The sequence below is a fragment of the Paracoccus sp. BR5-17 genome (assembly GCF_055693925.1).
Map to the genome: position 1 here is coordinate 1,169,527 of NZ_JBVFUV010000003.1, position 445,895 is coordinate 1,615,421.

407 protein-coding genes, 5 tRNA genes, 40 pseudogenes and 1 riboswitch (2 of these 453 only partly in view) are annotated in these 445,895 nt (G+C 68.7%); of the genes and pseudogenes, 249 read left to right on the forward strand and 203 right to left on the reverse strand.

Translation table 11 applies throughout. From position 1 onward, the window contains the following. On the forward strand, window positions 1-964 hold the 3' portion of the coding sequence (locus ACZ1HC_RS07210; RefSeq protein ID WP_472699374.1) for a glutathione S-transferase family protein. The gene continues 11 nt to the left of window position 1, outside the view; only the last 964 of its 975 coding nucleotides appear in the window; its start codon lies beyond the left edge, outside the window; its stop codon occupies window positions 962-964. 177 nt (window positions 965-1,141) lie between these two features. Here ACZ1HC_RS07210 and ACZ1HC_RS07215 read toward each other — a convergent pair whose 3' ends face one another. After that, the gene (locus tag ACZ1HC_RS07215) at window positions 1,142-1,828 is read right to left on the reverse strand and encodes a response regulator transcription factor (protein ID WP_472699375.1); all 687 of its coding nucleotides are present in this window, start codon (window positions 1,826-1,828) and stop codon (window positions 1,142-1,144) included. A 136-nt stretch (window positions 1,829-1,964) separates the two neighbouring features. On the opposite strand from ACZ1HC_RS07215, the gene ribA reads away from it, so the two are divergent. After that, window positions 1,965-3,023, forward strand: coding sequence for a GTP cyclohydrolase II (ribA, locus tag ACZ1HC_RS07220; protein WP_472699376.1), 1,059 nt, complete (start codon window positions 1,965-1,967; stop codon window positions 3,021-3,023). Next, window positions 3,020-3,514 (forward strand): L,D-transpeptidase family protein, encoded by a 495-nt coding sequence (locus ACZ1HC_RS07225; protein ID WP_472699377.1) that lies wholly within the window; start codon window positions 3,020-3,022, stop codon window positions 3,512-3,514. Before ribA ends, ACZ1HC_RS07225 begins: the two co-directional genes overlap by 4 nt. On the opposite strand, the gene ACZ1HC_RS07230 is transcribed toward ACZ1HC_RS07225, so the two are convergent. Together ACZ1HC_RS07230 and ACZ1HC_RS07235 are read right to left on the reverse strand one after the other, a co-directional pair. Then, complete coding sequence (locus ACZ1HC_RS07230; RefSeq protein ID WP_472699378.1) at window positions 3,511-4,650, reverse strand: alkane 1-monooxygenase; 1,140 nt, start codon at window positions 4,648-4,650, stop codon at window positions 3,511-3,513. The genes ACZ1HC_RS07225 and ACZ1HC_RS07230 overlap by 4 nt on opposite strands. Before the next feature lie 10 nt (window positions 4,651-4,660). Beyond that, window positions 4,661-5,685: pseudogene (locus ACZ1HC_RS07235) on the reverse strand (A/G-specific adenine glycosylase). Window positions 5,686-5,784: 99 nt separating this feature from the next. On the opposite strand from ACZ1HC_RS07235, the gene ACZ1HC_RS07240 reads away from it, so the two are divergent. The 3 genes from ACZ1HC_RS07240 to mscL all read left to right on the forward strand — a co-directional run bounded on the left by ACZ1HC_RS07240 (window position 5,785) and on the right by mscL (window position 7,537). Then, window positions 5,785-6,339, forward strand: coding sequence for a DUF721 domain-containing protein (locus ACZ1HC_RS07240; RefSeq protein WP_472699379.1), 555 nt, complete (start codon window positions 5,785-5,787; stop codon window positions 6,337-6,339). Beyond that, window positions 6,333-6,956 carry a DsbA family protein gene (locus ACZ1HC_RS07245; protein WP_472699380.1) on the forward strand — a complete coding sequence of 208 codons (624 nt, stop codon included), beginning with the start codon at window positions 6,333-6,335 and terminating at the stop codon, window positions 6,954-6,956. Before ACZ1HC_RS07240 ends, ACZ1HC_RS07245 begins: the two co-directional genes overlap by 7 nt. A gap of 119 nt (window positions 6,957-7,075) precedes the next feature. Further along, window positions 7,076-7,537 carry a large conductance mechanosensitive channel protein MscL gene (gene mscL, locus ACZ1HC_RS07250; RefSeq protein WP_472699381.1) on the forward strand — a complete coding sequence of 154 codons (462 nt, stop codon included), beginning with the start codon at window positions 7,076-7,078 and terminating at the stop codon, window positions 7,535-7,537. Window positions 7,538-7,593: 56 nt separating this feature from the next. Here mscL and ald read toward each other — a convergent pair whose 3' ends face one another. Then, window positions 7,594-8,712 (reverse strand): alanine dehydrogenase, encoded by a 1,119-nt coding sequence (gene ald, locus ACZ1HC_RS07255; protein WP_472699382.1) that lies wholly within the window; start codon window positions 8,710-8,712, stop codon window positions 7,594-7,596. A gap of 131 nt (window positions 8,713-8,843) precedes the next feature. On the opposite strand from ald, the gene ACZ1HC_RS07260 reads away from it, so the two are divergent. Both ACZ1HC_RS07260 and ACZ1HC_RS07265 read left to right on the forward strand, forming a co-directional pair. Then, window positions 8,844-9,305, forward strand: a complete 462-nt coding sequence (locus ACZ1HC_RS07260; RefSeq protein ID WP_207099951.1) for an Lrp/AsnC family transcriptional regulator — start codon at window positions 8,844-8,846, stop codon at window positions 9,303-9,305. Window positions 9,306-9,327: 22 nt separating this feature from the next. Further along, the gene (locus tag ACZ1HC_RS07265; protein ID WP_472699383.1) at window positions 9,328-10,164 is read left to right on the forward strand and encodes an alpha/beta hydrolase; all 837 of its coding nucleotides are present in this window, start codon (window positions 9,328-9,330) and stop codon (window positions 10,162-10,164) included. 59 nt (window positions 10,165-10,223) lie between these two features. On the opposite strand, the gene rpsU is transcribed toward ACZ1HC_RS07265, so the two are convergent. Continuing rightward, window positions 10,224-10,430 (reverse strand): 30S ribosomal protein S21, encoded by a 207-nt coding sequence (rpsU, locus tag ACZ1HC_RS07270; protein WP_472699384.1) that lies wholly within the window; start codon window positions 10,428-10,430, stop codon window positions 10,224-10,226. Between the two features lie 97 nt (window positions 10,431-10,527). Here rpsU and ACZ1HC_RS07275 point away from each other — a divergent pair, with 97 nt between their 5' ends. Together ACZ1HC_RS07275 and ACZ1HC_RS07280 are read left to right on the forward strand one after the other, a co-directional pair. Beyond that, the gene (locus tag ACZ1HC_RS07275) at window positions 10,528-11,184 is read left to right on the forward strand and encodes a COQ9 family protein (RefSeq protein ID WP_472699385.1); all 657 of its coding nucleotides are present in this window, start codon (window positions 10,528-10,530) and stop codon (window positions 11,182-11,184) included. Window positions 11,185-11,193: 9 nt separating this feature from the next. Beyond that, window positions 11,194-12,189, forward strand: coding sequence for an NAD(P)H-quinone oxidoreductase (locus tag ACZ1HC_RS07280; RefSeq protein WP_472699386.1), 996 nt, complete (start codon window positions 11,194-11,196; stop codon window positions 12,187-12,189). Window positions 12,190-12,430: 241 nt separating this feature from the next. Here ACZ1HC_RS07280 and ACZ1HC_RS07285 read toward each other — a convergent pair whose 3' ends face one another. Continuing rightward, on the reverse strand, window positions 12,431-13,066 hold the full coding sequence (locus ACZ1HC_RS07285; protein ID WP_472699387.1) for a ribonuclease T2 family protein: 636 nt from the start codon (window positions 13,064-13,066) through the stop codon (window positions 12,431-12,433). Between the two features lie 182 nt (window positions 13,067-13,248). On the opposite strand from ACZ1HC_RS07285, the gene ACZ1HC_RS07290 reads away from it, so the two are divergent. Further along, window positions 13,249-13,995: a DUF1013 domain-containing protein gene (locus ACZ1HC_RS07290; RefSeq protein WP_472699388.1), complete on the forward strand. Its 747-nt coding sequence runs from the start codon at window positions 13,249-13,251 to the stop codon at window positions 13,993-13,995. Between the two features lie 75 nt (window positions 13,996-14,070). Here ACZ1HC_RS07290 and ACZ1HC_RS07295 read toward each other — a convergent pair whose 3' ends face one another. The 4 genes and pseudogenes from ACZ1HC_RS07295 to ACZ1HC_RS07310 all read right to left on the reverse strand — a co-directional run bounded on the left by ACZ1HC_RS07295 (window position 14,071) and on the right by ACZ1HC_RS07310 (window position 17,557). Then, window positions 14,071-14,328: a GlsB/YeaQ/YmgE family stress response membrane protein gene (locus tag ACZ1HC_RS07295; RefSeq protein ID WP_472699389.1), complete on the reverse strand. Its 258-nt coding sequence runs from the start codon at window positions 14,326-14,328 to the stop codon at window positions 14,071-14,073. A 114-nt stretch (window positions 14,329-14,442) separates the two neighbouring features. Then, complete coding sequence (locus tag ACZ1HC_RS07300) at window positions 14,443-15,915, reverse strand: NAD-dependent succinate-semialdehyde dehydrogenase (protein WP_472699390.1); 1,473 nt, start codon at window positions 15,913-15,915, stop codon at window positions 14,443-14,445. Between the two features lie 213 nt (window positions 15,916-16,128). Continuing rightward, window positions 16,129-17,117, reverse strand: a pseudogene (locus ACZ1HC_RS07305) (P1 family peptidase). Then, a complete protein-coding gene (locus ACZ1HC_RS07310) occupies window positions 17,114-17,557 on the reverse strand; it encodes an ion channel (RefSeq protein ID WP_472699391.1) in 444 nt (147 codons plus the stop codon). The pseudogene ACZ1HC_RS07305 and the gene ACZ1HC_RS07310 overlap by 4 nt, the downstream one beginning before the upstream one ends. Window positions 17,558-17,619: 62 nt before the next feature. Here ACZ1HC_RS07310 and smpB point away from each other — a divergent pair, with 62 nt between their 5' ends. The 3 genes and pseudogenes from smpB (at window position 17,620) to ACZ1HC_RS07325 (ending at window position 20,188) form a co-directional block, all read left to right on the forward strand. Next, window positions 17,620-18,090, forward strand: a complete 471-nt coding sequence (gene smpB / locus ACZ1HC_RS07315; RefSeq protein WP_472699392.1) for an SsrA-binding protein SmpB — start codon at window positions 17,620-17,622, stop codon at window positions 18,088-18,090. Between the two features lie 60 nt (window positions 18,091-18,150). Next, window positions 18,151-19,005 carry a 3-mercaptopyruvate sulfurtransferase gene (gene sseA / locus ACZ1HC_RS07320; protein ID WP_472699393.1) on the forward strand — a complete coding sequence of 285 codons (855 nt, stop codon included), beginning with the start codon at window positions 18,151-18,153 and terminating at the stop codon, window positions 19,003-19,005. After that, window positions 19,006-20,188, forward strand: a pseudogene (locus ACZ1HC_RS07325) (amino acid aminotransferase). A gap of 8 nt (window positions 20,189-20,196) precedes the next feature. Here ACZ1HC_RS07325 and ACZ1HC_RS07330 read toward each other — a convergent pair. Further along, on the reverse strand, window positions 20,197-22,362 hold the full coding sequence (locus ACZ1HC_RS07330) for a ComEC/Rec2 family competence protein (protein ID WP_472699394.1): 2,166 nt from the start codon (window positions 22,360-22,362) through the stop codon (window positions 20,197-20,199). 97 nt (window positions 22,363-22,459) lie between these two features. Between ACZ1HC_RS07330 and gltX (ACZ1HC_RS07335) the strand changes: the two genes are divergently transcribed. The 3 genes and pseudogenes from gltX (ACZ1HC_RS07335) (at window position 22,460) to ACZ1HC_RS07345 (ending at window position 25,976) form a co-directional block, all read left to right on the forward strand. Beyond that, window positions 22,460-23,854, forward strand: a complete 1,395-nt coding sequence (gene gltX, locus ACZ1HC_RS07335) for a glutamate--tRNA ligase (protein ID WP_472699395.1) — start codon at window positions 22,460-22,462, stop codon at window positions 23,852-23,854. An 89-nt stretch (window positions 23,855-23,943) separates the two neighbouring features. Then, complete coding sequence (gene gltA, locus ACZ1HC_RS07340) at window positions 23,944-25,236, forward strand: citrate synthase (protein WP_472699396.1); 1,293 nt, start codon at window positions 23,944-23,946, stop codon at window positions 25,234-25,236. Window positions 25,237-25,327: 91 nt separating this feature from the next. Further along, window positions 25,328-25,976, forward strand: a pseudogene (locus ACZ1HC_RS07345) (SDR family NAD(P)-dependent oxidoreductase). A gap of 53 nt (window positions 25,977-26,029) precedes the next feature. On the opposite strand, the gene ACZ1HC_RS07350 reads toward ACZ1HC_RS07345, so the two are convergent. The 5 genes and pseudogenes from ACZ1HC_RS07350 to ACZ1HC_RS07370 all read right to left on the reverse strand — a co-directional run bounded on the left by ACZ1HC_RS07350 (window position 26,030) and on the right by ACZ1HC_RS07370 (window position 31,669). Then, window positions 26,030-27,841 carry an aminopeptidase P family protein gene (locus ACZ1HC_RS07350; RefSeq protein WP_472699397.1) on the reverse strand — a complete coding sequence of 604 codons (1,812 nt, stop codon included), beginning with the start codon at window positions 27,839-27,841 and terminating at the stop codon, window positions 26,030-26,032. Continuing rightward, the gene (locus tag ACZ1HC_RS07355; protein ID WP_472699398.1) at window positions 27,838-28,530 is read right to left on the reverse strand and encodes a metal-dependent hydrolase; all 693 of its coding nucleotides are present in this window, start codon (window positions 28,528-28,530) and stop codon (window positions 27,838-27,840) included. The genes ACZ1HC_RS07350 and ACZ1HC_RS07355 overlap by 4 nt, the downstream gene beginning before the upstream one ends. Window positions 28,531-28,592: 62 nt before the next feature. Further along, window positions 28,593-30,329 (reverse strand): single-stranded-DNA-specific exonuclease RecJ, encoded by a 1,737-nt coding sequence (gene recJ, locus ACZ1HC_RS07360; protein WP_472699399.1) that lies wholly within the window; start codon window positions 30,327-30,329, stop codon window positions 28,593-28,595. A gap of 46 nt (window positions 30,330-30,375) precedes the next feature. Then, window positions 30,376-31,341, reverse strand: coding sequence for a class II fructose-bisphosphatase (gene glpX / locus ACZ1HC_RS07365; protein ID WP_472699400.1), 966 nt, complete (start codon window positions 31,339-31,341; stop codon window positions 30,376-30,378). A 77-nt stretch (window positions 31,342-31,418) separates the two neighbouring features. After that, window positions 31,419-31,669: pseudogene (locus ACZ1HC_RS07370) on the reverse strand (BolA family protein). A gap of 67 nt (window positions 31,670-31,736) precedes the next feature. On the opposite strand from ACZ1HC_RS07370, the gene ACZ1HC_RS07375 reads away from it, so the two are divergent. Further along, window positions 31,737-32,363: a DnaJ domain-containing protein gene (locus ACZ1HC_RS07375; RefSeq protein WP_472699401.1), complete on the forward strand. Its 627-nt coding sequence runs from the start codon at window positions 31,737-31,739 to the stop codon at window positions 32,361-32,363. Window positions 32,364-32,416: 53 nt separating this feature from the next. Here the strand turns inward: ACZ1HC_RS07375 and lnt are convergent, their stop codons facing one another. Continuing rightward, window positions 32,417-33,880, reverse strand: coding sequence for an apolipoprotein N-acyltransferase (gene lnt, locus ACZ1HC_RS07380; RefSeq protein ID WP_472699402.1), 1,464 nt, complete (start codon window positions 33,878-33,880; stop codon window positions 32,417-32,419). A gap of 477 nt (window positions 33,881-34,357) precedes the next feature. After that, window positions 34,358-35,887, reverse strand: a pseudogene (locus ACZ1HC_RS07385) (DEAD/DEAH box helicase); the annotation flags it as partial. A gap of 272 nt (window positions 35,888-36,159) precedes the next feature. Here ACZ1HC_RS07385 and argS point away from each other — a divergent pair. The 7 genes and pseudogenes from argS to ACZ1HC_RS07420 all read left to right on the forward strand — a co-directional run bounded on the left by argS (window position 36,160) and on the right by ACZ1HC_RS07420 (window position 43,027). After that, window positions 36,160-37,902: an arginine--tRNA ligase gene (gene argS / locus ACZ1HC_RS07390; protein WP_472699403.1), complete on the forward strand. Its 1,743-nt coding sequence runs from the start codon at window positions 36,160-36,162 to the stop codon at window positions 37,900-37,902. A gap of 72 nt (window positions 37,903-37,974) precedes the next feature. Further along, complete coding sequence (locus ACZ1HC_RS07395; RefSeq protein ID WP_472699404.1) at window positions 37,975-39,105, forward strand: SPOR domain-containing protein; 1,131 nt, start codon at window positions 37,975-37,977, stop codon at window positions 39,103-39,105. Continuing rightward, window positions 39,105-40,094 (forward strand): beta-N-acetylhexosaminidase, encoded by a 990-nt coding sequence (nagZ, locus tag ACZ1HC_RS07400; RefSeq protein ID WP_472699405.1) that lies wholly within the window; start codon window positions 39,105-39,107, stop codon window positions 40,092-40,094. Before ACZ1HC_RS07395 ends, nagZ begins: the two co-directional genes overlap by 1 nt. A gap of 113 nt (window positions 40,095-40,207) precedes the next feature. Continuing rightward, window positions 40,208-41,029, forward strand: coding sequence for a segregation and condensation protein A (locus ACZ1HC_RS07405; RefSeq protein WP_472699406.1), 822 nt, complete (start codon window positions 40,208-40,210; stop codon window positions 41,027-41,029). Then, window positions 41,026-41,684 (forward strand): annotated as a pseudogene (scpB, locus tag ACZ1HC_RS07410) (SMC-Scp complex subunit ScpB). Before ACZ1HC_RS07405 ends, scpB begins: the two are co-directional and overlap by 4 nt. A 4-nt stretch (window positions 41,685-41,688) precedes the next feature. Further along, the gene (locus ACZ1HC_RS07415; RefSeq protein ID WP_472699407.1) at window positions 41,689-41,892 is read left to right on the forward strand and encodes a hypothetical protein; all 204 of its coding nucleotides are present in this window, start codon (window positions 41,689-41,691) and stop codon (window positions 41,890-41,892) included. Between the two features lie 38 nt (window positions 41,893-41,930). Continuing rightward, window positions 41,931-43,027, forward strand: a pseudogene (locus tag ACZ1HC_RS07420) (THUMP domain-containing class I SAM-dependent RNA methyltransferase). 42 nt (window positions 43,028-43,069) lie between these two features. On the opposite strand, the gene ACZ1HC_RS07425 reads toward ACZ1HC_RS07420, so the two are convergent. The 4 genes from ACZ1HC_RS07425 to ihfA all read right to left on the reverse strand — a co-directional run bounded on the left by ACZ1HC_RS07425 (window position 43,070) and on the right by ihfA (window position 45,234). Next, a complete protein-coding gene (locus tag ACZ1HC_RS07425) occupies window positions 43,070-44,137 on the reverse strand; it encodes a 2'-deoxycytidine 5'-triphosphate deaminase (RefSeq protein WP_472699408.1) in 1,068 nt (355 codons plus the stop codon). Window positions 44,138-44,194: 57 nt separating this feature from the next. Further along, a tRNA-Pro gene (locus ACZ1HC_RS07430) sits at window positions 44,195-44,272 on the reverse strand. A 79-nt stretch (window positions 44,273-44,351) separates the two neighbouring features. Further along, window positions 44,352-44,915, reverse strand: coding sequence for a MerR family transcriptional regulator (locus tag ACZ1HC_RS07435; RefSeq protein WP_472699409.1), 564 nt, complete (start codon window positions 44,913-44,915; stop codon window positions 44,352-44,354). A 16-nt stretch (window positions 44,916-44,931) separates the two neighbouring features. Continuing rightward, window positions 44,932-45,234: an integration host factor subunit alpha gene (gene ihfA / locus ACZ1HC_RS07440; protein ID WP_472699410.1), complete on the reverse strand. Its 303-nt coding sequence runs from the start codon at window positions 45,232-45,234 to the stop codon at window positions 44,932-44,934. A 170-nt stretch (window positions 45,235-45,404) separates the two neighbouring features. Between ihfA and ACZ1HC_RS07445 the strand changes: the two genes are divergently transcribed. Then, the gene (locus tag ACZ1HC_RS07445) at window positions 45,405-45,683 is read left to right on the forward strand and encodes a DksA/TraR family C4-type zinc finger protein (protein ID WP_472699411.1); all 279 of its coding nucleotides are present in this window, start codon (window positions 45,405-45,407) and stop codon (window positions 45,681-45,683) included. A gap of 4 nt (window positions 45,684-45,687) precedes the next feature. On the opposite strand, the gene ACZ1HC_RS07450 is transcribed toward ACZ1HC_RS07445, so the two are convergent. The 5 genes from ACZ1HC_RS07450 to ACZ1HC_RS07470 all read right to left on the reverse strand — a co-directional run bounded on the left by ACZ1HC_RS07450 (window position 45,688) and on the right by ACZ1HC_RS07470 (window position 48,750). Further along, complete coding sequence (locus ACZ1HC_RS07450; protein ID WP_472699412.1) at window positions 45,688-46,662, reverse strand: beta-ketoacyl-ACP synthase III; 975 nt, start codon at window positions 46,660-46,662, stop codon at window positions 45,688-45,690. Continuing rightward, entirely contained in the window at window positions 46,659-47,765 is a 1,107-nt protein-coding gene (plsX, locus tag ACZ1HC_RS07455; RefSeq protein WP_472699413.1) for a phosphate acyltransferase PlsX, read from the reverse strand. The genes ACZ1HC_RS07450 and plsX overlap by 4 nt, the downstream gene beginning before the upstream one ends. 22 nt (window positions 47,766-47,787) lie before the next feature. After that, window positions 47,788-47,994 (reverse strand): 50S ribosomal protein L32, encoded by a 207-nt coding sequence (gene rpmF / locus ACZ1HC_RS07460; RefSeq protein WP_154764125.1) that lies wholly within the window; start codon window positions 47,992-47,994, stop codon window positions 47,788-47,790. A gap of 226 nt (window positions 47,995-48,220) precedes the next feature. After that, window positions 48,221-48,427 carry a DUF177 domain-containing protein gene (locus tag ACZ1HC_RS07465; RefSeq protein ID WP_472699414.1) on the reverse strand — a complete coding sequence of 69 codons (207 nt, stop codon included), beginning with the start codon at window positions 48,425-48,427 and terminating at the stop codon, window positions 48,221-48,223. After that, the gene (locus ACZ1HC_RS07470; protein ID WP_472699415.1) at window positions 48,373-48,750 is read right to left on the reverse strand and encodes a YceD family protein; all 378 of its coding nucleotides are present in this window, start codon (window positions 48,748-48,750) and stop codon (window positions 48,373-48,375) included. Before ACZ1HC_RS07470 ends, ACZ1HC_RS07465 begins: the two co-directional genes overlap by 55 nt. 147 nt (window positions 48,751-48,897) lie before the next feature. Between ACZ1HC_RS07470 and ACZ1HC_RS07475 the strand changes: the two genes are divergently transcribed. Further along, complete coding sequence (locus tag ACZ1HC_RS07475; RefSeq protein WP_472699416.1) at window positions 48,898-49,347, forward strand: outer membrane protein assembly factor BamE; 450 nt, start codon at window positions 48,898-48,900, stop codon at window positions 49,345-49,347. A 51-nt stretch (window positions 49,348-49,398) separates the two neighbouring features. On the opposite strand, the gene ACZ1HC_RS07480 is transcribed toward ACZ1HC_RS07475, so the two are convergent. Next, window positions 49,399-50,397: a serine hydrolase domain-containing protein gene (locus tag ACZ1HC_RS07480; RefSeq protein ID WP_472699417.1), complete on the reverse strand. Its 999-nt coding sequence runs from the start codon at window positions 50,395-50,397 to the stop codon at window positions 49,399-49,401. Between the two features lie 125 nt (window positions 50,398-50,522). Between ACZ1HC_RS07480 and ACZ1HC_RS07485 the strand changes: the two genes are divergently transcribed. The 15 genes from ACZ1HC_RS07485 (at window position 50,523) to ACZ1HC_RS07555 (ending at window position 68,439) form a co-directional block, all read left to right on the forward strand. After that, entirely contained in the window at window positions 50,523-51,248 is a 726-nt protein-coding gene (locus tag ACZ1HC_RS07485; RefSeq protein ID WP_472699418.1) for an SseB family protein, read from the forward strand. 49 nt (window positions 51,249-51,297) lie between these two features. Continuing rightward, window positions 51,298-51,990 carry a CDP-alcohol phosphatidyltransferase family protein gene (locus ACZ1HC_RS07490; protein ID WP_472699419.1) on the forward strand — a complete coding sequence of 231 codons (693 nt, stop codon included), beginning with the start codon at window positions 51,298-51,300 and terminating at the stop codon, window positions 51,988-51,990. Window positions 51,991-52,001: 11 nt separating this feature from the next. Next, on the forward strand, window positions 52,002-53,468 hold the full coding sequence (locus ACZ1HC_RS07495; protein ID WP_472699420.1) for an ABC transporter substrate-binding protein: 1,467 nt from the start codon (window positions 52,002-52,004) through the stop codon (window positions 53,466-53,468). Window position 53,469: 1 nt separating this feature from the next. After that, entirely contained in the window at window positions 53,470-54,732 is a 1,263-nt protein-coding gene (locus tag ACZ1HC_RS07500) for a DUF2254 domain-containing protein (RefSeq protein WP_472699421.1), read from the forward strand. A 217-nt stretch (window positions 54,733-54,949) separates the two neighbouring features. After that, window positions 54,950-56,506 (forward strand): 2-isopropylmalate synthase, encoded by a 1,557-nt coding sequence (locus ACZ1HC_RS07505; protein ID WP_472699422.1) that lies wholly within the window; start codon window positions 54,950-54,952, stop codon window positions 56,504-56,506. A 264-nt stretch (window positions 56,507-56,770) separates the two neighbouring features. Then, a complete protein-coding gene (locus ACZ1HC_RS07510) occupies window positions 56,771-57,343 on the forward strand; it encodes a VPLPA-CTERM sorting domain-containing protein (RefSeq protein ID WP_472699423.1) in 573 nt (190 codons plus the stop codon). A gap of 246 nt (window positions 57,344-57,589) precedes the next feature. After that, window positions 57,590-58,624 carry a rod shape-determining protein gene (locus ACZ1HC_RS07515; RefSeq protein ID WP_472699424.1) on the forward strand — a complete coding sequence of 345 codons (1,035 nt, stop codon included), beginning with the start codon at window positions 57,590-57,592 and terminating at the stop codon, window positions 58,622-58,624. A 28-nt stretch (window positions 58,625-58,652) separates the two neighbouring features. Beyond that, window positions 58,653-59,588, forward strand: a complete 936-nt coding sequence (gene mreC, locus ACZ1HC_RS07520) for a rod shape-determining protein MreC (RefSeq protein ID WP_472699425.1) — start codon at window positions 58,653-58,655, stop codon at window positions 59,586-59,588. Further along, the gene (locus tag ACZ1HC_RS07525) at window positions 59,585-60,109 is read left to right on the forward strand and encodes a rod shape-determining protein MreD (RefSeq protein ID WP_472699426.1); all 525 of its coding nucleotides are present in this window, start codon (window positions 59,585-59,587) and stop codon (window positions 60,107-60,109) included. The genes mreC and ACZ1HC_RS07525 overlap by 4 nt, the downstream gene beginning before the upstream one ends. Then, window positions 60,109-62,049, forward strand: coding sequence for a penicillin-binding protein 2 (gene mrdA, locus ACZ1HC_RS07530; protein WP_472699427.1), 1,941 nt, complete (start codon window positions 60,109-60,111; stop codon window positions 62,047-62,049). The genes ACZ1HC_RS07525 and mrdA overlap by 1 nt, the downstream gene beginning before the upstream one ends. A 3-nt stretch (window positions 62,050-62,052) precedes the next feature. After that, complete coding sequence (gene rodA, locus ACZ1HC_RS07535; protein ID WP_472699428.1) at window positions 62,053-63,192, forward strand: rod shape-determining protein RodA; 1,140 nt, start codon at window positions 62,053-62,055, stop codon at window positions 63,190-63,192. Next, complete coding sequence (locus ACZ1HC_RS07540) at window positions 63,189-64,115, forward strand: 2-hydroxyacid dehydrogenase (protein WP_472699429.1); 927 nt, start codon at window positions 63,189-63,191, stop codon at window positions 64,113-64,115. The genes rodA and ACZ1HC_RS07540 overlap by 4 nt, the downstream gene beginning before the upstream one ends. A gap of 106 nt (window positions 64,116-64,221) precedes the next feature. Next, complete coding sequence (locus ACZ1HC_RS07545; RefSeq protein WP_472699430.1) at window positions 64,222-64,749, forward strand: biliverdin-producing heme oxygenase; 528 nt, start codon at window positions 64,222-64,224, stop codon at window positions 64,747-64,749. After that, a complete protein-coding gene (locus ACZ1HC_RS07550) occupies window positions 64,746-67,325 on the forward strand; it encodes an HWE histidine kinase domain-containing protein (protein WP_472699431.1) in 2,580 nt (859 codons plus the stop codon). The genes ACZ1HC_RS07545 and ACZ1HC_RS07550 overlap by 4 nt, the downstream gene beginning before the upstream one ends. A gap of 64 nt (window positions 67,326-67,389) precedes the next feature. Then, entirely contained in the window at window positions 67,390-68,439 is a 1,050-nt protein-coding gene (locus ACZ1HC_RS07555) for an AbrB family transcriptional regulator (RefSeq protein WP_472699432.1), read from the forward strand. A gap of 7 nt (window positions 68,440-68,446) precedes the next feature. Here the strand turns inward: ACZ1HC_RS07555 and ACZ1HC_RS07560 are convergent, their stop codons facing one another. Next, entirely contained in the window at window positions 68,447-69,106 is a 660-nt protein-coding gene (locus ACZ1HC_RS07560; RefSeq protein WP_472699433.1) for a GntR family transcriptional regulator, read from the reverse strand. Between the two features lie 159 nt (window positions 69,107-69,265). Here ACZ1HC_RS07560 and ACZ1HC_RS07565 point away from each other — a divergent pair, with 159 nt between their 5' ends. The 3 genes from ACZ1HC_RS07565 (at window position 69,266) to ACZ1HC_RS07575 (ending at window position 73,568) form a co-directional block, all read left to right on the forward strand. Beyond that, window positions 69,266-70,648, forward strand: coding sequence for an SLC13 family permease (locus ACZ1HC_RS07565; protein WP_472699434.1), 1,383 nt, complete (start codon window positions 69,266-69,268; stop codon window positions 70,646-70,648). Window positions 70,649-70,737: 89 nt separating this feature from the next. Continuing rightward, on the forward strand, window positions 70,738-72,057 hold the full coding sequence (locus ACZ1HC_RS07570; protein WP_472700806.1) for a malonyl-CoA decarboxylase: 1,320 nt from the start codon (window positions 70,738-70,740) through the stop codon (window positions 72,055-72,057). Further along, the gene (locus ACZ1HC_RS07575; RefSeq protein WP_472699435.1) at window positions 72,054-73,568 is read left to right on the forward strand and encodes a malonate--CoA ligase; all 1,515 of its coding nucleotides are present in this window, start codon (window positions 72,054-72,056) and stop codon (window positions 73,566-73,568) included. Before ACZ1HC_RS07570 ends, ACZ1HC_RS07575 begins: the two co-directional genes overlap by 4 nt. Before the next feature lie 21 nt (window positions 73,569-73,589). On the opposite strand, the gene ACZ1HC_RS07580 is transcribed toward ACZ1HC_RS07575, so the two are convergent. Continuing rightward, on the reverse strand, window positions 73,590-75,188 hold the full coding sequence (locus ACZ1HC_RS07580) for an OpgD/OpgG family glucan biosynthesis protein (protein ID WP_472699436.1): 1,599 nt from the start codon (window positions 75,186-75,188) through the stop codon (window positions 73,590-73,592). Between the two features lie 248 nt (window positions 75,189-75,436). On the opposite strand from ACZ1HC_RS07580, the pseudogene ACZ1HC_RS07585 reads away from it, so the two are divergent. Then, window positions 75,437-76,473, forward strand: a pseudogene (locus tag ACZ1HC_RS07585) (endonuclease/exonuclease/phosphatase family protein). A gap of 208 nt (window positions 76,474-76,681) precedes the next feature. Here the strand turns inward: ACZ1HC_RS07585 and ACZ1HC_RS07590 are convergent. From ACZ1HC_RS07590 to ACZ1HC_RS07645, 12 genes are all read right to left on the reverse strand, one after another. Beyond that, complete coding sequence (locus ACZ1HC_RS07590; RefSeq protein ID WP_472699437.1) at window positions 76,682-77,053, reverse strand: hypothetical protein; 372 nt, start codon at window positions 77,051-77,053, stop codon at window positions 76,682-76,684. After that, entirely contained in the window at window positions 77,050-78,120 is a 1,071-nt protein-coding gene (gene flhB, locus ACZ1HC_RS07595) for a flagellar type III secretion system protein FlhB (RefSeq protein ID WP_472699438.1), read from the reverse strand. Before flhB ends, ACZ1HC_RS07590 begins: the two co-directional genes overlap by 4 nt. Beyond that, entirely contained in the window at window positions 78,117-78,872 is a 756-nt protein-coding gene (locus ACZ1HC_RS07600; protein ID WP_472699439.1) for a flagellar biosynthetic protein FliR, read from the reverse strand. The genes flhB and ACZ1HC_RS07600 overlap by 4 nt, the downstream gene beginning before the upstream one ends. Next, window positions 78,872-79,867, reverse strand: a complete 996-nt coding sequence (locus tag ACZ1HC_RS07605) for an FHIPEP family type III secretion protein (RefSeq protein ID WP_472699440.1) — start codon at window positions 79,865-79,867, stop codon at window positions 78,872-78,874. Before ACZ1HC_RS07605 ends, ACZ1HC_RS07600 begins: the two co-directional genes overlap by 1 nt. Next, the gene (locus ACZ1HC_RS07610; RefSeq protein WP_472699441.1) at window positions 79,861-80,100 is read right to left on the reverse strand and encodes a hypothetical protein; all 240 of its coding nucleotides are present in this window, start codon (window positions 80,098-80,100) and stop codon (window positions 79,861-79,863) included. The genes ACZ1HC_RS07605 and ACZ1HC_RS07610 overlap by 7 nt, the downstream gene beginning before the upstream one ends. A gap of 23 nt (window positions 80,101-80,123) precedes the next feature. Next, the gene (locus tag ACZ1HC_RS07615; protein WP_472699442.1) at window positions 80,124-80,963 is read right to left on the reverse strand and encodes an FHIPEP family type III secretion protein; all 840 of its coding nucleotides are present in this window, start codon (window positions 80,961-80,963) and stop codon (window positions 80,124-80,126) included. Beyond that, window positions 80,960-81,088, reverse strand: a complete 129-nt coding sequence (locus tag ACZ1HC_RS07620) for a hypothetical protein (RefSeq protein ID WP_472699443.1) — start codon at window positions 81,086-81,088, stop codon at window positions 80,960-80,962. Before ACZ1HC_RS07620 ends, ACZ1HC_RS07615 begins: the two co-directional genes overlap by 4 nt. A gap of 154 nt (window positions 81,089-81,242) precedes the next feature. After that, entirely contained in the window at window positions 81,243-82,109 is an 867-nt protein-coding gene (gene motA, locus ACZ1HC_RS07625) for a flagellar motor stator protein MotA (RefSeq protein WP_472699444.1), read from the reverse strand. Between the two features lie 9 nt (window positions 82,110-82,118). Continuing rightward, window positions 82,119-82,511 (reverse strand): MotE family protein, encoded by a 393-nt coding sequence (locus ACZ1HC_RS07630; RefSeq protein ID WP_472699445.1) that lies wholly within the window; start codon window positions 82,509-82,511, stop codon window positions 82,119-82,121. Further along, a complete protein-coding gene (locus ACZ1HC_RS07635; RefSeq protein WP_472699446.1) occupies window positions 82,475-82,660 on the reverse strand; it encodes a hypothetical protein in 186 nt (61 codons plus the stop codon). Before ACZ1HC_RS07635 ends, ACZ1HC_RS07630 begins: the two co-directional genes overlap by 37 nt. Further along, window positions 82,653-83,024 (reverse strand): hypothetical protein, encoded by a 372-nt coding sequence (locus ACZ1HC_RS07640; RefSeq protein WP_472699447.1) that lies wholly within the window; start codon window positions 83,022-83,024, stop codon window positions 82,653-82,655. The genes ACZ1HC_RS07635 and ACZ1HC_RS07640 overlap by 8 nt, the downstream gene beginning before the upstream one ends. Further along, window positions 83,021-83,494, reverse strand: a complete 474-nt coding sequence (locus ACZ1HC_RS07645; RefSeq protein WP_472699448.1) for a flagellar basal body-associated FliL family protein — start codon at window positions 83,492-83,494, stop codon at window positions 83,021-83,023. The genes ACZ1HC_RS07640 and ACZ1HC_RS07645 overlap by 4 nt, the downstream gene beginning before the upstream one ends. Before the next feature lie 118 nt (window positions 83,495-83,612). On the opposite strand from ACZ1HC_RS07645, the gene fliF reads away from it, so the two are divergent. From fliF to ACZ1HC_RS07700, 11 genes are all read left to right on the forward strand, one after another. Next, complete coding sequence (gene fliF / locus ACZ1HC_RS07650; protein WP_472699449.1) at window positions 83,613-85,112, forward strand: flagellar basal-body MS-ring/collar protein FliF; 1,500 nt, start codon at window positions 83,613-83,615, stop codon at window positions 85,110-85,112. A 67-nt stretch (window positions 85,113-85,179) separates the two neighbouring features. Next, complete coding sequence (locus tag ACZ1HC_RS07655; protein ID WP_472699451.1) at window positions 85,180-85,758, forward strand: hypothetical protein; 579 nt, start codon at window positions 85,180-85,182, stop codon at window positions 85,756-85,758. Continuing rightward, window positions 85,746-86,003, forward strand: a complete 258-nt coding sequence (locus tag ACZ1HC_RS07660; RefSeq protein ID WP_472699453.1) for a FliM/FliN family flagellar motor switch protein — start codon at window positions 85,746-85,748, stop codon at window positions 86,001-86,003. Before ACZ1HC_RS07655 ends, ACZ1HC_RS07660 begins: the two co-directional genes overlap by 13 nt. Next, complete coding sequence (gene fliP / locus ACZ1HC_RS07665) at window positions 86,000-86,719, forward strand: flagellar type III secretion system pore protein FliP (RefSeq protein WP_472699454.1); 720 nt, start codon at window positions 86,000-86,002, stop codon at window positions 86,717-86,719. The genes ACZ1HC_RS07660 and fliP overlap by 4 nt, the downstream gene beginning before the upstream one ends. A gap of 110 nt (window positions 86,720-86,829) precedes the next feature. Next, window positions 86,830-87,546: an energy-coupling factor ABC transporter ATP-binding protein gene (locus tag ACZ1HC_RS07670; protein ID WP_472699455.1), complete on the forward strand. Its 717-nt coding sequence runs from the start codon at window positions 86,830-86,832 to the stop codon at window positions 87,544-87,546. Next, the gene (locus tag ACZ1HC_RS07675) at window positions 87,521-88,138 is read left to right on the forward strand and encodes a CbiQ family ECF transporter T component (RefSeq protein ID WP_472699456.1); all 618 of its coding nucleotides are present in this window, start codon (window positions 87,521-87,523) and stop codon (window positions 88,136-88,138) included. The genes ACZ1HC_RS07670 and ACZ1HC_RS07675 overlap by 26 nt, the downstream gene beginning before the upstream one ends. Window position 88,139: 1 nt before the next feature. Further along, window positions 88,140-88,685 (forward strand): biotin transporter BioY, encoded by a 546-nt coding sequence (locus ACZ1HC_RS07680; protein WP_472699457.1) that lies wholly within the window; start codon window positions 88,140-88,142, stop codon window positions 88,683-88,685. A gap of 124 nt (window positions 88,686-88,809) precedes the next feature. Then, window positions 88,810-89,934 (forward strand): extracellular solute-binding protein, encoded by a 1,125-nt coding sequence (locus tag ACZ1HC_RS07685; protein ID WP_472699458.1) that lies wholly within the window; start codon window positions 88,810-88,812, stop codon window positions 89,932-89,934. Window positions 89,935-89,985: 51 nt separating this feature from the next. Beyond that, window positions 89,986-91,050 carry an ABC transporter ATP-binding protein gene (locus tag ACZ1HC_RS07690; protein ID WP_472699459.1) on the forward strand — a complete coding sequence of 355 codons (1,065 nt, stop codon included), beginning with the start codon at window positions 89,986-89,988 and terminating at the stop codon, window positions 91,048-91,050. Further along, the gene (locus ACZ1HC_RS07695) at window positions 91,043-91,924 is read left to right on the forward strand and encodes an ABC transporter permease (protein ID WP_472699460.1); all 882 of its coding nucleotides are present in this window, start codon (window positions 91,043-91,045) and stop codon (window positions 91,922-91,924) included. Before ACZ1HC_RS07690 ends, ACZ1HC_RS07695 begins: the two co-directional genes overlap by 8 nt. Then, complete coding sequence (locus tag ACZ1HC_RS07700; protein ID WP_472699461.1) at window positions 91,921-92,724, forward strand: ABC transporter permease; 804 nt, start codon at window positions 91,921-91,923, stop codon at window positions 92,722-92,724. Before ACZ1HC_RS07695 ends, ACZ1HC_RS07700 begins: the two co-directional genes overlap by 4 nt. On the opposite strand, the gene ACZ1HC_RS07705 is transcribed toward ACZ1HC_RS07700, so the two are convergent. Further along, window positions 92,702-93,646: a LysR family transcriptional regulator gene (locus ACZ1HC_RS07705; RefSeq protein WP_472699462.1), complete on the reverse strand. Its 945-nt coding sequence runs from the start codon at window positions 93,644-93,646 to the stop codon at window positions 92,702-92,704. The genes ACZ1HC_RS07700 and ACZ1HC_RS07705 overlap by 23 nt on opposite strands. A gap of 120 nt (window positions 93,647-93,766) precedes the next feature. Here ACZ1HC_RS07705 and chvE point away from each other — a divergent pair, with 120 nt between their 5' ends. The 9 genes and pseudogenes from chvE to ACZ1HC_RS07750 all read left to right on the forward strand — a co-directional run bounded on the left by chvE (window position 93,767) and on the right by ACZ1HC_RS07750 (window position 104,674). Beyond that, entirely contained in the window at window positions 93,767-94,822 is a 1,056-nt protein-coding gene (gene chvE, locus ACZ1HC_RS07710; RefSeq protein WP_472699463.1) for a multiple monosaccharide ABC transporter substrate-binding protein, read from the forward strand. Window positions 94,823-94,871: 49 nt separating this feature from the next. Beyond that, window positions 94,872-96,380 (forward strand): annotated as a pseudogene (gene mmsA / locus ACZ1HC_RS07715) (multiple monosaccharide ABC transporter ATP-binding protein); the annotation flags it as partial. Between the two features lie 19 nt (window positions 96,381-96,399). Beyond that, on the forward strand, window positions 96,400-97,605 hold the full coding sequence (gene mmsB / locus ACZ1HC_RS07720; protein ID WP_472699464.1) for a multiple monosaccharide ABC transporter permease: 1,206 nt from the start codon (window positions 96,400-96,402) through the stop codon (window positions 97,603-97,605). A gap of 3 nt (window positions 97,606-97,608) precedes the next feature. Further along, entirely contained in the window at window positions 97,609-98,595 is a 987-nt protein-coding gene (gene araD1, locus ACZ1HC_RS07725; RefSeq protein WP_472699465.1) for an AraD1 family protein, read from the forward strand. 8 nt (window positions 98,596-98,603) lie between these two features. After that, a complete protein-coding gene (araD, locus tag ACZ1HC_RS07730; RefSeq protein ID WP_472700807.1) occupies window positions 98,604-100,346 on the forward strand; it encodes an L-arabinonate dehydratase in 1,743 nt (580 codons plus the stop codon). Continuing rightward, entirely contained in the window at window positions 100,346-101,263 is a 918-nt protein-coding gene (locus ACZ1HC_RS07735; RefSeq protein ID WP_472699466.1) for a Gfo/Idh/MocA family protein, read from the forward strand. The genes araD and ACZ1HC_RS07735 overlap by 1 nt, the downstream gene beginning before the upstream one ends. Before the next feature lie 4 nt (window positions 101,264-101,267). Continuing rightward, entirely contained in the window at window positions 101,268-102,782 is a 1,515-nt protein-coding gene (locus ACZ1HC_RS07740) for an aldehyde dehydrogenase (NADP(+)) (protein ID WP_472699467.1), read from the forward strand. 81 nt (window positions 102,783-102,863) lie between these two features. After that, window positions 102,864-103,706 (forward strand): SMP-30/gluconolactonase/LRE family protein, encoded by an 843-nt coding sequence (locus tag ACZ1HC_RS07745; protein ID WP_472699468.1) that lies wholly within the window; start codon window positions 102,864-102,866, stop codon window positions 103,704-103,706. Further along, window positions 103,703-104,674, forward strand: a complete 972-nt coding sequence (locus ACZ1HC_RS07750; RefSeq protein WP_472699469.1) for an aldose epimerase family protein — start codon at window positions 103,703-103,705, stop codon at window positions 104,672-104,674. The genes ACZ1HC_RS07745 and ACZ1HC_RS07750 overlap by 4 nt, the downstream gene beginning before the upstream one ends. Window positions 104,675-104,711: 37 nt before the next feature. Here ACZ1HC_RS07750 and ACZ1HC_RS07755 read toward each other — a convergent pair whose 3' ends face one another. Further along, window positions 104,712-105,215, reverse strand: a complete 504-nt coding sequence (locus ACZ1HC_RS07755; protein ID WP_472699470.1) for a hypothetical protein — start codon at window positions 105,213-105,215, stop codon at window positions 104,712-104,714. Here ACZ1HC_RS07755 and ACZ1HC_RS07760 point away from each other — a divergent pair. The 9 genes from ACZ1HC_RS07760 to ACZ1HC_RS07800 all read left to right on the forward strand — a co-directional run bounded on the left by ACZ1HC_RS07760 (window position 105,214) and on the right by ACZ1HC_RS07800 (window position 110,816). After that, a complete protein-coding gene (locus ACZ1HC_RS07760; protein ID WP_472699471.1) occupies window positions 105,214-105,684 on the forward strand; it encodes a hypothetical protein in 471 nt (156 codons plus the stop codon). The two genes, ACZ1HC_RS07755 and ACZ1HC_RS07760, sit on opposite strands and share 2 nt — an antisense overlap. Before the next feature lie 133 nt (window positions 105,685-105,817). Then, window positions 105,818-106,432 (forward strand): ribonuclease D, encoded by a 615-nt coding sequence (locus ACZ1HC_RS07765; protein ID WP_472699472.1) that lies wholly within the window; start codon window positions 105,818-105,820, stop codon window positions 106,430-106,432. Window positions 106,433-106,549: 117 nt separating this feature from the next. Further along, window positions 106,550-107,449, forward strand: coding sequence for a KpsF/GutQ family sugar-phosphate isomerase (locus ACZ1HC_RS07770; RefSeq protein ID WP_472700808.1), 900 nt, complete (start codon window positions 106,550-106,552; stop codon window positions 107,447-107,449). A gap of 3 nt (window positions 107,450-107,452) precedes the next feature. Then, window positions 107,453-108,022 carry a hypothetical protein gene (locus ACZ1HC_RS07775; RefSeq protein ID WP_472699473.1) on the forward strand — a complete coding sequence of 190 codons (570 nt, stop codon included), beginning with the start codon at window positions 107,453-107,455 and terminating at the stop codon, window positions 108,020-108,022. A 20-nt stretch (window positions 108,023-108,042) separates the two neighbouring features. Then, entirely contained in the window at window positions 108,043-108,519 is a 477-nt protein-coding gene (gene lptA, locus ACZ1HC_RS07780) for a lipopolysaccharide transport periplasmic protein LptA (RefSeq protein WP_472699474.1), read from the forward strand. Next, on the forward strand, window positions 108,519-109,268 hold the full coding sequence (gene lptB, locus ACZ1HC_RS07785) for an LPS export ABC transporter ATP-binding protein (protein WP_472699475.1): 750 nt from the start codon (window positions 108,519-108,521) through the stop codon (window positions 109,266-109,268). The genes lptA and lptB overlap by 1 nt, the downstream gene beginning before the upstream one ends. Window positions 109,269-109,444: 176 nt before the next feature. Then, entirely contained in the window at window positions 109,445-110,020 is a 576-nt protein-coding gene (gene hpf / locus ACZ1HC_RS07790; RefSeq protein WP_472699476.1) for a ribosome hibernation-promoting factor, HPF/YfiA family, read from the forward strand. 84 nt (window positions 110,021-110,104) lie between these two features. Continuing rightward, complete coding sequence (locus ACZ1HC_RS07795; RefSeq protein ID WP_472699477.1) at window positions 110,105-110,566, forward strand: PTS sugar transporter subunit IIA; 462 nt, start codon at window positions 110,105-110,107, stop codon at window positions 110,564-110,566. 61 nt (window positions 110,567-110,627) lie between these two features. Continuing rightward, on the forward strand, window positions 110,628-110,816 hold the full coding sequence (locus ACZ1HC_RS07800; RefSeq protein WP_472699478.1) for a hypothetical protein: 189 nt from the start codon (window positions 110,628-110,630) through the stop codon (window positions 110,814-110,816). Window positions 110,817-110,950: 134 nt separating this feature from the next. Here ACZ1HC_RS07800 and ACZ1HC_RS07805 read toward each other — a convergent pair whose 3' ends face one another. After that, entirely contained in the window at window positions 110,951-111,820 is an 870-nt protein-coding gene (locus ACZ1HC_RS07805) for a branched-chain amino acid aminotransferase (protein ID WP_472699479.1), read from the reverse strand. A gap of 154 nt (window positions 111,821-111,974) precedes the next feature. On the opposite strand from ACZ1HC_RS07805, the gene ACZ1HC_RS07810 reads away from it, so the two are divergent. From ACZ1HC_RS07810 to ACZ1HC_RS07820, 3 genes are read left to right on the forward strand one after another with little or no spacing between them, the layout of a single operon-like run. Beyond that, window positions 111,975-112,487, forward strand: coding sequence for a MarR family winged helix-turn-helix transcriptional regulator (locus ACZ1HC_RS07810; protein ID WP_472699480.1), 513 nt, complete (start codon window positions 111,975-111,977; stop codon window positions 112,485-112,487). Window positions 112,488-112,497: 10 nt separating this feature from the next. After that, the gene (locus ACZ1HC_RS07815) at window positions 112,498-113,202 is read left to right on the forward strand and encodes a response regulator (protein WP_472699481.1); all 705 of its coding nucleotides are present in this window, start codon (window positions 112,498-112,500) and stop codon (window positions 113,200-113,202) included. Between the two features lie 2 nt (window positions 113,203-113,204). Further along, window positions 113,205-114,026: a uracil-DNA glycosylase gene (locus tag ACZ1HC_RS07820; protein ID WP_472699482.1), complete on the forward strand. Its 822-nt coding sequence runs from the start codon at window positions 113,205-113,207 to the stop codon at window positions 114,024-114,026. Here the strand turns inward: ACZ1HC_RS07820 and ACZ1HC_RS07825 are convergent. After that, window positions 114,023-114,799 (reverse strand): protein-disulfide reductase DsbD domain-containing protein, encoded by a 777-nt coding sequence (locus ACZ1HC_RS07825; RefSeq protein WP_472699483.1) that lies wholly within the window; start codon window positions 114,797-114,799, stop codon window positions 114,023-114,025. The genes ACZ1HC_RS07820 and ACZ1HC_RS07825 overlap by 4 nt on opposite strands. Before the next feature lie 102 nt (window positions 114,800-114,901). On the opposite strand from ACZ1HC_RS07825, the gene ACZ1HC_RS07830 reads away from it, so the two are divergent. Beyond that, a complete protein-coding gene (locus tag ACZ1HC_RS07830; protein ID WP_472699484.1) occupies window positions 114,902-115,522 on the forward strand; it encodes a YqgE/AlgH family protein in 621 nt (206 codons plus the stop codon). Window positions 115,523-115,533: 11 nt separating this feature from the next. Here ACZ1HC_RS07830 and msrA read toward each other — a convergent pair whose 3' ends face one another. The 3 genes from msrA to ACZ1HC_RS07845 all read right to left on the reverse strand — a co-directional run bounded on the left by msrA (window position 115,534) and on the right by ACZ1HC_RS07845 (window position 117,528). Next, window positions 115,534-116,043, reverse strand: coding sequence for a peptide-methionine (S)-S-oxide reductase MsrA (gene msrA, locus ACZ1HC_RS07835; protein WP_472699485.1), 510 nt, complete (start codon window positions 116,041-116,043; stop codon window positions 115,534-115,536). Next, window positions 116,040-116,486 (reverse strand): peptide-methionine (R)-S-oxide reductase MsrB, encoded by a 447-nt coding sequence (msrB, locus tag ACZ1HC_RS07840; protein ID WP_472699486.1) that lies wholly within the window; start codon window positions 116,484-116,486, stop codon window positions 116,040-116,042. Before msrB ends, msrA begins: the two co-directional genes overlap by 4 nt. A gap of 76 nt (window positions 116,487-116,562) precedes the next feature. Further along, entirely contained in the window at window positions 116,563-117,528 is a 966-nt protein-coding gene (locus ACZ1HC_RS07845; protein WP_472699487.1) for an NAD(P)H-dependent flavin oxidoreductase, read from the reverse strand. A 142-nt stretch (window positions 117,529-117,670) separates the two neighbouring features. Between ACZ1HC_RS07845 and otsB the strand changes: the two genes are divergently transcribed. Both otsB and ACZ1HC_RS07855 read left to right on the forward strand, forming a co-directional pair. Further along, the gene (gene otsB / locus ACZ1HC_RS07850) at window positions 117,671-118,417 is read left to right on the forward strand and encodes a trehalose-phosphatase (protein ID WP_472699488.1); all 747 of its coding nucleotides are present in this window, start codon (window positions 117,671-117,673) and stop codon (window positions 118,415-118,417) included. A gap of 9 nt (window positions 118,418-118,426) precedes the next feature. Continuing rightward, window positions 118,427-119,770, forward strand: a complete 1,344-nt coding sequence (locus ACZ1HC_RS07855) for an alpha,alpha-trehalose-phosphate synthase (UDP-forming) (protein ID WP_472699489.1) — start codon at window positions 118,427-118,429, stop codon at window positions 119,768-119,770. Between the two features lie 25 nt (window positions 119,771-119,795). On the opposite strand, the gene ACZ1HC_RS07860 is transcribed toward ACZ1HC_RS07855, so the two are convergent. The 4 genes from ACZ1HC_RS07860 to folK all read right to left on the reverse strand — a co-directional run bounded on the left by ACZ1HC_RS07860 (window position 119,796) and on the right by folK (window position 123,629). Then, the gene (locus ACZ1HC_RS07860) at window positions 119,796-120,428 is read right to left on the reverse strand and encodes a DUF2062 domain-containing protein (protein ID WP_472699490.1); all 633 of its coding nucleotides are present in this window, start codon (window positions 120,426-120,428) and stop codon (window positions 119,796-119,798) included. A gap of 32 nt (window positions 120,429-120,460) precedes the next feature. Further along, window positions 120,461-122,575 (reverse strand): RelA/SpoT family protein, encoded by a 2,115-nt coding sequence (locus tag ACZ1HC_RS07865; protein WP_472699491.1) that lies wholly within the window; start codon window positions 122,573-122,575, stop codon window positions 120,461-120,463. 29 nt (window positions 122,576-122,604) lie between these two features. After that, window positions 122,605-122,958, reverse strand: coding sequence for a DNA-directed RNA polymerase subunit omega (rpoZ, locus tag ACZ1HC_RS07870; protein ID WP_472699492.1), 354 nt, complete (start codon window positions 122,956-122,958; stop codon window positions 122,605-122,607). 71 nt (window positions 122,959-123,029) lie between these two features. Further along, on the reverse strand, window positions 123,030-123,629 hold the full coding sequence (folK, locus tag ACZ1HC_RS07875; protein WP_472699493.1) for a 2-amino-4-hydroxy-6-hydroxymethyldihydropteridine diphosphokinase: 600 nt from the start codon (window positions 123,627-123,629) through the stop codon (window positions 123,030-123,032). Between the two features lie 96 nt (window positions 123,630-123,725). Here folK and ACZ1HC_RS07880 point away from each other — a divergent pair, with 96 nt between their 5' ends. Next, window positions 123,726-124,280, forward strand: a complete 555-nt coding sequence (locus tag ACZ1HC_RS07880; protein ID WP_472699494.1) for a LabA-like NYN domain-containing protein — start codon at window positions 123,726-123,728, stop codon at window positions 124,278-124,280. Between the two features lie 40 nt (window positions 124,281-124,320). On the opposite strand, the gene ACZ1HC_RS07885 is transcribed toward ACZ1HC_RS07880, so the two are convergent. Both ACZ1HC_RS07885 and secG read right to left on the reverse strand, forming a co-directional pair. Continuing rightward, window positions 124,321-125,964 (reverse strand): CTP synthase, encoded by a 1,644-nt coding sequence (locus ACZ1HC_RS07885; protein WP_472699495.1) that lies wholly within the window; start codon window positions 125,962-125,964, stop codon window positions 124,321-124,323. Window positions 125,965-126,133: 169 nt separating this feature from the next. Beyond that, entirely contained in the window at window positions 126,134-126,733 is a 600-nt protein-coding gene (gene secG, locus ACZ1HC_RS07890; protein ID WP_472699496.1) for a preprotein translocase subunit SecG, read from the reverse strand. A 212-nt stretch (window positions 126,734-126,945) separates the two neighbouring features. Here secG and ispH point away from each other — a divergent pair, with 212 nt between their 5' ends. From ispH to ACZ1HC_RS07910, 4 genes are read left to right on the forward strand one after another with little or no spacing between them, the layout of a single operon-like run. Beyond that, window positions 126,946-127,878 carry a 4-hydroxy-3-methylbut-2-enyl diphosphate reductase gene (ispH, locus tag ACZ1HC_RS07895; RefSeq protein ID WP_472699497.1) on the forward strand — a complete coding sequence of 311 codons (933 nt, stop codon included), beginning with the start codon at window positions 126,946-126,948 and terminating at the stop codon, window positions 127,876-127,878. A 49-nt stretch (window positions 127,879-127,927) separates the two neighbouring features. Further along, window positions 127,928-128,533 (forward strand): glutathione S-transferase family protein, encoded by a 606-nt coding sequence (locus ACZ1HC_RS07900; RefSeq protein WP_472699498.1) that lies wholly within the window; start codon window positions 127,928-127,930, stop codon window positions 128,531-128,533. After that, the gene (rnhA, locus tag ACZ1HC_RS07905; RefSeq protein ID WP_472699499.1) at window positions 128,526-128,993 is read left to right on the forward strand and encodes a ribonuclease HI; all 468 of its coding nucleotides are present in this window, start codon (window positions 128,526-128,528) and stop codon (window positions 128,991-128,993) included. Before ACZ1HC_RS07900 ends, rnhA begins: the two co-directional genes overlap by 8 nt. Beyond that, the gene (locus ACZ1HC_RS07910) at window positions 128,990-129,622 is read left to right on the forward strand and encodes a trimeric intracellular cation channel family protein (RefSeq protein ID WP_472699500.1); all 633 of its coding nucleotides are present in this window, start codon (window positions 128,990-128,992) and stop codon (window positions 129,620-129,622) included. The genes rnhA and ACZ1HC_RS07910 overlap by 4 nt, the downstream gene beginning before the upstream one ends. On the opposite strand, the gene ACZ1HC_RS07915 is transcribed toward ACZ1HC_RS07910, so the two are convergent. Next, a complete protein-coding gene (locus ACZ1HC_RS07915; protein ID WP_472699501.1) occupies window positions 129,619-130,020 on the reverse strand; it encodes a group III truncated hemoglobin in 402 nt (133 codons plus the stop codon). The two genes, ACZ1HC_RS07910 and ACZ1HC_RS07915, sit on opposite strands and share 4 nt — an antisense overlap. 112 nt (window positions 130,021-130,132) lie before the next feature. Between ACZ1HC_RS07915 and queF the strand changes: the two genes are divergently transcribed. Next, a complete protein-coding gene (queF, locus tag ACZ1HC_RS07920; protein ID WP_472699502.1) occupies window positions 130,133-130,594 on the forward strand; it encodes a preQ(1) synthase in 462 nt (153 codons plus the stop codon). Here the strand turns inward: queF and ACZ1HC_RS07925 are convergent. After that, window positions 130,591-131,415, reverse strand: a complete 825-nt coding sequence (locus tag ACZ1HC_RS07925) for a DUF6635 family protein (protein WP_472699503.1) — start codon at window positions 131,413-131,415, stop codon at window positions 130,591-130,593. The genes queF and ACZ1HC_RS07925 overlap by 4 nt on opposite strands. Window positions 131,416-131,546: 131 nt before the next feature. Between ACZ1HC_RS07925 and ileS the strand changes: the two genes are divergently transcribed. From ileS to ACZ1HC_RS07940, 3 genes are read left to right on the forward strand one after another with little or no spacing between them, the layout of a single operon-like run. Beyond that, the gene (ileS, locus tag ACZ1HC_RS07930; protein ID WP_472699504.1) at window positions 131,547-134,480 is read left to right on the forward strand and encodes an isoleucine--tRNA ligase; all 2,934 of its coding nucleotides are present in this window, start codon (window positions 131,547-131,549) and stop codon (window positions 134,478-134,480) included. Then, complete coding sequence (mgrA, locus tag ACZ1HC_RS07935) at window positions 134,480-135,517, forward strand: L-glyceraldehyde 3-phosphate reductase (protein WP_472700809.1); 1,038 nt, start codon at window positions 134,480-134,482, stop codon at window positions 135,515-135,517. The genes ileS and mgrA overlap by 1 nt, the downstream gene beginning before the upstream one ends. A gap of 60 nt (window positions 135,518-135,577) precedes the next feature. Next, a complete protein-coding gene (locus ACZ1HC_RS07940) occupies window positions 135,578-135,991 on the forward strand; it encodes an OsmC family protein (RefSeq protein ID WP_472699505.1) in 414 nt (137 codons plus the stop codon). Here ACZ1HC_RS07940 and ACZ1HC_RS07945 read toward each other — a convergent pair. Then, window positions 135,988-136,971: a hypothetical protein gene (locus ACZ1HC_RS07945; RefSeq protein WP_472699506.1), complete on the reverse strand. Its 984-nt coding sequence runs from the start codon at window positions 136,969-136,971 to the stop codon at window positions 135,988-135,990. The genes ACZ1HC_RS07940 and ACZ1HC_RS07945 overlap by 4 nt on opposite strands. A 107-nt stretch (window positions 136,972-137,078) precedes the next feature. Beyond that, window positions 137,079-137,594, reverse strand: a complete 516-nt coding sequence (locus ACZ1HC_RS07950; protein ID WP_472699507.1) for an Lrp/AsnC family transcriptional regulator — start codon at window positions 137,592-137,594, stop codon at window positions 137,079-137,081. Between the two features lie 101 nt (window positions 137,595-137,695). Between ACZ1HC_RS07950 and ACZ1HC_RS07955 the strand changes: the two genes are divergently transcribed. Genes ACZ1HC_RS07955 through ACZ1HC_RS07975 form a run of 5 tightly spaced genes read left to right on the forward strand, consistent with a single transcriptional unit; the run spans window position 137,696 to window position 141,681 of the window. After that, the gene (locus tag ACZ1HC_RS07955) at window positions 137,696-138,037 is read left to right on the forward strand and encodes a DUF2849 domain-containing protein (protein WP_472699508.1); all 342 of its coding nucleotides are present in this window, start codon (window positions 137,696-137,698) and stop codon (window positions 138,035-138,037) included. Beyond that, a complete protein-coding gene (locus tag ACZ1HC_RS07960; RefSeq protein WP_472699509.1) occupies window positions 138,030-139,688 on the forward strand; it encodes a nitrite/sulfite reductase in 1,659 nt (552 codons plus the stop codon). The genes ACZ1HC_RS07955 and ACZ1HC_RS07960 overlap by 8 nt, the downstream gene beginning before the upstream one ends. Beyond that, complete coding sequence (locus tag ACZ1HC_RS07965; RefSeq protein WP_472699510.1) at window positions 139,681-140,412, forward strand: phosphoadenylyl-sulfate reductase; 732 nt, start codon at window positions 139,681-139,683, stop codon at window positions 140,410-140,412. Before ACZ1HC_RS07960 ends, ACZ1HC_RS07965 begins: the two co-directional genes overlap by 8 nt. Then, a complete protein-coding gene (locus ACZ1HC_RS07970; protein ID WP_472699511.1) occupies window positions 140,409-140,795 on the forward strand; it encodes a DUF934 domain-containing protein in 387 nt (128 codons plus the stop codon). Before ACZ1HC_RS07965 ends, ACZ1HC_RS07970 begins: the two co-directional genes overlap by 4 nt. A 46-nt stretch (window positions 140,796-140,841) precedes the next feature. Then, entirely contained in the window at window positions 140,842-141,681 is an 840-nt protein-coding gene (locus tag ACZ1HC_RS07975) for a ferredoxin--NADP reductase (RefSeq protein ID WP_472699512.1), read from the forward strand. 778 nt (window positions 141,682-142,459) lie between these two features. Here ACZ1HC_RS07975 and ACZ1HC_RS07980 read toward each other — a convergent pair. The 3 genes and pseudogenes from ACZ1HC_RS07980 to ACZ1HC_RS07990 all read right to left on the reverse strand — a co-directional run bounded on the left by ACZ1HC_RS07980 (window position 142,460) and on the right by ACZ1HC_RS07990 (window position 145,684). Then, window positions 142,460-143,725 (reverse strand): HlyD family type I secretion periplasmic adaptor subunit, encoded by a 1,266-nt coding sequence (locus ACZ1HC_RS07980; RefSeq protein WP_472700810.1) that lies wholly within the window; start codon window positions 143,723-143,725, stop codon window positions 142,460-142,462. Window positions 143,726-143,934: 209 nt separating this feature from the next. Then, window positions 143,935-144,683 (reverse strand): annotated as a pseudogene (locus tag ACZ1HC_RS07985) (ATP-binding cassette domain-containing protein). Continuing rightward, window positions 144,581-145,684, reverse strand: coding sequence for an ABC transporter transmembrane domain-containing protein (locus ACZ1HC_RS07990; protein ID WP_472699513.1), 1,104 nt, complete (start codon window positions 145,682-145,684; stop codon window positions 144,581-144,583). Before ACZ1HC_RS07990 ends, ACZ1HC_RS07985 begins: the two are co-directional and overlap by 103 nt. Window positions 145,685-145,874: 190 nt before the next feature. Between ACZ1HC_RS07990 and ACZ1HC_RS07995 the strand changes: the two genes are divergently transcribed. Together ACZ1HC_RS07995 and ACZ1HC_RS08000 are read left to right on the forward strand one after the other, a co-directional pair. Continuing rightward, on the forward strand, window positions 145,875-146,579 hold the full coding sequence (locus ACZ1HC_RS07995) for an MlaA family lipoprotein (protein ID WP_472699514.1): 705 nt from the start codon (window positions 145,875-145,877) through the stop codon (window positions 146,577-146,579). Then, window positions 146,569-147,168, forward strand: coding sequence for an MlaC/ttg2D family ABC transporter substrate-binding protein (locus ACZ1HC_RS08000; RefSeq protein WP_472699515.1), 600 nt, complete (start codon window positions 146,569-146,571; stop codon window positions 147,166-147,168). The genes ACZ1HC_RS07995 and ACZ1HC_RS08000 overlap by 11 nt, the downstream gene beginning before the upstream one ends. A 73-nt stretch (window positions 147,169-147,241) precedes the next feature. Here ACZ1HC_RS08000 and ACZ1HC_RS08005 read toward each other — a convergent pair whose 3' ends face one another. From ACZ1HC_RS08005 to ACZ1HC_RS08015, 3 genes are all read right to left on the reverse strand, one after another. Next, on the reverse strand, window positions 147,242-149,494 hold the full coding sequence (locus ACZ1HC_RS08005; protein ID WP_472699516.1) for a transglycosylase domain-containing protein: 2,253 nt from the start codon (window positions 149,492-149,494) through the stop codon (window positions 147,242-147,244). 158 nt (window positions 149,495-149,652) lie between these two features. Then, on the reverse strand, window positions 149,653-151,056 hold the full coding sequence (locus ACZ1HC_RS08010; protein WP_472699517.1) for an ammonium transporter: 1,404 nt from the start codon (window positions 151,054-151,056) through the stop codon (window positions 149,653-149,655). Between the two features lie 239 nt (window positions 151,057-151,295). Then, window positions 151,296-152,297, reverse strand: a complete 1,002-nt coding sequence (locus ACZ1HC_RS08015; RefSeq protein ID WP_472699518.1) for a polyprenyl synthetase family protein — start codon at window positions 152,295-152,297, stop codon at window positions 151,296-151,298. A 75-nt stretch (window positions 152,298-152,372) separates the two neighbouring features. Here ACZ1HC_RS08015 and ACZ1HC_RS08020 point away from each other — a divergent pair, with 75 nt between their 5' ends. The 3 genes from ACZ1HC_RS08020 to ACZ1HC_RS08030 are packed head-to-tail and all read left to right on the forward strand — an operon-like array spanning window position 152,373 to window position 153,558. Continuing rightward, window positions 152,373-152,582: a putative signal transducing protein gene (locus tag ACZ1HC_RS08020; protein ID WP_472699519.1), complete on the forward strand. Its 210-nt coding sequence runs from the start codon at window positions 152,373-152,375 to the stop codon at window positions 152,580-152,582. Beyond that, entirely contained in the window at window positions 152,575-153,333 is a 759-nt protein-coding gene (locus ACZ1HC_RS08025) for a tRNA1(Val) (adenine(37)-N6)-methyltransferase (protein WP_472699520.1), read from the forward strand. Before ACZ1HC_RS08020 ends, ACZ1HC_RS08025 begins: the two co-directional genes overlap by 8 nt. A 60-nt stretch (window positions 153,334-153,393) precedes the next feature. Next, window positions 153,394-153,558 (forward strand): YdcH family protein, encoded by a 165-nt coding sequence (locus tag ACZ1HC_RS08030; protein WP_472699521.1) that lies wholly within the window; start codon window positions 153,394-153,396, stop codon window positions 153,556-153,558. Between the two features lie 74 nt (window positions 153,559-153,632). Here the strand turns inward: ACZ1HC_RS08030 and phbB are convergent, their stop codons facing one another. From phbB to ACZ1HC_RS08050, 4 genes are all read right to left on the reverse strand, one after another. Then, entirely contained in the window at window positions 153,633-154,358 is a 726-nt protein-coding gene (gene phbB / locus ACZ1HC_RS08035; RefSeq protein WP_472699522.1) for an acetoacetyl-CoA reductase, read from the reverse strand. 87 nt (window positions 154,359-154,445) lie between these two features. Then, window positions 154,446-155,618 carry an acetyl-CoA C-acetyltransferase gene (locus ACZ1HC_RS08040; RefSeq protein ID WP_472699523.1) on the reverse strand — a complete coding sequence of 391 codons (1,173 nt, stop codon included), beginning with the start codon at window positions 155,616-155,618 and terminating at the stop codon, window positions 154,446-154,448. A gap of 99 nt (window positions 155,619-155,717) precedes the next feature. Beyond that, window positions 155,718-156,536, reverse strand: coding sequence for an EAL domain-containing protein (locus ACZ1HC_RS08045; RefSeq protein WP_472699524.1), 819 nt, complete (start codon window positions 156,534-156,536; stop codon window positions 155,718-155,720). Between the two features lie 112 nt (window positions 156,537-156,648). Continuing rightward, window positions 156,649-157,197: a TlpA disulfide reductase family protein gene (locus tag ACZ1HC_RS08050; RefSeq protein WP_472699525.1), complete on the reverse strand. Its 549-nt coding sequence runs from the start codon at window positions 157,195-157,197 to the stop codon at window positions 156,649-156,651. 23 nt (window positions 157,198-157,220) lie between these two features. On the opposite strand from ACZ1HC_RS08050, the gene argH reads away from it, so the two are divergent. The 3 genes and pseudogenes from argH (at window position 157,221) to ACZ1HC_RS08065 (ending at window position 162,577) form a co-directional block, all read left to right on the forward strand. Further along, window positions 157,221-158,624 (forward strand): argininosuccinate lyase, encoded by a 1,404-nt coding sequence (gene argH, locus ACZ1HC_RS08055; protein WP_472699526.1) that lies wholly within the window; start codon window positions 157,221-157,223, stop codon window positions 158,622-158,624. A gap of 147 nt (window positions 158,625-158,771) precedes the next feature. Continuing rightward, window positions 158,772-160,036: pseudogene (gene lysA / locus ACZ1HC_RS08060) on the forward strand (diaminopimelate decarboxylase). Between the two features lie 116 nt (window positions 160,037-160,152). Further along, a pseudogene (locus ACZ1HC_RS08065) lies at window positions 160,153-162,577 on the forward strand (DUF4175 domain-containing protein). On the opposite strand, the gene ACZ1HC_RS08070 reads toward ACZ1HC_RS08065, so the two are convergent. Next, window positions 162,578-163,357: a zinc-ribbon domain-containing protein gene (locus tag ACZ1HC_RS08070; RefSeq protein ID WP_472699527.1), complete on the reverse strand. Its 780-nt coding sequence runs from the start codon at window positions 163,355-163,357 to the stop codon at window positions 162,578-162,580. It lies immediately after the preceding pseudogene. 105 nt (window positions 163,358-163,462) lie between these two features. On the opposite strand from ACZ1HC_RS08070, the gene ACZ1HC_RS08075 reads away from it, so the two are divergent. The 3 genes from ACZ1HC_RS08075 to ACZ1HC_RS08085 are packed head-to-tail and all read left to right on the forward strand — an operon-like array spanning window position 163,463 to window position 165,836. Continuing rightward, the gene (locus tag ACZ1HC_RS08075) at window positions 163,463-164,137 is read left to right on the forward strand and encodes a cell division ATP-binding protein FtsE (RefSeq protein ID WP_472699528.1); all 675 of its coding nucleotides are present in this window, start codon (window positions 163,463-163,465) and stop codon (window positions 164,135-164,137) included. Between the two features lie 50 nt (window positions 164,138-164,187). After that, window positions 164,188-165,060, forward strand: coding sequence for a cell division protein FtsX (locus ACZ1HC_RS08080; protein WP_472700811.1), 873 nt, complete (start codon window positions 164,188-164,190; stop codon window positions 165,058-165,060). Then, complete coding sequence (locus ACZ1HC_RS08085) at window positions 165,057-165,836, forward strand: lysophospholipid acyltransferase family protein (RefSeq protein WP_472699529.1); 780 nt, start codon at window positions 165,057-165,059, stop codon at window positions 165,834-165,836. The genes ACZ1HC_RS08080 and ACZ1HC_RS08085 overlap by 4 nt, the downstream gene beginning before the upstream one ends. 54 nt (window positions 165,837-165,890) lie before the next feature. Here ACZ1HC_RS08085 and ACZ1HC_RS08090 read toward each other — a convergent pair whose 3' ends face one another. Continuing rightward, window positions 165,891-166,082 carry a hypothetical protein gene (locus ACZ1HC_RS08090; protein WP_472699530.1) on the reverse strand — a complete coding sequence of 64 codons (192 nt, stop codon included), beginning with the start codon at window positions 166,080-166,082 and terminating at the stop codon, window positions 165,891-165,893. Between the two features lie 13 nt (window positions 166,083-166,095). Further along, window positions 166,096-166,329, reverse strand: a complete 234-nt coding sequence (locus tag ACZ1HC_RS08095) for a YdcH family protein (protein ID WP_472699531.1) — start codon at window positions 166,327-166,329, stop codon at window positions 166,096-166,098. A gap of 169 nt (window positions 166,330-166,498) precedes the next feature. On the opposite strand from ACZ1HC_RS08095, the gene ACZ1HC_RS08100 reads away from it, so the two are divergent. After that, window positions 166,499-167,431 (forward strand): hydrogen peroxide-inducible genes activator, encoded by a 933-nt coding sequence (locus ACZ1HC_RS08100; protein WP_472699532.1) that lies wholly within the window; start codon window positions 166,499-166,501, stop codon window positions 167,429-167,431. A gap of 27 nt (window positions 167,432-167,458) precedes the next feature. Here the strand turns inward: ACZ1HC_RS08100 and ACZ1HC_RS08105 are convergent, their stop codons facing one another. The 3 genes and pseudogenes from ACZ1HC_RS08105 to ACZ1HC_RS08115 form a co-directional block, all read right to left on the reverse strand. Continuing rightward, window positions 167,459-168,421, reverse strand: coding sequence for an acetyl-CoA carboxylase carboxyltransferase subunit alpha (locus ACZ1HC_RS08105; RefSeq protein WP_472699533.1), 963 nt, complete (start codon window positions 168,419-168,421; stop codon window positions 167,459-167,461). A 134-nt stretch (window positions 168,422-168,555) separates the two neighbouring features. Then, entirely contained in the window at window positions 168,556-169,113 is a 558-nt protein-coding gene (locus ACZ1HC_RS08110) for a L,D-transpeptidase family protein (protein WP_472699534.1), read from the reverse strand. Continuing rightward, a pseudogene (locus ACZ1HC_RS08115) lies at window positions 169,110-170,290 on the reverse strand (MalY/PatB family protein). Before ACZ1HC_RS08115 ends, ACZ1HC_RS08110 begins: the two are co-directional and overlap by 4 nt. 76 nt (window positions 170,291-170,366) lie before the next feature. On the opposite strand from ACZ1HC_RS08115, the gene def (ACZ1HC_RS08120) reads away from it, so the two are divergent. The 4 genes and pseudogenes from def (ACZ1HC_RS08120) (at window position 170,367) to ACZ1HC_RS08135 (ending at window position 172,356) form a co-directional block, all read left to right on the forward strand. Then, on the forward strand, window positions 170,367-170,891 hold the full coding sequence (def, locus tag ACZ1HC_RS08120) for a peptide deformylase (protein ID WP_472699535.1): 525 nt from the start codon (window positions 170,367-170,369) through the stop codon (window positions 170,889-170,891). A 12-nt stretch (window positions 170,892-170,903) separates the two neighbouring features. After that, window positions 170,904-171,404 carry a peptide deformylase gene (gene def / locus ACZ1HC_RS08125; protein WP_472699536.1) on the forward strand — a complete coding sequence of 167 codons (501 nt, stop codon included), beginning with the start codon at window positions 170,904-170,906 and terminating at the stop codon, window positions 171,402-171,404. A 74-nt stretch (window positions 171,405-171,478) separates the two neighbouring features. After that, window positions 171,479-171,939, forward strand: a pseudogene (locus ACZ1HC_RS08130) (methionyl-tRNA formyltransferase); the annotation flags it as partial. Between the two features lie 30 nt (window positions 171,940-171,969). Beyond that, a complete protein-coding gene (locus ACZ1HC_RS08135) occupies window positions 171,970-172,356 on the forward strand; it encodes a methionyl-tRNA formyltransferase (protein WP_472700812.1) in 387 nt (128 codons plus the stop codon). A gap of 66 nt (window positions 172,357-172,422) precedes the next feature. Here ACZ1HC_RS08135 and secA read toward each other — a convergent pair whose 3' ends face one another. Next, window positions 172,423-175,140: a preprotein translocase subunit SecA gene (gene secA, locus ACZ1HC_RS08140; RefSeq protein WP_472699537.1), complete on the reverse strand. Its 2,718-nt coding sequence runs from the start codon at window positions 175,138-175,140 to the stop codon at window positions 172,423-172,425. A 193-nt stretch (window positions 175,141-175,333) separates the two neighbouring features. Here secA and ACZ1HC_RS08145 point away from each other — a divergent pair, with 193 nt between their 5' ends. From ACZ1HC_RS08145 to mutT, 3 genes are read left to right on the forward strand one after another with little or no spacing between them, the layout of a single operon-like run. After that, window positions 175,334-176,179 (forward strand): peptidylprolyl isomerase, encoded by an 846-nt coding sequence (locus tag ACZ1HC_RS08145; protein WP_472699538.1) that lies wholly within the window; start codon window positions 175,334-175,336, stop codon window positions 176,177-176,179. Between the two features lie 52 nt (window positions 176,180-176,231). Further along, on the forward strand, window positions 176,232-177,431 hold the full coding sequence (gene argJ, locus ACZ1HC_RS08150; protein ID WP_472700813.1) for a bifunctional glutamate N-acetyltransferase/amino-acid acetyltransferase ArgJ: 1,200 nt from the start codon (window positions 176,232-176,234) through the stop codon (window positions 177,429-177,431). Further along, window positions 177,428-177,826, forward strand: a complete 399-nt coding sequence (gene mutT / locus ACZ1HC_RS08155; RefSeq protein ID WP_472699539.1) for an 8-oxo-dGTP diphosphatase MutT — start codon at window positions 177,428-177,430, stop codon at window positions 177,824-177,826. Before argJ ends, mutT begins: the two co-directional genes overlap by 4 nt. Window positions 177,827-178,177: 351 nt before the next feature. Here mutT and infB read toward each other — a convergent pair whose 3' ends face one another. The 6 genes from infB to pip all read right to left on the reverse strand — a co-directional run bounded on the left by infB (window position 178,178) and on the right by pip (window position 185,909). Continuing rightward, window positions 178,178-180,754: a translation initiation factor IF-2 gene (gene infB / locus ACZ1HC_RS08160; RefSeq protein WP_472699540.1), complete on the reverse strand. Its 2,577-nt coding sequence runs from the start codon at window positions 180,752-180,754 to the stop codon at window positions 178,178-178,180. A gap of 8 nt (window positions 180,755-180,762) precedes the next feature. Then, window positions 180,763-181,383, reverse strand: a complete 621-nt coding sequence (locus ACZ1HC_RS08165; protein ID WP_472699541.1) for an RNA-binding protein — start codon at window positions 181,381-181,383, stop codon at window positions 180,763-180,765. 18 nt (window positions 181,384-181,401) lie between these two features. Next, window positions 181,402-183,021: a transcription termination factor NusA gene (gene nusA / locus ACZ1HC_RS08170; protein ID WP_472699542.1), complete on the reverse strand. Its 1,620-nt coding sequence runs from the start codon at window positions 183,019-183,021 to the stop codon at window positions 181,402-181,404. A 3-nt stretch (window positions 183,022-183,024) separates the two neighbouring features. Then, the gene (rimP, locus tag ACZ1HC_RS08175; RefSeq protein WP_472699543.1) at window positions 183,025-183,669 is read right to left on the reverse strand and encodes a ribosome maturation factor RimP; all 645 of its coding nucleotides are present in this window, start codon (window positions 183,667-183,669) and stop codon (window positions 183,025-183,027) included. A 128-nt stretch (window positions 183,670-183,797) separates the two neighbouring features. Beyond that, a complete protein-coding gene (locus tag ACZ1HC_RS08180) occupies window positions 183,798-184,886 on the reverse strand; it encodes a glycosyltransferase family 61 protein (RefSeq protein WP_472699544.1) in 1,089 nt (362 codons plus the stop codon). A gap of 48 nt (window positions 184,887-184,934) precedes the next feature. Beyond that, window positions 184,935-185,909 carry a prolyl aminopeptidase gene (gene pip / locus ACZ1HC_RS08185; RefSeq protein ID WP_472699545.1) on the reverse strand — a complete coding sequence of 325 codons (975 nt, stop codon included), beginning with the start codon at window positions 185,907-185,909 and terminating at the stop codon, window positions 184,935-184,937. 48 nt (window positions 185,910-185,957) lie between these two features. Here pip and ubiG point away from each other — a divergent pair, with 48 nt between their 5' ends. Then, the gene (gene ubiG, locus ACZ1HC_RS08190; protein ID WP_472699546.1) at window positions 185,958-186,704 is read left to right on the forward strand and encodes a bifunctional 2-polyprenyl-6-hydroxyphenol methylase/3-demethylubiquinol 3-O-methyltransferase UbiG; all 747 of its coding nucleotides are present in this window, start codon (window positions 185,958-185,960) and stop codon (window positions 186,702-186,704) included. Here the strand turns inward: ubiG and ACZ1HC_RS08195 are convergent. From ACZ1HC_RS08195 to ACZ1HC_RS08205, 3 genes are all read right to left on the reverse strand, one after another. Further along, on the reverse strand, window positions 186,701-187,171 hold the full coding sequence (locus ACZ1HC_RS08195; protein ID WP_472699547.1) for a MarR family winged helix-turn-helix transcriptional regulator: 471 nt from the start codon (window positions 187,169-187,171) through the stop codon (window positions 186,701-186,703). The genes ubiG and ACZ1HC_RS08195 overlap by 4 nt on opposite strands. A 100-nt stretch (window positions 187,172-187,271) precedes the next feature. Next, window positions 187,272-187,544, reverse strand: coding sequence for a glutaredoxin 3 (gene grxC, locus ACZ1HC_RS08200; protein WP_472699548.1), 273 nt, complete (start codon window positions 187,542-187,544; stop codon window positions 187,272-187,274). 29 nt (window positions 187,545-187,573) lie between these two features. Next, the gene (locus ACZ1HC_RS08205) at window positions 187,574-188,311 is read right to left on the reverse strand and encodes a double zinc ribbon domain-containing protein (RefSeq protein ID WP_472699549.1); all 738 of its coding nucleotides are present in this window, start codon (window positions 188,309-188,311) and stop codon (window positions 187,574-187,576) included. 31 nt (window positions 188,312-188,342) lie between these two features. On the opposite strand from ACZ1HC_RS08205, the gene ACZ1HC_RS08210 reads away from it, so the two are divergent. Together ACZ1HC_RS08210 and hemH are read left to right on the forward strand one after the other, a co-directional pair. Further along, on the forward strand, window positions 188,343-189,182 hold the full coding sequence (locus tag ACZ1HC_RS08210) for a methyltransferase domain-containing protein (protein WP_472699550.1): 840 nt from the start codon (window positions 188,343-188,345) through the stop codon (window positions 189,180-189,182). After that, window positions 189,179-190,207: a ferrochelatase gene (gene hemH, locus ACZ1HC_RS08215; RefSeq protein WP_472699551.1), complete on the forward strand. Its 1,029-nt coding sequence runs from the start codon at window positions 189,179-189,181 to the stop codon at window positions 190,205-190,207. The genes ACZ1HC_RS08210 and hemH overlap by 4 nt, the downstream gene beginning before the upstream one ends. Window positions 190,208-190,244: 37 nt before the next feature. Here hemH and ACZ1HC_RS08220 read toward each other — a convergent pair whose 3' ends face one another. Further along, a complete protein-coding gene (locus ACZ1HC_RS08220) occupies window positions 190,245-190,898 on the reverse strand; it encodes a L,D-transpeptidase (protein WP_472699552.1) in 654 nt (217 codons plus the stop codon). 219 nt (window positions 190,899-191,117) lie between these two features. Between ACZ1HC_RS08220 and dalA the strand changes: the two genes are divergently transcribed. Next, a complete protein-coding gene (gene dalA, locus ACZ1HC_RS08225; protein ID WP_472699553.1) occupies window positions 191,118-191,630 on the forward strand; it encodes a divisome-associated lipoprotein DalA in 513 nt (170 codons plus the stop codon). A gap of 71 nt (window positions 191,631-191,701) precedes the next feature. Here dalA and ACZ1HC_RS08230 read toward each other — a convergent pair whose 3' ends face one another. The 6 genes from ACZ1HC_RS08230 to hslO form a co-directional block, all read right to left on the reverse strand. Then, window positions 191,702-192,160, reverse strand: a complete 459-nt coding sequence (locus ACZ1HC_RS08230) for a L,D-transpeptidase family protein (protein ID WP_472699554.1) — start codon at window positions 192,158-192,160, stop codon at window positions 191,702-191,704. A 118-nt stretch (window positions 192,161-192,278) separates the two neighbouring features. Next, the gene (locus ACZ1HC_RS08235; protein WP_472699555.1) at window positions 192,279-193,514 is read right to left on the reverse strand and encodes a class I SAM-dependent RNA methyltransferase; all 1,236 of its coding nucleotides are present in this window, start codon (window positions 193,512-193,514) and stop codon (window positions 192,279-192,281) included. After that, window positions 193,511-195,355, reverse strand: coding sequence for an ABC transporter ATP-binding protein (locus tag ACZ1HC_RS08240; protein ID WP_472699556.1), 1,845 nt, complete (start codon window positions 195,353-195,355; stop codon window positions 193,511-193,513). The genes ACZ1HC_RS08235 and ACZ1HC_RS08240 overlap by 4 nt, the downstream gene beginning before the upstream one ends. Beyond that, window positions 195,352-196,491: a CCA tRNA nucleotidyltransferase gene (locus tag ACZ1HC_RS08245; protein WP_472699557.1), complete on the reverse strand. Its 1,140-nt coding sequence runs from the start codon at window positions 196,489-196,491 to the stop codon at window positions 195,352-195,354. The genes ACZ1HC_RS08240 and ACZ1HC_RS08245 overlap by 4 nt, the downstream gene beginning before the upstream one ends. Next, a complete protein-coding gene (locus ACZ1HC_RS08250) occupies window positions 196,488-197,078 on the reverse strand; it encodes a CoA pyrophosphatase (RefSeq protein WP_472700814.1) in 591 nt (196 codons plus the stop codon). Before ACZ1HC_RS08250 ends, ACZ1HC_RS08245 begins: the two co-directional genes overlap by 4 nt. Further along, window positions 197,078-198,094: an Hsp33 family molecular chaperone HslO gene (gene hslO / locus ACZ1HC_RS08255; RefSeq protein ID WP_472699558.1), complete on the reverse strand. Its 1,017-nt coding sequence runs from the start codon at window positions 198,092-198,094 to the stop codon at window positions 197,078-197,080. The genes ACZ1HC_RS08250 and hslO overlap by 1 nt, the downstream gene beginning before the upstream one ends. A gap of 142 nt (window positions 198,095-198,236) precedes the next feature. Here hslO and ACZ1HC_RS08260 point away from each other — a divergent pair, with 142 nt between their 5' ends. Then, window positions 198,237-198,680, forward strand: a complete 444-nt coding sequence (locus tag ACZ1HC_RS08260) for an NUDIX domain-containing protein (RefSeq protein ID WP_472699559.1) — start codon at window positions 198,237-198,239, stop codon at window positions 198,678-198,680. On the opposite strand, the gene ACZ1HC_RS08265 is transcribed toward ACZ1HC_RS08260, so the two are convergent. Together ACZ1HC_RS08265 and ilvA are read right to left on the reverse strand one after the other, a co-directional pair. Beyond that, window positions 198,677-199,981, reverse strand: coding sequence for a PP2C family protein-serine/threonine phosphatase (locus ACZ1HC_RS08265; protein WP_472699560.1), 1,305 nt, complete (start codon window positions 199,979-199,981; stop codon window positions 198,677-198,679). The two genes, ACZ1HC_RS08260 and ACZ1HC_RS08265, sit on opposite strands and share 4 nt — an antisense overlap. A gap of 60 nt (window positions 199,982-200,041) precedes the next feature. After that, window positions 200,042-201,298: a threonine ammonia-lyase IlvA gene (ilvA, locus tag ACZ1HC_RS08270; RefSeq protein ID WP_472699561.1), complete on the reverse strand. Its 1,257-nt coding sequence runs from the start codon at window positions 201,296-201,298 to the stop codon at window positions 200,042-200,044. A 114-nt stretch (window positions 201,299-201,412) separates the two neighbouring features. Between ilvA and ACZ1HC_RS08275 the strand changes: the two genes are divergently transcribed. The 21 genes from ACZ1HC_RS08275 to ACZ1HC_RS08375 all read left to right on the forward strand — a co-directional run bounded on the left by ACZ1HC_RS08275 (window position 201,413) and on the right by ACZ1HC_RS08375 (window position 224,864). Continuing rightward, on the forward strand, window positions 201,413-202,639 hold the full coding sequence (locus ACZ1HC_RS08275) for an argininosuccinate synthase (RefSeq protein ID WP_472699562.1): 1,227 nt from the start codon (window positions 201,413-201,415) through the stop codon (window positions 202,637-202,639). An 81-nt stretch (window positions 202,640-202,720) separates the two neighbouring features. Continuing rightward, on the forward strand, window positions 202,721-203,257 hold the full coding sequence (mog, locus tag ACZ1HC_RS08280) for a molybdopterin adenylyltransferase (protein WP_472699563.1): 537 nt from the start codon (window positions 202,721-202,723) through the stop codon (window positions 203,255-203,257). 89 nt (window positions 203,258-203,346) lie between these two features. Continuing rightward, entirely contained in the window at window positions 203,347-203,544 is a 198-nt protein-coding gene (gene secE / locus ACZ1HC_RS08285) for a preprotein translocase subunit SecE (RefSeq protein WP_472699564.1), read from the forward strand. A gap of 173 nt (window positions 203,545-203,717) precedes the next feature. After that, complete coding sequence (nusG, locus tag ACZ1HC_RS08290; protein ID WP_472699565.1) at window positions 203,718-204,254, forward strand: transcription termination/antitermination protein NusG; 537 nt, start codon at window positions 203,718-203,720, stop codon at window positions 204,252-204,254. Between the two features lie 75 nt (window positions 204,255-204,329). After that, window positions 204,330-204,782, forward strand: a complete 453-nt coding sequence (gene rplK / locus ACZ1HC_RS08295) for a 50S ribosomal protein L11 (protein ID WP_472699566.1) — start codon at window positions 204,330-204,332, stop codon at window positions 204,780-204,782. 3 nt (window positions 204,783-204,785) lie between these two features. After that, entirely contained in the window at window positions 204,786-205,484 is a 699-nt protein-coding gene (gene rplA / locus ACZ1HC_RS08300) for a 50S ribosomal protein L1 (protein WP_472699567.1), read from the forward strand. 216 nt (window positions 205,485-205,700) lie between these two features. Next, window positions 205,701-206,216 carry a 50S ribosomal protein L10 gene (rplJ, locus tag ACZ1HC_RS08305; protein ID WP_472699568.1) on the forward strand — a complete coding sequence of 172 codons (516 nt, stop codon included), beginning with the start codon at window positions 205,701-205,703 and terminating at the stop codon, window positions 206,214-206,216. A 64-nt stretch (window positions 206,217-206,280) separates the two neighbouring features. Continuing rightward, complete coding sequence (rplL, locus tag ACZ1HC_RS08310) at window positions 206,281-206,655, forward strand: 50S ribosomal protein L7/L12 (RefSeq protein ID WP_154766099.1); 375 nt, start codon at window positions 206,281-206,283, stop codon at window positions 206,653-206,655. 230 nt (window positions 206,656-206,885) lie between these two features. Next, a complete protein-coding gene (rpoB, locus tag ACZ1HC_RS08315) occupies window positions 206,886-211,031 on the forward strand; it encodes a DNA-directed RNA polymerase subunit beta (protein ID WP_472699569.1) in 4,146 nt (1,381 codons plus the stop codon). 52 nt (window positions 211,032-211,083) lie between these two features. Next, window positions 211,084-215,295, forward strand: coding sequence for a DNA-directed RNA polymerase subunit beta' (rpoC, locus tag ACZ1HC_RS08320; protein ID WP_472699570.1), 4,212 nt, complete (start codon window positions 211,084-211,086; stop codon window positions 215,293-215,295). 232 nt (window positions 215,296-215,527) lie between these two features. Beyond that, entirely contained in the window at window positions 215,528-215,809 is a 282-nt protein-coding gene (locus ACZ1HC_RS08325; RefSeq protein ID WP_472699571.1) for a hypothetical protein, read from the forward strand. Further along, entirely contained in the window at window positions 215,809-216,465 is a 657-nt protein-coding gene (locus tag ACZ1HC_RS08330; RefSeq protein WP_472699572.1) for a DMT family transporter, read from the forward strand. The genes ACZ1HC_RS08325 and ACZ1HC_RS08330 overlap by 1 nt, the downstream gene beginning before the upstream one ends. Continuing rightward, a complete protein-coding gene (locus ACZ1HC_RS08335; protein WP_472699573.1) occupies window positions 216,465-217,286 on the forward strand; it encodes a glycosyltransferase in 822 nt (273 codons plus the stop codon). The genes ACZ1HC_RS08330 and ACZ1HC_RS08335 overlap by 1 nt, the downstream gene beginning before the upstream one ends. Window positions 217,287-217,542: 256 nt before the next feature. Further along, window positions 217,543-217,914, forward strand: coding sequence for a 30S ribosomal protein S12 (gene rpsL / locus ACZ1HC_RS08340; RefSeq protein ID WP_022705687.1), 372 nt, complete (start codon window positions 217,543-217,545; stop codon window positions 217,912-217,914). Window positions 217,915-217,926: 12 nt separating this feature from the next. Beyond that, window positions 217,927-218,397, forward strand: coding sequence for a 30S ribosomal protein S7 (rpsG, locus tag ACZ1HC_RS08345; protein WP_472699574.1), 471 nt, complete (start codon window positions 217,927-217,929; stop codon window positions 218,395-218,397). 18 nt (window positions 218,398-218,415) lie between these two features. Continuing rightward, entirely contained in the window at window positions 218,416-220,539 is a 2,124-nt protein-coding gene (fusA, locus tag ACZ1HC_RS08350; protein ID WP_472699575.1) for an elongation factor G, read from the forward strand. 64 nt (window positions 220,540-220,603) lie between these two features. Continuing rightward, window positions 220,604-221,779: an elongation factor Tu gene (gene tuf / locus ACZ1HC_RS08355; RefSeq protein ID WP_472698577.1), complete on the forward strand. Its 1,176-nt coding sequence runs from the start codon at window positions 220,604-220,606 to the stop codon at window positions 221,777-221,779. Window positions 221,780-221,931: 152 nt separating this feature from the next. After that, window positions 221,932-222,222 carry a ribbon-helix-helix domain-containing protein gene (locus tag ACZ1HC_RS08360; RefSeq protein WP_472699576.1) on the forward strand — a complete coding sequence of 97 codons (291 nt, stop codon included), beginning with the start codon at window positions 221,932-221,934 and terminating at the stop codon, window positions 222,220-222,222. An 84-nt stretch (window positions 222,223-222,306) separates the two neighbouring features. After that, window positions 222,307-222,702 (forward strand): VOC family protein, encoded by a 396-nt coding sequence (locus ACZ1HC_RS08365; protein ID WP_472699577.1) that lies wholly within the window; start codon window positions 222,307-222,309, stop codon window positions 222,700-222,702. Window positions 222,703-222,753: 51 nt separating this feature from the next. Beyond that, window positions 222,754-223,275, forward strand: a complete 522-nt coding sequence (locus tag ACZ1HC_RS08370; RefSeq protein WP_472699578.1) for a Twin-arginine translocation pathway signal — start codon at window positions 222,754-222,756, stop codon at window positions 223,273-223,275. 14 nt (window positions 223,276-223,289) lie between these two features. Beyond that, entirely contained in the window at window positions 223,290-224,864 is a 1,575-nt protein-coding gene (locus ACZ1HC_RS08375) for a GMC family oxidoreductase (RefSeq protein ID WP_472699579.1), read from the forward strand. A gap of 197 nt (window positions 224,865-225,061) precedes the next feature. Here the strand turns inward: ACZ1HC_RS08375 and ACZ1HC_RS08380 are convergent, their stop codons facing one another. Next, window positions 225,062-225,565, reverse strand: a complete 504-nt coding sequence (locus ACZ1HC_RS08380; RefSeq protein WP_472699580.1) for a DUF892 family protein — start codon at window positions 225,563-225,565, stop codon at window positions 225,062-225,064. A 144-nt stretch (window positions 225,566-225,709) separates the two neighbouring features. Here ACZ1HC_RS08380 and ACZ1HC_RS08385 point away from each other — a divergent pair, with 144 nt between their 5' ends. Together ACZ1HC_RS08385 and ACZ1HC_RS08390 are read left to right on the forward strand one after the other, a co-directional pair. Further along, complete coding sequence (locus ACZ1HC_RS08385; RefSeq protein ID WP_472699581.1) at window positions 225,710-227,581, forward strand: ABC transporter ATP-binding protein; 1,872 nt, start codon at window positions 225,710-225,712, stop codon at window positions 227,579-227,581. Window positions 227,582-227,617: 36 nt separating this feature from the next. Beyond that, a tRNA-Trp gene (locus ACZ1HC_RS08390) sits at window positions 227,618-227,693 on the forward strand. Between the two features lie 91 nt (window positions 227,694-227,784). Here the strand turns inward: ACZ1HC_RS08390 and ACZ1HC_RS08395 are convergent. Both ACZ1HC_RS08395 and ACZ1HC_RS08400 read right to left on the reverse strand, forming a co-directional pair. Further along, the gene (locus tag ACZ1HC_RS08395) at window positions 227,785-228,501 is read right to left on the reverse strand and encodes an LrgB family protein (RefSeq protein ID WP_472699582.1); all 717 of its coding nucleotides are present in this window, start codon (window positions 228,499-228,501) and stop codon (window positions 227,785-227,787) included. Further along, window positions 228,494-228,874 (reverse strand): CidA/LrgA family protein, encoded by a 381-nt coding sequence (locus ACZ1HC_RS08400; protein ID WP_472699583.1) that lies wholly within the window; start codon window positions 228,872-228,874, stop codon window positions 228,494-228,496. The genes ACZ1HC_RS08395 and ACZ1HC_RS08400 overlap by 8 nt, the downstream gene beginning before the upstream one ends. A 140-nt stretch (window positions 228,875-229,014) precedes the next feature. On the opposite strand from ACZ1HC_RS08400, the gene ACZ1HC_RS08405 reads away from it, so the two are divergent. The 4 genes from ACZ1HC_RS08405 to ACZ1HC_RS08420 all read left to right on the forward strand — a co-directional run bounded on the left by ACZ1HC_RS08405 (window position 229,015) and on the right by ACZ1HC_RS08420 (window position 234,978). Next, window positions 229,015-232,467: a chromosome segregation SMC family protein gene (locus ACZ1HC_RS08405; RefSeq protein ID WP_472699584.1), complete on the forward strand. Its 3,453-nt coding sequence runs from the start codon at window positions 229,015-229,017 to the stop codon at window positions 232,465-232,467. Between the two features lie 48 nt (window positions 232,468-232,515). Next, window positions 232,516-232,971 (forward strand): RidA family protein, encoded by a 456-nt coding sequence (locus ACZ1HC_RS08410; RefSeq protein WP_472699585.1) that lies wholly within the window; start codon window positions 232,516-232,518, stop codon window positions 232,969-232,971. Beyond that, window positions 232,971-233,723, forward strand: coding sequence for a glycerophosphodiester phosphodiesterase family protein (locus ACZ1HC_RS08415; protein WP_472699586.1), 753 nt, complete (start codon window positions 232,971-232,973; stop codon window positions 233,721-233,723). Before ACZ1HC_RS08410 ends, ACZ1HC_RS08415 begins: the two co-directional genes overlap by 1 nt. A 127-nt stretch (window positions 233,724-233,850) precedes the next feature. Then, window positions 233,851-234,978 carry a GNAT family N-acetyltransferase gene (locus ACZ1HC_RS08420; protein WP_472699587.1) on the forward strand — a complete coding sequence of 376 codons (1,128 nt, stop codon included), beginning with the start codon at window positions 233,851-233,853 and terminating at the stop codon, window positions 234,976-234,978. A gap of 32 nt (window positions 234,979-235,010) precedes the next feature. On the opposite strand, the gene ACZ1HC_RS08425 is transcribed toward ACZ1HC_RS08420, so the two are convergent. Continuing rightward, a complete protein-coding gene (locus tag ACZ1HC_RS08425; RefSeq protein WP_472699588.1) occupies window positions 235,011-235,496 on the reverse strand; it encodes a redoxin family protein in 486 nt (161 codons plus the stop codon). 88 nt (window positions 235,497-235,584) lie between these two features. On the opposite strand from ACZ1HC_RS08425, the gene ACZ1HC_RS08430 reads away from it, so the two are divergent. The 3 genes from ACZ1HC_RS08430 to copM all read left to right on the forward strand — a co-directional run bounded on the left by ACZ1HC_RS08430 (window position 235,585) and on the right by copM (window position 237,890). Then, window positions 235,585-236,787, forward strand: coding sequence for an NAD(P)/FAD-dependent oxidoreductase (locus ACZ1HC_RS08430; RefSeq protein WP_472700815.1), 1,203 nt, complete (start codon window positions 235,585-235,587; stop codon window positions 236,785-236,787). Between the two features lie 68 nt (window positions 236,788-236,855). After that, on the forward strand, window positions 236,856-237,422 hold the full coding sequence (rsmD, locus tag ACZ1HC_RS08435) for a 16S rRNA (guanine(966)-N(2))-methyltransferase RsmD (RefSeq protein ID WP_472699589.1): 567 nt from the start codon (window positions 236,856-236,858) through the stop codon (window positions 237,420-237,422). Between the two features lie 93 nt (window positions 237,423-237,515). Further along, a complete protein-coding gene (copM, locus tag ACZ1HC_RS08440; protein WP_472699590.1) occupies window positions 237,516-237,890 on the forward strand; it encodes a CopM family metallochaperone in 375 nt (124 codons plus the stop codon). A 24-nt stretch (window positions 237,891-237,914) separates the two neighbouring features. On the opposite strand, the gene ACZ1HC_RS08445 is transcribed toward copM, so the two are convergent. Further along, on the reverse strand, window positions 237,915-239,087 hold the full coding sequence (locus ACZ1HC_RS08445; protein WP_472699591.1) for a pyridoxal-phosphate-dependent aminotransferase family protein: 1,173 nt from the start codon (window positions 239,085-239,087) through the stop codon (window positions 237,915-237,917). Between the two features lie 267 nt (window positions 239,088-239,354). Between ACZ1HC_RS08445 and ACZ1HC_RS08450 the strand changes: the two are divergent. Both ACZ1HC_RS08450 and ygfZ read left to right on the forward strand, forming a co-directional pair. Then, window positions 239,355-241,021: pseudogene (locus tag ACZ1HC_RS08450) on the forward strand (ABC transporter ATP-binding protein). Continuing rightward, the gene (gene ygfZ, locus ACZ1HC_RS08455; RefSeq protein WP_472699592.1) at window positions 241,018-241,743 is read left to right on the forward strand and encodes a CAF17-like 4Fe-4S cluster assembly/insertion protein YgfZ; all 726 of its coding nucleotides are present in this window, start codon (window positions 241,018-241,020) and stop codon (window positions 241,741-241,743) included. Before ACZ1HC_RS08450 ends, ygfZ begins: the two are co-directional and overlap by 4 nt. A gap of 1 nt (window position 241,744) precedes the next feature. On the opposite strand, the gene ACZ1HC_RS08460 is transcribed toward ygfZ, so the two are convergent. Continuing rightward, window positions 241,745-242,302, reverse strand: a complete 558-nt coding sequence (locus ACZ1HC_RS08460) for a hypothetical protein (RefSeq protein WP_472699593.1) — start codon at window positions 242,300-242,302, stop codon at window positions 241,745-241,747. Between the two features lie 66 nt (window positions 242,303-242,368). Beyond that, window positions 242,369-242,932, reverse strand: coding sequence for an elongation factor P (efp, locus tag ACZ1HC_RS08465; RefSeq protein ID WP_472699594.1), 564 nt, complete (start codon window positions 242,930-242,932; stop codon window positions 242,369-242,371). Between the two features lie 361 nt (window positions 242,933-243,293). Here efp and ACZ1HC_RS08470 point away from each other — a divergent pair, with 361 nt between their 5' ends. Further along, window positions 243,294-243,620, forward strand: a complete 327-nt coding sequence (locus tag ACZ1HC_RS08470; protein ID WP_042251710.1) for a DUF6280 family protein — start codon at window positions 243,294-243,296, stop codon at window positions 243,618-243,620. Between the two features lie 57 nt (window positions 243,621-243,677). Here ACZ1HC_RS08470 and ACZ1HC_RS08475 read toward each other — a convergent pair whose 3' ends face one another. Together ACZ1HC_RS08475 and ACZ1HC_RS08480 are read right to left on the reverse strand one after the other, a co-directional pair. Next, window positions 243,678-244,646, reverse strand: a complete 969-nt coding sequence (locus ACZ1HC_RS08475; RefSeq protein WP_472699595.1) for a 1-phosphofructokinase family hexose kinase — start codon at window positions 244,644-244,646, stop codon at window positions 243,678-243,680. Continuing rightward, entirely contained in the window at window positions 244,643-245,050 is a 408-nt protein-coding gene (locus tag ACZ1HC_RS08480) for a metallopeptidase family protein (protein ID WP_472699596.1), read from the reverse strand. The genes ACZ1HC_RS08475 and ACZ1HC_RS08480 overlap by 4 nt, the downstream gene beginning before the upstream one ends. Window positions 245,051-245,128: 78 nt before the next feature. On the opposite strand from ACZ1HC_RS08480, the gene gltX (ACZ1HC_RS08485) reads away from it, so the two are divergent. After that, entirely contained in the window at window positions 245,129-246,454 is a 1,326-nt protein-coding gene (gene gltX / locus ACZ1HC_RS08485) for a glutamate--tRNA ligase (RefSeq protein WP_472699597.1), read from the forward strand. Between the two features lie 112 nt (window positions 246,455-246,566). Beyond that, window positions 246,567-246,643 (forward strand) — tRNA-Met (locus ACZ1HC_RS08490). A 117-nt stretch (window positions 246,644-246,760) separates the two neighbouring features. Here the strand turns inward: ACZ1HC_RS08490 and ACZ1HC_RS08495 are convergent. Beyond that, window positions 246,761-247,117 (reverse strand): response regulator, encoded by a 357-nt coding sequence (locus ACZ1HC_RS08495; RefSeq protein WP_472699598.1) that lies wholly within the window; start codon window positions 247,115-247,117, stop codon window positions 246,761-246,763. 8 nt (window positions 247,118-247,125) lie between these two features. Next, window positions 247,126-248,619 carry a sensor histidine kinase gene (locus ACZ1HC_RS08500; protein ID WP_472699599.1) on the reverse strand — a complete coding sequence of 498 codons (1,494 nt, stop codon included), beginning with the start codon at window positions 248,617-248,619 and terminating at the stop codon, window positions 247,126-247,128. A gap of 254 nt (window positions 248,620-248,873) precedes the next feature. Here ACZ1HC_RS08500 and gatC point away from each other — a divergent pair, with 254 nt between their 5' ends. The 9 genes and pseudogenes from gatC (at window position 248,874) to ACZ1HC_RS08545 (ending at window position 254,835) form a co-directional block, all read left to right on the forward strand. Then, window positions 248,874-249,161: an Asp-tRNA(Asn)/Glu-tRNA(Gln) amidotransferase subunit GatC gene (gatC, locus tag ACZ1HC_RS08505; RefSeq protein WP_472699600.1), complete on the forward strand. Its 288-nt coding sequence runs from the start codon at window positions 248,874-248,876 to the stop codon at window positions 249,159-249,161. Beyond that, window positions 249,158-250,639, forward strand: a pseudogene (gatA, locus tag ACZ1HC_RS08510) (Asp-tRNA(Asn)/Glu-tRNA(Gln) amidotransferase subunit GatA). Before gatC ends, gatA begins: the two are co-directional and overlap by 4 nt. Before the next feature lie 31 nt (window positions 250,640-250,670). Next, window positions 250,671-251,090 carry a hypothetical protein gene (locus ACZ1HC_RS08515; RefSeq protein ID WP_472699601.1) on the forward strand — a complete coding sequence of 140 codons (420 nt, stop codon included), beginning with the start codon at window positions 250,671-250,673 and terminating at the stop codon, window positions 251,088-251,090. Next, entirely contained in the window at window positions 251,087-251,749 is a 663-nt protein-coding gene (locus tag ACZ1HC_RS08520; protein ID WP_472699602.1) for an N-acetylmuramoyl-L-alanine amidase, read from the forward strand. Before ACZ1HC_RS08515 ends, ACZ1HC_RS08520 begins: the two co-directional genes overlap by 4 nt. A 136-nt stretch (window positions 251,750-251,885) precedes the next feature. Continuing rightward, window positions 251,886-251,960: transfer RNA gene (locus ACZ1HC_RS08525), tRNA-Glu, on the forward strand. Between the two features lie 119 nt (window positions 251,961-252,079). Beyond that, a pseudogene (locus ACZ1HC_RS08530) lies at window positions 252,080-252,624 on the forward strand (helix-turn-helix domain-containing protein); the annotation flags it as partial. Between the two features lie 26 nt (window positions 252,625-252,650). Then, window positions 252,651-253,021, forward strand: a pseudogene (locus ACZ1HC_RS08535) (transposase); the annotation flags it as partial. 114 nt (window positions 253,022-253,135) lie between these two features. Continuing rightward, window positions 253,136-253,489, forward strand: a pseudogene (locus tag ACZ1HC_RS08540) (transposase); the annotation flags it as partial. A 147-nt stretch (window positions 253,490-253,636) separates the two neighbouring features. After that, window positions 253,637-254,835 (forward strand): annotated as a pseudogene (locus tag ACZ1HC_RS08545) (IS256 family transposase). A 194-nt stretch (window positions 254,836-255,029) separates the two neighbouring features. Here the strand turns inward: ACZ1HC_RS08545 and tnpB are convergent. Next, the gene (tnpB, locus tag ACZ1HC_RS08550) at window positions 255,030-255,380 is read right to left on the reverse strand and encodes an IS66 family insertion sequence element accessory protein TnpB (RefSeq protein ID WP_472699603.1); all 351 of its coding nucleotides are present in this window, start codon (window positions 255,378-255,380) and stop codon (window positions 255,030-255,032) included. Beyond that, window positions 255,377-255,772 (reverse strand): IS66-like element accessory protein TnpA, encoded by a 396-nt coding sequence (tnpA, locus tag ACZ1HC_RS08555; protein WP_472699017.1) that lies wholly within the window; start codon window positions 255,770-255,772, stop codon window positions 255,377-255,379. Before tnpA ends, tnpB begins: the two co-directional genes overlap by 4 nt. Window positions 255,773-255,832: 60 nt before the next feature. On the opposite strand from tnpA, the pseudogene istB reads away from it, so the two are divergent. Beyond that, window positions 255,833-256,565 (forward strand): annotated as a pseudogene (gene istB, locus ACZ1HC_RS08560) (IS21-like element helper ATPase IstB); the annotation flags it as partial. A gap of 219 nt (window positions 256,566-256,784) precedes the next feature. Here the strand turns inward: istB and ACZ1HC_RS08565 are convergent. From ACZ1HC_RS08565 to ACZ1HC_RS08590, 6 genes and pseudogenes are all read right to left on the reverse strand, one after another. Continuing rightward, entirely contained in the window at window positions 256,785-257,591 is an 807-nt protein-coding gene (locus tag ACZ1HC_RS08565) for an enoyl-CoA hydratase-related protein (RefSeq protein ID WP_472699604.1), read from the reverse strand. Further along, on the reverse strand, window positions 257,588-259,150 hold the full coding sequence (locus ACZ1HC_RS08570; RefSeq protein ID WP_472699605.1) for a class I adenylate-forming enzyme family protein: 1,563 nt from the start codon (window positions 259,148-259,150) through the stop codon (window positions 257,588-257,590). The genes ACZ1HC_RS08565 and ACZ1HC_RS08570 overlap by 4 nt, the downstream gene beginning before the upstream one ends. 58 nt (window positions 259,151-259,208) lie before the next feature. Beyond that, window positions 259,209-260,363 (reverse strand): TRAP transporter substrate-binding protein DctP, encoded by a 1,155-nt coding sequence (gene dctP / locus ACZ1HC_RS08575; RefSeq protein WP_472699606.1) that lies wholly within the window; start codon window positions 260,361-260,363, stop codon window positions 259,209-259,211. A 220-nt stretch (window positions 260,364-260,583) separates the two neighbouring features. Continuing rightward, window positions 260,584-261,915, reverse strand: coding sequence for a TRAP transporter large permease (locus ACZ1HC_RS08580; RefSeq protein ID WP_472699607.1), 1,332 nt, complete (start codon window positions 261,913-261,915; stop codon window positions 260,584-260,586). Beyond that, the gene (locus ACZ1HC_RS08585) at window positions 261,912-262,415 is read right to left on the reverse strand and encodes a TRAP transporter small permease subunit (protein WP_472699608.1); all 504 of its coding nucleotides are present in this window, start codon (window positions 262,413-262,415) and stop codon (window positions 261,912-261,914) included. Before ACZ1HC_RS08585 ends, ACZ1HC_RS08580 begins: the two co-directional genes overlap by 4 nt. Window positions 262,416-262,680: 265 nt before the next feature. Continuing rightward, window positions 262,681-262,976 (reverse strand): annotated as a pseudogene (locus tag ACZ1HC_RS08590) (integrase core domain-containing protein); the annotation flags it as partial. 72 nt (window positions 262,977-263,048) lie between these two features. On the opposite strand from ACZ1HC_RS08590, the pseudogene ACZ1HC_RS08595 reads away from it, so the two are divergent. After that, a pseudogene (locus tag ACZ1HC_RS08595) lies at window positions 263,049-264,344 on the forward strand (IS256 family transposase). A 57-nt stretch (window positions 264,345-264,401) separates the two neighbouring features. Then, window positions 264,402-265,141: pseudogene (locus tag ACZ1HC_RS08600) on the forward strand (integrase core domain-containing protein); the annotation flags it as partial. Here ACZ1HC_RS08600 and ACZ1HC_RS08605 read toward each other — a convergent pair. The 6 genes from ACZ1HC_RS08605 to guaA form a co-directional block, all read right to left on the reverse strand. Continuing rightward, window positions 265,138-265,518 carry a hypothetical protein gene (locus ACZ1HC_RS08605; RefSeq protein ID WP_472699609.1) on the reverse strand — a complete coding sequence of 127 codons (381 nt, stop codon included), beginning with the start codon at window positions 265,516-265,518 and terminating at the stop codon, window positions 265,138-265,140. The pseudogene ACZ1HC_RS08600 and the gene ACZ1HC_RS08605 overlap by 4 nt on opposite strands. A gap of 193 nt (window positions 265,519-265,711) precedes the next feature. After that, window positions 265,712-265,849, reverse strand: a complete 138-nt coding sequence (locus tag ACZ1HC_RS08610) for an entericidin A/B family lipoprotein (protein WP_472699610.1) — start codon at window positions 265,847-265,849, stop codon at window positions 265,712-265,714. Between the two features lie 144 nt (window positions 265,850-265,993). Beyond that, window positions 265,994-267,184, reverse strand: a complete 1,191-nt coding sequence (locus tag ACZ1HC_RS08615) for a dipeptidase (RefSeq protein WP_472699611.1) — start codon at window positions 267,182-267,184, stop codon at window positions 265,994-265,996. A gap of 57 nt (window positions 267,185-267,241) precedes the next feature. Then, window positions 267,242-269,059 carry a M3 family oligoendopeptidase gene (locus ACZ1HC_RS08620; protein ID WP_472699612.1) on the reverse strand — a complete coding sequence of 606 codons (1,818 nt, stop codon included), beginning with the start codon at window positions 269,057-269,059 and terminating at the stop codon, window positions 267,242-267,244. 65 nt (window positions 269,060-269,124) lie between these two features. Further along, on the reverse strand, window positions 269,125-269,931 hold the full coding sequence (locus ACZ1HC_RS08625) for a GNAT family N-acetyltransferase (protein ID WP_472699613.1): 807 nt from the start codon (window positions 269,929-269,931) through the stop codon (window positions 269,125-269,127). 27 nt (window positions 269,932-269,958) lie between these two features. Next, window positions 269,959-271,518: a glutamine-hydrolyzing GMP synthase gene (gene guaA / locus ACZ1HC_RS08630; protein WP_472699614.1), complete on the reverse strand. Its 1,560-nt coding sequence runs from the start codon at window positions 271,516-271,518 to the stop codon at window positions 269,959-269,961. Window positions 271,519-271,618: 100 nt separating this feature from the next. Between guaA and ACZ1HC_RS08635 the strand changes: the two genes are divergently transcribed. Then, on the forward strand, window positions 271,619-272,140 hold the full coding sequence (locus tag ACZ1HC_RS08635) for a CAP domain-containing protein (RefSeq protein WP_472699615.1): 522 nt from the start codon (window positions 271,619-271,621) through the stop codon (window positions 272,138-272,140). 17 nt (window positions 272,141-272,157) lie between these two features. Here ACZ1HC_RS08635 and ACZ1HC_RS08640 read toward each other — a convergent pair whose 3' ends face one another. The 6 genes from ACZ1HC_RS08640 to proS form a co-directional block, all read right to left on the reverse strand. Then, entirely contained in the window at window positions 272,158-273,489 is a 1,332-nt protein-coding gene (locus tag ACZ1HC_RS08640; protein WP_472699616.1) for a branched-chain amino acid ABC transporter permease, read from the reverse strand. A 13-nt stretch (window positions 273,490-273,502) separates the two neighbouring features. Beyond that, window positions 273,503-274,510: a branched-chain amino acid ABC transporter permease gene (locus tag ACZ1HC_RS08645; protein ID WP_472699617.1), complete on the reverse strand. Its 1,008-nt coding sequence runs from the start codon at window positions 274,508-274,510 to the stop codon at window positions 273,503-273,505. A gap of 3 nt (window positions 274,511-274,513) precedes the next feature. Further along, complete coding sequence (locus tag ACZ1HC_RS08650) at window positions 274,514-275,347, reverse strand: ABC transporter ATP-binding protein (RefSeq protein ID WP_472699618.1); 834 nt, start codon at window positions 275,345-275,347, stop codon at window positions 274,514-274,516. Beyond that, the gene (locus tag ACZ1HC_RS08655; protein ID WP_472699619.1) at window positions 275,344-276,126 is read right to left on the reverse strand and encodes an ABC transporter ATP-binding protein; all 783 of its coding nucleotides are present in this window, start codon (window positions 276,124-276,126) and stop codon (window positions 275,344-275,346) included. The genes ACZ1HC_RS08650 and ACZ1HC_RS08655 overlap by 4 nt, the downstream gene beginning before the upstream one ends. 113 nt (window positions 276,127-276,239) lie before the next feature. Then, the gene (locus ACZ1HC_RS08660) at window positions 276,240-277,424 is read right to left on the reverse strand and encodes an ABC transporter substrate-binding protein (protein WP_472699620.1); all 1,185 of its coding nucleotides are present in this window, start codon (window positions 277,422-277,424) and stop codon (window positions 276,240-276,242) included. A gap of 219 nt (window positions 277,425-277,643) precedes the next feature. Continuing rightward, window positions 277,644-279,017 (reverse strand): proline--tRNA ligase, encoded by a 1,374-nt coding sequence (gene proS / locus ACZ1HC_RS08665; RefSeq protein ID WP_472699621.1) that lies wholly within the window; start codon window positions 279,015-279,017, stop codon window positions 277,644-277,646. Between the two features lie 497 nt (window positions 279,018-279,514). Here proS and ACZ1HC_RS08670 point away from each other — a divergent pair, with 497 nt between their 5' ends. The 6 genes from ACZ1HC_RS08670 to ACZ1HC_RS08695 all read left to right on the forward strand — a co-directional run bounded on the left by ACZ1HC_RS08670 (window position 279,515) and on the right by ACZ1HC_RS08695 (window position 285,867). Further along, window positions 279,515-280,099 (forward strand): glycosyltransferase, encoded by a 585-nt coding sequence (locus ACZ1HC_RS08670; protein WP_472699622.1) that lies wholly within the window; start codon window positions 279,515-279,517, stop codon window positions 280,097-280,099. 76 nt (window positions 280,100-280,175) lie between these two features. Then, the gene (locus ACZ1HC_RS08675; RefSeq protein WP_472699623.1) at window positions 280,176-281,255 is read left to right on the forward strand and encodes an AI-2E family transporter; all 1,080 of its coding nucleotides are present in this window, start codon (window positions 280,176-280,178) and stop codon (window positions 281,253-281,255) included. Beyond that, complete coding sequence (locus ACZ1HC_RS08680) at window positions 281,249-281,389, forward strand: hypothetical protein (protein ID WP_472699624.1); 141 nt, start codon at window positions 281,249-281,251, stop codon at window positions 281,387-281,389. Before ACZ1HC_RS08675 ends, ACZ1HC_RS08680 begins: the two co-directional genes overlap by 7 nt. A 2-nt stretch (window positions 281,390-281,391) precedes the next feature. Then, a complete protein-coding gene (locus tag ACZ1HC_RS08685; RefSeq protein WP_472699625.1) occupies window positions 281,392-282,090 on the forward strand; it encodes a P-loop NTPase family protein in 699 nt (232 codons plus the stop codon). 24 nt (window positions 282,091-282,114) lie between these two features. Next, window positions 282,115-284,280, forward strand: a complete 2,166-nt coding sequence (locus tag ACZ1HC_RS08690; RefSeq protein WP_472699626.1) for an RNA degradosome polyphosphate kinase — start codon at window positions 282,115-282,117, stop codon at window positions 284,278-284,280. A gap of 60 nt (window positions 284,281-284,340) precedes the next feature. Then, window positions 284,341-285,867 carry a Ppx/GppA family phosphatase gene (locus ACZ1HC_RS08695; protein ID WP_472699627.1) on the forward strand — a complete coding sequence of 509 codons (1,527 nt, stop codon included), beginning with the start codon at window positions 284,341-284,343 and terminating at the stop codon, window positions 285,865-285,867. A gap of 46 nt (window positions 285,868-285,913) precedes the next feature. On the opposite strand, the gene ACZ1HC_RS08700 is transcribed toward ACZ1HC_RS08695, so the two are convergent. Then, window positions 285,914-286,363 (reverse strand): DUF892 family protein, encoded by a 450-nt coding sequence (locus ACZ1HC_RS08700; RefSeq protein ID WP_472699628.1) that lies wholly within the window; start codon window positions 286,361-286,363, stop codon window positions 285,914-285,916. Window positions 286,364-286,484: 121 nt separating this feature from the next. On the opposite strand from ACZ1HC_RS08700, the gene ACZ1HC_RS08705 reads away from it, so the two are divergent. Then, the gene (locus tag ACZ1HC_RS08705) at window positions 286,485-286,862 is read left to right on the forward strand and encodes a DUF1622 domain-containing protein (RefSeq protein WP_472699629.1); all 378 of its coding nucleotides are present in this window, start codon (window positions 286,485-286,487) and stop codon (window positions 286,860-286,862) included. Between the two features lie 73 nt (window positions 286,863-286,935). Here ACZ1HC_RS08705 and ACZ1HC_RS08710 read toward each other — a convergent pair whose 3' ends face one another. The 3 genes from ACZ1HC_RS08710 to ACZ1HC_RS08720 all read right to left on the reverse strand — a co-directional run bounded on the left by ACZ1HC_RS08710 (window position 286,936) and on the right by ACZ1HC_RS08720 (window position 289,309). Continuing rightward, complete coding sequence (locus ACZ1HC_RS08710; RefSeq protein WP_472699630.1) at window positions 286,936-287,223, reverse strand: hypothetical protein; 288 nt, start codon at window positions 287,221-287,223, stop codon at window positions 286,936-286,938. 125 nt (window positions 287,224-287,348) lie between these two features. Continuing rightward, window positions 287,349-288,986, reverse strand: coding sequence for a chaperonin GroEL (groL, locus tag ACZ1HC_RS08715; protein WP_472698218.1), 1,638 nt, complete (start codon window positions 288,984-288,986; stop codon window positions 287,349-287,351). A gap of 35 nt (window positions 288,987-289,021) precedes the next feature. Further along, a complete protein-coding gene (locus tag ACZ1HC_RS08720; RefSeq protein WP_472699631.1) occupies window positions 289,022-289,309 on the reverse strand; it encodes a co-chaperone GroES in 288 nt (95 codons plus the stop codon). Between the two features lie 260 nt (window positions 289,310-289,569). Here ACZ1HC_RS08720 and ACZ1HC_RS08725 point away from each other — a divergent pair, with 260 nt between their 5' ends. Next, complete coding sequence (locus ACZ1HC_RS08725) at window positions 289,570-290,514, forward strand: TraB/GumN family protein (RefSeq protein ID WP_472699632.1); 945 nt, start codon at window positions 289,570-289,572, stop codon at window positions 290,512-290,514. On the opposite strand, the gene ACZ1HC_RS08730 is transcribed toward ACZ1HC_RS08725, so the two are convergent. After that, window positions 290,515-292,896, reverse strand: a complete 2,382-nt coding sequence (locus ACZ1HC_RS08730) for a hypothetical protein (protein ID WP_472699633.1) — start codon at window positions 292,894-292,896, stop codon at window positions 290,515-290,517. A gap of 914 nt (window positions 292,897-293,810) precedes the next feature. Between ACZ1HC_RS08730 and ACZ1HC_RS08735 the strand changes: the two genes are divergently transcribed. Continuing rightward, a complete protein-coding gene (locus tag ACZ1HC_RS08735; RefSeq protein ID WP_472699634.1) occupies window positions 293,811-294,836 on the forward strand; it encodes an SIMPL domain-containing protein in 1,026 nt (341 codons plus the stop codon). 28 nt (window positions 294,837-294,864) lie between these two features. On the opposite strand, the gene ACZ1HC_RS08740 is transcribed toward ACZ1HC_RS08735, so the two are convergent. Beyond that, the gene (locus ACZ1HC_RS08740; RefSeq protein WP_472699635.1) at window positions 294,865-296,145 is read right to left on the reverse strand and encodes an O-acetylhomoserine aminocarboxypropyltransferase/cysteine synthase family protein; all 1,281 of its coding nucleotides are present in this window, start codon (window positions 296,143-296,145) and stop codon (window positions 294,865-294,867) included. Window positions 296,146-296,306: 161 nt separating this feature from the next. Between ACZ1HC_RS08740 and ACZ1HC_RS08745 the strand changes: the two genes are divergently transcribed. Beyond that, window positions 296,307-296,975, forward strand: coding sequence for a hypothetical protein (locus ACZ1HC_RS08745; protein ID WP_472699636.1), 669 nt, complete (start codon window positions 296,307-296,309; stop codon window positions 296,973-296,975). A gap of 4 nt (window positions 296,976-296,979) precedes the next feature. On the opposite strand, the gene ACZ1HC_RS08750 is transcribed toward ACZ1HC_RS08745, so the two are convergent. Beyond that, complete coding sequence (locus ACZ1HC_RS08750) at window positions 296,980-297,819, reverse strand: AAA family ATPase (RefSeq protein WP_472699637.1); 840 nt, start codon at window positions 297,817-297,819, stop codon at window positions 296,980-296,982. Window positions 297,820-297,979: 160 nt separating this feature from the next. On the opposite strand from ACZ1HC_RS08750, the gene dksA reads away from it, so the two are divergent. Together dksA and ACZ1HC_RS08760 are read left to right on the forward strand one after the other, a co-directional pair. Continuing rightward, entirely contained in the window at window positions 297,980-298,402 is a 423-nt protein-coding gene (gene dksA / locus ACZ1HC_RS08755; protein ID WP_472699638.1) for an RNA polymerase-binding protein DksA, read from the forward strand. 2 nt (window positions 298,403-298,404) lie between these two features. Then, window positions 298,405-299,529 (forward strand): FAD-dependent oxidoreductase, encoded by a 1,125-nt coding sequence (locus ACZ1HC_RS08760; protein WP_472699639.1) that lies wholly within the window; start codon window positions 298,405-298,407, stop codon window positions 299,527-299,529. Window positions 299,530-299,590: 61 nt separating this feature from the next. Here ACZ1HC_RS08760 and glmM read toward each other — a convergent pair whose 3' ends face one another. The 7 genes and pseudogenes from glmM to ACZ1HC_RS08795 all read right to left on the reverse strand — a co-directional run bounded on the left by glmM (window position 299,591) and on the right by ACZ1HC_RS08795 (window position 307,417). Further along, window positions 299,591-300,937 carry a phosphoglucosamine mutase gene (gene glmM / locus ACZ1HC_RS08765; RefSeq protein ID WP_472699640.1) on the reverse strand — a complete coding sequence of 449 codons (1,347 nt, stop codon included), beginning with the start codon at window positions 300,935-300,937 and terminating at the stop codon, window positions 299,591-299,593. Beyond that, window positions 300,934-301,911, reverse strand: a complete 978-nt coding sequence (gene folP, locus ACZ1HC_RS08770; RefSeq protein ID WP_472699641.1) for a dihydropteroate synthase — start codon at window positions 301,909-301,911, stop codon at window positions 300,934-300,936. Before folP ends, glmM begins: the two co-directional genes overlap by 4 nt. Continuing rightward, window positions 301,908-302,693 carry a dihydroneopterin aldolase gene (locus ACZ1HC_RS08775; RefSeq protein WP_472699642.1) on the reverse strand — a complete coding sequence of 262 codons (786 nt, stop codon included), beginning with the start codon at window positions 302,691-302,693 and terminating at the stop codon, window positions 301,908-301,910. The genes folP and ACZ1HC_RS08775 overlap by 4 nt, the downstream gene beginning before the upstream one ends. Before the next feature lie 43 nt (window positions 302,694-302,736). Further along, window positions 302,737-303,399 (reverse strand): cell wall hydrolase, encoded by a 663-nt coding sequence (locus tag ACZ1HC_RS08780; RefSeq protein ID WP_472699643.1) that lies wholly within the window; start codon window positions 303,397-303,399, stop codon window positions 302,737-302,739. Window positions 303,400-303,696: 297 nt separating this feature from the next. Next, window positions 303,697-306,241 (reverse strand): annotated as a pseudogene (locus ACZ1HC_RS08785) (putative PEP-binding protein). Window positions 306,242-306,315: 74 nt separating this feature from the next. After that, on the reverse strand, window positions 306,316-306,918 hold the full coding sequence (locus tag ACZ1HC_RS08790) for a peptidylprolyl isomerase (RefSeq protein ID WP_472699644.1): 603 nt from the start codon (window positions 306,916-306,918) through the stop codon (window positions 306,316-306,318). Next, window positions 306,911-307,417, reverse strand: coding sequence for a peptidylprolyl isomerase (locus ACZ1HC_RS08795; RefSeq protein ID WP_472699645.1), 507 nt, complete (start codon window positions 307,415-307,417; stop codon window positions 306,911-306,913). The genes ACZ1HC_RS08790 and ACZ1HC_RS08795 overlap by 8 nt, the downstream gene beginning before the upstream one ends. Window positions 307,418-307,578: 161 nt before the next feature. Here ACZ1HC_RS08795 and ACZ1HC_RS08800 point away from each other — a divergent pair, with 161 nt between their 5' ends. Beyond that, complete coding sequence (locus ACZ1HC_RS08800; RefSeq protein ID WP_472699646.1) at window positions 307,579-308,781, forward strand: phosphoglycerate kinase; 1,203 nt, start codon at window positions 307,579-307,581, stop codon at window positions 308,779-308,781. Between the two features lie 30 nt (window positions 308,782-308,811). On the opposite strand, the gene ACZ1HC_RS08805 is transcribed toward ACZ1HC_RS08800, so the two are convergent. The 12 genes and pseudogenes from ACZ1HC_RS08805 to mdh form a co-directional block, all read right to left on the reverse strand. Beyond that, on the reverse strand, window positions 308,812-309,276 hold the full coding sequence (locus tag ACZ1HC_RS08805) for a transglycosylase SLT domain-containing protein (RefSeq protein WP_472699647.1): 465 nt from the start codon (window positions 309,274-309,276) through the stop codon (window positions 308,812-308,814). Between the two features lie 69 nt (window positions 309,277-309,345). Beyond that, window positions 309,346-310,740: a dihydrolipoyl dehydrogenase gene (gene lpdA, locus ACZ1HC_RS08810; protein ID WP_472699648.1), complete on the reverse strand. Its 1,395-nt coding sequence runs from the start codon at window positions 310,738-310,740 to the stop codon at window positions 309,346-309,348. A gap of 45 nt (window positions 310,741-310,785) precedes the next feature. Continuing rightward, window positions 310,786-311,175 (reverse strand): MAPEG family protein, encoded by a 390-nt coding sequence (locus tag ACZ1HC_RS08815; protein ID WP_472700816.1) that lies wholly within the window; start codon window positions 311,173-311,175, stop codon window positions 310,786-310,788. A gap of 2 nt (window positions 311,176-311,177) precedes the next feature. Then, window positions 311,178-311,432 (reverse strand): hypothetical protein, encoded by a 255-nt coding sequence (locus ACZ1HC_RS08820; RefSeq protein ID WP_472699649.1) that lies wholly within the window; start codon window positions 311,430-311,432, stop codon window positions 311,178-311,180. A gap of 54 nt (window positions 311,433-311,486) precedes the next feature. Further along, window positions 311,487-313,106 (reverse strand): 2-oxoglutarate dehydrogenase complex dihydrolipoyllysine-residue succinyltransferase, encoded by a 1,620-nt coding sequence (gene odhB / locus ACZ1HC_RS08825; RefSeq protein ID WP_472699650.1) that lies wholly within the window; start codon window positions 313,104-313,106, stop codon window positions 311,487-311,489. A 4-nt stretch (window positions 313,107-313,110) separates the two neighbouring features. Beyond that, window positions 313,111-316,077, reverse strand: a complete 2,967-nt coding sequence (locus ACZ1HC_RS08830; RefSeq protein ID WP_472699651.1) for a 2-oxoglutarate dehydrogenase E1 component — start codon at window positions 316,075-316,077, stop codon at window positions 313,111-313,113. Between the two features lie 52 nt (window positions 316,078-316,129). Next, entirely contained in the window at window positions 316,130-316,588 is a 459-nt protein-coding gene (locus tag ACZ1HC_RS08835) for a hypothetical protein (protein WP_472699652.1), read from the reverse strand. Window positions 316,589-316,595: 7 nt separating this feature from the next. Beyond that, entirely contained in the window at window positions 316,596-316,994 is a 399-nt protein-coding gene (locus ACZ1HC_RS08840; protein WP_472699653.1) for a hypothetical protein, read from the reverse strand. A gap of 61 nt (window positions 316,995-317,055) precedes the next feature. After that, window positions 317,056-317,403, reverse strand: a complete 348-nt coding sequence (locus ACZ1HC_RS08845; RefSeq protein ID WP_472699654.1) for a hypothetical protein — start codon at window positions 317,401-317,403, stop codon at window positions 317,056-317,058. A 73-nt stretch (window positions 317,404-317,476) separates the two neighbouring features. Further along, a pseudogene (gene sucD, locus ACZ1HC_RS08850) lies at window positions 317,477-318,360 on the reverse strand (succinate--CoA ligase subunit alpha). 81 nt (window positions 318,361-318,441) lie between these two features. Further along, window positions 318,442-319,635, reverse strand: a complete 1,194-nt coding sequence (sucC, locus tag ACZ1HC_RS08855; protein ID WP_472699655.1) for an ADP-forming succinate--CoA ligase subunit beta — start codon at window positions 319,633-319,635, stop codon at window positions 318,442-318,444. 373 nt (window positions 319,636-320,008) lie between these two features. Then, entirely contained in the window at window positions 320,009-320,971 is a 963-nt protein-coding gene (gene mdh, locus ACZ1HC_RS08860) for a malate dehydrogenase (protein WP_472699656.1), read from the reverse strand. Window positions 320,972-321,127: 156 nt separating this feature from the next. Here mdh and ACZ1HC_RS08865 point away from each other — a divergent pair, with 156 nt between their 5' ends. From ACZ1HC_RS08865 to ACZ1HC_RS08920, 12 genes and pseudogenes are all read left to right on the forward strand, one after another. Further along, window positions 321,128-321,874 (forward strand): sulfite exporter TauE/SafE family protein, encoded by a 747-nt coding sequence (locus ACZ1HC_RS08865; RefSeq protein ID WP_472699657.1) that lies wholly within the window; start codon window positions 321,128-321,130, stop codon window positions 321,872-321,874. Between the two features lie 81 nt (window positions 321,875-321,955). Beyond that, window positions 321,956-322,798 (forward strand): HpcH/HpaI aldolase/citrate lyase family protein, encoded by an 843-nt coding sequence (locus ACZ1HC_RS08870; RefSeq protein WP_472699658.1) that lies wholly within the window; start codon window positions 321,956-321,958, stop codon window positions 322,796-322,798. Between the two features lie 42 nt (window positions 322,799-322,840). Continuing rightward, window positions 322,841-323,389 (forward strand): NnrU family protein, encoded by a 549-nt coding sequence (locus ACZ1HC_RS08875; RefSeq protein WP_472699659.1) that lies wholly within the window; start codon window positions 322,841-322,843, stop codon window positions 323,387-323,389. 1 nt (window position 323,390) lies between these two features. Continuing rightward, window positions 323,391-323,597, forward strand: a complete 207-nt coding sequence (locus ACZ1HC_RS08880) for a DUF1737 domain-containing protein (protein ID WP_472699660.1) — start codon at window positions 323,391-323,393, stop codon at window positions 323,595-323,597. Further along, window positions 323,594-324,628, forward strand: a complete 1,035-nt coding sequence (locus tag ACZ1HC_RS08885) for a MaoC family dehydratase (RefSeq protein ID WP_472699661.1) — start codon at window positions 323,594-323,596, stop codon at window positions 324,626-324,628. The genes ACZ1HC_RS08880 and ACZ1HC_RS08885 overlap by 4 nt, the downstream gene beginning before the upstream one ends. 227 nt (window positions 324,629-324,855) lie before the next feature. After that, a pseudogene (sdhC, locus tag ACZ1HC_RS08890) lies at window positions 324,856-325,247 on the forward strand (succinate dehydrogenase, cytochrome b556 subunit). A gap of 11 nt (window positions 325,248-325,258) precedes the next feature. Next, on the forward strand, window positions 325,259-325,645 hold the full coding sequence (locus ACZ1HC_RS08895) for a succinate dehydrogenase, hydrophobic membrane anchor protein (protein WP_472699662.1): 387 nt from the start codon (window positions 325,259-325,261) through the stop codon (window positions 325,643-325,645). 7 nt (window positions 325,646-325,652) lie between these two features. Continuing rightward, the gene (sdhA, locus tag ACZ1HC_RS08900; RefSeq protein WP_472699663.1) at window positions 325,653-327,455 is read left to right on the forward strand and encodes a succinate dehydrogenase flavoprotein subunit; all 1,803 of its coding nucleotides are present in this window, start codon (window positions 325,653-325,655) and stop codon (window positions 327,453-327,455) included. Next, the gene (locus tag ACZ1HC_RS08905; protein WP_472699664.1) at window positions 327,455-327,817 is read left to right on the forward strand and encodes a hypothetical protein; all 363 of its coding nucleotides are present in this window, start codon (window positions 327,455-327,457) and stop codon (window positions 327,815-327,817) included. Before sdhA ends, ACZ1HC_RS08905 begins: the two co-directional genes overlap by 1 nt. Before the next feature lie 4 nt (window positions 327,818-327,821). Continuing rightward, on the forward strand, window positions 327,822-328,139 hold the full coding sequence (locus tag ACZ1HC_RS08910) for a hypothetical protein (RefSeq protein WP_472699665.1): 318 nt from the start codon (window positions 327,822-327,824) through the stop codon (window positions 328,137-328,139). Between the two features lie 2 nt (window positions 328,140-328,141). After that, entirely contained in the window at window positions 328,142-328,984 is an 843-nt protein-coding gene (locus tag ACZ1HC_RS08915; protein ID WP_472699666.1) for a hypothetical protein, read from the forward strand. A 12-nt stretch (window positions 328,985-328,996) separates the two neighbouring features. After that, a complete protein-coding gene (locus ACZ1HC_RS08920) occupies window positions 328,997-329,776 on the forward strand; it encodes a succinate dehydrogenase iron-sulfur subunit (protein WP_472699667.1) in 780 nt (259 codons plus the stop codon). 146 nt (window positions 329,777-329,922) lie between these two features. Here the strand turns inward: ACZ1HC_RS08920 and glyS are convergent. The 3 genes and pseudogenes from glyS to ACZ1HC_RS08935 all read right to left on the reverse strand — a co-directional run bounded on the left by glyS (window position 329,923) and on the right by ACZ1HC_RS08935 (window position 333,520). Continuing rightward, window positions 329,923-332,131, reverse strand: a pseudogene (gene glyS, locus ACZ1HC_RS08925) (glycine--tRNA ligase subunit beta). Continuing rightward, complete coding sequence (locus ACZ1HC_RS08930; RefSeq protein ID WP_472699668.1) at window positions 332,131-332,595, reverse strand: DUF6446 family protein; 465 nt, start codon at window positions 332,593-332,595, stop codon at window positions 332,131-332,133. The pseudogene glyS and the gene ACZ1HC_RS08930 overlap by 1 nt, the downstream one beginning before the upstream one ends. Further along, a pseudogene (locus ACZ1HC_RS08935) lies at window positions 332,592-333,520 on the reverse strand (glycine--tRNA ligase subunit alpha). The gene ACZ1HC_RS08930 and the pseudogene ACZ1HC_RS08935 overlap by 4 nt, the downstream one beginning before the upstream one ends. A 92-nt stretch (window positions 333,521-333,612) precedes the next feature. Between ACZ1HC_RS08935 and ACZ1HC_RS08940 the strand changes: the two are divergent. Further along, window positions 333,613-334,926 (forward strand): peptidoglycan-binding protein, encoded by a 1,314-nt coding sequence (locus ACZ1HC_RS08940; protein WP_472699669.1) that lies wholly within the window; start codon window positions 333,613-333,615, stop codon window positions 334,924-334,926. On the opposite strand, the pseudogene ACZ1HC_RS08945 reads toward ACZ1HC_RS08940, so the two are convergent. The 4 genes and pseudogenes from ACZ1HC_RS08945 to ACZ1HC_RS08960 all read right to left on the reverse strand — a co-directional run bounded on the left by ACZ1HC_RS08945 (window position 334,923) and on the right by ACZ1HC_RS08960 (window position 341,208). After that, window positions 334,923-336,375, reverse strand: a pseudogene (locus ACZ1HC_RS08945) (TrkH family potassium uptake protein). The gene ACZ1HC_RS08940 and the pseudogene ACZ1HC_RS08945 overlap by 4 nt on opposite strands. Window positions 336,376-336,431: 56 nt before the next feature. Beyond that, window positions 336,432-336,881 (reverse strand): cytochrome c maturation protein CcmE, encoded by a 450-nt coding sequence (gene ccmE / locus ACZ1HC_RS08950; protein WP_472699670.1) that lies wholly within the window; start codon window positions 336,879-336,881, stop codon window positions 336,432-336,434. A 19-nt stretch (window positions 336,882-336,900) separates the two neighbouring features. Next, window positions 336,901-337,711, reverse strand: a pseudogene (locus ACZ1HC_RS08955) (glutamate racemase). An 89-nt stretch (window positions 337,712-337,800) separates the two neighbouring features. Next, window positions 337,801-341,208, reverse strand: coding sequence for an indolepyruvate ferredoxin oxidoreductase family protein (locus ACZ1HC_RS08960; protein WP_472699671.1), 3,408 nt, complete (start codon window positions 341,206-341,208; stop codon window positions 337,801-337,803). Window positions 341,209-341,358: 150 nt separating this feature from the next. Here ACZ1HC_RS08960 and ACZ1HC_RS08965 point away from each other — a divergent pair, with 150 nt between their 5' ends. The 10 genes from ACZ1HC_RS08965 (at window position 341,359) to ACZ1HC_RS09010 (ending at window position 351,421) form a co-directional block, all read left to right on the forward strand. Next, window positions 341,359-342,282: a LysR family transcriptional regulator gene (locus ACZ1HC_RS08965; RefSeq protein WP_472699672.1), complete on the forward strand. Its 924-nt coding sequence runs from the start codon at window positions 341,359-341,361 to the stop codon at window positions 342,280-342,282. A 308-nt stretch (window positions 342,283-342,590) separates the two neighbouring features. Further along, the gene (gene purL / locus ACZ1HC_RS08970) at window positions 342,591-344,771 is read left to right on the forward strand and encodes a phosphoribosylformylglycinamidine synthase subunit PurL (RefSeq protein WP_472699673.1); all 2,181 of its coding nucleotides are present in this window, start codon (window positions 342,591-342,593) and stop codon (window positions 344,769-344,771) included. Next, window positions 344,768-345,919: a bifunctional 2-C-methyl-D-erythritol 4-phosphate cytidylyltransferase/2-C-methyl-D-erythritol 2,4-cyclodiphosphate synthase gene (locus ACZ1HC_RS08975; protein ID WP_472699674.1), complete on the forward strand. Its 1,152-nt coding sequence runs from the start codon at window positions 344,768-344,770 to the stop codon at window positions 345,917-345,919. The genes purL and ACZ1HC_RS08975 overlap by 4 nt, the downstream gene beginning before the upstream one ends. After that, window positions 345,916-346,407, forward strand: a complete 492-nt coding sequence (locus tag ACZ1HC_RS08980) for a phosphatidylglycerophosphatase A family protein (protein ID WP_472699675.1) — start codon at window positions 345,916-345,918, stop codon at window positions 346,405-346,407. Before ACZ1HC_RS08975 ends, ACZ1HC_RS08980 begins: the two co-directional genes overlap by 4 nt. After that, window positions 346,404-346,889: a CinA family protein gene (locus ACZ1HC_RS08985; protein WP_472699676.1), complete on the forward strand. Its 486-nt coding sequence runs from the start codon at window positions 346,404-346,406 to the stop codon at window positions 346,887-346,889. Before ACZ1HC_RS08980 ends, ACZ1HC_RS08985 begins: the two co-directional genes overlap by 4 nt. Before the next feature lie 58 nt (window positions 346,890-346,947). Further along, complete coding sequence (locus tag ACZ1HC_RS08990; RefSeq protein ID WP_472699677.1) at window positions 346,948-347,559, forward strand: holin-associated N-acetylmuramidase; 612 nt, start codon at window positions 346,948-346,950, stop codon at window positions 347,557-347,559. Further along, window positions 347,556-348,071 (forward strand): holin family protein, encoded by a 516-nt coding sequence (locus tag ACZ1HC_RS08995; protein WP_472699678.1) that lies wholly within the window; start codon window positions 347,556-347,558, stop codon window positions 348,069-348,071. The genes ACZ1HC_RS08990 and ACZ1HC_RS08995 overlap by 4 nt, the downstream gene beginning before the upstream one ends. A gap of 100 nt (window positions 348,072-348,171) precedes the next feature. Next, window positions 348,172-350,136 (forward strand): heme lyase CcmF/NrfE family subunit, encoded by a 1,965-nt coding sequence (locus ACZ1HC_RS09000; RefSeq protein WP_472699679.1) that lies wholly within the window; start codon window positions 348,172-348,174, stop codon window positions 350,134-350,136. Next, entirely contained in the window at window positions 350,133-350,588 is a 456-nt protein-coding gene (locus ACZ1HC_RS09005; RefSeq protein WP_472699680.1) for a cytochrome c-type biogenesis protein, read from the forward strand. The genes ACZ1HC_RS09000 and ACZ1HC_RS09005 overlap by 4 nt, the downstream gene beginning before the upstream one ends. 62 nt (window positions 350,589-350,650) lie before the next feature. Next, window positions 350,651-351,421, forward strand: a complete 771-nt coding sequence (locus tag ACZ1HC_RS09010; RefSeq protein ID WP_472699681.1) for an enoyl-CoA hydratase-related protein — start codon at window positions 350,651-350,653, stop codon at window positions 351,419-351,421. On the opposite strand, the gene ACZ1HC_RS09015 is transcribed toward ACZ1HC_RS09010, so the two are convergent. The 3 genes from ACZ1HC_RS09015 to ACZ1HC_RS09025 all read right to left on the reverse strand — a co-directional run bounded on the left by ACZ1HC_RS09015 (window position 351,422) and on the right by ACZ1HC_RS09025 (window position 353,978). After that, the gene (locus ACZ1HC_RS09015; protein ID WP_472699682.1) at window positions 351,422-352,108 is read right to left on the reverse strand and encodes an NUDIX hydrolase; all 687 of its coding nucleotides are present in this window, start codon (window positions 352,106-352,108) and stop codon (window positions 351,422-351,424) included. After that, on the reverse strand, window positions 352,105-352,509 hold the full coding sequence (locus tag ACZ1HC_RS09020) for a DUF983 domain-containing protein (RefSeq protein ID WP_472699683.1): 405 nt from the start codon (window positions 352,507-352,509) through the stop codon (window positions 352,105-352,107). The genes ACZ1HC_RS09015 and ACZ1HC_RS09020 overlap by 4 nt, the downstream gene beginning before the upstream one ends. Window positions 352,510-352,592: 83 nt before the next feature. Next, complete coding sequence (locus tag ACZ1HC_RS09025) at window positions 352,593-353,978, reverse strand: diguanylate cyclase (RefSeq protein WP_472699684.1); 1,386 nt, start codon at window positions 353,976-353,978, stop codon at window positions 352,593-352,595. Between the two features lie 100 nt (window positions 353,979-354,078). Here ACZ1HC_RS09025 and ACZ1HC_RS09030 point away from each other — a divergent pair, with 100 nt between their 5' ends. From ACZ1HC_RS09030 to ACZ1HC_RS09040, 3 genes are read left to right on the forward strand one after another with little or no spacing between them, the layout of a single operon-like run. Next, window positions 354,079-354,366 (forward strand): DUF3572 family protein, encoded by a 288-nt coding sequence (locus ACZ1HC_RS09030; protein WP_472699685.1) that lies wholly within the window; start codon window positions 354,079-354,081, stop codon window positions 354,364-354,366. Between the two features lie 51 nt (window positions 354,367-354,417). Then, window positions 354,418-354,936: a heme NO-binding domain-containing protein gene (locus ACZ1HC_RS09035; RefSeq protein WP_472699686.1), complete on the forward strand. Its 519-nt coding sequence runs from the start codon at window positions 354,418-354,420 to the stop codon at window positions 354,934-354,936. After that, window positions 354,933-355,919, forward strand: coding sequence for a GGDEF domain-containing protein (locus ACZ1HC_RS09040; protein ID WP_472699687.1), 987 nt, complete (start codon window positions 354,933-354,935; stop codon window positions 355,917-355,919). Before ACZ1HC_RS09035 ends, ACZ1HC_RS09040 begins: the two co-directional genes overlap by 4 nt. Here the strand turns inward: ACZ1HC_RS09040 and tpiA are convergent. From tpiA to ACZ1HC_RS09080, 8 genes are all read right to left on the reverse strand, one after another. Continuing rightward, entirely contained in the window at window positions 355,916-356,659 is a 744-nt protein-coding gene (tpiA, locus tag ACZ1HC_RS09045; RefSeq protein ID WP_472699688.1) for a triose-phosphate isomerase, read from the reverse strand. The two genes, ACZ1HC_RS09040 and tpiA, sit on opposite strands and share 4 nt — an antisense overlap. A 91-nt stretch (window positions 356,660-356,750) precedes the next feature. Next, window positions 356,751-357,119: a HesB/IscA family protein gene (locus ACZ1HC_RS09050; protein WP_472699689.1), complete on the reverse strand. Its 369-nt coding sequence runs from the start codon at window positions 357,117-357,119 to the stop codon at window positions 356,751-356,753. Between the two features lie 117 nt (window positions 357,120-357,236). Next, window positions 357,237-357,590 (reverse strand): SUF system Fe-S cluster assembly protein, encoded by a 354-nt coding sequence (locus ACZ1HC_RS09055; protein WP_472699690.1) that lies wholly within the window; start codon window positions 357,588-357,590, stop codon window positions 357,237-357,239. A gap of 79 nt (window positions 357,591-357,669) precedes the next feature. Further along, the gene (locus ACZ1HC_RS09060; RefSeq protein ID WP_472699691.1) at window positions 357,670-358,566 is read right to left on the reverse strand and encodes an IS1 family transposase; all 897 of its coding nucleotides are present in this window, start codon (window positions 358,564-358,566) and stop codon (window positions 357,670-357,672) included. 38 nt (window positions 358,567-358,604) lie between these two features. Further along, complete coding sequence (locus tag ACZ1HC_RS09065) at window positions 358,605-359,684, reverse strand: XRE family transcriptional regulator (RefSeq protein ID WP_472699692.1); 1,080 nt, start codon at window positions 359,682-359,684, stop codon at window positions 358,605-358,607. Further along, on the reverse strand, window positions 359,677-360,291 hold the full coding sequence (locus ACZ1HC_RS09070) for a hypothetical protein (RefSeq protein ID WP_472699693.1): 615 nt from the start codon (window positions 360,289-360,291) through the stop codon (window positions 359,677-359,679). Before ACZ1HC_RS09070 ends, ACZ1HC_RS09065 begins: the two co-directional genes overlap by 8 nt. A 69-nt stretch (window positions 360,292-360,360) precedes the next feature. Further along, window positions 360,361-360,603, reverse strand: coding sequence for a histone H1 (locus tag ACZ1HC_RS09075; protein WP_472699694.1), 243 nt, complete (start codon window positions 360,601-360,603; stop codon window positions 360,361-360,363). Next, complete coding sequence (locus tag ACZ1HC_RS09080) at window positions 360,596-360,856, reverse strand: hypothetical protein (protein WP_472699695.1); 261 nt, start codon at window positions 360,854-360,856, stop codon at window positions 360,596-360,598. Before ACZ1HC_RS09080 ends, ACZ1HC_RS09075 begins: the two co-directional genes overlap by 8 nt. A 167-nt stretch (window positions 360,857-361,023) precedes the next feature. Between ACZ1HC_RS09080 and tgt the strand changes: the two genes are divergently transcribed. Then, window positions 361,024-362,154: a tRNA guanosine(34) transglycosylase Tgt gene (gene tgt, locus ACZ1HC_RS09085; RefSeq protein ID WP_472699696.1), complete on the forward strand. Its 1,131-nt coding sequence runs from the start codon at window positions 361,024-361,026 to the stop codon at window positions 362,152-362,154. A 124-nt stretch (window positions 362,155-362,278) separates the two neighbouring features. Next, on the forward strand, window positions 362,279-363,460 hold the full coding sequence (gene rnd, locus ACZ1HC_RS09090) for a ribonuclease D (RefSeq protein ID WP_472699697.1): 1,182 nt from the start codon (window positions 362,279-362,281) through the stop codon (window positions 363,458-363,460). On the opposite strand, the gene ACZ1HC_RS09095 is transcribed toward rnd, so the two are convergent. Continuing rightward, on the reverse strand, window positions 363,438-364,184 hold the full coding sequence (locus tag ACZ1HC_RS09095) for a PAS domain-containing protein (RefSeq protein WP_472699698.1): 747 nt from the start codon (window positions 364,182-364,184) through the stop codon (window positions 363,438-363,440). The two genes, rnd and ACZ1HC_RS09095, sit on opposite strands and share 23 nt — an antisense overlap. A gap of 312 nt (window positions 364,185-364,496) precedes the next feature. Here ACZ1HC_RS09095 and gmk point away from each other — a divergent pair, with 312 nt between their 5' ends. The 9 genes and pseudogenes from gmk to ACZ1HC_RS09140 all read left to right on the forward strand — a co-directional run bounded on the left by gmk (window position 364,497) and on the right by ACZ1HC_RS09140 (window position 373,993). Next, entirely contained in the window at window positions 364,497-365,126 is a 630-nt protein-coding gene (gene gmk / locus ACZ1HC_RS09100; protein WP_472699699.1) for a guanylate kinase, read from the forward strand. Next, window positions 365,123-365,644: a gamma carbonic anhydrase family protein gene (locus tag ACZ1HC_RS09105; protein ID WP_472699700.1), complete on the forward strand. Its 522-nt coding sequence runs from the start codon at window positions 365,123-365,125 to the stop codon at window positions 365,642-365,644. The genes gmk and ACZ1HC_RS09105 overlap by 4 nt, the downstream gene beginning before the upstream one ends. Then, entirely contained in the window at window positions 365,641-366,753 is a 1,113-nt protein-coding gene (locus ACZ1HC_RS09110; RefSeq protein ID WP_472699701.1) for a sensor histidine kinase, read from the forward strand. The genes ACZ1HC_RS09105 and ACZ1HC_RS09110 overlap by 4 nt, the downstream gene beginning before the upstream one ends. 64 nt (window positions 366,754-366,817) lie before the next feature. After that, window positions 366,818-367,591 carry a ribose-5-phosphate isomerase RpiA gene (gene rpiA / locus ACZ1HC_RS09115; protein WP_472699702.1) on the forward strand — a complete coding sequence of 258 codons (774 nt, stop codon included), beginning with the start codon at window positions 366,818-366,820 and terminating at the stop codon, window positions 367,589-367,591. Continuing rightward, complete coding sequence (gene gorA, locus ACZ1HC_RS09120; protein WP_472699703.1) at window positions 367,575-368,972, forward strand: glutathione-disulfide reductase; 1,398 nt, start codon at window positions 367,575-367,577, stop codon at window positions 368,970-368,972. The genes rpiA and gorA overlap by 17 nt, the downstream gene beginning before the upstream one ends. Before the next feature lie 103 nt (window positions 368,973-369,075). Next, window positions 369,076-370,383 carry an FtsH protease activity modulator HflK gene (hflK, locus tag ACZ1HC_RS09125; RefSeq protein WP_472699704.1) on the forward strand — a complete coding sequence of 436 codons (1,308 nt, stop codon included), beginning with the start codon at window positions 369,076-369,078 and terminating at the stop codon, window positions 370,381-370,383. Continuing rightward, window positions 370,383-371,408 (forward strand): annotated as a pseudogene (gene hflC, locus ACZ1HC_RS09130) (protease modulator HflC); the annotation flags it as partial. The gene hflK and the pseudogene hflC, both read left to right, overlap by 1 nt. 478 nt (window positions 371,409-371,886) lie before the next feature. Further along, complete coding sequence (locus tag ACZ1HC_RS09135; protein WP_472699705.1) at window positions 371,887-373,458, forward strand: Do family serine endopeptidase; 1,572 nt, start codon at window positions 371,887-371,889, stop codon at window positions 373,456-373,458. Window positions 373,459-373,670: 212 nt separating this feature from the next. Beyond that, a pseudogene (locus ACZ1HC_RS09140) lies at window positions 373,671-373,993 on the forward strand (2Fe-2S iron-sulfur cluster-binding protein). A gap of 2 nt (window positions 373,994-373,995) precedes the next feature. Here the strand turns inward: ACZ1HC_RS09140 and hisA are convergent. Beyond that, on the reverse strand, window positions 373,996-374,712 hold the full coding sequence (gene hisA, locus ACZ1HC_RS09145) for a 1-(5-phosphoribosyl)-5-[(5-phosphoribosylamino)methylideneamino]imidazole-4-carboxamide isomerase (protein ID WP_472699706.1): 717 nt from the start codon (window positions 374,710-374,712) through the stop codon (window positions 373,996-373,998). Window positions 374,713-374,856: 144 nt separating this feature from the next. On the opposite strand from hisA, the gene ACZ1HC_RS09150 reads away from it, so the two are divergent. Both ACZ1HC_RS09150 and ACZ1HC_RS09155 read left to right on the forward strand, forming a co-directional pair. Further along, window positions 374,857-375,246: a DUF2147 domain-containing protein gene (locus ACZ1HC_RS09150; protein ID WP_472699707.1), complete on the forward strand. Its 390-nt coding sequence runs from the start codon at window positions 374,857-374,859 to the stop codon at window positions 375,244-375,246. A gap of 181 nt (window positions 375,247-375,427) precedes the next feature. After that, entirely contained in the window at window positions 375,428-376,111 is a 684-nt protein-coding gene (locus ACZ1HC_RS09155) for a hypothetical protein (protein WP_472699708.1), read from the forward strand. Here ACZ1HC_RS09155 and ACZ1HC_RS09160 read toward each other — a convergent pair whose 3' ends face one another. From ACZ1HC_RS09160 to choX, 4 genes are all read right to left on the reverse strand, one after another. Further along, window positions 376,112-377,284, reverse strand: a complete 1,173-nt coding sequence (locus tag ACZ1HC_RS09160) for an NAD-dependent epimerase/dehydratase family protein (RefSeq protein ID WP_472699709.1) — start codon at window positions 377,282-377,284, stop codon at window positions 376,112-376,114. It lies immediately after the preceding gene. 112 nt (window positions 377,285-377,396) lie between these two features. After that, window positions 377,397-378,413, reverse strand: a complete 1,017-nt coding sequence (choV, locus tag ACZ1HC_RS09165) for a choline ABC transporter ATP-binding protein (RefSeq protein ID WP_472699710.1) — start codon at window positions 378,411-378,413, stop codon at window positions 377,397-377,399. After that, window positions 378,410-379,258: a choline ABC transporter permease subunit gene (gene choW / locus ACZ1HC_RS09170; RefSeq protein ID WP_472699711.1), complete on the reverse strand. Its 849-nt coding sequence runs from the start codon at window positions 379,256-379,258 to the stop codon at window positions 378,410-378,412. The genes choV and choW overlap by 4 nt, the downstream gene beginning before the upstream one ends. Before the next feature lie 55 nt (window positions 379,259-379,313). After that, on the reverse strand, window positions 379,314-380,255 hold the full coding sequence (choX, locus tag ACZ1HC_RS09175) for a choline ABC transporter substrate-binding protein (RefSeq protein WP_472699712.1): 942 nt from the start codon (window positions 380,253-380,255) through the stop codon (window positions 379,314-379,316). Window positions 380,256-380,340: 85 nt separating this feature from the next. Here choX and betI point away from each other — a divergent pair, with 85 nt between their 5' ends. From betI to betA, 3 genes and pseudogenes are all read left to right on the forward strand, one after another. Beyond that, entirely contained in the window at window positions 380,341-380,907 is a 567-nt protein-coding gene (betI, locus tag ACZ1HC_RS09180) for a choline-binding transcriptional repressor BetI (RefSeq protein WP_472699713.1), read from the forward strand. Further along, window positions 380,904-382,348, forward strand: a pseudogene (betB, locus tag ACZ1HC_RS09185) (betaine-aldehyde dehydrogenase). Before betI ends, betB begins: the two are co-directional and overlap by 4 nt. A 10-nt stretch (window positions 382,349-382,358) precedes the next feature. After that, the gene (gene betA, locus ACZ1HC_RS09190; RefSeq protein ID WP_472699714.1) at window positions 382,359-383,978 is read left to right on the forward strand and encodes a choline dehydrogenase; all 1,620 of its coding nucleotides are present in this window, start codon (window positions 382,359-382,361) and stop codon (window positions 383,976-383,978) included. A gap of 72 nt (window positions 383,979-384,050) precedes the next feature. Here betA and ACZ1HC_RS09195 read toward each other — a convergent pair whose 3' ends face one another. After that, entirely contained in the window at window positions 384,051-384,791 is a 741-nt protein-coding gene (locus ACZ1HC_RS09195; protein ID WP_472699715.1) for a DsbA family protein, read from the reverse strand. Between the two features lie 155 nt (window positions 384,792-384,946). Between ACZ1HC_RS09195 and ACZ1HC_RS09200 the strand changes: the two genes are divergently transcribed. The 9 genes and pseudogenes from ACZ1HC_RS09200 (at window position 384,947) to ACZ1HC_RS09240 (ending at window position 397,169) form a co-directional block, all read left to right on the forward strand. Beyond that, window positions 384,947-386,083: a pyridoxal phosphate-dependent aminotransferase gene (locus tag ACZ1HC_RS09200; RefSeq protein WP_472699716.1), complete on the forward strand. Its 1,137-nt coding sequence runs from the start codon at window positions 384,947-384,949 to the stop codon at window positions 386,081-386,083. Further along, entirely contained in the window at window positions 386,080-387,279 is a 1,200-nt protein-coding gene (locus ACZ1HC_RS09205; RefSeq protein ID WP_472699717.1) for an N-acetylmuramoyl-L-alanine amidase, read from the forward strand. Before ACZ1HC_RS09200 ends, ACZ1HC_RS09205 begins: the two co-directional genes overlap by 4 nt. Window positions 387,280-387,360: 81 nt before the next feature. Then, window positions 387,361-389,906 (forward strand): annotated as a pseudogene (locus ACZ1HC_RS09210) (penicillin-binding protein 1A). Window positions 389,907-389,995: 89 nt separating this feature from the next. Continuing rightward, window positions 389,996-391,123, forward strand: coding sequence for a peptide chain release factor 2 (gene prfB / locus ACZ1HC_RS09215; RefSeq protein ID WP_472699718.1), 1,128 nt, complete (start codon window positions 389,996-389,998; stop codon window positions 391,121-391,123). Window positions 391,124-391,208: 85 nt separating this feature from the next. Then, complete coding sequence (locus tag ACZ1HC_RS09220; RefSeq protein WP_472699719.1) at window positions 391,209-392,279, forward strand: patatin-like phospholipase family protein; 1,071 nt, start codon at window positions 391,209-391,211, stop codon at window positions 392,277-392,279. A gap of 53 nt (window positions 392,280-392,332) precedes the next feature. After that, a tRNA-Val gene (locus ACZ1HC_RS09225) sits at window positions 392,333-392,408 on the forward strand. Between the two features lie 337 nt (window positions 392,409-392,745). Continuing rightward, window positions 392,746-394,701, forward strand: coding sequence for an acetate--CoA ligase (acs, locus tag ACZ1HC_RS09230; RefSeq protein ID WP_472699720.1), 1,956 nt, complete (start codon window positions 392,746-392,748; stop codon window positions 394,699-394,701). Window positions 394,702-394,883: 182 nt separating this feature from the next. After that, entirely contained in the window at window positions 394,884-396,680 is a 1,797-nt protein-coding gene (locus ACZ1HC_RS09235; protein WP_472699721.1) for an MFS transporter, read from the forward strand. A 120-nt stretch (window positions 396,681-396,800) separates the two neighbouring features. Next, the gene (locus ACZ1HC_RS09240; protein ID WP_472699722.1) at window positions 396,801-397,169 is read left to right on the forward strand and encodes a response regulator transcription factor; all 369 of its coding nucleotides are present in this window, start codon (window positions 396,801-396,803) and stop codon (window positions 397,167-397,169) included. A 73-nt stretch (window positions 397,170-397,242) separates the two neighbouring features. On the opposite strand, the gene ACZ1HC_RS09245 is transcribed toward ACZ1HC_RS09240, so the two are convergent. The 5 genes and pseudogenes from ACZ1HC_RS09245 to ACZ1HC_RS09265 form a co-directional block, all read right to left on the reverse strand. Beyond that, window positions 397,243-400,830 (reverse strand): vitamin B12-dependent ribonucleotide reductase, encoded by a 3,588-nt coding sequence (locus tag ACZ1HC_RS09245; protein WP_472699723.1) that lies wholly within the window; start codon window positions 400,828-400,830, stop codon window positions 397,243-397,245. 453 nt (window positions 400,831-401,283) lie between these two features. Then, window positions 401,284-401,709, reverse strand: a complete 426-nt coding sequence (locus ACZ1HC_RS09250; protein ID WP_472699724.1) for a 5-formyltetrahydrofolate cyclo-ligase — start codon at window positions 401,707-401,709, stop codon at window positions 401,284-401,286. Between the two features lie 115 nt (window positions 401,710-401,824). Further along, window positions 401,825-403,216: a magnesium transporter gene (gene mgtE / locus ACZ1HC_RS09255; protein WP_472700817.1), complete on the reverse strand. Its 1,392-nt coding sequence runs from the start codon at window positions 403,214-403,216 to the stop codon at window positions 401,825-401,827. Between the two features lie 33 nt (window positions 403,217-403,249). Further along, window positions 403,250-404,005, reverse strand: a pseudogene (locus ACZ1HC_RS09260) (inositol monophosphatase family protein); the annotation flags it as partial. Between the two features lie 151 nt (window positions 404,006-404,156). After that, window positions 404,157-404,516, reverse strand: a complete 360-nt coding sequence (locus tag ACZ1HC_RS09265) for a helix-turn-helix domain-containing protein (RefSeq protein WP_472699725.1) — start codon at window positions 404,514-404,516, stop codon at window positions 404,157-404,159. Window positions 404,517-404,666: 150 nt separating this feature from the next. On the opposite strand from ACZ1HC_RS09265, the gene ACZ1HC_RS09270 reads away from it, so the two are divergent. Both ACZ1HC_RS09270 and ACZ1HC_RS09275 read left to right on the forward strand, forming a co-directional pair. Further along, window positions 404,667-405,659, forward strand: coding sequence for an NADPH:quinone oxidoreductase family protein (locus tag ACZ1HC_RS09270; protein WP_472699726.1), 993 nt, complete (start codon window positions 404,667-404,669; stop codon window positions 405,657-405,659). Between the two features lie 115 nt (window positions 405,660-405,774). Continuing rightward, window positions 405,775-406,521, forward strand: a complete 747-nt coding sequence (locus ACZ1HC_RS09275; RefSeq protein WP_472699727.1) for a Bax inhibitor-1/YccA family protein — start codon at window positions 405,775-405,777, stop codon at window positions 406,519-406,521. A 105-nt stretch (window positions 406,522-406,626) separates the two neighbouring features. Here ACZ1HC_RS09275 and ACZ1HC_RS09280 read toward each other — a convergent pair. From ACZ1HC_RS09280 to ACZ1HC_RS09315, 8 genes and pseudogenes are all read right to left on the reverse strand, one after another. Next, window positions 406,627-407,395, reverse strand: a protein-coding gene (locus tag ACZ1HC_RS09280; protein WP_472698529.1) for an IS5 family transposase whose coding sequence is annotated in 2 segments (ribosomal slippage) — window positions 406,627-407,059 and window positions 407,058-407,395 — 771 coding nt in all. Because the reading frame shifts where the segments join, the coding sequence is not laid out codon by codon here. Between the two features lie 73 nt (window positions 407,396-407,468). Beyond that, window positions 407,469-408,071 (reverse strand): 2-dehydro-3-deoxy-6-phosphogalactonate aldolase, encoded by a 603-nt coding sequence (locus tag ACZ1HC_RS09285; RefSeq protein ID WP_472699728.1) that lies wholly within the window; start codon window positions 408,069-408,071, stop codon window positions 407,469-407,471. A 3-nt stretch (window positions 408,072-408,074) separates the two neighbouring features. Further along, window positions 408,075-408,578, reverse strand: a complete 504-nt coding sequence (locus ACZ1HC_RS09290) for a 2-dehydro-3-deoxygalactonokinase (protein WP_472699729.1) — start codon at window positions 408,576-408,578, stop codon at window positions 408,075-408,077. A gap of 52 nt (window positions 408,579-408,630) precedes the next feature. Continuing rightward, window positions 408,631-408,900, reverse strand: a pseudogene (locus ACZ1HC_RS09295) (2-dehydro-3-deoxygalactonokinase); the annotation flags it as partial. 53 nt (window positions 408,901-408,953) lie between these two features. Then, entirely contained in the window at window positions 408,954-410,888 is a 1,935-nt protein-coding gene (locus tag ACZ1HC_RS09300; protein ID WP_472699730.1) for an alpha-galactosidase, read from the reverse strand. 105 nt (window positions 410,889-410,993) lie between these two features. Beyond that, window positions 410,994-411,839 carry a carbohydrate ABC transporter permease gene (locus ACZ1HC_RS09305; RefSeq protein ID WP_472699731.1) on the reverse strand — a complete coding sequence of 282 codons (846 nt, stop codon included), beginning with the start codon at window positions 411,837-411,839 and terminating at the stop codon, window positions 410,994-410,996. A gap of 4 nt (window positions 411,840-411,843) precedes the next feature. Further along, complete coding sequence (locus ACZ1HC_RS09310; RefSeq protein WP_472699732.1) at window positions 411,844-412,761, reverse strand: carbohydrate ABC transporter permease; 918 nt, start codon at window positions 412,759-412,761, stop codon at window positions 411,844-411,846. Between the two features lie 70 nt (window positions 412,762-412,831). Then, window positions 412,832-414,067, reverse strand: a complete 1,236-nt coding sequence (locus ACZ1HC_RS09315) for an ABC transporter substrate-binding protein (RefSeq protein ID WP_472699733.1) — start codon at window positions 414,065-414,067, stop codon at window positions 412,832-412,834. A gap of 108 nt (window positions 414,068-414,175) precedes the next feature. Between ACZ1HC_RS09315 and ACZ1HC_RS09320 the strand changes: the two genes are divergently transcribed. The 4 genes from ACZ1HC_RS09320 to ACZ1HC_RS09335 all read left to right on the forward strand — a co-directional run bounded on the left by ACZ1HC_RS09320 (window position 414,176) and on the right by ACZ1HC_RS09335 (window position 419,480). After that, window positions 414,176-414,964: an IclR family transcriptional regulator gene (locus tag ACZ1HC_RS09320; protein WP_472700818.1), complete on the forward strand. Its 789-nt coding sequence runs from the start codon at window positions 414,176-414,178 to the stop codon at window positions 414,962-414,964. A 7-nt stretch (window positions 414,965-414,971) separates the two neighbouring features. Beyond that, complete coding sequence (locus ACZ1HC_RS09325; RefSeq protein WP_472699734.1) at window positions 414,972-416,027, forward strand: ABC transporter ATP-binding protein; 1,056 nt, start codon at window positions 414,972-414,974, stop codon at window positions 416,025-416,027. A 106-nt stretch (window positions 416,028-416,133) separates the two neighbouring features. Continuing rightward, window positions 416,134-417,282 (forward strand): galactonate dehydratase, encoded by a 1,149-nt coding sequence (gene dgoD, locus ACZ1HC_RS09330; RefSeq protein ID WP_472699735.1) that lies wholly within the window; start codon window positions 416,134-416,136, stop codon window positions 417,280-417,282. A 2-nt stretch (window positions 417,283-417,284) separates the two neighbouring features. Beyond that, window positions 417,285-419,480, forward strand: coding sequence for a glycoside hydrolase family 2 protein (locus ACZ1HC_RS09335; protein WP_472699736.1), 2,196 nt, complete (start codon window positions 417,285-417,287; stop codon window positions 419,478-419,480). 50 nt (window positions 419,481-419,530) lie between these two features. Here ACZ1HC_RS09335 and ACZ1HC_RS09340 read toward each other — a convergent pair whose 3' ends face one another. Both ACZ1HC_RS09340 and ACZ1HC_RS09345 read right to left on the reverse strand, forming a co-directional pair. Continuing rightward, window positions 419,531-420,802 (reverse strand): hemolysin family protein, encoded by a 1,272-nt coding sequence (locus tag ACZ1HC_RS09340; RefSeq protein ID WP_472699737.1) that lies wholly within the window; start codon window positions 420,800-420,802, stop codon window positions 419,531-419,533. A gap of 135 nt (window positions 420,803-420,937) precedes the next feature. Next, on the reverse strand, window positions 420,938-421,939 hold the full coding sequence (locus tag ACZ1HC_RS09345; protein ID WP_472699738.1) for a TerC family protein: 1,002 nt from the start codon (window positions 421,937-421,939) through the stop codon (window positions 420,938-420,940). Between the two features lie 234 nt (window positions 421,940-422,173). Here ACZ1HC_RS09345 and ACZ1HC_RS09350 point away from each other — a divergent pair, with 234 nt between their 5' ends. Together ACZ1HC_RS09350 and ACZ1HC_RS09355 are read left to right on the forward strand one after the other, a co-directional pair. Further along, window positions 422,174-423,442: an AGE family epimerase/isomerase gene (locus tag ACZ1HC_RS09350; RefSeq protein WP_472699739.1), complete on the forward strand. Its 1,269-nt coding sequence runs from the start codon at window positions 422,174-422,176 to the stop codon at window positions 423,440-423,442. A gap of 36 nt (window positions 423,443-423,478) precedes the next feature. Beyond that, window positions 423,479-424,897: an alkaline phosphatase D family protein gene (locus tag ACZ1HC_RS09355; RefSeq protein WP_472699740.1), complete on the forward strand. Its 1,419-nt coding sequence runs from the start codon at window positions 423,479-423,481 to the stop codon at window positions 424,895-424,897. On the opposite strand, the gene ACZ1HC_RS09360 is transcribed toward ACZ1HC_RS09355, so the two are convergent. Genes ACZ1HC_RS09360 through tatA form a run of 4 tightly spaced genes read right to left on the reverse strand, consistent with a single transcriptional unit; the run spans window position 424,894 to window position 427,409 of the window. Next, window positions 424,894-425,748 (reverse strand): ATP-binding protein, encoded by an 855-nt coding sequence (locus ACZ1HC_RS09360; protein WP_472699741.1) that lies wholly within the window; start codon window positions 425,746-425,748, stop codon window positions 424,894-424,896. The genes ACZ1HC_RS09355 and ACZ1HC_RS09360 overlap by 4 nt on opposite strands. Next, the gene (tatC, locus tag ACZ1HC_RS09365; RefSeq protein WP_472699742.1) at window positions 425,748-426,596 is read right to left on the reverse strand and encodes a twin-arginine translocase subunit TatC; all 849 of its coding nucleotides are present in this window, start codon (window positions 426,594-426,596) and stop codon (window positions 425,748-425,750) included. Before tatC ends, ACZ1HC_RS09360 begins: the two co-directional genes overlap by 1 nt. Next, window positions 426,597-427,082: a Sec-independent protein translocase protein TatB gene (gene tatB, locus ACZ1HC_RS09370; protein WP_472699743.1), complete on the reverse strand. Its 486-nt coding sequence runs from the start codon at window positions 427,080-427,082 to the stop codon at window positions 426,597-426,599. A 27-nt stretch (window positions 427,083-427,109) separates the two neighbouring features. After that, on the reverse strand, window positions 427,110-427,409 hold the full coding sequence (gene tatA / locus ACZ1HC_RS09375) for a twin-arginine translocase TatA/TatE family subunit (RefSeq protein WP_472699744.1): 300 nt from the start codon (window positions 427,407-427,409) through the stop codon (window positions 427,110-427,112). Window positions 427,410-427,628: 219 nt separating this feature from the next. On the opposite strand from tatA, the pseudogene ACZ1HC_RS09380 reads away from it, so the two are divergent. The 3 genes and pseudogenes from ACZ1HC_RS09380 to ACZ1HC_RS09390 all read left to right on the forward strand — a co-directional run bounded on the left by ACZ1HC_RS09380 (window position 427,629) and on the right by ACZ1HC_RS09390 (window position 429,881). Continuing rightward, window positions 427,629-428,560 (forward strand): annotated as a pseudogene (locus tag ACZ1HC_RS09380) (IS5 family transposase). Between the two features lie 131 nt (window positions 428,561-428,691). Continuing rightward, entirely contained in the window at window positions 428,692-429,312 is a 621-nt protein-coding gene (locus ACZ1HC_RS09385) for a MarC family protein (RefSeq protein ID WP_472699745.1), read from the forward strand. Next, a complete protein-coding gene (locus ACZ1HC_RS09390; protein ID WP_472699746.1) occupies window positions 429,312-429,881 on the forward strand; it encodes a retropepsin-like aspartic protease family protein in 570 nt (189 codons plus the stop codon). Before ACZ1HC_RS09385 ends, ACZ1HC_RS09390 begins: the two co-directional genes overlap by 1 nt. A gap of 27 nt (window positions 429,882-429,908) precedes the next feature. Here ACZ1HC_RS09390 and ACZ1HC_RS09395 read toward each other — a convergent pair. The 4 genes and pseudogenes from ACZ1HC_RS09395 to ACZ1HC_RS09410 all read right to left on the reverse strand — a co-directional run. Beyond that, a pseudogene (locus tag ACZ1HC_RS09395) lies at window positions 429,909-431,552 on the reverse strand (thiamine pyrophosphate-dependent enzyme); the annotation flags it as partial. 34 nt (window positions 431,553-431,586) lie between these two features. Beyond that, the gene (locus ACZ1HC_RS09400; RefSeq protein WP_472699747.1) at window positions 431,587-432,942 is read right to left on the reverse strand and encodes a sensor histidine kinase; all 1,356 of its coding nucleotides are present in this window, start codon (window positions 432,940-432,942) and stop codon (window positions 431,587-431,589) included. Continuing rightward, window positions 432,942-433,604 (reverse strand): response regulator, encoded by a 663-nt coding sequence (locus ACZ1HC_RS09405; protein WP_472699748.1) that lies wholly within the window; start codon window positions 433,602-433,604, stop codon window positions 432,942-432,944. The genes ACZ1HC_RS09400 and ACZ1HC_RS09405 overlap by 1 nt, the downstream gene beginning before the upstream one ends. Further along, window positions 433,604-433,921 carry a PepSY domain-containing protein gene (locus ACZ1HC_RS09410; RefSeq protein ID WP_472699749.1) on the reverse strand — a complete coding sequence of 106 codons (318 nt, stop codon included), beginning with the start codon at window positions 433,919-433,921 and terminating at the stop codon, window positions 433,604-433,606. Before ACZ1HC_RS09410 ends, ACZ1HC_RS09405 begins: the two co-directional genes overlap by 1 nt. A gap of 140 nt (window positions 433,922-434,061) precedes the next feature. Between ACZ1HC_RS09410 and ACZ1HC_RS09415 the strand changes: the two genes are divergently transcribed. The 3 genes from ACZ1HC_RS09415 to ACZ1HC_RS09425 all read left to right on the forward strand — a co-directional run bounded on the left by ACZ1HC_RS09415 (window position 434,062) and on the right by ACZ1HC_RS09425 (window position 438,635). Further along, a complete protein-coding gene (locus tag ACZ1HC_RS09415) occupies window positions 434,062-434,724 on the forward strand; it encodes a calcium-binding protein (protein WP_472699750.1) in 663 nt (220 codons plus the stop codon). A 195-nt stretch (window positions 434,725-434,919) separates the two neighbouring features. Then, window positions 434,920-437,901 (forward strand): PAS domain-containing protein, encoded by a 2,982-nt coding sequence (locus ACZ1HC_RS09420; RefSeq protein WP_472699751.1) that lies wholly within the window; start codon window positions 434,920-434,922, stop codon window positions 437,899-437,901. Window positions 437,902-437,938: 37 nt separating this feature from the next. Continuing rightward, window positions 437,939-438,071: riboswitch (FMN riboswitch) on the forward strand. A gap of 78 nt (window positions 438,072-438,149) precedes the next feature. Further along, the gene (locus ACZ1HC_RS09425; RefSeq protein WP_472699752.1) at window positions 438,150-438,635 is read left to right on the forward strand and encodes a 6,7-dimethyl-8-ribityllumazine synthase; all 486 of its coding nucleotides are present in this window, start codon (window positions 438,150-438,152) and stop codon (window positions 438,633-438,635) included. Window positions 438,636-438,674: 39 nt separating this feature from the next. Here the strand turns inward: ACZ1HC_RS09425 and glmS are convergent, their stop codons facing one another. Continuing rightward, complete coding sequence (glmS, locus tag ACZ1HC_RS09430; RefSeq protein ID WP_472699753.1) at window positions 438,675-440,492, reverse strand: glutamine--fructose-6-phosphate transaminase (isomerizing); 1,818 nt, start codon at window positions 440,490-440,492, stop codon at window positions 438,675-438,677. Further along, complete coding sequence (gene glmU / locus ACZ1HC_RS09435; RefSeq protein ID WP_472699754.1) at window positions 440,492-441,835, reverse strand: bifunctional UDP-N-acetylglucosamine diphosphorylase/glucosamine-1-phosphate N-acetyltransferase GlmU; 1,344 nt, start codon at window positions 441,833-441,835, stop codon at window positions 440,492-440,494. The genes glmS and glmU overlap by 1 nt, the downstream gene beginning before the upstream one ends. Window positions 441,836-441,949: 114 nt before the next feature. Between glmU and ACZ1HC_RS09440 the strand changes: the two genes are divergently transcribed. Beyond that, entirely contained in the window at window positions 441,950-442,624 is a 675-nt protein-coding gene (locus tag ACZ1HC_RS09440) for an HAD-IA family hydrolase (RefSeq protein ID WP_472699755.1), read from the forward strand. A 158-nt stretch (window positions 442,625-442,782) separates the two neighbouring features. Next, complete coding sequence (locus ACZ1HC_RS09445) at window positions 442,783-443,370, forward strand: hypothetical protein (RefSeq protein WP_472699756.1); 588 nt, start codon at window positions 442,783-442,785, stop codon at window positions 443,368-443,370. A gap of 33 nt (window positions 443,371-443,403) precedes the next feature. Here ACZ1HC_RS09445 and bfr read toward each other — a convergent pair whose 3' ends face one another. Then, a complete protein-coding gene (gene bfr, locus ACZ1HC_RS09450) occupies window positions 443,404-443,889 on the reverse strand; it encodes a bacterioferritin (protein WP_472699757.1) in 486 nt (161 codons plus the stop codon). Continuing rightward, a complete protein-coding gene (locus ACZ1HC_RS09455; protein ID WP_472699758.1) occupies window positions 443,837-444,130 on the reverse strand; it encodes a (2Fe-2S)-binding protein in 294 nt (97 codons plus the stop codon). The genes bfr and ACZ1HC_RS09455 overlap by 53 nt, the downstream gene beginning before the upstream one ends. 131 nt (window positions 444,131-444,261) lie before the next feature. On the opposite strand from ACZ1HC_RS09455, the gene queA reads away from it, so the two are divergent. Together queA and ACZ1HC_RS09465 are read left to right on the forward strand one after the other, a co-directional pair. Further along, complete coding sequence (gene queA / locus ACZ1HC_RS09460) at window positions 444,262-445,317, forward strand: tRNA preQ1(34) S-adenosylmethionine ribosyltransferase-isomerase QueA (RefSeq protein WP_472699759.1); 1,056 nt, start codon at window positions 444,262-444,264, stop codon at window positions 445,315-445,317. A gap of 78 nt (window positions 445,318-445,395) precedes the next feature. After that, window positions 445,396-445,895 carry the 5' portion of an MFS transporter gene (locus tag ACZ1HC_RS09465; protein WP_472699760.1) on the forward strand. 763 nt of this gene lie beyond the right edge of the window, so 500 of the gene's 1,263 nt are visible here — the first part of the coding sequence; its start codon is at window positions 445,396-445,398; its stop codon lies off the right edge, out of view.

Here is a 445,895-nt window from a genome sequence, read left to right on the forward strand (position 1 = left end):
GGTCGAAGGCGTCTGGAAGGACGAATGGTACGACACCGGGTCAACCGGCGGAGAGTTCGTCCGCGACACGTCGAGGCACCGCAACTGGGTGACGGCGGACGGCAGTCCCGGCCCGACGGGCGAGGGCGGCTTCAGGGCGGAAAGCGGGCGATACCACCTGTACGTGTCCTATGCCTGCCCGTGGGCGCACCGGACGCTGATCTTCCGGGCGCTGAAGGGGCTCGAGGATCACATCGACATCTCGGCGGTCCATCCCGACATGCTGTGGAACGGCTGGGAGTTTCGCACCGATTTCGACGGCGCCACCGGCGACCGGCTGTTTGGTGAGTCCTACCTCTACCGGCTGTATCTGCGCGCCGATCCCGGGGCCTCGGGCCGGGTGACGGTGCCGGTGCTGTGGGACCGCGAGACCGGCCGGATCGTGTCGAACGAAAGCGCCGACATCATCCGCATGTTCAATTCGGCCTTCGACGCGGTGACGGGCAACGCCGACGACTACTGGCCGCAGGACCTGCGCGACAGGATCGGCCATCTGAACGACCGCATCTACGAGACGGTCAACAACGGCGTCTACAAGGCGGGCTTCGCCACCAGCCAGGACGCCTATGACAAGGCCGTGCATCCGCTGTTCGACAGCCTGGACTGGATCGAGGGCATCCTGGCCGGCAGCCGCTATCTGGCCGGCGACCGCCTGACCGAGGCCGACTGGCGCCTGTTCACCACCATCGCCCGCTTCGACGCCGTGTATCACACGCATTTCAAGTGCAACCGCCGCCGGATCGTCGATTACCCGAACCTGTGGGGCTGGGCGCGCGAGCTGTATCAGACGCCCGGGGTGGCCCAGACGGTGCGGCTCGACCATTTCATCCGCCATTACTATTTCAGCCACGACAAGGTGAACCCGCACCGGATCATCCCTATCGGCCCAGACGAGGACTGGACCGCGCCGCATAGCCGCGGATGAAGGAAGCCCCGGCGCGGGAAAACGCCGGGGCATCAGAGGAGGGAGGGAGGGAGATGTGGCCGCATCCGCCGGCCACTGGGCTTCGGGCAGACAACGCCGGCCTGCCGCCCGGGTTCCGCCCGGAACGCACGGAAATCGCCACGATCCTGCCGTTCAGGCGGCGACAGGATCGGCCCGTCAGGCCACCAGCCGATAGCCCCCCGATTCCGTCACCAGCAGGCGGGCATTGCCGGGATCGGGCTCGATCTTCTGGCGCAGGCGATAGATGTGGGTTTCCAGCGTGTGCGTGGTCACGCCGGCGTTGTATCCCCAGACCTCGTGCAGCAGCACGTCGCGGGCCACCACCCCGTCCTGCGCGCGATACAGGAACTTGAGGATGTTGGTCTCCTTCTCGGTCAGGCGGATCTTGCGGTCCTTCTGGTCGATCAGCATCTTCATCGCCGGCTTGAAGGTATAGGGCCCAAGCTGGAAGATCGCGTCCTCGGACTGTTCGTGGGTGCGCAGTTGCGCCCGCAGCCGGGCCAGCAGGACCGGGAACTTGAAGGGCTTGGTGATATAGTCGTTGGCGCCCGCGTCCAGCCCCAGGATCGTGTCGGCGTCGGTGTCGTGGCCGGTCAGCATGACGATGGGGCATTTGACGTTCAGCTTGCGCAGCTTCTTGCACAATTCGCGCCCGTCGGTGTCGGGCAGGCCCACGTCCAGGATCACCAGATCGAAGATCGCGCCCTTGGCGGCATCGACCGCCGCCGCGCCGGTGCCGGCCTCGGTCACGTCGAAGTCGTCGGTGGCGATCAGCTGTTCGGCCAGAGCCTCGCGCAGGTCTTCCTCGTCATCGACCAGCAGGATCTTTTTCAGTCCGGGCATGTTGCCTCCTCAGTCTTGTTGGGCGAGTAGGTGGCCTCGGCCCGGCCCTGCGTCCAGCTTCATGTCGGAAATCTCACATGGAGTTGTGGCCAAAGGCGCTTATGTTTCAATTTGTTTCAGTCCCGCAGGATCCCCGATGAGCCTGATCCCCACCCTGTCCGAAACCGTGTCCCGGGCCCGCAGCGACCTGCGCATGGGCCTGCCGGTGATGATCGGCGGCCATCTGGTCGCGGCGGTGGAGACCCTGGCGCCGGCGCGGCTGGAGGCCATTCGCGCGCTGGGCCGGCCGGTGCTGGCGCTGACCGAACGGCGGGCCGAGACGCTGAAGGCGCGGGCCTATGACGAGGGGCTGGCCAGGGTGGTGGTTCCGCCCGATGCCGACCATGCCTGGCTGCGGGCCCTGGCCGATCCCTCGGGCGATCTGATGACGCCGATGAAGGGGCCGCTGTTCACCGAACGCGGCGGCGACGCCACGCCGCATCTGGCCGGGCTGGCGCTTGCCAAGTCGGCGCAACTTCTGCCCGCCGTCCTGGTGGTCGCCGCCGACCCGCTGCCGGCGCTGACGCAGGTGGCGCCGGGGCCGCTGCTGGCGCAGCTTGCCCACGAGGCCGCCTTGGCCCCGGTGGCCGCCGCCAACCTGCCGCTGATCGCGGCGGAACGGGCGCGCCTGCACATCTTCCGGCCCGACGACGGCGGGGCCGAGCATTACGCCATCGAGATCGGCGATCCGCCCCGCGACACGCCGGTGCTGGCGCGGCTGCATTCGGCCTGCTTCACCGGCGACGTGCTGGGCAGCCTGAAATGCGACTGCGGCCCGCAGTTGCACGCCGCGCTGACGGCGATGGGGCAGGCGGGGCAGGGGGTGCTGCTGTATCTGAACCAGGAAGGGCGCGGCATCGGGCTGGCCAACAAGATGCGCGCCTATGCGCTGCAGAACCAGGGCTTCGACACCGTGCAGGCCAACCACCGCCTGGGCTTCGAGGATGACGAGCGCGATTTCCGCATCGGCGCGGCGCTGTTGCGGCGGATGGGATTTGCGCGGGCGCGGCTGATGACCAACAACCCGCGCAAGGTTTCGATGCTGGAAAGCCACGGCATCACCGTGACCGAGCGGGTGCCGCTGGTCGTCGGGCGCAACCGCTTCAACCAGGCCTATCTGGATACCAAGGCCGAAAAGTCGGGGCATCTGCTGTGACGCCGGGCGATCTGGTGCTGACGCCCCGCGGGGTGCGGTTCCGCGGCCGGGTGTTTCCCTGCAGCATCGGCAAGCGCGGCGTGACGCGCGACAAGCGCGAAGGCGACGGGGCCACGCCGGCCGGTGTCCTGCGGATCACCGGGCTGTGGTATCGGCCCGACCGGCTGGCGCGGCCCGCGCCCTGGGCAAGGCCCATCGGTCCGGGCGATCTGTGGTGCGACGCGCCGGATCATCCGGCCTACAACCGCCACGCCCGCGCGCCGCTGGCGGCCAGCCACGAACGGCTGCGGCGGGCCGATCCGCTTTACGACCTGATCCTGACGACCGACTGGAACTGGCCCGATGCGGTGCCGGGGCGGGGCTCGGCCATCTTCCTGCACCAGTGGCGCAGGCCGGGCTTCGGGACCGAGGGCTGCATCGCCGTCGCGCGGCCCGATCTGGTCTGGATCGCGGCCCGTGCGGCGCCGGGAACGCGGGTGATCGTGACCTAGGGCGCGTTCGGGGGCATCGGCAGGGCGCCCCGGTCATAGGGGCCCCAGTCCGTCACCTCGGGATAGAACTGCCTGCGCCAGGCGCGCACGCGCGGGTTCATCCGCCGCCGCCACCAGGGCGGAACCATCGCCAGGAAGGTCATCGCCGGATAGCCGAAGGGCAGTTGCGGAGCCTCGTCCCGGCCATAGGTCTGCAGCAGCGGAAAGCGCCGGTCGGGCCTGTAGTGGTGGTCCGAATGGCGCTGCAGGTTGATCAGCAGCCAGTTCGAGGCGGTGTGGCTGGCGTTCCAGCTGTGGCGCGGCAGGATATGCTCGTAGCGGCCATCCCCCAGATGCTTGCGGGTCAGGCCATAGTGTTCGACGTAATTCGTCAGCTCCAGTTGCCAGATGGCGACAAGGGCCTGGAAGACGAACAGCAGCAGGCCCTGGACGCCGCCCAGGACCAGGGCCAGCCCGACCATCCCCCCTTGCAGCGCCGCGTATCGCCAGAACGGGTTGCGCCGGTCCCAGGGACCGCGTCCCGCCCGCGCCAGCAGCCGCGCCTCGGCCCGCCAGGCGCTGCGCGGGCCTTGGCGCAGCACGCGCCCGAAGAAGCGGTAGAACCCTTCGTTGTAGCGCGCCGACACCGCGTCGCGGGGGGTGGACACCCAGGCGTGATGGACCAGCAGATGTTCCGTCCTGAAATGCGAATACAGCACCGAGGCCAGCAGCAGGTCGCCCATCCAGCGTTCAAGAGCCGTCTTCTGGTGCAGAAGCTCGTGGGCATAGACCATGCCGATGGTGCCCGACAGCACGCCCACGCCGAAGAACAGGCCCAGCTTCTCGGGCGCCGACAGGTGCCCCGCCCGGGCGGCATACCAGATGCAGCCGAAGATCGCCGCCACCTGCAGCGGAAACCAGACGATCGTCACCGCCCGGTGCCAGAACAGCCGGGCGGTTTCGGTCGCGGGGTCGGGGTTGGCCTCGTTCCGGCCCAGAACCCCGTCCAGGGCCGTGGTCAGATACCAGGCGTATCCGGGCAGCAGCATCCACCAGAGGCCGCCCCTGGCGGCGGCCCAGGCCACCAGCGGCAGCATGACGACGGACATCCAGAAGGGGGCGGCCGGGGGCAATCTGCCGGAAGTTGAATCGCTCATGCCGGCGATCTTATGCGGCGATCTCGGGGCGCGCCATATCCCAGACCTTGCGCATCAGCCCCGGCAGCGCCGCGCGATCGACATGCCGCAGGGGCACCAGGTGGCCGCGCGCGGGGGCATCGGCAAGATCGCCCACCATCACCTGCAGCGACAGGTTGAAATGGGTGAAGACGTGGCGGACATGGCCGATCTCTCGCCACTGCGCGGGGCCCGGAGGCGGCAGGTCGCGCCCGTCCCAGCGGGCCGAGGGGAAGGCCAGCACGCCCCCCAGAAGGCCCTTGGCGGGGCGTTCCTCGAACAGGACCGAATCACCCAGGCGGGCGACCCAGGCGACGCCGCTGCGGTCGGGCTTGGCGGGCTTGGGCGCCTTGCGGGGCAGGCTGGCGGCCATGCCCTGCGCGCGGGCCTCGCAGTCGTGGATCAGCGGGCAGATGCCGCAGGCAGGGCTGCGCGGGGTGCAGATCGTGGCGCCCAGATCCATCATCGCCTGCGCATAGTCGCCCGGCCGCCCGGTCGGCGTCAGCGTCGCGGCCAGGGACACCAGTTCGGGCTTGGCTGCGGGCAGCGGCGTCTGCACCGCGAACAGCCGCGCCACCACGCGTTCGACATTGCCATCGACCACGGTTTCCGGCGCGCCATAGGCGATCGCCGCGATCGCCGCCGAGGTATAGGCGCCGATGCCCGGCAGGTCGCGCAGCCCGTCGCGCGTCGCCGGAAATCCCCCCGCCGCGGCAACCGCGCGCGCGCAGGCCAGCAGGTTGCGGGCGCGCGCGTAATAGCCAAGCCCCGCCCATTCGGCCATCACCTGCGCGTCGGGCGCGGCCGCCAGATCCTGCACGGTCGGCCACAGCGCGGTGAAGCGTTCGAAATAGGCCTTCACCGCCGCCACCGTGGTCTGCTGCAGCATCACCTCGGACAGCCAGACGCGATAGGGATCGGGCGTCCCCCCGCCGGGGGGATCCGCCAGGGCAGGACGCGCGCGTGGCGGTCGTACCAGTCCAGAAGCCGCGGGGCGATCACCTTGGTGTCACGCAATTATCAGTCCCTTGTCCCGTCGCCGCGCTTTCATCCCGGCGCCGGCCTGATTAAGGATATGGGCGTGACACCGCATCAGGCAAAGATGGTCCCCCGGCAATGAAGACGCAGCCGCCCGACCGCACCCGTAATCCCACGGCCCGCCGCAGGCGCGGCTTCCAGCAGGCCGCGATCCTGCTGGCGGACCGGGTGCAGAAGGCGGCCGAGGGGCGGGGCTTCGCCGTGGCCCGCTTGCTGACCCACTGGCCCGAGATCGCCGGACCGCAGCTTGCCGCCATGACGCGGCCGGTGCGCATCAGCCATCAGCGGGGCGGCTTCGGGGCGACGCTGACGCTGCTGACCAGCGGCCCCGCCGCGCCCCTGGTGGAGATGCAGCTGCCGCAGCTGCGCGAACGGGTGAACGCCTGCTATGGCTATAACGCCGTGCAGCGCATCGTGCTGACCCAGACCGCCGCCACCGGCTTTGCCGAAGGCCGCGCCGTCTTCGCCCCCGCGCCCGCCCAGGCCGCCGCGCCCGATCCGCAGGTCCGCCAGCAGGCCGACCAGATCGCCCGCCAGTTCGACGATCCGGCCCTGGCCGATGCCATGGCCCGGCTGGCTCTCAACATCGCAACCAAACGTTCCCGGAACCACCGAAAGGATTTTCCATGCTGATCCGTTCTGCCGCCGCCGCCCTGGCGCTGGCCCTTGCCGCCCCCGCAGCCCTGGCCCAGGACGCCGCGCCCGCTGCAGCGGAAACCCTGCCCGACATCGCCCTTGGCGCCCAGGACGCCCCCCTGACCATCGTGGAATACGCCAGCTTCACCTGCGGGCACTGCGCCAATTTCCACGAGGAGAACTGGCCCCGGCTGAAGCAGGAATACGTCGATACCGGCAAGGTCAGGTTCATCCAGCGTGACGTCTATTTCGACCAGCCGGGCCTGTGGGCCGGGGTGCTGGCGCGCTGCGGCGGCGACGACAAGTATTACGCCGTCTCGGACATGCTGTTCGAGGAGCAGGAACAGTGGCTGGCCGGCGGCACCGGCGAGGAGATCGCCGCGAACCTGCGCAAGATCGGCCTGAAGGCCGGGATGACCGACGAACAGATGACCGCCTGCTGGGAAGACACCGCCAAGGCCGAACAGCTGATCGCCACCTTCCAGCAGAACGCCAGCGCCGACCAGATCGAGGCCACGCCCACCTTCATCATCGGCGGCGAGAAGGTCATGAACCAGCCCTGGGACGACATGAAGCAGATCATCGACGCCAAGCTGGACGAGGCTGCCCAATAACGACCATGGCCCGCCTGCCCGGCGGGCCATGAGGCCGGCTCATCCGGGAATTGCCTTTTGACCGGGCCGGTCGCATCCTTCTGCTGCGCCGGTGGGCGCCAGCCACAGGGATGACCGCCATGATAAGAGAGTTCCGGGAGTTCATCGCCCGCGGCAACGTGATCGACCTTGCCGTGGGCATCATCATTGGCGCTGCTTTCACGGCGATCGTGAATTCGCTGGTCCAGGATCTGATCAACCCGATCCTGGGCCTGCTGACGGGCGGCATCGACTTTACCAACAAGTACATCGTCCTGTCCGGCACCGTCCCCGAAGGGGCCAGCCTCCAGGCCGCCCGCGATTCCGGGGCGGCGATCTTCGCCTATGGATCCTTCCTGATGGCGGTCCTGAACTTCCTCATCATCGCCTGGGCGGTGTTCCTGCTGGTCAAGGTGGTGAACCGCCTGCAACGCGCCGCCCTGCGCCAGAAACCGGCCGAACCCGCCCCCGCAGGCCCCTCGCAGGAAGAACTGCTGGCCCAGATCCGCGACCTGCTGGCCGACCGCGCGACGATGGCGGATTACCCGCTGCCCCGGCGCTGACCGCGCGCGGGGTGCCCCCCAGGGGGCGACGCCTTCCCCCCTCGCGCCGCCCGGCCTTATCCCGCCAGAAGCTGATCGGGCGTGATCGCCTCGAGCCCTAGGGCCTCGCCCACCGGGGGCGAGGTCAGGCGGCCGTCATGCGTGGACAGGCCGGCCCGCAGATGCGGATCCTCCAGCACCGCCCGCCGCCAGCCCTTGTCGGCCAGCGCCAGCAGGAAGGGCAGGGTGGCGTTCCCCAGCGCCTGGGTCGAGGTCCGCGCCACCGCGCCCGGCATGTTGGCCACGCAGTAATGGACGATGCCATCGACCTCGTAGATGGGATCCTGGTGGGTCGTCGCGCGCGAGGTCTCGAAGCAGCCGCCCTGGTCGATGGCCACGTCCACCAGAACCGCGCCGGGCTGCATGGTCGAAAGCTGGTCCCGCCGCACCAGCTTGGGCGCGGCCGCCCCCGGGATCAGCACCGCGCCGATCACCATGTCCGCGCTGCGGATCAGATCCGCGGTGGCCGCCGCGCTGGAATGCTGCGTCGTCAGCCGTCCCATGAAGATATCGTCCAGCCAGGACAGCCGCGCGATGGAACGGTCGGTGACCGTGACATTGGCGCCCATCCCGACGGCCACGCGCGCCGCCGCCGTCCCCACCACGCCGCCGCCGATGATGACGACATTGGCGGGCCTGACGCCCGGCACGCCGCCCATCAGCACGCCGCGCCCGCCATTGGCCTTCTGCAGCGCCCAGGATCCGACCTGCGGGGCCAGCCGCCCGGCCACTTCGGACATGGGGGCCAGCAGGGGCAGGCCGCCGCGGGCGTCCGTCACGGTTTCGTAGGCGATCGCGGTGACGCCCGAGGCCAGAAGGTCGCGGGTCTGGTCGGGATCGGGGGCCAGGTGCAGGTAGGTGAACAGGACCTGCCCGCCGCGCAGCATCCCGCGTTCGGGGGCCTGGGGTTCCTTGACCTTCACGATCATCTCGGCGCCGTCGAAGACGGACCGCGCATCGGGCGCGATGCGGGCGCCTGCGGCGGCATAGTCGTCGTCCGCAAATCCCGCGCCCAGCCCCGCGCCCGTCTCGATCAGCACCTCGTGGCCATGCGCCACGGCCTCGGTCACGGCGGCGGGGGTCATGCCCACGCGGAACTCCTGCGGCTTGATTTCCTTCGGGCACCCGATCTTCATGCGTTCCTCCCTTGCGTTTGGGGAAGTCTTGCACCGATCGGCCGCAAGATGCTGCGAAGTTGCCGGGAAGGCCGCGGCCCGCGCGACAGAAATTGCTGGCAAGCGCCGCGCCGGGCGAAGAATATCCGGCCATGTCCGATCTTGATGCAACAGACCGCCGAATCCTGGCCCTTCTTCAGAAAGAGGGGCGAATCAGCAATGCCGAACTGGCGCTGCGCGTCCACCTGTCGCCCTCGGCCTGCCACCGCCGCGTCCAGCGGCTCGAGGAGACCGGCGTGATCCACGGCTATGTCGCCCTGCTGGACGCGCGCAAGCTGCGCCGCCAGACCACGGTCTTCGTGGAAATCACCCTGTCCGGCCAGGCGGACGAGGTGCTGGAGGCCTTCGAGAAGGGCGTGCGCGCGATCCCCGACGTGTTGGAATGCCACCTGATGGCGGGAACGGCGGATTACCTGCTGAAGATCGTGGTCGAGGATACCGACGACTTCGCCCGCATCCACCGCCAGCACCTGGCGCGGCTGCCCGGCGTCGCGCAGATGCATTCGTCCTTCGCGCTGCGCACCGTGTTCCGCACCACGGCGATCCCGGTCTGACATGGGCCTGGACCGCCGCCACATGCTGTCACTGCTGGGCGCGTCCCTGGCGGCGCCCGCCCTGGCCCAGCCCCGGCGCGAGCCGCCGCCCCGGATCGACGATCCGCGCGCCAGCCAGTTTGCCTTCGGCCCGGCCGGAGACCGCTGGCGCATCCTGGTCGGGCTGCCCGATGCCCCGCCCCCGCCGCAGGGCTATTCGGTGATCCTGTCGCTGGACGGGGACACGACCTTTCCCCATCTGTGGCACCACCGGGAAGCCCGCGCGCGCGGCCTGCCGGTGATGCTGGTCGGCATCGGCTATCAGGACGGCAACCGCCGCTGGCGCGACCTGACCTCGCGGGCGATGGCGCCGGTGACGCCGATCCTGTTCTACCGCGCCCCGCCCCGCGACCGTCCGACCGGCGGGCGCGAGGCGTTCCTGTCCATGATCGCCGACCGGTTGCTGCCCGAACTGGCGCGCCGGCATCCTCTGGACCTGCGCGACATGACGATCTACGGCCATTCGCTGGGCGGCCTGTTCGTGCTGCACGCGCTGTTCACCCGCCCGCATCTGTTCGCCCGCTACGTCGCCGCCGATCCTTCGGTGTGGTGGAACGCCGGCGAATCGCAGCGCGAGGCCGCGGCCTTCGCGGGCGGGGTCGCGGCGGCGGGCGGAGCGGTCGATCCGCCGATCCAGGTGATGATCGCGCAGGCCGGCCGGCCACGGCAGGACCACCCCCACGATCCCACGTCGCTGGTGCGGATCCTGCGAACGGTGCCGGGGGTCGAGGTTCTCTACCGCCCCGCCCCGCGCGAGGATCACGGATCCCTCATGGCGCCCTCGACGGGGGACGCGCTTGATCTGCACCTGTGGCGCTGAATGCAAACCCCCGCGGCTTGCGCTGCGGGGGCTTTTACTGAAACGCGGATCGCGTCGCCTTACAGTGCGCCTTCGCGCTGCGCCTTTTTACGGGCCAGCTTGCGGGCGCGGCGGACGGCCTCGGCCTGTTCCCGGGCCCTCTTGACCGACGGCTTCTCGAAATGCTGCCGAAGCTTCATTTCGCGGAACACGCCCTCGCGCTGAAGTTTCTTCTTCAGCGCACGGAGCGCCTGTTCGACGTTGTTATCGCGAACATTGACCTGCATGTGGTTGTCACCACCTTCCTAGGTTAGAGTTGCAAGATTGCAGGATGCGCCCCCCTATCAAAGCCGGGCGCGCTTGTCCAGACAGAGGAGGCCGCCCATGACCCGAACCGATCGCGATGCCCTGCTTGATGCCGCCCTGGCCCATGTCCCCTTCGACGGGATGAACGACCGCGCCCTGATCGCGGGGGCCCGCGACCTGGGCATGGCGCCGGATTTGGCGCGGGTGCATTTCCCCCAGGGCGGCGCGGGACTGGCCGCCGCCTATCACCGCCGCGCCGATGCGATGCTGAAGGACAGCCTGGCGCAGACGCCCCCGGGGGGCCGCTTCCGCGAGCGCGTGGCCGAGGCGATCTGGCGCCGGCTGATGCTGGTCGATCCCGAACTGGTGCGCGCCGGGGCGGCCACGCTGGCGCTGCCGCAGAACGCCGCCCTGGCCGCCCGCCTGGTCTGGGAGACGGCGGACGTGATCTGGACCGGCCTGGGGGACGGATCGCGCGACGTGAACTGGTATTCCAAGCGCGCCACCCTGTCGGCCGTCATCAGCGCCACCGTCCTGTTCTGGCTGGGCGACACCTCGCCCGATCACCAGGATACCCGCGCCTTCATCGACCGCCGCATCGACGGCGTGATGCGGTTCGAGCAGGTGAAATCGTCCTTGCGCAAGCTGCCCGGTGCGGAAAAGCTGTCGCGGATGGCCTTCGGCTGGATCCGCGCGCCCGAACCGCGGGACCTGCCGGGCCGAACCCGCCCCTGAGGAGAGACGATGTTTCCTGACGCCATGAAGGCCATCGAGATCGCCGGTCCCGGCGGTCCCGACATGCTGAAGCCCGCCAGCCGCCCGGTGCGGGTGCCGCGCCACGACCAGATCCTGATCCGCGTGGCCTATGCCGGCGTGAACCGCCCCGACGTGCTGCAACGCCAGGGCAGCTATGCCCCGCCGCCCGACGCCTCGGACCTGCCGGGCCTCGAGGCCTCGGGCGAGATCGTCGGCATGGGCGCCGGGGTGACCCGCTGGCGGAAGGGCGAACAGGTCTGCGCCCTGCTGCCGGGCGGCGGCTATGCGGAATACGCCGTCTGCCATGCCGATCACGCGCTGCGCATCCCCTATGGGCTGTCCCTGCGCGAGGGCGCCTGCCTGCCCGAAACCGCCTTCACCGTCTGGTCGAATGTCGTGACCCGCGGCGGCCTGACCGGCGGGGAACGCTTTCTGGTCCATGGCGGCACCTCGGGCATCGGCATGATGGCGATCCAGGTCGCCCGCGCCCTTGGCGCCCGGGTCTTCGCCACCGCCGGCAGCCCCGAGAAATGCGCCGCGATCGCCGCCCTTGGGGCGACGCCCATCAACTACCGCAGCGAGGATTTTACCAGGGTCATGGCGGCCGAGGACGGGGCCGACCTGATCCTCGACATGGTGGGGGGCAGCTACATCCCCCGCAACATCAAGGCGCTTGCCCCGGACGGGCGGCTGGTGATGATCGCCTTCCTGGAAGGTCCCAAGGTCGAACTGAACTTCGCGCAGATCATGACCAAGCGGCTGACCGTCACCGGATCCACCCTGCGCCCGCAGTCGGACACCGCCAAGGCCGAGATCGCCGACACGCTGCGCAAGAAGCTGTGGCCGCTGATCTCGGCAGGCTCGGTCCAGGTCGCCATCGACAGCGAGTTCGACCTGGACAGGGCCGCGGACGCGCATCGCCGGATGGAGAGCAGCCAGCATATCGGCAAGATCGTCCTGAAGGTGGCGGGCGAAGGCGCCTGAGGAACATGCGGGTGCCTCCGGCGGGGATATTTGCAGCACAGAAGATGGCAGCAGGCACACAGACCTTGCGGGCACCCGTCCCCAAGGTCTGTGGCATCTCCTGTGGCGGTCATCGGCGTCCCCGCCTGTACCGCCGGATCACCCTGCCAGAAGGCCGTTAAGGCAAGGTTAACGCCACATCTTCTGTGTTGAAATATCCCGGGGGAGGCCCGCAGGGCCGGGGGCAGCGCCCCCTCTGGTCTCAGCGAACCCGTTCCATCAGCACGCTACCGCGCGAACAGTCCCGCCGTGCATCCGGGGCGCAGGCGCGCGGCTGCAGGTCGCGGCTCAGGCAGATCCGCACCTCGGCCAGGGCGGCGCCCTTGCAGGTGACGGTGATACCGTCCCGATCCAGTCCGGGATTGGCGTCGATGAAGGCGTCCTCGATCACGTCGGGCGGCAGGGTGATGTCGCGGGACAGGTCCTCCAGCGGGGTGGGGATGCGGATCGCCTCCGCAGCCTGGCGCAGGGTGGCGAAATATCCGCCCGCAGACAGGCCGCTGCAGCGGCCATGCTTGCGCCACTGGTACAAGGCCAGCCCCGGCGCCATCAGGTCGCCCATCGCCTGGGTCTGCCGCCGCGATGGATCGCGTTCCCGGGTATCGCAATGCTCGGGCCAGCCGCGGTCGTGCTGCGGCCAAAGCCCGTGCACGGTGAAGTCATGGCCGCTGCCAGGCGCGCATTCCGGCGCCTGCCGGTCATCGCCGGTCATCCGGCACCAGCCCGGCTGCCAGCTGAGCGCGAGGATGTAATAGTCGAAGTCGCCCGCGACATCCTGCGCGGCCCCGGCAGGGGGGCACAGGGCCAGGACAAGGGCGGCAAGGCGCGCATGTTTCATCGCCCCATCATGCCGCCGCGGACCGGCGGCGTCCACGGGCCTGCGCGAATCCTCTTTTCCCCAGGCCCCAAGATCGCTATATCAGCCGTCAATTCCCCCCGAAGACGAGGAATGGCACCCGCCAAAGCCGTTTTTCCGGCCTGAGACCCGCTGTTCGGGGCAGACATGCGAAGGAGATCGACATGAGCAAGCCGCTGATGGCCAAGGCGACCGCCGTCTGGCTGGTGGACAATACCACGCTGAGCTTCAAGCAGATCGGCGATTTCTGCGGTCTGCACGAACTCGAGGTCCAGGGCATCGCCGACGGCGACGTGGCCGCGGGCGTCAAGGGCTATGACCCGGTGGCTTCGCACCAGCTTGACCCCGAGGAGATCCGCAAGGGCGAGGCCAGCCCCAGCTACAGGCTGCGCCTGAAGCACAATCCCGCCGCCGAAGGCGAGGAGAAGCGTCGCGGGCCCCGCTACACCCCCTTGTCCAAGCGCCAGGATCGTCCGAACGCTATCCTGTGGCTGGTAAAGTTCCACCCCGAGCTTCCCGACGCGGCCATCGCCAAGCTGGTCGGCACCACCAAGCCGACCATCGCCTCGATCCGCGAACGCACCCACTGGAACATCCAGAACATGCAGCCGATCGACCCGGTTGCCCTGGGCCTGTGCCGCCAGACCGAACTGGATGCCGCGGTCCAGAAGGCCGCCAAGAAGGCCGCCGCCAATGGCGAGGTGATGACCGACGACGAGCGCCGCAAGCTGGTCAGCACCGAAACCTCGCTGGCGATGGGCGACGAGCCGCGCCTGCCCTCGTCCATGGCGGGCCTGGAAAACTTTTCCCTGACCCGGCCCGAGCCGAAAAAGGCCGAGCCCGACCTGGATGCCGACAGCTTCTTCAACCTGCCCGACCGGGACGACGACGAGGAAGACGAGGGCCGCTGATCCTCCGGCCCCGTCCCATGAAAAAGGCCGGTGCGGATCGCCGCACCGGCCTTTTTGTCGTGTCCTGCGCCCGGCTCAGGCGCGGCCGCGCACCATGCGCACGATCCAGATCAGGATGCAGGCGCCGATGACGGCGACGATCAGCTGGCCGATGACGCTGCCTTCCCCGCTGGAACCCAGCAGCAAGTCGAACAGGAAGTTACCGATCAGCGCGCCGATGATGCCGACGATGATGTTCATCAACAGCCCGGTGTCGGTCTTCATGATCTTCTCGGCGATCCACCCGGCGATCGCGCCGAGGATGATCGACATAATCCAGCCAAAGCCTTCCATGCACTTCCCCTTTTCCCAAATCGCCCTGCCGGAACCAGGCGGGCAAGGTCTTCGCCTGTCAATGCGCGACAGCCCGTTTCTGTTCCCGCGCCGGGCCCTGATCGCCGTGATCCGTCACACCGACAGGCAGATGTATTTCATCTCCAGATAGTCCTCGATGCCGTGGCGGCTGCCCTCGCGGCCCAGGCCGGACTGCTTGACCCCGCCGAAGGGCGCCACCTCGGTCGAGATGATTCCGGTGTTCACGCCGACGATGCCGTATTCCAGGGCCTCCTGCACGCGGGTGATGCGGCCGATGTCGCGGGCATAGAAGTAGGACGCCAGCCCGAAGATCGTGTCGTTGGCCTTGGCGATCGCTTCCTCCTCGGTGTCGAAGCGGAACAGGGGGGCCAGGGGGCCGAAGGTTTCCTCGGTCGCGACCTTCATCCGCTCGGTGACGCCGGTGACGACCGTGGGCTTGAAGAACAGCCCCTCGATGCGCTCGCCGCCGGTGACGACCTGGCCGCCGCCGTCCAGCACGTCGCGGATATGCTCCTCGACCTTCTCGACGGCGTCCTTGTTGATGAGGGGGCCGGTGGTCACGCCCTCGTCCAGGCCGTCGCCGACGCGCAGCTTGTCCACCGCCGCCGCCAGCTTCTGGGCGAAGGCGTCATAGACCCCGGACTGGACATAGATGCGGTTGGCGCAGACGCAGGTCTGGCCGTTGTTGCGGAACTTCGAGGCCATCGCCCCTTCGACCGCCGCGTCCAGGTCGGCGTCGTCGAAGACGATGAAGGGCGCGTTGCCGCCCAGTTCCATGCTGCACTTCATCACCTGGTCGGCGGCCTGGCGCAGCAGGATGCGCCCCACCTCGGTGCTGCCCGTGAAGGTCAGCTTCCTGACCAGCGGGTTCTCGCAGAACTCCTTGCCGATGTCGCTGCTGCGCGACGAGGTGACGATCGACAGGATGCCCTTGGGCAGGCCCGCGCGTTCGCCCAGAACCGCCATCGCCAGCGCCGACAGCGGCGTTTCGGCCGCCGGGCGGGCCACGAAGCCGCAGCCCACGGCCAGGGCAGGCGCGACCTTGCGGGCGATCATGGCGTTGGGAAAGTTCCAGGGCGTGATCGATCCCACGACCCCGATCGGCTGGCGGATCACCGTCAGGCGCTTGTCGGGCAGATGGCCGGGGATCGTCTCGCCATAGACGCGCTTGGCTTCCTCGCCGAACCACTCGATGAAGCTGGCGCCATAGGCGATCTCGCCCTTGGCCTCGGGGAAGGGCTTGCCCATCTCGGCGGTGAGGATCCGGGCCAGGTCGTCCTGGTTCTGCATCATCAGGTCGAACCAGCGGCGCATCACCTGGGCGCGGTCCTTGGCGGTGCGGGCGGCCCAGTCCTTCATGGCCTGGGCCGCGGCGTCGATGGCGCGGGCAGCGTCCTGGCGGTCCATGTCGGCGACCCGGGCGATCACGTCGCCGCGGGCGGGGTTCATCACGTCGAAGGTGGCGCCGTCGCGCGCCTCGACCCATTCGCCGGCGACGAAGGCGCGCGTTTCCAGCAGCGAGGGATCGCGCAGAAGGGTCTTGAGATCGGTGGAATGCTTGGTCATGGCTGGCTCCGTGCTGTTCGGGCCCAAGATCAGCATGGGGGGCGGGGGATGTCAAAGCATGGCCGCGCGGGACCCGGCCTCGGAAAAAAGTCGTGCATAAGGCGAAATCGTGAAACCTGAGGCACGCGGCTGCGTTGGAAGGGCATCGCTAAGCCTTCCCTCTTGGCGACCCTCTCTCTGATGGGGCGGTGCGCCGGTCGCGCACCGCCTTTTTCATGGGGCGAGGCTGCTCCAGCAGGGCTGCAGGTCACCTGGGGCCGGCTTGGCCGAGTGGACGCCGCGCGCAATCGCCCGCGCCAGGCAGGATGCCGCGGCATGGCCCAGCAGGAAGGGGTCGGCCAGCGGATCGCCCAGCCGCCGCGCCCCGGTCGATATGGCGAAGACCAGATCGCCGTCGAAGGGCGTGTGGCTGGGCACCAGCGCCCGGGCCATGCCGTCATGGGCGGCGGTCGCCAGCCGATGCAGCCCGGCCTTGTCCAGCGCCGCGTCGGTCGCGACGATGGCGATGGTCGTGGCCTCGCCCATGCGCTTGGCCGGGGCAGGCTCCTGCGCGGCGGGAAAGATGGCCGGCAGGCCAAGGCCGCCGAATTCATCGTCCAGTTCCCAGGGCGCGGCCCAGAACTGCCGCGTGTTTCCGATGGTCGCCTGTCCCAGCGCATTGACCACCACAAGCGCACCCACCGTCGCCCCGTTCGACAGCCGCGCCGAGGCCGAGCCCAGCCCGCCCTTCAGGTTCCCTGTGCTGGCCCCGGTTCCCGCGCCCGCCGTGCCGATGTCGAAGCCCGCCGCCGCCCCGGCAAGGGCTTCGCGGCCAAGCGCCGGATAGGGATTGCCTGACCATCGCTTGTCACCGCCGTTCAGCAGATCGAAGGCGATCGCCCCCGGCACGATCGGCACGCGGGCAGCGCCCACCGCAAAGCCGCGGCCCGCGGCGTGCAGCCCCGCCATCACCCCGTCGCAGGCCGCCAGCCCGAAGGCCGACCCGCCCGACAGGACCAGCGCATCGACCTGGGACACCAGCTTGTCCGGCGCCAGCAGGTCGGTTTCGCGCGTTCCCGGCGCACCCCCATCACATGAACGGCCGCCGTGAAGGGCCGGTCCGCGGTCAGCACGGTGACGCCCGATTTCAGGCGCGGATCGGCGGCGTTGCCGACCCGCAGCCCGGCGATGTCGGTGATCAGATTCAGCGGCCCCGGTCTCATGCGCGGTCATTCGTGAAGGCGATCTGGCGGACGCGGATGTGGCGCAACGACTCGACCATCAGGGCCGTCATCAGGCCGAAGTTCATCAGGCCGTTTGCGGCCGCCAGTCCCCCTAGGATGCGCCATCGCTGCGGCATCAGCACATCGCCGTATCCAAGCGTGGTGAAGGTCACCAGCGTGAAATACATCGCCTCCTCGAAATCCGCGAAGACCCGCAGCAGGTGAAAGGCGACCGCCCACAACCAGACGGACATGGTGACCATGGCCAGCACCGCCAGGCTGGAGATCATCACCACCAGGATCAGCTTGGGCCGGTGCGGCGCCCGGACAAGCCACCCTGCCCAGCGCGCATAGGTCCACTCCAGCAGGCCGAAGCACAGGCTGGCGATCACCAGACTGCCCAGCATCAGCCCCGACCCGAACAGGATCTGTCCCAGCATCGCATCCTCCTTGCGGGCGCGCGTCTTTACAGAGCGCAGGCCCGGCCCTATCTGACTACACCATGGCAGCCGATCCCGACAGCAACTACAAGATCATCGCCGAAAACCGCAGGGCGCGCTTCGATTACTTCATCGAAAGCGACCTCGAGGTTGGCATCGTTCTGACCGGATCCGAGGTCAAGTCGCTGCGCACCGGCCAATCGAACATCGCCGAAAGCTATGCCTCGGTCGAGGATGGCGAATTGTGGCTCATCAACGGCTATATCGCTGCCTACAAGCAGGCCGGGGTCTTCGGCCACGAGGAACGGCGCAGGCGCAAGCTGCTGGTCAACCGCAAGGAACTGGCGCGGCTGTGGCAGGCCGTGGGCCGCGAGGGCATGACCCTGGTGCCGCTGGTGATGTATTTCAACCACCGCGGCATGGTGAAGCTGAAGATCGGCGTGGCCAAGGGCAAGAAGCTGGCCGACAAGCGCGAGACCAGCGCCAAGCGCGACTGGAACCGCCAGAAGCAGCGCCTGCTGAAGCAGGGGTAGGCCATTGCAAGGGGCAACCGCCCCCTGTAGATCAGGCCCGCACCAAGGCGGAGGGGGCCCATGACGGACGATCCGAAAACGCTGGTCTCGACGGACTGGCTGGCCAGGCATCTGAACGATCCCGACCTGCGCATCCTGGATGCAAGCTGGCACATGCCCGCCACGGGCCGCGACGCGCGGGCCGAATACGATGCCGGCCACATCCCCGGCGCCCGCTTCTTCGACATCGACGCGATCAGCGACACCCGCAGCGCCCTGCCGCACATGGCCCCGCCGGTCGAGATGTTCATTTCCCGGATGCGCGCGATGGGCGTGGGCGACGGGCATCAGGTGGTGATCTACGACAATTCCGACGTGCGCAGCGCCGCGCGGGTCTGGTGGACCTTCCGCCTGATGGGCAAGACCGATGTCGCGGTCCTGGACGGCGGCTTCGCCAAGTGGCAGGCCGAGGGCCGCCCGGTCGAGGACATGGCCCCGATCCTGCGCGACCGCCACATCACCGTGCAGCGCCAGGCGGGGCTGGTGCGCGACGTGACGCAGGTCGCGCTGGCCAGCAAGCTGGGCGACCACCAGATCGTCGATGCCCGCGCCCCCGGCCGCTTCCGCGGCGACACCCCCGAGCCGCGCCCCGGCCTGCGGTCCGGCCACATCCCGGGCGCGCGCAACGTCCCCTTCGGGCGGTTGCTGAACGCGGACGGCACGATGAAGGCCCCCGACGCCCTGCGCGCCGAGTTCGAGGCCGCGGGCGTCGATCTGAAAAGGCCGGTCATAACCAGCTGCGGCAGCGGCATCACCGCGGCGGTGCTGTCCCTGGCGCTGGAACGGATCGGGCACCGCAACCACTCGCTCTACGACGGAAGCTGGACCGAATGGGGCAGCTTCCCGGATCTGCCCATCGCAACCGGAGACGCCTGAATGCTGTCCAACCTTCGCCCCCAAGCCCCCGACTCGATCCTCAAGCTGATCGAGGAGTTCAAGGCCGATACCCGGCAGGGCAAGATCGACCTGGGGGTCGGCGTCTACAAGGACCCGCAGGGGGTGACGCCGGTCATGCGGGCGGTCAAGGCGGCCGAACGGCGAGATCTGGGAAACGCAGACGACCAAGGCCTATACCGGTCTGGCGGGCGAACCCGAATACCGCGACGCCATGGCGCGCATGGTGCTGAAGGACGTGCCGTCGGATCGGCTTGCCTCGCTGGCGACGGTGGGCGGCACCGGCGCGATCCGGCAGGCGCTGGAACTGGCGCGGCTTGCCAATCCGGGGGTGACGGTCCACGTGTCGGACCCGACCTGGCCCAACCACCTGTCGATCATGCGCTTCATGGGCCTGCCCTTCGTCGAGTATCGCTATTTCGACGCGGCGACGCGCGGCGTGGACTTCGAGGCGATGAAGGCGGACATCGCCCGGGCCGGCAGGGGCGACATCGTGCTGCTGCACGGCTGCTGCCACAACCCGACCGGCGCGAACCTGACCTCGGACCAGTGGGACGAGGTTGCGGCGATCCTGGGGAAATCCGGCGCGATCCCGCTGATCGACCTGGCCTATCAGGGCTTCGGCGACGGGCTCGAGGAAGACGCGGCCGCCACCCGCATGATCGCGCAGCGCCTGCCCGAGGTGCTGATCGCGGCCTCCTGCAGCAAGAACTTCGGCATCTACCGCGAACGCACCGGCATCCTGTTCGCCCTGACCGAAAACGCCGCCGCGCGCGATCTGGCGCAGGGCGCGATGGCCTTCCTGAACCGGCAGACCTATTCCTTCCCGCCCGATCACGGGGCGCGGATCGTCAGCACCATCCTGTCGGATGACGCCCTGCGCGCCGACTGGGCCGCGGAACTGGAGGAGGTGCGCAACACCATGCTGGGCCTGCGCGCGCAGCTGGCGTCCGAGCTGCGGGCGCTGTCGGGCAGCGACCGCTTCGACTTCATCGGCCGGCATCGCGGCATGTTCTCTCGGCTGGGGGCGACGCCGGAACAGGTCGCGGCGCTGAAATCGGACGCGGCGATCTACATGGTGGGCGATTCGCGGCTGAACATCGCCGGGCTGAACCGCCATACCGTGCCGGTTCTGGCGCGCGCGATCGTCGAGGCCGGGATCTGACGCAAGGCCTAGCCGGGGCTGCGCAGCATCTGGTTGACCCCCCGCAGGACCGGGCCGTTGCCGTCGAACTCGACCGTGACGGCGCCGGTTCTTCTCAGCCGCACCAGATCCAGCATCAGGCAGGGCCAGTCCGCGTCCTCGATCTTGGCTGCGACGACCACGATCCGGCGCGGCTTGCAGGCAGCGGGCGCGCGCGCTTCCGCGCCCTTGCCGGTGAAGTGCCAGACCTGCCAACCCTGCGGCAGGGCGGCCATGCGGTCGCGCTCGTCGCCCTGCCATGCGGGACGGGCGGCCGATTGCTGCTGGCTGACGACCTCGCCGTCTTCCTGCAGCCAGGTCTCGACGATGAAGGCCCCGCCCGTCGGCCGGGAGACGGCCCTGCCTGCGGGGGTCATCAGCCCCACGGCCTCGCCCTCGGGGGCGATCAGCAGCAGGGGCCGGCTGGCGGTCAGCCAGATCGCGGCCGAGGCCGCCAGCATCACCAGACCGGCCAGGAACCCGCCGCCCATCAGGCCGGGCCTGCGCGCAGTCAGGCCCTGGCGCCAGCACAGCACCGCCAGGGTCGCGCCGAAGCACATCAGCGGGATCACCGGCGCCGGCGGCAGGGGCAGCGCCACGACCGCGCCTCCCAGACCGGCCACCCAGTCGGCCACCCGCAGCATCCAGCCGGTGCCCAGGCCCATGACCCACAGCGCCGGTCCCTCCAGCCCGACCGGCGCCAGCAGCGCGCCGATGACGCCCGCGGGCATCACCAGGGCGCCCATCACGGGCACCACCAGCAGGTTGGCCAGCAATCCGTACTGCGCCATGCGGTTGAAATGCGCCGCCGCCAGGGGCGAGGTGGCGATGGAGGCCACCAGCGAGGACACGATCAGCATCGCCACCGGCCGCAGCCAGAAGGGCAGGTGCGGCGAAAGGCGCGACCACGGGCCATAGGACAGGATCAGCGCGACGGTGGCCGCGAAGCTCATCTGGAAGCCGGGATGGGTCACGGCTTCGGGGGAATAGATCAGGATGACGGTCGCCGCCAGGGCGATGGTGCGCAGCGAGATGGCGCGCCGGTCGGCCATCACCGCCAGCAGCATCACCGCGACCATGACGAAGGCGCGTTCCGTCGCGACCCCGCCGCCCGACAGCCACAGATAGGCCGCCGAGGCCAGCAGCGCGCCAAGCGCCGCGATCTTGTGGACGGCCTGGGGCAGGGGCGCGCCCAGGCCCTGCGCCAGCACCAGGGCCATGCGCAGGGCGGTGTAGACGAAGCCCGCCAGCATCGACATGTGCAGGCCCGAGATCGAGATGATGTGGTAGAGGTTCGAGGCCCGCATGACCTCGTTCGTGGCCTCCTCGATCCCCGAGCGGTCGCCCGTCATCAGGGCCGAGGCCACCGCGCCTTCCTGCCCGCCGATGCCGTCCTGGATCGCCCGGCTGATGGCCATGCGCGCCCGGTGCATGGCCCAAAGCCCGCCCTCGGCCGGTTCGACGGTCAGGATCGGCGTGCGGGTATAGCCCACCGCGCCCAGCCCCTCGAACCAGGCAAGCCAGCGGAAATCGAAGCTGCCCGGTGATGCCGGAGCAGGGGGCGGTCCCAGATGGCCGGTCAGCATCACCCGCTGGCCCAAGGGGGGCAGCGGATCGGTCTGGTCCATCAGCGACAGCCGCACCTTCCCGGGCGTGCGGCCGGGGGCAGTGTCGCGCAGCACCACCCGGTCCAGCGTCAGCCGGATCCGGTCGCGGGCGGAACGGTCGATCTCGACCAGCCGCCCCTCGACCGGGCCGTAGTAGCGCCATTCCATGACGGGCGCCGCGACCAGGGCCGACCGCAGGCCGATCAGCCCGAAGCCCGCAGCGACCAGCAGGGCCGCAGCCGACCCGATCCGCAGGGCGTCCGCCGCCTGCCAGCCGATGCGCCCCCGCTCGGCCCAGGGGACCGCCAGCCGCCCAGCGGCCAGGGCCGCCGCCGCCGCCAGGCCAAGGGCGAACCACAGCCCGGGGCCGGGCGCCGCGGGCAGCGCGAACCACAGCGTGATCCCGACCGCCAGGCACACCGGCACCCAGGCAAACAGCCCGGCGCGCAGCGTGGCCGCCATCCGGGCGGGCCGCAGCGTCGCGTGACGCGGGGCCGCGCGCGCGGCGGAAAAGCCCGGAAGTGCCGTGATGTCGCCCTGGGCGGCCATTCTTGTCCTTTTGCGCCGGCTTCTCTATTCCTTCGCCGAACACTGGCATCGACTGCTTACCAAAGCGTTAATGCCCGCCCCGATCCAGGAAGCCGCCATGCCCGATACGCCGGTCGTCACCCGCTTTGCCCCGTCGCCCACGGGGTATCTGCATATCGGCGGGGCGCGCACGGCGCTGTTCAACTGGCTTTACGCGCGCGGCCGCGGCGGCCGGTTCCTGCTGCGCATCGAAGATACCGACCGCGCCCGGTCCACCCCCGAGGCGACCGCCGCGATCCTCAAGGGCCTGACCTGGCTGGGACTGGACTGGGACGGCGAGCCGATCAGCCAGTTCGCGCGCCGCGACCGCCACGCCGAAGTCGCCCGCCGGATGCTGGCCGAGGGGACTGCCTACAGGTGCTTCTCGACCCCCGAGGAGATCGCCGCATGGCGCGAGGCCAACCCCCGCCAGCCGTTCCAGAGCCCCTGGCGCGACGCCACGGACCTGCCGGACGCGCCCCATGCCATCCGCCTGCGCGCGCCCCGCACCGGCGAGACGGTGATCGACGACGCGGTGCAGGGCACCGTCCGCGTGGGCAACGACCAGCTTGACGACATGATCCTGCTGCGGTCGGACGGCACGCCCACCTACATGCTGGCGGTGGTGGTGGACGATCACGACATGGGCGTGACCCATGTGATCCGCGGCGACGACCACCTGACCAATGCCTTCCGGCAGGTGCAGATCTTCGACGCGATGGGCTGGCCGCGCCCGGTCTTCGCCCATATCCCCCTGATCCACGGCGAGGACGGCAAGAAGCTGTCCAAACGGCACGGTGCGGTGGGCCTGCACGAATTCGCGGCGCTTGGCTATCCTCCGGCGGCGATGCGCAACTATCTGGCCCGCCTGGGCTGGAGCCACGGCGACGACGAGCTGTTCGACGACGCCCAGGCCCGCGACTGGTTCGACCTGTCCGGGATCAACCGCGCCCCCGCCCGGCTGGATTTCAGGAAGCTGGAACACGTCAGCGGCCACCATATCGGCACCATGCCCGACGCCGATCTGATGGCCGCCCTGGACCAGTTCCTGACCGAAACCGGCGCGGCCCCCCTGACGCCGCGCCAGAGGGAACGGCTTCTGCCTGCCCTTCCGGCGCTGAAGGAAAAGGCCAAAACCCTGCCGCAACTGCTGGAACAGGCCCGCTTCGCGCTGATCGAGCGGCCGGTGGATCTGGACGAAAAAGCCGCAAAGTCTCTGGATACGGTATCCCGTGGTATGCTGGCAAGATTGACTGCCGCGGTGCAGCATGCTAGCTGGACCCGAGACGAACTGGAGCAGGCGGCCAAGCGGGTTGCCGAGGAAAACGGCGTCGGGTTGGGCAAACTGGCGGCGCCGTTGCGCGCCGCCCTGGCTGGCCGGACGGCGACCCCCAGTGTGTTCGACATGATGACGGCGCTAGGCCGCGAGGAATCGTTGGCCCGGCTGCAAGACCAGACGGATTCGGCAGGCTAGGGCCTGCCCTCACTTGCCAGGGCCGCCCCGCGCGCAGTCGCCCCGCGAACGCAAGGGTCGGCCCGGCCCAGCCGGAAAGGACGCTTTGGATGGCCGACGCGAAGAACGCCACTCTCAGGATCAACGACGCCGAATACGAGCTGCCGATCCTTCATCCCACGCGGGGACCGGATGTTCTGGACATCCGCAAGCTGTACGGGCAGGCGGACGTGTTCACCTACGACCCCGGCTTCACCTCGACCGCAAGCTGCGATTCCACCATCACCTTCATCGACGGTGACAAGGGCGAGCTGTGGTATCGCGGCTATCCGATCGAGCAGCTGGCCGCCAGGTCGCATTACCTGGAGGTCTGCTACCTGTTGCTCTACGGCGAACTGCCCACCGCCGGGCAGATGGAGGATTTCGAGCGTCGCGTGACCCGTCACACGATGGTCCACGAGCAGATGCACAACTTCTTCCGCGGCTTCCGCCGCGACGCGCATCCGATGGCGACGATGGTGGGCGTGATCGGCGCGATGTCGGCCTTCTATCACGATTCCACCGACATCAACGATCCCTGGCAGCGCGAGGTCGCGGCGATCCGTCTGATCGCCAAGGTGCCGACGATCGCCGCCATGGCCTACAAGTATTCGATCGGGCAGCCCTTCGTCTATCCGCAGAACGAACTGGATTACGCCACCAACTTCCTGCACATGTGCTTTTCGGTTCCGGCCGAGAAATACCACGTCGATCCCGCCCTGGCCCGCGCCATGGACCGCATCTTCACGCTGCACGCGGATCACGAACAGAACGCCTCGACCTCGACCGTGCGCCTGGCGGGATCGTCGGGGGCCAATCCCTTCGCCTGCATCGCGGCGGGCATCGCCTGCCTGTGGGGTCCGGCGCATGGCGGCGCCAACCAGGCCTGCCTGGAGATGCTGCGCGAGATCGGCACGGTGGACCGCATCCCGGAATACATCGCCCGCGCCAAGGACAAGGACGATCCCTTCCGCCTGATGGGCTTCGGCCACCGGGTCTACAAGAACTTCGACCCGCGCGCCAAGGTGATGAAGGAATCCGCAGACGAGGTTCTGGATCTGCTGGGGGTGCATGACAACCCGACGCTGCAGGTCGCCAAGGAGCTCGAGAAGATCGCGCTCGAGGACGAGTATTTCGTCTCCAAGAAGCTGTATCCGAACGTCGATTTCTATTCGGGCATCATCCTCGAGGCGATGGGTTTCCCGACCTCGATGTTCACGCCGATCTTCGCGCTGTCGCGGACGGTGGGCTGGATCGCGCAGTGGAAGGAAATGATCGCCGATCCGCAGAACAAGATCGGCCGGCCGCGCCAGCTCTATGTCGGTTCGGACAAGCGCGACTACGTGGATCTCGCCTCTCGCTGATCCCCCGGAGGATCGCAACGGGGCCCCTTCGGGGGCCCCTTTTGCATGGTGGGTCTTGCAGAGCGGCGGGGCCGGTGGCAACAGGTCGGCCATGACAGAGACACGGAAAATCGCATTGGTGACGGGTGCCTCGCGCGGGCTTGGCGCGGCCTTGGCCGAGGATCTGGCCAGGCGGGGCTATCACGTCCTGGCGGTGGCGCGCAGCGTCGGCGGCCTCGAGGAACTGGACGACCGCATCCGCCGCGCCGGTGGCAGCGCCACGCTGGCGCCCATGGACGTGGCCGAGGCCGCCGCCATGCAGCAACTGGCCGAGGCCGTGCTGGGCCGCTGGGGCGGGCTGGATCTGTGGGCGCATTGTGCCATCCATGCCGCGCCCCTGGCGCCCGCGCCGCATGTGGACGGCAAGGACTGGGCGAAATCGGTGCTGGTCAACATGGACGTGACGCGCGGCCTGATCGCCCTGCTGGAGCCGCTACTGCGCGCGCGGCAGGGCACCGCGATGTTCTTCGACGATCCGCGCGGGGGAGAAGTTCTTCGGCGCCTATGGCGCGACCAAGGCGGGCCAGATCGCGCTTGCCCGCAGCTGGCAGGCCGAGACCGCGTCCATCGGCCCGCGCGTGGTCATCGCCCGGCCCGCGCCCATGCCCACCGCGGTTCGGGCACGGTTCTTCCCCGGCGAGGATCGCGGCGCGCTGACGTCCTGCCGGGACGAGGCCGCGCGCATCCTGGACGCGTTGTAGGGCGTCCCGCGGCGGCCGGGGGCGCTTCGCCCCCGGGCCCCCCGAGGATATTTTCACACAGAAGATGGGCCGAGCGGCCGGGTCGCCTGATCCAGCCAGGCGCGGGTCGTTGCGTCCAGGTGCGGCGACAGCGCCTCGCGCACCCGGGCGTGATAGGCGTCCAGCCAGGCGATCTCGTCCCGTGACAGCGCGGCGCGGTCCAGCAGGCGGGTGTCGATCGGGCACAGGGTCAGCGTCTCGAACCCCAGCAGGCTGCGGCCGGTTTTCGCTTCGGCGCGGGTGACGGCGATCAGGTTCTCGATGCGGATGCCGAAGGCGCCTTCGCGGTAGTAGCCCGGTTCGTTGGACAGGATCATGCCTTCTTCCAGGGGAAGGGTGCTGATCCGGCTGATGCGCACCGGGCCTTCGTGGACGCAGAGCGCCGCGCCGACGCCGTGGCCGGTGCCGTGGTCATAGTCGAGGCCTTGGGCCCACAGGTGCTGGCGCGCCAGCGCGTCCAGATGCGCCCCGGCCACGCCCTGGGGAAAGCGCGCCCGGCTGAGGGCGATCATGCCGCGAAGGACGGCGGTATAGGGGGCCACGGCATCGGGCGGCGGATCGCCCAGCGGCACCGTGCGGGTGATGTCGGTGGTGCCATCGTGGTATTGCCCGCCCGAATCGATCAGCAGCACCGCGTTCCGCGCCAGGCGGCGGTTGGTGGCGCGGGTGACGCGGTAATGGGGAAGGGCCGCGTTCGGACCGGCGCCGCAGATCGTGTCGAAGCTGATGTCGATGATGCCGGCGTCGCGGCGCAGGGATTCCAGCGTCTCGACCACGTCGATCTCGGTCAGGGCCGCGGGATCCTGCCCGTCCAGCCAGGCCAGCAGCCGCACCATCGCCAGCCCGTCGCGCAGATGGGCCGCCCGCATCCCGTCCAGTTCGGCGGCGTTCTTGCGGGCCTTGGGCAGGATCGCCGGATCGGGCGCCCGGGCGATCTGGGTGTTCGCGCTTTCCAGCAGGCGGAACGCGGCTTCGGGGGCCGTGGCGGGGTCGATGCGCACCGGGCCTTCCAGATCCAGCAGGGCGGCGGCCAGTCCCTCGGGGTGGAGGATCGCGACCTGGTTGCCCAGATGCCTGCGCAGGGCGTCGTCGAACTTGGCGGGGTCGGCGAACAGCGCCACCTGGCCGTCGTCGGACAGGACCGCGAAGGACTGCACGATCGGGTTCTTGGGCACGTCGCTGCCGCGGATGTTCAGCAGCCACGAGATCGAATCGGGCAGCGTCAGCAGCGCCGCCGCCTGGCCGTCCTGGCGCAGTTGCGCCGCCAGCCGGTCACGCTTCTGGGCCGAGGTTTCGCCGGCCAGGGCATCGTCATGGGCGCGCGCCCGGCCCACCGGCGGCGCGGGACGGTCCGTCCAGACCCGGTCCAGCGGGTTGCGATCCACCGCGATCAGGCCGATGCCGCTGTCGGCAAGCGCCTTTTCCAGCGTCTCGATTTCCTGGCGGGTGTGCAGCCAGGGGTCGAAGCCCAGGCGGCCGCCCGCGGGAAGCGCCTCGCGCAGCCAGTCCGAGGGCCTGGTGTCCGGCCAGGGGACCGGCGTGAAATGCCCGAGATCCACCTGCGCCTTGACCTGCACGCGATAGCGGCCGTCGATGAAGAGGCCGGCCCGGGCGGGCGTGACGATGGCAAAGCCTGCGCTGCCGGTGAACCCGGTCAGCCAGGCCAGCCGCGCATCGGCATCGGCCACGTATTCGCCCTGGTGGGCATCGGCGCGGGGGACAATGAAGCCGTCCAGCCCCTCGGCCGCCAGTTGCGCGCGCAGTTGCGCCAGCCGCGCGGGGTGATCGGCCCCCGCGGCCGGATCCTCGAAGGACTGGAGGCTCACAGGTCGATCGTCCCCATCACCTCGGGTTCGATCACCCGCACGCCCGGAAGCCCCTCGGTCAGCGCCCCAGCCGACTGTTCCAGCAGCGGGAAGGTCTTGTAGTGGCAGGGGATCACCGTCTTGAAATCGAAATACTTGCGCGCCGCCCAGGCCGCGCGCTTCATGTCCATGGTGAAGTGGCCGCCCGCGCAGAGGATGCCGATGTCGGGCTGGTGATATTCGCCCATCCAGGCCATGTCGGCCATGATGTCGGTGTCGCCCGACAGATAGATCACGTGCCCTTCGCCCGCGATCATGTAGCCCGATTCGTGGCCGGCATAGACCGGCCCGTCCGGCCCCTGAATGGAACTGGAATGAGAGGCGTTGACCATCGTGACCTTGGCGCCGCCCAGATCGACCGTGCCGCCCTTGTTGAAGCCCATGCCTTCGATGTCGTGGTGGGTGGTCCAGTTCCCGATCAGGTCGTAGATGCCGACGACGGGGATCCTCAGTTCCTTGGCGATGGCCAGGGCGTCGCCCGAGTGATCGCCATGACCATGGGTCAGAAGGACATGGGTCGCGCCCTGAATGGCCTTGTCGCGCTGATCTTCGGGAAAGACCGGATTGCCCGAGATCCAGGGGTCGATCAGGATCACCGCGTTCTCGATCTCGAGGCGAAAGCCGGAATGTCCAAGCCAGGTCAGTTTCATCTCGTTCTCCTGCCAGTGTGGCGGTCAGGTTAGCTTCGCCCCGGGGCGCTGACCAGACGCGATCACACCGGCGCGGCATCCTCGAGCCGCAGGCGCAGGCGTTCGCGCCCGCCCCAGGTGGACAGATCCAGCCTGCCCGCCAGATGGAAGCGCCGTCCCCGCGCGCCGATCAGCGCCGGTCCCAGCGGACCCTTCATCGCGCCCCAGGCCACGGCCTCCAGCACCGGTCCGCCGGCGCTGCGGAAGGACAGGCGCAGATGGCCGTCGCCCATTGTCGCGGCGCTGTCGATCAACTGGTCGGCAAAGGCGAAGCGCGGCGCGGGGGCCGCCTGGCCATAGGGGCCCGCGTCCTCGAGCTGGCGATAGATCCGCGGCGTGGCGGCCGCGCATTCCATCAGGCCCGAAATCCGCAGGTCGCGCGCCCCGGTCCGCTGGGCGAGATCCGGGGCGATCAGGTCCGCAAGCCGCGCCATGGCGGCCGGGATCATCTCCTCGGCCACCGTCAGCCCGGCGGCCATGCTGTGCCCGCCGCCTTTCATCAGCAGACCCTCATCCGCAAGGCGGTGGATCGCGCGGCCCAGATCGACGCCGGGGACCGACCGGGCGCTGCCCTTGCCGATGCCGCCCTCGATCCCGATCACGACCGAGGGCAGGTCGGTCGCCTCTTTCACCCGCGCGGCGACGATGCCGACGACGCCGGGATGCCAGCCGGTCCCCGCAGCCCATGACAGGCGCGCGCAGGCCCGCGCCTCGACCTGGGCCAGGGCCTGATCGCGGACGGCGGCCTCGATGGCGCGGCGGTCGCGGTTCAGCAGGTCCAGTTCGGCGGCAAGGCGGCCGGCTTCGCGGGGGTCGCGGCAGGACAGGCACAGCGCGCCCAGATCGGCGCGCCCGACCCTGCCGCCGGCATTGATGCGCGGGCCCAGCAGGAAGCCCAGGTGGAAGGCGCCGGGCGGCCCGTCGAGGCGGGCCACGTCGGACAGGGCGACAAGGCCGGGACGGCGGCGGCGGCCCATGATCGCCAGGCCCTGGCGCACGAAGGCCCGGTTCACGCCCACCAGCGGCGCCACGTCGGCCACCGTCGCCAGGGCCACCAGATCCAGCATCGCCATCAGGTCGGGCTCGGGGCGGCCCTGGGCGCGCAGCACCCGGCCCGCCTGGACCAGCGTCAGAAACACCACCCCCGCCGCGCAGAGATGGCCCAGCGTCCCGTCCTCGTCCGCGCGGTTGGGGTTGACCACCGCAAGCGCGGGCGGCAGGGTGTCGCCGCCCAGGTGATGGTCCAGAACGATGACGTCGGTGCCTGCGGCGGCGGCCAGGGCCTCGTGGCTCAGCGTGCCGCAATCCACGCAGACGATCAGATCGTGTTCCGCCGCAAGCGCCGCCATGGCGGGCGCGTTGGGGCCATAGCCCTCGTCGATGCGGTCGGGGACATAGAGCGTCGCGTCCCGCCCCTGACCGTGCAGCCAGTCCAGCAGCAGTGCCGCCGATGCGCCGCCATCGACATCGTAATCGGCAAAGATGGCGATGCGTTCGCCGCCGGTTGCGGCGGCGACCAGCCGTTCGGCGGCCCTTCCCATGTCGGCCAGCGACAGCGGATCGGGCAGCAGGTCGCGCAGCCGGGGCGTCAGGAAGCCCTCCGCCCCGTCGGGCTCGACCCCCTGTTCGGCCAGGACGCGCGCCACGGGCAGGGGCAGGCCCGTGCGCTGCGCCAGCCCCTGGGCCAAGCGATCCGCCGCCCCGTCCGGGCCGACCCATCGCCGATTCGTCAGCGACTGCTCGATTCCCAGAAACGTCACGGCGCCCCCTTCTTCCTTGTGCAGATGCCCCGGTCGGCCTTCGCCGCTACCTGATCGGGTTGCGATAGATCATGCGGCGCACCGAGCCGGTCTTGGACCGCATCAGGATCGTCTCGGTCTGCAGGTAGTTCGGCTCTCGCTTCACGCCCGCCACGATCGAGCCGTTGGTGACCCCGGTCGCGGCGAAGATCACGTCGCCTGTCACCAGTTCGTCGCGCGAATAGATGCGGTCCAGGTCGGTGATCCCGGCCTTGCGCGCGCGGCCGCGTTCGTCGTCGTTGCGAAACAGCAGCTTGCCCCACATCTGGCCGCCCATGCACTTGAGCGCCGAGGCCGCCAGGACCCCCTCGGGCGCGCCGCCCGATCCCATGTACATGTCGATGCCGGTCAGTTCCGCCTCGGCGCAGTGGATCACGCCCGCCACGTCGCCGTCGGTGATCAGCCGGATCGCCGCGCCGGTCGAGCGGACCTCTGCCACCAGATCCTCGTGGCGCGGCCGTTCCAGGATGCACACGGTGATGTCGGCGGCCTCGACTCCGCGGGCGCGGGCCAGGGCGCGCACCCGTTCCGAGGGCGACATGGCCAGGCTGACGACGTCGGTCGGATAGCCCGGCCCGATGGCCAGCTTTTCCATGTACACGTCGGGCGCGTGCAGCAGCGTGCCGCGCGGGGCCATGGCGATCACGGTCAGCGCGTTGGGCATGTCCTTGGCGGTCAGCGTGGTGCCCTCCAGCGGGTCCAGCGCGATGTCCACCTCGGGGCCGTCTCCGGTGCCGACCTCCTCGCCGATATACAGCATCGGCGCCTCGTCGCGCTCGCCCTCGCCGATCACCACGACGCCCTTGATGTCCAGCATGTTCAGCTGGTCGCGCATGGCGTTCACGGCGGCCTGGTCGGCGGCCTTCTCGTCGCCGCGCCCGATCAGCCGGGCCGAGGCATGGGCAGCAGCCTCGCTGACGCGGGCCAGGCCCAGCGAAAGCATCCGGTCGTTGAAATCCCTGGGCGCGGTCATGTCCATTCCTCGTTGACGCAGGCAGGCCGGTCTTACGCGGCGGCCTGCGCGGGGGCAAGACTGTCGGCGCTAACGCCTCATGCCTCGGCCAGATCCAGTGCCAGGGCGTGGATGCGGGGCACGATGTCGCCTAGGGTCTGGTGGACCAGGCGGTGCCGCTGCACGCGGCCAAGGCCGGCGAAGGCGGGGCTGGCCATGCGGATGCGGAAATGCGTCTGCCCCCCTCGCGGTATCCCGCATGGCCGCGATGGCTTTCGCTTTCGTCGATGACCTCGAGCCGGCTGGGATTCAGCGCGGCCAGCCTGTCGCGCATTTCATCGGCAATCATTCGTCGGACCTTTCATGTCGCGTCAGAACCTCTAAACTGCCGCCTCCGAGTCGCAAAGGTGCCCAGGATGAGCAGTAACGACCCCTTCGGCTTCGACATTTCGGCCGCCAAGGACAAGAAGCGCAAGAACAAGGGCCGTCGCGGGATGTCGGGCGCCTTCGAAACCTCGACCCGCGTCTGCGACAAGCAGGGCTGCGATCAGCCGGGGCAGTATCGCGCACCCAAGAACCCCCGGCATCTGGACGACTATTTCTGGTTCTGCAAGGACCATGTCCGCGAATACAACGCCAACTGGAACTATTTCCAGGGGCAGTCCGAGGAGGAGTTCCAGCAGTTCATCGACAACGCCACCGTCTGGGAACGCCCGACCAAGCCCTTCGGCCGGGCCGCGCACGAGGACAAGTGGGCCCGCCACGGCGTCAGCGACCCGCTGGAGATCCTGGGCGCCAACGGCACCGCCCCCGAGGCCCGCGCCAAGGCCAGCCGCAAGCTGCCCCCGACCGAGCGCAAGGCGCTGGACATCCTCGAGGCCAAGGACAGCTGGACCCGCGCCGAGATCCGCAAGCAGTACAAGTCGCTGGTCAAGGACCTGCATCCCGACATGAACGGCGGCGACCGGTCGGACGAGGATCGGCTGGCCGAGGTGGTCTGGGCCTGGGATCAGGTCAAGGACAGCCGGTTCATCAAGGACTGAGGGCGCTGCGCGGGCTGCCGCGGCGCGTGGGTATTTGTGCAAAGAAGAAGCGCTCAGGCGGTCCTGCGGCGGATCACGGCCGCGCCGAGCGCAAGGATCGCCAGAAGGACGGCGGGGCCGTCTCCCCAGCGCATCCAGGGCGTCGGGGGCAGCGCGGCCGGCAACGCCGCGTCGATCTTGCCCGCGACGCCCAGGCCCAGCGACTGGCGGATCCGGCCCTGCGGATCGATCACGGCGCTGACGCCGGTATTGGCCGCGCGGATCAGCGGCAGGCCGGATTCGATCGCGCGCAGCCGCGCCTGGGCCAGGTGCTGGTAGGGCCCTGAAAACTGCCCGAACCAGGCATCGTTCGTGGCCTGCAGCAGCCAGCCGGGCCGATCCCCAAGCCCGCGCAGGTGCCGGGAAAAGACCGCCTCATAGCAGATCAGCGGCTGGAAGTCAGCGACGCCGGGCGCGGACATGATCCTGGGGCCGGGACCTGCGGAATAGCCGTTGCCCTGCTGGGCCGCAAAGGCGGTGATGCCGACCCGCGCCAGCGCGTCGCCCCAGGGAATGTATTCGCCGAAGGGCACCAGGTGGAACTTGTCATAGACGGCACCGAGGGTTCCGTCGGTGTTCAGCGTCACGAGGCTGTTGTAGAAGCGGCCGCCGTCGCGCCGCTGGATGCCCATGACCAGGGGGGCGCCCGCGGCCTGCGCCATGGCCGGCAGGGCCGGGGCCGCATCCTCGAGCAGGAAGTTCACAGCCGTTTCCGGCCAGATCACCAGATCGCGCCGCCCCGGCGCGGCCGACAGATCCAGCAGACGGCGATAGAAGACCGCCGCCCATTCGGGATCCCATTTCAGGTCCTGCCGGGCGTCGGGCTGGACGATGCGCAGGACCGTGGCGGTATCGGGGGGCAGGGGCTGCGCAAGCCGCGCCGCGCCGGCCGCCCAAAGCCCGCCCAGCAGGGCCAGCGAAGCCAGGATGCCGGGCAGCGGGCGCGTCAGCGCCGGCAGGACGGCAAGCGTCATGGTCAGCAGGCCAAGGCCGATGGCGCCGGCCCAGGCCGCAAGCTGCGACAGCGGCGTGTCGATCCAGACATGGCCCACCAGCGCCCAGGGCAGGCCGGTGAAGATCCAGCCCCGCAGCCAGTCCGACAGCACCAGGGCTGCCGCGACGGCCAGGGCGCGGCGCGCGCCGGCGGGCGTCCACCGCGCGGCGAGGCCGGCGGGGATCGCCCAGAACAGCGCCCCGCCAAGCGACATCAGCACCAGGGCGAAGGGGGCCATCCAGCCATAGATGTCGGGCTCGACCAGGAAGGGCTCGACGATCCAGGACATCGACAGGGCGAACCAGCCGAAGCCCGCCGCCAGCACCGGCAGGAAGACCGGCCCGCCAGCGGCCACCAGCCGCAGCAGAAGGCCCAGCGCCACGGGGGTGGCGATCCACAGCCCGAAGGGCGCAAGGCCAAGAGCCGCGATCACGCCAAGCGCCAGCGGGATCCCGATCTGCCGCAGAAGCGCAGGGCCGGACATGGGGGCCGATCAGGCCTCGGCGTCGGCGTTGTCGGCGGGGGCGGTCGGTTCTGCGCCCTCGTCGGCCTTCTTGCGGCGGCTTCGCCTGGGCTTTGGCGCCGCCTCGGCTTCGGCCGCCTCTGCCGGCGCGGCTTCGGCCGCGGGCTCGGCCTTCTTGCGGCGGCTGCGCTTGGGCTTGGGCGCATCCTCGGCCGCAGGGGCTGGGGCGTCGATGGCCGGGCCTTCGGCGGCCGGGGCTTCGGTGACGGAATCATCCGGGCCAGCCGTTCCGGGGGCAGTCAGCTCCGGGGCCAGGGCGTCCTGCGGGGCGCCGGCCTCCACGGGCGCAGCGGCGGCATCGGCTTCGGCCGCTGCTGCCTCGGGCAAGGCCGGCGCTTCACCCTTCTTGCGGCGGTTGCGGCCACGGCGGGGCTTCTCGGCCTGGGCCTCGGCAGGATCGCGCTCGCGCTCGGGCTCGGCGGCCTTGCGGGACCGGTCGTCGCTTTCCTGCGATGTCGAGGCCAGCGCCCGGCGAAGTTCGACCAGCATGAACTCGGGCACATGATCGCCCATGCCCATCACGGCCGGACCCCGATCGCCGTCGCGGCGATTGCGGCGGTCGCGCGGCGGGTCGCGGCGATCCTCACGCCGGTCGTCCCTGCGGTCTTCCTTGCGCTCCTCGCGGCCAGGGCGCTCGGCCCGGTCTTCGCGCGCGGGTTCGCGGCGGGCTTCCTCGCGCGGGGCCTCGCGATCTTCGCGGGCGCCGCGGCGGTCGTCGTCGCGGCCTCTGGGCTTGTCGCGCCCGCGGCCCTTGTCGCGGCCGCCGCTGCGGCGCTCCTCGCGCCCGGGGCCGCTGCGGTCGCCTTCGACCAGCGTGAAGCCTTCCGGCAACGGCGCGCGGGGCAGGGTCTGCTTCACAAGGTTCTCGATGGCGGCCAAGTATTTCTCATCCGAAGGGGTGGCGATGCTGAAGGCGCTGCCCAGCCGCCCGGCGCGGCCGGTGCGGCCGATGCGGTGGACGTAATCCTCGGCATGGCTGGGCAGGTCGTAGTTGAAGACATGGCTGACCGCCGGAATGTCCAGCCCGCGCGCCGCCACGTCCGAAGCGATCAGGAACTTGAGCTTGCCCTCGCGGAAGCTTTCCAGCGTCCGGGTGCGGTGGCTCTGGTCCAGGTCGCCGTGGATCGGGGCCGCGTCGTAGCCGTGCTTGGCCAGCGACTTGGCCAGGATGTCCACGTCGGTCTTGCGGTTGCAGAAGATGATGGCGTTCTTCAGCCCTTCGCCCTCGGCGTCGATCAGGGCGCGCAGCAGGTCGCGCTTCTGCTTGGCGGCCATGTCGCGGCGGGTGGGGGCCAGTTCCACCAGCTTCTGGGTGATCGTCTCGCTGGTGGTGGCCTGGCGGGCGACCTCGATGCGTTCGGGGGCGTGCAGGAAGGTGTTGGTGATGCGCTCGATCTCGGGCGCCATGGTGGCGCTGAAGAACAGCGTCTGGCGGGTGAACGGCGTCAGCTGGAAGATCCGCTCGATATCCGGGATGAAGCCCATGTCCAGCATCCGGTCGGCCTCGTCCACGACCATGATCTGCACGCCGGTCAGCAGCAGCTTGCCGCGTTCGAAATGGTCCAGCAGACGCCCGGGCGTGGCGATCAGCACGTCCACGCCGCGGTCGATCAGCTTGTCCTGTTCGCCGAAGCTGACGCCGCCGATCAGCAGCGCCTTGGTCAGGCGGGTGTGCCTGGCATAGGTATCGAAGTTCTCGGCCACCTGCGCGGCCAGTTCGCGCGTCGGGCACAGCACCAGCGACCGCGGCATCCGCGCCCGCGCCCGGCCGCGGCCCAGCATGGTGATCATCGGCAGCACGAAGCTGGCGGTCTTGCCGGTGCCGGTCTGCGCGATGCCCAGCACGTCGCGTCCTTCCAGCGCGGGCGGGATGGCGCCCGCCTGGATCGGCGTCGGGGTTTCATAGCCGGCCTCGGCAACGGCTTTCAGCACATTGGGGTCCAGCTTCAGGTCAGAGAACTTCGTCATTCGGGGCTTTCCAAGGCTTGCGCGCCGGTTGCGCGTGGCGTTCCATTCGCCGCGCCGCCCGGATGGCTGCTGCGGCCTGCAATGGGACGCAAGATTTGCACGCCCCTTCAGTCGGTCCGCCGGATGCGGACCCTGCAGCGATGTAGAGCAACCGGGCCGCCACGTCAATGTTTTGGCCCGAAAACCTTGCGGAAAATGCCGGTTTTCCGGCTTTGTGTTGACCAGGCCCCGCCCCAGGCGGTAACCGGCGGGCGACAGTCAGGAAGGCGATGATGAACCTATTCACCGAACTGCGCGGGGTCGTTCTGGCCGCGCTGGGGCAAATGACGCAGGCGGGCGAACTGCCGGCGGGCCTGGATTTTTCGGCTGTCGCGGTGGAACCGCCGCGCGATCCGGCCCACGGCGACATGGCCACCAACGCCGCGATGGTGCTGGCCAAGCCCGCCGCCCTGAAGCCGCGCGAGATCGCCGAGAGGCTGGCCGCCCGCCTGACCGACCCGCGCATCGCCGCGGCCGAGGTGGCGGGACCGGGCTTTCTGAACCTGCGCCTGTCGCCGGCCGTCTGGCAGGGCGTCGTCGCCGCGGCCATCCGCGAGGGAGAGGGCTTCGGACGATCGGACATCGGCGGCGGGCAAAAGGTCAACGTCGAATTCGTCAGCGCGAACCCCACCGGGCCGATGCATGTGGGCCATGTGCGGGGCGCCGTCTTCGGCGACGCGCTGGCCAACCTGCTGGCCTTCGCCGGCCACGCGGTGACGCGTGAATACTATGTCAACGATGGCGGCGCGCAGGTCGATGTTCTGGCCCGCTCGGCCTATGAACGCTATCGCGAGGCCAACGGCCTCGAGCCCGAGATCCGCGAGGGGCTCTATCCCGGCGACTACCTGATCCCGGTGGGCGAGGCGCTGAAGGCGAAATACGGTACCAGCCTGCTGGAGCGCCCCGAGTCCGACTGGCTGGCCGAACTGCGCGACTTCGCGACCGACGCGATGATGGAGATGATCCGCGCCGACCTGGCCGCGCTGGGCGTGCGCATGGACGTCTATTCCAGCGAGAAGGCGCTCTACGGGACCGGCCAGATCGAGGCGGCGATCGAGCGGCTGCGGTCTCTGGGCCTGATCTATCGCGGTGTGCTGGAGCCGCCCAAGGGCAAGCTGCCCGAGGATTGGGAGGAACGCGAGCAGCTTCTGTTCCGGTCGACCGCGCATGGCGACGACGTGGACCGCCCGATCCAGAAGTCGGACGGCGGCTGGACCTATTTCGCGCCCGACATCGCCTATCACTTCGACAAGATCGACCGGGGCTTCGACGCGCTGATCGACGTCTTCGGCGCCGACCACGGCGGCTACGTCAAGCGGATGCAGGCTGCGGTCGCCGCGCTGTCGGGCGGCCGCGTGCCGCTGGACATCAAGCTGATCCAGCTGGTGAGGCTGTTCAGGAACGGCGAGCCCTTCAAGATGTCCAAGCGCGCGGGCACCTTTGTCACCCTGCGCGACGTGGTCGAGGAAGCGGGCGCCGACGTGACGCGCTTCATCATGCTGACGCGCAAGAACGACGCGCCGCTGGACTTCGACTTCGCGAAGGTGCTGGAACAGTCCAAGGACAACCCGGTGTGGTATGTCCAGTATGCCAGCGCGCGGGTCCATTCGGTGCTGCGCCGGGCGACCGAATCAGGCATCGAGGTGAGTGATTCGGCCTTGGCCGGCGCCGATCTGTCGATTTTGCGGCATCCGGCGGAACTGGATCTGGCGCGGAAAGTTGCCGAATGGCCTCGCCTTGTCGAACATGCGGCCCGCGCCCACGAGCCGCACCGGGTCGCGTTTTTCCTGTATGACATCGCCTCCGACCTGCATTCGCTGTGGAATCGCGGCAACGACGACGCGGCGTTGCGTTTCGTGCAGGATGGCGATCCGGCCACGTCGCAAGCAAAAATCGCGCTGGTGCGTGCAGTTGGCGTTGTTATTTCATGTGGCCTCGCTATCCTTGGTGTCACACCGGCTAAGGAAATGCGCTGAATCACAAGGCGTCCCTGCCGGGCGGAACGGGCAGCAAAGTTCAGGCCGGATCAACCGGCAGGCAGGCAGGCTATGGCAGTGATGGATTTTCGCGAAGGCGGCTACGTGTTCTCGCGTCACAAGGTGAAGCGCGAGTTTTCCTATGACCAGGGCGGCTGGGACGACCAGCCCCGGCGCGGCGCCGGGCAGACGGCCGCCGGCCCGGACGGCAATGACGGCCTGACGGCCCGATTCGCCCGGCTGACGCATTACCTTGGCGCGGTCGCCTCGGTGGCGCTGATGGTCGGGCTGATGGTCTGGGGCTGGCAGCTTGTGTCCCGCGACGTCTCGGGGGTGCCGGTGATCCGCGCCATCACCGGCGACGCCCGCACCACCCCCGCGGATCCGGGCGGGGAACTGACCAACTACACCGGCTATGCGGTCAATACCGTGGCCGAGGGGGTCGATCACCAGCCGACGCAGCAGGTGGCCATCGCCCCCGCCCCGACCGGCCTTTCCGACGAGGACGTGGCCATGGGCCAGCTGGGCGCGGCGCCGCGCCAGCCTTCCGTCGTGTCCGAAAGCCCGCTCAGCTTCGACGGCGAGCCGGTTCTGCCCCTGTCCGACAGCGAGGCCCGTGCCCTGGCGGAAGCCCAGGCCGAGGCGCAGCGGCTGGCCCTGGCCGACAGCGCCGTGCAGGATGCCACGATCATCGACACCCCCGCCAAGGAGGGCCCGGTGAACGAGGCGCTGACCGACGAGACCGGCGCACCCGCCCCGTCCGCCGCGATCACCCAAGCCCTGGCCCAGGCCCAGGCCGAAGCCAATCCGGGCGTGCTGACCGCCTCCAGCCGGCCCGCGCCGCGGCCCCGCAGCACCCGCCTGGCCTCGGCCGGCACCACCGCCACCGATGCCCGCCCCGTCGCCCCCGAGGCGCGTCCGGCCGAGCAGGCCGCTCCGGCGCCCGCTCCGGTTTCCTCGGCCAGCGGCCCGCAGGTCCAGCTTGGCGCCTTCGACAGCAGCGACATCGCTGCAAGCGAGTGGAACCGGCTGATGAACAAGCATGTCGTCTTCGGCGGCAAGCAGCAGGTGATCCAGCAGCACGAATCGAACGGCCGCACCTTCTGGCGGCTGCGCGTCGCGGGCTTCGATTCGCTGTCCGAGGCGCGCCAGTTCTGCGCCGCGCTGAAATCGGCGGGCACCGACTGCCTTGCCCTGAACTGATGGCGGCCAACGCCACGATCCTGGGCGGCATCGCCGGGACGGACCTGACCGCGGCCGAGCGGGATTTCTTCCGCGCGGCCGATCCCTGGGGCTTCATCCTGTTCGGCCGCAACGTCGAAAGCCCCGACCAGTTGCGCCGCCTGACGGGCGACCTGCGCGACGCCGTGGGCCGCGAGGCCGTCGTCACCGTCGATCAGGAAGGCGGCCGCGTGCAGCGGCTGCGGGGGCCGCACTGGGCCGACTGGCCGGCGCCCCTGGACCAGGCCGCGGCGGGGCCGCGCGCGATGTGGCTGCGCTATCACCTGATCGGCCGGGAACTGCGGGCGGTCGGCATCGACAGCAACTGCGCGCCGACCCTGGACGTGGCCCAGGCCGGCACCCATCCCTTCCTGCGAAACCGCTGCCTTGGGACCGATCCCGAAACCGTCGCCCTGCTGGGCCGGGCCGCCGCAGACGGCCTGCTGGCGGCCGGGATCCTGCCGGTGATGAAGCACATGCCGGGCCACGGCCGCGCGGTGGCCGACAGCCACCACCACCTGCCCGAGGTCTCGGCCTCGGCGGACGACCTTGACGCGCTGGACTTCGCCCCGTTCCGGTCGCTGCGCGACCTGCCGATGGGCATGACGGCGCATATCCGCTTCACCGCCCTGGATGACAGGCCCGCCACCGCATCCCCGACGATGATCGGCCTGATCCGCGACCGCATCGGCTTCGACGGGCTCTTGATGACCGACGACATCACCATGAACGCGCTGTCGGGATCGCAGGCCGAAAGGGCGGCGGCCTCGATCGCCGCGGGCTGCGACCTGGTCCTGCATTGCAACGGCACCATCGCTGAGATGGAACCCGTGGTGGCCGCCGCCGGGCCGATGTCGGCCGCGGCGCAGCGCCGCGCGGACGCGGCCCTGGCCCGGCGCCGGGCGCCGCAGGATCTGGATCCCGCTGCCCTGATGGCCGAATGGCGCGACCTGACGGCCGCCACCGCCTGACCTGTCTTGCGTCTGCAAATATCCTTGGGAAGTCCCGAAGGGACGGGCGCGGGCCTGCTTGACTTGGGCACGGTCCTGCCCGACCCTTGCGGCGGCTGACCGAAAGGACCCGCGTGGCCCCCGCCGCTGGTGACATTCCCCATCTTCGCGCCGTGTCCGATGCCGACGACGTCGCGCAGCGGCGCGCGGACGAGGCGCTGATCGTCGATCTCGAGGGCTACGAGGGCCCGCTGGATCTGCTGCTGACGCTGGCGCGGACGCAGAAGGTGGACCTGATGACGATCTCGGTGCTGGATCTGGCCGAGCAGTATCTGGCCTTCGTCGAACGGGCGCGCGCCCTGCGCATCGAACTTGCCGCCGATTATCTGGTCATGGCCGCCTGGCTGGCCTTCCTGAAGTCGCGCCTGCTGCTGCCGCCCGACCCTGAAGCCCAGGGCCCCTCGGCCGAGGACATGGCCGCGCATCTGGCCTTCCAGCTGGAACGGCTGGGGGCGATGCGGCAGGCGGCGGCGCAGCTGATGGCGCGCGACCGGCTGGGCATCAGCCGCTTCCCCCGCGGAACCCCGCAGGACGTGTCGCGCAGCCGGCGCACCCAGTGGCAGGCCGGGCTGATCGACCTGATGCGCGCCTATGCCCGGCTGAAGACGCGCGAGGATTTTCGCCCCTATGCCTTCGACCGGCGCGACGTGTTCACGATGGAACAGGCGCTTGAACGGCTGCGCGGCATGATCGGCCATGCGGGCGACTGGACGGAACTCTCGGCCTTCCTGCCCCAGGGATGGCAGACGCGGGGCGCGCGGCGCCGATCGGCCACGGCCGCCACCTTCGCGGCCTCGCTGGAGCTTGCGCGGCAGGGCCGGATCGAGATACGCCAGGCCGACGCCTTCGCCCCGATCCGGCTTCGCCGCCCATCCCGGACCCCCGACACCCCATGAGCCAGCCCGCCCCCCAGCCCGATCGGTCGCTGCCCGACATGGCAGAGCAGGAGCGCATGGTCGAGGCGATCCTGTTCGCCTCGGCCCGGCCGCTGACGCTGCGCGATCTGGCCGAGCGGCTGCCCCACGGCTGCGACCCGGTCGAGGCCCTGGCGGGGCTGCGCCGCGCCTATGCCGGGCGGGGCGTCGTGCTGGAAAGGATCGGCGACGGATACGCCTTCCGCACCGCCCCGGATCTGTCCTTCCTGATGCAGTCCGAGACGGTGGAACAGCGCCGCCTGTCGCGCGCCGCCATCGAGACGCTGGCGATCATCGCCTATCACCAGCCCGTCACCCGCGCCGAAATCGAGGAGATCCGCGGCGTCGCCGTGTCGCGCGGCACGCTGGACCAGCTGATCGAGATGGAATGGGTCCGCATCGGCCGCAGGCGGATGACCCCGGCCGCCCCGCGACCTTTGTGGTGACCGAGACGTTCCTGGATCATTTCGGCCTGGAATCCGCCCGCGATCTGCCGGGGCTGGCGGAATTGCGGGCGGCGGGGCTGCTGGAATCGCGCCCGTCCGCCGAAGGCATGATCCTGCCCCTTGCGCCGCGGGACGCGGATGATGATATCGGCGCCACCCCGCCCCCGGCGGCTTTCCCGAGGACGACCTGATCCCATGAGCCTGAACAAGATCATCGCCATGCTGACCCGCATAGTCACCCGCCGCGCCGTGAACCGGGGCATCAACAAGGGCATCGACCGCATCGCGAAGTCCGGCGGCAAGTCCGGCGCGGCCTCGGCCAGGCAGGCCAAAGACATGCGCGCGGCGGTCAAGCGCGCCCGGCAGGCGGCCCGCCTGACCCGCCGCATCGGCCGCTGACCCTCGCCTTCCCGGCGGGGCCGGGCTAGGGCTGCGCGATGGACGAGAGATTCGAGATTTTCCTGGTGGCCACGCCGGGCCTGGAAGCGCCTCTTGCCGCCGAGGCGGCGGCCCTGGGCTGGACGCCGGTCGTTCAGCCCGGCGGCGTCACCATCAGCGGCGGCTGGCGCGACGTCTGGCGGGCGAACCTGTGGCTGCGCGGCGCCACGCGCGTCTTGGCACGCCTGGGCAGCTTTCGCGCGCTGCATCTGGCGCAGCTGGACAAGCGGGCCCGCAGGTTTCCCTGGGCCGCGGTGCTGCGGCGCGATGTGCCGCTGCGGGTTGAAACAACGTGCAAGGCCAGCCGCATCTATCACGCCGGTGCCGCCACCCAGCGGATCGAGCGCGCCATCGCCGAGGAACTGGGCGCGCCGATCGCCCCGGATGCGGCGCTGGTGGTCAAGGCGCGGATCGAGGACGATCTTGTGACCATCAGCCTGGATACCACCGGCGAGTCGCTGCACAAGCGCGGCCACAAGGAAGCCGTCGCCAAGGCCCCCCTGCGCGAGACCATGGCCGCGATGTTCCTGCGCGAGATGGGCTTCGACGGCAGCCAGCCGGTGCTGGATCCGATGTGCGGGTCGGGCACCTTCGTGATCGAGGCGGCCGAGATCGCCGCCGGGCTTGCCCCCGGCCGCAGCCGCAGCTTCGCCTTCCAGCAGCTTGCCGGCTTCGATCCCGCCCTCTGGGACGCGATGCGGGCGGCTGCCGCGCCTCGCCCCGCCGCCGCGCAATTCTTCGGCAGCGACCGTGACGCCGGTGCCATCCGCATGAGCCGCGCCAATGCCGAGCGGGCGGGGGTGGCGGGGCTGACCCGCTTCGACTGCCGCGCGATCGGCGATCTGCAACGCCCCGACGGGCCGCCCGGCATCGTGATCGTGAACCCGCCCTATGGCGCGCGGATCGGCGCCAAGGGGCCGCTGTTCGGGCTGCACGCGGCGATGGGGCAGGTGTTCAGGGACCGCCTGCGGGCTGGCGCGTGGGGATCGTGACCAGCGATGCCGCGCTGGCCCGCGCCACCGGCCTGCCGGTGGACCCGGGGCCGGTCGTGGCGCATGGCGGGTTGAAGGTCCGGCTGTGGCAGGGGACCGCCTGAGCCGGGACGCGGCGCATCCGGGAACGGGGCGGAACGGCGGGCCTAGCGGAACTGCTTGGCCAGCTTGAGGCCCTGGCCCTGATAGTTCGACCTGATGCCCGCCCCATAGAGCCGGTCGGGCCGGGACGCCATGCGTTCATAGACCAGCCGCCCGACCACCTGGCCATGTTCCAGCACGAAGGGGGCCTCGTGGCAGCGCACCTCCAGCACGCCGCGCGCGCCTGCGCCGGTGTCGCCGATGCCGAAGCCGGGGTCGAAGAAGCCCGCGTAGTGGACCCTGAACTCGCCCGCCATCGCCAGATAGGGCGCCATCTCGGCCGCGCAATCGGCGGGGATCGCCACCGATTCGCGGCTGACGAGGATATAGAAGGCGCCGGGATCGAGGATCAGCCGGCCCTCGGTCGTGCGAAGGTCGTCCCAGAAGTCGCGGCTGTCATAGGCCGCGATCCGGTCGAGGTCGATCACGCCGCTGTGGGGCCGGGCGCGGTAGCCCACCAGATCGCCGTCGGCGGGCTTCAGATCGACGGAAAAGCCCAGGCCGTTGTCGATCAGCGCCCGGCCACCCACCAGGGATTCCCGTGCGTCCAGCTCGCGCAGTTCGGCATCGGACAGCACCGCCTGGCCGCGGCGCAGGCGAAGCTGGTTCAGGCGCATCCCCGGCCGCACCAGGACCGAAAAGCTGCGCGGGCAGATCTCGGCATAAAGCGGACCGTCATAGCCTTCGGGCAGGCGGTCGAATTCGGTCCCGCCATCCGTCACCAGCCGCGTCAGCAGATCCAGCCGCCCGGTCGAGGACTTGGCGTTGGCAACCGCGGTCAGGCCGGCCGGCAGGCGCAGCCGCTCCATCAGCGGGACAAGATAGACGCAGCCGCGTTCCAGCACCGCGCCCCGCGTCAGGTCCATCTGGTGCATCTGCAGGTCGTCCAGCCGGTCCATCACCCGCTGGCCCGGCCCCGCCAGGAAGCTGGCGCGCAGCCGATAGGCGACGGTGCCCAGCCGCAGGTCCAGCGAGGCGGGCTGGATCTGGTCTGCCGCAAGGTCCGGGTCCCCGATGATCGCGCCGGACCGGATCAGGCTGCGGATGCCGCTGTCGGGAAGAACGCCGTTCATGCCGGTCCCTTTCATGCGAAAACGCCCATCCCCGTCAGAGGATGGGCGTTTTCGGAATGGTCGGGCCGGCGAGATTCGAACTCGCGGCCTTCCGCCCCCCAGACGGACGCGCTAACCAGACTGCGCCACGGCCCGACGCGCACCGTATAGAGCGATCGGGCGGCGCTGCACAAGGGCCGCGAGGCGGAAATCTTTGCCTTGTCCCGCGCCCGCCTCAGCAAATCCGCGCCAGGGCCTCGTGAAGCCGGGCAAGGCTGGTGCGATGCCGGTCGGTGGCGGCGTCCAGGGGGTGCAGGTCGCGCAGCCGGGCGTTCAGCGACACCACCTCGCCCAACCATCCTTCGGGCGGCTTGCCCGCGGCAGGGCGCCGGCGGCGGTGGCGGGACCGCGGGCCATGAGAGGGCAGCATCGCCTCTGCCTCGTCGTCCGGGACCTCTGGGAAGGCGTCGGCGGCATCAAACCCCGGCGGCAGCGGCATCGGTTCCGCGTCCAGCAGCGATTCAAGCCGCGCCAGCCCCCGTTCGCGCACCGTCGCCCCCCTGTCGCGGGCCAGAAGCTTCTTCGCGCCGCGGATCGTCAGCCCCTCGTCGCGCAGGATCGTGCAGAGACCCGCGGCCAGACGCACGTCCTCGGGGCGGTAATAGCGCCGGCCGTCGGGCCGCTTCATCGGCCGCAGCAGGGGGAACTGGGTTTCCCAATAGCGCAGCACATGCGGGGCGACGCCCAGCAGCCGTGCGACCTCGCCGATCGAGCGGAATGCCTCTGCGCCCTTGGTCATCAGCCCCGAAGATCCCTCATTTCTTGTTTCCCGCCGCCACCCGGTCCTTCATCAGGTGCGAGGGGCGGAACGACAGGACGCGGCGGGGGGTGATGGGCACTTCCTCGCCCGTCTTGGGATTGCGGCCAATGCGTTCGTTCTTGTCGCGCAGGCTGAAGGTGCCGAACGAGGAAATCTTCACCTGTTCGCCCCGCACCAGCGCATCCGAAATATGTTCCAGAACCGATTCGACAAGCTGTGCCGATTCGTGGCGCGACAAGCCGACATCCCGGAAAACGGCTTCCGCAAGATCCATCCGGGTCAGCGTCTTCTCACCCATGAGTTTCCCCTTTGATTTCACAAGGATGGTTGGATTCATGCTGGCTGTCAACGACAAGCGGGCGTTTTTCGTTCCGATCCCGGGCCGATCCCGGGCCCAAGGACGGGGTCCGGTTGCAGGCGGGCGCGGCGCTTCTATCTATGAAGGGACAGCCACAAGCGGGGGCGGCAATGGCGGGTGGATGGGCGCGCGACGACGCGGTGAACGACCAGATCGAGATCAGCACGGCCGAAGCGGTGGCGCGCGCCCGGCGTGCCGCGGCCCGCGCGGCCGGGGCCGCAGAAAGCGCCAGCCGCTGCATCGACTGCGACGAGCCGATCCCCGAGGCACGGCGCCGGGCGGTTCCGGGCGTGCAACTGTGCGTGGAATGCCAGTCGGGGCAGGACCGGCGCTGGCGCCCGGCAGCGGGCATCAATCGGCGCGGCAGCAAGGATTCTCAGCTGAAATAACGGCTTACCAGCGCAGGACCACGGAACCCCAGCTCAGCCCGCCGCCGATCGCCTCGGTCACGATCACCTGGCCCTGCCGAAAGCGGCCCTGCCTGTCGGCCACCGAAAGCGCCAGCGGGATCGACGCGGCCGAGGTGTTGCCGTGGTCGGCCACCGTCAGGATCACCTTCTCCATCGGCAGGCCCATCTTCTGCGCCGTCGCGGTGATGATCCGCGCATTGGCCTGGTGCGGCACGAGCCAGTCCACCTGATCCGGCGTCAGCCCGGCCTTGTCCAGCGAGACATGGGCCGTCTTGGCCAGCTTCTCGACGGCGTGGCGGAAGACCAGGTTGCCCTGCATCCGCAGCTGGCCCGCCGTGCCGGTGGTGGACACGCCGCCATCGACATAAAGCAGGTCGCGATACTGGCCGTCGCTGTTCAGGTCGCTGGCCAGGATCCCGCGGTCGTCGCGGGTGCCCGCCCCCTCCTGCGCCTCGAGCACCACGGCGCCGGCGCCGTCGCCGAACAGCACGCAGGTGCCGCGGTCGGTCCAGTCCATGATGCGGGAAAAGGTTTCCGACCCGATCACCAGGATGCGCCTTGCCATGCCGCTGCGGATCATCGCGTCGGCATTGGCCAGCGCGAAGACGAAGCCCGCGCAGACCGCCTGCACGTCATAGGCGAAGCCATGCGTCATCCCCAGGCCGTGCTGGATCATCGTCGCCGAGGCCGGGAAGGTATGGTCGGGGGTCGAGGTCGCCAGCACGATCCCGTCGATGTCGTCGGGCCGCAGGCCGGCGCGGTCCAGGGCATCGCGGGCCGCGCGCAGGCCCATGTCGCTGGTGGCCTGGCCCTCGGCGGCGAAGTGACGGCGCTCGATCCCGGTGCGGCTGCGGATCCAGTCGTCGGTGGTGTCGAGCCGTTCCTCGAACCAGCTGTTCTCGACCACGCGCTCGGGCAGGTAGTGGCCGGTGCCACGGACGACGGAACGCAGGGTCATGACGATGCAGCCTCGGTGTCGGGGGCAGCGCTGGCGGCGGCCTGCGCGACGCGCGCGGCCAGCCGGTCCTGGAAGCCCGATCTGGACAGCGTGAAGGCCAGCTTGATCGCCGCCGACACGCCCGTCGCATCGGCCGAGCCGTGCGACTTCACGACGGTGCCGTTCAGGCCCAGGAAGATCCCGCCGTTCACGCGGCGCGGGTCGATGCGCTTTTGCAGGCGCTTGAGGGACGTCATCGCCAGCAGGGCGGCAAACTTGGACATGATGGATTTCGCGAAGGCGTCCTTCAGCAGCGTGCCGACCAGCTTGGCGGTGCCTTCGCCGGTCTTCAAGGCGATGTTGCCCGTGAAGCCGTCGGTGACGATCACATCCACGCGCGTCGAGGGCAGGTCGCCCCCTTCCACGAAGCCCACATAGCGGAACCTGCCGGCTTCGGCCGCGGCCAGGATCAGGTCCTGGGCCTGCTTCAGTTCGGCCCGGCCCTTGTGTTCCTCGGTCCCGACGTTCAGCAGCCCGACGCGCGGTTCGGCCAGCCCCAAGCCGTTGCGCGCATAGGACGCGCCCATCAGGGCGTATTGCAGCAGGTCGGGGGCATCGGCGCGGATGTCGGCGCCCACGTCCAGCATGATGTTGAACCCCTGCGGGTTCAGCGAGGGCCAGAGGCAGGCGATGGCCGGGCGGTTCACGCCGGGCAGCTTGCGCAGGCGCAGCATCGACAGCGCCATCAGCGCACCGGTGTTGCCGCAACTGACGGCCGCGCCGGCCTCGCCGGTCCGCACCGCCTCGATCGCCGACCACATCGAGGTTCCGTCGCCCTTGCGCACGATCTGGCTGGGCTTGTCGTCCATGGTGACGACGCCGCCGGCGTGGCGGATGTCGCAGCGCCCGGCAAGCGCCTTGCGACGCGCGACAAGGCGGCGAAGCTGGGCTTCGTCGCCGTGCAGGATGAAGCGGATGTCCGGGTTCTTCGCCGCGCTTTCGGCCATGCCGGCCACGACCGCCGCCGGGCCGCGATCGCCGCCCATGGCGTCCACCGATATGACCACGCTGCCCCCGTGGCCGGGGGCGTGCGCGGCAGTCTGGGTCACGTCACGGTCGGTCATCGGGCGCGGATGCCAAGCCCGATCAGGCTGCGTCGTCGTCCAGGTCGGTCGTGTTCGCCTGCGCGACAACCTCGCGGTCGGCATAGTGGCCGCAGGACGGGCAGACGTGGTGGGGGCGCTTCAGTTCGCCGCAGTTCGAGCATTCGTTGGGATTGCCGGCGACCAGGGCATCGTGGGCGCGGCGCATGTTCCGGCGGGACCGGGTTACGCGATTCTGAGGGACGGCCATGTCACAACCTCGGGTTTGTGGGGGGTGCAACGCGCAGGCGTCCTTAGCGCACCCTTGGGATTGAATTCGTAAATGAACCGCGCAGATACGCCATGACGGCCCCGCCCGCAACCCCCCGCGGCAGGGTGGGCGGGCCTTATTGCGCCGAAAGCCCCTGGCGGCGCCTCGTCCCGCAGGGCCGGCGCATCGCCGCCACGGTGGCCCCTGCGCCACGCGCGGCGGGGATTCACGGCTTGCCGGGGTCGCGGCTGCCCAGCAGCTTGTCCAGCCCCTCGAAGGGGCGGCGGGTGTCGGGGGCGTCGTCGGCGGGCGGGGCGGAAAGTTCCGCGCCCTCGGCCCGGGGATATTCCGGCAGCGCCAGGGCCAGTTCCTCGATCATCACGGCGGCCAGGTCGATGAACTGGCCCAAGGGTTCCAGCCGGTCGTCGGGCATTTCGACCTCGTCCCCCTCGGGGGGGCGATGTGGGGGGAATAGTGGCGCTCGATCGGTTCGTCGAGGCTGGTCCTGACCGGCTTCAGGGTGACGACGCAAGGCTGGGTCACGCGGGCGCGCAGCCGGCCCGTCAGGGTCCAGGCGTCGCCGCGCCCGGCCCGGATGTCGCCGCTGAAGCTCAGCCTCGACAGGTCCGGGATGCCAAGCTCGGCCGCGATGGCGGCGCAGCGCCCGGCGTCGGGCGTCAGGGAAAAGGCGTTGGGCGCGCGCGGGTTCAGATGCGCCACGCGCAGGCGGTCGGGCTGATGGGGAGGGGCGGTCATGGCGGGCCTTTGTCTGCTGTCGGTCGGGGCTTCCGCGTCGGCAGGCGGCGCCTAAGCCCCGGCGGGATTGTCATTCTTGAGCGCGGTCCCCGAGTTTGCTAAGCCGGGCGGGCCGCGTCAACAGCGCCTTCGCAAAGGAAAGACGGAATGACAGCCATCCGGCCTCTGGTGATCCTGGCCTTCATGGCCGTCCTTGGCCTGGCCGCCTGCGCGCCGGTGTATCGCAACCACGGCTTCATCCCCCCGCCCGAGGATCTGTCGCAGGTCGTCGTGGGCCAGACCACGGTGGACGAACTGCAGGGTCTGATCGGCCGGCCGTCGGCCCAGGGGCTGCTGACCGGATCGGCCTGGTATTACGTCGGTTCCCGCTGGCGCTATTTCGGCGCGCTCGAGCCGCGCGAGATCAGCCGCGAGGTCGTGGCGGTGTCGTTCGCGCCCAGCGGCGTCGTCACCAACGTGGAACGCTTCGGGCTGGAACGCGGCCGCGTCGTCACCCTGTCGCGGCGCGTGACCGACGGCAGCGTGACCGAGATCTCGCTGATCGGGCAGCTTCTGGGCAACCTGGGCAACTTCCAGGCCGGCGATTTCATCGACTGACGGGCAAGAATCCGGGGCGGGATGCGGCGCCGTCGCGCCCGCATCCCGCGCCTACAGCGTCTGGATGATCCGGTCGGCCAGCAGGTGCAGTTCGTTGCGATACCCGGTCCGGGCCGACGGCTGGTCGGGATCCGACGTCATGGCGATCGCCGCTGCGGGTTGGCGGCGCGTGGCGGGAAAGACATAGATCATCTGTCCCCCATAGCCCCAGCCATAGCGCACGGGGCGTCCGCTGGCCTCGCCGATGAACCAGCCGTAGCCATAGCCCTGGCCGCTGAAGATCGACGCGGTGCGCGACTGCCAGCTGTCCTCGATCCAGGCGGCGGGCACCACCTGCCTGCCGCCGGCGCGGCCGTTTTCGGCATACATCGCCCCGAATGCCAGCAGGGACCGCGTGCTCATCGCCATCTGGTTGCCGCCCAGATAGATGCCCTGCGGGTCGCGTTCCCAGCCGGTGATGCGGAAGCCGGGCACCGGCTCCAGCCAGTCGCGGGCCAGATCCAGCGTGGACCGCCCCGCCACCCGGGTCAGGATCGCCGACACCAGATGCGTCGAGGCGGTGGAATACTGCATCCGCCCGCCCGGTTCCTGCGTGAAGGGGGCGGCCAGGGCCGCGCGGACCCAGTTGCGGCTGCTGACCCAGGCGCCGTAGTTGGCGCCCGACTGGCGTTCCAGCCCTGCCTGCATCGACAGCAGGTTGCCCAGCGTCACGGCGGCAAGGCGCGGATCGGGGTCGGCCGGCAACTGGTCCTGCAGGATCGGGGCGATCGGCTGGTCGGTGCCTTCCAGAAGGCCCTTGTCGATCGCGATGCCGGCCAGGGCCGAGATCACCGACTTCGAGGCCGACTTGATGTTGGTGGGATCGTCCGGGGTGAAGCGGCCATAGCCGCGGGCGGCGATCTCGGATCCGCCGGACCAGATGGCCACGGCCCGCAGGTTTTCCAGCCGTGCGGCGTCATCGAGGATCGGGTTCAGGCCGGCCTGCGCCAGGGCGGGGGCGGCAAGCAGGGGCGACAGGCTGGCGGTCAGCAGAAGGGTGCGTCGGTTCATCGTCCCTATATGTGGCGGGCCGGAGCGCGGGCGGAATCACGCTTGCGTCAGCTTGGGCTTGTCCGCCCGGCGCGGCGCCATTAGAGGGCAGGGCCGTTCCCGTTCCCGCCGCGAAAGGCCCTGCCATGACCGCGCTTGACGATCTTGCCCCGGTTCCCTTCCACGACGCCGATGCCCCGCAGCGGGCGCGGATGCTGTCGCGGCTGGCCGACACCGAACTGGCCGTGGCCCTGGTGGCCGAACCTTCGGGCGATCAGGTGGAACTGCGCATCTTCCCGCTGGAGGGCGGCCCGGTGGCCCTGGCCTGCGACGGCGAGGATCGGCTGGCGGGCTTCTTCGGCGGGCCGGTGGCCTATGCGGCGATGCCGGGGCGCGTGCTGGCGGGCCTTCTGCGGTCCGAGGGCGCGGGCCTTCTGGTCAATCCCGGCCAGCCGTCCGAAATGCTGCTGGACGCCGCGATGCTGGACTGGCTGGCCGGGGCGCTGTCGGCCGCCCCCGAACCGGCCGATGCCCGGCTGCGCCTGGGCGCGCCTGCGCCCGCCGTCGTCGAGGCGCTGGCCCAGCCCCTGGCGGAACGGCTGGGCGACATGCGCGGCCTGATCGCGGGGGCCGCGCTGGCCCGTGCGGGGGCCGGCCATGTGGTCCTGATCGCGGGCGCGGATCCTGCCCACCAGCCCGCCATCGCCAAGGCCCTGGCCGAGACCCTGGCCTTCCTGCCCGAACAGCCCGGCGGCGTCGATGTCAGCTTCACCGACGCGGCGCTGCCCGCCTCGGTCCTGCGCTTCGATCTGTCCCCGCCCGAGGAGCCGCGCCAGCCGCCGCGTCCGAAAGGCCCGCCGATCCTGCGCTGAGCGGTGCTGCACGGTTGCGTGATCGGCGGCAAACTGACAGAACCGGGGCATGAAGACGCAACACAAAGCCTTGTCCGTCCACCTGCTGACCGCCACGGGCGCGGTCCTCTCGATGCTGGCGATGCTGGCCGCGGTCGAGGGCGAATGGTCGCTGATGTTCCTGTGGCTGGTCGTGGCCCTGGTGGTTGACGGCATCGACGGCCCGCTGGCGCGGCGGTACGACGTCAAGATCCATTCGCCGAACTATGACGGCGTGCTGATGGATCTGATCATCGACTATCTGACCTATGTGTTCATCCCGGCCTATGCGCTGTTCAAGTCGGGGCTGCTGTCGGGCTGGACCGGCTGGTTCGCGATCATCGTGATCGTCTATGGCAGCGTGATCTATTTCGCGGACACGCGGATGAAGACCATGGACAACTCGTTCTCGGGCTTTCCGGGCTGCTGGAACATGGTGGTGCTGGTGCTGTTCGCCACCGATCCGCACTGGTCGGTGATCCTGCTGATCGTGGTGGTCCTGACGGTCGCGATGTTCCTGCCCATCAAGTTCATCCACCCCGTCCGCACCGAACGCTGGCGGGCGGTTTCCCTGCCGGTGGCGGTCCTGTGGTGCGTGTTCGCCGCCCGCGCCGCCTGGGTCGAGTTCCACCCCGACAGCTGGGCCAACTGGGGGCTGGTCGTCACCTCGCTGTGGCTGCTGCTGGCCGGTCCCGCGCAGCAACTGATGCCGAAACGCCCGTGAAGGGGACCCCCTTGACCCATGTCCTGAAATCCCTGGCCGCGCTGATCCTGCTGGCCCTGCCCGCAAGCGCCCAGGACGCCATCACCCTGGGCATGGTGCTTGAACCCCCCAACCTCGATCCCACCGGCGGGGCGGCGGCGGCGACCGACGAGGTGGTCTATGCCAATGTCTTCGAGGGGCTGACCCGCTTCGGTCCCGACGGCAGCATCGGGCCGGCCCTGGCCGAACGCTGGGACGTGGAGCAGGAGGGCCGCGTCTATGTCTTCCACCTGCGGCGCGGCGTAAGCTTCCACGACGGCGCCGCCTTCGACGCCAGCGACGTGGTCTTCACCCTGGACCGTGCCCGCGCGCCCGATTCGACCAACGCGCAGAAGGTGCTGTTCACGGGCATCACCGCGGTCGAAGCGGTGGATCCGGCGACGGTCCGCGTGACGCTGTCTGCGCCGGACGGCAATTTCCCCTTCAAGATGGCCTGGGGCGACGCGGTGATGCTGGATCCGGCCAGCGTCGACCGGCTGGCGACCCAGCCCGTGGGCACCGGCCCGTTCCGCTTCCAGGAATGGGTGCAGGGCGACCGGATCGTGCTGGCCGCCTTCGACGGCTACTGGGGCCGGAAGCCCTTCCTGCGCAGCGCCACCTTCCGCTTCATCCCCGATCCCTCCGCGGCCTTCGCGGCGATGATGGCGGGGGATGTGGACGCCTTCCCGAACTTCCCCGCCCCCGAGACGCTGCCGCAACTGCAGGCCGATCCCCGGTTCAAGGTGATCGTCGGCACGACCGAGGGCGAGACGATCCTGGCCATGAACAACGCCCGCGCGCCCTTGGACGACATCCGGGTGCGACAGGCCATCGCGCACGCGATCAACCGCCAGGACATCATCGACGGGGCGATGTTCGGATACGGCACCCCCATCGGCAGCCACTTCGCCCCGCACCACCCGGACTACGTCGATCTGACCGGGCTTTCGCAATTCGACCCCGAACGGTCCAGGGCCCTTCTGGCCGAGGCGGGCACCGGTCCCGTCAGCCTGCGCCTGGCGCTGCCCCCCACCCCCTATGCCCGGCGCGGCGGAGAGATCGTGCAGGCCCAGCTTGCCGCCGTCGGCATCCAGACGCAGATCACCAACATGGAATGGGCGCAGTGGCTGGAAACCGTCTTCAAGGGCGGCGATTTCGACCTCACAATCGTCGCCCATACCGAGCCGATGGACATCGACATCTATGCCCGGCCGGACTACTACTTCCACTATGCCCGGCCGGACTTCGTGGCGCTGATGGACCGGCTGCAGGCCGCCGTGGCGCCCGCGCAACGCAGCGACCTGCTGAAGCAAGCGCAGACCATGATCGCCGGCGATTACGTCAACGGCTTCCTGTTCCAGCTGGCCAAGACCGGCGTGGCGGATGCCCGGATCGAGGGGCTGTGGGAAAACGCCCCCACCCAGGCCAATGACCTGACCCACGTGCGCTGGATCCCCTAGCATGTCCCGGCTGCGCTGGATCCTGTCGCGGCTGCGCCGGACGCTGTGGGTCCGCGTGTCGCTTTATGCGGTGATGGGGATCCTGGCGGCCGCTGCCGCTGCCCTGGCCTCGTGGCTGCCCTTGCCCCTGCCCATCGACATCAGCCTGGACGCGATCGACAGCCTGCTGAACGTCATCGCCACCTCGATGCTGGCGGTCACGACCTTCTCGGTCACGGCGCTGACCTCGGCCTATGGATCGGCCACCTCGAATGCCACGCCGCGCGCCACCCGCCTGCTGACCGAGGACGACTTCGTCCAGTCGGTGCTGGCGACCTTCATCGGGTCGTTCCTGTTCAGCATCGTCGGCCTGGTGGCGCTGCGGGTCAGCGTCTATGGCCCGCAGGGACGCGCGCTGCTGTTCGTGGTGACGGTGCTGGTCATCATCCTGATCGTGCTGGCGCTGCTGCGCTGGATCCACCAGCTGACCAAGCTGGGCCGGGTGGGCGACACCCTCGACCGGCTGGAGGACGCCACCTGCCGGTCGATGCAGGCGCGGCTGGACCTGCCCTTCCTGGGCGGCCGCCCGCTGCCCGGCGACGCACCCGCAGCGCCCGCCATCCCCGCCGACCAGGTGGGCTACATCGAGTTCATCGACACCGCCGCGCTGTCCGAACTGTGCGAGGATCGCGACATCCACCTGGACATCCGCGCGCTGCCCGGCGCCTTCGTCTATCATGGCGCCCCCCTTGCCGTGATCCGCGGCGCGGCGCCCACCGAGGATCTGGCGGCCGCCATCCGCGACGCCTTCACCGTCGCCCGGGCGCGGACCTTCGACCAGGATCCGCGCTTCGGCATCATCGCCCTGTCCGAGGTCGCGCTGCGCGCCCTGTCCCCCGCCGTCAACGACCCCGGCACCGCCATCGAGGTGATCGGCCGGCAGGTGCGGCTGCTGACGCTGTGGGCCGAAGGCTGGCACAAGGCGGAATTGCACAAGGCGGAATACCCGCGCCTGCGGGTGGCGCCGCTGCGCCATGACGATCTGCACGACGACGCCTTCCACCTGATCGCGCGCGACGCGGCAGGGCAGATCGACGTGCTGACCCGGCTGGTCAAGGGGCTGGACGCGCTGCGCCGGATCGGCCCGGCCCCGGCGCGGCGGGCGGCCGAACACCAGTTGCGCCTGGCCCGCGACCGCGGTCTGGCGGGCCTGCCCAGCGACCACGACCGCGACCGCCTGCGGCAGGTGCTGGACGGTCTGGAGGGGGGCTGGCAGGCCGCGTGATTTCCGCTTTTCATTTGCCGCCGCACGCGGCATAGTCCCGGCCATGACCCGGATGCTGGACATTCCCGCCGCCCCGACCGCGCCCTTCGGCGCGCGTCTGGCCGTGAACCTCCGCGGTCTGCTGCTTCTTACGCTGCGCTGAGCGGGTCTTCCCGGGCCGCCGCTCAGACAGGAAGCGCCCGGGCATCCCCCGAAGCAGCAAACGAAAGCATCCCCCATGTCCGACAAGAACCGCGTCGTCATCTTCGACACCACGCTGCGCGATGGCGAACAGTCGCCCGGCGCCACCATGTCCCACGAGGAAAAGCTGGAGATCGCCTCCATGCTGGACGAGATGGGCGTGGACATCATCGAGGCAGGCTTCCCGATCGCCTCGGAAGGCGATTTCGCCGCCGTCAGCGAGATCGCCCGGCAGGCGAAGAACGCCGTCATCTGCGGGCTGGCCCGCGCGCAGATCCCCGACATCGACCGCTGCTGGGAGGCCGTGCGCCACGCCAAGCGCCCGCGCATCCACACCTTCATCGGCACCTCGCCGCTGCACCGCGCCATCCCGAACCTGGACATGGACCAGATGGCCGACCGCATCCACGAAACCGTGACCCATGCCCGCAACCTGTGCGACAACGTGCAGTGGTCGCCCATGGACGCCACGCGCACAGAGCACGACTATCTGTGCCGGGTGGTGGAGATCGCCATCAAGGCCGGCGCCACCACCATCAACATCCCCGACACCGTGGGCTATACCGCGCCCCGCGAATCCGCCGCGCTGATCCGCATGCTGCTGGAACGCGTGCCGGGCGCCGAAAACGTGGTCTTCGCCACCCATTGCCACAACGACCTGGGCATGGCGACGGCCAATTCCCTGGCCGCGGTCGAGGCCGGGGCGCGGCAGATCGAATGCACCATCAACGGTCTGGGCGAACGCGCCGGCAACACCGCCCTGGAAGAGGTCGTGATGGCGCTGAAGGTGCGCCACGACATCATGCCCTTCACCACCGGCATCGACACCACGAAGATCATGGGCATCTCGCGCCGGGTGGCGCAGGTCTCGGGCTTTCCGGTGCAGTTCAACAAGGCGGTGGTGGGCAAGAACGCTTTCCTGCACGAATCGGGGATCCATCAGGACGGCGTGCTGAAGAACGTCGAGACCTTCGAGATCATGCGCCCCTCCGACATCGGCTTGAACGAGACCAACATCGCCATGGGCAAGCATTCCGGCCGCGCCGCCCTGCGCGCCAAGCTGTCGGATCTGGGCTACGAGGTGGGCGACAACCAGCTGAAGGACATCTTCGTGCGCTTCAAGGCCTTGGCCGATCGCAAGAAAGAGGTCTATGACGAGGACATCGTGGCGCTGGCCCAGGACGCCTCGGCCAATACCGACAACGACTTTCTCCAGGTCAAGCACCTGCGGGTGGTCTGCGGCAGCGACGGCCAGTCAGCCGACCTGACCATGATCGTGGACGGCGCCGAACGGACCGTCCATGCCACCGGAGACGGCCCGGTCGATGCCTGCTTCAACGCCGTCAAGCAGATCTTCCCGCACAATGCCACGCTGAAGCTGTACCAGGTCCACGCCGTGACCGAGGGCACCGACGCCCAAGCCACCGTCAGCGTGCGGATGGAGGAGGACGGCCGCATCGTCAACGGCCAGGCCGCCGATACCGACACGATCCTGGCATCGGTCAAGGCCTATGTCGGCGCGCTGAACCACCTGATCGTCCGCCGCCTGCGCGCCGGAAAGGACGCGCGCGAAATCAGCATGTATTCGCATTAGCAAAAGCCCCGGCCCCGATTCGGCGGGGCCGGTCACGACGCCGGCCGAAGGGCCGCGCCGCTGGCGCAATCTTGTCCAATTTGCCTGAACCGCAACCCCGGGATGTAGCAGCAATCGAACTGTAACGCCCTTGGGGTTGAAAATGGGCTTTGTAACGCTTCTGCCTGCCGAAAAGTTCAAATTTTCTTTTGTTGCGCAATCGTCCAGGGTAATCCCGAGGTCAGGACATCGGCGTGGGGCCGGTGCCGAACAAGGGGTGTAAAGATGAAGACGGTTATCATGGCGTCGGTCCTGGCGCTGACAGGCGGCGTCGCGCAGGCGGCGACCTGCGACGCAACCTTCTCTAACAACGGGAACGGGAACACGCAGACAGTTTCCTATCTGCTGGAGCAGGGCAGCGGCAATGTCACGGCAGCCTGCTATTCCGACAACGACACCAACACCATCGACGCGGACTTCACCATCGGCGGCGTCAGCGGCTGGGAACTGGCCGACAAGACCAACAATAGCAAGCCCTATGTCGATGGCGGTTTCGACGAGTTCGACACCGCCGGACCGGGCACCTGGTCGATCCTGAACCCCCTGGGCTATGAAAGCATCCTGCTGACCCTGAAGCAGGGAAGAACCTTCGCGGCCTTCCTGCTGGATTCCGACGAGCCGCTGCAGGGGATCTGGAATACCTTCGGCCCCGGCGTCAATGCCCAGGGCAGGCTGTCCCACGCCTCGGTCTATTTCTCCCAGCAACCGGCTCCGGTTCCGCTGCCGGCGGGCGCCGCGCTGCTGCCGGCCGGCCTGGCCGCGCTGGCCCTGCTGCGTCGGCGCCGCAAGGCCGCCTGAAACCGGCGGACGTCGTGCTGCGAAGGGCGCCCTGGTGATCCCGGGCGCCCGTTTCGTTGCCGCGGCCCGCTGCCTGGGCGACGCCGTCCGGCCCGTTTCGCCCATCACGGGAACGGGGCTTTCCCGACGCGGCCGAGGCTTCTATATGGAAGCACCGCCGGGCGCGCCGATTCCGCGCCGCGGCCATCCCGCGGGGCGGACAAGAACGGGGCAAAGCCGGTGAAACCGGCGCGAAAGGATACGGGCATGGCATTCGGCGGGTTGTTTTCGACCGACATCGCAATCGACCTGGGGACGGCGAACACGCTGATCTATGTCAAGGGCAAGGGGATCATCCTCAACGAGCCCTCGGTCGTGGCCTATCACGTCAAGGACGGCAAGCGGCAGGTGCTGGCGGTGGGCGAAGACGCCAAGCTGATGCTGGGCCGCACCCCGGGCAGCATCGAGGCGATCCGGCCCATGCGCGAAGGCGTCATCGCCGATTTCGACAGCGCCGAACAGATGATCAAGCACTTCATCAAGAAGGTGTTCAAGCGCAGCGGCTTTTCTAAGCCCAAGGTGATCGTCTGCGTCCCCCACGGCGCCACCCCGGTTGAAAAGCGCGCCATCCGGCAGTCGGTCCTGTCCGCCGGCGCCCGCAAGGCCGGCCTGATCGCCGAGCCGATCTCGGCCGCCATCGGCGCGGGAATGCCCATCACCGAACCGACCGGCAGCATGGTCGTGGACATCGGCGGCGGCACCACCGAGGTCGCGGTCCTGTCGCTGGGCGACGTGGTCTATGCCCGGTCGGTCCGCATTGGCGGCGACCGCATGGACGAGGCGATCATCAACTATCTGCGCCGCAACCAGAACATGCTGATCGGCGAAAGCACCGCCGAACGCGTCAAGACCAGCATCGGCACCGCGCGGATGCCCGACGACGGCCGCGGCGCCACCATCATGGTGCGCGGCCGCGATCTGCTGAACGGCATCCCCCGCGAAATCGAGATCAGCCAGGCAATGGTCGCCGAGGCCCTGGCTGAACCCATGCAGGCGATCTGCGAGGCGGTGATGGTCGCCCTCGAGGCGACGCCGCCCGATCTTGCCGCCGACATCGTGGACCGCGGCGTGATCCTGACCGGAGGCGGGGCGATGCTGGGCGATCTGGATCTGGCGCTGCGCGAGCAGACCGGGCTGTCGATCACGCTGGCGGACCAGCCGATGAACTGCGTGGCGCTGGGCACCGGCAAGGCGCTTGAATACGAAAAGCAGCTGCGCCACGTCATCGACTACGACAGCTGAGAAGACGGCCCGCAGAGGGGCTGCGTGGATGGCACGCAAGGGACCAGATTTCGCCACCCCCGTCCGGCGCGTCCTGATCGCGCTGATGGCGCTTGTGCTGATCGCGCTGTTCCTGTTCTGGCGCATCGACAGCCCGCGCGCCGAAGCGATGCGCATCGCCATCATCGACCGGGTTGTTCCCTCGCTCGACTGGGCGGTGGCGCCGGTCACGCGGGTCGGCCAGATGATCGGCGGCTTCCAGTCCTATGCCCGGATCTACGAACAGAACCAGGAACTGCGCCGCGAATTGCAGGCGATGCAGGCCTGGAAGGAAGCCGCCGTCCAGCTGGAGCAGGAAAACTCGAAGCTGATGGCGCTGAACAAGGTCCGCATCGACCCGGCCCTGACCAGCGTCACCGGCATGGTGATGGTGGACAGCGGATCGGCCTTCCGCCAGTCGGTGCTGCTGAACGTGGGCACCGATGACGGCATCGTCGAGGGCTGGGCCACGATGGACGGGCTGGGGCTGGTGGGCCGCATCGCCGGCCTGGGCCGGCGGACCAGCCGCGTGGTGCTGCTGACCGATCCCTCGTCGCGCGTTCCGGTGACGATCCTGCCGTCGGGCGAACGGGCGCTGCTGACGGGCGACAACACCCAGCTGCCCTTCCTGGATTTCATCGAGACGCCGGACAACGTCCGCCCCGGCGACCGGGTGGTGACCTCGGGCGATGGCGGGGTGTTCCCGCCCGGCCTGCTGGCGGGGCAGGTCGTCCAGGGCAGCGACGGCCGGATGCGGCTGCGCCTTGCCGCCGACTATGGCCGGCTGGAGTTCCTGCGCGTGCTGCGGTCCCATCCCGCCGAAACCGTGGTGGACGCCGGCGCGGTCATCACCCCGGGCGAGCAGGGCTTCATCGGTCCGCGGATGCCCGCCTCGCGGGTCGAGGCCGCCGCCGCCTCTGCCGCGATGCCGGGGGCCGGCGAATGAGGCGCCCGGTCGTGATCGGCGCGGCGCTGTTCTGCGCGGCGGTGGCGGTGCTGCTGTTCCTGCGGCTTCTGCCCCTGTCGGCGGGAACGGCGCGCCTGCCCGGTCCCGATCTGGCGCTGTGCCTGGTTCTGGCCTGGGTGCTGCGCCGCCCCGACCAGCTTGCCGCGCCGGTGATCGCCCTGGCCTTCGCGGTCCAGGACATCGTCCTCTTCCAGCCGCTCGGCCTCTGGGCGGTGATCGTCCTGGCCGCGACCGAGGCCCTGCGCCTGCGCGAGGGCCGTTGGCGCGATCAGCCGTTCGTGGTTGAATGGCTGCGGGTTTCCCTTCTGATCGGGATGATGATGCTGGGCTACCGGATCCTGCAGGTGCTGTTCATGCTGCCGGTTCCGGCCCTGGGCCAGGTCATCCTGCACTTCATCGCCACTGTCGCGGCCTATCCCGCCGTGGTCCTGGCCGCGCGCCTAGTCTTCGGGCTGCGCCGCGTCACCCCGGTCGAGGCCGAGCAGTTGAGGTTTGCCTGATGACCAAGCCGGTCAATCCCGCCGAAGCCGCCGGCCGCAGCATCACGCGGCGGGGCCTGATGCTGGCCGGGATCCAGCTGGGCGTGGTCACGACCCTGGCGCTGAAGCTGCGCTCGATGCAGGTCGAACAGGCCGAGCAGTACCGGATGCTGGCCGACGGCAACTCCATCAAGATCCGCCTGCTGGTGCCCGCGCGCGGGCTGATCCACGACCGTAACGGCATCGTGATCGCCGGAAACGAGCAGAACTACCGCGTCACCCTGACGCGCGAGGACGCGGGCGGCGACGTCGAGCCCGTGCTGCGCCGCCTGGCCCGGCTGATCCCCATCAGCGACGACCGCATGGCCGAGCTTCTGGACGAGTTCTCGCGCCGCAGCGCCGTGACGCCCATCGTGCTGGCCGACCGGCTGAGCTGGGAACAGTTCAGCTCCATCGCCGTCAATGCTCCGTCGCTGGCGGGCGTCACGCCCGAGGCGGGCCTGTCGCGGGTCTATCCCCGCGGCGGCGACATGGCGCATGTGCTGGGCTATGTGGGGCCGGTGTCCGACTACGACCTGTCCAAGATCGAGAACCCCGACCCCGTGCTGATGCTGCCCGAGTTCCAGTTGGGCAAGGTCGGCTTCGAGGCCCGGATGGAGGAGCATCTGCGCGGCAAGGCCGGTCAGCGCCGCGTCGAGGTGAACAGCGCCGGCCGCGAGATGCGCCAGTTGTCGCGTCAGGAGGGCGAGCAGGGCGCCACCATCCAGATGACCCTGGACGCGCGGCTGCAGAACTATGCTGCGCAGCGCATGGGCAGCGAAAGCGCCGCCGCGGTGGCCATCGACGTGCAGACCGGCGACATCCTGACCATCTGCTCGTCGCCCAGCTTCGATCCCAACAAGTTCGTGCGCGGCATATCCTCGGCGGACTACAGGGCGCTGATGGACCACGACCACCGCCCGCTGGCCGACAAGACGGTGCAGGGGGTCTATCCGCCCGGATCGACCTTCAAGATGGTCACGCTGCTGGCGGGGCTGGAATCGGGGGTCATCGACGCCGGCTCGCGCTTCTACTGCCCGGGCTACACCACGGCCGGCGGCCGCCGCTTCCACTGCTGGAGGAAAGGCGGCCACGGCACCGTCGATGCCGTGACCAGCCTCTCGCACAGCTGCGACGTCTATTACTATGAGCTGGCGCAGAAGGTCGGCATCGACCGCATCGCCGCGATGGCCCGCAGGCTGGGACTGGGGCAGCGCCACGACCTGCCAATGTCGGCGGTGGCGGAAGGCATCGCCCCCGACCGCGCCTGGAAGCAGGCCCGCTATGGCCAGTCATGGCAGGTGGGCGACAGTCTCAACGCTTCGATCGGGCAGGGCTATGTGCTGGCCTCGCCGCTGCAACTGGCGGTGATGACCGCGCGCATCGCCACCGGGCGCGAGATCAGGCCGCGGCTGGTGCGCGCCATCGACGGGGTGGCGCAGCCGGTCCCGGACTTTCCCGACCTGGGGCTGAACCCCGACTTCCTGAAGGTGGCCCGGCTGGGCATGGACGAGGTGATGAACTCGGGCTCGGGCACCGCGCGGCGGTCGCGCATCGCGCGCGAGGACTGGCGCATGGCGGGCAAGACCGGCACGAGCCAGGTCCGCAACATCACCGCCGCCGAACGCGCGCGCGGCGTCGTGTCGAACGACCAGCTGCCCTGGAACCGGCGCGACCACGCGCTGTTCGTCTGCTACGCGCCCGTTCAGGCGCCGCGCTATGCCGTGTCGGTGGTGGTCGAACATGGCGGCGGCGGCTCGGCGGTGGCCGCGCCCATCGCGCGCGACATCATGCTGTTCGCCCTGGCCGGCGGGCTGCCGCCCCTGGACGCGGTGCCCGACGACCAGCGCGAGGCGATGGAGGAGCGCCACAACGCCATGCACCTGTTCACCCCCGAGCCGCCCCGGCTGACGCGGGCCTGATCCATGTCCTATCTTGACTACAAGGTCGCCCAGACGCCCACCGGCATCCGCAAGATCCTGCATCTGAACTGGCCGCTGGTGTTCCTGATCGCCGCCGTCGCCTCGATCGGCTTTCTGATGCTGGTCTCGGTCGCGGGGGGCAGGCTGGACACCTGGGCCGAACCGCAGATGTACCGCTTCGCCGCGGGCATGGTCATCATGATCGCCCTGGCCTTCGTGCCGATGTGGTTCTGGCGCGGCATTTCCGTGCCGGCCTATGTCTGCTGCTTCCTCTTGCTGATCGCGGTGGAACTGGTGGGCGAGATCGGCATGGGCGCGCAACGCTGGATCGACCTGGGCCCGATCCGGCTGCAGCCGTCGGAACTGATGAAGATCGCGCTGGTGCTGCTGCTGGCGGCCTATTACGACTGGCTGCCCGCGCGCCGCGTGTCGCGGCCGCTGTGGGTGCTGATCCCGGTGGTGCTGATCCTGGCGCCGACCGGGCTGGTGCTGATCCAGCCCGACTTGGGGACCTCGATCATGCTGGTGGCGGGTGGCGGCATCGTGATGTTCGCGGCGGGCGTGTCGCTGTGGTATTTCGCCGCCGTGATCGCGGCCGCGGTGGGGCTGGTCGCGGCCGTTCTGGAAAGCCGCGGCACCGACTGGCAGTTGCTGAAGGATTACCAGTTCCGCCGCATCGACACCTTCCTGGACCCGACCGCCGATCCCCTGGGCGCGGGCTACAACATCATCCAGAGCCAGATCGCCCTTGGCTCGGGCGGCTGGTCGGGGCGGGGCTTCATGCAGGGCACCCAGTCGCGGCTGAACTTCCTGCCCGAAAAGCACACCGACTTCATCTTTACCGTCCTGGCCGAGGAGTTCGGCTTCGTGGGCGCGATGTCGCTGCTGGCCCTCTATACGCTCATCATCGGCTTCTGCCTCTATTCGGCGCTGACCAACCGCGACCGGTTCGCCGCGCTCATCACCGTGGGCATCAGCGGCACGTTCTTTCTGTATTTCTCGATCAACATGGCCACGGTCATGGGGATGCTGCCCGCCAAGGGGTCGCCCCTGCCCCTGGTCAGCTATGGGGGAACCTCGCTGATGATCCTGATGCTGGGCTTCGGGCTGGTGCAATCGGCCCATGTCCACAGGCCGCGATGACGATGCGGGTGCTGTTTGCCGCCCGCGACGGCCTGTGGCCGGGCTGGGCGCCCGTCCTGACCGGTCTGGCGCCCGAAATCGACCTGGTCCGCGCCGATGAGGCCGCGGCGGATCCGGCGCGCATCGACGCGATCATCTACGCCCCTGGCGGGCCGGTCGAGGATCTGTCGCCCTTCGTCAACGCCCGACTGGTCCAGAGCCTCTGGGCCGGGGTCGAACGCATCGTGACCAACCCTACCCTGACCCAGCCCCTGGCGCGCATGGTCGATCCGGGCCTGACGCGCGGCATGGCGGAATACTGCACCGGCTGGGCCCTGCGGGCGCATCTGGGCATGGACGCCTATGCCCAGGACGGCCTGTGGCGCCACGACCTGACGCCGCCCCTGGCCTGCGACCGGCAGGTGACGATCCTGGGCATGGGGGAACTGGGCCGCAGCGCCGCCGCCATGCTGGCGGGCATCGGCTTCCGGCTGTTGGGCTTCAGCGCCTCGGGGCGGGCGGTTCCGGGCGTCCGCGTGTTCGGGCCGGAGGGGCTGGATTGCGCCCTGGCCGGGGCCGAGATCCTGATCTGCCTTCTGCCCGACACCCCGGGCACGCGCGGCCTTCTGGACGCCCGGCGCCTGTCGCTGCTGCCGCAGGGCGCCTGGCTGGTCAATGCCGGTCGCAGCACGCTGCTGGAGGAGGGGGATCTGCTGGCGGCGCTGGAGGCCGGCCATCTGGGCCATGCGGTGCTGGACGTCCTGCGCACCGAGCCGCTGCCCCCGGACCATCCCTTCTGGTCCCATCCCCGCGTCACCGTCACGCCGCATATCGCCGCCCAGACGCGTCCCGAAACCGCGGCCCCCGTCGTGGTCGAGAACCTCCGCCGCGCCCGGGATGGCCGTCCCCTGCTGCATCTTGTGGACCGCGAACGGGGCTACTAGGCCGGAAAAGCGCTTCCCCAACGTCACTTTCCCGAACGCCCTATTGCGGCCGGTTCGCAAGCGCCGCTATGTCGGGCAAGACCGGGTTGCTGGATGGCGCACAAACATGACGCATGGATCGCTGCGTCGCGTCCTGATGACAGGGACGCGAGATCTGCATGATCGCCTGGACCGGGCGATCGGTGCCTTCGACGGGGCGCCGGCCTATTGCGCCTTCCTGTCCGGCAGCTACCGGTTTCGCGCGGCTCTCGAGCCCCGGCTGACGGACCAGGGCTGGCAGGTGCAGCGCCTCTTGCCGCTGATCGAACGGGACATGCGCGACCTGGGCCAGCCACGGCCCCCGATCCCCGACGCGCCGCTGCTGGCGGGGCCGGCGGCGCAGGCGGCGGCGTGCTATGTCCTCGAGGGCTCGGCGCTGGGGGCGCGGCTGCTGGCGCGGCGGGCTGCGGCGCAGGGGTTCACGGCCGATCACGGCGCGCGCCATCTGGCGGCCCAGACCGCGGCGCCGGAACGCTGGCGGCGCTTCCTGGTCTGGCTGGAACAGGCCGAGGTGCCGGTGGCGCAGGCCCTGGACGGCGCCCGCGACGTCTTTGGGCTTGCACTCTGTGCATATGGCGTGAAAGCTGCGGCATGAACGACAACGCTGCCTTCGACGCCGCCCTGGTCGGCCAGGCGATCGACCTGACGAACTGCGATCGCGAACCGATCCACATCCCCGGCAGCATCCAGCCGCACGGCTGCCTGCTGGCCTGCGACAACCTGGCGCGGGATGTGCTGTATTGCTCTGAAAACGCCATCGGGATGCTGGGCCTGCCCGGGCACCCGCTGGGGCAGCGGCTGGCCGAGGTGATCGGCGAGGATCCCACCCACCGGCTGCTGAACGCCCTGGCCGTGTCGGGCCGCAGGCCGCTCCCCGCCCTGGTCTTCGGCATCGAGGTGAACGGCCGCCCCTTCGACGCCACCATCCACCGCTTTCACGGCCACACGATCATCGAGTTCGAACCGGCCTCGGACCGGGTGGGCACCATCATCAGCCTGTCGCGCACGGTGATCGAGCGGCTGCGCGCCACCGACGACATCGAGACGCTGATCGCGCAGGCGGCGCTGCTGGCCCAAGCGCAACTGGGCTATGACCGGGTGATGATCTACCAGCTGGGCGAGGACGGCGCCGGCAAGGTCGTGGCCGAAGCCAAGCTGGACGAACAGGAAAGCTTCCGCGGCCAGTATTTCCCCGCCGGCGACATTCCCCGGCAGGCCCGCGCGCTGTATCTGCGCAATCCGATCCGGGTGATCGGCGACGCGTCCTTCGTGCCGGTGCCGATCCTGACCCGGGACGCGGGCGCCGACCCGCTGGATCTGTCCTATGCCCATCTGCGCAGCGTCTCGCCCATCCATTGCGAATACCTGCGAAACATGGGGGTGGCTGCGTCCATGTCGGTGTCGATCATCATCGACGGCGCGCTGTGGGGGCTGATCGCCTGCCACCATTATTCGCCCCGCGTCCTGACGATGGCCGACCGGGCCGCCGCCGAGATGATGGGCGAGTTCTTCTCGATGCACCTCGACACCCTGTCGCGCAAGGAGACACGGGCGGCCGAACTGGCGGCCCGCCGCGCCCTGGACGATCTGATGGCCGGCGCCCGCAAGGACCAGGACGCAATCGACACCCTGCACGACCGTCTGCCCCAGCTGGCAAGCCTGATCCAGGCGGACGGCATCGCCATGTGGCTGGACGGCTGCTGGACTGCCCTGGGCATCGCCCCCGACCGGGCGCAGGCCGCGCCGATCCTGGCCTGGGCCGAGGGCCTTCCCGAGGGGCAGGTGTTCTGCACCGACAGCCTGCAGCACATCCTGCCCGCCGAACCGGGGCTGACCGACCGGATCGCCGGAGTGATGACCGTGCCCCTGTCGCGGCGCCCGCGCGACTTCCTGTTCTATTTCCGCAAGGAAGCGGTGCAGACGCTGGACTGGGCGGGCGATCCGAACAAGACCTACACCACCGGCCGGTTCGGCGACCGCCTGACGCCGCGCACGAGCTTCGCGATCTGGAAGGAAACCGTCCGCGGCCGCAGCCATCCGTGGTCCGAAGGCGACCGCCGCTTCGCCGAGGCGCTGCGCATCGCCGTGGTCGAGGTGCTGCTGTTCAACAACGAACTGCTGGCCGACGAACGCAGCCGCGCCGCCAACCGCCAGCGGGTGCTGAACCAGGAACTGAACCACCGGGTCAAGAACATCCTGGCGGTGATCCAGTCGCTTGTCAGCCGCAAGCCCAAGGATGACGAGACGCTGACCGACTATGCCAACGCCCTGCGCGGCCGAATCCAGGCCTTGGCCTATGCCCATGACCAGGTGATTCGCGACGATCAGGGCGGGCTGCTGCGCGATCTGCTGGAAGCCGAACTGGGGCCCTATTCGGGCGACGGCAAGCCGATCCGCCTGACCGGTCCCGATCTGGGCCTGGACGCGCGGGCCTTTTCGGTCATGGCGCTGATCTTTCACGAGATGGCGACCAATGCGGCCAAATACGGCGCGCTGTCGCGCCCGGGCGGCCATCTGTCGGTGGATTGGCGTCTGGACGACCAGGGGGATTGCCATATCCACTGGTCCGAAGACGGCCTGCAGGGCCTGAGGCCGCCGCAGCGGTCTGGCTTCGGGACGGCGCTGATCGAACAGTCGCTGCCCTTCGATCTCGGCGGGCAAAGCCGCGTCGAATACCGTCCGCAGGGCATCGCCGCGGCCTTTCTGCTGCCGGCCGATTTCGTCCGCCCCGCCGCCGAGGCCGGCGCCCCCGCGCCCGCCCCTGTGCCCGCCCCTGCGGCTTCGCGATCCCCAGTGCCCGCCAGCCCGCTGGCCGGCCGCCGTGTCCTTCTGGTCGAGGATCAGGCCCTGATCGCCATGGCGCTGGAAGCCGAACTGGCCGATCACGGCCTGCGCGTGATCGGGCCCGCGGCGACGGTGGCAGGGGCTCTGGCGCTGATCGACAGCGATCCGCCCGAACTGGCGGTTCTGGACGTGAACCTGGCCGACGAGGATTCGCTGCCCGTGGCCGAGGCGCTGCGCGCCCGGGCCATTCCCTTCGTCTTCGCGACCGGCTATGGGGCGTCCATGTCGCTGCCCGAGGGGTTTGCAGAGGCGCCGGTCGTCAGCAAGCCCTATCAGATCGCCGACATCATGCAGAAGCTGGCCGAGGCCGAGATGCGGGGCCGCTGACGCAAGCCGGCGCCGCGGTGCCGGAACGCGCAAGGTCTGGATCTCAAGGTCGGGCGGGCAAAAGATGACGGGGGCAGGGACGGTGTTCAGGCAGCGGGCGCAGACGGTTCTGATCGGCCTGGCGGGCGTCGGGCTGTTCTGGCTGCTGCACCTGCCCTTGCCCTTCCTGTTCGGGCCGATGACGGCCTCGCTGGTCGCGGCCCTGGCCGGGATGCGGATGGCCGGTCCGGGACCGATCGGCGTGGCGGCGCGGTCGGTGCTGGGCGTGGCGGTCGGCGCCTCGGTGACGCCCGCGCTTGTGGCGCAACTGCCCTCGATGCTGGCGTCGCTGTCGATCATCCCCGCCTACATCGCCGCCATCGGCCTGATCGGCGTGCCCTTCTTCCGGCGCTTCTGCGGCTTCGACCGGGTCACCGCCTTCTATGCCGCGATGCCGGGCGGGGCGGCCGACATGACCATCTTCGCCGCCGAGGCCGGGGCCAACATCCGCCAGGTCTCGCTGATCCATGTGACCCGGCTGCTGGTCATCATGATCCTGGGTCCGCTGCTTCTGGTCTGGTTCTACGGCGTCGAACTGACCCATCCGGTCGGCGAGCCCGCGGCGCGGATGCCCTGGAGCCAGCTTGCCGTGATGGTGGTGGCAGCGATAACGGGCTGGGCCCTGGCCGCCCGGATCGGCCTTTTCGGGGCAGCCATTCTGGGGCCTCTGATCGTGGCGGCGGCGCTGTCGCTGACAGGTGTCCTGCATATGCGCCCACCGCAAGAGGCGCTTCTGGCCGCGCAGTTCCTCATCGGCATCGGCGTGGGCAGCAATTATGCCGGGGTGACGCTGCGGGAACTGCGCGAAACGGTGGCGGGCGGGGTGGTCTTCGTGCTGATCCTGGCCGCGCTGGCGGGGGCCGTCACCGAATTCGTCACCCTGACCGGCCTGGCCCCCCCGGTCGAGGGGCTTCTGGCCTTCATGCCCGGCGGGCAGGCCGAGATGTCGATGCTGGCGCTGGTCGCCGGCGCCGACCTGGGCTTCGTGGTGACCCATCACATCGTCCGGGTGATCCTGGTCCTGACGGGCGGGCCGGTCCTGTTCGCGCTGATCCGGCGGCGCGGGCGCGGCTAGGGGGGCATCAGGCCAGCGTCCGGCGCATCGCCGCCACCAGATCGTGGAACCGGTCGCCCTGCACGATCACGTGGTCGTGCAGCGCCCGCGCCGCCCGGTCCCCGTCGCCGTCCCGGATCGCCGCGATGATCGCGTCGTGTTCGGCGAAGGACCGGGCCATGCGGTTCCTGACCTGCAACTGCATCCGGCGATAGGGCTGCAGCATCGCGTGCAGGCGCGCCGCTTCCTGGGTCAGGAAGGCGTTGTGGGTGGCGCGGTAGATGCAGTGGTGGAAGTCCGAATTGCGGGCGTAATAGGCCTCGACCTCGCCCGCCCCGGCCAGGCGGCGGCAGTCGTCGTGGACAGCTTGGAAGATGTCCAGTTCGGCATGGCTGATGCGGCGGGCGGCCAGGCGGCCGCAGCTGGCCTCGATCTCGGCCATGACCTCGAAACGCTCGGCCAGTTCCTCGGGGGACCACTGGGTGACGAAGGTGCCGCGCTTGGGCATGACCCGGACCAGACCCGAGGCCTCGAGCTGCTGGAGCGCCTCGCGCACGGGGGTGCGCGAACAGGCGAACTCGCGCTCGATCGCCTCGGGGTCCAGGCGGGTGCCGGGCAGGTAGCGGCCGCGGACGATCGCATCCTCAAGCGCGCGGCGGATGCGCAAGGTGTTCGGAACGCTGGTCAATTCTTCCCCTCTGTTGCGGCCAGCATAGCCGAACCCGGCGGAAAAATCCAACAGCGACCGCGTTATATACATCAGAAGCGAAACCGGGTATGACACCCGCGGGAGGAGGATCCGTGCGGAGGCGGATCCCCGATGCCGTTCATGCAAGGGGAGAGCCGCATGACACCACATCTCGTTTCCATCTATGCGCTGGCCGCGATGTTCGTGATCGCCACCATCTGGCCCATCAACATGGGCGTGCTGGCCTTCGTCGGCGCCTTCCTGGTCGGGACGCTGCTGGCGGGGCAGACGACCGGCGACATCATCGGAGGCTTTCCCGGCGGGCTGTTCCTGACGCTGGTGGGCATCACCTGGCTGTTCGCCCTGGCGCAGAACAACGGCACCATCGACTGGCTGGTGCGCATGGCGGTGCGCGCGGTCAAGGGGCGCATCGCGGCGATCCCCTGGATCATGTTCGCCATCTCGGCCCTGCTGACGGCGGTGGGCGCGGTCAGCCCCGGCGCGGTCGCCATCGTCGCCCCGATCGCCCTGGGCTTTGCCTTCCGCTACCACATCAGCCCGCTGCTGATGGGCCTGATGGTGGTCCACGGCGCGCAGGCCGGGGGCTTCTCGCCCATCAGCATCTATGGCGGCATCACCAACGGCGTGGTCGAGCAGGCGGGACTGCCGTTGTCGGCGATGACCACATTCGCCGCCAGCTTCGTCGTCAACGCGACGGTGGCCGGCATCCTGTTCCTGCTGCTGGGCGGGCGCAGCCTGATGTCGGCGCGGCTGGGCGCGGTCGAACCCGTCAGCGTCCCCCATGTGGACATCGCCCGCGCCGCCACCGGCCCGCAGATCTTCGGCGACAGCGAGGCGCAGGCCCTGACCAGGCGCGTCAGCCAGGAAGGCGGCGGCGATTCGAACCGCCTCGTGGCCGAGGTCGAGGAAGGCCGCGAAGGCGACGGCACGCCCTATCAGATCTTCACGCTGGTGGGGCTTGTGCTGCTGGCGGTGCTGGTGCTGGCCTTCAACCTGGACATCGGCTTCGTCGCCCTGACCATCGGCCTGGCCCTGGCGCTGTGGAACCCGACCCTGCAGAAGCGCGCGATGGCGCAGGTCGCCTGGCCGGAAATCATGCTGATCACCGGCGTCAGCACCTATGTCGCGGTGCTGCAGGAGATGGGCACGATCGACTTCGTCGGCGATTCGGTGGCGGGCATGGCCTCGCCGCTGCTGGCGGCCCTGATGCTGTTCTTCATCGGCGCGGTGGTATCGGCCTTCGCGTCCTCGACGGCGGTGCTGGGCTCGCTGATCCCGCTGGCCGTGCCTTTCCTGCAGGGCGAAAACGGCGTCGGCGCGATCGGCTTCATCGCCGGGATGGCGGTCGCCTCGACCATCGTGGATGTCAGCCCCTTCTCGACCAACGGCGCCCTGGTGCTGGCCAACGCGCACGGGATCGACCGCCAGGCCTTCTTCCGCAAGCTGCTGAACTACGGGGCCATCGTGACCATCGTCGCGCCCGTGGTGCTGTGGCTGATCTTCGTCGTGCTGCCGGGTTGACCCCGGCGCCGTCCCACCCCCACCAGGAGAGTGCCGTGAGCCGGACCGCGCAGACCCCCAGGCAGACCCGCTTCGGCGACCTGTTCGACATGCTCTCGGACCGGGGCCGCGCCCTGCTGCGCTGGCGCGATCCGGCGGGGCGGGTCACCGCGCCGCCCGGCCTGGCCGAGATGGGCGAACTGCTGCTGTCGCGCCGGGGCGAGGCCTCGGGCGTCGCCCTGGCGCGCGCCCTGGTCGCCGCCTTCGAAGAGGCCGACGAGGCGCGGCGGCTGGAGTTTCTTCAGACCCTGGCCGACCGCTTCGGCCCCGACCCCGATGCCGTGGCCCGCGCGCTCGAGGCCGTGCGGCGCGACCCCGGCTCGGTCGAGGCGGTCGAGGCGCTGCATGTCGCGGCCGAGCCGCGCCGCCAGGAGCTGTTCCGCCGCCTGAACCTGGCCCCCGGCGGCACCGCGGCCCTGGTGCGGATGCGCGAGGAACTGCTGCGCCACCTGAAGGCCAACCCGGCGCTGCGGCGCGTGGACAGCGATTTCGCGCATCTTTTCGCCTCGTGGTTCAACCGCGGGTTCCTGGTGCTGCGCCATATCGACTGGAATACGCCCGCCGCGATCCTGGAAAAGATCATCCGCTACGAGGCGGTCCACGCCATCCGGAACTGGGACGACCTGAGGGGCCGCCTGCAGCCGACCGACCGGCGCTGCTATGGCTTCTTCCACCCGCAGCTGGTCGACGAACCGCTGATCTTCGTCGAGGTCGCCCTGACCCGGGACATCCCCGACACCGTGGCGCCGCTGCTGGATCTGGGCCGCCAGCCGATCGAGGCCGCCGAGGCCACGACGGCGGTCTTCTATTCGATCTCGAACACGCAGAAGGGGCTGGCCGGGGTCTCCTTCGGCCATTTCCTCATCAAGCAGGTGGTCGAGGAACTGCGATCCGAACTGCCCGACATCCAGACCTTCGTCACCCTGTCCCCGGTGCCGGGCTTCGCCGCCTGGCTGGCCCGCGCGCGGGCGGCGGGCGATCTGCTGCCCGCCGACCTTCTGGCCGCGCTGGCGCCCCTGGACCAGCCCGGCTGGCACCTGAACCGCGACGCGGCCCAGGCCCTGCGCGACCCGCTGCTGGCGGCGGCCGCCGTCTATTTCCTGCGCGCCCGCGACGCCAGGGGCCGGGCGGTCGATCCCGTCGCCCGTTTCCACCTGGGCAACGGCGCCTGTCTTGAACGGCTGGACTTCCTGGGCGATGTCTCGGCCAATGGACTGAAGCAATCGCACGGGCTGATGGTGAACTATCTCTATGATCCCGGCCGGATCGAGGCCAACCACGAGGCCTTCGCCGAACGCACCGAGATCGCCGCATCCGAGGCGGTCCGCCGCCACCTGCCCGCGCCAACCACCACGAAAGACAAGCCATGACCGCCAATCTGTTCGACATCCTGAAGGGCCGCATCACCGATCCTGCCGCGGTCGCGGTCGAGACGCTTGCGGGCGAACGCATCAGCTATGGCGATCTGGTCGCGCGCACGGGCCGGATGGCCAATGCCCTTGCCTCGATGGGCGTGGCGCCGGGGGACCGGGTGGCGGCGCAGGTGGAAAAGTCGGTCGAGGCGATCATCCTCTATCTGGCGACGGTCAGGGCAGGGGCGGTGTTCCTGCCGCTGAACACCGGCTACACGCCCGCCGAGATCGACTATTTCATCGGCGACGCCACGCCCGCTTTGCTGGTCTGCGACCCGGCCCGGGCCGGCGCGCTTGCCGATGCCGCGGGCCGGGCGGGCGCGCGGATCGCCACGCTGGACGCCGAGGGGCGCGGCAGCCTGGCCGATGCCGCCGCAACGCAGGGCGCCGATTTCGCCACCGTGGCGCGCGAGGCGGACGATCTGGCGGCGCTGCTCTACACCTCGGGGACGACGGGCCGGTCCAAGGGGGCGATGCTGACCCACCGCAACCTGGTCTCGAACACCGATGTCCTGCGCGAGGCGTGGCGTTACCGCGCCGACGACGTGCTGATCCATGCGCTGCCGATCTTTCACACGCATGGCCTGTTCGTGGCCACCAACGTGACGCTGTTCTCGGGCGCCTCGATGATCTTCCTGCCGAAGTTCGACCCCGACCGGATCCTGGGCCTGATGAGCCGGGCGACCGTGCTGATGGGGGTGCCGACCTTCTATGTCCGGCTGCTGCAGGACGACCGGCTGGACCGCGCCGCCGCCGCGCAGATGCGCCTGTTCGTGTCCGGTTCGGCACCACTTCTGGCGGAGACCCACCGCGAATGGCAGGCCCGCACCGGCCACGCGATCCTGGAACGATACGGCATGACCGAAACCAACATGAACAGCTCCAACCCCTATGACGGCGACCGCGTGGCCGGCACCGTGGGGATGCCGCTGCCGGGGGTCGAGATCATCGTGACGGATCCCGAAACCGGCGCGGAGCTGCCCCGCGGGCAGGTCGGCATGATCGAGGTGCGCGGCCCCAACGTCTTCAAGGGCTACTGGCGGATGCCCGAAAAGACCGCCGCCGAACTGCGGGCGAACGGCTTCTTCATCACCGGCGACCTGGGCAAGTTTGACGACCGGGGCTATCTGCACATCGTCGGGCGGGGCAAGGACCTCATCATCACCGGCGGCTACAACGTCTATCCCAAGGAGGTCGAGACCGAGATCGACGCCCTTCCCGGCGTGGTCGAATCCGCCGTGATCGGCGTCCCGCACCCCGACCTGGGCGAGGGGGTGACGGCTGTGGTGGTGCCGCAGGCACCCGATGCCACGACCGAACCCGAGGTGCTGGGCGCCTTGGAGGGGCGCTTGGCCCGGTTCAAGCAGCCCAAGCGCGTGCTGTTCGTGACGGAATTGCCACGCAACAGCATGGGCAAGGTCCAGAAGAACCTGCTGCGCGACCAGTACGCCGACCTGTATCGGCGCTAGCGCGCGGTTCTTTCGCAGGGGTCAGGGGGTGCGGGCCAGAAGCGCGCGCAGCTGCGACGGGAACAGCTGCAGGATCAGCGTCTCGGTCACGGCCCTGCCCTGGTGATCGACATAGGCGCGCAGGTCGATGGGCGCGTCGCCCGTGCCGGCAGGGGCCAGGTCGAACAGCGCGCGCCAGTAATCGGTGCCCACCACCGGATGGACGGCGGTGTTCGACACCCGCGCCTGGGCGGTGGTGACCCTGACAGACAGCCCGTCGTCGCGCGACAGGCCGACCAGGTTCGGCCCCGCGAAGTCGCAGACCACCTTGACCACCCCCTTGGGGCGCGGCTGGCCCGGCACGCCGCCGGCGCCCAGCCGGGTCGCTGTGAAGCGGGCGACGGGGCCGGGGGCAGGATTGTCGCGCACCCAGTCCAGCCGATAGGCAAGGTCGTATTGCTGGCCGCGCGCGGCGGGCCGGGCGGGTTGCCAGAAGGCCACGATGTTGTCGTGGATCTCGTCGTCGGTGCGCAGTTCGGTCAGGACCACGGCGCCCTCGCCCCAGTCGCCCTGCGGCGTGACCCAGGCGCTGGCGCGCCTGTCGTAGAACACCCCGTCGTCCTGGTATTGCGCGAAGTCGCGTTCCCGCTGCATCAGCCCGAAGCCCTTCACGGACGGCGCGGCGAAGCTGTTGACCATCGTTGCGGGCGGGTTGTTCAGCGGCCGCCAGATGCGTTCGCCATTGGCCGCCAGGATCTCCAGACCGTCCGAATCATGCACCTCGGGCCGCCAGTCGGGCGAGACATGGGGGGTGTTCTTGCCGAACCAGAACATCGAGGTCAGCGGCGCGATCCCCAGCCGGTCCACCGCGTCGCGCAGAAAGACCGTGGCGGTGATGTCCTGGCTGACGCCGTCGCCGCGCCGCGACGCGATCCGATAGGCGCCGGTCGCGCGCGGGCTGTCCAGCAAGGCATAGGTGGTCAGATCGCCGTTGTCGGCCGGTTCCAGCCAGAACTGCGTGAACATCGGGAACTCCTCGGGGCCGTGCGGGATCGCGGTGTCGATCGCCAGCCCGCGCGCCGACAGCCCGAACTGCCCGCTATAGCCCGAGGTGCGCCAGTAGGACGCGCCCAGGAAGGCCATCCAGTCCACCTGCGTCTGCGCGTCCTGCACGCGAAACCCCGCGAATCCCTGGGTGCGGGTCAGTTGCCGGGCCGGGTTGTCCGGCGGGATGTCGAACAGATCCAGCGAGAACGGCAGTTCGGTCGCGATGCCGCCGGCGACGGCATGGATGCGCACGGGGTTGCGGAAATAGCGCCCGGGAAAGAAGCCCTGCACCGTGGACCGCCTGCCCTGGTTGCGCCACAGGCTGCGCTCGGGGCGGAACCGGATCCGGTTGTGGTGGTCGTAATCCACCCGGTCCAGGATCTCGGGCTGGGCGATGCGGGGCGGCTGATGCGGACGGGCGGCCATGTGGCGGGCCAGTTCGCGCAGCCAGCCGAACGAGAAGGTCTGCCCCTCGCCCTGCGCCGCGGCAGAGGCGGCGGCCTGGGCCCGGGCAAGTCGGGGCAGCAGGAAGAAGCCGCCGCTTCCCAGAGCGGCCTGCAACAGAAGTCGGCGGCTGAACGGATCGCTGGGCATGAGATTCGGGCGGGGTGGGTTCGCCGGCATCAAATGTTAACTTCCGCTTGGATTGCAAGGGCGGGCGCGGGGCTCGGCAATCGCTTGCCGGCGGAACGCCGGCAGCAGGCAGCCTGCCCGGTCACCGGGCGATGCGCCGGCCCTGGTGATGGCGGGGGACGGCAGCTTGGCCCCCTTTGTTCTGGCGACCGGCCTTGGCAGGGCGGCAGGCCCGTGCCAAGACTGGCGGCATGGTGTCGGTCTTTCGCATGATCTGCTGTTGCCTGTGCCTGGCCGGCCCCGCCTGGGCCGAAACCCTGCGCATTGCCACTTGGGATCCCGGCCTGACTCGGGCCGGCCCCGGCCTTCTGCTGCGCGACATCCGCAAGCAGGACCCCCAGGTTCTGGCCGCGGCGCAGGTGATCGCGGCGGCGGCGCCCGACGTCATCCTGCTGACCGGGATCGACTGGGACCACGACGGGCTGGCGCTGCAAGCCTTCGCGGCGCTGCTGGCCGAACGGGGCCATCCGCTGCCCCATGCCTTCGCGGGCCGACCCAACAGCGGCCTGCAGACCGGACTGGATCTGGACGGTGACGGCCGCGCCGGGGGGCCGGGGACGCGCAGGGCTTCGGGCAGTTCACTGGCCAGAACGCGATGGCGGTGCTGTCGCGCCTGCCCCTGGGGCCCGTCGCCGATCACAGCGGCGCGCTGTGGCGCGATCTGCCGGGCACGCTGGCGCCCCCGGGCACGGACCCGGGTCAGCGGCTGTCCTCGACCGCGCATTGGGACGTGCCGGTGACGACCCCGGCGGGGCCGCTGCATCTGCTGGCCTGGTCGGCAACGCCTCCGGTCTTTGACGGCCGCGAGGACCGCAACGGCCGCCGCAACCACGACGAGGCCGCCTTCTGGCTGCACCACCTGCCCGATGCGCCCTTCGTCCTGCTGGGCAATCCGAACCTGGATTTGGCCGACGGCGACGGCCGGCCGCAGGCGTTGGCCGCGCTGCTGGAGCAGGCGCAGGATCCGCAGCCGCGGGGCGATTTCCAGCCCGACCAGGCCGGCGCCAATGCCGCGCAAAGGGGCGATCCGGCCCTGGATACGGCGGTCTATGACCCTGCGGGCCCGGGCAACCTGCGCGTCGATTACGTCCTGCCCGCCAAGGGTCTGAAGGTCATCGCAAGCGGCGTCCTCTGGCCTGCGCCGGACGATCCACTGGCCGCTGCGGTCGAGGCTGCGTCGAACCACCGGCTTGTCTGGGTGGACATCGACCTGCAACCCGCCGCGCCGCGGCGCGCGGGCGACTAGGGCCTCGGCCGCGGCGGGTTCAGGGCCCCGCGTGAGCCGCCCTATCCCGGTGTTAGCGATCGCCGCAGGCCTGCGCGCCGCTTCCGGCCTGCGTCGGGCGGCATCCCGGGGCGGGGGCCAAAAGGATCCAGATCGACCGGCGCGGCGGCTTTCCGCGCGCGCCTGCGTCGCCCGCGTCGGTGACCCCCCGCCCGGATCCTGGCCGGGCTCAGAACCGCGGCGCCTTTTCATCCGCCCGGCTCTGGGCAGCGAGGGTCAGCAGCACCTCGGCACGGCCGAACTCGCGGACCGCGTCGCGGCGGGCGGCCTCGAAACGGGGCTGCATCCTCGCCACCTCGGCTTCGGCCTGGTGCAGGTCGCGGGCGCTGCGCCCGGCCTGGGCGTTGGCGATCCGCGCCTCGGGGACCGTCAGGGGCGCGTCGCTGCGATAGCTTTGGTCAAGCGCGGTGCGCATGGCGGCGGCCTGGGTCTGGGCCTGCTTCATGTGCAGGTTGAAGGCCGCGAAGCGTTTGAGTTCGCGTTCCGCCTTGAGCCGCGCGATGCGTTCCAGTTGCGCCAGCCTGTCGCTTTGCCGGGTCATCGTCCCCTCACCACCCGGCCCGCGCCTTTTCGCGCATCTTCTCGGCAAAGCGGATCGCGGCGGCGACGGCGGCGAACTGCTCGCGGCGGATTTCCTGGCCGACCTCGACGGTGGCATGGATCGCCCGGGCGCAGGGGGTCGGAATAGATCGGCACCCGGTTCTCTCTGGCCCGCTCGCGGATCCGGGCGGCGACCTCGTCGGTGCCCTTGGCCAGGCACAGGGGCGCCCGCCCGCTGCCGCGCTTCCATTCCAGGGCGACGGCATAATGGGTGGGGTTTACGATCACCACATCGGCCTTGGCGACATCGGCCAGCATCTGCTTGGTGGCGATCTCGACGGCCCGCTGGCGGCGGACGGCCTTGAAATGCGGATCCCCCTCTGAATCCTTGTATTCGTCCTCCATCTCTTTGCGGGTCATGCGGTTCTTGCGGCGGTGGTCGAAGCGCTGCCAGCCCAGATCCAGCCCCGCGATCAGCACCGAGACCGCCAGCGCCAGCCCCAGCACGCGGCCCAGCATCACCCCCAGATCGGCGATCCACCTGTCCCCGGCCAGCGGGCTTGCCAGCAGGTGGCCCAGCAGGCTGCGGAACAGGAACCAGCCGCCCGCGCAGACCAGGCCCGCCTTGGCCAGCGAGATGCCGAAGGTGACCAGCCCGGACTTGCCGAACTTCTGCGCCGCGGTCTTGACGGGGTTGATGCGGTTCAGGTCGAAGGCCAGCTTCTGGGGCGCGAAGACCAGCCCGCGCCCGGCGATCAGCGCCACCAGGATCACTAGGCTTGGCACCGCGGCAAGCCCCAGCACCGCCCAGCCCGCGTACTGGCCAAGCGCCGCGGCGATCGCCCCGGTCGAACCGGGCGCCCATCCCTCCGAGCCGAGCGCGCGGGTCGCCATCGCCAGCCAGGCCTTGACGGCGAAGCCCGCGCCGACCGCGAAGGCCAGCCAGACGCCCAGATACATCGCCGCGACGTTCAGTTCGGCCGACCGCGGGATGTCGCCCTTTTCGCGGGCGCGGCGCAGCTTCTGGTCCGATGCCTCGAAGGGCTTGTCGTCGTTCTCCTCGCTCATGGGGTCGTCCTCAGCATGAAGCTCAGGACCGCGTCGGCCCAGAGCGCGACCAGCACCGGCGCCAGCAGCGCCAGGGCGCCCAGCGCCAGCAGGATCGCGGCGGGCGAGCCGATGAAGACCACCGGCAGGGCGGGCATCACCCGGTTGATCACCCCAGACAGGGCCTGGAACATGAAGCCGCCCAGCGTGAAGGGCGCGGCCAGAAGCATGGCGATCCAGAAGCTGCGGGCGACAAGGCGGATCGTCTCGGTGGCGATGCCGTCGATCTCGGGCCAGCCGCCCGGCGGCCAGATCGCCAGGCTGTCGGCCATCAGGTGGACCAGCATCACCGGCAGGCCCATCGCCATCAGCACGGCGATTCCCGCCAGGTGGATCATGTTGCCGATGGGGTGGGGCGCGGCCTCGTTCTGGCCCCCGACCAGTTGCGACAGCGAGGCCGTGGCCGCGATCACAGATGTGGCGACGTCCAGCGACAGGGCCAGCAGGCGCAGGCCCATCCCGGCGGCAAGGCCGATCAGCATCTCTGCCGCGGCCTGGCCGATGGTCGCCAGGATGTCGCCAGGCGGGGCGGCCTGTGGGGCAAGCCCGGCCAGCATCGGCGTGACCGCCATGGCCGCGGCGACGCGGACCCGCACCGGAAGGACGCGCTCCCCCAGACCCGGCAGCACCAGGACAAGGGCCTGGACCCGCAGATAGACCAGAACCCAGGTCCAGCCGAAGCCTGGCAGAAACTGGCCCAGCAGATCCGCCATCAGCCGACCTCGATCGTGCCGACCAGCCGCAGGTCGGCGCCGGGGTCGATTTCCTCGAGGCCCAGGACCGGCAGGGCGATGCCGTTCGATCCCAGGACCGCGCGCAGCATCCGGCGGCGGTGGTCGGGCGCGACCAGCACGGTCTGCAGGGCGGGCTCGACCGTGGCCAAGGTCCGGCGCGCGGCCTCCAGCAGCTTGCGCGACAGGGCAGGCGTCATCGCCCCGCCGCCCGCCCGGCCGGTTTCGCTGTCGGCGCGCACGAACTCGGCCTCCCAGGCCGGGTGCAGCTGCAGCGCCGAGATCCCCCCGAGGGGTCGCTGTACTGCTGGGTGATCTGGCCGCGCAGGCGCTTGCGCACCAGTTCGTAGACGGTCTCGATCGAGATCGATGCCGCGGAACTCGGCCATCGCATCGACGATCAGCGGCAGGTTGCGGATCGAAACCCTCTCGTCCAGAAGCGCCCGCAGCACCGCCAGAAGCGCCTCGGGCGACACCTTGTCGGGGATCATGCCGTCGAAATAGCGCCGGTTGCGTTCCGCGCGTCCGGTGTCGGACAGCGACTTCAGCTCCTCGATCTGGCGCTGCATCGCGCCCAGCGTCAGCAGCGAGGACAGGTTCGCCTTCACCACCTCCATCAGGTGCGTGGACAGGACCTCCATCGGGGTCACCACGGTTGCGCCCCGCGTGGCCGCGTCTTCCTGGCTGTCGCGGCCGATCCACCGCGCCGGGCTGAGATAGACCGGCTCGCGCACCGCATCGCCCCCAAGCCCCTGCAGGACGTGGTCGGGGCCCAGTGCGAGGATCGCGCCGGGCCGCAGGCTGCCGCGGCCGCGCACGACGCCGTGGATGCGAATCTGGTAGTCGCCGGGATGCAGCTCGTCCGTGTCGGTGATGCGCACGTCGGGCAGGATCAGGCCATAGGCGCGGGCGATGTGGATGCGCAGGTTGGTGATCCGGCTGCCCAGCCCGCGGGCCTGGTCCAGCGCGATCAGCACCAGGTCGGTGCCGATCTCGACGCTGATCTCGTCGGTGTCGAGGACGTCGCCGATGCGGGCCGCAGGCCGGGGGCCGCAGCCTCGGCCGGCAGGTCGGGCAGGGCGGCCGCGGCGTCCTGAGCCCTGCGGTGCAGCCGCCAGGCGCCAAGGACCAGGGCCGCGGCGAGCGCCAGAAACAGCATCCGCGGCATCCCCGGCACGAAGGCCATCAGCACCATGGCCGCCGCGACCACGATGGCGGGCTGCCACGTGCGGATCAGCTGGCTTGACAGCAGCCGGGTCGTCGTATCGGTCGCGCCCCCCGCGACAGCAGCAGCGCCGCCGCCATCGAAGTGATGACTGCGGGGATCTGGCCCACCAGGCCGTCGCCGACGGTCAGGTGCGAATAGGTGGCCATCGCCTCGCCCACGGGCATGCCGTGCGAGACGATGCCGATGCCCAGGCCGACCAGCAGGTTGATCAGGGTGATGACGATACCCGCCACCGCGTCGCCCTTGACGAATTTCGAGGCACCGTCCAGCGAGCCGAAGAAGTTTATCTCCTGCTGGTCGCGCTGGCGGCGGGCCTTGGCCTCCTGGTGGTCGATGGCGCCGGCGTTCAGGTCGGCGTCGATGGCCAGCTGCTTGCCCGGCAGCGAATCCAGGGCAAAGCGCGCGGCGACCTCGGCCATGCGCCCCGAGCCCTTGGTGATGACCACGAAGTTCACGATCGAGATCACCGCGAAGACCGTCAGCCCGACCATCAGCGATCCGCCCGCGACGAAGCTGGCGAAGCCGTTGATGATATGGCCGGCCGCATCCGTGCCGGTGTGGCCCTGGGTCAGGATCAGCCGGGTCGAGGAGACGTTCAGCGACAGCCGGATCACCAGCGTCATCAGCAGCAGCATCGGGAAGGCCTGGAAGTCGGTCGGCCGGTCCACCAGCGAGGCCATGACCAGGATCAGCACCGCCGCCGCGATAGACAGCGCGAAGCCGAAATCCAGGACCGCGGGCGGCAGCGGGATCACCATCGAGATGACGATCAGCACCAGCCCGCCCGTGACCAGAACCGAGGCGTCGATCTGCCGCCGGGGTTTCGCGCGGATCGCGGCAGTCATTCGGTGTCCTTTTCCGGCGTGGCGGGGACCGGCCCCAGGATGTCCGACAGCGGCCAGGCCTCGGCGGTCAGCAGGCCCGCGCGGCGCAGGAAGACCAGCGCCTGCAACCGCGCGTCGGGCGGCATCGCCAGAAGGCGGAGGCGATAGTCGGGGGAAGCGGCTCGCCCTCCAGAAGCCAGCGGGTCGCCTCGTCGGCCAGGGCGGCCGCATCGGGCAGAAGCGGGCCCTCGGCGGCGGCCGCGCCCGCCAGGCCCAGGACCGTCACCAGCGCGCCGATCATCATGCGGCCTTCTTCAGGTCGCGCAGCGCGGCCTCCAGCGTATCGAAGCTGGGGCGGACATGGTCGGGCACCGTCTGGCGCCCGACCTCGACGCAGAGGTTCGTGGCGTGCTGGTGCAGGCCCGCGATCAGCACCGACTTGATGACGTCGAAGAAGGCCAGATCCTGCTTGATGACGCCGCCGAGCCGGGCGGCCAGGGGCGCCACGAAGCCATAGGCCAGGAACACGCCCAGGAAGGTGCCGACCAGCGCGCCCCCAATCATGCCGCCCAGGACCGCGGGCGGCTGGTCGATCGCGCTCATGGTCTTGATGACGCCCAGGACCGCGGCGACGATTCCCAGCGCGGGCAGGGCGTCGGCCATGCTTTGCAGGGCGTGGGGAACATGCATCGAATCCTCGCGCAGGCCGGCCAGGCGGCGCGCCAGCATTTCCTCGACCTGGTAGGGGTCGTCGTAATTGAGGCTGGCCGAGCGCAGCGTGTCGGCGATCAGCGAGACGACCTCGTGATCGGCCAGTAGGCGCGGATAGGCGGCGAAGATCGGCGATTCCGTCGGGTTCTCGATGTGCTGTTCAAGGGCGACGGGGTTTTCGCGCGCGATCTTCAGCAGCTGGAACATCAGGCACAGCACGTCCTGGTGGTCGGCTTCCGTCCATTTCGTCCCCTTGAACGCCTGGAGGATCCCCTTGGGCGTGTGCTTCAGGGTGTGGCTGTCGTTGGACAGCAGATAGGATCCGATGGCCGCACCCCCGATCATCATCATCTCGAAGGGCAGCGAATGGGTGATGACCGCCATCTTTTCCCCCGCCAGGATGTAGCCGCCAAAGACCATCGCGAAGGTGACGACGATGCCAACGATGCCGAACATGGGATTCTCCTAGTCGTTCTGAAGGCTGCGCGCGCCCATCTGGGCGGTCAGCAGGGCGGCCTGGCGAGGCTCGACCGAGGCGATGATGCGGGCGCCGTTCTCGGGCTGGACGCGCATCAGGATTTCGGCGGCGAAGTCGGGAGGCAGGTTGGACAGCACCGCCGCAGCCTCGGCGGGCTTCATCTGGTCATAGACCGCCACCAGCCGGTCGATATCCTCGCGCACCGCCTGCGAAGCGTCGCCGCGGCTGGTCTGGATTCGCGATTTCTGCTGGCGCAGTTCGGTCGCGCGGGCCTTCAGGGCCGCCTCGGCGGTGGCGATCTCGGCCTCGCGGCGGTCAAGCGCCTCCATGTAGCGCTCGATCCTCAGGGCGCGGTCGCGCAGTTCGGTGGCAAGCGCCACGGCCTCGGGGACATCGGTGCAGCCTTGCAGAAGGTCCCCGAACTGGCCGAGGCCGCGAACAGCCGCGACAGATCCTGCGCCTGCCACAGCGCGGCGCCGGCGGGCAGGCCGAAGGCCAGGGTCAGCATCGTCAGGATCGACCTACGCATCGGCGTTGACCACGCGCTTGCGCAGCCGGCGCAGGGGAACCACCGGAGCGGGCGGATTGACCGGCGCCTGCGCCTGAGCCTGGGTGAGCTTCTGGCGCAGATCCCACAAGGCGCGTTCCTTGCGTGCCGCAGCGATCTCGGCCGACAGCGCCTGGCCCGCCGCCGTGGCCTCGTCCTTGGCCTCGCGGATGGCGCGGTCCAGGCGGTCCACTTCCGAGGCCATGACGGCGATCGCGCCGCCAAGGCCGGTTTCCAGGTCGTTGAGCCGCCGCAGCCTGCGCGACAGGATCAGGCAGAAGCTGCCCAGGCCCAGCGATGCCACCAGCAGCGCGGCTTGAAAGACATGGTCCAGGGTCATCGTCATTTGAAGCGAAACTCCGTGATCAGCAGGTCCTTGACGGCGGTTTCGCCCAGGACATAGCGGGTGCGCGCGAGAAGCTCGGCCCGGATGATTTCAAGAACGCCGCGCTTGTCGTAGGCGGCGGGGTCGATGTCGGCCAGAAAGCCGGTGAAGGTATCCAGGATGCGCGGCATCATCTGGTCGATGGCGGTCTTGTGGACGGCGTCGGTCTCGAGGCTGGCGCCCAGGACCAGGCTGCGGCCTGCGCCGCCGGGGATGTTCAGCTCGATGACGGGCAGCGTGACGAAGACGACCGCGGGAAGGTCCGGCGCCTCCTCCCGGGGGGCCAGCAGGGCGGCGGGCGACCACAGCCCCAGATAAGTCGAGGCAAAGCCGCCCCCCGCCAGAAGCACCGCCGCCAGAAGCGGGATCAGCTTCTTCCTGCCGGATGCCTTGGGCGGATCGACAGCCCCGTTGGTGGCCGCATCGGTCATGGTGATTCTCCGTCGTGACAAGACGGATTTAGCACCGCGCGACTAACCAATTCTTAATGACGACCGTGGCATCAACAACGGGACAAAGGAACCTGACGCTGATTCGAAAGGGCCGGTTTTGCAAAAACTGCAGGACTACTGGACAGAGCGAAGCTCTCAGCAGAAAGCCGTCCTGGTGGCGGCGTTTCTGACCACATTTCTGGCCATCGCGGGCTTTGCCTGGGTGGCGAACCGGCCGTCGATGAGCCTGCTTTACGGCGGGCTGGATGCCGCGCAGGCGGGCGAGGTGGTGGCGGGGATCGAACGCGCCGGCGTGCCCTACGAGGTGCGGGGCGATTCGATCTGGGTCGATGCCGCCAGCCGCGACAGGCTGCGCATGGAGCTGGCCTCGCAGGGGCTGCCCGCCGCGGGCGGGGCGGGATACGAGCTGCTGGACGGCATGTCGGGCTTTGGCACCACATCGCAGATGTTCGACGCCGCCTACTGGCGCGCCAAGGAGGGCGAACTGGCCCGCACCATCCTGGCCCTGCCCAACGTCAAGACGGCGCGGGTCCATCTGGCGATCGACAGCGGGCGCGGATACCGCCGCGACGGGCAGGCCAGCGCCTCGGTGACCATCGGCACCAACGGCCAGGGCGTAAGCCGTGACCAGGCGGCGGCGCTGAAATACCTGATCTCGTCGGGGGTGCCGGGGATGACGCCGGACGCCGTCACGGTGATCGACACCCGCAACGGCATCATCGCCTCGGGCGAGGAGGAGCCCGGCGCCGACCGCGCGGCCGAGATGAAGCGCAACGTCGAGCGCATCCTGGAGCCCCATGTGGGCATCGGCAACGCCATCGTCGAACTGAACCTGGACGTGGTGACGGAAACCGAGATGCTGACCGAGCAGCGCTTCGATCCCGACAGCCGCGCGCTGATTTCCCAGGTGACCGAGGAAACCACCGACCAGAGCAACTCCACGGGAAGCGGCGCGGTCACCGCGGCCTCGAACCTGCCCGACGGCGAACAGGCCCAGGGCGACCGCTCCGAGGCGAACCGGCAGGAGACGCGCCAGCAGGCCAATTACGAAGTCACCCGCGTCACCCGCGAGGTGTCCCGCCAGCCGGGATCGACCCGTCGGCTGACGGTCGCGGTCCTGGTCAACGGCGTGCCGCAGGAAAACGCCCAGGGCGAGGTCCAGATGGTGCCGCGAAACCAGGGCGAACTGGATGTCCTGCGCGATCTGGTCGCCTCGGCCGTGGGCTACGACGAGGCGCGCGGCGACCAGATCACCGTCAGGTCCCTGCCCTTCGCGGGGCTGGGCGATGCCGGAACCGCCGCAGCGCCCGGCTGGATGGACCGCCTGGAACTGAACGGCCTGGCCCGGATCCTGCTGATCGGGATCTTCGCGCTGGCGGTGGTCTTGCTGGTGCTGCGCCCGGTCCTGAAGGGCCGCGCCCGTCCCGCTCTGGACGACAGCCGCCCGATGCTGGACGGGCCGGCCCTGACCGGCACCATCCTGCCCGAGGCCGAGGTTCTGCCCGATGCCGCGCAGCCCCAGCCCGCCGCGGCCCCCGGGCGACCGAACAGCTGGCGCTGCCGCCCGGCGACCCGGTGGCGCGGCTGCGCAGCATGATGAAGGAACGCCATGACGAAAGCGTCAAGATCCTGACCGGCTGGATCGACAACAAGGAGAACGCGCATTGACCCTCGCCGCATTCAAACTCGAATCCTTCGGCGCCGCGGTGGCGGCGCAGGGCGCGGCCCTGTCCTTCACCCGCGAGGCCCTGGATCAGGCGTTTGCCGACGGCGTGGCCGAAGGCCGGGCGCGCCAGCACGAGGAACAGGTCCGCACCCTCAATGCCGGGCTTGACCGCCTGGCCGGCGCCCTGGCCGAGGACGAGGCCCGCCGTGCCGACCTGCGGCGCGAGGCGGTCGAGGCCCTGGCGCCCGTTCTGGCGCAGATCCTGGATTGCCTGGCGCCCGCCGCCGAATCCCGCCGGCTCGAGGCCGCATTGACCGAGGAACTTGTCCGGCTGTCGCGCCAAAGCCGGCCGTTGCGCGCCAGCATCGCCTGCGGGCCGTCGCTGCGCGCCATGGTCGATCGCTGCCTTGCCGAAACCGGCCTCGAGGGGATCGAGGTGACCGAGAGCGAGGCAGAGCGGATCTCGCTGTCGCTTCACGGCGGGCGGATCGAACTGGATCCGGCGCGCGTGGCCGATGACATCCGCGCGCTTGTGACTGAAATCAGCGAAAACGGGGCAGCATCATGGACGCATTGAACCACCTGATCGACACCGACGCCATCCAGGTCGAGGTGACGGTGCGGCTGGGCCGGACCCGCCAGACCGTGGCGCAGCTTTCCGCGCTGCGGGCCGACGACATCCTGTTGCTGGAGCAGTCCGTCGAGGAGGGCGTCGAGATCTGCGTGGGCGACAAGGTCATCGCCCGCGGAGAGCTGACCACCGATGCCACGGCCGAGGACCGGCTGTGCGTCCGCATCCTGCCCGCCGCCGGCGCCGCATGATCCGTCGCGCCGCCCTGGCCGCGGCGCTGGCGGTGCTGCCGGTCGCCGCCTCGGCCCAGGATGCCTTCGGCCCTTTGGCTGAGCAGGTGGGCCAGAGCCTCGGCCAGAACGCCGTGCTGCTGGTGGTGGCGCTGACGGCGCTTTCGCTGGCGCCGGGCATCGCGATCATGGTGACCTGCTTTCCCTTCATCGTCACCGTGCTGTCGATCCTGCGCCAGTCGATCGGCCTGCAGTCCTCGCCGCCGAACATGCTGATCGTCAGCCTGGCCCTGTTCCTGACCTGGTTCGTCATGGACCCGGTCCTGCGCGAGGCCTGGGCGGTCGCCGGCGCGCCGCTGCAGGACGGCTCCATCACCCTGGGCGAGGCGATCCGGCGCGGCATCGTGCCCTTTCAGGACTTCATGGCCGCCCGCACCGATCCCGACACGCTGGCGGGGCTGGCCGAGATCGCCCCCGGCACGGGCGACCGCAGCACGCAGCTGTCGGTCCTGATCCCCTCCTTCATGCTGTCCGAGGTCCAGCGGGCCTTCGAGATCGGCTTCCTGATCGCGCTGCCCTTCCTGATCATCGACCTGGTGGTGTCGGCGGTGCTGATGTCGATGGGCATGATGATGGTGCCTCCGGTCGTGGTGTCGCTGCCGTTCAAGCTGGCCTTCTTCGTCGCCGTGGATGGCTGGTCGATGATCGCCGGGGCCCTGGTGCGCAGCTATCAATAGGCGCTTCGGGCGTTGCGTCGCCCGCCCATCCGGGGCAGATCCGGGCTCGGGCGAAGGGGGCCTTGGCACATGGCATCACGATCGGGGCAGCATCCGGGGACCGCCGCGGGATGAGCGTGGAGTTGCGCGGCGTCGGCGTCAGCCTGGCAGGACGCCGCGTCCTGCAGGGTATCACGGCCAGCCTGCCTCAGGCGCGGCTGGGCATCGTCGGGCGCAACGGCTCGGGCAAGACGACGCTGGCGCGGGTGATCGCGGGGCTGGTCGAACCGGACGAGGGCCAGGCCCGGATCGGCGGCCTCGACATGGCCCGGGACCGCCGCGCGGCGCTCTCGACCGTCGGGATCATCTTCCAGAGCCCGGACCACCAGATCATCTTTCCCACCGTGATCGAGGAGGTGGCCTTCGGTCTGGCCCAGCAGGGGCGGCGCCCCGACGCGGCCCTGGACGAGGCGCGGGCGGTCCTGCAGCGGTTCGGCAAGGCGCATTGGGCAGGGGCCGCGACGCACAGCCTGTCGCAGGGACAGAAGCAGCTGGTGTGCCTGATCTCGGTCCTGGCGATGCGGCCGCGGGTGATCGTGATGGACGAGCCCTTCTCGGGCCTCGACATTCCGACGCGGATGCAGCTGATGCGCCATCTGGAAGGCATCGAGGCGCAGGTGGTCATGGTCACGCACGATCCCGCGCACCTGCGCGGCTTCGACCGGATCCTGTGGCTGGAAGGGGGGCGGCTGCTGGCGGATGGCCCGCCCGGCAGCGTGCTGCCCGACTTCGAGGCGCGGATGCTGGAATGGGGAGGGATGGATGATCTCGCTCACCTCGCCGGTTGAGACCTGGGCCCATCGGCTTCCGGCGGGCGCCAAGCTTCTGGCGCTGTCGGCGGCGACGGCCGGGCTGTTCCTGCTGGACCCGCCGATGCTGGCGGCTGCGGCGCTGGCGGCTGCGGCGCTGTATCTGTCGGCGGGCCCGGTCTTCGCGGCCCAGGGGCTGCGCCATCTGCGGATGCTGTGGCCCTTCCTGCTGCTGATCGCCGTCTGGCACGGGGCGACAGGACAACTCATGGCGGGGCTCGCGATCGCGCTGCGGCTTCTGGCCGCGCTTGCGCTGGCGAATTTCGTGACCATGACGACGCGGCTGACCGACATGATCGCGGTGCTGACCTGCCTGCTGGCGCCGCTGCGCCGCCTGGGCCTGTCCACGCGGGCGGTGGAACTGGCCATCGCGATGGTGCTGCGCTTCACCCCGATGCTGGTCGAGAACGGTCAGCGCCTGGCGATGTCCTGGCGGGCGCGGTCGCGCCGGCGGCCCGGCTGGCGGATCGTCATGCCGATGGCCGCCTTGGCACTGGACGACGCCGATCATGTGGCCGAAGCTCTGCGGGCGCGGGGCGGGATCGTGCCCCCTGTCGATGGGAGAGACTGACATGGAACGCAACATCACCCGGGTCGCGCTGTTCGCGGCCCTGATCGCCGCCCTGGGGCTGATCCCCAGCCTGACCCTGGCCTTCGGCGTGCCGATTACCGCGCAGAGCATGGGCGTGATGCTTGCAGGCGCGATCCTTGGCGCCCGGCGCGGGGCCCTTGCGGTGCTGCTGTTCATGGCCCTTGTGGCGCTGGGCCTGCCGCTGCTGGCGGGCGGGCGCGGCGGCCTTGGCGCCTTCGTCGCGCCGACCTCGGGCTTTTTCCTGGGCTGGCCCGTCGCGGCTTTCGTGATCGGGCTGATCGTGGAACGCTGGCGAGGCGCCCCCTTGGCGGTGACGGTGACGCTGGCCTCGGTGATCGGGGGCATCCTGGTGATGTATGCCTTCGGCATCGTCGGCATGTCGATCGCGCTGGACAAGACGCTGGCCGAATGCGCGGTCCTGGTCACGGCCTTCCTTCCGGGCGATCTGATCAAGGCGGTGCTGACGGGGCTCATCACGCAGGCCCTGGCCCGATCCCGCCCGTCCAGCCTGTTGTCCCGCCCCTAGGACGGCATTTTCCCAGCAGCATCAGAACGGTCTTTGACCTGTCATGCGGCATGGATATGCTTGCCGCCATGGATCATGCCGCCGCGGGCCAGACCCGGCCGGCTGCGCAACCGGGGGATGACATATGAACAGATTCGATCGCCGCGGGCTTCTGAAGGGGGCGGGTGCCGCCGCGGGGCTGGCGCTGGCCGCGCCGCTGGTGGCGCGGCCCGGCTTTGCGCAGGGCGCGGGCACGGTGAACATCTTCGCCTGGGCCGGCTATCTCAACGACGAGATCCTGGGCGCCTTCGAAAAGGCCACCGGCATCAGGCCGAACTACACGCCCTACGGCACCAATGACGAACTGCTGAACCAGCTGCGCGCCAACAACGGCGCGGGCTTCGACCTGATCTGGCCGACCGTGGACCGGGTGCCCAACTATGTCGAGTTCGGCCTGGTTCAGCCCCTGGACGAATCGAAGATCGAGGTGGCGAAGGTGCTGCCCTCGGCTTGGGAAAATTCGACCGGCCTGGGGGCGGTGGTGGATGGCAAGCGCTATCAGGTCCCGACCGACTGGGGCACCGAGGCGGTGGCCTTCGACCGCGACCAGATGCCGCTGGAATATGGCAGCGCCTCCTATGGCGACATCTGGGGCGAGGCTGCGGAGGGCAAGGCCACGGTGCGCGCCCATTCCGCGCTGGTGGGGCTGGGCCTGTGGCTGGAGGCCGAGGGCAAGCTGCCCCGCCCGCTGCGGGATGCCTTCGCCTCGCCCGAGGCGCAGACCGAGATCTTCGACGTGATCCTGGCCGAGGCGGTGGCCCGCAAGGGCAACATCATCCAGTTCTGGAACAACGAGAATGAGGCCCAGGGCGCCTTCCGCGTCAACGGCGCGGCCATCGGCCAGACCTGGGATTCGACCGCCGCCGCGCTGTCCAGGGAAGGGCTGCCGGTAGGCTTCATCGCCCCCCGGGAAGGCGCGCTGGCCTGGATGGAGGGCCTGTCGATCCCGGCGGGCGCCGAGAACCTGGACAACGCCTATGCCTTCATCAACTGGTTCCTGACCCCCGAGGCCGGGGCGATGTACACGAACGCGACCTCGATCAACTCGACCGCCGTGGGATCCGCCGACCTGCTGTCGGACGAGGCGAAGGCCTTCTTCGCCGCCGCCTATCCGGGCGACGCGCTGGAGAAGCTGTGGTGGTGGCCGATCCAGGAAAGCTGGTACATCACCAAGCGCAACGAATATCAGGACCGCTTCCTGTCGGCCTGATGAAACCGGGGGCAGGGGGGCAACCCCTGCCCATGACACGACGGGGGATGGATGTCGCATTCGGTCGAGCTTGACGGGATCGGGATGGTTTTCGGTTCGACACGCGCGGTCAGCGACGTGACCCTTGCCGTCCAGGCGGGCGAGTTCTTCTCGATCCTCGGGCCGTCGGGCTGCGGCAAGACCACCATCCTGCGCATGATCGCCGGCTTTCTGGAACCGACCGAGGGGCGCGTGCTGATCGGCGGGCGCGACATGCGCGGGCTGGGGCCGAACCAGCGGCCGACGGCGATGATCTTCCAGTCGCTGGCGCTGTTCCCGCTGATGCCGGTCTGGGAAAACATCGCCTTCGGACTTGAGGCGCGCGGCATGGGCAAGGCCCAGCGTCGCAAGCGCGCCGACGATCTGCTGCGCCTGATCGCGCTGGAGGGATACGGCGACCGGATGCCGGGCGAGTTGTCGGGCGGCCAGCGCCAGCGCGTCGCCATCGCCCGCGCGCTGGCCGTGGAACCCGGCGTCCTGCTGCTGGACGAGCCGCTGTCGGCGCTGGACCTGAAGCTGCGCCAGCACATGCGGGCGGAACTGCGCGCCCTTCAGAAGCGCACCGGCGTCACCTTCATCTACATCACCCACGACCAGTCCGAGGCCCTGGCCATGTCCGACCGCGTGGCGGTGATGTCCGAGGGCCTGTTGCAGCAGGTCGCCACCCCGCGCCAGCTTTACGACAACCCCGCCACCCCTTTCGTGGCCCGCTTCGTGGGGGAAACCAACGCCATCGCCGGCCGGATCGGCGCCATCGGCGACGGCATCGCCCGCGTGGATACCGCGCTTGGGCCGCTGCACGGCCGCGCCGGCCGCCGCCTGGCGATCGGGCAGGAGGCGACCCTGTATGTCCGGCCCGAGGCGCTGGTGCCGGGCACGGGCGCCAACACCCTGCGCGCCCATGTCAGCCGCATGGATTTCGAGGGGGCCTTCGCCCTGCTCCACGGCCGGTTCCCCGATGGCGCGTCGCTGGCCGCAGCGATCCCGTCGACCCGGCTGGCGGACGCGCCGGCGCCGGGAACCGAGGCCAGCTTCTTCTTCGCGCCGGAACATGCGGTGGTGCTGGCGGATGCGTGATCTTTACGCGCGCTTCGGGGGCGGGCTGGCAGCGGTCTTCCTGGCGCTGGTGCTGATCTGGCTGGCGGCGATGGTGCTGGCGCCGAACCTGATGATGATCGACTATGCCCTGCGCCCGAACCTGCCGCCGGCGGACCTGGGCGGGCCGCGGGACGCGCGGTCGCTGGACAACTTCCTGTATCTGGCGAACGAGGGCGTGCATCGGGCGATCTTCCTCAAGACCATCTGGGCCAGCGCGCTGGTCGCCGCGCTGACGCTGGTGGTCTGCTATCCCATCGCCTTCTGGATGGCGCAGCGCGCCACGCCCGGCCAGCTGTCGGTCGCGCTGATGCTGGTCATCATCCCCTTCTTCATCAACGAGGTGCTGCGCACGCTGGCCTGGTTCATCCTGCTGGCCTATCGCGGCCCGCTGAACGCGGTGCTGCTGAACCTCGGCCTGATCGAGGCGCCGGTCCGCTGGCAGGGCGATGGCGGGGTGCTGGCGGGCATGGTCTATGCCTATATCCTGTTCATGCTGCTGCCGATCTACAACGCCGTCGAATCCCTCGACCGGGCGCAGCTCGAGGCGGCACGGGATCTGGGCGCGGGGACCATCCGCACCCACCGCCGCGTCGTGATCCCGCACGCCAAGGCCGGCATCGCCACGGGCTGCGTCTTCACCTTCATGCTGGCCGCCGGATCCTATGTCGCGCCCGCACTTCTGGGCAGCCCCGGCAGCCGCTGGTTCACCGAGATCATCTACAACTGGTTCTTCGAGGGCGGCGACTGGAACCGGGGCGCGGCCTATGCGCTGACGCTGCTGGTGCTGTGCCTGGCGGTGGTGCTGGTCACGCTGCGGCTGTTCCGGGTGAACCTGACGGATGTGGCGAAATGACCGCGGAACGGATCTTTCGCGGCCTGTTCCTGCTATATCTGCTGGCCTTCGTCCTTTACCTGTTCGCGCCGCTGGTGGTCATGTCGGCCGCAGCCTTCAACGAAAGCCGCTTTCCCACCGTGATCCCCTGGCAGGGCACGACGCTGGACTGGTTTTCCGCGATGTGGGCGGATGGGGCGATGTGGCAGGCGCTGTGGACCTCGGCCGTCGTCGCGGTGCTGGTGGTGCTGGTGGCGCTGCCGGTGGGCACCGCCGCCGCCCTGGTGCTGACGACGCTGCACGCGCGGGCGCGCAGCCTGGCCTATGCGGTGATGGTCTCGCCGCTGCTGACGCCGGGGGTGGTGATCGGGATCTCCACGCTGATCCTGTGGCGGCAGGTGGGCGTCGGCGGCGGCATCGCGCTGATCGTGGTGGCGCAGACGACCTTCATCATCTGCTATGTCATGCTGATGGTGATGGCGCGGCTGCAGCGCTTCGACCGCACGCAAGAGGAAGCGGCCCTGGGCCTCGGCGCATCCCGGGTGATGGTGTTCCGCCGCGTCCTGCTGCCCTTCCTGCGGCCCGCGCTGCTGGCATCGGGGGGGCTTGCGATCCTGCAGTCGGTCGAGAACTACAACACCACCCTGTTCGTGCGCGGGTTCGAGACGCCGCTGACGGTGTTCATCGCCACCAAGGTCCGCACGGGGTTGACGCCCGCCGTCAACGCCCTGGCCCTGGTCATCATCGCCGCCACGGTGGTCGGCGCCGTCGCCTGGGAAATCGCCCGGCGCAGGCAGGTCACAGCACGGCCGCGTTCCTGATCGGGCTGCGCGACATCTGCGCCACCCGGTCGCGCAGCCGCTTGGCCAGCGGCGACAGGGGCCGGCGCTTCAGATCCAGCAGGAAATAGGGCGCCACGCGGATCGGCTGCGGGGTAGGAAGGATGGTGAAGGCCGCCTTCACCGGCGGGCCGATCAGCAGTTCGGCAACCTCGCGCGACACCGGCGTGACGGCATCCGACTGCGACAGATAGGCGATGGTCAGCAACAGCGACGGGCTGTTGAGGATGTTGTCGGGTTCCGACAGCCCGACCCCGGCAAAGGCCGCCAGCGTCGCCTCGCGGATGGGGGCGCCGCGCTGCTGCATGATCCATTCCTGTCCCACCAGTTCGGTAAGCGTGACCAGCCGCGCCCGGGCCAGCGGATGGCCGGCGCGCGCCATCAGCGCCACCTTCTCGTCGGCCATGGGCAGGATGTTGAAGCTGTCGCTGTCGAAATCCGGCAGGATCCGGCCCAGCACGAAGTCCATCTCTCCGGCCGCAAGGTGCAGCAGCAGATCGCGCGAGGGCATCACGTCCACGGTGATGTCGGCGCCCGGGCTTTCTTCCTTGATGCTGCGGATCGCGCTGACAAGATAGCTGATCGCAGGCCCCGTGACCGCCCCCACCCGCACCGACCCGGCATGGCCGCCCCGCAGCGCGCGCACGTCGGATTCGATGCTGGCCATCTCGCGCAGGATGACGCGGGCGCGGCGCAGCACGGTGGTTCCGATCTCGGTCGGCTCCATTCCCTTGGGCTGGCGCAAAAACAGCGCCGCGCCGATCTGGCGCTCGGCCTCGGCCAGCATCCGGGACGCGGCGGGCTGGGTCATGGCCAGCGATTCCGCCGCCCGCTGCAACTGCCCGTGCAGGGCGATCTCGTGGACCAGCCGAAGCTGGGCGGGCTTCAAGGCGCGGAAGGACATACCGGATTCGTTATGCGGCTTGCGGATTTTATCATTTTACCGGCATCCGCGGCCTGCGCTAGAGCTTTCTGACCTTTGAAGGATTCGCGGCCCGTGCGGCCGCGCGCAGGGAGGATAATGATGACGTTCAAAACCGCTGCGGTCGCGCTGGCGATCGGAGTCTCGTGGCTTGCGACCGGCGCCATGGCCGAGACCATCGGCATCGCCATGCCCACCAAATCGTCGGCCCGCTGGATCGACGACGGCAACAACATGGTCAAGCAGCTGCAGGAGGCCGGCTACGAGACCGACCTGCAATATGCCGAGGATGACATCCCGAACCAGCTGGCCCAGGTCGAGAACATGATCACCAAGGGCGTCGATGTCCTGGTGATCGCCGCCATCGACGGCACGACCCTGTCGAACGCCCTGGAAAACGCCGCCGCCTCGGACATCAAGGTGATCGCCTACGACCGCCTGATCCGCGGTTCGGAACACGTGGACTATTACGCGACCTTCGACAACTTCCAGGTCGGCGTGCAGCAGGCGAATACGCTGGTCGAGGGGCTGAAGGAACGCTTTCCCGACGTGAAGCCCTGGAACGTCGAACTCTTCGGCGGCAGCCCCGACGACAACAACGCCTTCTTCTTCTATGACGGGGCGATGTCGGTCCTGCAACCGCTGATCGACGACGGGTCGATCGTCATCGGGTCGGGCCAGACGGGAATGGAAACCGTGGGCACGCTGCGCTGGGATCCGGCGGTGGCGCAGGCGCGGATGGACAACCTTCTGTCCTCGAACTATGCCGACAAGCAGGTCCACGGGGTTCTGTCGCCCTATGACGGGCTGTCGATCGGGATCCTGTCGTCGCTGAAGGGCGTGGGCTACGGCTCGGGCGACCTTCCGATGCCGATCGTGACCGGCCAGGACGCCGAGGTCCAGTCGGTGAAGTCCATCGAGGCGGGCGAGCAGTATTCGACCATCTTCAAGGACACCCGCGAACTGGCCCGCGTCACCGTGGGCATGGTCGATGCCGTCCTGAAGGGCACCGAGCCCGAGATCAACGACACCGAGACCTACGACAACGGCGTGAAGGTCGTGCCCTCGTATCTGCTGGAGCCGGTGCCGGTGACCAAGGAGAACTGGCGCGAGGTGCTGATCGATTCGGGCTACTATACCGAAGACCAGCTGCAGTGACCCCTGCTGGCCCCGGCGCGTCCGGGGCCGCATCCCGCGGAGGAACGCGATGACCGCCATCCTGGAAATGCAGGGCATCACCAAGACCTTTCCCGGCGTCAAGGCCCTGAACAACGTGAACCTGTCGGTCCGCGAGGGCGAGATCCACGCCATCTGCGGCGAGAACGGCGCCGGCAAGTCCACGCTGATGAAGGTGCTGTCGGGCGTCTATCCCCACGGCAGCTACGAGGGCGAGATCCTCTATGACGGCAGGCCCGCCCGCTTCCGCGACATCCGCGACAGCGAACAGGCTGGCATCGTCATCATCCACCAGGAACTGGCGCTGGTGCCGCTGCTGTCGGTGGCCGAGAACCTGTTTCTGGGCAACGAGGTCGCCCGGGGCGGGGTCATCAACTGGCCCTTGGCCTACCAGAAGACCGAGGCGCTTCTGCGCAAGGTCGGCCTGACCGAGGCCCCCACCACCCGGGTCGAGAGCCTGGGCGTGGGCAAGCAGCAGCTTGTGGAAATCGCCAAGGCGCTGGCCAAGAACGTGCGCCTGCTGATCCTGGACGAACCGACCGCGGCGCTTCAGGAAAACGACAGTCAGAAGCTTCTGGACCTGATGCTGGAGCTGAAGTCCCAGGGCGTCACCCAGATCATCATCAGCCACAAGCTGAACGAGATCCGCCGCGTCGCCGACCGCGTGACGGTGATCCGCGACGGATCGACCGTCTCGACGCTGACCCGGGACGAGATCACCGAGGACCGGATCATCCGCGACATGGTCGGCCGCGACATGGCCCACCGCTATCCCGACCGGACCCCGCAGATCGGCGAGGTGCTGATGGAGGTGCGCAACTGGACGGTGATGCATCCCGACCAGCCGCGCCAGGTGATCCGCGACGTGTCCATGACCGTCCGCAAGGGCGAGATCGTCGGCATCGCCGGCCTGATGGGGTCGGGGCGCACCGAATTCGCCATGAGCCTGTTCGGCCGCAGCTATGGCCGCGACATCACCGGCGAGGTGACGCTGGCGGGCGCGAAGCCCGACCTGTCCACGGTGTCGCGGGCGATCGAGGCCGGGCTGGCCTATGTGACCGAGGACCGCAAGGGCCTGGGCCTGATCCTGGACGAGCCGATCCTGCGCAACATCTCGCTGGCCAATCTCGAGGGCATCTCCAAGGGCGCGGTGCTGTCGCGCGGGCGCGAGCAGCAGGTGGCGGAACGCTATCGCCAGGCCATGAACATCCGCACGCCAAGCGTGTTCCAGCGGGTCGTGAACCTGTCGGGCGGCAACCAGCAGAAGGTGGTGCTGTCCAAGTGGCTGTTCACCGACCCCAAGGTGCTGATCCTGGACGAGCCGACCCGCGGCATCGACGTGGGCGCCAAGTTCGAGATCTACAACATCATGAACGAGCTGGCGGCCCAGGGCCACGGCGTGGTCATGATCTCGTCGGAAATGCCCGAGCTGCTGGGCATGTGCGACCGCATCTACGTGATGAACGAGGGCCGGATCGCCGGCGAGCTGACCCGGGATCAGGCCAGCCAGGAACGGATCATGGCCCTGATCCTGCAAGACGGCATGAAGGGGAGGCCGCATGAGCACCGCCGAAACGAACAAGCCCGCAGCGTCGGGCATCGGCGCCCATCTGGGCAGCCACCTGCGCGAGAACGGCATGATGCTGGCGCTTGTCGCCATCGTGCTGTTCTTCTTCGTCATCGTCCGTGCCGTCCAGGGCGTGGATTTCCTGTCGGCGCAGAACATCACCAACCTGTTCCTGCAGAACTCCTACGTCATCATCATGGCGCTGGGGATGCTGCTGGTGATCGTGGCGGGCCATATCGACCTGTCGGTGGGATCGGTGGCGGCCTTCACCGGGGCGGTGGCCTCGATGCTTCTGGTGCAATACGAACTGCCGGTGCTGGTGGTGATCCCGATGGTGCTGGTCGTGGGCGGGCTGATCGGCGCCGCGCAGGGCTACTGGATCGCCTATTGGCGCATCCCGTCCTTCATCGTGACGCTGGCCGGGATGCTGGTCTTTCGCGGCCTGACCCTGTGGCTGCTGGGCGGCCAGAACATCGGCCCGTTCGAGCGGTCCTTCCAGGCGCTGTCCACCGGCTTCATCCCCGACCTGTTCGGGACCGAGAGGCCCAACTACACCGCGCTGATCCTGGTGGCGGTCGCCGCCGCCGCGATCGTCTGGGCCGGCATCCGGGGCCGGGCGCGGGACGCCGAATTCGGCATCACCCCCGAACCGGCGGGCTTCTTCTGGGCGCGCAACGCCGTGGTGGTGATCGCGCTGCTGTTCGTGGGCTGGAAGCTGGCCAGCTTCCGCGGCCTGCCCAACGTGCTGCTCATCATGTCGGTGCTGGTCGTGCTTTACGCCTTCTTCACCGAATCCACCACCACCGGGCGGCGCATCTATGCGCTGGGCGGGAACGAGAAGGCGGCGAAGCTGTCGGGCATCAAGACCGAACGGCTGGTCTTCTTCACCTTCGTGAACATGGGCGTGCTGGCCTCGCTGGCGGGGATGATCGTCACCGCCCGCCTGAACAGCGCCACCCCCAGGGCCGGCGTCGGCTTCGAACTGGACGTGATCGCCGCGGTCTTCATCGGCGGCGCCTCGATGACGGGAGGATCGGGCCGCATCATCGGCGTCGTGGTCGGCGCGCTCATCATGGGCGTGATGAACAACGGCATGTCGATCATGGGCATCGGCATCGACTACCAGCAGGTCATCAAGGGGCTGGTGCTGCTGGCCGCGGTGATCTTCGACGTCTACAACAAGACCAAGCAGGGCTAGACCATGTTCCTGTCGCAACTCAAAAGCCCCGGCGGGGACCGGGCTGTTGCCGCGCGCGACGGCGGCAGCGCCTGGATCGTGCCTGGGGCGGGGTCCACCCGCGACCTGGCCTTGGCCGCCATCGCGGCAGGCCGCGGGCTGGAGGCCGAGGTCCGGGCGCGCGGGCAGGGCGAGGCGGTCGATCTGGCCGCCGCCCTGGCGGAAGGGCGCCTGCTGCTGCCGCTGGATCACGACGACCCGGCGCATCTGCACCTGACCGGCACCGGCCTGACGCATCTGGGCAGCGCCGCCACGCGCAATGCCATGCACGCGAAAGCCGATGCCGAGGCGCTGACCGACAGCATGAAGATGTTCCGCATGGGCCTGGAGGGCGGCAAGCCGCAGGGCGGGGCGGTCGGCGTCCAGCCCGAATGGTTCTGGAAGGGCAACGGCGCCAACGCCGTTGCCCCCGGGGCGCCCCTGGTCTCGCCGGGCTTCGCCCTGGACGCCGGCGAAGAGCCCGAGATCGCGGCGCTGTATCTGATCGGCCCGGACGGCACGCCCTTCCGGCTGGGCTTTGCCCTGGCCAACGAGTTTTCCGACCATGTGACCGAACGCGGCAACTATCTGTGGCTGGCCCACTCCAAGCTGCGCCCCGCCAGCTTCGGCCCCGAGATGCTGCTGGGCGATCTGCCGCACCATGTCGAGGGGACCAGCCGGATCCTGCGCGGCGGCCGCGCCATCTGGGAAAAGCCCTTCCTGTCGGGCGAGGCGAACATGAGCCACAGCCTTGCCAACCTGGAACACCATCACTTCAAGTATGCGCTGTTCCGCCAGCCCGGCGACGTGCATGTGCATTTCCTGGGCACCGCCACCCTGTCCTTCGCGGACGGGGTCACGGCGCGGAACGGCGACGTGTTCCAGATCGACGCGCCGGCCTTCGGGCTGCCGCTGTCGAACCCGCTCGACCAGCAGAACGGCGAGGATCCTGTCGCCGTCGTCCCTCTCTAGAGATTGACATGACCTTCCAACCTGCCCCCTGGCCCCGCTCGCTTCGATCCCAGCACTGGTATGGCGGCACCTCGCGCGACACGATCTATCACCGCGGCTGGATGAAGAACCAGGGCTGGCCGCACGACCTGTTCGACGGCCGGCCGGTCATCGGCATCCTGAACACCTGGGCGGATCTGACGCCCTGCAACGGCCATCTGCGCGAACTGGCCGAAAAGGTGAAGGCCGGCGTCTGGGAGGCGGGCGGCTTTCCGGTCGAGGTGCCGGTGTTCTCGGCCTCGGAAAACACCTTCCGGCCGACCGCGATGATGTTTCGCAATCTGGCCGCCCTGGCGGTCGAGGAAACCATGCGCGGCCAGCCGATCGACGGGGCGGTGCTGCTGGTGGGCTGCGACAAGACCACGCCCTCGCTGCTGATGGGGGCAGCCTCGACCGACATTCCTTCGATCGTGGTCACCGGCGGGCCGATGCTGAACGGCTATTTCCGCGGCGAACGGGTGGGATCGGGCACCCATCTGTGGCGGTTCTCCGAAGCCGTGAAGGCCGGAGAGATGACCCGGGAGGAGTTCCTGGAAGCCGAGGCCTCGATGTCGCGGTCCACCGGCACCTGCAACACCATGGGAACGGCATCGACGATGGCCTCGATGGCCGAGGCGCTGGGCATGGCGCTGTCGGGCAATGCCGCCATCCCCGCCGTGGATTCGCGCCGCCGGGTGATGGCGCAGCTGTCGGGCCGGCGCATCGTGCAGATGGTCAAGGACGACCTCAAGCCCAGCGACATCATGACCCGCGCGGCCTTCGAGAACGCCATCCGCACCAACGGCGCCATCGGCGGATCGACCAACGCCGTCATCCACCTGCTGGCCATCGCCGGCCGGGTGGGCGTGGACATCACGCTGGACGACTGGGACCGCTGCGGCCGCGACGTGGCCACCATCGTCAACCTGATGCCATCCGGGCAATACCTGATGGAGGAGTTCTTCTATGCCGGCGGCCTGCCCGTCGTCCTGAAGCGGCTGGGCGAAGCCGGGCTGCTGCACAGGGACGCCCTGACCGTCAGCGGCAGCACCATCTGGGACGAGGTGCGCGACGTGGTGAACTGGAACGAGGAGGTGATCCTGCCCGCCGACCGCCCGCTGACCGCGCAGGGGGGCATCGCCGTGCTGCGCGGCAACCTGGCGCCGAACGGCGCGGTGCTGAAGCCCTCGGCGGCCAGCCCGCATCTGCTGGTCCATCGCGGCCGCGCGGTCGTGTTCGAGGACATCGACGACTACAAGGCCCGCATCGAGGACGAGTCGCTGGACATCGACGAAACCTGCGTGATGGTGATGAAGAACTGCGGCCCCAAGGGCTATCCCGGCATGGCCGAGGTGGGCAACATGGGCCTGCCGCCCAAGGTGCTGCGCAAGGGCATCACCGACATGGTGCGCATTTCCGACGCCCGCATGTCGGGCACGGCCTATGGCACGGTGGTCCTGCACACCAGCCCCGAGGCCGCGGCGGGCGGCCCGCTGGCCGTGGTCCGCGACGGCGACATGATCGAACTGGACGTGCCGAACCGGCGGCTGCACCTGGACATCGCCGACGCGGAACTTGCGGCGCGTCTGGCGGCTTGGCGGCCCACGCACGCGGTGCCCGCCAGCGGCTATGCCTGGCTGCACCAGGCCCATGTCGAGGGCGCAGATACCGGCGCGGATCTGGATTTCCTGAAAGGCTGCCGGGGCAGCCCGGTCGGAAGGGACAACCACTGATGAAGATCGCGCTCGTGGGCATCGGCAAGATCGCGCTCGACCAGCATGTGCCGGCGATCGCCGCCAGCCCGGACTGGGATCTGGCCGCGACCGTCAGCCGCCACGGCACCGTCGCCGGGGTCGAGGCCTTCACCGACATCGCCGCCATGCTGGAGGCGCGTCCCGATATCGGCGTCGTCAGCCTGTGCCTGCCCCCAGTGCCGCGCTTCGACGCGGCGCAGGCGGTGTTGCACGCGGGGCGCCACCTGATGCTGGAAAAGCCCCCCGGCGCCACCCTGGCCGAGGTTCACGCGCTGTGCGATCTGGCCGAACGGCAGGGGGTCACGATCTTTGCCACTTGGCATTCCCGCATGGCGCAGGCGGTAGCCGCCGCCCGCGACTGGCTGGCGGGCCGCAGGATCCTGGAAGGCCGCATCACCTGGCGCGAGGACGTGCGCAAATGGCATCCCGGCCAGGACTGGATCTTCGAGGCCGGCGGCATGGGCGTCTTCGATCCCGGCATCAACGCCCTGTCGATCCTGACCGAAATCCTGCCCGAACCGGTGCGGCTGCTGTCGGCCGACCTGGACTTTCCCGCGAACCGCCAAGCCCCGATCGCCGCGCGGCTGCGGTTCAGCCAACGGATCAGCGCCGATTTCGACTTCCGCCAGGAAGGCCCGCAGACCTGGGACATGGAGTTCGTGACCGACGGCGGGCGGATGGCGCTGCGCATGGGCGGCAACCGGCTGGAGATCGACGGCCGCCACGTCCAGGGCGCCGACGACATCATGGGCGAATACCCCGCGCTCTATGCACGCATGGCAAGGCTGGTATCCGGGGGAAACCGCTATGCGGACCTTGCGCCCATGGTGCTTGTGGCCGATGCCTTCACCCTGGGGCGGCGCAACACGGTCGCGGATTTTCACTTTCAAGGATGATGCAGTGACCTTCACTCCGCATGGCAGACATCTGGTCGCAGGCGAATGGCTGGCGGGCGAGGGGACGTTCCGGTCCTCTCCTGCGCAGGGGACTGCGCATGAATTCAGCGCCGGCTCGGTCGAGCTGGTGAACCGCGCCTGCGAGGCCGCCGAGGCGGCCTTCCCCGCCTATGCCGCCACCTCGCGCGAAGACCGCGCCCGCTTCCTTGAAGCCATCGCCGACCAGATCGAGGCTTGCGCGGACGCCATCACCGCCATCGGCACTGCCGAGACCGGCCTGCTCGAGGCGCGGCTTCAGGGCGAACGCGGCCGCACCACTGGCCAGTTGCGGCTGTTCGCGGACCACATCCGCAAGGGCGACTATCTGGACCGGCGCCGTGATCCCGCGCTGCCCGACCGCCAGCCCCTGCCGCGCCCCGACCTGCGGTTGATGCAGCGGCCGATCGGCCCGGTGGCGGTGTTCGGGGCCTCGAACTTTCCGCTGGCCTTTTCTACCGCCGGCGGCGACACCGCCTCGGCGCTGGCGGCGGGTTGCCCGGTGGTGGTCAAGGGCCATCCCGCCCATCCCGGCACCGCCGAGATCGTGGCCGAGGCGATCCACGCCGCCATCGGGGCGACCGGGATGCCGGCGGGCGTCTTCGGCTTCATCCACGGCGACAGCCATGCCGTGGGCGCCGCGCTTGTCCAACATCCGTTCATCAAGGCGGTGGGCTTCACCGGCAGCCTGCGCGGGGGACGCGCGCTGTTCGACCTTTGTGCCGCGCGCCCCGAGCCGATCCCCTTCTTCGGCGAACTGGGCAGCATCAACCCGGGCTTTGTCCTGCCGCAGGCGCTTGCCCGGCGCGGCGCGCGGATCGCCGAGGGCTGGGTGGGCAGCCTGACCATGGGCGCGGGCCAGTTCTGCACCAATCCGGGGCTGGTCGTGATGCCCAGGGGCGTTCTGGCCGATGCCTTCGCCAAGGCGGCCGCCGACGCGCTGGCCGGCGTGTCGCCGCAGGTCATGCTGACCGACGCCATCGCCCTGGCCTTCCGCGAAGGCGTCGGCCGCGCGGCCGGCGTGGCGACGCCCGTCTTCGAAGCCGCCAGCGAGGGCCGCAACGCCCTGCCCGCGGTCTATCGCATCACCGCCGAGGCGTTCCTGCGCGATCACAGCCTGGCCGAGGAGGTGTTCGGCCCGATGGGGATGATCGTCACCGTCCAGGACGAGGATCAGATGCTGGAGGTGGCCCAAGCCTTGGAAGGGCAGTTGACGGTGACCCTGCACATGGATGACGGCGACGCGGATCTGGCGCGGCGGCTGATGCCCGTGCTGGAACGCAAGGCGGGGCGGATCCTGGCCAATGGCTGGCCCACGGGGGTCGAGGTCGCGGATGCGATGGTCCACGGCGGCCCCTATCCGGCCTCGACGAATTTCGGCGCGACCAGCGTGGGAACCCTGGCGATCCGCCGGTTCCTGCGCCCGGTCAGCTACCAGAACATCCCCGAGGCGCTGCTGCCAGAGGATCTGCGCGGCGTCTGAGCCTTGGCCCGGGCTGCCCGCGCGGCGGGCCGTCACGGGTGTCTTGAAACGGCCGCAGGCGCGGCCTGCCACGGAGGCGTCATGATCCACGACAACCGCCAGTGCCGACTGGGCGAGGGGGCCTTCTGGCACCCCGCGCGCCGGCAGTTCTTCTGGTTCGACATCCTGGGACGGCGGCTTCTGTCGCAGGACGCGGACGGGTCGGCGCTGGAGTGGCGTCTGGAACGGATGGCCTCGGCCGCGGGCTGGATCGACCGTGACCGGCTGCTGGTCGCTACTGAGACCGGGCTGGCGATCCTGTCGCTGGCCGATGGCCGCCTGTCCGACCTGGCGCCGGTCGAGGCCGATAATCCCGCCACCCGATCCAACGATGGCCGCGCCGACCGCCAGGGCGGGTTCTGGTTCAGCACCATGGGCCGCGACGGCGAGCCCGGGATGGGCGCGATCTATCGCTTCTTCCGGGGCGAGGTCCGCAGGCTGGTGGCGCCGGTGACCATCCCGAACTCGATCTGCTTTTCGCCCGACGGGGCAAGGGTGCATTATTCCGACACCGACCGCGGCATCGTCTGGCGGCAGGGGCTGGACCCCCAGGGCTGGCCGGCGGGCGAGGCGCAGGTCTATCTCGACCTGTCGGATCGGGGCTGGTCCCCCGACGGCGCGGTGACGGACGCCGATGGCGGGTTCTGCTGCGCGATCTGGGGACAGGGCGCGGTCATCCGCTTCGACGCCGCCGGGCGGCAGACCCACCGCTTCGACGTTGAGGGCCGCCAGCCCTCGTGCCCGGCCTTCGGGGGACCGGACCTGTCCGACCTGCTGGTGACGACCGCCTTCGACGGGATCGAGGATCCCGATGCCGCGCAGGGCCGGACCTACCGCCTGCGCACCGACCTGACGGGGCTGCCCGAACCGCAGGTGATCCTGTGACCGGATGGACGCTGCCCGACGGGCGCAAGGTGGACCGCCTGACCCTGGCGGGGGGCGGGCTGACGGCGCAGGTGCTGACGCTGGGCGCCACCGTGCAGGATCTGCGGATGGACGGCGTCGATCATCCGCTGGTGCTGGGATGCCCCGATCCGGCGGATTATCTGGGCCGGGGGCTTTACATGGGGGCCATCGTCGGGCGCTTCGCCAACCGCATCGGCGGGGCGCGCTTTGCGCTGGACGGGCGGGACTATCGCACCGATCCGAACTTCAGGAACCGCCACACCCTGCATGGCGGGTCGCGGGGAACGCATTGGCACCTGTGGCAGGTCGACGCGCTTCACCAGGACCGTGCCACCCTGTCGCTGGTCCTGCCGGACGGCGAGATGGGCTTTCCGGGCAGGCTGAGGATCCGCGCCGGGATCGCGCTGCAGGACGGGGCGCTGGTCTTCGACCTTCACGCCGAAGCGGATGCCCCGACGCCCTGCAACCTGGCCCATCACGGCTACTTCAACCTTGATGGCGGCGGGGACGTGCGCGGTCACCGTCTGCGGGTCGCGGCCGGCCGCTACCTGCCCGTGGACGACGACCTGATTCCGCTGGACGGCCCGACGCCGGTGGGCGGCACGCGCTTCGATTTCCGGCAGGCGCGGGCGATCGCGCCGGGCGATTACGACCACAACTTCTGCCTGTCGGATGGTCCCGACGCCCCGCGCGTGGTGGCCGAACTGACCGGGCGATCCGGCATCCGGCTTGAGATCGAGACCGACCAGCCCGGCCTGCAGGTCTATGACGGCGGGCAACTGGACGGGGTGCCGGGCCCGGAGGGGCGGCGCCATGAGCGCTTTGGCGGGATCGCGCTCGAGACGCAGGGCTGGCCCGATGCGCCGAACCGGCCGGGCTTTCCCGACCCGATCCTGCGCCCCGGCGGGATCTACCGCCACCGGGTGGCCTACAGGTTCGGCCGCTGACGGCGCTGCCGGCACCATCGCGGGGCTGCAGTTGACGTTAGTTAACCGGCCCGGCCGGGCGGGAACATTGCCCGAAGGGCAGCGTTGCGGGATTGCGCCGCAGGCAGGCGTTCATGATCCGGGAGGATAAGATGAAGACCACGTTCACTTGGGTGGCTGGCAGCGCGTTCCTTGCGATGACGGCGGTCTCGGCACAGGCGGATTGCGCCGCGGAACTGGCGCGCCTGACAAGCGGAAGCGCCGCCTCGGAGGGGATTGCCAAGGATGGATCGCTGGCGCCGCTGGAAGGCGCCTCTGGCGGTTCGGGCACCGCGTCCAGCGGCAGCGCGACGGACACGGCCGCCGATGCCGGCATGACCAGCGCGGCGCCGACGGATGCCGCCAGCGGCGGTTCGGCAACCGGGACGACCGCTTCGGGCGGCGCGGCAACGGCCGGTTCGGGCGGCGCGACGGGGACGGGCGGAAGCGCGACCGGCATGGCGTCTTCGGGCGGTTCGGGCAGCGCCGCGACAGGGTCTGCCGGCAGCGGGTCGTCGGGCATGACGGCCACGGGCGGTTCGGGCACGGACATGGCTGCGGGCGGCGCCGCGGGCAGCGGCGCGACGGGTAGCGGCGCCTCCTCAGGCGCAGGGGCCGCCGGCACCGCCTCCACGGGCGGGGCCTCGACCGGCACCACGACCTCGGGCGGGGCAGGTGCCACGGCCTCGGCGGATGCCGGCGGGATCGCCAAGGACGGCTCGCATGTGCCGCTGGAGGGCGAAGGCGGACAGCAGGCAGGCGTCGCCATGTCGGGGGCGGATGCCGCAGCCCAGCAGAACGGCCAGCCCACCGCGGCCGAGCAGGCCGCAAGCGGCGGCACCGCGGGCGGTGCGACGGGCGCCGCTGCGACCGGCAGCGATGCAGGCGGCGCCTCGACCCGCGAGGCTCATATCCAGGCCGCGCGCGACGCGCTGGCCTCGGGCGACGAGGAGGCCTGCATGGCCGCCGTCCGCGCCGCCGAGACGATGTAAGGCCCGGCCGGCCGGAGCGTCCGCCCCGGCCGGCCCTTCCGCGTCCCCGCCGTCGCGCGAATAGGACTGGAATGACGCGCCGCTTTCTGGTGAGAGGGGCGCCATCACAGCCCTGGCCCGGACGGACGACGCGATGAGCATCCATCTCTACCCCAACGACCTTCCCGACGATCTGACGCTTGGCCCGGTGGTGGCCATCGACACCGAGACGATGGGGCTGGATCCCCGCCGCGACCGGCTGTGCCTGGTACAGCTTTCCTCGGGCGACGGCGACGCGCATCTGGTCCAGATCGACCGCGGCCAGACCGAGGCGCCGAACCTGTGCCGGATGCTGACCGATCCGAAGGTCCTGAAGCTGTTCCATTTCGGCCGCTTCGATATCGCCGCGCTGGAGAACGCCTTCGGCGTCGTCACCGCCCCCGTCTGGTGCACCAAGATCGCCTCGAAGCTGGTCAGGACCTATACCGACCGTCACGGGCTGAAATACCTGCTGAACGAACTGGTGGGCGTCGATGTCAGCAAGCAGCAGCAGACCAGCGACTGGGGCGCCGCGGATCTGACGGACGCGCAACTGGAATACGCGGCCTCGGACGTGCTGCACCTGCACCGGTTGAAGGAGGCGCTGGAAGAGCGGCTGCGGCGGGAGAACCGCCTGGGACTGGCGCAGGCCTGCTTCGACTTCCTGCCCGCGCGCGCCCATCTGGACCTGCTGGGCTGGGGGGATGAAAACGACATCTTCAGGCACTAGATGGTCAACGCCCGGGGGCTGTCTGCCCCCGGACCCCCGAGGATATTTCGGCACAGGAGACAGGGCAGAGGCGTGGCGGACTACATCGAGACGGCGCGGCGGGTGATCCGTTGCGAGATGACCGGCCTGGAGGCGCTGGCGGCAGGGCTGTCGGAGGATTTCACGCGCGCGGTCGACCTGATCCTGGGCGCGCGCGGCCGGGTGATCGTTTCGGGAATGGGCAAGTCGGGGCATGTCGGGCGCAAGATCGCCGCGACCTTCGCCTCGACCGGGACGCCCGCGCAGTTCGTCCATCCCGCCGAGGCCAGCCACGGCGACCTGGGCATGGTCACCAAGGACGACGTGGCCCTGGTGCTGTCCAACAGCGGCGAGACGCCCGAGCTTGCCGACCTGATCGCCCATACCCGCCGCTTCGCGATCCCCTTGATCGGCATCGCCTCGCGCCCGGGATCGACCCTGCTGCGGCAGTCGGACGTGGCGCTTGTGCTGCCCCTGGCGCCCGAGGCCTGCGGCAACGGCATCGTGCCCACGACATCGACGACCATGACGCTGGCGCTTGGCGATGCCCTGGCGGTCGCGCTGATGGAGCATCGCCGGTTCACGCCTGAACATTTCCGCACCTTCCATCCCGGCGGCAAGCTGGGCGCCCGCCTGGCCAAGGTGGCCGATCTGATGCATCGCGACATGCCCCTGGTGGCCGAGGATGCGCCGATGGCGGAGGCGCTGCTGGTCATCAGCCAGAAGGGCTTCGGCGTCACCGGCGTGACCGATGCCTCGGGCCGGCTGACCGGCATCATCACCGATGGCGACCTGCGCCGGCACATGGAGGGCCTGCTGGAGCGCCGGGCGTCCGAGGTGATGACGCCCGGCCCGCGGGTGATCGCGCCCGATGCCCTGGCCGAGGCCGCCCTGGCGCAGATGCAGGATCGCAAGATCACCTGCCTGTTCGCGGTGGCCGACGGGATGCCGCAGGGCATCCTGCATATCCACGACTGCCTTCGGGCCGGGATCGTCTAGGCGATGAACCGCACGCGTGTCGTTCGCTGGTTGCGCGTCCTGCTGCCCCTGGCGGCGCTTGTGCTGCTCTCGACGCTGTTCCTGTTCTCGCGCGGGGGGGACGGGGAATCGCGCATCCCCTATGCCGATGTGGACGCCGAGGCGATGGCCCGCGATCCGCGGCTGGTCGCGCCCGAATATTCGGGCGTCACCGACGACGGGGCCAGGCTGACCTTGCGCGCGACCGAGGCCGCGCCGGGTCCCGGCGGCGGCCGGGCGCAGGATCTGCGGCTGGACTGGCAGCGCCCGGACGGCTTGCGCGCGGATCTGGCCGCGCCCCGGGCCAGCCTGGCGGATGGGGTGATCCATCTGGATGGCGGGGTGCGCATGACGACATCCACCGGCTGGACGGTCGATGCCGCCAGCCTGGATGCCGCAACCGACCGGTCCCGCATCGCCGCCCAGGCGGGTGTCGAGGCCGAGGCGCCCTTCGGCACACTGTCGGCCCGCCGCATGGAGCTTGTACCCGCCCCCGGCGAGGATGCTTCCATCTTGAACTTTTCCGGCGATGTCCGTCTGATATACCAGCCCTGATCCACCGGAAGGACAAGCCGATGCTGCGCCCCCTGCTGACAGCCCTGATCCTTGCCGCCCCGCCGGCCCTGGCGCAGAACCTGGCCTTCGGGGGGATGCGCGCCGACATCCAGGCCCCGGTCGAGGTCGCCGCCGACAACCTGTCGGTCAACCAGGCGGACGGCAGCGCGGTCTTTACCGGCAACGTCGTGATCGGCCAGGGCGAGATGCGCCTCTCCGCCGACAGCGTCACCGTGGCCTATGCCGACGGCGACCAGACCCGCATCCGGTCCCTGGACGCCAAGGGCAACGTGACGCTGGTTTCTGGGCCCGACGCGGCCGAGGCCGAGGCCGCCACCTACGACGTCGAGACGGGCCATGTCACGCTGACGGGCAATGTGGTGCTGACGCAGGGGCAGAACGTGCTGACCGGGGACCGGATGCTGGTGAACCTGGAAACGGGCACCGCCCAGGTCGAGGGGCGGGTGCGGTCCGTCCTGCAGCCCGGCGGCAACTGATGCGGGGGGCGGCGGCGCGCAGCGGCGACGGCCTGAGGGTCCGGGGCTTGCGCAAGTCCTATCGCAACCGCCCGGTGATCCGCGACGTCGCCGTGGATTTGGCCCGCGGCGAGGTCGTGGCCCTGCTGGGGCCGAACGGTTCGGGCAAGACCACCTGTTTCTATTGCATCGCGGGTCTTGTGCCGCCCGACGCGGGGCAGGTGCTGATCGACGGGCAGGATGCGACGCGGCTGCCGATGTTCCGCCGGGCGCGCATGGGCATCGGCTACCTGCCGCAGGAGATGTCGATCTTTCGCGGCCTGACGGTCGAGCAGAACATCATGGCCGTCCTCGAGGTCGTCCACGAGGATCCCCGGCACCGCCGCGACCGGCTGGAGGAGCTGCTGGGCGACTTCTCGATCGCGCATCTGCGCGCCGCGCCCGCCCTGGCCCTTTCGGGCGGCGAGCGCCGCCGGACCGAGATCGCCCGCTGCCTGGCCTCGGATCCCAGCTTCCTGCTGCTGGACGAACCCTTTGCGGGCGTCGATCCGATCGCCGTGGGCGAGATCCGCGGCCTGGTCCATGACCTCAAGTCGCGCGGCATCGGCGTTCTGATTACCGATCACAACGTCCGCGAGACCCTGGGCATCGTGAACCGCGCCTATATCCTGCACGACGGCCATGTGCTGATGTCGGGATCGACCGAGGAGATCGTCGCCGATCCCCGCGTGCGCGAGGTTTATCTGGGCGAAGGGTTCCGCATGGCCTGACGGGGCGGGCGCGTGAAATTGCCGCGTCGTCCCCGCATACCGTTGACAGAACCGCGCGGCTGTCACCAGATTGTCTCATGCGGGCGCGGCAGGAACCGCGGCCGCCATCCCCGCTTCCGCCCCGTGCCGGCAGACGGGCCGGCGCATGCGGGAACGGGCAACCGAGAGGAGTGACGATGCGCTATACCATCAGCGGAAAACAGATCGACATCGGCGACGCGCTGTCCACCCATGTGAAGACGGAACTGGGCGAGACGGTCGGCAAGTATTCGCAGCGCCCCACCGATGCCACGGTTACCTTCTCGAAGGATGCCCACCAGTTCATGTGCGACGCGGTGGTGCATCTGTCCACCGGGCTGAACGTGACCGCGCGCGGCGCCGCGACCGAGATCTATGCCGCCTTCGAGGCCTGCCGCGAGAAGATGGACAAGCAGCTTCGCCGCTACAAGCGCCGCCTGAAGGATCACCACAAGGACAGGTCCGAGCCGGTTGAATTCGGGCAGGCGGGCATGTATGTGCTGGCCGCCGACGAGGATGAGTGGGAAACGCAGGACAGCGGCCTGCAGCCGATCATCATCGCCGAGATGGAGACCCGCGTGCCGACCCTGTCGGTTGGCGATGCGGTGATGCAGATGGAACTGTCGGGAACGCCGCTGCTGGTGTTCCGCAACGAGAAGCACGGGGGCGTCAATGTGGTTCACCGCCGCGACGACGGCAATGTGGGCTGGATCGACCCGCGCGGCAACGGCTGAAACCCGCTGCATGACGCCTCGCTGAACCGACGCGCCCCCGGCATCCTGCGCGGGGGCGCTTGAGCCTTGGGAAAGACGCAAGCCATGCAGTTGACCGAAATCCTCAAGCCCGGCGCGGTCCGGTCACTGGGCCAGTGCACCTCGAAGAAGCGCCTTTTTCAGGAGCTTGCCGAACTGGCCCATGCCGAATACGGGCTGAACGCCACCGAGGTGCTGGACGCGCTGCAGGAACGCGAAAGCCTGGGGCCGACCGGCGTGGGCCAGGGCGTGGCGCTGCCCCATGCGCGGCTGCACGGGCTGGACCGGGTGGTGGGCCTGTTCGTGCGGCTGGACAAGCCGCTGGATTTCGACGCGGTGGACCGCCAGCCGGTCGATCTGGCCTTCGGGCTGCTGGCCCCGGAAAGCAGCGGCGTCGATCACCTCAAGGCGCTTGCGCTGGTGTCGCGCACGCTGCGCGACCCTGACCTGCGCGCCAAGCTGCGCGCCAACGATGATCCGGTCAAGCTGCACGCGGTGCTGTCGGCCCAGGGCGCCAAGGCCGCCTGAAGGCTTTGGATCCGGGCCGATTCGGCCTATACAGGGTCCCGACCCGAGGAGGAGGCCGAAGATGACCAGAACGATCACGGACATGCCCCGCGACAAGGGGGCGATCACCCTGCGCGAGTTCGCCCGGCAAGAACGGGAATCGAGGACGCATCCCGCCATCGAGGCGCTGCGCTCGCGTCCTCAGACCCGGGGCGACACCAACCGCAAGGCGGTGGAATATGCCCGGATCGAACGCGGCCGGATGAGCTGAAGGCAACGCCCGGCCCCGGATGCGGCTGGACTGCCCCTGCCGAACCCCTGCGCCTTCCGCGTCCGCTCTGCTGATCCGGCCCGGGCTGCCGCATCAGCAGCCCTGCGGCCTTGGGCGGCACGGGGCAGGCGGCGTCAGGCCCGCACCAGCCGCTCGTAATCCTCGGCCACCTTCCGCGTGGTCTGCCCCACCTGGAAATGCCAGTCGCCGATCTGGCCCACCGGGGTCACCTCGGCCGCGGTGCCGGTCAGGAAGCATTCCTGGAAATCCTCCAGCTCCTCGGGCTTGATGCGGCGTTCGTGGACGGTGGTGCCGCCGTCCTTCAGCATCTGGATGACCGTCTGGCGGGTGATGCCGTTCAGGAAGCGGTCGGCCAGGGGGGTATGAACCTCGCCGTCGCGCACGAAGAAGATGTTGGCGCCGGTCGCCTCGGCCACGTAGCCTTCCCAGTCCATGAACAGCGCGTCCGAACAGCCCTTGGCCTCGGCGGCGTGCTTGGACATGGTGCAGATCATGTAGAGCCCGGCGGCCTTGGCGGCGGTGGGGATCGTCTCGGGCGAGGGACGCTTCCACTTGGCCACGTCCAGCTTGGCGCCTTGCCACTTGGCGTCGCCGTAATAGCTGCCCCATTCCCAGCAGGCCACCGCCATGCGGACCGGGTTGCGCGCCGCCGACACGCCCATGTCGGGGCCCGAACCGCGCCACATCACCGCCCGCACATAGGCATTGGTGAAGTTGTTGGCCTTCAGGACGGCCTCCTTGGCGGCGTCGATCTGCTCGGCGGAATAGGGGGACTGCATGTCCAGCAGGCGCGCCGATTCGATCAGCCGCACCGAATGTTCGTGGCCCTTGAAGATCTTGCCGTCATAGCACCGCTCGCCCTCGAAGACCGAGCTTGCATAATGCAGCGCATGGGTCAGGATGTGGACATTCGCCTCGCGCCAGTCGATCAGTTCGCCGTCCATCCAGATCTTGCCGTCGCGATCGTCATAAGCGCCCGTCATCGTTCTCTCCAAAAGCCAGTCCGGGTTTTGCGGATCTTGCGCAGGCCCACCCGGAATCGGCCCATTTGTTGCGCTAAGTCCTTGACGACTAGCAATCGAATCTTGGAAAGTCAACATGACTGCCCTATCAAGCCGGCATCAAGGAGAGAGCTTCATGGTCGAGACGCTTCGCGTTCATGCCCTGATGGGCGAGGATCTGCTGTTTCTGACCGACGAGCAGATCCGGCGCGGGATCGAGGCGATGTTCTTTGCCTATCGCGCCTTCACCGCCGATCCCGACATGATCCTGGCCGGGATGAACTACGGGCGCGCCCATCACCGGGCGCTGCATTTCATCAACCGCGACCCTGGCCTGACGGTGACGGCGCTTCTGGCGGTGCTGGGGGTGACCAAGCAATCGCTGAACCGCGTTCTGCGCACCCTGATCGAGGACGGACTGGTGGAAAACCGCGTCGGCCGCCGCGACCGCCGCGAGCGCCATCTCTACCTGACCGAGGAAGGCGCCGCGCTGGAACGCCGCCTGTCCGAGGCGCAGCGGGCGCGGATGCGCCAGGCCTATCGCGCCGCCGGTCCGCAGGCGGTGGCGGGCTTTCGTCAGGTGCTGGAAGCGATGATGGACCCCGAGACGCGGGCGCAGTATCAGTCTATGAAGGATCTGCCCGAATAAAGGCTGCGCCGTGAGCCAGACTGACGCCCATCTGCTGATCGTCGACGACGACGAACGCATCCGCGCGCTGCTGGGCCGGTTCCTGCGCAGGAACGGCTTTCTGGTGACGCTGGCCCGCGACGCGGCGCAGGCCCGGCGGCTGCTGGCAGGGCTGGACTTCGACCTGATCGTTCTGGACGTGATGATGCCGGGCGAGGACGGTTTCGCCCTGACCCGGTCCCTGCGCGAGACGCTGGCCACGCCGATCCTGCTGCTGACCGCCCGCGGCGAAACCGAGGATCGCATCACCGGCCTGGAAGTCGGCGCCGACGACTATCTGCCCAAGCCCTTCGAGCCGCGCGAACTGCTGCTGCGCATCAACGCCATCCTGCGCCGCGTCCCCGCCCCCGAGATGCGCCAGCCCAAGTTCCTGACGCTGGGCGCGCTGCGCTATGACATCGACAAGGGCGAATTGTGGCAGGGCGACAGCCACCTGCGCCTGACCGGCACCGAACAGGCGCTGCTGCGCCGGCTGGCCGCCAGCAAGGGCGAACCTGTCAGCCGCGCCGACCTGATCGAGGATCTCGGCCGCGGGGGCGGCGACGAAACCGAGAACTCGGAACGCGCCATCGACGTGCAGATCACCCGGTTGCGCCGCAAGATCGAACCCGACCCGCGCGAGCCGCGCTTTCTGCAGACCGTGCGCGGGACGGGATACATGCTGGTCGTGGACTAGGCATGGAACGGCTGATCTATCACGGCATCGACCTGGACGCCGAAACCGCCCTGGCGCTTCTGGAATGGCAGGCCGAGATGGGCGTGGACGAGGCCGTGGGCGACGCCCCCCTGGACCGCTTCGCCCTGCCGGCCCAGGCGCCGCAGCCGCCCCAGCAGGCGGCCCCGGCGCCCCCCGCCGCGCCGGCCCTGGCGCTGGAGGGTGGCGACGACGAGGATCTGCTCCGCCGCGTCGCTCAGGCCGAGGCGCTGGCGGCGGCCTCGGCCACGCTGGACGATCTGGCCGCGACGCAGGAGGGCTTCGACGGGATCGAGCTGAAGAAGGGCGCGCGCAACTTCTGCTTTGCCGATGGCCATGCCAAGGCCCGCGTGCTGATCCTGGGCGAGGCGCCGGGCGACGAGGAGGACCGGCAGGGCCGTCCCTTCGTGGGGCGCGCGGGTCAGTTGCTGGACCGGATGTTCGACGCCATCGGCCTGTCGCGCCGCGCGGTCGATGCGGAACGCGCGCTCTACATCACCAATGTCCTGACCTGGCGCCCGCCGGGCAACCGCGACCCCCAGCCCGACGAGATCGCCGTCAGCCTGCCCTTCGTGCGCCGCCACATCGACCTGGTGGCGCCGGAGGTGGTCGTCCTGATGGGCAACATGGCCTGCGAGGCCGCCATCGGCCGGCGCGGCATCCTGCGCCTGCGCGGCAGCTGGACCCAGGCCTTCGGCCGTCCCGCCCTGCCGATGACGCATCCGGCCTATCTGCTGCGCAACCCCGCCGCCAAGCGCGAGGCTTGGGCCGATCTTCTGTCGCTGTCGGCGCGGCTGGGGAACTAGCCCGCGCAGCCCCGCATTTCGACCGCCGCGCCGCCCTCGTCGATGAGGGTGAACACCAGCCGGTCCTGCGGCAGCGCGAAGGGCGCGGCCTCGGGCGGGACGAAGTCGGCGGACATGACCGTGACCCCGGCCCGGGTCGTCAGCTCCGTCCCCGAAATCCAGACGTCGCTGCCGGCCAGCTCCATCGCCGCCAGGGTCACCGGGCGGGGCAGGGTGGCGGTGACGCGCATCCCGTCCGCTATGGGTTCCAGGCGGCAGGCCGGGCGGTCGCCGGCGCGACGCGGCACCCGGTCCATCGCCGCCAGGATCGCCGGATCGGGTTCGGCCGCCGCGCCGTCGGCCTGCAGCGCCACATGGGCGGGAACGCAGATGTCCTTGCACAGGCCGAAATCCACCGTCACAGCCAGATCGACCGGACGGGCCGGATCGGCGGGACGGGCGGTGAAGGGCAGGATCAGCCGGTCGTGATAGCCAAGCGCCAGCCCGTCCTGGGACGGGATTGCCTGGGGGGCGGGCCAGTGAAGGTCAAGCCCCGCAAGGTTGGCCGATGCCGACCAGTCGAACCGGGGCGGCAGCCCGCTGTCGCCGGGATTGCGCCAGTAGGTCTTCCAGCCGGGCTCCAGCCGGAACTCGAGGGCGGCGACCCGACTTCCGTCAGGCAGGGTCCAGCCCGGCAGAAGGCGCGCCTCGACCAGTCCGGGGGCCGGGCTTTCGGCGGCCGAGGGCAGGGCGGCAAGGCACAGGAAGGCGAAAGGCAGGACGGATCGGGTCATGGGTCATGGGTAGCGGCGATCGGCGGCGGGATGAAGTCACGATTGCGCGCAGGTCTTGCAACCCGGCGGCCAAGAGCCGATCTTGAAGCGGAAGGAGAGCAGATGACCAGTTCCGGCACCCAAGGCATCCGTTTCGGCGGCGTTCCGCCCGCCGAGGACCGAACCAACCTGACAGGCAAGATCCTGATCGCCATGCCTGGCATGGCCGATCCGCGATTCGAGCGTTCGGTGGTCCTGATCTGCGCGCATACCGATGAAGGCGCGATGGGGCTGGTCCTGAACCGCCCCCTTCCCGACATCGACTTCGGCGATCTTCTGGAACAACTCGGCATCTCCAGCGACGGGGCCGCGCGGCGGATCGAGGTGCGCTTCGGCGGCCCGGTCGAGCCGGGGCGCGGCTTCGTGCTGCACAATGTCCCCGAACACGGCGACGATCCCGAAGGCCGCCTGCGGATCGGCCGGACCCTGGCGATGACCACCACCCGCGACATCCTCGAGGATCTGGCCCACGGCCAGGGCCCCGCCTCGGCGGTTCTGGCGCTTGGCTATGCGGGCTGGGGGCCGGGGCAACTGGAACACGAGATGCTGCACAACGGCTGGCTGACGGGTGACGGCGCCGAGGATCTGATCTTCAGCACCGCCCATGCCGACAAGTGGCAGACCGCGCTGCGCGCCCAGGGCATCGACCCGTCGCTGCTGTCGGCGGCGGCGGGCCATGCCTGATCTGCCCGCGCTTATTCGGCGGCGCGGGTGGTCTTGGGAAGGACCCAGTTCGGACGCGGGAAGTGGCAGGTATAGCCGTTCGGGTAGCGTTCCAGGTAATCCTGATGCTCGGGCTCGGCCTCCCAGAACTCGCCCACCGGCTCGACTTCGGTGACGACCCTGCCGGGCCATAGCCCCGAGGCATTGACATCGGCGATGGTATCCTCGGCCACGCGCCGCTGATCGTCGTTCACGTAGTAGATCGCCGACCGGTAGCTGGGGCCGATGTCGTTGCCCTGCCGGTTCGGCGTCGTGGGGTCGTGGATCTGGAAGAACACCTCGAGCAGGCGGCGATAGGTGATGATGCTGGGATCGAAGATGATCTCGATCGCCTCGGCATGGTTGCCGTGATTGCGATAGGTGGCGTTGGGGAAATCGTCGCCGCTATAGCCCACCCGCGTCGTGATGACGCCCGGCAGGCGGCGGATCAGATCCTGCATTCCCCAGAAGCAGCCGCCCGCAAGAACCGCCCGTTCGCTCATTGCGCGGCCTCCTCGACCTGGGACAGGTAGGCCCCGTAGCCTTCGGCTTCCATCCGGTCCTTGGGCACGAAGCGCAGCGCGGCCGAATTGATGCAATAGCGCAGCCCGCCCGCCTCGCGCGGGCCGTCGGGGAAGACGTGGCCCAGATGGCTGTCGCCGTGCTTCGAGCGGACCTCGACCCGGACCATGCCGTGCGACAGGTCGCGATGTTCGGTCACGTTTCCGTCGATGGGCTTGGTGAAGGCGGGCCAGCCGCAGCCCGAATCGTATTTCGTCGAGGATGCGAACAGCGGCTCGCCCGATACCACGTCCACATAGATGCCGGGTTCGAAATGGTGGTCGTATTCGCCGGTAAAGGGGCGTTCGGTGCCGCTTTGCTGGGTGACGCGATACTGCTCGGGCGTCAGCCGCGCCAGGGCGTCGGCGGTCTTCTCATAGGCCATGCTTGTCCTCCGCTGGTCCTTTTCGTGGTCCTTTTTGCAGGCTTCATATGGGAACGCGGCGCCGATCCGCAAAGGCTCAGCCGCAGATTGCCGCCCGGGCCGCCGCGTATTCCTCGGCCAGCCGGTCGATCCGGGTGGCGGCGGGCACGATGTCGCGCACCGCGCCGATACCCTGGCCGGACCCCCAGATCTCGCTCCAGGCCTTGACCTTCGGGCCGCCGCTGCCGAAGTTCATCGCCGAGGGATCGGACCCTTCCAGACGGTCGGGATCCAGCCCCGCGGCGCGGATCGACGGCCCCAGGTAGTTCCCCGAGATGCCCGTGAAGCGTGTCGAGGTGACGATGTCCATGGCGCCGCTTTCGACGATCATCCGCTTGTATTCGGGCTGGGCGTTCGCTTCCCGGGTGGCGATGAAGGGGCTGCCGATATAGGCCAGATCGGCTCCCATGACCTGCGCCGCCAGAACCGCCCGGCCGGTGGCGATGGCGCCCGACAGCAGCAGCGGGCCGTCGAACCAGTCGCGGATCTCCTGGATCAGGGCGAAGGGCGATTGCGGCCCGGCATGGCCGCCCGCGCCCGCCGCCACGGCGATCAGGCCGTCGGCGCCCTTCTCGATGGCCTTGCGGGCGAAGACATTGTTGATGACGTCGTGCAGCGCGATGCCGCCGCAGTCGTGGGCGGCCTGGTTGACCTCGACCCGCGCGCCCAGGCTGGTGATCCAGATCGGCACGCGGTGGCGGTGGCAGATCTCGATGTCGCGGTCCAGCCGGGCATTGCTGCGGTGGACGATCTGGTTGACGGCGAAGGGCGCCGCCGGCCGGTCGGGGTTGGCCTGGTTGTGACGGTCCAGTTCCTCGCGGATGCGGGTCAGCCAGGCGTCCAGCAGGGGCGGCTCGCCCTCGGCCTCGCGGGCGTTCAGGGCGGGAAAGCTGCCGACGATGCCCGCCTTGCATTGCGCGATCACCAGATCCGGCCCCGAGACGATGAACATGGGCGAGGCGACCACAGGGATGCGCAGGGTCTGCAGGATTGCGGGCAGCATGATGTCCTCCGTTTGCGGCACGATGGCGCGGCGGGCGGGGTAGGGCAACCTTGACGCGGCGGAATAACTCACGCGGCAGTGAACCCATCGCGGGGCTGAGGGGTTGACGGACTAGCTTTGTCGCAAGGAAGAACGCGCGCCGATGCAGCCGCTTGCCCGAAATGCCCCGATCCTGACCCCGGAGTCGGCCCTGTTCCTGGACTTCGACGGATGCCTGGTCGAGATCGCGCCCCGCCCCGACGCGGTGGTGATCCCGGCCGGTCTGCCGTCCCGTCTGGCGCGGCTGCATGACCGGCTTGGCGGGGCGGTGGCGCTGATCTCGGGGCGGGACGTGGCCGACCTACGGGCCTTTCTGCCGGACTTTCCGGGCGCGATCGCGGGCAGCCACGGCGCCGAACTGGCGATCGGCGGGCAGCGGATCCAGACGACCCACGACGTCGAGGTGGACATCGCCGCGCTGCACGAGGCGGCGGCAGGCGCCGTTGCCGCCCATCCCGCCATCCTGGTCGAGCGCAAGCCCCATGGCGTCGCGCTGCATTACCGCGCCGATCCGGCGCTGCGCCCGGTGGTCGAGACTGTGATGCAGCACCTGGCCGAGACGCATCCGGGCATGGTCCTGCAACCCGCCAAGATGGCGGTCGAACTGCGGCCGGGGGGCACCGGGAAGGACGCGGCGCTGGACCGGCTGATGGCGCGAAGCCCCTTTGCCGGCCGCGTTCCGGTCTATGCCGGCGACGACCTGACGGACGAGGCGGCAATGGCCCGCGCACAGGCGCTGGGCGGGCACGGCATCAAGATCGGCGAGGGCGAGACCGTGGCGCGGACGCGGCTGGCCGATCCCGCTGCCCTGGCCCGCTGGCTGGACGATGCTTTGGAAAGGCTGAACTGATGTCACGACTTGTCGCCATCTCGAACCGCATCCCCCTGGGCGACAACCCCTCGGGGGGCTCGTCGTCGCGCTCGAGGATGCGCTGAGCCGGTCGGGGGGCTGTGGATCGGCTTTTCCGGCGACACGGTCGAGCAGCCCGCCGAGGAGCTGGCCTTCCACGAAGGCGCGGCCTTCCTGCGCGCCTCCTTCGATCTGACGGCGCAGGATCACGACGATTATTACCTGGGCTATTCCAATTCGGTCCTCTGGCCCGTCTGCCACGGCCGCGCCGACCTGATCCGCATCCTGCCCGAATATCTGGACGGATACCGCCGGGTGAACGAACGCATCGCCCGGCTGATCGTCCCGCATCTGCGCCCCGACGACCGGATCTGGGTTCAGGATTACCAGCTGTTTCCGCTGGCGCAGGAACTGCGCAAGCTGGGCGTGAAAGGGCTGATCGGGCATTTCCTGCACATCCCCTTCCCCGGTCCCACCGACTGCGCGACGCTTCCCAACCCGGACGAGCTGTTCGCCTGGCTGTCCCATTACGACCTGCTGGGCTTCCAGGCGCAGCGCGACCTTGACCATTTCGCGACAAGTGCCCGCAGCCTGTGCGACTTCGATCAGGTGTCCGATACCGAGTTCCGCCTTGCGGGCCGCAGCGTCCGGGCGGGGGTCTTCCCTATCGGCATCGACGCCCAGGCCTTCATCACCCTGGCCCAGAGCGCCCGGGACGAGGACAAGATGCGCACCCTGACCGGGTCGCAGTCGATGATCGGCGTGGACCGGCTGGATTATTCCAAGGGCATCCCGCAGCGGTTCCGGGCCTTCCAGTATCTTCTGGAAAACGACCCCTCGCTGACGGAACGGGTGATGCTGCTGCAGATCGCCCCGCCGACGCGCGAATCCGTGGACGCCTATCAGCAGATCCGCGAGGAAACCGAACATCTGGCCGGCCGCATCAACGGCCAGTTCGCCACGGTGAACTGGACCCCGATCCGCTTCATCCACCGCCCGATCCCCCGCAACGAACTGGCGGGCCTTTACCGCCAGTCGCGGGTGGGACTGGTCACCCCGCTGGCAGACGGCATGAACCTGGTGGCCAAGGAATACGTCGCGGCCCAGGATCCCGCCGATCCCGGCGTCCTGATCCTGTCGCGCTTCGCCGGCGCGGCCGAGGCGATGACCGAGGCCCTTATCATCAACCCCCACGACCCCAACGAGCTTGCCCAGGCCATGCAGCAGGCCATCACCATGCCGCTTGAGGAACGCCAGGAACGCCACGCCGCCCTGCTGCGCGGCGTGGTCGAGCATGACGTTGAATGGTGGTCGGCGGCCTATCTGGCGGCACTGGATCAGGCGCGCGCCTAGGCCCTGGTCGTGGGGCGCCGCGGGCTCAGGATCCGTCCCGCCCCGACCGCGCGCGGACCCGCGCGATGCGCGCGGCCATGGCCCGGGCCTTCCGGCGGTGATAGCGCCGCACCAGCGGGATCGTCAGGTAATAGGTGATGATCGCCGCCACCAAGCCCAGGACCGCGCCCCCCGCCGCATAGGGCAGGAAGATCTCGTGCCAGAACTCGGAAAGCCCGCTCCAGCTGGTGGGGCCGGGGCCGACGGCGGACATGACGTTGTGCCAGGTCTCGGCCGTGGCATGGGCGAATTCCCGGAAGATGACCTGGGGCGACATGTCGCCCGGCAGTCCCAGGATGGTCCGTCCCAGCCCGACCGAGGCAAGCGCGATGAAGGGCGTGGTCAGCGGGTTGCCGGCGAAGGTGCCCACGAAGGCCGCCAGCACATTCCCCCGGATCGCCAGCGACACCAGCGCCGCGACGATGAAGTGAAAGCCGTGAAGCGGCGTGAAGGACAGGAACACCCCCGCGGCCATGCCCCGGGCGATGCGGTGGGGCTGGTCGGGCAGGCGGCGCAGGCGGTACCACAGATAGGTGGTGGACCGGCGGAAGCCGCCCGGCGGATAGATCAGTTCGCTTGCCAGTTGCCCGTAGCTGCGCGGCTTGCTGCGCTTGAACACGGTCTGCTTCCCCCAGTCCAGGCGGCGCCCGATCAGGGCTTCTTGGCGATGTCGCGGATCCGGGCAACCTGCGCAACGTCGCTTTCCGCCTCGAGCGCGGTCAGAAGGTTGTGCAGATGTTCCTGGTCGCGCAGCTCGATCTCGACCTCGATGCGATAGAAATCGGGCTTGCGGTCCTTGAATTCAAGGTTCGAGATATTCGCCCCCTGCGCGCCGATCAGGCTGCAGATGCGGCCCAGCACGCCGGCATCGTGGCGGATCGTCAGCGACAGCATGGTGGAATAGGCCGCCGGGTGGCGCCCTGCGCGCCATTGCACATCGACCCAGCGATCGGGGCTGTCCTCGAATTCGGCCAGAACCGGGCAGTCGATGGCGTGGATCACCACCCCCTTGCCGCGATAGGTGATGCCGACGATCCGTTCGCCGGGCAGCGGATCGCAGCAACGGGCGCGCTTGAAGTCGGCATCGGCCTCGACCCCGGCGAAGGGGCGGGTGCTGTCGATCTCGTCCTGCTGGACCCCCAGATGCGGATAAAGGACCTCAAGCACCTCGGTGGCCGAGGTTTCGGCGCTGCCGATCCGGGCCAGCAACTCGTCGCTGTCGGCAAGGCCCATCTGCCTGGCGGCGGTGCGCAGCGCCTTGTCGGTCACCTTGCGGCCGACATGTTCGAAGCTGACGCGCACCAGCTCGCGGCCCAGGCGGATGAAACGGTCGCGATCCTCCTCGCGCAGGGACCGGCGGATGGCGGACTTGGCGCGGCCGGTGGCGACGATGTCCAGCCAGGTCGATTGCGGGCGCTGCCCCGAGGCGGCGATGATGTCCACCGCCTGCCCGTTCTTGAGCCGCGTCCACAGGGGCACGCGGATGCCGTCCACCTTGGCGCCCACGCAGGAATTGCCCAGCCGGGTATGGATGGCATAGGCGAAGTCGATCGGCGTGGCGCCCTTGGGCAACTGGATCACGTCGCCCTTGGGCGTGAAGCAGAACACCTGGTCCTGGTACATCTCGAGCTTGACGGCCTCGAGGAACTCGTTGTGGTCCTCGCCCTCCAGGCGGTCGGTGAGGCTGTCGATCCATTCGGCCGGATTGACGGCGAACGGGTTCTTGGTCCTGACCCCGTCGCGATAGGCCCAGTGCGCGGCCACGCCCGCCTCGGCCACCTCGTGCATCTGGCGGGTGCGGATCTGCACCTCGACCCGCTTGCCGTCGCGCCCCGAGACGGTGGTGTGGATCGACCGGTAGCCGTTGGACTTGGGCTGGCTGATATAGTCCTTGAACCGCCCCGGCACCGCCCGCCAGCGCTGGTGGATCACCCCCAGCGCGCGATAGCAGTCCATTTCGGACCGGGTGATGATGCGAAAGCCGTAGATGTCGGACAGCCGGGAAAAGGCAAGCTGCTTTTCCTGCATCTTGCGCCAGACCGAGAAGGGCTTCTTGGCGCGGCCGAACACGTCGGCCTCGATCCCCTCGCGTTCCAGTTCGGTGCGGATGTCGGCGGTGATCTGGCCGATGATGTCGCCGCTGTCGCGCTGCAGGCTGACGAAGCGGCGGATGATGGAATTGCGCGCCTCGGGGTTGATGACCTTGAAGGCAAGGTCCTCGAGCTCCTCGCGCATCCATTGCATCCCCATGCGCCCGGCCAGGGGCGCGAAGATGTCCATGGTCTCGCGTGCCTTCTTGACCTGCTTCTCGGGGCGCATGGACCTGATGGTGCGCATGTTGTGCAGCCGGTCAGCCAGCTTGACCAGGATCACCCGCAGGTCGCGCGACATGGCCATGAACAGCTTGCGGAAGTTCTCGGCCTGCTTGGACTGGGCCGAGGACAGTTCCAGGTTGGTCAGCTTGGTGACGCCATCGACCAGTTCGGCGATCTCGGCCCCGAACATCCTGGCCAAGTCGTCCTTGGTGGACCGCGTGTCCTCGACCGTGTCGTGCAGCAGGGCGGTGACGATGGTGGCGTCGTCCAGCCGCATTTCCGTCAGGATCGCGGCGACCGCGATGGGGTGGGTGAAATAGGGTTCGCCGGAATGGCGGAACTGCCCTTCGTGCATCCGCATCCCGTATTCGTAGGCATCGCGGATCAGGGCGGCGTTGCTGCGCGGGTTGTAGTTGCGGACAAGCGCGATCAGGTCTTCGACGTCGATCATTTCCTGGCCGAAGACCTTTATCCCGTATCCTATCGCTGGTTCGCTTCCAGCATCATCCGCAGCATCCGTTCCTCGGATTCCTCGTCGGCGGGCCGGGGACGGTCCACTTCGGCGCCCAGCAGCAGCGCCATCGCGTCCTCCTCGGGCTCGTCAACCTCGATCTGCGTCTGCGTGGCCTCGATCATGCGTTCGCGCAGGTCGTCCACGGGCTGCGTTTCCTCGGCGATCTCGCGCAGGGCGACGACCGGGTTCTTGTCGTTGTCGCGGTCCACGGTGGGCTGGCTGCCGGCCGTGATTTCTCGGGCCCGATGCGCGGCCAGCATCACCAGATCAAAGCGGTTCGGGACCTTGTCGACGCAGTCTTCAACCGTTACGCGGGCCATGTCTCACCTGTGCAGTTGCGAATCGGAAATCCGGGGCGAAACCGAGGTTGTGACCATCGCGGCCGAAAATGTCAAGGCCAGGCCAGCCCGCCGCCCAAGGGCAGCGGTGTCATGCCCGTAAGGGCTTCCTCGCCAAGCGCTGCCAGCATCTGCGACACCGTCCGGTCCGTCAAGGGGTGGCGCCAGCCCGGCGCGATTTCCGCCAGCGGCGCCAGCACGAAGGCGCGGTCCTGCATCCGCGGATGGGGCAGGATCAGCCGGTCGGGGGCCAGAATCCGCTGGCTGGCGCCGTCCAGCCCGATCCAGCGGCGCAGCGTCGCGGCATCGGGCAGGATCAGGTCGGCCAAGGCCACCAGATCCAGATCCAGCACCCGCGCGGACCAGCGGCCGGTGCTGCGGTCGCGGCCGAAGCGCGCCTCGATCGCGTGCAGGCGGTCCAGCAGGTCGGGCGCGGCCAGACCGGTGCGGATCAGCGCGGCGGCATTGGCATAGTCCGGGCCGGATCCCGCCGGGACCGCGGGGGTGCGCCAGATGCGGCTGATCGCGGGTATTGAAATGCCCGGTTCGTCATGCAGAATGCCCAGGGCTTCGCGAAGGGACTGCCCGGGATCGCCTGCGGCGGATGGCAGGTTCGATCCCAGGGAAACGATACCGAAAGACAAGTTCTCCATGGCATCCGTCCGGTTTACGAAGTCCAGCGTCGGGGACGCATGTGCAAGGCTGCGGGCCCGTCGGGCCGCCGCGCAGTTCCATTGAAGGCAAGGACCATGTTTTACAAGGACGATCGCCTGGCGATCTTCATCGATGGAGCCAATCTCTATGCCTCGGCAAAGGCCTTGGGGTTCGACATCGACTACAAGCTGCTGCGGCAGGAGTTCGACCGCCGCGGCAAGCTGATGCGCGCCTACTACTACACCGCCCTGATGGACGGCGAGGACTACTCGCCGATTCGCCCGCTGGTGGACTGGCTGCACTACAACGGCTATTGCGTGGTGACGAAGCCCGCCAAGGAATACACCGACGCCTTGGGCCGCCGGAAGGTCAAGGGCAACATGGACATCGAACTGACCATCGACGCCATGCAGCTTGCCCCCCGGCTGGATCACGCGGTGCTGTTTTCGGGCGACGGCGACTTCAAGCCGCTGATCGAGGCGCTGCAGCGCCAGGGCGTGCGGGTCTCGGTGGTGTCCACCATCCGCAGCCAGCCGCCGATGATCGCCGACGACCTGCGCCGTCAGGCCGACAACTTCATCGAACTGGACGCGCTGCGCGACATCGTCGGCCGCCCGCCGCGTGAACAGCAGCCCGCGTCCGACGCGTGAGGCAAGGCGCGAGGCGCCCTGGGGGCGCCCCGCGGCCGCATCACACCAGCCGTCCCTCCTGCATCGCGGCCCTGACGAAGCCCGCGAACAGCGGCGCGGGGGCGAAGGGCTTCGACTTCAGCTCGGGGTGGGACTGCACGCCGATGAACCAGGGGTGGTCGGGATATTCGATCACCTCGGGCAGCTTGCCGTCGGGGGACATGCCCGAAAAGCACAGGCCGGCCTTTTCCAGCCGCTCGCGATAGGCGGCGTCCACCTCGTAGCGGTGGCGGTGGCGATCCTCGATCCGGGTGGCGCCGCCATAGACCTCGCTGATCTTCGAATCGGGCGCCAGCACGGCGGTATAGGCGCCCAGCCGCATGGTGCCGCCCTTGTCGTCCGTCACCTTGCGCTGCACGGTGTAGTTGCCCTGCACCCATTCCTTGAGGTGATAGACGACCGGCGTGAAGCGGGTCTTTCCGGCCTCGTGGTCGAACTCCTCGGAGCCGGCATCGGGCATCCCCGCCAAGTTGCGGGCGGCCTCGATCACGGCCATCTGCATTCCCAGGCAGATGCCCAGATAGGGCACCTTCTTCTCGCGCGCATAGCGCGCGGCGACCAGCATCCCTTCGGTGCCGCGCTCGCCGAAGCCGCCCGGCACGATGATGCCGTGGTATCCGTCCAGCAGATGCGCGCCTTCGCCTTCCAGCTTCTCGCTGTCCACCCAGTCGGCGCGCACGCGGACGCGGTTGGCCATGCCGCCGTGGGTCAGCGCCTCGGCGATGGACTTGTAGGCGTCCTCGAGCTGCGTGTACTTGCCGACCACGGCGATGCGGACCTCGCCCTCGGCATTCTCCAGCCGGTCGATCACGTCCTCCCATTTCGACAGGTCGGGCCGCGGGGCGGGGCTGATCTGGAAGGCGTCCAGCACGGCCCGGTCCAAGCCCGCGCGGTGATAGGCCAGCGGCGCCTCGTAGATGGACTTCAGGTCATAGGCGGGGATCACCGCGTCGGGGCGGACGTTGCAGAACAGCGCGATCTTGGCGCGCTCCTTTTCCGGGATCGGATGTTCGGACCGGCACACCAGCACGTCGGGGGCCAGGCCGATGGATTGCAGTTCCTTGACGCTGTGCTGGGTGGGCTTGGTCTTGAGTTCCCCGGACGCCGCCAGATAGGGCAGCAGCGTCAGGTGCATCAGGATGCACTGGCCGCGCGGGCGTTCGTGGATGAACTGGCGGATCGCCTCGAAGAAGGGCAGGCCCTCGATGTCGCCCACCGTGCCGCCGATCTCGCACAGCATGAAATCCACCTCGTCGGCGCCGATCGCAAGGAAGTCCTTGATCTCGTTAGTGACGTGCGGGATCACCTGGATGGTCTTGCCCAGGTATTCGCCCCGGCGTTCCTTTTCCAGCACGTTGGAATAGATCCGCCCCGAGGACACGCTGTCGGTGCGGCGCGCGGCCACGCCCGTGAAGCGTTCGTAATGGCCCAGGTCGAGGTCGGTTTCCGCGCCGTCGTCGGTCACGAAGACCTCGCCGTGTTCGAAGGGCGACATGGTGCCGGGATCGACGTTCAGATAGGGGTCCAGCTTGCGCAGCCGCACGGTGAAGCCCCGTGCCTGCAACAGCGCGCCCAGTGCCGCCGAGGCCAGGCCCTTGCCAAGCGAGGACACGACGCCGCCGGTGATGAAGATGTAACGCGCCATGAAGGCCCCCGTGAGTCTTGAAAGCGTGATTTCGCAAATTCTGGATGGCTGCGGGCCGTCCGGCGACCAGCATCACGGGACTTGGGATATAGCCGATTCGCCCCGAGGCCGCAAGGAACCGCAAGTTGATGTGGGGGCGGACGATACCGCCCCTAGCGGTGGTATGGCGTCAGTCCGCCGGCGCTTCCGCAGGGGTCTGGGCCGGCGCCGGGGCCGCGGGCGCGGCCTGTGCAGGAACCTGTGCAGGAGCAGGAGCGGCGGCTTCGGGTGCGGTGGCCGGCTGGGCGGGCGCCGGGGTCGGGGCTTCGGCTGCGGGCGGGGTCACCGGCTCGGCCGCGGGGGCCGCTGCCTCGGGCGTCGCCGTCTGGGGGGCCGCCGTTTCGGGCGCCGCGCTGATGGCGGCGGCCGGGGCGTCGGGCGCGGGCGGGGTCAGCGGATCGCCCGCCGTCCCGGTCGAGGGCGGCGGAACATAGGTCGGCGCCGCCGGCAGCGTCGATTCCTGACGGCCCGCGGGCACGCCAAGCTGGTCCATGATCGAACTGTTGGACACCTGCCGCGCCGCGATGATCGTCAGCGCGATCGAGGTCACGAACAGCGCGATGCCGAAGATCCAGGTCAGCCGGGTCAACGCGTTCGCCGCCTGTCGGCCGGTCATCACGCCGCCGCCGCCGCCCATGCCCAGCCCGCCACCCTCGGATCGTTGCAGCAGCACCACTCCGGTGAGCAGCACCGCGAGGATCAGATGGATGGTCAGGACGACGTTTTCCACGGCTTTCGGCCTTTCGCTTTCGGACGCGCCTATCTAGTCACCCGGGGGGATGATGGCAAGCAACAGAAACCCGCCCGCGGTGGATGCAGGGGAACGCCTGCACGGGGCGTCGGGTCGCGGGTCGCCGCTGGCCGGCTTGTGACCGGCTTGCCGCTGGACGAAGCGGCCCCGGCACGCTACCTCGGGGGCATGGAACAGGCCAAGCCCCCCTCATGCTGTATCTGGCCGCGCCGCGCGGCTTTTGCGCGGGCGTGGACCGCGCGATCAAGATCGTGGAAATGGCGCTGCAGAAATGGGGCGCCCCGGTCTATGTCCGCCACGAGATCGTCCACAACAAGTTCGTGGTGGACGGGCTGCGCGCGCAGGGCGCCATCTTCGTCGAGGAACTGGACCAGGTTCCCGACGACCGCCCGGTGATCTTCTCGGCCCACGGCGTGCCCAAGGCGGTCCCCGCCGAGGCACGGCGGCGCAACATGATCCATGTGGACGCCACCTGCCCGCTGGTGACCAAGGTTCATAACGAGGCCGCTCGCCATCATGGCGAGGGCTTGCAGATGGTGATGATCGGCCATGCCGGCCATCCCGAGGTGCTGGGCACCATGGGACAGTTGCCCGAGGGCGAGGTGATCCTGGTCGAGACGGTCGAGGATGTGGCGGCCGTCGCGCCCCGCGATCCCGAACGCCTGGCCTTCATCACCCAGACCACCCTGTCGGTCGATGACACCGCCGAGATCGTCGCGGCGCTGAAGGCGCGTTTCCCCGCCATCGCCGGTCCGGCGCGCGAGGACATCTGCTATGCCACCACCAACCGCCAGGCGGCGGTCAAGGCGGTTGCCCCCAGGATCGACGCGCTGCTGGTGATCGGGGCGCCCAACTCCTCGAACTCCAGGCGCCTGGTCGAGGTCGGCCGGGCCGCGGGCTGCGCCTATTCGCAGCTGGTGATGCGCGCCGACCAGATCGACTGGCGCGCGATCGACGGGGCCCGCGCGGTCGGCGTCACGGCGGGGGCAAGCGCCCCCGAGGTGCTGGTGAACGAGGTCATCGACGCCTTCCGCGCCCGCTACGAGGTGACGGTCGAGATCGTCGAGACGGCGCAGGAGAACGTCGAGTTCAAGGTGCCCAGGGTCCTGCGGGAAACCGCCTGAGGCCGGCGCCTTACCCCCGCCCCCCCGATATCAACCAAGGTCAAGGCAGATGCGGCTCTACTCGATGCCCTCCTCTGGCAACAGCTACAAGGTGCGGCTTCTGCTGGCGCTGCTGGGACGAACGGTCGAGACGGTCGATGTCGAGGACCGCTCCGATGCCCTGGAACGCGCCAGGGCCCTGGGGCGGCTGCCCTTCGGCAAGGCGCCGGTGCTGGAACTGGACGACGGGCGGCTGCTGCCCGAATCGAACGCGATCCTGTGCTGGCTGGGCGAGGGGACGGCCCTTGTTCCCGCCGATCCCTTCCGACGGGCCGAGATGCTGTCCTGGATGTTCTGGGAGCAGAACCAGCACGAGGGGGTCATCGCGGTCCGCGCCGCCTTGCGCAGCTATCCCCACCGCCGCGCCCAGGCCACGCCCGGACGCATGGCGGACCTTCTGGAACGCGGCCACGCCCTGCTGCAGGTGATCGAGGATCGGCTAGCGGGGCGGGACTGGCTGGTGGGCGACCGTCCCAGCCTGGCCGACATCTGTCTTTACGCCTATACGCATCAGGCCGGCGAGCGTGGCGGCTTCGACATGGCGCGGTTCACCGCCCTCCGGGGATGGCTGGGCCGCGTCGCGGCGCTTCCCAATCATGTGGGGCTGGATGACTGAGCTTTTCGCCTGGACCGACGGCGCCTGCAGCGGCAATCCCGGCCCCGGCGGCTGGGGCGTTCTGATGCGGGCGATGGATGGCGGCCGGATCGTCAAGGAGCGCGAACTTTCCGGCGGCGAGGCCCTGACCACCAACAACCGGATGGAGCTGATGGCCGCGATCGCGGCGCTCGAGGTGCTGGCGCGGCCAAGCGCGATCACCATCACCACCGACAGCGCCTATGTGAAGAACGGCGTGACCCAGTGGATCCACGGCTGGAAGAGGAACGGCTGGAAGACCGCCGACCGCAAGCCCGTGAAGAACGCCGAACTGTGGCAGCGCCTGGACGAGGCGCAGCGCCGCCACACCGTCACCTGGGCCTGGATCAAGGGCCATGCGGGCCATCCCGAAAACGAACGGGCCGACGAACTGGCGCGGGCCGGCATGGCGCCCTTCAAGCCCGCAAGGGTGGCGGGGTGACGCCCGGGCTTCTGGTTCCGGTCCTGGATTACGCGGCGGTGCTGGTCTTTGCGCTGACCGGCGCGCTGGTCGCCAGCCGGGCGCAGCTGGATCTGGTGGGCTTCATCTTCTTCGCCACCCTGACCGGGATCGGCGGCGGCACGGTGCGCGACCTGATCCTGAACCGCGACACGGTGTTCTGGGTGGGCCAGCCGGAACTGATCCTGCTGACCTCCTGCGCGGCGGTGCTGGTGTTCTTCACCGCACACCTGTTCGAGAGCCGCTATCGCCTGATCGTCTGGCTGGACGCCTTCGCCCTTGCCGTGGCGGTTCCGGCGGGCGTGGGGATCGCGGCGCAGGCCGGCGCCGGCCCGGTCATCGTGGTGGCGATGGGCGTCGTCACCGGCACCTTCGGCGGGCTGATCCGCGACGTGGTGGGCAACGAACTGCCCATGGTGCTGAAGCAGGGCGAACTCTATGTGACCGCGGCCTTCGGCGGGGCGGTGGTGGCGGTCGCGCTGATCGGCCTCGGGATGCCGCGCCCGGTGGCGCTGATCTGCGGCGGGCTGGTGGTTATCGCCCTGCGCGCAGGCAGCCTGCTGCTGGGGTGGAGCCTGCCCACCTACAAGGCGCGCCCGCCGCGCCGTTAGCGCAGCGCCGGCGGGCCCGCGCGGGGCTCGCGCAGATCCTCGACCCCCATGCGCAGCCCGGCGCCGATCCGGTGGGCCAGGGCCGCCCAGGCCCGCGCCGGTTCGGGCGGCAGGGTGCGGCGCAGGGTCTCGTCGAACAGCGCCAGCCAGACCGGGAAATGATCCGCGCGCACGTCCCCCGCCTGCCTGTGGACGCGCATCGGATTGCCGTCATAGCTGCGTTCGTAGAGGATCGCGTTGCGCCAGAAGGCGGCGATCCGCGCCTCGTGCGCGGGCCAGTCGGCGACGTGACGGGCAAAGACCGGTCCCAGCACCTCGTGCCGGCGCACCGCGCCGTAGAAGACGGCAACGACGCGGTCGATCTGGTCCGGGGTCACGTCGAAACGGGGCGGGATCATGGGGCGGTCCGTTACTGATCCCGATGTGGTCCGGCGCGGCGCCGGGCGCAAGGGGCGGTTTGACGCACCGCCCGGCGGCTGCTAGCCCGGGCACCGCGAAAGGAGGGCCGCGATGCCCCACTATACCGACGCGCTGACCCAGCTTGGCGCCAGGACCGACCTGCCCGAAAGCCCCGACCGGGCCGTGCTGGAGCGCGTGCCGAACCCCCAGCCCGGCGAGCTTTACGCCGTCCGCTTCACCCAGCCCGAGTTCACCAGCCTGTGCCCGATCACCGGCCAGCCGGATTTCGCGCATCTGGTCATCGACTATGTCCCCGGCGACTGGCTGGTGGAATCCAAGTCCCTGAAGCTCTACCTGGGCAGCTTCCGCAACCACGGCGCCTTCCACGAGGATTGCACCGTAGGCATCGGCAAGCGCCTGGTCCAGACCATCGCGCCGGCTTGGCTGCGGATCGGCGGCTACTGGTATCCGCGCGGCGGGATGCCCATCGACGTCTTCTGGCAGACCGGCGCCGCGCCCGCCGGGCTGTGGCTGCCCGATCAGGGGGTCGCGGGCTATCGCGGCCGCGGCTAGCGCAGGTTTCGCCAGATCATCATGGCGGCGTCCGACAGATCCCCCGCCCGCGCCAGCAGGTGTTCGCCTTCCAGGCCGGGACCCGGCCGGGCGCGGTCCAGCCGGTCCAGCAGGCGCAGGATCCGGCGGCGATGGGTGCCGGTCAGGACCTGCACCGGATCGGCCAGCAGGCCCGCGAAGGTCGTCACCAGCGATCCGATCACCGCAAGCGCCAGGCCGGTCAGCACCACCTCCCACGGCGAAAGCTCGACCGGGAAGGCCCAGTACCAGGCCTGGCCCAGCCGGTCGCCCAGCAGGAAGTCGTTCACGGCGGTCCCATGGGCGCGCATCTCGGCCAGCGGTCCGGCCAGCGAGATCACGCCGGGCGTGGCGCGGTCGAACAGCAGCCATCCCAGGACCAGCACGATGACCGAGGTGGTGATCTCGGACACGGCATTGCGGGTTTCGGCCAGGCTGGCTGCGCCGTGACGGGTGACTTCGGGCGGGGCTGCGGGGCCGATGCCCTGGGCGTCCAGATCGGCCACCAGGCGCACCAGGTCGGCCTGGATCACCCGGCCCATGTCCGAGGGCAGGAAGATCCTCCGCGCCGACAGCCAGCCGCCCGCCCGCCGCAGGCCCAGCCGCGACAGCGCCCAGCCCCCCAGCCGGGTCAGCAGAAACAGCGGAGACAGCATGACGTTGATCGGCGCGCGCAGCAGGTCGCGGCCCAAGGCCGCGCGATGCAGCCGCAGCGTTCCCCGCGGCCCGTAACGGTCGCGCACGAAGCGCGACACGGCGGCGCGGCGCCGGACCATGCGGTCGTCGGTCAGGGTTGCGGGCACGCGGGCGGCTTTCTATAGAGGTCGGCATGGAATTTCTGGCGTTCGGATCCCGAATTAGCAACCCGGTGGCGTGAGGTCTCGCGCCGCCGGGTCGCCGCCTGTCCGAACCCTCGCCCTCGAAGGATGCCCCGATGGCCGCCGATAGCCCCGCCGATACCGTCACCCCGGATGCCGCCGACTACCGCGACACCGTGTTCCTGCCCCAGACCCCGTTCCCGATGCGCGCGGGCCTGCCGCAGCGCGAGCCGGAATGGCTGGCCCGCTGGGACCGCATCGGCATCTATGACCGCCTGCGCGAACGCAGCGCAGGCCGCGCGCCCTTCATCCTGCACGACGGGCCGCCCTATGCCAACGGCCACCTGCATATCGGCCACGCGCTGAACAAGACCATCAAGGACATCATCGTGCGCAGCCACCAGATGATGGGCCGCGACGCGCGCTATGTCCCCGGCTGGGACTGCCACGGCCTGCCGATCGAGTGGAAGATCGAGGAGAAATACCGCGCCGAGGGCCGCGACAAGGACGCCGTGGACGTGGTGGAGTTCCGCCAGGAATGCCGCCGCTTCGCGGACGAATGGATCGGCATCCAGCGGTCCGAGTTCAAGCGCCTGGGCATCACCGGCAAGTGGGACGATCCCTACCTGACGATGGATTACCACGCCGAGGCGGTGATCGCGGCCGAGTTCATGAAGCTGGTGATGAACGGCGCGCTGTATCAGGGGTCGAAGCCTGTGATGTGGTCGCCGGTGGAAAAGACGGCGCTGGCCGAGGCGGAGGTCGAATACAAGGACCACACCAGCCATACCATCTGGGTGCGGTTCCCGGTGGAGACGTCGCAGGGTATTTGGGCAAAGAAGAAACCCGCGAGCGTGGTCATCTGGACGACCACGCCCTGGACCATTCCCCAGAACCGGGCCGTCGCCTTCAATCCGGCCATCGCCTACGGCCTCTATCACGTCGGTGCGGTGGCCGAGACTGCGACCGCCCGGGCGGGCGAGGTGCTGGTGCTGGCCGATGCCCTGGCCGACAGTGTCATGAAGGCCGCGAAGGTCGAGGATTTCAGCCGCGTCGGCGATGTGCCGGCAGCGGAACTGGAGGGGCTGGTGCTGAGCCACCCCTTCCGCGGCATCGAGGGCGGCAACGGCGAATGGGACTATGACGTGCCCCTGCTGCCCGGCGATCACGTGACCGACGACGCGGGCACGGGGTTTGTCCATACCGCCCCCAGCCACGGCGACGACGACTATCAGCTTGGCCTGCGCTTCAGGCTGCCGATGACCTACAACGTCGAACCCGACGGCAGCTATCGCACCGATCTGCCGCTGTTCGGCGGCCAGGCGATCATCGACGCGGACGGCAAGGACGGTCCGGCCAATGTCAGCGTCATCAAGCAACTGGCCTATGCGGGCGCGCTGCTGGCCAAGGGCAAGATCAAGCATTCCTACCCGCACAGCTGGCGGTCCAAGGCGCCGCTGATCTATCGCAACACCCCGCAATGGTTCGCCGCCATCGACAAGCCGCTGGACGACGGCATGGGCGCGCATGGTGACACGATCCGCACCCGCGCGCTGACCTCGATCGACAAGCTGGTGACCTGGTGGCCGCAGACCGGGCGGAACCGGATCCACGCAATGGTCGAAAACCGCCCCGACTGGGTGCTGTCGCGCCAGCGGGCCTGGGGCGTGCCGCTGACCTGCTTCGTGCGGCGCGGGGCGAAGCCCACCGACGACGACTTCCTGCTGCGCGACAGCCGTGTGAACGACCGCATCATCGCCGCCTTCGAGGCGGAAGGCGCCGATGCCTGGTATCGCGACGGCTTCAAGGCCCGGGTGCTGGACGGCATCGTGAACCCCGACGACTACGATCAGGTCATGGACGTGCTGGACGTGTGGTTCGATCCGGGCTCGACCCATGCCTTCGTGCTGCGTGACCGGCCCGATGGCGCGCCGGACGGCATCGCTGATGTCTATCTGGAAGGCACCGACCAGCATCGCGGCTGGTTCCAGTCGTCGCTGTTGCAGGGCTGCGCGACCAAGGGCCGGGCGCCCTATCGCAACGTGGTCACGCACGGCTTCACGCTGGACGAAAAGGGCATGAAGATGTCCAAGTCGCTGGGCAACACCATCGTGCCCGCCCAGGTGATCGAGCAATACGGCGCCGACATCCTGCGCCTGTGGGTGGCCCAGGCCGATTACACCGCCGACCAGCGGATCGGCCCCGAGATCCTGAAAGGGACCGCCGACAGCTATCGCCGGCTGCGCAACACGCTGCGCTTCCTGCTGGGCGCGCTGGACGGGTTCACGGATGCCGAAAGGATCGACCCCGCGCAGATGCCCGACCTGGAACGGTGGGTGCTGCACCGTCTGGCGCAACTGGATCGCGCCGTGCGCAGGGGCTACGATCAGTTCGACTTCCAGGGGGTGTTCCAGACGCTGTTCCAGTTCTGCACCGTCGATCTGTCGGCCTTCTACTTCGACATCCGCAAGGATTCGCTCTACTGCGACGCGGCGACGGATCCGCGCCGCCGGGCCGCGCGGACGGTTCTGGACATGCTGTTCCACCGGCTGGTGACCTGGCTGGCGCCGATCCTGCCCTTCACGACCGAGGACGTGTGGCTGTCGCGCTTCCCCTCCTATGACGACAGCGTGCATCTGCAGGACTTTCCCGAAACGCCCGCAGGCTGGCTGGACGACGGTCTGGCGACCCGGTGGGACCACATCCGCCGCGCCCGCCGGGTGGTGACCGCGGCCCTGGAAGTGAGGCGGTCCGACAAGACCATCGGCGCCAGCCTGGAGGCCGCGCCGGTCGTCCATGTCGAGGACGCCGACATGCTGGCCGCGCTGAAATCGGTGGATTTCGCGGATGTCTGCATCACCTCGGATCTGTCGCTGACCGCCGATCCGGCCCCGGCCGAGGCCTTCCGCATGGCCGAAACGCCGGGCATAGGCGTGGTCTTCGAACTGGCTGAGGGGCAGAAATGCCAGCGGTGCTGGAAGATCCTGCCCGATGTCGGCACGCACCGCCATCCCCATGTCTGCGCGCGCTGCGACGAGGTTCTGTTATGATCGACTACCGGCCCGCCGAGACTCGCTACGACCGGATGCCCTACCGCCGCTGCGGGCGGTCCGGGTTGCAATTGCCGGCGATCAGCCTGGGGCTGTGGCACAACTTCGGCCATGACACCCCGCATGACACCAAGCGGGACATCTGCCGCACCGCCTTCGACCTGGGGATCACGCATTTCGACCTGGCCAACAACTATGGCCCGCCGCCCGGCAGCGCCGAGGAAGCCTTTGGCGAGATCCTGCGCACCGACTTCGCCGGCCACCGGGATGAACTGGTCATCAGCAGCAAGGCGGGCTGGCGGATGTGGCCCGGCCCCTATGGCGAGTTCGGCAGCCGCAAATACCTGATCGCCTCGTGCGACCAGTCGCTGAAGCGGATGGGGCTGGACCATGTCGACATCTTCTATTCGCACCGCTTCGACCCCGACACGCCGCTCGAGGAAACCATGCGCGCGCTGGATTTCATCGTCCGGTCGGGGCGGGCGCTCTATGTGGGGATCTCCAGCTATAACAGCGCCCGCACCCGCGAAGCCGCGGCAATCCTGCGCGACCTGGGGACGCCCTGCCTGATCCACCAGCCCTCGTACAACATGCTGAACCGCTGGATCGAGCGCGACGGGCTGCTGGACACGCTGGAGGACGAGGGCATGGGCAGCATCGTCTTCACGCCCCTGGCGCAGGGGATGCTGACCGGCAAATACCTGAGGGGCATCCCCGCCGACAGCCGGGCGGCGCAGGGTAAGTCGCTGGCGCAGGACTGGCTGACGGACGACATGATCGCCCGCCTGAACGGGCTGAACGACATCGCCGCCGCGCGCGGACAGACGCTGGCGCAGATGGCGGTGGCCTGGACGCTGCGCGACAGCCGGGTGACAAGCGCGCTGATGGGCGCCTCGCGTCCGTCCCAGGTCGTCGATTGCGTCGGCGCGCTGGACCGGCTGGAGTTCACGGCCGACGAACTGGCGCGGATCGACGCCCTGTCGGCAGGTGACATGAACATCTGGCGCAACTCGACCGAGGGCGCCGGCGAGCGCTGATCGCGACAGCGGGGCCGGATCGTGCTAGGCTGGCGGCAACCATCAGCCGCGGGAACCGCCATGAGCGTCGTCAGTGCCAGCCTGGTGAACCTTCCCGGAACCGAGGCGGCCGTCGGCTGGGCGGGCAGCCACTGCATCGTCGCCGACCGGCCCGAGGGCAGGGCCGGCGGCATGGGGCTGGGCTTCAACGGTGCGCAACTGCTGGCGCTGGCGGTCGGCGGCTGCCTGTGCAACGACCTGCGCTACATCGCGCACCGGCGCGGGACGGTGATCGGATCCATCGCGGTCACGGTGCATCTGACGCTGGAGGGCGATCCCCCGATCGCGACGGAAGCCCAGGTCACGGTCCGCTGCACGACCCGTGACGGATCGGACCCGCAGCCCCTGATCGACGAGGCGCGGGGCAGTTCGCTGGTGGGCTGTTCCCTGCCGCGCGGGATCCCCGTGCGGATCCTGGCCGGGCAGGACGGCTAGTCCCACCACCAGCCGTTCTTCTTCAACGCCTGCCGGATCGGCTTTTCCCGGGACGGCAGCCCGGCCGAGAACAGCGGCCGGACCTTCTCGCGGCCCTTGCCCTGATAGATCAGCTTTCGCGCCGGCTCCCATTCCTTCAGCCGCTTCTTGATGCGGTTGGGCGCGGTCGCGGCCTCCAGCACCTCCAGAACCCTGTCGGGCTCGCGGGCGTAAAGCAGCGGCAGGTTGCGGTAATGGCAGGTCAGGCTTGCGTCCAAGGCCGCCAGTTCGGGACCGGGCCGCCCGCCGCCAAGGCTGTGGATCACCAGCGGCAGCACCACCTGGTCCAGCCAGGGGTCGAGGCTCTGGCAGGCCAGTTCCTCGGGCGGGTCGTCGCGCACCGACAGCGCCCAGTCCAGAAACCGGCGCGCGAAAACCGCAGGATCGGGGCCGAAGAACCAGCCGGCGTTGAAGTACAGATACCGCTCCCAATGCTCGTCGGGCTGCGACAGATCCAGCGAGGACGCAAAGTCCAGGCCAAAGCGGTCATAGAGCGATTTCCAGATCGCCGCGTAGCCGGGACCGTAGAGCGGCGGTTCCGGCCAGGTTCCCTCGCGCCGCATCGAGGCGGCCGGGCGGGCGGCGTCCAGGGCCAGCCGGTCCAGCGGACCGGTCACCAGCGTGTCGGTGTCGAAAAACACGAAGGGCTGGTCCGCGGGCAGCACCGACAGCGCCTCGATCTTGTTGCCATAGGGATAGGCGGCGCCGAAATGGCGGGCGGTGAAGGGGGCGATCTCGGCCCCCAGTTCCGCCAGAAGCGTGCGGCTGTCGCTGCCGATCAGGGTGTCGTGGCCGGACCAGGCGCCTTCGGGCCGGGGCTCGGCCAGGATCAGGCGACCGCCGAAATCGGGGGCCGCCTGGCGCAGGCTGGCCGCGAAGATGATCGCCTGATATTCCAGCCGCCCGGCCTGGGCCACGATCAGCAGGTTCGGCGCGGCCATCAGCAGGCCGCCGGGCGGCGACGGGAAACAGGGGCGCGGCACGGCGCCATGCCCGTGCGGCGACGCCTCGGGTCGCGCCCGACGACAGGGCCCGCCATCGCCATCCCCTAGCGCGGCCCGTCCGGGATGGGAAGCGCACTGGTGGCCTTGATCTCCTCCATCGACAGCAGGGCGGTCACGTTGTGGATCTTCACCTCGCCGATCAGCGACTGGTAGAAGCGGTCATAGGCCCGGGCGTTCCTGACCTGCACCTTCAGGATATAGTCGATGTCGCCGGCCAGCCGGTGCGCCTCGATCACCTCGGGACGCTCGCGCAGCGCCTTGAGGAAGCGCGCGGCCCAGGTCCGGTCATGTTCGCTGGTGCGGATCAGCACGAAGAAACAGGCCTCCAGCCCCAGGGCCTCGGGGTCCAGGATCGCCACCTGGCGGCGGATCACGCCGGCCTCGCGCAGCTTGCGGATCCGGTTCCATACCGGGGTCTTCGAGGCCCCGACCCGGTCGGCGATCTGGTCCAGGGACAGGCTCGCATCCTCCTGCAGCAGGGACAGGATCCTGCGATCCACGTCGTCCAGCCGGACATGCGTTCTGGTGTGGCCCGCGTTTTGTGGAAGCTGTTCCGTCATGCCCGCCCGTCTTGGCTGAATGTCCTTATTTTCCCCAGCCTATCGCAAAGATCCAGAACAAAATCCTATATTGATCAGACCAATCGAACAGGGTCCGCATCATGAGCAAAGCCTTCGTCCCGACGGCCGCCAAGCCCGGCGTCATCACCGCGAACGATCTGCGCGAGGGCCACAATGTCTGGATGTGCGAGGATGGCTGGACCGCCGATCCGTCGCGCGCGACCCTGTTCGAGGACGAGGCCATCGCCGATCTGGCGCTGCTGAAGGCGGTGGGCCAGTCGAACCTCGTGGTCGGCCCCTATCTGGTCGAGGCGCGGCGCGGCCCCCACGGCCCCGAGCCCACCCATTTCCGCGAGGCCTTCCGCCAGCGCGGCCCGTCCAACTATTTCCACGGCATCCAGACCCTGAAGCAAGCCCAGCAGTCCGAGGCCAGCAATGTTTGACGTCCGCCCCGTCGATACCGACTATGTGCGCCACCGCGCCGCGCAGTTCCGCGCCCAGGTGGAACGCCGCCTGGACGGCAGCCTGACGGAAGACGAATTCCGCCCCCTGCGCCTGATGAACGGCGTCTATCTGCAACTGCACGCCTATATGCTGCGGGTGGCGATTCCCTATGGCACGATCCGCCCCGACCAGATGCGGATGCTGGCGCACCTGGCCCAGACCTATGACAAGGGCTATGGCCACTGGACCACGCGGCAGAACATCCAGTTCAACTGGCCCAGGCTGGTGGACATCCCCGACATGCTGGACGACCTGGCCTCGGTCGGGATGCACGCGATCCAGACGTCGGGCAACACCATCCGCAACGTGACGACCGACGCCTTCGCCGGGGCGGCCGCGGACGAATACATGGACCCGCGCCCCTATGCGGAACTGCTGCGCAGCTGGTCCACCGACCACGCCGAGTTCCAGTTCCTGCCGCGCAAGTTCAAGATCGCCATCACCGGCGCCGCGCGCGACCGGGCGCTGGTGCAGGCCCACGACATCGGCCTGCGCCTGATCCAGAAGGACGGCCGCACCGGCTTCGAGGTCTGGGTCGGCGGGGGCCTGGGCCGCACGCCGATGCTGGGCAAGGTGATCCGCGACTTCCTGCCCGAAGCCGACCTGCTGGCCTATGTCGAGGCGATCATCGCCACCTACAACCTGTCCGGCCGGCGCGACAACAAGTACAAGGCCCGCATCAAGATCACCGTCCACGAACGCGGCCTGGACGTGTTCAAGGCCGAGGTCGAGGAGGAGTTCGCCCATCGCCGCCGCGACTTCCACGGCGCGGACCGCGAGGCGCTGGCGATCTTCCGCGACCGCTTCGCCGCCCCTGCGTTCCGCAACGCCCCGACCGACGGCTGTCAGGCCGAACGCGACCGCAACGGCGCCTTCCGCAGCTGGACCGACACCAACCTGCATCCCCACAAGGTGGACGGCTATGCCAGCGTCATCGTGACCTTCAAGACGCATGGCGCGACGCCGGGCGATGCCAGCGCCGACCAGATGCGCCTGCTGGCCGATCTGGCCGAGGAATACGGCCATGACGACCTGCGCATCAGCCACGATCAGAACGTGGTGCTGCCCCATGTCCACAAGTCGGACCTGCCCGCCGTCTATGCTGCGCTGAAGCAGGCCGGGCTGGCGACCGCCAATGCCGGACTGACCAGCGACATCATCGCCTGCCCTGGGATGGACTACTGCACGCTGGCCACCGCGCGCTCGATCCCGATCGCGCAAGAGATCGCGACCCATGTCAGGAATGCCGGCCTCGAGGATGAGATCGGCAAGCTGAACATCCGCATCTCGGGCTGCATCAACGCCTGCGGCCATCACCACCTGGGCCATATCGGCATCCTGGGGCTGGACCGGGCAGGGGTGGAGAACTACCAGATCACGCTGGGCGGCGACGGCTACGACGTCCCGGCCATCGGCGAACGCGCCGGCGCGGGCTTCCCCTATGACCAGGTCGTGCCCGCCATCGACCGGCTGCTGCGCGCCTATCTGGAGGTTCGGGCGGACGCCTCCGAACGCTTCATCGACGCCTATCGCCGGCTGGGTCCGGCGCCCTTCAAGGCCGCGCTCTATCCCGAGCCGGCCCATGCTTGACGGAACGCTCGACCAGCGGGCCGGGCGGCTGAACGACCGCTACCGCCACCATGCCGCGACCGAGGTCCTGCGCCGCGCCGTCACCGACCCGGACCTGGGGCGGGTGGCGCTGGTGTCGTCCTTCGGTGCGGAATCGGTGGTGCTGCTGCACATGGTCAGCCGGGCGGCGCCCGGCCTGCCGGTGCTGTTCATCGACACGCAGATGCTGTTTCCCGAAACGCTGGACTATCAGCGCGAGGTGTCGGCGAAGCTGGGCCTGACCAACGTGCAGGTGATCCGCGCCGATCCCGCCCGGGTCGCCCGGCAGGATCCCCACGGGACGCTGCACGGGTCCGATGCCGATGCCTGCTGCGACCTGCGCAAGACGGTGCCGCTGGAAGGGGCGCTGTCGGGCTATGACGCCTGGATCACCGGCCGCAAGCGGTTCCAGAACGGCGACCGCGCCGCGCTGGAATTCTTCGAGCCCGAGCCGCCCTCGCGCCTGCGCATCAACCCCCTGGCGCACTGGCGGGCCCAGGACGTCCAGGACTACATGATCGAAAACAACCTGCCGCGCCATCCGCTGGTGGCGAGGGGCTATCCCTCGATCGGCTGCGCGCCCTGCACCTCGCCGGTGCGCCCGGGCGAGGATCCGCGCGCCGGACGCTGGCGCGGGCAGGACAAGACCGAATGCGGCATCCACTTCATTGGCGGCAAGATCGTCCGCGGAAAGGTTCCGGCATGACCGACCAGTTGAACAGCGAACGCGTGCTGGCGCGCGACGACGGCTTCCATCCGCTGCTGGACGAGGCCGAGGTGACGCTGGCCCCCGACACGCCGCTGTCCGATCTGCCGGCCTATCTGGACCGCAGCCTTCTGGCGATCGATTTCCCCTCGCTGACCGACGGGCGCGGCTTCTCGCTGGCGCGGCGGCTGCGCGAACTGGGCTTCAAGGGCCGCCTGCGCGCCGCGGGCCGGCTGATCGCCGATCAATACGCCATGGCCCGCCGCGTGGGTTTCGACGAAGTCGAGGTCGCCCCCGACATCGCCGCGCGCCAGCCGCAGGACCAATGGATCGCGCGCGCCGACTGGAAGGCCTTCGACCACCGCGCCCAACTGGCGGGCTAGGGCTTCCGCCCCGCCGTCCCATCGACTAGAACACACAGGACGTTCCATGACCCTGGATATCCCCGTGGCCGAAGCCGCCAAGACCGCCCCGAAGACGCTTCCCGACGCGCAGACCGTGACCGCGGTCCGGCACTGGACCGACAGCCTGTTTTCTTTCCGGGTGACGCGCCCCGCGTCCCTGCGCTTCCGGTCGGGCGAATTCGTGATGATCGGGCTTCTGGGCGACAACGGCAAACCGCTGCTGCGCGCCTACTCCATCGCGTCGCCCAACTGGGACGAGGAACTGGAGTTCTATTCCATCAAGGTGCCGGACGGGCCGCTGACCTCGAAGCTGCAGCACATCCAGCCGGGGGACGAGATCATCCTGCGGCCCAAGCCCGTGGGAACGCTGGTCCTTGACGCGCTGCTGCCGGGCAAGCGGCTGTGGTTCCTGGCCACCGGCACCGGCATCGCGCCCTTCGCGTCGCTGATGCGCGACCCCGAAACCTACGAGCGTTACGAGCAGGTCATCATGATGCACACCTGCCGCACCGCGGACGAACTGGCCTACGGCCGCGATCTGGTCGAAAACCTGCGCCACGACCCCCTTCTGGGCGAGATCTACGGCGAGGATTTCGCCAACCGCCTGATCTACTACCCGACCACCACGCGCGAGGAATCGCCGCGGATGGGGCGGATCACCGACAACATGACATCGGGCAAGGTCTTCGCGGATCTGGGCCTGCCGCCGATCAGCCCGGAAACCGACCGCGCGATGGTCTGCGGCAGCCTGGCCTTCAACGTCGATGTGAAGGCGGTGCTGGAAGGCTTCGGGCTGCACGAGGGCGCGAATTCGGAACCGCGCGAATTCGTGGTGGAAAAGGCCTTCGTGGGCGAAGGCGTCTGAACCGCCGACGCCCTTCAGACCTAGATTTGCCTTGATGGCAGCCTCGGGTCTCCAGCCCCCTCAATCCGCCGCGGTTCCCACGGCTTAGCCGACCAGTTGCGTCCCCGGGCGACGTTCCTGCCGGGAGGTGAACAGCGGGGCAGGCGCCTTGGCAGAGCAGCGCCCCGGGCCCCGGCCGTCAGGCTGCGGCCCATGCCGCGGCCGCAGGGGCGCCTGCTCTGGCCGCCGGAGATCGCCTGAAGGGCCGTCGTCCAGAACAACGGCCATGAGGGCGCGGCAAGGGGGCCGGTTGGACCGGTCCTGGGCAGGTCGCGCAGACCATCCCGAAGATGCCGTTGAAGGGCGTTCTGCAGGCGCCGCCCGCGTGTCCCGCCCAACCGTCCCGAACCTGCCGACCCGCCTTGGGCAAGAAACCGGTCTGTCCGCAGGCCCGCGCGGGAGCATGGCGGCATCGGCCTGACGGCTGCAGGGGTTAGCGACAGCGGCCGGCAGGAGGTGATAGCATGGGGGTTGGCCCGCAAGCGGGGCCGTCTCACTGATACCCGATTGGCCCCGCATCGCCTGCGCAGCCGCGTTCCTGCAGAACGCCACAGGCGCACCCCAGCTTCCACCGTTCACCGGACTTGGGAAATCACCCTGCCGAAAACCCGACGCAGACCTCGGCCGCCCCCGGGCCGGCCCGGGCTTGCCGGGCCGCCACAGGTCCGGCGGTCGCTTCGTCCTGTCCCGCGGGGCAAAGGTGCTGTCCCGCGAGGCAAAGGTGCGATGCCCCGCGGCGTCAGCTTTCGCGGAACGCGCGGTTGAAATAGTCCGCCAGGGGCTTCAGCAGATAATCCATCGGGCTGCGCTCTCCGGTCTGGATGAAGACCTCGACCGGCATCCCCGGAACCAGGGCCAGATCGCCCAGCTTTTCAAGCTGCTCGGCGGGAATGGTAACCTCGGCGCGGTAATACGGCATCCGGGTCGCCTCGTCCATCAGCGCGTCCGCCGAGACCCGGCCCAGCACGCCGTCGATTTCCGGCGTGGTGCGCGAGGAAAAGGCCGAGAAGCGCAGCACAACCGGCTGGCCCACCTGGACCTCGTCCACGTTGATCGTCGCCAGCCGCGCGCTGACGACCAGCGGCCGGTCCTGCGGGATCACGTAGAGCACCGGGTCGGCGGGGCGGATCACCGAACGCGGCGTCGTGACCTGCAGGTTGTAGATGACGCCGGCGGCCGGGGCGCGGATGTCCAGGCGGTTGATCTGCTCGGTCAGGCCCCTGCGGCGTTCGGCCAGTTCCAGTTCCCGATAGCCGAGGTCGCGCAGTTCCGTCTCGGCTTCCTCGCGCCGTTCGGCGCCCAGGCGCAGGCGCTGGATGTCCAGTTCGGTCTGGCGCGTCTCGGCCGAGGCGCGGCTGGCTTTCAACTCACCCAGGCGGCCGTCGAGGCTTGCGGCTTCCCGTTCAAGCGCCAGAACGCGCGACGCCTGCGCCAGCCCGCGGTCCAGCAGCGATTGCTGGTCTTCCAGTTCTTCCTGGATCAGTTCGCGCTGCCGATCCAGCGCGACGATCTGCGCGTCGATCCCCTCGACCTGCTGGCGGACCTGCTCGGACTGCTTTTCAAGCTGCTCGATCGACTGGCGCAGCGTGTCGCGGCGCGTCTCGAACAGGCTGCGCTGCCCCTCGATCAGGTCCTGCAGTTCGGCGTCATCGCGGGCTGCGTCCAGAAGCTCCTGCGGAACCTCCATCGTCTCGGCATCGGCGCGCTCGGCCTCGAGCCGGCCGCGCCGGGCCAGGATTTCGTAATACTGGCCCTCGACGATGGCATGTTCGGTCCGCAGAAGGCTGCCGTCCAGCCGCAGAAGGGTCTGGCCTGCCTGCACCGACTGGCCGTCCTTGACCAGGATCTCCTCGACCACGCCGCCATCGGGATGCTGCACAACCTGGCGCTGCTGTTCGACCTCGACCTGGCCCGAGGCGACCACGGCCCCGGCGATGCGGCTCTGGATGGCCCAGACCGCGAAGCCCCCCAGCAGCACGGCGATGGCGATCAGGCCCGCGATCATGGCGCCGCGCACCGACCACCGCGAGGGGTCGGGCGGGGCGATGGGGCGCGGCGGGGCGGGGGGATGCGGCGGCTCGACCGGCGGGGCGGCCTGCGGCGGGGCAGCGACCCGCGGCTGCGACCCTGCGCCGGGTCCGGCGACGGGCGGGGCGATCCGGCTGGAGAGGATCCCGGTCTGCGGCCCGCCCTGGGGCTTCGTCTGGTCGTCGCTCATGATACGCCCCCTGTGCGCCCGGCTTCCTGGGATCTGAGGATCTGCGCCGAGTTCTGCACCATTTCCTGCAACACCTGATCGCGCGGCCCGAAGGCTCGGCGGATGCCCTGTTCCATCACCAGCAGCAGATCGCATTCGTTGATCGCCGCGGGACGGTGCGCCATGATGATGACGCAGCCTTTCTGCGCCTTGACCCGCCGGATCGCGGCGTTCAGCGCCATCGAGCCTTCGTTGTCGAGGTTCGAGTTCGGTTCGTCCAGGACCAGCATCACCGGGTCGGGATAAAGCGCCCGGGCCAGGCCGACCCGCTGGATCTGTCCGCCCGACAGCCGGCCCGCGGCCTGGCTGATCCGCGTGTCATAGCCCTGCGGCAGGTCCAGGATCATCTGGTGCGCCGCCGCCGCCTGGGCCGCGCGCACGACGCGCGCCGGGTCCATGTCGGGCGACAGCCGCGCGATGTTTTCGGCGATGGTGCCGTCGAACAGCGTCACCTGCTGCGGCAGATAGCCGATCATGTTGCCAAGGACGTCGGGGTCGTACTGGTCCAGCGTCGCCCCCCCAGCCGGATCGAGCCCGCGCCGACCGGCCAGGCCCCGATCAGCGCCTTGGCCAGGGTGGACTTGCCGGCGCCCGACGGCCCGATCACGCCCAATGCCTGACCGGGCGCGACGGCGAAGGACACGCCGCGCACGGTCGCCACGTTCTGGCCCGGAGGGGCCACGGACAGCTGCCGCACCTCGACCACGGCCTCGGGGCGGGGCAGGGGGTGTGCGTCACCTGCGCGGGCTGACGGCTCAGCAGCCGGGCCAGCCGCTCCCACGCGTCCTGGGCGGCCTGCACCATCGGCCAGCCGCCCACCAGCTGTTCCACCGGCGCCAGGGCGCGGCCCATCATGATCGAGCTGGCGATCATCGCCCCCGGCGTCACCGCCTGTTGCAGCACGAGCCAGGCGCCGGCCGCCAGCATCGCGCTTTGCAGAAACAGCCGGAAGCTTTTGGAAAAGACCGTAAAGCCCGACTGCAGGTCGGCCCCGCGCACCGACTGCTCCTGCGCCTCGGCGCGGGCCTTGCGCCAGCGGGCATAGGTCGCGCCGCGCATCCCCAGGGCGCCGATCACCTCGCCCTCGTCGCGATAAAGATCCGCCATGCGCTGCGCCTGGGCCGCGGCGACGCCGGACTGCTGCAGCGGCGTCTTGGTCAGCGACCGGTTGGCCAGGGTGGACACCACCAGGATCGCGCCGCCGATGGTCGCCACGATGCCCAGAAGCGGGTGGAAGATATAGACCGCCGCCAGAAACAGCGGCGCCCAGGGCAGGTCGAAGGCCGCCAGCAGCACCGGCGAGCCGATCAGCCGCTGCACCGTGTCCAGATCCCGCATCCCGCTGGCCGCCGCCGCCGATTCGTCGCCCGAGATCGCCCCCTCGCGCAGCGCGGCGGTGAAGACCCTCCCCTCCATCCGGTCCTGAAAGCGGGCGGCGATACGCTGCATCACGCGGGCGCGGACGAAGTCCACGAAGCCCATCAGCAGGAACAGGAACACCACCAGCACGAACAGCGCCGTCAGCGTCTCGACCGAGCGGGACGCCAGCACGCGGTCATAGACCTGCAGCATGAACAGCGGCCCCGTCAGCATCAGCAGGTTCACCACCGCCGAGAACAGCGCCACCGCCCCCAGCAGCGGCAGGCCGGCCGCGCGGGCCTTGCGCAGTTCCTTGGCGCCTTCCTGGAAAGCGGGCGACTTGCTCATTCAACCATCCTTCATCCTCCGGCCGGACGTGCCGGCCTTGCCGCAGGGCCTGCACACCAGTATGCCATGATCCTGGCCGGTCATGCCCCGTCTTATTCCGAAAAGGTTAGGAGATCCTTTGCGTCCCTTGTCCCTGATCGTCCCGCTGGCCCTTGGGGTGATTCTGGCGGGCTGCGCGTCGGAACCTGTGATGCAGGACGGCATTCGCGTCAACGACCCGTTCGAGGCGCAGAACCGTCGCGTCCACGCCTTCAACAAGGGCCTGGACCGGCAGGTGATCGGCCCGGTCTCGAACCTGCTGTCGTCGCCGGACAAGGCCCCGGGCCAGACCGGCGCGATGGATCTTGTCATCAATGCGGGCGCGAACCTCTCGCTGCCGGGGAAGGTGGTGAACAGCCTTCTCCAGGGCCGTCCCGAACCCGCGGTCAGGAACTTTTTCCGCTTTGCGGTCAATAGCACGCTGGGAATCGGCGGGTTGCTGGATCCGGCGGGACAGGACTTCGGCCTGCCCGAACGGGACACCGATTTCGGCGAAACGCTGGCCGTCTGGGGTGTGCCGGAAGGCGCCTATCTGGAGCTTCCGGTTCTTGGTCCTTCGACGCAGCGCGACGCGGCGGGCAAGGTCGTGGATCTGGTGATCGACCCGCTTCATCACCTGCTGCACCCGGATGCCGCATGGGCGGCTTTTGGCCTGCGGGCAGCCTCAAAAGCTGGTGAACGCGCCCGTTTCCGCGACACGGTGGATAGCGTTCTGCAGGACAGCGCGGATAGCTATGCGCAGGTGCGGCTGATCTATCTGATGCACCGCCGGCACGAACTGAACCAAGGAGGGGCCGAGATTGACCCATATGCCGATGCCGCCGCGACCGATGTCATCGACCCCTATGCCGAATGACCGGCGCGGCTTCCTGGCGCTGATCGGCGGGGCGGCGGCCCTGTCGCTGATGCCGGCGCGCGGCTGGTCGCTGGACGCCGGACAGGCCCATGCGCTGATCGACACCGCCCTGGGCGAGGTCTACCGGGTCATCAATTCCGGCGCCCAGCCTGCGCAGATGTACCGCGACTTCGAGGCGATCTTCGCGCGCTACGCCGATGTGGACGTGATCGCGCGATCGGCGCTTGGACCCGCCGCCCGGCAGGCCGATGCCCGGGCGCTGGCCGCCTATACCCAAGCGTTCCAGGGCTATATCGGCCGCAAATACGGAAAGCGGTTCCGCGAGTTCATCGGCTCGCGGATCGAGGTCACCGGCGCCCGGCCACTGAAAAGCTTCTACGCCGTGACCTCGGTCGCCTACCTCAACGGGCGCGCCCCGATGGAGGTCGAGTGGCATGTGTCCAACAAGTCCGGCCGGGACAAGTTCTTCAACATCATCATCGAGGGCGTGAACATGCTGGCCAGCGAACGCGCCGAGATCAGTGCCATGCTGACCGCCCGCCGCGGCGACATGGCGGCGCTGACGGCAGACCTGCAGGCGGCGGGATAGGGCTGGCATCCAAGGCGGCCGCGACGGGCGGCCGCAGGGCTGTCCTTCTGCCGGACCGCCCGGCGGGCCGGCCCTAGTTCCCCCCGAGGATCCCGTTCAGGGCCTGGCTCAGGGCGTCGTCCGAACTGGCGGTGCTGCTTTCGCCCGGGGTCCGCGGCGCCGCGGCCTGGGTCGGCACGGAGGGCGCGGGATTGGCCGCGTTCACCGCCCCCGCCAGCGCCGCCGCCAGCGGATCGTCGGCAGAGCCCGAGGTGACCACCCGCGGGGCCCCGTCGTTCGACAGCAGGATGCCGCTGCCGTCCGGCGAGACCGTGGACAGCGGCAACTCGGGCAGGCCCTCGTGGATGTCGGTCATCACCGCCTGCCAGATCTCGGCGGGCAGGCCGCCGCCGGTCACCCCCTTCAGCGGCGTGTTGTCGTCATAGCCCATCCAGACGCCGACCACGTATTGTTCGGAAAAGCCCACGAACCAGGCATCGCGATAGCTGCTGGTGGTGCCGGTCTTTCCGGCGACCGGGCGCGACCCCATCTTGGCGCGGGTGCCGGTGCCGCTGTCGATCACCTGCTGCATCATGTAGATCAACTGTCCTGCCGCGCGCTGGCTGATGACGCGCGCGCCCATGCCGCCCGACTGCCCCATCAGCGGCTGGTCGTCGCCGGCGATGCGCAGTTCCACAAGGCCGTAGGGCGCCACCGAGGTGCCGCCGTTGCGGATCCCCGCATAGGCGCCGGTCAGTTCCATCAGCGTGGCTTCCGACGCCCCCAGGCCCAGCGATGGGCTGGTGGTCAGGTTGCTGACGATGCCGAAGTCGTGGGCGATGCGGCGCACCAGATCGCGGCCCACGGCTTCCTGCAGCCGGATCGTCGCGGTGTTCAACGACTGCTTCAGGGCAGTGGTCAGCGTGACGTTGCCGTAATAGCGGCGGGTATAGTTCTGGGGCGACCAGGGGCGTCCGCCGGGGATGCGGATGGTCAGCGGCCCGTCCTCGACCCGGTCGCCCGGGCTGTAGCCCGCTTCCAGGGCGGCGGCATAAACGAAAGGCTTGAAGGCCGACCCCGTCTGCCGCTTGGCCTGGACGGCGCGGTTGAAGGCGCCGTTCACGGTCGTGTCGCGTCCGCCGATCATCGCGCGCACGGCGCCATCGGCGGACATCACCACCACCGCGGCCTCGGCCTTGCTGTCCTCGCTGACCTTTTCATCGAAGATCCGCTTCAGCGCGCGTTCGGCCGCGGTCTGGATGCGCGGATCGAAGGTGGTGCGGATCGTCACGTCCTCGGTCGTTTCGCTGGTCAGAAAGCCCGGCCCCGATTCCATCACCCAGTCCGCGAAATAGCCCCCTGCCCGCGCCTCGGCCGCCTGCGACAGCCGGGCCGGGTTGGCGCGGGCCTGTTCGGCCTCGGCCGGGGTCAGGTAGCCTTCCTCGGTCATCAGGCCCAGGACGACGCTGGCGCGGTTCTGGGCGCGCTCCAGGCTTGCGGTCGGCGCGAAATAGCTGGGCGCCTGCAGAAGACCCGCCAGCATCGCGGCCTCGGCGGCGTTCACGTCCGAGGCGGGCTTGTTGAAATAGCGCTGGCTGGCGGCCTCGAAGCCCCGCGCGCCGCCGCCCATGTACGAGCGGTTCATGTAGATGTTGAGGATGTCGTCCTTGGAATACTTGGCTTCCAGGGCGAAGGCATAGGGCACTTCCTTGATCTTGCGCCACAGGCTGGTCACGCGGCAGTCCGCCTCGAACTCGGCCTCGTTCTTCCAGCGGATCGGGTCGAAGCTGTCGCCCAGGCACAACAGTTTCGCCACCTGCTGGGTGATGGTCGAGCCGCCGTTCCCTTCCAGCGGGCCGCGCCCTGCGGCCAGGTTGATCTTGATGGCGCTGGCGATGCCGACCGGATCGACGCCGAAATGCCAGTTGAAGCGGCGATCCTCGGTCGCGATCACGGCTTCCTTCAGGACCGGCGCGATCCTGTCGCTGGTGACGGCGCCGTAGGTTTCCCCACGCCAGGCAAAGACCTTGCCGTTGGTGTCCAGCATGGTGACGGATCCGCGCGCGCGGGCGTCGAACAGGGCCTCGGGTTCGGGCAGGCTGGCATAGAAATAGGCGGTGGCGCCGCCGACGATCAGCACCAGGACCATCGCCAGCCGCCAGAGCGAGCCCCAGAGGATACGCCAGATCAGGCTGACCGTCCCGGCGACGGTGCGGAACACGATGTTGCCGCGCCGGGCCGGGGCCTTGTGGCGGCGCACCGTGGGTTTGTGGTCCGGTTCGGGCATGCGCTTGTCGGCAACAGGGCTGCGGCCCGTGCGCTTGGGGGTGCCGGTCGGTCGTTTCATGCGTCGCTGCCTGCGTAACTGCCCAGGGCCGTTCACCGGCCGAATTGCGCGGAACCCTACACGAAGAATCCCCGCAGGGGAATTGCCCGCACCGATCCGTGATTTGTCCATGGAAAAGGCCCGGCGGGACTGCGCCGGGCCGCCTGGGGGGTTCGCCGTCAGTTGTAGGCGTTCTCGCCGTGGGTGGTGATGTCGAGGCCCTGGCGTTCATCGGCATCGGCCACCCGCAGCCCGATCAGCGCCTTGACGATGTGGATCGCCACGAAGGACACCACGCCCGACCAGATGATCGCGATCACCACGCCCAGCGTCTGGTTATAGACCTGTCCGCCCATCGAGAACGGCGCCACCGCGTTCGCGCCGTAGTCGAAGACACCCGTGCCCCCCAGCGAAGGGGCCGCGAAGACCCCCGTCAGGATCGCCCCGACGATGCCGCCGATGCCGTGGATGCCGAAGACGTCCAGGCTGTCGTCGATGCCCATGCGCGGCTTCATGCTGATGACGAACCACATGCACAGCAGGCCGGCGATCAGGCCGATGGCGATGGCGCCCATCGGGCCCACGAAGCCCGCCGCCGGGGTGATGCCAACAAGGCCCGCGATCGCCCCCGAGATGCCGCCCAGCAGGCTGGGATGGCCGCGGAACGCCCATTCCCCGAAGGACCAGGCCAGCACGCCGGCGGCGGTCGCCACGGCGGTGTTGATCATCGCCAGCGCGGTCAGGCCGTTTGCCTCGAGGTTCGAGCCGGCGTTGAAGCCGAACCAGCCGATCCACAGCAGGCAGCCGCCCACCAGGGTGAAGGTCAGGTTGTGGGGCGCCAGCAGTTCCTTGCGATAGCCCAGGCGCGGACCCGCGACCATCGCGGCGACAAGGCCCGCGACGCCGGCATTGATGTGGATGACCGTGCCGCCCGCGAAATCCAGCGCGCCGTGCCCGAACAGCAGCCCCGAGGGCGCGTCATAGGCGCTGGGGCCGCCCCACCACCAGACCATGTGCGCCATCGGGATGTAGGACAGGAAGAACCAGATCACCACGAACAGCAGGATCGCGCTGAACTTCAGCCGCTCGGCCGTGGCGCCGACGATCAGCGCCGAGGCGATGCAGGCGAAGGCCATCTGGAAGATCACGAAGGACAGTTCCGGGATCACCACGCCCGCGGTGAAGCCTTCGACGTTCGAGGCCGTGGTCACGCCCCCCAGGAACATCTTCGACAGCCCGCCGACATAGGGGGTCAGGACCGTCGCCTCGTCGGCCGTGGCGGCGCCGGTGAAGGCCAGCGAATATCCGAAGGCCACCCAGAGGATCGCGATCAGGCTGAACACCGTCAGCACCTGCATCAGCACCGACAGCATGTTCTTGGCCCGGACCAGCCCGCCATAGAACAGCGCCAGCCCCGGCAGCGTCATCATCATCACCAGGATCGCCGAGACCAGCATCCAGGTGGTGTCGCCCTTGTCCGGCACCGGAGCGGCGGCCTCGACCGCCATGGCGGCATCCTGCGCGAACGAGGGCGCCGCAAGCAGCATCGCGGCGCCGGCAATAAAGGGAGCAGCCCTTGTCATCATCAAATCCCCTTCCATGCGGCACCGGACGCGCCGCCGTCGCCCTTTCATGGGGCGCGGCTTCGGGGCTGCACAGGCTTCGGGCAAGCCAGGGGCGGGTTCAGACAGGAATTGCCCGTTTGGGCGGCGCGGCAGGCGGCTTTCGCCCGAAACATGGGCAGCGCCGGTTCCGCCGATGCCCGCATCCCGTGCAGGACGCGTCATGACCCGCCCGAAGGGCGAACGGCGGCGGGACGCCCTCAGGCGACGCGGCTGACCACGAAATCCGCCAGATCGGACAGCATCTCGCGGATCGGATGCGCGGGCAGCCTGGACAGCGCGGCCTTGGCGGTGGCCGACCAGCGCAGCGCATCGGCGCGTGCCGCCTCCATCGCGCCGTGGCGCGCCAGCAGCGCCAGCGCCCGTTCCAGATCGCCGTCGCCCTGTTCGCCCTTCTCGATGGTGCGCGACCAGAAGGCGCGCTCCTCGGGGGTGGCCCGGGCGACCGCCTTGATGACGGGCAGGGTCAGCTTGCGTTCGCGGAAGTCGTCGCCGACGTTCTTGCCGATGGTCTCGGTCGCGCCGCCGTAATCCAGCAGGTCATCGACGATCTGGAAGGCGATGCCCAGCGCGTCGCCATAGTCGAACAGCGCCTGCACCTGGCCCGCCGAGGCGCCCGAGATCACGCCCCCCACCTCGGTCGCGGCGGAAAAGAGCGCCGCCGTCTTGCCCCGGACGACCTTCAGATAGATGCCCTCGTCCGTGCGCAGATCCTGGGCGGCGGTGAGTTGCAGCACCTCGCCCTCGGCGATGGTGGCGGCGGCGTTCGACAGGATCTCCAGCGTGCGCAGGTTGCCGGGTTCCACCATCAGCTGGAAGCTGCGCGCGAACAGGTAGTCGCCGACCAGCACGCTGGACTTGTTGTCCCACAGCAGGTTCGCCGTGGGGCGCCCGCGCCGCTGGCGGCTTTCGTCCACCACGTCGTCATGCAGCAGGGTGGCGGTATGGATGAACTCGACCGTGGCGGCCAGGTGGATGTGGAAGGGGCCGTCATAGCCCATCACCCGGGCCGCGGCCAGGGTCAGCATGGGACGCAGCCGCTTGCCGCCGGCCTCGATCAGATGCGCCGTCACCTCGGGGATGCGGGGGGCGTTCTCGCTGGCCATGCGGTCGCGGATCAGCGCGTTGACCGCCTCCATTTCGGCGCCAAGCGCCTCGGACAGCCGATCCAGCGGTTTCTGGACGTTCTCCTGCACACCCATCGCCTTATCCCCCTGCAGCGCCCGTCCCTTGCCATGCCCTCGACAATTGCGCAACCGCCGCCTAGCGTTCGGGCCATGAAAGAACTGTTCCGCAGCAACGATCCCATCCGCATGTCCCGTGCCATCGGCCTGCTGGAACACGAGGGAATCCCGGCCTTTCCCTTGGATCAGCACATGAGCGTGCTGGAGGGATCGCTGGGCATCCTGCCGCAGCGGCTGATGGTGGCGGACCGGGACGAGTTCATGGCCCGCGCCATCCTGCGCGACGCCGGTCTGGATGACTGAGCTTTCCGACGACGGCTTTCTGGGGGGACGGCTGCGCGTCCTGCAGCCCCGGCGGGGCTTCCGGTCGGGCGCCGATGCGGTGATGCTGGCCGCGGCCTGTCCGGCGCGGGCGGGGCAGGCGGTTCTGGAACTGGGCTGCGGGGCGGGCGTGGCCAGCCTGTGCCTGGCCTGGCGCGTGCCCGGGCTGCAGCTTCTGGGGCTTGAGCAGCAGGAGGACTATGCCCGGCTTGCGCGGCTGAACGCCGCTTCCAACGGCATCGCCATGCAGGTCCTGACGGGGGACGTGGCCCGTCCTCCGGACGGGCTTCGGGCGCAGGATTTCGACCACGTCATCGCCAACCCGCCCTATTTCCTGGGCGGCACGCCGGCGCCTGACGGCGGGCGCGCCCTGGCCCGGCGCGAGCAGACGCCGCTGGCCGCCTGGATCGACACCGCGCTGCGGCGCCTGAAGCCCCGCGGCATGGTGACGCTGATCCAGCGGGCCGACCGGCTGGACGCGATCCTGGAGGGCCTGCGGGGACGCGCCGGGTCGGTGGCGATCCTGCCCGTCGCCGGCCGGCCGGGGCGCGAGGCCGGGCGGGTGATCGTCCAGGCGCAGAAGGGCGCGCGGGGTCCGCTGCGCCTTCTGGCGCCCTTCGTCATGCACCCTGCGGCCGCCCATCCCGGCGATGGCGAGGATCTGACGCCCGCCGCCTCGGCCGTCCTGCGCGAGGGTTCGCCATTGACCGGGCTGTTGGCAAAACCCTCGTGACAGAATCACCAGTCTGTGCTGCAATTGCCCTGTTCTACTCAACCTATACAGGAGGACGCGATGTCGGTTGCTTCCCACGTCGAGGAACTGCGCAAGAAACACCAGATGCTTTCCGATGCCGTTGAAAGAGAACAGAGAAGCCCTGGATCCAGCGACACGCAGATCAAGGCCATGAAGCGCGAGAAACTTCGTCTCAAGGAAGAAATCTCCCGACTGTCCCACTGAACCCGCCCGAGGGGGCGACGGAATGGAAACGGCCCGCGCGATTGCGCGGGCCGCGTTCTTTTCGCGGCTTGGCGTCAGACGAAGAACTGGCCGCCGTTGGCGCTGACCGTCGATCCGGTGATGAAGCCTGCATCGTCAGAGGCCAGGAACACGACGATCCGGGCGATCTCCTCGGGTTCGCCCAGCCGGCCCACCGGGATCTGCGGGATGATCCTTTCGTTCAGCACCTTTTCGTCGATGGCCTTGACCATCTCGGTGCCGATATATCCCGGGCAGATCGCGTTGACGGTGATGCCGGCCCGTGCGCCTTCCTGGGCCAGGGCCTTGGTGAAGCCCAGGTCGCCCGCCTTGGCGGCGGAATAGTTCGCCTGCCCCGCTTGGCCCTTCTGCCCGTTGATCGAGCTGATGTTGATGATGCGGCCGAACTTGCGGTCGCGCATCCCCGTCCAGACCGGATGGGTCATGTTGAACAGGCCGGTCAGGTTGGTGTCGATGACCTCTTTCCACTGCTGCGGCGTCATCCTGTGAAACATGGCGTCGCGGGTGATTCCCGCGTTGTTGACCAGGACGTCGATGGGTCCGACCTCTTCCTCGATCCGCCTGATGCCGTCGGCGCAGGCGTCATAATCGGCGACGGACCATTTGTAGGTCCTGATGCCGGTTTCGTCCGTGAAGGCTTTCGCGGCGTCGTCATTGCCCGCATAGGTGGCGGCGACGGTATAGCCGGCCTCCTGAAGAGCCTTCGAGATCGCCGCGCCGATCCCGCGCGAGCCCCCGGTGACAAGAGCAACCCTGGACATGAATCTCCCCCTTAAATCTGTCGTTCCAGAAATATTGCTACAAGGCAAGATGGCGACGCGCAACATCGTTGCGCGTCCCTGCCAGCCTTAGCGTTCGATGCACATCGCCACGCCCATGCCCCCGCCGATGCACAGCGTGGCCAGACCCCTCTTCGCGTCGCGGCGCTTCATCTCGAACAGAAGGGTGTTCAGGACCCGGCAGCCCGAGGCGCCGATGGGGTGGCCGATGGCGATGGCGCCGCCGTTCACGTTGACGATGTCAGGATCCCAGCCCATGTCCTTGTTCACGGCGCAGGCCTGGGCGGCGAAAGCCTCGTTCGCCTCGACCAGGTCCAGATCGCCCACGGACCAGCCGGCCTTTTCCAGGGCCTTGCGGCTGGCGGGGATCGGCCCCGTGCCCATGATCGCCGGATCAAGCCCGGCGGTGGCCCAGGACGCGATGCGCGCCAGCGGCGTCAAGCCGCGGCGGCTGGCCTCGTCCTCGGTCATTACCATCACCGCCGCGGCCCCGTCGTTCAGCCCCGAGGCGTTGCCGGCCGTGACCGAGCCGTCCCTGGAGAATGCCGGGCGCAGCTTCTGCATGGCGTCGATGGTGGCGCCGTGGCGGATGTATTCGTCCTTGTCCACCACCGTGTCGCCCTTGCGCGTCTTGACGGTGAAGCCCACGATCTCGTCGTCGAAGCGGCCGGCCTTCTGCGCGGCCTCGGCCTTGTTCTGCGAGGCCAGCGCGAATTCGTCCTGCTGGTCGCGGCTGATCTGCCATTTCTGCGCCACGTTTTCCGCCGTGGTGCCCATGTGGTAATTGTTGAAGGCGTCCCACAGCCCGTCGCGGATCATGGTGTCGACCATCTGCATGTCGCCCATCTTCTGCCCCGCGCGCAGATAGGTCGCGTGCATCGACATCGACATGCTTTCCTGGCCGCCCGCCAGCACCACCTTGGCGTCGCCCAGAATCACGTGCTGCGCGGCAAGCGCCACGGCCCGCAGGCCGGATCCGCAGACCTGGTTGATCCCCCAGGCCGCCGATTCCTGCGGCAGGCCCGCCCGGATATGCGCCTGGCGGGCCGGGTTCTGGCCCTGGCCCGCCGTCAGGACCTGGCCCAGGATCGTCTCGCTGACCTCGGCCGGGTCGATCCCGGCCCGGGCCACGACCTCTTTCAGGACGGCAGCGCCCAGATCATGCGCCGGGACATTGGCGAACGATCCCATGAAGCTGCCGACCGGGGTGCGGGCGGCAGACACGATTACGGCTTTGGTCATGACGGGCTCCTTCCCTTGATGCCAGACAAGTGGCGAATCAGGGACAGGATGCGGGTTCATGCCTTGGCGTCAAGCAGATCGGCCGGAACCGGCCCGCCTCTAGCGCAGCGCGACCGAGGGCGGAGACTTCCAGGGGGGCGCGATGGTCGGCGCGCCGAAGTAGTATCCCTGCAGGCAGTCGATGCCGCTGTCGATCAGGAAGCTGGCGTCGTCGGCGGTTTCCACCATTTCGGCCACGGTGAACATGTCGAAGTGCTGTGCGATCGACATCAGCGCCCGCGTCAGCACCTGGTTGTCGGGGTGGGTCGAGATCTCGCGGATGAACTGCCCGTCGATCTTGATCATGTCGAAGCAGAAGTCGCGCAGATAGCGGAACGAGGTGTAGCCCGCGCCGAAATCGTCAAGCGCCAGCCCGATCCCGTATCGCTGCACCTCGCGCATGAAGGCCTTCACGTCGTCGGGCATGTCCATGGCCGAGCTTTCGGTGATCTCCAGGATCAGCCTTTCGGCGGCCTGGGGATTGGCCGACACGCCGCGGCGCAGGGTGTCCATCCAGGCCGGATAGCCGATCGAACGCGCCGACATGTTGATCGACAGGCGAAGCGACGGTTCTTCGGAAAGCGCCTTGAGGCCCAGCGACAGCGACAGGCAGTCGATCTGGCGCCCCAGTTCCGTGGTTTCGGCCGCCGGCATGAAGTCGCGCAGCGGCACCATCCGGCCCGATTCGTCGATGATGCGGATCAGCCCTTCGTAGAAGGCGGGACGGCTCGTGCGCTCCGCCTGCACGACGGGCTGGAAGGCCAGCACGCCATTGCCCCGTTCCACCGCCAGCCGCACCGCCGGCAGCGTCAGCCTGCTTTGCTGGTCCACGGCGAAGTCCAGCGGGGATCCCTTGCCGGGTTGGTTCGCGTTTGTCACGTCTGATCCCTTGTCACCCAATCACACCACAATCAGTTATGGCGATAATCGCCTAATATGCGGTAAACCGGCAGGGATTTTTGGATTGACGGTTAACGGCGCGGTCCCGACCCTAGTCGGCCAGCAGTTGGCGGATGACCTCCCTGGCCGGTCCGCTGTTCCAGTCCGCTTCGCCCAGCAGGCGGGCGACCTCGTGGCCGTCGCGGTCGATCAGGACCGTCACCGGCAGGCCCAGCACGCCCATGCCGCGCGCCAGCTGCTGGCGCGGATCCAGCAGGACGGGCAGGTTCCGAAGCCCGGTTTCCGCGTAGAACCTGTCGATGTTTTCGGGGTCGTTGCGCCCCGTCGCCACCGCCACGACCTGGAAATCCTCGCCGCCCATCTCGGCCTGAAGCGCGTCCAGCGAGGGCATCTCCTCTCGGCAGGGGGCGCACCAGGTGGCCCAGAAGTTCAGCAGAACGACCTTGCCGCGATAGTCGGCCAGGCTGTGCGCGCCGCCTTCGGGATCGGTGAATTCCGCGTCGGAGACCGGCAGGGGCTCTTCGGCCGGGACCAGCTTGACCAGGCCCGCGTCGCGCGCGGCCTGCCAGTCCACCGCGCCCGCGCAGGCGGCGTTTGCACCCAAAACCAGTGCCGTATAAAGCAGGGCGGAACGCAGCATGAAGACCTCCGAAGGACGCGCCTATGACCGACCGGCCGCAACAGGATTCCGCCAACAGCATGTGGGGCGGGCGGTTTGCCGCAGGTCCCGACGCGATCATGGAGGCGATCAACGCCTCGATCGGCTTCGACCGGCGGCTCTATGCCCAGGACATCCGGGGCAGCCGGGCCCATGCGGCGATGCTGGCCGCACAAGGCATCATCAGCGATAGCGATGCGCGGGCAATCAGGGAAGGGCTGCTCACCGTCTTGTCAGAGATCGAGGCGGGCGATTTCCCCTTCCGCACCGAACTGGAAGACATCCACATGAACGTGGAAGCCCGGCTGAAGGAGATCATCGGCGAACCTGCGGGCCGTCTGCATACCGGCCGGTCCAGGAACGACCAGGTGGCCACCGACTTCCGGCTGTGGGTGCGCGACCAGTGCGACGGCGTGACCGACGCGCTGCGCGCGCTGATCCGCGCCGCGCTGGCCCAGGCCGAGGCGGGCGCGGACTGGGTGATGCCCGGTTTCACCCATCTGCAGACCGCACAGCCGGTCACCTGGGGCCATCACATGATGGCCTATGTGGAAATGTTCGGCCGCGACCTGTCGCGCTTTCAGGATGCCCGCCGGCGGATGAACGAATCGCCCCTGGGCGCCGCCGCCCTGGCCGGCACCGGCTATCCCATCGACCGCCACGCCACCGCCGAGGCGCTGGGCTTCGAGGCGCCAATGGCCAACAGCCTGGACGCGGTGTCGGACCGCGACTTCGCCCTGGAGTTCCTGTCGGCGGCCAGCATCTGCGCGGTCCACCTGTCGCGGCTGGCCGAGGAGCTGGTGATCTGGTCATCGGCCCAGTTCCGCTTCGTGTCGATGTCGGACAAGTGGTCCACCGGCAGCTCGATCATGCCGCAGAAGCGCAACCCCGACGCGGCCGAACTGATCCGCGCCAAGATCGGCCGCATCCTGGGGGCGACGGTCGCTCTGTTCACGGTGATGAAGGGCCTGCCGCTGGCCTATTCGAAGGACATGCAGGAGGACAAGGAGCAGGTCTTCGACGCCGCCGACCACCTGATGCTGGCGCTTGCGGCGATGACCGGGATGCTGTCCGACCTGACCGCCCATCGCGACCGGATGGAGGCCGCGGCCTCGGCCGGGTTCTCGACCGCGACGGATCTGGCCGACTGGCTGGTGCGAGAGCTTGGCCTGCCGTTCCGGGACGCCCACCATGTCACCGGATCGCTGGTCGCCCTGGCCGAACGGAAGGGCTGCGACCTGCCCGACCTGACGCTGGACGACATGCAGTCCGTCCATGCTGGCATCACCGACAAGGTGTTCGGCGTTCTGGGCGTTCACAATTCGGTCGCCTCGCGGCAAAGCTATGGCGGCACGGCGCCCGATCAGGTGCGCGCGCAGATCACCCGCTGGAAAGGAAAACTGGCATGAAGTGGATCGCGATTCTGGCGGTGGCGGCGGTGGCGGCCTGCGGCGTGGACGGCCCCCCGAACGGCCGGCGGCGGCGCCCAGGAACGAGCCGAAGTCCAACGTCACGATCTCGGGGCACGCCACGATGGGCGTGATCACGGAGCTGTAGTGGACCACTTCAACTATCACGGCGGCCAGCTTTGCGCCGAGGACGTGCCGCTGGCGCGCATCGCGGCCGACGTGGGCACGCCCGTCTATGTCTATTCCGCGGCGACGCTGACGCGCCATTTCGGGCTGTTCCGCCAGGCGCTTGACTGGACCGACCACCTGGTCTGCTTTGCGGTGAAGTCGAACAGCAACCTGGCGGTTCTGAAGCTGCTGGGCGATCTGGGCGCGGGCATGGACGTGGTGTCGGGGGGAATACGCGCGGGCGCGGGCCGCGGGCGTCCCGGGCGAACGGATCGTGTTTTCCGGCGTCGGCAAGACCCTGCCCGAGATGCGCATGGCCATCGATGGCGGCATCCGCCAGTTCAACCTGGAATCCGAGCCCGAGATGCGGGCGCTGTCCGATCTTGCGGCGGGCATGGGCGCCACGGTTCCGGTGGCGGTGCGCGTCAATCCCGACGTCGACGCCAGGACCCACGAGAAGATCGCCACCGGCAAGTCCGAGAACAAGTTCGGCATTCCCATCGCCCGCGCGCGCCAGGTCTATGCCGAGGCGGCGTCGCTGCCGGGGCTGCAGGTGGTGGGCATCGACGTGCATATCGGCAGCCAGCTGACCGATCTCGAACCGTTCCGCGCCGCCTATGGAAAGGTCGCTGACCTGACCCGCGCGCTGCGCGCCGATGGCCACGCCATCAGCCGGCTGGATCTGGGCGGCGGGCTGGGGATCCCCTATCGGCGCGACAACAACGCGCCCCCGTTGCCGCTGGAATACGGGCAGGTGATCCGCGAGACGGTGGGCGATCTGGGCTGCGAGATCGAGATCGAGCCGGGCCGCAACATCGTCGGCAATGCCGGGGTGCTGCTGAGCCGGGTGATCTATGTGAAGGAGGGCGAGGGGCGCCGCTTCCTGATCGTGGACGCGGCCATGAACGACCTGCTGCGCCCGGCCATGTACGGCGCCCATCACGACGTCGTTCCGGTCGTCGAACCCGCCCCGGGCGCGCCGGTGCGGCCCTTCGATGTCGTGGGACCGGTCTGCGAGATCGGGCGACACCTTCCAGAAGGGGGCGGATCTGCCCGATCCGGCGGCGGGCGATCTGATCGCGTTCCGATCGGCGGGGGCTTATGGCGCGGTGATGGCGTCGGAATACAACTCGCGCCCGCTGGTCCCGGAGGTGCTGGTGCGCGGCGATCACTTCGCCGTCATCAGGGCAAGGCCGACGTTTGAGGAAATGCTGGCGCGGGATAGCATCCCGGAATGGCTTTGACGCGGCACCACGATGCGACGCCCCGGCCGGGGGCTGCCGGCCCCCGGACCCCCGGGGATATTTTCGCACAGAAGAACGGCCCGGTCGTCCGCGCCCTGCGCCTGACCCGCTGGGGGATGGTCTGGGAACGGGCGGCCCGCGCCTTCTGGCCGCTGGCGACCGTGCTGGCGCTTGTCTTCGCGGCCCTGTCGCTGGGCGTGGTGGCCGGGGTGCCGCAGCCCGTCCTGCCCTGGCTGGCAGGGGCGGCGGTTCTGCTGCTGATCTGGGTCGCGATCCGCGGCGGGATGCGGTTCCGCCGGGTGCGGATGGCCGAGGCGATGGCCCGGCTGGACCGGACCCTGCCGGACCGTCCGCTGGCCGCCCTGACCGACCGCGCCGCGATCGGCGGCGAGGGGGCGCTGTGGCAGGCGCATCTGGCGCAGATGCAGCAGCGGGCATCCCGTGCGCGCGCCGTGCGCCCCGATGCCGGCCTGACGCGGCGCGATCCCTATGCGCTGCGCCTTGCCGGGCTGGTGGCCCTTGTCATGGCGCTGATCTTCGGCGGCGCCGCGCAGATGGGGCAGGGGATCGAGGCGATCGCCGCGACCGTGTCCCGCCCGGTGGCGACCGACCAGACCCCGAGCGGCCCCAGCTGGGAGGGCTGGGCCGAGCCTCCCGCCTATACCCGCCGTCCGACGCTTTATCTGAACGCCCTTGCCGAAGGGCAGGTCCTGGAACTGCCCAAGGGCAGCGAGGTGACGTTCCGGCTGTACGGGCAGGGGATCGCCGTCGCCCAGGATGTCGGTCCCGCGACAGGCGATGATCCGCAGGCGCCGGGATTCCGCGCCGAAAGCTCGGGCAGCATCGAGGTTGCCGGGCGCCGCTTCGAGGTGACCGTGCTGCCCGACAGCGCACCGGTGATCCAGGCTGGCGCCGCGCCGGTCCGCCGCGCCGACGGCCGGATGGTGCAGGACTTCACCGCCCGCGACGACCACGGCATAGCCCTGGGACAGGCGGTGATCGCCCTTGACCTGGCCGCCGTCGATCGGCGCTACGGGCTGGCGATCGACCCCGAGCCGCGGCCCGCCGTCGAATTGGCGCTGCCGCTGCCGCGCGGCGACCGGCGCGAGGTGCAGGGCCAGCTGACCGAGGATCTGTCCCGCCATCCCTGGGCCAACCTTCCCGTCAGCGTCAGCCTGCGGGCCGTGGACGGCATCGAGCAGGTGGGCGAGGCCCAGCCGATGCGCACCGTCCTGCCGGGGCGGCGCTTCTTCAACCCGCTGGCCGCCGCGCTGATCGAGATGCGGCGCGACCTGTTGTGGTCGCGCGACAACGCCGGACGCAGCGCGGAAATCCTGCGCGCCGTGACCTGGCAGCCTCAGGGCTTCGTCGAACAGGCGCTTTACCGCGAACTGCGCGGCGCCGTCGCCCTGTTGGAAGGCGATCCGCTGACCGACAAGGCCCGCGACGATCTGGCCGAGGCGCTGTGGCAGGCGGCCGTGCTGCTTGAGGATGGCGGGCTGTCCGACGCGCTGGAACGGATGCGCCAGGCCCAGGAAAAGCTGTCCGAGGCGATCCGCAACGGGGCCAGCCCCGACGAGATCCAGCGGCTCATGGACGAATTGAAGGCCGCCACGGACGCCTATACCGAGATGCTGGCCCAGCAGGGCCAGCAGCAGGATCCCTCGGAGCGGTTCACGCAGGATCAGCCCGGCCAGCAGATCACCGGCGACCAGATCCAGCAGATGATGGACGAGATCCAGCGCCTGATGAACGAGGGCCGCATGGCCGAAGCCCAGGAGCTGCTGGAACAGTTCAACCGCATGATGGAGAACCTGCAGGTCCGTCAGGCGCAGGGCGGCGGCGAGGGCCAGGAGGGCAGCAGCGGCAACCAGCCGATGAACCGGCTGGCCGACACCCTGCGCGAACAGCAGCGCCTGTCGGACGACGCCTTCCGCGACATGCAGGAACAGTTCGGGCAAGGCCAGCCGGGCCAGCCCTCGCCCGATCTCGCAGGGGCTGGCGGACCGCCAGCGGCAACTGCGCGAGGAACTGGGCCAGCAGCAGGGCCTGCTGCCCGGCCAGGGATCCCCCGGCGGGGACGAGGCGCGGCGCCAGCTTGACGAGGCAGGCCGCGCCATGGAGGAGGCAGAACAGGCGCTGCGCAAAGGCGACACCGGCGGGGCGCTGCAGCGGCAGGCCGATGCGATCCAGTCGATGCGCGAGGGGATGCGCGCGCTGGGCGACATGCTGGCCCAGCAGGGGCAGCAAGGCCAGCAGGGACAGCAGGGACAGCAGCAGGGGCAGGACGGCCAGCAGCCGGGCGGCGGCGACCGCGCCGGACAGGGCCAGACGATGGGCCAGCGTCCCGCGCTGGATCCGCTGGGGCGTCAGCGCGACGGCAATGGCCATGTCATCGCCGGCGGCAATCCCCTGGCCGAAGGCGTGGATCCCGCCCAGCGCGCCCGTGACCTTCTGGACGAAATCCGCCGCCGCAGCGGCCAGGTCGAGCGCCCGCAGGACGAACGCGACTACCTGGGCCGCCTGCTGGACCGGTTCTGATCAGCCGACCAGATTGCCCAGGCTGTCCTGCAGCCACAACCGCGCCCCGTCCAGGATGTCGCGCAGGTTCGTCAGGACCGCCCCCAGGGCCCCCTGATCGGCCAGCCGGGGTGCCAGCAGATACAGCGCCACCAGGCCGGCCGCCAGGATCAGGGCCAGGCCGAAGCCCATGCCATAGGCGCTGCGGCCCGGTTGCGCCGCAGGGGCGGGCCGGTCGCGCCGGTCCTCGCGGATCGCGGGCTTCCTGATCGGGGCGACGACGGCTGCCGCCTGGGCGGGGACAAGCTGTGCAAGCCCCGGCGTCCGGGGCGCCGGCTGCGCGGCTTGCGGCCCGACCGGCGCTGGCATCGCGGGCTCGGGCTCCGCCGTCTCCGCCTCTGTTGTCCCCCTCTCTCCGGGACCCGCCTTTTCGGGCCGGACAGGGCGGCTGGTCGCGGCGATGGGGGGGTCCTCGTCCGGCGTGGGTGCCGGTGGCGTGGCGGCGGGGGCCGGGCGGGTTCCTGCGCCCTCGGCGGCACGGGCGCGGCGCTCGTGCTCGACCTCGCCGCGCAGGATGTCCAGCACGTTGTCGGGCAGGCTGCGGTTCAGCCGGGGAACGCCGCCGGTGGGCCGCTCGGCCGCCGGTTGGGGGTCGGGGCCGATGGCGCCAGGCTGGGGGGCCGCGTGCCAGACATGGCCGCAGGCGCTGCACTCGACCTCGCGCCCGCCGGGGGGAATGGCTGCGTCGGGGACGCGGTATTCCGCCGCGCAGCCGGGACAGATCAACCGTATTTCCGCCATGCCGGCCCTCGCATTCGCCTTTTGGCTGTTCTATCAAGCGCGGGGCCGGCTTCCAAGCGGGGCCAAGCCTGAAAGAACGGCAGGGACGGGACAAGGGGGTTGCGCTTGATCGAGATGCGGGATGTCGGCTTCGGCTATCACGGGGGGCCTGAGCTGCTGTCGAACATGACGCTGACCTTGCAGCCGGGCATGTTCCATTTCCTCACCGGCCCGTCGGGGTCGGGCAAGACCACGCTGCTGCGGCTGTGCTATGCCGACCTGCTGCCCACCTCGGGCGAGATGACGGCCTTCGGCGGCGACCTGCGCCAGCTGACGCGCGACGGCATCGCCGATCTGCGCCGCAGGGTCGGGGTCGTGCATCAGGACACGCAGTTCCTGGACCACCTGCCCGTGGCCGAGAACGTGGCCCTGCCGCTGTCGGTGGCGGGCGAGCCGGTGGATCTTGACGCGCTGCGCGATCTTCTGGGCTGGGTGGGGCTGACCCAGCACGCCCGCGCGCTGCCGCCCTCGCTCTCGGGCGGGGAACGCCAGCGGGCGGCGCTGGCGCGCGCGGTGATCCTGTCCCCGGATCTGGTGCTGGCGGACGAGCCGACCGGCAACCTGGACTGGGAGATGTCGGTCCGGCTGATGCAATTGCTGATCGAGCTGAACAGGTCGGGAAAGACCGTGCTGGTCGCAACCCATGACCTGAACCTGATCCGCGCGGCGAAGGCGCAGGTTGCGGCGCGCGTGCTGCGGATCGCCAACGGAACCTTGCAACTGGCGGGGGCGGATCTGTGAAACGGTCGGAACGGGGGGCGCTGAACCCCAGGGCGCTGTGGCAGGGGTTGATGCGCGACGGCGGATCGGGCGACCGGATCGTGCCGCCCACGGGCTTCACGGCGCAGCTGACGCTGTTCTCGGCCGGGGCGATGGCCTTCCTGGCGGTCTTCGCCCTGGCCCTGGCGCTGGCCACGGGGCGACTGGCGGACCGCTGGTCGGGCGAACTGGCCGGATCCGTCACCGTCCGCATCAGCGCGCCCGAAGGCGATCAGGACGCGGCGGCGCAGGCGGCGCTGCAGGTCTTGGCCACCACGCCCGGCGCCGGCCAGCCGCGCCTGCTTCCCCCCGAGGAGGTGGCTGACCTGCTGGCGCCCTGGTTCGGCCCCGACATGCCGGTGGACGCGCTGCCGGTGCCCGCGCTGATCGACCTGCCGATCACCGGCGAGGATTTCGACGCCCAGGGCCTGCGCCTGCGGCTCGAGGCCGAGGTGCCGGCCGCGGTTCTGGATGACCACACGGAATGGCGCCGTCCGCTGGTGACGGCGGCGAACCGGCTGCGGATGCTGGGCATCGTGTCGCTGCTGCTGATCGCGGCGGCCTCGGCCGCGATGATCACGCTGGCGGCCAAGGCGGCCCTGGCCGCCAACGGGCAGGTGATCCGGGTGCTGCGGCTGATCGGGGCCCGCGACATCACCATCGCCACCGCCTTCGTGCGCCGCTTCACCAAGCGCGCGGCGGTCGGCGCGGCCGTCGGCACGGCCTGCGGGATGGCCGGCATCGCCCTGCTGCCGCGCATGGATGCGGCGGGCGGGTTCCTGACCGGGCTGGGCTTCCAGGGCTGGGGCTGGCTGCTGCCGCTGCTGATTCCCGTGGTGGCGGGCATCGTGGGCTTTCTGGCGACGCGCTGGGCCGCGCTGAAGATGCTGGAGTCGGTGCGATGACCGACCGGGCGGCCTCGGCCGGTCCCGGCCCGCTGACGCCCTGGCAGCACCTGCAGAACGGGCTTTACTACCTGCATGTCGCGCTGGCCACCGTGGTGATCGGGCTGCTGGGCATCCCCGCCCTGCTGCGCGAGGGCCGCGCCGGCGCCAACCGCGTCGCGACCCGCTGGATCGGCTACATGCTGTGGGCGGCGCGCCTGCATCTGGGCGTCACCTGCGAGGTGCGCGGCACGCCCCCGACCGGTGACTGCATCATCGCCGCCAAGCACCAGTGCTTTCTGGATATCCTGGTCATCGCCCATGCCGTTCCGCGCCGAGCCTTCATCATGAAGCGCGAGGTGATGCGGGTGCCGATCATGGGCTGGTATGCCTGGAAGGTGGGCTGCATCCCCATCGACCGCACCCGCGGCCGCGACGCCATGCGCGCCATCTCGTCCGAGATCAACCGCCGCTTGGCCGGCGAGGGGCTGGGCCAGCTCATCATCTATCCCGAAGGCACGCGGACGCTGCCGGGCGAACGCCGGCCCTACAAGCACGGCGTCAGCACGATCCGGGCCGGCACCGGCCTGCCGGTGGTGCCGGTGGCGGTCAACACCGGCCTGTTCTGGCCGCGCAAGGGCTGGGGCATCCGGCCCGGCCGCGCGGTGGTCGAGTTCCTGCCGGCCATCCCGGCCGACCTGCCTGCCGAGGGCTTCATGCCCCGCCTGGAGGCCGAGATCGAAAGCCATTCCGACCGCCTGATGGCCGAAGGCGGCTTCAGGACCATCGCCGCCTGATCGCCGTGGCCGCCCCGCCGGGGGCGGCCTTCCTTGCCGGGGACGGTCGCTTCGTCACAGCCGTTGGGGCGGCTGGGGCCGGAGGGCGGCCTGACGCCGGGGCGGCGGGGCCCCGGACGCGGCGTCGGGGCTGCCGCCGTCGGGTCCGTCCTCATCCTCGTCCAGAAGCGCGCGGCGCATGTCGCCTAAGTCGGTGCTGTGGAAATGGTTCAGCCCCGTCTGCACATACAGATAACGCAAGAGCATCTGTCCCCCCGGTTCAGGATGCCTGCTGCCTGCCCGCCGTGCCCAGGCTGCGCAGCAGCCCGTCGAGGCGCGCGATCTGATCCTTGAGGGCCAGCCGCTGGCGCTTGAGGCGCTGCAGGATCAGGTTGCAGGGCGCGGGGCGGCGCAGTTCCTCGGCGATCATGGCCTTGATGACCTGATGACGGCGGCGCAGGGCGACAAGCCTGACGCCGATCGAGAATGACCGGACTGCGGGACTGGTCTTCATGGGTTTTTCCTCCTGTCGATCGCGGGAACCGGACGGCACCGCACCCGCCTGATATGGCGGTGGCAAGGCGTCGGAAAAGGCGGCCCAGCCTGAAAAGACAATCGGATATTCCGATCAGACGCGGATCGTGCTAGGCTGTGGCCATCCCCTGCGCCAAGGCCCCGCCGCCATGACCGGCCAACCGACCCTGAAGCAACTGGCCTATTTCACCGCCCTTGCCGAAACCCGCCACTATCGCCGCGCGGCCGAGCGGGTGGGGGTCAGCCAGTCGTCGCTGAGCCAGCAGATCCTGGGCCTGGAGGCCGCCCTGGGCCTGGAACTGGTCGAGCGCGGGCAGCGGGGCGCGGTGCTGACCCCGCAGGGGCGCGTGATGCTGGCTCAGGCCCGCAGGGTGCTGGACGAGGCCGAGGCGCTGCGCGGCCTGGCGCAAGAGGCGCGCGGCGGCATCAGCGGCACCATCCGGCTGGGTTCGACGCCCACCATCGGCCCCTATATCATGCCCCACGTGATGCGGCGGATCCGCCTGTCCTACCCCTTGCTCAAGGTGATCGTGCGGGACGCGGCGCCGCTTGTGCTGCGCGACGAACTGCTGGCGGGCCAGCACGACCTGATCCTGACGCAGCTGCCGGTCGGTTCCGCCGATGTCGAGGTGCTTCGCCTGTTCCGCGAGCCGCTGAAGCTGGTCGTGGCGCATGACCATCCGCTTGCCGGCCGGTCCGAGGTGCTGGACGACGACCTGGCCGGAGAGGACATCCTGGCCCTGTCCAGGACCTATGTCCTTCACAGCCAGATCGTCGCCCTCTGCGACGAGACGGGCGCCAACCTGCGGCAGGACTATGAAGGCACCAGCCTGGACGCGCTGAGGCAGATGACGGCGCTGAACATGGGGCTGAGCTTCCTGCCGGCGCTGTACATCCAGTCCGAGGTGTCGCCCGAAACCGGGGACGTGGCGGTGCTGGCGTTCCGGCGCAACCGCCTGACGCGCTCGATCGGGCTGGGCTGGCGGCGGCGTTCCGCCCACCGTCCCCTGATCGACCGGATGGCGGCAATGATCCGGGCCGTGGCGCAGGACCGCTTCGGCGGGCTGGTGGTGGTGGAATGATCCGCCGCGGGCTTTGGCCGTCTGAGGTCAGGCCACGAGGCTTTTCGACCCCATCTCGAGGAACTTCTGCCGGCGTTCGCGGACGAGGTCGGCGGGCGTCTTGCCCGCCAGGGCGGCCAGCATGGCGGCGATCTCCTCGCCCACGGTCTTGATCGCGGCGGCGGGGTCGCGCTGCGCACCGCCCACAGGTTCGGCGATGATGCAGTCGATCACGCCCAGCCTTTTCAGATCCTGCGCGGTCAGCCGCAGCGCCTCGGCCGCCTCGCGCATCCGGTCGGCGTCCTTCCACAGGATCGAGGCGCAGCCCTCGGGCGAGATCACCGAGTAGATCGAATGTTCCAGCATGGCCACGCGGTTGGCCGTGGCGAAGGCCACCGCGCCGCCCGACCCGCCCTCGCCGATGATGACGCTGACCAGGGGGACGCCGATTTCCAGGCATTTCTGAGTGCAGCGGGCGATGGCTTCGCTTTGGCCGCGTTCCTCGGCGCCCTTGCCGGGATAGGCGCCGGGCGTGTCCACCAGGGTGATGACCGGCAGGCCGAAGCGATGGGCCAGATCCATCAGCCGGATCGCCTTGCGATAGCCTTCCGGCCGGGCCATGCCGAAGTTGTGGTGGATGCGGGTCTTGGTGTCGGTGCCCTTTTCATGGCCGATCACCACACAGGGCGCGTCGTTGAACCGCGCCAGGCCGCCCATCACCGCGTGGTCGTCTCCGAAGGCGCGGTCGCCGGCCAGAGGGGTGTATTCCGTGAACAGCGCGCCGATGTAGTCGCGGCAGTGCGGGCGGTCGGGATGGCGGGCCACCTGGGTCTTGCGCCAGGGATCCAGCGACTTGTAGAGATCGCGCAGAAGTTCGGCGGATTTCCTGTCCAGCGCCGCCGCCTCCTTCTCGACATCCACGGTGTTGTCGGATTTGCGGGCGAGGGCGCGGAGTTCCTCGGCCTTGCCCTCGATGTCGGCAAGCGGCTTTTCGAAATCCAGATAGACCATTGCGGGATACGCCTTCGGGCTGTTCGGGTTGGGCACCTATATGATCGTGCCGGCGCGGGATTGCAACGCGCAGCCGGGGGCGCTTCGCCCCCGGACCCCCCGAGGATATTTGCGGCACAGAAGATGCCGCGGCGTCAGGGAAGGATCTCGACCGTCGTCCCGACCCTGACGGCGGCGTAGAGCTCGCGGATCTCGGCATCCGCGACGGCGATGCAGCCTGCCGTCCAGTCGCCGGGCAGGCTTTCACCGTCGGGGCGCTGGTTGGGCTGGCCGTGGATGAAGATGTCGCCGCCGGGATCGACGCCTTCGGCGGCAGCGCGGGCCCGATCCTGCGGGCGGGGATAGTCGATGCCCATCGACAGGTGGTAGGCGCTGTCCGGGTTCAGCCGGTCGATGGTGAAGCGACCCTCGGGCGTGCGTCCGTCGCCCTGGCGGCGCTTGTCGCCCTGGGGGGCGAAGCCCAGGGCGATGCGATAGGCTTTCAGCGGCCTGCCCTGGCGAAAGACCGTCATGCTTCGGGTGGACTTGCGGATCAGGATGTGATCGACCGGGCCATCCAGCGTAGCGGCCAGGGGCGGCACGCGCGGCAGGGGAACGGCCGGCGGACGCTGCAGCGGCGCCAGGATCGCCCAGGCCGCCGCAAGGATCGCCAGGGCCGTGAGGGCCGCGAAGAGCCGCGCCAGCCCCTTCATTGCAGGTCGGCGAACGCCTGCCGCAGGCGGCTCACCGCCTCGGCCACGCGGGCGCGGGGGGTGGCCAAGTTGAAGCGCAGGAACGGCTCGCCCCCGGTGCCGAAGGTCGCGCCGTGATTGGCGGCGATGCGGGCGGCCTGTTCGACCCGCGCGGTGAACTCGGCCGGCTCCATGCCGGTCCCCGAGAAATCCACCCAGGCGAGGTAGGTGGCCTCGAGGGGCATCGAGCGCAGGCCGGGAATGGCATTGATGCCCGCGTCGAAAAGCCTGCGGTTGCCGTCCAGATAACCGACCAGGGCATCCACCCAGGCGGCGCCTTCGGGCGAATAGGCCGCGGCCACCATGTCCATGCCGAAGAGGCCGGGCGAGATGCCGCGGGCCATCAGCGCGGTCCTGAAGCGGCTGCGCAAGGCCGGATCGGCGATGATCGCGTTGCCGATATGGGCGCCGGCGATGTTGAAGGTCTTGGTCGCCGCGTTCAGCGTCACCAGCCGGTCGGCGATGTCCGGGCAGGCCAGGGCGGTGACGCTGTGGCGGTGGCCCGGCATCACGAGGTCGCAGTGGATCTCGTCCGAGACGAGGACGAGGTCGTGGCGGATGCAGAAGTCGGCGATCTGGCGCAGTTCGGCCGGGGTCCAGACGCGGCCGCCGGGATTGTGCGGGGAACAGAGGATCAGCAGTTTCTCGTGTCCCGTCAGGCGGGCCTCCCAGGCGGGCCAGTCCAGGCGGTAAAGGCCGTCCTCCTGCACCAAGGGCAGTTCGACCAGTTCGCGCCGCGCGGCGCGGATCACGCGGCCGAAGGCATGGTAGACGGGCGACATCACGATCACGCCGTCGCCGGGTTCGGTGCAGGCGTCCAGCGCCATCGCCACGCCGTTGACCAGCCCCGCGCAGGTCAGGATCCAGTCGGGATCGACGGTCCAGCCGTGGCGGTGGTCCATCCACCAGCGGATCGCGTCCAGATAGGCGGGATTGGCCCCCGGATAGCCGTAGACGCCGTGGGCGGCCGTGGCCTCGACCGCGCGCTGCACGGCGGCAGGGGGCGGAAGTCCATGTCCGCCACCCACATCGCCAGCCCGCCGTCCTGCGGCGCGACGCCGTAGGCCGCCTGCATGTCGTCCCATTTGGAACAGCGGGTGCCGATGCGGTCGATGATCTCGTCGAAGTCGGGGGTCATGCTGCGGCCTGTCGTTGTTTCTGCCTGCATACGCGGCTTGTTGCTTATGGTGAAGCCTTGCCCTACATCGCGGATCATGAGCAGCCTGCGCCCCATCCTGATCCATCCCGATCCGCGCCTGAAGAAGGTCTGCGCGCCCGTGGCCCGCATCACGCCCGAGATCGAGGACCTGGCCGCCGACATGCTGGCGACCATGTATGACGCGCCGGGCGTCGGCCTAGCGGCGCCGCAGGTCGGGGTGCTGAGCCGGGTCTTCGTGATGGACGCGACCCGCGACCCCGAGGCCGAGCGACAGCCGATGGTCCTGGTGAACCCGGAACTGGCCTGGGCGTCCGAGGACATGAACACATACGAGGAAGGCTGCCTGTCGATCCCCGACCAGTATGCCGACGTCACCCGCCCCAGGCAGGTGAAGCTGCGGTGGCTGGGCCTGGACGGCAGGACCCATGAGCAGGAGTTCGACGGATTGTGGGCCACCTGCGCCCAGCACGAGCTGGACCACCTGAACGGTGTGCTGTTCATCGACCATCTGTCGGCCATCAAGCGGCAGATGATCACCCGCAAGATGGTCAAGCTGAAGCGGGAAAAGGGCCGTGCGTAGGGCCAGGGGCTGATGGCGGTCCGGCCCTTCCTGCCCTATGGCGACCGCCGCCTGCACATCCCGGCCCAGCCGGTCGGAGGGGTAACCGAGACGGTGCGCATGATCTGGGACGACATGGTGGACACGATGGAGGCGATGCCGGGGGTGGGGCTGGCGGCGCCGCAGATCGGCATCATGCTGCGGCTGGCGGTGGTGGACGCCTCGGACAGGCGGGGGCAGGCCGTCAGGATGGCCAACCCCGAGATCCTGCACGCCAGCGTCCAGATCCGCAGCCATGAGGAGGCCAGTCCGAACCTTCCCGGGGTAGCGGCCATGATCAGCCGCCCCCGGGCGGTGACGGTGCGGTTCCTGAACGACGCGGGCGAGGTCGAGGAGCGCGATTTCGTCGGGCTCTGGGCCACCAGCGTGCAGCACCAGATCGACCATCTGGAGGGGCGGATCTATGTCGATCACCTGTCGCCGTTGCGGCGCAAGATGCTGGTCGCGAAATCGGCGAAGCTGGCGCGTCGGTGAGCCCGCCAGGGGCCAGCCCCCGGACCCCCGGGATATTTCCGGTCCAAAGAGGAGGCAGGATGCGCGTGATCTTCATGGGAACGCCCGAGTTCTCTGTCCCCGCCTTGCGGACGATTGCCGCACGGCACCAGGTCGTCGCCGTCTATTCGCAGCCGCCGCGCGCGGCGGGGCGGGGGCAGAAGCCGCGCCCCTCGGCGGTTCATGCGGTGGCGGATGAACTGGGGATCGAGGTTCGCACACCGCTGCGGCTGCGCGAGCCCGCCGATCAGGATGCGTTTGCAGCGCTTCGGGCCGATGTGGCGGTGGTGGTGGCCTACGGCCTGATCCTGCCGCAGCCGGTTCTGGATGCGCCGCGCCTGGGCTGCCTGAACATCCACGCTTCGCTTCTGCCGCGGTGGCGGGGGCGGCGCCGATCCACCGCGCCATCATGGCGGGCGATGCCGAAACCGGCGTGGCGATCATGCAGATGGAGGCGGGGCTCGACACCGGGCCGGTGCTGGCCGAGGCGCGGACCCGGATCGGCGCCGAGGAGACGACCGGGGATCTGCACGACCGGCTGTCTAACATGGGGGCCGGGCTGATCGTCGATGTGCTGGACCGGCTGCCCCTGCCCGCCGCGCCGCAGGGAGAGGCGGGCGTGACCTACGCCGCCAAGATCGACAAGGCCGAGGCACGGCTGGACTGGTCGCGTCCCGCCGCCGAGGTGGACCGGCTGATCCGGGGGTTGTCACCTTTCCCGGGCGCCTGGTGCGACATTGCCGGAGAGCGCGTGAAGCTGTTGCGCAGCCGGATCGCCGAGGGGCAAGGGGCGCCGGGCCAGGTTCTGTCGGGCTTCACCGTCGCCTGCCGGGAAGGCGCGGTCGAGATCATGGAGGCGCAGCGGGCCGGCAAGAGGCCCATGGCCGCCGCCGAACTGCTGCGCGGCTGGACGCTGCCCGCTCGTCTGGGCTGAGGGCGCGGGCCGCGCTTCGCCCCGGCGCGGCGGGGTTCATCCCCGCCCGCCGGGGCGAAGGCCGGATCAGATGGCGCCGTGGCAGTGCTTGAACTTCCTGCCCGATCCGCAGGGGCAGGGGTCGTTGCGCGACGGGTTCCCCCAGGTGGCCGGGTTGCCTTCGTCGAAGCCCGGCACCAAGGGTCGGGGCTTTTCCGCATCCCCGTCGGACCGACGGTCCGCGCCGTGCTCCATCGTCAGATGTTCTTGGGCGGCCTGCTGCTGCTGGGCCATCTGGCGCAGCATCTCGTCGCGTTCGGCCTCGGTCAGGGGGCGGATCTGGGCCAGGCGCTGGGTCACGTCGAAGCGCAGGCCGTTCAGCATGGTCTCGAACAGCTGGAAGGCCTCGGTCTTGTATTCCGACAGCGGATCGCGCTGCGCATAGCCGCGGAAGCCCACCACCGATCGCAGGTGTTCCAGCGTCAGCAGGTGGTCGCGCCATTTCTGGTCGATCATCTGTAACAGCACCTGCTTTTCGATGTTGCGCATGTTTTCCGGCCCGAACGCCTGTGCCTTGTCGGCCATGTAGGTATCGGTCGCCTGTTCGATCCGTTCGCGGATGGTGTCCTGGTCCACGCCTTCCTCGGCCGCCCAGTCGGCGAGCGGCAGGTTCATGTTCAGCCGCTCGCGGATGGCGGCCTTCAGGCCGTCCAGATCCCACTGTTCGGGATAGGACTTCGGCGGCATGAATTCTTCGACCAGGTCGTCGATCACCTGGTGGCGCATGTCGGCGGCGATTTCCCCGACCTCGGTGCTGTCCATGATCTCGCGGCGCTGGCTGAAGATCGCCTTGCGCTGGTCGTTCATCACGTCGTCGAACTTCAGCAACTGCTTGCGGATGTCGAAGTTGCGGCCTTCGACCTTGGCCTGGGCGCGTTCCAGCGACTTGTTCACCCAAGGGTGGACGATCGCCTCGCCTTCCTTCATGCCCAGCGTGGACAGGACCTTGTCCAGCCGTTCCGACCCGAAGATCCGCATCAGGTCGTCGTCCAGCGACAGGAAGAACAACGAGCGGCCGGGATCGCCCTGCCGCCCCGACCGGCCGCGCAACTGGTTGTCGATGCGGCGGGATTCGTGGCGTTCGGTGCCCAGAACGAACAGGCCCCCGGCATCCAGCACCTTCTGCCGGTCGGCGGCGTGTTCGGCTTCGATCCGGGTGCGGATGTCGTCGGGGTTCGCCTCGGGGTCCGCCTTCAGCGCCTCCAGCACCTTCATTTCCACATTACCGCCCAGCTGGATGTCGGTGCCGCGACCGGCCATGTTGGTGGCGATGGTGACGGCGCCGGGCTTGCCGGCATCGGCGACGATCTGCGCCTCGGCCTCGTGCTGGCGGGCGTTCAGGACGTTGTGGGGGATGCCTTCCTTCTGCAGCAGGGCCGACAGCATCTCGGACTTCTCGATGCTGGTGGTGCCGACCAGCGTGGGCTGGCCCTTCGCGTGGGCTTCCTTGATCGCCTCGATCACGGCGGCGTATTTTTCCCCGGCCGTGCGATAGACGCGGTCGTGTTCGTCCACCCGCGCCACCGCCCGGTTGGTGGGAACCTCGACCACGCCCAGCTTGTAGATCTCGGCGAATTCGTCGGCCTCGGTCGCGGCCGTGCCGGTCATCCCGGCCAGCTTGGCGTAAAGGCGGAAATAGTTCTGGAAGGTGACGCTGGCCAGGGTCACGTTCTCGGGCTGGACGGCCACGCCCTCCTTGGCCTCAATGGCCTGGTGCAAGCCGTCCGACAGCCGGCGGCCCTTCATCATCCGGCCGGTGAATTCGTCGATCAGCACCACCTCGCCGTCGCGGACCATGTAGTGCTGGTCCTTGTTGAACAGCTTCCACGCCCGCAGCGCCTGGTTGGCGTGGTGGACGATGGTGGTCGATTCCGGATCATACAGCGTCTGGCCATCGGGCAGGATGCCGTCGGCCTGCAGGCGCTGTTCCAGAAACTCGTTGCCTTCCTCGGTGAAGGTGGCGTTGCGGGCCTTCTCGTCCAGCTTGTAGTGGTCCTCGGTCAGCAGCGGGATGTACTGGTTCAGCGTGACATACAACTCGCTTCGGTCCTGGCTGGGCCCCGAGATGATCAGCGGGGTGCGCGCCTCGTCGATCAGGATGCTGTCCACCTCGTCGACGATGGCGAAGTTGTGGCCGCGCTGGACCATCTCCTCGACGCTGCCCTTCATGTTGTCGCGCAGGTAGTCGAAGCCCAGCTCGTTGTTGGTGGCATAGGTCACGTCGGCGCCGTAGGCCGCGCGCTTTTCGGGTTCCGGCTGGAAGGGATAGACCACGCCCGTGGTCATGCCCAGCTGGCGGAAGACCTTGCCCATCCAGTCGGCGTCGCGCTTGGCCAGATAGTCGTTGACGGTGACGATGTGGACGCCCTTGCCGGTCAGCGCGTTCAGATAGGCGGGAAAGGTCGCCACAAGGGTCTTTCCCTCGCCCGTCTTCATCTCGGCGATGTTGCCCTGGTGCAGGAAGATGCCGCCCATCAGCTGCACGTCGAAGGCCCGCAGGCCCAGGGCGCGGCGCGCGCCCTCGCGGCAGTTGGCGAAGGCCTCGGGCAGGATGTCGTCAAGGCTTTCGCCGCCCGCCACCCGGGCCTGGAACTCGCGGGTCTTCTCGACCAGTTGCTGGTCGGTCAGCGGGCGGAACTGGTCCTCCAGCGCGTTGATGCGGGCCACCAGCCCGCGCGTCCCCTTGACCTTGCGGTCGTTGGGGCTTCCAAAGACCTTCTTCGCCAGATGTCCGATGCCGAGCATGTTACCTTCGCAATCACGTTGTTGGGAAAGGCGGGGTCTGCCGGGCTATTGCCGCGACCTGCCGCATTGCCGTATCAGGGGCCTGAACGAAAGCGGCGGCAGCGCCTTCCACGGAGTTGGACCGGGATCTATGCCTCGCCCGCCCCACTGTCAACGCTGGCCCCGACCGGGCAGAACACGCGAAGGAACCTCCATGCTGAAACCGTCGATCCTGGCCCTTGTTCTGGCCACGGCCCTGCCTTTCGCGACCCAGGCCCAGGCCCAGGACAAGGGCGCCGATACGGTCGTGGCGACCGTCAACGGCACCCCGATCACCCTGGGCGAGATGATCGTGATGAAGCAGGCCGCGTCCCAGGATCCGCAGATGGCCGAGATGGGCGACGGCGCGCTGTATCAGATCATGCTGGACCAGCTGATCCAGCAGACCGCGGTTGCCGGCGCGGGCAAGGAAAACGCCGGCGTGCGCGCGCAGCTGGAGATCCAGCGGCGCAACGCCCTGGCCGCCGCCGCCATCGCCGAGGTCGCGCAGGACCAGCCGACCGATCAGGACATCCAGGCGGCCTATGACGGGCTGTTCGCGTCCGAAGAGCCGGCGACCGAATACTCGGCCGCGCATATCCTGGTCGATACCGAGGAGAAGGCCAGGGACATCAAGGCGCAACTGGACGGCGGCGCGGATTTCGGCACCCTGGCCGAACAGAACTCGACCGGCCCCAGCGGGCCGAACAAGGGCGATCTTGGCTGGTTCAGCGCCGATCAGATGGTCAAGCCCTTCGCCGATGCCGTGAGCGCGATGGAAAAGGGCCAGATCTCGGACCCCGTCCAGACCGAGTTCGGCTGGCACGTCATCAAGCTGAACGACACCCGCCTGCGCGAGGCGCCCCCGCTGGACCAGGTGCGCGACCAGATCAGCCAGATGGTCCTGCGCGACAAGGTCCAGGCCGAGATCGCGCGCCTGACCGCCGAGGCCGAGGTCGAGAAGGTCGAGGGGATCGACCCTGCGCTGATGAACAGGACCGAGCTGCTGGAGGCCGAGTGATGGGCAAGGCCGGGCTTCCCCGTCCCCCCTTGCCCCGGCCCGCTTCCCCGACCTGCCGGTGATCGAGGGCGTCGCCTTCGCCAGCGGTGCCGCGGGTGTGAAATACCAGGGCCGGACCGACGTGACGCTGATCCGCGTGGCGCCCGGATCGACCCTGGCCGGCGCCTTCACCCGGTCGTCAACCCGCGCCGCCTGCATCCTGGACAACCAGGCCAAGCTGGCGGCCGGCGGCGACGCGCCCCAGGGCGCCGCCATCATCGTCAATTCCGGCAATGCCAATGCCTTCACCGGCGCCCGGGGCCGGCAGTCCGTCGCTGCCGTGACCGGTGCGGTGGCGCAGGCCGTGGGCGTGCCTGCGGACCGGGTCCTGTCCTGTTCGACCGGCGTGATCGGCGAGCCGCTGCCCCATGACCGGATCATCGCCATCGTGGATGACCTGGCGGCCTCGCTGGACGAGCGGGCCATCGCCGAGGCCGCCCGTGCCATCATGACCACCGACACCTTCCCGAAGGGGGCATCCGCCACCGTCGCCGCGGAGGGCGGCGAGATCCGCATCGCCGGGATCGCCAAGGGCTCGGGGATGATCGCGCCGGACATGGCGACGATGCTGGTCTATGTCTTCACCGACGCCACGATCGCGGCGCCGCTGCTGCAGCAGGCGCTGTCCTCGGGGCTGGAGACCACCTTCAACGCGATCACCGTGGACAGCGACACCTCGACATCCGACGCGCTGATCCTGGCGGCCACGGGACGCAGCCCGGCCGCGCCCATCGCCTCGCTCGATAGGGGCGCAGGCGCGGCCTTCGTGACCGCCCTGCACGGCGTCATGCGCGAACTGGCGCAGCTTGTGGTGCGCGACGGCGAAGGCGCCACGAAATTCGTCGAGGTGCAGGTGACCGGCGCTGAATCGGTGGCCGACGCCCACAAGGTGGCCATGTGCATCGCCAATTCACCCCTGGTCAAGACCGCCATCGCCGGCGAGGACGCGAACTGGGGCCGCATCGTCGCGGCGGTCGGCAAGTCGGGGGCGGCGGCGGACCGCGACCGCCTGACCATCCGCTTCGGCGACATGGTGGTGGCCCAGGACGGCTGGCGCTCGCCGTCCTATGACGAGAGCCGGGCCAGCGCCTACATGAAGCGGCAGGATCTGGTGATCGCGGTGGATCTGGGGCTGGGGCAGGGGGCGCGGACCGTGTGGACCTGCGACCTGACCCACGGCTATATCGACATCAACGCCGACTACCGGTCGTGACGACGGTCCTTGTCGCCGCGGTGGCCCTGATCGACGCCGACGGACGGGTGCTTCTGGCGCAGCGCCCGGAAGGCAAGTCGATGGCCGGCCTGTGGGAGTTTCCCGGCGGCAAGGTCGAGCCGGGCGAGACCCCCGAGGCCGCGCTGATCCGCGAGCTGCACGAGGAGCTGGGCATCGACACCTGGACCTCGTGCCTGGCGCCCCTGACCTTCGCCAGCCATGCCTATGCCGATTTCCACCTGCTGATGCCGGTCTTCGCCTGCCGCCGCTGGAACGGCATTCCCCAGCCGCGGGAAGGGCAGAGGCTTGCCTGGGTCCGCTCGGCCGATCTGCGCCGCTATCCGATGCCGCCCGCCGACGTGCCGCTGATCCCCGCCCTGCAGATGTGGCTTTGATGCCGCAATTCCGGGCATCGTGGCCGAAAGCTGCCTTGCAGATGGTCTGGTCGCGGTTTCGTTAAACTATAAGTAACCATTTCACGGCAGATTGGTTCCAGAGGAAAGAGAGGGCTGACATGATTCGTACGATTTCCATCGGTAGCCACGTTCTCGTTCAGGGGCTTTTCGAATGTCTGGCCCCCAACGGGAACATGATCGTCCGCATCGGGACGCGCACCTATGAGGGAAAGCCGGTTACCCGGTAACGCCGGGGCATTGCCGCACCACGACAGATGCGAAAGGGGCGGCCGCGACGGCCGCCCCTTTTGATTCGGTGACTTTGATCCGGTGACAGGGGGGCGCGCGGCCTTACAGGCTGCGCTCGACCTCTTCCCGCTCGAAGATCTCGATGACATCGCCCTGGCGGATGTCGTCGTAGTTCTCGAAAGCCATGCCGCATTCCTGGCCCGAGATGACTTCCTTCACCTCGTCCTTGAACCGCTTCAGGGTCTTCAGCGTGCCCTCGTGGATCACCACGTTGTCACGCAGCAGGCGCACGCCGGCCGACCGGCGCGCCACGCCTTCGGTGACCAGGCAGCCCGCGACCTTGCCGACGCCCGTGACCTTGAAGACCTCGCGGATTTCCGCGTAGCCGATGAAGTTCTCGCGAACCTCGTTGGACAGCAGGCCCGACGCCGCCGCCTTGATGTCGTCCACCAGGTCGTAGATGATCGAGTAGTAGCGGATCTCGACGCCCTTCTGGTTGGCGGCATTGCGGGCCGGGGCGTTGGCGCGGACGTTGAAGCCGATCACCGGGGCCCTGCTGGCTTCGGCCAGGCCGATGTCGGATTCGGTGATCGCGCCGACGCCGTAATGCAGCACGCGGACCCGGACTTCATCGTTGCCGATCTTTTCCAGGGCCTGGACGATCGCCTCGGCCGAACCCTGCACGTCGGCCTTCACGACCACCGGCAGTTCCGACACGTTCTGGTCCGCCTTGGCCTTGGCCATCAGCTGTTCCAGCGTCGTCGCGGCGCCGGCTGCGGCGCGCTTGTCCTTGGTCTGCTGGATGCGGTAGTCGGCGATTTCGCGGGCCTGGGCCTCGGTCTCGACCACGTTCAGCACGTCGCCGGCCTCGGGCGTGCCGTTGAGGCCCAGCACCTCGACCGGAACCGACGGTCCGGCCTCATCGACCCGCTCGCCCTTGTCGTTGATGAGGGCGCGGACCTTGCCCCACTGTTCGCCCACCACGAAGATGTCGCCGCGCCTCAGCGTGCCGTTCTGGACCAGGACGGTGGCGACGGGACCGCGGCCCACGTCAAGCTGCGCCTCGATCACGGCGCCTTGGGCGGCGCGGTCGGGATTGGCCCGAAGTTCCAGGATCTCGGCCTGAAGGGCGATGGCGTCCAGCAGTTCGTCCAGGCCCTGGCCGGTCTTGGCGGAAACCTCGACATCCTGCACGTCGCCCGACAGCTTCTCGACCACGACCTCGTGGTGCAGCAGGGCGGTGCGGACGCGGTCAGGATCGGCCGAGGGCTTGTCGATCTTGTTGATCGCCACGATCATCGGCACCTTGGCGGCCTTGGCGTGGTTGATCGCCTCGATCGTCTGCGGCATCACGGCGTCGTCGGCCGCGACCACCAGCACCACGATGTCGGTCACCTGCGCGCCGCGGGCCCGCATCGACGTGAAGGCGGCGTGGCCCGGCGTGTCCAGGAAGGTCAGGACGGCACCGGATTCGGTCGTCACCTGATAGGCGCCGATATGCTGGGTGATGCCGCCGGCTTCGCCCGACACGACGTTGGCGTGGCGGATCGCGTCCAGAAGCGAGGTCTTGCCGTGGTCCACGTGACCCATGATCGTCACGATCGGCGGGCGCGGCTGCAGATCCTCGGGACGGTCCTGGACGGTGTCGATGACCTGCTCCACATCGGCGTCCGAGACGCGCACGGCCCGGTGGCCGAATTCCTCGATCACGAGTTCGGCGGTGTCGGCGTCGATGGCCTGGTTCATGGACACCATCATGCCCATCTTCATCAGCGACTTGACGACATCGGCGGCCCGTTCCGCCATGCGGTTGGCCAGTTCCGACACCACGATGGTTTCCGGCAGCTGCACGTCGCGCACCTGCTTTTCGGCGCGCACGTTGCCCATCGCCTTCTGGCGGGCGCGGTCCTGCTTGCGCTTCATCGCGGCCAGCGACCGCTGGCGCCCGCCCTCGCCGTCAAGCGCCTGCGTCAGCGACAGGCGGCCGGTGCGGCGGTTGTCCTCGGCCTTGGCCTTGGCCTTGGCGTCGCTGTCGCCGCCGGCGTCGCGGCGGTCGCGGTCGGTGCGGCGCGGGCCGGTGGCGGTGCCGGGCTTCTCGGCGCGCGAGGCCGCGGCCTCGATGGCGGCGCGGTCGGGCGTGGCGGGACGCGCGCCTGCCGGGCGGGCGGCGGGCGCCGCGGCGCGGGCCGGGCGTTCGGCGGGTTTGGGTTCGTCCTTGCGCCGGGCGGCATCCGCGGCCTCGCGGGCCCGGCGCTCGTCTTCCTCGGCCTTCTGGCGCAGGGCGTCCTCGCGCTCGCGCTCTTCGCGGTCGCGGGCCTCGATCTCGGCGCGGCGGCGTTCGCGTTCCTCCTCGCGCGCCTTTTCGTCGGCGGCCCGCTGGGCGGCTTCCTCGACCTCGCGCGACTTGGCGGCGGCAAGCGCCTTGAGGCGGCGCTCCATCTCGGCATCCGAGATCCCGGCGGGACGCTTGGAGGGATCGCTGGCCACCCTGGCGGTCAGCGGTGTCTTTGCCTTGTCGGTCACGGCGGGCGCGGCGCCCGGCTTGGGAACCATGACGCGCTTGCGCTTGGTTTCCACGACGACGCTCTTGGTGCGGCCGTGGCTGAAGCTTTGCTTGACCTGGCCCGAGCGGCCGCTGCCGCCGAGTCCCAGGGTGGATTTTCCGTCTTTGTCGCTCATCTGCGTCTTCATTCCTTCTCGGCCGCCGTATTGCCGCCGTCATGCCCGCGCAGACCCGTCAGTCTGCCGGCTTCCAAGATCACCTTGTCCGTCAGGCCACCCGCCGCAAGCGCGCCGTGTATGACATGATCGCGCCCGAAGGACAAACCCAATTCTGACGCGGTCAGGCAGCCGAACCAGCGTCCGCCCGTCGGAGTCCAGAGCTTTCCCTTGCCGCGGTCCGATCCGTCGCTGGCCTGCAGCAGCACCTTGGCCCGCCCCTCGGCCAGCCAGCCCTTGACCTTCTCGAAGCCGGCCACCGCATGGCCGGACTTGCGCGCCAGCGACACCAGTTCGACCAGGCGTCTGGCCACGCCGGCCTCGACCATCTCGGCCAGGCCCTCGGGGGCGGTGATCGGCGCCTTGGCAGCGCGCGAGAAAAGCCCCTTCTTCGCCGCCTTCCGGATGGCCGCGCGGTCCGCGCTGACCCAGATGCCGCGCCCCGGCAGCTTTTCCGCCAGATCCGGCACGACCTGGCCATCCGGCCCGGCTACGAAACGGATCAGTCCAGCCTTGGGCTGGACCTCTCCGGTGACGATGCAGCGCCTTTCGGGCTGATCATGTTCCTTGATGCGACCACCGCGACTCAAGCGGGAAAATCCGGGGCGTCACGCCCCGGCCTCCTTGTCGGTGTCGTCGCCGGGTTCGGCGTCGCCACTGTTGTTCAGTTCCTCCGGATCGACCCAGCCCAGCATGACCCGGGCGGTCATGACCATGGACTGCGCGTCTTCAAGCGATACGTCGAAGGGCTCCAGCAAGCCCTCGTCCTTGACGCGCTGACCGTTCACCGTGGTCCAGCCGCCGGCCAGTTCCCAATCGGCGCAGGTGGCGAAATCTTCCAGCGTCTTCACGCCGTCCTTGGCCAGTGCCTCTACCATCTGGGGGGTCAGCCCCTCGAATTCAATGAGGCTGTCCTCGGCGCCCAGGGCGCGGGCGTTGTCGAGCGCGGCCTTGTTCCTGGCTTCCAGCACATCGCGGGCGCGGGCCTGCAGTTCGGACGCGGTGCCTTCGTCCACCCCGTCGATGGACAGAAGCTCGTCCAGATCGACATAGGCGACCTCTTCCAGGTCGGTGAAGCCTTCGGCCACCAGAAGCTGCGCGAAGAACTCGTCCAGATCCAGCGCGTCCATGAACAGCTGGGTGCGGGCGTTGAACTCGGCCTGGCGGCGCTTGGACTCCTCCTCCTCGGTCAGGATGTCGATGTCCATGCCGGTCAGCTGGCTGGCCAGCCGCACGTTCTGGCCGCGCCGTCCGATGGCCAGAGACAGCTGTTCGTCGGGGACCACGACCTCGATCTTGTTGGCCTCCTCGTCGAAGACCACCTTGCTGACCTCGGCGGGCTGCAGGGCGTTGACCAGGAAGGTCGCCTGATCCTCGTTCCAGGGGATGATGTCGATCTTTTCGCCCTGCAATTCGCCCACCACGGCCTGCACGCGGCTGCCGCGCATCCCCACGCAGGCGCCGACCGGGTCGATCGAGTTGTCATAGGAAATCACCGCGATCTTGGCGCGCGACCCGGGATCGCGGGCCACGGCCTTGATCTCGATGATGCCGTCGTAGATTTCCGGCACCTCCATCTTGAACAGTTCGGCCATGAACTGCGGATCGGTGCGCGACAGGAAGATCTGCGGCCCGCGCGCCTCGCGGCGCACGTCCTTGACATAGGCGCGGATGCGGTCGTTCGGGCGATAGCTTTCGCGGCCGATCTTTTCGTTGCGGCGCAGGATCGCCTCGCCGCGGCCGACATCGACGATGATGTTGCCGTATTCCTCGCGCTTGACGACGCCGTTGATGATGGTGCCGACGCGGTCCTTGAATTCCTCGTACTGGCGGTCGCGCTCGGCCTCGCGGACGCGCTGCAGGATCACCTGCTTGGCCGACTGCGCGGCGATGCGGCCCAGTTCCACGGGCGGCACCTGGTCCACGATCACGTCGCCCACCTTGGGATCGTCCAGATAGGGCCGCGCCTGATCGACCGTCACCTGCGCCTGATAGTTTTCCACCGCGTCGTCCTCGACCACGGTGCGCACGCGGGTGAAGGTCGCGTTGCCGGTCTTGCGGTCGATCTTCACGCGGATGTCCATCTCGGCGCCGTAGCGCGACTTGGCCGCGCGGGCGAGGCTGTCCTCCATCGCCTCGATGACCAGTTCGGGGTCGATCATCTTCTCGCGCGCGACGGCTTCGGCCGTCTGCAGCAGTTCAAGCTGGTTGGCAGAGGTGATTGCCATCACTCACTCCTTGGCATCGGCGTCACGTGCGCCGTCGTTGTCATCGGTTTCGCCGGCTTCGGCTTCGATCTCGTCAAAGGCGCTCTCGTCCAGGTTCTCGATCTGGACGCCGGCCTCCTTCTTCTGGCGCAGCATCTCGCGGATCAGTTCGTCCGTCAGGACCAGCTTGGCGTCCGACAGCCAGTCGAACAGCAGGCCGATGGTGTGGACCTCGCCGCCTTCCTCGATGTTCAGCAGGACCTCGTCGCCGCCCTCACCCTTCTCGACCCCGGCCAGCACGCCCTTGAAGCGCTTGCGCCCGTCGATGGGCTGGTTGGTTTCCAGCCGCGCCTCATAGCCCTCGAAGGTGGCGAAGTCCTTCAGGCGGGTCAGGGGGCGGTCGATGCCGGGGCTGGAGACCTCCAGGTGATAGGCGTCCTCCAGCGGGTCCTCGACATCCAGGGTCGCGCTGACGGCCACCGAGATGTCGCCGCAGTCGTCCACGTTGATGCCGCCCTCGGGGCGGTCGGCCATGATCTGCAGCGTGGCGGTCTTGCCGCCCTGCAGCCGCACGCGCACCAGCTCGAAGCCCAGATCCTCGATCACGGGGGCGATGATCTCGGCCAGACGCCGGTCGATGGCCGTCTTGGCGATCAGATCGTTCGACATGAGATCCCTTCGGATGTGAAAAAGGGCCCTCAGCGGGCCCATGCGAATGTGTCCGGTGGGCAGGTTTTGGACGCCTGCACCGCTGTTGAGGGCCATATAGGGCCATTTGCCCGGCGGCGCAATAGATCTTAGACCGCGACGCGATTTTCCGACAGCGCCAGCAGCCGGTCCACCATCGCCAGCACTTCGTCGGGGTCGATGGTGAAGCCGCCTTCGGCCGGCGTGCCGATGACAAGCCCGCTGTGCATGTCCAGGTTTCGCGCCCATTCATGCGTGGCCACATAGAAGCGGTCGGGCGGCGCCAGCGTCAGCATGGCGCCCCCGTCGCGCAGCGCATAGAGGGCGTGCCGATCCTGACTGCCCTCGATCGTGATGATGAGCGAGGCGTCCAGAAGCGCGCGGATGAACTGCTTGCCGCCTTCGGCGGTCACGATCATGACGCCGGCGGCGGAGAGGCTTTCTTCCAGTTCGACCGGGTTCGCGATCTCGCGCGGCGCACCCGAAGGACCGCGCTTGAGGAAGACCACCTTTCCGGCGCCGTCGCCGCGGTCCAGCCGGCTGCGCATCCGGTCGCGCAGGGCGCGGTAGCGCTGCGCCTTGCGGTGGCCGAAGCCCAGGTTCCGCACCAGGGTCAGGTCGCGGGTCCGCAGGGCCGGCTGCTGAGGCCAGTGCTGATCGAACAGGTCCAGATACGGCGCGACGTCCCCCCAGGCCGGCAGGGGCAGCGAGCGGACCCGCTCATCGTCGCGAAACATCTCGAACGCCGCGACGTCGTCGCTGAGCCAATGCCCGAAGTATCGAAGCCCTTGCTGCGAATTGATCAGAATAACTTCGTCCTGAACGGGCCCGACGGCAAGACTGTCGCTCAGGTCCGCGCGGACAAGATGCGACAGGCACATCCGGCTCTGCGGCATGAAGATCATCCCGCCCAGGACAGTTGCCGGGCCAAGGTGGTAAGTGGCCAGCGGCCCCTCGACATAAGAGCGTGCCGACAAGACCTCAACCAACTGGGGCACAGTCTTGCCGAAGCCGCATCTGGTCACGCGCGACAGATGCGCCGGATCGAAGATCGCCGGCCGGCAGGACAGGGTGCGAGGCTCGTTTTCCAGGACGGGTTCAGGCAGGCCCTGGAAGGGGACCGGCCGGCCCAGCACCCTGCGGATCGGATCAAGCTGCCCGGACAGCCAGGCCTGGGCGGGATGAGGCATTGGTGGCATGATCTCTCCGCAATGATCGGCAGACGGCGTAAGGCCCTGCCCCCTCTGTCACATATCGCGGTCCCCTAACGCGTCCATCACCTGCACCAGTTCCGCCGCGATGCGGGGCTCGGACAGTGCATGTCCCGAGGCGGGGATCAGCCGCAATTCGCAGCGCTTCCAGCCCTCGGCCAGCCGCCAGGCGGCAAGCGGCGGGCAGACCATGTCATAGCGGCCCTGGACGATCACGGCGGGCAGATGCTCGATCCGGTGGCGGTCGCGCAGAAGCTGGCCCTCGTCCAGAAAGCAGCGGTGCATGAAATAGTGATTCTCGAGCCGGGCGAAGGCGCGGGCATAGTCGGGTGGCGCGTGGCCCACGGCGGTGGACTGCAGGCCGGCCAGCGCGTTCTCCCAGGTCAGCCAGGGCTGGGCAAAGCGGCCCTGCCGGCCGATGTCGTCGCAAAACAGCCGCTTGTGATAGGCGGCGATCAGGTCGCCGCGCTCGGATTCGGGGATCGGCTCGCGGAACTGCGCCCAAAGGTCGGGAAAGAACCGTCCCGCGCCGCCGCCGTAGAACCAGTCAAGCTCGCCCTGCGTGCCCAGGAAGACGCCGCGCAGGACCAGCCCCGTCACCCGGTCGGGATGGGCCTGGGCATAGGCCAGCGCCAGCGTCGCCCCCCAGCTTCCGCCGAACAGCAGCATGGACTGCAGCCCCAGCCGGTCGCGGATCACTTCGATGTCGGCGATCAGGTGCCCGGTGGTGTTGGCCTCGACCGAGGCCTGGGGGCGCGATCGCCCGCAGCCGCGCTGGTCGAACAGGATCGCCCGGTACCGGGCGGGATCGAAGAAGCGGCGCATGAAGGGGCTGCAGCCGCCCCCGGGGCCGCCATGCAGCACGATCACCGGGCGGCCTTCGGGGTTGCCGCTCTCCTCGACATAGATCTGGTGGCCGTCGCCCACATCCAGCATGTGCCGGGCAAAGGGTTCGACAGCCGGATGAAGGCGGCCTTGCGGTGCGGCGATTTGTCCTGCCAATCGGTCCATCCCGTTACTATAAGCACAGTCTAGCCCGCCCGCCAGAAGGACAAGCCCATGACCCGCCCGACAACCAGCATCGACCCGGCCGAGATCGCCAAGTTCGAGGCGATGGCCGCCGAATGGTGGGATCCGAAGGGCAAGTTCCGCCCGCTGCACCTGATGAACCCGGTGCGCCTGGATTACATCGCCGCGCAGATCGCGGCCGAGTTCGGGCGCGACCGCCGCGACCTGCGGCCCTTTGGCGCATTGCGGGTGCTGGACATCGGCTGCGGCGGCGGGCTGGTGGCCGAGCCGATGGCGCGGCTGGGCGCCACCGTCCTGGGCGCCGACGCGGCTGCGGGCAACATTGCCGTGGCGCGGCTTCACGCGCAGCAGCAGGGGCTGGCCATCGACTATCGCGCCACCACGGCCGAGGATCTGGCGGCCGAGGGGGAACGCTTCGACGTGGTGCTCGCGCTCGAGATCGTCGAGCATGTGGCCGACCCCGCCGCCTTCACGGCCACCTGCCGCGATCTGCTGCGGCCGGGCGGGCTGGTGATCCTGTCCACGCTGAACCGCACCGCCCGAAGCTTCGGCGCGGCGATCATCGGGGCGGAATGGCTGCTGCGCTGGCTGCCGCGCGGCACCCACGACTGGGCGCGCTTCATCACCCCCGCCGAGTTGGCCGTCATGGCCGAGGGCGCCGGGCTTTCGGTGGTGGACCGGCGCGGGATGGTGTTCAATCCGATCAGCTTCGGCTGGTCGCTGTCGGATCGCGATCTGTCGGTCAACTACATCATGACCGCGCGCCGGGACGCCTAGTCCTCGTCCCCCTCCAGGCGGATGCGCAGACCGCGCAGGACCGGCAGGGCGGTGCGGACGCGGTCGGCGCCGATGTCGCGCACCACATCCGCGATCAGCGGCATGAAGGCCGCAAGCGCGGCATCGCGCGCGGCCCGGCCCGCCGGGCTGATCGAGACGAACTTGCGCCGCGCGTCGTCCCAGTCGGGGCGGATATGGACGTGACCGGCCCATTCCAGGCGCGACAGGGTGTTGGTCATGGCCCCCCGCGTGACATGGAAGGCCCGCGCCAGCTGGGCCGGGGTGCGTTCCTCGTTCACATGGGCCAGCAGGTTCAGCACCGAGAAATGCGAGATCTGCATCCCCCGGGGCAGCGCCTTGCTGATGAGGTTGCGCGACAGCTGCTCGGCGATCAGGACTTCCGCAAAGAGGCTGGCGGCAAGCCGGTCGGTGGCCGGGGAACGGTCTGAGGTCGCGGATGCGGGCATTTTTCCTGTCAGGACAACGGGTCGGGCCGAAGCCGGGGTGGCGGGGCGAAGCCGGAACCGTGCCCCGCAAGACGGTCGCAGGTCAAGCCTGACCTTCGGCTCAGGCGGCAGAGCCGGTCAGCAACCCGTCCAGCTTGCCCTGGCGCTCCAGGTCGAACAGGTCGTCGCAGCCGCCGACGTGGCGTTCGCCGATGAAGATCTGCGGCACGGTGCGGCGGCCGTGGGCGCGCTGCGTCATCTGCGCCCGCAGAGAGGGATCGGCGCCCACGTCGATTTCCTCGAAGCTGGCGTTCTTCTGCTGCAGAAGGCCCTTGGCGCGGATGCAGAAGGGGCAGGTGCGGGTGGTGTAGATGGTGATGCTGGGCTGGGTCATGGGCGTGTTCCTTTCCGTGTGGCCATAACCTAGTCATCCTTGACCGCCCTTGCCAGAACCGCGACGCAGACCGGCCCCGACCCCGCCGCCAGCAGCGCCTCGGCCGCCGCCGCCATCGTCGCGCCCGAGGCCATCACGTCGTCGATCAGCAGGACCGGCCGCCCCGCCACGGCCGCCGCATGGCGCGGGTTCACCGCCAGCGCGCCCGAGATGTTGGCAAAGCGGTCGCTGACGCCGCGGTGGTCCTGCGCCGGGGTGTGGCGGCGCCGGATCAGCAGGCCGGGCAGATGCGCCGCCCCATGCGCCCGCGCCACCCGCCCCGAGATCAGCGCCGACTGGTTGTAGCGCCGCTTCAGCAGCCGCCGCAGATGCAGGGGGATGGGCGCGACGATGGTGCCGGCCTCGATGAGCGGGGATGCGGCGCGGGCCAGCCAGGCGGCAAGGGCGGGCGCCAGATCCGGCCGGTCGCCGTGCTTCAGCGCCAGCACCAGCCGCCGCCCGGTGCCCGAATAGACCATCGCCGCCCGGCCGCGCTGCCAGGGCCGTGCGATCGACAGGCAGTCGTCGCAGGCCAGCGCCGGATCGGCGGTCCCGGTTCCGTCATCGGGCAGCGGCACGCCGCAGCGTGTGCAGGCGGCGCCGGTGATGAAGCGCGTGTCGGGAAAGCAGACGGGGCAGAGTTGCCCCGGATCGTCGCCCCCGCCCGCGACCGGCGCCCCGCAGGCCACGCATTGCGGGGGATAAAGCAGACGCAACGCGCCTTTCATCGCCTTGTGAAGCACCCTATGTTCCACCCCCATGACCACGCCCGCGCCAGACCGCCCCGCCCTGACCGACCGTCCCGCGCTGCTGCGCCAGCGGGACCGGGCGGTTCGGCAGGGATTCGTCGATGTCCTGCACCGCCTTGCCGCCGACGAGATCAAGGATAGGCTGTCCGAGATTAACAGAGCGTTTACGGCCCCCGCCCTGGTCACGGGCTTTCCCGATTTCTGGGCCGGCGCCTTTCCCGGGGCGCGCGTCGTTGCCGATGATCCGGTGCTGGATCTGGAAGCCCGCGCGCACGACCTGGTGATCCACGCCCTGGCGCTGCACTGGGCCGAGGATCCGGTGGGCCAGATCGTGCAATGCGCCCGCGCCCTGCGCGAGGACGGGCTGTTCATCGCCGTCAGCTTCGGCGGCCAGACGCTGCAGGAACTGCGGGCCGCCCTGGGCCAGGCTGAGGTCGAACTGACCGGCGGCCTGTCCCCGCGCGTCCTGCCGATGGGCGACATCCGCGACATGGGCGCGCTGATAACTCGCGCCGGGCTGGCCCTGCCGGTGGCCGACCTGCTGCCGCAGAGGGCCAGCTATCGCGACCTGTTCCACCTGGCGCACGACCTGCGCGGCATGGGCGAGGGCAACGCCATGGCCGCCCGGCGTCGCCGCCCGACGCCGCGCGCGGTGCTGGCACGCGCCGCCGCCCTGATGGCCGAACACCACGCCGACCGCGACGATCCGTCCCGTATCGCTGCCACCTTCGATCTGGTCTTTCTTACCGGGTGGTCGCCCTCGGACACGCAGCAGAAGGCCCTGCGGCCGGGATCGGCCACGACACGACTTGAAGCCGCGCTGAAAGACATCAGGACAGGAAAGACATGAAGCCAGCCCATGCGCCCGCCGACCATCCCGCCCTCCCCAGGAAGAAGACCGGGATCCTGATCGCCAACCTGGGCACGCCGGACGGCTATGACTACTGGTCGATGCGCCGCTATCTGAACGAGTTCCTGTCGGACAGGCGCGTGATCGACTATCCGGCTTGGAAATGGCAGCCCCTGTTGCAGGGCATCATCCTGACCAAGCGGCCCTTCACCTCGGGCAGGAACTACAAGCTGATCTGGAACGAGGAGAAGAACGAAAGCCCGCTGATGACCATCACCCGGTCCCAGACCCAGGCGCTGCGCGACCGTGCCACCGCGGAATGGGGCGACAGCGTGATGGTCGAGTTCTGCATGCGCTATGGCAACCCCTCGACGCAGGACGTGCTGGAGCGGATGGTCAAGGCCGGCTGCCAGCGGATCGTGTTCCTGCCGCTGTATCCGCAATACGCGGGCGCGACCTCGGCCACGGCGAACGACCAGCTGTTCCGCGCGCTGATGGCGCAGAAGTGGCAGCCCGCGGTCCGCACCTGCGAGCCCTATTTCGACCGGCCCGATTACATCGCCGCCCTGGCCGCATCCGTCCGCCGCGCCCTGGGCGACAAGGTGCCGGCGAAACTGGTGGCCAGCTATCACGGGATGCCGAAACGCTATCTGCTGGAGGGCGATCCCTATCACTGCCAGTGCCAGAAGACCTCGCGCCTGCTGAAAGAGGCCCTGGGCTGGCCCGACGGGGTGATCGACACGACCTTCCAATCCGTCTTCGGGACCGAGGAATGGCTGCGGCCCTACACGGTCGAACACGTGGCGGACCTGGCCAGGCGCGGCATCACCGACATCGCCGTGATCTCGCCCGCCTTCGCCGCCGACTGCATCGAGACGCTGGAGGAGATCAACGGCGAGATCCGCGAAAGCTTCGAACACGCGGGCGGCAGGGACTTCACCTACATCCCCTGCCTGAACGACGACCCCGCCCATGTCGATGTGATGCTGAACGTCGTGCGCGACAACATCGCCGGCTGGGCCTGAACCCGCGCAGCGACAGGGGGCCGGAAGGCCCCCGGGCTCAGATCACCAGCACCTGCGTGCCGATCTTGGTCAGGCCGAACAGTTCCTTGATGTGTTCGTTGTAAAGCCCGATGCAGCCGTTCGAGGACTTGCGCCCGATCTTGCGCGTGTCGTGCGTGCCGTGGATGCGGTAATACTGCCATGACAGCCACAGCGCATGGGTGCCCAGCGGGTTGTCCGGCCCCGGCGGCACGAAGTCCGGCCATTCGGGGTTGCGGGCCTTCATCTCGGGGGTGGGGGACCAGCTCGGGCCCTCGACCTTCTTGATGATCTCGGTGCGGCCGGTGCGGGTCAGATCCTGGCTGACCGGGATCGACGAGGGATAGACGCGGTAGGTGCTGCCGTCCTCGGACCAGAAATGGACTGCGCGCGAGGTCAGGTCGCACAGGATCGCGCCGTTGGTGAGGTTGGCGAAATGCGGCTGCCAGTCCTGTCCCTGGAAGCTCGAGATGTTGTGGCGCGGATCGGCGTTCGGATCGTATTGCACCGCCCCCGCGTCCGGGGTGGCGCCGGGGATCGCGCCCTGGATGGGCTGGCCCGTGTAGGGGTCGAATTGCTGCGCAAGCGACGGCAACGCCAGACCGGCGGCACCAAGCGCGGCGGCCGAACCCAGGAAGGTCCGGCGGTTGATCGCAGATGACTTGCTCATCATCAGATGTCCTTCGAAGGATGGCCGTTCTTGCTGGACGGCCTTGACCACTCCGCCTCATGCGGCAGGAAACGGGTATAATCCTGCGCGGCGATTCCGGCAATTCAAAGCGCCGTGGACGCCAGGATGCCACAGCGGCGGATTTCACGAATTCGTGGGTTTGATCGGCTTGGCGTCATTCGATAGATCTGCGGTCAACAAGAAACGAGGGATGGCGAAAAGATGCCGTATTTCAAGGTTCTCGCGGCGCTGTCGCTGATGGCTCTGGCGGCGTGCCAGCCGCGCAGCCTGCCTCCGGTGGCGCCGGACGGGCAGGGGATGCCCACCGGCCGGCAGATCAGCGCCGCCGAGGAACAGCAGATTCCGATCCGCGTGTTGCAGCAAATCAACACGCTGCGCGCAAACATCGCCGTGCCGCCCCTGACGCTGAACCCGCAGCTGTCGGCCGCGGCCCTGGCCCATTCGCGCGACATGTCGGCGCAGAACCGCGCCTGGCACTGGGGGTCGGACGGATCCTCGCCCCTGGATCGGGCGCGGCGGGCGGGCTATTTCGGGACCATCATCGGCGAGAACATCTCGGAATCCTACGAAAACGACATGCAGACCCTGTCGGCTTGGATGGGCAGCCGGGACACGCGGGACGTCATCATGGACCCGGCCGCCACCTCTCTGGGCTTTGCCTGGTACCAGGAGCCCTCGGGCAAGCTGTGGTGGACGCTGCTGACGGGCAGTTGACAAGGCGCAAGGCCCCGGATGTCCGGGGCCCTGTGCGTTCTGGCGGGTCCGTTCCGGCGTTGCGGCGCGGATCAGGGATTGATGACGATGGGAACGCCGGGGCGCAGCATCGCATAGACCTCCTCGATCTCTTCGTCCTTGACGGCGATGCAGCCCGCGGTCCAGTCGCGGTTCGACTGGGCGAAGCGGTTGCCGTCGGGGCCGCGGCCGTGGATGAAGATGTCGCCGCCCGGTTCCCGGCCCAGGGCGCGGGCCAGGGCCGCGTCCTGTTCGTTGGGATAGGACACCCCGATCGACAGGTGATAGCGGCTGCGGGGGTTGAAGCGATCGACGTAATAGACCCCCTCGGGGGTCTTGCCGTCGCCTTCGAACTGCTTGTGGCCCACCGGCACGTTGCCCAGGCCAACGTCATAGGACTTCAGCACGGTCCTGCCGTTCAGAAGATACATCTTGCGGTCGCCCTTGTTCACAACGACCTGCGTCACGGCCGGGCCGTTGTAGGCCCGGAACTTGCTGGGGGTTTGCCACATGCCGCCAGGAAGGCGAGCATCGAAAATGCGACGGCGCGGCGCGTTGGCTTGAACATCACTGCCTCTGACGTTTCTGGTTTTTTATGCGGGTTTGATAGCACAAAGCATCGTGATCTGACTAGGTTCTGACGAACTCGGCCGCCGTTTCCAAATGCGGCGACCAGCGGAACTGATCGACCACGCGCAGCCGCTGCAGCACGAAGCCGCCATCGGCAAGAACCCGCGCATCCTTGGCGAAATTGACCGGATCGCAGGCCATGAAGGCCACGCGGCGCAGGTTGGACCGGGCGATCTCGCGGGTCTGCGCCTCGGCCCCCGCCCGCGGGGGGTCGATCACAATCGCGTCAAAGCGGTTCAGCTCCTCGGCCAGCAGCGGGCGGCGCGCCAGATCGCGAATCTCGGTCGTCACGCGGTTCAGGCCCGTCGCGCCACGCCAGCCCGCGTCCAGCGCCGCAAGGGGCGCGGCCAGCCCCTCGACCGCGTGGACGGCTGCCGTCGCCGCCAGCGGCAGCGCGAAGGTCCCGCAGCCCGAGAACAGGTCGGCGATCCGGGCGGCGCCGGCCGTGAAGTCGCGCACCGCCGCCAGCAGCGCGGCCTCGCCGTCGGCCGTGGCCTGCAGGAAGGCCCCTGGCGGCGGGACGACCTGCGCGCGGCCCATCGGCAGGGCCGGGGGGCGGCGGGTGATCGACTGGCCGCCCGCCGCGTCCTGCCAGGTCAGGCGCGCCAGGTCGCCTTCCTCGGCCAGGGCGGCCAGGGTTTGGAACAGGCTCGGGTCCAGCGGCTTGCCGCCCGAGACCGTCAGATCCAGCCCCGCGGGGCCGTGGATGACGGTCATGGACAACCCGCCCGCGCGCGATGCGCCAGCCAGCGTGATCCGGCGCAGCAGGGGCAGGGCCGCCGTGATCGGCGGCCGCATCACGTGACATTCCGCCAGATCCACGATCACGTCAGAGGCGCGGGCGTGAAAGCCCACAAGCGCCCCCTTCTTCGTGCGCCTGCCCGAAAGCACCGCCCGGCGCCGCGACAGCGGCGGAGAGACATGCACCGCCTCGACCGGGGCGGGCAGGCCGTGGGCGGCCAGGGCGGCGGCCACCACCTGCTGCTTCCAGGCAGTCGTGAAGGCCTCGCTGGCGTGCATCAGCGAACAGCCCCCGCAGGCGCGGTAATGGGCGCAGACCGGCCGCACCCGGTCGGGCGACGGGGTCAGGATGCGCGGCGCGGCGATGCGACCGTCCTGGGCCTCGCCCTCGATCTCCTCTCCGGGAAGGGTCAGCGGCGCCAGCGCGCGCTGCCCCTCGGCCAAGGCCACGCCGTCGCCGCGCCGGCCCAGACGCTGGACGTGCCATAGGCTCATTCGGCGGCTTCCTCGGTCCCCAGAAAGCCCCCCGACTGCCGGTTCCAGTAGCGCGCATAAAGCCCGCCGCGGGCCAGAAGCTGGGCGTGGCTGCCCTGTTCGACGATCCGGCCCGCGTCCATGACCACGATCCGGTCCAGCTGGGCGATGGTGGACAGGCGGTGCGCGATGGCCAGCACGGTCTTGCCCTGCATGGCGCGGACCAGGGCATCCTGGACCTGGGCCTCCACCTCGCTGTCCAGCGCGCTCGTCGCCTCGTCCAGGACCAGGATCGGCGCGTCCTTCAGGAAGGCGCGGGCCAGGGCGATCCGCTGGCGCTGGCCGCCCGACAGCTTGACCCCGCGTTCGCCCAGATGCGCGTCGTATCCCTGGCGGCCGTGATGGTCCCGAAGCGTCAGGATGAAGTCATGCGCCTCGGCGGCCCTGGCGGCAGCCTCGATGTCAGCCTGCGAGGCGCCGGGGCGGCCATAGACGATGTTGTCGCGGGCCGAGCGGTTGAACATCGCGGTCTCCTGCGTGACCATGCCGATGTTCCGGCGCAGGCTTTCCTGGGTGATCTGGCGCAGGTCGTGCCCGTCGATGCGGATGGCGCCCTTTTCCACGTCGTAAAGCCGCAGCAGCAGCGCCACCATCGTGGACTTGCCAGCGCCGGATGCGCCGACGATGCCGACCTTCTCGCCCGCGCGGATGTGCAGGTCCACGTCGCGCAGCCCGCCCTGGTCCCGGCCATAGGCGAAGCCCACATGGTCGAAGTCGATGCGCCCGGTGACCCGGTCCAGCGGCACGGCGCCCGGAGCGTCGGTCAGCGCATGGGGCGGAGAGAGGGTCTTCATGCCGTCCTCGACCTCGCCCACGCTGCCCCAGATGCCCATCAGCGCCATGCTGACCCAGCCGGTCATCTGCGACAGGCGCATGGCGATGGCCCCGGCTGCGGCCACGTCGCCAGGGGTCGCCTGGCCCTGCCGCCACAGCATGATCGAGCCGCCGACCAGGATCACCGGCAGGATGCCCGCGATCACCATCAGCGACATCCGGAAGGCGCTGCTGACGACGCCGAAATCAAGCGCGCGTTCGCGAAACCCCGCCATGGCGCCCAGGGCGGCGCGGTCCTCGTGTTCGGCATGGGCGAACAGCTTGACGGTCTTGATGTTGGTGATGGTATCGACGACCTGCCCGGTGATCATCGCCCGGGCCGAGGCCCGCGCCCCGGATTTCGCCCGGATGCGCGGCAGGAAGAAGCGGATCAGCCCCAGATAGGCCAGCAGCCACAGGATCAGCGCGATGGCCCCCCAGGCATCGACCGATACCAGGAAGGCCGCCGAGCCCAGCACCGAGGCCAGCGCGAAGGCCACCACGTTGACCATTTCCGAGGCGACATCGGTCACGGCGCGGGCGGTCTGCATCTGCTTCTGCGCCAGCCGCCCGGCGAAGTCGTTGTCGAAGAAGGACACCGAATGGCCCATGGTCCAGCGGTGGATCCGCGACAGGACCAGCGGCAGCACGTTCGGGCCGATGATGACGCTGCTGGTGGCCGTCGAGAAGCCGAAGATCAGCGGCCGCACCAGCAGGAAGAACCCCACGAAGGCGGCGATCAGCAGGCCGTTCTGGCCCCAGAAGGCCGCCGGATCCCCGCCGGCGATGGCGTCCACAACCCAGCCCAGCAGCACCGCGGCGACTACATCGGCGACGCCGCCCAGGGCCGAGGCGATGCCCGCCAGCCCCAGCCCGCCCCAGGCGCCGGCCAGGCACCAGCGGAAGAAGGCCAGCAGGGTGGCGGGCGGCGGGCCCTCGGCCGGGCGAAAGGCGTCGATCAGGCGGCCGAGGCGGCGGTGAAGGGTCATGCGGTTTCTCCGGCCAGCAGGGCGATGTCGATCAGGGCAGGGGCAGGCAGCGTGAAGCCCGCGTCGATCCAGGCGTCCTCGGCGGCCTTCAGGGCGCGGCCCAGGGCGGGGCCTTGCAGATGCGGTTGCAGATCGGCCGCGCCGATCGGCAGGGGGCGGGCGGCGGCGCGGGCCGCTTCCCAGGCCCCGGGCGGGACCGGCGCCCGGGTCTGCACCAGCAGCGCCGCGGCCTCGGCCAGATCGCCCTTGAGGCGATAGGCGATACGGTTGAGGGACCAGCCTTCGGTCAGCGCGGCCACAAGGATGCGGTGGTCGCGCGCCTCCGCGCGCGACAGGCGCAGCGATCCGGCCAGGTCGGCCTGCGACAGCGCCGCCAGCCGGGCCAGCCAGGGGGCGGGCGTCCCCAGCGCGGCCAGCCGCTCGGGACTGGCGCCGGGCAGCACCTTGGCCAGCACGCCGGCATCCTCCATCAGCCGGATCGCGGGCAGCGGATCGCGGGCCATCAGCAGCTTGCGCAGTTCCTGCCCGATGCGTTCGCGGGAAATGCCGTCCAGCCCGTCGCGCCCCTTGCGGCAGGCGGCCACCGCCACCGGATCGGCCTCGCGGCCATACCAGGCCAGGAAGCGGAAGAAGCGCAGGATGCGCAGGTAATCCTCGGCGATGCGCTGCGCGGGATCGCCGACAAAGCGCAGGCGCCGGGCCAGCAGGTCGTCCAGACCGCCCAGCGGGTCGATCACCGCTCCGTCGCGGTCGGCATAAAGCGCGTTCATGGTGAAATCGCGGCGCCGGGCGTCCTGCGCCAGATCGTCCGAGAACGCCACCACCGCGCGGCGGCCGTCGGTCTGCACGTCGCGGCGCAGGGTGGTGACCTCGAAGCCGCGGCCGCCGGCCACGACCGTGACGGTGCCGTGGTCGATGCCGGTCGGCACCGGCTTCAGCCCTGCGTCCCGGGTCAGGCGCGTCACCGCATCGGGCGGCGCGTCGGTCGCCAGGTCCAGATCGCCCACCGGCTCGGCCAGCAGGGCGTTGCGGACCGCGCCGCCCACCAGCCAGGCGCGGTAACCCCCCGCCTCGATCGCGGCGAACACCGACTGCAGCGCAGGATCCTGAAGGATCGTGGCGGGAAGCCTGGTCACACCGCGATCCTTCCGGCCAGCCCCATCAGGATGCGCGCCGTCGCCCCCCACAGGTAATAGGGGCCGAACGGGGCCGCATAATAGTTGCGCCAGCCCCCGCGCCAGCGGCGCCGTTCGACGCGGTAGCGCGACAGATCCGCGACATGCGAAAAGGGCAGCGTGAAGACCTCCTCGACCTCGCCGGGCTCGGGGCGGGGGGCGAAGGGGCCGTGGATGATGGCGATGACGGGGGTGACGGCAAAGCCGGTGACAGTCCGGTGCGGCGGCAGCGTTCCCAGCAGTTCGACCTGGGCGGGGTCGAGGCCCACCTCCTCCTGCGCCTCGCGCAGGGCGGCGGCGACCTCGTCCGCGTCGTCGGGATCGACCTTGCCGCCGGGCAGGGCGATCTGGCCGGGATGATGGCGCAGGCCCGACGCCCGCTTGGTCAGCACCAAGCGGCCGTCGTCGTGGTGAAAGGCCGCCAGCACCCCCGCCGAACGCAACTGCGCCGCCGGAGGCGCGATCCCCGGGTTCAGGTCGTAATCCGATGTCGACCCCGCCTGGGCGGTCAGGGCCTTGCGCAGGACGGCATCGGACCAGTCGGGTATCACTCGGCCGCCCTGTCGGACAGGGGCTGGCCCTCGGCGTCCACGGTGGCCTCGAAGCCCAGGCTCTGGGGGTCGAACTCGTAATGGGCGCCGCAGAACTGGCAGTCGGCGGTGACGACGCCTTCAGGAGTGGTCATGTGGGCGATGTCCTTGGCCGAATAGATCGACAGCGTGTCGCGCACCCGGTCCGAGGTGCAGGAGCAGCCGAACTCGACCCGCTGGGTCTCGAAGACGCGGGGTTCTTCCTCGTGGAACAGGCGCAGCAGCAGATCCGTCGGGCCGACCGAAGGGCCGATCAGTTCCAGCACCTCGACCGTGTCCAGCAGCAGGTTGGCGCGGTTCCAGTTCTCGGACGCGGCGCCCTGCAGGATGTCGGCCGCCTCGATCAGGCCGCCCTCGCCGCTGCCGCCCGCGCCCGACTGCATGGGCTGCGCCGGAAGCGTCTGCAGCATCACCCCGCCCGCGCGCCAGTGGCCGGTTTCGCCCGACAGGCGGGAATAGCCGCTGGCCAGCTGGAAGCGGGTCGGAAGCTGCTCGGACTGCGCGAAGTAGGTCTGTGCGCAAGCCGACAGCGATCCGCCCGCCAGCGGCGTGATCCCCTGATAGGGCAGCGTGCCCTGGCCCTGGTCGATCAGGATGGCGAAATAGCCCTCGCCCACCTGCTCGAAGGGGGTGCGGTCGTCCAGCCGGTCGGCGTCGAAGCTGGCCCAGGCGCGGATCCGCGCCGGCGCGCCGTCCTGTTCGGGCGCGTAATAGTCCGCCGCCAGCGTGCGCACCGCGCCATTGCCGCGGACCTGCAGGCTCAGCTTCCAGCGCAGCTTCACCGTCGGCCCGATCAGCGAGGCCAGAAGCGCCAGTTCCGCGACCAGCGCACCCACCGCAGCCGGATAGTCGTGGCGCGACAGGATGTGGTCCAGCACGCCGTCCAGCCGCGCGACGCGGCCGCGAATGTCGGAACGGTCCAGCTGGAACGGCAAAACCGTGTCGTCCCACGCGATCTGGTTGATCTTGCTCATGCGGTGATTCCTGAATCGATGCAGGCCCGCCAGGGGCAGGCCGGGTCGCGACCAATATAGGAGGTTTGCCGGCGATCCCAAGGGGCCGCTTTCCCGCCGGGCCGCCCTGCGCTAGAGATGCGGCGAACAAGCCGAGGTGCCCATGATCCGCCGATACGGCAATCCCCCGCAGCCGGGCCAGCGCCACCACCTGCGGGCCGGCGCCTATGGCTTGCTGGTGCGCGACGGCCATCTGCTGCTGACGCACCAGGCCCTGCCCGACCCCGAGTTCCAGTTGCCCGGCGGCGGCATAGACCCCGGCGAAACCGGGCTTCGCGCCCTGCACCGCGAGGTTTACGAGGAAACCGGCTGGTCGATCGGCATGGCCCGGCGCCTGGGCTGCTATCGCCGCTTCGCCTTCATGCCCGACTATGGCCGTTTCGCCGAAAAGCTGTGCCATGTCTGGATCGCGCGGCCGGTGCTGCGCCGCTCTGCCCCGACCGAGCCGCATCACAGCGCCCGCTGGGTCCGCCCCGAGGTCGCGATGGCGCTTCTGGCGGATCCGGGGGCGCGGGCCTTCCTCGCGCGCTTTCGCCGCCTGATCTAGCGGCGAGGGGGCAGGGGGACCGTCTGGGCGGGGGCGAGATATTCGATGAGGACGGCCGAGATGTCGTCCTGGCGGTCGCCCCGGCAGAACTCGGACACCGACCAAGCCATCGACTCCAGGAACACGTGCCCGCCGAGGAAGGCATTGGTGCGCAGGATCGCCTCGACCCCGTCATCGCCCAGAAGGGCGCCGGCGGGGTTGGTGGCCTCGCTGATGCCGTCCGAGCAGATCAGCAGGCGGTCGCCGGGCTCGAGGACCAGGTCGATCTCGTCGAAGATCGGATTCTCGAAGACGCCGATGGGCATTCCGCCATTGCCGACGGGGCGCACGGATCCGTCGGCGCGCTGCAGGAAGGGGTGAGGATGGCCGGCCTGGACCATCCGCAACCGCCCGGTCACGTGGTTCAGGTCGGCGTAGATCATCGTGTAGTAGGTGTCGGTCGCCATTTCCTCGAGCATCATGTTGTTGAAGAAATGGGCCAGGTCCGCAGGGCTGACGGCGTCGGATCCCATCTGGGCGGCGCGCAGGGCCACGTTCTGGTCGGCGGTACCCGACAGATGCACCGACAGCTGCGCGGTCAGAAGCGCCGCGGTGACCCCGTGGCCCGACACGTCCAGGGCATAGAGGCCCACGCGATCCTCGCCGATGGGAAAGAAGCCCACCAGATCGCCGCCGATATGACCCGCCGGGCGAAGCAGCAGCGAGATCTGCATCGGCCCGAACCGGCCGGACCGCTGCTTGACCAGTCCCTGCTGCAGCTTGCGGGCCTCGGCCAGGTCGCGTTCGATGGCGGCCTGGGTGTCGCGCAGCCGCTCGAGCGCGGCGCGAAGCTGGGCGTTGCTGGCGCGCAGGTCCTCCTCGACCCGCAGGATGCGTTCGCCCGCGGCAAGGCGCACCAGCAGATCCTGCTTGCTCACGGGCTTGGTCAGGAAGTCGTCGGCCCCCGCCTCGAGGCCGCGGGCAATGTCCGCCTCGTCCTCGGCCGAGGCCAGCAGCACGAAGTAGCCGTGGCTGCGCCGCGATCCCGTCCGAAACGCTCGGCACAGATCCAGTCCGGATTCCAGCCGGGTGCGCCCCGGGATGGACCAGTCCGACAGCACGATGTCGGGTTCGTTCCGCTGGCACATCTGCAGCGCTTCCGAAACCGAGCTTGCCTCCATCACCTCATAATGCGCGCGGCTGAGCTGGATCGAGAAGAGGCGCCGCTGCGCGACATCGGCACTGACGACCAGAACGCGCCGCACCAGCCCCGAGGCGGCGGGCTGGACAAGATTTTGGGTCTGGCGATTCGGGCGCTTCATGCATCCGTGATACGCCCTGGCGGTAAAGGGCGCGTAAACGGCCCTCGTCAACGCATCCTGTCAAACCAGAAGTTCGGCCAGGATCTCGTCATTGGTGATGTCGCGATAGACGAAACCCGCGTGGTCCAGCCGCGTCTTGAGCGTGGTCAGGTTCTGCGGGGCCGAGGTTTCGATGCCGATCAGGATCGAGCCGAAGTTGCGGGCCGATTTCTTCAGATACTCGAACCGCGCCACGTCGTCGTCGGGTCCCAGCAGTTCCAGAAAGTCGCGCAGCGCGCCGGGGCGTTGCGGCAGGCGCAGGACGAAATACTTCTTCACCCCCGCAAAGCGCTGCGCGCGTTCCTTGACTTCGGGCAGGCGCTCGAAGTCGAAATTGCCGCCCGAACAGACGCAGACCACCCGCTTGCCCGACAGATCGCCCAGATCGCCCAGCACGTCCAGCGCCAGCGCGCCCGCCGGCTCCAGCACCACGCCTTCCGTGTTCAGCATCTCCAGCATGGTGATGCAGATCCGGTCCTCGGGCGCCAGACGCACGTCGGCGGGGGAAAAGCGGCGCAGCGCCTCGAAGGGCAGGGCGCCGATGCGGGCCACGGCGGCGCCGTCCACGAAGTTGTCCACCGCCGGCAGCGCGACCGGCGCGCCGTGCCCCAGGGCGGCCTGCAGGCTGGCGCCGCCCAGCGGTTCGGCAAAGACGAAGCGGCTGGCCGGGGCGCTGTCGGCAAAATACTGCGTCACGCCGGCCGCCAGACCGCCTCCGCCCACCGGCAGCACCACCAGATCGGGCGCCCCGTCAAGCTGTTCCAGGATCTCCAGGCCCACCGTCGCCTGCCCCTCGATCACGTCGGCCGAATCGAAGGGCGGCAGGAACTGCGCGTCCTGTTCGGCAGCGAAGGCCTGCGAGGCCGCCAGCGTCTGGTCGAAGTAGTCGCCGGTCAGGACGATCTCGATGGCGTCGCCGCCGAACACCTTGGTCTTGTCGATCTTCTGCCGGGGCGTGGTCACCGGCATGAAGATCGTGCCCCTGGCGCCGAAGTGGCGGCAGGCGTAGGCCATGCCCTGCGCGTGGTTGCCGGCGCTGGCGCAGACGAAGTGCGCGTTGCCCGCCGCCCCCGGCGTCACCCGCTTGCGCATCGCGTTGAAGGCGCCGCGCAGCTTGTAGCTGCGCACGGGCGTCAGATCCTCGCGCTTGAGCCAGATCTCGGCCCCGAACTTGGCGGACAGATGGTCGTTGCGCTGAAGCGGCGTGGGCTCGAACAGGTCGCGGATCGCGGCTTCGGCGCTGCGGACGCGGGCGGCAAAGGAGGGGGCGTTTTCCATGCGCCTGCGCATGACGCGAAAGCGGGCGCTTGGCAAGGGGAAGGGCACCCCGGCCCTTGTTAGGCGGGGCGAATGGCCGTATTGCGCCGGAAACGTTGCCGAAGGGTTACCCGCATGTCTGACGCGCCGAAGAAAGTCGTCCTTGCCTATTCGGGCGGGCTGGACACCTCGATCATCCTGAAATGGCTGCAGACCGAATACGGCTGCGAGGTCATCACCTTCACCGCCGACCTGGGCCAGGGCGAGGAACTGGAACCCGCGCGCGCCAAGGCCGAACTGCTGGGCATCCGCCCCGAGAACATCCATATCGAGGACCTGCGCGAGGAATTCGTGCGCGACTTCGTGTTTCCGATGTTCCGCGCCAACGCGGTCTATGAGGGGCTGTATCTGCTGGGCACGTCGATCGCGCGGCCGCTGATTTCCAAGCGGCTGGTGGAACTGGCTCACCAGCACGGCGCGGATGCGGTGGCGCACGGCGCGACCGGCAAGGGCAACGACCAGGTGCGGTTCGAGCTGTCAGCCTATGCGCTGGATCCGTCGATCAAGGTCATCGCGCCCTGGCGGCTGTGGGATCTGACCTCGCGCACCAAGCTGATCGAGTTCGCCGAGGCCAACCAGATTCCCATTGCCCGCGACAAGCGCGGCGAGGCGCCCTTCAGCGTGGATGCGAACCTGCTGCACACCTCGTCCGAGGGGAAGGCGCTGGAAAACCCGGCCGAACCCGCGCCCGACTATGTCTATCAGCGGACCGTGAACCCCGAGGATGCGCCGGATACCCCGGAATTCGTGGAGATCACCTTCGAGCGGGGCGACGCGGTCGCGATCAATGGCGAGGCGCTGTCGCCCGCCACGATCCTGACCCGGCTGAACGAGCTGGGCGGCCGGCACGGCATCGGCCGGCTGGACTTCGTGGAAAACCGCTTCGTCGGCATGAAGTCGCGCGGCATCTACGAGACGCCCGGCGGCACGATCCTGCTGGAGGCCCATCGCGGCATCGAGCAGATCACGCTGGACTCGGGGTCGGGCCATCTCAAGGACAGCCTGATGCCGCGCTATGCCGAACTGATCTACAACGGCTTCTGGTTCAGCCCGGAACGCGAGATGCTGCAGGCGCTGATCGACAAGTCGCAAGAGCATGTCAGCGGCACGGTGCGGCTGAAGCTCTACAAGGGGCTGGCAAGCTGCATCGGCCGCTGGTCCGAGCAGTCGCTCTACTCCGAGGCCCATGTCACCTTCGAGGACGACGCCGGCGCCTATGACCAGAAGGACGCCGCGGGCTTCATTCGCCTGAATGCGCTGCGCCTGAAGCTGGTCGCCAACCGCAACGCGCGCGCGAAGTAGGCGCCGCGGATCCCGGGCCGCGGCCTTTTCTTTTGCGCGGGCCTGGCCCACAGTGGCCCGGTCCAGCAGAAGGCCCGCCCCATGACCGACCGCCCCGCCCGCATCAGCATCCTGACCGTCAGCGACCGCGCCGCGCGCGGCGACTACGAGGACAGGGGCGGCCCCGGCGCCGAGGCCTGGCTGCGCGACGTCGTGACCTCGGCCATGCAGATCGACCGGGTGATCGTCCCCGACGGGCGCGAGGGGGTGGCCGCGACGCTGCGCGAGATGGTGGAGGGCGGGGCGGACCTGATCCTCGTGACCGGGGGCACCGGCCCCGCGCCGCGCGACCAGACGCCCGAGGCGGTGATGGACGTGGCCGAAAAGGAACTGGCGGGCTTCGGCGAGGAGATGCGCCGCGCCTCGCTGGCCGAGGTTCCGACCGCCATCCTGTCGCGCCAGACGGCGGTGATCCGGGCCGCCACGCTGATCATCACCCTGCCCGGCAAGCCCGCGGCGATCGTGACCTGCCTGAACGCGGTCTTCGCGGCGGTGCCCTATTGCCTGGACCTGATCGGCGCGGCACGGCTGGAGACCAATCCCGCGAAGGTGAAGGCGTTCCGGCCGGCGAACGGCTGAGGCGCGGGGCGCGCGGCCCGGCAACGCCGGGCTTGAACCGCAGGGCCGGGGCCGCTACATGGGCGCTCGACTTGTGCAAGGAGCCTGCCGTGGCCACCAATCCCGTCCAGTTCATCAACCAGGTCCGTGCCGAGGCCGCCAAGATCTCGTGGCCGACGCGGCGCGAGGTGGTCACCACGACCATCATGGTGCTGATCCTGGCCGCGCTGTTCGCGGTGTTCTTCTCGCTGGTGGACCTGGCGATCCGCTTCGGCATCACCGAGGGGCTGCGGCTCATCAGCGGCTGATCGGGCTTGCAATTGCGGGCACGGGGCGGTATTTGCCCCCGACTGTCCGGCAAACGGCGCGCATCGAAATCCGGTTGCGCGCCCGTTTCGATTTTGACGGACGAACAGGAATTCAAGGGGTTGCCCGTCAGTCCGGGTGATTCCCTTCAGACGAGCAGGGGTCGATCGAAAACATGGCAAAGCGTTGGTATTCGGTCAGCGTCCTGTCGAACTTCGAAAAGAAGGTCGCCGAGGCGATTCGGCAGGCCGTCGCCGAGAAGGGTCTGGAAGATCAGATCGACGAGGTGCTGGTCCCCACCGAGGAGGTGATCGAGATCCGCCGCGGCAAGAAGGTGACCTCGGAGCGCCGCTTCATGCCGGGCTACGTGCTGGTCCACATGGAGATGTCGGACCGGACCTATCACCTGGTGAACTCGATCAACCGCGTCACGGGCTTTCTGGGCGCGCAGGGCAAGCCCATGCCGATGCGCGATGACGAGGTCAACGCGATGCTGAACCGCAGCGGCGAGGGCGAGAAGGCCGCGCCGCGCAACCTGATCCGCTTCGAGATCGGCGAGAAGGTGAACGTCACCGACGGTCCCTTCGACGGCTTCTCGGGGATGGTCGAGGAGGTGGACGAGATCTCGTCGCGCCTCAAGGTCACGGTGTCGATCTTCGGCCGGCCCACGCCGGTCGAACTGGAATTCACGCAGGTGTCCAAAGCCTCGTGATCGTGCGCGGGAGGCTGTGACGCCGCACCGCTAAGTCGGCCTGCATCGCAGGCGTGATGATAAGGAGAAGGCCCTATGGCCAAGAAAGTCGTCGGCAGCCTCAAGCTGCAAATCAAGGCGGGTCAGGCGAACCCGTCGCCCCCCGTCGGCCCGGCCCTGGGCCAGCGCGGCATCAACATCATGGCGTTCTGCAAGGAATTCAACGCCAAGACCCAGGACATGGAGCAGGGCTCTCCGGTGCCGGTGGTCATCACCTATTACGCCGACAAGTCGTTCAGCTTCGAGACCAAGACGCCGCCCGCGTCCTTCCTGCTGAAGAAGGCCGCCGGCCTCAAGCCGGTCGGCAAGCGCAACCGCGCCAAGGGATCGGACAAGCCCGGCCGCGCGGTGGCCGGAACCGTGACCGTCAAGCAGGTCCGCGAGATCGCCGAAGCCAAGATGAAGGACCTGTCGGCCAATGACGTCGATCAGGCGATGAAGATCATCCTCGGCTCGGCCCGGTCGATCGGCATCGAGGTGAGAGGCTAAATCATGGCGAAGATTTCCAAGAAGAAGGCCGCCGCCCGCGCGCAGTTCGAGGGCAAGGCCAACCTGACCGTCGAGGACGCGATCAGCCTGGTCAAGACCGCCGCCTCGGCCAAGTTCGACGAGACGGTCGAGATCGCGCTGAACCTGGGCGTCGATCCGCGCCATGCCGACCAGATGGTGCGCGGCGTCGTGACGCTGCCCGCCGGCACCGGCAAGGATGTCCGCGTCGCCGTCTTCGCCCGCGGCCCCAAGGCCGACGAGGCCCGCGCCGCCGGTGCCGACATCGTCGGTGCCGAGGATCTGATGGAAACCATCCAGTCCGGCAAGATCGAGTTCGACCGCTGCATCGCGACGCCGGACATGATGCCGCTCGTGGGCCGCCTGGGCAAGATCCTGGGTCCGCGCAACCTGATGCCGAACCCCAAGGTCGGCACGGTCACGGTTGACGTGAAGTCCGCGGTCGAAGCCGCCAAGGGCGGCGAGGTCCAGTTCAAGGCCGAGAAGGCGGGCGTCGTCCATGCCGGCATCGGCAAGGTCAGCTTCGATGCCGACAAGCTGGCCCAGAACCTGCGCGCCTTCGTGGACGCGGTCAGCCGGGCCAAGCCCTCGGGCGCGAAGGGGACCTACATGAAGAAGGTCTCGATCAGCTCGACCATGGGGCCGGGCGTGTCGGTGGACGTGGCCTCGGCGACGGCCCATTGAGGAATTTCCGGCCTTCGGGCCGGGATGGCGGGGCAGCGTTGCCCCGTCCTGTCCGAGACGGAGGGTGCCGGGGTAACCTGGCTTAATGTCCTTCCCGAGATGGGGAAGCATTTTTCCGAAGGTTTCCTTCGGGTGATCTTGCCCTAGACGGACCCGACCTGCCCTTCGGGCGGGAAAAGTGAGAGCCGGGGGAAACCCCCAACTTGGAGTGAAACCGTGGATAGAGCGCAAAAAGAACAGGTGGTCGAAGAACTCGGCCAGATCTTTGAAAGCTCTGGCGTCGTGGTGGTTGCCCACTACGAGGGGATGACGGTTGCCCATATGCAGGACCTCCGCTCGCGCATGCGCGAAGCCGGCGGTTCGGTTCGCGTGGCCAAGAACAAGCTCGCCAAGATCGCCCTGGAAGGTAAGCCTTGCGCAAGCATCGCCGACTACCTGACGGGCATGACCGTGATCACCTATTCGGAGGATCCGACCGCTGCCGCGCGGATCGCCGACCAATACGCCAAGGACAACGATCGTTTCGTGATCCTGGGCGGTGCGATGGGTGACACGGCCCTGGACCCGGCCGGTGTGAAAGCCGTCGCCTCGATGCCGTCGCGTGAAGAGCTGATCGCTCAGATCGTGTCCTGCCTCGGTGCGCCTGCCTCGAGCATCGCCGGCGCCATTGGCGCGCCTGCCAGCACCATCGCGAGCATCCTCACGACCCTCGAGGAACGTGAGGCTGCGTAAGCAACCGACATCCCGCGCGTGGTTGAAAACCCGACGTTGGACCCTTAACTGAAAGAACGGAAAAATGGCTGATCTGAACCAACTCGCCGAACAAATCGTGGGCCTGACCCTGCTGGAAGCCCAGGAACTGAAGACCATCCTGAAGGACAAGTACGGCATCGAGCCCGCCGCCGGCGGCGCCGTCATGATGGCCGGCCCGGCCGCCGGCCCGGCCGAAGCCGCCGAGGAAAAGACCGAATTCGACGTCGTCCTGGTCGAAGCCGGCGCCAACAAGATCAACGTGATCAAGGAAGTGCGCGCGATCACCGGCCTGGGCCTGAAAGAGGCCAAGGATCTGGTTGAAGCCGGCGGCAAGGTCAAGGAAGGCGCTTCCAAGGCCGATGGCGAGGAAATGAAGAAGAAGCTCGAGGCGGCTGGCGCCAAGGTCGAGCTGAAGTAATCGGCCCTCGGGCCGAGGCGACAGGGCAGGGTCCGGGGTTTTCCCGGTCCCTGCCGAACCTGTCTTGAAGGACGGTCTGATCCAGACATTCCTTCAGGGCATGTTCAAGGTTCGGGAGCCGGGCGGTGGGACGCACGGCACGAATGGAACCTTACCCCCTGCATTCGTAGGCCCGTGTCCTGGGTGCCCCGACCAGGACCGCGCGCGAAGACGAAAGGTGACAAGACCCCATGGCGCAATCCTATGTCGGCCAGAAGCGTATCCGGCGCTATTACGGCAACATCCGCGAAGTGCTGGAGATGCCGAACCTGATCGAGGTCCAGAAGTCCTCCTACGACCTGTTCCTGAACTCGGGCGAGGGCGAGGGCCATCACGACGGCGAAGGCATCCAGGGCGTTTTCCAGTCGGTCTTCCCGATCAAGGACTTCAACGAGACCGCGACGCTGGAGTTCGTGAAATACGAACTGGAGCGGCCGAAATACGACGTGGACGAATGCCAGCAGCGCGACATGACCTATGCGGCGCCGCTGAAGGTGACGCTGCGCCTGATCGTGTTCGACGTCGATGAGAACACCGGCGCGAAGTCGGTCAAGGACATCAAGGAACAGGACGTCTTCATGGGCGACATGCCCCTGATGACGCAGAACGGCACGTTCATCGTGAACGGCACCGAACGCGTGGTGGTGTCGCAGATGCACCGCAGCCCCGGCGTGTTCTTCGACCACGACCGCGGCAAGACCCATTCCTCGGGCAAGCTGCTGTTCGCCTGCCGCATCATTCCCTATCGCGGGTCCTGGCTGGACTTCGAGTTCGACGCCAAGGATCTGGTGTTCGCGCGCATCGACCGCCGCCGCAAGCTGCCGGTGACGACGCTGCTCTATGCGCTTGGCATGGACCAGGAAGGCATCATGGATGCCTTCTACCAGACCGTGCACTATACCCTGCGCCGCGAGGGCCGGTCGCAGGGCTGGGTCACGCGCTTCTTCCCCGAACGCGTGCGCGGCACCCGTCCGTCCTACGACCTCGTCAATGCCGACACCGGCGAGGTGATCGCCAAGGCCGGCGACAAGGTCACCCCGCGGCTGGTCAAGAAGCTGCAGGAATCGGGCGAGGCCCTGAACCTGCTGGTCCCGTTCGAACGCATCGTCGGCCGCTTCGTCGCCAAGGACATCGTCAACGACACCACGGGCTTCATCTATGCCGAGGCCGGTGACGAGATCACCGCCGAATACAACCGCGACGGCGAATTGTCGGGCGGGCTGCTCAAGGTGCTGCTGGACAACGACATCACCGAGATCCCGGTGCTGGACATCGACCATGTGAACGTCGGACCCTATATCCGCAACACCATGGCCGCCGACAAGAACCTGGGCCGCGAAGGCGCGCTCATGGACATCTACCGCGTCATGCGCCCGGGCGAGCCCCCCACCGTCGAGGCCGCGCAGACCCTGTTCAACAGCCTGTTCTTCGACAGCGAGCGGTACGACCTGTCGGCCGTGGGCCGGGTCAAGATGAACATGCGCCTGGATCTGGACGCGCCCGACACCCAGCGGACGCTGCGCCCCGAGGATATCGTCGCCTGCGTGCGCGGTCTTGTGGAACTGCGCGACGGCAAGGGCGAGATCGACGACATCGACCATCTGGGCAACCGCCGGGTGCGTTCGGTGGGCGAGCTGATGGAGAACCAGTATCGCGTCGGACTGCTGCGCATGGAACGCGCCATCCGCGAGCGCATGTCGGGCGTCGAGATCGACACCGTGATGCCGCAGGATCTGATCAACGCCAAGCCGGCCGCGGCTGCCGTTCGTGAATTCTTCGGCAGCTCGCAGCTGTCGCAGTTCATGGACCAGACCAACCCGCTGTCCGAGGTGACGCACAAGCGGCGCCTGTCGGCGCTTGGGCCGGGCGGTCTGACGCGCGAACGCGCAGGCTTCGAGGTGCGCGACGTTCACCCGACCCATTACGGGCGGATGTGCCCGATCGAGACGCCCGAAGGCCAGAACATCGGCCTCATCAACAGCCTGGCGACCTTTGCCCGGGTGAACAAGTACGGCTTCATCGAGACCCCCTATCGTAAGGTGGTGGACGGCCGCGTGACCGATGACGTGGTCTACATGTCCGCGACCGAGGAGATGCGCCACACCGTGGCCCAGGCCAACGCGACGCTGGACGCCGAAGGCCGCTTCGTCGATGAACTGGTCAGCACCCGCCAGGCGGGCGACTTCATGCTGAACCCGGTCGATGCCGTCGATCTGATCGACGTGTCGCCCAAGCAGCTTGTGTCGGTCGCGGCCGCGCTGATCCCGTTCCTGGAAAACGACGACGCCAACCGCGCGCTGATGGGTTCCAACATGCAGCGCCAGGCGGTGCCTCTGCTGCGCGCCGAGGCGCCCTTCGTCGGCACCGGCATGGAAGCAACGGTGGCGCGTGACAGTGGCGCCGCCATCATGGCGCGGCGCGGCGGCGTCATCGACCAGGTCGATGCGCAGCGCATCGTCGTGCGCGCCACCGAAGGGCTGGGCGCGGGCGATGCGGGCGTGGACATCTATCGCCTGCGCAAGTTCAAGCGGTCCAACCAGTCCTCGACCATCAACCAGCGGCCGCTGGTCAAGGTGGGCGAGAAGGTGGTGGGCGGCCAGGTCATCGCCGACGGTCCCTCGACAGATCAGGGCGAACTGGCGATCGGCCGCAACGTGGTCGTCGCCTTCATGCCCTGGAACGGCTACAACTACGAGGACTCGATCCTGATCTCGGAACGGATCCACCGCGACGACGTGTTCACCTCGATCCATATCGACGAATACGAGGTTGCGGCCCGCGACACCAAGCTGGGGCCCGAGGAAATCACCCGCGACATCCCCAACGTGGGCGAGGAAGCCCTGCGCAACCTGGATGAAGCCGGCATCGTCTATATCGGCGCCGAGGTCGGACCGGGCGACATCCTGGTGGGCAAGATCACCCCCAAGGGCGAAAGCCCCATGACCCCGGAAGAAAAGCTGCTGCGCGCCATCTTCGGCGAAAAGGCCAGCGACGTGCGCGACACCTCGCTGCGGCTGCCGCCGGGGGCCTACGGGACGATCGTGGAAGTCCGGGTCTTCAACCGCCACGGCGTGGACAAGGACGAACGCGCCCTGCAGATCGAGCGCGAGGAAGTCGAGCGTCTGGCCCGCGACCGCGACGACGAACAGGCGATCCTGGACCGCAACATCTATGCGCGCCTGAAGTCGCTGATCCTTGGCAGGACCGCTGTCAAGGGTCCGAAGGGCATCAAGGCCAACAGCGAGATCACCGAGGATCTGCTGGCCACGGTGTCGCGCGGCCAGTGGTGGCAGCTTGCCGTCAGCGACGAGGACACCGCCAAGGAAATCGAGGCGCTGAACCATCAGTACGACGCCCAGAAGAAGGCGCTTGAAGCCCGCTTCGAGGACAAGGTCGAGAAGGTCCGTCAGGGCGACGACCTGCCGCCGGGCGTGATGAAGATGGTCAAGGTCTTTGTCGCCGTGAAGCGCAAGCTGCAGGCGGGCGACAAGATGGCCGGGCGTCACGGCAACAAGGGCGTGGTGTCCAAGGTCGTGCCGATCGAGGACATGCCGTTCCTCGCGGACGGCACCCCGGTCGATCTGGTGCTGAACCCGCTGGGCGTGCCGTCGCGCATGAACGTGGGCCAGATCCTGGAAACCCACATGGGCTGGGCATCGCGCGGTCTTGGCATCAAGATCGACGAGGCGCTGGAGGAATACCGCCGCAACGGCGACATGGCTCCGGTCCGCGAGGCGATGCGCATCGGCTATGGCGACGACATGTATGCCGAAACCTTCGAGGGCATGGATGACGACCTGCTGGTGGAACATGCCAACACCGTCCGCACCGGCGTTCCCATCGCCACGCCGGTCTTCGACGGCGCCAAGGAGGCCGACGTGAACGACGCGCTGACGCGCGCGGGCTTCGACACCTCGGGGCAGTCCGTGGTTTTCGACGGCCGCACGGGCGAGCAGTTCTCGCGCAAGGTGACGGTGGGGATGAAGTATGTCCTGAAGCTGCACCACCTTGTCGACGACAAGATGCACGCGCGGTCCACCGGGCCCTACAGCCTGGTCACCCAGCAACCGCTGGGCGGCAAGGCGCAGTTCGGCGGCCAGCGTCTGGGTGAGATGGAGGTCTGGGCGCTGGAAGCCTATGGCGCCGCCTACACCCTGCAGGAGATGCTCACGGTCAAGTCGGACGACGTGGCGGGCCGGACCAAGGTCTATGAATCCATCGTCAAGGGCGACGACAACTTCGAGGCCGGCGTGCCGGAATCGTTCAACGTGCTGGTCAAGGAGGTCCGGGGTCTGGGCCTCAACATGGAACTCCTGGATGCGGAGGAGGAGGAGTGAGGGCCGCGCGCCCTCACACCCTTCCCCCCGTGCCCTTCATTAGGAATTGAGAATGAACCAGGAACTCGCCACCAATCCCCTGAACCCGCTGGCGCCGCCGCGGCAGTTCGACGAAATCAAGATCTCGCTGGCCTCGCCCGAGGAAATCCTCGCCTGGTCCTATGGCGAGGTGAAGAAGCCCGAAACCATCAACTACCGCACGTTCAAGCCGGAACGCGACGGGCTGTTCTGCGCGCGCATCTTCGGTCCGATCAAGGACTATGAATGCCTCTGCGGCAAGTACAAGCGGATGAAGTATCGCGGCCTCGTCTGCGAGAAATGCGGTGTGGAAGTGACCTTGCAGAAGGTCCGCCGCGAACGCATGGGCCATATCGAACTGGCCGCGCCGGTGGCCCATATCTGGTTCCTGAAGTCGCTGCCGTCCCGCATCGGCCTGATGCTGGACATGACGCTGCGCGATCTGGAACGGATCCTGTACTTTGAAAACTATGTCGTCATCGAGCCGGGCCTGACCGACCTGACCTATGGCCAGCTGCTGACCGAGGAGGAATTCCTCGATGCGCAGGACCAGTATGGCGCCGACGCCTTCAGCGCCGATATCGGCGCCGAGGCGATTCGGGCGATGCTGGCCAATATCGACCTGCAGGCGACCGCCGACCAGCTGCGCGAGGATCTGAAGGAAGCCACGGGCGAGCTGAAGCCCAAGAAGATCATCAAGCGGCTGAAGATCGTCGAATCCTTCCTGGAATCGGGCAACCGTCCCGAATGGATGGTGCTGACGGTGATCCCGGTCATTCCGCCGGAACTGCGCCCGCTGGTGCCGCTGGACGGCGGTCGCTTCGCCACGTCCGACCTCAACGACCTCTATCGCCGGGTCATCAACCGCAACAACCGCCTCAAGCGCCTGATCGAGCTGCGCGCGCCCGACATCATCGTGCGCAACGAAAAGCGGATGCTGCAGGAATCGGTCGATGCGCTGTTCGACAACGGCCGCCGCGGCCGCGTCATCACCGGCAACAACCGCCGTCCGCTGAAGTCGCTGTCCGACATGCTGAAGGGCAAGCAGGGCCGGTTCCGCCAGAACCTGCTGGGCAAGCGCGTGGACTTCTCGGGGCGTTCGGTGATCGTGACCGGGCCGGAACTGAAGCTGCACCAGTGCGGGCTGCCCAAGAAGATGGCCTTGGAACTGTTCAAGCCGTTCATCTATTCGCGGCTGGAAGCAAAGGGGCTGTCGTCCACCGTCAAGCAGGCCAAGAAGCTGGTCGAGAAGGAACGCCCCGAGGTCTGGGACATCCTGGACGAGGTGATCCGCGAGCATCCGGTCCTGCTGAACCGCGCGCCGACGCTGCACCGCCTGGGCATCCAGGCGTTCGAACCCATCCTGATCGAGGGCAAGGCGATCCAGCTGCACCCGCTGGTCTGTTCGGCCTTCAACGCCGACTTCGACGGCGACCAGATGGCCGTGCACGTTCCGCTGTCGCTGGAAGCGCAGCTGGAAGCCCGCGTCCTGATGATGTCCACGAACAACGTGCTGTCGCCCGCCAACGGCGCGCCGATCATCGTGCCGTCGCAGGACATGGTTCTGGGGCTGTACTACGTCTCGATGCAGCGCGACGGCATGAAGGGCGAGGGCATGGCCTTCGCCAACGTGAACGAGGTCGAGCACGCCCTTGCCGCCGGCGAGGTGCATCTGCACGCCAGGATCACCGCGCGCATCAAGCAGATCGACGAGAACGGCAACGAGGTCGTCAAGCGGTACGAGACCACGCCGGGCCGCGTCCGGCTGGGCGCGCTGCTGCCGATGAACGCCAAGGCGCCCTTCGAGCTGGTCAACCGCCTGCTGCGCAAGAAGGACGTGCAGCACGTCATCGACACCGTCTATCGCTACTGCGGTCAGAAGGAATCGGTGATCTTCTGCGACCAGATCATGGGCCTGGGCTTCCGCGAGGCCTTCCGCGCCGGCATCAGCTTCGGCAAGGACGACATGGTGGTGCCCGACAACAAGTGGACCATCGTCGAGGAAGTCCAGGAGCAGGTGAAGGAGTTCGAGCAGCAGTATCTCGACGGCCTCATCACCCAGGGCGAGAAGTACAACAAGGTCGTGGACGCTTGGTCGAAATGCAACGACCGCGTGACCGAGGCGATGATGGCCACCATCTCGGCCGTCAAGAAGGACGAGAACGGCGCCGAGATGGAGCCGAACAGCGTCTACATGATGGCCCATTCGGGCGCCCGCGGTTCGACCAACCAGATGAAGCAGCTGGGCGGGATGCGCGGGCTGATGGCCAAGCCCTCGGGCGAGATCATCGAGACGCCGATCATCTCGAACTTCAAGGAAGGCCTGACCGTTCTTGAATACTTCAACTCGACCCACGGCGCCCGGAAGGGTCTGTCGGACACCGCGCTGAAGACGGCGAACTCGGGCTATCTGACGCGGCGTCTGGTGGACGTGGCGCAGGACTGCATCATCCGCGAACACGACTGCGGGACCGAGCAGGCGATCACCGCTTCGGCGGCGGTCAACGATGGCGAGGTCATCAGCCCGCTGTCCGAACGCGTGCTGGGCCGCACCGCGGCCGAGGACGTGCTGGTTCCGGGCCAGGACGAGATCATCGTCCGCAAGAACGAGGTGATCGACGAGCGCAAGGCCGACGCCATCGAGCAGGCGGGCGTCCAGGCGGTCCGCATCCGTTCGGCCCTGACCTGCGAATCCGAGGACGGGATCTGCGCGCTGTGCTATGGCCGCGACCTGGCCCGCGGCACGCTGGTCAACATCGGCGAGGCGGTCGGCATCATCGCCGCCCAGTCGATCGGCGAACCCGGCACGCAGCTGACGATGCGGACCTTCCACATCGGCGGCATCGCCCAGGGCGGCCAGCAGTCCTTCCAAGCGGCCTCGCACGAAGGCACGGTCCAGTTCCGCAACGAGAACATCCTGACCAACGCCAATGGCGAACAGGTCGTGATGTCGCGCAACATGCAGTTGCTGATCCTGGACGATCAGGGCCAGGAACGCGCCAGCCACAAGCTGTTCTACGGCAGCAAGCTGTTCGTGAAGGAAGGCGAACGGGTGATCCGCGGCGCCAAGCTGTTCGAGTGGGATCCCTATACCCTGCCGATCATCGCCGAAAAGGGCGGTGTGACGAAGTTCGTCGACCTGCTCTCGGGGATCTCGGTCCGCGACGAGACGGACGATGCGACCGGCATGACGCAGAAGATCGTCACCGACTGGCGTTCCGCGCCGAAAGGCAACGACCTGAAGCCCGAGATCATCATCATGGATGAGAACGGCGAACCGGTGCGCAACGAACAGGGCAACCCGATCAGCTATCCGATGTCGGTGGACGCGATCCTGTCGGTCGAGGACCAGCAGGAGATCCGCGCGGGCGACGTGGTGGCGCGGATCCCGCGGGAAGGCGCCCGGACCAAGGACATCACCGGGGGTCTGCCCCGCGTGGCCGAACTGTTCGAGGCCCGGCGTCCCAAGGACCACGCGATCATCGCCGAGATCGACGGCTATGTCCGCTTCGGCAAGGACTACAAGAACAAGCGCCGCATCACCATCGAGCCGTCGGAAGACGGGGTGGCGCCGGTTGAATACATGGTGCCGAAAGGCAAGCACATTCCGGTGCAGGAAGGCGACTTCGTGCAGCGGGGCGACTACATCATGGACGGCAACCCGGCGCCCCACGACATCCTGCGGATCATGGGGATCGAGGCGCTTGCGGATTACCTGATCGACGAGGTGCAGGACGTCTATCGGCTGCAGGGCGTGAAGATCAACGACAAGCACATCGAGGTGATCGTCCGCCAGATGCTGCAGAAGATCGAGATCACCGACAGCGGCGACACCACGCTGCTGAAGGGCGAGCATGTCGAGCGCGACGAGTTCGAGGAGGAGAACGCCAAGATCGAGGCCCGCGGTGGCCGTCCGGCGCAGGGGGAACCCGTGCTGCTGGGCATCACCAAGGCGTCGCTGCAGACCCGCAGCTTCATCTCGGCCGCGTCCTTCCAGGAAACGACCCGGGTTCTGACCGAGGCGGCCGTTCAGGGCAAGCGCGACAAGCTGCTGGGCCTGAAGGAGAACGTCATCGTCGGCCGGCTGATCCCGGCGGGAACGGGCGGTGCCACCGCCCGCATCCGCCGCATCGCCACCGAACGCGACAACCAGGTGATCGAGGCGCGCCGCGCCGAGGCCGAAGCCGCCGCCGCCCTGATGGCGCCCGCGGCAGAGGAGACTGCCTCGGACGGCTCTGGCCAGTGATCGAAGGCCCGCGACAGGCAAAGGCCCGGCAGCAATGCCGGGCCTTTCGCCGTTCGGGGGTCCCGAGCCGATGGGCCGGGGAAAGCAGACCGCCTGGCCCCGCCAAGGCCGCGGCCGGGCAGCGACCCCGCCATCGGGCGGTCTTGGCCGGTTGCGCATCCCGCACAATCCGCTTGCCGGACCGTCGGGCAATGCCTTACCCGAAGGCAGCGATCCTCTGGCGAATCCTGACATGCGCACTCCTCTCCTGTCCCCGATCCGGCGCGTCCGGCCCGCCTCGGTCCGCCCGCTGACGCATCGGCCGGGCGACAACCTGCGGGGCGCGCTGATCATGACGCTGTGCATGGTCGCCTTCGGGTTGAACGACACGGTGATGAAGTTCGTGGCGCAGGACATGCCCCTGTATCAGGCGATCACCCTGCGCGGGATCTTCGTGATGGGCTTCATCGCCGCCGTCGCCCCGCGCCTGGGGGGCTGCGCCTGCGCATCCCCTTGCGCGCCCGCGGCCCGATGATGTGGCGGACCATCGGGGAAATCGCCTCGACCATGCTGTTTCTCAACGCGCTGCAGCACATGGCCATGGGCGATCTGTCGGCGATCATGCAGGCGCTGCCGCTGGTGGTGATGGTCGCGGCCGCGCTGTTCTTTGGCGAGACGCTGGGCTGGCGCCGCATCGGCGCGGTGATCGCGGGCTTTCTGGGCGTCCTTCTGATCCTGCGCCCGGGGGGCGAGGTCTTGGGCCCCTGGGCCATCGTGGCGGTGGGGGCGATGGCGATGGTCGCGCTGCGCGACCTGGCGACGCGCAATTTCGGCGGCGACATCACCTCGGCAACGATCGCCTTCTACGCGGCGGCGGGGGTGACGCTGGTCGGGCTGGTCATCAGCCTGGGGCAGGGCTGGATCCTGCCCCATGCCTCGCAGGTGATGCTGCTGGCGATGGGCAGCGCCTTCCTCACGGTGGGCTATGTCAGCGCCGTGGCCTCGATGCGCGTGGGAGAGATGTCCTATGTGGCGCCCTTCCGCTATACCTCGCTGCTGGTGGCGATCGCGATGGGGCTGATCGTCTTCGGCGAATGGCCCGACCCCTGGACCTGGACGGGATCGGCCCTGGTGGTGGCCGCCGGGATCTATACCATCTGGCGCGAGGCGCGGCTGGGCAGGGCGCGCTGATGCGGGTTCAGATGCTGGGCCTGTGCCGGTTTTCCTATCTGGGACTGCGCGGCTACCAGAAGGATCATCCCAGCATCGAGGCGCGGCGCGCCTTCCTGTACGATCCCGCCCGGCTGGCACGCCGCTGGCTGTGGTTCAGGACCGTGGCCTTGCCGGGCTGGCTGGCGCAGACGGATGGCGATTTCACCCTTGTCATCCTGACCGGCCCGGACCTGCCGCAGCCCTGGCTGTCGGAACTGCGCCAGCTGGTCGCCGGCCATCCGCAGCTGCGCCTTGAGCTGGTCCCGCCGATGGAGCGCCACCTCGAGGCCTGCCGCGCCGCCGTCGCGCCTCATGTCGATGCCGCAGCCGATGTCATCGGCCATTTCCGGCACGACGACGACGATGCCGTGGCCATCGACTATGTCGCCCGCGCCCGGGCGGATTTCGCGCGGGTTCGCGATCTGTGGCAGGCCGAGGGGCGGCTGTCGTTGGACCATGCGCGCGGGCTGATGATGCAGGTCGAAGCAGGGGGCGCCCGCTTCGTGCCGCGCATCGCCCACAACATGGGGGTCGCGCTGACGATCTTCCTGCGACCGGACGAAGGCAAGACCGCCCTGCATTTCGACCACACGAAGCTGCCGCTGTGGATGCCCGGCGTGACCGTCACGCGGCCGCTGATGTTCCTGCGCGGCATCCACGGCGACAGCGACTCGGGCGACATGGGGCCGGGGATCCCCTGGGAGATCGCCCCGGAAGCGCTTGACCGGCAGCTTGTGAGCCGCTTCAATCTGACCCGTGCCGGGCTTTCGGACCTGGCGCGGCGGCTGGCTGCGGCCTGACCGGCCCCCGCGGTCATGTTGACAGTCGGGCCAATTCCGCCTATACGCCGCAGACCCGACGGGAAACCGGACGGGGGCCAGAACCTCTCGTGGTCACGATCCGGGCCGTTAACTGCCTCGATCCTCTGGAATTTTCCCCTCCACCCCGGAGCCCGGGGAAGGATGGGTTTGGCATTTCGCGATTCGCGCGGGATGCCGTCGAGAAGCGGCGCAACCGGCCGGTTGCGAGTATTGACAGAGCAAGACGGGGAACCGAATGCCGACGATCCAACAGCTGATCCGCAAACCGCGGCAGCCCAAGGTGCAGCGCTCGAAGTCGCAGCACCTGCAGGGCTGCCCGCAGAAGCGCGGCGTCTGCACGCGCGTCTATACCACGACGCCGAAGAAACCGAACTCCGCCATGCGGAAGGTCGCCAAGGTGCGCCTGACGAATGGCTTCGAGGTGATCTCCTACATTCCGGGCGAAAAGCACAACCTGCAGGAACACAGCGTCGTGCTGATCCGCGGCGGCCGCGTCAAGGACCTTCCGGGTGTCCGCTATCACATCCTGCGCGGTGTGCTGGATACCCAGGGCGTCAAGGATCGTCGCCAGCGTCGTTCGAAATACGGCGCCAAGCGTCCGAAATAAGGAGAGGCATCCATGTCCCGTCGTCACGCCGCTGAAAAGCGCGAAGTCCTGCCCGACGCCAAGTATGGCGATCGCGTGCTGACCAAATTCATGAACAACCTTATGGTTGACGGCAAGAAGTCCGTGGCCGAGCGGATCGTCTATTCGGCGCTCGACCGCGTGCAGACCCGTCTCAAGCGCGAGCCGATCGAGGTGTTCCACGAGGCCCTCGACAACGTGAAGCCCTCGGTCGAGGTGCGTTCGCGCCGCGTCGGCGGCGCCACCTACCAGGTCCCGGTCGAGGTCCGTCCGACCCGCCGCGAGGCCCTGGCGATCCGCTGGCTGATCGACGCGTCCAAGAAGCGCAACGAGAACACGATGGAAGAACGCCTTGCGGGCGAGCTGGCCGATGCCGTGAACGGCCGCGGCACCGCCGTCAAGAAGCGCGAAGACACGCATAAGATGGCCGACGCCAACAAGGCGTTCAGCCACTACCGCTGGTAAGGCGAAAGGATCCCCACCATGGCACGCGAATATCCGCTGCAGCGTTACCGCAACTTCGGCATCATGGCCCATATCGACGCCGGCAAGACGACGACGACCGAGCGTATCCTCTACTACACCGGCAAGTCGCACAAGATCGGCGAAGTGCATGACGGCGCCGCGACCATGGACTGGATGGAGCAGGAACAGGAGCGCGGCATCACCATCACGTCTGCCGCGACCACCACGTTCTGGCAGCGCCAGGAGGATCCGACGACCGAAGGCACCTCGGACACCAAGTACCGCTTCAACATCATCGACACCCCGGGCCACGTGGACTTCACCATCGAGGTGGAACGCTCGCTGGCCGTTCTGGACGGCGCGATCTGCCTGCTGGACGCCAATGCCGGCGTCGAGCCGCAGACCGAGACCGTCTGGCGCCAGGCCGACCGCTACAAGGTGCCGCGGATCGTCTTCGTCAACAAGATGGACAAGATCGGCGCCGACTTCTTCAACTGCGTGCGCATGATCAAGGACCGCACCGGCGGCACCCCCTGCCCGATCGCCCTGCCGATCGGCGCCGAGGACAAGCTGGAAGGCATCATCGACCTGGTGAAGATGGAGGAGTGGGTCTGGAAGGGCGAGGATTTGGGCGCAAGCTGGATCCGCCAGCCGATCCGCGACGACCTGAAGGACCTGGCCGAGGAATGGCGCTCGAACCTGATCGAACTGGCCGTCGAACAGGACGACACCGCCATGGAGGCCTATCTCGAGGGCAACGAGCCCGACGAGGCGACCCTGCGCGGCCTGATCCGCAAGGGCACGCTGTCGCTGTCCTTCTTCCCGGTGACCGCCGGCTCGTCGTTCAAGAACAAGGGCGTGCAGCCGCTTCTGAACGCCGTCATCGACTATCTGCCGTCGCCGCTGGACGTGCCCCCCTATCTGGGCTTCGCGCCGGGCGACGAGACGGAAACCCGCAACATCGAGCGGCGCGCCGATGACGAGCAGCCCTTCTCGGGCCTGGCGTTCAAGATCATGAACGACCCCTTCGTGGGTTCGCTGACCTTCACGCGGATCTATTCTGGCCAGCTCAAGAAGGGCGACCAGATGCTGAACGCGACGAAGGGCAAGCGCGAGCGCGTGGGCCGCATGATGATGATGCATTCGATCAACCGCGAGGAGATCGAGGAAGCCTTCGCCGGCGACATCATCGCGCTTGCGGGTCTCAAGGAAACCACCACGGGCGACACGCTCTGCGATCCCGCCAAGCCGGTGGTGCTGGAGACGATGACCTTCCCCGAGCCGGTGATCGAGATCGCCGTGGAACCCAAGTCCAAGGCCGACCAGGAGAAGATGGGCCTTGCCCTGCAGCGTCTGGCCGCCGAGGATCCGTCCTTCCGGGTCGAGACCGATCTGGAATCGGGCCAGACCATCATGAAGGGCATGGGCGAACTGCATCTCGACATCCTGGTGGACCGCATGAAGCGCGAGTTCAAGGTCGAGGCCAACATCGGCGCCCCCCAGGTGGCCTATCGCGAGACGATCAGCCAGCCGGCCGAGATCGACTACACCCACAAGAAGCAGACCGGCGGCACGGGCCAGTTCGCCCGCGTCAAGCTGGCGATCACCCCGACCGAGCCGGGCGAAGGCTATTCCTTCGAATCCAAGATCGTCGGCGGCGCGGTGCCGAAGGAATACATCCCGGGCGTCGAGAAGGGCATCAAGTCGGTGATGGATTCCGGTCCGCTGGCGGGCTTCCCCGTGATCGACTTCAAGGTGGCCCTGCTGGACGGCGCCTTCCACGACGTCGACTCCTCGGTCCTGGCCTTCGAGATCGCGGCGCGTGCGGCGATGCGGGAAGGCCTGAAGAAGGCCGGCGCCAAGCTGCTGGAACCGATCATGAAGGTCGAGGTGGTCACCCCCGAGGAATACACGGGTTCGATCATCGGCGACCTGACCAGCCGCCGCGGCATGGTCCGCGGGCAGGATCCGCGCGGGAACGCGAACGTCATCGACGCCTTCGTGCCGCTGGCCAACATGTTCGGCTACATCAACAACCTGCGCTCGATGTCCTCGGGCCGCGCGGTGTTCACGATGCAGTTCGACCATTACGAGGCCGTGCCGCAGAACATCTCGGACGAGATCCAGAAGAAATACGCCTGATCGGCGGGGCGGGGCGCAGGCCCCGCCCGTATCACGACAACGATGAATCCAAGGAGCCCTGCTTATGGCAAAGGCAAAGTTTGAACGGACGAAACCGCACGTCAACATTGGCACGATCGGTCACGTTGACCACGGCAAGACGACGCTGACGGCTGCGATCACGAAGTATTTCGGTGAATTCAAGGCCTATGACCAGATCGACGGGGCGCCGGAAGAACGCGCCCGGGGGATCACCATCTCGACGGCGCATGTGGAATACGAATCGGAAGCGCGCCACTATGCGCATGTGGACTGCCCGGGCCACGCCGACTACGTCAAGAACATGATCACCGGCGCGGCGCAGATGGACGGGGCGATCCTGGTGGTCAACGCCGCCGACGGCCCGATGCCGCAGACGCGCGAGCACATCCTGCTGGGCCGCCAGGTGGGCATCCCCTACATGGTCGTCTATCTCAACAAGGTCGACCAGGTCGATGACGAGGAACTGCTGGAGCTGGTCGAGATGGAGGTGCGCGAGCTGCTGAGCAGCTACGACTATCCGGGCGACGAGATCCCGATCATCAAGGGCTCGGCGCTGGCGGCGATGGAAGGCCGCGACCCCGAGATCGGCGAGAACTCGATCCGGGCGCTGATCAAGGCGGTGGACGACTACATCCCGACGCCCGAGCGCGCCATCGACCAGCCCTTCCTGATGCCGATCGAGGACGTGTTCTCGATCTCGGGCCGCGGCACGGTCGTCACCGGCCGGGTCGAGCGCGGCGCCGTCAACGTCGGCGACGAGCTTGAGATCGTGGGCATCCGCGACACCCGCAAGACCACCTGCACGGGCGTCGAGATGTTCCGCAAGCTGCTGGACCGCGGGGAAGCGGGCGACAACATCGGCGCGCTGCTGCGCGGCGTGGACCGCGACGGCGTGGAGCGCGGGCAGGTGCTGTGCAAGCCCGGCTCGGTCAAGCCGCACACCACCTTCGAGGCCGAGGCCTACATCCTGACCAAGGAGGAAGGCGGCCGGCACACGCCGTTCTTCGCCAACTACCGCCCGCAGTTCTACTTCCGCACCACGGACGTGACCGGCACGGTGAAGCTGCCCGAGGGCACCGAGATGGTGATGCCGGGCGACAACCTGAAGTTCGAGGTCGAGCTGATCGCCCCGATCGCCATGGAGGAAAAGCTGCGCTTCGCCATCCGCGAAGGCGGCCGCACCGTCGGCGCCGGCGTCGTGTCGAAGATCATCAAGTGATCCCAGGGCGGCCCGGCCGCCCGCAGCCCCAGAACCAACCCGAAGGCCGCGCCCCCAAAGCGCGGCCTTCGCCGTGAGGGCGCCCAAAGGTGCATTGACCCAGCCCCCGTCCTGCCGCAGGATCGGGCTATCGGACCTTTCGGATCAAGCCCATGTGCCAGATCTTCGCGGGGCAAGACCCCGACCGCTATGAGACCGTGACCCGCAGGCTGCGGCTGAACGGGCAATCGACCTCGATCCGGCTGGAGCGCGCCTTCTGGCGCATCCTGGACCAGATCGCCGCCCGGCAGGGGGTCACGACGCCGGCCTTCATCTCGAAGCTGCACGCCGAGGTGCTTGAGCTGCATGGCGAGGCGCGCAACTTCACCTCGCTGCTGCGCTGCGCCTGCACGATCCATCTTGGCGAGGATCAGCACATCGCCGCCGCAATCGCCGCCGAATAAAAGCGGCGCTGTAGTAATCCGTTACTACCCGCACGGATCCGCGCCCGCCTAGACTGGTTCCCGGACTGACAAGAAGGGAACCTTATGGCGAAGTACGTCCATTCCATGATCCGTGTCCTGGACGAGGCGCGCTCGGTCGATTTCTACGACCGCTGCTTCGGTCTGACGGTGGCGGAACGCCTTGATTTTCCGGACTTCACGCTGGTCTATCTGGCGAATGGCGAAAGCGAGACCGAGCTGGAGCTGACCGTCAACAAGGGCCGCACGGAACCCTATGCCCTGGGTGACGGCTATGGCCATATCGCCTTCACCGTGGATGACGTCGATGCGCTGCACGCGCGTCTGGAGGCCGAGGGGCTGGCGCCGCGCAAGCTGGTCGACTTCGCCCCGGGCGGCGAGGTGATCGCCCGGTTCTTCTTCATTGCCGACCCCGATGGATATCAGATCGAGGTGATCCAGCGGGGCGGCCGTTACAAATAGCGCGCCCGCGGGGAGGGGAGACCCCCGGCGCAGCACAAGGGGAGGAGAGACATGACCCGATTGAACAAGCAGGGGCTGACCCGTCGCGCGCTTCTGTCGCGCGCGGTGGCGGCCGGGGCTCTGGCCGTCGCGGGGCCGGGCTTCATCGCGGCGACCGACGCCGCCTGGGCCGTCGAGGTGACGGCCATCAGCGAACACCAGATGGCCACGCTGCTGCAGATGGCCCGCGACATCTACCCCCACGACCGGGTGGGCGACCGCCATTATGCCGTGGCGATCAAGTCCTACGATTCGCCCGAGCAGAAGGACATGGTGGCGGAAGGCATCGCCGCCCTGGACGAGGCGGCGAAGGCTGCGGGCTTCGACAGCTACCTGGCCACCGGATGGGAGGATGATCGCGTGGCGATCCTGCGCCAGATCCAGGACACGCCCTTCTTCCAGACCGTCCGGGGCGGGCTGGTGACGGGCCTGTACAACCAGAAGGAAATCTGGCCGATCTTCGGCTACGAGGGCGAGTCCTTCTCGCAGGGCGGTTACATCAACCGCGGCTTTGACGACATCGACTGGTTGTAAGGGGGGCAGCTATCATGGCCAAGGCAGCCAAATTCGAACTGACCGACGACAGCGTGGTGGTCATCGTGGGCACCGGCGCGGGCGGCGGGGTGCTGGCCAACGAACTGGCGCAGAAGGGCGTCAAGGTCGTGGCGCTGGAGGCGGGCGGGCGCTACATGCCCGAGGATTACATCAACGACGAATGGGAAAGCTTCGGCCAACTGGCCTGGACCGACCCACGCACGACCAGCGGCGACTGGCGGGTGGCCAAGGACTTCAGCGGCCTGCCTGCCTGGATCGTCAAGGCGGTCGGCGGCACCAGCATCCACTGGGCCGGCGCGTCGCTCCGCTTCCAGGACCACGAATGGAAGGCCTTGTCCACCTATGGCGCGGTCGAGGGGGCGAACCTGCTGGACTGGCCGCTGGACCCGGCCGAGATGGCGCCCTGGTACGACAAGGCCGAGGCCAAGCTGGGCGTCACCGGCGTCGGCGGGCGGCCGCGCCTGCCGGGCAGCAACAACTACAAGGTCTTCGAGAAGGGCGCCCTAGCCGTCGGCTACAAGGAAGTCCATACCGGCAACATGGCCATCAACAGCGCCGACTATGACGACCGGATGGCCTGCCAGCAGACCGGCTTCTGCTTCCAGGGCTGCAAATGGGGCGCCAAGTGGTCCAGCGCCTATACCGACATCCCGCGGGGCGAGGCGACCGGCAACCTGGAGGTGCGCGACCACGCCCATGTCGCGCGGATCCTGCACGACGACAGCGGCAAGGTGACCGGGGTCGAATATTTCGACAAGGACGGCAACCTGCAGATGCAGAAGGCGCGGCTGGTGGCCGTCGCCGGCAACAGCTTCGAAAGCCCGCGCCTGCTGCTCAATTCGCACAGCAGCATGTTCCCGGACGGGCTTGCCAACGGGTCCGGCCAGGTGGGACGCAACTACATGCGCCACACTACGGGATCGGTCTATGCGACCTTCGAGAAGCCGGTGAAGATGTGGCGCGGCACGACCATGGCCGGCATCATCCGCGACGAGGCGCGGCACGATCCCTCGCGCGGGTTCGTCGGCGGGTACGAACTGGAAACCCTGTCGCTGGGCCTGCCCTTCATGGCAGCCTTCCTGGATCCGGGCGGCTGGGGCCGCGAATTCGCCACCGCGCTTGACAGCTATGCCAACATGGCGGGCATGTGGATCGTGGGCGAGGACATGCCCCAGGCCGACAACCGTGTCACCCTGTCCGATACCGAGGACAAGTTCGGCCTGAAGGTCGCCAACGTCAACTTCAGCGACCATCCGAACGACGTGGCGATGCGCAACCACGCTTACGCGCAGGGGCAGGCGATCTACAAGGCGGTGGGCGCGACGCGCACGCTGCCGACGCCGCCCTATCCCTCGACGCACAATCTGGGCACCAACCGGATGTCCGAACGCCCCGAGGACGGCGTGGTGAACCGCAACGGGCAGGCCCATGAGGTGCCCAACCTGTTCGTGTCGGACGGCAGCCAGTTCACGACCGGCGCGGCGGAAAACCCGACGCTGACCATCGTGGCCCTGGCCATCCGCCAGGCTGACCACATCGCCAGGGAGATGGCGGCAGGCAACGTCTGAGGCAACCACGACCAGGCCCGGCGGCAGGGTATGCCAAGGGGCTTCTGCCTGCAGGACAGCCTTCGCAGGCCCCGCGCCCCTGTAGCGGGCGGCACGGGTCCGGGGCGGCCGATGGCCGCCTGCCGAAGGCCGAACCGGAAGGACATGCCCGGGCCGCCGACCGGCGCCGCAAGCTGGTTGCGGCGCCGGTTCCTTCGTTACTGGCCGTCCACGGCGGCCTGGTTGACGCCGCCCTCGGCGATGCGGGTCATGTGTTCGTCGCCCTGGCGGGTGCTGTCCAGGCATTCCTGAAGGGCCGCGCCGTCGTCGTCATGGCCCAGACGGTTGGCGAAGGTCCGCACGCAGCCATAGCCGGCGATGGCATAGTGGGTCAGCCGCTGGTACTGGGTGATGATGGCCGCGTCCTGCGTGTCCTCGTCGCCGAAGTCGGTCTCGATGGCGTGGCGGCGCGCCTCGACCGCCAGCCCCTCCATGCCGCGGCAATGCTCTCCCGTCGGGTCGGTGTCGTGGCGGGCACAGATGCTGGCCAGCGTCTCCATTCCCCGGGCGATGCCCTGGTTGCCGGCGATCAGCGCCTCGGCCAGTTCGCGCGACTTGGCGACGCGGCCCATTTCGGTCACGACCGTCATCGACTGTTTGCAGGCCGAGTACAGATCCTTCAACTGGTGCAGGTAGAGGTCGTTCAGATTCTTGATCGCCATGATGATGTCCTTTCGGCTGGCAGCCTTTTCCTGGTTGCAACGTGCATCCCGTTCCATCGTTCCCGCCCGCCGGCTTGACATCGCCCCGGCAAGGGTCCAGCAAGCGCCCCCTGCCTGATCCCGTTCACGACATTTCGGTGGCCCATGTTCTCGTGGTTCGAGCGACGCATCGACCCCTACCCGACCGAGACGCCCGGGATGCCGCCCCGGTCGCTGGTCCGCTTCGTGCTGTATTACAGCCGCGGCGCCTTGCCCTGGCTGGTGCTGCTGGCCGTCACATCGTCGCTGATCGCGCTGGTCGAGGTGGTGCTGTTCGGCTGGCTGGGCGAACTGATCGACCAGCTTGCCCAGACCCCGCGCGACCGGTTCTGGGATCTGCACGGCGCGCGGCTGGGCTTCATGGCGCTGGTGCTGCTGCTGGTGCTGCCGGGGCTGAACCTGCTGGGCTCGCTGGTGCTGCATCAGGGGCTGATGGGCAACTTCCCCCAGCGGATCCGCTGGCGCGCGCACCGCTATCTGCTGCGCCAGTCGGTGGGCTATTTCCAGGACGAATTCGCCGGGCGGATCGCCCAGCGGCTGATGCAGACCGCCCTTGCCGTGCGCGAGGTGACGATGAAGGTGATGGATGTCGGCAGCTATGTCGTGATCTATTTCCTGGGCGCGCTGATCCTGGCGGCAAGCCAGGACTGGCGGCTGGCGCTGCCCTTCGTAGCCTGGGTGGCGGCCTATGCCATCCTGCTGTGGCAGATCGTCCCGCGCCTGGCCCGGGTGGCCGAGGCGCAGGCCGATGCGCGATCGGCCATGACCGGGCGGGTGGTGGACAGCTATACCAACATCGCGACGGTCAAGCTGTTCTCGCATTCCTCGCGCGAGGAGGCCTGGATGCGCGATGGCATGGACGCCTTCCTGCAGACCGTCTATCGGCAGATGCGGCTGTCCAGCGTGCAGGACATCGCGCTGAACACGATCAACGTGGCGCTGCTCGGCTCGGTCGCCGGGGTGGGGCTGTGGCTCTGGACCGGCGGGCAGATCGAGGTCGGCGCGGTCGCGGTGGCGGTGCCGCTGGCGATGCGGCTGAACAACATGGCCCACTGGATCATGTGGGAATTCGCCGCGCTGTTCGAAAACATCGGCACCGTCCGGGACGGCATCGCCAGCCTCGCCCTGCCGCGCGAGGTGAAGGACACGCCGGGCGCGCGCCCGCTGGTGCCCGGCCCCGGCGCCGTCAGCTTTGAGGGGGTGACCTTCCGCTATCGCGCCATCCAGGGCGCGCGGCCGATGGCGGTCCTGGACGACCTGACGCTGCATGTCGCGCCCGGCGAACGGGTGGGTCTCGTCGGCCGGTCGGGGGCGGGGAAATCCACGCTCATCAACCTGCTGCTGCGCTTTCACGACATCGAACGGGGCCGCATCACCATCGACGGGCAGGACGTGTCGCAGGTCACGCAGGACAGCCTGCGCGCCGCCATCGGCGTGGTGACGCAGGACAGTTCGCTCCTGCACCGCTCGGTGCGCGACAACATCGCCTATGGCCGCCCCGACGCGACCGAGGAGGAGATCGCCGCCGCCCTGCGAATGGCCGAGGCGCAGGATTTCGTGCCGCTGCTGTCGGACAGCCAGGGCCGGCGCGGCCTGGATGCCCATGTCGGCGAACGCGGCGTCAAGCTGTCGGGCGGCCAGCGCCAGCGCATCGCCATCGCCCGGGTGGCGCTGAAGGACGCGCCGATCCTGATCCTGGACGAGGCGACCAGCGCGCTGGACAGCGAGGCCGAGGCCGCGATCCAGTCGCGGCTCGAGGCGCTGATGGCGGGCAAGACGGTGATCGCCATCGCGCACCGCCTGTCCACCATCGCGGCGATGGACCGGCTGGTGGTGATGGACGCCGGCCGGATCATCGAACAGGGCAGCCATGCCGATCTGCTGGCGCGCGGCGGGCTTTACGCGCGGCTCTGGGCGCGGCAATCGGGCGGCTTCCTGGCCGCCGATGCCGAGGCGGAGGGGCGTTTCATCGCTTGACGCGCCCCGCGCCAGATCCTATCTGTCGCGCACCGCAGGGGTTTAGCTCAGTTGGTAGAGCATCGGTCTCCAAAACCGAGGGTCGTGGGTTCGAGTCCCCCAACCCCTGCCAGATCCGTCGCGATCGTCAGCCTTCAGGGCGCAGGATGTCGCCTTGCGGCGGGCCGTGCGGGACTGCACCTCGCGAGCCTGCGGGCCCGCGCCTAGCCCAGCCATCCCACCACCCAGGGCGCGATCACCGCCGTCAGCACGGCATTCAGCCCCATGCCGATCCCCGCAAAGGCCCCTGCCGTCTGGTTCACCTGAAGCGCCCGCGCGGTGCCGATCCCGTGTGCGGCGACCCCCACGGCAAAGCCGCGCGCCCGCCAGTCCCGGACCCGCAGCGCGTTCAGCAGCGGCGTCACCACGATCGCCCCGAAGATCCCCGTCAGCAGCACCAGGGCCGCGGTCAGCGTGGGCTGGCCGCCGATGCGTTCGGCGATGCCGATGGCCACGGGGGCGGTCGTGGACTTGGGCGCCAGCGAGGCCAGCACCGGGCCCGCGACGCCGAACCCCCGGGCGATGGCCAGGGCAGACACCACCGCCACGCCCGACCCCACGCACAGCCCGGCCAGCATCGGCCACAGCGCGCGGCGGACGCGGGACAGGTTGTCGTAAAGCGGCAGCGCCAGGCAGACCGTGGCGGGGCCCAGCATGAAGTGGACGAACTGCGCGCCCTCGAAATAGGTGGCGTAATCGGTGCCGGTCGCGCCCAGCAGCGTCGCCAGCACGATCACCGCGATCAGCACCGGATTGGCCCAGCTTTGCCGGCCCGCCGCGCGCGACAGCGCGTCGCCTACCACATAGGCCGCCAGCGTCGCCGTCAGCCACAGCAGCGGGCCCTGCGCCAGATAGGACCAGATCAAGGCCGCATCAGTCATCGCCGCGCCCCTTCAAGGCCGAGGGATCGACCTTGCCCGTCCACCGCGCCACCGCCTGGAACGTCAGCGCCCCCGCCGCGATCGCCAGCACCGTCGAGCCCATGATCGCAAGCGCCAGACCGATACCGTGGTCGCGCAACACCGGCCAGTGGGCCACCACGCCCACGCCCGCCGGCACGAAGAACAGCGACAGATGCGACAGCAGGCCCTGGGCGACCGGCCTCAGCCGGCCGGCCAGCGCGGGACGCAGGATGCAGGCGCCCACCAGCAGGCACAGGCCCGCCACGGGGCCGGGCAAGGGCAGGTCCAGGGCGCGCGACAGGATCTCTCCGGTCAGCTGGAAGGCCAGAATCAGCGACAGCGCGGCAATCATGCCCGGATGCTAGCAACATTGCGCCGCCGGATCATGCTCATCTTGTGGAAAGTGTCTTGCGCCGGGCAAGATATAGCACGCGGCGGTTGACTCGGGTGGCGGCGATGTGACAATCCCGCGGGAACGAGAGGGGATCGCGCTTGCGCTTCGACCGGCTTCGCCTGAACGGCTTCAAAAGCTTCGTGGATCCGACCGACCTGGTCATCCGCGAGGGGCTGACCGGCGTCGTCGGGCCCAACGGCTGCGGCAAGTCCAACCTGCTCGAGGCGCTGCGCTGGGTCATGGGCGAGAACCGTCCCACCGCCATGCGCGGCGAGGGGATGGAGGACGTGATCTTCGCGGGCACCGCGCGCCGCCCGGCCCGCGCCCATGCCGAGGTGGTGCTGACGGTGGACAACCGCGATCGCCTGGCGCCTGCGGGTTTCAACGACGACGACCAGTTCGACATCGCGCGGCGGATCACCCGCGACGCCGGCAGCGCCTACAGGATCGCCGGCAAGGAGGCGCGGGCGCGCGACGTGCAGATGCTGTTCGCGGACGCCTCGACCGGGGCGCATTCCCCAGCCCTGGTGCGGCAGGGCCAGATCAGCGAACTGATCGGCGCCAAGCCGCGCGCGCGCCGCCGGATCCTCGAGGAAGCGGCTGGGATCAGCGGGCTCTACCAGCGGCGCCACGAGGCCGAGTTGAAGCTGAACGGCGCCGAGGCGAACCTGACCCGGGTCGAGGATACGCTGGACCAGCTTTCGGCGCAGGCGGCCAGCCTTGCGCGGCAGGCCCGGACCGCCGCCCGCTATCGCGAGATCGGCGCGGCGCTGCGGCTGGCCGAAGGCGCGCTGCTGTACCGCCGCTGGTCCGAGGCCGAGGCTGCCCGCCTGGCCGCCGACCAGGCGCTGGGCGCCGCGACCCGCGATGCCGGTGCCGCCGAGGCCGCGTCCCGCGAAGCCGCGGCGCGCCGCGAGGATGCCGAGGCCGCGCTGCCCGCGCTGCGCGAGGAGGAACAGATCGCGGCCGCGATCCTGTCCCGCATCGGCATCGAGCGCGAGGCCCTGGACGATGCGGATGCCCGCGCCGCGGCGGCCATTGCCGGCCTTCAGGCCCGCGTCGCGCAACTGACCCGCGACCTGGACCGCGAGGAATCCCTGAACCGCGACGCCGGCGAGGTGGTCGAGCGGCTGGCGCGCGAAAGGGTCGATCTGGAAGGCGCGGGGCAGGGGCAGGAGGCCCGGCAAGACGACGCGGCGCAGGCCGCCACGGACGCGGCCGAGGCGCTGCGCGAGATCGAGGCGCGGCTGGCGGACCTGACCGACGAGGCCGCGCGGCTGGCCGCCCGCCACCAGTCCGCCGAGCGGCTGGTCGCCGATCTGGGCGCCATGCTGGCCCGGTCCGGGCGCGCGGCGGCCGAGGCCGAAGCCCGTGCCGCCCGCGCCGCCGAGGCCGGGGCCCTGGCCGCCGACGCGCTGGCCGAGGCCGAGGCCGCGCAGGACATGGCCGCCGCGCGCGCCGAGGCTGCCGAGGCCGCCCTTGCCGCAGCCGAAGCCCTGCGGGCCGAAGCCGAGGCGGCGGAAACCGCCACCCGCATCGCCCGCGCCGAGGCCGAGGGCGAGACGAGCGCCCTCTCGGCCGAGACAGCCGCCCTGCGCCGGCTGACCCGGCGGGACGATCCTGACGCTAGGACGATCCTGGATCAGGTGGCGGTCGCCGCGGGCTTCGAACCCGCCTTCGGCGCGGCGTTCGGCGACGATCTGCGGGCGGGACTGGCGGCAGACGGGGACAGCGGCTGGCATCTGCTGCCGGGCTGGAAGGCGCCGCAGGCCTTGCCGGCAGCCGCGGAACCGCTTGCGCCGCGGGTCACCGCCCCGGGGGCCTTGGCGCGGCGGCTGTCCCAGGTGGGTGTCGTGGCGGACACGGCCACCGCCGCCGCCCTGCAGCCCGCATTGATGCCCGGTCAGCGGCTGGTCACGCCGGCGGGCGACCTGTTCCGCTGGGACGGGATGCGGGTGATGGCCGGCGACGGGCCCTCGACGGCCGCCTTGCACCTGCAGAACGTGAACCGCCTTTCGGAACTGGCCGAACAGACCGCCGAAGCCGAGGCCCGCGCCGCCGTCGCCGCGGCGCGTCACGAGGATGCCCGCGCGGCCCTGGCCGAGGCCGCCGACACCGAGAAATCCGCCCGCACCGCCCGCCGCGAGGCCGAGCGCAGCCTGTCGGAGGCGGCCCGCGCCCTGACCCGCGCTGAATCCGACCTGTCGCTGGCCCGCGGCCAGGCCGAGGCCGCGGGTGCCGAACTGGCCCGCCATCAGGCCGACGCCGCCGATGCGCGCGGCCGACTTGCCCAGGCGGAAGCGGCGCTGGCCGAATTGCCTGACCGGGCCCAGGCGGTCGCCGTGCTGGAACAGCTGCGCATCGGCGTCGAGGCCGCCCGCATCACCTTGATGACGCGGCGCGCCCTTCTGGACGACCTGACGCGCGAAGCCCGGACGCGGAGCAGGCGCCTGCAAGAGATTGCGCGCGAGGAAGCCGGCTGGACGCAGCGGCTGCAGCAGGCCGGAGGCCGCGCCGGTGAACTGGCCGCCCGCCGCGACGCCGCCCGCGCCGAACTGGCCGATGCCGAGGCCCAGCCCGCCGTCCTGGCCGGGCGCCGGGCCAGCCTTCAGGCCCGCGCGGCCGAGGCCGGCGACCGCCTGACCGCCGCCCGCGACGCGCTGTCGCGGGCCGAGGACGCCGCCCGCGCCGCTGCCCATGCCGAACGCGAGGCCGAGCGCGCCGCCTCGGAGGCGCGCGAGATCCGCGCCACGCGCGAGGCCCGGGCCGAGGCCGCCCGTGACGCCGAAGCCGCCGCCCGCGCGCGCATCCTCGACGAGGCCGAGGCGACGCCGCAGGCGCTGCTGGCGATGCTGGGGCCGACGCCGCCGGACCTTCCCGCCGCCCAGCTCGAGGACCGGATCGCCCGGCTGCGCGCGCAGCGCGACGCGCTGGGCGCCGTCAACCTGCGCGCCGACGAGGACAAGCGCGACCTTGAGGCGGAACGCGACCGCCTTGCCGCGCAGAAGAACGACCTCGAGGAAGCCATCCGCAAGCTGCGCGCCGGCATCGCCAGCCTGAACCGCGAGGGTCGCGAACGGCTGCTGGCGGCCTTCGACGCGGTGAACGCCAGCTTCTCGGCCCTGTTCACCACGCTGTTCGGCGGCGGAGAGGCGCGGCTGGTGCTGGTCGAATCCGACGATCCGCTGGATGCGGGGCTGGAAATCCTGTGCCAGCCGCCGGGCAAGAAGCTGTCCACCCTGTCGCTGCTGTCGGGGGGCGAACAGACACTGACCGCGCTGGCGCTGATCTTCGCGGTGTTCCTGGCCAATCCCGCGCCGATCTGCGTGCTGGACGAGGTGGACGCGCCGCTGGACGATGCCAATGTCGGCCGCTTCTGCGACCTCTTGGACGAGATGACGCGCCGCACCGACACGCGGTTCCTGATCATCACCCACCACGCCGTCACCATGTCGCGCATGGACCGGCTGTTCGGGGTGACGATGGTGGAACAGGGCGTCAGCCAGCTTGTCAGCGTGGATCTGAAGCGCGCCGAGGCTCTGGTCGCCTGACGGTGGGCTTGCTAGGCTGCACGTGACGCCGGAACCTGAAGGGACATCATGAGCATCGAAGCCACCCTGGCCCGGAAGGGCATCACCCTTCCCGCGGCGCCCGCGCCCGCGGCGAACTATGTGCCCTTCGTGCAGACCGGCAACCTGGTCTTCGTGTCGGGCCAGATCAGCCAGGACGACAGCGGCCTGATCAGGGGCCGCCTGGGCGATGGCATGTCGATCGAGGAAGGCGCCGCCGCCGCCCGCTGCTGCGGGCTGTCGCTGATCGCGCAACTCAAGGCCGCGCTGGGGGATCTGGACCGCGTGCGGCGCGTGGTGAAGCTGACCGGCTTCGTGAACTCGACCCCCGATTTCACCGACCAGCCCAAGGTGGTCAACGGCTGCTCGGATCTGATGGTCGAGGTGTTCGGCGACGCCGGACGCCATGCGCGCGCCGCCGTTTCCGCCGCCGCCCTGCCCCTGGGCGTCGCGGTCGAGATCGAAGCCATCTTCGAGGTCGCGTGATGACCCTGCCAGAGGCCTTCCTGACCACGCCCATCGCCCATCGCGGCCTGCACGGCGCGGGCGTTCCCGAAAACAGTCTCGCGGCCGCGCAGGCCGCCATCGACGCCGGCTACGGCATCGAGCTGGACATCCAGCCCGCCCGCGACGGCACGCCGATGGTGTTCCATGACTATGACCTGAAGCGCCTGGTGGGCAGTCCGGGCATGATCGCCGATTTCGAACCCCGCGCCCTGGGCGCCATGCGGCTGCTGGGCACCGAAGAACCGGTGCCGACGCTGCGCCAGTTCCTGGACCTGGTAGCGGGCCGGGTGCCCCTGCTCATCGAGATCAAGGACCAGGACCTGTCGCTGGGCCCCGACATCGGGCTGCTGCACAAGGCGGTGGCCGATGTCCTGCAGGGCTATGCCGGGCCGGTGGCGGTGATGTCCTTCAACCCCCATGTCGTCGCCGCCTTCCACGCCGCGGCGCCCGCGATCCCGGTGGGCCTGACCACCTGCGCCTATGACGAGGCAGACTGGCCCGGCATCTCCGAGGACCGCCGCAGCCATCTGGCAGGGATCAACGATTTCGACCAGACCCGGTCCTGCTTCGTGTCCCACGACAAGCGCGACCTGGGCAATGCGCGGCTGGACGCGCTGAAGGCGCAGGGCGTGCCGATCCTCTGCTGGACGATCCGCAGCCCCGAGGAGGAAGCCCTGGCCCGCCGCGTCGCCGACAACATCACCTTCGAGGGCTATCGCGCGGCGATCTGATCGCGGGCAGGGGGCACCCGCCCTGCGGCTTTCCCCCTGCGCGACATTCCCCCGGGCAGGAAGCCCCGTCACGATTGTGACGCGCCGGACGCTGACAAACCGCCCGCGGCACCCTAGCTTGGCTGGCATGAGCACGCTGACCCTCTCCACCCATTCCGGCATCGCGTCGATCCCCGCCCAGATCTGGGACGGGCTGGGCGACGCCAATCCCTTCACCAGCCACCGCTTCCTGCTGGCGCTCGAGGCATCGGGATCGGTCGGGCGGGGGACGGGCTGGCAGCCCTTGCACGTGACGCTGGAGGAGGACGGCAAGGTGGTCGCCGCCGCGCCGCTTTACGCCAAGTCGCACAGCCAGGGCGAATACATCTTCGACCACGCCTGGGCCGAGGCCTATCAGCGCGCGGGCGGGCGCTACTATCCGAAGCTGCAGGCGGCGGTGCCCTTTACGCCGGCCACGGGCGCGCGGCTGCTGGCCCCCGACCCGGCCCTGCGCCAGGCGCTGCTGGCGGGGATGACGCGGCTTGCCGAACGCACCGGCGCATCGGGGGTGCATGTCACCTTCTGCACCGAAACCGAGGCGCAACTGGGCGAGGCGGCAGGCTTCCTGCCCCGCGTGACCCAGCAGTTCCACTGGCTGAACCGGGGCTACGCCAGCTTCGACGATTTCCTGGGGGCGCTGTCCTCGCGCAAGCGCAAGGATCTGCGCAAGGAACGTGCCCGCGCGCAGGGCTTCGGCGGCACCATCCGGCACCTGACGGGCGACGACCTGAAGCCGCATCACTGGGACGCCTTCTGGGCCTTCTACCAGGACACCGGCAGCCGCAAATGGGGGCGCCCCTACCTGACGCGGGCCTTCTTCGACTGCCTTCAGCAGACCATGCGCGACGACATCCTGCTGGTGCTGGCCGAACGCGATGGCCGGCCCGTCGCCGGGGCGCTGAACTTCCTGGGGCCGGACGCGATCTACGGCCGCTACTGGGGCTGCCTGGAAGATCATCCCTTCCTGCATTTCGAACTGTGCTATCACCAGGCCATCGACCATGCCATCGCCCGTGGCCTGTCCCGGGTCGAGGCCGGCGCGCAGGGCGAACACAAGCTGGCCCGCGGATACGAACCCGTCGCCACCCATTCCCTGCACTGGGTCGCCGACGGCGGCTTCCGGCGCGCCCTGGCCGATTACCTTGACCGCGAGCGCGACGCGATGGGCGAGGAAATCGAGGCGCTTGCCGATTTCACGCCGTTCCGCCGGGGCTAGGACCGGCAGGCCATGGCCCGCCGGTCGGATCCTCAGACTTTTTCCAGCAGCGCCTCGCCGGCGCTGACGCCGCACTGGCCGGGGCTGTCCTCGACGTCGATCGCCTCGAAGGTGCCGTCGTTCAGCAAGGCCGCATAGCGTCTGGAGCGGCCGAAGAACCCCGCGCCCGGCGCGTCGAAGTTCAGGCCAAGCGCGCGGGTCAGGCGGCCGTCGGCATCGGCCATGACCTCGATCCCCGCGTCCTTGGCGCCGGTGGACTTGGCCCAGGCATCGGCCACGAAGGGGTCGTTCACGGTCACGCAGACGATGCGGCTGACGCCCTTTTGCCGGAACGCGTCGGCGTTGCGCACGAAGCTGGGCATGTGGGCGTTGGTGCAGGTGCCGGTGAAGGCGCCGGGCACCCCGAACAGGGCGACGCGGCCCTGGGACAGTTCGGTGGTATCGACGGCTTCGGGGCCATTGGCGCCCACGCGCAGCAGCTTGCCCTGGGGCAGCTTGTCTCCGACGGCGATGGTCATGCGGTCCTCCTGAATTGCAACGGATTCGCGGCGACTATAGGCTGCGCGGCAACGACAGGCCAGCGGGCCGCAGCAGGCGGGAATGACGATGAGGATCGTGATCGTGGGGGCAGGGCAGGCGGCCGCGTCGGCCGCGGCGCGGCTGCGGGCGGGGGGCCACCGCGGCCCGATCACCCTGGTCGGCGCGGAACCCGTGGCCCCCTATCAGCGCCCGCCGCTGTCCAAGGCCTATCTTCTGGGGCAGATGGGCCTGGACCGCCTGACGCTGCGCGCGCCCGAATGGTGGGTGGACCAGGACATCGCCCTGCGCCTGAACGAGACGGTGACCGTCCTGGACCCCCAGGCGCGGATCCTCTCCACCACCGGGGGCCGGCTGTCCTACGACGCGCTGATCCTGGCCACCGGCGCCCGGGCCCGGCGCCTGCCCGCCGCGATGGGGGGCGACCTGCCGGGCGTCCACGCCATCCGCACCCTGGCGGATGTGGATGCCCTGGCGCCCGGGATGCAGCCGGGCCGGCGCCTGATCGTGATCGGCGGCGGCTATATCGGGCTCGAGGCCGCGGCGGTCGCCCGCAAGCTGGACCTGTCCGTCACGCTGATCGAATCCGCGCCGCGCATCCTGGGCCGGGTCGCCGCCCCTGAGACCGCCGACATGATCCGCGACCTGCACCGCGCCCACGGGGTCGAGATCCTGGAGGCCACCGGCATTTCCCGCATCACCGGCGCGGACCGCGCCGGCGGCGTGGCGCTGACCGACGGGCGCCACCTGCCCGCCGACCTGATCGTGACGGGCATCGGGGTTCTGCCCGAAACCGGCCTGGCGCAGGCCGCGGGGCTGGTGCTGGACAACGGCGTCGCCACCGACGCGACGGGCCGGACCTCGGACCCGGCGATCTGGGCCGCGGGCGACTGCGCAAGCTTTCCCTGGGCGGGCGAACGCCTGCGGCTGGAAAGCGTCGGCAACGCCATCGACATGGCCGAGGCGGTGGCGGACAACATCCTGGAGGCGGGCCGGCCCTATCACCCGAGGCCCTGGTTCTGGTCGGACCAGTTCGACGCCAAGCTGCAGATAGCCGGCCTGGGCGCGGGCCATGACCGCATCGTGACGCGGCCGGGCGACGGCCGCCACGGCGGCTCGGTCTGGTATTTCCGCCAGGACCGCCTGATCGCCGTGGACGCGCTGAACGACGCGCGCGCCTACATGATCGGCAAGCGCCTGATCGAGGCCGGCCGCAGCCCCGATCCCGCCGCCATCCCCGCCGCGGCCGACCTCAGGGCGCTGCTCGCATGAGGCTTCTTCTTTGTCCCAATACCCTGGGGGGTCCGGGGGCGACGCCCCCGCCGCCGCGGGACGCAATCATGAGGATCGTCGGCGGCACCCTGCGCGGCCTGAAACTGGCCGAGATCGGCGCGGGCGACAGGGCCGCGCATCTGCGCCCGACCACCGACCGGGTGCGCGAATCGATCTTCAACCTGCTCGTCAACGGCACCCACGGCAACCCGGTCCCCGGCGCGCGCGTGCTGGACCTGTTCGCTGGCACCGGGGCCCTGGGGCTCGAGGCGCTGTCGCGGGGCGCCTCTGCCGTGACCTTCGTCGAGGACGGCGCCACGGCGCAGGCGCTGATCCGCGGCAACATCGCCAGGGCCCGGGCCGAGGCCGCGGCGCGACTGCTGCGCCAGGACGCCACGCGGCTGGGGGCCTGCCGGGAGGGCGGCCACGACCTGGTGTTTCTCGATCCGCCCTATGCGAAAGGGCTGGGGGAACAGGCCATCCGCGCGGCGCTGGCGGGGGGCTGGATCGCCCCCGGCGCCGTCATCGTCTGGGAGGAAGGCCGCCCGCCCCTGATACCGGCGCCGCTGGTCCCCCTCGACCAGCGGCGCTACGGCGACACGCTGGTGACGCTGGCCCGGCTGCCCGCCGGCTGAAGCGCCGGGTACCGGGGATGTGACGACAGGCGCGCTTCCCCTCGACGCGCGGCCGCGGCATCCTGCACCGGCAATCGTGACAGCGAGGTCTTCATGAACAAGAACATCCGCAGGGGCCTGGCCCTCACCCCGATCCTGTTCGCCCTGGCCTTCGGCGCGCAGGCCCAGGACAGCGCCCATGGCGGCCACGCCGGGCACGACGCCCCGGGCGAGGCCGCGCAAGCCTATCAGGGCGCGATGGACAGGATGCACGCAGACATGCCGACGGAACTGACCGGCGATGCCGATGTCGATTTCGTCCGCGGCATGATCCCCCATCACCAGGGCGCGATCGACATGGCCAGGGTCGTCCTGGACCACGGCCAGGACCCCGAGATCCGCAAGCTGGCCCAGGAGGTCATCGCCGCCCAGGAGGCCGAAATAGCCATGATGCGCGACTGGCTGGCCCGGCACGGTCACGCGGAATAAAGCCCGCCGCCGGCCGGACCCGCCCTAGGCGGGCTCGGCCAGCGCCCGGGCGGCGGCATCCAGGCCGCCCGCGCCATGCGCGATGCCAAGCGCCGCCATGCCCGCCTGCATCGCGCCAAGCGCGGCCAGGATCATCGCCGCGTTGGCGTGGCCCATATGGGCCACGCGCAGCGCGTTCTCGGGCTGTTCCGCGCCCAGCCCGACGCCCAGGGTGACGCCGCAATGGGCGGCGGTCCAGGCGCGCAGACCATCCGCGCCGGGCAGCAGCATCGCCGTGACCGACGAGGCCCGCGCCGCCGGATCCGCGACCGACAGGCGGATGGCGGGATTGCCCTGGCCCCATTCCTCGGCCGCGGCCCAGGTCGCCCGGGCAAGCGCCGCGTGCCGCGCCCAGACCGCGAACAGCCCTTCCTCGTCCAGGATCATCCGCATCGCCTCGTCCAGGGCGAAGATCTGCTGGACCGGCGGCGTGCCGCCCCAGAAGCGCCACAGCGCCTCCGCATGGGCGCGGGCGTGCCAGTCCCAGTAGGGCGTGGTCAACTGCGTGCGCCCGCGCGCCGCCGCCTTGTCGGAATACCACACGAAGCAGGTCCCGGGCGGACACATCATGCCCTTCTGGCTGGCCGAGATCAGCACGTCCACGCCCCAGTCGTCCATCATCATCGGCGCGCAGCCCAGCGAGGCGATCGCATCGACCACCAGCAGCGCCGGGTGATCGCCCATCGCATCCTGCAGGGCCGGGATGTCGGCCATCACGCCGGTCGCGGTGTCGATCTGGCAGACCATCACCGCCTTGATCGCGCCGGCCTTGTCCTCGGCCAGGCGGCGGGCCAGCATGTCGGGGTCGGCGGGCAGGCTGCCGAAGTCCAGCCGTTCGACCGCGACGCCCATCTGTTCCATCTGCTGGGCCCAGGACCGCCCGAAATGGCCCGAGGTCAGCGCCAGCGCCCGGTCCCCGGAACTGAAGATGTTGGCGCCCGCGGCCTCCCAGGCGGCGTGGCCGTTGCCGATATAGGGCGCCAGGTTCGCCTGCGTGCCCGCCAGCCGCTTCAACTGCGCCATGACCGACAGGTTCAGTTCGGCCAGTTCCTCGCCGTAGATGTCGGGCGAGGCGCGGTGGGCGGCGCGCAGAACCCTGTCGGGGACGGGCGAGGGTCCGGGAATGGCGATCACGGGGCGGCCGGCGGCAAGGCTCATGGCGTTCATCTTCCCTTCACATGCTGCAAGATCGCTAGTCCCCGGCTGGACGAAGGTCAACGCCCTGCCGCGTGCCCTGCCGCGTGCCCTGCCGCGCGCCTTGCCGCGCGCCTTGCCGCGGCGGGCCGGGTCGGGCTAAGGCTCTGGCAGACCGGACAGGACCGAAGGACGCAGCCGCCCGTGACATCGTCGTCCCCAGCGCATCCCAGCGCCACCCGCCTGCTGCGCCGCTTCTGGGGCGATTATCTGCGCATCCATCGCGGCCGCATGGCCGGCGCCTTCATCCTGATGACGCTCGAGGGCTCCACGCTGGCGCTGATCTCGTGGATGCTGAAGCCGCTGTTCGACCGGGTCTTCGTGGGCGGCGACCAGGACGCGATCTGGTGGGTCGGCGGGGCGATCATGGGGATCTTCCTGCTGCGCGCCGTCACCCTGATCGCCAGCCGGTCGCTGCTGTCGCGCATCTCGCTGGGGATTTCCACCACCATGCAGCGCGACCTGCTGGCCCATATCATGACGCTGGACGGCCGCTTCTTCCAGCAGAACCCCCCGGCGCGATGATCGAACGGATCCAGGGCGACACCATCGCGGTCCAGGGCGTCTGGGCCACCCTCATCACGGGCGCGACGCGGGACGCCATCTCGCTGGTGATGCTGTTCGCGGTGGCGGTCAGCATCGACCCCACCTGGACCCTGGCCGCGCTGATCGGCGCGCCGATCCTGATCCTGCCGGCCGCGATGGTGCAGCGATACATCCGCCGCAAGGTGCGCCAGAACCGCGCCAACGCCAGTGCCCGCGCCACCCGCCTGGACGAGGTGATGCACGGCATCGTCTCGATCAAGCTGAACCGGGCCGAGGACGCCCAGACCCGCCGCTTCGCCGCCATCGTCGCCCGCATCCGCCAGGCCGAGGTGAAGGTCGCGGCGATGGGCAGCCTGGTCCCGGCGCTGACCGACATCGTCACCGGCATCGGCTTCGTGGCCGTCCTGGCGCTGGGCGGGCGCGAGGTGATGGAAGGCACGCGCAGCGTCGGCGACTTCATGTCCTTCTTCACCGCGCTGGCCCTGGCCTTCCAGCCAATGCGGCGGCTGGGCGGGCTGGCAGGCAGTTGGCAGATGGCCGCGGCCAGTCTGGAGCGGGTCTATCAGGTCCTGGACACGCGCTCGCGCATCCGGTCGGGCACGCGCAGGCAGCCGCCCCCCGACACCGCCATCCGGCTGGAGGATGTCTGGCTGTCCTATGACGACAAGCCGGTATTGCAGGGCCTGACCTTCGTGGCCGAGGCCGGGCGGACGACCGCGCTTGTCGGGCCGTCGGGGGCGGGAAAGTCCACGGTGTTCAACCTGCTGACCCGCATGGTCGATGCCGACCGGGGGCGGGTCACGCTGGGGGGCGTTCCGGTCCAGGACTTCGACCTGGGGGTGCTGCGCGACCAGTTCTCGACCGTGGCGCAGGATTCGGCGCTGTTCGACGAAACCCTGCGCGACAACATCCTGATGGGGCGCCCCGATGCGGACGAGGCCGCCCTGCGCCGCGCGATGGAGGCGGCCCATGTCAGCGATTTCGTGGACGCCATGCCGATGGGGCTGGACAGCCGGGCGGGGCCGCGCGGCTCGGCCCTGTCGGGCGGGCAGCGCCAGCGCATCGGCATCGCCCGCGCCATCCTGCGCGACGCGCCCGTGCTGCTTCTGGACGAGGCGACGAGCGCGCTGGATACCGCCAGCGAACGGCTGGTGCAGGCGGCCCTGGAGGCGCTGTCCGAAGGGCGCACCACCCTGGTGATCGCGCACCGCCTGTCCACCATCCGCAACGCCGACAAGATCGTGGTGATGGAACAGGGCAGGGTTGTCGAGGAAGGCAGCCATGCACACCTGATGGCCCGGGGCGGCGCCTATGCCCGCCTTGTCGCCCTGCAATTCGGAGAAGCCCCATGACCCGCCAGATCATCCGCGTCACCGGCGAGGATCGCCTGTCCTTCCTGCAGGGCCTGGTCAGCAACGACGTGACCCGGGCGCCCTGCTGGGCCGCGCTGCTGACGCCGCAGGGCAAGTATCTGGCGGATTTCCTGATCCTGCCCGGCGACGACGCGCTGCTGATCGACGTGGACGCGCGCCTGGCCCCGGACCTGCTGCGCCGGCTGACGATGTACAGGCTGCGGTCCCGCGTCGGGATCGAGCCCGTGGCGATGACGGTGGCGCGCGGCACCGGCCCCGCGCCCCAGGGCGCCATCGCAGATCCGCGCCACCCGGCGCTGGGCTGGCGGCTTTACGGCGGGACGGGCGGCGGCGACGGCACGGATTTCGACGCGATCCGCGTCGAGCATGTCATTCCCGAAACGCTGGTCGAACTGATCCCGAACGAGACCTTCATCCTGGAGGCAGGCTTCGAGCGCCTGCACGGCGTCGATTTCCGCAAGGGCTGCTATGTCGGGCAGGAGGTGACGGCCCGCATGAAGCACAAGACCGACCTGCGCAAGGGCCTGACCCGGCTGCGGATCGACGGCCATGCGCCCATCGGCACGCCGATCACCGGCAGCGACGGCAAGGAGGTGGGCACCCTGTTCACCCAGTCCGGCGGCCGCGCCTTGGCCCATGTCCGCTTCGACCGCATCGGTCCCGACATGCTGGCGGCCGAGGCGCGCCTGGCCGCCGACTAGGTCAGCGCAGCTTGCGGATGGGGTCGCCCAGGGCGATCTCGCCGTCGCGTTCGATGGAACACAGGATGCCCCTCAGGCGCAGGTCCGGGTGGCCCGGCGCGGTGATCCAGTCCTTGGCGGCCGTGCCGTAGCGGACCTTCCACTTGACGCAGGCGTCGTTGAAGACATCCGACACCCGCAGCACCGCCGTCCCGGCCTGCAGCAGGCTGCCCGCGGGCAGGTTCGCGTGGCTGGTGTCCAGGTCGCAGACGATCGTGTCGCCGGGATGGGGGCTGTTCTCGCGGTCCAGCCAGACGGCATCCATCACCCGGCTGGGCAGGATCGAGACCTGGATGCGCGGATCGGGCGATCCGTCGGCCAGCCGCAGCCAGGGCGCGGTGCGCCAGCGTTCGCCGGGGATGCCCTGGTCGCGGGTCAGGGTCAGCCGGCCGGGAAAGCGGCGCTGGTTGAAGCCCGGCCGGAAGCAGAGGATCAGCGCCGGCGCATCGTCCTTGGGCGCTGCCAGCACATGGGGCAGGGCGCGGGCCAGATCGTCGGCGGTGGCTTGTCGGGGCGTCATGGCGGACCGGTCCTGCGGCGGGGACGCGCGCCCCGGGCGGGCCGGGGCGCGGGATGGCTGACGCGATCAGGCGCGTTCGCTGTATTCGAAGACCTCGGTGTTGACGACGATCTTCTCGCCCTCGCCGACGAAGGGCGGGATCATGATGCGCACGCCGTTGTCCAGGATCGCCGGCTTGTAGCTGTTGGCGGCCGTCTGGCCCTTCACCACCGGCTCGGTCTCGGCGACGGTGCAGGTGACCTTCTGCGGGATCGAGACCGACAGCGCCTCGTCGCCGTAATATTCGATGGTCGCGGTCATGCCGTCCTGCAGGAAGGGGCGGCGGTCGCCCAGCAGGTCCGCGTCCAGTTCGGTCTGCTCGAAGGTCTCGCTGTCCATGAAGACCAGCTTGCCGTCGGATTCGTACAGGAACTGCTGGTCCTTCTGTTCCAGCCGGACCTGCTCGACCTTGTCCTCGCTGCGGAAGCGTTCGTTCAGCTTGCGGCCGTCGCGCAGGTTCTTCAGCTCGACTTGGGCGAAGGCGCCGCCCTTGCCGGGCTTGACGTGGCTGACCTTCACGGCGGCCCACAGGCCTCCGTCATGCTCCAGCACGTTGCCGGGGCGGATTTCGTTGCCGTTGATCTTGGGCATGGGAAACCTTTTGGGGTTCTTCGGGTTCTGGGAATAACTGCTGTTCGTCGTTGAACGGCGCTGTGGCGCCCCTATATCGGGGCCTTGTGGCCGAGGCAACCAAAAGGCTTTTGCGGTGTTGTCAAGGCGCAGGCCGGTGTCGTGCGACATGAAAAGCAGGGCGTAATTGAAGATTTCACCTGTTTTTTACACGACATGCCCAGGTTGCATGGCTGATATGCGGCCTGGGGAATAACGAATCGGCGGGCATCTGGGCTAAGCAGCAGAACCGTCATGGAAACGGAAACAATAACGATGGGTTGGCATCACGCCTCCCACACGGCCGCCTTGACCTTGCGGCCCAAGAAGATGGACGAACGATATGCGCGATTTTGTCGACGGATCGGCTTTCAATTTCGAACAGGGTCAGCGGGCCCGCAAGCTGTTTGCAGCCGTGGTGCTGGCCGCGCTGGACGATGCGATTGCAGATGACAAGAAATACGGCAACGGCCCCGAACAGATCGCCCGCTGGGCGCGGTCGCGCGATGGCCGCGAGGTGCTGTCCTGCGCGGGCATCGACCCCAACGAGCGGGTGGTGAAGGGCCTGATGGAGTTCGTCTCGAAGGGTGTGCGCACCTCGGTCGCGCTGTCGCGCGAGGAAAGCGAGCGCCGCATGGCCGCCGAGGCCGAGGAAGCCGAAGCCGCCTGATCCCGGACCCCTGATGCCGGAAGCAAGCCGCCTTTCGGGGCGGCTTTTTCCTGCCGCCTAGAGGCGGGTGATGACCCGTCCCGCATAGAAGCGTTCCACGTCCGCCGCGTGGCACAGTTCGGTGGCGGGCGTCATCACCGCGGCCGAGGCGGCGGCCGCGCCGAGCGCCAGCGCTTCCTCGACCGGCCAGTTGCGCGCCATGGCCAGCACGAAGCCTGCCACGAAGCTGTCGCCGGCGCCGACCGCGCTGACCACCTTGACCCGTGTCGCCGCCGCGTGCCAGGCGCCCTCCGGCCCTGCGATCACCGAACCGTCCGCGCCGCGCGCCACGATCACCGACCGCGCCGCGCCGTCCTTGACCAGCCCCGCCGCGAAAGCCGCACTGTCCTCTCGGGCGGGCAGGGGGCGGCCCGCCAGTTCCTCGGCCTCGTGGCTGTCCATGCGCAGCACGTCCACAGGGGTCGACGACCCGGCCAGCACCCGCAGCGCCTCGCCCGAGGTGTCCACCAGCAGCCTTGCCCCGCTGTTCTTCAGCCGCACCGTCAGCATCTGTTCGAACCCGGCGGGCACGCCGGGCGGGTTCGACCCCGACACCACCACCCAGCCGCCGGGCGGCGCGCGCTCGGCGATGGCCTGGGTCATGTCGGCCACATGCGTCTTGTGCCATTCCGGGCCGGGCAGGACGAAGCGGTACTGCCCGCCGGTCGAACGGTCGGTGACCGCCAGAGACTGCCGGGTTTCGCCGGGGGCCGTCAGGCGCACGACCGACAGCCCGTCGGCCTTCAGCATCTCGGCGATGCGGGTTCCGGTGGCGCCGCCAAGCGCCACCATGGCGATCGACTGGCCGCCCATGTTCTTGATGGCGCGGCTGACATTGATGCCTCCGCCGCCCGGATCGGCCACCGGCTTGTCGCAGCGCAGCTTCAGTTCGGGCCGCACCTCGTCCGCCGCGGTGGACAGGTCCAGCGCCGGGTTCAGCGTGACCGTCAGGATCGGCGCCTGGTCCGCCGCGGCGGGGGCGGTCATTCCCACCACCTGTCGATGCTGGCGATGTCGTCGTCGGACCAGCCGAAATGATGCGCCATCTCGTGCGTGACGACATGGGCCACCAGTTCCCCCAGCGTGACATTCCCGCGCGAGGCCCATTCGTCCAGCAGCGGCCGGCGGTACAGCCAGATGATGTCGGGCTGCGCGGGCTGGTCGGACACCGATTTCTCGGTCAGAGGTATGCCGTCGTAGATGCCGGTCAGGTCGAACGGATCGTCGATCTGCAATTCGTCCAGCACCTCCTCGGGGGCGAATTCGGCCACGTGGATGGTGATGCCCTGGGCATGGGCGGCGAACTCGGGGGGCAGGGCCGCCAGAGCCTCGCGCGCCATCGCCTCGATCCGGGCGGCGTCTGGCGCGGTCATGTCTTTCCAGTCGGTCATCCGCTTCTCCTGCATACCGGCCCTGATATGGACAAGAATCGCCGTCTGTGAAAGAGCAAGGCGAACAGGAGACAGGCCATGACCACCACCCGCTTCGCGCCCTCGCCAACGGGCCACATCCATGTCGGCAACCTGCGCACCGCGCTGTTCAACCACCTGATCGCAAGGAAGGCGGGTGGCACCTTCATCCTGCGGCTGGACGATACCGACCGGGAACGGTCGAAGGAAGAATATGCCGACGGCATCAAGCGCGACCTGGAATGGCTGGGCCTGCACTGGGACCGCGTCGAACGGCAGTCGCTGCGCCTCGACCGCTATGCCGAGGCCGCCGACCGGCTGCGCGCCGGCGGACGCCTCTACGAGGTCTTCGAGACGCCCACCGAACTGGATCTGAAGCGCAAGAAGCAGCTGAACATGGGCAGGCCGCCCGTCTATGACCGCGCCGGGCTGGCCCTGTCCGAGGCGGACCGCGACCGCCTGCGGGCCGAGGGACGCGAGGGCTACTGGCGCTTCAAGCTGGACCAGGAACGGATCGAATGGACCGACGGCATCCTGGGCGCCATCTCGATCGACGCGGCCAGCCTGTCCGACCCGGTGCTGATCCGCGCCGACGGGCAGGTGCTGTACACCTTCGCCTCGTCGGTGGACGACATCGACATGGGCGTGACCGACATCGTGCGCGGCGCCGATCACGTCACCAACACCGCGACCCAGATCCAGATCATCCGCGCCCTGGGGGGCACTCCGCCGTCCTTCGCCCATCACAGCCTGCTGACCGGCGCCCAGGGCGAGGAGCTGTCCAAGCGCATCGGCGCGCTGTCGATCCGCGACCTGCGCGAAGCGGGCGTCGCCCCCGAGGCCTTGCTGTCGATGATGGCGCGCCTGGGATCCAGCCAGCCGGTCGAGCTGAAGATGACCCTGGACGAACTGGCCGAGGGCTTCGACCTGTCGCAGTTCGGCGCCTCGCCCACCAGGTTCGATGCCGCGGATCTGTGGCCCCTGACCCGCGAACGCAACCAGGCGCTGCCCTTCGCGACGGTGCGCGACCGCATTGCCGCCCTGGGCGTGCCGGACGGCCTGGCGGAACGGTTCTGGGCCGTGGCCTCGCAGAACATCACGACGCTGGACGACCTGGCCGACTGGTGGACGATCTTCTCGCAGGGGGCCGAGCCGCAGATCGACCCCGAGGACGCCGATTTCGTCGCCCAGGCCATGCCGCTGCTGCCGCCGCCGCCCTATACCGACGCGACCTGGGGCGAATGGACCGCCGCCGTGAAGGAGGCCACCGGCCGCAAGGGCAAGGCCCTGTTCATGCCGCTGCGCAAGGCCGTCACGGGCCAGGCGCACGGCCCCGACATGGCGCAGGTGATGCCGCTGCTGCAGGTCGTCAAGGCACGCGGCTGACGCGCGATCCGACGCGCCGGCAGACGCCGCCCCGCCCCGGGCGGCGTTTTCGTTTCCGCGTCGAAAACCGCTTGACGCCCCCGGCGCCACCCCGTAAATCGCCCCCACCCGTGGCGGAGTAGCTCAGCTGGTTAGAGCAGAGGAATCATAATCCTTGTGTCGGGGGTTCAAATCCCTCCTCCGCTACCATCGCCTTCCTGAAAAACCGACCTCTCCTGCGGTCATCGGCCGGATCAGGCTTGGCCCGGCGCGTCTTCCCCTGGGCCGGTGGCGTCGCCATCCGGCGCAAGACGCCGCGACGGCGCCTTACTGCAGGCAATCCCGAGAGCCTGCCGCGATCATGCTGGCGATCTGCTGGGCGTCATAGGGCTTCTGCAGGACCGGGATGCCGGCATAGGCGGCGGTCAGGCCCGCCCTGCCATAACCGCTGGCGAAGATGAAGGGGATGCCCCGCCGCATCAGCCTGTCTGCCACGGGAAAGGACTGCTGGCCCGCCAGGTTGACGTCGAGGATGGCGAAGTCGAAGTCCATGCCTTCGGCCGCGGCCAGGGCGGGTTGCAGGCGCATCATCGGGCCGACGGGCTCGTGGCCCAGATCGGTGACGATGTCCTCGAGCAGCATGGCCACCAGGATTTCGTCCTCGACGATCAGGATGCGTGCCATGATGTCCCTCAGGCCGGCTGGTCGCCGACCACTTCGACCGGGGCCGTCAGGGTGAACGCGATGCCGCCGGGCCGATACTCCATGTCCGCCTTGCCTTGCAGTTGCGCCGGAAGAACCTGCAGGATTAGCCGAGAGCCGAATCCGCGATGGTCACTCTTGTTAACGACCGGGCCGCCGGTTTCGATCCACTCCAGCACGAAAAGCCTGTCCGGGGTGACCGACCAGCGGATGCGGACGATGCCCTGGGGCGCGGACAGGGCGCCGTATTTCACGGCATTGGTGCCCAGTTCGTGCAGCGCCAGCGCGATCGAGATCGAGGCATAGGGCCCCACCCGCATATCCGGCCCCTGCAGATCGAAGGCCCCGGCGTCGCCGCTGCGGAAGGGGCGGATCGCGCTGTCGATCAGCGTCCGCAGCTCGGCGCTGCCCCAGCTTTCTTGGGTTAGGACGTTATGGGCCGCCGACAGCGCCATGATCCGGGCGGTGATGGCCCGCGAGGCGCCCTCGGTGCTGGTGGCGTGGCGCAGGGTCTGCGTCACGATCGACTGAACCGCGGCCAGGCTGTTCTTGACGCGGTGGTTCAGTTCGTTGATCAGCAGCCGCTGGTGGTGTTCCGCCCGCACCCGTTCGGTCACGTCGGACCCCTGGACGAAGATATGGGCGACCGCCCCGCCATCGTCGCGGATCGGCTGATAGACGAAATCCAGGAAGCGTTCTTCCAGCGGACCCTGCTTGCGCCATCGCAGCAGGATCCGCTGCGCGGTCCGCGTCACAGCCTCGCCCGTGGTCAGGACGTGGTCCAGCAGGTCTAAGATGCCCTGGTCGGTGACCTCGGGCAGGGCCTCGCGGACGGGCAGGCCGATCACGTCGCGGTCGCCGATCAGCTTGCGGTATTCGGGGTTCACCATGGTGAAGCGGTGGTCGGGACCGCTGAGCATGGCCATGAAGGTCGGGGCCTGGGCGAACAGGCTTTGCAGCCGCTGGAATTCCTCGGCGTTGCGGCGCTCGGCCAGGACGCGCTCGGTGGTCTCGACCACGACGGCGATGACCCCCGCGGGCCTGCCGCTTTCGTCCGAGACCGGCGAGTAGTAGAGGTTCATCCACACCTGTTCGGGATAGCCCTTGCGGTGCAGCGTCAGTTCCTGGTCCTGATAGGCCAGCGTGCGTCCGGCCAGGCCGACCTTCATGACGTTGTCGTTGAAGTCGGCCACCTCTGGCCAGCCCTCGCGGACGTTGGACCCCAGCAGCGCGGGATGGCGATGACCGGCAAAGCCCGAATAGGCGTCGTTATAGATCATCACCCCCTTTTCGCCCCACAGCAGCACCATCGGCACCGGCGAGTGGATCAGCAGGGCCGTCGCGGTCTTGAGCGATTGCGGCCAGGTCTCGACCCGGCCCAGGTCGGTCTTCCCCCAGGGAAACTCTTTCACCAGGCGGGCCACCGGACCGTCATGGCCCAGGAAGTGGAAGGGATCCATTCCGGGTTCGGCAGGAGACGTCATGCTGGTCCTCGGGATTCTCGTTCACGGAAAATAGCTGCAAAAGACGGGCGGGCGTCAATCCGCCGGCGACGATAATTGGCGCAAAGGCCTGAGGGTGATGCCTTTCGGGCCACAGGATCAGGGTCGCCTGCCATGCCCCGGACCGAAAGCGGGCGCGCCCGCCGCCGGTGGGCAGCCCGTGGCGGACGATCCCGCGGTTCTTGCAGGGGCGCGTCCGGGGTTGTAGACCCGCCGCCAAGGAAAGGAAACTGCCCATGTCGATCACCGAGGATCAGGCCCGCAAGGTCGCGCATCTGGCGCGTATCGCCGTCGATGACGCCGCCCTGCCGGCGCTTGCGCGCGAACTGAACGGCATCCTGCATTTCATGGAACAGTTGAACGAGGTGGACGTGACTGGCGTCGAGCCGATGACCGGTGTCACCCCGATGCGCCTGAAGCGGCGACCGGACGTGGTGACGACCGGCGACATGGCCGACCGGATCCTGTCCAACGCCCCCGACGCGCGCGAGGGGTTCTTTGCCGTGCCGAAGGTGGTGGAATGAGCGACCTGAACAGGCTGACCATCGCCGAGGCCCGCGATGCGCTGCGCAAGGGCGACACCACCGCGGCCGAACTGACCGAGGCCTGCCTGTCGGCGATCGACGCGGCGGGCGCGCTGAACGCCTTCGTCCACCGCACGCCGGACATGGCCCGCGAGATGGCCCGGGCCGCGGATGCCCGGATCCGGTCGGGCGAGGCTGCCCCGATGACCGGCATCCCGCTGGGCATCAAGGACGTCTTCTGCGTGCGGGGCGTGCCCAGCCAGGCCGCCAGCCGGATCCTGCAGGGCTTCCGGCCGGAATACGAATCCACCGTCACCCAGAACCTGTGGAACGCCGGCGCGGTGATGCTGGGCAAGCTGAACCAAGACGAATTCGCCATGGGTTCGGCCAACGAATCCAGCGTCTATGGCCCGGCGGTGAACCCCTGGAAGGTCGATGACCGGCAACTGACGCCGGGCGGCAGTTCCGGCGGGTCGGCGGCCGCGGTGGCGGCGGATCTGTGCCTGGCCGCGACCGGGACCGATACCGGCGGGTCGATCCGCCAGCCCGCTGCCTTCACCGGCATCGTCGGCCTGAAGCCCACCTATGGCCGGGTCAGCCGCTGGGGGTGATCGCCTATGCCTCGAGCCTGGATCAGGCCGGGCCGATGACCAAGACGGTGCGCGACGCGGCGATCATGCTGGGCGCGATGGCATCGGTCGATCCGCAGGATCTCGACCAGCGCGGACCACCCGGTTCCCGATTACGAATCCCTGCTGACCGGCGACATCCGCGGCAAGCGCATCGGCATCCCGCGCGAATACCGCGTCGAGGGGATGCCCGAGGAGATCGACGCGCTGTGGCACGAAGGCGTCCGGATGCTGCGCGACGCGGGTGCCGAGATCGTCGACATCAGCCTGCCGCACACCAAATACGCGCTGCCCGCCTATTACGTGATCGCCCCGGCCGAGGCGTCGTCGAACCTCGCCCGCTATGACGGCGTGCGCTATGGCCACCGCGCCCGGCTGGCCCAGGGCGACGGCATCGTCGAGATGTACGAGAAGACCCGCGCCGAAGGCTTCGGCCCCGAGGTTCAGCGCCGGGTGATGATCGGCACCTATGTGCTGTCGGCGGGCTTCTATGACGCCTATTACAACCGCGCCCGCAAGGTCCGCGCGCTGATCAAGCGCGACTTCGACGAGGCCTTCGCCCGGGGCATCGACGCGATCCTGGCGCCCACCACGCCCTCGGCCGCCTTCGGCATCGGCGCCCTGGACAGCAGCGACCCGGTGCAGATGTATCTGAACGACGTCTTCACCGTCACGCTGAACCTGGCGGGCCTGCCGGGGGTCGCCCTGCCGGTGGGGCTGGACCGGCAGGGCCTGCCCTTGGGCCTGCAGCTGTTCGGCAAGCCCTTCGAGGAAGGCGAGCTTCTGAACCACGCGCTTGTCCTGGAACGGGCTGCCGGATTTGTGGCCAAGCCGGATCGCTGGTGGTAGGGTCGCCCCAATGACATATCCAGGAGGCGTGATGCGCGGCTGTGTGATCCTTTCGGTGCTGGCGCTGGCCGGCTGTGGCGAACATCTGGGCTGGAACCCGAACTACAATTTCGGCCCGACCCGCTACGGGCAATACCTTCTCAAGCGCGAGGTTGCGCTTGTGACCGCCACCGAACCGCCGCAGACCATCCCGGTCGCCCGCCCCTTCTATGCACCCACGGGGGCCGAGATCGCGGGCCAAAGCCCGGTGCCGATCCCGCCAACGATGGGCATCAAGCGCGTCCGCGTCGTGAAGCAGGTGCCCGTCGTCCCCGTGGTCCCTGTCGTCCCCGTGGTCCCGCCGCGCGCCAACGACCCCGTCATCGCCCCCCGCGTCAACGCCCCCCGCGTCAACGCCCCCGTGGTCATCGTGCCCGACTCCATGCGCCCGGGCAATCAGCCCCCGCTGTGAGCGCGGGCTTTCCCAGTCCCAACCACGGAGACCGGCGGGGCCAGCGTCCCGAACTGATCGTGCTGCATTACACCGGGATGGCCGACACGGCCGCGGCCCGTGCCCGGCTGTGCGACCCCCTGGCCGAGGTCAGCGCCCACTGGCTGGTCCACGAGGACGGCCGGGCCGAGCCCCTGGTCCCCGAAGACCGGCGCGCCTGGCACGCCGGCGCGGGATCCTGGCAGGGGCGGGACGACGTCAACTCGCGCTCGATCGGGGTCGAGATCGCCAACCCTGGCGAGCGGCCCTTTCCCTTGCGGCAGATGAACGCGGTCGCGGACCTGCTGCGCGGGATCATGGCCCGCTGGCGGATCGGCGCCGACGGCGTGATCGGCCATTCCGACATGGCGCCGGGCCGCAAGATCGACCCCGGCCCGCGCTTCGACTGGACCCGGCTTGCGCGCGAGGGGCTGGCGCTGCCGGCGGGGCAGGGGCCGGATCTGCCGCTGGCCCCCAGCCTCGACCGGATCGGCTATCCGGCGGTGGATTACGCCATCCGCCTGGCTGCCTTCCGCCTGCGCTTCCGCCCCTGGGCCAGTGGTCCCGAAGACCAGGGCGACCGCCGCATCGCGGCCTTTGTCGCGGCCCTGGCGCGCCACGCGCCATCCCATCACGCCTGAACAGGGCCAGCCCGGCCGGCCGTCCAAAGCTCGCGCATTTTTTTCCGCAGCCCCCGAAATTTCCGCTTGCGCGTTTCTGCCGCTTTGCCTAAACACCGCCCACGCCACCCGGATCGACAGGGTGACGCGGAAACGTGGCCCGTTCGTCTATCGGTTAGGACGTCAGGTTTTCAACCTGAAAAGAGGGGTTCGACTCCCCTACGGGCTGCCACTATTCAAAAATTATATTGGCTTTCCACCGGCTTATCTCTTTTGTGGACCACGCTGTCAAAGCCGTGGTCTGTTCACTTGACCTTCTTTCCGTGCTGATTTGGGAAGGAAGAGGTGGCCATGGATCAGTCAACGAAGGCTCCGAAGGCTCGCAGGCGCGATCCGGAGACGAAGCTGGCACAGCACCGCCTGAGCGTGCTGGAACGGACGAAGGAGCTTTGCAATGTCGCGGAGGCCTGTCGTCAGCGCGGGCTTGACCGGACCAGCTTCCACGAATGGAAGCGTCGGTTCCAGACGCAGGGGTTTGAAGGGTTGAAGGACCTGCCGCCGATCCACAAGAGCCATTCACAGACCACACCGCCCGAGACAGTGGAGCGGATCAGGGCATTGGCACTGGCGCATCCAGCCTATGGCTGCAACCGGTTCGAGGCGATGCTGGCCTTGGAGGGCGTTCGTGTCTCCTCGATCACGATCCAGAAGATCTCAACGAGAAGGGCCTGGGCAAGAAGTCCGACCGCTGGCTGGCGCTGGAACAGGCCAATGCCGAAACAGCTATCGAACTGACGGCTGAACAGGCTGCCTTCATCGAGAAGTTGAACCCCTGCTTTCGCGAGCGCCACGTCGAGAGCGGACCTGCCCCGGTTTCGTTCCGGTCTTCTGAGAGCGATGCTCTCACCAAAGGAGACAGGATATGGCAGCGACACACGGCGACGAGTTCAAGCGGGATGCGGTTCGCGTTGCGCTCACCAGCGGTCTGACGAGACGTCAGGTTGCGTCTGATCTTGGGGTTGGGCTTTCGACGCTCGGCAAGTGGATACGGACGATGTCCAATGAGGCGAAGGTGCCTGACCGGGACGCCGATCTTCTGCGCGAGAATGAACGGCTGCGGAAAGAGAACCGTATATTGCGCGAGGAGAGGGAAGGATTAAAAAAGGCGGCTCAATTCTTCGCGGCTCCAAAGCCGTGAAGTTTCAGTTCATTGCCAGCTATCGGGGCAGCCTTTCGCGCAGCCATCTCTGTCGCATGATGGGGCTGTGTCCCATGTGGTGGTGTAGGAGGCCGCGCGCGGAGCCTTTGGCGTAGCGCAGCGCGCGGCCGTAGGTAACGCTGGCGGTCATCGCCGATCTTCGGAGTAGGTTTGGGTTGCAAGACCTGAAACCTGGAATGGAGACGACGATGACCAATGACAGAATGGCGCTAATCGAGCTGGTTGAGAAGCAGGCTGATGGCGATCTCGTGCGCGAGATGCTGGCCTTTGCGGCCGAGCGGATCATGGAAGCCGAAGTTGAGGCGCGGACAGGGGCTGCCAAGGGGGCGCGAACGCCCCTGCGGGAGGTTCAGCGCAACGGATACCGTGACCGCGATTGGGACACCCGTGCCGGGCGGATCACGCTGGAGATCCCGAAGCTCCGGAAGGGCAGCTACTTTCCCAGCTTTCTGGAACCGCGCCGCACAGCCGAGAAGGCCTTGGTGGCGGTGATCCAGGAAGCCTATGTTCACGGTGTCTCAACCCGCTCGGTCGACGACCTGGGGCTGTGTCCCATGTGGTGGTGTAGGAGGCCGCGCGCGGAGCCTTTGGCGTAGCGCAGCGCGCGGCCGTAGGTAACGCTGGCGGTCATCGCCGATCTTCGGAGTAGGTTTGGGTTGCAAGACCTGAAACCTGGAATGGAGACGACGATGACCAATGACAGAATGGCGCTAATCGAGCTGGTTGAGAAGCAGGCTGATGGCGATCTCGTGCGCGAGATGCTGGCCTTTGCGGCCGAGCGGATCATGGAAGCCGAAGTTGAGGCGCGGACAGGGGCTGCCAAGGGGGCGCGAACGCCCCTGCGGGAGGTTCAGCGCAACGGATACCGTGACCGCGATTGGGACACCCGTGCCGGGCGGATCACGCTGGAGATCCCGAAGCTCCGGAAGGGCAGCTACTTTCCCAGCTTTCTGGAACCGCGCCGCACAGCCGAGAAGGCCTTGGTGGCGGTGATCCAGGAAGCCTATGTTCACGGTGTCTCAACCCGCTCGGTCGACGACCTGGTCAAGGCCATGGGCGCAGGCGGCATGTCCAAAAGCCAGGTCAGCCGCCTCTGCGCCGAGATCGACGAGCGGGTGAATGCGTTCCTGAGCCGTCCGTTGGAGGGCGCTTGGCCCTACCTGTGGCTCGACGCGACCTACCTGAAGGTGCGCGAAGGCGGGCGGATTGTCAGCCATGCCGTGATAATCGCTGTCGCCGTGAACGAGGATGGCAAGCGCGAGGTGCTGGGGGTCGCGACTGGCCTCTCTGAGGCCGAGGCGTTCTGGATGAAGTTCCTGCGCTCCTTAGCCGACCGCGGTTTGCGCGGCGTGAAGCTGGTAATCGCCGACGACCACAAGGGTCTGCGGGCCGCCGCGCGCCGGGTCTTCAACGCAACCCACCAGAGATGCCGGGTTCATTGGATGCGCAACGCCTTGGCCCATGCTCCAGCCAAGAGCCGCACCGCCATGGCGGCGATGCTGAAGACGATCTTCGCTCGAGGCAAACCAAGGCCGAGGCGGAAAAGCAGTGGGATATCGTCGCGGATGCGTTGCGTGAGAAGCAGTCGAAGCTGGGCGCCCTGATGGACGCCTCCCGTGACGACGTGCTGGCCTACATGTCCTTCCCCCGCGAACACTGGGCTCAGATCGCCAGCACAAATCCACTGGAACGGGTGAACCGCGAGGTGAAGCGACGCGCTGACGTGATCGGCATCTTTCCGAACGATGATGCAGTCATTCGTCTCGTCGGCGCGCTGATGCTCGAGACAAACGACGAGTGGACCGTCGCCCGGCGCTATATGAGCCTTGAAACGCTCGCCCGCGTCACCGACAATCCCAACGTCAGGCTGCCCGCCGTGGCATCCTGATCGAACCCTAATCTTTCCGGGGGTCGGCGCTCATACACCATGCCCTGGGGCACTATCCTCGGCGGCCTCGGCACGGGCTTGCGACGCCGCAAGTGCGGCACGCAGTCGGGCAATCTCGGAAGCGGTATCGGACATGCCCGAAGCATACCTCGAGCTGGCGAAACGCCCAACAAAATATGGGCTTTCGCAAACTATTATCCCGCCTTTGTCGGGCGTTGTGTCCACCGCGGATTGCGCCAGTCCATCCCTTCCAGAAGATAGCCGAGTTGCGCCGCCGAGATCTGCACGGCCTCGCCGGTGCCGCTGCTCGGCCAGATGAACTTCCCGGCCTCCAGCCGCTTGGTATAGAGCGACATGCCGACGCCGTCGTGCCAGAGCAGCTTGACCAGGTCGCCCTTGCGACCGCGAAAGCAGAATATCTCGCCCGCATGTGGATCGCGCCCCAGACCCTGCTGCACCGTCAACGCCAAGGTGTTCATGCCGCGCCGCATGTCGGTGACCCCGCCAGCGATCCACACGCGCACCCCCGCCGGGAAGGCGATCATCGGCCCTCGATAACCAGCAGGAGCCGGGCTAATGCGTCCGGGTCCACCGACGAGGACACGAGCAGGCGCCGTCCGTTCCGCAGAACGATCTCGAGCTGGACGTCGGGGGCCGGCTGCCGCGGCGACTGCGCATCAATGTCCGGCGCCATCTTCACCGGCACGAAAGCAGGACCGCTTGCGATCGCAAGTTCGCCGTTCCGATACTGTCGCCGCCAGACGGTCAGCAGTGAACGCGAGATACCATGCCGCCGCGCCGTCGCGGTGACCTGGCGAGACCCCCGATGGCTTTCCTCGACCACCCGGATCTTGTCCGCGTCGCTCCAGTGCCGCCGCCGCGGCGCGTCCTCGGCGGACAGGATCTCGATCTGGGGTGTGAACGTAAGGTCGACCATAAGGTCGGACTTATCATCCCCCACAGCGCCCCGTCAGACGGCCCCCGCCGAAGGGTTACGGCCTTTGACGTAGCCGTGCCGATCCTGTCTCAGCTGCTGAAAGCCGAACTGGCCGAGCGCGAGGTCCGCTCCATCGCCTATCACATGAAGGCCACACGCTTCCCGGCCTACAAGGACCTCTCAGGCTTCGACTTCTCGGCCAGCGAGATCAACGAAGCTACGGTGCGACAACTGCATCGTTGCGAGTTCATGGACGGGGCACAGAACGTGGTTCTGATCGGCGGTCCGGGCACGGGGAAGACTCACGCGGCGACCGCACTCGGCGTCCAGGCTATCGAGCACCACCGCCGCAAGGTCCGCTTCTTCTCCACCATCGAACTGGTCAATGGTCTGGAACAGGAAAAGGCCAAGGGCAAGGCCGGGCAGATTGCCGAAAGCCTGACCCGCCTCGATCTCGTGATCCTCGATGAACTGGGCTATCTGCCATTCAGCGCATCAGGCGGGGCGCTGTGTCGTCGGGGAAACAGTCCCCCGGACTGTTTCCTGATCCTCCTCCATCCATCTGCTGAGCAAACTCCATGAGCGGACCAGCGTCGTGATCACCACCAACCTCAGCTTCAGCGAATGGGCTACGGTCTTCGGCGATGCCAAGATGACTACCGCGCTGCTCGACCGGCTCACCCATCGCTGCCACATCCTGGAAACTGGGAACGACAGCTTCCGCTTCAAGGCCAGTTCAGCCGCCGCAGCGCGCCAAAAGAAGGAGAACAATCACGACTTGACCCTAACCTGAGCCGACATCCATACTCAGAGGTGGCTCACTTCTCGATGGAAATACCGGCTCAGTTCTGGGTGGAAATCAACATGGAGGCCAAATAATCCAGTCGGTTGCTGCAGGAAATGTCGTTTCAGAATGGCCTCTGACGAAGCAGGATCAGCTGGCACGCCTTGGACCAGCCTGAAGCAACATGTCCTTGGCGTTGGCTTGCGCTTCTGCCAGGCAAAGCGCCGATCATCTGCCGCGAAAGACTGGCGGACGCTTCTCCATGAAACTTCGTGGACCCTCGCGCGCGTCCTCGCTGTCAAAGACCGGCGCGGCAAATTCCAGCTCCATTGCCAGTGCCTTGGCCTCTGGAAGTCCAACGCAGGAGCGTGCCGAGCGCCGGATCGCCTGCACCGCGATAGGTCCTTTACCGGCAATGCGTTCGGCCAGGTCGATTGCCACCGCCATGACCTCGGACGCCGGTACAACGCGGTTGAGGAAGCCCCACTGATAGGCGGTGGGCGCGTCGATGAGATCGCCCGTCAGAAGAAGTTCCATCGCCCGCGGCATGGTCAGCTGTTGCGGCAATCTTACGGTCGAGCCTCCGGCCGGGAAGATAGCCCAATTGACTTCCTGGACACCAAGCATCGCCGTGTCGGCCGCAACGCGCAGATCCGTGCCCTGCACCAACTCCATGCCCCCCGCGATGGCAAAGCCGTTGATGGCGGCGATGACCGGCTTGCCCACGTCATAGCCGCGCAGGATGGCCTGGTGCAAGATGCTGGGGTCAGCCTTGAAGCGGTGATCCCACTCGTCCTCGGGCTCGCGGGCACCGGTGATCAACGGGATCAACCGCCCCAAGTCAGCGCCTGCGCTGAAAGCCCTGTCTCCGGCCCCCGTCACGACGATCACACGGATCATCTGGTCGTGGCGAAGGTCTTCAAAGGCATCGGCCATGAGACAGAGCGTTTCTGGATCCAAGGCATTGCGAACATGTGGCCTGTTGATCGTCACCAGGCCGACATGGCCGGTCTTTTCAAGAAGCAGCTTGTTCATCTACTTGTCCCGGCAATGCGTTGTTCGATGTCGTGACGCTTGATCTTGCCGGTCGTGCTGCGGGGAAGATCTGCCTCATCAACAAAATGAATTTCTTTCGGTATCTTGTAGCGTGCAATCTTGGCAGCACAGCGTGCACGCAAAGCATCGGCTGTCAAACTCTCTTCCCGTCGCACGACAAGGGCGATTGGGACTTCGCCCCACTGCGGGTCCGCTTTTCTGACGACCACCGCATCGGCCACCATCGGTTCGGCCAACAGCACGCGCTCGATCTCGGCCGGATAGATGTTCTCACCGCCGGACTTGATGAGATACTTGCTTCGATCCACGAAGGAGAGTGTGCCGTCGGCATTGCGCGTGAAGACATCTCCCATGTGGAACCAGCCGCCGCGAAAATCCTTTCGATTGGCCTGGGGGTTGTTCCAGTAACCCGAAAACAGCGCCGGACTGCGGATTGCAAGTTCACCTGGCTCGCCATCGGGAACCTCGACGCCGTCGGGACCGACAAGCCGGATGCAGCAGAACGAACTCTGCAGCTTGTCGAGCTTTTCGGGCACGACGCCGACCTCGAGGACGCCAAGCGAGGCTGGCGGCAGGCCGGTCTCGGTCGATCCGAAGCTGTTGAGGTAAGGAGCGCCCACCAGGCGCGTGACGGCTGCAATCTGTTCCCGCGGCACCAGATCCGCCATCGCACCGGCCCATTTGACCCCGGCGGCCGGCTTGCCCGAAGCTTCCATTGCAGCGATGAACGGCGCGATCATGCCCGGCATCAGGACCAGCCATGCAAGACGCTCCTGAGAGACGATCGAAGCAAGCTCGACGGCGTTGAAGCCGTTTGTCACGATCACCTTGCCCCCCTGGATCAGCTTCATGAAGACGGCGTCGACCGAGGCCATGTGAAAGAGCGGAGCCCAGGCAACAAAGGCGTCGGAGGCGGTGGAAGGGGTATCGATCAACTGGATCATCGCCCGCGCGATCTCGGCGCGCTGGCTGATCAGCGCGCCTTTCGGCATGCCCGTGGTACCGCTTGTATACAGGATAACTATCCCGTCCTCAGGGTCGCAATCATCTTCAATTGGAGCTTGGCTGGCCGCGCCAAGCGCCATCTCGTATTCAGGGCCAAACACCAGGCCGGGTGCGATATCCTCGAACCGGTCCGCCGTTTCCTGATGCAGCGGCGAGGCGATCAGCAGTTTAGGAGCTACCAGTTCCAGGCAATGGCGCAACTCGTGATCCGAAAGCCGCCAGTTCTGGCAGGCCGCGATCACACCCATCTTGCCAGCCGCGACGAGGAGTTCGACATATTCGAGGCGGTTCTCCGACAGGATCGCAATCCGGTCGCCCCTGAGTATGCCGCGTCCCTTCAGGTAGTTGCAAAGCCTGTCGGTACGCTGGTGGAGCTCTGCATAGGTGACTTGCACGTCTCCCGCCTGCAAAGCCACCCGATCCGGCCACCTACGAGCGGTCTGCACGAAGAGCGAACCGATTGTCAGCCCAGAGGCCGCGCGTGCAAGCTGAAACTCCCCGGGCACGCCCTCAGCAGCAATCCCGTCATCCATTCAGGCCTCCCCCCAAGATCCGAACGCGGGGGCCAGAAGGCCACCCGCGATGGCAGTCTCACTCGGCGCAACTGCGAATTCTTTCCAGGTCGGGAAAGTCGGCAATGTTGCGGCCCATGGCGAACTCGCCCTGCATCTCGCGCCAGGTTGAATAGTCCTGGAGATATTCAAGCTGGGAAACGGCGACCTTTGCAAACAGGGGATTGGCGCATGCCTCGTCGACAAGGATCCGGTTGGAGAGGCTTTGCAACTGCGCCATGTCCTCGCTGTCCAAACGATGAACGGTGGTTCCCGTTTCGGCAAACTTGGCGACGGCTTCGGTCGAGTTCTTTTCGTAATGGCCGATGGACCACGACATCGTTGCAGCGGCGGCCGTCTCGAGGATGAGTTTCGCGCGGTCCGACAACTCGTTCCACGTATCCATGTTGATCATAACGCCGGTTGTGGAGGCCGGCTGATGCCAGCCCGGAGACATGTTGTGCTCTGTCACCTCAGCAAGGCCCATGCCCAGATCGGTGCTGGGCATAGAGAATTCCGCAGCGTCGATCACATTGCGCTCCAACGACTGATAGACGTCGGCTCCCGGCAGCATGACTTGAGCGGCCCCATATTCGCTCAGGATGGCCCCTTGGGGACGACCTGACATGCGTATCCGTTTGCCGTTGAGTTCTTCCAGGGATGCAATGGGAACGGTCGATCGCAGCCCGGATTCCATACCCAGGATGGCGTATGGTATATATTTTATATTGTATTTGCCGTAAATTTCGTCGAAGAGTTCCGCCCCGCCCCAGTTGTTGATCCACAGCAGATAGTCCTGGGTCGTGAACAGCATCGGAAAGGATCCGATAAGCGCGAACGCGGTGTCGGTTCCCGCCCAGTATCCCGGCCAGTCGCCAGACGCCTGGATCGACCCGGACTGGACGGCGTCGAAGACCTGCGTCGATGGAACCAGGCTTTCTCCGGGGAAGAATTCGATCTGGATCGACCCTTCGCCGAGCCGGTTGACAAGCTCCACGAAATGGTTGTCGGCATCGATGATGTCGATGCCGGGGGCCAGGTCGAGGTCATCTGGATGGTGACTTCTTCCTCTTGCGCAACGGCTGACGCGGTGCCCAAGGCAAGAATGGCCGCAATGCCTGAAAATGTGCGGACTAGATTTTTCATGGTGATTCCTTTCCTCCCCTCGCCTCGTCAACTCGGCCGGGACTGGCACGAGAGGATCACTTCGGCGGCCAAGTGATAATCTGCAGAAACGTTAGCAGAGAGCGAAGCCTGGTCAACTCTGAACGCAGTTGGAGAATTAGGCCTGCGTTGCATCCGCGAGCCCTTGCGGGGGCAGCCTGACTCACTCGACAAACAGACCCTCTGGCCGTAATCGGCCGGTTTGGTACACCCGCCACACGTCGATCGACATCCTGAACGGCCCCAGGGCCTTACTGGTAGCGTGAGAAGATCACCGTCGGAAGCCAGGTGATGATCTGCGGAAAAACGATGCACAGTGCAGACCCGATGATGATGAGGATGATGAACGGTATCACACCGCGGTAGATGTGACCCAGTGTGACCCCGGGCGGCGCCACTCCTTCAAGATAGAACAGCGCATATCCGAAAGGGGGCGTCAGGAAAGAGGACTGCAGGACCACGGCGATCATCGTCACGAACCACAGGGGTTCGAAGCCATTCGCAGTGGCGATCGGCAGAAAGATCGGCAGGCAGATAAGCACGATGCCAAGCCAGTCCAGGAACATGCCAAGGACGAAAACTATCAGCATCATGACGAAGAAGATGCCCCACGGACCAAGGCCCATTCCGTCAAGAAACTCGGTGACGATGCGGCTTCCGCCGATCGCCACGAACACACCGGTGAATGCCGTTGCGCCAACGATGACGAAGAGCACCATGCTGGTGGTACGGGCGGTTGCCGAAACAGCCTCCTGAAGCATCGACCATGAAAACTTCCCGTAGGCGATGACCATCAGGAAAGTCAGGAAAGCACCGACGGAAGCGGCCTCGGTGGTCGTGGCCCAGCCAGCGAAGATCGAGCCCAACACGCCTATGATGAGCAGGATCGGCGGAACGGCCATCTTCACAAGCAGCTTGAGGATCTCGGCACGGTTTGTCTGCCCTAGCTCCTCCTCGGAGACGGGTGGACCCAAATCCGGCCGAAAGAAGGTGATGACACCGCAGTAAAGCGCGTAAAGACCCGCAAGCAGAAGTCCGGGTCCCACGGCGGCGGCAAAGAGTTGACCCACGGAAATCTGCGCGTAGCTGCCCATGATGACAAGCATGATGCTGGGCGGGATAAGGATGCCCAGACTGCCACCGGCCGCGATGGCGCCTGTGCTCAGCTCCTTCTGGTAGCCATATTTGACCATCGAGGGCAGCGCCAGAACCCCCATGACCGTCATCGACGCCCCGATGATGCCGGTAGTCGCAGCAAGCACCACCGAAATCGCGATCGTTGCAAGCAGAAGACCGCCACGCACCCGCCCCAACATCAACCGCAACGCGTGGAACATGTTCTCGGTGACGCCCGAGTCACTCAAAAGCCGCGCCATCAGGATGAACATCGGCACCGCAATCAGGATGTAGTTGTCCATCTGGCTGTAGATGCGGTTGACGACGATGCTGAACATCTGTGGGCCCGGCCCAAGATAGGCGAAGATCAGCGCCAGCCCGCCGAGGACGAAGGCCAGCGGGTGGCCCATAAAGAGCCCGACGAGCAGGCCTGCGAACATCAGGACGGTCAGGAGTTCGCTGCTCATTTCGCCACTCCTGTACGGGCTGTTTCAATCAGGCGGATGACGGTTGCGATGCCCTGCAGGATGAGAAGGAGCGCCGTCAGGGGAATGACCGTTTTGATATAATAGACCGGCAGGGCGATGATGCCCCAGCTTGTCTCGCGCGTCTCCCAGGAGCGTATGGCAAAGTCCCAACCATAGATGAGAAGCGCGATTGCGAAGGGAAAGAAGAAGACGATGAAGGACACGATGTCGAGGATCGCCTGGGCGCGCACAGACAGACGGTCCTTGAAGATGTTGATCGAGACGTGCTCCTTGTAAAGAAGCGCATAGGCGGCCGTGATCATGAAGTGCAGCGCAAAGAGCTGCACCGATACATCGAATGCCCACACCACAGGCGCGCTGAACAGCTTGCGGGCGACCACATCATAAACCGTCACGATCATGATGAAGATCATGACCCAGCCGACCGTCCGGCCGATAAATATGTTGAGGCTGTCCACCAGTCTGAGAAACAGTCTCATCAAGGCACTCCACATGCAATAACTGGTCGCGGTGCAGGTGTGTGCAGTACTCTGCGCACTAGCACCATCGATTTAGCGAACCTGAAGCTCGCCACAGCGCAGCATCCTTCATCCACGGATATTCTAACAAGTGTTCGAATGTCAAGCGACTTGAGGACAGGTGCTGACCTGCCCCCGGAAGTTCCCTTGCTGTGATGGAGAGTCTGCTCAGCCCTGCGTTGCTCCCCAACCTTGGACCGCCGGATGCTGGAGTTTTCCGGCTTGGTCATGGCGACGGGCTGGCTGCGCCGCCGGATAATGCGGGGCCATCGGGACGTTATGTCCGATCGCGCTATGGGTTCGGTCCGCGTTGTAGTGCCTACGCCAATCCCCCAGCTTTTCCTGCGCGTCCGCAAGGCTCATGAACCAATGGGCGTTCAGGCATTCCGCCCGCAGCTTGCTGTTGAACGCTTCGATGAAGCCGTTGTCGGTCGGCCTGCCGGGCCTGGAGACGTCCAGCGTGACGTCATTGGCATAGGCCCAGAGATCCAGGTCGCGGGAGATGAACGCGCTGCCGTTGTCGCCCTGATCGAAAGTGTCCGATCTTCTGTGTATCGCTGATCTGGTCCATGCTTCCTGAGAGGAGCAAGGACGATGACGATTTCCAACGAACTGCTGGATGAGTTGCTGAAGGGCTGCAAGCGGCCTGAGGATCTGCTCGGCGATGCCGGGTTGATGAAGGAGCTGAAGGTTCGGCTGATGGAGCGGATGCTGGGCGCCGAACTGACTGCGCATCTGGGCTATGAGGCTGGCGCCGAGCCGCCGCCGGAACAATCCAACCGGCGCAACGGGACCGCGACCAAGCGGGTAAAAGGCTCCGACGGCGAGGTGCCGCTTTCTGTGCCGCGCGACCGCGACGGCAGCTTTGAGCCGGAGTTGGTGAAGAAGGGCCAGACCCGGATCGACGGCATCGACGACAAGAGTTCGCCATGGAAGCCGCCACTGGTCCGAGGCCCATGGCGGACGGGCTCTATGCCGCCGGTCTGTCGGTGCGCGACATCCAGGCCCATCTGGAGGATCTTTACGGCCTGCGGGTCTCGCCCGAACTGATCAGCCGCGTCACCGATGCCGTGCTGGACGAGGTCCGGGAATGGCAGCACCGGGCGCTGGACCGGATGTATCCGATCGTCATTTTTGACGCGCTCAGGGTCAAGATCCGTGATGCCGACAGCCGGATGGTGAAGAACAAGGCGGTCTATATTGCCTTGGGCGTCACTCGCGATGGTGAGCGCGAAGTCCTGGGCCTTTGGATCGCTGACAATGAAGGCGCCAAATTCTGGCTGTCGGTGATGAACGAGCTGCGCAACCGTGGGGTGCAGGACATCCTGATCGCGGTTGTGGATGGGTTGAAGCCTGCGGCAGCTTACGCGGCCCCACTGGGGCCACGGTCTGCCTCCGATCCCAGAGGCCATCACCGCGGCCTTCCCAGAGACCATGGTCCAGACCTGCATCGTTCACCTGATCCGGCATCCGATGAACCTCTGCAGCTGGAAGGACCGCAAGGCCGTGGCGGCCGACCTGCGCCCGATTTACGAGGCCCCGACCGCCGGGGAGGCTGAACGCCAGCTGGATGCCCTCGAGGAAAAGTGGGGCGGGAAATACCCCTCGATCGCCCCGGCCTGGCGCCGGGCGTGGGCCGAGGTGATCCCGTTCTTTGCCTTCAGCGCCGCGATCCGGAAGATCATCTACACCACAAATGCCGTAGAATCCTTGAACCGGGTGCTGCGGAAAACGCTGAAGACCAAGGGCTCATTCCCGACCGAGGAGGCCGCGACCAAGCTGATCTTCCTGGCCATCCGCAACTTCGAAAAGGGCGGTCGCGCAGTCCGCGAATGGGTTGCGGCCCGCAATCAGCTGGCCATAATGTTCGCCGGGCGCTTTGACGCCTGACCGTATCTGAAAACCGCATGGACCCGCTCAGATACACAGGGTTTCAGACACTCCCGGGCGTTCCGGCGCCACACGCTTCTGCCGCTGGACGACTGCCTCCATGCCCTGCAGCCCTCGATTCCCCACCTGACACGGTCGGCGCTCCATCGGGGTCTGCAGCGTCATGGCATCTCGCGCCTGCCGGATGTCGAAGGCGACAAGCCAAAGCGCCAGAAGTTCAAGCGCTACCCCATCGGGTTCTTTCACATCGACATTGCGGAAGTTCAGACCGCCGGGGGAAAGCTCTATCTGTTCGTCGGCATCGACCGAACTTCCAAGTTTGCTGTCGCCCAACTCGTGGCAACTTCTGACAGAAAGACGGCCTGGGAGTTCCGCAGCACATGCTCGAAGCCGTGCCCTGCCAGGTCCACACGGTTCTTGCCGATAATGGCATCCAGTTCGCCGAGCAGCCTCGAAACCGGAATGCCATCCACTCTCGGCCAATGCGCTTCGACATGATCTGCGAGGCCAACGGGATCGAGCATCGCCTGACCAGACCCAACCATCCGTGGACAAACGGTCAGGTTGAGCGGATGAACCGGATGATCAAGGACGCCACGGCAAGGCGCTTCCACTCCGACAGCCACGATCAGCTGCGAACCCATCTCGCAGACTTCATGGCTGCCTACAACTTTGCCCGCCGACTCAAGACGCTCGGCGGCCTCACATCTTACGAATACATCTGCAAGGTCCGGATCTCGGAACCAGATCGATCCATCCTAAACCCGATCCACAAGATGCCGGGACTGAACAGCTAGTCGAAGAAGGGCACGATCACCCGGCAGAAACTTCCGACCGCCATCGAGGCAGGGATGGACCCGTCCCGCGGTCCGCTGCCGAACTGCGACAGGCCCGCCCCCTCGGCGGCGTTCGCAGGATCGACCGTAAAGACGATCCCTTCGCCCGCGCCCCGGGGCTTGGGCGAGGCGCGCCACAGCCGCGTGCTGCCAGGCAATCCCCAGGCGCGCTGCACGAAATCGCCGGCCGCGCACCAGTAATCCGTGTCACCGCGGCGGACCTCGTGGATCACGCTGATCTCGGACGGGCCGGACTGCACCGCCGTCATGCCGTTTTGCGCGACGAAGCCCGCCGCCGGAAGGGGCAGCATCATCGCAGCCAGAAACACCAGTCGCATCCTTCCTCCCTTCTTGCTGTCGCCCTGACCGCTGACGACGACCAAGGCCCTGCATGCTGCCGCACGAAACAGGGTCACGCGCCCACCTCGGCGGCCTTGGCAGGCGACCTCTAGTCCATCCCTGGCGCGGACGGGATGGCAGCCTCCCCCGACAAGAGCAAAGGCGGCCCCGCGGGGCCGCCTTCGAGCCGTTCTACATCACCTCGGCGGTTTCCTCCTGGATGACCTGGCCTGCCGTGGAAACGTCCTGTCCGAAGCCTTGGGCCGTCTGGCAGCCGGCCAGCGTCAACATGGCAAGAATGGCGCCAAGCCCGATCAAGGTCTTTTGCATCCGTCCAACTCCTTTGCATGATCTGCGAGGGAACGCGGATGCCAGCGCCGGGTTCCGCCGCGTCAGGGGCAAGGTCCGGCCAAAAGCAAAGATCGGCATGGGCTTGACTGCGGGGTGAACGCCCCATGCCAATGGCTGCCTGGCTCAGGTCTCGGGCAGGGTCTCGTTCAGGAAGCGGATCATGTTACCCCCCATCACCTTGGCGATCTGGTCGTCGGACAGTCCCTCGTCCAGCAGCGCCTGGGTCAGCGCGGCCAGATTGGCGGCATCGAAGGGCACGCCCACCGACCCGTCGTAATCCGACCCCAGCGAGACGTGATCCTCGCCCACCAGCCGGATGGCCGCGACAATGCTTTCGGCGATATGGGCCGGGGTGCCTCCGCAGACCACGTCGGCCCAGAAGCCGATGCCGATGACGCCGCCCTTCGCCGCAATCCGTCGCACCAGATCGTCGTCGAGGTTTCGGGCGCTGCCGCAATGGCCCCGGATGCCGGTATGGGACAGGATCGGCCGCGCCTGGGGGATCGCCAGCACGTCCTGCACCATCAGCGGCGAGGCATGGGCCAGGTCGATCACCATGCCGCGGTCGATCATGGCCTCCACCACCTGCCGTCCGAAATCCGTCAGGCCCGCGCCGCTGCCGCCTTCGCCGTGCAGGCTGCCGCCCAGTTCGTTGTCGAAGAAATGCGTCATCCCCATCAGCCGGAAGCCCGCATCGTAAAGGACATCCAGGTTGGCGAGGTCGCCTTCCAGCGGATGGGCCCCTTCGGACCCCAGCAGGGCACCCAGCACGGGCTGCCCGCCCGCCCGCGCGTCCAGCACGGCTTGCAAGTCGGCCCGGGTGCGGATCAGGCGCAGCCGGTCGGGCGCCTCCTCGGCCGCCCGAACCAGGGCCTCGGCCTGCACCAGGGCCCGTTCGCGCAGCGAGAACCAGGACCGCACGGGGCGCAGCTGCCCCATGAACAGCGGCGTGATGTTGTCGGGGGCATCGGCGCTGTTCTGGTCATAGTTCTGGCCGCGCGGGCTTTTGGTGACGGTGGTGAAGACCTGCACCGCCACGTTGCCTTCCAGCAGGCGCGGCACGTCGGTGTGGCCGCGATCGGCCCGTTCCAGGATGTCGCGATCCCACAGCAGCGCGTCGGAATGCCAGTCGCCGATCACCAGCCTCTCGTGCAAGGCCTGCGCCCTTTCGGAAACCGGCCATCCCTGGGCAGGCATGCGCAGCGGGTTCAGCGCCCGTTCCACATAACCCGGGGCCAGACTGAAGAACGCGACCGCGGCCAGAACCGCAAGCACCGCCACCGCCAGAAGGACCCGTTTCAGCATCGCCACCATCTTCTGTGCAAAAATATCCGCGGGGGGATCCGCGCAGCGGATGGGGGCGGCAGCCCCCTAGTCCTCAAGCGCTTCAAGCTCGTCGATGAAGCCCTCGATCATCGACAGCCCCTTGTCCCAGAACGTCGGATCCGAGGCGTCCAGACCGAAGGGCGCCAGCAGGTCCTTGTGATGCTTCGATCCGCCCGCGGCCAGCAGGTCGAAATACTTCTGCTGGAAGTCCGGCAGACCCGCCTCGTAGGTGGCATAGAGCGCGTTCACCAACCCGTCGCCGAAGGCATAGGCATAGACGTAGAAGGGCGAATGCACGAAATGCGGCACATAGGTCCAGAACGTCTCGTATCCCGGCATGAACTCGAAGACCGGGCCAAGGCTTTCGGCCTGCACCGACATCCACAGGGCGTTGATGTCGTCGGGGGTCAGTTCGCCTTCTGCCCGGGCGGCGTGCAGCTTGCATTCGAAGTCGTAGAAGGCGATCTGGCGGACGACGGTGTTGATCATGTCCTCGACCTTGCCGGCCAGCAGGGCCTTCTTCTCGGCGGGATCCGAGGTTCTGGCCAGCAGCGCCCGGAAGGTCAGCATCTCGCCGAAGACGGACGCCGTCTCGGCCAGCGTCAGGGGCGTCGAGGCCAGCAGTTCCCCCTGTCCCGCCGCCAGCCGTTGGTGGACGCCGTGGCCCAGTTCATGAGCCAGCGTCATCACGTCGCGCGGCTTGCCCAGATAGTTCAGCAGCACATAGGGATGGACCGTGGTCACGGTCGGATGGGCAAAGGCGCCCGGCGCCTTGCCCGGCGTCACGGCGGCGTCGATCCAGCCCTTGTCGAAGAAGGGCCGGGCCAGATCCGCAAGGCGCGGCGAAAAGCCCGCATAGGCGTCCAGAACGGTCCGGCGTGCCTCGTCCCAGCCGATGGCGCGGGCGGGGGCGGTGGGCAGCGGCGCGTTGCGGTCCCAGACCTGCAGCTTGTCCAGACCCAGCCACCGGGCCTTCAGCGCATAATAGCGGTGCGACAGGCGGGGATAGGCGGCGGTCACGGCGTTGCGCAGCGCCTCGACGACCTCGGGTTCGACATGGTTCGACAGATGGCGGCCGTATTGCGGCGTGGGCATCTTGCGCCACTTGTCCTCGATGGCCTTTTCCTTGGCCAGCGTGTTGTGGATGCGGGAAAACAGCTTCACGTGGCGGCCGAAGACCTCGGCCAGGGCCCGCGCCGCAGCCTCGCGCCGCGACCGGTCGTGGTCGGTCAGCAGGTTCAGCGTGGCCTCCAGGCCCAGGGTCTCGCCCGAGACCGAAAATTCCAGCGCCGCGGTGGTCTCGTCGAACAGCCGGTTCCAGGCGGCGGCGCCCACCACCGAGGTGTCGTGAAGGAACTGTTCCAGCTCGTCCGACAGCTGGTGCGGGCGCATGGCCCGCATCCGGTCGAACACCGGCTTGTAGCGGGCGGGCCCGTCGGCGGCGGCAAAGACCGCCTGATAGGTCTCGTCGGGGATGCGGTTGAACTCCAGGCTGAAGAAGACCAGCGGCGTGGTGATGTCGGTGATGCGGCCCTGGAGGTCGCCCATCATCTTCGCCCGCGCCGGATCGGTGGTGTTCTGGTAATAGCGCAGCCCGGCATAGGACATGATGCGGCCGGCGGTGATGTCGATCTTCTGATAGGTCTCGATGCAGGCCAGCATCTCGGCCGGGGACAGGTCGGCCAGCCGGCCCTGATAGCGGGCCGCGAAATCCCGCACCTCGGCGTCCAGAAGATCGATGTCGGCGGCCAGTTCCGGCGCGTCGGGCGCGGGATAGAGGTCGGTCAGATCCCATGCGGGAAGATTGCCGAAGTCGCTGCCGGTTGCCGGCTCGCGCGCGTCGAAGGTCGGTTGTCCTGCCATGTGCATCCCTTTCCTGCCTTGACCAGATGTAACCCGCCGGGGCCGATCCGCAAGCCTCGGACCCGTTACAGGCCGGCGAAAGCCGGGGCGTGGCGGATGCTGCTGCCCTTGGGCAGGTCGCCGATCATCTGCAAGCCGGGCCCGGCATGGCGAGAGTCCAGCACTGCCGGCCTGAAGCCCAGGGGGCCGTAATAGCCGGGATCGCCCAGCACCACCACCGCCGCGGTATCGGCCCAGGCGACGGCCGCGTCGATCAGCGCCCCGCCCAGGCCAAGACGCTGGGCCTTGGGGGCCACCGCAACGGGGGCCAGGGCATAGGCCGGGCCCTCGGCCTGCAGCGGGGACAGGGCAAGATGGCCCAGAACGGCGCCCGCCGCATCGGCGACCAGCGACAGGGCCAGGTCGCCCTGCTCGCGCAGCGTGCGGACCAGCCGCGCCTCGTCGTCGCCGCCGAAGGCTGCGCGCAGGACGGCGTCGATGGCCTGCGGATCGCGGCGGGTCTCGTGGCGGATCACGGGGGTCACGTCATGGCGGTGGACGTCGCGCCCGATCCCGGCGCTTTCGCGGCCCCAGGCGCTGTCCCGGGTCCGCGCGCCGTGCGCCGCGACGGCATCGGCGTCGACGAACAGTTCGGACAGGTGCCAGACCAGCGGATCATCGTCCTGCCACAGGTCGAAGCGCAGGCAGCCCGGTTCCGCGCGGCTCAGCGCGATGTGGTCGGGCAGCAGCGACAGCGCCGTCATCATCTGCCCCGCATCCGCGCAGACCAGCCGCCCGGTCAGCGCGACCATGGGCTGCTTCAGCGCAACGGGCGTGCCGCTGGCGGCATCAGGATGGCGATGAGGGTGATGGTGGCCGCAGGCGCAGGTCATGGCGGTCCTTGCAAAGGCGTCAGGGGGTCATTCCCACTCGATCGTGCCGGGCGGCTTCGAGGTGATGTCGTAGGTGCAGCGGTTGATGCCCTTGACCTCGTTGATGATGCGGGTGGCGGTCTCGCCCAGGAAGTCGTGGGTGAAGGGATAGTAATCCGCCGTCATCCCGTCCACCGAGGTCACCGCCCGCAGGGCACAGGCATAGTCGTAGGTCCGGCCGTCGCCCATCACCCCCACGGTGCGGACCGGCAGGATCGCCACGAAGGCCTGCCAGATGTCGTCGTAAAGCCCGTGCCTGCGGATCTGGTCGATGAAGACGGCGTCGGCCTTGCGCAGGATGTCCAGCTTCTCGCGCGTGATCTCTCCGGGGCAGCGGATCGCCAGGCCGGGGCCGGGGAAGGGGTGGCGGCCGATGAACGTCTCGGGCAGGCCCAATTCGCGGCCCAGGGCGCGCACCTCGTCCTTGAACAGCTCGCGCAGGGGTTCCACCAGCTTCAGGCCCATCTTTTCGGGCAGGCCGCCGACATTGTGGTGGGACTTGATGGTGACCGACGGCCCGCCCGAGAAGCTGACGCTTTCGATCACGTCGGGATAGAGCGTGCCCTGCGCCAGGAACTCGGCCCCCTCGATGCCGCTGGCGTAGCGCTGGAACACGTCGATGAACAGCCGGCCGATGGTCTTGCGCTTGACCTCGGGATCGCTGACGCCGTCCAGGGCGCCCAGGAACAGTTCGGATTCGTCGGCGTGGATCAGCGGGATGTTGTAGTGGTCGCGGAACATGGTCACGACTTCCTCGGCTTCATTCAGCCGCAGCAGGCCGTGGTCCACGAAGACGCAGGTCAGCTGGTCGCCGATCGCCTCGTGGATCAGGACGGCGGCAACCGAACTGTCCACCCCGCCCGACAGGCCGCAGATCACCCGCTTGTCACCCACCTGTTCGCGGATCCTGCGGATCGCCTTGTCGCGATAGCCGGCCATCGTCCAGTCGCCGGTGAAGCCCGCCAGCCGGACGAAGTTTTCCAGCATCCTGCGGCCGTTCGGGGTGTGATGCACCTCGGGGTGGAACTGCACGCCATAGAAGCGGCGCGCTTCATCGGCGATCATCGCGAAGGGGGCGTTGGGGGATGTGCCGATGACCTCGAAGCCGGGGGCCAGCGCGGTCACGCGGTCGCCGTGGCTCATCCAGACCTCCTCGCGCCCGGTCTGGAACAGGCCCGCGAAGATGCCGTCGTCCCGGTGGCCGGGGGCAGGGGCCATGAAGGCGCGGCCGTATTCGGCGTGGTGCCCGCCCTCGACCGCGCCGCCCAGCTGCTGCGTCATCACCTGCTGGCCGTAGCAGATGCCGAAGATCGGCACGCCCATGTCGAACAGCCCCTGCGGCGCCCGGGGGCTGCCCGCCCGCGTCACGCTGTCCGGACCGCCCGACAGGATCACCGCCTGGGGGGCAAGCCTGCGCAGGATGTCGTCGGTCAGCAGGTTGTAGGGGTGGATTTCGCAAAAGACGTTCAGTTCCCGCAGGCGGCGCGCGATCAGCTGCGTCACCTGGGATCCGAAGTCGATGATGAGAAGGCGCTGATGCTGGGTCATGGATGCGCTTTAAGGGTGCCCCTGCCGTCGCGCAAGGGATCTGCGGCCGGAACTGCCCGCCTTGGGGCGGCGTTGGCCGGGACCGCAGACAAGGTTTTTCATGCCCCCCTTCCGTTTCGTCACCGTGATCGCCAGCCTGTCCGGGCTGGCCGCCTGCCAGCCGGATCTGCAGGTCCCCTGGAGCGCCGGCACCGCCCCGGCCGAACAGTCGCTGGCCGCGCAGTGCCCGGTGAACCCGACGATCGCCGCCCGACTGGATGGCGCGGTCAATGCCGCCCGCCAGGCCGAGGGCAAGACGCTTCTGGACAGCGCGCCGCTGCTGGCGCAGGCCGCGCAAAGCCATGCCTGCGACATGGCGCGGACCGGGCGGATCGACGTCGAAGGGTCGAACGGATCGAATGTCGTGGACCGGGTTCGGGCGGTCGGCTATCCGGCCTGCGGCGTCGTCCAGCTGGTCAGCCGGGGCGGCAGCCCGGCCGATGCCGTGGCCGGCTGGCTGAGGGCCGAGGCCCAGCGGACCGAGCTTCTGGGACAGCCCAGCCGCCAGGTCGGAAGCGGTCTTGCCGTCGGCGCCGACGGCCAGCCCTATTACAGCGTCGTGCTGGGCGACAACTGCGCCTGACCGCGCCGGGGCTTTGCCTACTTCTCGGGGACCAGCCCGCGCGGCGCGAAGCGCAGCACCAGCAGCAGCACCAGGCCCATCGCGATGAAGCGCATGTGCGGGGCGCTTGCCAGAAGATGCGCCTTGATGTCGCCATCGGGCAGGGGGCCGACCAGCACGCCGATCAGGTTCGGGCCCCAGACCTCGGCCTTGATCCACAGGAACCAGATCAGCACCGCGCCCAGGACCGAGCCCCAGTTGTTGCCCGACCCGCCGACGATCACCATCACCCAGATCAGGAAGGTATAGCGCAACGGGTTGTAGCTGGTGGGCGCCATCAGCCCGTCCAGGGTTATCATCATCGCGCCCGCCACGCCGATCACCGCCGAGCCCAGCACGAAGACCTGCAGGTGCCGGGCGGTCACGTCCTTGCCCATCGCCTCGGCGGCGGTCTCGTTGTCGCGGATGGCCCGCATCATCCGGCCCCAGGGCGACTTCAGCGCCAGTTCCGCCAGAAGGATGACCGTCAGCAGGACGACCAGAAACAGCGACATGTAGCACAGCTTGACCCAGATGGCCGAAGCCTCGGCGGTGCTGAAGCCCCAGCTTGCGGCGAAGTCGGCGAAGGCCGGGTTCTGCTGGAGGTCCGTCTCGTAGGGGACGGGGCGGGGAATGGCGGTGATGTTCTTGACGCCGCGGGCCAGCCAGTCCTCGTTGCGCAGGACGGCCACGATGATCTCGCCGATGCCCAGGGTGGCAATGGCCAGATAGTCCGACCGCAGCCCGAGCGCGACCTTGCCCACCGCCCAGGCGGCGGCGGCGGCGAAGGCGCCGCCCACCAGCCAGGACAGCAGGACCGGCAGGCCCAGCCCGCCGATGTTGCCGGTGCGCGCGCTGTCATTGGCCTCGATCGCGGTCACGGCGGGGTCGAACAGCCAGCGATAGGCGACAAAGCCCGCCAGCAGCACCAGCGCCACGACCCAGGCCCGGCCTGTCCGGCCATAGACGATGCGCGCCAGGGCCAGCGTCCCCAGGCCCACCAGCAGCGACAGGATCAGGCGCGGCCCGCCGGCCTCCCAGGCGCCCTCGACGGGGGGCAGCGACACCAGCACCGGGGCCAGCCCGCCCAGGGCCAGGAAGCCCACGACGCCGGTGTTGAACAGCCCCGCATAGCCCCACTGCATGTTCACCCCCAGGGCGGTGATGGCCGAGATCAGGCCCATGTTCAGGATCGCCAGAGAGGTGTTCCACGATCCCGAGAACATGCCGTTCCTGACCGTGCCCTCCAGCACGAACAGGACGGCCAGGACCGCGAACAGGACGGGGGCGCGCCAGGGGCTGGCCTGGGCGGCTTGACGGCTGGATGACATGGCGGACCCCCTTTTACACCGACTTGCCGCGGAACAGCCCGGTCGGGCGGAACAGCAGCACCACGATCAGGATGACGAAGCTGACGGCGAACTTGTATTCCGTCCCCAGCAGTTGCAGCAGCCCGTCGGGCTGCCAGGCCGGGAACAGATAGCCCGAGACCTTGACCCAGGGATAGGTGACCGCGACCTCGGAAAAGGCCACCAGGAACCCTCCGGCGATGGCGCCGACCGGATTGCCCAGGCCGCCGACGATGGCGGCGGCGAAGATCGGCAGCAGGATCTGGAAATAGTTGAAGGGCCGGAAGGACTTGTCCAGGCCATAGAGGACCCCGGCGATGGTCATCAGCGCGGCCGCGATGATCCAGGTCAGGCGCACCACGCGTTCGGGGTCGATGCCCGACAGCAGCGCCAGATCCTCGTTGTCGGAATAGGCGCGCATCGCCTTGCCGGACTTGGTGCGGTTCAGGAACCAGAACAGCAGGGCGCAGACGATCACCGTCACGATCACCGTCAGCGCCTGGGTGGACCGCAGGGCCAGGCCCTCGGCCAGGCCGCTCCACTCGCGGAAGTCGCGCACGTTGATGATGAAGCGCGCGCCGTCGTCGAAGCGCTGTTCGTCCACGCCGATCAGCAGGCGGGTCAGCCCGTTCATCACGAACATCACCCCCACCGAGGCCATGACGAAGACGATCGGGGCGGCTTTCTGCGCCCGGTAGAAGCGATACACCGCCCGGTCGGTGGCCAGCACCAGAACCGCCGTGGCGGCGATGCCCACCGGCAGCGCCAGCAGCGCCGTGGGCAGCACGCCCAGCGACACCCCCAGCGCCTGCAGTCCCCAGGTCACCAGGATGGTGACGGCGGTGCCGAAGGCCATGGTGTCGCCGTGGGCGAAGTTGGAAAAGCGCAGGATCGCATAGATCAGCGTCACCCCCAGCGCGCCCAGCGCAAGCTGCGCGCCATAGGCGGCGGCGGGGATGAAGACGAAGTTCAGGAAGGCCACCAGGGCGTTGAGGATGTCCAAGGCTCAGCCCCCCAGGAAGGTGCGGCGCACCTCGTCGTTCTGCATCAGTTCCTGGCCGGTGCCGGTATGGGCGTTGGCGCCCTGGACCAGCACATAGGCCTTGTCGGCGATCATCATGGCCTGCTTGGCGTTCTGTTCGACCATCAGCACCGGCAGGCCGCCGCGGGCGATGGCGATGATGCGGTCGAACAATTCGTCCATGACGATGGGGCTGACGCCCGCGGTCGGTTCGTCCAGCATCAGCACCGATGGCCGGGTCATCAGCGCCCGGCCCACCGCGACCTGCTGGCGCTGGCCGCCGGACAGTTCGCCCGCGGCCTGCCGGCGCTTGGCGGCGACGGCGGGAAACAGGTCATAGACCTGCTCCAGCGTGTCGCGGATGTCGTCCTTGCGGATGAAGGCGCCCATCTCGAGGTTTTCCTCGACCGTCATGGACGGGAAGATGTTGTTGACCTGCGGCACGAAACCCATGCCCGCCTTGACGCGGTCCTGCGGGTTCAGCGCGGTGATGTCGCGCCCGTCCAGGCGCACGCTGCCCTTGCGCAGGGTCAGCATCCCGAAGATCGCCTTCATGGCCGTGGACTTGCCCGCGCCGTTGGGGCCGACGATGACGGCGATCTGGCCGCGTTCCACGGCGATGGTGCAGTCGTGCAGGATGTCGGCACCCTTGCCGTAACCGCCGGTCATGCCCTCGCCGATCAGGAAGGGATCGCCGGCATGGCCCGGCCCCACCGGGCCCGACCGGCGTGTGCCGTCGATGCTGCCGCGCCCGCCGGGGTTGACGACCGTCAGATCGCGGTTGCCGCGATGACCGAAGACTGCGTCCTGATCGCTCATGCGCCCACCATGTCCTTGTTCTTGAGGCCGGTGCCCAGATAGGCCTCGATCACGGCCTCGTTCTGCATGATGTCCTGGGCGCTGCCCTGGGCCAGCACCTTGCCCTCGGCCATGACGATCACCGGGTCGCACAGCTTGCCGATGAAATCCATGTCGTGTTCGATCACGCAGAAGGTATAGCCGCGTTCCCTGTTCAGCCGGATGATCGCGTCGGCGATGGTCATCAGCAGCGTGCGGTTCACGCCGGCGCCGACCTCGTCCAGAAAGACCACCTTGGCATCGACCATCATGGTGCGGCCCAGTTCCAGAAGCTTCTTCTGCCCGCCCGAAAGGTTTCCGGCCTTCTCGTGGGCCAGGTGCCGGATGGTCAGGAAATCCAGAACCTCGTCGGCGCGCCGGCGCAGCGCGGCCTCCTCGCGCTCGATGCGGCCGCGCTGGAACCAGGTCTTCCAGATCGTCTCGCCCGACTGGCCGCCCGGCACCATCATCAGGTTCTCGCGCACGGTCATGGAACTGAACTCGTGCGCCAGCTGGAAGGTGCGCAGCAGGCCCTTGTGGAACAGCGCGTGCGGCGGCAGGCCGGTGATGTCCTCGCCGTCCATGAAGACGCGGCCCGAGGTCGGCGGCAGCACGCCGGCGATGACGTTGAACAGCGTGGACTTGCCCGCGCCGTTCGGGCCGATCAGGCCGGTGATCGACCCGGTCTCGATGGTCAGGCTGGCGCCATCGACGGCGCGGAAGCCGCCGAAATGCCGGTGAAGGTCCTCGACCCGTATCATTTCCTTAACCCCGTCTTCACGCCATTGGTGAAGTGTGACCGCATTCGGCGGCTTTTGTCATGAAAAATGGCCCGGCAGCCGTGCGGCTGCCGGGCCGGAACAGTCCTTACACGTCAGCGATAGCCGACGACAGTCATTTCTCCGTTCTCGAAGCTGACCTCGCGATAGACGCCGGCGCTTTCGCCCGCGCCCACCAACTCGATCGAGGAAGCCCCGACATAGTCGATGTCGCCGCCGTCCTTCAGGATCTCCAGCCCCTTGGCCAGTTCGCCCGGCAGGATCTTCTCTCCGGGGGCGTTGGCCACGTCCATGACGTTGTTCTTCCAGACGTTGGGATCGCTGGACTTGGCGGCGGCCATTGCCAGCAGCATCAGCGCGGCGGCGTCATAGGCTTCGGCCGCGTAGGCGCTGGTGCCGTCGAAGCCGGCTTGCTCGGCCAGGGTCAGGAACGTCTCGCGGCCCTCGCCCTCGGCGGCGGGGTTCTGGCCGAAGCTGCCGTCGATTTCCGACCCGAAGTTGTCCACCAGGGCCTGTCCCACCATCCCGTCGGGAAAGACGAAGGTATCGAAGGCGCCGGTGTCCAGCGCGGCGCGCACCACGCCCGAACCGCCCTGGTCCACATAGCCCACGACCACCAGGGCATCGCCCCCGGCCGCCGCAAGGGCCGCGACCTCGGCGGAATAGTCCGCCTTGCCGTCGTCATGGGCGGTGTTCACCGTCACGGTGCCGCCCTTTTCCTGGAAGGCGGCCGCGAAGGCGTCCGCCAAGCCCTTGCCGTAGTCGTTGTTGGTATAGGTGACGGCGGCGTTCTGGATGCCCCTTTCCATCATGATCTCGGCCATCACCTCGCCCTGCCGGGCATCCGAGGGCGAGGTGCGGAAGAACAGCCCGTTATCCTCGAGCGTGGAGAGCGCCGGAGAGGTCGCGGAGGGCGAGATCATCACCACGCCGTTCGGCACCGCCACGTTCTGCAAGGAGGCGATCGCCTCGCCCGAACACATGCCGCCGACGATGCCCTTGACCCCTTCGGCGGTGATCAGGCGTTCGACGGTCGCGGTGGCGGCGGCGGCGTCGATGCAGGTCGAATCGCCGCGCACCGGAACCACCGTCGATCCGTCCAGCAGAAGCCCCGAATCGCTGACCTCTTTCATGGCCATTTCAGCGCCCGCGGCCATGCCCGGCGCCATGGATTCCAGCGGCCCGGTAAAGCCCAGCGACATGCCAAGCTTGATCTCCTCGGCAGAGGCGGCACCGGCCAGAAGGGCACCGGCAGCGGTGGCCAGAAGAAGTTTTTTCATTGATTGTCTCCCAGTTGGAACAATGTCCTGCGCCGCACGTTAAAAGCGCCCTGCCCAAAAGGAAAGCGGGATATCATCAACAATCCTTGCCTTTTCAGGCTGGTCACGCTTGGTCAAGGCCGGGCGTCCGGCGGGCTGCGGGCCACCCGCGGCCGCCCCTTGGACGGGACGGGCCGCAAGTGTCGGGGCGGACGCCGGACGCTTGCCGCGCAAGGCCGGTCAGCGGGCCGCCACCGGACCCGGCGCCGCCGCGGCCAGCACCGGCGCATAGGCCTGTTCCAGCCTTGCGATGGCGTCCTTGGGCGACATCTCCTCGGTCTCGCCCGAACGGCGGTTGGTCAGTTCCACCTTGTTCGCGGCCAGCCCGCGCGGCCCGACGGTGATGCGCCAGGGCAGGCCGATCAGGTCCATCGTCGCGAACTTGGCCCCGGCCCGCTCGTCGCGGTCGTCATACAGCGGATCCAGCCCGCGCGCCCGCAATTCGGCATAGATCGCGTCGCAGGCGGCGTCGGTGGAGTTGTCGCCCTGTTTGAGGTTGACGATGCCGGCGTGGAAGGGCGTCACGCCCTCGGGCCAGATGATGCCGCGGTCGTCGTGGCTGGCCTCGATGATGGCCCCCAGAAGGCGGCTGACGCCGATGCCGTGGCTGCCCATCTCGACGGGCACGCGGGCGCCGTCGGGGCCGACGACGGTGGCGCCCATCGCCTGCGAATACTTGGTGCCGAAATAGAAGATCTGGCCCACCTCGATCCCGCGCGCGCTCCGCCTGCGTTCTTCGGGGACCTGGGCGAAGATCGCCTCGTCATGGGTCTCGTCGGTGCGGGCATAGCGGCTGGTGAACTCCTCCAGCACGGCCTGGCACTGTTCGGCGCTGTCATAGTCGATCTGGCGGTCGCCGAAGGTCAGGTCGGTGATCTGGCTGTCATAGAACACCTCGGATTCCCCGGTCTCGGCCAGCACCAGGAACTCGTGGGTATAGTCCCCGCCGATCGGCCCGCCGTCGGCGCGCATGGGGATGGCCTGCAGCCCCATGCGCTCGTAGGTGCGCAGATAGCTGACCAGGTGCCGGTTATAGGCGTGCAGCGCGGCTTCCTTGGTCAGGTCGAAGGTGTAGCCGTCCTTCATCAGGAACTCGCGTCCCCGCATCACGCCGAAGCGCGGGCGGATCTCGTCGCGGAACTTCCACTGGACGTGATAGAGCGTCAGCGGCAGGTCCTTGTAGCTGTTGACATGGCTGCGGAAGATGTCGGTGATCATCTCCTCGTTGGTGGGACCATAGAGAAGATCGCGCTTGTGGCGGTCCCTGATGCGCAGCATCTCCTCGCCATAGTCGTCATAGCGGCCGGACTCGCGCCACAGATCCGCCGGTTGCAGCGTCGGCATCAGCAGCGGGATGTGGCCGGCGCGCTGCTGTTCCTCGTGGACGATCTGCTCGATCCGGCGCAGCACCTTGAAGCCCAGCGGCAGCCAGGAATAGATGCCCGCGGCCTGCTGCTTGATCATGCCCGCGCGCAGCATCAGCCGGTGGCTGACGATCTGCGCCTCTTTGGGGTCTTCCTTCAGCACCGGCAGGAAATAGCGCGACAGACGCATGGGGATACCTTCCTTCGTTTGCCCGTCGTGTAGGTCAAAGCGGGCAGGCGGGGCAAGATGGCTGATGGACAGCGGCCCCTCTGGTGCCTAGGGTGCCCGGCCGAAGAGGATCCGCCCATGTCCAAGCCCGTCTTCCTGCCCGGATGGCTTGCGCAGCACGATTGCGCCGTCATCATCGCCTGCGACGCCAACTATCTTCCCTATGGCGCCGTCGTGGCGCGGCAACTGGCGGCCGGCGGTCCGGCCTGCGACGTGCTGATCGGATCGCCCGACCCGCTGGATCTGCCGCCGGTGCTGCGCGGGGCAGGGGTGGGCCACGTCGCGGCGCGCCTGCCCCTGATCGAGGCGGTCCTGCCGCTGGACGACCGGCGCAGCCTTGCCGCCTACATGAGCGTGTTCCTCGGCTCGGCGCTGCGGGGGATCTATCGCCGGATCCTGGTGCTGGACGCCGACATCCTCTACGAGAGGGGGATCCGGCCCGCCTGCTGTCGGCGGACATGCGCGGCCGCGCGGTCGCCGCGGTCCGCGACAACCGCCAATGGCGCAACCCCGCCAAGCGCGTGCCCGACTTCCGCCGGCTGGGCCGTCCGGCCGCGCCCTATTTCAATTCCGGCGTGGTGATGATCGACCCCGAGGCCTGGGCAGAGCAGGATCTGCCGGCGCGGTGCGCGGCGTTTGCCCGCCAGGACCTGCAGGGCCTGGGGCGCGATCAGGCCCTGCTGAACGGGACCCTGCACGGCGACTGGTCCGAGATCAGCCCGCTGTGGAACTGGCAGTTCACCTGGGCCTCGAGCCATCTGTCGGCGATGGCGGATCCCTGCCTGGTCCATTTCATCGGCCCCGCCAAGCCGTGGCTGGACCGGTCACAGGGGATCGTGCCGATGCGGTGGCGGATGCCCTATGGCGCGTTTCTGGCAGAGCATTTTCCCCAGGCCCCGCGCCCCGCGCAACCGGACCGGCGCCACTGGCCGGAACGGCGCCAATTGGGCCGCAGCCTTCTGCGGCAATGGCGCGCGGCCGGGGCCATGCTGGACTACCTGGGGCGCTTCGCCGACGAATACACGCTGGTCGATCCGCGCTGAGCCCGGTCCGGGCGACGGTCCTTGCAAGTTGCAACGCGACCCTTCACAGAAGAAGGTGAACCTGCCCGGAGTCATCATGCGCATACCGATACACAAGCAGTTGATGTGGTGGGGGGTCGCGGCGGTGGCCCTGCTGCTGGCGATGTGGCTGCTGGGCCAGGCAATCCTGCCCTTCATCCTGGGGGCGGGCGTGGCCTATCTGCTGGACCCGGTGGCCGACCGGCTGGAACGCGCGGGCCTGTCGCGGGTGATGTCGGTGGTGGTCATCACCGCCGCCGCCGTGGTGGCCTTCGTGGGCGTGGTGCTGCTGGTCGTGCCGCTGATGCTGCGGCAGGCGACCTCGCTGATCCAGACCGCGCCCGAAATGATCGAGCAGGGCCGGCTGTTCCTGTCCTCGCGCTTTCCCCAGCTTCTGCCGGCCGACGGCAGCATCGGCACGGCGCTGACCGACCTGGGGGCGGCGCTGGGCGAACAGATGGGCACGGTGGCCTCGGGCCTGCTGTCGTCGGTGGGCGGCATCATCAGCGCCATCGCGATCCTGGTCATCGTGCCGGTGGTGGCATTCTACCTGCTGCTGGACTGGGACCGCCTGGTGGACCGGGTGGATACGCTGCTGCCGCGCGAACACGCCCCCACGCTGCGCCGCCTGTCGCGCGAGATCGACGAGGCGCTGTCGGGCTTCGTGCGCGGGCAGGGGCTGGTGATCCTGATCCTGGGCACCTGGTATTCCTTCGGCCTGATGATCGTCGGCCTGCCGTTCGGCTTCTTCATCGGCATCATGGCGGCGCTGCTGTCCTTCATCCCCTATGTCGGCGTGCTGATCGGCGGGGCCACGGCCATCGGCGTGGCGCTGTTCAGCTTCTGGGGCGATCCGTTGTGGATCGGGCTGGTCATCGCCATCTTCGCCATCGGCCAGATCGTCGAGGGCAACTATCTGCAGCCCAAGATCGTCGGCCAGCATGTCGGGCTGCATCCGGTCTGGCTGCTGCTGGCGCTGTCGGTCTTCGGCGCGCTGTTCGGCTTTGTCGGCATGGTCATGGCGGTGCCGCTGGCCGCCGCGCTGGGGGTCATCGGGCGGTTCCTGACGCAACGCTACCAGGACAGCGCGCTGTTCACCGGGCAGGCGCTGCCCCCGATCCCGGCCAGCCCATGCTGATCGAGATCGTCCCGCGCGGCACCGTCGCCAACACCATCCGCGAGGCGCGCATCCGCGCCGACCAGAACCGCGCGCAGGGACAGATCGAGATGATGCGCGAGGAAATGTCGCGCAGGCGGACCGAACCGGAATAGCGATGACCGCCGCCTCGCGCCAGCTTACCCTGGATCTGACCACGCCGCCTGCCCATTCGCGTGCCGACTTCCTGCCCGCGCCCTCGAACCGCGCCGCGCTTGCCGCGCTGGATGCGCCGCAGGACTGGCCGCAGGGGCGGATGCTGCTGATCGGGCCTGAAGGCGCCGGCAAATCGCATCTGGCCGCCTTCTGGGCCGCCGAGAACGGCGCCCGGCGCGTGAAGGCCTCGGCGCTGCGGCCGGATGCGGCAGACCAGCTTGCGGTCGAGGGCGGCGCGCTTGTGGTCGAGGATGCCGACCGCGCGGGCCGCGCCGCGGGGGCCGAACAGGCGCTGTTCCACCTGTGGAACCTGTGCGCGCCGCGCGACTGCCTGCTGCTGCTGACGGCGCGCACCCCGCCGCGGGACTGGGGGCTGGTGCTGCCCGACCTGCGGTCGCGGATGGACGCGATGCCCCAGGTCCGCGTGATGCCGCCCGACGAATCCCTGCTGGCCGCGGTCCTGGTCAAGCTGTTCGCCGACCGCCAGCAGGCGGTGCCCGCGGACCTGATCGACTGGCTGGTTCTGCACATGCCGCGCGACCTGGGGCTTGCCCGCCGCCTTGTCGCCGCGATGGACCGGGCCGCCATGGCCGACAAGCGCCCGATCACCCGCCGCATCGCCGCCGAACTGCTGGGCCGTCTCTCTGAAACAGACGGCTGAACCGTCCCTCTGAAGGTCTGGATCATGACCCAAGCCGATTTCCTTCGGACCCCCTTTCCCGAACCCCAGGAACTGCCCGAGGGCGTGCCCGAGAACGGCGCGCGCTTCTTCAACCGCGAGATCAGCTGGCTGTCCTTCAACTGGCGCGTCCTGGACGAGGCGCGCAACCCGCGCGTGCCCCTGCTGGAACGGCTGCGCTTCGTGTCGATCAGTGCCACCAACCTGGACGAATTCTACACCGTCCGCGTGGCGGGCCTGCGCGAACTGGTGCGCGAAGGAAACACCACCCCCTCTGACGACGGGCTGACGCCGGCCGAACAGCTGGCCATGATCAACGCCGATGCGCGCCGCCTGATGGGCGCGCAGCAGGGCGTCTGGAACCGCATCCGCCGCGAGATGGAGGAGGCGGGCATCGTCATCCTGTCCCGGTCCCGCCTGAGCCGCGCCGAAGAGGAATTCCTGCACGATCATTTCCAGCGCCAGGTGTTTCCGGTCCTCTCGCCCTTGGCCATTGACCCGGCGCATCCCTTCCCCTTCATCCCCAATGCGGGATTCTCGCTGGCGCTGGAACTTGCGCGGGAAGCCGACGGTCGGCGGATGCAGGCCCTGCTGCCGATCCCCGCGCAGTTGAACCGCTTCATCGCGCTGCCGGGCGGAGAGCGGTTCTTCCGGCTGGAAGACCTGCTGCTGATGCACCTGTCGTCGCTGTTCCCGGGCTATCGCGACACCGGCCATTGCGCCTTCCGCGTGCTGCGCGACAGCGATCTGGAGGTCGAGGAGGAGGCCGAGGATCTGGTGCGCGAATTCGAGACGGCGCTGAAACGGCGCCGCCGCGGCAGCGTGATCCGGCTCAAGATCACCCGCGGCGCCCCCGACCGCCTGCGCCGTCTCATCATGGAGGAGCTTGAGGTCGGCCCCGACGAGGTGATCGAGGTCGAGGGGCTTCTGGGCGTGGCCGACCTGCGCGAACTGGTGCTGGACAGCCGCCGCGACCTGCTGTGGCCGCCGTTCACGCCGCGCGTCCCCGAACGGGTGCAGGACCACGACGGCGACATGTTCGCCGCCATCAAGCACAAGGACATGCTGCTGCACCACCCCTACGAGACCTTCGACATGGTGGTGCGCTTCCTGGCCCAGGCGGCGCGCGATCCCAACGTTCTGGCGATCAAGCAGACGCTCTATCGCACCAGCCGCGACAGCCCGATCGTCGACGCGCTGTGCGAGGCCGCCGAATCCGGCAAGTCGGTCACCGCGCTGGTGGAACTGAAGGCGCGTTTCGACGAGGCCGCCAACATCCGCCAGTCGCGCCGCCTGGAACGCGCCGGCGCGCATGTCGTCTATGGCTTCGTGAACTACAAGACCCACGCGAAGATCAGCACCGTGGTGCGGCGCGAGGGCGACAGCCTGGTGACCTATACCCATTACGGGACCGGCAACTATCACCCGATCACCGCGCGCATCTATACCGACCTGTCGCTGTTCACCTGCGATCCCGCCCTTGGCCGCGACGCGACCAAGGTGTTCAACTACCTGTCGGGCTATGTGCAGCCTGCCGGGCTGGAGAACCTGTCCATCTCTCCCATCGACCTCAAGGACCGGCTGCTGTCGCTGATCGCGCGCGAGGCGGAACTGGCCCGGCAGGGGCGTCCGGCGGCGATCTGGGCCAAGATGAACTCGCTGATCGAGAAGGACGTGATCGAGGCTTTGTATGCCGCCAGCGGCGCGGGCGTCCGGATCAGCCTTGTCGTGCGCGGCATCTGCGGCCTGCGGCCCGCCATCCGCGGCCTGTCCGACAACATCCGCGTCAAGTCGATCGTCGGCCGCTATCTGGAGCATTCGCGCATCGTCTGCTTCGGCAACGGCCACGGGCTGCCGTCCAAGCGGGCGCGCGTCTTCATCAGCTCGGCCGACTGGATGGACCGCAACCTGAACCGGCGGGTGGAAACCCTGGTCGAATGCGTGAACGACACCGTCAAGGCGCAGATCGTCAGCCAGATCATGGCCGCCAACATGGCGGACGAGGCGCAAAGCTGGCTGTTGCAACCAGATGGGCGCTTCGTGCGCTATCTCCCCGAGGGGCGCGACGACCTGTTCAACTGTCACCGCTTCTTCATGGACCACCCGTCCCTGTCGGGCCGGGGCACGGCGGGCGCCGGGGACGTTCCGGCACTGACCCATTCGACCGATTGACCGCGGGCCCCGGGCCGGGTCATTAACATCCACGATGCTAGGCAAGCAGGAGAAGCAACCATGAACGGCCTGCGCACCACGACCGGAAAGAAGGTCGAGCCCTTCGGCAAGATGTTCGGGACCCTTCCCAAGCGCGCCCTGTCGCGGGTGGGTGTGGTCGATGTGGGGTCGAACTCGATCCGGCTGGTGGTCTTCGACGGCGCGGCGCGCTCGCCTGCCTATTTCTACAACGAAAAGGTCATGGCCGGCCTGGGCGCCCGGATGGCGCAGACCGGCCGGCTGAACCCCGAGGGCGTCGAGCGCGGCTTTGCCGCCCTGCAGCGCTTCGCCGCCCTGGCCAAGGGCATGGACATCGACCCGCTGACCTGCGTGGCGACCGCCGCCGTGCGCGAGGCCGCCGACGGCCCCGAGTTCCAGGCCCGCGTCGAACGCGAGACCGGCATCAGGATGCACGTCATCGACGGCGAGGAGGAAGCCCGCCTGTCCGCCCAGGGGGTGCTGCTGGGCTGGCCCGACGCCCGGGGGCTGGTCTGCGACATCGGCGGCAACTCGATGGAACTGGCCGAGGTGGCCGATGGGAAGGTCGGCAACCGGATCTCGTCCCAGCTTGGCCCATTCCGGCTGCAGCAGGTTCCGGGCGGCAAGGCCGGCCTGCGCCGGCACGTCATGAAGGTGATGGCCGGCCTGGCCGAGGTGATGGGGACCCATCACGAACGCATCTATCTGGTGGGCGGATCCTGGCGGGCCATCGCGCGGCTGGACATGGAGCGGGTGGCCTATCCCATGACGGTCCTGCACGAATATCGCATGACGCCCTCGGCGGTGGCCGAGACGGTGGCCTGGATCGCCGCCGGCGACCTGGGCGACCTGCGGGCGCGCACCGGCATTTCGGCCTCGCGGATGGAACTGGTGCCGCTGGCCGCGCAGGTGCTGTCGCAACTGGCCGAAACCTTCGCGCCCAAGGAACTGGCCGTCAGCAGCTATGGCATCCGCGAGGGGCTGCTTTACGAACAGATGCCCGACAGCCTGCGCAAGCGCGACCCGCTGATCGAGGCGGCGCGCTTCACCGAACGCCAGATGGCCCGGACGCCGGGAACCGGCAAGAAGCTGTACCATTTCCTGCTGCCGCTGTTCCAGGGCCTTCCGCCCGAACACGACCGGCTGGTTCGCGCCGCCTGCCTTCTGCACGACACCAGCTGGCGCGCCCATCCCGACTATCGCGCGGAAGCCTGCTTCGACAACGTGACCCGCGCCAACATGGCGGCCCTGTCCCACCCCGAACGGGTCTTCCTGGGCCTGGCGCTGCTGCACCGTTACAAGAACAGCCGCGCCAATTCGCCGATGGCGCCGCTGTTCAGGCTGCTGGACGCGGCCGAGGTCAGGAAGGCCGAGATCCTGGGCAAAGCCATGCGCTTCGGCGCCATGCTGGCGGTGGATGATCCGGCGGATGCGGGAAAGCTGGTCCTGAAGGACAGGCAGTTGCGCCTGCACCTGACCCCCACCGGCCGCAAGCTGATGGGAGAGGTCGCGCAGTCCCGCTTCCGGTCGCTGTGCAGCGCCCTGGATGTGGAACCGGTGATCGCCTGAGGGCGGGGGCGCCGCCCGCGGGTGGGGCGGCGGCCGGGTTGGCGGGCTACAGCGCCTCGCTGGTGCGGACCATCCATTCGCGGTGGCGCTGCTCGTCGGCCAGGGCCTTCTGGAAGAAGCTGCGCGACTGCGGGATCGCGTCGGGATGGGCCGAGGCCCGTTCATAGGCGGTGACGGTGTCGTTTTCGTTCGTGGCCATCGCCTTCAGGATCGCCCCGTCCCCGAAAAGATCGGCCATGGCGATCTTTCCGGTGGTCAGAAGCTGCTTCATGTCGCCTTCCTGGGGCGCCTCGGCCCCGGTTTCGGCGGCAATGGCCTGCAGAGCCTCGAGGTGCTGCAGGTGATCCCTGCGGAAGGCCTCGACCTGCTGGGACAGGCTGGCGTCCGACAGGCGCTCGATGGTGGATTCGTAGGCCGCGATCGCGTCCCGCTCCAGCAGGATCAGGTTGCGGACCAGGTCGCGGATGTTGTCCTCGGTGCCGACGGTGGTGGCCATGATTGCCTCGTCATGATTGGGTTTCTCGGACTGAACCTTTGCGGGCTGCGGTTTGTTCCGCCCGGGCGGCCGCGCCGGCGGTCGCGGCGCCGTCGAACTGCCACCTGCAAGGATCACCCTCATGACGACCTTCTCGCTTTCGGATCATCTGGGACCCGTGACCGCCCTGTTCGAATGGGCGGTGGTCATCATCGAGCTTCTGGCGATCGCCGTCCTGCTTCTGGGGCTGCTGAAGTTCGCGCGCGCCTTCGCCTCGAGCGAGATGATGGCGCGCGACGGCCATCGCCGCAGCCACCGCCTGAACCTGGGCCGCCTGACCCTGGGCCGGCACATCCTGTCGGGGCTCGAGGTGCTGATCGTCGCCGACCTGATCCGCACCATGCTGCACCTGAACGCCGAAAACATGCTGCTGCTGGGGGGACTCGTGGCGATCCGGTCGCTGATCTCGTTCTTCCTGGAACGGGAACTGACCCATCTGAAAGAGGACGAGGCTTCCTGAGGCGCCGCCGCCCCCGCAGGCAGGCCGGTTCCCCACGCCCCGCGTGGTCTGGCGGTCGACCCGCTGCCGGGGACTAGAGGTCTTCGTCAGGACCGGGCGGCGGGTCGTCCAGGACGACGGCGCCCTCGACATACAGATCCTCCTCGGAATAGCCCGCCTCGAACCCGGCTCCGCCCGGATCGCCATAGGGGGCTGCGGGATCCCGGGCCGCGGGAACGCGCCGCGCCTCGATCGGTCGGGCGACCCATCCATCGGCGCAGAAGGTGCTGCTGGCGCTGGTGCTGCAGGCCGCGGCGGGGCCGGCCGCGGACAGGGCGGCCGCAAGGGCTGCGAAGGCCAGGGCAGTGGCGACGCGGATCATGAACCTCTCCTGCAGGACCGTCGTTCCCCTTCTCCTTACCGCGCAGGTCTGAAGGGATGGTTAGCGGGCAAGGAAAAGGGCGCCTTTCGGGGGCGCCCTTCGGGAGTGTGTGGTGTGGGGGCGGCTTACATCATGCCGCCCATGCCGCCCATGTCGGGCATGCCGCCGGCGGCGGCCTTGGGCTCGGGCTTCTCGGCGATCATCGCCTCGGTGGTGATCAAGAGGCCCGCGACCGAAGCCGCGTCCTCGAGCGCGGTGCGCACCACCTTGGCCGGGTCGATCACGCCGAACTTGAACATGTCGCCGTATTCCTCGGTCTGGGCGTTGAAGCCGAAGGCCTTGTCGCTGGATTCGCGCACCTTGCCCGCGACCACCGCGCCGTCCACGCCGGCGTTCTCGGCGATCTGGCGCATCGGCGCTTCCAGGGCGCGGCGCACGATGGCGATGCCGGCTTCCTGGTCGCTGTTGGCCGCCGTCAGCCCGTCCAGCACCTTGCCGCCCTGCACCAGGGCCACGCCGCCGCCCACGACCACGCCTTCCTGCACGGCCGCGCGGGTGGCGTTCAGCGCGTCGTCCACGCGGTCCTTGCGCTCCTTGACCTCGACCTCGGTCATGCCGCCGACGCGGATGACGGCCACGCCGCCGGCCAGCTTGGCCACCCGCTCCTGCAGCTTCTCGCGGTCGTAGTCCGAGGTGGTCTCCTCGATCTGCTGGCGGATCTGGCTGACGCGGGCCTCGATCTCGGCCTTGTCGCCGGCGCCGTCGACGATGGTGGTGTTGTCCTTGTTGATCGACACCTTCTTGGCGCGGCCCAGCATGTCGATGCCGACATTCTCCAGCTTCATGCCCAGGTCCTCGCTGATGACCTGGCCGCCGGTCAGGATGGCGATGTCCTGCAGCATGGCCTTGCGCCGATCCCCGAAGCCCGGGGCCTTGACGGCGGCGATCTTCAGCCCGCCGCGCAGCTTGTTGACGACCAGCGTGGCCAGGGCCTCGCCCTCGACGTCCTCGGCCACGATCACCAGCGGCTTGCCCGACTGGATCACCGCCTCCAGCAGCGGCACCATCGGCTGCAGCGACGACAGCTTCTTCTCGTGCAGCAGGATGTAGGCGTCCTCGAGCTCGGCCACCATCTTGTCGGGGTTGGTCACGAAATAGGGCGACAGATAGCCGCGGTCGAACTGCATCCCCTCGACCACCTCGACCTCGGTCTCCATGCCCTTGTTTTCCTCGACGGTGATGACACCCTCGTTGCCGACCTTCTGCATCGCGTCGGCGATGAAGCGGCCGATCTGGGCCTCGCCGTTGGCCGAGATGGTGCCCACCTGCGCCACCTCGTCGCTGTCGCTGACCGGGCGGGCGGCGGCCTTGATCGCCTCGACCACCTTCGAGGTCGCCAGGTCGATGCCGCGCTTCAGATCCATCGGGTTCATGCCGGCGGCCACCGCCTTCATGCCTTCCTTGACGATCGCCTGGGCCAGAACCGTGGCGGTGGTGGTGCCGTCGCCGGCCTCGTCATTGGTGCGCGAGGCCACTTCGCGCACCATCTGCGCGCCCATGTTCTCGAACTTGTCGGCCAGCTCGATCTCCTTGGCGACCGAAACCCCGTCCTTGGTGATCCGCGGCGCCCCGAAGGACTTGTCGATCACCACGTTGCGGCCCTTCGGCCCCAGCGTCACCTTCACCGCATCCGCAAGAATGTTCACGCCCCGAAGCATCCGGTCGCGCGCATCCGTGTTGAACTTCACTTCTTTCGCAGCCATTTGACTCTCCTGAATTTGTTATGGAAGGACGCGGATCAGGCGATGACGCCCAGGATGTCGCTTTCCTTCATGATCAGCAGCTCCTCGCCGTCGATCGTGACCTCGGTGCCCGACCACTTGCCGAACAGGACGCGGTCGCCCGCCTGGACCGAAGGCGCGATCAGTTCGCCCGAATCCTTGCGCGCGCCCTCGCCGACCGCGATGATCTCGCCCTCGGCGGGTTTTTCCTTGGCGCTGTCGGGGATGATCAGCCCGCCCTTGGTCTTTTCGTCCGACTGGACGCGGCGGACCAGAACGCGGTCATGCAGCGGTTTGAATGCCATTGGTGAACACTCCGTGTCTCAGGTTGCAGTGTCGCTGTTGGCACTCGATGCTGGTGAGTGCCAATGGCGGTCAGATAGGCCAAAGCGCCGGGGCTGTCAACGCCGCGATGTCGCCGAAATGTGTCCGCCTGCCGCTGGCCAGTTGGCCCCCGCTGTGCCAGCCTGCCTGCCGTAACCAGTCGATCGGAGGTTCGATGCGGGCAATTCTGGCGGGTGCCGCGATGCTATGGGCAGCGCTTGCGCCGGCCCATGCGGATTGCGTGGGAAGGAATCTGTTCGACACCATGACCCCGGCGCAGCGGGCCGAGATCGAGGCTGCGGTCGAGGGGGTTCCCTACCACCAAGGCATCCTGTGGCGGGCGACCAAGGGCGACCAGGCGATGACGCTGGTCGGCACCTATCACTTTGGCGATCCGCGCCACGATCCGATGCTGGCGCGGCTGGAGCCGCTGATCGCGCAGGCCGACGCCGTCTTCGTGGAGGCGGGCCCCGAGGAGGAGCGCCGCCTGACGCGCGCGCTCTCCTCGGACCCGGGGCTGATGGTGGTTCCCACCGGACCGACCCTGCCCGAGCGGCTGGACGATGCCGACTGGCAGGCGCTGTCGGCGGCGATGGCGGATCGCGGGGTGCCTGCGGTCATGACCGCGAAGCTGCGCCCGTGGTACGTGGCGATGATGCTGGGCATCAGCCCCTGCATGATGAAGCAGGCGGGGAAGGAAAGCGCGCAGGGACTGGACCATCGGATCATCGGGCGGGCCGAGGCGCAGGGGGTTCCGGTGCGCGCGCTCGAGCCCTGGGACACCGTCTTCACCCTGTTCGGCCACCTCACCCCCGAGCAGGAGATCGAGATGATCCGCGCCAGCCTGCCCGCAGCCGCCTATGCCGACGACTATGCCGTGACCCTGACCGAGGCCTATTTCGCCGGGGACGTCTGGGCGATCTGGGAATTCGGCCGTCTTGACGCCTATCGCAACTCCGGGCTGAGCCGGGCGCAGGTCGATGCCCAGATGGATCTGGCGCAGGAACATCTGATGGAGCGGCGCAACAGGGCGTGGATCGCCCCCCTGACCGCAGGGGCCAGGGATGCCGCGGCGCGGGGCAAGGCCATCGTCGCGGCCTTCGGCGCCCTGCACCTGCCCGGAGAGAAGGGCGTCCTGAGCCTGCTGGAGCGGGACGGCTGGACCATCGAGAGGCTGGACGGCTAGCTAGCGTCCGCCCAGCACCGACAGCGCCTGCTGCTGGCCGCCCTTCACGAAGGTGATGCGGCTGTCGCCGATGTCGGTGATCGTGCCGCCGTTGATCCGGTCGCCCAGCCGCAGGGTCAGCACGCGGCCGTTGGACAGGCGCACCAGGGCGCGGCTGGCCTTGCCGGCGCCGAAGGTGCCGATGATCTGCGTGCGGTTGATCTGGATGCCGTCCTTCACAGTGGCCGCGTTGCCCGCGGTCGTGGGCGTGCGGCCGTCGGGAATGTTCGCCGCGACCTCGGGTTCTTCCTCGGCCTCGGGCGGAGCATAGCGCTGCTGGCGGGCGGCGGCGGCGCGGGCCTCGGCCTCGGCCTGGGCGCGGGCGCGGGCTTCGGCCTGGGCGCGGGCCTGGGCTTCGGCCTGGGCGTCGGCCGCGGCGCGGGACCGGGCGCGGGCCTCGGCCTGGGCCTGCAGTTCCGCGTCCATGCGGCGCTGTTCGGCCAGGGCCGCTTCCTCGGCCTGGGCCTGGGCCGCGGCGCGCAGATCCCCGGGCGAGGGCGCCAGCGCGGCTATGGCCAGCGTGGCGGTGCCTGCCGCGCCGGCGGCGGCGGCCGCACCGCCCACGGCTCCGGCTGCGCGGCGTGGCGGAAGGGCAGATGAACGAAGCGCCGTCAAAGCGACGGCGCCTGCGGGAGGAGAGCTTTCCGAAACGGCTTCGGCGACGGCTTGGTTGATGGCCGCGCCCGAAAGGCTGGCGCTGCCCGGCCCGGGATCGCCGCGGGCGACGGTTCTTGCCCCGCCGGGCCGCGCGGCCGGCCGCGCCGATCGGCCCAGACCCGCCGACGAGGGCCGGCTGCCGGGCGCTTCGGCCACCGCGGCGGCAAGCGCATCCTGCACGGCGCGCTGCGACGGGCCGCCCACCGCCAGCGGCTTGCGGGTGGGGCGGGCCTCGGCCAGCTGGATCAGGGCCGCGCGTTCCGCCGCGCCAAGGCCGCTGGCGCCCGCCTGCGCGGTGCGCAGGTCGCGCAGAAGATCGGTGAGTGCTTCCCGCTCGGCCCGGGTCAGCCGGGTGGGCTGGCCATCCTCGGCCCGGCTGCCTTCCTCGAGGCTGCTCTGCTGGTCGGGGCGTGCGGGCGGACGGTCCGATGGGGTGGCCGCGGGCACCGCGCGGGCCGGGGCCGGGGCGGGGCTGCTGGCCGGGGCGACCCTGGCGGGCCGTTCCGGCGGGCGCGCGGCCGTGACCCGGGGCGGCTGTGGACGCGCCGCCGCCGGTGGGACTGCAGACCGGGCGGGCCCGGCGAAGGGCTGGGGATCGGCCGGGACATCGGGGCGGGCATCGGTCTGCGGCGGCGGGACGGCGCGCACCGGGGCCACGCGCGGCGGACGCGCCGAACTGGCCAGGCGCGGCTGGGCGGGCGCCGTTGCGGCCGGGGCGGTCGCGGTGGGGGCCGTCTCGGCGGGCAGGGGGGCCGCCGGATCGGCAGCGGTGGCCGCCGAGGGCGTCGCAGAAGGCTGTGCCGGTGCGGGGGCTGGGGCAGGTGGTTGCGCCGCGTCCTCTGCCAGCGAGACGGCCAGCGTCGCCGCGCTGACCGGCGTCTGCGAAACCGTCGCTGCAGGGGCGGTCATGGCCTCGGCCAGCGCCTGGGTCAGGGCATCGTTCCCCTGGCCAAGGGGCGCCGCCACGGGCTGCTGCGGCGCTGGCAGGAGCCGGGCGGCGGGCGTTGCGGCGGCAGTCTCGGCCGGCGCGGGCTCCAGATCGACCGGTGCCGCCGGCACGGGCGGCGGCGCGGCCGGATCCGGGCCGGTTGCAGTTGCGGGGGCAGGGGACGCGGGCAGGGGGGATGCCAGGGCGGCCAAGGCGGTCTCTTGCGGCACGGTCGCGGCTGGTGCGGTCTCGGGTTCCGGTTCCGGCGCGACGGCGGCCTGGGGCGCCGGGTCCGTCGCGGCGGCTTGTGCCGGGTCGGTGGCGTCGCCCGACGGCGTGCCGAAGAAGAACAGCACCGCCACAAGCGCCAGGACCAGCACGCCCATCATCACCGGCAGGCGGCCGGGATCCAGACGCCGCAGCCAGGCCAGAGCGGATTCCCCCTCCCCTTCATGCTGCGGCGGGGCGGCGCGCAGGGCGCGGGCGGTCCGGGCGCGGTCGTGGACGGCCTGCGCGCGCGGCGACAGGCCGCCGGGCGCGGCGGCGGGGGCCCTGACCTCGCCGTGGCGGATCACGCCGGAGCCGGCTTCCGCGCCGGTGTCAAGCGCCGGGGCGTCCAGGGAAGCCGAGGCGACGGGCTGGGCACCGGCGGCCGCCGCGACATGGGGCACGATACGGCTGACCGGAGAGGGCGCGGCGGCCGGGGCCGCCCCCGCCGTGTCGTCCGGCACCGGATCGGCCAGGACCGGGTCGGTCACGCGCGCCTGCGCCAGGTCGGGCCGGCTGAAGGGGGCGGGCAGAGCCCTGGGCCGCCAGGCGGCTGGGGCCGAAGTCGGGCTGGCCGTCGAAGCGGTCGTCGCCGGGCCGGGCCACGAAGCCCGCCGGGCGGAAGCCCTGGGCGCGGGCGAAATCCTCGGCCTCCTCCAGGGTGCGGCGGGCGACGGCGGCCACGCGCAGCGTCTCGATGTCGCCGTTGGCCGACGGGCACCAGTCATAGGCCAGTTCGGATGCCGCATAGGGCGTCATCGACTCGAGCGCGCGGGCCACGGCGGCGGGCGTGTCCGATCCCATCGGAACGGTCAGCGTGGTGTACAGGATCTGGTCGTCGGGAATGACCAGCACCGTGTCCAGGTCGCCCGGCTGCACACCCGCCTGATCGCGCAGCGCGGCCAGCCTCTCCGTCATTTCCCGGCCCGCGAAGGGCGCCTGTCCCAAGGGCCGCCAGCCGAAGCCGTCGCGGCGTTCAAGCAGCACCGCCTCGGGCGTGAAGCTCATGGCGAAATCGGGCGGGGCGATGTGTCTGTTCATGGTGGATCACTGCTCGATGACGATCGCGTGTTTTCTAGGGCCGCGATTTGTTTCATTGGCCCAGATCTAGCGGATTTCACGTCTTGGGGAAAGCCAAACCGCAGCCCACAGAATGCAATTGCCGTGACCTTCGCCGCGTCGGATGCTGGCAGGCGCAAAAGCGATTCCCGCAGAAAGGACACCGACATGACCAGGCTTCCACGACGGCTGAGGCGGGCCGCGCTTGCGGCCTCGACGGCGCTTGCGCTTGGCGCCCCGGCGATGGCCGCGCCGGGCGGGGGCGGCGGCGCGATGTGCCCCCCGCCCATGTCGCGGCTGACCGTCACCGGCCAGGGCGAGATCCCGCGTCGCGCCGGATCTGGCGATGATCCAGCTTGGCGTCACAACCCAGGCGCCAAGCGCGGCCGAGGCGATGCGCCAGAACGCCGCGCAGCAGGCGGCGGTGATCGAGGCGCTGACCGGCGCGGGGATCGGCCAGGCCGAGATCCAGACCTCGGGGCTGAACCTGAACCCGATGGTGGACTATGGCGAGGGGCGCGCCCCTGCCGTGACCGGCTATCAGGCCACCAACATGGTGGCGGTGCGGGTGAGGGAGGTGGCCCGGCTGGGCGAGGTCCTGGATGCGATCGTCGGCGCCGGCGCCAACGAGATCAGCGGCATCAGCTTCACCCGCGACGACAGCGCCTCCGCCGAGGACGAGGCGCGCCGCGCCGCCGTCGAGGACGCGCGCCACAAGGCCGAGGTTCTGGCCGAGGCTGCGGGCCTGACGCTGGGCCCGGTGCTGGTGCTGCGCGACGCCCCCGGCGTCGAGGGGCCGCGGCCGCTGATGATGGAGGCGCGCGCGGCCTCTGACGCGGCCAAGGTGCCGGTCGCCCCCGGCGAGGTGGCCCTGTCCGCGACCGTCGAGATGCAGTTCGCGCTGAGGGGCGAGGATTGCGGGACGATGGGCGGCATGGGCGGCGGCCATCACGGCAGGGGCAGCGGCCACCACCCCCACCATGGCATGGGCGGCGGCCACCAGGGCATGGGCGGCATGGAGGGCATGGGCGGCATGGACGGGGGCATGGGCCAGGGCCGTCACGGTGACGAAGGCCGTCACGGCGGCGCCGGCGCCCTGCCCGAGGGGCATCCGCCGGTCCCGGGCCTCGATCCCGCACCGGCCCCCCAACCCAATCGCGCAACCGGTCCCGCGACCGATCCGGCAACCGATCCCGCGCCCGATCCGGCGGCCGAACCGGCGCCGGCTGCCGATCCGGCCAGGCCCCCCGCGGGCGATCTGCCGCCGCCCCTGGGCACCGACACCGGCGCGCCCGGCCCCGGAGAGCCCCTGGTGCCGATGGGCGAAACCCCGCCGGATGCCCCGGCCGCAGGGCAGACCCCCGCGAACTGACGGCGGAAAGGGGGCCTCTGCCCCTTCCTTACCCGACCGCGGCCGACAGCGCCTGGTCGAGATCGGCGATCAGGTCGGTCGGATCCTCGATGCCGATGGACAGGCGCAGCAGGTCGGGGGCGGCGCCCGCGGCGCGCTGCTGTTCCTCGGTCAGTTGCCGGTGCGTGGTCGAGGCCGAATGGATCACCAGCGACCGCGCATCGCCCAGATTGGCCACATGGCTGAACAGCTTCAGCGCGCCGACGACCTTGACCGCCGCATCGTAGCCCCCCTTGACCGAGAAGGTGAACAGCGCGCCCGCCCCCTTGGGGTAAAGCCGCCTTGCCGTCGCGTTCCAGGGCGACGAAGCCAGCCCCGCATAGCTTACCGCGGTCACCCGCGGATCGCTTTCCAGCCATTCCGCGACCTTCTGGGCATTGTCCACATGCCGGGCCATGCGCAGTCCCAGGGTCTCGATCCCCATCAGGGTGTAATGCGCGCCCTGGGGGTTCATGGTCATGCCCAGGTCGCGCAACCCGATGGCAATGGAATGGAAGGTGAAGGCCAGGTTGCCGAAGGTCTCGTGGAACCTCAGCCCGTGATAGGCGGGTTCGGGGTCGGACAGGCCGGGGAACTTGCCCGAGGCCGACCAGTCGAAGGTCCCGCTGTCCACGATGGCGCCGCCCGTGACCGTGCCGTTGCCGGTCATGTACTTGGTCAGGCTGTGGACGACCAGCGTCGCGCCCATCTCGATCGGGCGGCACAGATAGGGCGTGGCCAGCGTGTTGTCCACGATCAGCGGGATGCCGGCGGCGCGGGTGATCTCGGCCACGGCGGGGATGTCGGTGACATAGCCGCCCGGATTGCTGATCGATTCGCAGAACACCGCCCGCGTGTCTGCGTCGATGGCGGCGGCCACACCGTCGAGGTCGTCGAAATCGACGAAGCGGGCCGACCAGCCGAAGCGTTTGATGGTCTGGCTGAACTGCGTCACCGTGCCGCCGTAGAGCCGGGTCGAGGCGACGATGTTCAACCCCGGCCCCATCAGCGGGAACAGCGCCATGATCTGCGCGGCATGGCCCGAGGAACAGCAGACCGCCCCCGCGCCCCCTTCCAGCGCCGCCACCCGGTTCTGCAGGGCGCCGACCGTCGGGTTGGTCAGGCGGGAATAGATGTAGCCCACCTCTTGCAGGCCGAACAGGCGCGCGGCGTGGTCGGCGTCGCGGAACACATAGGAGGTGGTCTGGTAGATCGGCACCTGCCGCGCCCCCGTCGCGGGGTCCGCTTCGGTCCCCGCATGGATCGCGGTCGTGTCAAAGCCCTGGGTCATGTCTCTCTCTCCTTGGCGTGGCGTCGCGGAAAGGAGGTCACGACGCTGCCCCGGTTTCAATCGGCAATTATCGGCTTGTCGCGGCGCGGCCCCGCGCCGATCATGGCCCCTCACCGGCAAGAACCGTCACCGGCAAGACCCACCACCGGCAGGGACCGCCCATGCGCATGATCGACTTCGGCAGCTGGAACAGCATCCTCTCGACGGTCATCGGGATCGCGCTGGTTGCGCTGATCGGCATCGGCATCCGCGTCCTGGTGATGTTCACCGTCCAGCAGCGGCGCGAACGGATGAACCGGCAGATCAACGAAAGGCTGCGGGTGCTGGTCGCCGCATACAAGGTGCTGGGCGGCTCTTTCACCGGGGATCTGAGCGTCGATCCCACCCACAGGCGCGACCTGCGCCAGCGGCTGGCCGAGGATCCGGCCGATCCCGCGGAAGGATCGGACCGCCGCCGCCGCATCCGCGACGCGGTGGAGGCGGCCCTGTCCGACATCCTGCTTCTGGGCACCGAAACCCATGTGCGCCTGGCCGAACGCGCGGCGCGCGACCTGGTCGCGGGGCGGCCGGTGCACACCGACGAGCTGGTGCGGTCCCTGCGCGACTTCATCCGCACCGCCCTGGACCTTGAGCCCGTCCCGGTCGGCCTCGCCATCCCGCCCCAGGGCCCGACCCGCCCCGCCCCCGCATCCAAGGGCCGCGGCGGAGAGGAGAGGCAGTCCCGCGGCGGCGGCGGCGGAGGCGGCGGCGGGGGCATGGGCGGCGGTGGCGGCATGGGCCTGGGCATCGGCCCGGGCCGGCAGGCCGACGATCCCGCCGCCGGCGCCTGAACGCCTAGCGCTGGCGGCGGGCCATGAAGGCCAGCTTCTCGAACAGGGCCACGTCCTGTTCGTTCTTCAGCAGCGCCCCGTGCAGCTTCGGCAGCATCGTGTGGGGATCGCGCTTCAGATCCTCGGGCGCCAGATCCTCGGCCAGGATCAGCTTCAGCCAGTCCAGCAACTCGCTGGTCGAGGGCTTCTTCTTCAGCCCCGGCGTCTCGCGCAGCTCGAAGAACTGCGTCAGCGCCTGGTCCAGCAGCCCGCGCTTCAGGCCGGGGTAATGCACGTCGACGATGGCGCGCAGCGTGTCGGCATCGGGAAAGCGGATGTAATGGAAGAAGCAGCGGCGCAGGAAGGCGTCGGGCAGTTCCTTCTCGTTGTTCGAGGTGATGATGACCACCGGCCGGTGCGCGGCGCGGATCGTCTCGCCCGTCTCGTAAACGTGAAACTCCATCCGGTCGAGCTCCTGCAGCAGGTCGTTGGGAAACTCGATGTCGGCCTTGTCGATCTCGTCGATCAGCAGGACCACCTTCCCGGGCGCGGTGAAGGCCTGCCACAGCTTGCCCTGGCGGATGTAATTCGCCACGTCATGGACCCGCGCATCGCCCAGCTGGCTGTCGCGCAGCCGCGAGACGGCGTCGTATTCGTACAATCCCTGCTGGGCCTTGGTCGTTGATTTCACATGCCATTCGATGATCGGCAGGCCCAGGCTCTCGGCCACCTGGCGGGCCAGTTCGGTCTTGCCGGTGCCCGGTTCGCCCTTGACCAGAAGCGGCCGTTCCAGCGTCACGGCGGCATTGACGGCAATCGCCAGTTCGGGCGGGGCGACGTAACGGCCGGTGCCGGTGAACTGCATGAAACTCTCCTTTCAAGTGAATTACTTGGGCCGCAAGCCAGGTAACGGCGATTGTCATTGCCGGTTTTCGTTTCGCCTAGTGACAAGCAGGACGTCATACTTTAAGGGGGCGCGCAAGGTGCCGGTTTCGCGATCCAGCCCGGCGCCGCCGGAGAGGAATATGAAAGCCCAGACCTTCCTGCCTCAGGACTATCGTCCCGCCGAGGACGAGCCGTTCATGAACGAACGGCAACTGGAATATTTCCGGCGCAAGCTGGAGGCCTGGAAGCAGGAACTGCTGGAACAGTCGGCCGAGACGCTGGAGGGTCTGCAGGACAGCGCCCGTTCCGTCCCCGACCTGGCCGACCGCGCCAGCGAGGAAACCGACCGGGCCCTGGAACTGCGCACCCGCGACCGCCAGCGCAAGCTGGTCAGCAAGATCGACGCCGCCCTGCGCCGGATCGAGACCGGCGAATACGGCTATTGCGAGATGACCGGCGAGCCGATCAGCCTGAAGCGCCTGGATGCCCGCCCCATCGCCACCATGACCCTGGAAGCCCAGGAACGCCATGAGCGGCGAGAGCGGGTCCACCGCGACGACTGACGATGCCCGGCGCCCTGCACGCGCGGCCCGTCACGGTCGTCGGCGGCGGCGTCGCGGGCCTGACGGCCGCCATCGCCCTGCGCCGCCGCGGCGCCGCGGTCACCGTGCTGGAACGCGCCCCGGCCATCGCCGAGGTCGGCGCGGGCCTGCAGCTTTCCCCCAATGCCCTGCGGGTGCTGGATGCGCTTGACCTGCTGCCGGCCATCGACGCGATGTCGCTGCCCAGCCGGGCGGTGCGGCTGCGCGATGCATCGGGCCGGGATGTGGTGCGGCTGGATCTGGCCGACCGCCCGCAGTCCCGGTTCCGGCTGATCCATCGCGCCCGCCTGATCGAGGTCCTGGAACAGGCGGCGCGCGGGGCAGGGGTGCGGATCGACCTGGGCCGCCAGGTGGAGGCCCCGCCCGACGCGCCGCTGGTGATCGGCGCGGACGGGCTGCACAGCCGCATCCGCGCCGTCCTCAACGGGCGCGAGGTGCCCTTCTTCACCGGCCAGACCGCCTGGCGCGCCGTCATCGCCGACCGGACCGCCACGGCCGAGGCGCAGATCTTCATGGGCCCGGGCCGGCATCTGGTCAGCTATCCCCTGGCGGGCGGGCTGCGCAACATCGTCGCCGTGCTGGAAACCCGCGACTGGCAGGACGAGGGCTGGTCCCATCCCGACGATCCCGCCCATCTGCGCGCGGCCTTCGCCCGTTTCGGCGGCCCCGTGCCGGGCTGGCTGGCGCAGGTGGAACAGGTTCACGTCTGGGGCCTGTTCCGACACGAGGTCGCGGCCCGCTGGCAGGACGGCCGCCTGGCCATCCTGGGTGATGCGGCGCATCCGACGCTGCCCTTCATGGCGCAGGGGGCCTGCCTCGCGATCGAGGACGCCTGGACGCTGGCCGCGTGCCTCGACGCCCAGCCGGACCAGGCCGCCGCCTTGGACCGCTACGAGGCGCTGCGCAAGCCGCGCGCCGCGCGGGTGGTCGAGGCGGCCAACGCCAATGCCCGCAACTATCACCTGACGGGGCTGACGCGGCTGGCCGCCCATGCGGCGCTGCGCCTGGGCGGCAAGGTCGCGCCCGGCGCGATCCTGTCGCGGTTCGACTGGATCTACGACTTCGATCCTGTTGCAGAAACCGCCTGAAATCTTCTGTGCGGAAATATCCCACGGGGGTCCGGGGGTGTGAAACCCCCGGCCTTTCGTCTCAGGCCGCCTTTTCCACCGCCGCGACGATCCCCTCGACCACCTCGCGCAGGACGGTCTCGTTCTCGGCCTCGGCCATGACGCGGATCAGCGGTTCGGTTCCCGACTTGCGGATCAGCACGCGACCCTTGCCCGCCAGCCGCGCCTCGGCATCGGCGATGACGGCGCGCACTTCGGCCACGGACAGCGGGTCTGCCCCGGCGGCGTAGCGGACGTTCTTCAGCATCTGCGGCACCGGGTCGAACTGCGCGGCCAGCGTGCTTGCGCTCTGGCCGGTCTCGGCCATGGCGGCCAGGAACTGCATCGCCGCGATCAGTCCGTCGCCGGTCGTGGCATAGTCGGTCATCACGATGTGGCCCGACTGCTCGCCCCCCAGGTTGAAGCCGCCGTCGCGCATCCGTTCGACCACGTAGCGGTCGCCGACCTTGGTGCGTTCCAGGCGCAGCCCGCGCCCCTGCAGGAAATGTTCCAGCCCCAGGTTCGACATGACCGTGGCGACCAGGGCGCCGCCCGCCAGCCGGCCCTGATCGGCCCAGCGGGCGGCCATCAGCGCCATGATCTGGTCGCCGTCGGCCACCTGGCCCTTCTCGTCGATGATGAGGACGCGGTCGGCGTCGCCGTCCAGGCTGATGCCCAGATTAGCGCCGTGGGTCAGCACCGCCGCCGCGCAGGTGTTGGGATGGGTCGAACCGACGCCCAGGTTGATGTTGCGCCCGTCGGGATCGACCCCGATGGGGATCACCTCGGCGCCCAGTTCCCACAGCACGTCGGGGGCGGCGCGATAAGCGGCGCCGTTGGCGCAGTCCACCACCACCCGCAGGCCGTCCAGCCGGCGGCCGGCCGGGAAGGTGGTCTTGGCGTATTCGACATAGCGTCCGCGGCCGTCCTCGATCTGCTTGGCGCGGCCGATGTTGCCGGGCTGGGCAGGGGCGATCTCGCCGGCGACGATGCGCTCGATCTCGGCCTCGGCCTCGTCGGACAGCTTGAAGCCGTCGGGGCCGAAGAACTTGATGCCGTTGTCCTCGGCCGGGTTGTGGCTGGCCGAGATCATGATGCCCACGTCCGCCCGCATCGACCGGGTCAGAAAGCCCACGGCCGGCGTCGGCACCGGCCCCAGCAGCAGCACGTTCATGCCGGTGCTGGTCAGCCCCGCCGTCAGGGCGTTTTCCAGCATGTAGCCCGACAGCCGCGTGTCCTTGCCGATCACCACGCGATGCACGCTGTCCTTGCTGTCGCGGCGGAAGTACCGCCCTGCCGCCGCCCCCAGGCGCAAGGCCATCTCGGCGGTCATGGGGTGGGTGTTGGCGCGTCCGCGCACGCCGTCTGTCCCGAACAAGCCTCTGCTCATCGTTCTGCCTTTTCGTTGTTGACGGCCTGCCACAGCCGCAGTCCCTGAACCACCCCGGCCACGTCGTGGACCCGGTGAACCTGCACCCCCTGCGCCACCGCCGCCAGCGTCACCGCCAGCGTGCCGGGCATCCGGTCGGCCGGATCCTCGGCCCCGCCCAGGGCGCCGATGAAGCGCTTGCGCGAGACGCCCAGCAGGATCGGGCAGCCCAGCCCATGATACAGCGAAATCCGCCGCAGGATGGCAAGATTGTGCGCCTGGGTCTTGCCGAAGCCGATGCCGGGATCGACGATGATCCGGTCGCGCCTGATGCCCGCGGCCTCGGCCCGCCGGATGCGGGCGTCAAGCGCGTCATGCACGTCCAGCAGCACGTCGTCATAGCGCGGATCGTCCTGCATCGTCGCGGGCAGGCCCTGCGCGTGCATCAGGCAGACCGGAACCCCGGCCCCGGCCAGCAGCGCCGGCATGGCCGGATCGAAGTCGAAGCCCGACACGTCGTTGATGATCGCGGCCCCGGCCCCCAGCGCGGCCCGCGCCACCGCAGCCTTGCGGGTGTCCACCGAAACCGGCGCCAGATCGGCCAGCGCGCGGACCGGCGGCAGGATGCGGTCGATCTCGATGGCGACGGGCACCTCGGCCGCGCCGGGGCGGGTCGATTCGCCGCCGATGTCGAGAATATCCGCCCCTTCCCCGACCAGCCGCCGGCCGTGGCGGGCCGGGTCATAGCTGCCGCCGTCCGAGAAGCTGTCGGGCGTGGCGTTGACGACCCCCATAACACGGGGCCGGTTCAGCGACAGCCCCGCCAGATCGGCCCGCGGCGCGGTCAGGCGGTCCAGCACGTCGTCGGGGATGTCGTCGCTGATCCGGGGCTGCCGGCCGCGTTCCAGGATCTCGACCTGCGAAAAGCGCGTCCAGCCGCCAGCCAGGACGTGCCGGCCATGCGGGATCGGCAAGGGCCGGTAGTAAAGCGTCACGGCTGGCCCCCGATGCGGCCCAGCGGGATCGGGAAACCCAGGGGCGGGGCGGGTGGCGGTGCGGTCCCCGCGAAATCGACGCGCGTGGCGGACAGACGCGGGGCCAGCCAGAAGGCCAGCGAGGCGCCGTCGGGCGGGACATCCGGGGCCTCGACGGCAAGACGGGCCGGGGCCCAGACGACGGCGCGCCCGGCGCGAATCGCGGCCTCAAGCTCGGTCCGCGTCTCGGCGACCTCGATCCCCAGGGTGGCGGCCAGGATCCAGGCGAACTGGTCCAGGCCCAGCAGCGCCAGCCGGCGGCTGTCGCCGCCCCGGGGCAGGGGCCGGACCGGCGCCGCGGGCACGACCACCACCGCCCCGGCGGGCAGGGGGGCCGGCTGGCCCACCACCACGCGCACCGGCAGATGCGCCGGCGTCACCGCCATCCGCCCCGCTTCCCGGCTGAGCGTGATGCCCAGCGCGCCGGGACCGCGGTCCAGCTTCTCGACCGTCACCTCGATCCGGGCGGCGCGGGGGTCTGCCAGAACCTCGGCGGCGATCCGTTCAGCCAGGGTTTCGACCAGGTTGTAGCGCTGATCGGCCAGGGCCGCGTCGATCGCCTGGACCAGCACGTCATAGGACAGGATCCGGTCCACGTGATCCTGGGCCCCGTCCACCGGATCGCGCAGATCCACGCTCAGCGCGAAGCGCAGGCGCTGGGTGCGGCCCCGTTCGGACTGGAAGGCGCCGATCTCGGCGGTCACGACGTGGTCGCGAAGGTGGATGCGGTCGGGCTGGCTCATGCCCGCCATTCACAGGAAATCGGCGCGGCAGGCAAGCCTGCCGTCAGTTCGAGGCGACCCGCTGCCCGCCCGGGCGATAGAAGATGTGCTGGCCGATCCGCACGGTCTGCTGGAAGCGCTGCGACCAGGCGGGGCGGACGGCGGGGGTGTGGAAATAGGTGGCGCCGCCGGTCAGCACGCGGGGCGCCCCGGCCAGGGCGTTGCGGGCGATGTCGCGGGCGCGCAGGTAGGCGGCCTTGTTGCCGATCGGTTTCCTGCCGCCGATGGTATAGCTGAACTGGCTGGGCTGGTTGACCACCCCGCAGACCGAGGACGGGAACTTGCGGCTGTCCACCCGGTTCAGGATCACCTCGGCCACGGCGGCCTGACCGCGCGTGCTTTCGCCGCGGGCCTCGTGATAGATGGCCTCGGCCAGGCAGTTCAGGTCGCGTTCGTCATAGCGGCCCCGGCTGCTGGCCAGAAACACCTTGGCCGAAGGAATGTCCTCGGCCACCCGGCTTTCGGCCTGCACGGGTTCCACATCCGTGTACAGAAGCGGCGTCGGACGGGCCGTTTCGCCCATCGCGGCGCCCGCCCCGGCGCCCGAGAAGAGCCCCCCGTCAGAGGAGAACAGCGATCCGTTTCCCGCCGAGGCGACCGTGGCCGTAAGGGTCAGCGCAGAGGCGCACAGGCAAAGCCGCGCCATCCGCCGTAGCAGCGTTTTCATAAGCATTCCTATAACCTTGCCGGATGGACAGGGTGTTAACGCCGCCTTCCTGGACCCCGGCAAGGGGCCCGGCGGCGACAGAGGAATGATTACGGTTTTACGGATCGGCCGGGCTACACCCCATCTCTGCAAGTCCTGCGGAAGGGGGAAAATCGGCACTTTCCGGCAGCTTCCTGCCGACCCCGGAAAGCCGAACCGGCAGGATTCAGCACGATAGGGTGCGAATAGGTCCGATTCGGACCGAGATTCAGGTGCTTAGGACGCTGCCCTTGTGATTCGCGAGGCGCGGCGCGGCGTTCAGCCGTCGTCGTGGCGCAGCCGCGCGCGCAGGGCCGACTGCGCCGCCGCCAGCCGGGCCACCGGCACCCGGAAGGGGGAACAGGACACGTAGTCGAAGCCCGCGTCGTGGCAGAAGGCGATCGATTCGGGATTGCCGCCATGTTCGCCGCAGACCGAGATGGTGATCCCCGGCTGCTGGCGCCGCGCCCGCTGCGCGCCGGTCAGCAGCAGTTCCCCGACGCCGTCCTGGTCCAGGCAGTGGAAGGGATCTTCGGAATAGACCCCCTGACCCACATAGGTGGCCATGAAGCGCCCGGCGTCGTCGCGCGACAGCCCATAGGTCATCTGCGTCAGGTCGTTGGTGCCGAAGGACAGGAAGGCCGAATGCGCGGCGATGTCGCCTGCCCGCAGACAGGCGCGCGGGGTCTCGACCATCACCCCCAGACGATAGTCGAAGTCCGTGCGCCGGTCGTTGCGCACCGAGGCCGCGGCGGCGTCGATGCGGTTCTTGACCAGTTCCACCTCGCGCATGGCGCTGACCAGCGGGATCATGATCTCGGGGACCACGGGTTCGCCCTTGCGGCTGGCCTCGACCGTGGCCTCGAAGATGGCGCGGGCCTGCATGTCGTAGATCTCGGGGATGGTGATCCCCAGGCGGACGCCGCGCATCCCCAGCATCGGGTTGAACTCGGACAGGGCCTCGACCCGGCGGGTGACGTCGGACAGGGGCAGATCCAGCGAATCGGCCAGCTCGCGCAGCCCTTCCCGGTCCTGGGGCAGGAATTCGTGCAGGGGCGGGTCGAACAGGCGGATGGTGACGGGCAGGCCGGCCATGATCTCGAACAGGGCGATGAAGTCCTGCCGCTGCATGGGCAGGATCCGGTCCAGGGCCAGGCGGCGGCCTTCGGGCTTGTCGGCGAAGATCATCTCTCGCATGGCGGGCAGACGCTCGGCGTCGAAGAACATGTGTTCGGTCCGGCACAGGCCGATGCCCTGCGCCTTGAAGCGCCGGGCGACGCGCGCATCCTCGGGGGTGTCGGCATTGGCCCGCACACCGATGCCGCCCGCCGCGTCCGCCCAATCCAGAAGCTGCGTGAAATTGTCGTCAAGCGCCGGCTCCAGAAGCGGCACGCAGCCTGCCAGAACCTCGCCGCTGGAGCCGTCGATGGTGATCTCGTCGCCCTCGCGCAGGGTGACGGCGCCGGCGCGCAGCAGCCGTTGCCGGGCGTCGATGCTGATCCCCGAGGCGCCGACGATGCAGGGCAGGCCCATGCCGCGCGCGATCACCGCCGCGTGGCTGGTGGTGCCGCCCCGTTCCGTCAGCACCCCCACCGAGGCGTGCATCCCGCGCACATCCTCGGGGACCGTCTCGCGGCGGACCAGGATGCAGGCCTCGCCCCGGGCGGCGGCAGCCTGGGCTGCGGCCGAGGTAAAGACGATCCGGCCAGTGGCCGCGCCGGGGCTGGCGTTGATGCCGCGGGCGATCACCTCGCGCGGGGCCTGCGGATCGACCTGCTGGTGCAGCAGGTCCGCAAGCGCCCGGGGCTCGACGCGCATCACCGCCTCGGATCTCGGGGATGATGCCGTCGCGGGCCAGGGCCACCGCGATGCGGACCCCCGCGCGCGACGTCCGCTGCACCCGCGTCGCGTCGATGATCGAGATCTGGCCGTCCATCACCACGAACTCGATCTGCATCTCCTCGCGCAGACGCTCTCGGGCGGCGACGCCGAAGCGGATCAGGTCCGCATAGACCTCGGGCGCCGCCTCCTCGAGCGAGGGGCCGCGGTCGTCGCGGTTCAGGAACTGCGTCTGCGCGCCGGCGCCGTCGGCGCCGCCGTGATGCTGGCGCCGGAAGCGGCCGATGACGCGCGGCGCACCGGTCACGGCATCGACGAACTGGATGCTGCCCGTTCCGCACAGACCCGGCCCCTGACCAAGCGCCATCTGCTGCACGACCAGCCCCAGGGGCGCATTTGCGGGCGCGCCCTTGGCCTGGCGCAGCAGCCGCGCCGTCGGCCCTTCCCAGGCGCGCGCCATCGAGCGCAGCACCTCGGACAGCTGGATGGCCGGATCCTGCGGGAAGTCCTCGTCGGTTTCGTCCCGATAGGTGCGCAGCGCCTCGGCCAGGGCGCTGTCGCCGTCCTGCGCGAACATGTCCGGATCAAGGCGGGCGATGTGGATCGCATAGCTCTGGACGAAGCGAAGATACAGGGTGGCGGCATTGGTCCTGCCGATGCGGTGGGCCAGGCGGTCGTGGGTCTGGTCGTTGATGCCGACGTTCAGCACCGTCCCCGGCCCGCCCCATTCCGGCATCAGCGCCGAGGGGCGCACGCTCACCAGCCCGTCGCCCTCGCTGAACAGGTCGGCCAGCGCCCCCAGATCCACCCGCCGCCCGGCGGCGATGGACTGCACGGCATCCGAGGAAATGGCGAAGCTGCGCGGCACCGGCAGGCGCATCCGGATCAGCCGCTGCAAGCACTTGGCGCGCCAGCCGTGATGCGCGCGTTCGACCCCGGCCGAGGGGGTGATCTCCGTGACGTCGGGCAGGCTGCGCGGTTCCATCTCGCGCAGACCATAGGCCCGGCGATGCCGATGCTGCAAGTGCGAAAAGAGGGGGCGGCCCCCTCGATCCCGGCTTATTCGACGATGGTGACCCGCGCCATGTAGTCGGGTTCCTCGACCGCGCCATTGGCGTTCGCGTCGCCCTTCTTGATCTGGTTCAGGACGTCCCAGCCGTCGATCAACTGGCCCACCACGGTGTATTCCCCGTCCAGGAAGGTCGCCGGGGCCAGGTCGATGAAGAACTGGCTGTTGGCGCTGTTGGGATCCTGGGCGCGGGCCATGCCGACGGTGCCGGCCTGGAACGAGACGTCGTTGAACTCGGCTTCCAGGTCGGGCAGGTCGGATCCGCCCATGCCGGCCATGCCGGTGCTGTCGCCGTCGTGCTTGCCGTGTTCCACGTCGCCGGTCTGGGCCATGAAGCCGTCGATCACGCGGTGGAAGACGACGCCGTCATAGGCCCCCGACCTCGCCAGCTCGACCAGGCGCGCGACGTGGTTGGGCGCCTTGTCGGCCAGCAGGTCCAGCGTGATGGTGCCCTTGGGCGTGCCGTCGGCGGCCGCGACCTCGATCACCATGTTCGGACCCGGCCCGTCCTCGTGGGCGGGGGCCTGGGCGGGCGCCTGCGCATGGGCGGCAGCGGCCGCCAGGACGAAGGCGGGGATCAGGAACTTATGCATCGGCGGCCACCTTGACGGAAATCATGCGGTCGGGATTGGCGGGCGGCTCGCCCCGCGCGATCTTGTCCACATGCTCCATCCCCGAGATCACGCGGCCATAGACGGTGTACTGGCCGTTCAGGAAATGGTTGTCCTTGAAGTTGATGAAGAACTGGCTGTTGGCGCTGTCGGGGTTCTGCGACCGCGCCGCGCCCAGGGTGCCGCGATCATGGGGCAGCCTGGAAAATTCGGCCGGAAGGTCGGGCAGATCCGATCCGCCGGTGCCCGCGCGGCCGGGGTTGTAGTTGTTTTCCATGTTCGCGTGCTCCACGTCGCCGGTCTGGGCCATGAAGCCGTCGATCACGCGGTGGAAGGCCACGTTGTCGTATTTTCCGGCGCGGGCCAGTTCCTTCATCCGCTCGACATGCTTGGGGGCGACATCGGACAAAAGCTCGATGACGACCGGGCCATCCTTCAACTCGATGATGATGGTGTTCTCGGGATCGGTGATCTCGGCCATGCGGGCCCTCCTTTGCCAGGTTCGCCCTTGGTCTAGGGCTTTGCCGGTCCAAGGGCAACGCGCAAAGACCCTCACGCAACCATCACCCTTGCGCGAGAGTTGACGCGGATGCCCCCATGCGGGACAAGCCAGCAAGCCCAGCTGCCCGGAAGGACAAGGAAATGGCCGACTTCAAGACGATCGACGATCTGGACATGGACGGCAAGGTCGTGCTGACCCGCGTGGACGTGAACGTGCCGGTGGAAGACGGCCGCGTGACCGACGCCACGAGGATCGAGAAGATCGTGCCCACCGTCAAGGACATCCAGGCCAGGGGCGGCATCCCGGTCCTTCTGGCGCATTTCGACCGGCCCAAGGGCAAGCGCGTCGATGCCATGAGCCTGAAGCAGATCGTCCCTGCGCTGGAGGCTGCCTTGGGCCAGCCGGTTGTCTTCGCCGACGACTGCATCGGCGGCCCGGCCAAGCGGGTGGTGGCCGCCCTGAAGCCCGGCGACGTGGCGCTGCTGGAAAACACCCGCTTCCACGAGGGCGAGGAGGCCAACGACCCGACCTTCGCCGCCTCGATCGCGGCGCTGGGCAAGGTCTATGTCAACGACGCCTTTTCGGCGGCGCATCGGGCGCATGGCTCGACCGAGGGTCTGGCGCGGTTGCTGCCGTCGGGGGCGGGGCGCCTGATGGAGGCCGAGCTGAAGGCGCTCGACGCGGCGCTGGGCAATCCGCAGCGGCCGGTGATGGCGGTGGTGGGCGGGGCCAAGGTCTCGACCAAGCTGGACCTGCTGATGAACCTGGTGGACAAGGTCGATCACCTGGTGATCGGCGGCGGCATGGCCAACACCTTCCTGGTGGCCCAGGGGGTCGAGGTCGGCAAGTCGCTGGCCGAACGCGACATGGCCGACACCGCGCGCCAGATCCTCGAAAAGGCCGACCAGGGCGGCTGCGTGATCCATCTGCCCTTGGATGTCGTGGTGGCGCGGGAATTCCGGGCAGGCGCGGAGTCGCAGGTGCTGCCGGTCGACCAGTGCCCGGTCGACGCCATGATCCTGGACGCGGGCCCGGCCACGGTGGATGCCCTGCGCGAGGCGATGGGCCGCTGCCGGACGCTGATCTGGAACGGCCCCCTGGGCGCCTTCGAGATCGAGCCCTTCGACCGCGCGACCAATGCCCTGGCGCAGGCGGCGGCGGGGCAGACGCGCAACGGCAGCCTCATCTCGGTCGCGGGCGGCGGCGACACCGTCGCTGCGCTGAACAAGGCCGGCGTCGCGCAGGACTTCACCTTCATCTCGACGGCGGGCGGGGCCTTCCTGGAATGGATGGAGGGCAAGGAACTGCCCGGCGTGGCGGCGTTGAAGGCCTCGAGGGACTGACCGCGGCCCGTGGACACCGGCCGCGGGCGTTCAGCCCCGCAGGCCGGTCCTCTTCAGCAGGCCCTTGCGCTTGGCTTCGTGGTAATAGCCGCGCGAATACCACATCACCGTCCTGTCGGGATTGCCTTCCGCCACCATCCAGGCCCCCCGCAGATACCTGACGCCATAGCGCAGGTTGGTGTCGGCATCCAGCAGCGCCTCGGCCGGGCCGCGATGGCCCATGCTCCGCGCGGTCTGCGGGTTCAGCTGCATCAGCCCGTAATGCGATCCGTTCCGCGCCTGGGGCCGGTGCTGCGATTCGCGCAGGATGATCCGCTGCACGATCGCCGGCGGCACCTCGTAATGGCGCGACCAATAATTGATGCGCGCGCGCAGCTGCGGCGTCTCATTGGGGTAAAGCCCGTTGCGACCCAGCCCGGCCGGCATCTCGGGCCCGCCCCCGCCGCCGCAGGCGGCAAGCGCCAGGACCGCCAGGACCAGCCCGCGCCGCCCCATCTTCTGTGCGGAAATATCCCGGGGGGTGAGACGCGCCAGCGTCGAGGGGGCAGCGCCCCCCTGGCCGGTTCAGACATGGATCGCACCGTCGCCGCAGGCCAGCGCGGCTTCCCGCACCGCTTCCGAGGTGGTGGGATGGGCGTGGCAGGTCAGCGCCAGATCCTGCGCGGCGGCGCCGAACTCCATCGCCACGCAGACCTCGTGGATCATCTCGCCGGCATTGGGGCCGATGATGTGGCAGCCCAGGATCCGGTCGGTCTCGGCATCCGCGATCAGCTTGACGAAGCCGTCCGCCTGCATCACCGCCTTGGCGCGGGCATTGCCCATGAAGGGGAACTTGCCGACCCTGATCTTGCGGCCGCCTTCCTTGGCGGCCTCCTCGGTCAGGCCGACGCTGGCGACCTCGGGCATGGTGTAGATGACGCCGGGGATCACGTCATAGTTGACGTGGCCGTGCCGGCCGGCGATCACCTCGGCGACCGCCATGCCCTCGTCCTCGGCCTTGTGCGCCAGCATCGGGCCGGGCACCGCGTCGCCGATGGCGTAGATGCCGGGCACCGAGGTGGCCCAGTGGCCGTCCACCCTGACATAGCCGCGGTCGGTCATCTGCACGCCGAGGGCGTCAAGGCCCAGGCCATCGACATGGGGGCGGCGGCCGGTGGCGACCAGCACCACCTCGGCCTCGATCGCCTGCTCGCTGTCGTCCTTGCGCAGCGTATAGCTGACCCTGGCCTGGCCCTCGGCCGCCTCGACGCCCGACACCGCGGCGCCCAGCACGAACTTCAGCCCCTGCTTGGTCAGGATCTTCTGGAACTGCTTCTGCACCTCGGCGTCCATGCCCGGGGTGATGGCGTCCAGGTATTCGATGACCGTCACCTCCGTGCCAAGCCGCGCATAGACCGAGCCCAGCTCCAGCCCGATCACCCCCGCGCCGATCACCACCATCGAGGCCGGGATCTTCGGCAGCGCCAGCGCACCGGTCGAATCCACCACCACGCCGGCCTCGTTGTCCACCGTCACGCCCTTCAGCGCCGAGGCGACCGACCCGGTGGCGATCACGATGTTCTTCGTCTCGTGCGTGGTGTCGCCGACCCGGACCTTGCCCGGCGCCTCGATCACCGCCCAGCCCTTCAGCCAGTCGATCTTGTTCTTCTTGAACAGGAACTCGATGCCCTTGGTGTTTCCGGCGACGGTTTCCGCCTTGTAGCCCTGCATCTTCTGCCAATCCACATCGACATGGCCCACGTTCAGCCCCATCCGGGCGAAATTCTCGTGCGCCTCGTGGGCCATGTGGCTGGCGTGCAGCAGCGCCTTGGACGGGATGCAGCCGACATTCAGGCAGGTGCCGCCCAGGGCTTCGCGTCCCTCGACGCAGGCGACCTTCAGGCCCAGTTGCGCCGCCCGGATCGCGCAGACATAGCCGCCCGGTCCCGCCCCGATCACGATCAGGTCATAGGTGGACATCAGTTTCTCCTTCATCGTCCCTCGAGGCCGGGTCCAGGGCGGTGCCTAGAACAGCGCGGCCAGTATCATCACCATCGTCGCGGCAAATCCCACCATCCAGATCACCGAACGCCAGGGCACCCAGCCGAACACATAGGCCGGCACATAGAGGATCCGCGCGACAAGATAAATCCAGGCGCAGGCCGCCGTCACGCCGCTGGCCTGCCCGCCAAGCGTCACCACCAGGACGGCGATGGTGAACAGGATCAGCCCCTCGAAATGGTTGTTCAGCGCCCGCTGCAGGCGCCCGGCGGTGCCGGTCAGCGCCGGGGCGTGGTCGCGCGGACCCACGGCCACCTTGGGCCCGACCTGGCGATTGGCGGCAACGGAAAAGGCCACGAACTGGACCGCCTGCAGAAGGGCCGCCAGCGCCAGGACCGTCAGTTCGGTGGTCATCGTCATGCCGTCTCCAGGAAATGGAAATCGCAGTCGCTCACGCCCGCCTGCGCGTTGAAGACGGCCGCGCCCCCGGACAGATACGCCCGCGCCGCCTTGGCGTCGTTGACCTGAAACAGCGCCCAGGCGTGGCGGTCGTCCTCGCGCCACAGTTGCAGCAGCGACAGCCCGTTCCGGCCGCGATCCTCGGCGTCGGCGTTAAAGGCGCGGCGAAACAGGGCCGGATCGGAAAGGGTATAGCGGGCGATCAGTTGCATAGCCTGTCCTTGATGCAGAAAAGGCACCGCCGCGGGGGCAGCGGTGCGGCAATCTTACAGATCCATCAGCAGGCGGCGGGGATCCTCCAGCGCTTCCTTGACGCGGACCAGGAAGGTCACGGCGCCCTTGCCGTCAACGATGCGGTGGTCATAGGACAGCGCCAGATACATCATCGGCCGGATGACGATCTGCCCGCCGACCACCACCGGGCGGTCCTGGATCTTGTGCATCCCCAGGATCCCCGACTGCGGCGGGTTCAGGATGGGCGAGGACATCAGCGAGCCATAGACCCCGCCGTTCGAGATGGTGAAGGTGCCGCCCTGCATCTCCTGCATGGTCAGCTTGCCGTCGCGGCCCTTGGCGCCCAGGTCGGCGATCTCCTTTTCGATCGCCGCAAAGCCCTTCTGGTCGGCGTCGCGCACCACCGGCACCACCAGCCCCGAGGGCGTGCCCACCGCGACGCCCATGTTGACGTAGTTCTTGTAGACCACGTCGGTGCCGTCGATCTCGGCATTGACCTCGGGGACTTCCTTCAGGGCGTGGCAGCAGGCCTTCACGAAGAAGGACATGAAGCCCAGCTTGACCTTGTGCTTCTTCTCGAAGGCGTCCTTGTATTCGTTGCGCAGACCCATGATGCCGGACATGTCGGCCTCGTTGTAGGTGGTCAGCATCGCGGCGGTGTTCTGCGCGTCCTTCAGGCGGCGCGCGATGGTCTGGCGCAGCCGGGTCATCTTGACCCGCTCCTCGCGGGCGGCGTCCTGCGCGGGCCGCGGGGCGGCGGGGGCGGCAGGGGCGGGGGCTGCGGGCCTGGCCGCCGGCTGCGCGCGGGCCACGTCCTCCTTCATCACCCGGCCGTCGCGGCCCGAACCCGTCACCTGGTCGCGGCTGAGGCCCTTCTCGGCCATCGCCTTCCTGGCCGAGGGGGCATCCTCGACATCGGTGCGGGGCTGCATCTGTTCGGGTCCGGCGCCGGGGGAGCCGACCTCGCCCGCCGTCACGCCGTCCTCGCCGCCCGAGGCCGGTCCGACCGGGGGCTGCCCGGCAGGCCCGGCATTGCCGTAGGCGCCCTTGTTGTCCGAGGCCCCGCCCGCCGGTCTGGCGGCACCGGCGTTGCCCGACGCCCCTTCGGTGATGATCGCCAGCCGCGCCTTGGCGTCCACGGTCGTGCCTTCCTCGGCCAGGATGTCGGCCAGGATGCCGGCCGCCGGACTGGGCACCTCGACCGACACCTTGTCGGTTTCCAGCTCGCACAGCATCTCGTCCACCGCCACGCTGTCGCCCGGCTTCTTGAACCAGGTGGCCACGGTCGCCTCGGTCACGCTTTCGCCAAGCGCGGGCACCATCACGTCCACGGATTTGCCGCTCATCTGTTGTCCTTCCGGGGTCTTCCGGGCCGTTTCGGCCTTGGGTTGTTCTTCTTTCGGGGTCTCGCCGCCGGCCTCGCCGATCTGGGCCAGCAGCGCGTCGGGGCCGACGGTTTCGCCTTCGGCCGCGACGATTTCGGCCAGGGTTCCTGCGGCCGGGCTGGGCACCTCGACCGTCACCTTGTCGGTTTCCAGCTCGCACAGCATCTCGTCCACCGCGACCGCGTCACCCGGCTTCTTGAACCAGGTGGCGACGGTCGCCTCGGTGACGGATTCGCCCAGGGCGGGCACGCGGACTTCGATGGTCATCGGCTCATCCTTCCAGCGACAGCGCCTCGGCGACGAGGGCCTCCTGCTCGGCCTTGTGGCGCGAGGCCAAGCCCGTGGCCACCGATGCCGCCGCGTTGCGGCCGACATAGCGGGCGCGGTTGTGGCGCGCGCCCAACCGGTCCAGCGACCATTCCAGATAGGGCTCGACGAAGGTCCAGCCGCCCTGGTTCTTGGGTTCTTCCTGGCACCAGACGATCTCGGCGTCCTTGAAGCGGCTCAGTTCCCTGACCATCGACTGCGCGGGGAAGGGATAGAACTGTTCAAGCCGCAGCAGATAGATGTCGTCGATCCCGGCCTCGTCCCGCGCCTTCAGCAGGTCGTAATAGACCTTGCCCGAACAGATCACCACGCGGCGGATGCGGTGATCGGGGACCAGGGTGATGTCGGAACTGCCCTGCTGGGCGTCGTCCCACAGCACGCGGTGGAAGGTCGATCCGGTCTGGAAATCCGCCGCCTTGCTGGTGGCCTTGGGATGGCGCAGCAGCGATTTCGGCGTCATCAGCACCAGCGGCTTGCGGAACCGGCGGTGCATCTGGCGGCGCAGGATGTGGAAATAGTTGGCCGGCGTGGTGCAGTTGGCGACGATCCAGTTGTCCTCGGCCGACATCTGCAGGAAACGTTCCAGGCGGGCCGAACTGTGTTCGGGGCCCTGACCCTCGAAGCCGTGCGGCAGCAGCATCACCAGGCCGGACATGCGCAGCCACTTCTTCTCGCCCGAGGAGATGAACTGGTCGAACATGATCTGCGCGCCGTTGGCGAAGTCGCCGAACTGCGCCTCCCACATCACCAGGGCGTTGGGTTCGGCCAGCGAATAGCCGTATTCGAAGCCCAGCACCGCGTATTCCGACAGCATCGAGTCGATGACCTCGTAGGGCGCCTGGCCGTCCGCGATGTGGTTCAGCGGATAATAGCGTTCTTCGGTCTTCTGGTCGATGATGGCCGAATGACGCTGGCTGAAGGTGCCGCGCGTGCTGTCCTGGCCGGCCAGGCGCACCTTCTTGCCTTCCAGCAGCAGCGACCCGAAGGCCAGCGCCTCGCCGGTGGCCCAGTCGAAGCCTTCGCCGGTCTCGAACATCTGGCGCTTGGCGTCCAGCAGGCGCCCCACGGTCTTGTGCAGGGTCAGGCCTTCGGGAACGGTGGTCAGCGCGCGGCCGATCTGCGCCATGGCCGAGGGGTCGATGCCGGTCTCGCCCGAGACGTATTCCGCGCCCTCGCGGTCGAGGCCCGACCACTTGCCGTCCAGCCAGTCGGCCTTGTTCGGCTTGAAGGCCTTGCCCACCTCGAACTCCTCGTTGAGGTGGTTCTGGAAGGCGGCCTTCATGTCCTCGATCTCGCCCTCGGGGATCAGGCCGTCGGCCACCAGGCGTTCGGTGTACAGCTGCAGGGTGGTCTTGTGGCCCTTGATCTTGTTGTACATCGCCGGGTTGGTGAACATCGGCTCGTCGCCTTCGTTGTGACCGAAGCGGCGATAGCAGAAGATGTCGATGACCACGTCCTTGTGGAACTTCTGGCGGAACTCGGTGGCGACCTTGGCGGCGTGGACGACCGCCTCGGGGTCGTCGCCGTTAACGTGGAAGATCGGCGCCTCGACCATCAGGGCGATGTCGGTCGGATAGGGCGAGGTGCGGCTGAAATGCGGGGCGGTCGTGAAGCCGATCTGGTTGTTCACGACGATATGGATGCAGCCGCCGGTCCGGTGGCCCTTGATGCCCGACAGCTGCAGGCATTCGGCCACGACGCCCTGGCCCGCGAAGGCCGCGTCGCCGTGCAGCAGGATCGGCAGGACCGCGGTGCGGTCATGGGTGTCGGCCAGCTGGTCGCCCTTGGCCCGCGCCTTGCCCAGAACGACCGGGTTCACCGCCTCGAGATGCGAGGGGTTCGCCGTCAGCGACAGATGGACCGAATTGCCGTCAAATTCGCGGTCGCTGGACGCGCCGAGGTGGTATTTCACGTCGCCCGAACCGTCAACGTCGTCGGGCTTGAAGCTGCCGCCCTGGAATTCGTGGAAGATCGCCCGGAAGGGCTTCGACATGACATTGGCCAGCACCGACAGGCGGCCGCGATGCGGCATCCCGATGACGATCTCCTTCACGCCCAGGGCGCCGCCGCGCTTGATGATCTGCTCCATCGCCGGGATCAGCGCCTCGCCCCCGTCCAGGCCGAAGCGCTTGGTGCCCATGTACTTGACGTGCAGGAACTTCTCGAAGCCCTCTGCCTCGACCAGCTTGTTCAGGATCGCGCGGCGGCCTTCCTGGGTGAACTGGATTTCCTTGCCATAGCCCTCGATCCGCTCCTTCAGCCAGCCGGCCTCCTCGGGGTTCGAGATGTGCATGAACTGGATCGCGAAGGTACCGCAATAGGTGCGCTTCATCAGGTCGGTGATCTGGCGGATCGAGGCGATCTCCAGACCCAGCACGTTGTCGATGAAGATCGGCCGGTCCATGTCGCCAGGCCCGAAGCCGTAGGTCTCGGGGTTCAGCTCGCCGTGGTCGGGCACGTCGCGCAGTCCCAAGGGGTCCAGGTCGGCGTGCAGGTGGCCGCGGATCCGATAGGCGCGGATCAGCATCAGCGCGCGGATCGAATCCAGCACCGCCTGCCGCATCTGGTCCTCGGTCAGGGTCAGGCCCTTCTCCTCGGCCTTGGCGGCGATCTTCTTCATCGCGGCATTGGCCTCGGCCCTGCTGGCCATCGGCCATTCGCCGGTCAGTGCCGCGGTGGTTTCGTCGGTGGGCATCGGCGGCCAGTCGGGGCGCTTCCAGCTGGGTCCCCCCGCCTCGCGCGCGGCATCCTCTCCGCTGTCGCCCAGGCCGCGGAAGAAGGCGTCCCAGGCCGCATCCACGGTCTGCGGGCTTTGCGCCCACTGGCCGTAAAGCTGTTCGATATAGGCGGCGTTGTGTCCTTGCAGGAAGGACGAATCGTGGAAGTCGGCGTTCTTGGGTTGGTCGGTCATCGGGTCTCGCGTCCTTGACGCAATGGAGGATACAGGGCGGAAAGATGCGGCGTCAGGAGGCGCTGCAGGTGACGATCATCATCTGGACGCCGGGCATCGCGCTGCCGGCGCCGGGCGTGTTGGTGCGGCTGTCCGCAAGGTCGCGGCCCGCCTGGCGGCAAAGCTGGGCAGGCGCGGCGGCGATCTTGCCGGGGTCGGTCTGGGCCGGGCGGAACAGGACGGTATAGCGGCTGTCGGCGTCGCCCGTCACCGCGATGACCGAGGCCTGGTGCAGGCCGGTGCGGCTGTCCACGGGGCCGGCCGGCAGCGCGGGGGCGGCGGGTGCCGCGACGGGCGGGGCGGCCGGCACGGCCGGCACGACGACGCGCGGGGCCGCCGGCGCGGCGGGGGCCGCGGGCGCCGGGGCTGGCGCCTGGACAGGCGCCATGCAGCCGGCCAGGGCGCAGACCGCCATCAGCACCCCCAGCCGGGAAAGGTCGGAAAAACGGGCCGTTGCTGCTGTGGGTGTCATGACCGCCTCAGGCACAATAAACGTCGATGATGGCCGCACCGGGATCGGCATAGGGATCCAGCCGCGGGATGCGTTCGATCCGCGCCACCGCGCGGCGTTCCAGCCCGCACAGGGCGCGGGCCGTGCCCTGTGCGGCGCCCAGGGGCGCGCGGGCAGGGTGATAGATCAGCCGCCAGCCGAAGTCGCGCCGCGCCACCGTGCGCACCGCCTCGGGCGGCAGGGTGCTGGCCTGGTGCAGGTTGGTCATGGCGGGAATGCCGCCCGGCAGGACGTCGTCGGTCGGCGCGCGGCCGCAGGCCGTCATCGCCACAAGCGCGGCCAGCGACACGGGCGCAATGCGGCGGACCGTCCGGGTACTGGCCCGTTGCGGCGCGATCGCTGTCCCGCTTGGCGGCTGGTCGTCCACATCATCCCCCTGTGTTGCCAGTGCCCCCATACTTATGTCGGGGGCACGGCTTTGCAAATCGTCACGAACAGGTGACGGTCATGCGCTGCACGCCGCTGCCGAACTGCGGAGCGGTGGTATCCACCGGCGTCGCGGTGAACACCGTCGAGGCCGTGTTGGCGCAGATCGTGCGCGGCGCGTCGGCCAACTGCTCGGCGGTCACGCCTTCTTCACGATAGAACACGACATACTGATTGTCGCTCCGGGTCACGCCCAGGACGGCATCGGCGGGCAGGCCGGTCGCCACCGCCAGTGCCTCGGTATCGACCGGGGTGGTGGTCACGGTCGTCTCGACCCGCGTGATCGGTTCGGGCGCGCAGGCCCCCAGAGCGACAGTCGAGGCGATGAGGGCGGCAGAAAGCATCTTCATCCTGATTCTCCTGTTGATATCCGAGCGAAGCAGCTCGTCCGGGGAACGCCCGCGCGGCGGGCGGGGTTCAGTTTCAGCCCTTGATGGCCTTCAGGACCGCCTCGCCCAGGCCGGCAGGGCTGTCGGCCACGACGATGCCCGCGCGCTTCATCGCCTCGATCTTCGATTCCGCGTCGCCCTTGCCGCCCGAGACGATGGCCCCGGCATGGCCCATCCGCCGGCCCGGAGGCGCGGTGCGCCCGGCAATGAAGCCCGCGGTGGGCTTCCACTTGCCCTTCTTCTTCTGGTCGGCCAGGAACTCGGCCGCTTCCTCCTCGGCCGAGCCGCCGATCTCGCCGATCATGATGATCGATTGGGTTTCCGGGTCGTCCAGGAACATCGCCAGCACGTCGATATGCTCCATCCCCTTGATGGGATCGCCGCCGATGCCCACCGCCGAGGACTGGCCCAGGCCCACGTCCGATGTCTGCTTCACCGCCTCGTAGGTCAGGGTGCCCGAACGCGACACGACGCCGACGCTGCCGCGCCGGAAGATCGACCCCGGCATGATGCCGATCTTGCATTCGTCCGGCGTCATGATCCCGGGGCAGTTCGGCCCGATCAGGCGCGAGTTCGACCCCTGCAGGGCGCGCTTGACGCGCATCATGTCCAGCACCGGGATGCCTTCGGTGATGCAGACGATCAGCGGGATCTGCGCGTCGATGGCTTCCAGGATCGAATCCGCCGCGAAGGGGGCGGCACATAGATCGCGGTCGCGTTGGCGCCGGTCCTGGCCACGGCTTCATGCACGCTGTTGAACACCGGCAGGCCCAGATGTTCCGAGCCGCCCTTGCCGGGCGTCACGCCGCCGACCATCTGCGTGCCATAGGCGATCGCCTGTTCGGTGTGGAAGGTGCCCTGGGACCCGGTGATCCCCTGGCAGATGACTTTGGTATCTTTGTTGACGAGAACGGCCATTACGGCTTTCCTTGACGTAGGGTGCGGGATCCCACGCACCATTATTCAGGGGAAGGTGCGTGAAATCACGCACCCTGCGGTTCAACCTTTAACGGCTTTCACGATCTTCTCGGCCGCGTCCGACAGATCGTCCGCCGCGATCACGTTCAGGCCGGACTTGGCGATGATGTCCTTGCCCAGATCGACGTTCGTGCCTTCCAGCCGCACGACCAGCGGGACTTGCAGGCCGACCTCCTTCACGGCGGCGATGATGCCTTCCGCGATGATGTCGCAGCGCATGATGCCGCCGAAGATGTTGACCAGGATGCCCTTCACGTTCGGGTCGGAGGTGATGATCTTGAAGGCTTCCGTCACCTTTTCCTTGGTGGCGCCGCCGCCCACGTCCAGGAAGTTCGCCGGTTCCGCGCCGTAAAGCTTGATGATGTCCATCGTGGCCATCGCCAGGCCGGCGCCGTTCACCATGCAGCCGATCTCCCCGTCCAGCGCGATGTAGTTCAGGTCGAACTTGCTGGCCGCCAGCTCCTTGGGGTCTTCCTCGGTCTCGTCGCGCAGCGCCATGATGTCGGGCTGGCGGTAGAGGGCGTTGTTGTCGAAGCCCATCTTCGCGTCCAGGCAGTTGAGGTTGCCCTCGGTGGTGACGATCAGCGGGTTGATCTCCAGCATCTCCATGTCGCGCTCGATGAACAGGCGATAGAGGTTCCTGACCAGCGCCACGCACTGCTTGACCTGGTTGCCGGTCAGGCCCAGGGCGAAGGCCACGCGGCGGCCGTGGAAGTCCGACAGGCCCGAGGCCGGATCGACGCTGAAGCTGACGATCTTTTCCGGGGTGTGGGCGGCCACTTCCTCGATGTCCATGCCGCCCTCGGTGGACGCCACGAAGCTGACGCGCGAGGTGCCGCGGTCCACCAGCAGCGCCAGATACAGCTCGCGCGCGATGTCCGAACCGTCTTCGATGTAGATGCGGTTGACCTGCTTTCCGGCGGGTCCGGTCTGGTGCGTGACCAGCGTGCGGCCCAGCATCTGCCGGGTCAGTTCCTCGGCCTCCTCGACCGACCGGGCCAGGCGGACGCCGCCCTTTTCACCCGCCTCGGCCTCCTTGAAGCTGCCCTTGCCGCGGCCGCCCGCGTGGATCTGCGCCTTCACGACCCAGAGGGGGCCGTCCATCTCGCTGGCGGCGGTCTTGGCCTCGTCGGCCTTGGTCACGATCCGGCCGTCGCTGACCGGCGCGCCGTATTGACGCAGCAGCGCCTTGGCCTGGTATTCGTGGATGTTCATCCTGACCCCCTTCATCGGTTCGACAGATTTGCGGGGGTATTGCCACAGGCGCGGCGGGCCGGGAAACGGTTTTGGCGGAAAAACCCGGAAAGGCGCAAGAAGCCGCCGATTGTGATCACGGCCAGAAAAGCCGTGATCACAAACACCGGAAAAGCAGGATTCGCTTAACGATTCCGACTGCCCCGGTGGTGGGCGACCACCAAGTGATGCGCCACGCGACGCCTGTCGCTGCGCCGCCCGGCGGCGTCACGGTCGCGTCACAGTTCCGGGTGGGGACTGGGTGATGCGGATTGGCCGGATACCCGAAGGGTGAACATCGTCACATGCAAAAGGCGCGCCCCGGCGGGGGACGCGCCCTGTTCCTGCCGGCCGATCAGGCCAGCGAGCCGTCGATGCCCTTGCAGGCCTCGACCAGGCCCTTCACCGCATCGACCGACTTGGTGAACATCGCCTGTTCGTCGCCGTCCAGCGCGATGTCGATGACCTTTTCCACGCCGCCCGCGCCGATTACGGTCGGCACGCCCACATACATGCCGTTCAGGCCATAGGCGCCGTCCACATAGGCCGCGCAGGGCAGGACGCGCTTCTGGTCCTTCAGGTAGGCTTCCGCCATCTCGATCGCCGAGGTCGCGGGCGCATAGAAGGCGCTGCCGGTCTTCAGCAGGCCGACGATTTCCGCGCCGCCGTCGCGGGTGCGCTGCACGATGGCATCCAGCTTCTCTTGCGTGGTCCAGCCCATCTTGACCAGATCCGGCAGCGGGATGCCCGCCACGGTGGAATAACGGGTCAGCGGCACCATCGTGTCGCCGTGGCCGCCCAGCACGAAGGCGGTGACGTCCTTCATGGACACGCCGAACTCCAGCGACAGGAAGTGGCGGAAGCGCGCGGAATCCAGCACGCCGGCCATGCCGCAGACCTTTTCATGCGGCAGGCCGCTGAACTCGCGCAGCGCCCAGACCATCGCGTCCAGCGGGTTGGTGATGCAGATCACGAAGGCGTCCGGCGCGTGGCGGGCGATGCCCTCGCCCACCGACTTCATGACCTTGAGGTTGATGCCCAGCAGGTCGTCGCGGCTCATCCCCGGCTTGCGCGGCACGCCCGCGGTGACGATGCAGACATCGGCGCCGGCGATGTCGGCATAGTCGTTCGTGCCCTTCAGGACCGCGTCGAAGCCTTCGGACGGACCCGATTCCGCGATGTCCAGAGCCTTGCCCTGCGGCGTGCCCTCGGCGATGTCGAACAGCACGACGTCGCCCAGTTCCTTCATCGCGGCCAGATGCGCCAGCGTGCCGCCGATCTGCCCCGCACCGATCAGTGCGATTTTGGGTCGGGCCATGGATAACCTCCGATCAATGGGATGATTGTTGCGCGGTGGTTACGGGGTCGCGCATGAAACCGCAAGCCCGCGCCGATGCCGGGCGGCGCTGTTGGCGCTGACACTTGCCATTCCGCACGCCGGGACGCATGGCTGCGCCAGGGCAAGGGGGCGGGGATGCTGGATCTGACGGCCTGGGGCTGGGTGCTGGCCTTCATCGCGGCGATCTCGGTCGGGCTGGCCAAGGGCGGGCTGGCGATGGTGGGGATGATCTCGGTCCCGGTGCTGTCGCTGGTCATGTCGCCGGTGCAGGCGGCGGGGCTGATGCTGCCCATCTATGTCGTGTCCGACATCGGCGGCCTGATCGCCTTCCGCCGCGAGTTCGACCTGCGGGTGCTGGCCACCGCGCTGCCCGGCGCCATCGCCGGCATCGGCATCGGCTGGGCAGGCGCGCATGTGGTGCCCGTCGATGGCGTCACCTTCATCGTGGGCGCGGTGGGGCTGATCTTCGCCCTGAACGCGCTAATCCGGCCGCGGCTGGCGGACCAGCCACGGCGCCCGTCGGCGGGGCGGGGGACGTTCTGGGGGCTGCTGTCGGGCTATACCAGCTTCATCAGCCATGCCGGCGCGCCGCCCTGGCAGATCTATGTCCAGCCGCTGCGCCTGCCCGCGCTGATCTATGCGGGAACGACGACCTGGTTCTTCGCGGTGTGCAACTGGATCAAGCTGATCCCCTATGCCGCGCTGGGGCAGCTGTCGCCCGCCACGCTGAAGGCCGCCGTGGTGCTGATGCCGGCGGCGCTGCTGGCGGTCTGGGCGGGGCTGCGGCTGGTCAAGGTCATCCCCGAGGCGCTGTTCTACAAGCTCATCACCTGGGGCCTGCTGGCGGTGTCGCTGCGGCTGATCTGGCAGGCCGTGGCCTGATGCCGCAGCGCAGCACGAAGGCCCTTGCCAAAACCGGCAGCGCAAGGCAGCGTCGCGCAAGATTGTTGCGAGGAGGATCTGATGGCGCGCCCCTATCGTTCGGTTCTGTACATTCCCGCCGCCAACGCCCGGGCGATGGAAAAGGCGCGGACGCTGCCCGCCGATGCCATCATCTTCGACCTCGAGGATGCCGTGGCCCCCGCCGAAAAGCCTGCCGCTCGCGCGGCCCTGGCGGCGGCGCTGGCGGATGATTACGGCCCGCGCGCGCGGATCGTGCGGATCAACGGCCTGGCGACGGAATGGGGGCAGGAGGACGCGCGCTTCTGCGCCGGCCTGCCCGCGGACGCGGTGCTGATTCCCAAGGTGGACGGCCCCGCCGACCTGGACCGCGTGGCCGCCCTGGTTCCCGGGCTTCCCCTGTGGGCGATGATGGAAACGCCGCTGGGGATGCTGAACGCCGCCGCCATCGCCGCCCATCCCCGGCTTGAAGGCATGGTGATGGGCACCAACGACCTTGCCAAGGAGCTGAACAGCCGCTTCCGCCCCGACCGGCTGCCGATGCAGACGGGGCTGGGCCTCTGCCTGCTGGCGGCCAAGGCGCATGGCAAGGTGATCGTGGACGGCGTGTTCAACGCCTTCAAGGACGACGAGGGGCTGCGCGCCGAATGCGCGCAGGGCCGCGACATGGGCTTTGACGGCAAGACGCTGATCCACCCCGCCCAGCTTGCCATCGCCAACGATGCCTTCGCCCCCACCGAGGCCGAGATCGACCTGGCCCGCCGCCAGATCGAGGCGTTCCAGGCGGCATCGGCCGAAGGCAAGGGCGTCGCCGTCGTGGACGGCAAGATCGTCGAGAACCTGCACGTCGAAACCGCGCGCAAGACGCTGGACCGGGCCAAGGCGATTGCGGCGATGGCCGGATAGGGGCAGGGTGCGGCGCATGACATCCAGCAAGGGGAAAGCCAGATGGTTCTGCTGATTTCGGGCGTGGCCCTGTGGTGGGCGGCGCATCTGTTCAAGCGCGTGGCCCCCGAACGCCGCGCCGCGCTGGGCGACAAGGGCAAGGCGGTCATCGCCGTCCTGCTGGTGCTGTCGGTCTTCCTGATGGCCCGGGGCTATGGCCAGGCCGACGGGCCGGTCTGGTGGGGCCGGTCGCCCGCCACGACCGGGATCAACAACCTGCTGATGCTGGTGGCCTTCTATCTGTATGCCGCCGACGGGATGGGCACCCGCGTCACCGCCTGGATCCGCCATCCGCAACTGACGGGATTCTCGCTCTGGGCGGCCGCGCATCTGCTGGTGAACGGCGACCTGCCCTCGCTGATCCTGTTCGGCGGGCTGCTGGCCTGGGCGCTGCTGGAGATCGTGTTGCTGAACCGCGCCGGCGCCTGGAAGCGGCGCAGCGGGCCGTTCCCGGCGCGCAAGGAGATCATGGCGGCCGCGGGCGCGGTCGTCGTCATGCTGGTCGTGGGCCTGATCCACGGCTGGATCGGACCCTGGCCGTTCGGAGGCTGACGTGACGACCCTTTACCGCTGCATCACCGAAGACGACAGCTCGCGCTTCTGCCACCGCGTCAGCGAGGCGCTGTCCCTGGGCTGGTCCCTGCATGGCGGCCCGACGATGGCCTTTGATCCCGTCAAGGGCGTGATGCGGATGGGCCAGGCCGTCACCAAGCAGGTTCAGGCCGACTATCATCCCGACATGAAGCTGGGGCAGCAATGACCAAGACCAATCCGGGCCGCTTCTTCGAGGATTACCAGTTGGGCCAGGTGATCCGCCATGCCGTCCCCCGCACCGTGGCCGAGGGGGAACGCGCGCTTTACCACGCGCTCTATCCCGCGCGCCATGCGCTCTATTCCAGCGACGAGTTCGCGGCGACGTGCGGGCTGGAGGGCAGCCCGATGGACGACCTGCTGGCCTTCCACATCGTCTTCGGCAAGACGGTGCCCGATGTCAGCCTGAACGCGGTGGCGAACCTGGGCTATGCGCAGGGCCGCTGGCTGGCGCCGGTCTGGCCGGGCGACACGCTGCGGTCGGAATCGCAGGTGATCGGCTTGAAGCAGAACTCGAACGGCAAGTCGGGCGTGGTCTGGGTCAGGACGCGCGGCCTGAACCAGATGGACGAGCCGGTGCTGGACTATGTCCGCTGGGTGATGGTGCGCAAGCGGGACGCGGATGCGCCCGCGCCCGACACCGTGGTGCCCGACCTGCCGCCGGCGGTCGCGCCCGGCGATCTGGCGATCCCCGGGGGGCTGGACTTCTCGGGCTACGACTTCGACCTGGCGGGCGAGCCGCATCGCTGGGGCGACTACACCGTGGGCGAGCGGATCGACCACGTGGACGGCGTTACCATCGAGGAAGCCGAACACATGCTGGCCACCCGGCTGTGGCAGAACACCGCCAAGGTGCATTTCGACGCCACGAACCGCGACGACGGGCGGCGGCTGATCTATGGCGGCCATGTCATCAGCATGGCGCGCGCGCTGTCCTTCAACGGCCTGGCCAATGCCCAGATGATCGTGGCGCTGAACGCCGGCGCCCATGCCAACCCCTGCTTTGCCGGCGACACGATCCGTGCCTGGTCCGAGGTTCTGGACAAGGCAGGCACCGCCGCGCCGGGCGTGGGTGCCATCCGCCTGCGGCTGGTCGCGACCAAGGGCGACAGCGGCGGCTTCGCGCTGAAGGACGGCGAGGGCCGCTACCTGCCCGAGGTGCTGCTGGATCTGGACTACTGGGCGCTGATGCCCACCTGAACCACCGCCGCCGGGCGGTGGCATCCGCGCCGCCGCGCCCGGCCCTTGTGATCACGGCCCTGCCGGTCGTGATCACAAAGCCCGCGCAGATCTTGAAATCCGCTTGAAGTCCGGCATCGTCCGGTGACAGATCACGGGGATACCGACAGGAACGCATCAATCGCCAGCCCTCCAGGCCAGCCGCAAGCCTCTGGTGGGACCGCGAACCGACAAAGGAGCGCCGCATCATGGCCGACGTGAACCGGGGCAACCGGCCGCTTTCCCCCATCTTCAGGTCTATCGCCTGCCCATGGCGGCCGTGACCTCGATCATGACGCGCATCACCGGGCACGCGCTTGTCGCGGGCATCGTGCTGCTGGTGTGGTGGCTGGTGGCCGCCGTCAGCGGCCCGCGCGCCTTCGCCGCCGCCGACTGGGTGGTGCGGTCCTGGATCGGCTTCATCGTGCTGACCGGATCGGCCTGGGCGCTGTGGTTCCACGCGCTGGCCGGCATCCGCCACCTGTTCTACGATTCCGGCAAGCTGCTGCGGATGGACGAGGCCGAGCAGGCAAGCTGGGCCATCATCATCGGGTCGGTGGTGCTGACGCTGATCTCGCTTCTTCTGTTCTTCTTCGCCTGAGGTAGGGACCCATGCGCTACATCACCCCCCGAAAGGCAGCCCAGGGCCTGGGCTCCGCCCACAGCGGCACGGCCGACCACTGGTTCCTGACGGTCAGTTCCTGCGCGCTTGTGCTGCTGGTGCCGGCCTTCATGCTGGTGATCGGCAACGCCATCGGCCTGCCGCATCCCGAACTGGTGGCCTATTTCGGCCGCCCCTATCCGGCGCTGATCACCGCGCTGTTCATCGTCGTGGGCATGGCGCACTTCATCAAGGGCACCCGCCTCATGATCGACGATTACTTCCAACACACCGCGCGCAAGGTGGCGATCATCGTCTCGGTGGTCTTTTCCTGGGCGGTCATCGCGGCGGCGGTCTTTGCCCTGGCCAAGATGACGCTGGTCACCATCGCGATCTGAGGACATCATGGCTGCTTACGATATCCATACGCATGATTACGACGTGGTCGTGGTGGGCGCGGGCGGCGCCGGCCTGCGCGCCACGCTGGGCATGGCCGAACAGGGGCTGCGCACGGCCTGCGTGACGAAGGTTTTCCCGACCCGGTCCCACACCGTCGCCGCACAGGGCGGCATCGCCGCGTCGCTGTCGAACATGGGGCCGGACAACTGGCAGTGGCACATGTACGACACCGTCAAGGGGTCGGACTGGCTGGGCGACACCGACGCGATGGAATACCTCGCGCGCGAGGCGCCCAAAGCCGTCTATGAACTGGAGCATTACGGCGTGCCCTTTTCCCGCACCGAGGAGGGCAAGATCTACCAGCGTCCCTTCGGCGGCCACACCACCGAATTCGGCGAAGGCCCCCCGGTGCAGCGCACCTGCGCGGCCGCCGACCGCACCGGCCACGCGATCCTGCACACGCTCTATGGCCAGTCGCTGAAGAACAACGCCGAATTCTTCGTCGAATACTTCGCCATCGACCTGATCGTGACCGGCGGCGTCTGCACCGGCGTAGTCTGCTGGAAGCTGGACGACGGATCGCTGCACGTCTTCAACGCCAAGATGGTGGTGCTGGCGACCGGCGGCTATGGCCGCGCCTATTTCAGCGCCACAAGCGCCCATACCTGCACCGGCGACGGCGGCGGGATGGTGGCCCGCGCGGGTCTGCCGCTTCAGGACATGGAGTTCGTGCAGTTCCATCCGACGGGGATCTATGGGTCGGGCTGTCTCATCACCGAAGGCGCGCGGGGCGAGGGCGGCTACCTGACCAACAGCGAGGGCGAGCGGTTCATGGAGCGCTATGCGCCGACCTACAAGGACCTGGCCTCGCGCGACGTGGTGTCCCGCTGCATCACCATCGAGATCCGCGAGGGTCGCGGGGTGGGTCCCGACAAGGACCACATGCACCTGAACCTGATGCACCTGCCGCCCGAGGCGCTGGCCGAACGGCTGCCCGGCATCAGTGAATCGGCCAAGATCTTCGCCGGCGTCGATGTCACCAAGGAGCCGATCCCGATCCTGCCCACGGTCCACTACAACATGGGCGGCATCCCCACGAACTACTGGGGAGAGGTCCTGGCCCCCACCGCCGACGACCCGGACGCCGTCTTCCCCGGCCTGATGGCCGTGGGCGAGGCAGGCTGCGCCTCGGTCCACGGGGCGAACCGGCTGGGGTCGAACTCGCTGATCGACCTTGTGGTGTTCGGCCGGGCTGCGGCGATCCGCGCCGGCCAGGTGATCGACCGCGCCGGCCACATCCCGCCCACCAACCAGGCCGAGGTGGACCGGGCGATCGCGCGCTTCGACGCTCTGCGCCACGCCACGGGCGCGGTGCCCACGGCCGAACTGCGGCTGGAGATGCAGCGCACCATGCAGGCCGACGCGGCGGTGTTCCGCACCGACAAGACGCTGGCCGAGGGCGTCGAGAAGATGACGGCGATCGCGGGCAGGATGGACGACATCAAGGTCACCGACCGCGGGCTGATCTGGAACACCGACCTGATGGAGACGCTGGAGCTGACCAACCTGATGCCGAACGCGCTGGCCACCATCGTCGCGGCCGAGGCGCGCAAGGAAAGCCGGGGCGCCCATGCCCACGAGGACTGGCCCGAGCGGGACGACGCCAACTGGCGCAAGCACTCGCTTGCATGGGTGGATGGAAACGCGGTTAGACTGGATTACCGCCCCGTCCACCTGGACCCCTTGACCAAGGAAGAGGATGGCGGGATCGACCTCAAGAAGATTGCTCCCAAGAAAAGGGTTTACTGATGCGCTTCCAAGATCTTGCCGCCCTGGGCCTGGCGGCCGCCACGCTGGCGGGCTGCGTCGCCCCCATCCCGCCCGCGACCACTGTCACCGTGCCGCCCCCGATCGTGACCACGCCGACCGTGCTTGACGCGGGCTCGCGGCAGGCGGCCCGGGCCGCCATCAACGTCCAGATGGCGCAGCGCCTGCAGGGCGTCGATGTCACGCCCTATACCGATTGCGTCGTCAACAACGCCACCACGGCGGAGCTGATCGACATCGCCCAGGCCTCGAACGCCGGGCTGCCGACGGCCGACAGCGTGGCCGCGATCGTCTCGCGTCCGGCCACCACGCAGTGCATCGCCGCGGCTGCCGGCACGGCCTGAGGGGATGCGCGCGCGGGCGGGACATGGGGCCCTGGCCCTGGTCGGGATGCTGGCCGCCTGCGGCCCGGTCCCGGTCGAGCAGGCCGAACTGACCTGCCTGCGCGACGCCGAACTGGCGGTTCGCCCGCAGACCAACGTGGCGGTGGGCATCGGCACCGATTTCGACGGCGACACCAGCGGCTTCGGCAGCCTGTCGGTGGATCTGTCGGGCGACTACCTGATGGGCCGCGACCCCTCGCTGGTCTATGACCGCTGCGTGCGCCGCCGTTCGGGCCAGCCGCCCCGGGCGCCGCTGACCCAGCAGCCGGGATGGACGGGCTAGGCATGGCCGAGGCAGGGCAAGCGGGGCAGGGGGCGCGGCGGCTGATCGTTCATCTGGGCGTCCAGAAGACCGGCAGCACGGCGATCCAGCGGCACCTGCGCCGCAACGCGCAGGCGCTTGCCGGGCATCTTGTCGTGCGCACGCCCGAGGAAGGCTCGCCCATGCGGCCGCTGGGACGCGCGGCGATCGCCTACAGCCTCGCCCCGTCCGAGGACCGCGCCCTGGCGCTGAGGCTGGCCTTCCGCGCCCTGCTGGACACGCTGCCGGCCGGCGATGTCCCCGTGCTTGTCAGCCACGAGAACCTGGCCGGGGCCATGCCCGGCAACGGCGGCGAGACGCGTCTTTACCCGCATCTGCCGCGGATCGCCGCGCTTCTGGCGCAGGAAGCGCAGGGGCTTGCCGCCGATTTCGTGATCTATACGCGCAACCAGAGGGCCTGGCGTCCCTCGGTCTGGGCGCAGGCGGTGCGCACCGACGGCTATACCCGCAGCCTGCTTGAATTCGAGGCCGAGACTGCCGATCTTCCACGCTGGGGCGACCTGATCCGGCGCATGACGGCCGAACTGGGCGACCGCGTCACCCGTTTCCGGCTGGAGGACGAGACCGATCCCCTGCGGCCCGGCCGCCAGCTTCTGCGCCATGCCGGGCTTGACGAGGCGACGATCGACCGGCTGCCCCGGCTGGAGGGGCCGACCAACAGCCGCCTGAACGACGGCGCGACCGAATTCCTGCGCAGGCTGAACGGCCTGTCGCTGAACCCCCACGCGCATGGCCGGATCGTCGATCTGGTCGCGCGCGCGCAGCATCTTTTCGCGGCGGATCCGTCGTCGCAAGGCACTTCCTGAGAGGAGCACCCCATGGTCCAGTTCACCCTGCCCAAGAACAGCCAGATCCGCGTCGGCAAGACCTGGCCCGCGCCCGCGGACGCCACCAATGTCCGCAAGTTCAAGATCTATCGCTGGGATCCCAATACCGGGGAAAACCCGCGCCTGGACACCTATTTCGTCGATCTGGACAAGTGCGGGCCGATGATCCTGGACGCGCTCATCAAGATCAAGAACGAGATCGACCCGACGCTGTCCTTCCGCCGGTCCTGCCGCGAGGGGATCTGCGGGTCCTGCGCGATGAACATCGACGGCGGCAACCATCTGGCCTGCATCTATGGCATCGACGAGGTGAAGGGCGACATCAGCATCTATCCGCTGCCGCATATGCCGGTGGTCAAGGATCTGGTGCCGGATCTGACGCATTTCTTCGCCCAGCACGCTTCGGTGAACCCCTACCTGATCACCAAGTCGCCCACGCCGGGCAAGGAATGGAAGCAGTCGATCGAGGACCGCAAGAAGCTGGACGGGCTTTACGAGTGCATCCTGTGCGCATCCTGTTCCACGGCCTGCCCGTCCTACTGGTGGAACGGCGATCGTTATCTTGGGCCGGCGGCGCTGCTGCACGCCTATCGCTGGATCATCGATTCGCGCGACGAGGCCACCGGCGAGCGGCTGGACGAGCTGGAGGATCCCTTCAAGCTGTATCGCTGCCACACGATCATGAACTGCACCAATACCTGCCCCAAGGGGCTGAACCCGGCCCAGGCGATCGCGGCCATCAAGCACATGATGGTCGACCGGATGGTGTGACGGCGACGCCGGGGGACTTCACGTCCCCCGGACCCCCTGTGGGGTATTTCGGCAAAGAAGAAGGGCCAGAGGTTTCTGCCTCTGGCCCGTTTTGCTGCGCCTCGCCCTCGTGGATGAACAGGGCCGATGGACCTTGTTCGGGGGCCTCATCCTTCGATCTTCGTGAAATCCGCGATCTGCTGGCCCGCGGCGCGGATGCGGTGCAGCAGGTTCAGGCGGTTGCGGCGGAGGATCTGGTTGTCGGTGTTGACCTGGACCGCCTCGAAGAAGGCGTCGATGGGCGCGCGCAAGGCGGCGATGGCGGTCATGGCGGCGGGGAAATCCTCGGCCGCGATGGCCTGTCTGATCGCCGGTTCGGCGGTGTCGAGCGCGGCGAAGAGGGCGCGTTCCTCATCGGTTTCGGCGAACTTCACGTCGGCGCCGAAGCTGTATTCGACGCCGTCCCTTTCCTCGGCCTGCGCCAGGATGTTGCCCGCGCGCTTGAGGCCCTGGGTGAGGTTTTTCCCGTCATCGGTTTGCAGCATGGCGTTCAGCGCGGTGGCGCGGTTCACCACCAGCACGAGGTCGTCATTGCCGGGCTGCGCCAGCACGGCGTCGATGATGTCGTGGCGGATGCCCTGGTCGCGGAGATGGACCTTGAGGCGGTCGTGGAGGAAAGGGACAAGTTCGTGAGGCGGAATCGGAATTCCACTCTCGATAGTAAATGTTTTTCCTTCAAGGGCAGGATCTGTTACTTTTTTTATTCTCAAACCTGTCTTCTGCTGAAAGTCATCAACGGCTTTTTTCTCCTCTCGGACATATGCATCATCAAGCTGATCCCAAATTTGCATGTCAGAAAACCGAAGAATTGTACCATCCAATGAAGTTCGCACTTCATTTGTTAGTACTAGACGAATAACCCCCAACGCCGCCCGCCGCAGCGCAAAGGGATCCTTCGATCCCGTGGGCTTTTCATCAATCGCCCAGAACCCGGTCAGCGTGTCGATCTTGTCAGCTAGTGCAACCGCCACTGACACCGGCGCGGTCGGCACGGCGTCCGACGGACCCAGCGGCGAATAGTGGTCGCGGGCGGCGTCGGCTATGGCCTCGGGCTCACCCGCCGCAAGCGCGTAGTAGCGGCCCATGGTGCCTTGCAGTTCGGGGAACTCTCCGACCATGGCGCTGCGCAGGTCCAGTTTCGCCAGGCGTGCGGCGCGTTCGGCCTGGTCCGGGTCGGCGCCGACCAGGGGGGCGATCTCGCGGGCCAGGGCGGCGATGCGCTGAATCCGGTCGAACTGCGAGCCCAGCTTGTTGTGGAAGGTGACCGACTTCAGACCCTCGGCCCAAGCGGCCATAGGTTCTTCGGCCTTCGCCTCGCGCAGGTCGTTTTCCCAGAAGAACGCCGCGTCCGACAGGCGGGCGGCCAGCACGCGCTGGTTCCCGGCCAGGATGGTGGCGCCGTCGTCCGGGGTCTCGATGTTGGCGACGGTGACGAAGCCCTCGATCCGGTCGGTCCTGGGGTTTCTGGCCGAGAAGAACTTCTGGTGTTCCTTCATCGAGGTTTGCAGCACCTCGGGGGAGGTCCAGGAAACGCTCCTCGATCACGCCCATCAGGGGGACGGGCCATTCGACGAGGCCCGCGACCTCGGACAGCAGGGCGGCGTCGGGGACGATCTGCCAGCCGCGCGCGAAGGCCAGGTTCTCGGCCCCCTGGCGGATGGCGGCCTCGCGTTCGGCATGGTCCAGGATCACATGGGCGCGGCGCAGTTTGGCGGCATAGTCGTCAAAGCCCGTGACGGTGAAGGCGTCGGGGGACAGGAAGCGGTGGCCGCGGGTGGTGTTGCCCGCGGCGATCCCCTCGACGGTCAGGGGGACGACGGTGGCGCCGGATTCGTCGGACAGCAGGCAGAGGATGGAGTGCAGCGGGCGCACCCAGCGCAGGCTGCCCGAGCCCCACCGCATCGACTTGGGCCAGGGAAAGTTGCGGATGGTGGCGTCCAGAACCTCGGCCACGATCTCGGAGGCCGGTCGGCCGGCACGTTCGAGGACGGCGAACCAGACCTGGCCCTTCTTGTCGTCGCGCGCCTGAAGCTGGTCGCGCGTCAGGCCCGTCGAGCGCAGGAAGCCTTCCAGAGCGGCCTCGGGCGCGTCGGTGCGGGGGCCCTTGCGTTCCTCGCGCGTGGTGGGGCTGTTCGCGGTCAGCCCCTCGACCGCCAGGGTCAGGCGGCGCGGCGTGGAAAATGCCCCGGCCGAGGCATAGGTCAGCCCGGCATTCACCAGACCGTCGGTGACCAGCTTCCTCAGATCCTCGCGGGCGCGGGCCTGCATCCGGGCGGGGATTTCCTCGGAGAACAGTTCGATCAGCAGGTCGGGCATCAGTCCATCACTCCGCGTTCCGGGGTCTTGTCGTTGTATTGGTGCCAGCCATAGACGCGGCCATCGGGATAGATCGCCAGCACGCGGTCCACGTCGGGGCGGATCTCGGGCTGGGACAGGACGGCCGTGGCCGCGCCGGCTTCAAGATCGGCGGTGATCCGGCCGTGGTCGAAGCAGTCGAACCAGCCGGGCGCGCCCAGCGGGGTGGCGCCCGGGAAGGGCACCGGATCGACGGGCTGTTCGGCCAGCACCGCGCAGGCCCGCCAGCGCAGGGGCGAGCTGTCGGCGTCGATGCCCTGGAAGTCGGTGACCGGCAGCACGGCGGGGCCGGCTGCCGTCTGCACGGTAATCGCATCGGCGGCCGGAATGCGGTCGTAGAAGTGGTATTCCTGCAGATACCACATCCCGCCCCCGGCGATCACCGCGACGCCCAGCAGGCCGATGCCGACGATCTTGCCGTTCATGACGGGACCGGCTGCCCGGCTGCGTCGGTGGTCAGGAACAGGTCGGCGCAGGCCTTGGCCAGCGCGCGGACCCGGCCGATATAGGCTTGCCGTTCCGTGACCGAGATCACGCCGCGCGCGTCCAGCAGGTTGAAGATGTGGCTGGCCTTGATAGCCTGGTCATAAGCGGGGTGCGCCATCGGGATGGTGCGTCCCGCACCGTCCACGGGATCGGCGGCCAGGATGCGGGCGCATTCGGCCTCGGCGTCCTTGAAGTGCTGGAACAGCGTGTCGGTGTCGGCGACCTCGAAGTTCCAGCGGGAATATTCGCGTTCCGTCTGCCGGAAGACGTCGCCATAGCTGAGCGGGATCGGCGCGTCAGGGTCGTTGAAGGGCATGTCCATCACGTGTTCCACGCCCAGCACATACATCGCCAGCCGTTCCAGCCCATAGGTCAGTTCGCCCGACACCGGGCGGCAGTCGTGGCCGCCGACCTGCTGGAAATAGGTGAACTGGCTGACTTCCATGCCGTCGCACCAGACTTCCCATCCCAGGCCCCAGGCGCCCAGCGTGGGGATTCCCAGTCGTCCTCGACGAAGCGGACATCATGGGCCAGCGGATCCAGGCCGATGGCGCGCAGGCTGCCCAGATACAGATCCTGCATGGCCGCGGGCGACGGCTTGATGATGACCTGATACTGGTAATAGTGCTGAAGGCGGTTCGGGTTCTCGCCATAGCGGCCGTCGGTGGGGCGGCGCGAGGGCTGGACATAGGCCGCGGCCCAGGGCCGTGCGCCCAGCGCGCGCAGGGTGGTCGCCGGGTGGAAGGTGCCGGCCCCCACCTCCATGTCGTAGGGCTGCAGGATCGCGCAGCCCTGCGCCGCCCAGTAGTTCTGCAGGCGCAGGATGACATCCTGAAAGCTGCGGGGTCGGTTGGGGCTGGTCATCGGGGCCGTCCTTTGCGTAGATCAGCACATGCTTGCGCGCCTTCTAGGCGGGGCGGGGAACAGGGTCAATAAAGGCCACGAAAGGGAACGGGATGCGGCGCTTGGCGTGCTTGGTGGTGGCGGCGGGACTGCCGGTGGCGGCATGGGCGCAGGAGGCGGTGATCCGCATCGAGGCCCGGCGCGACGGCGACGCGGCCCTCTCCGCCGCCCTCTGGGCCGAGCGGCTGGACGACGTGGTGACCTTTCCGCTGCCGGGCGGCTGGACCGCCATCGCCATCGGCCCCCTGCCGCCCGATGAGGCGCGCGAGAGGATCGGCGAATTGAAACGGGCACGGCGGATCCCGCGCGACAGTTTCGTGGTCGTGCCGGGCGCGGACGTGGTGCTGACGCAGGTGACCGGCGGGGCCTTGGCCGAACCCGCCCTTCAGGCCGCGGAACCCGCCGCGCCGCAGCCCGATGCGCCCGCGCCGGGGGTCTATATGCGCCTGCAATCGGTGCCAGCCCGGGCCGAGGCCGATGCCGCCCTGGCCCAGTGGCGCCAGACCTTCCCCGAGGCCGGGCTGGTAAGCCTGCCCGACGACCGGTTCGGGGTGGTGCTGGGTCCGCTGGATCGCGCTGCCGCCGAAGCCTGGTTGCGAGCCTTCAGGCAGGGCGGCCTGATCCCCGAGGACGCCTTTCTGTCCGACGCCGCCGACCTGGGCCGCGTGGTCGAGCCGGGCGAGGCGCCGGATCTGCCCCCGCCCCCCGCCACCCCCGCCGAGATGCCGCCGCTGGAGGAGGTGCAGCGCGCCCTGCGCTGGGCCGGGTTCTATGACGGCCAAATCGACGGCAAGACGGGCCCGCGGACGCGCGAGGCCATCGCCGCCGAGATCGCCGCCAGCCGCCGCTCGACCGATCCCGGCACGGCGATGCGCGCGCTGATCGCGCGGCGCGACGCCTGGCGATCCGAGATGGGGCTGACCGCCCTGCAGGACGAGGCGACGGGCCTTTCGGTGCTGGCGCCGATGGACCGGCTGGAGTTCGACCGGGCGGAACGCGCGCTGTCGATCTATGGCCCGAAGGATGGCTCGGGCGCGGCGCTGATCCTGTTCAGCCAGCCGGGCGGGCAGCAGGAACTGCTGGATCTGTCGGGTCTTGTCACCGCGCTTGGCTGGGTGCCGCAGCCCAGCCGCAGCATCAGGCGCGGCCATGTCCTGCTGGAGGGCGCCAACGACACCCATATCGGCCGCGCCGAGGGCTGGGTCCGCGACGGCCGGGCCGAGGGCTTCGTGCTGATCTGGCCCGCCTCGGACGCCGAGGGTCAGGCGCGGCTTGCGGCCGAGATGTCGGACAGCTTCGCGCGCCACGCCCCGGCCGCCAACGACGCGCCCGCCCAGCCCGCCGCAGACCCGCTGGCCAACCCCTAGCCCCGCCAGAAGCGCGGCAGCAGCAGCACCAGGACCGACACCAGTTCCAGCCGGCCCAGATACATGCCCAGGGTCATCAGCCACTTGGCGCTGTCGGGAAATTCGGCGACCGAGCCGTTGGCGGTGATCTCGGGGCCCCAGACGGGGCCGATATTGGCGATGGCGGTCCAGGCGCCGGTCAGCGCGGTGCGGGGATGCAGCCCGGTCAGCGACAGGCCCACGATCAGCAGGCCGAAGGTCAGCATGAACAGCGTGAAGAAGGCCATGACGGAATCGATCACGTCCTGGTTCAGCGGCCGCCCCTCGTAGCGAAGGGCATAGACGCGGTGCGGCGAATGCATCCGCCGCAGCTGCGCGCGCACCGCCTGGAACAGCACCAGATAGCGGAACACCTTGACCGAACAGCCGGTCGATCCGGTGCAGCCGCCGATCAGGCCGCAGATGATCAGGATCGCCAGCGGCAGATGGCCCCATTCCAGGACGTTGGCCGAGGCGAGATCCCGTGCCCGAAAAGGTGGAAATGACGTTGAAGACGGTCTCGCGGGCGATCTCGGCGAAGGAACCCTGGTGCTGCAGGAACACGATCCGGTAGATCAGGATGATCCCGCAGGCATAGCCGATCCAGCGCAGATAGGCGCGGATCTGCACGTCGCGCCAGATCGGCGTCAGGTTGCCGTGCATCGCCTGCACCAGCCGGATGAAGGGGACCGAGGCCAGGATCATGAAGACCGACGCGGCCCATTCCAGCGGGCCCAGGAAGGCGGCGAAGCTGGCGTCATAGTTCGAGAAGCCGCCCGTCGAGACGGTCCCGAACGCCTGGACGATCGCGTCGAAGCCGTTCATTCCCAGCAGAAGATAGGTGATCGTGCAAAGCGCCGTCAGCATGATGTAGATGCGCGTCATCTCGGCCGCGATCTCGGCCGCGCGGGGCATGATCTTGCCCAGCGTGTCGAAGCCCTCGGACCGGAAGAACTGCATCCCCCCGACCTTCATGATCGGCAGAAAGACCATCGCGACGACGACGATCCCCAGGCCGCCCGTCCAGTGCAGGATGGCGCGCCACAGATGGGTGCCGCGCGGAAGGTCGTCCAGCAGCGGAAAGACCGTCGTGCCGGTCGTCGTGACGCCCGACATCGCCTCGAAATAGGCATCGACGAAGCGCGCATCTGGCTGGCCCAGCATGAAGGGCAGGGCGCCGAAGACCGGCAGCGCCGCCCACAGGCCCGAGGTCAGCAGGAAGGCCTGCTGGATCGACAGGCTGCGGTAATCGCCCCAGGTCGCGAGCGACACCAGGCTGCCCGCCACGACCGTCAGCGCCGCGCATTGCAGGAACACCATCCAGTGCGGATCGCCGTGCCACCAGTCCACCAGCATCGGCGCCAGCATCGAGACCCCCAGGGTCACGATGATCTTGCCGATCGGATGGGCCACGGGGCGCAGGTCAACCATCCCGCCTGCTTGCCCCCTGTCCGTTCAGGCGTCAAGCGCCCTGCCGGCGGCGCCGGCTAGCTGTTGGGATCCTGATAGACGCCGGTTTCCTTCAGCGTGTCCACGACCTCTTTGGGCATGTAGGTTTCGTCGTGCTTGGCCAGCAGGTCCCGGGCCTCGAACCGGCCGTCGCGGTAATAGCCCTTGGCGATGGTGCCCTGGCCTTCGGTGAACAGGTCGGGGCGCGGGTCGCGGCCGACATAGCTGACGGGGATCTCGGCCGCGCCGTCGGTGATGACGAAGTCGAACTCGACCCCGTCCCGGTTCACGATCGAGCCGTCCTTCACCAGCCCGCCCAACTGGAAATATTCGTCGGGATCGGGGGCGGCCTGGGCCACCTGCGTGGGCGAGCGGTAGAGGTTGATGCCGTCGCGAAAGCCATAGCCGATCAGCGCCACGGCGATCAGCAGGGCGGCCGAGGCGGCCAGGATCACCTGGATCCGGCGGCGTTTCTTCAGGGATTTCATGCCCGCCATGACCTTGACCTCATGCTGCCTCGAAATGGATCGGACGCCGCAGGAACTGCGTCGCCTTGCCCGACACCCGCACCGGATCGCCGGTGGTCAGGTTCCGCGACACCGTGCCCGGGCCCACGAATTCCGGCCGGCGCTGCAGATAGTCTGCCAGGCTTTCCGCGACCAGCCCGGCCTGGCTGAAGACCTTGACGTTCGGGCCAAGCGCCTTCTGGAAGGCGTGCTGGACCAGCGGATAATGCGTGCAGCCCAGCACCGCGGCCTCGGGGTGGGGCATCCGGCGCAGCAGCGCCTCGACATGGCTGGCCACAAGCGCCTCGGCCAGGATTTCGTCGCCCATCTCGATGGCATCGACAACGCCGCCGCAGGGCTGGGCCTCGACATCGACGCCCACGGCGCGGAAGGCCAGTTCCCGCTGGAAGGCGCGGCTGGCCACGGTCGCGGGGGTGGCGAACAGCGCCACATGCTTGACCGCGACCTCGCGCGGGGGAATTGTCGCCCCAGCGGCGTTCGGTCAGCGCCTCGATCAGCGGGACGAAGACGCCCAGCACGCGCTTGTCCCGGGGCAGCCAGGTTTCCTGCATCCGCCTCAGCGCGGCGGCCGAGGCGGTGTTGCAGGCCAGGATCACCAGATCGCAGCCTTCCTGCCACAGCCGCTCGACCCCCGCGCAGGTCAGGTTGAAGATGTCCTCGGCGGTGCGGGTGCCATAGGGGGTGTGCTTGTTGTCGCCCAGATAGACCAGCGGAAGGTCGGGCAGGCGCGCGGCGATGGCCTGATGAACGGTCAGCCCGCCCAGTCCCGAGTCGAAAACGCCTACTGCCATGCTGCTGTCCTTGTCCGCCGTGACGCGCCTTTTACGGCGCATCGCGGATCTTGGAAATGACCTGGATCAGATCCCTCACCCAAAGGTGGTCATTCGGCCGCCTGCTGCAAGGGCGCCTGGCCGCTGCGGAACTGCGCCAGAAGTTCGGCGCGCCGCGCCGCGGCCTCGGCCTCGGCCCGGGCCTTAACGGGGCCGAAGCCGCGCACGGTCAGGGGCAGTTCGGCCAGTTCGATGGCGACGGGCATGGTCGCGTCCGTCACCTTCGCCAGAACCTCGCGCATGTCCGCTTCGTATTCGCGGATGGCGGCGCGTTCGCGGCGCCGGTCGGCCATGTAGCCGAACGGATCGAAGGGCGTGCCGCGCAGGAACTTCATGCGGGCCAGCACCTTGAAGCCGGTCAGCATCCACGGGCCGAACTCGCGCTTCTTGGGACGGCCCTCGGCGTCCCGGCCAGGCAGCATCGGCGGGGCCATGTGCAGCGTCAGCCGGGTGTCGCCGTCCCATTGCTCGGCGATCTGCCGGGCGGTGGACAGATGCAGCCGCGCGACCTCGTATTCGTCCTTGTAGGCCAGCAGCTTGTAGTATCCGCGCGCGACGCTTTCGCGCAGCGGCGCGGGGGCCGCATCGACCAGGTCGCGGAATCGCTTGGCCAGCCGCCGGTTCTGGTACCCGACCAGCCGCGCCTCGCGGTAGGCGATGGGGTCGGGGGGAAGCTGCGCCACCTCGGCGGGCTTGCGGGTCTGGTCGGGGAAGGCCATCGCCCAGCGGCCGATCTGGAAGGCGCGCTGGTTCTCGGCGACCTTGGCGCCGTTCAGTTCGATCGCCTGCATGATCGCCTCGAGCGTCAGCGGGATCAGCCCCTGCTGCCAGGCGGCGCCCAGCACCAGCATGTTGGAATAGATCGAGTCCCCCAGCATCCGCAGCGCCAGGTCGTTGGCGTCGAAGAAGGCCACCCGGTCGCGCAGCCGCGCCTGGAGCGAGACCTTGAGCTGGTCCGCGGGCACCCGGAAGTCGCGCTGCCGCGTGAAGGTGCCGGTGATGATCTCGTGGTCGTTCACCACCGCGCCGGTGCGGCCGGTGGTCATCAGGCCGATGGTCTTGGCGCCCGCGGTGACGACCAGATCGCCGCCGATGATGCAGTCGGCCTCGCCCACGGCGACGCGGATGGCGCTGATGTCCTCGGGACGGTTGGCCAGGCGCAGGTGGATATGGACCGCGCCGCCCTTCTGGGCCAGACCCGCCATCTCCATCATGCCGGCGCCCTTGCCGTCGATATGGGCGGCCTGGGCCAGCACCGCGCCCAGCGTCACCACCCCGGTGCCGCCGACCCCGGTGATGACGAGGTTGTGGGTGCCGTCGATGGCGGGCAGGGCGGGCAGGGGCAGGTCGGGGATGTCCAGGGCCTCGGCCTGGGGCTTTTTCAGCTTGCCGCCCTGGACGGTCACGAAGCTGGGGCAGAAGCCCTTGAGGCAGCTGTAGTCCTTGTTGCACGAGGACTGGTCGATCTGGCGCTTGCGGCCCAGTTCGGTGTCCAGCGGCACGATCGACACGCAGTTCGACTGCACGCCGCAATCGCCGCAGCCCTCGCAGACCTCAGGGTTGATCCAGACGCGGCGATCGGGGTCGGGGAACTGGCCCTTCTTGCGGCGGCGGCGCTTTTCGGCGGCGCAGGTCTGGATATAGAGGATCGCGCTGACGCCGCTGGTCTGCGCCAGGTCGCGCTGGACGGCCATCATCTCGGCCCGCTCCTCGAAGCGCAGGCCGGCGGGGAACTGCTTCTGGTCCACGTCTTCCTTTTCGTCATAGACCACGACCAGGGGATTGACGCCCATCGCCACCAGTTCGCGGGCGATCTGCGGGGCGGTCAGGCCGCCTTCGTTCGGCTGGCCGCCGGTCATGGCGACGGCGTCGTTGAACAGGACCTTGTAGGTGATCGTGGTGCCCGCCGCGATGGCCGCGCGGATCGCCAGCGACCCGGAATGGTTGTAGGTGCCGTCGCCCAGGTTCTGGAAGACGTGCTTGCGCTTGCTGAAGGGGGCCTCGCCCACCCAGTTCGCGCCTTCGCCGCCCATCTGGGTGAAGCCGGTGGTGTCGCGGTCCATCCACTGCACCATGTAGTGACAGCCGATGCCGGCATAGGCGCGGCTGCCCTCGGGCAGCTTGGTCGAGCTGTTGTGCGGGCAGCCCGAGCAGAACCACGGCGTCCTGACCGCGATCTCGGGAGCGTTGTCGGCGCGGCGCACCTCGGACAGCTTGGACAGGGCGGCCTGCAGCCGGTCGGTGCGGCGGCCTTCCTCGATCAGGATGTCGCCCAGGCGCTGCGCGATCAGCACCGGGTCCAGGGCATAGCGGGTCGGGAACAGTTCGACCTGGCGGCCGTTTTCCCAGGTGTCGCCCTTGTGCCAGCCATAGACGCGGCGGCCGCGGCGGTCGTCGAAGATCGCCTCCTTGACCTGCACCTCGATCAGCTTGCGCTTTTCCTCGACCACGATGATCAGATCCAGCCCCTCGGCCCATTCGTGGAAACTGGTCATGTCAAGCGGCCAGGTCTGGCCGATCTTGTAGGTGGTGATGCCCAGGCGTTCGGCTTCGGCCTGGTCCAGACCCAGCAGCGACAGGGCGTGGACCACGTCCAGCCAGTTCTTTCCGGCGGCGCAGATGCCGATCCTGGCGCCCGGCTGGCCCCAGATCCGGCGGTCGATGCGGTTCGCGCGGGCAAAGGCCTCGGCGGCGAAGCGCTTGTAGTCGATCATCCGCGCTTCCTGCGCGATGGGCGTGTCGCCCAGGCGGATGTTCAGCCCGCCCTCGGGCATCACGAAATCCTCGGGGGTCACGAAGCTGAGCCGGAAGGGATCGCCGTCCACGACGCTGGTCGCCTCGACGGTGTCCTTCATGGTCTTGAGCCCGGTCCAGACGCCCGCGAAGCGGCTGAGCGCCCAGCCATACAGGCCATAGTCCAGGATTTCCTGCACCCCGGCGGGTGACAGGACGGGGATATAGGCGTCCACCATCGCCCAGTCGGACTGGTGCAGCACGGTCGAGGATTCGCCGGTATGGTCGTCGCCCATCGCCATGACCACACCGCCATGCCGCGAGGTGCCGGCCATGTTGGCGTGGCGCATCACGTCGCCCGAACGATCGACGCCCGGACCCTTGCCGTACCACAGGGCGAAGACCCCGTCATGCTTGCCCTCGCCGCGCAGTTCGGCCTGCTGGCTGCCCCAGATGGCGGTGGCGGCCAGATCCTCGTTCAGGCCGGGCTGGAACAGGATGTTCGCGGCGCTCAGCCGCTTGGCCTCGCGCATCATCTGAAGATCGACGCCCCCCAGAGGAGAGCCCCGATAGCCGGTCGCAAGCCCCGCCGTGTTCAGCCCGGCCGCCCTGTCGCGCGCCGCCTGCATCAGCATCATCCGCACAAGGGCCTGGGTGCCGTTCAGCAGCACCTGCGGCTTGCTCAGGTCGAACCGGTCGGCCAGCGAAAATTCCTGCTTGCTCATGGTAGGGTCTCCTCCGCATCAGGGCCATCATAGGTCAGCTTTGCTGACCGACCAAGAAGAAACTTCGCATTTGCCTTTCGCTTGCTGAAAATCAACAGACGGGTTAGGTCTGCAAAAAACGCATGGCGGCCATTGACGGATTGTAACAGCATGGACTGGGACAAGCTTCGAATCTTTCATGCCGTGGCCGATGCGGGCAGCCTGACCCATGCCGGGGACACGCTGCACCTGTCGCAATCCGCCGTCAGCCGCCAGATCCGCGCCCTGGAAGAGGCCTTGGGAACCACCCTGTTCCACCGCCACGCCCGCGGCCTGATTCTGACCGAGCAGGGCGAACTGCTGTTCGAGGCCACATCGGCCATGGCCCGCAAGCTGGACACCGCCGCCGCCCGCATCCGCGACAGCGAGGAACACGTCTTCGGCGAACTGAAGGTGACCGCGACGGTCGGCTTCGGGACGTTGTGGCTGGCCCCGAAGCTGGTCAAGCTCTATGAAAAATACCCCGACCTCAAGATCGACCTGATGCTCGAGGAACGGGTTCTGGACCTGCCCATGCGCGAGGCGGACGTGGCCATCCGCATGAAGGAACCCAGCCAGTCCGACCTGATCCGGCGTCGGCTGCTGAACATCCGGATGCGGCTTTACGCCACGCAGGAATACCTGGACCGCGCGGGCGTGCCGGCCACCATGGCCGACCTGTCGCCCTATCGCCTGATCTGCCAGCGGCCCGACCAGCCGCAGGTCGCCGCCGGGGCGCGTCTGGTCCAGGAAATCATGGCCCAGAACATCGGCTCTACCCTGACGGTGAACAACTATTTCGGGGTCCTGCAGGCCGTGCTGGCCAATCTGGGCATCGGCGTTCTGCCCGACTACCTGACCGCCGACCACCACCGGCTGGTGCGCGTGCTGCCCGACATCCAGTCCGGCGAGGTGCCGGTGTTCCTGGCCTATCCCGAGGAACTGCGCCAGACCCGCCGGGTGGCCGTTTTCCGCGATTTCGTGCTGGAGGAAATCCAGGCCTTTCGCCGCCGCCAGAGCGAGGCGCTGCTGCAGGAAGCCATCAACGGCGCCTGACGGGCGGGGCATCTGCGGGGCTCGGCGCACGCAACCCGGGCAGGCAGCCATTCCCTGATCGCATGGCGGGTATGCTGATGATGCAGCGTCACCAGCCTTGATCAGTTTGCAGCCTGCCCATAAATCAGGCCGTGAAGGCGATGGTCAGCGTAACGGCGCATCACCTTCTACCTCCCTGTTGGACTTGGGCCGGGCCTTGTGCCCGGCTTTTTTTGGGCCCCCGTTCCGGCCGGGCGGGGCGCGGGCCTTCCCATGCGCGGCGACTGGCCATAATAAGCGCCAGACCCCACGCGCAGGAAGGCCACGCCATGCAGGACCCGACGATCACCCCCGCCCTGATCGCCGCGCACGGGCTGAAGCCCGACGAATACGACCGCATCCTGCAGATCATCGGTCGCGAACCCAGCTTCACCGAACTGGGCATCTTCTCGGCCATGTGGAATGAACACTGCTCCTACAAGTCCTCGAAGAAATGGCTGCGCACCCTGCCCACCAGCGGCCCCCAGGTGATCTGCGGCCCCGGCGAGAACGCGGGCGTGGTGGACATCGGCGACGGGCAGGCGGTGGTGTTCAAGATGGAAAGCCACAACCACCCCAGCTATATCGAGCCCCACCAAGGCGCGGCGACGGGCGTAGGCGGCATCCTGCGCGACGTCTTCACGATGGGCGCGCGCCCGATCGCGGCAATGGACGCGCTGTCCTTCGGCCGGCCGGAGCATCCCAAGACGCCGCATCTGGTCAAGGGCGTGGTGGAAGGCATCGGCGCCTATGGCAACGCCTTCGGCGTCCCGAATGTCGGCGGAGAGGTACGCTTCCACCGCAGCTATGACGGCAACTGCCTGGTCAACGCCTTTGCCGCCGGGCTGGCCGATGCCGACCGGATCTTCTATTCGGCCGCCTCGGGCGTGGGGATGCCGGTGGTCTATCTGGGCGCCAAGACCGGCCGCGACGGGGTGGGCGGCGCCACCATGGCATCGGCCGAATTCGACGACAGCATCGAGGAAAAGCGCCCCACCGTGCAGGTGGGCGACCCCTTCACCGAGAAATGCCTGCTGGAAGCCTGCCTCGAACTGATGCAGACCGATGCGGTGATCTCGATCCAGGACATGGGCGCGGCGGGGCTGACCTGTTCCGCCGTCGAGATGGGCGACAAGGGCGGCCTGGGGATCAGGCTGGTCCTGGACGCCGTGCCGCAGCGCGAGACCGGCATGACCGCCTACGAGATGATGCTGTCGGAATCCCAGGAGCGGATGCTGATGGTGCTGCGCCCCGAGAAGGAGGCCGAGGCCCGCGCCATCTTCGAGAAATGGGATCTGGATTTCGCCATCGTCGGCGAGACGATCGCCGAGGACCGCTTCCTGATCCTGCACGGCAACGAGGTCAAGGCCGACCTGCCGCTGTCGAAACTGTCGTCGTCGGCGCCGGAATACGACCGCCCCTGGGTCGAAACCCCGCCCGCCGGGCCCGAACCCGACCTTCCGGCGATCACGCCGATCCGGGCGCTGCGCGCGCTGATCGGCTCGCCCAATTACGCGCACAAGGCCTGGGTCTGGGAACAGTACGACACGCAGGTGGGCGCCGACACGGTCCGCCGCCCCGGCCTGGGGGCGGGGGTGGTGCGCGTCCACGGCACCAGCAAGGCGCTGGCCTTCACCAGCGACGTGACGCCGCGCTATGTGAAGGCCAATCCCTTCGAAGGCGGCAAGCAGGCCGTGGCCGAGGCCTGGCGCAACCTGATCGCCGTGGGCGCCCAGCCCCTGGCCGCCACCGACAACCTGAACTTCGGCAACCCCGAAAAGCCCGAGATCATGGGCCAGTTCGTCGGCGCGATCAAAGGGATCGCCGCCGCCTGCACGGCGCTGGATTTCCCGATCGTGTCGGGCAACGTCTCGCTTTACAACGAGACCGACGGCAAGGGCATCCTGCCCACCCCCACCATCGGCGGCGTGGGCCTGATCGACACCCTGTCGAACCTGATCGCGGGCCTGCCGTCCGAAGGCGACGTGGCCATCGTCATCGGTGAAACGCGCGGCCATCTGGGCCAGTCGGCCCTTGCCGCCGAGGCCTTCGGGATCGAGGAGGGCGACGCCCCGCCCGTCGATCTGGCCGCCGAGCGCAGGCATGGCGAGTTCCTGCGCGCCAACCGCGCCCATGTGGCCTCGGCCACCGACCTGTCGGACGGCGGGCTGGCGCTGGCCGCCTTCGAGATGGCCGAGGCGGCAGGCATCGGCATCCGCCTGGACAGCGGCGACATCGCCCAGCTGTTCGGCGAGGATCAGGCCCGCTATCTGCTGGCCTGCGACGCGGCCGGGGCCGAGGCGCTGCTGAAGGCCGCCGATGCCGCGGGCGTTCCCGCAGCCCAGGTCGGCGTCTTCGGGGGCCTTGCGGTGCAGATGGGCGACGACGCCGGCGATCTGGCCGACCTGTCGCAGCTTTACCGCACGGCCTTCGCCAAGGCGATCCGGGGCGACATGCCGGATCACGCATGACCGTCAGGGCGCCTTCGGGTTATGCCGCGATCATCACCGCGGCGGGGCGCGGCACCCGCGCGGGCGGGCCGCCGAAGCAATGGCGCGACCTGGGCGGGCACAGCGTCCTGGCCCGGTCGCTGGCCGCCTTCGCGGGCTTCGACCGCGTGGTGCTGGTGGTCCACCCCGACGACATGGCCCGCGCCATCCGCGACTTCGCGGGCGGCGTGACTATCGTGACCGGGGGCGAGACGCGCGCGGCCAGCGTCATGGCCGGGCTGCAGGCCCTGGACGGCCAGGCAAGCCACGTCCTGATCCACGACGGCGCGCGGCCTCTGGTCGGGGATGACGTGATCCAGGGCGTCATCGACGCCCTGCAGGCCGGCGCGCAGGCCGCCGCCCCGGCCCTGCCGGTCAGCGACGCCTTGTGGACCGGCGCCGACGGGATGGTCACGGGCACCACCTCCCGAGCGGGGCTTTTCCGCGCGCAGACCCCGCAGGGCTTTGTCCTGGACCGGATATCCCGGGCGCACCGCCTTGGCGCGGATGATGCCGCCGACGACGTGGAACTGGCCCTGAAGGCGGGGATGGCGGTTGCCATCACGCCGGGGTCCGAGGACAATCTGAAGATCACCTTTCCCGCCGACTTCGCGCGGGCCGAACGGATACTGGGGACCGCCATGGATATTCGCCTGGGCAACGGCTACGACGTCCACGCCTTCGGGCCGGGCGATCACGTCTGGCTTTGCGGGGTGCGGATCGCGCACGACGCCGGGCTTGTGGGCCATTCCGACGCCGATGTGGGGATGCACGCCCTGACCGACGCCATCTACGGCGCCCTGGCCGAGGGCGACATCGGCCGCCACTTCCCGCCCGCGGACCCGCAATGGAAGGGCGCCGACAGCGCCATCTTCCTGCGCCATGCCGCCGATCTGGCGCGCGGACGCGGCTTCGGCTTCGGCAATGCCGACGTGACGCTGATCTGCGAGGCGCCCAAGATCGGCCCCCACGCCGCCGCCATGCAGGACCGTCTGGCCGCGATCATGGGCGTCGAGGCCGGCCGCGTCAGCGTCAAGGCCACCACCTCGGAACGGCTGGGCTTCACCGGCCGGCGCGAGGGGATCGCCGCCATCGCCACCGCCACGCTGATGAAGGTGCAGGGCTCATGATCGCGATCGTCACCACGTTCTTCGGCATCGGCAGGCTTCGACCCGCGCCCGGCACCTGGGCCTCGCTGGCGGCGGTGGTGCTGGCGGTGCTGCTGTATCAGGCGGGCGGGGCCCTGCTGCTGCCGCTGGCCTTCCTGCTGGCGGCGGGCCTGGGCTTCTGGGCGGTGCCGCAGGCCCTGGCCGTCTCCGCCGACCCAGACCCCTCGTTCATCGTCATCGACGAGGTGGCGGGCCAGTGGCTGGCGCTGTGCTTCACCTTCATCCCGCTGGCGCGCCACGGGGTGCCGATCCTTGCCGCCTGGCCGGCCTTCGTGGTGCCCTTCCTGCTGTTTCGGCTGTTCGACATCTGGAAGCCCTGGCTGGTCGGCCGCGCCGACCGCCGCCACGACGCCCTGGGGCTGATGCTGGACGACCTGTGGGCGGGGCTGTTCGCGGGCATCACGGCGGTCGTCCTGGCCGGGATCTATCACGGGATGATCCAGCAATGAGCCTTGCCGCCGACGTTCTGGACGCTGCCCGCGCCCGCGGCGTGATGATCGCCACCGCCGAAAGCTGCACCGGCGGCCTGATCGCCGGCGCGCTGACCGAGGTTCCGGGATCGTCCGACGCCGTGGACCGGGGCTTCGTCACCTATTCCAACGCCGCCAAGCTGCAGATGCTGGGGGTCCGCCCCGAGACGCTGGAGGCCCACGGTGCCGTCAGCGAACAGGTCGCGGCGGAAATGGCCTTCGGGGCGCTGCGCCACTCTGCCGCGGGCATCGCGATTGCGGTGACGGGTATCGCAGGACCGGGCGGGTCCGAACACAAGCCCGAAGGGCGCGTCTGCTTCGGCATCGCCGAACCCTTCGGCACCCGCACCGAAACCGTCGAGTTCGGCGCCATCGGCCGCCGTCAGGTCCGCGCCGCGACCGTGGACCACGCGCTGCAGATGCTGCTGGACGCGCTGCGCGGGCAACGCGCGGTCGGTTAACGGCCGGTTAACGCGCCCCCGCCACCCTTGTGCCTCATCTGCAGGACGGGGGTGTTCCATGCCAAGCGTTGAGGAAGTCGCGGCCCAGATCGTCGCGCGCGAAGGCGGTTACGTCAACGATCCCGACGATCCGGGCGGGGCCACCAATTTCGGCGTCACTGTCGGGACCATGCAATCGCTGGGGCTGGATCTCGACAGGGACGGCCGCGTCGACGCCGCCGATGTGCGGATGCTGACCCGCGCCCAGGCGCAGCAGATCTTCGTGGAACATTATTTCCGCCGCCCGCGCCTGGCCGAACTGCCCGACCCCGTGCAGGCCAGCGTCTTCGACATGTATGTGAACGCGGGCGCCAACGCGGTGAAGATCCTGCAACGGCTGGTCGCGCGCATGGGCTTTGCGGCGACGGCGGACGGCGTGATCGGCCCGCAGACCCTGGCCGCGGCGCAGGACGCGGCGGCGGCGGCGCCCGACCACTTCGCCGATGCCTACGGCATCGCCCGGCGCAACTACTATTACGCCCTGGCCGATCAGCGCCCCGCCAGCCGCAAATACGCCCGCAGCAAGGCCGGCGGCAAGGGCGGCTGGATCACCCGGGCCGAGGAGTTCATCAGCCCCCGCTATCACCTGACCGAGGCCGAACACCGCGAAAGGACCGCCAGATGGGCATGATCGACCGATTCATTGGCGTCAGCCAGGGGGTGACCGCCTTGGGCAGCGCCGCCACCGGCGTGGCCGAGGTGTTCACCCGCAACGCCACCCGCAAGATGGAGCTCGAGGAAGAAGCCTATGCCCGCGCCATCGACCAGCACGGGCAAGAGTTCCAGACCGTCCGTCCGGGCTTCTTCGACAGCTTCGTGAACGGCCTGAACCGCCTTCCGCGTCCGCTTCTGGCCCTGGGGACGATGGCGCTGTTCGTCTATGCCATGATCGAACCCGAAGGTTTCGGCCTGCGCATGGTTGGCCTGCAGCAGGTTCCCGAACCCCTGTGGTGGCTGCTGGGGGCGATCGTCGGCTTCTATTTCGGCGCGCGCGAGGCGCATCATTTCCGCCATCGCGTCTGGCCCGCCCAGCAGGTCAAGACCAGCGTCACCACCACGCAGCAGGTGGCGGTCAGCAAGCCCGACGACGAATTCGCCGACAACGCCGCCTTGCGCGACTGGGTGGCCAGCCTGCGCGAATAGGCCGCGATCCCGGCCACGCAAAACTGATGACGGCGGCCAAGGGGGGACTTTTCCCCCTTTGCCATGGGCCTATGCTGGTGGGGCACCAGAGGATCCCGTCATGACAGCAGAACTTGGCCATTTCGCCCTGATCCTTGCCTTCGCGGTGTCGCTGTATCAGGCGGTCGTGCCGATGGTCGGCGCCTCGAAGGGCTGGGGACCCTGGATGGACAGCGCCCGCCCCGCCGCGGTGGCGCAGTTCCTGCTGGTCGGCCTGTCCTTCGCGTCGCTGACGGTGGGCTTCGTCACCTCGGACTTCTCGCTGGAACTGGTCTACGAGAACTCGCACACCGCCAAGCCCCTGCTCTACAAGATCAGCGGCGTCTGGGGGAACCACGAGGGTTCGATGCTGCTGTGGGTGCTGATCCTGGCGCTGTTCGGGGCGGCGGCCGCAACCTTCGGCGACAACCTGCCCCCGGCGCTGCGGGCGCGCGTCCTGGCGGTGCAGGCGGCCATCGGCGCGGCCTTCTATGCCTTCATCATCTTCACCTCGAACCCGTTCCTGCGGCTGGAAAGCCCGCCCTTCGACGGGCGCGACCTGAACCCGCTGCTGCAAGATCCGGGCCTCGCCTTCCATCCGCCGTTCCTCTATCTGGGCTATGTGGGCCTATCCATGGCGTTTTCCTTTGCCGTCGCCGCCCTGATCGAGGGCCGCGTGGACGCCGCCTGGGCGCGGTGGGTGCGGCCCTGGACGCTGGCTGCCTGGATGTTTCTGACCATCGGCATCGCGCTGGGTTCGTGGTGGGCCTATTACGAACTGGGCTGGGGCGGCTTCTGGTTCTGGGATCCGGTGGAAAACGCCAGCTTCATGCCCTGGCTGCTGGCCGCGGCCCTGCTGCATTCCGCCATCGTCGTCGAAAAGCGCGAGGCGCTGAAAAGCTGGACGATCCTGCTGGCGATCATGGCCTTCGGCTTTTCCATGATCGGCACCTTCATCGTGCGCTCCGGGGTCATCACCTCGGTCCACAGCTTCGCCAGCGATCCCGCGCGCGGCGTGTTCATCCTGGGGATCCTGGTGGTCTTCACCGGCGGGGCGCTGACGCTTTATGCCGCGCGGGCCGGGCAGATGACCGCCAAGGGGGTCTTTGCCCCGGTGTCGCGCGAAGGCGCGCTGGTGCTGAACAACGTGCTGCTGGCGGTGTCGGCCTTCGTGGTCTTCATCGGCACCATGTGGCCGCTGATCGCCGAGATGCTGTGGGACCGCAAGCTGTCGGTCGGGCCGCCCTTCTTCAACCAGGCCTTCACCCCGTTCATGATCGTGCTGGCGATCGTGCTGCCGCTGGGGTCGATCCTGCCCTGGAAGCGCGCCGCCCTGCCGCGCGCCCTGCGCCCGCTGCGCGGCGCGGCGGTGCTGGCGGGGGCGGTGATGGCGCTTGTCTTCGCGGTTTCGACCGGGCGTTCGGCCATCGCCGTGATCGGCGCGGGGCTGGGCGCCTGGATCATCTTCGGGGCGCTTGCCGAACTGGTCCACCGCACCGGCCAGTCGGGCCTGTCGCGCCTGCTGCGGCTGCCGCGCGCGGACTGGGGCAAGGCCACAGCGCATGCCGGCATGGGCGTGACCTTCATCGGCGTGGCCCTGCTGACCGCCTGGCAGGTCGAGGACATCCGCGTGGCGCAACCGGGCCAGCCCTTCCGGGTCGGCGGCTATGACATCATCCTTGCCGACGTGGACGAGATCGAGGGCCCGAACTACGTCTCGACCACCGCGACCATGCAGGTATCGCGCAACGGCCGCGCGGTGGCGGTGCTGCATCCCGAAAAGCGCGTCTATCCCGTCCAGGCGATGCCCACGACCGAGGCCGCGATCGACAACGGCATCTTCCGCGACATCTATCTGGTGATCGGTGACGAACAGGCCGACGGCGGCGGATGGGCGGTCCGGACCTATATCAAGCCCTTCGCCAACTGGATCTGGGCGGGCGCGCTGCTGATGGCGCTGGGCGGCGTCATCAGCCTGTCGGACCGCCGCTACCGGGTCGCCGCGGGGGCCCGGCGTGCGCCCGCGGGGACGGTGGCCGCGGAATGAGGCGGCTTCTGATCCTGCTGGCCCTGCTGCTGCCTGTGGCCGCCTTCGCCGTCCAGCCCGACGAGGTTCTGCCCGACCCTGGACAAGAGGCGCGGGCGCGCGAGATCTCGCAAAAGCTGCGCTGCCCGGTCTGCCAGGGCGAGAACATCGACGAATCCAACGCCCCCATCAGCCGCGACCTGCGGCTGTATGTCCGGGAACGGATCGTCGCGGGCGACAGCGACGACGCGGTGATCGACGCGGTGGTGGACCGCTTCGGCGAATTCGTGCTGTTCGAGCCGCGGGCCCGGGGCGGCAATCTGGTGCTGTGGCTGGCCGGTCCCGTGATGGCGCTGCTGGCGCTGCTGATGGCATGGCGGTTCCTGCGGTCGCGCGCCGCTGCCCGCCCCGACGAGGCGCCGGCGCTGACCCAGGCCGAGCGCGAGCGGCTGGACCAGATCATGCGCGACTGACGCGGGGTCGCGCTTTTCCCCGGCGCGTTTGCGTCATGATGCCCGCAAAGAGGGGGACCGACATGAGCCTTGAGACCATCGACCTCGTCAGCCGCGACGGCGTGGCGACCCTGACGCTGAACCGGCCGCAGGTGATGAACGCCCTGAACAGCCGGATGCGGGCCGAGATCACCGAGACGGTGGGAAACCTGCCCGGCGGCACGCGCTGTCTGGTCATCACCGGGGCCGGGCGGGGCTTCTGCTCGGGCCAGGATCTGACCGACCGGGTGGCCGCGGCCGATCTTGAGGCCACGCTGCGGGATGAATACGAACCGATGCTGCGGGCGATCCGGGCCTGCCGCGCGCCGGTCATCGCCGCGGTCAACGGCGTGGCGGCGGGCGCGGGGGCCAATCTTGCGCTGGCGGCGGATGTGGTGATCGCGGCCGAAAGCGCCAGCTTCGTCCAGGCCTTCACGCGCATCGGCCTGGTGCCCGACGCAGGCGGGACCTTCGTCATTCCCCGCGCCGTGGGCATGGCGCGGGCCCTGGGCATGATGCTGTTCGCGCAACCCCTCGGCGCCCGCCAGGCCGCCGACTGGGGGCTGATCTGGGAGGCCCTGCCGGATGCGGACTTCGCCGAGGGCGTCGCGGCGCGGGCCCGGCACCTGGCGCAGGGCCCGACCGGCGCCTATCTTGCCATCCGCGAGGCAGTCGAGGCCTCGACCCAGAACGACCTCGAGGCGCAGCTTGCCCTCGAGGCGCGGCTGCAGGGCGCGGCGGGCCGCAGCGCCGATTTCGTCGAAGGCGTCACGGCCTTCCTGGAAAAGCGCGCGGCGCGGTTCACCGGACGCTGATCAGGCGATCTGGGCGAAACGCGGCACGGCCGTGCGGTTGTCGAAGAAGGGCACCGTGTCGGGGACCGGCAGGGGGGCGTCCGGCGCAAGGCCCGCGACAAGATCGGTAACCTCGGCCAGCACGACCTCGGTGATGAAGGGCAAATCGAGCGCGCGGGCCTGCGACAGGGGCACCCAGTGCAGGTGCGAAAGCTCGTCGCAGGCGCGGGTGAAATCGTCGGGATCGGTGGCAAGCGCCGCGGCGTCGGCCAGGAAGAAATGCGCGTCGAAGCGGCGCGGCCGGCCCGCCGGCGTGATGGCCCGGAACAGATAGGTCAGCGCCGAGGCGTCCGGCTGAAGCCCCGCCGCGTCGAAACCCGGCAGCGGGCTGGATCCGGGCCGGCCGATCAGTTGTCCGGTTTCCTCGGCCAGTTCGCGCAGGGCGGCCGCAGCGACCGCATCGGCATCGGCGGCCGAGCCTGCCCGGGGCTCCTGCACAAGACGGCTCCGATGGGGTTCGGCCAGGGGGGCGGCAAGCGCCACCCCGGCATCCGCCGGATCGACGGCGCCGCCGGGAAAGACGTATTTCGACGGCATGAAGGCGGCGCCGGCGCCCCGCATCCCCATCAGGACCGACACGCCCGCGCGTTTTCGGCGCAGCAGGATGACGGTCGCGGCGTCGCGGACGGGCGGGGCGGGATCGCTCATGAGGCCAGGGGCTCGGCGCCGAAGCCGTGCATCCGCCGTGCCCATTGCAGGCCGACGAACGCCCCCTTGATGCGGGGCAGCAGCAGCAGCGACAGCAGGGCGGCGCCCAGGCCGAAGGTCCAGATCATCGTCATGGCCGAGGGACGCCAGGCGATGTAGCAGGCCAGCAGCAAGGGCGCGCCCAGATGCGACACCAGCAGGATCGTCAGATAGGCCGGGCCGTCATCGGCGCGCTGATGATGCAGCGGCTCGTTGCAGGCGGGGCAATGGTCGGCGACCTTCAGGAACGACCGGAACAGCCGGCCTTCCCCGCAGGCCGGGCAGCGCCCCAGGGCGCCGCGCAGCATCGCCTGCCCGGTCGGGCGTTCGGACGGATCGGGGATGGGGGCAGGTGGCGGCATGGCATTCTCCGGCAGGCTTTGTCGCTGCCAATGTAGGTTCTGCCGGCCGCCGCCGCCAGTCCCTGCAAGCTGTCTTTCCTGCCTCAGCAGACCGGCTGCGCAGGGGCCATCAGCACCCGGTTCCGGCCCAGCGACTTGGCCGCGATCATCGCCCGGTCGGCCCGTTCCAGGGCGATCTCGGCCAGGATGTCGGGCCGGCTGATGCAGAAGGGCGCCTGCTCGAACGCGACCCCGATCGACAGCGTGGCCTGGACCTGGCCCCCGCCCGACAGCGGCGGCAGCACGGTGGGATGGGTCTCGACCTCCTGGCGGATCTCCTCGGCCAGTCGGAAGGCCTCGGCCTCGGTCGCCTGGGGCAGGACCACCAGGAACTCCTCGCCGCCCAGCCGCGCGGTCATGCCCTGGTCGGCGACGATCGCCTCGACCCGGCGGGCGATGTCGCACAGCACCGCGTCGCCCGCGGCATGGCCGAAATTGTCGTTGATCGCCTTGAAGCGGTCCAGGTCAAGCGCCATCACTGCAAAGCCGTCATGCCGGCGCATGGCGCTACGGACGATCTCGGCCAGGCGGGGCATGGCATAGCGCCGGTTGTGCAGCCCGGTCAGCGGGTCGGACATGGCCCAGGCCATGTTGCGCTTCATCTCCCGGCGCCGGCTGTCGGCCCGGCGCTTGCGGTCCAGCTGGTTGCGCAGCGCCAGAACCGCGATCTCAGCATTGTTGTCCTCGGCCGGGTCCAGGGGCAGGACCTCGCCCGCGCCCAAATCCAGGGCAATGGCGCAAAGCTCCTCGCGCTCGGGGGCCACCAGGACGGCGAAGCCCGCCTCTTTCGAGCCGTTGCGCGACCGCAGTTCCGACAGCAGCCGCAGCCCGTCGCCCTTCTGCTCGATATCGGCGGCGATGATGTACAGGTCCGCCCCGTCGCCATGCGCCGCGGCGCTGAGCGTCTCGTCGGGGCTGGCGATGGCCAGGCGGCAGTTCAGGCGGCGCTGCAGGATGTGGCGCCAGCGCTGCGCCCGGGCCGGCTGGTCCGCCACCAGAACCACATTGCCCGACGGCGCGTGAACAAAGCCGCCCGCATCCTCGGCCAGGGCGAAGTCGGGGGCGTCGTCGGCCTCGGCATCGCGCAGCAACCCGCGGATCCGGGCCAGCAGCATCTGTTCGGCCACCCGCGGATCCAGCACGGCCGCGGCCCCGGCCTCCAGCGCCTCGACCCGGCGCTCGCCGTCGGCCAGCACCAGGACGGGGGTGCGGGGCCGTTCCACCGAGACCATCTGGAAGGCGTCGGCTAGCCGAAGGCAGCCGAAGCCCGGCCCCAGCAGGATCAGGTCCGGCCGCCCCTGGCGCAGCTGCGACAGCAGATCCTCGGCCGTCGCCGCGGTCAGGACATCGTAGCAGGCGCCCGACAACCTGACCTTCAGGCTGATCCGGTTGGTCGCACTGGCTTCCGCGATAAGGATACGCGCAGTCACGGATAACGCCTCCTTTTCGACGACAGGGGCAGAATTGCATTGATTCATTAACAAAGGGTTTCCACACAAGCGGCAGGACCGCCCCAGCAAAGGACCGGCGATGACATATACGCGAGAATCCGCCCGCGACCTGGCCACCTCGGCCCTTCTCTACATGGCCGAGCGGCCCGACCTGATGGCCGGCTTCCTGCAGGCGTCCGGCCTCGATCCGCAGGATCTGCGGCAGGTGGCCTCCGATTCTTCCACGGCGCTGCATGTGCTGGACTACCTGCTCGAGGATGACCGGCGGGTGCTGGACGCGGCGGCGGACCTGAACGTTCCGCCCGGCGATCTGATGCAAGCCCGGACCGCGCTGGCCGGACCGGGCAGCTACGGCTGGGACGTCTGAATTTGCGGTTTGTTCACTTCTTTGCCCTATCAGGGGCGACGGAGGTGACGCATGTACGATCTTGTCAGCCGCGCGGTCGAGAAGTTTCTGGCCGGGGGACCAGCGGAATCGGGCTATCAGGCCGCCCCTGGCCAATCCGCAAGCGGAATGCTGGAGGATGCGGCCCAGCAGTTGCGCAAGTCCGTGGACGATCTGCTCGAGGATCTGGGGGCCTGGCTGGTGCGTCAGGACGACATCTGGCGCCTGCTGCGCTTTTGCGGGCGGGATTTCCTGGATTTCCTTCTGCGGCTCGAGGAACTGCCCGACCGGATCCGTCTGATGACGGACGACCTGGATATTCCCCAGATCAGCCTGTCGCGCAGCGAGGATGGCCTGATCTGGATCGCCTTTTCGCACCGTCAGCAGGTCTGGACGGCGCTGATGGGCGGGCTTCTGCGGGCGATGGCCGATGATTACGGCGCGCTTTGCGTCATTACCGCCCAGGACGGGGGATTGTGCGTGGACATCTCTGATTCGGCCTTCGCCGCGGCCCGCACCTTCCACCTGTCGCCGCGGGCTTCGGTGCAATGAGCGCGGCGCTGACCCTGGGGCGGGATGCGCTGGACCGGCTGATGCCGATGCATCTCTGCGTGGCGGACTGCGGCCTGATCCGCTTCGCGGGTCCGACGATGCGCAAGCTGATGCCCCCGGATGCCCGCGAGGTCGGGGATATCTTCGTCGAGGCGCGGGGCGCCGCCTCGGGGCAGGTGATCGGCGCGATCCGCACCGCCACGGCGGGGGACCGGCTGGCGCTGCGGCTGCGCCACCATCGCCGCCTGATGCTGCGCGGCCATGCCGTGGCGCCGGGGCCCGAAGGGCTGTTGCTGAACTTCGGCTTCGGCGTGTCGCTGTCCGAGGCGGTGGCCACCTTCGGCCTGACCGAGGCCGATTTCGCCCCCTCGGAACTGGCGCTTGAGCTGATGTTCCTGCAAGAGGCCAATCGCGCCATCCAGCAGGAACTGGCCCGCTTCAACCGTCACCTGATGCTGGCCCGCGAGAATGCCGAGCGCGACGCGCATACCGATGCCCTGACCGGCCTTCTGAACCGGCGCGGCCTGCAGGCGGCGATGCGCAGCGCCTTCGATCCGCACGCAGGTTCACAGGGGTTCGCCCTGGTGCACCTGGACCTGGACCGCTTCAAGCAGGTCAACGACCGGCTGGGCCACGCCGCCGGCGACCGGCTTCTGGTCGATGTGGCGAAGGTTCTGGGCCGGGCCGTCAGGGCGCGCGATCACGTGGCGCGGATCGGCGGCGACGAATTCGTGCTGATCCTGGGCGGGACATGGAGCTGCCAGGCGCTGAACGATCTTGGCGCCCGCATCATCAAGGGGATCGAGGACGCCTCGCCCCCCGGCTGCCCGGTGTCCGCCAGCCTGGGGGTGGTGCTGTCGGCGGGCTATGGCATCGACGCCATCGACCGGATGCTGGACGATGCCGACGTGGCGCTGTACCGCTCGAAGCGCAACGGCCGGGGCCGCGTCTCGATCGCGCCCCTGCCGGTCGCCAACGGCTAGGAGGCGGCGAGGGCGGCGACGATCGGGCCGAAATCCGCGGCTTTCAGGCTTGCGCCGCCGACCAGGGCGCCGTCCACATGGGGGATGGCGAAGATCGCGGCGGCATTGTCCGGCTTGACGCTGCCGCCATAGAGCAGGCGCACCTGCGCCGCATCCGCCAGCCGGTCCGCCAGGCGCTTGCGCATCAGCGCATGGACCTCGGCGATCTGGTCCGGGGTGGGGGTGCGGCCCGAGCCGATGGCCCAGACCGGCTCGTAGGCGATGACGGTGTTCGCGGCCGTGGCTCCGGCGGGGACCGACCCTTCCAGCTGCGAGGCGATGACGGCCAGCGTCTCGCCGGCGTCGCGCTGCGCCTCGGTCTCGCCCACGCAGATGATCGCGGTCAGCCCCGCGGCATGGGCGGCGGCGGCCTTGGCCGAGACGGCCGCATCGGTCTCTCCATGATCGGCGCGGCGTTCCGAATGGCCCAGGATCACGTGGCTTGCACCAACATCGCGCAACTGCCCCGCGGCGATGTCGCCGGTATGCGCGCCCGAGGGCCTGGCATGGCAGTCCTGCCCGCCGACCACGATGGCCTGGCCCGCCCGCGCCGCCATCGCCTGGATCAGCACCGCGGGCGGGCAGATCACCACTTCGCAGCCCGGGGCAGGGTGGTTGGCCACAAGGGTGTCGATCTCGGCCAGGGCGGCCAGATCGCCGTTCATCTTCCAGTTGCCAGCGGCCATTTTGCGCGGTGCCATGCCATTCCTCCGAAGCCCTTGCAGCGGCTTAGGGGCAGGGCACCCGTTTCGCAATGATGATAGCGCCGAAACCCGGCCACAACCCGCCGCGTCAGGCGGTGCGCGACCCCTCGAGAGGCTCGAACCGGACCGATTCGCCGCAGCCGCAGGCGTCGGTGACATTGGGGTTGCGGAAACGGAAGCCCGATTCCAGCAGGCCATTCTCGTAGTCGATCTCGGTCCCGAACAGGAACATCTGCGCGCGGGGCGCGATCAGCACGCGCGCCGCGCCCTGTTCCACGACCTCCTCGTTCGGTTCGGCGGCCTCGACCAGATCCATGGTGTATTCCATGCCCGCGCAGCCGCCCTTCTTCAGCCCGATGCGCAGGCCGAAGGCGTTCTTGCCCGACATCAGCCGGGCGATCTGGCGTTCTGCGGCCGGCGTGATCCTGACCGGGGCCGTTCCGGGAATGGCAAACATGGGCGCGTTCCTTCTGTTCCCCCGAAAGATAATCCCGCGCCCCCCGCCCATCAAGACGGGGCCGCCCTCCTGGCCGAAATGTCCCAAGGGATTCGGGAGGCGGGTATCCGGGCCGGCCTACATGAAGCCCAGTTCCAGCCGGGCCTCCTCGGACATCATGTCCATGCCCCACTGGGGCTGGAAGGTCATCTCGACATCGACCTGCCTGATGCCGGGGATCGCCTCGATCGCGTCGGCGACCCAGCCCGGCATGTCGCCGGCGACGGGACAGCCGGGGGCGGTCAGGGTCATCACCACCCGCACATCGTTCTGCTGGCTGATGTCGATGGTGTAGATCAGCCCCAGATCGAAGATGTTGACGGGAATTTCCGGGTCGTAGACCGTCTTGCAGGCCTCGACGACGCTTTCGTACAGCGGATGGTCGGTGGATGACGGCGAGATCAGCGGCGCGCCTTCCTGCGGTTCGGTCATGGCGTGTTCCTGTGGGCTTTGCCATGATATAGGCGCCCCGCCCCCGCAGGTCCAGAGATGCGCCGCATTGGGTAGTGCCTCAGTTTGAATCCTCGGCTCCGCGCTTGCGGTAGGTCTTAGGCCGGTTGGGCTTGGGGGCCAGCACGTCGATGTGAGTCACGACCTCTTCCATGTCCCAGATGTGGTCGGTTAGTCCCGCCTGGATGGCGGGCGTGACCTTGAGCGTCTTGTGGACGCGGCAGAAGTTGTAGAACACCGTGTAGAGCGCGACCATCGCCGCGTGGCTCTCCACCTTCTTGCTGAACCCGTTGGTGAGGCGGGTGAAGCGCCGCATCCCCATCCTCATGTTGAGGTTCTGGCGCTCGACGTGGGACGTGCTGATCTTCGCCGGGTCGGGCTTGCCGAACACCTCTTCCTTGATGATCCCCGTGCAGACGCCGGGGCTGTATTTCCGCTCGGGCGAGGTGACGCCCTTGGGCTCGCCAAAGAGCTTGATGAGCCGGGCATAGTCCACGTCGCCCGAGAAGGCGTCGGTGACGGCCTTGAGGTAGGCCCCAAAGCCGTCCGTGGTGAGCTGGACACGGCCCCGGAGCCGGTCGGCCAGATCAAACATGAACACGCGCGCCAACTCGGCCGAGCGGTCGCCTACGGCGTAGCCGATCATCAGCTTGGTGTCGGGGTCCAGCGCCGTCCACGTCCACACGTCGCCCGCGCCCTCAGGAGCGGCCTTGGCGGTCGGGACATTCTTCTCCTTGGCGTAGCAGAAGGCCCAAATCTCATCACACTGGACGCGCTCGGAGGGCACGTCCACCACCCACTCGTCATGGAGGTCCGCGCAGGCCGCGCCAGCGTCCGCGAGGAGCTTGGCAACAGTATTGAAGGACACGTCCGCAAGCCGCGCGGTGGCCCGCATGGACTGCCCTTCGCAGAGCATCTTGAGGATCATCGCGCGGGTTTTGAGAGGCAGCTTGTTCATGCCCCTGATATATGATGCGATATGCTTAGCGTCAAGCATCAAGAGGAGGCAACTAGCCTAAGCTTGGGCCGGTCGCGCGGGATCTGGTAAAACTCCTGCACGTAGTCAGGCAGCAAGCCGAACATCTCTGATATCTCGTTTATCGTCATACCGAGGTCGGCCAGATGAGCCTTGAGGACGCCCTTCAACGTTGTGGGTTCCTCCCGCAAATGACTAGCCTGAACGGGCTCATTCTTCTTAAAGCCTCGCTTGCTCATTTCGATGTTGAAGTGCTTGAACAACCCGTCGCTCAGCGCACCGATCTGCCAAGCCTTGTAGATCAGCGCTTGCATGGACGTGCCCCAGTAAAGTTTGAGGTCCATGAACCTTGTCAAAGACAAATCAAAGAAATCCGCTCGAATGTCTTTGGTCGGCATCAAGAATTCCGACGCGAACCGATTGGCTTCGACCTCTTGCTCGGGATTTGGCGTTTGATGAAGCACAAGATGTCCAATCTCATGTGCCAAGCTGAACCTGAACCTGTCCTTCGGCTGACGTGAGTTAATGAACACGACCGGAGGCAGATCATCGTGTGCCGTCTGGCAGAACCCGTCCACCAGATCGTGCCCGAAGTCGAATGACACCACGACGATACCAGCGGCTTCCGCTAGCCGGGTGAGGTCCGCGACGGGGCCACGGGGCAACTTCCATCGCTGCCGGAGCATCCGTGCAATGTCCTCTATGTCCCGCCCATACTGGTCAGGGTCGATAGCGGGCGGAGGTGGTAAGGTCGGTTCGATCTCGGCGGACTGAAGGAGCTTGCGGAGGTTCAGTCGGTGCAGCTCCGCCAGCCCATGCAGTTGATCCAGATCCCGTGCAGGCATCTTCGCGCGCTTGCGGTGATAGCTCACCAACGGCTCCCGCAGATACCCATCCTGATAGAAAAATGCCGGGCGCACTTGCAGAGCCTCTGCAAGCTTGTTCACCAACTCCTGATGCGGCTGAAGTCTACCATGCTCGATCTTGGACAGCGTGCCCTGAGCGACGGAGCCGGCCAACTCCTCAGCCAACTCCTTCTGGCTCTTCCGCCTGAATTGCCGAGCCAGCATGAGAAGCTGGCCATTGAAGGGCCTATCCATTTGCCTTCTTCACGTCAGCGCTCTTGATGCGGATGCGAGCGGGCGCGTCACCCGAGCCGCCCTCCATTGGCAGTTGTTCCTCGGTTGGGACAGGCGGCTTGCCTTCGTCTAGCGGGATCGCCCATAGGAAATCGCGATTGGAATCATTGCACACCAGATACCGGGCGATCTGATCGGGCGCGTTCTCCGGGATCGTCCACCCGAGATACAAAAGCGTGCACTCGTCGCAACCGGCGAACAGGTCCGCCGCATACTCAGGCAACCTCTGCCCGTCGTAATGCTCGGCCGCCAAGGTGGGGCTAACGGCCACGGTGAACCCTTGCCGCAGCTTCTTCACGCGCAGGAGATACTTGCCCTCCAGGCCGAGCAGAATGAGTTGGTTCTTCTTATGCAGGTGCGCGCCGTTCTTCCCCTCGTCGGCGTAGGAGCGCGCTTGCTTCCAGATCAAGTCGCGATAGACCATGGCGCGCGTTGTGATGTTCATGGCCGGGGCCAGCGCGCGGGCGTTCTCACGGAAGTCCTGGTGCGCCGCCTCAAAGAGGTCATTCAGCGGCCCCAGATGGCGGGCCAAGTCCGCCCGCGCTTCAGCTTCCGTCCGTATGGCCATTGGCCTGCCTCCATGTTGCTGGGGTGAGCCTAACCTATCTCGGCAGGAAGTCCAGAAAATATTCCAAAACTATTCCGATGCGCGGCCCCACCGCTTTGCAGCCGCCTTCTTGGCGATCTCTGCCCTCCGCTCCGGCGTCATGCTCGCCGCCCTTGCCGCGCCCCCCTTGCGCCCGAGTGCCTGGGCGGCCTTGTCCTTGCCGTCGTCGGTCTCGAACTCTTCCTTGGCCTCGCCCGTGGCGATCTGCATGACGCGGACGGCGTTGGCGATCACGTCGGCCGGGCGCTTCTCGCCCTTCGGTCCCTTAGGCATGACCAGCCTCCGCCAAGAGCACGGCCTTGGCTTGCTCGATCTTGTCGGCCCCTTGAGCGCGATAGCCCACCGCAGGCTCTCTCGTCGTGCCTTCGTCGGCGGCAGACCCGATCTTGTAGGCGTTCATGTGGTGCCATTCGTGCTCGACGTAGAACTCTCGGGTGTCAGTGTCGTAGCAGAGTCGCCACCAGTCCTCTCGCTCTTGGAGTGAACCCTTGATGCGCTTCGCGATCTCTCTCGTCAGTACTGCCATGCCGCCTCCAATGCTTTCCGCCAAGCATATAGGAGGCGCGGGGCGGAAGCGACAGCCTCGCACGCCGGGCGGTCAAGGCCGCCGAATTTCAAACTGAGGCACTACCCCGCATTGCGGACCCCGCCGGGCTTCGCTAGACACGCCCGGTTCCAGCGACAGGCAGCCCGATGAGCCAGCGTTTCTCGTTCCAGCTTCACGCGACCGACGGCCGTGCCCGCACCGGCACCATCCGCACCCCGAGGGGAGAGATCCGCACCCCCGCCTTCATGCCGGTGGGCACCGCCGCCACCGTCAAGGCGATGCTGCCGGAATCGGTGCGCGCGACGGGGGCCGACATCCTGCTGGGCAACACCTATCACCTGATGCTGCGCCCCGGCGCCGAACGCATCGCCCGGTTGGGCGGCCTGCACCGGTTCATGAACTGGGACCGGCCGATCCTGACCGACTCGGGCGGGTTCCAGGTCATGTCGCTGGCGGCGCTGCGCAAGCTGACCGAGGACGGGGTGACCTTTTCCTCGCATATCGACGGCAGCAAGCACATGCTTTCGCCCGAAACCAGCATGGAGATCCAGCGGCTGCTGGGCAGCGACATCGTGATGTGCTTCGACGAATGCCCCGCGCTTCCGGCGACCGAACAGGCCGTGGCGCAGTCCATGCGCCTGTCGATGCGATGGGCGCGGCGGTCGCGCGATGCCTTCGGCGACCGTCCCGGCCACGCGCTGTTCGGGATCATGCAGGGCGGCGTGACCCCCGACCTGCGCGCGGAATCGGCCGAGGCGCTGAAAGCCATCGGCTTCGACGGCTACGCCATCGGCGGCTTGGCCGTGGGCGAGGGGCAGGAGGCGATGTTCGGGGTGCTGGACTATGCGCCCGGCCTGCTGCCCGCCGACAGGCCGCGCTACCTGATGGGCGTGGGCAAGCCCGACGACATCGTGGGGGCGGTGCAGCGCGGGGTGGACATGATGGACTGCGTGCTGCCGTCGCGGTCCGGCCGCACCGGGCAGGCCTGGACGCGGCGGGGGCCGGTCGCCATCAAGAACGCCCGCCATGCCGACGACCCGCGCCCGCTGGACGAACATTGCACCTGCCCGGCCTGCACCGGCTATTCCCGCGCCTATCTGCATCATGTCTTCCGGGCGGGCGAAATGATCAGCGGGATGCTGCTGACCTGGCACAACCTGCATTACTTCCAGGAGCTTATGGCCGGCCTGCGCGCGGCCATCGCGGGCGGGGTGCTGGACGCCTTCGTGGCCGATTTCCACGCGCAGCGCGCGCAGGGCGACATCGAGCCGCTCTAGGCGGCGGCCCCGGCCGGGCGGCTGGGGATCCGTCAGCGCCCTTGACCAAAAGTGCTTTCCTTCGGACAGGCCCGGGCTTATCCGTGTCCGGGTGGCGGACGAACCGCCCCGACGAAAGACTTCCATGAGCGACGACATCATCACCATCACCCGCACCGATGACCTGGCGCTGTTTTGCGAAGCGGCGAAATCCGCGCCCTATGTCACGGTGGATACCGAGTTCCTGCGGGAACGGACCTACTGGTCCAAGCTGTGCCTGATCCAGCTTGCGCTGCCCCCCGCCTCGACCCCGAAGGACGCCGGAGGCGAGGCGGTGCTGGTCGATCCCCTGGCCGAAGGCCTGTCGCTGGAGCCGCTTTACGACCTGTTCCGCCATCCGGGCACGGTGAAGGTCTTTCACGCCGCCCGCCAGGATCTGGAAATCTTCTTCCACGATGCGGGCCTGTTCCCGCAGCCGCTGTTCGACACGCAGATCGCCGCCATGGTCTGCGGCTTCGGCGAGCAGGTCGGCTACGAGACGCTGGTGCGCAAGATCGCCAAGGCGAATCTCGACAAGTCGTCGCGCTTCACCGACTGGTCCCGCCGCCCGCTGTCGGACGCGCAGAAGGCCTATGCGCTGGCGGACGTGACGCATCTGCGCGTGATCTACGAATTCCTGTCCGACGAATTGCGCAAGAACAACCGCGAAAGCTGGCTGGCCGAGGAGATCGCGGTCCTCGAGGATCCCGAGACCTATATCACCCGCCCCGAGGAAGCCTGGCTCAAGGTGCGCACGCGCACGAACTCTCCGCGCTTCCTGGCGATCCTGCGCGAACTGGCCCGCTTCCGCGAGGCCTATGCCCAGGAACGCGACATTCCGCGGTCGCGGGTGTTCAAGGACGATGCGATGATCGAGATCGCCTCGACCAAGCCGCAGACCGAGGCCGACCTGGCGCGGTCGCGCCTGCTGCTGCGCGAGGCGCGCAAGGCCGACATCGCCAGCGGCATCCTGGCCGCGGTGAAGGCCGGTCTGGAGGCCAGGGAACTGCCCCAGGCCAAGCCCGAGGAACCCGGCAGGCCCGGCAATGCCGCGCTGTCCGACCTGCTGCGCGTGCTGCTGAAGGCCAAGGCCGACGCGGCGGGGGTGGCCCCCAAGCTGATCGCCTCGGCCGCGGAACTGGATGCCATCGCCCAGGGCGAACGCGACCTGCCCGCGCTGAAGGGCTGGCGGGCCGAGGTGTTCGGCAAGGACGCGCTGCGCCTGGCCTGCGGCGAGATCGCCCTGTCGGCCAAGGGCGGCGCGGTCAGGGTCGTGCCGGCGGGCTGACCCGCAAGCCGCAGCCTCTCAGCGCCCCGCGGTCCCCGAGGGCAGCGTGCCGGCGGGTTCCAAGGTGATCAGCCTGAACCGGGCGCGCCGCGATCTCGGGGCTGTCGGTCGGTCTGGCCGGGGCGCCGGCAGGGGCACTGGCCGAAGCACTGGCCGGTGCGCTGGCGGGTGCGGGCAGCAGGGCCTTTTCGGGGCGGGGGGTCTTCCAGTCCTGGGCCATCTCGGAGGGCGAGGGGGCGATGGTCTTTCCGCCTTCGATGATGGGCATGACCTGATCGGATACCAGGTCGAACCGCCGGGGCGCGACGCCGATCTGGCCTTCGGCGATGATGCAGCCCAAGGCCCGCGTGACATCGCCCAGATCCGATGACAGCGGCAGCAGCAGCAGCCGCGCCGTCAGTTCGGGCCGGGCGTATTCGGCCTTGGCGTGCAGGGTCATCTCGGCGATCTGGGGGGCGCGGAAGACCGACTCCAGCACGTCCGACCAGCGGCCGCGCGATCCGGGATTGGCCAGCGAACAGAAGGCCATGCCCCGCACCTCCATGCCCATCAGGTCGATCAGCTGCTGGCCCGCCAGACGGAAGCGCGCGGCGCCCGGGGCGATCCGTTCTAGGATGAAGGCGTGATCCAGCGCGCGCTGGATGCCCTGGGGCTGGATGTCCGACCGCGCCGGGACCGCGCGCCCCTTGCGCAGGCTGTCCCAATAGGCGCGCATGTCGGCCATGATCTCGCGCCGGATGGGTCGGGTTGAAGTCGGCAAGCCGCAGCACCTGGCCCGCTTCATCCGCCCTGAACGGATGCGACGCATTGTCGTCCTGCCTATCGGACACTGTCTGAACCCTCGTTACCGGTGCGTGCCCGGCAACACGGGCACACGATACACTCCAAGGACATGATAAACATTAGTCCGACCCATGCCGAGTCGTTTTCCTAACGAATGGTTAAGGCCTTTGGTTCAGTGTCCCGGGCGCCGCGGGACTTGACCCCTTCCGGCCGGTGGTTCATCCCGCAGCCAAAGCAAGGAAGAATGACATCCATGGACAGAACCGGCCTGCTGATCATCCTGTCGTCGCCCTCGGGCGCGGGGAAGTCCACGCTGGCCCGGCGGCTGATGGACTGGGATCCCAGCTTGCGCTTCTCGGTCTCGGCCACCACCCGTCCGCCCCGCCCCGGAGAGGTGGACGGCCGCGACTATCACTTCATCAGCGCCGGCGCCTTCCACCGGATGGTCGAACAGGGGCAGATGCTGGAACATGCCGAGGTGTTCGGGAACCTGTACGGCAGCCCACGAGCCCCGGTCGAGGCGGCGATGCGCGACGGCCGCGACACGCTGTTCGACGTGGACTGGCAGGGCGGCCAGCAGATCCGCGCCTCGGTGCTGGGCGGGCACGTGGTGTCGATCTTCGTGCTGCCGCCGTCGCTGCCCGAACTGGAACGGCGGCTGCGGTCGCGCGGGCAGGACAGCGACGCGGTGATCGCCGGCCGGATGGAAAAGAGCCGGGCCGAGATCAGCCACTGGGCGGAATACGACTACGTCCTCATCAACGACGATCTGGACGAGACAGAGGCCCGGCTGCGCGCCATCCTGACGGCGGAACGCCTGCGCCGGGAACGCCAGGGCGGGCTGGGCCGCTTCGTGAAGGCCTTGATGGAGGAACATGCATGATCTGGGAACTGGACGGTCTTTCCCCTCGCATCGCCGCCGATGCCTGGGTGGCGCCGGACGCGCAGCTGATGGGCCGCGTGGTGGTCGAGGAAGGCGCCTCGGTCTGGTGGGGCGCGGTCCTGCGCGGCGACAACGAGGAGATCCGTGTGGGGCGCGGCAGCAACGTCCAGGATCTGTGCGTGCTGCACACCGATCCCGACTGCCCGCTGGTCATCGGCGCCGACTGCACCATCGGCCACCGCGCGATCCTGCACGGCTGCATCATCGGCGAGGGCGCCCTGATCGGCATGGGCGCCACGATCCTGAACCGCGCCCGGATCGGCGCGGGGGCGCTGATCGGCGCCGGCGCCCTGGTCGCCGAGGGCAAGGACATCCCGCCCGGCGCCCTGGTGATGGGATCGCCCGGCAAGGTCGTGCGGATGATGGACGATGCCGCGCGCGACGGGCTGCGGCAGTCGGCGGCGCGCTATCGCGCCAATGCGGCGCGGTTCCGCGCGGGGTTGCGGCAGGTCGGATGACGCAAGAGGCGCGGCACCCGGCCTCGGACCTGCTGGAGGGCGTGCCGGTGCCCATGCTGGCCGTGGACGGCCGCGCCCGCACCATCGGCGCCAACCGCGCGGCCCTGGCCCTGTTCGGCGGCGGCGATCTGCTGAACCGGCCCTTCGTCACGATCCTGCGCCATCCCGCCGTGGTGGCGGCGGTGGACTGGGTGCTGGACCCGGGCCGCCATCCCGCGCCGGCGCCCGACCCCTCGCTGCCGCCGGCGGCCGAGGGCGTGGTGCGGCTGAACGCGGTGATCGTGGCCGACGGGCGCGACATCGCGGCCGAGATCACCGTGGCGCGCCTGCCCCCGGCCCTGGGGACAGGGGCCACGGTCGCGATCCTGGACCGTTCGGCCGCCGACGAGGCCGAGCAGATGCGCCGCGACTTCGTGGCCAATGTCAGCCACGAGCTGAAGACCCCGCTGACGGCAATGATCGGCTTCATCGAGACCTTGCGCGGCCCGGCCCGCGACGACGCCCGCGCCCGCGCCCGCTTCCTCGACATCATGGAGCGCGAGGCCGCGCGGATGAACCGCCTGGTCAGCGACCTGCTGTCGCTGAGCCGCGTCCAGGGCGAGGAGCGGCGCCGTCCGCTGGCCCGGGTCGATCTGCCCCGGCTGCTGCGCACCGTGCTGGCGACGATGGATCCGGTGGCCCGGGCCGCCGGGGTTACGGTCGATGCGCAGGGGATCGACGGCAGCCAGATTGTTCCCGGCGATCCCGACCAGCTGGTCCAGGTGTTCCAGAACCTGATCGAGAACGCCCTGAAATACGGCGGGTCGGGCGGCTATCTGGGCGTCTCGATGCGCCGCATCGACCACGAGCCCCTGCTGCGCGGCCCCGCCTGGGCGGTCGAGATCCGCGACCGCGGCGAGGGGATCGAGGGGATGCACCTGCCGCGCCTGACCGAACGCTTCTACCGGGTGGACACGCACCGGTCCCGCGCCCAGGGTGGCACCGGGCTGGGCCTGGCCATCGTCAAGCACATCGTGAACCGCCACCGCGGCCGGCTGCGGATCGACAGCCTGCGCGGGCAGGGCAGCACCTTCACCGTGATCCTGCCCGAAAGCGCCAGCCGGGGCTGAGGTTGGCGGTGGCGGGCGGCCCGCCGCTGGCCTATAACGGCCCCAGCCACCAACGGAGCCGCCCATGACCCAGACCCCGCAGACCGACCCCGCCAAGCTGGCGGCCGCGCGCGCCGCCGTGGCGCTTGTCAAGGACGGCATGAAGCTGGGCCTGGGCACGGGATCGACCGCCTCGATCATGGTGCGCGAACTGGCCGCGCGCGCGCAGGCCGAGCGGCTGTCGCTGCGCTGCGCGGCGACGTCCCGGGCCACCTGCGATCTGGCCGAAAGCCTGGGCCTGTCCATCGAGAGCCTGGACGAGATCGGCTGGCTGGACCTGACCATCGACGGCGCCGACGAGGTCGATCCCGACCTGCATCTCATCAAGGGGGGCGGGGGCGCGCATCTGCGCGAGAAGATCGTCGCGGCGGCCAGCCACCGCATGGTGGTGATCGCCGATCCCGGCAAGGTGGTCGAACAGCTTGGCGCCTTCCCCCTGCCGGTCGAGGTGATCCGGTTCGGGTTCGAGACCACCCGGACGCTGATCCGCCGCGCGCTCGAGGATCTGGATCTGGGCGGCCACGACGTCCTGCACCGCCTCAGGGGCAGCGAGGCCTGGGTCACGGACGAGGGGAACTGGATCCTGGATCTGCATCTGGACTGCATCCCCGATCCGGTGGCGCTGGCCCACGCGCTGTCGGCCATTCCGGGCGTGGTGGAACACGGTCTGTTCCTGGGCATGTGCCATATCGCGATCATCGGCAAGCCGGACGGCACGGTGGTCCGGCTGGACCGCAACGCGGATCTCGACGCCGACCTGCTTGCGGGCGAGGGGGCCGGCCATGAGCTTCGACTATGACCTGTTCGTGATCGGCGGCGGGTCGGGCGGCGTCCGCGCCGCCCGTGTCGCGGCGGGCGAACACGGCGCCCGCGTCGCCCTGGCCGAGGAAAGCCGCATGGGCGGCACCTGCGTCATCCGCGGCTGCGTGCCCAAGAAGCTGATGATCTTCGCCTCTCAGGCCGGGTTGATGGCCCAGGAGATGCGCGGCTATGGCTGGGAAGGCGCGCAGGCGGGCCGCTTCGACTGGGCGGTGTTCAGGCGCAAGCTGGACGCCGAACTGACCCGGCTGGAACTGATCTACACCGCCAATCTGGAACGCTCGGGCGTCGAGATCTTCCACCAGCGGGCGACCGTCCTGGACGATCACACCGTGGCCCTGGCCGACGGCAGCCGCAAGACCGCCAAGCACATCCTGATCGCCGTGGGCGGTCGCCCCGCGCTGCCGGGCATCCCCGGCGAGGAACTGGGGCTGATCTCGGACGACCTGTTCCTGCTGGACAGCCTGCCGCGCCGGGTGCTGGTGGTGGGCGGGGGCTATATCGCCTGCGAATTCGCCACCATCCTGGCGGGCCTGGGCTGCGAGACGGTGCAGACCTATCGCGGCGAGGCGGTGCTGCGCGGCTTCGACCGCGAGATCCGCGACCTGGCGACCCTGCAGCTGAGCCAAGTGGGCATCGACCTGCGGCTGAACCTGAACCCGACCGGCTTGGAACGCGCGGGCCAGGGGATCGGCGTGACCTTCACCGACGGCAGCAGCGACCGCTTCGACGCGGTCTTCTGGGCCACCGGGCGCGACCCCTATACCGGCGGTCTGGGGCTCGAGAACACCGGCGTCCATCTGCGCGCCAACGGCGCGGTGCAGGTGGACGAATGGTCCCAGACCTCGGTCCCGTCGATCTTCGCCGTGGGCGACGTCACGGACCGGGTGAACCTGACGCCGGTGGCGATCCGCGAGGGCCATGCCCTGGCCGACACTGTCTTCGGCGGGCGGGCGCGCAAGGTCATCCATCACAACATCGCAAGCGCCGTCTATCTGCGCCCGCACGAGGCCGCCTCCATCGGCCTGACCGAGGAACAGGCCTGCGCGCGCGGCGATGTCGATGTCTATGCGACCACCTTCCGGCCGATGCGGTCCATGTTCGCGGGCAGCGACGCCCGGGTGATGATGAAGCTTCTGGTCGATCCCGGAACCGACGTGGTCATCGGCTGCCACATCTTCGGCCCCGAGGCGGGCGAGATGATCCAGCTTGCCGCGATCCCCGTCACCATGGGCGCGACCAAGGCCGATTTCGATGCCACCGTGGCCGTGCATCCCACCGCCGCCGAGGAACTGGTGACGATGCGCCAGCCGGTCCGCCGTCACCGGCTCGACGTTTCTGCACAGGCTGCAAGCGCCTGACAATTGCGACAGATCGGCGCAAGCGGGGGTGTCCGGGTTGACTTTTCCCCCTGCCGGCCCAGTTTCAGGTAACGGATTTTCGATGAGGAAAGAAGGACCACGGATGGCAAGTCAGGGCCCTTGGGGCGGCGGCAGCGGCGGAGGAGACGACCAGGATCGCGACAAGCGTCCGGCGAACCGCCCTTGGGGACAGCAGCAACCACCCAGGGGACCGCAGCGCCCCGGTGGCCCCCAGCAGATGCCCGAGATCGAAGAGCTGATGAAGAAGGGCCAGGAACGCCTGCGGGTGCTGATGGGCGGCCGCGGCAGCGGCGGCGGACCCACCGGCGGCGGCGGCGGGCAGCGCGGGCCGGGCGGCACCGGCCTGCAGATGAACCGGTCCACCCTGACGATCGGGGCGCTGATCCTGCTGGCGCTGTGGGCCTTTGCCAGCTTCTACCGCGTCCAGACCAACGAACGCAGCGTCGAGTTCCTGTTCGGCCGCGCCGTGGCCGTGGGCACCGAGGGCCTGAACTTCGCGCCCTGGCCGATCGTCACCGCCGAGGTCATCCCCGTGACCAACGAACGCGTGACCGAGATCGGCACCGGCGCCCAGGGCGAGATGGACAACGGCCTGATGCTGACCCGCGACCAGAACATCGTGGACATGGAATACCAGGTCGTCTGGAACATCTCGGATCCCGAAAAGTTCCTGTTCAATCTGGCCGATCCGGCCGACACCATGCGCGCGGTGGCCGAATCCTCGATGCGTGACATCATCGCGCGCAGCGAACTGGCACCGATCCTGAACCGCGACCGGGGCACCATCGCCAGCGACCTGCAGGAATCCGTGCAGCAGACGCTGGACGCCTATGAATCGGGGATCAACGTGGTGCGGGTGAACCTCGACCGCGCCGACCCGCCGGCCGAGGTGATCGACGCCTTCCGCGAGGTTCAGGCCGCCCAGCAGGAACGCGACCGGCTTGAAAAGGAAGCCGACGCCTATGCCAACCGGGTGCTGGCCCAGGCCCGCGGCGACGCCGCCGCGGCGATGGAACAGGCCGAGGCCTATCGCGCCCAGTCGGTCAACACCGCCCAGGGCGAGGCCGCGCGCTTCAATTCGATCTACGAAGAATATGTGAAGGCTCCTGACGTGACCCGCCGCCGGATGTATCTTGAAACGATGGAAAACGTCCTGGGCCGGGTGGACAAGGTGATCCTGGGCGACGGGATGGACGGGCAGGGATCGGGCGTCGTGCCCTATCTGCCGCTGGACCAGCTGCGCCCGCAGGGAACCGATACGCCGGACGCCGCCCAGACCGGGCGGGGCTTCCAGAACAGCGGACAGCCGACCGTCCTGCAGCCTGGCGCGATCCTTCAGGACCAGGGCGCGGCGCGCGTGAACACCGTGACCACCGGGGGTAGCAACTGATGGCAAACGCTCGCAGAATAACGGCCGCGACGCTGGCCATTCCCGCGCTGATCGTGGTGGCGGTGCTTGTCGCCGCGTCGCTGTTCATCGTGGACGAACGCGAAAAGGCGCTGGTGCTGCGCCTGGGCCGCGTGGTCGATGTGAAGGAGGAGCCCGGCCTGGGCTTCAAGCTGCCCTTCCTCGACAACGTCGAGAAATACGACGGTCGCATCCTGGGGTTGCCGACCGTCCCGCTCGAGGTCACGCCGCTGGACGACCGCCGGCTGATCGTGGATGCCTTCGCCCGCTGGCGCATCACCGACGTGGTGCGGTTCCGCCAGGCGGTCGGCGCGGGCGGCATCCAGGGCGCCCAGGGCCGGCTGGAGCCGATCGTGCGCAACGCCATCCGCGAGGTTCTGGGCACCGTGCCCTCTACCAGCGTGCTGTCGGACGACCGCACCGCGCTGATGAACCAGATCCGCGACGAGGCGCGGGCCAATTCGGAGGGGCTGGGGATCGAGATCATCGACGTGCGCCTGACCCGCACCGACCTGCCCGAGCAGAACCTGAACGCCACCTACGCCCGGATGCGGGCCGAGCGTCAGCGCGAGGCTGCCGACGAGATCGCCCGGGGCGGCGAGGCCGCGCAGCGCGTCCGCGCCGCCGCGGACCGGACCGTGACCGAACTGACCTCCGAGGCGCAGAAGCGGGCCGAGATCATCCGCGGCGAGGCGGACGCCCAGCGCAACGCCATCTATGCCGACGCCTTCGGCCGCGACCCGGAATTCTTTGCCTTCACCCGGTCGATGACCTCGTATGAACGGGCGCTGCAGGCCGACAACAGCACCATGGTGCTGCAGCCGGACGGCGAGTTCTTCAGCTATCTGCGCGACGACGGCTCCAGCCGCGCCGATCCTCCGGCGATCCCGGTGCCGGCGGGCAATTCGGCGGCCGAGGCGCTGACCCCCGCATCGGACGAGGACGAGGAGGAACTGGTCACCCCCACCGTCACCGACCGCGAGGGCAATCCACTTGGCGAAAGCGCCGGCGTCAAGCTGACCCCGGTCCCCGAGATGCTGACGACCCCGCCCCAGGAAACCGACGGCGTCGTGGCGCCGCCCGCCGCTGCGGCAGCGCCCGCCGACCCGCAGGACAGCGCCCCGGAAGACACTGCCCCACCGCCCGCGGGCGCGGTGGCGCCCGAGGCCGCCGCTCCGGCGGATGACGGCACGGCGGCCGCCGATGCCGCAGGGACCGGAGCGACCGGCGGGGACGGCGCAGGCGACGAAGAGGCGGCCCTTGAACGGGATCCGCAAGCGGCCCCGGAATCCGCCCTGGTGCGCGACTGAACGGCAGGGCCAAGGGGCGGGTGGCAAGACCCGCCCCTTGTGCAATAATAGTCACGATCAGTTCACTGTCGGAGAGCGTGGTTTATTTGCAACGCTGCCCTATTTGTCTTCGTATGACCAGCAGTCCCCGGCCCCGTTGCAGGACCGACGACTTGGGAAAGATAAGGACATCCGCATGAAGACGTTTTCACCCCGGCACCTGCTGACCGCCTCGGCCCTGGCCGTGACCGTCGGCCTTGGATACGCGGCCGCGCAGGACGCGCAGCCCGACATCACGCCCGAAGCCAGCCAGCAGGCGCAAGAGGCGGCCAACAACAACGAACCGCTGACGGCAGAGCCGAGCGAAGGCGCCTCCCAGGTCATGCCCGACAGCTTCGCCGATCTGGTCCAGCAGGTCGCGCCGGCCGTCGTCAACATCACCACCAGCGCGGTCGTGGCCCAGCCCGCCGGCGGCGAGGGCGGGCCGATGTTCCCCGAAGGCAGCCCGTTTTCCGACCTGTTCCGCGAATTCGGCTTTCCGGGCGGACCCGGGCAGCCCGGGCAGCCCGGCCCCGGCGGCCCCCGGATGCCCCAGCGGTCGAACGCGCTGGGCTCGGGCTTCGTGATCTCGGCCGACGGCTTCATCGTCACGAACAACCACGTGATCGAGGGCGCCGACGAGATCGAGGTCGAGTTCTATTCGGGCGAGACCCTGGCCGCGACGGTGGTGGGCACCGATCCCAACACCGACGTGGCCCTGCTGAAGGTCGAGAGCGAGGAGCCGCTGCCCTTCGTCGAGTTCGGCAATTCCGACGAGGCCCGGGTGGGCGACTGGGTGCTGGCGCTGGGCAACCCGCTGGGCCAAGGCTTCTCGGCCAGTTCGGGGATCGTCTCGGCCCGCAACCGCGAACTGTCGGGCACCTATGACGACTATCTGCAGACCGACGCCGCCATCAACCGCGGCAATTCGGGCGGCCCGCTGTTCAACCTCCAGGGCGAGGTCATCGGCGTGAACACCGCGATCTTGTCGCCCAACGGCGGCTCCATCGGCATCGGCTTCTCGATGGCGTCCAATGTGGTGTCCAGCGTCGTGGAGCAGCTGCGCGAGTTCGGCGAGACCCGGCGCGGCTGGCTGGGCGTCAAGATCCAGGACGTCACCCCCGACATGGCCGAGGCGCTGGGCCTGGCCGCGGATGCGGGCGCGATGGTCACCGATGTCCCCGAAGGCCCCGCGCGCGAGGCCGGGATGCAGGTGGGCGATGTCATCACCAGCTTCGACGGCTCGCCGGTCGAGGATACCCGCAGCCTGGTCCGCCGCGTCGCCGAAGCCCCCGCCGGCGAGCCCGTCGATGTGGTCGTGCAGCGCGAGGATGGCCCGGTGACCCTGTCGGTGACGCTGGGCCGCCGCGAAACCGCCGAGGGTGCCGAGGCCGGCGCGTCCGGCAACGACGACAGCGGTCCCGCGCAGCAGGACGTCCTGGGCCTGTCGCTGTCGGTCCTGACGCCGGACATGGCGCGGGACATGGGCCTGCCCGACGACTCGCAGGGGCTGCTGATCCAGGAGGTCGATCCCGAAAGCGAGGCGGCCGAGAAGGGACTTGCCCCGGGCGACATCATCACCGAGGCCGGCCAGCAGCCGGTTGCCACCATCGCCGACCTGAACGCCCGCATCGACGAGGCGCGCGAGGCCGGGCGCAAGTCCGTGCTCGTCCTGGTGCGCCGCGACGGAGAGCCGCGCTTCGTGGCCCTGCCGGTCAGCGAAAGCTGATCGGGGCGGATTGCACCGACACCAGACGCCGGGGGCGGCTCGCACAGCGGGCCGCCCCTTTTCGCAGGGCGGCCGCCGGGGCATGGGGTATGGCGGCGGGCGTTCCCTGCGCATCGCCTTGGCCGATGCCTTTCCGACCATGCGGCCACACCCCTTCCCATTGCGGGACCGATGCCCTATTTGCCCCCTGCACAGCAAAGGACACCGACGCCATGGCCCGCATCACCTATATCGAGCATAACGGAACCCGCCACGAGGTTGACGTGAAGCCCGGCATGACGGTGATGGAAGGCGCCCGCGACAACGGCGTTCCGGGCATCGACGCCGATTGCGGCGGCGCCTGCGCCTGTTCCACCTGCCATGTCTATGTCGATCCCGCCTGGCTGGACCGGCTGCCCCCCGCGACCCGATGGAGCAGGACATGCTGGACTTCGCCTGGCAGCCCGATCCCGAACGGTCCCGGCTGACCTGCCAGATCAAGGTGACCGAGGCGCTTGACGGATTGGTGGTGCAGTTGCCCGAACGCCAGATCTGACGCTAGGCCAGCAGCCTCAGCGCCTGCGCCAGGTCGATGGCGCCGTCATAGAGCGCCCGGCCCGAAATGGCCCCGGCGATGACGCCGGTCGCAGCAAGGGCGCGCAGGTCGTCCAGCGACGACACCCCGCCCGAGGCGATCACCGGAACGCCCACCGCCCGCGCCAGGGCCTCGGTCGCGGCGATGTTGGGGCCTTCCATCGCGCCGTCGCGGTCGATGTCGGTATAGATGATCGCGGCAACGCCGGCATCCTCGAAGCGGCGGGCCAGATCGGTCGCCGTCACCTCGGTCTCGGTCGCCCAGCCGCGGGTCGCCACGCGCCCGCCGCGCGCGTCGATGCCGACGGCGATCCGGCCCGGAAAGGCCGCCGCCGCCTGCCGCACCAGGTCGGGATCCTCGACCGCCACGGTTCCCAGGATCACCCGCGACAGGCCCTTGGACAGCCATGCTTCGATGGTCGCCATGTCGCGGATGCCGCCGCCAAGCTGGGCGGGGATCCGGATCGCGGCCAGGATCGCCTCGACCGCGGCGGCGTTCACGGGGTGGCCTGCGAAGGCGCCGTTCAGGTCCACCAGATGCAGCCATGCGGCGCCCGCGTCCTGAAAGGCCCGCGCCTGCGCCGCCGGATCGGTGCCGAACACCGTCGCGGCCTCCATCTCTCCGCGCAGCAGGCGCACGCATTGGCCGTCTTTCAGGTCGATGGCGGGGTAAAGGATCATGGCAGCCTCATGGGATCGCGGGACTGCGCTTCCTTTGCCACGCGTCCGGCCGGAACGGAAGGCGCGCCACGACCTGACGTCACGCTTGCCGCCGGCGGCCCGCCTTGCGCAGCATCCCCCCATCCCGAGGAGGAGGGGACCATCATGCGCCACATCATCGCCGCCGCAGCCATCGCTTTCGCCGCGGCCACCGCCGCCGTCGCCGCCGACCCGATCGAGGGGGTCTGGCAGACCCAGCCCGACGAGGGCGCCGTCGCCCATGTTTCCATCGCGCCCTGCGGGCCGGCCTTCTGCGGCACGATCACCCGCGCCTTCAAGGATCAGGCCCCGTTCCAGTCGCCCAATGTCGGCCGCCAGATCGTCATCGACATGGCCCCCCAGGGCGGCGGCGCCTACGCCGGCAAGGTGTGGCGGCCGGCCAACGACAAGATCTACAACGGCAAGGCCCGCGTCGAAGGCGACAGAATGAGCCTGTCGGGCTGCGTCGCCGGCGGGCTGATCTGCAAGAGCCAGACCTGGGCGCGGGTGCAGTAGCACCCGGGCCGCGGGTGCTCACCAAGCCGGCGGCGAGGTATCCCGCGCCGGGACCAGGGCGGTCGACAGGACGCGGTTGATGTGGTTCACTGTCACGAAAGTGTCATGAAGGTTAAGGGTTCATGGTCAGTGTTCGTGATGACGCCCCCTGGCGGCTGGCCCCAGGCTGCATGCCTGGTCCGTGATCCGCCGCGACAGGCCCGTTCGGGCGACGGCCCTGCTGCTGCTGTCGGTCGTCGCCTGCTTTGGCGTTGTTGATGTGCTGCTGAGGCTCTTGCACAATGACGATGGCAGCGCATCGCAGCTTGTCGCTCGGCTCTACGTCAACCTCAGTGTCGGCCGCGACGACTCGATCGCCGAGATGTTTAACCACGGGCTGGCCTTTTCCGCGGCGCTTCTGTTCTTCGCGACCGCGGTCGCTGCCCGGTCCCGGGTCTGCCTGTCGCTGGCAGTGTTCCTGGCCATCGCCTGGATCGACGATTCGGCGCAGTTCCATGAACGGGTGGGCAGGGCCTTCGGCGGGCGCTTCCCGGAGGCCGAGTTTCTGGGCGTCGGAGCGATCCATTTGGGAGAGTTGGTGGCCTGGACGCCGATCGGGGTCGTGCTGCTGGCGTTGATCGCGTGGGCGTCGCGCAACGTCCTGCCCGGAGACAGGACCGTGATGCGGCTGGTGCTTCTCCCCGTCCTGCTGCTGATCGCCTGCGCCGTGCTCGTCGATGTCGTTCACGTGCCTTTCGCGGGAACCGAACTGGACGCGGCCTTCATGTACCTGGAGGACGGCGGCGAAATGGTGGCCATGGCCCTGATCGCCGCCATCGCCCTCTATCTGGTCCGCAACGCCGAGGCCGTTTTCCGCACGGCGTGATCAGGCCGTGGAACTGCTTTTCCACTGCGACAGGCAGGGGATCTTGGCGCGGTCGCAGCGGTCGGAATATTTGCGGGCGATCTCCTGCACTTCGGCCAGCAACCCGTCCTCCAGCTTGATGGGGTCGAGGCCAAGCCCCAGGAAGCGGTCGTTGGCGACGTGCAGGTCGTTCTCGTCGGCCTCGTTGCGGGGGTTCTTGAGGAAGGCCACCTCGACCCCGGTCTGGTCGGCGATCATCCGGGCCAGGTCGCGGACCCGGTGGGTTTCGGTCATCTGGTTCAGGATGCTGACACGGTCGCCCTTCGCGGGAGGGTTCATCAGCGCCAGTTCGATGCAGCGGCAGGTGTCCTGGATGTGGATGAAGGCGCGGGTCTGGCCGCCGGTGCCATGCACCGTCAGCGGATAGCCGACCGCCGCCTGCATCAGGAAGCGGTTCAGCACCGTGCCGTAGTCGCCGTCATAGTCGAAGCGGTTGATCAGCCGGTCGTCCATCCGCGTCTCGGCGGTCTGGGTGCCCCAGACGATGCCCTGGTGCAGGTCGGTGATCCTGACACCGTCGTTCTTGTTGTAATAGAAGAAGAACAGCTGATCCTGCGTCTTGGTCATGTGATAGATCGACCCGGGATTGGCGGGATAGAGGATCTCCTGCCGGTGGGGGCCGTTCTCGGTCTCGATCACCACGTCCAGATAGCCCTCGGGGATCTTCATGCCCGCGGTGCCGTAACCATAGACGCCCATCGTTCCCAGATGCACCAGGTGGATGTCCTGGCCGCTTTCGACGATGGCGGCCAGCACGTCGTTGGTGGCGTTGAGGTTGTTGTTGACGGTGTAGCGCTTGTGCCAGCTGGATTTCATCGAATAGGGCGCGGCGCGCTGTTCGGCGAAATGGATCACCGCGTCGGGGCGTTCGTCGCGCAGCAGGGTCAGCAGGCGGTGATAGTGCTTGCCGACGGTGAAGTTCTCGACGCGGATGGTGTGGTTGGTCAGCTCGTGCCAAGCGCGGACCCGCTCGCCCAGCGGGCGGATCGGGGTCAGGCTGTTCACCTCCAGCTCGACGTCGATCTTGCGGCGCGACAGGTTGTCCACCACGATGACGTCATGGCCCCGCGCCGAAAGATGCAGCGCCGTCGGCCATCCGCAGAAGCCGTCTCCGCCCAGAACGATGATCTTCATGAACCTGCCTATTTCGGACCGTGTTTCGGCGCCTTGTAGAATGGCCGCAGGACGGATGCCATAGCCGCCATGCGACGGACATCGCGCCGGCGCGACCGGCCGCCAAGCGGCGTCAGCCGCGCGGGTCGATCAGCCGGGCCAGCACCGCGTCCCGGGTGATGCAGCCGCCGCCCTGGACGGGCAGGGCGGGCTTGTCCGACAGCAGGCCCATGACCTTGCGCACCGGCATGTCGCGCGGCACCGGCTCGCCCGGGGCATCGCCCGGCTGGGCCACGTCGGCGGCGGTCAGCACGCCCAGGGGGTTCATGTGCGCCACGAAATCGGCCACGTAGTCGCTGACCGGATCGGCGATGATCTGGCGCGCGGTGCCGGTCTGGACGATGCGGCCGCCTTCCATCAGGGCGATGCGGTTGCCCAGCTTGAAGGCCTCGTCCAGGTCGTGGCTGACGAAGATGATGGTGCGGCGGGTCTTGGCCTGCAGTTCCAGCAGCTCGTCCTGAAGCCGCGACCGGATCAGCGGGTCCAGCGCGCTGAAGGGCTCGTCCATCAGCAGGATCGGGGCCTCGGTGGCGAAGGCGCGCGCCAAGCCCACCCGCTGCTGCATCCCGCCCGACAGATCGCCCACCTTCCGGTCGGCCCAGTCGGTCAGCCCCACGGTTTCAAGCTGCCGGTCCACCTGCGCCCTGCGCTGGGCGGGCTTCATCCCCGCCAGTTCCAGGCCCAGCCCGACGTTTTCGCGGACCGTCCGCCAAGGCAGAAGGCCGAATTGCTGGAACACCATCGCCACGTGGCGCAGCCGGATGTCGCGCAGCGCGCGCCTGCCCGCCCCGCTGACCGAGATCATCCCCGAGCCGTCCCAGACCCGGACCTCGCCCCGGCAGACATGGTTCAGGGCGTTGACGGCGCGCAGCAGGGTGGACTTGCCGGACCCCGACAGGCCCATCAGCACCACGATCTCGCCCTGGCGGACGTTCAGGCTGCAGTCGTGCACGCCCAGGATCTGCCCGGTGGACGACCGGATCTCGGCCCGGTCCAGGCCCTGGTCCATCAGCGGCAGGGCGGTTTCCGGGCGGTCGCCGAAGACGATGCTGACGCGGTCGAATTCGACGGCATTGGGTGCGGCGTTCATTTCCGGCCCTCCAGCCGAAGCATCCGGTCCAGAAGGATCGCCACCACGACGATCACGAAGCCCGATTCGAAGCCCAGCGCGGTGTTCACGCTGTTCAGCGCGCGCACCACCGGCACCCCCAGCCCCGAGGCGCCGACAAGCGCGGCGATCACCACCATCGACAGCGACAGCATGATGGTCTGGTTCAGCCCCGCCATGATCTGCGGCAGGGCGCTGGGCAGTTCCACCTTCCACAGAAGCTGGCGCGGCGTGGCGCCGAAGGCGGTCGCGGCCTCGATCAGCGATGCGGGGGTCGAACTGATGCCAAGCTGCGTCAGCCGGATCGGCGCGGGCAGCACGAAGATCACCGTGGCCAGCAGGCCGGGCACCATGCCGATGCCGAAGAACACGATGGCGGGGATCAGATAGACGAAGGTCGGCAGCGTCTGCATCAGATCCAGCACCGGCCGCATCCAGGCGTAAAGCCGGGGCCGGTGCGCGGCGGCGATGCCCACCGGCACGCCGATGGCCATGCAGACCAGGCAGGCCGCCAGGACCAGGGTCAGGGATTGCTGCATCTCCTCCCAGTAGCCCTGGTTCAGCACGAACAGCAGCCCCAGGGCGACCAGCAGGCAGACCTTCCAGCGGCGCTGCAGGATCCAGGCCAGCGCCACCGCCAGAAGGATGAACACGAAGGGGTGGGGCGCCTCGAGGGCGGCAAGGATGCGGGCGATCAGCCAGTCGAGCCCGGTCGAGATGGCGTTGAACAGCCCCGCCGCATTGGCGTTGAGCCAGTCGAAGACCCTGCTGGCGGTTTCGCCTATGGGGATCTTGTTGTCCGTGACCAACGCCGTCAGCTGCTCCATGCGGACATCCTTGCCTGGTTGTTGTGGCGGGTTCGGTGCGGCGCCCGGCCGGCGGTCAGCCGGACAGGGCTTCTGTCAGGGCGGCGACCGCGTCGTTGCCGTCGAAGGTCGTCACGCCCTCCAGCCAGGCGGCCGCGGCGTCGGGATTGGCCGCCAGCCAGGCCTTCGCGGCCTCCATCGGATCCTGGCCGTCGTTCAGGATCATGTCCATCACCTCGTTTTCCATCGCCAGCGTGAATTCGAGGTTCTGCAGGAACCGCCCGACGTTCGGGCATTCCTGGACATAGCCCTGTCGGGTGTTGGTGCGCACCTCGGCGCCGCCCAGGTCGGGGCCAAAGATGTCGTCGCCGCCGGTCAGGTAGGTCATCTCGAACCGGGCGTTCATCGGATGGGGTTCCCAGCCCAGGAACACGATCGGCTTGCCCGCGGCATCGGCGCGCGCGACCTGCGCCAGCATCCCCTGTTCGCTGGATTCCACCACCTCGAAGGTGCCCAGGCCGAACTTGTCCTCGGCCACCATCTCCAGCAGCAGGCGGTTGCCGTCATTGCCGGGTTCGATCCCGTAGATCTGGCCCGACAGCGCGTCTTTGTGTTCGGCGATGTCGGCGAAATCGGCGATGCCCAGATCCGCACCCGCCTTGTTGGTGGCCAGCGTGTATTTCGCGCCCGTCAGGTTGGTGCGCACCGTGTCCACGGTGCCCGCCTCGCGATAGGGGGCGATGTCGGCCTCCATCGTGGGCATCCAGTTGCCCAGGAAGATGTCCACGTCGTCGGTGGACAGGGCGGTGTAGGTGACCGGCACCGACAGCAGCTTCGTCTCGGTCTCGTAGCCCAGGGCCTGCAGCACGGTCGAGGCCAGGGCGGTGGTGGCGGTGATGTCGGACCAGCCCACGTCGGACAGGACCACCTGACGGCATTCCTCGGGTTCGGCGGCCAGCGCGGGTCCGGCAAGCGCGGCACCCATCACCGCCAGAAGGGCAAGGCTTTTGCAGTTCATGCGGGGCTCCCTGTTCTTGATTGGCCAGTCAATTAAAGTTACACGGGACCTCGATAGCAACCTCATTTTCCACGAAGGTGCCGGATTGCCCAAGATCGGGGTCGAGCCTATCCGAAAAGCCGCGCTTATCAATGCCACGATCTTCGAGATCGGGCGCGCCGGTTCGCTGGATGTCACCGTGGCGCAGATCGCCCGGCGCGCGGGCATGTCCGCTGCGCTGGCGCATCACTATTTCGGATCGAAAGAGCAGATCTTTCTGGCCGCCATGCGCTATATCCTGCGCGTCTACGGGCTGTCGGTGGCCGAACGGCTGCCCGGGCACGGCCGGCGCGGGCGGCTGGACGCGATCATCCATGCCAGCTTCGCGCCCCAGAACTTCCAGCGCGAGACCGTCAGCGCCTGGGTGAACTTCTATGCCCTGGCGCTGATCAACGACGAGGCTGGGCGCCTGCTTCGTGTCTATCACAGCCGGCTGCGGTCGAACCTGGTGCTGGCGCTGCGGCCGCTGACGGGCGAACCGGCGCGGGTCGCGGCGACCTTGGGCGCGCTGATCGACGGGCTTTACCTGCGCGCGACCCTGACCCCGGGCGGCATCGACGCCGCGACCGCCGAAAAGCTGATCTTCGCCTATCTGGATGAAACCCTGCCATGACCCACGACGCCCAACCCCAGGCCAGCCTGTTCATCGACGGCGCCTTCCACGAGGGCGAGGGCGCGGCCCTGCCCGTCCTCTATCCCCATACCGGCGAGGAAATCGCCCTGCTGCGCGAGGCTTCGGCGGATCAGGTGGCGCAAGCCTGCCGGTCGGCCGCCCAAGCCCAGCCGGCATGGGCCGCGATGGCCCCCGCCGATCGCGGCCGGGTGCTGTCGCGCGCGGCCCGGATCATCCGCGACCGCAACCCCGAACTGTCCCGGCTGGAGACGCTGGACACCGGCAAGCCGATCCAGGAAACGCTGGTGGCCGACTGGGCGTCCGGGGCGGCGGCGCTGGAATATTTCGGCGGCCTGGCCGCGACCGTCACCGGGCAGATGATCCCGCTGGGCCGCGACTGGGCCTATACCCGGCGCGAGGCGCTTGGCGTCTGCGCGGGCATCGGCGCCTGGAACTATCCCAGCCAGATCGCCTGCTGGAAGGCCGCCCCGGCCTTGGCGATGGGCAACGCGATGGTCTTCAAGCCCTCCGAGGAAACCCCCTGGGGGCGCTGAAGCTGGCCGAGATTTTGCTGGAAGCAGGCGCGCCGCCGGGCATCTTCAACGTCGTGCAGGGCCGGGGCCAGGTGGGCGCGGCGCTTGTCGGCGACCCGAACGTGGCCAAGGTCTCGCTGACCGGATCGGTGCCGACGGGGCGGCGGGTCTATGCCGCCGCCGCGGAAGGGATGCGCCACGTCACGATGGAACTGGGCGGCAAGTCGCCGCTGATCGTCTTCGACGACGCCAGCCTCGAGGACGCGGTGGGCGCGGCGATCCTGGCGAACTTCTATTCGTCGGGGCAGATCTGTTCCAACGGCACGCGGGTGTTCCTGCAGCAGGGCATCGCGCAGCGCTTCCTGGACCGGCTGGCCGAACGGCTGGCCACGATCCGCATCGGCGATCCCCTGGACCCCGACACGCAGTTCGGCCCGATCATCAGCGCCGCTCAGGCGGCCCGGATCCGCGCGGCCATCACCGCGGGCCTGGACGCCGGGGCGCGCCTGGTCTGCGGCGGCCTGGGCGAGGGGGCCTTCATCCCGCCCACCGTCTTTGCCGGCGCCACCGACGACATGGCCATCACCCGCGACGAGATCTTCGGCCCGGTGATGACCACCCTGACCTTCGCCGACGAGGCCGAGGCCGTGGCGCGTGCCAACGCCACGGGATTCGGCCTGGCGGCCGGGGTCTTCACCCGGGATCTGACCCGCGCCCATCGCGTCGTGGCGGCGCTGGAGGCAGGCACCTGCTGGATCAACGCCTACAACCTGACGCCCGTGGAAATGCCCTTCGGCGGCGTCAAGATGTCCGGCCTGGGGCGCGAGAACGGCACCGCCGCGATCGAGCATTATTCGCAACTCAAGACTGTCTATGTCGGCATGGGTGCCGTCGAGGCTCCCTACTAGGAGGATCGCCATGACCGCGGATTACGTCATCATCGGCGCCGGTTCCGCCGGCTGCACCCTGGCCTATCGCCTGACCGAGGCCGGCCACCGCGTCACCCTGGTCGAATACGGCGGCAGCGACATCAGCATCTTCATCCAGATGCCCGGCGCGCTGTCATACCCCATGAACATGCCGCGATACGACTGGGGCTTCGCCACCCAGCCCGAACCGCATCTGGGCGGGCGCAGGCTGGCCACGCCGCGCGGCAAGGTGCTGGGCGGATCGTCGTCGATCAACGGCATGGTCTTCGTGCGCGGCCACCGCAAGGACTACGACCACTGGCGCGACAGCGGCGCCGCCGGCTGGGGCTATGACGACGTGCTGCCCTACTTCAAGCGGATGGAGACATGGCACGGCGGCGCGTCGGAATGGCGCGGCAGCGACGGCCCGCTGCACGTCACCCGCGGCAAGCGCCGCAATCCGCTGTTCAACGCATTCATCCAGGCCGGACAGCAGGCCGGCTGGCCCTATACCCCCGACTACAACGGCGAAAACCAGGAGGGCTTCGGGCCGATGGAGGCGACCATCTGGAAGGGCCGCCGCTGGTCCGCCGCCAACGCCTATCTGCGCCCGGCGCTGAAGACGGGCCGGCTGACCGTGATCCGCGCCCTCGCGCGCCGCATCCTGTTCCAGGACCGGCGCGCCACCGGCGTCGAGGTCGAGCGGCAGGGCCGGATCGACCGGATCCACGCCCGCCGCGAGGTCATCGTCTCGGCCAGTTCCATCAACACGCCGAAACTTCTGATGCTGTCGGGCATCGGGCCTGCCGATCATCTGCAAGGCCACGGCATCGCGCCCCTGGCCGACCGCCCGGGGGTGGGCGCGAACCTGCAGGACCATCTCGAGATCTACATGCAGTACAAGGCGCTGAAGCCCATCACGCTCTACACCTATTACAACCTTCTGGGCAAAAGCCGGGTGGGCGTGGAATGGCTGCTGCAAAAGACCGGGCTGGGGGCGTCGAACCAGTTCGAAAGCTGCGGCTTCATCCGGTCGTCGGACGCGGTGGATTACCCCGACATCCAGTATCACTTCCTGCCGCTTGCCGTGCGCTACGACGGCAAGGCGGCGGCCAAGGGGCATGGCTTCCAGGCCCATGTCGGCCCGATGCGGTCGAAGTCGCGCGGCACGGTGCGCCTCGTCTCGGCCGATCCGGCGGCGCCACCCGAGATCCGCTTCAACTACATGTCCCACCCCGACGACTGGGCCGAGTTCCGCGCCTGCGTGCGCCTGACGCGCAAGATCTTCAACCAGCCCGCCTTTGCCGAATACCGCGGCGACGAGATCCAGCCCGGCGCGCATGTCCAGACCGACGACCAGATCGACGCCTTCATCCGCGACCACGCCGAATCGGCCTATCACCCCTGCGGCACCGCCCGCATGGGCGCCGCCGATGATCCGATGGCGGTGGTCGATCCCGACCTGAGGGTGATCGGCGTCGAGGGGCTGCGGGTGGCGGACAGTTCGATCTTTCCGCGCATCACCAACGGCAACCTCAACGGCCCCTCGATCATGGTCGGCGAAAAGGCCTCCGATCACATCCTGGGCCGCGCGGCGCGGTCCGACGACAGCCGCCTGGCTGCCGAATAGCCATCTTCTGTGCTGCAAATATCCCCGCCGGAGGCACCTGCGACCGCCGCGGGCGCCATCGGCGGTGGGGGCTCAGCCGTTCGCCTCGCGCGCGGCCGACACGGCGCCTTCCAGGCCGTCTGCGGGCATCCCGCGCAGCAGTTGCTCACCGATGACGAAGGTGGGCGTGCCCATGATCGCCATCCGCTCGGCCAGCTGGCGGTTCTCGCGCAGCACCGCGGACACGGATTCGGTGTTCATGGTGTTCAGCACCTCGGTCGCGTCCAGGCCGATGTCGCCGGCGATCCTCTGCAGCGCCTCGGGCGAGGGGGCGCCGCGCAGCTCCATCAGCGCCTCGTGGGCCTTCGCATAGGCGTCGTCACCGGCAAGCTGCTTCACGGCAACGGCGAAGCGGGCCGAGGTCTCGCTGTCCGGCCCCAGGATCGGGAATTCCTTCAGGATGAGCCTGATGTTGCCGTCGCCCTCGACGATGTCGCGGACCTGCTGGTTGAACTTGCGGCAGTAGCTGCAGCGATAGTCGATGAATTCGACCATCGTCACGTCGCCCTGGGGATTGCCGCCGACCCAGCTGTGCCCGTCCTCGAAGATCGCGTCGCGATTGGCCTGGACCAGGGCCACGTCATTCTGCGCCTCGGATGCGGCGCGGCGTTCCTCCAGCACGGTGATGGATTCCACCAGCACCTCGGGATTGGCCATCAGATATTCCCGCACGGCCTCGCCGAAGGCGGCCTTTTCTGCGTCGGTCATGGCGGAAAGGTCGAAGGCCACTGCAGGGGTCGCGGTCAGCAGCAGCGCGGCGATCAGGCGTTTCATCGGCTTCCTCGGGGTTGGCTTGCCCCGACCTTGGCGCGCACCGCCGGGCTTGGCAAGCAAGCCGTTCACAAAGCTGCGTGACCGCCGGGGGGCATGGACCTTTTCCAAGGCGCCGCCAGGGCGTAAGACAGACAAAAAGGCAGAAGGCACCGAGCATGAAGAAATCCCTCCGCGGTCAGGTCGATCCCTTCATCGTCATGGACGTGATGGAGGCCGCCTCGCGCGCCGAGGCGCAAGGCCGCCACATCATCCACATGGAGGTGGGCCAGCCCGGCACCCCCGCCCCCGAAGGCGCGCGGCGCGCGCTTGGCGCCGCCCTGCAGCAGCCTTTGGGCTATACCGTGGCGCTGGGACTGCCCGCGCTGCGCCAGGGTATCGCGGATCTCTATCGCCGCTGGTACGGGGTCGATCTGGATCCGGCGCGGGTGGTGGTGACGCCGGGCAGCAGCGGCGCCTTCATCCTGGCCTTCTCGGCGCTGTTCGACGCGGGCGACCGGGTGGCGATGGGCTATCCGGGCTATCCCAGCTATCGCCAGATCCTGCGGGCCATGTCGCTGGAACCGGTCGGCATCCCGACGCGGCCCGAAGACCGCTATCAGCCGCGCCCCGACGACCTGCCCGACGGCTGCGCGGGGCTGATCCTGGCCTCTCCCGGCAATCCGTCCGGCACCGTGCTGCGCACCGACGAGCTGCGCGCCCTCTCGGATGGCGCGCGCGCCCGGGGCATGGCGCTGATTTCCGACGAGATCTATCACGGCCTGTCCTATGGCGACCGCTGCCATTCGGCGCTCGAGGTGACGGACGATGTCTTCGTCATCAATTCCTTCAGCAAGTATTTCTCGATGACCGGCTGGCGCGTGGGCTGGATGGTCGTCCCCGAAGACCACGTCCGCACCGTCGAACGGCTGGCGCAGAACATGTTCATCTGCCCGCCCCATGCCAGCCAGGTCGCGGCCCTGGCCGCGCTGGACTGCACCGCCGAGGCGGACGCGAACCTGGCCGTCTATGCCGAAAACCGCCGGCTGATGCTGGAAGGCCTGCCGCGGGCCGGCTTCGACCGCATCGCCCCGCCGGAAGGGGCCTTCTACATCTATGCCGACGTGTCCCACCTGACCGGCGATTCCGTGCGCTTTGCCGCCGAGATCCTGGAAAAGGCGGGGGTGGCGGTGACGCCGGGCCTGGACTTCGACCCCGACCGCGGCGCGCGGACGCTGCGCTTTTCCTATGCCCGCGCGACCGCCGACATCGCCGAGGGGCTGCGCCGCCTGACGGAGTTCATGGCCCGGCGATGACGTGGCTGGCCCTGGTCCTGTCGCTCTTGATGGCGCTGCCCGCCCGGGCCGAGGATCCGGCGCGGCTGGATCTGGGCGGGTCGGCGCTGGTGGCGACGGGGCGCGGCTGGGGCGGGCCGAAGCCGCTTGAACTGCGGCTGTCGCTGACCAGGCCGGTGCCCTACCGGACCTTCCTGGTCGATGAACCGCCGCGCCTGATCGTCGATCTGCAGGGCGCCGATCTGGGCCTGGCCCGGCCGCAGGACCTGTTCGGCGCCGATCTGGCGCCCGCGATCCGCTGGGGAACCCCCCGGCCGGGTTGGGCGCGGGTGGTGGTCGAACTGCCGGGGCCCTACCGCATCGACCGCGCCGGCCAGCAGGCGCGCGCGGCGCTGTCGCAGATCACCGTGGTCCTTGCCCCCGTCTCGGCCGGCGACTTCGCCCCCCGCCCCTCGGCCACCGCCGCCCTGCGCGACCTGCCCGAACCGGCCGACCTGCCCGACCCCCCGGCCGATGCGGGCCTGACGGTGGTCCTGGACCCGGGCCACGGCGGCTTCGACCCCGGCGCCCTGGCCGAAGGCGAAAGCGAGGCGAACCTGGTCCTGGTCTTCTCGCTGGAACTGCGCGCGGCCCTGCAGGCGCGCGGCATCAGGGTCGAGATGACGCGCGAGGACGACAGCTTCGTGACCCTGGAAGGGCGCATGACCGCCGCCCGGCAGGCGGGGGGCGATCTGTTCGTCTCGCTTCATGCGGATGCCCTGCCGCAGGGGCAGGCGGCGGGGGCGTCGGTCTATGTCTGGAACCCCTCGGGCGACGCCCGCGCGGCCGAACAGCTGGCCCTGCGCCATCGGCGCGACGACCTGCTGGCGGGGATGGACCTGGCCGGGCAGGACGACGCCCTCGTGGGGGTGCTGATGGACTTTGCCCGCACCGACACCCAGCCCCGGGCGGAAAGCTTTGCCCGCTGGCTGACCTCGCGCATGTCGCTTCTGGGGATCGGGATGCACGACCGCCCGGTGCAGCGGGCCGGCTATTCGGTGCTGAAGTCGCCCGACATGCCCTCGGTCCTGCTGGAACTGGGCTTCATCTCGGACCACGACGACCGGGCGAACCTTCTGAACCCGCACTGGCGCGAACGCATGGTCCGGGCCGTGGCCGATGCCGTGGTCGGCTGGGCCCGCGACGAGGCCGCGCGCGCCGCGATGCTGCGCCAATAGGCGTCCGATCAGCCAGTGTTGTTTTGACCGGCGCCCGGGGCGGGGCTATAGACGGAACCAAGTCCACGGAAAGGCCCTTCCTTGCTGCGCAGCATCCTGTCCTTTTTCGGCGCCATCTTCTCGTGGTTCGTCACCGCGAGCTTCTTCATCGCGCTGACCCTGGGCGCGATCTTCTGGATCTATTCGCGCGACCTGCCCAGCCACGAGACCCTGGCCCAGTACACGCCCAAGACCATCAGCCGGATCTATTCGGGCGAAGGCCGCCTGATCGACGAGTTCGCCGAGGAACGCCGCCTGTTCGTCCCGGTCGAGGAAATCCCCGACCTGGTCAAGCACGCCTTCATCAGCGCCGAGGACAAGAACTTCTACAACCACCCCGGCTATGACGTGCGCGGCATCATCGGCGCCGCCGTCGAGGCGGTCGCCTCGGGCGGGGCGTCGGTGCGCGGCGCGTCCACGATCACCCAGCAGGTGATGAAGAACTTCCTGCTGTCGTCGGATCGCAGCGTCGAACGCAAGGTCAAGGAACTGATCCTGGCGTCCCGGCTGGAACGCACGCTGTCCAAGGACCAGATCCTGGAGTTGTATCTGAACGAGATCTTCCTGGGCCAGAACAGCTTCGGCGTGGCCGCCGCGGCGCAGACCTATTTCAACAAGTCCCTGGCCGAACTGGCCCCGCACGAGGCCGCGATGCTGGCCGCCATGCCCCAGGCGCCGGGCCGCTATCACCCCGTCACCGCCAAGGACCGCGTGACCGAACGGCGAAACTACGTGCTGCGGGAAATGTGGCAGAACGGCTATATCGACCAGGCCACCTACGAGGCCGAGGCGAAGCTGCCGCTGAAATCGGTGCAGAACGGCGACTATCCGTCGTTCCGCCAGCAACTGCCGCCGCGCGACTATTTCACCGACGAGATCCGCCGCCAGCTGTCCGCGCAGTTCGGCAACGAGGAGTTCTTCGGCGGCGGGCTGACCATCCGCGCCACCGTGGATCCCGACCTGCAATCGGCGGCCGCCGACGCCCTGCGCCAGGCGCTCGAGGATTACGACCGCGGCACCGGCGTCTGGCGCGGCACCCGGCAGACCATCCCGGCCGACCAGCTGGCCGACGAGGCCGCCTGGCGCGGCGCGCTGTGGCAGGCGCAAGTGCCGCGCGACATCCCCGGCTGGCATCCCGCCGTGGTTCTGGAAATCGGCGATCGGGATGCCCGCATCGGCATCGAGGGGATCGAGGAGGACGCCGACGGCCACTGGATCCCGGCCGAGGACGTGCAGTGGGCGCGCAAGCGCGGCGCCGACGGCCGGCTGGGGCCGCGCGCGCAGGTGGCGGGCGATCTGGTCGCGGTGGGCGATGTGGTGCTGGTCCGGGCGCTGATGCGCGAGGGCGGCGACGGCTTCATCCGCTGGAGCCTGCGCCAGATCCCCGAGGTTCAGGGCGGCTTCATGGCCATGGACGTGAACACCGGCCGGGTGATGGCGATGCAGGGGGGTTCAGCTACCAGTCCTCGGTGTTCAACCGCGCGACGCAGGCGCAGCGCCAGCCGGGATCCAGCTTCAAGCCCTTCGTCTATGCCGCGGCCCTGGACAACAACTATACCCCCGCGACCATCGTCGTGGACGAGCCGATCACCGTGAACACCCCTTTCGGGCTGTGGGAGCCCAAGAACTCGACCGGCAAGACCTATGGCCCGACCCCCCTGCGCACCGGCATCGAGATGTCGCGCAACCTGATGACCATCCGCATCGCCCAGGACATCGGCATGGAGCGGGTGGCGGAATACGCCGAACGCTTCGGCGTCTATGACGACCTCAAGCCGTTTCTGGCCAACGCCCTGGGCGCGCAGGAAACCACGCTGTTCAAGATGGTCGCGGCCTATGCGATGTTCGCCAACGGCGGCGAACGGGTGGAACCCACGCTGGTGGACCGGGTGCAGGACCGGCGCGGGCGCACCATCTACCGCCACGATCAGCGGGTCTGCGAGACCTGCGGCCAGCAGGCGCTGCCGGCGGGGCAGGGGCCGGTGATCGACACCAACCGCGAACGGGTGATGGATGCGGTGACGGCCTATCAGCTGACCTCGATGCTCGAGGGTGCGGTCGAACGCGGGTCGGGCAGCGGGGTCGATCTGCCGGTGCCGATCGCCGGCAAGACGGGCACCACCAACGACGCCAAGGACGTGTGGTTCATCGGCTATTCCAGCAACATCGTCGCCGGCTGCTATCTGGGCTATGACCAGCCGCGCAGCCTGGGCGAGAACGCCTATGGCGGGACGCTGTGCGTGCCGGTCTTCAACGCCTTCATGCGCAAGGCGGTCGCGGAATTCGGCGGCACGGAATTCGCGGTCCCGCCGGGCGGCTACTGGGTCAAGATCGACCGCACCACCGGGCAGCGGTTGCCGGACGACGCGACCGGGCCGAATGTGGTGGCGGAATATTTCCGCAACGGCACCGACCCGGACTGGGGCTCTCCGCTGATCGTGTCGGGCTTCGGCGACGGCGCCGTGATCCTGCCCTGGGAGGCGGGCGGGGGCGGCGCGGGCACCGCCGTCACCACCTCGACCGGGGAACGCAGGGTGATCCCCAGCCGCACGGATTTCGGCACCATGTCCTCGGGCGGGCTTTACTGAGCGGGACGCGCCGCGGCCTTGCCGCCTCGGGTCCGGCGCGCTATCACCCCTGACCTGACGCCCGTCCGCCCGAACCCCAAGGAAACCCCATGCGCGCCGAGACGCAGTCCACCATCGAAGCCATCCGCAAGTCGCTGACCCTGCTGGGGCAGCGGATGGACTGGCAGACCGCGCCCCACCGGCTGGAGGAGATGAACGCCATGATCGAGGCGGGCGACCTGTGGTCCGACCCCGCCCGCGCGCAGAAGCTGATGCGCGAACGCCAGGCGCTTCTGGACGCGCTGGAAACCTATCGCCGCATCGAGGGCGACCTGTCCGCCAACGCCGAGATGGTCGAACTGGCCGAGGAGGAAGGCGACGCCGACCTGGTGGCCGAGGCCGAGGCGAACCTGAAGGCCCTGGCCGAACTGGCCGCGCAGAAGGAACTGGAAGCCCTGCTGAACGGCGAGGCCGACGGCAACGACACCTTCCTGGAAATCAACGCCGGCGCCGGCGGCACCGAAAGCTGCGACTGGGCGGCGATGCTGGCGCGCATGTATGTCCGCTGGGCCGAGAAAAAGGGCTACGAGGTCGAACTGCTGTCGGAAACCTCGGGCGACGAGGCCGGCATCCGCAGCGCCGCCTACAAGGTCAGCGGCCACAACGCCTATGGCTGGCTGAAATCGGAATCGGGCGTGCATCGGCTGGTCCGCATCAGTCCCTACGACAGCGCCGCGCGGCGCCACACCAGCTTCAGTTCGGTCTGGGTCTATCCGGTGGTGGACGACAACATCGAGATCGATATTCCCGACCGCGACATCCGCATCGACACCTACCGGTCGTCGGGCGCGGGCGGGCAGCACGTCAACACCACGGATTCGGCCGTGCGGATCACCCACCTGCCGACCGGGATCGTCGTCACGTCGTCGGAAAAATCGCAGCACCAGAACCGCGCCAACGCCATGGCGGCGCTGAAGGCGCGGCTGTACCAGCTGGAACTGGACAAGCGCAACGCCGAGATCAACGCCCAGCACGCGGCCAAGGGCGACGCGGGCTGGGGCAACCAGATCCGCTCCTACGTTCTGCACCCCTATCAGATGGTCAAGGACCTGCGCACCGGGGTCGAAACCAGCGACACCCAGGGCGTGCTGGACGGCGACCTCGACGCGTTCATGGCCGCCACCCTGGCCCTGGATGTGGCCGGCAAAAGCCGCGCCGAAGCCAACGCCGAGGACTGATCGCGCCGGCACGGACTGGCCACGGACCGGGGATGGACCGGCCCGCCCGACACGCTATGCTGCACCTGCGACAAAGGGGGCGGCGATGGACGAACGGCGGATCAACCTGGCCCTGCAGGGCGGCGGCGCGCATGGCGCCTTCTGCTGGGGCGTGCTGGACCGGCTTCTGGACGAGGACTGGCTGACCATCTCGGCGATCAGCGGCACATCGGCCGGGGCGCTGAACGGCGCCGCGCTGAAGGCGGGCCTGGCGCGCCATCCCGGCCGGGCCGGACGACGCGCCGCGCGCGAGAACCTGGACTTTCTCTGGGCGCAGGTCGGCAAGCGCAGCGACAGCCGCCTGGCGCGGTGGATGTATTCGATCCTGCCCGTTCCGCAGGGGTTCGAGAGGGTGGCCGAACTGGTGTCCCCGGTCGCCTGGCTGGAAAGCGTGGCGCGCATCTTCAGCCCCTATGACTATGGCCCGTTCTACGTGAACCCGCTGGGGTCCGTGCTGCGCAGCCTGCCGCATCCCGACTTTGGCAACGACCGCGGCCCGCGGCTGTTCGTCGCCGCGACCAACGTCCGCACCGGCCGGATCCGCGTCTTCACCGGCGCCGCCGCCACGCCCGATGCGGTCATGGCCTCGGCCTGCCTGCCGGACCTGTTCCGGGCCGTCGAGATCCCCGACCCCGAGACGGGCCGGGTCGAGGCGTTCTGGGACGGCGGCTTCACCGGCAATCCGGCGATGTTTCCGCTGTATGACCAGCGGCTTCCCCGCGACATCGTCATCGTGAACATCAACCCGCTGCTGCGCGACGGCGTCCCGCGCACCCCCGCCGAGATCGCCGACCGCGTCAACGAGATCAGCTTCAACGCCTCGCTGATGGCCGACCTGCGCGCGATCAACTTCGTCAAGCGCCTGTTCGACGAAAATCGCCTGCAGAACCGCCCCATGAAGAACCCGCTGATCCACATGATCTGGGACGACGTGCTGATGAACGACCTGACCGCCCGATCCAAGCTGATGCCCGCGCCGGGCCTTCTGGCCCGCATGAAAGAGGCCGGCCGGGTTGCCGCGGACAGCTTTCTGGCCAACCACGCCGACGCGCTGAACCGCCGCGACACGGTGGACCTGTCGGCCCTGTTCGCGGGATCCGGCGTGATCGGCGCCTGACGGCCCGGCCTGCGCTTGCCAAGCCCGGCCGACATGGCTAGAACGCGCCCGGCGGGCGGTTAGCTCAGCTGGTAGAGCGCTTCGTTTACACCGAAGATGCCGGGGGTTCGAATCCCTCACCGCCCACCATGTCCCCTCCCAGGCCCCTGCCAGTCCGCGCCGGACCGAAGGCGGGCCGGTCCTGCGGCTTCGGCGCTGTCCCCAGGTCATTCCCCCCGATCCGGCGCGGCTTCATACCCGGGTGGATCCGCGGCATCGACCCTGCCCGCAGGGGAACCTGCGCCGCCGCGTCCTGTAAAACATTTACCGATATGTTTCCGGTTCAGTAAAGATTTTAACCCTGAAAGAAAATGCTTTTCCAAGGGTTCCCGGCTGTGGTTTAGAATCCTTTACATGCCGGGTCGCCGCTGGCCCCAGCCTGCAAGGCGCCGCGACGGTCCATGAACGAACCAGCGAGGGAGGTTCCATGAGCGCCGACATCATTCAGAAACGCCCCATTCCCGCGGGTTTTTCGGCGGCCCATGTCGGGCCCGAGGATTACCGACGCCTTTATGCCGAATCCATTGACGATCCCGAAGCCTTCTGGGGCCGGGAAGGACGGCGGCTGGACTGGATCCATCCCTACAGCATCGTCAAGAACACCGACTTCACCTTCGGCCGGGTCAACATCCGCTGGTACGAGGACGGCATCCTCAACGCCGCGGTCAACTGCGTGGACCGGCACCTGCCCGCCCGGGCCGACCAGACCGCCATCATCTTCGAGCCCGACGATCCCGCGACCCCCGCGCAGCACATCACCTATGCGGAGCTTTCGGAAAAGGTGAACCGCTTCGCCAACGTGCTTCTGTCGCAGGGCATCATGCGCGGCGACCGGGTGGTGATCTATCTGCCGATGATCCCCGAGGCGGCCTATGCGATGCTGGCCTGCGCGCGGATCGGCGCGGTCCATTCCATCGTCTTCGCGGGCTTCTCGCCCGATGCGCTGGCCAACCGCATCAACGACTGCGGCGCCAAGGTGGTCATCACCGCCGATACCGCGCCGCGCGGCGGGCGCAAGACGAACCTCAAGGCCAATACGGATGCGGCGCTGCTGCATTGCTCGGACCGGGTGCGCTGCCTGGTGGTCAAGCACACCGGCGACCAGACCACCTGGATCGACGGGCGCGACGTGGACGTGAAGGCGCTGATGGACACCGCCGCGCCGGACTGCCCGCCGCGGCCGATGAGCGCCGAGGATCCGCTGTTCATCCTCTATACCTCGGGATCGACCGGCAAGCCCAAGGGGGTGGTCCATACCACCGGCGGCTATCTGGTCTATGCCGCGATGACGCACCAGTACACCTTCGACTATCGCGACGGCGACGTGTTCTGGTGCACGGCCGATGTCGGCTGGGTGACCGGCCACAGCTATATCGTCTATGGCCCGCTGGCCAACGGCGCGACCACCGTGATGTTCGAGGGCGTGCCCACCTGGCCCGACGCCGGACGCTTCTGGCAGGTCTGCGCCAAGCACAAGGTGACGCAGTTCTATACCGCGCCGACGGCGATCCGGTCGCTGATGGCCAAGGGCACCGATCCGATCCAGGGCCACGACCTGTCGTCCCTGCGCATCCTGGGCACGGTGGGCGAGCCGATCAACCCGGAGGCCTGGAACTGGTACAACGACAACATCGGCAAGGGCCGCTGCCCGATCGTCGATACCTGGTGGCAGACCGAGACCGGCGGCCACCTGATAACGCCCCTGCCGGGCGCCATCGAGACCAAGCCCGGCTCGGCCACGCTGCCCTTCTTCGGCATCAGGCCCGTCGTCCTGGAACCCGAATCCGCCAAGGTCATCGACGGCAACCCGGCCGAGGGCGTGCTGTGCATCGCCGACAGCTGGCCCGGCCAGATGCGCACCGTCTGGGGCGACCACCAGCGGTTCATGGAAACCTATTTCCAGCAGTATCCCGGCTATTACTTCACCGGGGACGGCTGCCGGCGCGACGAGGACGGATACTACTGGATCACCGGACGCGTGGACGACGTCATCAACGTCAGCGGCCACCGCCTGGGCACGGCCGAGGTCGAATCGGCGCTGGTGGCCCACGAGAAGGTCGCCGAGGCCGCGGTGGTGGGCTATCCCCATCCGCTCAAGGGCCAGGGCATCTATGCCTATGTGACGCTGATGAACGGCGTCGAGCCGTCCGAGGAGTTGCGCGCCGAGCTGGAACGGTGGGTCCGCACCGAGATCGGCCCGATCGCCAAGCCCGACCTGATCCAGTGGGCGCCGGGGATGCCCAAGACCCGTTCGGGCAAGATCATGCGCCGCATCCTGCGCAAGATCGCCGAGAACGACTATGGCAGCCTCGGCGACATCTCGACCCTGGCAGAGCCCGAGGTGGTCGATGACCTCATCGCCAACCGCATGAACAGGGGCTGAGGCCAGGGGCGCGCCCCGCGCGCCCCTGACGACAGGGCGGCCTCCGGCGGGGAAGGCCGGGTGCCGCCAGACCGACCCGAAGGGACAGACGCCGCACGCGTTTCCGGTGGGAACGCGGCCGAAGGCGGCTTGACCCTGGGGATGCTTGCCAGCGACCGGCTGGTTCAACAGGAGGAGGAATGATGGCTTACGCATCGCCCGACGCGACGAACCGTTCGCGTCCCATGACGTCCGAGGAGAAGAAGGTCATTCTGGCCTCGTCCGCGGGCACGATCTTCGAATGGTACGACTTCTATCTCTATGGTTCGCTGGCGGCGATCATCGGGGCGCAGTTCTTCACCGCCTTTCCCGAAGCCACCCGCAACGTCTTCGCGCTGCTGGCCTTTGCCGCGGGCTTCCTGGTGCGTCCCTTCGGCGCGCTGGTCTTCGGCGCCCTGGGCGACCTGATCGGCCGGAAATACACCTTCCTGGCCACCATCCTCATCATGGGCTTCTCGACCTTCCTGGTCGGCCTGCTGCCCGGCTACGCCAGCTGGGGCATCGCCGCGCCGATCATCCTGATCCTGCTGCGGATGCTGCAGGGCCTGGCGCTGGGCGGGGAATACGGCGGCGCCGCCGTCTATGTGGCCGAACACGCGCCGCAGCGGCAGCGCGGCTACTTCACCGCCTTCATCCAGACCACGGCGACGCTGGGCCTGCTCTTGTCGCTGGTGGTGATCCTGCTGGTGACGGCCTATGTCAACGGCAACTATCCGCCCGTGCCGCAGCTGGGCCTTGACGGTCAGCCGCTGCTGGACGCCGCCGGCCAGCAGGTCATGCTGGAGCCGTTCCGCGCCTGGGGCTGGCGGATCCCCTTCCTGGGGTCGATCTTCCTGCTGCTTATCTCGCTCTATATCCGCCTGCAGATGAACGAATCGCCGGCCTTCAAGAAGATGAAGGAAGAGGGCGCGCAGTCCAAGGCGCCGCTGAAGGAGGCCTTCGGCAACTGGAAGAACGGCAAGATCGCGCTGATCGCGCTGCTGGGCCTGACGGCTGGGCAGGCCGTGGTCTGGTATTCGGGCCAGTTCTACGCGCTGTTCTTCATCCAGAACGTCGTGAAGGTCGATCAGTTCAGCGCCAACGTCTTCGTGGCCTGGTCGCTGATCCTGGGCACCGCGGGCTTCATCTTCTTCGGTTCGCTGTCGGACCGTATCGGCCGCAAGCCGATCATCCTGGGCGGCTGCGCCCTGGCCGCGGCGACCTACATGTGGGTCTTCCCGATGCTGACCAGCGTCGCGAACCCGGCACTGGCTGCGGCGCAGGAGACCCCTGTCGTCGTCACCGCTGCGCCCGACGACTGTTCGTTCCAGTTCAACCCGGTGGGCACGGCGCAGTTCAACAGCAGCTGCGACATCCTCAAGGCGGCGCTGTCGCGGTCGTCGGTGAACGTGCAGGAAACGGTCGATGCGCCGGCCGGAACCGTCGCCTCGGTCCAGATCGGCGACACGGTGGTGCAGGCCTATGACGGCAATGCCCTGACGGGCGAGGCCCTGGCCGCCGAACGCGCCCGCTTCACCGCCGAGATCAACGAGGCCCTGACCGCCGCCGGCTATCCCCTGACCGCGGCCGACAACACCACCGTCGCCAAGGCCGACCACTTCTTCGACATCTTCAACGCCCAGAACATCAAGATCGTCCTGATCCTGACCTATCTGATCGTGCTGGTGACGATGGTCTATGGCCCGATCGCGGCGCAGCTGGTGGAACTCTATCCGACCCGGATCCGCTATTCGGGCCTGTCGCTGCCCTATCACATCGGCAACGGCTGGTTCGGCGGCCTGCTGCCCGCGACCGCCTTCGCGATCTCGGCCCAGACCGGCAACATCTATGCGGGCCTGTGGTATGCCATCGTGATCGCGGTGATGACGGTCATCATCGGCACCCTGTTCGTGCCGAACGACAGCCACAAGAAGGACATCTTCGCGGACGACAACGTCTGATCGACAGACACCGGGGCCGGGGAAAACCCCGGCCCCGGTGCGTTCCGACCTGACTTCGACGACAGGGCCGCAGGCCCGGACGCGCGGCCCGTGCCGCAGTCCGCGCAGGAGAGGGGTGACATGGCCAACATCCTGATCATCGAGGACGAGGACAACATCGCCTGCGCGCTCGATTTCCTGCTGACCCGAGAGGGATACACCCACAGGCGGCTGGCGACGGGGCAGGGCGCGCTGTCCTGCATCCGCCAGACCCGGCCCGACCTGGTGCTGCTGGACGTGATGCTGCCCGATGTCTCGGGCTATCAGGTGCTGCACGACATGCGCGCATCGCCGGATCTGGCCGGGGTCCGGGTGCTGCTGATGACCGCGCGCGGCTCGGTCGTCGAACACCGCAAGGGCATGGCCCTGGGCGCCGACGGCTTCATCGCCAAGCCCTTCAACCTCGCGGAACTGCGGGCCGAGGTGATCCGCCTTCTCGACACGCCATGAAGCATCAGCGGCCCGCGGGGTTCCGCGGGCCGCCATCCTGCGGTCCCGGCCCTTGCGCCGGCCGATGCGATGCTCAGCTGCAGCCGCTGGTGCCGCCGCAGGTGTTGCACTTCATGCAGGTGCCGTTGCGCACCAGCGTGTAGTTGCCGCATTCGCCGCAGGGATCGCCCTCATAGCCCTGCAGCCGCGCCTGGGTACGGGCGTCCAGGGCGGCCGGCTCGGTCGCCAGGATCGCCGTGGCCGAACTTGTCGCCTGCAGCACCATCAGATCCTGCGGCAGGCGCTTGCGCAGATAGCCCGCGCTGCTGATCTGCTTCAGCATGGTCAGGGACTTCAGTTCCGACTGCTCGCTGACGGGGGCCAGGTTCGTCCCCTCGCGCTCGCCGCCGCCCAGGTCGTCGAAGCGCGCGCCCTCGGGTTTGACATGCGCCAGATCGGTGCGGTCCAGATAGGAAATCGCCAGTTCGCGGAACACGTAGTCCAGGATCGAGGTGGCGTTCTTGATGCTGTCGTTGCCCTGCACCATGCCCGCCGGTTCGAACCGGGTGAAGGTGAAGGCGTCCACGAATTCTTCCAGCGGCACGCCGTATTGCAGGCCGACGGACACGGCGATGGCGAAGTTGTTCATCATCGCCCGGAAGCCCGCGCCTTCCTTGTGCATGTCGATGAAGATCTCGCCCAGGCTGCCGTCGTCGTATTCGCCGGTGCGCAGATAGACCTTGTGGCCGCCGACGATGGCCTTCTGGGTGTATCCCTTGCGGCGCTGCGGCAGCTTCTCGCGGTGGCTGCGCACGGCCTCCTTGACGATGATCCGCTCGACGATCTTCTCGGCGATGACGCCGGCCTTTTCCTGCGCGCTGCCCGTGGCGAGGATCTCCTCGGCCTCCTCGTCGTCCTCGACCAGGGCCGAGGCCAGCGGCTGGGACAGCTTCGATCCGTCGCGATAGAGCGCGTTGGCCTTGATGCCCAGCGACCAGGACAGCTCATAGGCCGCAAGCGCGTCGGCGATAGTGGCGCTGTTGGGCATGTTGATCGTCTTGCTGATCGCGCCCGAGATGAAGGACTGCGCCGCGGCCATCATGCGGATGTGGCTTTCCACCGACAGATACCGCGTCCCGCGCTTGCCGCAGGCATTGGCGCAGTCGAAGACCGGCAGGTGTTCGGGCTTCAGGTGCGGCGCGCCCTCCAGCGTCATGGTGCCGCAGACATGGTCGTTGGCGGCGTCGATCTGGGCGCGGGTAAAGCCCAGGTGGCGCAGCAGGTCGAAGCCGGGATCGGCCAGCTTGTCGGCGGGAATGCCCAGCGTGCCCTTGCAGAAATCCTCGCCCAGCGTCCACTGGTTGAAGACGAAGCGGATGTCGAAGGCGGTGGCAAGCGCCGCCTCGATCTTCTCGATCTCGGCCAGGCCGAAGCCGTGGCCCGCAAGTGCGGTGTGGTTGATGCCCGGGCAGTTGCCCAAGGTGGCGTGACCCACGGCGTAAGCCACGATCTCCTCGATCTGGGCGCGGGCATAGCCCAGGATCGCCAGGGCGGCCGGAACCGACTGGTTGATGATCTTGAAGTAGCCGCCGCCGGCCAGCTTCTTGAACTTGATCAAGGCGAAGTCGGGCTCGATCCCGGTGGTGTCGCAGTCCATGACCAGGCCGATGGTGCCGGTGGGCGCGATCACCGTGACCTGGGCGTTGCGGAAGCCGTGATCCTCGCCCCCGGTCAGCGCCTCGTCCCAAGCCTGGCGGGCGATGGCCACCAGCCGCGGGTCGGGGCAGTTCTCGGCGTCCAGTTCCACGGGGGCGACATTGACGCCCAGATAGGCGCCGGTGCCGTGGGCCGCGGCGCGGTGGTTGCGGATCACCCGCAGCATGTGGCGGGCGTTCTTCGCATAGCCGGGGAAGGCGCCCAGTTCGGCGGCCATCTCGGCGCTTGTCGCATAGGCCACGCCGGTCATGATCGCGGTCAAGGCCCCGCACAGCGCCCGGCCCCGGTCGCTGTCGTAGCCCAGGCCCATGTTCATCAAGAGCCCGCCGATGTTGGCGTATCCCAGCCCCAGCGTGCGGAAGTCATAGCTGCGCTGCGCGATCTCCTTCGACGGGAACTGCGCCATCAGCACGCTGATTTCCAGCGTCAGGGTCCACAGCCGCGTGGCATGGACATAGGCATCCGCGTCGAACCGGCCGTCCGCGAAGAAGGTCAGCAGGTTCATGGATGCCAGGTTGCAGGCCGTGTCATCGAGGAACATGTATTCGCTGCACGGGTTGGACCCGCGGATCGGCCCGTCCTCGGGGCAGGTGTGCCAGGCGTTGACGGTGTCGTGGAACTGGATGCCGGGGTCGGCGCAGGCCCAGGCGGCATGACCGATCTGGTCCCACAACTGGCGCGCGCTGACGGTCTTCGAAACCCTGCCGTCGGTGCGCCGCAGCAATTCCCACGGCGCGTCGTCGCGCACCGCCTGCAGGAAGGCGTCCGTCACCCGGACCGAGTTGTTCGAGTTCTGCCCCGAGACGCTGACATAGGCCTCGGAGTCCCAGTCGGTGTCATAGGTCGGAAACTCGATGCTGTCGAAGCCCTGGCGGGCGTATTGCAGCACGCGGTTGATGTAGGTTTCCGGGATCATCGCGCGCTTGGCGGCGCGGATGGCCGCTTTCAGGCCGTCGTTCTTCGCCGGATCGGTTTCGCCGTCGCCCGCGCGGATTGCCGCGAAGATGTCGTTCAGCCGCGCCTCGTGCGCCTTCGAGCCGGCGACAAGCGATGCCACCTTCTGCTCCTCGATGACCTTCCAGTTGATGAAGGCCTCGATGTCGGGGTGATCCATGTCGCAGATCACCATCTTGGCCGCGCGGCGCGTGGTGCCGCCCGACTTGATGGCGCCCGCCGCCCGGTCGCCGATCTTCAGGAAGCCCATCAGCCCGCTGGACCGGCCGCCGCCCGACAGCGGCTCGCCCTCGCCCCGCAGGGACGAGAAGTTGGTGCCGGTGCCAGAGCCGTACTTGAACAGCCGCGCCTCGCGAACCCACAGGTCCATGATGCCGCCCTCGTTCACCAGATCGTCGCTGACCGACTGGATGAAGCAGGCGTGCGGCTGGGGATGTTCGTAGGCGCTGTCGGACTTGACCAGCTTTCCGGTCTTGTGGTCGACGTAGTAATGCCCCTGCGACGGGCCGTCGATGCCATAGGCCCAGTGCAGCCCGGTGTTGAACCATTGCGGGCTGTTCGGCGCGGCCATCTGCCGGGCCAGCATGAAGCGCATCTCGTCGTGATAGGCGCGGGCGTCTTCTTCTTTGGAAAAATACCCGCCTTTCCAGCCCCAGTAGGCCCAGGCACCGGCCAGCCGGTCGAAGACCTGCCGGGCGCTCGTCTCGCCGCCATAGCGCTGCTCGGCGGGCATCTGCGCCAGGGCTTCCTCATCCGCGACGCTGCGCCACAGGAACTCGGGGACGCCCTTTTCCTTGACGCGCTTCAGCGCCGCGGGGACGCCGGCCCGGCGGAAGTATTTCTGGGCGATCACGTCGCTGGCGACCTGGCTCCAGCCCTCGGGGATCTCGACCCGGTCGTTGCGGAAGACGATCTTGCCGTCGGGGTTGCGGATCTCGCTGATGGTGGTGGTGAAGCCGATGGCGCCATAGGCGCCGCCTTGGGGGGTGGTGAAACGCCGTTCGATCTTCATGCCCATAGCCTTTCATGTCGTCGTCCCTGGTCCGCGACCTGCGCCACGCGGCAAGCAGCCGCCCCCGGGGCCGCAGCCTCGGACCGGGCGGCAGGACCGCCCGACAGGTTCACGTCACGAAGCGACGGGGTCTGGGTGATTATGGCTCACCTTCCACCACATCTGGTATGACCAACGCCGCAGGCCACAAGATTGATCCTCTCCCACCCCCGATGCAACGACTTTTATCTGTGGATAAATGGTCGAATCGGATTGACTCGGGGCCGGCGCCGGGGCGCGGCGCTTTACGCACAGCAGCCAGTCCGGAAGACCCTTCAACATGGCGCCGAGGCCGGAATCCGCAGCCGGGGCGGGGGTTTGGCAGGGCCGGTCCCGCGGTTGTCCACAGACTTGTCCCGGGATGATCCCGGGGTTTTGCACAACCGATGCAAACTTGTCACAACGGCCCCAGGATCAGGGCAGGGGGCGGATGATCCCCGCATCGGTGACGATCAGATCCAGCGGCTGATCGAAGGGCTCGGCCGGGATGTCGGGCAGTTCCTGCACGGCAAAAGCCAGTCCGATGGCGGTCGCCGGGCCCGTTTCGCGCAGCAATTGCAGGGTCCGGTCGTAATACCCGCCGCCATAGCCGATGCGGTTGCCCCGCCGGTCGAAGCCCGCCAGCGGCACGATCAGCACCTGCGGCGTCACGAGCGGCTGCGAATCGGCAGGATGCGAGGTGCCGAAGGCACCGGGCACCAAGGTCTCCCCCTGCCAGAGCCGAAACAGCAGCGGCACGGCCTTGCCGGGCACCACCGGCAGGCACAGCGGGCCGTCATGCACGCTCATGGCGGGCCGGGGATCGGCTTCGCCGCGCATCGGCCAGTAGCCCGACAGCACCTTCCCGCGATGCGGCGCCAGGGCGGCGGTCAGGTTGCGGGTCAGCGCCCCCTGGTCGCCCCCTTGGCGCGGGCGGCAAGCGCCCGGGCGCGCATCGCGGCCTTGTCGGCAGCGGTCATAGCAGGATCACCGTGGCCAGCCCCAGGAAGGCGAAGAAGCCCACCACGTCGGTGACGGTCGTCACGAAGGTGGGCGAGGCAAGCGCCGGGTCGGCGCCCATCTTCTCCAGCGTCAGCGGCACCAGGATGCCGGCAAGCGCCGCGATGGTCAGGTTGATGATCATCGCCAGCCCGATCACCGCCCCCAGGCCGAAATTGCCGAACCACAGATAGGTGACCGAGCCGATGACGACGCCGAAGATGGCGCCGTTCAGGATGCCGACCAGAACCTCGCGCCGGATCACCCGCAGCGAATTGTCCTTGGTCAGGCCCTTGGTGGCGAGCCCGCGCACTGCCACGGTCAGCGTCTGCGTCCCCGCATTGCCGCCCATCGAGGCGACGATCGGCATCAGCACGGCAAGCGCCACCAGCTGCGCGATCGAACTTTCGAACAGCCCGATCACCGAGGCCGCCGCCACCGCCGTCAGGATGTTGGTGGCCAGCCACGGCACCCGCTGCCGGGCCGTCTGCATCACGCTGTCGTTCAGGCTGGATTCCTCGCCCACGCCGGCCAGCCGCAGGATGTCCTCCTCGTGTTCCTCGTCCAGCACCGACATGGCGTCGTCGATGGTGATGATGCCCACCAGCCGGTCGTCGCGGTCCACCACCGGGGCCGAGATCAGGTGATACTGGTTGAACACATAGGCCACGTCGCCTTCGTCTGCGAAGGCGCTGATGGTGCGGAAGCTGTCCTCGGTGATGTCGCGCAGCGCCGTGGAATGGTCCGAGGCCAGCAGCCGCCCCAGCGTGACATAGCCGGTCGGATGGCGGCGCGGATCGACCAGGACGATGTGGTAGAACTGCTCGGGCAGCCAGTCCTCGGATTGCAGAAAGGCCACCGCCTCGCCCACGGTCCAGTGTTCGGGCGCGGTCACCACCTCGGACTGCATCAGGCGGCCGGCAGAATGTTCGGGATAGGCCAGCGACTGCTGGACGGCGGCGCGGTCGGTGGCGTCGAGCGCGGCCAGGATCTCGGCCCGCTCGGGCTCGGCCATGTCCTCGATCAGGTCCACGACGTCGTCGCTGTCCATCTCGCGGACGGCTTCGGCCACGACCTCCGGGGGAAGCTGCTCGATCACCTCGTCGCGGATCGAATCGTCGATCTCGGACAGGATCTCGCCGTCGATCTCGCCGGAATACAGCGCCAGGAAGGCGCGGCGCTCGGCCGGGGTCAGGCGCTCGATGATGTCGGCGATGTCGGCGCCGTGCATCGGCTCCAGCAGGCTGTTCAGAAGCGCAGCATCGCCCGAGGCGATGGCGGCGTCGATCCGGTCCAGAAGCTCGCGGCGGGGCAGGAACTCGTCGTGGTCGTCGGGCTGGCCGTCCGGAAGGGGGGTCTGGTCGTTCATGCCGCCCCCGCCGTTCAGCAGCGCCAGGGCCGCGCTGTGCAGGGCGGGCGTGGCCGCCGCGATCACCTGCCCGCCGCCCTGGGCCGGGCCGCCCCGCCAGTCGGTGACGATGCCGCCCGCCGCCCGCACCACGGCCAGGGGGCCGGCGATGTCGTAGGGCTGCAGCCCGGCCTCGATCACCAGATCCACCTGTCCCAGGGCCAGCAGCGCATAGCCGTAGCAGTCCAGCCCATAGCGCGTCAGCCGCACCTGCCCCGCGACCCGGCGAAAGGCCGCGGCCTCGTCGGGGGTTCCCACTTCGGGAAAGGTGGTCAGCAGCGTCGCCCCAGCCAGATCGGCGGTCTGCCGCGCGGCCAGCGTGCGGGTGCCGGCATCGGTCACAAGCCGCGCCTGGCCCAGCCCGCCCTCGAACCGCTCGCGCAGATGGGGCTGGTCGATCAGGCCATAGATGATGTCACTGCCGTCCGACAGGCCGATCAGCACGCCCCAGGTGGGCGCGCCGCACAGGAAGGCGCGGGTGCCGTCGATGGGGTCGAGGATCCAGGTCAGGCCGCTGGTGCCGGGGGTGGCGCCGTATTCCTCGCCCAGGATGGCGTCGTCGGGGCGGCGGCGGGCCAGAACCTCGCGCATGGCGCGTTCGGCGGCGCGGTCGGCTTCGGTTACGGGGTCGAAACCGGTCTGCCACTTGTTGTCGGCGCCCAGGTCTGTGCGGAACAGGGGAAGAATGGCCGCGCGCGCCGCGTCGGCCATCCGGTGCGCCGTGTCGATGATGTCCTGCGCGTCCCGCATGGCTGCCCCCTGATCCGTTCCGCCACCGGCAGGACTAACCCGAACGGCACCGTCCTGCCAGTGCCGCCGAAGCGGATCGGGCGGCAAGGCCGCGGCGGGCGCCGCCCGCAAGGGGTGGCGACGGCGCAGGGGGCCCGCGCCGCCGCGGTCGTCAGGCGGCGTCCGACAGGACGCGGGCCAGTTCGAAGATCTGGCGGCGCTGCGCGACCGGCATCGTGTAATAGGCGCGCACCAGTTGCAGCGCCTCCTTGTCGGCCAGGATGTCGCCGGCGACCGCTTCGGGGGCGTCGCCCTCGTGCAGTCCCTCGAAGAAGAAGCTGACGGGGACATCCACGGCCCGCGCGATGTCCCACAGGCGGGACGCCGAGACGCGGTTCATGCCGGTTTCGTATTTCTGGATCTGCTGGAACTTGATACCGACCTTGTCAGCCAGCTGCTGCTGCGTCATGCCGATCATCCAGCGACGATGGCGGATACGCTTGCCAACGTGAACATCAACACCGTGCTTCATCGTTACCACCCTAACTTCGTGCAATCTAAGGAAGCAGTATCTTAACATTTCTCAATTTTCGAGTGTCAACCTGGTTAACGGCGTCGGTTCTGACCAAAAAGACAGGTTTCTGCCGGGCGCCGGCGGCCTTCTGGTAAAGGAATGAGTGCATTGGCGAAAACTTTTCCGTCCGGTGGATCGGGGCTGATCCGAACCGCGATGATCGAACAACTGGGGGGCGAGCCGGTCCTTCGGCAGCGGCCCGCGCCGCAGGCCGGCCCGGACCGGGTCCTGGTGCGGATGCGCGCGGCGGCGCTGAACTTTGCCGACCTGCTGAAGGCGAAGGGGCAGTATCAGGAACGCCAGGATCCGCCCTTCGCCCCGGGCCTCGAGGGCGCGGGCGAGGTTCTCTCCGCGCCCGCGGACAGCGGCCTTCGGCCCGGCGACCGGGTCGCGGTGCTGGCCCCCGGAACCCTGGCCGAGGTCGTCGCCGTCCCGCCCTCCGCCTGCACCCCCATCCCCGCGGCGATGTCCTTCGCGCAGGCCGCGGGCTTCCAGATCGCCTACGGGACCAGCCATCTGGCGCTGACCTACCGCGCCGGCCTGCGCCCGGGCGAGACGCTGGCGGTGCTGGGGGCCGCGGGCGGCGTGGGTCTGACCGCGGTCGAGATCGGGGCCGCCATCGGCGCCCGGGTGATCGGCGTCGCGCGCGGCCGGGACCGGCTGGAGGTGGTGCGGGCGGCCGGCGCGGGCGACGTCATCGACAGCGCGGACTGTCCCGACCTGAAGGCCGCGCTGCGCGACCTGGGCGGCGTGGATGTGGTCTATGACGCCGTGGGCGACAGCGCGGGCGAGGCGGCCTTCGGCGCCCTGCGGCCCGGCGGCAGGTTCCTGGCGATCGGCTTCGCGGGCGGAAAGCCGCCGGTGCTTCCGCTGAACCACGCCCTGGTCAAGAACATCGCTATCCACGGCGTCTATTGGGGCGGCTATGCGAAGCTGGACCCCGGGGCCCTGGCGGCCAGCACCGCAGCGCTCATGAGGATGTTCGAGGAGGGCCGGCTGTCCCCCGTCCTGGGCGAGGAGATGCCCATCGGGCAGGTCGCCCGCGCCTTCGAGTTGCTGCGCAGCCGCAGGTCCGTGGGCAAGATCGTCCTGACCTTGTAACATCTGCGTAAAAGTGGGCCGGTCGCGGCCCTTATCGGCATTGAATCCGGGCCGTGTCATGCCAATATGGTGCGATAATCCGGCCACTTGCCGGTAAGTCTCATGGGAGAGGTTGATGGCAGATTACAACACTTACCGCACCACGCAGAGCGTCGGCGCCCGCCAGGGGCTGATCGACGAAGGGCTGCGGGCCTACATGAACAAGGTTTATGGGCTGATGGCGGTCGGCATGGGTGTAACCGCCGTCGCGGCCTATGGCATCAGCACTGCCGCCGTCGACGCGTCCGGGCAGCTGACCCAGCTGGGAACGGCGCTCTACGCCTCGCCCCTGAAATGGGTCGTCATGTTCGCCCCGCTGCTGGTGGTGTTCGCCTTCGGGGCCGCGCTCAACCGCTTGTCCGTGCAGGCGGCGACGATGCTGTTCTACGGGTTCGCGGCGCTGATGGGCGTCTCGATCAGCTCGATCTTCCTGGTCTTCACCGGGACCTCGATCGTGCAGACCTTCCTGGTGACGGCCATCGCCTTCGCGGGCCTTTCGCTGTGGGGCTATACCACGAAGAAGGACATCTCGGGCTGGGGCAGCTTCCTTATCATGGGGGTGATCGGCCTGATCGTGGCCTCGATCGTGAACATCTTCCTGCAGTCGTCGGGGATGCAGTTTGCGATCTCGGTCCTGGGCGTGCTGATCTTCGCGGGCCTGACCGCCTATGACACCCAGAACATCAAGAACACCTACCTGCAACTGGCGGGGTCCGACCGCGACTTCCTGGGCAAGTCCGCCATCATGGGTGCGCTGCAGCTGTATCTGGACTTCCTGAACCTGTTCATGTTCCTGCTGCAGTTCATGGGCAACCGGGAATAAGCACCCCGTTCCGCCTTCAGCACCACGGAAAAACCCGCCAGGTCGCCCCTGGCGGGTTTTTTCACCTGCGATTCGCGCGGTCCTAGGGTCCAGACTCATTGATCTTCAAAGCCAGAACATGATGGTTGCCGCGAGTGCGACAGCGGACAGGAAGGTCTTGGCGCATCTGTCATAGCGGGTTGCGACCCTGCGCCAGTCTTTCAGGCGACCGAACATGATCTCGATGCGGTTGCGGCGGCGATAGCGCCGCTTGTCGTAGCGGACCGCCTTGCCGCGCGACTTCCGCCCCGGGATGCAAGGGCGTATCCCCTTGTCTTTCAACGCTTCCCGGAACCAGTCGGCGTCGTAACCGCGATCCGCGATCATCCACTCGGCAGCGGGCAAGCTGCCCAGCAGGGCGGCGGCTCCGGTGTAGTCACTCACTTGGCCCGCGGTCATGAAGAACTTCAGGGGCCGTCCCTTGGCGTCGGTAACGGCATGTAGCTTGGTATTGAGCCCGCCCTTCGTTCTGCCAATCAAACGTCCGCGCTGGTCGTCGGGCCCCCTTTTTCGCCCGCAGGCTCGAAGCCGTGCGGTGCGCTTTCAGGTAGGTCGCATCGATCATGATGGTCTTCTGCTCGGCACCCTCGGAGGCCAGTCCTTCCATCATCCTGGCGAAGACTCCCATGTCGCCCCACCGCTTCCATCGGTTGTAGAGCGTCTTCGGAGGTCCATATTCACGCGGCGCATCGCACCATCTCAACCCATTACGATTGATGAAGATTATGCCGCTCAAGACCCGACGATCATCAACCCGCGGCTTGCCATGACTCCTCGGAAAGAACGGCTTCAAACGCTCCATCTGCTCGTCGGTCAGCCAGAAAAGATTGCTCATCATTGCCCCCATCAGTTCGGGAGCGTGAATCACGCAGCCAAGGCGACCGCAAGCCGATTAATGGGTCCTGACCCTAGGCGCCGGCGTCCCAGGCGGCGACGATGGCCGCGGCCTTGGCGGCCACGGTCCCGGCGCCGTCGCCCGGTGCATAGAGGCTGGAGCCGATGCCGAAGCCAGCCGCCCCGGCCTTGCGCCAGGCGGCCATGTTGTCGGCCGAGACGCCGCCGACGGCCCAGCAGTCCGTGCCCGCAGGCAGCACCGCGCGCATCGCCCGCAGGCCCGCAGGACCGATCAGTTCGCCCGGAAACAGCTTCAGCCCCGTCGCGCCTGCGGCCAGCGCGGTGAAGGCCTCGGTCGGCGTCATCACGCCGGGATAACTGGCCATGCCGGCCGCGACCGTGGCGCGGATCACCTCGGCGTCGCAATTGGGCGACAGCACCATCCGCGCCCCGGCCCGGGCCACCTGCGCGACCTGACCGGCAGTCAGCACCGTCCCCGCGCCGATCTGCGCCGCGCCGCCGAAGTCGCGCGACAGGGTGGCGATGCTGTCCAGCGGATCGGGCGAGTTCAGCGGCACCTCCAGCCGGGTGATGCCGGCCTGGATCAGCGCCTGGGCGATGGCGGGTGCGTCCTGCGGCGTCAGGCCGCGCAGGATGGCGATCAGGGGGCGGGACATGGCTTATCCTTCCAGGAAACGAAGATGGGCGGCGCGCAGGCCCGCCAAAGTGGCGTCCTCGGCCGAGAGGCGCGCGGCGGGCACGCCCTGGGCGTCCAGCGCATCGGCATAAAGCCCGACCAGCGCATCGGCGCCGATCAGCGTCACCTGCGATCCCAGCCACCAGGGGCGGGCGGCGGCCAGTTCCCAGCCGATCAGCGTGCCCGACAGCCGCGCCCGCGCGGCGGCGGGATCCAGCCCCGACAGCAGCGATTCGGCGCGCAGCTGGAACAGCCCCGCATAGCCGCGTTCGGGGCGGCTCAGGGCATCGGAGACGGCTTCGCGGAACAGGTCCGGGTCGCTGTCGCCCTTGCCCACCGAATGGCGCAGGACCGACTGCCCGGCCAGCAGGCCGAACAGTTCGCCGGTCATGAAGCTCTTGAAGTTGCAGATTTCGCCGGCCGAGACGCGGACCCATTTGGTATGCGTGCCGGGCAGGCAGGCGATGCCGTCGAGAACCGGGGTCAAGCGCCAGCAGGCCGGCGATCTGGGTTTCCTCGCCGCGCATGACGTCGGGCGGGCTGTCCTGGCGGACCCCGCAGACGATGCGCACGGGCCGCCCGCCCGGATCGCCCGGCACCGCGACCAGGCGCGGCGCGGCGGGGCAGGGAACCGGGGCATAGGGCGCCTCGGCCCAGCCCTGGCGCGAACCGACCATGCCGCAGGCGATGACCGGCACGGCGGGCCAGCCTGCGGTGGCTTCGGCCAGCACCGGGGCAAAGCGGTCCGGCGTCAGGCTGGCCATGCCCCGGCCGTTGTGGCGGGCCTCGACCGGGGTGCTTCCCGCCATCGCCCAGAGCCGCAGGTTGGTGGTGCCCCAGTCGGCGGCGATCCAGTCTATCGTCACAAGCGCGTCCCTTCGATCACCGCCACGGTTTGCGGGAAGGCGGGCGGCAGGGCAAGCCCCTGCGACATCAGCGCGGCGCCGGGCAGGGTGAGGGGCCCGCGCGACAAGGCGGTGGCGCCGCGGGCAAGACCGGCCGGATGGTCCAGCATCGTCAGCCGATAGGCCGCAGCGGGATCCAGCCCGGTCAGCCGCAGGGGCGGCGGCTGCACCGCCACCGGCGCGTCGATCTGGGCGGCAAAGACCACCAGCCGGCTGCCGTCGGCGGCAAGCTGCATCTCGGCCGGGCTGCCCGCCGGGCGGTCCAGCCGCCAGATGTCGCCCGCCATCATCCAGTCGCGGTTGGCCTTCCACCAGCCGGTGACGCGAGCCAGGGTCGCTGCCTCCTTGGGGGTCAGTTCGCGCGGATCCATCTCGAACCCCATGTGGCGCTGGGCGGCGGTCCAGGCGCGCAGGGCCATCGGCAGAACCCGCCCCGAGGTGTGGCATTCGCGCGGCCCCACATGGCTGCCCGTGGCGCAGGCCGGCAGCAGCATGGCGGCGTGATGCTGGATACGCAGCCGTTCCAGGGCGTCGTTGCTGTCGGACAGCCAGACGCGGGCGCAGCGCGTCAGGATGCCCGCGTCGATGCGCCCCCCGCCCGAGGCGCAGCTTTCGAACTCGACCGCCGGATGGGCCGCCCGCAGCCGGTCCAGCAGGTCATAGACCCCCCGGGTCTGGGCCGCATCGGGAAAGGGCGGCAGGCGGTTGTGGTCCCATTTCACATAGTCGATGTCCCAGCCGCCCAGGATGGCGTCGATGCGGTCGAACAGGTAATCGCGCACGTCCTGCCGCGCCAGATCCAGGTGCAGCTGGTTGCGGCCCCGGATCTGGTCGGCCGGCCCCAGCACCCAATCGGGGTGGGCGCGATAGAGGTCGCTGTTCTCGTTGACCATCTCGGGCTCGAACCACAGGCCGAAGCGCATGTTCAGCGACCGGACCTTGTCGATCAGCGGCCAGAAACCCTGCGGATGCTTGCGCGGGTCGATGATCCAGTCGCCCAGCGACGAGGTGTCGTCGTCGCGCCGTCCGAACCAGCCGTCGTCCAGCACGAAGCGTTCCGCGCCCAGCGCCGCGGCGCGTTCGGCGATCTGGGCCAGTTCGGCGGGATCGTGCCGGAAGTAGATCGCCTCCCAGCCGTTGTAGTGGACCGGGCGCGGCTGGCGTGCCGGGGGCAGGGCGTCGCGGATCGCCCGCTGGAAGGGGATCGCCACGCTGTTCAGCCCGCCATCGCCGCGGCCAAGCCAGATTTCGGCTGTCTCGAACAGCGTGCCGGGCGCGCGTTCCGACCCCGAGGCATGGCCCAGTTGGATCTGGCGCCGCCCCTCGGGCAGGGCCTCGACCAGCATCCGGTGCCCGCCGGACCAGCCGTAATGCAGCGCCGCGGCCTCGCCCGTGGTGTTCGTGGTGCCGGGGGCGGTCAGCCACAGATGCGGCGGGTGTTCGTGCCCGGATCGCCCGGTGCGGGCGTCGCGCAGCCGCGCGCCCTGGTCCAGCCTGGTGGTCACGGGCTGGAACTCGCGCGTCCAGCGGCCGGCCAGTTCGGTCAGGTCCGACAGATGCGCGGGCACCGGCAGGGCGAGTGCCAGATGGTGCAGCGTCAGGGGCGCGTCCGACGACAGCCGCGCCCGCAGGCCGATCAGCCCGTGATCCAGGGCGCGAACCCGGATGTCCAGCCGAAGCCCCGCCGCGGCGTGGCGCAGGATCAGCGCGCCGTCCCGGTCCGTCGCGTCTGCGAGGCGCCAGTCGGGTTCCAGGGGCAGGCCGTTCCGGAAGGCGATCAGCCCGGGCTGGCCCGGAAAGCTGCGCCGCGCCTCGGGGATCAGCGACAGGGGCGGCAGGCTGTCCAGCATCCCCCCAGACGCCGCCCGCGCCCGCCGCCACCAGCGCCGCAAGGTCGGTCCCTTCGGGCAGCAGCGCGCCCCAGTAATGGCAGCAGGCCATGCCGCCGTCGCTGCCCAGCACCATCGTCTGCGCCGGGGTGTCGATGCGCCAGAGCCTCATTTCACCGCGCCCAGCGTCAGGCCGGCGATGAAGTGCCGCTGCATCAGGAAGAACATCAGCACCGGCGGCAGCGCCGCCGGGATCGACCCCGCGCTGACCAGGTGCCATGCCGCGACCCACTGGCCGTTGAGGCTGTTCAGCCCCGCGGTGGCTGGCTGGGTGTCGGCCCCGGTGGTCAGCACCATCGCCCAGAAGTAATCGTTCCAGATGAAGGTGAAGACTAGGACCGACAGGGCGGCGATGGCGGGGCGCACCAGGGGCAGCACGATATGCCAGAAGATCTGCCATTCGCTGACGCCCTCGACGCGGGCGGCCTCGATCAGCTCGCGCGGCAGGGCCTTGATGAAGTTGCGCATGAACAGCGTGCAGAACCCGGTCTGGAAGGCGATGTGGAACAGCGCCAGTCCGGTGATGGTGTTGTACAGCCCCATGTCCACCGTCAGGTCGCGCACCGGCACCATCAGGATCTGGAAGGGCACGAAGTTGCCCGCCACGAACATGAAGAACACCACCAGCGACAGGCGGAACCTGTAGACCGCCAAGGCGAAGCCGGTCAGGCAGGACAGCGCCACCGCGCCGATCATCACCGGGATGGTGATGCGGAAGCTGTTCCACAGGTATTGCGCCAGGGGCGAATTGCGGAACACGTCGGCATAGTTTTCCCAGGCTAGGCGCGAGGGGATGCCGAAGTAGTTGCCCGCGGCCAGATCCCCGGAAGGACGGACCGAGGTCATGGCCACCCCCAGCAGCGGCAGCAGCCACAGGACCAGCATGATCGGCAGCGCGATGCGGTAGGCGCGCTGCGCAGCCGGGGACAGGGTCTGGATGGGACGGGGAAACACGGGCTCAGACCCCTTTCTCGTCGCGCCACATCTTCCAGATGAAGCCCGAGATGAAGATCATCATGATCGCGAACAGCACCACGGCGATCGCGGCGCCGTAGCCCATGCGATAGCCGTATTCCGACAGCGCCTGTTCGTACATGTAGTAGGACAGCACGCGGCTGGACCCGAACGGCCCGCCCGCGGTCATGATGCTGACCAGGTCGAAGCTGCGCAGCGCCCCGATGACGGTCACCACCACGGCGATGAAGGTCGCCGGGCGCAGCTGCGGCAGCACCACGTGCCACAGCATCCGCCAGCCCCGGGCGCCGTCCAGCCGCGCGGCCTCGATCTGGTCGGGTGCGACCGCGTTCAGGCCGGTCAGGTACAGGATCATGCAATAGGCGATCTGCGGCCACAGCCCGGCCGCGATGATGCCATAGGTGACATAGCGTTCGTCGGCCAGGATCGCGACGCCCTCGCCGGTGGCCCATTCGATCAGCGCGTAAAGCAGCCCGAAGCCCGGCGCGTAGAACCACGAGAAGATCAGCCCCACGACCACCTGGCTGATGACGAAGGGAAAGAAGAACAGCGACTTGTAGATGCGGATGCCGCGCACGGTCTGGTTCAGGAACAGCGCGATCAGCAGGCCCGCGGGCACCGCCAGCAGATACAGCGCCAGCCAGATGATGTTGTTCCTGAGGCTGACATAGAAGGCCTCGTCCCACCACAGTTCGTCATAGTTGGCCAGCCCGATCCAGGTCATCGCGCCCAGCCCGTCCCAGTCGTGGAGCGAGACCCAGATCGACTGGAAGATCGGGATCAGCACATAGACCGAGAACATCAGCAGACCGGGGGCCAGAAACAGCCAGGGCGTCAGCCTGCGGCGCGTGCTGCGCCGGCGCGCGGGGCGGGACGGATGGGTGTCGGGCAGGGCGGTCATGGGCCGGCTTCCTGTTCGGGTCACGTGGCGCGGGCGGCAGGGGGCCGCCCGCGGCAAGGTCGCGTCGGGGTCACTGGGGCTGGACGCGCTGGCGCATCCGTTCCAGCCGCTCGAGGATCGCGTCCAGACGGTCGGGGCGGACCATGAACTCCTGGAAGCCCTCCATCCCGGCCTTGGCCATCTCGGGCGGGGCGTCGCGGTCGAAGAACTGGGCGATGCCGCCTTCGGCCGTGGACAGCATCTCGAACCCGGCGCGCAGGAAGGGATCGTCGCCCACGGTGGCCTCGGCATTGACGGGAAGCTGGCCCAGCGTGGCGTTCAGCTTGGTCTGCACGTCCGGGCGGGCGGCGAAGGCCAGAAACAGCTTCGCGTCCTCGGGGTTGCTGGCGCCCGAGGGGATGTGCAGCGTGTCCGTCGGCGCGTCCTCGGCCCGGGGAATCTCGGGGTTGATCGTCGGGAAGGGCATGAAGCCCAGGTTCTCGTCCGTCATGCCGCCGTCCTTGAAGGTGGCGACCGCGAAGTTGCCCATGACGTAATTGGCGGCCTTGCCCTGGACCAGGTTCGACACCGCGTCCTGCCAGTCGATCGCGGCGTGGTTGGCCGAGACATAGGGCAGCAGCTTCGCGAATTCGGCAAAGACCGCGCGTACGCTGTCGTCGGTCCAGGGGATCTCGCCGTTGGTCAGGCGCATGTGCCAGTCATAGCCGTTGGTGCGCAGCGACAGATAGTCGAAGATTCCCGCCACCGGCCACAGCGCCTTCGATCCGGTCGTCAGGCAGTCGATGCCGGCGGCCTTGAACTTCTCGCAATTGGCAAGGAAGCCTTCCCAGGTGTCGGCGGGCTCGACCCCGACCTGGGCATAGACGTCCTTGTTCATGTAGACGCCCCACTGGTAATAGGTGAAGGGCACACCCCATTGCTTGTCGTCGATGGTCATCGACGACAGGGTCGAGGACAGGCTTTCGGTCAGGCCGTTTTCCGCCCAGACATCCGACACGTCCATGAACTGGCCGCCCTCGACGAAGGGGCGCATCCGGTTGCCGGCGAACCAGACGGCGATGTCGGGCGGATCGGCCGTCAGGAAGTTGCGGATCGCGGTCTTGTAGCCCTCGTGATCGAAGGTGTTCACCTGCACGTCGATCTCGGGGTTCTCGGCCTCGAAATCCGCGATCAGCTGTTCGAAGGCGGCCTTGGGCGTCGGATCCGAGGCGTTGCTGTTGAACACCAGAACGCGATCCTGCGCCAAGGCGGGGGTGGCGGCGGACATCAGCAGCGCCAGCACCATCCCGCGTTTCAGTCGGACCATGGTCTCCCTCCCATGTAGTTCCAAATGTTGGAACTTTGTTTTGAATGTTGAAACTATGCTGCGAGATCGCTTAGCCTGTCAACAACAAGGGGGAACGATGACGTGACCGTGCAGGGACGGGAGACGAGCGATGGCACCGTGGGCCGGACGCTGGCGGTGCTGGATCTGGTGGCCGCCTTCGGCCGCCCGGTGCGCTTTGCCGAAATCCTGCCCCGGTCGGGCCTGCCCAAGGCGACGCTGTATCGCTTCTTGCAGGCGCTGACCCATCAGGAGATGCTGGCCTATGACGAGGATCGCCAGACCTATGCGCCGGGAATGCGCCTGGTGCGGCTGGCCCATTCCGCCTGGGCGCAGTCCAGCCTGGCGCCTCTGGCGCAGGAGGTGCTGAACCGCCTGGCCGAGGCTTCCGGCCAGACCGTCCATCTGGCGCAGCTTGACAACGGCGCGGTGCTATATGTGGACAAGCGCAACGCCAAACAGCCGGTCGAGATGTTCGCCCAGTCCGGCAAGGTCGGCCCCGCCTATTGCACCGGCGTCGGCAAGGCGATGCTGGCCCACCTGCCCGAGGACCGGCTGGCCGCCGCGCTGGCGCGCCAGTCCTTTCACCCGCACACGCCCAACACGCTGACCACGCCCGCCGCGCTGCGCGCCGAACTGGCCCGCATTCGCAGCCGCGGCTACGCTCTCGACGACGAGGAGCACGAACTGGGCATCGCCTGCGTCGCCGCCCCCATCCTGTCGGGGTCCGGCCGGGTGCTGGGGGCGATTTCCGTGACCACGACGACCGCCACGACCTCTCGCGATCAGCTTCTGGCGCTGGCGGATCCGGTGCGCGAGGCCGCGGCGCAGATCGCCGTCACCGCCCAGGCCTGGCGGTTCCCCGAACACAAGCCATGAGGTTCCCATGTCCGGCGTCCAGCTGAGCCGCGTCACCAAGGAGTTCGGCCCCGTGCGGGTCATTCACGGCGTCGATCTTCAGGTTGAGCGGGGCGAGTTCTGCGTCTTCGTCGGCCCCTCGGGCTGCGGGAAATCCACCCTGCTGCGGATGATCGCCGGCCTCGAGGAGACCACCGCCGGAGAGATCCGCATCGAGGGCAGCGACGTCACCCATGCCGAGCCCGCCGACCGCGGGGTGGCGATGGTGTTTCAGACCTACGCGCTCTACCCGCACATGACGGTCGCGCAGAACATGGGCTTCGGGCTGAAGATGAACGGCCATCCCAAACCCGAGATCGCCGCCAAGGTGGCCGAGGCCGCCCGCATCCTGAAGCTGGATCCGCTGCTGGACCGCGAGCCCGCCAACCTGTCGGGCGGCCAGCGTCAGCGGGTGGCCATCGGGCGCGCCATCGTGCGCGGCCCCAAGGTGTTCCTGTTCGACGAGCCGCTGTCGAACCTCGACGCCGAACTGCGCGTCGAGATGCGGGCCGAGATCGCGCGCCTGCACCGCGAACTGGGCGCCACGATGATCTACGTCACCCACGACCAGGTCGAGGCGATGACCATGGCCGACAAGATCGTGGTGCTGCGCGCGGGCCGGATCGAGCAGGTCGGCCGGCCGATGGATCTGTATGACGACCCCGACAACCGCTTCGTCGCCGGCTTCATCGGCAGCCCGGCGATGAATTTCCTGGCCGGGCGCGTCCGGGGCGGGCAGATCGTGACCCCGGCCTTCGCGCAGCCCCTTCCCGCCGACAGCCCCGCCCTGACCGAAGGCCGCGCGGTCGAGATCGGCCTGCGTCCCGACGCCCTGCGGCTGGAGGGCGAGGGACCGTTCCAGGTGGAGCTGGCCGAAAACCTGGGCGGCACGACCTTTGCGCATCTGCGCGCGCCGTCGGGCGAGAAGCTGGTCGTGCAGACCGCGCGGCGCCTTGACCCGGCCGGGGGCGGCAGCGTCGGGCTGGCCTTCGACCCCGGCCATGCCTTCTTCTTCGACGCCGAAACCGGCCAGCGCCTGCGATGACCCCGGTCTGGCCGCCGGCGGAAGCCCCGCGCTGGCCCGCACCCGGCCATCCCGCCCGCACTGCCGACCCCACCGCCACCTTGCCGCCCGGTTCCGAGGGAAGCCCATGAAGATCACCGCCATCGAAACCTTCATCGTCCCGCCGCGCTGGTGCTTCGTGAAGATCAGCACGGACAGCGGCCTGGCCGGCTGGGGCGAACCCGTGCTGGAAGGCCGCGCCGCCACGGTCGCCGCCTGCGTCGAGGAGTTGTCGGACTACCTGATCGGCCGCGACCCGCGCCTGATCCAGGACCACTGGACGGTGATGTATCGTGCCGGGTTCTATCGCGGCGGCGGCATCCACATGTCGGCCATTGCCGGGATCGACCAGGCGCTGTGGGACATCAAGGGCAAGGATCTGGGCGTGCCGGTCCATGCCCTGCTGGGCGGGCAGCAGCGCGACCGCATCCGCGTCTATTCCTGGATCGGCGGCGACCGCCCCGCCGATACGGCCCGCATGGCGCGCGCCTGCGGGGACCGGGGCTTCAGCGCCGTCAAGATGAACGGCACCGAGGAGATGCAGTTCGTGGACAGCCACGCCAAGCTGGACCAGCTGCTGGCGCGCGTGCAGGCCATCCGCGACGCGATGGGCCCCGACTTCGGCATCGGCATCGACTTCCACGGCCGCGTGCATCGCCCGATGGCCAAGGTGCTGGCGAAGGAGCTGGAGCCGTTCCGCCTGATGTTCATCGAGGAGCCGGTGCTGTCCGAACACGCCGAGGCGCTGCGCGAGATCGCCAACCATTGCTCGACCCCGATCGCGCTGGGCGAACGGCTGTATTCGCGGTGGGACTTCAAGGCGATCCTGCAGGGCGGCTTCGTGGACATCATCCAGCCCGATCCCAGCCACGCGGGCGGCATAACCGAAACCTACCGCATCGCCGCGATGGCCGAGGCGCATGACGTGGCGCTGGCGCTGCACTGCCCGCTGGGGCCGATCGCGCTGGCCGCGAACCTGCAACTGGACGCGGTCTGCTATAACGCCTTCATCCAGGAACAGTCGCTGGGCATCCATTACAATCAGGGCAGCGACCTGCTGGACTACCTGACCGATCCCTCGGTCTTCGCCTATGACGGCGGCTTCGTGGCGATCCCGCAGGGGCCGGGCCTGGGCATCGAGGTCAACGAGGACAGGGTCCGCGAGATGGCGGCCCAGGGTCATCGCTGGCGCAACCCCGTCTGGCGCCACGCCGACGGCAGCTTTGCGGAATGGTGATCATGCGCGACATCCGGAAACTGAACCACGGCTGGACCTTCGCGCCGGGCGCGGCCGATTCTGCCGCGCCGCTGGCCGGCGAGGCCGTCACCCTGCCGCACAACGCGGTGGACCTGCCGCTGAGCTATTTCGACGAGACCGCCTATCAGCGCCCCTTCACCTATCAGCGCGTGATCGCCTGGGATGATGCCTGGCGGGGCCGCCGGGTCCATCTGCGCTTCGACGGGGCGATGGCCGACAGCGTGGTGTGGGTGAACGGCACGCAGGTCGCGGCCCATCCCGACGGCTATACGCCCTTCACGGCCGACCTGACCGACCACCTGCGCCCGGGCGACAATCTGGTGACGGTCAGGATCGACGGATCGGAAAACCCCGCCATCCCGCCCTTCGGCGCGCAGATCGACTATCTGACCTATGCGGGGATCTATCGCGATGTCTGGCTGATGGTGCTGCCCGAACGGCACCTGACGAATGCCCGAATCCTGACGCCCGACGCGCTGGCTGATGCCAAGACCGTCGTGATCCGCCCGCAGGCCACCGCGCCGGGACCGGTCCTCGCCCGGCTGCTGGACGGCGACCGGGAAATCGCCGCCGCGGAAGGGGAGGGGGAACTGATCCTGCCCGACCTGCGGGGCCTGTCGCTGTGGTCGCCCGAATCGCCGCGGCTTTATACCGTGGAACTGGTCCTGCCCGACAGCGGCGACGCGACCACGCACCGCTTCGGCTTCCGCACCGCGGAATGGACGGCGCAGGGCTTCTTGCTGAACGGCCGGCCCCTGAAGCTGCGCGGCCTGAACCGGCATCAAAGCTGGCCGCATCGCGGCTATGCCGCGGGCCGTCACGCGCAGGAACGCGACGCCGAGATCCTGCGCTTCGACCTGGGCTGCAACATCGTGCGCACCTCGCACTACCCGCAGAGCCCCTGGTTCCTTGACCGCTGCGACGAGATCGGCCTGCTGGTCTTCGAGGAAATCCCTGGCTGGCAGCATATCGGCGACAGGGCTTGGCAGGACCGCAGCCTGGACAATCTGCGCGCCATGATCCTGCGCGACTGGAACCACCCCAGCATCGTGATCTGGGGCGTCAGGATCAACGAAAGCCAGGACGATCACGACTTCTACACCCGCACCAACGCCTTGGCGCGCGACCTGGACCCGACGCGGGCCACGGGCGGCGTGCGCTATATCACCGACAGCGAGTTGCTGGAGGACGTCTATACGATGAACGACTTCATCCTGGACGAATCCGAACTGCCGCTGGTCAACCGCCCCCGCACCGCCCTGCGCGCGCCGTCGGAAGTGACCGGATCGCCCCGGCCGGTGCCCTATCTGGTCACCGAATATAACGGCCACATGTTCCCCACCAAGGCGCAGGATCCCGAACTGCGGCAGATGGAACACGTGATCCGGCACCTGGAGGTGCTGAACGCCGCGCATGGCGATCCGGGCGTGTCGGGCTGCATCGGCTGGTGCATGTTCGACTACAACACGCACAAGGACTTCGGCGCGGGCGACCGCATCTGCCACCACGGCGTCATGGACATCTGGCGCGAGCCGAAATTCGCGGCCTTCGCCTATGCCAGCCAGAAGCCGCCGTCCGAGGGGGTGGTGATGCAGCCCGTCACCTTCTGGGCGCGGGGCGAGCGCAACATCGGCGGCGTCCTGCCGCTTATCGTGCTGACCAACTGCGACGAGATCGAGTTCGACTGCGCGGGCGTCAGGCGCCGCGTCGGCCCCGACCGCGCGCGCTTCCCGCATCTGCCGCATCCCCCGGTCATCATCGACCACCGCCATATCAGCGCCGAGGAACTGGGCTGCTGGGGCATGAGCTGGCATCCCGGCCGCATCACCGGATACCTCGACGGCCGGGCGGTGGCGGTGCGCGACTATGTGGCGGACCCGCTGCCGACGCTGTTGCAGATCGACCCCGACCGCGACGCGCTGCCGGCGGATGCCGACATCGACCTGCGGGTGATGCTGCGCGCCCTGGATCAGGCGGGCAACCGGCTGCCCTTCCTGGATGCGGCGGTCGCCGTCGCGGTCGATGGTCCCGCCCGGCTGATCGGCCCGGATCTGCGGATGCTGCAGGGCGGCACCACCGGCCTGTGGCTGCGCCTGACCGGCGATGCCGGAACGGTGCGCATCACCGCGCGCCATCCGCAATTCCCGGATGCCGAGGCGACCGTCGCGGTGGGCTGACGCCCTCCGGTCCCCTCGAGCGCCGCCCGACCTTCGCCCGCGCCTGCGGCTCAGGCTTCGGCAAGCTGCGAAACCAGCAGCTTGTCGATCCGCCGGCCATCAAGGTCCACGACCTCGATGCGCCAGTTCGCCAGGGTGATCTGCGCGCCGACGTCGGGCAGGACGCCCGCCCGGTCCAGCACCAGGCCCGCCACCGATTCATAGCCGCGGTCCTCGGGCAGGGTGATGCCGATCATCTCGGCGAATTCGTCGGCGGGCATCCATCCGGCCACCAGCCAGCTTCCGTCCTCGCGCTGCACGGCCTTGGGCTCGTCGTCGCCCGGCTCGGGGAAATCGCCGGCGATCGCCTCGAGCAGGTCCATCGCCGTCACCACCCCCTCGAAATGGCCGTATTCGTCATAGACCAGCAGCATGTGCGCGGGGCTGGCCTTCAGTTCCTCGATCACGTTCAGCGCCGGCAGACCCTCGCGGATGACGGGCACCTCCTGGACCAGCGGGCGCAGGTCGGTCGCGTCCCCGGCCAGCAGCTCGCGCAGGGTGATGACGCCGATGATGTCGTCGTCGCTGCCGTCGCGCACCAGCAGGCGAGACCGGCGGCTGTCGCGGAACCGCTGCAGCACCTCGGCCGGGGGGTCGGACACGTCCACGCTCTCGACCTCGTGGCGGGGGGTCATCAGGCCGCGGGCCGTGCGGTCCGCGATCCGCATGACGCCGGCGATCATCTCGGTCTCGGCGGGTTCGATGACGCCGGCGCTGCGGGCGTCCGACAGCATCACCCGGATCTCCTCGTCCGAGATGCCGCGGTCGGATTCGCCCGACTGGCCCAGCAGGCGCAGCACCAGCCTGCCCGACACGTCCAGCAGCCAGACGATCGGCGCGGCGATGCGCGAGATGAACAGGATCAGCGGCGCGATGCGGCTGGCGACCCCTTCGGGCGACCGCAGCGCGATCTGCTTGGGCACCAGTTCGCCGATGATCAGCGACAGATAGGTGATCAGCACCACCACGCCGCCCACGCCCAGCGCCTGCGCCAGGGCCGGGGTAAGCCCCGCGCCGGTCAGTGCCGCGGTCAGCCGCGTTCCCAGCGTGGCGCCGGAAAAGGCGCCCGACAGCACGCCCACCAGCGTGATGCCGATCTGGACGCTGGACAGGAAGCGGCCGGGATCGGCGCCCAGTTCCAGCGCCGTCTGCGCCCCGCCGCTGCCTTCGGCGGCCATGACCTTCAGCCGGGCCGGCCGAGCCGAGACGATGGCCAGTTCGGACATGGCCAGAACGCCGTTGAACATCGTCAGCAGCAGGACGACGAGGATTTCCAGAAGCATCGGTTCACTTTGTCCAGCGTGGCAAGCTTCTGGCAATCTGCACGAAGCGCAGGCCGGTGCAAAGGCACGACGGCCGCTTTCTGGACGGAATCGGCAGACAAGGCGCCCGGGCGGGCGCCTTGCCGGTGTCTTCGGTCACTTCGACGAGGGGCCCGACGGCAGCGGTTCAGGCTTGGCCCCGTTGGTCTTCCACAACGAGAAGACGATGCCCGCGGCCAGGATCGCGAAGGTGATGCCCAGCGACCAGCTTGCCGGGAACTTTTCCCAACCCATCAGGTCCGCGATGAAGATCTTGGATCCGATGAAGACCAGCAGGATCGACAGCGCGTATTTCAGGTAATGGAAGCGGTGGATGATCGCAGCCAAGGCGAAGTACAGCGCCCGCAGGCCCAGGATGGCGAAGATGTTCGAGGTATAGACGATGTAGGGATCCGAGGTGATGGCGAACACCGCCGGCACCGAATCCACCGCGAAGATCACGTCGACGATCTCGACCATGACCAGGGCCAGGAACAGCGGCGTCGCATAGCGCGTCAGCTTGCCCGTCACGAGGTCGGGCTTTTTGACCCAGAAGTCGTGGCCGTGGATTTCCTCGGTCACGTTCAGGCGGCGCTTTATGAACCGCAGGACCGGGTTCTGGGAAATGTCCATCGGCTTGTCGCCGACCAGCATCATCTTGATCCCGGTGAAGATCAGGAACAGCGCGAAGATGTACAGCACCCAGGAATACTGGCTGACCAGCGTCGCGCCCAGGCCGATCATCAGGCCGCGCAGCACGATCACGCCCAGGATGCCCCAGAACAGCACGCGATGCTGGTACTTGGGCGGGATCGCGAAGTAGGTGAAGATCATCGCGATGACGAACACGTTGTCCATCGCAAGCGTCTTTTCGACGACAAAGGCCGTCAGGTAGAGCTTGCTTTCCTCGGCGCCGACCTGCCACCAGACGAAGCCCGAGAACAGCACGCCCATTGTCAGGTACATGGCCGACAGCTTGAGGCTTTCGGCCACGCCGATCGCGTGGTCATCCTTGTGCAACACGCCCAGGTCGAAGACCAGCAACGCGATCACGATCGCAATGAACAAAAGCCACATCCACAGCGGCTTTGCCAGAAAAGTCAGAAACAACAGTTCCATTTGCCCTCATCGTTGCTGTTGCGCTTCGATGCCAAAGGGCTTGGAAAGGGGCCACTTGCACCGAGCGCGCTCGATGCGGTCCGACATCACGACATCGCTGTCGCCAGAGGGGCCCGGTCCGCTGCCGGGGAAGGTGGAACAATTCGCCGCAGGTTGCAAGGGGGTAATCACGAAATCGTTTGCAAGCCCGCTCGGTCATCGGCACCTTCGGCGCGGGCGGCAAGGGGGCGGCGCATGGAACGGGCGGCATTGGCGGGCGGAAACGACGGGGCGTGGCTGGATGATTCGGTCCACCGCGCCTTTCTGGCCCGGGACGCGGCCCGGGCGCTGGATTTCTTCAACGCAAGCGCGGGGGCGGGCCTTGTCCCGCTTGATGCGACAAGACGGCCTTTGCCGGACGCCCCCCAGGAGCTGCACGCGACGACGCGGCTGGTCCATTCCTTTGCCCTGGGCCATCTGGCCGGGCGCCCCGACCGCGCGGGGATCATCGACCGGGGGATGGACCTGCTGTGGCGCGGGCATCGCGACGACTGGCACGGCGGCTATGTGTGGTCGCTGCGGGACGGGGCCGTGGCGGACGGGACCAAGCTCGCCTATGGCCATGTCTTCGTGCTGTTGGCCGCGTCCACGGCCAAGCTGGCGGGCCATCCCGACGCCGACCGCCTGCTGGCGGACATCGCGCAGGTTCTGGAGGATCGGTTCTGGGACGCCGGTGCCGGGCTTTTCCGCGACGAACTCACCCGCGACTGGCAGCCCTTCTCCGCCTATCGCGGCATGAACGCCAACATGCACGGGGTCGAGGCGCTGCTGGCCGCCTTCGAGGCCACGGGCGACGGAGAATACCTGCGCCGCGCCCAAGGCATCCTGGATTTCTTCATCGCAGGTCAGGCGGCGGCGCATGGCTGGCGCATCCCCGAACATTACGACGCCGACTGGCGGCCCGACCCGGGATACGAGGGCAACCCGATGTTCCGGCCCGCCGGAACCACCCCCGGCCATTCCTTCGAGATGGCGCGCCTGCTGCTGCAGGCCTGGGATCTGGCCGGGCGCCCGCCGACCGACGCCCCCGCCCAGGCGCGGCTGCTGGTCGAAACGGCGCTGCGCGACGCCTGGATGCCCCAGGGCGGGCTGGCCTATACGCTGGACCAGGCCGGACGGATCGCGCGCGCCGACCGGTACTGGTGGCCCGTGACCGAGGCGATCGGCGCGCTGGCGGCGCTTGTCAAGCTGGACCCGCGCCCCGAGGACGAGGATTGGTATCGCCGGCTGTGGCGCTTTGCCGATGACCGGCTGATCGACCACGACCGCGGCGGCTGGTTCCCGGAACCCGGCGGTCCGGCACCCGGTGCGCAGTTCCAGGGCAAGCCCGACATCTACCACGCCCTGCAGGCGGATCTGTTTCCCCTGGTTCCCGAACTGTCGCGGCTTTCCGCCGCGCTGGCGCGCGACAGGCCGTTGCGGCGCGGCGGCGGGGATGAAATCGTCGTTCCCATGCCTATCTAAGGCCCTTACGGTGCAGACAGGGACACGACGCAGCGCATGGTTCAGAACGGGGGTTTCGCGGGTCCGATCCTGCATTTTCGGGGCTGCGACGCCAGGGGCCTGCATCTTGCGGCGATCACGGTCACGCCAGAGGATGCCGCCGGGCCGGGTCCGGTCGGGACGCGTGCGGGCGACTGTCCGGTAAGGCTTCTGGACCGCGTGGCCGGTCTGGCGGTCTGGCGCCACGACTTCACGCTGGCCCCGGACGAGGGCGGCTATCGCCTGGACGGGCGCGACCGTGCCGTTGCCACGCGGCTGGACGGCGACATCCGCATCGCCTTCGTGTCCTGCAACGGCGAGGAACACGGCGATCTGGACCGCGATGCCGCCGAACGCGACCTGATGTGGGCGCGGCTTCAGGCCGACCACGACCGCGCGCCCTTCGCGCTGCTGCTGCAGGGGGGCGACCAGATCTATGCCGACGAGGCGACCCACGGCCATCCCCTGTCCCGGAACTGGCCCGACGATGTTCCCGACAACCCCTCGGCCGCGGAACTGGACGACCTGACCCGCCACCTGCAACGCCGGTTCGCGGAACGCTACATGATGGTGCTGGGGGCGCCGGCCTGCGCGGGGGTGTTCGCCAGCGTGCCGTCGCTGTCGGTGTGGGACGACCACGACATCTGCGACGGCTGGGGCTCGCTGCCGGAAAGCCGCACGGATTCGGCGGTGGGGCAGGCGCTGTTCCGGGTCGCGCGGCGGATGTATCTGCTGTTCCAGCACGGCGCGACCGAGGACGACGTGCCCGCGCTGTTCATGGACCCCACGGGCCGCAGCCTGGGCTGGCGGCGCGACCTGCCGGGGGTGACGCTGTTCGCGCCGGACCTGCGGTCCGAGCGCCGCCGCCACCGCATCCTGGGCGAGGCGGGCTGGGACGCGCTGGACGCGCTTGATCCCGCGGGCGGGCACGTCTTCATGGTCTCCAGCGTGCCGCTGCTGGGGCCGCGCCTGTCGCTGCTGGAAAGCGCGCTGACCGTCGTGCCGCGGATGCAGCATTACGAGGACGACCTTCGCGACCAGTGGCAAAGCCGCGCCCATCGCGACGAATGGCGGCGGATGCTGTCGGCGGTCCTGCGGATGCGCAAGGCCGCCCCCGTCACCGTCCTGTCGGGCGAGATCCACCTGGCCACCCGGGCCGAGATGGGACCCGCGCGGACGCTGATCCACCAGCTTGTCGCCTCGGGGATCTCGCACCGGGCGCCGCCGCGGGCCTATGCGCGCGCGCTGGGCCTGTTCGCCGGGCTGGGGGACGCGCCCCTGCCGGGACATCCTGTCCGCATCAAGCCGCTGCCCGGCCAAAGGCACCGCTATGTCGCGGAGCGCAACTATCTGGCGCTGGACCGCCGCGCGGGGCGCTGGCAAGCCCGCTGGCATCTCGAGGAGAGCGGCGTGACCTCGCCCCTGGATCTGGGCTAGACCGCGATGCCGTGCCGGCCGGCAAGGTCGGTGAAGAACTGCCAAGCCACGCGGCCCGACCGTCCGCCGCGCGTCGCCTGCCATTCGATCGCTTGGGCCCGCAGGGTCTCGGCGGCGATGTCCAGACCGAAGGCGTCGCAATAGGCACGCACCATCGCCAGGTAATCGTCCTGCGAACAGGGATGGAAGCCCAGCCACAGCCCGAAGCGGTCCGACAGCGACACCTTTTCCTCGACCGCCTCGCCGGGATGGATGGCGGTGGCGCGTTCGTTGTCGATCATGTCGCGGGGCATCAGGTGGCGCCGGTTCGAGGTGGCATAGAGGATCACGTTGGCGGGACGCCCGCTGATCCCGCCGTCCAGGACGGCCTTCAGGGACTTGTACTGGCTGTCGTCGTGGCTGAAGGACAGATCGTCGGAAAACAGCAGGAAACGCTGGTCCGACGCCCGGCCCAGGATGGCCAGCAGGCGGCCGACCGACGCCAGGTCGTCACGGGCGATCTCGACCAGCACCAGCGGCAGGCCCTGGGCCACGGCCTCGGCATGGACGGCCTTGACCAGCGACGACTTGCCCATCCCGCGCGCGCCCCACAGCAGGGCGTTGTTGGCCCCGAAGCCGCGCGCGAATTGCAGGGTGTTGTCCAGCAGCGTCTGCTTGGCCCGGTCGATGCCGATCAGCTGCACCAGATCGACGCGGCTGACCCTGTCCACGGCTTCCAGCCGGTCGGGGTCGGGATGCCAGACATAGGCCGTGGCTTCGGTGAAGCTGGGCGCGGGAACGGGGGGCGGGGCGAGGCGTTCCAGGGCCGCGGCGATGCGGGCCAGGGCATCGGCGTCGGCCATGTCCCGCATCACTCGTCCTCGACCCACAGTCCCTGGGCGCGCAGTTCCTTTTCGCGCCGCTTCTCGATCTGGCGGACGATCTGGATCGAGATCTCGTAAAGCCCGTAGATGACCGAGAACAGCACAAGCTGGCTGCCCACATCCGGCGGCGTCAGGCAGGCGGCCAGCGTCAGGATGATGATGATGGCATAGCGGCGCGTGGCGGCCAGCGTCTCGGCCGAGACCAGCCCGGCCCGGCCCATCAGCGCCAGGGCCACCGGAAGCTGGAAGGACAGGCCGAAGGCCAGGATGAATCGCGTCGTCAGGTTCAGGTATTCGCTGACCGAGCCCTGAAAGACGATCCCGGCCAGATTATTGCCCTCGACCGGGGCGGCGACGTCGTCTGGCAGCGTCAGCGGCCCCTGCTGGAAGCCCAGGAAGAACGAGAACACCATCGGCAGGATGATGTAATAGGCGAAGGCCGCCCCCAGGGCGAACATCAGCGGCGAGGCGACCAGGAAGGGCAGGAAGGCCCGCTTCTCGCTGCGGTAGAGGCCCGGGGCCACGAACCGCCACAGCTGGTAGGCGATGATCGGAAAGGCGAGGATGAAGCCGCCAAAGAACGAGATGCGCAGCGCGACCGTGAAGCCTTCCTGCAGCTTCAGCAGGATCAGCCCGCATTCCTGCCCGCGCTCCTCGAGGGCCGCGCAGATCGGGATCGTCAGGAAGTTGTAGATCGGATTCCAGATCAGATAGCACAGGACCATCGCCACCACGAAGGCCAGGGCCGACCAGACCAGGCGGGTGCGCAGTTCCTTGAGATGCTCGATCAGCGGGGCCGAACTGTCGTCCAGTTCATCGACGTCCTGGGATGCCACTTAATGGTCCTTCATGTCCGAACGGCGGACCCCGGCGATGCGGCGCGGGCCGTCCGCGACGGCCGTCCCAGCAGGGGCGGGGGATGGCACCGGCGCCGGCTGGTTGGCGGCCTGCACTGCGGGCGCATCCGCGGGGCGGCTGTCCAGGGGGGCGGGCGCGGGCGCGGCGGGATCGGGCGTGGCGCGGGTGGCGGTGTTCAGGCTGGTCTTGGGATCCCACTGCTCGAACCGGGTGGCGGCCCGGTCCAGGGCGTCCAGCCCCAACGACTTCTTCGATGTCAGGGTCCTGAGGTCCTTGGTCACGTCATTGATGCCGCTGCCCTTGGCCGCATCCTCCATCGCGCTCGTGAACTCTCGCGCCATGGACCGGGCCCGGGCCGTGATGCGGCCCAGGGTATGAAACAGCTTCGGCAAATCCTCGGGGCCGATGACGATCAGCGCGATGACGCCGATCAGCAGCAGTTCGCTCCACCCGACATCCAGCATTCTGGAACCCCTGTCCCGGTTTCGGGATCAGACGCGGGTATCGTTGTGCGGCGTCACGTCGCGGGCCTCGGTGCCGGGCAGGGGCTGCGTCTGGTGCAGCGGCTGGACGGTGGGCGCCGGCTGCACGGGCTGCACCGAGGGAACCGGCTGATCCAGGGCGGCATTGCGGTCGGCCGCGTTTTCCGCGTTGCCGTCGTTGATGCCCTTCTTGAAGGCGGTGATGCCCTTGCCGACTTCGCCCATCAGCGAGGAAACCTTGCCGCGGCCGAACAGGACCAGGACCACGACGGCGATGACGAGCAGGGCCATGGGGGAGGGCATGTGCATGTGAGTTCTCCAGTTCCAGAGTCAGGCCAATGACCTGGGTTCAACCTCTTTGCCGGAATATAGAGCCTCCCATCCCGCAGCGAAACCCCACTTGCCGCGATTCGTCGCCGCGCCGGCCGTTCTGGAGGAAACTGACGCGATTTTGACGGCCCGGCGGCTTTGTTGCGCAAAGTCTCAAGGGGGATCCAGCTGTCGACTCCAGCGTGGTAACCGTGCTGCATGAGCAGACCCACCCCGCCGAGCTACAAGACCAAGAACTGGCCAGCGTATAACGAGGCCCTCAAGCAGCGCGGCTCTCTGACCATCTGGTTCGACCCGGACATGGCGTGGGTGCCGCCACCGACCGGCAAGCAAGGCGGCAGCCGCAGTATAGCGATGCCGCGATCCAGACGTGCCTGACGATGAAGGTGCTCTTCGGCATGGCGCTCCGTCAGACGAGCGGCTTCGTCGAGAGCCTGCTGCGCCTGGCCGGCCTCGATTGGACGGTGCCGGATTTCAGCTCGCTGAGCAGGCGCCAGAAGACGTTGGCCGTGTCCATTCCCTACCGGGGCTCGCAGGGGCCGCTGAACCTGCTGATCGACAGCACCGGCATCAAGGCGGAGGGCGAAGGCGAGTGGAATGCCCGCAAGCACGGCGGCGCGAAACGCCGCCTCTGGCGCAAGATCCACATCGGCGTCGATGAACAGACGCTGGAAATTCGAGCCATCGAGGTTACCGGTAGCAGCGTCGGCGATACGCCCATGCTGCCTGAACTGCTCCGCCAGATCCCCGCCGGTGTGGAGCTCGGCACGGTCACCGCGGATGGCGCCTACGACACGCGCAAATGCCATGACGCCGTCGCCGACCGAGGCGCCCATGCGATCATTCCGCCGCGCAGGAACGCCAGGCCCTGGAAGCCATCGACAGCGGGCGCGATCGCCCGGAACGAAGCACTGCGCGCATCCAAATACCTCGGCCGCGCGATTTGGCGAAAGTGGAGCGGTTACCACCGCCGAAGCCGCGCCGAGACGAAGATGCATTGCGTGAAGCTGCTCGGGCAGAGCCTCATGGCACGCGGCTTCGACCGTCAGGTCGCCGAACTCCAAATCCGCGCCGCCGTGCTCAACGGCTACACCGCGCTCGGCATACCTGCCACAGAACTCGTGGGATAAGTCCGCCAGGGGAAAGGGGAAGCCCGGCCTTCAAGCTCTTTGCGCAACAAAGCCCGGCCCGGCCGCCCGCTTGCGCCGCCCGGCGCCGGCATCCGGCTTGGCAGCGCGCGACGGGCGGGCGATAAGCGCCCATGGATCCGTCGCTGTATCTTACCGCCTTCGTCACCCTGTTCGTGGTGATCGACCCCGTGGGCCTGGCGCCGGTCTTCATCGCCCTGACCCCGGGCATGAGCGCGGCCCAGCGCCGGCGCATCGGGTTCCGGTCGCTGGTGATCGCGGCGGTGCTGATGATGATCTTCGGTTTCGCGGGCGAATCGATCCTGACGGCCATCGGCATCTCGATCCCCGCCTTCCGCATCGCCGGCGGGCTGCTGCTGTTTCTGACCGCGCTCGACATGCTGTTCGAGCGGCGCACCGAGCGGCGCGAGAACCAGGGCGAGGCCGATCCCCTGCACCACGATCCCTCGGTCTTTCCGCTGGCCATGCCGCTGCTGGCGGGGCCGGGGGCGCTTGCGACGATGATCCTGCTGATGGGCGAGGCGCCGGGCCTGCTGCACATGGCGATGGTCAACCTGGTGATGCTGGCGGTGCTGGCCATCGCCATGGCGCTGTTCGTGATCGCCACCCCGCTGGCCCATGCGCTGGGCCGGACCGGCGTGATGGTCGTCACGCGCCTGCTGGGGATGCTGCTGGCCGCGCTGTCGGTGCAGTTCGTCATCGACGGGCTGAAGGGATCGGGGCTGGTGCCGTGATGACCGGAGACGACAGGATGCAGCTTGTCTATTACGGCGTCCTGCTGCTGGTGATCGGCGGTGCCATGATCTTCGAGCTGGCCGGCCGGGGCGGGCAGGTGCTGCGCCAGCTGGTGCTGTGGGCGGTGATCTTCGCGGGGGCGGCGCTGGCCGCCGAATGGTGGCTTACCGGCCATGCGCCGCGCCAGCAGGTGCTGGACGGCGGCCGCATCCAGATCCCGGTGGGGCGCGACGGCCATTTCCACCTGACCGCCCTGGTCAACGGGCAGGAGGTGCGCTTCATGGTCGATACCGGCGCGTCATCCATCGCCCTTGGCCCGGCGGATGCCCGCCGGGTCGGGCTGGACCCCGACGACCTGGCCTATGTCGGCACCGCGATGACCGCGAACGGGCAGGTGCAGACCGCCCCCGTCACCATCGACGAGATCGCCATCGGCGACATCGTGGACCGCAACGTGCGCGCCTGGGTGATCGGCGGCGACCTGGACGGCTCGCTTCTGGGCATGTCCTACCTGCGCACCTTCGCGCGCGTCAGCTTCGAGGGCGACCTGCTGATCCTGGAACGCTAGGGCCTGTCCGTCCGCGGCCCGCGACAGCGCCGCCTGCCGCATCTGGCTCAGCGTCTGGCGCGGGGTCAGCGCCTCGGGCGAGATGTCCAGGTCCAGCAGGGCGCCGGTCCGCGACGCCATCGCCCGTTCGAACGCGGCCGGAAAGTCGGCGGTGGCGCCGACGCGTTCGGCGTGGAACCCATAGGCGCGGGCCAGCGCCACGAAGTCGGGGTTCTGCATGGTCGTGCCGGACACGCGGGCCGGATAATGGCGTTCCTGATGCGCGCGGATCGTGCCGTAGATGCCGTTGTTCAGGACCAGCACGATCGGCTGCGCCCCCGCCTGGGCCGCCGTCGCAAGTTCCGCGCAGGTCATCTGGAAGTCGCCGTCGCCCGCGAAGCACACGACGGTGCGGCCGGGATGGGCGATCCGGGCCGCGATGGCGGCGGGCAGCCCGTATCCCATCGCCCCCGATTGCGGCGCCAGCAGCCGCGCGCGCGGGCCGAAGGCGAAGAACTTGTTGGGCCAGACGGCGAAGTTGCCCGCGCCGTTGGTCAGGACCGCGTCCTCGGGCAGGACGCCGCGCAGGTGGTCCATCACCGCCACCATGTCCACCGGCGAGGGCTGGGCGGGAGCCTGCATCGAGGCCAGGAAGCCCGCGCGCGCCGCCTTGCGCCAGTCCGCCCAGGCGCCCGCGACGGGACGCAGGGCGGCCGCGAAGGCGTTCGGCCCGGCCTGGATGCCAAGGCGCGGCTGATAGACCTTGCCCAGCTCGTCGTCCGAGGCGTGGACATGGATCAGCGCCTGTTCGGGCAGCGGCACCCGCAGCAGGCTGTAGGCGTCGGTGGTCATCTCGCCCAGGCGGACGTTCACCGCCAGCAGCAGGTCGCATTCCGCGATGAGGCGCCGCACATGCGGCGGCATCCCCACCCCCGCCTCGCCGGCATAGACGGGGGCGGTGTTGTCGATGCAGTCCTGGAACCGGAAGGCGGCGACGACCGGGATGTCGGATGCCTCGGCAAAGGCCTGCAGTGCGGCCTTGCCCGGGGGCGTCCACAGGCAGCCGCCCGCCAGGATCAGCGGCCGCCGCGCCTCCGCCAGCAGGCTCAGCGCCTCCTCGAGGGCGGCGGGCAGCGGGGCGGGTTCGGCGATGTCCGAGGGGCCGGTCAGCGGCGGCGCGTCGGTCAGGCTGGTCAGCATGTCCTCGGGCAGGGCGACGACGACGGGACCGGGACGGCCGGTCAGGGCGGTCTTCCAGGCGCGGGCCAGGATTTCGGGGATGCGGTCGGCGCGGTCGATCTGGACGGCCCATTTCGCCAGGCTGCCGAACACGGCGGCGCAGTCGATTTCCTGGAAGGCCTCGCGCCCGGTCATGTCGGTGCCGACCTGCCCCACCAGGACCAGCATCGGCGCGCTGTCCTGCATGGCGGTGTGGATGCCGATGGCGGCATTGGTCACGCCGGGGCCGCGGGTGACCATGCAGATGCCGGGCTGGCCGGTCAGCTTGCCCCAGGCCGCGGCCATGAAGGACGCGCCGCCCTCGTGCCGGCACAGCACGAAGTCCAGCCGGCCGCGGGTGTCGTGCAGCGCGTCCAGCACCGCCAGATAGCTTTCGCCGGGAATCCCGAAGGCCCGCGTGGCGCCAAGCGCCATCAGGCAGTCCACCACCAAAGCCCCGCCCGTGCGCGTCATGTCGTCATGCCCCATCGCTGCCGTTTCGGAGAGCCTAGCGGCGGGGCGGGGCGGCTGCCAGTGTCAGTTCCACGCACAGTCCCGGGCGGGTGTTGGTCAGGGTCAGCCCGCCGCCCGCCGCCTCGGCGATGTCGCTGACGATGGCCAGGCCGATGCCCTGCCCGTCGCCGCTTTCGTCCAGCCGCGTCCCGCGCTGCGGCAGGCTGGCCAGGGCGGCTTCGGGAACCCCGGGGCCGTCGTCGCGGATGGCGATGGACAGGCGGTCGTCATGGCGCGTCACCGATGCCGCGACCACCCCATCGGCGTGCTGCATGGCGTTTTCCAGCAGGGCGCCCAGCGCCTCGGTCAGGTCGTCGGGGTCGATGCGGGCCAGCGGGGTGGGGTCGGGGACGCGGATCCGCCAGTCGATCATGCCGCCCCTGGGCGTGCGGCGCAGCACCTTGACCAGGCGCGACAGGACGGCGGCCGGGTCGGCCTCGGCCAGGTGGCGGCCGGACTGGATGCGGGCGCGGGCCAGTTCGCGGTCCACCAGCCGCCGCATCGAGGCCACCACCGTCTCGATGCTGCCGGCGATTTCCGGCTGTCCGGCGCGCCGCAGGGTGCCCGCGTCGCCCAGCAGGGCCTGAAGCGGGGTCTTGAACCCGTGGGCCAGATCGCCCGCCCGGTGCCGCGCCCGCAGCAGTTCGGCGTCGCGCGCATCCAGCAGCGCGTCCAGCTGGCGCGACAGGGGCAGCATCTCGTCGGGCAGGTCGGTGCCGATCCGCGACCGCTGCCCCTGGGCCAGGGCCTGCACGCGTTCGGCCACCTGCGCCAGCGGGGCCAGACCAATGCGGACCTGAAGCCAAGATCCGATGCCCAGCAGCAGGCCCAGAAACGCCAGATAGGGCATCAGATCCGCCAGGAAGTCCCGCCGCGCCGCCGTCAGCCCGGCCCGGTCCGAGGCGACGATGATGCGCAGCGGCAGCGCCTGCGGGCCGCGCCCGACCAGAAGGCTCTGCTCGACCGCGAGCAGGCGTTCGCCCTGCGGCCCCGGCAGGTCCAGAACCGCGGTCTGGCCGGGCGGCGGGGCGGGGCGGTCCATCGGCAGGCTGTAATCCCACAGCGACCGCGACCGCTGCACGTCCGATCCCAGCGCCACCTGCCAGTAATAGCCCGAGAAGGGCCGGCGATACAGCCGGTCCGGCGGCGGCGCGGTCAGCCGCGGGACACCCGCCGCGTCCAGTTCGACGATCCCCGCCAGGGTCAGGGCGCGGGCCTCGAGGCCGCTGACCGCCACGCGTTCGACATGGCGTTCGAACAAGAGCGCCAGCCCCAGCGCCGCCCCCCACAGCGTCACCAGGATGGCGATGCCGTCCACGACCAGCAGCCGCAGCCGCAGCGACCGGCGCATCATCCCGTCTGGCCCAGGTCATAGCCGAAGCCGCGCCGGGTGTGGATCACCCCCGGCCCCAGCTTGCGGCGCAGCCGGGCGATCACCGCCTCGAGCGCGTTGGCATCGCGCGCGTCGTCATCGCCGTAAAGATGCTCGAGCAGTTCCCAAGGCGGCACCGTCCGGTCGCGGTGCAGCGTCAGATAGGCCAGCAGCCGGTATTCCAGCGGCGTCACCGGCAGCGGCACCCCCGCCAGCGACACCGACATGCGGTTGAGGTCCACCGACAGCCGGCCGACCCGCTGGAGCGAGGTCGCGCGACCCCCCGACCGGCGCACCAGGGCGCGCGCGCGGGCGATCAGTTCCTCCATGCGGAAGGGCTTGGGCAGATAGTCGTCGGCGCCGGCGTCGATCCCCTCGACCCGCTCGGTCCAGGCGCCGCGGGCGGTCAGGATCAGCACCGGGCTTTCGCAGCCCTCGGCCCGCCAGCGTTTCAGCACCGTCAGCCCGTCCAGGCGCGGCAGGCCCAGATCCAGCACGATCAGGTCATAGCTTTCGGTCCCGCCGCGGAACCAGGCGGCCTCGCCGTCCTCGACATGCTCGACCCGGAAACCCGCCGAACCCAGCGCCCGGATCAGGTCGGCGGCGATGCGGCGGTCGTCCTCGACCACAAGGGCGCGCATCAGGCGTCGTCTTCCTCCTCGACCTGAAGGATCGCGCCGGTGGCGGCGTCCATCTCGACCTCGATCAACCGGCCCTCGCGCGTGACCAGTTCCACTGCATAGACGCGGGTTCCGTGCGAATATTCAAGCTCGACCTCGACCACGGTGCCGGGATGTTCGTCGTCCAGCCGCCGCAGGATCTGCGCCAGGGGCAGGATCTCGCCCCGCTCGACCGCGCCCTGGGCCAGTTCGAAATCGGGAAGCGCGTCCTGCTGGCCGCCTCCGGTCGAGGGAAGAACCAGCGCAAGGACGATGATGATGGGAAGGCGGTGTCTCATGTCGCTCAACCTAAGGGGAGCGTCCTGACAAATGCCTGACGGGATGCGTCAGGCTGCTGTCAGCGCGCCCGGGGTAACCCGGATTCGCGCCAACCGGGGCCGCGCCTTCCGGGCGGCCCCCTGAACGGAAAGGACATCACATGGCACGCAAGACCGGAACCGACGGCAACAACACGATCGAAGGCACCTCGCTGGCCGACTGGCTGGCCGGGCTGGGCGGCAACGACATCCTCCGCGGCTTCGGCGGCGACGACGACCTGCACGGCGGCTGGGGCAACGATTCGCTCTATGGCGGCTTTGGCCGCGACGACCTGGAAGGCGGGCGCGGCAGCGACCGGCTGTTCGGCGGGGCGGGCAACGACGACCTCGAGGGCAACGACGGCTCCGACCGGCTGTCGGGCGAGGCGGGCAACGACGAACTGGAAGGCGGGCGCGGCTTCGACTGGCTGTCGGGCGGCACCGGCAGCGACGAACTGGAAGGCGACCGCGGCAATGACACGCTGCTGGGCGGCGCGGGCCGCGACACGCTGGAAGGCGGGTCCGGCAACGACATCCTGACCGGCGGCGCTGGCGTGGATGTCTTCGAGTTCCAGCGCGGCGACGCGCGCGACCGCATCACCGACTTCCAGAACGGCGTGGACCGGATCGACCTGGACGACTTCAGCCGCGCCCAGGTCAGCCAGATCATCGGCAACGCCCGCCAGCAGGGGGCCGACCTGGTGCTGGTCCTGGACGCCGACACCTCGGTCACCATCGAGGACATGCAGCGCAGCCAATTGGACATAAGCGATTTCACCTTCTGAGGGTGCCGGGCGGGCGGGTCCCCGGCCCGCCCGATTGATTTTCGTTCATCCGCCGGCCGGCCGCATCGGCACGGCTTGCAGGAAGCGGGCCGGGGCCCTAGGGTCCGGCGCCGAACCTGCCCTTCCCGGTGAATGATGACGACGGATCAGACCCTGTCCCCTTGGCCTGTCGGCGGCGGTCTCTGCGGAGAGATCGTGCGGAGATTCGACTGGTCGCGCACCTCTCTGGGGCCGATCGACGGCTGGCCCCAGCACCTGCGGATCAAGGTCAATTCGCTGGTGAACTCGCCCATCCCGCAGGTGCTGATGTGGGGGCCGGATCACGTGATGATCTACAACGACACCTATGCCGAGATCATCGGCAACCATCACCCCGACGCGCTGGGCCGCACCGTCGCCGAGGTCTGGCCCGAGTTCTGGGACTGGAACCGCCAGATCCTTGATCGCTGCCAGCGCGGCGAGGTCCAGAGCCACCGCGAGCAGCCGCTGGTCGTGAACCGCAACGGCGCGCCCGAGGAAGTCGTGCTGGACCTGTTCTTCATCCCCATCTACAGCGGCGACGCCCGCCGGGTGGACGGCGTGCTGTGCACGGTCCTGGACGTCACCCGCGCGGTCCGCGCCCGCGAGGCGCTGGCCGAAAGCCGCGCCGAACTCTATCACCTGTCGGACGCCCTGCCGATCCTGGTGGCGTTCCTGGACAACACGCTGACCTTCCGCTTTGCCAACCAGTGCTATCTAGAGGTCTTTGACCTGACGGCCGAACAGGTGATCGGCAAGCCCGTCGCGGAAATCATGGGCGATGCGCATGTCGCGCTGACCCCCGTGATGCTGACCCGGGTCCTGGCGGGCGAGACGGTGACCGTGGACGCGGTCCTGCGGCTGCCGGACGACCGCCTGCGCGCCTTCGAGATCCGCTGCCTGCCGCGCAGGATGCGCGACGACCGGATCGACGGGGTCTACATGATCCTGATCGACATCGAGGACCGCAAGCAGACCGAGATCCAGTTGCGCGCCTCCAACGACCGCTTCCAGGCCGCCGTCCAGGCGATCCACAGCATCCTGTGGACCAACTCGGCCGATGGGCGGATGACCGGGGAACAGCGCGGCTGGGCGGCGCTGACCGGGCAGAGCTTCGAGGAATACCAGGGATACGGCTGGTCCGCGGCCGTCCACCCCGACGACCGCGCCCCCACCATCGACGCCTGGCACCGCGCCCTTGCGACGCGGGCCACCTTCGAATGGGAACACCGGCTGCGCTGCGCGGACGGCCGGTACCGCATCTTCGCGATCCGCGCCGTGCCCACCCTGAACAGCCGGGGCGAGATCCGCGAATGGGTCGGCGTCCACACCGACATCACCGAACATCGCCTGGGCGAGGCCCAGCTTCAGGCCCAGGCCGAGAACCTGCAGCGCGAGATCCTGCACCGCGAGCAGGCCGAGGAGCAGTTGCGCCGTCTCAACGAGACGCTCGAGGCGCGCGTCGCCGAGGAGATCGAGCAGCACCGCAAGACCGAACAGGCCCTGCACCGGGCGCAGAAGATGGAATCCATGGGCCAGCTGACCGGCGGGGTGGCCCACGACTTCAACAACCTTCTTCAGGTGATCAACGGCAACCTGCAGATGCTGGCCCGGGATGTCGAGGGCGATCCCCGGGCCAGCCAGCGGGTCGAGAACGCGCTGTCGGCCGTCTCGCGCGGGGCCAAGCTGGCCAGCCAGCTTCTGTCCTTCGGCCGGCGTCAGCCGCTCGAGCCGCGGGTGATCCAGCCGTGGCGGCTGATCTCGGAGATGGACGAATTGCTGCGCCGGTCCCTGGGCGAGGCGATCGAGGTGCAGGTGAGCGTGCCGGACGGGCTGTGGAACATCTGCGTGGACCGTGCGCAACTGGAAAGCGCGCTGCTGAACCTGGCGATCAACGCCCGCGACGCGATGGACGGCCCGGGCCTGCTGACCATCGAGGTGGCCAACACCCGGCTGGACGACGCCTATGCCCGGGCCGTGGGCGACATCGCGGCGGGCGATTACGTGATGCTGGCGGTGACCGACACGGGCTGCGGCATGACCCCCGAGGTGCTTGAACGGATCTTCGACCCGTTCTATTCCACCAAGCCCGAAGGACGCGGCACGGGCCTTGGCATGTCCATGGTCTATGGCTTCGTCAAGCAGTCGGGGGGTCACGTGTCCGTCTATAGCGAACCCGGTCAGGGAACCACCGTGCGGATCTATCTGCCGCGCTCGGAAGCCGAGGAGGAGGACGATGCGCCGCTGTTCGACGGCCCGGTTGCCGGCGGCGACGAGACGATCCTGGTGGTCGAGGACGACGACGCCGTGCGCGGCACCGTGGTCGATCTGCTGACCTCGCTGGGCTACAAGGTGCTGACCGCCCGCGACGCGCAGTCCGGGCTGGCGGTGATCGAAAGCGGGCTGCACATCGACGTGCTGTTCACCGACGTGGTGATGCCCGGCGGGCTGTCCAGCCGCGACATGGCGCGCCGCGCGCAAGAGATCCTTCCGGGGCTGGGGGTGCTGTTCACCTCGGGCTATACGGAAAACTCGATCGTCCACGGCGGGCGGCTGGATCCGGGGGTCGAACTGCTCTCGAAACCCTATCCGCGCGAGGCCCTGGCCCGCCGCCTGCGCCACGTCATCGCCAACGCCCGGCAGGCCGCGGCGGGGGACGGCCCGGTGCCCGCGCAAGACGACCTGCCAGCGGCGGCCGGTGAACTGCGGGCCGGGGAAGGCGAAGCCGGGGAACAGGCCGCTGAACGGCGGCCCGGGGAACGGGCTTCCGGCGCCGACGACGGATCCCCGGCCGCGGCAGGCCGCCCCGCCTCGATCCTGCTGGTCGAGGACAATGTCCTGATCCGCGCCGATACCGCCTTCATGCTGGAGGAGATGGGCCATGCCGTCGCCCAGGCGGGCAAGGCCGCCCCGGCCCTGAGCAGGCTGGGAGAGGAATCCTTCGACCTTCTGCTGACCGACCTGGGGCTGCCCGACATGAACGGCAACGACCTGGCGCGCAAGGCCGTCGAGATGCAGCCGGGGCTGGCGGTCGTCTATGCCACGGGCGACAGCGATCTGCCCGCGGGCTGCCCCGGCCAGACGGTTCTGCTGTGCAAGCCCTATGGCGAGGATCAGTTGCGCGCCGCGGTGGAACAGGCCCTGGCGCGGGTCGGCTGACCCCTCTTGGCGGGCGGGGCGCCCTGTGCTATGGGGCGGGTGTTCTCAGGGCGGGGTGCAATTCCCCACCGGCGGTCACAGCCCGCGAGCGCCCTTCGGCAAGGAAGGGGTCAGCAGATCCGGTGGAACTCCGGGGCCGACAGTCACAGTCTGGATGAAAGAGAACCGTGGCCGCGTCCCTGTGCCGGGGGCATGGTCATGGCTCGTGTCCTGGGACCGTACGCATCGCAACGTAAGGTTCCCGAAAGATGACCCACAAGACCCCCCGCAGCACCCCCCGCATCGCCTTCATCAAGGCCCGCTGGCACTCCGATGTCGTCGACCGCGCCCATGACGGCTTCCTGGCCGAACAGCGGCGGCTGATGCCCGGCGCCGATGTCGTGGCCTATGACGTCCCCGGCGCCTTCGAGATGCCGCTGCTGGCCAAGAAGCTGGCCCGGACAGGGCGGTTCGATGCCGTGGTCGCCGCCGCCCTGGTGGTGGACGGCGGCATCTACCGCCACGATTTCGTGGCCAGCGCCGTCGTGACCGGCTTGATGAATGTCGGGCTGGAAACGGGCGTGCCGTGCTTCTCGGTGTCGCTGACGCCGCACAACTATCAGGAAACCAACCTGCTGACGGGCTTTTACCGCGACCACTTCGTCAAGAAGGGCGCCGAGGCCGCGCAGGCCGTGCATCAGATCCTGGAACTGGACGCCCGGATCGCCGCCGAAAGCCGCGCCGACGCCGCCTGAGGGGGACGGGCGCGCGGGTTCGGCCCGCGCGCCGTCCGGTCATTCCACCGTGACCGATTTCGCCAGGTTGCGCGGCTGGTCCACGTCCGTGCCCTTCGCGACCGCGGTGTGATAGGCCAGATACTGCATCGGGATCGCATAGAGGATCGGCTGGAACGCGCCGCCGCCCGACGGCATCCGCAGAACCGCCTGCGCGCCGTGGCTGGCCTGGGACAGGCCCGCCTCGTCCGAGACCAGCAGGATCGGCCCGTGGCGGGCCATCACCTCCTGCATGTTCGACACCGTCTTGTCGAACAGCGCGTCGTGCGGGGCCAGCACCACCACCGGCACGTCGCGGTCGATCAGCGCGATCGGCCCGTGCTTCAGTTCGCCCGAGGCATAGCCCTCGGCGTGGATGTAGCTCAGTTCCTTCAGCTTCAGCGCGCCTTCAAGGGCCACGGGATAAAGCCCGCCCCGGCCCAGGAACAGCACGTCGCGGGCCTGCGACAGCCATTCGGCCTGCTCGCGGCAGTCGTCCGACAGGTTCAGCGCCTGCTGCATCAGCGCCGGGATCGACCGCAGATCCGCCAGATGCCGGCCAAGCGCCGCGTCGTCGATGCGGCCGCGGTCATGGGCCGCCTTCAGCGCCAGGATCGCCAGCACCGTCAACTGGCAGGTGAAGGCCTTGCTGGATGCCACGCTGACCTCGATCCCCGCCAGGGTGGGCAGCGCGATGTCCGCGTCCCGCGCGATGGCCGAGGTGCCGACGTTGACGAGACCCAGGGTGCGGGCGACGTGGTGGCGGGCGTAATGCAGCGCGGCCAGGGTGTCGGCGGTCTCGCCGGACTGGCTGACGGCGATGAACCAGCTTGCCGGCGACAGCGGCGGCTCGCGATAGCGGAACTCGGACGCCACGTCGATGTCGCAGGGCAGGCCCGCGATCTGCTCGAACCAGTATTTGGCCACATGGCCGGCCAGATGGGCGGTGCCGCAGCCGACCAGGCTGATCCGGTCGACGCCGTGGAAGTCCATCCCCTCGGGCAGCACGATGCGGTCGCCCTTGAGATAGTGGGCCAGCACGTCGCCGATGACCACCGGCTGCTCGGCGATCTCCTTGGCCATGAAGTGCCGGTAGCCGCCCTTGTCGATGCTGGCGGCGCCCGCGTCGATGCGGGTTTCAAGGCGGTGGGTCTGGTTGCCCTGCGCGTCGAAGATCCGCGCGCCCGCGCGCGTCAGGATGGCGTGGTCGCCGTCCTCGAGATAGGTGATCCGGTCGGTGAAGGGCGCCAGGGCAACCGCGTCCGATCCCAGGAACATCTCGCCCTCGCCGTGGCCGATCGCCAGCGGGCTGCCCCTGCGCGCGGCAACCATCAGGTCCTGCTGGCCGTCGAAGATGAAGGCCAGGGCAAAGGCGCCCCGCAGCCGCGCCAGCGTCCGGCGCGCCGCCTCGACGGGCGAGGCGCCGCCGTCCATGTAATGCGCCGTCCACAGCGCCACGGCTTCGGTATCGGTCTGCGATTGCGCCTGGATGCCCAGCCCGCGCAGTTCGTCGCGCAGTTCCCGGAAATTCTCGATGATGCCGTTGTGGACGACGGCCACCGGGCCGGACTGGTGGGGATGGGCGTTCACCTCGGTCGCGGCGCCGTGGGTGGCCCAGCGGGTGTGGCCGATGCCGATATGACCGGGCAGGGGCTCGTGAACCAGCCGGTCGGACAGGTTCACCAGCTTGCCCACCGCGCGGCGGCGGTCCAGCCGGCCGCTGGCGTCCACCGTCGCCACGCCGGCGCTGTCATAGCCGCGGTATTCCAGCCGGCGCAGCGCATCGACCAGTTGCGGGGAAACCTCGTGCGACCCCAGGATGCCGATGATGCCGCACATCAGCGGGCCTCCTTCCGGGCGCGCAGGGCGGCCATCAGGCGCGTGGCAAGGCCGGGCTTGGTGACCTGGCGCGCGCGCCCCAGCGCCAGGGCGCCGCCGGGCACGTCCTCGGTGATGACCGAGCCCGACCCGGTCATCGCATCGGCGCCCACGCGCACGGGGGCGACCAGCATGGTGTCGCTGCCGATGAAGGCGCGGGCGCCGATCTCGGTGCGGTGCTTCATCACGCCGTCATAGTTGCAGGTGACGGTGCCCGCGCCGATATTGGCGCGTTCGCCCACATGGGCGTCGCCCAGATAGGTCAGGTGGCCGACCTTGGCGCCTTCGTCCAGAACGGCGTTCTTGATTTCCACGAAGTTGCCGACATGGACATCGCCGCCCAGTTCCGCGCCGGACCGCAACCGGGCGAAGGGCCCGACGGTCGCCCCGGCCGAGACGTGGCAGCCTTCCAGGTGGCAGAAGGGCAGGATCTCGGCGCCCGATTCGATGGTCACGCCGGGGCCGAAGACGACATTCTGGCCGATCACCGCGTCGCGCCCGATCACCGTGTCCAGGGCGAACCACACGGTCGAGGGGTCGCACAGCGTCACCCCGTCTTCCAGCGCGCGGCGGCGGGCGCGCGCCTGGAAGGCCGCCTCGGCCGCGGCCAGTTCGGTGCGGGTGTTGATGCCCAGCGTCTCGGATTCGTCGCAGGTCACGACATGGGCGCTGCGGCCTTCGGCGCGGGCCAGCGCCACCAGGTCGGTCAGGTAGTATTCCCCCGAGGCGTTTTCGTTCGTCAGCCGGACGATCAGCTGCCGCAGCAGCGCCGCGTCCAGCGCCATGACGCCCGAATTGCACAGCGCGATGCCGCGGGTGGCGGCGTCGGCGTCCTTGAACTCGACGATCCGCTCCAGCCCCCGGGCGGTGACGATCAGCCGGCCATAGCGGCCCGGATCCTCGGCCTCGAAGCCCAGCACCACCAGATCCGAGGGATGCGCGGCCAGGGCCGCCAGCGTTTCTTCGGCGATGAAGGGGGTATCGCCGTAAAGCACGATCACCTTGCCCTCGAAGCCCTCAAGCTCGGGCAGGGCCTGGCGGACGGCATGGCCGGTGCCAAGCTGTTCGGTCTGCAGCACGATCCGGGCGTCAGGATCGATCCTGCCCACGGCCCTGGTGACCTGGTCGGCGCCGTGGCCTGCCACGACGATCACCTGTTCGGGATCCAGCGTGCGGGCGATTGCCAGCGCGTGACCGACCAGCGGCACCCCCGCCAGCCGGTGCAGCACCTTGGGCAGGTCCGACTGCATCCGGCTGCCCTGTCCGGCCGCCAGAACGATGATTGCCACGGGATGATCCGCCATGCCTGCCCCGATGCCTGTTCACATTCTTTGCCGCGCGTTCTAATCGGGGCGCGGCGCGGGGGAAGGCCCCGGCGTTCACCTTTGATGTCCAATCGTTGCGGAGGGGCCGGCAGGATGGCGGGAACGGTGGTGTTCGATCTGGACGGCACGCTGGCCGATACCTCGGCCGACCTGATCGCGGCGGCCAATGCCTGCTTTGCCGCGCGCGGCATGGCGGTGGCCCTGGATCCGGTCGCGGACGCGCTGACGGCCTTCCACGGGGGACGGGCCATGCTGCGGGCCGGCTATGGCCGGCTGGGCGCGGACCTGCTGTTGCCGCCCGGGGCCGAGGACGAGGATTATCCCCGCCTGCTGAAGCACTACGAGGACAACATCGCCGTCCATACGAAGCTGTATCCCGGGGTCGAGGACGTGCTGGACCGGCTGCAGGCGGACGGGCATATCCTGGCGGTCTGCACCAACAAGCCCGGCTCGCTGGCCGAGACGCTGCTGGACGTTCTGGGGGTCAGGGGCCGCTTCGCCGCGATGATCGCCGCCGACACGCTGCCGGTCCGAAAGCCCGACCCGCGCCCCTATCGTGCCGCGGTCGAGCGGGCAGGGGGCCGGGTCGAGGCGTCCTTCCTGGTGGGCGACACGGAAACCGACCGCAAGACGGCCGCGGCCGCCGGCGTCAGGGTGGCGCTGGTGTCCTTCGGCCCCGAGGGCGAGGCGATCCGCAGGCTGGCCCCGGACGCCCTGATCGGTCATTTCGACGAGTTGCCGGATCTGGCCCGCCGCTGGCTGGGATGACGCGCCAGCACCAAGGCTGACCATTTAGACATATTCTATTCCGCGCGATCCCGGAATATGAACGACTTGTTAACAAGTGTTTACGGTGATGTGCCCTATGCGGCCCGCGGCAGCGGGCCGCGCCCTGGCCTTCGCCGCAAGGGGTCCAGGGTGACAAGATGCCGCCGCTTTGCTCGGTCGACGATCAGTGCCTGTATTTCTTTCCCGGCATGGGCTTCCGTCCCGCCGTTCATGCCGTCCAGCGTGACCAGTACGGGGACCACCTGACGCTGGTGGTGGGCGACGACAGCCCGCTGGAGGGCAAGGTTCCGCCCGGATACGACTACTACATCCCGGCCCAGCAGATCTATCCCGGCGGCGCCGCGGCGGGACCGGTCATGGCCGCACTGACATCGGCGACGACGGGGGGCGGATCGGGTGTTCTCGGCGTGCCGTTCTTCTGGGGCGGCACCAGTTCATCGACCGGCGACGGGCCCGCGCGTCCGCCCGGGGAAACCCTGTTGGTCCCGCCCGACGGCGGCCTGCCGCCGATCGTGCCCCCGATTACCCTGCCGCCTTTCGCGCCGCCCGCGACGCCGCCTGCGCCCGGCACGCACCTGCCGCCCGCCACCCCCTGGCCGCCCACAACTGAAGTGCCGGTCGAGCCGTTCCTGCCGCCGCTGCACCCGGTCCCCTTGCCGGATGCGGCGCCGCTGCTGGTCGCGGCGCTTCTGGCCTTCGCCGTCCTGCGCCGCGCCCTGCAATAGCAGCGCCGTCCCCGCGACGGGACGGCACCCGCGTCATTCGGCTTCGTCGGCCGGCTTGGCGTTCAACTGGCCATAGTTCTGCGCGCCGATCGTGTCGAACAGCTGCAACTGCGTCTCGAGGAAGTCGATATGGCCCTCCTCGTCCTCGATCAGGTCGTCGAACAGCGCCTTGGACACCTGGTCGTTGACGCTCGAGCAGTATTCCCGCGCCTCGAGATACAGGGTGCGGGCGTCGTGTTCCGCAGCCAGGTCCGATTCCAGCGTTTCCCGCAGGGTCTGGCCGATCCGCAGCGGATCCAGCCTCTGAAGATTCGGATGGCCTTCCAGGAAGATGATTCGCTGGATCAGGCGGTCCGCATGGTGCATCTCTTCGATGGATTCGGCCCGCGACTTGCCGGCGATGCGGCCGAAGCCCCAGTCCTCCTGCAGGCGGTAATGCAGCCAGTACTGGCTGACCGCGGTCAGTTCAGACCGCAGCGCCGCGTTGAGATACTCGATGACCTTTGCGTCGCCCTTCATGGTGGCTTCCCTTTGCGATCCCTGATTTTGCCCGCAAAATCGGCGGGGCTATGCCCAGATTATCGCAGTGACGCATGGTGTCCAGAAAGAGCGGCATACACCCGCCGCAATCGGCGCGCTTGCCCAGGGCGTGATAGATCTTTCCCGGCGTGATGATGGTCTGGGGGTCTGCGGCCCGCATCCAGTCGATGGCGGCCTTGATCTCGTGATCCGAGATTTGCGTGCAGTGGCAGACGATCATCGCAAGGCTCCTGTTTGGCGGAAACTTAGCAATTCGGTTGGAAAAGTAAAGACGACAAATCCAGTGGGTCTTGTCCCCGATCCTGACGGTCGTCTTGACGGTCGGGGCGGGGTCGGCGCAGAAGGGCGGCCATGAAACTGTCCGATTTCGACTTCGACCTGCCGCCCTCGCTGATCGCCACGCGCCCCGCGCGGCCGCGCAGTTCGGCCCGGCTGCTGCTGGCCGAAGGCGGCGCCATCGCGGATCGCCGGGTCAGCGACCTGCCGGACATCCTGCGCCCGGGCGACGTTCTGGTGCTGAACGACACCAAGGTGATCCCGGCCCGGCTGACGGGCACCCGCAGCCGCGCGAACCCCGCCGATCCCGGAACCGAGGCCGTGGCCCGGATCGAGGTGACGCTGCTGGAGCCCGCCGCCGACGGCTGGCGGGCCCTGGCCAAGCCCCTGCGCAAGCTGCGCGAGGGAGAGGTGATCCGGTTCGGAGACGCCCTTTCGGCGGAAGTGGCCGAGATCGCCGGGGGCGAGTTGCGCCTGCGCTTCGACGCGCAGGGCGAGGCCTTCGACGCCGCCCTGCAGACCGTGGGCGCGATGCCGCTGCCGCCCTACATCGCCGCGCTGCGTCCGCCCGACGACCAGGACCGGCAGGATTACCAGACCGTCTGGGCGGCGCGTCGGGGGGCCGTCGCGGCCCCGACCGCCAGCCTGCATTTCGACGACGACCTGCTGGCGGCCCTGACCGCGCGGGGGGTCCAGTTCGTCCATGTCACCCTGCATGTGGGCGCAGGCACCTTCCTGCCGGTCAAGGTCGATGACGTGACCACCCACCGGATGCACGCCGAATGGGGCGAACTGGGCGCCGAGGCCGCCCAGGCGATCAACCGCGCCAAGGCCGAGGGCCGGCGCGTGATCCCGGTCGGCACCACGCCGCTGCGGCTGATCGAATCGGCCGCGCAGGAGGACGGCACCGTGCTGCCCTTCCGGGGAACCACCGACATCTTCATCTATCCGGGCTTCCGCTTCCGAGTGACGGACGGGCTGATGACCAACTTCCATCTGCCGAAGTCCACGCTGATGATGCTGGTCTCGGCGCTGATGGGCCGGGACCGGATCCGCGAGATCTATGCCCACGCGGTCGCCACGGGCTATCGCTTCTTCAGCTATGGCGATTCGTCGCTGCTGATCCCATAGGGTCGCTTTCCGGGTGGCCCCTGCGTGCGGAATGGGCGAGACAGCCATCATCCGCGCAACCTGACCTTGGGACGACCGATGCTTTCCGCGCTGCGAACCACATGGCCGCTGTTCCTGGGCATCCTGCTGCTGATGGTCGGCAACGGGATGCAGGGCACGCTGCTGGGCATCCGCGGCGGCATCGAGGGTATCCCGACCTTCCAGATGTCGGTGGCCATGTCGGGCTATTTCGCGGGCTTCCTGCTGGGCAGCCTGACGGTGCCGCGGCTGATCAAGAATGTCGGCCATGTGCGGGTGTTCGCGGCGCTGGGATCCATGATCTCGTCGGTGCTGGTGCTGTATTCGGTCGAGCCGAACTGGATCTGGTGGACGGCGTTGCGCATCGTCATCGGCTACTGCTTCTGCGGGGTCTACATCACCTCGGAAAGCTGGCTGAACGCCGGATCCACCAACGAGAACCGCGGCCAGACGCTGTCGGCCTACATGATCGTGCAGCTTCTGGGCATCGTCGCGGCGCAGGCGCTGCTGAACACCGGCGATCCCGGCGGCTACACGCTGTTCATCGTCGCATCGGTGCT

Coding starts and splice junctions, on each gene's coding strand:
- ACZ1HC_RS07215 (WP_472699375.1), bottom strand. CDS start 1,828: ATGCCCGGACTGAAAAAGATCCTGCTGGTCGATGACGAGGAAGACCTG.
- ribA (WP_472699376.1), top strand. CDS start 1,965: ATGAGCCTGATCCCCACCCTGTCCGAAACCGTGTCCCGGGCCCGCAGC.
- ACZ1HC_RS07230 (WP_472699378.1), bottom strand. CDS start 4,650: ATGAGCGATTCAACTTCCGGCAGATTGCCCCCGGCCGCCCCCTTCTGG.
- ACZ1HC_RS07240 (WP_472699379.1), top strand. CDS start 5,785: ATGAAGACGCAGCCGCCCGACCGCACCCGTAATCCCACGGCCCGCCGC.
- ACZ1HC_RS07245 (WP_472699380.1), top strand. CDS start 6,333: ATGCTGATCCGTTCTGCCGCCGCCGCCCTGGCGCTGGCCCTTGCCGCC.
- mscL (WP_472699381.1), top strand. CDS start 7,076: ATGATAAGAGAGTTCCGGGAGTTCATCGCCCGCGGCAACGTGATCGAC.
- ald (WP_472699382.1), bottom strand. CDS start 8,712: ATGAAGATCGGGTGCCCGAAGGAAATCAAGCCGCAGGAGTTCCGCGTG.
- ACZ1HC_RS07260 (WP_207099951.1), top strand. CDS start 8,844: ATGTCCGATCTTGATGCAACAGACCGCCGAATCCTGGCCCTTCTTCAG.
- ACZ1HC_RS07265 (WP_472699383.1), top strand. CDS start 9,328: ATGCTGTCACTGCTGGGCGCGTCCCTGGCGGCGCCCGCCCTGGCCCAG.
- rpsU (WP_472699384.1), bottom strand. CDS start 10,430: ATGCAGGTCAATGTTCGCGATAACAACGTCGAACAGGCGCTCCGTGCG.
- ACZ1HC_RS07275 (WP_472699385.1), top strand. CDS start 10,528: ATGACCCGAACCGATCGCGATGCCCTGCTTGATGCCGCCCTGGCCCAT.
- ACZ1HC_RS07280 (WP_472699386.1), top strand. CDS start 11,194: ATGTTTCCTGACGCCATGAAGGCCATCGAGATCGCCGGTCCCGGCGGT.
- ACZ1HC_RS07285 (WP_472699387.1), bottom strand. CDS start 13,066: ATGAAACATGCGCGCCTTGCCGCCCTTGTCCTGGCCCTGTGCCCCCCT.
- ACZ1HC_RS07290 (WP_472699388.1), top strand. CDS start 13,249: ATGAGCAAGCCGCTGATGGCCAAGGCGACCGCCGTCTGGCTGGTGGAC.
- ACZ1HC_RS07295 (WP_472699389.1), bottom strand. CDS start 14,328: ATGGAAGGCTTTGGCTGGATTATGTCGATCATCCTCGGCGCGATCGCC.
- ACZ1HC_RS07300 (WP_472699390.1), bottom strand. CDS start 15,915: ATGACCAAGCATTCCACCGATCTCAAGACCCTTCTGCGCGATCCCTCG.
- ACZ1HC_RS07310 (WP_472699391.1), bottom strand. CDS start 17,557: ATGCTGGGACAGATCCTGTTCGGGTCGGGGCTGATGCTGGGCAGTCTG.
- smpB (WP_472699392.1), top strand. CDS start 17,620: ATGGCAGCCGATCCCGACAGCAACTACAAGATCATCGCCGAAAACCGC.
- sseA (WP_472699393.1), top strand. CDS start 18,151: ATGACGGACGATCCGAAAACGCTGGTCTCGACGGACTGGCTGGCCAGG.
- ACZ1HC_RS07330 (WP_472699394.1), bottom strand. CDS start 22,362: ATGGCCGCCCAGGGCGACATCACGGCACTTCCGGGCTTTTCCGCCGCG.
- gltX (WP_472699395.1), top strand. CDS start 22,460: ATGCCCGATACGCCGGTCGTCACCCGCTTTGCCCCGTCGCCCACGGGG.
- gltA (WP_472699396.1), top strand. CDS start 23,944: ATGGCCGACGCGAAGAACGCCACTCTCAGGATCAACGACGCCGAATAC.
- ACZ1HC_RS07355 (WP_472699398.1), bottom strand. CDS start 28,530: ATGAAACTGACCTGGCTTGGACATTCCGGCTTTCGCCTCGAGATCGAG.
- glpX (WP_472699400.1), bottom strand. CDS start 31,341: ATGACCGCGCCCAGGGATTTCAACGACCGGATGCTTTCGCTGGGCCTG.
- ACZ1HC_RS07375 (WP_472699401.1), top strand. CDS start 31,737: ATGAGCAGTAACGACCCCTTCGGCTTCGACATTTCGGCCGCCAAGGAC.
- lnt (WP_472699402.1), bottom strand. CDS start 33,880: ATGTCCGGCCCTGCGCTTCTGCGGCAGATCGGGATCCCGCTGGCGCTT.
- argS (WP_472699403.1), top strand. CDS start 36,160: ATGAACCTATTCACCGAACTGCGCGGGGTCGTTCTGGCCGCGCTGGGG.
- ACZ1HC_RS07395 (WP_472699404.1), top strand. CDS start 37,975: ATGGCAGTGATGGATTTTCGCGAAGGCGGCTACGTGTTCTCGCGTCAC.
- nagZ (WP_472699405.1), top strand. CDS start 39,105: ATGGCGGCCAACGCCACGATCCTGGGCGGCATCGCCGGGACGGACCTG.
- ACZ1HC_RS07415 (WP_472699407.1), top strand. CDS start 41,689: ATGAGCCTGAACAAGATCATCGCCATGCTGACCCGCATAGTCACCCGC.
- ACZ1HC_RS07425 (WP_472699408.1), bottom strand. CDS start 44,137: ATGAACGGCGTTCTTCCCGACAGCGGCATCCGCAGCCTGATCCGGTCC.
- ACZ1HC_RS07435 (WP_472699409.1), bottom strand. CDS start 44,915: ATGACCAAGGGCGCAGAGGCATTCCGCTCGATCGGCGAGGTCGCACGG.
- ihfA (WP_472699410.1), bottom strand. CDS start 45,234: ATGGGTGAGAAGACGCTGACCCGGATGGATCTTGCGGAAGCCGTTTTC.
- ACZ1HC_RS07445 (WP_472699411.1), top strand. CDS start 45,405: ATGGCGGGTGGATGGGCGCGCGACGACGCGGTGAACGACCAGATCGAG.
- ACZ1HC_RS07450 (WP_472699412.1), bottom strand. CDS start 46,662: ATGACCCTGCGTTCCGTCGTCCGTGGCACCGGCCACTACCTGCCCGAG.
- plsX (WP_472699413.1), bottom strand. CDS start 47,765: ATGACCGACCGTGACGTGACCCAGACTGCCGCGCACGCCCCCGGCCAC.
- rpmF (WP_154764125.1), bottom strand. CDS start 47,994: ATGGCCGTCCCTCAGAATCGCGTAACCCGGTCCCGCCGGAACATGCGC.
- ACZ1HC_RS07465 (WP_472699414.1), bottom strand. CDS start 48,427: ATGCCCGACGACCGGCTGGAACCCTTGGGCCAGTTCATCGACCTGGCC.
- ACZ1HC_RS07470 (WP_472699415.1), bottom strand. CDS start 48,750: ATGACCGCCCCTCCCCATCAGCCCGACCGCCTGCGCGTGGCGCATCTG.
- ACZ1HC_RS07475 (WP_472699416.1), top strand. CDS start 48,898: ATGACAGCCATCCGGCCTCTGGTGATCCTGGCCTTCATGGCCGTCCTT.
- ACZ1HC_RS07480 (WP_472699417.1), bottom strand. CDS start 50,397: ATGAACCGACGCACCCTTCTGCTGACCGCCAGCCTGTCGCCCCTGCTT.
- ACZ1HC_RS07485 (WP_472699418.1), top strand. CDS start 50,523: ATGACCGCGCTTGACGATCTTGCCCCGGTTCCCTTCCACGACGCCGAT.
- ACZ1HC_RS07490 (WP_472699419.1), top strand. CDS start 51,298: ATGAAGACGCAACACAAAGCCTTGTCCGTCCACCTGCTGACCGCCACG.
- ACZ1HC_RS07500 (WP_472699421.1), top strand. CDS start 53,470: ATGTCCCGGCTGCGCTGGATCCTGTCGCGGCTGCGCCGGACGCTGTGG.
- ACZ1HC_RS07505 (WP_472699422.1), top strand. CDS start 54,950: ATGTCCGACAAGAACCGCGTCGTCATCTTCGACACCACGCTGCGCGAT.
- ACZ1HC_RS07510 (WP_472699423.1), top strand. CDS start 56,771: ATGAAGACGGTTATCATGGCGTCGGTCCTGGCGCTGACAGGCGGCGTC.
- ACZ1HC_RS07515 (WP_472699424.1), top strand. CDS start 57,590: ATGGCATTCGGCGGGTTGTTTTCGACCGACATCGCAATCGACCTGGGG.
- mreC (WP_472699425.1), top strand. CDS start 58,653: ATGGCACGCAAGGGACCAGATTTCGCCACCCCCGTCCGGCGCGTCCTG.
- ACZ1HC_RS07525 (WP_472699426.1), top strand. CDS start 59,585: ATGAGGCGCCCGGTCGTGATCGGCGCGGCGCTGTTCTGCGCGGCGGTG.
- mrdA (WP_472699427.1), top strand. CDS start 60,109: ATGACCAAGCCGGTCAATCCCGCCGAAGCCGCCGGCCGCAGCATCACG.
- rodA (WP_472699428.1), top strand. CDS start 62,053: ATGTCCTATCTTGACTACAAGGTCGCCCAGACGCCCACCGGCATCCGC.
- ACZ1HC_RS07540 (WP_472699429.1), top strand. CDS start 63,189: ATGACGATGCGGGTGCTGTTTGCCGCCCGCGACGGCCTGTGGCCGGGC.
- ACZ1HC_RS07545 (WP_472699430.1), top strand. CDS start 64,222: ATGACGCATGGATCGCTGCGTCGCGTCCTGATGACAGGGACGCGAGAT.
- ACZ1HC_RS07550 (WP_472699431.1), top strand. CDS start 64,746: ATGAACGACAACGCTGCCTTCGACGCCGCCCTGGTCGGCCAGGCGATC.
- ACZ1HC_RS07555 (WP_472699432.1), top strand. CDS start 67,390: ATGACGGGGGCAGGGACGGTGTTCAGGCAGCGGGCGCAGACGGTTCTG.
- ACZ1HC_RS07565 (WP_472699434.1), top strand. CDS start 69,266: ATGACACCACATCTCGTTTCCATCTATGCGCTGGCCGCGATGTTCGTG.
- ACZ1HC_RS07570 (WP_472700806.1), top strand. CDS start 70,738: ATGCTCTCGGACCGGGGCCGCGCCCTGCTGCGCTGGCGCGATCCGGCG.
- ACZ1HC_RS07575 (WP_472699435.1), top strand. CDS start 72,054: ATGACCGCCAATCTGTTCGACATCCTGAAGGGCCGCATCACCGATCCT.
- ACZ1HC_RS07580 (WP_472699436.1), bottom strand. CDS start 75,188: ATGCCCAGCGATCCGTTCAGCCGCCGACTTCTGTTGCAGGCCGCTCTG.
- ACZ1HC_RS07590 (WP_472699437.1), bottom strand. CDS start 77,053: ATGACCCGGCAAAGCGACAGGCTGGCGCAACTGGAACGCATCGCGCGG.
- flhB (WP_472699438.1), bottom strand. CDS start 78,120: ATGAGCGAGGAGAACGACGACAAGCCCTTCGAGGCATCGGACCAGAAG.
- ACZ1HC_RS07600 (WP_472699439.1), bottom strand. CDS start 78,872: ATGGCGGATCTGCTGGGCCAGTTTCTGCCAGGCTTCGGCTGGACCTGG.
- ACZ1HC_RS07615 (WP_472699442.1), bottom strand. CDS start 80,963: ATGACTGCCGCGATCCGCGCGAAACCCCGGCGGCAGATCGACGCCTCG.
- ACZ1HC_RS07620 (WP_472699443.1), bottom strand. CDS start 81,088: ATGCCGCCCGACGCGCGGTTGCAGGCGCTGGTCTTCCTGCGCCGCGCG.
- motA (WP_472699444.1), bottom strand. CDS start 82,109: ATGTTCGGCATCGTTGGCATCGTCGTCACCTTCGCGATGGTCTTTGGC.
- ACZ1HC_RS07635 (WP_472699446.1), bottom strand. CDS start 82,660: ATGCGTAGGTCGATCCTGACGATGCTGACCCTGGCCTTCGGCCTGCCC.
- ACZ1HC_RS07640 (WP_472699447.1), bottom strand. CDS start 83,024: ATGACGATGACCCTGGACCATGTCTTTCAAGCCGCGCTGCTGGTGGCA.
- ACZ1HC_RS07645 (WP_472699448.1), bottom strand. CDS start 83,494: ATGACCGATGCGGCCACCAACGGGGCTGTCGATCCGCCCAAGGCATCC.
- ACZ1HC_RS07660 (WP_472699453.1), top strand. CDS start 85,746: ATGGACGCATTGAACCACCTGATCGACACCGACGCCATCCAGGTCGAG.
- fliP (WP_472699454.1), top strand. CDS start 86,000: ATGATCCGTCGCGCCGCCCTGGCCGCGGCGCTGGCGGTGCTGCCGGTC.
- ACZ1HC_RS07670 (WP_472699455.1), top strand. CDS start 86,830: ATGAGCGTGGAGTTGCGCGGCGTCGGCGTCAGCCTGGCAGGACGCCGC.
- ACZ1HC_RS07675 (WP_472699456.1), top strand. CDS start 87,521: ATGATCTCGCTCACCTCGCCGGTTGAGACCTGGGCCCATCGGCTTCCG.
- ACZ1HC_RS07680 (WP_472699457.1), top strand. CDS start 88,140: ATGGAACGCAACATCACCCGGGTCGCGCTGTTCGCGGCCCTGATCGCC.
- ACZ1HC_RS07685 (WP_472699458.1), top strand. CDS start 88,810: ATGAACAGATTCGATCGCCGCGGGCTTCTGAAGGGGGCGGGTGCCGCC.
- ACZ1HC_RS07690 (WP_472699459.1), top strand. CDS start 89,986: ATGTCGCATTCGGTCGAGCTTGACGGGATCGGGATGGTTTTCGGTTCG.
- ACZ1HC_RS07695 (WP_472699460.1), top strand. CDS start 91,043: ATGCGTGATCTTTACGCGCGCTTCGGGGGCGGGCTGGCAGCGGTCTTC.
- ACZ1HC_RS07700 (WP_472699461.1), top strand. CDS start 91,921: ATGACCGCGGAACGGATCTTTCGCGGCCTGTTCCTGCTATATCTGCTG.
- ACZ1HC_RS07705 (WP_472699462.1), bottom strand. CDS start 93,646: ATGTCCTTCCGCGCCTTGAAGCCCGCCCAGCTTCGGCTGGTCCACGAG.
- chvE (WP_472699463.1), top strand. CDS start 93,767: ATGACGTTCAAAACCGCTGCGGTCGCGCTGGCGATCGGAGTCTCGTGG.
- mmsB (WP_472699464.1), top strand. CDS start 96,400: ATGAGCACCGCCGAAACGAACAAGCCCGCAGCGTCGGGCATCGGCGCC.
- araD1 (WP_472699465.1), top strand. CDS start 97,609: ATGTTCCTGTCGCAACTCAAAAGCCCCGGCGGGGACCGGGCTGTTGCC.
- araD (WP_472700807.1), top strand. CDS start 98,604: ATGACCTTCCAACCTGCCCCCTGGCCCCGCTCGCTTCGATCCCAGCAC.
- ACZ1HC_RS07735 (WP_472699466.1), top strand. CDS start 100,346: ATGAAGATCGCGCTCGTGGGCATCGGCAAGATCGCGCTCGACCAGCAT.
- ACZ1HC_RS07745 (WP_472699468.1), top strand. CDS start 102,864: ATGATCCACGACAACCGCCAGTGCCGACTGGGCGAGGGGGCCTTCTGG.
- ACZ1HC_RS07760 (WP_472699471.1), top strand. CDS start 105,214: ATGACGGCCACGGGCGGTTCGGGCACGGACATGGCTGCGGGCGGCGCC.
- ACZ1HC_RS07755 (WP_472699470.1), bottom strand. CDS start 105,215: ATGCCCGACGACCCGCTGCCGGCAGACCCTGTCGCGGCGCTGCCCGAA.
- ACZ1HC_RS07765 (WP_472699472.1), top strand. CDS start 105,818: ATGAGCATCCATCTCTACCCCAACGACCTTCCCGACGATCTGACGCTT.
- ACZ1HC_RS07770 (WP_472700808.1), top strand. CDS start 106,550: ATGACCGGCCTGGAGGCGCTGGCGGCAGGGCTGTCGGAGGATTTCACG.
- ACZ1HC_RS07775 (WP_472699473.1), top strand. CDS start 107,453: ATGAACCGCACGCGTGTCGTTCGCTGGTTGCGCGTCCTGCTGCCCCTG.
- lptA (WP_472699474.1), top strand. CDS start 108,043: ATGCTGCGCCCCCTGCTGACAGCCCTGATCCTTGCCGCCCCGCCGGCC.
- lptB (WP_472699475.1), top strand. CDS start 108,519: ATGCGGGGGGCGGCGGCGCGCAGCGGCGACGGCCTGAGGGTCCGGGGC.
- hpf (WP_472699476.1), top strand. CDS start 109,445: ATGCGCTATACCATCAGCGGAAAACAGATCGACATCGGCGACGCGCTG.
- ACZ1HC_RS07795 (WP_472699477.1), top strand. CDS start 110,105: ATGCAGTTGACCGAAATCCTCAAGCCCGGCGCGGTCCGGTCACTGGGC.
- ACZ1HC_RS07800 (WP_472699478.1), top strand. CDS start 110,628: ATGACCAGAACGATCACGGACATGCCCCGCGACAAGGGGGCGATCACC.
- ACZ1HC_RS07805 (WP_472699479.1), bottom strand. CDS start 111,820: ATGACGGGCGCTTATGACGATCGCGACGGCAAGATCTGGATGGACGGC.
- ACZ1HC_RS07810 (WP_472699480.1), top strand. CDS start 111,975: ATGGTCGAGACGCTTCGCGTTCATGCCCTGATGGGCGAGGATCTGCTG.
- ACZ1HC_RS07820 (WP_472699482.1), top strand. CDS start 113,205: ATGGAACGGCTGATCTATCACGGCATCGACCTGGACGCCGAAACCGCC.
- ACZ1HC_RS07825 (WP_472699483.1), bottom strand. CDS start 114,799: ATGACCCGATCCGTCCTGCCTTTCGCCTTCCTGTGCCTTGCCGCCCTG.
- ACZ1HC_RS07830 (WP_472699484.1), top strand. CDS start 114,902: ATGACCAGTTCCGGCACCCAAGGCATCCGTTTCGGCGGCGTTCCGCCC.
- msrA (WP_472699485.1), bottom strand. CDS start 116,043: ATGAGCGAACGGGCGGTTCTTGCGGGCGGCTGCTTCTGGGGAATGCAG.
- msrB (WP_472699486.1), bottom strand. CDS start 116,486: ATGGCCTATGAGAAGACCGCCGACGCCCTGGCGCGGCTGACGCCCGAG.
- ACZ1HC_RS07845 (WP_472699487.1), bottom strand. CDS start 117,528: ATGCTGCCCGCAATCCTGCAGACCCTGCGCATCCCTGTGGTCGCCTCG.
- otsB (WP_472699488.1), top strand. CDS start 117,671: ATGCAGCCGCTTGCCCGAAATGCCCCGATCCTGACCCCGGAGTCGGCC.
- ACZ1HC_RS07865 (WP_472699491.1), bottom strand. CDS start 122,575: ATGATCGACGTCGAAGACCTGATCGCGCTTGTCCGCAACTACAACCCG.
- rpoZ (WP_472699492.1), bottom strand. CDS start 122,958: ATGGCCCGCGTAACGGTTGAAGACTGCGTCGACAAGGTCCCGAACCGC.
- folK (WP_472699493.1), bottom strand. CDS start 123,629: ATGGAGAACTTGTCTTTCGGTATCGTTTCCCTGGGATCGAACCTGCCA.
- ACZ1HC_RS07880 (WP_472699494.1), top strand. CDS start 123,726: ATGTTTTACAAGGACGATCGCCTGGCGATCTTCATCGATGGAGCCAAT.
- ACZ1HC_RS07885 (WP_472699495.1), bottom strand. CDS start 125,964: ATGGCGCGTTACATCTTCATCACCGGCGGCGTCGTGTCCTCGCTTGGC.
- ispH (WP_472699497.1), top strand. CDS start 126,946: ATGCTGTATCTGGCCGCGCCGCGCGGCTTTTGCGCGGGCGTGGACCGC.
- ACZ1HC_RS07900 (WP_472699498.1), top strand. CDS start 127,928: ATGCGGCTCTACTCGATGCCCTCCTCTGGCAACAGCTACAAGGTGCGG.
- rnhA (WP_472699499.1), top strand. CDS start 128,526: ATGACTGAGCTTTTCGCCTGGACCGACGGCGCCTGCAGCGGCAATCCC.
- ACZ1HC_RS07915 (WP_472699501.1), bottom strand. CDS start 130,020: ATGATCCCGCCCCGTTTCGACGTGACCCCGGACCAGATCGACCGCGTC.
- queF (WP_472699502.1), top strand. CDS start 130,133: ATGCCCCACTATACCGACGCGCTGACCCAGCTTGGCGCCAGGACCGAC.
- ileS (WP_472699504.1), top strand. CDS start 131,547: ATGGCCGCCGATAGCCCCGCCGATACCGTCACCCCGGATGCCGCCGAC.
- ACZ1HC_RS07940 (WP_472699505.1), top strand. CDS start 135,578: ATGAGCGTCGTCAGTGCCAGCCTGGTGAACCTTCCCGGAACCGAGGCG.
- ACZ1HC_RS07945 (WP_472699506.1), bottom strand. CDS start 136,971: ATGGCCGCGCCGAACCTGCTGATCGTGGCCCAGGCCGGGCGGCTGGAA.
- ACZ1HC_RS07950 (WP_472699507.1), bottom strand. CDS start 137,594: ATGACGGAACAGCTTCCACAAAACGCGGGCCACACCAGAACGCATGTC.
- ACZ1HC_RS07955 (WP_472699508.1), top strand. CDS start 137,696: ATGAGCAAAGCCTTCGTCCCGACGGCCGCCAAGCCCGGCGTCATCACC.
- ACZ1HC_RS07960 (WP_472699509.1), top strand. CDS start 138,030: ATGTTTGACGTCCGCCCCGTCGATACCGACTATGTGCGCCACCGCGCC.
- ACZ1HC_RS07965 (WP_472699510.1), top strand. CDS start 139,681: ATGCTTGACGGAACGCTCGACCAGCGGGCCGGGCGGCTGAACGACCGC.
- ACZ1HC_RS07970 (WP_472699511.1), top strand. CDS start 140,409: ATGACCGACCAGTTGAACAGCGAACGCGTGCTGGCGCGCGACGACGGC.
- ACZ1HC_RS07975 (WP_472699512.1), top strand. CDS start 140,842: ATGACCCTGGATATCCCCGTGGCCGAAGCCGCCAAGACCGCCCCGAAG.
- ACZ1HC_RS07980 (WP_472700810.1), bottom strand. CDS start 143,725: ATGATCGCGGGCCTGATCGCCATCGCCGTGCTGCTGGGGGGCTTCGCG.
- ACZ1HC_RS07990 (WP_472699513.1), bottom strand. CDS start 145,684: ATGAGCAAGTCGCCCGCTTTCCAGGAAGGCGCCAAGGAACTGCGCAAG.
- ACZ1HC_RS07995 (WP_472699514.1), top strand. CDS start 145,875: ATGCAGGACGGCATTCGCGTCAACGACCCGTTCGAGGCGCAGAACCGT.
- ACZ1HC_RS08000 (WP_472699515.1), top strand. CDS start 146,569: ATGCCGAATGACCGGCGCGGCTTCCTGGCGCTGATCGGCGGGGCGGCG.
- ACZ1HC_RS08005 (WP_472699516.1), bottom strand. CDS start 149,494: ATGAAACGACCGACCGGCACCCCCAAGCGCACGGGCCGCAGCCCTGTT.
- ACZ1HC_RS08010 (WP_472699517.1), bottom strand. CDS start 151,056: ATGACAAGGGCTGCTCCCTTTATTGCCGGCGCCGCGATGCTGCTTGCG.
- ACZ1HC_RS08015 (WP_472699518.1), bottom strand. CDS start 152,297: ATGGGTGTGCAGGAGAACGTCCAGAAACCGCTGGATCGGCTGTCCGAG.
- ACZ1HC_RS08020 (WP_472699519.1), top strand. CDS start 152,373: ATGAAAGAACTGTTCCGCAGCAACGATCCCATCCGCATGTCCCGTGCC.
- ACZ1HC_RS08025 (WP_472699520.1), top strand. CDS start 152,575: ATGACTGAGCTTTCCGACGACGGCTTTCTGGGGGGACGGCTGCGCGTC.
- ACZ1HC_RS08030 (WP_472699521.1), top strand. CDS start 153,394: ATGTCGGTTGCTTCCCACGTCGAGGAACTGCGCAAGAAACACCAGATG.
- phbB (WP_472699522.1), bottom strand. CDS start 154,358: ATGTCCAGGGTTGCTCTTGTCACCGGGGGCTCGCGCGGGATCGGCGCG.
- ACZ1HC_RS08040 (WP_472699523.1), bottom strand. CDS start 155,618: ATGACCAAAGCCGTAATCGTGTCTGCCGCCCGCACCCCGGTCGGCAGC.
- ACZ1HC_RS08050 (WP_472699525.1), bottom strand. CDS start 157,197: ATGCTGCGTTCCGCCCTGCTTTATACGGCACTGGTTTTGGGTGCAAAC.
- argH (WP_472699526.1), top strand. CDS start 157,221: ATGACCGACCGGCCGCAACAGGATTCCGCCAACAGCATGTGGGGCGGG.
- ACZ1HC_RS08070 (WP_472699527.1), bottom strand. CDS start 163,357: ATGGCGGAAATACGGTTGATCTGTCCCGGCTGCGCGGCGGAATACCGC.
- ACZ1HC_RS08080 (WP_472700811.1), top strand. CDS start 164,188: ATGCGCGACGGCGGATCGGGCGACCGGATCGTGCCGCCCACGGGCTTC.
- ACZ1HC_RS08085 (WP_472699529.1), top strand. CDS start 165,057: ATGACCGACCGGGCGGCCTCGGCCGGTCCCGGCCCGCTGACGCCCTGG.
- ACZ1HC_RS08090 (WP_472699530.1), bottom strand. CDS start 166,082: ATGCTCTTGCGTTATCTGTATGTGCAGACGGGGCTGAACCATTTCCAC.
- ACZ1HC_RS08095 (WP_472699531.1), bottom strand. CDS start 166,329: ATGAAGACCAGTCCCGCAGTCCGGTCATTCTCGATCGGCGTCAGGCTT.
- ACZ1HC_RS08100 (WP_472699532.1), top strand. CDS start 166,499: ATGACCGGCCAACCGACCCTGAAGCAACTGGCCTATTTCACCGCCCTT.
- ACZ1HC_RS08105 (WP_472699533.1), bottom strand. CDS start 168,421: ATGGTCTATCTGGATTTCGAAAAGCCGCTTGCCGACATCGAGGGCAAG.
- ACZ1HC_RS08110 (WP_472699534.1), bottom strand. CDS start 169,113: ATGAAGGGGCTGGCGCGGCTCTTCGCGGCCCTCACGGCCCTGGCGATC.
- def (WP_472699535.1), top strand. CDS start 170,367: ATGAGCAGCCTGCGCCCCATCCTGATCCATCCCGATCCGCGCCTGAAG.
- def (WP_472699536.1), top strand. CDS start 170,904: ATGGCGGTCCGGCCCTTCCTGCCCTATGGCGACCGCCGCCTGCACATC.
- ACZ1HC_RS08135 (WP_472700812.1), top strand. CDS start 171,970: ATGGGGGCCGGGCTGATCGTCGATGTGCTGGACCGGCTGCCCCTGCCC.
- secA (WP_472699537.1), bottom strand. CDS start 175,140: ATGCTCGGCATCGGACATCTGGCGAAGAAGGTCTTTGGAAGCCCCAAC.
- ACZ1HC_RS08145 (WP_472699538.1), top strand. CDS start 175,334: ATGCTGAAACCGTCGATCCTGGCCCTTGTTCTGGCCACGGCCCTGCCT.
- infB (WP_472699540.1), bottom strand. CDS start 180,754: ATGAGCGACAAAGACGGAAAATCCACCCTGGGACTCGGCGGCAGCGGC.
- nusA (WP_472699542.1), bottom strand. CDS start 183,021: ATGGCAATCACCTCTGCCAACCAGCTTGAACTGCTGCAGACGGCCGAA.
- rimP (WP_472699543.1), bottom strand. CDS start 183,669: ATGTCGAACGATCTGATCGCCAAGACGGCCATCGACCGGCGTCTGGCC.
- ACZ1HC_RS08180 (WP_472699544.1), bottom strand. CDS start 184,886: ATGCCACCAATGCCTCATCCCGCCCAGGCCTGGCTGTCCGGGCAGCTT.
- pip (WP_472699545.1), bottom strand. CDS start 185,909: ATGGACCGATTGGCAGGACAAATCGCCGCACCGCAAGGCCGCCTTCAT.
- ubiG (WP_472699546.1), top strand. CDS start 185,958: ATGACCCGCCCGACAACCAGCATCGACCCGGCCGAGATCGCCAAGTTC.
- ACZ1HC_RS08195 (WP_472699547.1), bottom strand. CDS start 187,171: ATGCCCGCATCCGCGACCTCAGACCGTTCCCCGGCCACCGACCGGCTT.
- grxC (WP_472699548.1), bottom strand. CDS start 187,544: ATGACCCAGCCCAGCATCACCATCTACACCACCCGCACCTGCCCCTTC.
- ACZ1HC_RS08205 (WP_472699549.1), bottom strand. CDS start 188,311: ATGAAAGGCGCGTTGCGTCTGCTTTATCCCCCGCAATGCGTGGCCTGC.
- ACZ1HC_RS08210 (WP_472699550.1), top strand. CDS start 188,343: ATGACCACGCCCGCGCCAGACCGCCCCGCCCTGACCGACCGTCCCGCG.
- hemH (WP_472699551.1), top strand. CDS start 189,179: ATGAAGCCAGCCCATGCGCCCGCCGACCATCCCGCCCTCCCCAGGAAG.
- ACZ1HC_RS08220 (WP_472699552.1), bottom strand. CDS start 190,898: ATGATGAGCAAGTCATCTGCGATCAACCGCCGGACCTTCCTGGGTTCG.
- dalA (WP_472699553.1), top strand. CDS start 191,118: ATGCCGTATTTCAAGGTTCTCGCGGCGCTGTCGCTGATGGCTCTGGCG.
- ACZ1HC_RS08230 (WP_472699554.1), bottom strand. CDS start 192,160: ATGTGGCAAACCCCCAGCAAGTTCCGGGCCTACAACGGCCCGGCCGTG.
- ACZ1HC_RS08235 (WP_472699555.1), bottom strand. CDS start 193,514: ATGAGCCTATGGCACGTCCAGCGTCTGGGCCGGCGCGGCGACGGCGTG.
- ACZ1HC_RS08240 (WP_472699556.1), bottom strand. CDS start 195,355: ATGACCCTTCACCGCCGCCTCGGCCGCCTGATCGACGCCTTTCGCCCG.
- hslO (WP_472699558.1), bottom strand. CDS start 198,094: ATGAGCAAGATCAACCAGATCGCGTGGGACGACACGGTTTTGCCGTTC.
- ACZ1HC_RS08260 (WP_472699559.1), top strand. CDS start 198,237: ATGATCCGCCGATACGGCAATCCCCCGCAGCCGGGCCAGCGCCACCAC.
- ACZ1HC_RS08265 (WP_472699560.1), bottom strand. CDS start 199,981: ATGAAGCGCCCGAATCGCCAGACCCAAAATCTTGTCCAGCCCGCCGCC.
- ilvA (WP_472699561.1), bottom strand. CDS start 201,298: ATGGAAAACGCCCCCTCCTTTGCCGCCCGCGTCCGCAGCGCCGAAGCC.
- ACZ1HC_RS08275 (WP_472699562.1), top strand. CDS start 201,413: ATGTCTGACGCGCCGAAGAAAGTCGTCCTTGCCTATTCGGGCGGGCTG.
- mog (WP_472699563.1), top strand. CDS start 202,721: ATGACCGACCGCCCCGCCCGCATCAGCATCCTGACCGTCAGCGACCGC.
- nusG (WP_472699565.1), top strand. CDS start 203,718: ATGGCAAAGCGTTGGTATTCGGTCAGCGTCCTGTCGAACTTCGAAAAG.
- rplK (WP_472699566.1), top strand. CDS start 204,330: ATGGCCAAGAAAGTCGTCGGCAGCCTCAAGCTGCAAATCAAGGCGGGT.
- rplA (WP_472699567.1), top strand. CDS start 204,786: ATGGCGAAGATTTCCAAGAAGAAGGCCGCCGCCCGCGCGCAGTTCGAG.
- rplL (WP_154766099.1), top strand. CDS start 206,281: ATGGCTGATCTGAACCAACTCGCCGAACAAATCGTGGGCCTGACCCTG.
- rpoB (WP_472699569.1), top strand. CDS start 206,886: ATGGCGCAATCCTATGTCGGCCAGAAGCGTATCCGGCGCTATTACGGC.
- rpoC (WP_472699570.1), top strand. CDS start 211,084: ATGAACCAGGAACTCGCCACCAATCCCCTGAACCCGCTGGCGCCGCCG.
- ACZ1HC_RS08325 (WP_472699571.1), top strand. CDS start 215,528: ATGCGCACTCCTCTCCTGTCCCCGATCCGGCGCGTCCGGCCCGCCTCG.
- ACZ1HC_RS08330 (WP_472699572.1), top strand. CDS start 215,809: ATGTGGCGGACCATCGGGGAAATCGCCTCGACCATGCTGTTTCTCAAC.
- ACZ1HC_RS08335 (WP_472699573.1), top strand. CDS start 216,465: ATGCGGGTTCAGATGCTGGGCCTGTGCCGGTTTTCCTATCTGGGACTG.
- rpsL (WP_022705687.1), top strand. CDS start 217,543: ATGCCGACGATCCAACAGCTGATCCGCAAACCGCGGCAGCCCAAGGTG.
- rpsG (WP_472699574.1), top strand. CDS start 217,927: ATGTCCCGTCGTCACGCCGCTGAAAAGCGCGAAGTCCTGCCCGACGCC.
- fusA (WP_472699575.1), top strand. CDS start 218,416: ATGGCACGCGAATATCCGCTGCAGCGTTACCGCAACTTCGGCATCATG.
- tuf (WP_472698577.1), top strand. CDS start 220,604: ATGGCAAAGGCAAAGTTTGAACGGACGAAACCGCACGTCAACATTGGC.
- ACZ1HC_RS08360 (WP_472699576.1), top strand. CDS start 221,932: ATGTGCCAGATCTTCGCGGGGCAAGACCCCGACCGCTATGAGACCGTG.
- ACZ1HC_RS08365 (WP_472699577.1), top strand. CDS start 222,307: ATGGCGAAGTACGTCCATTCCATGATCCGTGTCCTGGACGAGGCGCGC.
- ACZ1HC_RS08370 (WP_472699578.1), top strand. CDS start 222,754: ATGACCCGATTGAACAAGCAGGGGCTGACCCGTCGCGCGCTTCTGTCG.
- ACZ1HC_RS08375 (WP_472699579.1), top strand. CDS start 223,290: ATGGCCAAGGCAGCCAAATTCGAACTGACCGACGACAGCGTGGTGGTC.
- ACZ1HC_RS08380 (WP_472699580.1), bottom strand. CDS start 225,565: ATGGCGATCAAGAATCTGAACGACCTCTACCTGCACCAGTTGAAGGAT.
- ACZ1HC_RS08385 (WP_472699581.1), top strand. CDS start 225,710: ATGTTCTCGTGGTTCGAGCGACGCATCGACCCCTACCCGACCGAGACG.
- ACZ1HC_RS08395 (WP_472699582.1), bottom strand. CDS start 228,501: ATGACTGATGCGGCCTTGATCTGGTCCTATCTGGCGCAGGGCCCGCTG.
- ACZ1HC_RS08400 (WP_472699583.1), bottom strand. CDS start 228,874: ATGATTGCCGCGCTGTCGCTGATTCTGGCCTTCCAGCTGACCGGAGAG.
- ACZ1HC_RS08410 (WP_472699585.1), top strand. CDS start 232,516: ATGAGCATCGAAGCCACCCTGGCCCGGAAGGGCATCACCCTTCCCGCG.
- ACZ1HC_RS08415 (WP_472699586.1), top strand. CDS start 232,971: ATGACCCTGCCAGAGGCCTTCCTGACCACGCCCATCGCCCATCGCGGC.
- ACZ1HC_RS08420 (WP_472699587.1), top strand. CDS start 233,851: ATGAGCACGCTGACCCTCTCCACCCATTCCGGCATCGCGTCGATCCCC.
- ACZ1HC_RS08425 (WP_472699588.1), bottom strand. CDS start 235,496: ATGACCATCGCCGTCGGAGACAAGCTGCCCCAGGGCAAGCTGCTGCGC.
- ACZ1HC_RS08430 (WP_472700815.1), top strand. CDS start 235,585: ATGAGGATCGTGATCGTGGGGGCAGGGCAGGCGGCCGCGTCGGCCGCG.
- rsmD (WP_472699589.1), top strand. CDS start 236,856: ATGAGGATCGTCGGCGGCACCCTGCGCGGCCTGAAACTGGCCGAGATC.
- copM (WP_472699590.1), top strand. CDS start 237,516: ATGAACAAGAACATCCGCAGGGGCCTGGCCCTCACCCCGATCCTGTTC.
- ACZ1HC_RS08445 (WP_472699591.1), bottom strand. CDS start 239,087: ATGAGCCTTGCCGCCGGCCGCCCCGTGATCGCCATTCCCGGACCCTCG.
- ygfZ (WP_472699592.1), top strand. CDS start 241,018: ATGACCCGCCAGATCATCCGCGTCACCGGCGAGGATCGCCTGTCCTTC.
- ACZ1HC_RS08460 (WP_472699593.1), bottom strand. CDS start 242,302: ATGACGCCCCGACAAGCCACCGCCGACGATCTGGCCCGCGCCCTGCCC.
- efp (WP_472699594.1), bottom strand. CDS start 242,932: ATGCCCAAGATCAACGGCAACGAAATCCGCCCCGGCAACGTGCTGGAG.
- ACZ1HC_RS08470 (WP_042251710.1), top strand. CDS start 243,294: ATGCGCGATTTTGTCGACGGATCGGCTTTCAATTTCGAACAGGGTCAG.
- ACZ1HC_RS08475 (WP_472699595.1), bottom strand. CDS start 244,646: ATGACCGCCCCCGCCGCGGCGGACCAGGCGCCGATCCTGACGGTCACG.
- ACZ1HC_RS08480 (WP_472699596.1), bottom strand. CDS start 245,050: ATGACCGACTGGAAAGACATGACCGCGCCAGACGCCGCCCGGATCGAG.
- gltX (WP_472699597.1), top strand. CDS start 245,129: ATGACCACCACCCGCTTCGCGCCCTCGCCAACGGGCCACATCCATGTC.
- ACZ1HC_RS08495 (WP_472699598.1), bottom strand. CDS start 247,117: ATGGCACGCATCCTGATCGTCGAGGACGAAATCCTGGTGGCCATGCTG.
- ACZ1HC_RS08500 (WP_472699599.1), bottom strand. CDS start 248,619: ATGACGTCTCCTGCCGAACCCGGAATGGATCCCTTCCACTTCCTGGGC.
- gatC (WP_472699600.1), top strand. CDS start 248,874: ATGTCGATCACCGAGGATCAGGCCCGCAAGGTCGCGCATCTGGCGCGT.
- ACZ1HC_RS08515 (WP_472699601.1), top strand. CDS start 250,671: ATGCGCGGCTGTGTGATCCTTTCGGTGCTGGCGCTGGCCGGCTGTGGC.
- tnpB (WP_472699603.1), bottom strand. CDS start 255,380: ATGATCGCCTTCCCGGCGGGGGTGCGCGTGTGGATCGCTGGCGGGGTC.
- tnpA (WP_472699017.1), bottom strand. CDS start 255,772: ATGGTCGACCTTACGTTCACACCCCAGATCGAGATCCTGTCCGCCGAG.
- ACZ1HC_RS08565 (WP_472699604.1), bottom strand. CDS start 257,591: ATGAACAAGCTGCTTCTTGAAAAGACCGGCCATGTCGGCCTGGTGACG.
- ACZ1HC_RS08570 (WP_472699605.1), bottom strand. CDS start 259,150: ATGGATGACGGGATTGCTGCTGAGGGCGTGCCCGGGGAGTTTCAGCTT.
- ACZ1HC_RS08580 (WP_472699607.1), bottom strand. CDS start 261,915: ATGAGCAGCGAACTCCTGACCGTCCTGATGTTCGCAGGCCTGCTCGTC.
- ACZ1HC_RS08585 (WP_472699608.1), bottom strand. CDS start 262,415: ATGAGACTGTTTCTCAGACTGGTGGACAGCCTCAACATATTTATCGGC.
- ACZ1HC_RS08605 (WP_472699609.1), bottom strand. CDS start 265,518: ATGCGACTGGTGTTTCTGGCTGCGATGATGCTGCCCCTTCCGGCGGCG.
- ACZ1HC_RS08610 (WP_472699610.1), bottom strand. CDS start 265,849: ATGCAAAAGACCTTGATCGGGCTTGGCGCCATTCTTGCCATGTTGACG.
- ACZ1HC_RS08615 (WP_472699611.1), bottom strand. CDS start 267,184: ATGGTGGCGATGCTGAAACGGGTCCTTCTGGCGGTGGCGGTGCTTGCG.
- ACZ1HC_RS08620 (WP_472699612.1), bottom strand. CDS start 269,059: ATGGCAGGACAACCGACCTTCGACGCGCGCGAGCCGGCAACCGGCAGC.
- ACZ1HC_RS08625 (WP_472699613.1), bottom strand. CDS start 269,931: ATGACCTGCGCCTGCGGCCACCATCACCCTCATCGCCATCCTGATGCC.
- guaA (WP_472699614.1), bottom strand. CDS start 271,518: ATGACCCAGCATCAGCGCCTTCTCATCATCGACTTCGGATCCCAGGTG.
- ACZ1HC_RS08635 (WP_472699615.1), top strand. CDS start 271,619: ATGCCCCCCTTCCGTTTCGTCACCGTGATCGCCAGCCTGTCCGGGCTG.
- ACZ1HC_RS08640 (WP_472699616.1), bottom strand. CDS start 273,489: ATGTCATCCAGCCGTCAAGCCGCCCAGGCCAGCCCCTGGCGCGCCCCC.
- ACZ1HC_RS08650 (WP_472699618.1), bottom strand. CDS start 275,347: ATGAGCGATCAGGACGCAGTCTTCGGTCATCGCGGCAACCGCGATCTG.
- ACZ1HC_RS08655 (WP_472699619.1), bottom strand. CDS start 276,126: ATGATACGGGTCGAGGACCTTCACCGGCATTTCGGCGGCTTCCGCGCC.
- ACZ1HC_RS08660 (WP_472699620.1), bottom strand. CDS start 277,424: ATGAAAAAACTTCTTCTGGCCACCGCTGCCGGTGCCCTTCTGGCCGGT.
- proS (WP_472699621.1), bottom strand. CDS start 279,017: ATGCGTCTGTCGCGCTATTTCCTGCCGGTGCTGAAGGAAGACCCCAAA.
- ACZ1HC_RS08670 (WP_472699622.1), top strand. CDS start 279,515: ATGCGCGGCCGCGCGGTCGCCGCGGTCCGCGACAACCGCCAATGGCGC.
- ACZ1HC_RS08675 (WP_472699623.1), top strand. CDS start 280,176: ATGCGCATACCGATACACAAGCAGTTGATGTGGTGGGGGGTCGCGGCG.
- ACZ1HC_RS08680 (WP_472699624.1), top strand. CDS start 281,249: ATGCTGATCGAGATCGTCCCGCGCGGCACCGTCGCCAACACCATCCGC.
- ACZ1HC_RS08685 (WP_472699625.1), top strand. CDS start 281,392: ATGACCGCCGCCTCGCGCCAGCTTACCCTGGATCTGACCACGCCGCCT.
- ACZ1HC_RS08690 (WP_472699626.1), top strand. CDS start 282,115: ATGACCCAAGCCGATTTCCTTCGGACCCCCTTTCCCGAACCCCAGGAA.
- ACZ1HC_RS08695 (WP_472699627.1), top strand. CDS start 284,341: ATGAACGGCCTGCGCACCACGACCGGAAAGAAGGTCGAGCCCTTCGGC.
- ACZ1HC_RS08700 (WP_472699628.1), bottom strand. CDS start 286,363: ATGGCCACCACCGTCGGCACCGAGGACAACATCCGCGACCTGGTCCGC.
- ACZ1HC_RS08705 (WP_472699629.1), top strand. CDS start 286,485: ATGACGACCTTCTCGCTTTCGGATCATCTGGGACCCGTGACCGCCCTG.
- ACZ1HC_RS08710 (WP_472699630.1), bottom strand. CDS start 287,223: ATGATCCGCGTCGCCACTGCCCTGGCCTTCGCAGCCCTTGCGGCCGCC.
- groL (WP_472698218.1), bottom strand. CDS start 288,986: ATGGCTGCGAAAGAAGTGAAGTTCAACACGGATGCGCGCGACCGGATG.
- ACZ1HC_RS08720 (WP_472699631.1), bottom strand. CDS start 289,309: ATGGCATTCAAACCGCTGCATGACCGCGTTCTGGTCCGCCGCGTCCAG.
- ACZ1HC_RS08735 (WP_472699634.1), top strand. CDS start 293,811: ATGATCCAGCTTGGCGTCACAACCCAGGCGCCAAGCGCGGCCGAGGCG.
- ACZ1HC_RS08740 (WP_472699635.1), bottom strand. CDS start 296,145: ATGACCCAGGGCTTTGACACGACCGCGATCCATGCGGGGACCGAAGCG.
- ACZ1HC_RS08745 (WP_472699636.1), top strand. CDS start 296,307: ATGCGCATGATCGACTTCGGCAGCTGGAACAGCATCCTCTCGACGGTC.
- ACZ1HC_RS08750 (WP_472699637.1), bottom strand. CDS start 297,819: ATGCAGTTCACCGGCACCGGCCGTTACGTCGCCCCGCCCGAACTGGCG.
- dksA (WP_472699638.1), top strand. CDS start 297,980: ATGAAAGCCCAGACCTTCCTGCCTCAGGACTATCGTCCCGCCGAGGAC.
- ACZ1HC_RS08760 (WP_472699639.1), top strand. CDS start 298,405: ATGCCCGGCGCCCTGCACGCGCGGCCCGTCACGGTCGTCGGCGGCGGC.
- glmM (WP_472699640.1), bottom strand. CDS start 300,937: ATGAGCAGAGGCTTGTTCGGGACAGACGGCGTGCGCGGACGCGCCAAC.
- ACZ1HC_RS08775 (WP_472699642.1), bottom strand. CDS start 302,693: ATGAGCCAGCCCGACCGCATCCACCTTCGCGACCACGTCGTGACCGCC.
- ACZ1HC_RS08780 (WP_472699643.1), bottom strand. CDS start 303,399: ATGAAAACGCTGCTACGGCGGATGGCGCGGCTTTGCCTGTGCGCCTCT.
- ACZ1HC_RS08790 (WP_472699644.1), bottom strand. CDS start 306,918: ATGCATAAGTTCCTGATCCCCGCCTTCGTCCTGGCGGCCGCTGCCGCC.
- ACZ1HC_RS08795 (WP_472699645.1), bottom strand. CDS start 307,417: ATGGCCGAGATCACCGATCCCGAGAACACCATCATCATCGAGTTGAAG.
- ACZ1HC_RS08800 (WP_472699646.1), top strand. CDS start 307,579: ATGGCCGACTTCAAGACGATCGACGATCTGGACATGGACGGCAAGGTC.
- ACZ1HC_RS08805 (WP_472699647.1), bottom strand. CDS start 309,276: ATGGGGCGGCGCGGGCTGGTCCTGGCGGTCCTGGCGCTTGCCGCCTGC.
- lpdA (WP_472699648.1), bottom strand. CDS start 310,740: ATGTCCACCTATGACCTGATCGTGATCGGGGCGGGACCGGGCGGCTAT.
- ACZ1HC_RS08815 (WP_472700816.1), bottom strand. CDS start 311,175: ATGACCACCGAACTGACGGTCCTGGCGCTGGCGGCCCTTCTGCAGGCG.
- ACZ1HC_RS08820 (WP_472699649.1), bottom strand. CDS start 311,432: ATGCAACTGATCGCCCGCTATACCCTTTCCGATCCGGCCCTGTTTCGC.
- odhB (WP_472699650.1), bottom strand. CDS start 313,106: ATGACCATCGAAGTCCGCGTGCCCGCCCTGGGCGAATCCGTCACCGAG.
- ACZ1HC_RS08830 (WP_472699651.1), bottom strand. CDS start 316,077: ATGACCGACCAACCCAAGAACGCCGACTTCCACGATTCGTCCTTCCTG.
- ACZ1HC_RS08835 (WP_472699652.1), bottom strand. CDS start 316,588: ATGACACCCACAGCAGCAACGGCCCGTTTTTCCGACCTTTCCCGGCTG.
- ACZ1HC_RS08845 (WP_472699654.1), bottom strand. CDS start 317,403: ATGAAGATGCTTTCTGCCGCCCTCATCGCCTCGACTGTCGCTCTGGGG.
- sucC (WP_472699655.1), bottom strand. CDS start 319,635: ATGAACATCCACGAATACCAGGCCAAGGCGCTGCTGCGTCAATACGGC.
- mdh (WP_472699656.1), bottom strand. CDS start 320,971: ATGGCCCGACCCAAAATCGCACTGATCGGTGCGGGGCAGATCGGCGGC.
- ACZ1HC_RS08865 (WP_472699657.1), top strand. CDS start 321,128: ATGCTGGATCTGACGGCCTGGGGCTGGGTGCTGGCCTTCATCGCGGCG.
- ACZ1HC_RS08870 (WP_472699658.1), top strand. CDS start 321,956: ATGGCGCGCCCCTATCGTTCGGTTCTGTACATTCCCGCCGCCAACGCC.
- ACZ1HC_RS08875 (WP_472699659.1), top strand. CDS start 322,841: ATGGTTCTGCTGATTTCGGGCGTGGCCCTGTGGTGGGCGGCGCATCTG.
- ACZ1HC_RS08885 (WP_472699661.1), top strand. CDS start 323,594: ATGACCAAGACCAATCCGGGCCGCTTCTTCGAGGATTACCAGTTGGGC.
- ACZ1HC_RS08895 (WP_472699662.1), top strand. CDS start 325,259: ATGCGCTACATCACCCCCCGAAAGGCAGCCCAGGGCCTGGGCTCCGCC.
- sdhA (WP_472699663.1), top strand. CDS start 325,653: ATGGCTGCTTACGATATCCATACGCATGATTACGACGTGGTCGTGGTG.
- ACZ1HC_RS08905 (WP_472699664.1), top strand. CDS start 327,455: ATGCGCTTCCAAGATCTTGCCGCCCTGGGCCTGGCGGCCGCCACGCTG.
- ACZ1HC_RS08910 (WP_472699665.1), top strand. CDS start 327,822: ATGCGCGCGCGGGCGGGACATGGGGCCCTGGCCCTGGTCGGGATGCTG.
- ACZ1HC_RS08915 (WP_472699666.1), top strand. CDS start 328,142: ATGGCCGAGGCAGGGCAAGCGGGGCAGGGGGCGCGGCGGCTGATCGTT.
- ACZ1HC_RS08920 (WP_472699667.1), top strand. CDS start 328,997: ATGGTCCAGTTCACCCTGCCCAAGAACAGCCAGATCCGCGTCGGCAAG.
- ACZ1HC_RS08930 (WP_472699668.1), bottom strand. CDS start 332,595: ATGAACGGCAAGATCGTCGGCATCGGCCTGCTGGGCGTCGCGGTGATC.
- ACZ1HC_RS08940 (WP_472699669.1), top strand. CDS start 333,613: ATGCGGCGCTTGGCGTGCTTGGTGGTGGCGGCGGGACTGCCGGTGGCG.
- ccmE (WP_472699670.1), bottom strand. CDS start 336,881: ATGAAATCCCTGAAGAAACGCCGCCGGATCCAGGTGATCCTGGCCGCC.
- ACZ1HC_RS08960 (WP_472699671.1), bottom strand. CDS start 341,208: ATGAGCAAGCAGGAATTTTCGCTGGCCGACCGGTTCGACCTGAGCAAG.
- ACZ1HC_RS08965 (WP_472699672.1), top strand. CDS start 341,359: ATGGACTGGGACAAGCTTCGAATCTTTCATGCCGTGGCCGATGCGGGC.
- purL (WP_472699673.1), top strand. CDS start 342,591: ATGCAGGACCCGACGATCACCCCCGCCCTGATCGCCGCGCACGGGCTG.
- ACZ1HC_RS08975 (WP_472699674.1), top strand. CDS start 344,768: ATGACCGTCAGGGCGCCTTCGGGTTATGCCGCGATCATCACCGCGGCG.
- ACZ1HC_RS08980 (WP_472699675.1), top strand. CDS start 345,916: ATGATCGCGATCGTCACCACGTTCTTCGGCATCGGCAGGCTTCGACCC.
- ACZ1HC_RS08985 (WP_472699676.1), top strand. CDS start 346,404: ATGAGCCTTGCCGCCGACGTTCTGGACGCTGCCCGCGCCCGCGGCGTG.
- ACZ1HC_RS08990 (WP_472699677.1), top strand. CDS start 346,948: ATGCCAAGCGTTGAGGAAGTCGCGGCCCAGATCGTCGCGCGCGAAGGC.
- ACZ1HC_RS08995 (WP_472699678.1), top strand. CDS start 347,556: ATGATCGACCGATTCATTGGCGTCAGCCAGGGGGTGACCGCCTTGGGC.
- ACZ1HC_RS09000 (WP_472699679.1), top strand. CDS start 348,172: ATGACAGCAGAACTTGGCCATTTCGCCCTGATCCTTGCCTTCGCGGTG.
- ACZ1HC_RS09005 (WP_472699680.1), top strand. CDS start 350,133: ATGAGGCGGCTTCTGATCCTGCTGGCCCTGCTGCTGCCTGTGGCCGCC.
- ACZ1HC_RS09010 (WP_472699681.1), top strand. CDS start 350,651: ATGAGCCTTGAGACCATCGACCTCGTCAGCCGCGACGGCGTGGCGACC.
- ACZ1HC_RS09015 (WP_472699682.1), bottom strand. CDS start 352,108: ATGAGCGATCCCGCCCCGCCCGTCCGCGACGCCGCGACCGTCATCCTG.
- ACZ1HC_RS09020 (WP_472699683.1), bottom strand. CDS start 352,509: ATGCCGCCACCTGCCCCCATCCCCGATCCGTCCGAACGCCCGACCGGG.
- ACZ1HC_RS09030 (WP_472699685.1), top strand. CDS start 354,079: ATGACATATACGCGAGAATCCGCCCGCGACCTGGCCACCTCGGCCCTT.
- ACZ1HC_RS09035 (WP_472699686.1), top strand. CDS start 354,418: ATGTACGATCTTGTCAGCCGCGCGGTCGAGAAGTTTCTGGCCGGGGGA.
- ACZ1HC_RS09040 (WP_472699687.1), top strand. CDS start 354,933: ATGAGCGCGGCGCTGACCCTGGGGCGGGATGCGCTGGACCGGCTGATG.
- tpiA (WP_472699688.1), bottom strand. CDS start 356,659: ATGGCACCGCGCAAAATGGCCGCTGGCAACTGGAAGATGAACGGCGAT.
- ACZ1HC_RS09050 (WP_472699689.1), bottom strand. CDS start 357,119: ATGTTTGCCATTCCCGGAACGGCCCCGGTCAGGATCACGCCGGCCGCA.
- ACZ1HC_RS09055 (WP_472699690.1), bottom strand. CDS start 357,590: ATGACCGAACCGCAGGAAGGCGCGCCGCTGATCTCGCCGTCATCCACC.
- ACZ1HC_RS09060 (WP_472699691.1), bottom strand. CDS start 358,566: ATGAACAAGCTGCCTCTCAAAACCCGCGCGATGATCCTCAAGATGCTC.
- ACZ1HC_RS09065 (WP_472699692.1), bottom strand. CDS start 359,684: ATGGATAGGCCCTTCAATGGCCAGCTTCTCATGCTGGCTCGGCAATTC.
- ACZ1HC_RS09070 (WP_472699693.1), bottom strand. CDS start 360,291: ATGGCCATACGGACGGAAGCTGAAGCGCGGGCGGACTTGGCCCGCCAT.
- ACZ1HC_RS09075 (WP_472699694.1), bottom strand. CDS start 360,603: ATGCCTAAGGGACCGAAGGGCGAGAAGCGCCCGGCCGACGTGATCGCC.
- ACZ1HC_RS09080 (WP_472699695.1), bottom strand. CDS start 360,856: ATGGCAGTACTGACGAGAGAGATCGCGAAGCGCATCAAGGGTTCACTC.
- tgt (WP_472699696.1), top strand. CDS start 361,024: ATGAGCCAGCGTTTCTCGTTCCAGCTTCACGCGACCGACGGCCGTGCC.
- rnd (WP_472699697.1), top strand. CDS start 362,279: ATGAGCGACGACATCATCACCATCACCCGCACCGATGACCTGGCGCTG.
- ACZ1HC_RS09095 (WP_472699698.1), bottom strand. CDS start 364,184: ATGGCCGACATGCGCGCCTATTGGGACAGCCTGCGCAAGGGGCGCGCG.
- gmk (WP_472699699.1), top strand. CDS start 364,497: ATGGACAGAACCGGCCTGCTGATCATCCTGTCGTCGCCCTCGGGCGCG.
- ACZ1HC_RS09105 (WP_472699700.1), top strand. CDS start 365,123: ATGATCTGGGAACTGGACGGTCTTTCCCCTCGCATCGCCGCCGATGCC.
- ACZ1HC_RS09110 (WP_472699701.1), top strand. CDS start 365,641: ATGACGCAAGAGGCGCGGCACCCGGCCTCGGACCTGCTGGAGGGCGTG.
- rpiA (WP_472699702.1), top strand. CDS start 366,818: ATGACCCAGACCCCGCAGACCGACCCCGCCAAGCTGGCGGCCGCGCGC.
- gorA (WP_472699703.1), top strand. CDS start 367,575: ATGAGCTTCGACTATGACCTGTTCGTGATCGGCGGCGGGTCGGGCGGC.
- hflK (WP_472699704.1), top strand. CDS start 369,076: ATGGCAAGTCAGGGCCCTTGGGGCGGCGGCAGCGGCGGAGGAGACGAC.
- ACZ1HC_RS09135 (WP_472699705.1), top strand. CDS start 371,887: ATGAAGACGTTTTCACCCCGGCACCTGCTGACCGCCTCGGCCCTGGCC.
- hisA (WP_472699706.1), bottom strand. CDS start 374,712: ATGATCCTTTACCCCGCCATCGACCTGAAAGACGGCCAATGCGTGCGC.
- ACZ1HC_RS09150 (WP_472699707.1), top strand. CDS start 374,857: ATGCGCCACATCATCGCCGCCGCAGCCATCGCTTTCGCCGCGGCCACC.
- ACZ1HC_RS09160 (WP_472699709.1), bottom strand. CDS start 377,284: ATGAAGATCATCGTTCTGGGCGGAGACGGCTTCTGCGGATGGCCGACG.
- choV (WP_472699710.1), bottom strand. CDS start 378,413: ATGAACGCCGCACCCAATGCCGTCGAATTCGACCGCGTCAGCATCGTC.
- choW (WP_472699711.1), bottom strand. CDS start 379,258: ATGGAGCAGCTGACGGCGTTGGTCACGGACAACAAGATCCCCATAGGC.
- choX (WP_472699712.1), bottom strand. CDS start 380,255: ATGAACTGCAAAAGCCTTGCCCTTCTGGCGGTGATGGGTGCCGCGCTT.
- betA (WP_472699714.1), top strand. CDS start 382,359: ATGACCGCGGATTACGTCATCATCGGCGCCGGTTCCGCCGGCTGCACC.
- ACZ1HC_RS09195 (WP_472699715.1), bottom strand. CDS start 384,791: ATGAAACGCCTGATCGCCGCGCTGCTGCTGACCGCGACCCCTGCAGTG.
- ACZ1HC_RS09200 (WP_472699716.1), top strand. CDS start 384,947: ATGAAGAAATCCCTCCGCGGTCAGGTCGATCCCTTCATCGTCATGGAC.
- ACZ1HC_RS09205 (WP_472699717.1), top strand. CDS start 386,080: ATGACGTGGCTGGCCCTGGTCCTGTCGCTCTTGATGGCGCTGCCCGCC.
- prfB (WP_472699718.1), top strand. CDS start 389,996: ATGCGCGCCGAGACGCAGTCCACCATCGAAGCCATCCGCAAGTCGCTG.
- ACZ1HC_RS09220 (WP_472699719.1), top strand. CDS start 391,209: ATGGACGAACGGCGGATCAACCTGGCCCTGCAGGGCGGCGGCGCGCAT.
- acs (WP_472699720.1), top strand. CDS start 392,746: ATGAGCGCCGACATCATTCAGAAACGCCCCATTCCCGCGGGTTTTTCG.
- ACZ1HC_RS09235 (WP_472699721.1), top strand. CDS start 394,884: ATGGCTTACGCATCGCCCGACGCGACGAACCGTTCGCGTCCCATGACG.
- ACZ1HC_RS09240 (WP_472699722.1), top strand. CDS start 396,801: ATGGCCAACATCCTGATCATCGAGGACGAGGACAACATCGCCTGCGCG.
- ACZ1HC_RS09245 (WP_472699723.1), bottom strand. CDS start 400,830: ATGAAGATCGAACGGCGTTTCACCACCCCCCAAGGCGGCGCCTATGGC.
- mgtE (WP_472700817.1), bottom strand. CDS start 403,216: ATGAACGACCAGACCCCCCTTCCGGACGGCCAGCCCGACGACCACGAC.
- ACZ1HC_RS09265 (WP_472699725.1), bottom strand. CDS start 404,516: ATGAAGCACGGTGTTGATGTTCACGTTGGCAAGCGTATCCGCCATCGT.
- ACZ1HC_RS09275 (WP_472699727.1), top strand. CDS start 405,775: ATGGCAGATTACAACACTTACCGCACCACGCAGAGCGTCGGCGCCCGC.
- ACZ1HC_RS09285 (WP_472699728.1), bottom strand. CDS start 408,071: ATGTCCCGCCCCCTGATCGCCATCCTGCGCGGCCTGACGCCGCAGGAC.
- ACZ1HC_RS09310 (WP_472699732.1), bottom strand. CDS start 412,761: ATGACCGCCCTGCCCGACACCCATCCGTCCCGCCCCGCGCGCCGGCGC.
- ACZ1HC_RS09315 (WP_472699733.1), bottom strand. CDS start 414,067: ATGGTCCGACTGAAACGCGGGATGGTGCTGGCGCTGCTGATGTCCGCC.
- ACZ1HC_RS09325 (WP_472699734.1), top strand. CDS start 414,972: ATGTCCGGCGTCCAGCTGAGCCGCGTCACCAAGGAGTTCGGCCCCGTG.
- dgoD (WP_472699735.1), top strand. CDS start 416,134: ATGAAGATCACCGCCATCGAAACCTTCATCGTCCCGCCGCGCTGGTGC.
- ACZ1HC_RS09335 (WP_472699736.1), top strand. CDS start 417,285: ATGCGCGACATCCGGAAACTGAACCACGGCTGGACCTTCGCGCCGGGC.
- ACZ1HC_RS09340 (WP_472699737.1), bottom strand. CDS start 420,802: ATGCTTCTGGAAATCCTCGTCGTCCTGCTGCTGACGATGTTCAACGGC.
- ACZ1HC_RS09345 (WP_472699738.1), bottom strand. CDS start 421,939: ATGGAACTGTTGTTTCTGACTTTTCTGGCAAAGCCGCTGTGGATGTGG.
- ACZ1HC_RS09350 (WP_472699739.1), top strand. CDS start 422,174: ATGGAACGGGCGGCATTGGCGGGCGGAAACGACGGGGCGTGGCTGGAT.
- ACZ1HC_RS09355 (WP_472699740.1), top strand. CDS start 423,479: ATGGTTCAGAACGGGGGTTTCGCGGGTCCGATCCTGCATTTTCGGGGC.
- ACZ1HC_RS09360 (WP_472699741.1), bottom strand. CDS start 425,748: ATGCGGGACATGGCCGACGCCGATGCCCTGGCCCGCATCGCCGCGGCC.
- tatB (WP_472699743.1), bottom strand. CDS start 427,082: ATGCTGGATGTCGGGTGGAGCGAACTGCTGCTGATCGGCGTCATCGCG.
- tatA (WP_472699744.1), bottom strand. CDS start 427,409: ATGCACATGCCCTCCCCCATGGCCCTGCTCGTCATCGCCGTCGTGGTC.
- ACZ1HC_RS09385 (WP_472699745.1), top strand. CDS start 428,692: ATGGATCCGTCGCTGTATCTTACCGCCTTCGTCACCCTGTTCGTGGTG.
- ACZ1HC_RS09390 (WP_472699746.1), top strand. CDS start 429,312: ATGACCGGAGACGACAGGATGCAGCTTGTCTATTACGGCGTCCTGCTG.
- ACZ1HC_RS09400 (WP_472699747.1), bottom strand. CDS start 432,942: ATGCGCCGGTCGCTGCGGCTGCGGCTGCTGGTCGTGGACGGCATCGCC.
- ACZ1HC_RS09405 (WP_472699748.1), bottom strand. CDS start 433,604: ATGCGCGCCCTTGTGGTCGAGGACGACCGCCGCATCGCCGCCGACCTG.
- ACZ1HC_RS09410 (WP_472699749.1), bottom strand. CDS start 433,921: ATGAGACACCGCCTTCCCATCATCATCGTCCTTGCGCTGGTTCTTCCC.
- ACZ1HC_RS09415 (WP_472699750.1), top strand. CDS start 434,062: ATGGCACGCAAGACCGGAACCGACGGCAACAACACGATCGAAGGCACC.
- ACZ1HC_RS09425 (WP_472699752.1), top strand. CDS start 438,150: ATGACCCACAAGACCCCCCGCAGCACCCCCCGCATCGCCTTCATCAAG.
- glmS (WP_472699753.1), bottom strand. CDS start 440,492: ATGTGCGGCATCATCGGCATCCTGGGGTCGCACGAGGTTTCCCCGCAA.
- glmU (WP_472699754.1), bottom strand. CDS start 441,835: ATGGCGGATCATCCCGTGGCAATCATCGTTCTGGCGGCCGGACAGGGC.
- ACZ1HC_RS09440 (WP_472699755.1), top strand. CDS start 441,950: ATGGCGGGAACGGTGGTGTTCGATCTGGACGGCACGCTGGCCGATACC.
- ACZ1HC_RS09445 (WP_472699756.1), top strand. CDS start 442,783: ATGCCGCCGCTTTGCTCGGTCGACGATCAGTGCCTGTATTTCTTTCCC.
- bfr (WP_472699757.1), bottom strand. CDS start 443,889: ATGAAGGGCGACGCAAAGGTCATCGAGTATCTCAACGCGGCGCTGCGG.
- ACZ1HC_RS09455 (WP_472699758.1), bottom strand. CDS start 444,130: ATGATCGTCTGCCACTGCACGCAAATCTCGGATCACGAGATCAAGGCC.
- queA (WP_472699759.1), top strand. CDS start 444,262: ATGAAACTGTCCGATTTCGACTTCGACCTGCCGCCCTCGCTGATCGCC.